Source organism: Nitrosococcus watsonii C-113 (assembly GCF_000143085.1).
Lineage (GTDB): Bacteria > Pseudomonadota > Gammaproteobacteria > Nitrosococcales > Nitrosococcaceae > Nitrosococcus > Nitrosococcus watsonii.
Window position 1 is genome coordinate 2,099,044 of the sequence record NC_014315.1, and the last position, 461,373, is coordinate 2,560,416.

General features: G+C 49.9%; 432 protein-coding genes, 7 tRNA genes and 5 pseudogenes (2 of these 444 cut by a window edge). 155 read left to right on the forward strand and 289 right to left on the reverse strand.

Annotation, left to right across the window (positions count from 1 at the left end; translation table 11 throughout):
• From nuoG to NWAT_RS09375, 8 genes are all read left to right on the forward strand, one after another.
• Nucleotides 1-960: the 3' end of an NADH-quinone oxidoreductase subunit NuoG gene (gene nuoG, locus NWAT_RS09340; RefSeq protein WP_013220844.1), read on the forward strand. The gene continues 1,761 nt to the left of window position 1, outside the view; only the last 960 of its 2,721 coding nucleotides appear in the window; its start codon lies beyond the left edge, outside the window; its stop codon occupies nt 958-960.
• Nucleotides 957-1,916, forward strand: a complete 960-nt coding sequence (nuoH, locus tag NWAT_RS09345; RefSeq protein ID WP_013220845.1) for an NADH-quinone oxidoreductase subunit NuoH — start codon at nt 957-959, stop codon at nt 1,914-1,916. The genes nuoG and nuoH overlap by 4 nt, the downstream gene beginning before the upstream one ends.
• 19 nt (nt 1,917-1,935) lie before the next feature.
• Nucleotides 1,936-2,478, forward strand: a complete 543-nt coding sequence (gene nuoI, locus NWAT_RS09350) for an NADH-quinone oxidoreductase subunit NuoI (RefSeq protein WP_013220846.1) — start codon at nt 1,936-1,938, stop codon at nt 2,476-2,478.
• 79 nt (nt 2,479-2,557) lie between these two features.
• Entirely contained in the window at nt 2,558-3,061 is a 504-nt protein-coding gene (gene nuoJ, locus NWAT_RS09355; RefSeq protein WP_013220847.1) for an NADH-quinone oxidoreductase subunit J, read from the forward strand.
• Nucleotides 3,062-3,373 carry an NADH-quinone oxidoreductase subunit NuoK gene (gene nuoK, locus NWAT_RS09360; RefSeq protein WP_013220848.1) on the forward strand — a complete coding sequence of 104 codons (312 nt, stop codon included), beginning with the start codon at nt 3,062-3,064 and terminating at the stop codon, nt 3,371-3,373.
• Between the two features lie 4 nt (nt 3,374-3,377).
• Nucleotides 3,378-5,258 (forward strand): NADH-quinone oxidoreductase subunit L, encoded by a 1,881-nt coding sequence (nuoL, locus tag NWAT_RS09365; RefSeq protein ID WP_013220849.1) that lies wholly within the window; start codon nt 3,378-3,380, stop codon nt 5,256-5,258.
• Nucleotides 5,255-6,742, forward strand: coding sequence for an NADH-quinone oxidoreductase subunit M (gene nuoM, locus NWAT_RS09370; RefSeq protein WP_013220850.1), 1,488 nt, complete (start codon nt 5,255-5,257; stop codon nt 6,740-6,742). The genes nuoL and nuoM overlap by 4 nt, the downstream gene beginning before the upstream one ends.
• A gap of 10 nt (nt 6,743-6,752) precedes the next feature.
• Entirely contained in the window at nt 6,753-8,204 is a 1,452-nt protein-coding gene (locus NWAT_RS09375) for an NADH-quinone oxidoreductase subunit N (RefSeq protein ID WP_013220851.1), read from the forward strand.
• Nucleotides 8,205-8,251: 47 nt separating this feature from the next.
• Here the strand turns inward: NWAT_RS09375 and NWAT_RS09380 are convergent, their stop codons facing one another.
• Nucleotides 8,252-9,544, reverse strand: coding sequence for a glycerophosphodiester phosphodiesterase family protein (locus tag NWAT_RS09380; RefSeq protein WP_013220852.1), 1,293 nt, complete (start codon nt 9,542-9,544; stop codon nt 8,252-8,254).
• A gap of 204 nt (nt 9,545-9,748) precedes the next feature.
• Here NWAT_RS09380 and NWAT_RS09385 point away from each other — a divergent pair, with 204 nt between their 5' ends.
• Together NWAT_RS09385 and NWAT_RS09390 are read left to right on the forward strand one after the other, a co-directional pair.
• Entirely contained in the window at nt 9,749-10,129 is a 381-nt protein-coding gene (locus tag NWAT_RS09385; protein WP_013220853.1) for a YbaN family protein, read from the forward strand.
• A 110-nt stretch (nt 10,130-10,239) separates the two neighbouring features.
• The gene (locus tag NWAT_RS09390) at nt 10,240-10,683 is read left to right on the forward strand and encodes a methyltransferase family protein (protein WP_013220854.1); all 444 of its coding nucleotides are present in this window, start codon (nt 10,240-10,242) and stop codon (nt 10,681-10,683) included.
• A 439-nt stretch (nt 10,684-11,122) separates the two neighbouring features.
• On the opposite strand, the gene NWAT_RS18055 is transcribed toward NWAT_RS09390, so the two are convergent.
• The 9 genes from NWAT_RS18055 to NWAT_RS09440 all read right to left on the reverse strand — a co-directional run bounded on the left by NWAT_RS18055 (nt 11,123) and on the right by NWAT_RS09440 (nt 15,608).
• Nucleotides 11,123-11,374, reverse strand: coding sequence for a TIR domain-containing protein (locus tag NWAT_RS18055; protein ID WP_157679874.1), 252 nt, complete (start codon nt 11,372-11,374; stop codon nt 11,123-11,125).
• 649 nt (nt 11,375-12,023) lie between these two features.
• Nucleotides 12,024-12,326 (reverse strand): hypothetical protein, encoded by a 303-nt coding sequence (locus NWAT_RS09400; protein WP_041350658.1) that lies wholly within the window; start codon nt 12,324-12,326, stop codon nt 12,024-12,026.
• Between the two features lie 8 nt (nt 12,327-12,334).
• Nucleotides 12,335-12,787 (reverse strand): hypothetical protein, encoded by a 453-nt coding sequence (locus NWAT_RS09405; RefSeq protein ID WP_041350659.1) that lies wholly within the window; start codon nt 12,785-12,787, stop codon nt 12,335-12,337.
• A gap of 705 nt (nt 12,788-13,492) precedes the next feature.
• A complete protein-coding gene (locus tag NWAT_RS09410) occupies nt 13,493-13,690 on the reverse strand; it encodes a DUF2283 domain-containing protein (protein WP_002813406.1) in 198 nt (65 codons plus the stop codon).
• Between the two features lie 401 nt (nt 13,691-14,091).
• A complete protein-coding gene (locus NWAT_RS09420) occupies nt 14,092-14,280 on the reverse strand; it encodes a type II toxin-antitoxin system HicA family toxin (RefSeq protein WP_013220857.1) in 189 nt (62 codons plus the stop codon).
• Complete coding sequence (locus NWAT_RS09425) at nt 14,277-14,489, reverse strand: type II toxin-antitoxin system HicB family antitoxin (protein ID WP_013220858.1); 213 nt, start codon at nt 14,487-14,489, stop codon at nt 14,277-14,279. Before NWAT_RS09425 ends, NWAT_RS09420 begins: the two co-directional genes overlap by 4 nt.
• Before the next feature lie 112 nt (nt 14,490-14,601).
• Nucleotides 14,602-14,949 (reverse strand): hypothetical protein, encoded by a 348-nt coding sequence (locus tag NWAT_RS09430; RefSeq protein WP_013220859.1) that lies wholly within the window; start codon nt 14,947-14,949, stop codon nt 14,602-14,604.
• A gap of 154 nt (nt 14,950-15,103) precedes the next feature.
• Complete coding sequence (locus NWAT_RS09435) at nt 15,104-15,340, reverse strand: BrnA antitoxin family protein (RefSeq protein ID WP_013220860.1); 237 nt, start codon at nt 15,338-15,340, stop codon at nt 15,104-15,106.
• The gene (locus NWAT_RS09440; protein WP_013220861.1) at nt 15,318-15,608 is read right to left on the reverse strand and encodes a BrnT family toxin; all 291 of its coding nucleotides are present in this window, start codon (nt 15,606-15,608) and stop codon (nt 15,318-15,320) included. Before NWAT_RS09440 ends, NWAT_RS09435 begins: the two co-directional genes overlap by 23 nt.
• Before the next feature lie 114 nt (nt 15,609-15,722).
• On the opposite strand from NWAT_RS09440, the gene NWAT_RS16715 reads away from it, so the two are divergent.
• The gene (locus NWAT_RS16715) at nt 15,723-15,929 is read left to right on the forward strand and encodes a hypothetical protein (RefSeq protein ID WP_157679876.1); all 207 of its coding nucleotides are present in this window, start codon (nt 15,723-15,725) and stop codon (nt 15,927-15,929) included.
• On the opposite strand, the gene NWAT_RS18060 is transcribed toward NWAT_RS16715, so the two are convergent.
• From NWAT_RS18060 to NWAT_RS15670, 4 genes are all read right to left on the reverse strand, one after another.
• A complete protein-coding gene (locus NWAT_RS18060; protein ID WP_408634619.1) occupies nt 15,926-16,120 on the reverse strand; it encodes a GNAT family N-acetyltransferase in 195 nt (64 codons plus the stop codon). The genes NWAT_RS16715 and NWAT_RS18060 overlap by 4 nt on opposite strands.
• Before the next feature lie 273 nt (nt 16,121-16,393).
• Entirely contained in the window at nt 16,394-16,660 is a 267-nt protein-coding gene (locus tag NWAT_RS16195; RefSeq protein WP_013220862.1) for a DksA/TraR family C4-type zinc finger protein, read from the reverse strand.
• A 108-nt stretch (nt 16,661-16,768) separates the two neighbouring features.
• A complete protein-coding gene (locus NWAT_RS09450; RefSeq protein WP_013220863.1) occupies nt 16,769-17,386 on the reverse strand; it encodes a hypothetical protein in 618 nt (205 codons plus the stop codon).
• Between the two features lie 273 nt (nt 17,387-17,659).
• Entirely contained in the window at nt 17,660-18,346 is a 687-nt protein-coding gene (locus NWAT_RS15670; RefSeq protein ID WP_013220864.1) for an HIRAN domain-containing protein, read from the reverse strand.
• Nucleotides 18,347-18,544: 198 nt separating this feature from the next.
• On the opposite strand from NWAT_RS15670, the gene NWAT_RS09465 reads away from it, so the two are divergent.
• Both NWAT_RS09465 and NWAT_RS17470 read left to right on the forward strand, forming a co-directional pair.
• Nucleotides 18,545-19,252: a phage integrase N-terminal SAM-like domain-containing protein gene (locus tag NWAT_RS09465; RefSeq protein ID WP_232420093.1), complete on the forward strand. Its 708-nt coding sequence runs from the start codon at nt 18,545-18,547 to the stop codon at nt 19,250-19,252.
• 138 nt (nt 19,253-19,390) lie between these two features.
• Nucleotides 19,391-19,627, forward strand: a complete 237-nt coding sequence (locus NWAT_RS17470; protein WP_232420094.1) for a tyrosine-type recombinase/integrase — start codon at nt 19,391-19,393, stop codon at nt 19,625-19,627.
• Nucleotides 19,628-19,763: 136 nt separating this feature from the next.
• Here the strand turns inward: NWAT_RS17470 and NWAT_RS09470 are convergent, their stop codons facing one another.
• A complete protein-coding gene (locus NWAT_RS09470; RefSeq protein ID WP_013220866.1) occupies nt 19,764-20,354 on the reverse strand; it encodes a DUF2780 domain-containing protein in 591 nt (196 codons plus the stop codon).
• 214 nt (nt 20,355-20,568) lie between these two features.
• Here NWAT_RS09470 and NWAT_RS09475 point away from each other — a divergent pair, with 214 nt between their 5' ends.
• Both NWAT_RS09475 and NWAT_RS09480 read left to right on the forward strand, forming a co-directional pair.
• A complete protein-coding gene (locus NWAT_RS09475) occupies nt 20,569-20,850 on the forward strand; it encodes a SelT/SelW/SelH family protein (RefSeq protein ID WP_013220867.1) in 282 nt (93 codons plus the stop codon).
• 213 nt (nt 20,851-21,063) lie between these two features.
• Nucleotides 21,064-23,853 (forward strand): valine--tRNA ligase, encoded by a 2,790-nt coding sequence (locus NWAT_RS09480; protein WP_013220868.1) that lies wholly within the window; start codon nt 21,064-21,066, stop codon nt 23,851-23,853.
• A gap of 104 nt (nt 23,854-23,957) precedes the next feature.
• Here NWAT_RS09480 and NWAT_RS09485 read toward each other — a convergent pair whose 3' ends face one another.
• Together NWAT_RS09485 and NWAT_RS09490 are read right to left on the reverse strand one after the other, a co-directional pair.
• The gene (locus tag NWAT_RS09485; RefSeq protein WP_013220869.1) at nt 23,958-24,380 is read right to left on the reverse strand and encodes a nitrosocyanin; all 423 of its coding nucleotides are present in this window, start codon (nt 24,378-24,380) and stop codon (nt 23,958-23,960) included.
• Nucleotides 24,381-24,661: 281 nt separating this feature from the next.
• The gene (locus tag NWAT_RS09490) at nt 24,662-25,252 is read right to left on the reverse strand and encodes a protoglobin domain-containing protein (RefSeq protein ID WP_013220870.1); all 591 of its coding nucleotides are present in this window, start codon (nt 25,250-25,252) and stop codon (nt 24,662-24,664) included.
• 160 nt (nt 25,253-25,412) lie between these two features.
• Here NWAT_RS09490 and NWAT_RS09495 point away from each other — a divergent pair, with 160 nt between their 5' ends.
• Entirely contained in the window at nt 25,413-26,012 is a 600-nt protein-coding gene (locus tag NWAT_RS09495) for a MarR family winged helix-turn-helix transcriptional regulator (protein WP_013220871.1), read from the forward strand.
• Between the two features lie 18 nt (nt 26,013-26,030).
• Here the strand turns inward: NWAT_RS09495 and NWAT_RS09500 are convergent, their stop codons facing one another.
• Nucleotides 26,031-27,119 (reverse strand): M42 family metallopeptidase, encoded by a 1,089-nt coding sequence (locus tag NWAT_RS09500; protein WP_232420095.1) that lies wholly within the window; start codon nt 27,117-27,119, stop codon nt 26,031-26,033.
• Nucleotides 27,120-27,330: 211 nt separating this feature from the next.
• Here NWAT_RS09500 and NWAT_RS09505 point away from each other — a divergent pair, with 211 nt between their 5' ends.
• Nucleotides 27,331-27,816, forward strand: a complete 486-nt coding sequence (locus tag NWAT_RS09505; protein ID WP_013220873.1) for an FKBP-type peptidyl-prolyl cis-trans isomerase — start codon at nt 27,331-27,333, stop codon at nt 27,814-27,816.
• Between the two features lie 131 nt (nt 27,817-27,947).
• Entirely contained in the window at nt 27,948-28,538 is a 591-nt protein-coding gene (locus NWAT_RS09510) for a uracil-DNA glycosylase (protein WP_232420096.1), read from the forward strand.
• A 233-nt stretch (nt 28,539-28,771) separates the two neighbouring features.
• Here NWAT_RS09510 and NWAT_RS09515 read toward each other — a convergent pair whose 3' ends face one another.
• From NWAT_RS09515 to NWAT_RS09535, 5 genes are all read right to left on the reverse strand, one after another.
• Nucleotides 28,772-29,707, reverse strand: coding sequence for an alpha-L-glutamate ligase-like protein (locus tag NWAT_RS09515; protein ID WP_013220875.1), 936 nt, complete (start codon nt 29,705-29,707; stop codon nt 28,772-28,774).
• On the reverse strand, nt 29,704-31,242 hold the full coding sequence (locus NWAT_RS09520; RefSeq protein ID WP_013220876.1) for an inactive transglutaminase family protein: 1,539 nt from the start codon (nt 31,240-31,242) through the stop codon (nt 29,704-29,706). The genes NWAT_RS09515 and NWAT_RS09520 overlap by 4 nt, the downstream gene beginning before the upstream one ends.
• Before the next feature lie 47 nt (nt 31,243-31,289).
• Nucleotides 31,290-31,859, reverse strand: coding sequence for an ATP-dependent zinc protease family protein (locus NWAT_RS09525; RefSeq protein WP_013220877.1), 570 nt, complete (start codon nt 31,857-31,859; stop codon nt 31,290-31,292).
• A 118-nt stretch (nt 31,860-31,977) separates the two neighbouring features.
• A complete protein-coding gene (locus tag NWAT_RS09530; RefSeq protein ID WP_013220878.1) occupies nt 31,978-32,640 on the reverse strand; it encodes a methyltransferase family protein in 663 nt (220 codons plus the stop codon).
• Nucleotides 32,641-32,661: 21 nt separating this feature from the next.
• Entirely contained in the window at nt 32,662-33,402 is a 741-nt protein-coding gene (locus NWAT_RS09535) for a CDP-alcohol phosphatidyltransferase family protein (protein WP_013220879.1), read from the reverse strand.
• 44 nt (nt 33,403-33,446) lie between these two features.
• Here NWAT_RS09535 and NWAT_RS09540 point away from each other — a divergent pair, with 44 nt between their 5' ends.
• From NWAT_RS09540 to NWAT_RS09555, 4 genes are read left to right on the forward strand one after another with little or no spacing between them, the layout of a single operon-like run.
• A complete protein-coding gene (locus tag NWAT_RS09540) occupies nt 33,447-34,541 on the forward strand; it encodes a RibD family protein (protein WP_013220880.1) in 1,095 nt (364 codons plus the stop codon).
• Nucleotides 34,517-35,548: a zinc-dependent alcohol dehydrogenase gene (locus NWAT_RS09545; RefSeq protein ID WP_013220881.1), complete on the forward strand. Its 1,032-nt coding sequence runs from the start codon at nt 34,517-34,519 to the stop codon at nt 35,546-35,548. Before NWAT_RS09540 ends, NWAT_RS09545 begins: the two co-directional genes overlap by 25 nt.
• Before the next feature lie 5 nt (nt 35,549-35,553).
• The gene (locus tag NWAT_RS09550) at nt 35,554-35,934 is read left to right on the forward strand and encodes a 6-pyruvoyl trahydropterin synthase family protein (protein ID WP_013220882.1); all 381 of its coding nucleotides are present in this window, start codon (nt 35,554-35,556) and stop codon (nt 35,932-35,934) included.
• A gap of 3 nt (nt 35,935-35,937) precedes the next feature.
• Nucleotides 35,938-36,999 (forward strand): glycosyltransferase family 4 protein, encoded by a 1,062-nt coding sequence (locus NWAT_RS09555; RefSeq protein WP_013220883.1) that lies wholly within the window; start codon nt 35,938-35,940, stop codon nt 36,997-36,999.
• A gap of 402 nt (nt 37,000-37,401) precedes the next feature.
• Here the strand turns inward: NWAT_RS09555 and NWAT_RS09565 are convergent, their stop codons facing one another.
• From NWAT_RS09565 to NWAT_RS09575, 3 genes are all read right to left on the reverse strand, one after another.
• On the reverse strand, nt 37,402-37,695 hold the full coding sequence (locus NWAT_RS09565) for a DUF4242 domain-containing protein (RefSeq protein ID WP_013220885.1): 294 nt from the start codon (nt 37,693-37,695) through the stop codon (nt 37,402-37,404).
• Nucleotides 37,696-37,777: 82 nt separating this feature from the next.
• Entirely contained in the window at nt 37,778-38,764 is a 987-nt protein-coding gene (locus NWAT_RS09570; RefSeq protein ID WP_013220886.1) for a YihY/virulence factor BrkB family protein, read from the reverse strand.
• Between the two features lie 491 nt (nt 38,765-39,255).
• A complete protein-coding gene (locus NWAT_RS09575; protein WP_013220887.1) occupies nt 39,256-39,738 on the reverse strand; it encodes a cytochrome c in 483 nt (160 codons plus the stop codon).
• A 156-nt stretch (nt 39,739-39,894) separates the two neighbouring features.
• On the opposite strand from NWAT_RS09575, the gene NWAT_RS09580 reads away from it, so the two are divergent.
• On the forward strand, nt 39,895-40,371 hold the full coding sequence (locus tag NWAT_RS09580) for an RT0821/Lpp0805 family surface protein (RefSeq protein WP_013220888.1): 477 nt from the start codon (nt 39,895-39,897) through the stop codon (nt 40,369-40,371).
• Between the two features lie 402 nt (nt 40,372-40,773).
• Here the strand turns inward: NWAT_RS09580 and NWAT_RS09585 are convergent, their stop codons facing one another.
• Nucleotides 40,774-47,061, reverse strand: coding sequence for a DEAD/DEAH box helicase (locus NWAT_RS09585; RefSeq protein ID WP_013220889.1), 6,288 nt, complete (start codon nt 47,059-47,061; stop codon nt 40,774-40,776).
• 5 nt (nt 47,062-47,066) lie between these two features.
• Nucleotides 47,067-50,387 (reverse strand): annotated as a pseudogene (locus tag NWAT_RS17475) (STY4851/ECs_5259 family protein).
• A 416-nt stretch (nt 50,388-50,803) separates the two neighbouring features.
• On the opposite strand from NWAT_RS17475, the gene NWAT_RS16720 reads away from it, so the two are divergent.
• Nucleotides 50,804-50,977 (forward strand): hypothetical protein, encoded by a 174-nt coding sequence (locus tag NWAT_RS16720; protein ID WP_157679880.1) that lies wholly within the window; start codon nt 50,804-50,806, stop codon nt 50,975-50,977.
• Nucleotides 50,978-51,215: 238 nt separating this feature from the next.
• On the opposite strand, the gene NWAT_RS17480 is transcribed toward NWAT_RS16720, so the two are convergent.
• Nucleotides 51,216-51,464, reverse strand: a complete 249-nt coding sequence (locus NWAT_RS17480; RefSeq protein WP_157679882.1) for an alpha/beta hydrolase family protein — start codon at nt 51,462-51,464, stop codon at nt 51,216-51,218.
• Entirely contained in the window at nt 51,433-51,885 is a 453-nt protein-coding gene (locus NWAT_RS09600; RefSeq protein WP_083781448.1) for an alpha/beta fold hydrolase, read from the reverse strand. The genes NWAT_RS17480 and NWAT_RS09600 overlap by 32 nt, the downstream gene beginning before the upstream one ends.
• Before the next feature lie 94 nt (nt 51,886-51,979).
• Here NWAT_RS09600 and NWAT_RS17775 point away from each other — a divergent pair, with 94 nt between their 5' ends.
• Nucleotides 51,980-52,390 carry a rhomboid family intramembrane serine protease gene (locus NWAT_RS17775; protein ID WP_269724251.1) on the forward strand — a complete coding sequence of 137 codons (411 nt, stop codon included), beginning with the start codon at nt 51,980-51,982 and terminating at the stop codon, nt 52,388-52,390.
• A complete protein-coding gene (locus NWAT_RS17485; RefSeq protein WP_269724252.1) occupies nt 52,377-52,658 on the forward strand; it encodes a rhomboid family intramembrane serine protease in 282 nt (93 codons plus the stop codon). The genes NWAT_RS17775 and NWAT_RS17485 overlap by 14 nt, the downstream gene beginning before the upstream one ends.
• Before the next feature lie 123 nt (nt 52,659-52,781).
• On the opposite strand, the gene NWAT_RS09610 is transcribed toward NWAT_RS17485, so the two are convergent.
• From NWAT_RS09610 to NWAT_RS09635, 6 genes are all read right to left on the reverse strand, one after another.
• The gene (locus tag NWAT_RS09610) at nt 52,782-53,714 is read right to left on the reverse strand and encodes a hypothetical protein (protein ID WP_013220890.1); all 933 of its coding nucleotides are present in this window, start codon (nt 53,712-53,714) and stop codon (nt 52,782-52,784) included.
• Between the two features lie 540 nt (nt 53,715-54,254).
• Nucleotides 54,255-54,485, reverse strand: a complete 231-nt coding sequence (locus NWAT_RS09615) for a hypothetical protein (RefSeq protein WP_013220891.1) — start codon at nt 54,483-54,485, stop codon at nt 54,255-54,257.
• A 5-nt stretch (nt 54,486-54,490) separates the two neighbouring features.
• Nucleotides 54,491-54,724, reverse strand: coding sequence for a hypothetical protein (locus NWAT_RS09620; RefSeq protein ID WP_013220892.1), 234 nt, complete (start codon nt 54,722-54,724; stop codon nt 54,491-54,493).
• 391 nt (nt 54,725-55,115) lie between these two features.
• Nucleotides 55,116-55,508: a hypothetical protein gene (locus tag NWAT_RS09625; RefSeq protein WP_013220893.1), complete on the reverse strand. Its 393-nt coding sequence runs from the start codon at nt 55,506-55,508 to the stop codon at nt 55,116-55,118.
• A gap of 84 nt (nt 55,509-55,592) precedes the next feature.
• Nucleotides 55,593-58,970 (reverse strand): TonB-dependent receptor domain-containing protein, encoded by a 3,378-nt coding sequence (locus NWAT_RS09630; RefSeq protein WP_013220894.1) that lies wholly within the window; start codon nt 58,968-58,970, stop codon nt 55,593-55,595.
• Nucleotides 58,971-59,023: 53 nt separating this feature from the next.
• Complete coding sequence (locus NWAT_RS09635) at nt 59,024-61,222, reverse strand: CHASE2 domain-containing protein (RefSeq protein WP_013220895.1); 2,199 nt, start codon at nt 61,220-61,222, stop codon at nt 59,024-59,026.
• Nucleotides 61,223-61,338: 116 nt separating this feature from the next.
• Here NWAT_RS09635 and NWAT_RS09640 point away from each other — a divergent pair, with 116 nt between their 5' ends.
• The 12 genes from NWAT_RS09640 (at nt 61,339) to prmA (ending at nt 70,725) form a co-directional block, all read left to right on the forward strand.
• Nucleotides 61,339-61,983: a Crp/Fnr family transcriptional regulator gene (locus NWAT_RS09640; RefSeq protein WP_013220896.1), complete on the forward strand. Its 645-nt coding sequence runs from the start codon at nt 61,339-61,341 to the stop codon at nt 61,981-61,983.
• An 88-nt stretch (nt 61,984-62,071) separates the two neighbouring features.
• On the forward strand, nt 62,072-62,545 hold the full coding sequence (locus NWAT_RS09645) for a pentapeptide repeat-containing protein (protein ID WP_013220897.1): 474 nt from the start codon (nt 62,072-62,074) through the stop codon (nt 62,543-62,545).
• A gap of 87 nt (nt 62,546-62,632) precedes the next feature.
• Nucleotides 62,633-63,103: a Spy/CpxP family protein refolding chaperone gene (locus tag NWAT_RS09650; RefSeq protein WP_013220898.1), complete on the forward strand. Its 471-nt coding sequence runs from the start codon at nt 62,633-62,635 to the stop codon at nt 63,101-63,103.
• 86 nt (nt 63,104-63,189) lie between these two features.
• On the forward strand, nt 63,190-63,957 hold the full coding sequence (locus NWAT_RS09655; protein ID WP_013220899.1) for a class I SAM-dependent methyltransferase: 768 nt from the start codon (nt 63,190-63,192) through the stop codon (nt 63,955-63,957).
• A gap of 69 nt (nt 63,958-64,026) precedes the next feature.
• Entirely contained in the window at nt 64,027-64,494 is a 468-nt protein-coding gene (locus tag NWAT_RS09660) for a DUF4389 domain-containing protein (RefSeq protein WP_013220900.1), read from the forward strand.
• A gap of 40 nt (nt 64,495-64,534) precedes the next feature.
• Nucleotides 64,535-64,876 (forward strand): divalent-cation tolerance protein CutA, encoded by a 342-nt coding sequence (gene cutA, locus NWAT_RS09665; protein WP_013220901.1) that lies wholly within the window; start codon nt 64,535-64,537, stop codon nt 64,874-64,876.
• The gene (dsbD, locus tag NWAT_RS09670) at nt 64,873-66,756 is read left to right on the forward strand and encodes a protein-disulfide reductase DsbD (RefSeq protein ID WP_013220902.1); all 1,884 of its coding nucleotides are present in this window, start codon (nt 64,873-64,875) and stop codon (nt 66,754-66,756) included. Before cutA ends, dsbD begins: the two co-directional genes overlap by 4 nt.
• 2 nt (nt 66,757-66,758) lie before the next feature.
• Nucleotides 66,759-67,280 carry a TlpA family protein disulfide reductase gene (locus tag NWAT_RS09675; RefSeq protein WP_013220903.1) on the forward strand — a complete coding sequence of 174 codons (522 nt, stop codon included), beginning with the start codon at nt 66,759-66,761 and terminating at the stop codon, nt 67,278-67,280.
• A 258-nt stretch (nt 67,281-67,538) separates the two neighbouring features.
• Complete coding sequence (gene aroQ / locus NWAT_RS09680) at nt 67,539-67,982, forward strand: type II 3-dehydroquinate dehydratase (protein WP_013220904.1); 444 nt, start codon at nt 67,539-67,541, stop codon at nt 67,980-67,982.
• Between the two features lie 47 nt (nt 67,983-68,029).
• A complete protein-coding gene (gene accB / locus NWAT_RS09685) occupies nt 68,030-68,479 on the forward strand; it encodes an acetyl-CoA carboxylase biotin carboxyl carrier protein (protein WP_013220905.1) in 450 nt (149 codons plus the stop codon).
• A gap of 4 nt (nt 68,480-68,483) precedes the next feature.
• Nucleotides 68,484-69,824: an acetyl-CoA carboxylase biotin carboxylase subunit gene (accC, locus tag NWAT_RS09690; protein ID WP_013220906.1), complete on the forward strand. Its 1,341-nt coding sequence runs from the start codon at nt 68,484-68,486 to the stop codon at nt 69,822-69,824.
• Nucleotides 69,825-69,843: 19 nt separating this feature from the next.
• Nucleotides 69,844-70,725 (forward strand): 50S ribosomal protein L11 methyltransferase, encoded by an 882-nt coding sequence (prmA, locus tag NWAT_RS09695; RefSeq protein ID WP_013220907.1) that lies wholly within the window; start codon nt 69,844-69,846, stop codon nt 70,723-70,725.
• 28 nt (nt 70,726-70,753) lie between these two features.
• Here the strand turns inward: prmA and NWAT_RS09700 are convergent, their stop codons facing one another.
• Nucleotides 70,754-72,685, reverse strand: coding sequence for a glycoside hydrolase family 15 protein (locus tag NWAT_RS09700; RefSeq protein WP_013220908.1), 1,932 nt, complete (start codon nt 72,683-72,685; stop codon nt 70,754-70,756).
• 285 nt (nt 72,686-72,970) lie between these two features.
• Between NWAT_RS09700 and NWAT_RS09705 the strand changes: the two genes are divergently transcribed.
• The 8 genes from NWAT_RS09705 (at nt 72,971) to hpnD (ending at nt 79,094) form a co-directional block, all read left to right on the forward strand.
• Nucleotides 72,971-73,264 (forward strand): helix-turn-helix domain-containing protein, encoded by a 294-nt coding sequence (locus tag NWAT_RS09705; RefSeq protein WP_013220909.1) that lies wholly within the window; start codon nt 72,971-72,973, stop codon nt 73,262-73,264.
• 89 nt (nt 73,265-73,353) lie between these two features.
• Complete coding sequence (purH, locus tag NWAT_RS09710) at nt 73,354-74,922, forward strand: bifunctional phosphoribosylaminoimidazolecarboxamide formyltransferase/IMP cyclohydrolase (RefSeq protein WP_013220910.1); 1,569 nt, start codon at nt 73,354-73,356, stop codon at nt 74,920-74,922.
• A gap of 162 nt (nt 74,923-75,084) precedes the next feature.
• A complete protein-coding gene (argC, locus tag NWAT_RS09715) occupies nt 75,085-76,119 on the forward strand; it encodes an N-acetyl-gamma-glutamyl-phosphate reductase (protein ID WP_013220911.1) in 1,035 nt (344 codons plus the stop codon).
• A 23-nt stretch (nt 76,120-76,142) separates the two neighbouring features.
• Nucleotides 76,143-76,868 (forward strand): DUF6776 family protein, encoded by a 726-nt coding sequence (locus tag NWAT_RS09720; protein ID WP_013220912.1) that lies wholly within the window; start codon nt 76,143-76,145, stop codon nt 76,866-76,868.
• A gap of 59 nt (nt 76,869-76,927) precedes the next feature.
• On the forward strand, nt 76,928-77,374 hold the full coding sequence (locus NWAT_RS09725; RefSeq protein WP_013220913.1) for a bactofilin family protein: 447 nt from the start codon (nt 76,928-76,930) through the stop codon (nt 77,372-77,374).
• 60 nt (nt 77,375-77,434) lie between these two features.
• Nucleotides 77,435-77,785 carry an iron-sulfur cluster insertion protein ErpA gene (gene erpA / locus NWAT_RS09730; RefSeq protein WP_013220914.1) on the forward strand — a complete coding sequence of 117 codons (351 nt, stop codon included), beginning with the start codon at nt 77,435-77,437 and terminating at the stop codon, nt 77,783-77,785.
• A 78-nt stretch (nt 77,786-77,863) separates the two neighbouring features.
• The gene (locus NWAT_RS09735) at nt 77,864-78,178 is read left to right on the forward strand and encodes a (2Fe-2S) ferredoxin domain-containing protein (protein ID WP_013220915.1); all 315 of its coding nucleotides are present in this window, start codon (nt 77,864-77,866) and stop codon (nt 78,176-78,178) included.
• Nucleotides 78,179-78,233: 55 nt separating this feature from the next.
• Entirely contained in the window at nt 78,234-79,094 is an 861-nt protein-coding gene (gene hpnD / locus NWAT_RS09740; RefSeq protein ID WP_013220916.1) for a presqualene diphosphate synthase HpnD, read from the forward strand.
• 6 nt (nt 79,095-79,100) lie between these two features.
• On the opposite strand, the gene rluB is transcribed toward hpnD, so the two are convergent.
• The 7 genes from rluB to NWAT_RS09775 all read right to left on the reverse strand — a co-directional run bounded on the left by rluB (nt 79,101) and on the right by NWAT_RS09775 (nt 85,079).
• On the reverse strand, nt 79,101-79,907 hold the full coding sequence (gene rluB, locus NWAT_RS09745) for a 23S rRNA pseudouridine(2605) synthase RluB (protein ID WP_013220917.1): 807 nt from the start codon (nt 79,905-79,907) through the stop codon (nt 79,101-79,103).
• Nucleotides 79,908-79,933: 26 nt separating this feature from the next.
• Complete coding sequence (scpB, locus tag NWAT_RS09750) at nt 79,934-80,602, reverse strand: SMC-Scp complex subunit ScpB (RefSeq protein ID WP_013220918.1); 669 nt, start codon at nt 80,600-80,602, stop codon at nt 79,934-79,936.
• Entirely contained in the window at nt 80,599-81,411 is an 813-nt protein-coding gene (locus tag NWAT_RS09755) for a segregation and condensation protein A (RefSeq protein WP_013220919.1), read from the reverse strand. The genes scpB and NWAT_RS09755 overlap by 4 nt, the downstream gene beginning before the upstream one ends.
• A gap of 49 nt (nt 81,412-81,460) precedes the next feature.
• Complete coding sequence (locus tag NWAT_RS09760) at nt 81,461-82,678, reverse strand: tryptophan--tRNA ligase (protein ID WP_013220920.1); 1,218 nt, start codon at nt 82,676-82,678, stop codon at nt 81,461-81,463.
• 21 nt (nt 82,679-82,699) lie between these two features.
• Nucleotides 82,700-83,401, reverse strand: a complete 702-nt coding sequence (locus NWAT_RS09765) for a site-2 protease family protein (RefSeq protein WP_013220921.1) — start codon at nt 83,399-83,401, stop codon at nt 82,700-82,702.
• Nucleotides 83,402-83,476: 75 nt separating this feature from the next.
• Entirely contained in the window at nt 83,477-84,760 is a 1,284-nt protein-coding gene (serS, locus tag NWAT_RS09770; protein ID WP_013220922.1) for a serine--tRNA ligase, read from the reverse strand.
• Nucleotides 84,761-84,764: 4 nt separating this feature from the next.
• Nucleotides 84,765-85,079, reverse strand: coding sequence for a DUF190 domain-containing protein (locus tag NWAT_RS09775; RefSeq protein ID WP_041350668.1), 315 nt, complete (start codon nt 85,077-85,079; stop codon nt 84,765-84,767).
• A 559-nt stretch (nt 85,080-85,638) separates the two neighbouring features.
• On the opposite strand from NWAT_RS09775, the gene NWAT_RS17490 reads away from it, so the two are divergent.
• The gene (locus tag NWAT_RS17490; RefSeq protein WP_232420097.1) at nt 85,639-86,673 is read left to right on the forward strand and encodes a hypothetical protein; all 1,035 of its coding nucleotides are present in this window, start codon (nt 85,639-85,641) and stop codon (nt 86,671-86,673) included.
• A 146-nt stretch (nt 86,674-86,819) separates the two neighbouring features.
• Nucleotides 86,820-89,126, forward strand: a complete 2,307-nt coding sequence (locus tag NWAT_RS16205; protein ID WP_232420261.1) for a tetratricopeptide repeat protein — start codon at nt 86,820-86,822, stop codon at nt 89,124-89,126.
• A gap of 78 nt (nt 89,127-89,204) precedes the next feature.
• Here the strand turns inward: NWAT_RS16205 and NWAT_RS09795 are convergent, their stop codons facing one another.
• The 3 genes from NWAT_RS09795 to NWAT_RS09805 form a co-directional block, all read right to left on the reverse strand.
• Entirely contained in the window at nt 89,205-90,377 is a 1,173-nt protein-coding gene (locus tag NWAT_RS09795; protein WP_232420098.1) for a mechanosensitive ion channel family protein, read from the reverse strand.
• 230 nt (nt 90,378-90,607) lie between these two features.
• Nucleotides 90,608-92,050, reverse strand: a complete 1,443-nt coding sequence (locus tag NWAT_RS09800) for an aspartate kinase (RefSeq protein WP_013220927.1) — start codon at nt 92,048-92,050, stop codon at nt 90,608-90,610.
• A gap of 60 nt (nt 92,051-92,110) precedes the next feature.
• Nucleotides 92,111-92,512: an ectoine synthase gene (locus NWAT_RS09805; RefSeq protein WP_013220928.1), complete on the reverse strand. Its 402-nt coding sequence runs from the start codon at nt 92,510-92,512 to the stop codon at nt 92,111-92,113.
• A gap of 152 nt (nt 92,513-92,664) precedes the next feature.
• Here NWAT_RS09805 and NWAT_RS09810 point away from each other — a divergent pair, with 152 nt between their 5' ends.
• The 4 genes from NWAT_RS09810 (at nt 92,665) to NWAT_RS09825 (ending at nt 95,870) form a co-directional block, all read left to right on the forward strand.
• The gene (locus tag NWAT_RS09810) at nt 92,665-93,186 is read left to right on the forward strand and encodes a MarR family winged helix-turn-helix transcriptional regulator (protein WP_013220929.1); all 522 of its coding nucleotides are present in this window, start codon (nt 92,665-92,667) and stop codon (nt 93,184-93,186) included.
• Nucleotides 93,187-93,221: 35 nt separating this feature from the next.
• A complete protein-coding gene (gene trmB / locus NWAT_RS09815) occupies nt 93,222-93,932 on the forward strand; it encodes a tRNA (guanosine(46)-N7)-methyltransferase TrmB (protein ID WP_013220930.1) in 711 nt (236 codons plus the stop codon).
• Nucleotides 93,933-94,019: 87 nt separating this feature from the next.
• The gene (locus NWAT_RS09820; protein ID WP_013220931.1) at nt 94,020-95,393 is read left to right on the forward strand and encodes a patatin-like phospholipase family protein; all 1,374 of its coding nucleotides are present in this window, start codon (nt 94,020-94,022) and stop codon (nt 95,391-95,393) included.
• 39 nt (nt 95,394-95,432) lie between these two features.
• Nucleotides 95,433-95,870 (forward strand): hypothetical protein, encoded by a 438-nt coding sequence (locus NWAT_RS09825; RefSeq protein WP_013220932.1) that lies wholly within the window; start codon nt 95,433-95,435, stop codon nt 95,868-95,870.
• Here NWAT_RS09825 and folC read toward each other — a convergent pair.
• Genes folC through truA form a run of 6 tightly spaced genes read right to left on the reverse strand, consistent with a single transcriptional unit; the run spans nt 95,862 to nt 101,477 of the window.
• Entirely contained in the window at nt 95,862-97,133 is a 1,272-nt protein-coding gene (gene folC, locus NWAT_RS09830) for a bifunctional tetrahydrofolate synthase/dihydrofolate synthase (RefSeq protein ID WP_013220933.1), read from the reverse strand. The two genes, NWAT_RS09825 and folC, sit on opposite strands and share 9 nt — an antisense overlap.
• A gap of 11 nt (nt 97,134-97,144) precedes the next feature.
• Nucleotides 97,145-98,005 carry an acetyl-CoA carboxylase, carboxyltransferase subunit beta gene (gene accD, locus NWAT_RS09835; RefSeq protein WP_013220934.1) on the reverse strand — a complete coding sequence of 287 codons (861 nt, stop codon included), beginning with the start codon at nt 98,003-98,005 and terminating at the stop codon, nt 97,145-97,147.
• A gap of 19 nt (nt 98,006-98,024) precedes the next feature.
• Complete coding sequence (gene trpA / locus NWAT_RS09840; RefSeq protein WP_013220935.1) at nt 98,025-98,840, reverse strand: tryptophan synthase subunit alpha; 816 nt, start codon at nt 98,838-98,840, stop codon at nt 98,025-98,027.
• Entirely contained in the window at nt 98,837-100,021 is a 1,185-nt protein-coding gene (trpB, locus tag NWAT_RS09845) for a tryptophan synthase subunit beta (RefSeq protein ID WP_049773071.1), read from the reverse strand. The genes trpA and trpB overlap by 4 nt, the downstream gene beginning before the upstream one ends.
• A gap of 37 nt (nt 100,022-100,058) precedes the next feature.
• Nucleotides 100,059-100,679: a phosphoribosylanthranilate isomerase gene (locus tag NWAT_RS09850; protein ID WP_013220937.1), complete on the reverse strand. Its 621-nt coding sequence runs from the start codon at nt 100,677-100,679 to the stop codon at nt 100,059-100,061.
• An 18-nt stretch (nt 100,680-100,697) separates the two neighbouring features.
• Complete coding sequence (truA, locus tag NWAT_RS09855; RefSeq protein ID WP_013220938.1) at nt 100,698-101,477, reverse strand: tRNA pseudouridine(38-40) synthase TruA; 780 nt, start codon at nt 101,475-101,477, stop codon at nt 100,698-100,700.
• A 374-nt stretch (nt 101,478-101,851) separates the two neighbouring features.
• Between truA and NWAT_RS09860 the strand changes: the two genes are divergently transcribed.
• Nucleotides 101,852-102,532, forward strand: coding sequence for a cohesin domain-containing protein (locus NWAT_RS09860; protein ID WP_013220939.1), 681 nt, complete (start codon nt 101,852-101,854; stop codon nt 102,530-102,532).
• A gap of 91 nt (nt 102,533-102,623) precedes the next feature.
• Entirely contained in the window at nt 102,624-103,547 is a 924-nt protein-coding gene (locus NWAT_RS09865; protein ID WP_013220940.1) for a hypothetical protein, read from the forward strand.
• Nucleotides 103,548-103,623: 76 nt separating this feature from the next.
• On the opposite strand, the gene NWAT_RS09870 is transcribed toward NWAT_RS09865, so the two are convergent.
• Together NWAT_RS09870 and NWAT_RS09875 are read right to left on the reverse strand one after the other, a co-directional pair.
• Nucleotides 103,624-106,074 (reverse strand): FimV/HubP family polar landmark protein, encoded by a 2,451-nt coding sequence (locus NWAT_RS09870; RefSeq protein ID WP_013220941.1) that lies wholly within the window; start codon nt 106,072-106,074, stop codon nt 103,624-103,626.
• A 106-nt stretch (nt 106,075-106,180) separates the two neighbouring features.
• Nucleotides 106,181-107,203: an aspartate-semialdehyde dehydrogenase gene (locus tag NWAT_RS09875; RefSeq protein WP_013220942.1), complete on the reverse strand. Its 1,023-nt coding sequence runs from the start codon at nt 107,201-107,203 to the stop codon at nt 106,181-106,183.
• Between the two features lie 96 nt (nt 107,204-107,299).
• Here NWAT_RS09875 and NWAT_RS09880 point away from each other — a divergent pair, with 96 nt between their 5' ends.
• Complete coding sequence (locus NWAT_RS09880) at nt 107,300-109,066, forward strand: LTA synthase family protein (protein ID WP_041350672.1); 1,767 nt, start codon at nt 107,300-107,302, stop codon at nt 109,064-109,066.
• A gap of 18 nt (nt 109,067-109,084) precedes the next feature.
• Here NWAT_RS09880 and leuB read toward each other — a convergent pair whose 3' ends face one another.
• Together leuB and leuD are read right to left on the reverse strand one after the other, a co-directional pair.
• Nucleotides 109,085-110,173 (reverse strand): 3-isopropylmalate dehydrogenase, encoded by a 1,089-nt coding sequence (gene leuB, locus NWAT_RS09885; RefSeq protein ID WP_013220944.1) that lies wholly within the window; start codon nt 110,171-110,173, stop codon nt 109,085-109,087.
• 7 nt (nt 110,174-110,180) lie between these two features.
• Nucleotides 110,181-110,825, reverse strand: a complete 645-nt coding sequence (gene leuD / locus NWAT_RS09890) for a 3-isopropylmalate dehydratase small subunit (protein ID WP_013220945.1) — start codon at nt 110,823-110,825, stop codon at nt 110,181-110,183.
• Between the two features lie 197 nt (nt 110,826-111,022).
• On the opposite strand from leuD, the gene NWAT_RS09895 reads away from it, so the two are divergent.
• The 4 genes from NWAT_RS09895 to NWAT_RS09910 all read left to right on the forward strand — a co-directional run bounded on the left by NWAT_RS09895 (nt 111,023) and on the right by NWAT_RS09910 (nt 114,478).
• The gene (locus NWAT_RS09895; protein ID WP_013220946.1) at nt 111,023-111,418 is read left to right on the forward strand and encodes a four-helix bundle copper-binding protein; all 396 of its coding nucleotides are present in this window, start codon (nt 111,023-111,025) and stop codon (nt 111,416-111,418) included.
• Between the two features lie 65 nt (nt 111,419-111,483).
• The gene (locus NWAT_RS09900; RefSeq protein WP_013220947.1) at nt 111,484-111,711 is read left to right on the forward strand and encodes a hypothetical protein; all 228 of its coding nucleotides are present in this window, start codon (nt 111,484-111,486) and stop codon (nt 111,709-111,711) included.
• Between the two features lie 228 nt (nt 111,712-111,939).
• Nucleotides 111,940-113,154 carry a site-2 protease family protein gene (locus NWAT_RS09905; protein WP_013220948.1) on the forward strand — a complete coding sequence of 405 codons (1,215 nt, stop codon included), beginning with the start codon at nt 111,940-111,942 and terminating at the stop codon, nt 113,152-113,154.
• A gap of 34 nt (nt 113,155-113,188) precedes the next feature.
• Nucleotides 113,189-114,478: an MFS transporter gene (locus NWAT_RS09910; protein ID WP_013220949.1), complete on the forward strand. Its 1,290-nt coding sequence runs from the start codon at nt 113,189-113,191 to the stop codon at nt 114,476-114,478.
• A 67-nt stretch (nt 114,479-114,545) separates the two neighbouring features.
• On the opposite strand, the gene NWAT_RS09915 is transcribed toward NWAT_RS09910, so the two are convergent.
• The 9 genes from NWAT_RS09915 to NWAT_RS09955 all read right to left on the reverse strand — a co-directional run bounded on the left by NWAT_RS09915 (nt 114,546) and on the right by NWAT_RS09955 (nt 123,385).
• A complete protein-coding gene (locus NWAT_RS09915) occupies nt 114,546-115,928 on the reverse strand; it encodes a nicotinate phosphoribosyltransferase (protein WP_041350977.1) in 1,383 nt (460 codons plus the stop codon).
• Between the two features lie 617 nt (nt 115,929-116,545).
• Nucleotides 116,546-117,133: a TerD family protein gene (locus NWAT_RS09920; protein ID WP_013220952.1), complete on the reverse strand. Its 588-nt coding sequence runs from the start codon at nt 117,131-117,133 to the stop codon at nt 116,546-116,548.
• Between the two features lie 64 nt (nt 117,134-117,197).
• Nucleotides 117,198-118,220, reverse strand: a complete 1,023-nt coding sequence (locus NWAT_RS09925) for a DUF475 domain-containing protein (protein WP_013220953.1) — start codon at nt 118,218-118,220, stop codon at nt 117,198-117,200.
• A 47-nt stretch (nt 118,221-118,267) separates the two neighbouring features.
• Complete coding sequence (locus NWAT_RS09930; RefSeq protein WP_013220954.1) at nt 118,268-119,245, reverse strand: HpcH/HpaI aldolase/citrate lyase family protein; 978 nt, start codon at nt 119,243-119,245, stop codon at nt 118,268-118,270.
• 26 nt (nt 119,246-119,271) lie between these two features.
• Nucleotides 119,272-120,399, reverse strand: coding sequence for a cysteine protease StiP family protein (locus NWAT_RS09935; protein WP_013220955.1), 1,128 nt, complete (start codon nt 120,397-120,399; stop codon nt 119,272-119,274).
• Nucleotides 120,396-121,139, reverse strand: coding sequence for an HAD family hydrolase (locus NWAT_RS09940; protein ID WP_013220956.1), 744 nt, complete (start codon nt 121,137-121,139; stop codon nt 120,396-120,398). The genes NWAT_RS09935 and NWAT_RS09940 overlap by 4 nt, the downstream gene beginning before the upstream one ends.
• Nucleotides 121,140-122,264 carry a phosphoribosyltransferase domain-containing protein gene (locus tag NWAT_RS09945; protein WP_013220957.1) on the reverse strand — a complete coding sequence of 375 codons (1,125 nt, stop codon included), beginning with the start codon at nt 122,262-122,264 and terminating at the stop codon, nt 121,140-121,142.
• Between the two features lie 64 nt (nt 122,265-122,328).
• Nucleotides 122,329-122,907 carry a TerD family protein gene (locus tag NWAT_RS09950; RefSeq protein ID WP_013220958.1) on the reverse strand — a complete coding sequence of 193 codons (579 nt, stop codon included), beginning with the start codon at nt 122,905-122,907 and terminating at the stop codon, nt 122,329-122,331.
• 25 nt (nt 122,908-122,932) lie between these two features.
• On the reverse strand, nt 122,933-123,385 hold the full coding sequence (locus tag NWAT_RS09955; RefSeq protein ID WP_013220959.1) for a tellurite resistance TerB family protein: 453 nt from the start codon (nt 123,383-123,385) through the stop codon (nt 122,933-122,935).
• Between the two features lie 418 nt (nt 123,386-123,803).
• Between NWAT_RS09955 and NWAT_RS09960 the strand changes: the two genes are divergently transcribed.
• Genes NWAT_RS09960 through NWAT_RS09970 form a run of 3 tightly spaced genes read left to right on the forward strand, consistent with a single transcriptional unit; the run spans nt 123,804 to nt 126,183 of the window.
• Nucleotides 123,804-124,346 carry an acyloxyacyl hydrolase gene (locus NWAT_RS09960; RefSeq protein WP_013220960.1) on the forward strand — a complete coding sequence of 181 codons (543 nt, stop codon included), beginning with the start codon at nt 123,804-123,806 and terminating at the stop codon, nt 124,344-124,346.
• A gap of 49 nt (nt 124,347-124,395) precedes the next feature.
• Complete coding sequence (gene hpnA, locus NWAT_RS09965) at nt 124,396-125,385, forward strand: hopanoid-associated sugar epimerase (RefSeq protein WP_013220961.1); 990 nt, start codon at nt 124,396-124,398, stop codon at nt 125,383-125,385.
• A gap of 51 nt (nt 125,386-125,436) precedes the next feature.
• Nucleotides 125,437-126,183: an endonuclease/exonuclease/phosphatase family protein gene (locus NWAT_RS09970; protein WP_013220962.1), complete on the forward strand. Its 747-nt coding sequence runs from the start codon at nt 125,437-125,439 to the stop codon at nt 126,181-126,183.
• 27 nt (nt 126,184-126,210) lie between these two features.
• Here the strand turns inward: NWAT_RS09970 and NWAT_RS09975 are convergent, their stop codons facing one another.
• Nucleotides 126,211-127,659, reverse strand: coding sequence for a TrkH family potassium uptake protein (locus NWAT_RS09975; RefSeq protein ID WP_013220963.1), 1,449 nt, complete (start codon nt 127,657-127,659; stop codon nt 126,211-126,213).
• 872 nt (nt 127,660-128,531) lie between these two features.
• Between NWAT_RS09975 and recD2 the strand changes: the two genes are divergently transcribed.
• Nucleotides 128,532-130,715 carry an SF1B family DNA helicase RecD2 gene (gene recD2 / locus NWAT_RS09985; RefSeq protein ID WP_013220964.1) on the forward strand — a complete coding sequence of 728 codons (2,184 nt, stop codon included), beginning with the start codon at nt 128,532-128,534 and terminating at the stop codon, nt 130,713-130,715.
• 63 nt (nt 130,716-130,778) lie between these two features.
• On the opposite strand, the gene NWAT_RS09990 is transcribed toward recD2, so the two are convergent.
• The gene (locus NWAT_RS09990; RefSeq protein ID WP_013220965.1) at nt 130,779-131,627 is read right to left on the reverse strand and encodes a class I SAM-dependent methyltransferase; all 849 of its coding nucleotides are present in this window, start codon (nt 131,625-131,627) and stop codon (nt 130,779-130,781) included.
• A gap of 164 nt (nt 131,628-131,791) precedes the next feature.
• Here NWAT_RS09990 and NWAT_RS09995 point away from each other — a divergent pair, with 164 nt between their 5' ends.
• The 4 genes from NWAT_RS09995 (at nt 131,792) to pyk (ending at nt 136,187) form a co-directional block, all read left to right on the forward strand.
• Nucleotides 131,792-132,331 (forward strand): hypothetical protein, encoded by a 540-nt coding sequence (locus NWAT_RS09995; RefSeq protein WP_232420099.1) that lies wholly within the window; start codon nt 131,792-131,794, stop codon nt 132,329-132,331.
• Between the two features lie 231 nt (nt 132,332-132,562).
• A complete protein-coding gene (locus NWAT_RS10000) occupies nt 132,563-133,762 on the forward strand; it encodes a dienelactone hydrolase family protein (RefSeq protein ID WP_013220967.1) in 1,200 nt (399 codons plus the stop codon).
• A gap of 7 nt (nt 133,763-133,769) precedes the next feature.
• On the forward strand, nt 133,770-134,672 hold the full coding sequence (locus NWAT_RS10005; RefSeq protein ID WP_013220968.1) for an alpha/beta fold hydrolase: 903 nt from the start codon (nt 133,770-133,772) through the stop codon (nt 134,670-134,672).
• A gap of 36 nt (nt 134,673-134,708) precedes the next feature.
• Nucleotides 134,709-136,187 carry a pyruvate kinase gene (gene pyk / locus NWAT_RS10010; protein WP_013220969.1) on the forward strand — a complete coding sequence of 493 codons (1,479 nt, stop codon included), beginning with the start codon at nt 134,709-134,711 and terminating at the stop codon, nt 136,185-136,187.
• Nucleotides 136,188-136,265: 78 nt separating this feature from the next.
• Here the strand turns inward: pyk and NWAT_RS10015 are convergent, their stop codons facing one another.
• The 5 genes from NWAT_RS10015 to NWAT_RS10035 form a co-directional block, all read right to left on the reverse strand.
• Nucleotides 136,266-136,847 (reverse strand): thioredoxin family protein, encoded by a 582-nt coding sequence (locus NWAT_RS10015; protein WP_013220970.1) that lies wholly within the window; start codon nt 136,845-136,847, stop codon nt 136,266-136,268.
• Between the two features lie 36 nt (nt 136,848-136,883).
• Nucleotides 136,884-137,102, reverse strand: coding sequence for a hypothetical protein (locus tag NWAT_RS10020; RefSeq protein ID WP_013220971.1), 219 nt, complete (start codon nt 137,100-137,102; stop codon nt 136,884-136,886).
• Nucleotides 137,103-137,245: 143 nt separating this feature from the next.
• Complete coding sequence (locus tag NWAT_RS10025; RefSeq protein ID WP_013220972.1) at nt 137,246-140,689, reverse strand: UvrD-helicase domain-containing protein; 3,444 nt, start codon at nt 140,687-140,689, stop codon at nt 137,246-137,248.
• Nucleotides 140,682-143,420: a PD-(D/E)XK nuclease family protein gene (locus tag NWAT_RS10030; protein ID WP_013220973.1), complete on the reverse strand. Its 2,739-nt coding sequence runs from the start codon at nt 143,418-143,420 to the stop codon at nt 140,682-140,684. Before NWAT_RS10030 ends, NWAT_RS10025 begins: the two co-directional genes overlap by 8 nt.
• A 56-nt stretch (nt 143,421-143,476) precedes the next feature.
• A complete protein-coding gene (locus tag NWAT_RS10035) occupies nt 143,477-144,049 on the reverse strand; it encodes a hypothetical protein (RefSeq protein WP_013220974.1) in 573 nt (190 codons plus the stop codon).
• A 251-nt stretch (nt 144,050-144,300) separates the two neighbouring features.
• Here NWAT_RS10035 and msrB point away from each other — a divergent pair, with 251 nt between their 5' ends.
• Entirely contained in the window at nt 144,301-144,849 is a 549-nt protein-coding gene (gene msrB, locus NWAT_RS10040; protein ID WP_013220975.1) for a peptide-methionine (R)-S-oxide reductase MsrB, read from the forward strand.
• A 181-nt stretch (nt 144,850-145,030) separates the two neighbouring features.
• Here msrB and NWAT_RS10045 read toward each other — a convergent pair whose 3' ends face one another.
• The 3 genes from NWAT_RS10045 to NWAT_RS10055 all read right to left on the reverse strand — a co-directional run bounded on the left by NWAT_RS10045 (nt 145,031) and on the right by NWAT_RS10055 (nt 147,974).
• A complete protein-coding gene (locus NWAT_RS10045) occupies nt 145,031-145,687 on the reverse strand; it encodes a transglycosylase SLT domain-containing protein (RefSeq protein WP_041350677.1) in 657 nt (218 codons plus the stop codon).
• Nucleotides 145,688-145,698: 11 nt separating this feature from the next.
• On the reverse strand, nt 145,699-146,697 hold the full coding sequence (locus NWAT_RS10050; RefSeq protein WP_013220977.1) for a ribose-phosphate diphosphokinase: 999 nt from the start codon (nt 146,695-146,697) through the stop codon (nt 145,699-145,701).
• A gap of 122 nt (nt 146,698-146,819) precedes the next feature.
• Nucleotides 146,820-147,974, reverse strand: a complete 1,155-nt coding sequence (locus NWAT_RS10055) for an NAD(P)/FAD-dependent oxidoreductase (protein WP_013220978.1) — start codon at nt 147,972-147,974, stop codon at nt 146,820-146,822.
• A gap of 543 nt (nt 147,975-148,517) precedes the next feature.
• Here NWAT_RS10055 and NWAT_RS10060 point away from each other — a divergent pair.
• The 6 genes from NWAT_RS10060 (at nt 148,518) to NWAT_RS10085 (ending at nt 154,028) form a co-directional block, all read left to right on the forward strand.
• Nucleotides 148,518-148,823, forward strand: coding sequence for a hypothetical protein (locus NWAT_RS10060; protein WP_013220979.1), 306 nt, complete (start codon nt 148,518-148,520; stop codon nt 148,821-148,823).
• Nucleotides 148,824-149,467: 644 nt separating this feature from the next.
• Nucleotides 149,468-149,812 (forward strand): hypothetical protein, encoded by a 345-nt coding sequence (locus NWAT_RS10065; protein ID WP_013220980.1) that lies wholly within the window; start codon nt 149,468-149,470, stop codon nt 149,810-149,812.
• Nucleotides 149,813-150,563: 751 nt separating this feature from the next.
• The gene (locus NWAT_RS10070) at nt 150,564-151,841 is read left to right on the forward strand and encodes a hypothetical protein (protein ID WP_013220981.1); all 1,278 of its coding nucleotides are present in this window, start codon (nt 150,564-150,566) and stop codon (nt 151,839-151,841) included.
• A 17-nt stretch (nt 151,842-151,858) separates the two neighbouring features.
• On the forward strand, nt 151,859-152,626 hold the full coding sequence (locus NWAT_RS10075; RefSeq protein ID WP_013220982.1) for an MlaA family lipoprotein: 768 nt from the start codon (nt 151,859-151,861) through the stop codon (nt 152,624-152,626).
• 100 nt (nt 152,627-152,726) lie between these two features.
• A complete protein-coding gene (locus tag NWAT_RS10080; protein ID WP_013220983.1) occupies nt 152,727-153,113 on the forward strand; it encodes a DUF1499 domain-containing protein in 387 nt (128 codons plus the stop codon).
• Between the two features lie 198 nt (nt 153,114-153,311).
• Nucleotides 153,312-154,028: an AsmA family protein gene (locus NWAT_RS10085; RefSeq protein WP_232420100.1), complete on the forward strand. Its 717-nt coding sequence runs from the start codon at nt 153,312-153,314 to the stop codon at nt 154,026-154,028.
• A gap of 160 nt (nt 154,029-154,188) precedes the next feature.
• On the opposite strand, the gene NWAT_RS16500 is transcribed toward NWAT_RS10085, so the two are convergent.
• Both NWAT_RS16500 and NWAT_RS10095 read right to left on the reverse strand, forming a co-directional pair.
• The gene (locus tag NWAT_RS16500; RefSeq protein ID WP_013220985.1) at nt 154,189-154,473 is read right to left on the reverse strand and encodes a hypothetical protein; all 285 of its coding nucleotides are present in this window, start codon (nt 154,471-154,473) and stop codon (nt 154,189-154,191) included.
• Nucleotides 154,474-155,088: 615 nt separating this feature from the next.
• Nucleotides 155,089-156,240 (reverse strand): hypothetical protein, encoded by a 1,152-nt coding sequence (locus NWAT_RS10095; protein WP_013220986.1) that lies wholly within the window; start codon nt 156,238-156,240, stop codon nt 155,089-155,091.
• Nucleotides 156,241-156,819: 579 nt separating this feature from the next.
• On the opposite strand from NWAT_RS10095, the gene NWAT_RS17080 reads away from it, so the two are divergent.
• Nucleotides 156,820-157,131 carry an IS630 transposase-related protein gene (locus NWAT_RS17080; protein ID WP_013220071.1) on the forward strand — a complete coding sequence of 104 codons (312 nt, stop codon included), beginning with the start codon at nt 156,820-156,822 and terminating at the stop codon, nt 157,129-157,131.
• A gap of 13 nt (nt 157,132-157,144) precedes the next feature.
• On the forward strand, nt 157,145-157,678 hold the full coding sequence (locus NWAT_RS10105; protein ID WP_013219491.1) for a transposase: 534 nt from the start codon (nt 157,145-157,147) through the stop codon (nt 157,676-157,678).
• Nucleotides 157,679-157,939: 261 nt separating this feature from the next.
• Here NWAT_RS10105 and apbC read toward each other — a convergent pair whose 3' ends face one another.
• Complete coding sequence (apbC, locus tag NWAT_RS10110; RefSeq protein ID WP_041350979.1) at nt 157,940-159,031, reverse strand: iron-sulfur cluster carrier protein ApbC; 1,092 nt, start codon at nt 159,029-159,031, stop codon at nt 157,940-157,942.
• Nucleotides 159,032-159,205: 174 nt separating this feature from the next.
• On the opposite strand from apbC, the gene metG reads away from it, so the two are divergent.
• The 5 genes from metG to NWAT_RS10135 all read left to right on the forward strand — a co-directional run bounded on the left by metG (nt 159,206) and on the right by NWAT_RS10135 (nt 166,030).
• Nucleotides 159,206-161,230, forward strand: coding sequence for a methionine--tRNA ligase (gene metG, locus NWAT_RS10115; protein ID WP_013220988.1), 2,025 nt, complete (start codon nt 159,206-159,208; stop codon nt 161,228-161,230).
• Between the two features lie 14 nt (nt 161,231-161,244).
• Nucleotides 161,245-161,826 carry an electron transport complex subunit RsxA gene (gene rsxA / locus NWAT_RS10120; RefSeq protein WP_013220989.1) on the forward strand — a complete coding sequence of 194 codons (582 nt, stop codon included), beginning with the start codon at nt 161,245-161,247 and terminating at the stop codon, nt 161,824-161,826.
• 419 nt (nt 161,827-162,245) lie between these two features.
• On the forward strand, nt 162,246-162,815 hold the full coding sequence (locus tag NWAT_RS10125; protein WP_013220990.1) for a hypothetical protein: 570 nt from the start codon (nt 162,246-162,248) through the stop codon (nt 162,813-162,815).
• A 78-nt stretch (nt 162,816-162,893) separates the two neighbouring features.
• On the forward strand, nt 162,894-163,817 hold the full coding sequence (locus NWAT_RS10130) for a HEAT repeat domain-containing protein (RefSeq protein ID WP_013220991.1): 924 nt from the start codon (nt 162,894-162,896) through the stop codon (nt 163,815-163,817).
• Between the two features lie 59 nt (nt 163,818-163,876).
• The gene (locus NWAT_RS10135; protein ID WP_013220992.1) at nt 163,877-166,030 is read left to right on the forward strand and encodes an FAD-dependent oxidoreductase; all 2,154 of its coding nucleotides are present in this window, start codon (nt 163,877-163,879) and stop codon (nt 166,028-166,030) included.
• A gap of 328 nt (nt 166,031-166,358) precedes the next feature.
• On the opposite strand, the gene NWAT_RS10140 is transcribed toward NWAT_RS10135, so the two are convergent.
• Both NWAT_RS10140 and NWAT_RS10145 read right to left on the reverse strand, forming a co-directional pair.
• On the reverse strand, nt 166,359-167,759 hold the full coding sequence (locus NWAT_RS10140; RefSeq protein WP_013220993.1) for a dihydrolipoyl dehydrogenase family protein: 1,401 nt from the start codon (nt 167,757-167,759) through the stop codon (nt 166,359-166,361).
• 96 nt (nt 167,760-167,855) lie between these two features.
• Nucleotides 167,856-168,599 (reverse strand): PP2C family protein-serine/threonine phosphatase, encoded by a 744-nt coding sequence (locus NWAT_RS10145; protein ID WP_013220994.1) that lies wholly within the window; start codon nt 168,597-168,599, stop codon nt 167,856-167,858.
• A 287-nt stretch (nt 168,600-168,886) separates the two neighbouring features.
• Here NWAT_RS10145 and NWAT_RS10150 point away from each other — a divergent pair, with 287 nt between their 5' ends.
• Entirely contained in the window at nt 168,887-169,852 is a 966-nt protein-coding gene (locus NWAT_RS10150; protein ID WP_013220995.1) for an acetoin utilization protein AcuC, read from the forward strand.
• 110 nt (nt 169,853-169,962) lie between these two features.
• Complete coding sequence (locus tag NWAT_RS10155; protein ID WP_013220996.1) at nt 169,963-172,572, forward strand: UPF0182 family protein; 2,610 nt, start codon at nt 169,963-169,965, stop codon at nt 172,570-172,572.
• A gap of 47 nt (nt 172,573-172,619) precedes the next feature.
• Here the strand turns inward: NWAT_RS10155 and NWAT_RS10160 are convergent, their stop codons facing one another.
• Nucleotides 172,620-173,897, reverse strand: a complete 1,278-nt coding sequence (locus tag NWAT_RS10160; protein WP_013220997.1) for a cation:proton antiporter — start codon at nt 173,895-173,897, stop codon at nt 172,620-172,622.
• Nucleotides 173,898-174,432: 535 nt separating this feature from the next.
• Between NWAT_RS10160 and NWAT_RS10165 the strand changes: the two genes are divergently transcribed.
• On the forward strand, nt 174,433-174,855 hold the full coding sequence (locus NWAT_RS10165) for a hypothetical protein (protein WP_013220998.1): 423 nt from the start codon (nt 174,433-174,435) through the stop codon (nt 174,853-174,855).
• A 189-nt stretch (nt 174,856-175,044) separates the two neighbouring features.
• Here the strand turns inward: NWAT_RS10165 and NWAT_RS10170 are convergent, their stop codons facing one another.
• The 5 genes from NWAT_RS10170 to NWAT_RS10190 form a co-directional block, all read right to left on the reverse strand.
• Nucleotides 175,045-175,911: a YicC/YloC family endoribonuclease gene (locus NWAT_RS10170; protein ID WP_157679886.1), complete on the reverse strand. Its 867-nt coding sequence runs from the start codon at nt 175,909-175,911 to the stop codon at nt 175,045-175,047.
• A gap of 446 nt (nt 175,912-176,357) precedes the next feature.
• Nucleotides 176,358-177,053 carry a hypothetical protein gene (locus tag NWAT_RS10175; RefSeq protein ID WP_013221000.1) on the reverse strand — a complete coding sequence of 232 codons (696 nt, stop codon included), beginning with the start codon at nt 177,051-177,053 and terminating at the stop codon, nt 176,358-176,360.
• A 1,354-nt stretch (nt 177,054-178,407) separates the two neighbouring features.
• Nucleotides 178,408-179,373 (reverse strand): site-specific integrase, encoded by a 966-nt coding sequence (locus tag NWAT_RS10180; RefSeq protein ID WP_013221001.1) that lies wholly within the window; start codon nt 179,371-179,373, stop codon nt 178,408-178,410.
• 96 nt (nt 179,374-179,469) lie between these two features.
• Nucleotides 179,470-179,543: transfer RNA gene (locus NWAT_RS10185), tRNA-Arg, on the reverse strand.
• Between the two features lie 57 nt (nt 179,544-179,600).
• Nucleotides 179,601-179,677: transfer RNA gene (locus NWAT_RS10190), tRNA-Pro, on the reverse strand.
• A 165-nt stretch (nt 179,678-179,842) separates the two neighbouring features.
• Here NWAT_RS10190 and folD point away from each other — a divergent pair.
• Entirely contained in the window at nt 179,843-180,697 is an 855-nt protein-coding gene (gene folD / locus NWAT_RS10195; RefSeq protein ID WP_013221002.1) for a bifunctional methylenetetrahydrofolate dehydrogenase/methenyltetrahydrofolate cyclohydrolase FolD, read from the forward strand.
• A 32-nt stretch (nt 180,698-180,729) separates the two neighbouring features.
• Here the strand turns inward: folD and cysS are convergent, their stop codons facing one another.
• Nucleotides 180,730-182,217: a cysteine--tRNA ligase gene (gene cysS / locus NWAT_RS10200; protein WP_013221003.1), complete on the reverse strand. Its 1,488-nt coding sequence runs from the start codon at nt 182,215-182,217 to the stop codon at nt 180,730-180,732.
• A gap of 19 nt (nt 182,218-182,236) precedes the next feature.
• A complete protein-coding gene (gene gltX / locus NWAT_RS10205) occupies nt 182,237-183,655 on the reverse strand; it encodes a glutamate--tRNA ligase (RefSeq protein WP_013221004.1) in 1,419 nt (472 codons plus the stop codon).
• Between the two features lie 146 nt (nt 183,656-183,801).
• Between gltX and NWAT_RS10210 the strand changes: the two genes are divergently transcribed.
• Both NWAT_RS10210 and lpxH read left to right on the forward strand, forming a co-directional pair.
• Entirely contained in the window at nt 183,802-184,401 is a 600-nt protein-coding gene (locus NWAT_RS10210) for a peptidylprolyl isomerase (RefSeq protein ID WP_013221005.1), read from the forward strand.
• 12 nt (nt 184,402-184,413) lie between these two features.
• Nucleotides 184,414-185,166, forward strand: coding sequence for a UDP-2,3-diacylglucosamine diphosphatase (gene lpxH, locus NWAT_RS10215; protein WP_013221006.1), 753 nt, complete (start codon nt 184,414-184,416; stop codon nt 185,164-185,166).
• Here the strand turns inward: lpxH and NWAT_RS10220 are convergent.
• The 9 genes from NWAT_RS10220 to ffh form a co-directional block, all read right to left on the reverse strand.
• Nucleotides 185,157-185,894: a DsbC family protein gene (locus tag NWAT_RS10220; protein WP_013221007.1), complete on the reverse strand. Its 738-nt coding sequence runs from the start codon at nt 185,892-185,894 to the stop codon at nt 185,157-185,159. The two genes, lpxH and NWAT_RS10220, sit on opposite strands and share 10 nt — an antisense overlap.
• A 15-nt stretch (nt 185,895-185,909) precedes the next feature.
• Nucleotides 185,910-186,392, reverse strand: coding sequence for a YajQ family cyclic di-GMP-binding protein (locus NWAT_RS10225; RefSeq protein WP_013221008.1), 483 nt, complete (start codon nt 186,390-186,392; stop codon nt 185,910-185,912).
• Nucleotides 186,393-186,473: 81 nt separating this feature from the next.
• Nucleotides 186,474-187,391, reverse strand: coding sequence for a site-specific tyrosine recombinase XerD (xerD, locus tag NWAT_RS10230; protein ID WP_013221009.1), 918 nt, complete (start codon nt 187,389-187,391; stop codon nt 186,474-186,476).
• Nucleotides 187,388-187,867: a methylated-DNA--[protein]-cysteine S-methyltransferase gene (locus tag NWAT_RS10235; protein WP_013221010.1), complete on the reverse strand. Its 480-nt coding sequence runs from the start codon at nt 187,865-187,867 to the stop codon at nt 187,388-187,390. Before NWAT_RS10235 ends, xerD begins: the two co-directional genes overlap by 4 nt.
• 89 nt (nt 187,868-187,956) lie before the next feature.
• Nucleotides 187,957-188,304, reverse strand: coding sequence for a 50S ribosomal protein L19 (gene rplS / locus NWAT_RS10240; RefSeq protein WP_013221011.1), 348 nt, complete (start codon nt 188,302-188,304; stop codon nt 187,957-187,959).
• On the reverse strand, nt 188,301-189,059 hold the full coding sequence (trmD, locus tag NWAT_RS10245) for a tRNA (guanosine(37)-N1)-methyltransferase TrmD (protein ID WP_013221012.1): 759 nt from the start codon (nt 189,057-189,059) through the stop codon (nt 188,301-188,303). Before trmD ends, rplS begins: the two co-directional genes overlap by 4 nt.
• Nucleotides 189,060-189,089: 30 nt before the next feature.
• Nucleotides 189,090-189,617 carry a ribosome maturation factor RimM gene (rimM, locus tag NWAT_RS10250; protein WP_013221013.1) on the reverse strand — a complete coding sequence of 176 codons (528 nt, stop codon included), beginning with the start codon at nt 189,615-189,617 and terminating at the stop codon, nt 189,090-189,092.
• 16 nt (nt 189,618-189,633) lie between these two features.
• Nucleotides 189,634-189,876 (reverse strand): 30S ribosomal protein S16, encoded by a 243-nt coding sequence (gene rpsP / locus NWAT_RS10255; protein WP_013221014.1) that lies wholly within the window; start codon nt 189,874-189,876, stop codon nt 189,634-189,636.
• 84 nt (nt 189,877-189,960) lie between these two features.
• Nucleotides 189,961-191,319, reverse strand: coding sequence for a signal recognition particle protein (gene ffh, locus NWAT_RS10260; protein ID WP_013221015.1), 1,359 nt, complete (start codon nt 191,317-191,319; stop codon nt 189,961-189,963).
• A 177-nt stretch (nt 191,320-191,496) separates the two neighbouring features.
• Between ffh and NWAT_RS10265 the strand changes: the two genes are divergently transcribed.
• From NWAT_RS10265 to NWAT_RS10295, 7 genes are all read left to right on the forward strand, one after another.
• On the forward strand, nt 191,497-192,330 hold the full coding sequence (locus NWAT_RS10265) for a cytochrome C assembly family protein (protein WP_013221016.1): 834 nt from the start codon (nt 191,497-191,499) through the stop codon (nt 192,328-192,330).
• A gap of 172 nt (nt 192,331-192,502) precedes the next feature.
• Complete coding sequence (locus NWAT_RS10270; protein WP_013221017.1) at nt 192,503-193,828, forward strand: HlyC/CorC family transporter; 1,326 nt, start codon at nt 192,503-192,505, stop codon at nt 193,826-193,828.
• 280 nt (nt 193,829-194,108) lie between these two features.
• Nucleotides 194,109-194,984: a hypothetical protein gene (locus tag NWAT_RS10275; protein ID WP_232420101.1), complete on the forward strand. Its 876-nt coding sequence runs from the start codon at nt 194,109-194,111 to the stop codon at nt 194,982-194,984.
• Nucleotides 194,985-195,016: 32 nt separating this feature from the next.
• Nucleotides 195,017-197,413: an AsmA family protein gene (locus NWAT_RS10280; protein ID WP_013221019.1), complete on the forward strand. Its 2,397-nt coding sequence runs from the start codon at nt 195,017-195,019 to the stop codon at nt 197,411-197,413.
• Nucleotides 197,414-197,434: 21 nt separating this feature from the next.
• Nucleotides 197,435-197,950, forward strand: a complete 516-nt coding sequence (locus tag NWAT_RS10285) for an SRPBCC family protein (protein WP_013221020.1) — start codon at nt 197,435-197,437, stop codon at nt 197,948-197,950.
• Complete coding sequence (mutY, locus tag NWAT_RS10290; RefSeq protein WP_013221021.1) at nt 197,947-199,011, forward strand: A/G-specific adenine glycosylase; 1,065 nt, start codon at nt 197,947-197,949, stop codon at nt 199,009-199,011. Before NWAT_RS10285 ends, mutY begins: the two co-directional genes overlap by 4 nt.
• A gap of 4 nt (nt 199,012-199,015) precedes the next feature.
• Nucleotides 199,016-199,288, forward strand: coding sequence for an oxidative damage protection protein (locus NWAT_RS10295; RefSeq protein WP_013221022.1), 273 nt, complete (start codon nt 199,016-199,018; stop codon nt 199,286-199,288).
• Between the two features lie 13 nt (nt 199,289-199,301).
• Here the strand turns inward: NWAT_RS10295 and thiO are convergent, their stop codons facing one another.
• Entirely contained in the window at nt 199,302-200,408 is a 1,107-nt protein-coding gene (thiO, locus tag NWAT_RS10300; RefSeq protein WP_013221023.1) for a glycine oxidase ThiO, read from the reverse strand.
• A gap of 291 nt (nt 200,409-200,699) precedes the next feature.
• On the opposite strand from thiO, the gene NWAT_RS10305 reads away from it, so the two are divergent.
• Genes NWAT_RS10305 through NWAT_RS17780 form a run of 6 tightly spaced genes read left to right on the forward strand, consistent with a single transcriptional unit; the run spans nt 200,700 to nt 208,249 of the window.
• Nucleotides 200,700-201,230 carry a GspH/FimT family pseudopilin gene (locus tag NWAT_RS10305; protein ID WP_013221024.1) on the forward strand — a complete coding sequence of 177 codons (531 nt, stop codon included), beginning with the start codon at nt 200,700-200,702 and terminating at the stop codon, nt 201,228-201,230.
• On the forward strand, nt 201,227-201,736 hold the full coding sequence (gene pilV, locus NWAT_RS10310; protein WP_013221025.1) for a type IV pilus modification protein PilV: 510 nt from the start codon (nt 201,227-201,229) through the stop codon (nt 201,734-201,736). Before NWAT_RS10305 ends, pilV begins: the two co-directional genes overlap by 4 nt.
• Nucleotides 201,733-202,746: a PilW family protein gene (locus NWAT_RS10315; RefSeq protein ID WP_013221026.1), complete on the forward strand. Its 1,014-nt coding sequence runs from the start codon at nt 201,733-201,735 to the stop codon at nt 202,744-202,746. The genes pilV and NWAT_RS10315 overlap by 4 nt, the downstream gene beginning before the upstream one ends.
• The gene (locus NWAT_RS10320; RefSeq protein ID WP_013221027.1) at nt 202,743-203,291 is read left to right on the forward strand and encodes a pilus assembly PilX family protein; all 549 of its coding nucleotides are present in this window, start codon (nt 202,743-202,745) and stop codon (nt 203,289-203,291) included. The genes NWAT_RS10315 and NWAT_RS10320 overlap by 4 nt, the downstream gene beginning before the upstream one ends.
• A gap of 13 nt (nt 203,292-203,304) precedes the next feature.
• The gene (locus NWAT_RS10325; RefSeq protein WP_013221028.1) at nt 203,305-207,732 is read left to right on the forward strand and encodes a pilus assembly protein; all 4,428 of its coding nucleotides are present in this window, start codon (nt 203,305-203,307) and stop codon (nt 207,730-207,732) included.
• A 34-nt stretch (nt 207,733-207,766) separates the two neighbouring features.
• On the forward strand, nt 207,767-208,249 hold the full coding sequence (locus NWAT_RS17780; protein ID WP_013221029.1) for a type IV pilin protein: 483 nt from the start codon (nt 207,767-207,769) through the stop codon (nt 208,247-208,249).
• 81 nt (nt 208,250-208,330) lie between these two features.
• Here the strand turns inward: NWAT_RS17780 and lspA are convergent, their stop codons facing one another.
• Together lspA and ileS are read right to left on the reverse strand one after the other, a co-directional pair.
• A complete protein-coding gene (gene lspA / locus NWAT_RS10335; protein ID WP_013221030.1) occupies nt 208,331-208,795 on the reverse strand; it encodes a signal peptidase II in 465 nt (154 codons plus the stop codon).
• A 50-nt stretch (nt 208,796-208,845) separates the two neighbouring features.
• Nucleotides 208,846-211,668, reverse strand: coding sequence for an isoleucine--tRNA ligase (gene ileS, locus NWAT_RS10340; protein WP_013221031.1), 2,823 nt, complete (start codon nt 211,666-211,668; stop codon nt 208,846-208,848).
• Between the two features lie 182 nt (nt 211,669-211,850).
• On the opposite strand from ileS, the gene NWAT_RS10345 reads away from it, so the two are divergent.
• Both NWAT_RS10345 and sfsA read left to right on the forward strand, forming a co-directional pair.
• Nucleotides 211,851-212,354, forward strand: a complete 504-nt coding sequence (locus NWAT_RS10345; protein WP_013221032.1) for a hypothetical protein — start codon at nt 211,851-211,853, stop codon at nt 212,352-212,354.
• A gap of 23 nt (nt 212,355-212,377) precedes the next feature.
• The gene (gene sfsA / locus NWAT_RS10350) at nt 212,378-213,085 is read left to right on the forward strand and encodes a DNA/RNA nuclease SfsA (protein ID WP_013221033.1); all 708 of its coding nucleotides are present in this window, start codon (nt 212,378-212,380) and stop codon (nt 213,083-213,085) included.
• A 36-nt stretch (nt 213,086-213,121) separates the two neighbouring features.
• Here sfsA and galU read toward each other — a convergent pair whose 3' ends face one another.
• From galU to NWAT_RS10380, 6 genes are all read right to left on the reverse strand, one after another.
• Nucleotides 213,122-214,015: a UTP--glucose-1-phosphate uridylyltransferase GalU gene (galU, locus tag NWAT_RS10355; RefSeq protein WP_013221034.1), complete on the reverse strand. Its 894-nt coding sequence runs from the start codon at nt 214,013-214,015 to the stop codon at nt 213,122-213,124.
• 2 nt (nt 214,016-214,017) lie between these two features.
• Nucleotides 214,018-215,910 carry a polysaccharide biosynthesis protein gene (locus tag NWAT_RS10360; protein WP_013221035.1) on the reverse strand — a complete coding sequence of 631 codons (1,893 nt, stop codon included), beginning with the start codon at nt 215,908-215,910 and terminating at the stop codon, nt 214,018-214,020.
• A gap of 32 nt (nt 215,911-215,942) precedes the next feature.
• On the reverse strand, nt 215,943-218,186 hold the full coding sequence (gene parC / locus NWAT_RS10365) for a DNA topoisomerase IV subunit A (RefSeq protein ID WP_013221036.1): 2,244 nt from the start codon (nt 218,184-218,186) through the stop codon (nt 215,943-215,945).
• A complete protein-coding gene (gene parE, locus NWAT_RS10370) occupies nt 218,183-220,069 on the reverse strand; it encodes a DNA topoisomerase IV subunit B (protein ID WP_013221037.1) in 1,887 nt (628 codons plus the stop codon). The genes parC and parE overlap by 4 nt, the downstream gene beginning before the upstream one ends.
• 149 nt (nt 220,070-220,218) lie before the next feature.
• Nucleotides 220,219-220,560: a DUF190 domain-containing protein gene (locus NWAT_RS10375; protein ID WP_013221038.1), complete on the reverse strand. Its 342-nt coding sequence runs from the start codon at nt 220,558-220,560 to the stop codon at nt 220,219-220,221.
• Between the two features lie 10 nt (nt 220,561-220,570).
• Nucleotides 220,571-220,948: a fluoride efflux transporter FluC gene (locus NWAT_RS10380; RefSeq protein WP_013221039.1), complete on the reverse strand. Its 378-nt coding sequence runs from the start codon at nt 220,946-220,948 to the stop codon at nt 220,571-220,573.
• Between the two features lie 188 nt (nt 220,949-221,136).
• Here NWAT_RS10380 and NWAT_RS10385 point away from each other — a divergent pair, with 188 nt between their 5' ends.
• Nucleotides 221,137-222,582: a glutamate-cysteine ligase family protein gene (locus NWAT_RS10385; protein ID WP_013221040.1), complete on the forward strand. Its 1,446-nt coding sequence runs from the start codon at nt 221,137-221,139 to the stop codon at nt 222,580-222,582.
• 23 nt (nt 222,583-222,605) lie between these two features.
• Nucleotides 222,606-223,613, forward strand: coding sequence for a M14 family metallopeptidase (locus tag NWAT_RS10390; protein ID WP_013221041.1), 1,008 nt, complete (start codon nt 222,606-222,608; stop codon nt 223,611-223,613).
• Between the two features lie 46 nt (nt 223,614-223,659).
• Here NWAT_RS10390 and NWAT_RS10395 read toward each other — a convergent pair whose 3' ends face one another.
• Genes NWAT_RS10395 through NWAT_RS10415 form a run of 5 tightly spaced genes read right to left on the reverse strand, consistent with a single transcriptional unit; the run spans nt 223,660 to nt 227,924 of the window.
• On the reverse strand, nt 223,660-224,115 hold the full coding sequence (locus NWAT_RS10395; RefSeq protein ID WP_013221042.1) for a hypothetical protein: 456 nt from the start codon (nt 224,113-224,115) through the stop codon (nt 223,660-223,662).
• A gap of 30 nt (nt 224,116-224,145) precedes the next feature.
• A complete protein-coding gene (gene cysN / locus NWAT_RS10400) occupies nt 224,146-225,420 on the reverse strand; it encodes a sulfate adenylyltransferase subunit CysN (protein ID WP_013221043.1) in 1,275 nt (424 codons plus the stop codon).
• A gap of 12 nt (nt 225,421-225,432) precedes the next feature.
• Nucleotides 225,433-226,338, reverse strand: coding sequence for a sulfate adenylyltransferase subunit CysD (gene cysD / locus NWAT_RS10405; protein ID WP_013221044.1), 906 nt, complete (start codon nt 226,336-226,338; stop codon nt 225,433-225,435).
• Nucleotides 226,339-226,392: 54 nt separating this feature from the next.
• Nucleotides 226,393-227,106 (reverse strand): phosphoadenylyl-sulfate reductase, encoded by a 714-nt coding sequence (locus NWAT_RS10410; protein ID WP_013221045.1) that lies wholly within the window; start codon nt 227,104-227,106, stop codon nt 226,393-226,395.
• A 17-nt stretch (nt 227,107-227,123) separates the two neighbouring features.
• Nucleotides 227,124-227,924 (reverse strand): sulfite exporter TauE/SafE family protein, encoded by an 801-nt coding sequence (locus tag NWAT_RS10415; protein ID WP_013221046.1) that lies wholly within the window; start codon nt 227,922-227,924, stop codon nt 227,124-227,126.
• Nucleotides 227,925-228,051: 127 nt separating this feature from the next.
• On the opposite strand from NWAT_RS10415, the gene cysB reads away from it, so the two are divergent.
• On the forward strand, nt 228,052-228,972 hold the full coding sequence (gene cysB, locus NWAT_RS10420; protein WP_041350686.1) for an HTH-type transcriptional regulator CysB: 921 nt from the start codon (nt 228,052-228,054) through the stop codon (nt 228,970-228,972).
• On the opposite strand, the gene mtnA is transcribed toward cysB, so the two are convergent.
• Together mtnA and NWAT_RS10430 are read right to left on the reverse strand one after the other, a co-directional pair.
• Nucleotides 228,969-230,015, reverse strand: a complete 1,047-nt coding sequence (gene mtnA, locus NWAT_RS10425; protein WP_013221048.1) for an S-methyl-5-thioribose-1-phosphate isomerase — start codon at nt 230,013-230,015, stop codon at nt 228,969-228,971. The two genes, cysB and mtnA, sit on opposite strands and share 4 nt — an antisense overlap.
• Before the next feature lie 68 nt (nt 230,016-230,083).
• Entirely contained in the window at nt 230,084-230,554 is a 471-nt protein-coding gene (locus NWAT_RS10430) for a hypothetical protein (RefSeq protein WP_232420102.1), read from the reverse strand.
• Between the two features lie 77 nt (nt 230,555-230,631).
• Here NWAT_RS10430 and NWAT_RS10435 point away from each other — a divergent pair, with 77 nt between their 5' ends.
• Nucleotides 230,632-231,960: a TRZ/ATZ family hydrolase gene (locus NWAT_RS10435; RefSeq protein WP_013221050.1), complete on the forward strand. Its 1,329-nt coding sequence runs from the start codon at nt 230,632-230,634 to the stop codon at nt 231,958-231,960.
• Nucleotides 231,957-232,688 carry a bifunctional 2-polyprenyl-6-hydroxyphenol methylase/3-demethylubiquinol 3-O-methyltransferase UbiG gene (gene ubiG / locus NWAT_RS10440; RefSeq protein ID WP_013221051.1) on the forward strand — a complete coding sequence of 244 codons (732 nt, stop codon included), beginning with the start codon at nt 231,957-231,959 and terminating at the stop codon, nt 232,686-232,688. Before NWAT_RS10435 ends, ubiG begins: the two co-directional genes overlap by 4 nt.
• A 530-nt stretch (nt 232,689-233,218) precedes the next feature.
• Here ubiG and NWAT_RS10445 read toward each other — a convergent pair.
• The 59 genes and pseudogenes from NWAT_RS10445 to NWAT_RS10730 all read right to left on the reverse strand — a co-directional run bounded on the left by NWAT_RS10445 (nt 233,219) and on the right by NWAT_RS10730 (nt 282,863).
• Nucleotides 233,219-233,956 carry an SAM hydrolase/SAM-dependent halogenase family protein gene (locus tag NWAT_RS10445; RefSeq protein WP_013221052.1) on the reverse strand — a complete coding sequence of 246 codons (738 nt, stop codon included), beginning with the start codon at nt 233,954-233,956 and terminating at the stop codon, nt 233,219-233,221.
• Between the two features lie 190 nt (nt 233,957-234,146).
• The gene (gene rplQ / locus NWAT_RS10450; protein ID WP_013221053.1) at nt 234,147-234,527 is read right to left on the reverse strand and encodes a 50S ribosomal protein L17; all 381 of its coding nucleotides are present in this window, start codon (nt 234,525-234,527) and stop codon (nt 234,147-234,149) included.
• Between the two features lie 34 nt (nt 234,528-234,561).
• Nucleotides 234,562-235,560 carry a DNA-directed RNA polymerase subunit alpha gene (locus tag NWAT_RS10455; protein WP_013221054.1) on the reverse strand — a complete coding sequence of 333 codons (999 nt, stop codon included), beginning with the start codon at nt 235,558-235,560 and terminating at the stop codon, nt 234,562-234,564.
• Between the two features lie 93 nt (nt 235,561-235,653).
• Nucleotides 235,654-236,280, reverse strand: coding sequence for a 30S ribosomal protein S4 (gene rpsD / locus NWAT_RS10460; protein ID WP_013221055.1), 627 nt, complete (start codon nt 236,278-236,280; stop codon nt 235,654-235,656).
• A gap of 16 nt (nt 236,281-236,296) precedes the next feature.
• Nucleotides 236,297-236,680: a 30S ribosomal protein S11 gene (gene rpsK / locus NWAT_RS10465; protein ID WP_013221056.1), complete on the reverse strand. Its 384-nt coding sequence runs from the start codon at nt 236,678-236,680 to the stop codon at nt 236,297-236,299.
• A 20-nt stretch (nt 236,681-236,700) separates the two neighbouring features.
• Complete coding sequence (gene rpsM / locus NWAT_RS10470; protein WP_013221057.1) at nt 236,701-237,057, reverse strand: 30S ribosomal protein S13; 357 nt, start codon at nt 237,055-237,057, stop codon at nt 236,701-236,703.
• Nucleotides 237,058-237,165: 108 nt separating this feature from the next.
• Nucleotides 237,166-237,279, reverse strand: a complete 114-nt coding sequence (gene rpmJ / locus NWAT_RS10475) for a 50S ribosomal protein L36 (protein ID WP_011330914.1) — start codon at nt 237,277-237,279, stop codon at nt 237,166-237,168.
• 25 nt (nt 237,280-237,304) lie between these two features.
• Nucleotides 237,305-238,666: a preprotein translocase subunit SecY gene (gene secY / locus NWAT_RS10480; RefSeq protein ID WP_013221058.1), complete on the reverse strand. Its 1,362-nt coding sequence runs from the start codon at nt 238,664-238,666 to the stop codon at nt 237,305-237,307.
• 2 nt (nt 238,667-238,668) lie between these two features.
• On the reverse strand, nt 238,669-239,103 hold the full coding sequence (gene rplO, locus NWAT_RS10485) for a 50S ribosomal protein L15 (RefSeq protein WP_013221059.1): 435 nt from the start codon (nt 239,101-239,103) through the stop codon (nt 238,669-238,671).
• 1 nt (nt 239,104) lies between these two features.
• On the reverse strand, nt 239,105-239,296 hold the full coding sequence (rpmD, locus tag NWAT_RS10490; RefSeq protein WP_041350980.1) for a 50S ribosomal protein L30: 192 nt from the start codon (nt 239,294-239,296) through the stop codon (nt 239,105-239,107).
• A complete protein-coding gene (gene rpsE / locus NWAT_RS10495; RefSeq protein WP_013221061.1) occupies nt 239,296-239,808 on the reverse strand; it encodes a 30S ribosomal protein S5 in 513 nt (170 codons plus the stop codon). The genes rpmD and rpsE overlap by 1 nt, the downstream gene beginning before the upstream one ends.
• Before the next feature lie 12 nt (nt 239,809-239,820).
• Entirely contained in the window at nt 239,821-240,174 is a 354-nt protein-coding gene (rplR, locus tag NWAT_RS10500; protein ID WP_013221062.1) for a 50S ribosomal protein L18, read from the reverse strand.
• A gap of 22 nt (nt 240,175-240,196) precedes the next feature.
• Nucleotides 240,197-240,733, reverse strand: a complete 537-nt coding sequence (gene rplF / locus NWAT_RS10505; RefSeq protein ID WP_013221063.1) for a 50S ribosomal protein L6 — start codon at nt 240,731-240,733, stop codon at nt 240,197-240,199.
• A 15-nt stretch (nt 240,734-240,748) separates the two neighbouring features.
• On the reverse strand, nt 240,749-241,141 hold the full coding sequence (gene rpsH / locus NWAT_RS10510; RefSeq protein WP_013221064.1) for a 30S ribosomal protein S8: 393 nt from the start codon (nt 241,139-241,141) through the stop codon (nt 240,749-240,751).
• A 60-nt stretch (nt 241,142-241,201) separates the two neighbouring features.
• On the reverse strand, nt 241,202-241,507 hold the full coding sequence (gene rpsN / locus NWAT_RS16210) for a 30S ribosomal protein S14 (RefSeq protein ID WP_013221065.1): 306 nt from the start codon (nt 241,505-241,507) through the stop codon (nt 241,202-241,204).
• A 19-nt stretch (nt 241,508-241,526) separates the two neighbouring features.
• On the reverse strand, nt 241,527-242,072 hold the full coding sequence (rplE, locus tag NWAT_RS10515) for a 50S ribosomal protein L5 (RefSeq protein WP_013221066.1): 546 nt from the start codon (nt 242,070-242,072) through the stop codon (nt 241,527-241,529).
• A gap of 52 nt (nt 242,073-242,124) precedes the next feature.
• Nucleotides 242,125-242,442 carry a 50S ribosomal protein L24 gene (rplX, locus tag NWAT_RS10520; RefSeq protein ID WP_013221067.1) on the reverse strand — a complete coding sequence of 106 codons (318 nt, stop codon included), beginning with the start codon at nt 242,440-242,442 and terminating at the stop codon, nt 242,125-242,127.
• A gap of 11 nt (nt 242,443-242,453) precedes the next feature.
• Nucleotides 242,454-242,822, reverse strand: a complete 369-nt coding sequence (rplN, locus tag NWAT_RS10525) for a 50S ribosomal protein L14 (RefSeq protein WP_013221068.1) — start codon at nt 242,820-242,822, stop codon at nt 242,454-242,456.
• Nucleotides 242,823-242,863: 41 nt separating this feature from the next.
• The gene (rpsQ, locus tag NWAT_RS10530; protein ID WP_013221069.1) at nt 242,864-243,124 is read right to left on the reverse strand and encodes a 30S ribosomal protein S17; all 261 of its coding nucleotides are present in this window, start codon (nt 243,122-243,124) and stop codon (nt 242,864-242,866) included.
• Between the two features lie 3 nt (nt 243,125-243,127).
• On the reverse strand, nt 243,128-243,325 hold the full coding sequence (gene rpmC / locus NWAT_RS10535; protein ID WP_013221070.1) for a 50S ribosomal protein L29: 198 nt from the start codon (nt 243,323-243,325) through the stop codon (nt 243,128-243,130).
• The gene (gene rplP, locus NWAT_RS10540; RefSeq protein ID WP_013221071.1) at nt 243,325-243,738 is read right to left on the reverse strand and encodes a 50S ribosomal protein L16; all 414 of its coding nucleotides are present in this window, start codon (nt 243,736-243,738) and stop codon (nt 243,325-243,327) included. The genes rpmC and rplP overlap by 1 nt, the downstream gene beginning before the upstream one ends.
• Before the next feature lie 10 nt (nt 243,739-243,748).
• Entirely contained in the window at nt 243,749-244,420 is a 672-nt protein-coding gene (rpsC, locus tag NWAT_RS10545) for a 30S ribosomal protein S3 (RefSeq protein ID WP_013221072.1), read from the reverse strand.
• Nucleotides 244,421-244,437: 17 nt separating this feature from the next.
• Entirely contained in the window at nt 244,438-244,770 is a 333-nt protein-coding gene (gene rplV, locus NWAT_RS10550; RefSeq protein ID WP_013221073.1) for a 50S ribosomal protein L22, read from the reverse strand.
• A gap of 14 nt (nt 244,771-244,784) precedes the next feature.
• Nucleotides 244,785-245,057 (reverse strand): 30S ribosomal protein S19, encoded by a 273-nt coding sequence (gene rpsS, locus NWAT_RS10555; RefSeq protein ID WP_013221074.1) that lies wholly within the window; start codon nt 245,055-245,057, stop codon nt 244,785-244,787.
• Between the two features lie 25 nt (nt 245,058-245,082).
• Nucleotides 245,083-245,907, reverse strand: coding sequence for a 50S ribosomal protein L2 (rplB, locus tag NWAT_RS10560; protein ID WP_013221075.1), 825 nt, complete (start codon nt 245,905-245,907; stop codon nt 245,083-245,085).
• 37 nt (nt 245,908-245,944) lie between these two features.
• Nucleotides 245,945-246,241, reverse strand: coding sequence for a 50S ribosomal protein L23 (rplW, locus tag NWAT_RS10565; protein WP_013221076.1), 297 nt, complete (start codon nt 246,239-246,241; stop codon nt 245,945-245,947).
• Nucleotides 246,238-246,858, reverse strand: a complete 621-nt coding sequence (gene rplD / locus NWAT_RS10570; protein WP_013221077.1) for a 50S ribosomal protein L4 — start codon at nt 246,856-246,858, stop codon at nt 246,238-246,240. Before rplD ends, rplW begins: the two co-directional genes overlap by 4 nt.
• A 24-nt stretch (nt 246,859-246,882) precedes the next feature.
• Entirely contained in the window at nt 246,883-247,524 is a 642-nt protein-coding gene (gene rplC, locus NWAT_RS10575) for a 50S ribosomal protein L3 (RefSeq protein ID WP_013221078.1), read from the reverse strand.
• 37 nt (nt 247,525-247,561) lie between these two features.
• On the reverse strand, nt 247,562-247,876 hold the full coding sequence (rpsJ, locus tag NWAT_RS10580; RefSeq protein ID WP_013221079.1) for a 30S ribosomal protein S10: 315 nt from the start codon (nt 247,874-247,876) through the stop codon (nt 247,562-247,564).
• A gap of 7 nt (nt 247,877-247,883) precedes the next feature.
• Nucleotides 247,884-249,074, reverse strand: a complete 1,191-nt coding sequence (gene tuf, locus NWAT_RS10585) for an elongation factor Tu (protein WP_013221080.1) — start codon at nt 249,072-249,074, stop codon at nt 247,884-247,886.
• A 36-nt stretch (nt 249,075-249,110) separates the two neighbouring features.
• A complete protein-coding gene (gene fusA, locus NWAT_RS10590; protein WP_013221081.1) occupies nt 249,111-251,204 on the reverse strand; it encodes an elongation factor G in 2,094 nt (697 codons plus the stop codon).
• Between the two features lie 54 nt (nt 251,205-251,258).
• Entirely contained in the window at nt 251,259-251,729 is a 471-nt protein-coding gene (rpsG, locus tag NWAT_RS10595) for a 30S ribosomal protein S7 (protein WP_011330930.1), read from the reverse strand.
• A 62-nt stretch (nt 251,730-251,791) separates the two neighbouring features.
• Complete coding sequence (rpsL, locus tag NWAT_RS10600) at nt 251,792-252,166, reverse strand: 30S ribosomal protein S12 (RefSeq protein ID WP_011330931.1); 375 nt, start codon at nt 252,164-252,166, stop codon at nt 251,792-251,794.
• Nucleotides 252,167-252,425: 259 nt separating this feature from the next.
• Nucleotides 252,426-256,547: pseudogene (gene rpoC / locus NWAT_RS10605) on the reverse strand (DNA-directed RNA polymerase subunit beta'); the annotation flags it as partial.
• Between the two features lie 77 nt (nt 256,548-256,624).
• On the reverse strand, nt 256,625-260,704 hold the full coding sequence (gene rpoB, locus NWAT_RS10610) for a DNA-directed RNA polymerase subunit beta (RefSeq protein ID WP_013221083.1): 4,080 nt from the start codon (nt 260,702-260,704) through the stop codon (nt 256,625-256,627).
• A 205-nt stretch (nt 260,705-260,909) separates the two neighbouring features.
• Nucleotides 260,910-261,290, reverse strand: coding sequence for a 50S ribosomal protein L7/L12 (gene rplL, locus NWAT_RS10615; RefSeq protein ID WP_013221084.1), 381 nt, complete (start codon nt 261,288-261,290; stop codon nt 260,910-260,912).
• A 70-nt stretch (nt 261,291-261,360) separates the two neighbouring features.
• Nucleotides 261,361-261,888, reverse strand: coding sequence for a 50S ribosomal protein L10 (gene rplJ / locus NWAT_RS10620; protein ID WP_013221085.1), 528 nt, complete (start codon nt 261,886-261,888; stop codon nt 261,361-261,363).
• 291 nt (nt 261,889-262,179) lie between these two features.
• Nucleotides 262,180-262,875, reverse strand: coding sequence for a 50S ribosomal protein L1 (gene rplA, locus NWAT_RS10625; protein WP_013221086.1), 696 nt, complete (start codon nt 262,873-262,875; stop codon nt 262,180-262,182).
• A 3-nt stretch (nt 262,876-262,878) separates the two neighbouring features.
• Complete coding sequence (gene rplK, locus NWAT_RS10630) at nt 262,879-263,310, reverse strand: 50S ribosomal protein L11 (RefSeq protein ID WP_013221087.1); 432 nt, start codon at nt 263,308-263,310, stop codon at nt 262,879-262,881.
• 89 nt (nt 263,311-263,399) lie between these two features.
• Nucleotides 263,400-263,933 carry a transcription termination/antitermination protein NusG gene (gene nusG / locus NWAT_RS10635; RefSeq protein ID WP_013221088.1) on the reverse strand — a complete coding sequence of 178 codons (534 nt, stop codon included), beginning with the start codon at nt 263,931-263,933 and terminating at the stop codon, nt 263,400-263,402.
• A gap of 1 nt (nt 263,934) precedes the next feature.
• Nucleotides 263,935-264,282 (reverse strand): preprotein translocase subunit SecE, encoded by a 348-nt coding sequence (gene secE, locus NWAT_RS10640; RefSeq protein ID WP_013221089.1) that lies wholly within the window; start codon nt 264,280-264,282, stop codon nt 263,935-263,937.
• A 78-nt stretch (nt 264,283-264,360) separates the two neighbouring features.
• Nucleotides 264,361-264,436 (reverse strand) — tRNA-Trp (locus tag NWAT_RS10645).
• A gap of 118 nt (nt 264,437-264,554) precedes the next feature.
• Nucleotides 264,555-265,745, reverse strand: coding sequence for an elongation factor Tu (tuf, locus tag NWAT_RS10650; protein ID WP_013221080.1), 1,191 nt, complete (start codon nt 265,743-265,745; stop codon nt 264,555-264,557).
• 36 nt (nt 265,746-265,781) lie between these two features.
• Nucleotides 265,782-267,875, reverse strand: coding sequence for an elongation factor G (gene fusA / locus NWAT_RS10655; protein WP_013221081.1), 2,094 nt, complete (start codon nt 267,873-267,875; stop codon nt 265,782-265,784).
• Nucleotides 267,876-267,929: 54 nt separating this feature from the next.
• On the reverse strand, nt 267,930-268,400 hold the full coding sequence (gene rpsG, locus NWAT_RS10660; RefSeq protein WP_011330930.1) for a 30S ribosomal protein S7: 471 nt from the start codon (nt 268,398-268,400) through the stop codon (nt 267,930-267,932).
• A gap of 62 nt (nt 268,401-268,462) precedes the next feature.
• Nucleotides 268,463-268,837 (reverse strand): 30S ribosomal protein S12, encoded by a 375-nt coding sequence (gene rpsL / locus NWAT_RS10665; RefSeq protein WP_011330931.1) that lies wholly within the window; start codon nt 268,835-268,837, stop codon nt 268,463-268,465.
• Between the two features lie 259 nt (nt 268,838-269,096).
• Nucleotides 269,097-273,218 (reverse strand): annotated as a pseudogene (rpoC, locus tag NWAT_RS10670) (DNA-directed RNA polymerase subunit beta'); the annotation flags it as partial.
• A gap of 77 nt (nt 273,219-273,295) precedes the next feature.
• Entirely contained in the window at nt 273,296-277,375 is a 4,080-nt protein-coding gene (gene rpoB / locus NWAT_RS10675) for a DNA-directed RNA polymerase subunit beta (RefSeq protein WP_013221083.1), read from the reverse strand.
• Nucleotides 277,376-277,580: 205 nt separating this feature from the next.
• Nucleotides 277,581-277,961: a 50S ribosomal protein L7/L12 gene (gene rplL, locus NWAT_RS10680; protein WP_013221084.1), complete on the reverse strand. Its 381-nt coding sequence runs from the start codon at nt 277,959-277,961 to the stop codon at nt 277,581-277,583.
• A gap of 70 nt (nt 277,962-278,031) precedes the next feature.
• Complete coding sequence (gene rplJ / locus NWAT_RS10685; protein WP_013221085.1) at nt 278,032-278,559, reverse strand: 50S ribosomal protein L10; 528 nt, start codon at nt 278,557-278,559, stop codon at nt 278,032-278,034.
• Nucleotides 278,560-278,850: 291 nt separating this feature from the next.
• Nucleotides 278,851-279,546, reverse strand: coding sequence for a 50S ribosomal protein L1 (gene rplA / locus NWAT_RS10690; RefSeq protein ID WP_013221086.1), 696 nt, complete (start codon nt 279,544-279,546; stop codon nt 278,851-278,853).
• A 3-nt stretch (nt 279,547-279,549) separates the two neighbouring features.
• Nucleotides 279,550-279,981 (reverse strand): 50S ribosomal protein L11, encoded by a 432-nt coding sequence (gene rplK, locus NWAT_RS10695; RefSeq protein WP_013221087.1) that lies wholly within the window; start codon nt 279,979-279,981, stop codon nt 279,550-279,552.
• Between the two features lie 89 nt (nt 279,982-280,070).
• Nucleotides 280,071-280,604, reverse strand: coding sequence for a transcription termination/antitermination protein NusG (gene nusG / locus NWAT_RS10700; RefSeq protein WP_013221088.1), 534 nt, complete (start codon nt 280,602-280,604; stop codon nt 280,071-280,073).
• 1 nt (nt 280,605) lies between these two features.
• Complete coding sequence (secE, locus tag NWAT_RS10705) at nt 280,606-280,953, reverse strand: preprotein translocase subunit SecE (protein WP_013221089.1); 348 nt, start codon at nt 280,951-280,953, stop codon at nt 280,606-280,608.
• A 78-nt stretch (nt 280,954-281,031) separates the two neighbouring features.
• Nucleotides 281,032-281,107: transfer RNA gene (locus NWAT_RS10710), tRNA-Trp, on the reverse strand.
• Nucleotides 281,108-281,225: 118 nt separating this feature from the next.
• Complete coding sequence (gene tuf / locus NWAT_RS10715) at nt 281,226-282,416, reverse strand: elongation factor Tu (protein WP_013221080.1); 1,191 nt, start codon at nt 282,414-282,416, stop codon at nt 281,226-281,228.
• A gap of 96 nt (nt 282,417-282,512) precedes the next feature.
• Nucleotides 282,513-282,588 (reverse strand) — tRNA-Thr (locus NWAT_RS10720).
• A gap of 47 nt (nt 282,589-282,635) precedes the next feature.
• Nucleotides 282,636-282,709: transfer RNA gene (locus NWAT_RS10725), tRNA-Gly, on the reverse strand.
• A 69-nt stretch (nt 282,710-282,778) separates the two neighbouring features.
• Nucleotides 282,779-282,863, reverse strand: a tRNA-Tyr gene (locus NWAT_RS10730).
• A 174-nt stretch (nt 282,864-283,037) separates the two neighbouring features.
• Here NWAT_RS10730 and galE point away from each other — a divergent pair.
• From galE to ubiB, 7 genes are all read left to right on the forward strand, one after another.
• Nucleotides 283,038-284,060: a UDP-glucose 4-epimerase GalE gene (gene galE, locus NWAT_RS10735; protein ID WP_013221090.1), complete on the forward strand. Its 1,023-nt coding sequence runs from the start codon at nt 283,038-283,040 to the stop codon at nt 284,058-284,060.
• Between the two features lie 152 nt (nt 284,061-284,212).
• Complete coding sequence (gene hslV / locus NWAT_RS10740; RefSeq protein ID WP_013221091.1) at nt 284,213-284,752, forward strand: ATP-dependent protease subunit HslV; 540 nt, start codon at nt 284,213-284,215, stop codon at nt 284,750-284,752.
• Between the two features lie 22 nt (nt 284,753-284,774).
• A complete protein-coding gene (gene hslU, locus NWAT_RS10745; RefSeq protein ID WP_013221092.1) occupies nt 284,775-286,118 on the forward strand; it encodes an ATP-dependent protease ATPase subunit HslU in 1,344 nt (447 codons plus the stop codon).
• 20 nt (nt 286,119-286,138) lie between these two features.
• Nucleotides 286,139-286,519, forward strand: a complete 381-nt coding sequence (locus NWAT_RS10750; RefSeq protein ID WP_013221093.1) for a gamma-butyrobetaine hydroxylase-like domain-containing protein — start codon at nt 286,139-286,141, stop codon at nt 286,517-286,519.
• A gap of 23 nt (nt 286,520-286,542) precedes the next feature.
• The gene (gene ubiE / locus NWAT_RS10755; RefSeq protein ID WP_013221094.1) at nt 286,543-287,289 is read left to right on the forward strand and encodes a bifunctional demethylmenaquinone methyltransferase/2-methoxy-6-polyprenyl-1,4-benzoquinol methylase UbiE; all 747 of its coding nucleotides are present in this window, start codon (nt 286,543-286,545) and stop codon (nt 287,287-287,289) included.
• A 172-nt stretch (nt 287,290-287,461) separates the two neighbouring features.
• Nucleotides 287,462-288,070: a ubiquinone biosynthesis accessory factor UbiJ gene (locus NWAT_RS10760; RefSeq protein WP_013221095.1), complete on the forward strand. Its 609-nt coding sequence runs from the start codon at nt 287,462-287,464 to the stop codon at nt 288,068-288,070.
• Nucleotides 288,067-289,740, forward strand: coding sequence for a ubiquinone biosynthesis regulatory protein kinase UbiB (ubiB, locus tag NWAT_RS10765; RefSeq protein ID WP_013221096.1), 1,674 nt, complete (start codon nt 288,067-288,069; stop codon nt 289,738-289,740). The genes NWAT_RS10760 and ubiB overlap by 4 nt, the downstream gene beginning before the upstream one ends.
• Before the next feature lie 88 nt (nt 289,741-289,828).
• Here the strand turns inward: ubiB and NWAT_RS10770 are convergent, their stop codons facing one another.
• The 7 genes from NWAT_RS10770 to tgt form a co-directional block, all read right to left on the reverse strand.
• On the reverse strand, nt 289,829-290,446 hold the full coding sequence (locus NWAT_RS10770) for a flavin prenyltransferase UbiX (RefSeq protein ID WP_013221097.1): 618 nt from the start codon (nt 290,444-290,446) through the stop codon (nt 289,829-289,831).
• A complete protein-coding gene (gene mpl, locus NWAT_RS10775) occupies nt 290,436-291,827 on the reverse strand; it encodes a UDP-N-acetylmuramate:L-alanyl-gamma-D-glutamyl-meso-diaminopimelate ligase (protein WP_013221098.1) in 1,392 nt (463 codons plus the stop codon). The genes NWAT_RS10770 and mpl overlap by 11 nt, the downstream gene beginning before the upstream one ends.
• A gap of 14 nt (nt 291,828-291,841) precedes the next feature.
• Nucleotides 291,842-292,345 (reverse strand): hypothetical protein, encoded by a 504-nt coding sequence (locus NWAT_RS10780; RefSeq protein WP_013221099.1) that lies wholly within the window; start codon nt 292,343-292,345, stop codon nt 291,842-291,844.
• Between the two features lie 88 nt (nt 292,346-292,433).
• The gene (secF, locus tag NWAT_RS10785) at nt 292,434-293,372 is read right to left on the reverse strand and encodes a protein translocase subunit SecF (RefSeq protein ID WP_013221100.1); all 939 of its coding nucleotides are present in this window, start codon (nt 293,370-293,372) and stop codon (nt 292,434-292,436) included.
• Nucleotides 293,373-293,381: 9 nt separating this feature from the next.
• Nucleotides 293,382-295,238 carry a protein translocase subunit SecD gene (secD, locus tag NWAT_RS10790; RefSeq protein ID WP_013221101.1) on the reverse strand — a complete coding sequence of 619 codons (1,857 nt, stop codon included), beginning with the start codon at nt 295,236-295,238 and terminating at the stop codon, nt 293,382-293,384.
• A gap of 21 nt (nt 295,239-295,259) precedes the next feature.
• Nucleotides 295,260-295,595, reverse strand: coding sequence for a preprotein translocase subunit YajC (gene yajC / locus NWAT_RS10795; protein ID WP_002809928.1), 336 nt, complete (start codon nt 295,593-295,595; stop codon nt 295,260-295,262).
• A gap of 43 nt (nt 295,596-295,638) precedes the next feature.
• Nucleotides 295,639-296,754: a tRNA guanosine(34) transglycosylase Tgt gene (tgt, locus tag NWAT_RS10800; RefSeq protein WP_013221103.1), complete on the reverse strand. Its 1,116-nt coding sequence runs from the start codon at nt 296,752-296,754 to the stop codon at nt 295,639-295,641.
• Between the two features lie 199 nt (nt 296,755-296,953).
• Here tgt and pyrF point away from each other — a divergent pair, with 199 nt between their 5' ends.
• On the forward strand, nt 296,954-297,652 hold the full coding sequence (gene pyrF, locus NWAT_RS10805) for an orotidine-5'-phosphate decarboxylase (protein WP_013221104.1): 699 nt from the start codon (nt 296,954-296,956) through the stop codon (nt 297,650-297,652).
• Between the two features lie 8 nt (nt 297,653-297,660).
• Here pyrF and NWAT_RS17505 read toward each other — a convergent pair whose 3' ends face one another.
• The 26 genes from NWAT_RS17505 to NWAT_RS10935 all read right to left on the reverse strand — a co-directional run bounded on the left by NWAT_RS17505 (nt 297,661) and on the right by NWAT_RS10935 (nt 325,443).
• Entirely contained in the window at nt 297,661-299,298 is a 1,638-nt protein-coding gene (locus NWAT_RS17505) for a flagellar hook-length control protein FliK (RefSeq protein ID WP_013221105.1), read from the reverse strand.
• Nucleotides 299,299-299,476: 178 nt separating this feature from the next.
• Nucleotides 299,477-299,929, reverse strand: coding sequence for a flagellar export protein FliJ (gene fliJ, locus NWAT_RS10815; RefSeq protein ID WP_013221106.1), 453 nt, complete (start codon nt 299,927-299,929; stop codon nt 299,477-299,479).
• Entirely contained in the window at nt 299,926-301,380 is a 1,455-nt protein-coding gene (fliI, locus tag NWAT_RS10820) for a flagellar protein export ATPase FliI (protein WP_408634620.1), read from the reverse strand. The genes fliJ and fliI overlap by 4 nt, the downstream gene beginning before the upstream one ends.
• Nucleotides 301,361-302,092 (reverse strand): flagellar assembly protein FliH, encoded by a 732-nt coding sequence (locus NWAT_RS10825; protein WP_013221108.1) that lies wholly within the window; start codon nt 302,090-302,092, stop codon nt 301,361-301,363. Before NWAT_RS10825 ends, fliI begins: the two co-directional genes overlap by 20 nt.
• The gene (gene fliG, locus NWAT_RS10830) at nt 302,079-303,083 is read right to left on the reverse strand and encodes a flagellar motor switch protein FliG (protein WP_013221109.1); all 1,005 of its coding nucleotides are present in this window, start codon (nt 303,081-303,083) and stop codon (nt 302,079-302,081) included. The genes NWAT_RS10825 and fliG overlap by 14 nt, the downstream gene beginning before the upstream one ends.
• Complete coding sequence (gene fliF, locus NWAT_RS10835; protein ID WP_013221110.1) at nt 303,076-304,779, reverse strand: flagellar basal-body MS-ring/collar protein FliF; 1,704 nt, start codon at nt 304,777-304,779, stop codon at nt 303,076-303,078. The genes fliG and fliF overlap by 8 nt, the downstream gene beginning before the upstream one ends.
• Nucleotides 304,780-304,893: 114 nt before the next feature.
• Nucleotides 304,894-305,214: a flagellar hook-basal body complex protein FliE gene (fliE, locus tag NWAT_RS10840; protein ID WP_013221111.1), complete on the reverse strand. Its 321-nt coding sequence runs from the start codon at nt 305,212-305,214 to the stop codon at nt 304,894-304,896.
• Nucleotides 305,215-305,263: 49 nt separating this feature from the next.
• A complete protein-coding gene (locus NWAT_RS10845; protein ID WP_013221112.1) occupies nt 305,264-306,613 on the reverse strand; it encodes a sigma-54-dependent transcriptional regulator in 1,350 nt (449 codons plus the stop codon).
• A 209-nt stretch (nt 306,614-306,822) separates the two neighbouring features.
• Entirely contained in the window at nt 306,823-308,265 is a 1,443-nt protein-coding gene (locus tag NWAT_RS10850; RefSeq protein WP_013221113.1) for a sigma-54 dependent transcriptional regulator, read from the reverse strand.
• Between the two features lie 778 nt (nt 308,266-309,043).
• Complete coding sequence (locus tag NWAT_RS10855) at nt 309,044-309,397, reverse strand: flagellar protein FliT (RefSeq protein WP_013221114.1); 354 nt, start codon at nt 309,395-309,397, stop codon at nt 309,044-309,046.
• Between the two features lie 17 nt (nt 309,398-309,414).
• Complete coding sequence (gene fliS / locus NWAT_RS10860; protein WP_013221115.1) at nt 309,415-309,861, reverse strand: flagellar export chaperone FliS; 447 nt, start codon at nt 309,859-309,861, stop codon at nt 309,415-309,417.
• A gap of 74 nt (nt 309,862-309,935) precedes the next feature.
• Nucleotides 309,936-311,987 (reverse strand): flagellar filament capping protein FliD, encoded by a 2,052-nt coding sequence (gene fliD / locus NWAT_RS10865; protein ID WP_013221116.1) that lies wholly within the window; start codon nt 311,985-311,987, stop codon nt 309,936-309,938.
• A 67-nt stretch (nt 311,988-312,054) separates the two neighbouring features.
• Nucleotides 312,055-312,453 (reverse strand): flagellar protein FlaG, encoded by a 399-nt coding sequence (locus tag NWAT_RS10870; RefSeq protein WP_013221117.1) that lies wholly within the window; start codon nt 312,451-312,453, stop codon nt 312,055-312,057.
• 81 nt (nt 312,454-312,534) lie between these two features.
• Nucleotides 312,535-313,992, reverse strand: coding sequence for a flagellin (locus NWAT_RS10875; RefSeq protein WP_013221118.1), 1,458 nt, complete (start codon nt 313,990-313,992; stop codon nt 312,535-312,537).
• Nucleotides 313,993-314,375: 383 nt separating this feature from the next.
• The gene (flgL, locus tag NWAT_RS10880) at nt 314,376-315,578 is read right to left on the reverse strand and encodes a flagellar hook-associated protein FlgL (protein WP_013221119.1); all 1,203 of its coding nucleotides are present in this window, start codon (nt 315,576-315,578) and stop codon (nt 314,376-314,378) included.
• A 3-nt stretch (nt 315,579-315,581) separates the two neighbouring features.
• On the reverse strand, nt 315,582-317,525 hold the full coding sequence (gene flgK / locus NWAT_RS10885) for a flagellar hook-associated protein FlgK (RefSeq protein ID WP_013221120.1): 1,944 nt from the start codon (nt 317,523-317,525) through the stop codon (nt 315,582-315,584).
• Between the two features lie 58 nt (nt 317,526-317,583).
• Complete coding sequence (gene flgJ, locus NWAT_RS10890; RefSeq protein WP_013221121.1) at nt 317,584-318,561, reverse strand: flagellar assembly peptidoglycan hydrolase FlgJ; 978 nt, start codon at nt 318,559-318,561, stop codon at nt 317,584-317,586.
• Nucleotides 318,562-318,581: 20 nt separating this feature from the next.
• The gene (locus NWAT_RS10895; protein WP_013221122.1) at nt 318,582-319,685 is read right to left on the reverse strand and encodes a flagellar basal body P-ring protein FlgI; all 1,104 of its coding nucleotides are present in this window, start codon (nt 319,683-319,685) and stop codon (nt 318,582-318,584) included.
• Nucleotides 319,686-319,736: 51 nt separating this feature from the next.
• A complete protein-coding gene (gene flgH / locus NWAT_RS10900; RefSeq protein ID WP_013221123.1) occupies nt 319,737-320,441 on the reverse strand; it encodes a flagellar basal body L-ring protein FlgH in 705 nt (234 codons plus the stop codon).
• Between the two features lie 26 nt (nt 320,442-320,467).
• Nucleotides 320,468-321,253, reverse strand: a complete 786-nt coding sequence (flgG, locus tag NWAT_RS10905; RefSeq protein ID WP_013221124.1) for a flagellar basal-body rod protein FlgG — start codon at nt 321,251-321,253, stop codon at nt 320,468-320,470.
• A gap of 10 nt (nt 321,254-321,263) precedes the next feature.
• Nucleotides 321,264-322,007 (reverse strand): flagellar basal-body rod protein FlgF, encoded by a 744-nt coding sequence (flgF, locus tag NWAT_RS10910; RefSeq protein WP_013221125.1) that lies wholly within the window; start codon nt 322,005-322,007, stop codon nt 321,264-321,266.
• Nucleotides 322,008-322,031: 24 nt separating this feature from the next.
• Nucleotides 322,032-323,309, reverse strand: a complete 1,278-nt coding sequence (flgE, locus tag NWAT_RS10915; RefSeq protein ID WP_013221126.1) for a flagellar hook protein FlgE — start codon at nt 323,307-323,309, stop codon at nt 322,032-322,034.
• Nucleotides 323,310-323,333: 24 nt separating this feature from the next.
• Nucleotides 323,334-324,014 carry a flagellar hook assembly protein FlgD gene (locus NWAT_RS10920; RefSeq protein WP_013221127.1) on the reverse strand — a complete coding sequence of 227 codons (681 nt, stop codon included), beginning with the start codon at nt 324,012-324,014 and terminating at the stop codon, nt 323,334-323,336.
• Between the two features lie 20 nt (nt 324,015-324,034).
• A complete protein-coding gene (gene flgC / locus NWAT_RS10925) occupies nt 324,035-324,448 on the reverse strand; it encodes a flagellar basal body rod protein FlgC (RefSeq protein WP_013221128.1) in 414 nt (137 codons plus the stop codon).
• Nucleotides 324,449-324,451: 3 nt separating this feature from the next.
• Entirely contained in the window at nt 324,452-324,847 is a 396-nt protein-coding gene (gene flgB, locus NWAT_RS10930) for a flagellar basal body rod protein FlgB (RefSeq protein WP_013221129.1), read from the reverse strand.
• Between the two features lie 209 nt (nt 324,848-325,056).
• Entirely contained in the window at nt 325,057-325,443 is a 387-nt protein-coding gene (locus tag NWAT_RS10935; protein ID WP_013221130.1) for a SirB2 family protein, read from the reverse strand.
• Nucleotides 325,444-325,690: 247 nt separating this feature from the next.
• Between NWAT_RS10935 and NWAT_RS10940 the strand changes: the two genes are divergently transcribed.
• Nucleotides 325,691-327,859, forward strand: a complete 2,169-nt coding sequence (locus tag NWAT_RS10940) for an AMP-binding protein (RefSeq protein WP_232420104.1) — start codon at nt 325,691-325,693, stop codon at nt 327,857-327,859.
• A 123-nt stretch (nt 327,860-327,982) separates the two neighbouring features.
• Here NWAT_RS10940 and clpB read toward each other — a convergent pair whose 3' ends face one another.
• From clpB to NWAT_RS10960, 4 genes are all read right to left on the reverse strand, one after another.
• Complete coding sequence (gene clpB / locus NWAT_RS10945) at nt 327,983-330,580, reverse strand: ATP-dependent chaperone ClpB (RefSeq protein ID WP_013221132.1); 2,598 nt, start codon at nt 330,578-330,580, stop codon at nt 327,983-327,985.
• Nucleotides 330,581-330,665: 85 nt separating this feature from the next.
• Nucleotides 330,666-331,397: a lysophospholipid acyltransferase family protein gene (locus NWAT_RS10950; RefSeq protein WP_232420105.1), complete on the reverse strand. Its 732-nt coding sequence runs from the start codon at nt 331,395-331,397 to the stop codon at nt 330,666-330,668.
• A gap of 39 nt (nt 331,398-331,436) precedes the next feature.
• Nucleotides 331,437-332,066, reverse strand: coding sequence for an L-threonylcarbamoyladenylate synthase (locus tag NWAT_RS10955; RefSeq protein WP_013221134.1), 630 nt, complete (start codon nt 332,064-332,066; stop codon nt 331,437-331,439).
• Between the two features lie 18 nt (nt 332,067-332,084).
• A complete protein-coding gene (locus NWAT_RS10960) occupies nt 332,085-332,921 on the reverse strand; it encodes a PHP domain-containing protein (RefSeq protein WP_013221135.1) in 837 nt (278 codons plus the stop codon).
• Nucleotides 332,922-332,986: 65 nt separating this feature from the next.
• Between NWAT_RS10960 and NWAT_RS10965 the strand changes: the two genes are divergently transcribed.
• The 4 genes from NWAT_RS10965 to ppk1 are packed head-to-tail and all read left to right on the forward strand — an operon-like array spanning nt 332,987 to nt 336,284.
• A complete protein-coding gene (locus NWAT_RS10965) occupies nt 332,987-333,601 on the forward strand; it encodes a septation protein A (RefSeq protein WP_013221136.1) in 615 nt (204 codons plus the stop codon).
• Nucleotides 333,602-333,603: 2 nt separating this feature from the next.
• Entirely contained in the window at nt 333,604-333,903 is a 300-nt protein-coding gene (locus NWAT_RS10970) for a YciI family protein (protein ID WP_013221137.1), read from the forward strand.
• Nucleotides 333,900-334,181 carry a BolA family protein gene (locus tag NWAT_RS10975; RefSeq protein ID WP_013221138.1) on the forward strand — a complete coding sequence of 94 codons (282 nt, stop codon included), beginning with the start codon at nt 333,900-333,902 and terminating at the stop codon, nt 334,179-334,181. Before NWAT_RS10970 ends, NWAT_RS10975 begins: the two co-directional genes overlap by 4 nt.
• Nucleotides 334,182-334,211: 30 nt before the next feature.
• Nucleotides 334,212-336,284, forward strand: coding sequence for a polyphosphate kinase 1 (gene ppk1, locus NWAT_RS10980; RefSeq protein WP_013221139.1), 2,073 nt, complete (start codon nt 334,212-334,214; stop codon nt 336,282-336,284).
• An 18-nt stretch (nt 336,285-336,302) separates the two neighbouring features.
• On the opposite strand, the gene NWAT_RS15685 is transcribed toward ppk1, so the two are convergent.
• From NWAT_RS15685 to hspQ, 4 genes are all read right to left on the reverse strand, one after another.
• Nucleotides 336,303-336,854, reverse strand: coding sequence for a pentapeptide repeat-containing protein (locus NWAT_RS15685; RefSeq protein WP_013221140.1), 552 nt, complete (start codon nt 336,852-336,854; stop codon nt 336,303-336,305).
• A complete protein-coding gene (locus NWAT_RS17785) occupies nt 336,851-336,982 on the reverse strand; it encodes a hypothetical protein (protein WP_013221141.1) in 132 nt (43 codons plus the stop codon). The genes NWAT_RS15685 and NWAT_RS17785 overlap by 4 nt, the downstream gene beginning before the upstream one ends.
• Before the next feature lie 487 nt (nt 336,983-337,469).
• A complete protein-coding gene (locus tag NWAT_RS18065) occupies nt 337,470-337,700 on the reverse strand; it encodes a transposase (protein ID WP_408634621.1) in 231 nt (76 codons plus the stop codon).
• A 662-nt stretch (nt 337,701-338,362) separates the two neighbouring features.
• Nucleotides 338,363-338,680 (reverse strand): heat shock protein HspQ, encoded by a 318-nt coding sequence (gene hspQ, locus NWAT_RS10995; protein WP_013221142.1) that lies wholly within the window; start codon nt 338,678-338,680, stop codon nt 338,363-338,365.
• Between the two features lie 61 nt (nt 338,681-338,741).
• On the opposite strand from hspQ, the gene NWAT_RS11000 reads away from it, so the two are divergent.
• On the forward strand, nt 338,742-339,287 hold the full coding sequence (locus NWAT_RS11000) for a cob(I)yrinic acid a,c-diamide adenosyltransferase (protein WP_013221143.1): 546 nt from the start codon (nt 338,742-338,744) through the stop codon (nt 339,285-339,287).
• Here the strand turns inward: NWAT_RS11000 and ampD are convergent.
• The gene (gene ampD, locus NWAT_RS11005; RefSeq protein ID WP_013221144.1) at nt 339,284-339,856 is read right to left on the reverse strand and encodes a 1,6-anhydro-N-acetylmuramyl-L-alanine amidase AmpD; all 573 of its coding nucleotides are present in this window, start codon (nt 339,854-339,856) and stop codon (nt 339,284-339,286) included. The two genes, NWAT_RS11000 and ampD, sit on opposite strands and share 4 nt — an antisense overlap.
• Before the next feature lie 192 nt (nt 339,857-340,048).
• Between ampD and nadC the strand changes: the two genes are divergently transcribed.
• Together nadC and gdhA are read left to right on the forward strand one after the other, a co-directional pair.
• Nucleotides 340,049-340,885, forward strand: a complete 837-nt coding sequence (gene nadC, locus NWAT_RS11010; RefSeq protein WP_013221145.1) for a carboxylating nicotinate-nucleotide diphosphorylase — start codon at nt 340,049-340,051, stop codon at nt 340,883-340,885.
• Between the two features lie 135 nt (nt 340,886-341,020).
• A complete protein-coding gene (gene gdhA / locus NWAT_RS11015; RefSeq protein WP_013221146.1) occupies nt 341,021-342,367 on the forward strand; it encodes an NADP-specific glutamate dehydrogenase in 1,347 nt (448 codons plus the stop codon).
• Between the two features lies 1 nt (nt 342,368).
• Here the strand turns inward: gdhA and cysG are convergent, their stop codons facing one another.
• On the reverse strand, nt 342,369-343,772 hold the full coding sequence (gene cysG / locus NWAT_RS11020; protein ID WP_013221147.1) for a siroheme synthase CysG: 1,404 nt from the start codon (nt 343,770-343,772) through the stop codon (nt 342,369-342,371).
• Between the two features lie 175 nt (nt 343,773-343,947).
• On the opposite strand from cysG, the gene NWAT_RS11025 reads away from it, so the two are divergent.
• From NWAT_RS11025 to NWAT_RS11040, 4 genes are all read left to right on the forward strand, one after another.
• Nucleotides 343,948-345,597 (forward strand): putative bifunctional diguanylate cyclase/phosphodiesterase, encoded by a 1,650-nt coding sequence (locus NWAT_RS11025; RefSeq protein ID WP_232420106.1) that lies wholly within the window; start codon nt 343,948-343,950, stop codon nt 345,595-345,597.
• A gap of 338 nt (nt 345,598-345,935) precedes the next feature.
• Entirely contained in the window at nt 345,936-347,969 is a 2,034-nt protein-coding gene (locus NWAT_RS11030; protein ID WP_157679888.1) for a TonB-dependent hemoglobin/transferrin/lactoferrin family receptor, read from the forward strand.
• 31 nt (nt 347,970-348,000) lie between these two features.
• A complete protein-coding gene (locus tag NWAT_RS11035) occupies nt 348,001-348,294 on the forward strand; it encodes a hypothetical protein (RefSeq protein ID WP_013221150.1) in 294 nt (97 codons plus the stop codon).
• Nucleotides 348,295-348,375: 81 nt separating this feature from the next.
• On the forward strand, nt 348,376-350,052 hold the full coding sequence (locus tag NWAT_RS11040) for a hypothetical protein (protein WP_013221151.1): 1,677 nt from the start codon (nt 348,376-348,378) through the stop codon (nt 350,050-350,052).
• A 230-nt stretch (nt 350,053-350,282) separates the two neighbouring features.
• On the opposite strand, the gene truD is transcribed toward NWAT_RS11040, so the two are convergent.
• The 12 genes from truD to NWAT_RS11100 all read right to left on the reverse strand — a co-directional run bounded on the left by truD (nt 350,283) and on the right by NWAT_RS11100 (nt 364,632).
• Complete coding sequence (gene truD / locus NWAT_RS11045; protein WP_013221153.1) at nt 350,283-351,356, reverse strand: tRNA pseudouridine(13) synthase TruD; 1,074 nt, start codon at nt 351,354-351,356, stop codon at nt 350,283-350,285.
• A complete protein-coding gene (gene ispF / locus NWAT_RS11050) occupies nt 351,356-351,832 on the reverse strand; it encodes a 2-C-methyl-D-erythritol 2,4-cyclodiphosphate synthase (RefSeq protein ID WP_013221154.1) in 477 nt (158 codons plus the stop codon). The genes truD and ispF overlap by 1 nt, the downstream gene beginning before the upstream one ends.
• Nucleotides 351,829-352,533, reverse strand: a complete 705-nt coding sequence (gene ispD / locus NWAT_RS11055) for a 2-C-methyl-D-erythritol 4-phosphate cytidylyltransferase (RefSeq protein WP_013221155.1) — start codon at nt 352,531-352,533, stop codon at nt 351,829-351,831. The genes ispF and ispD overlap by 4 nt, the downstream gene beginning before the upstream one ends.
• The gene (ftsB, locus tag NWAT_RS11060) at nt 352,530-352,805 is read right to left on the reverse strand and encodes a cell division protein FtsB (RefSeq protein ID WP_002809146.1); all 276 of its coding nucleotides are present in this window, start codon (nt 352,803-352,805) and stop codon (nt 352,530-352,532) included. The genes ispD and ftsB overlap by 4 nt, the downstream gene beginning before the upstream one ends.
• A 21-nt stretch (nt 352,806-352,826) precedes the next feature.
• Entirely contained in the window at nt 352,827-354,107 is a 1,281-nt protein-coding gene (gene eno / locus NWAT_RS11065) for a phosphopyruvate hydratase (RefSeq protein ID WP_013221156.1), read from the reverse strand.
• 28 nt (nt 354,108-354,135) lie between these two features.
• Complete coding sequence (gene kdsA / locus NWAT_RS11070; protein ID WP_013221157.1) at nt 354,136-354,972, reverse strand: 3-deoxy-8-phosphooctulonate synthase; 837 nt, start codon at nt 354,970-354,972, stop codon at nt 354,136-354,138.
• A 4-nt stretch (nt 354,973-354,976) separates the two neighbouring features.
• Nucleotides 354,977-356,629 (reverse strand): CTP synthase, encoded by a 1,653-nt coding sequence (locus tag NWAT_RS11075; protein WP_013221158.1) that lies wholly within the window; start codon nt 356,627-356,629, stop codon nt 354,977-354,979.
• A 91-nt stretch (nt 356,630-356,720) separates the two neighbouring features.
• Complete coding sequence (gene tilS, locus NWAT_RS11080) at nt 356,721-358,049, reverse strand: tRNA lysidine(34) synthetase TilS (protein ID WP_013221159.1); 1,329 nt, start codon at nt 358,047-358,049, stop codon at nt 356,721-356,723.
• A gap of 9 nt (nt 358,050-358,058) precedes the next feature.
• Nucleotides 358,059-359,015 (reverse strand): acetyl-CoA carboxylase carboxyltransferase subunit alpha, encoded by a 957-nt coding sequence (locus NWAT_RS11085; protein WP_013221160.1) that lies wholly within the window; start codon nt 359,013-359,015, stop codon nt 358,059-358,061.
• A gap of 84 nt (nt 359,016-359,099) precedes the next feature.
• Entirely contained in the window at nt 359,100-360,083 is a 984-nt protein-coding gene (locus tag NWAT_RS11090; protein ID WP_013221161.1) for a GGDEF domain-containing response regulator, read from the reverse strand.
• A 258-nt stretch (nt 360,084-360,341) separates the two neighbouring features.
• The gene (gene dnaE, locus NWAT_RS11095; protein ID WP_013221162.1) at nt 360,342-363,818 is read right to left on the reverse strand and encodes a DNA polymerase III subunit alpha; all 3,477 of its coding nucleotides are present in this window, start codon (nt 363,816-363,818) and stop codon (nt 360,342-360,344) included.
• A 289-nt stretch (nt 363,819-364,107) separates the two neighbouring features.
• On the reverse strand, nt 364,108-364,632 hold the full coding sequence (locus NWAT_RS11100; RefSeq protein WP_013221163.1) for a hypothetical protein: 525 nt from the start codon (nt 364,630-364,632) through the stop codon (nt 364,108-364,110).
• A 430-nt stretch (nt 364,633-365,062) separates the two neighbouring features.
• On the opposite strand from NWAT_RS11100, the gene glcE reads away from it, so the two are divergent.
• Together glcE and sohB are read left to right on the forward strand one after the other, a co-directional pair.
• Entirely contained in the window at nt 365,063-366,133 is a 1,071-nt protein-coding gene (glcE, locus tag NWAT_RS11105) for a glycolate oxidase subunit GlcE (RefSeq protein ID WP_013221164.1), read from the forward strand.
• A 44-nt stretch (nt 366,134-366,177) separates the two neighbouring features.
• Nucleotides 366,178-367,155, forward strand: a complete 978-nt coding sequence (sohB, locus tag NWAT_RS11110) for a protease SohB (protein ID WP_013221165.1) — start codon at nt 366,178-366,180, stop codon at nt 367,153-367,155.
• Nucleotides 367,156-367,190: 35 nt separating this feature from the next.
• Here the strand turns inward: sohB and NWAT_RS11115 are convergent, their stop codons facing one another.
• On the reverse strand, nt 367,191-368,387 hold the full coding sequence (locus NWAT_RS11115; protein WP_013221166.1) for a trans-sulfuration enzyme family protein: 1,197 nt from the start codon (nt 368,385-368,387) through the stop codon (nt 367,191-367,193).
• 116 nt (nt 368,388-368,503) lie between these two features.
• Here NWAT_RS11115 and glcF point away from each other — a divergent pair, with 116 nt between their 5' ends.
• The 6 genes from glcF (at nt 368,504) to NWAT_RS11145 (ending at nt 373,608) form a co-directional block, all read left to right on the forward strand.
• On the forward strand, nt 368,504-369,721 hold the full coding sequence (glcF, locus tag NWAT_RS11120; protein ID WP_013221167.1) for a glycolate oxidase subunit GlcF: 1,218 nt from the start codon (nt 368,504-368,506) through the stop codon (nt 369,719-369,721).
• The gene (locus tag NWAT_RS11125; RefSeq protein ID WP_013221168.1) at nt 369,705-370,637 is read left to right on the forward strand and encodes an ABC transporter substrate-binding protein; all 933 of its coding nucleotides are present in this window, start codon (nt 369,705-369,707) and stop codon (nt 370,635-370,637) included. The genes glcF and NWAT_RS11125 overlap by 17 nt, the downstream gene beginning before the upstream one ends.
• The gene (locus NWAT_RS11130; protein WP_013221169.1) at nt 370,634-371,416 is read left to right on the forward strand and encodes an ABC transporter ATP-binding protein; all 783 of its coding nucleotides are present in this window, start codon (nt 370,634-370,636) and stop codon (nt 371,414-371,416) included. Before NWAT_RS11125 ends, NWAT_RS11130 begins: the two co-directional genes overlap by 4 nt.
• Complete coding sequence (locus tag NWAT_RS11135) at nt 371,417-372,412, forward strand: FecCD family ABC transporter permease (protein WP_013221170.1); 996 nt, start codon at nt 371,417-371,419, stop codon at nt 372,410-372,412.
• A gap of 34 nt (nt 372,413-372,446) precedes the next feature.
• Nucleotides 372,447-372,728, forward strand: coding sequence for a DUF427 domain-containing protein (locus tag NWAT_RS11140; protein ID WP_013221171.1), 282 nt, complete (start codon nt 372,447-372,449; stop codon nt 372,726-372,728).
• Between the two features lie 103 nt (nt 372,729-372,831).
• A complete protein-coding gene (locus NWAT_RS11145; RefSeq protein ID WP_013221172.1) occupies nt 372,832-373,608 on the forward strand; it encodes a ferredoxin--NADP reductase in 777 nt (258 codons plus the stop codon).
• A 15-nt stretch (nt 373,609-373,623) separates the two neighbouring features.
• On the opposite strand, the gene NWAT_RS11150 is transcribed toward NWAT_RS11145, so the two are convergent.
• Nucleotides 373,624-373,806, reverse strand: a complete 183-nt coding sequence (locus NWAT_RS11150; protein ID WP_232420107.1) for a hypothetical protein — start codon at nt 373,804-373,806, stop codon at nt 373,624-373,626.
• 304 nt (nt 373,807-374,110) lie between these two features.
• On the opposite strand from NWAT_RS11150, the gene yqeC reads away from it, so the two are divergent.
• Nucleotides 374,111-374,881 (forward strand): selenium cofactor biosynthesis protein YqeC, encoded by a 771-nt coding sequence (yqeC, locus tag NWAT_RS11155; RefSeq protein WP_013221174.1) that lies wholly within the window; start codon nt 374,111-374,113, stop codon nt 374,879-374,881.
• A gap of 8 nt (nt 374,882-374,889) precedes the next feature.
• Here the strand turns inward: yqeC and NWAT_RS11160 are convergent, their stop codons facing one another.
• Complete coding sequence (locus tag NWAT_RS11160) at nt 374,890-375,732, reverse strand: flagellar motor protein MotB (protein WP_013221175.1); 843 nt, start codon at nt 375,730-375,732, stop codon at nt 374,890-374,892.
• Between the two features lie 9 nt (nt 375,733-375,741).
• The gene (pomA, locus tag NWAT_RS11165) at nt 375,742-376,512 is read right to left on the reverse strand and encodes a flagellar motor protein PomA (protein WP_013221176.1); all 771 of its coding nucleotides are present in this window, start codon (nt 376,510-376,512) and stop codon (nt 375,742-375,744) included.
• 309 nt (nt 376,513-376,821) lie between these two features.
• Here pomA and NWAT_RS11170 point away from each other — a divergent pair, with 309 nt between their 5' ends.
• Both NWAT_RS11170 and NWAT_RS11175 read left to right on the forward strand, forming a co-directional pair.
• On the forward strand, nt 376,822-377,073 hold the full coding sequence (locus NWAT_RS11170; RefSeq protein WP_013221177.1) for a hypothetical protein: 252 nt from the start codon (nt 376,822-376,824) through the stop codon (nt 377,071-377,073).
• A gap of 383 nt (nt 377,074-377,456) precedes the next feature.
• Nucleotides 377,457-377,849 carry a cupin domain-containing protein gene (locus NWAT_RS11175; protein ID WP_013221178.1) on the forward strand — a complete coding sequence of 131 codons (393 nt, stop codon included), beginning with the start codon at nt 377,457-377,459 and terminating at the stop codon, nt 377,847-377,849.
• 40 nt (nt 377,850-377,889) lie between these two features.
• Here the strand turns inward: NWAT_RS11175 and treS are convergent, their stop codons facing one another.
• The 3 genes from treS to NWAT_RS11190 form a co-directional block, all read right to left on the reverse strand.
• Entirely contained in the window at nt 377,890-381,213 is a 3,324-nt protein-coding gene (treS, locus tag NWAT_RS11180; RefSeq protein ID WP_013221179.1) for a maltose alpha-D-glucosyltransferase, read from the reverse strand.
• Nucleotides 381,210-383,216 carry a maltotransferase domain-containing protein gene (locus NWAT_RS11185; RefSeq protein WP_013221180.1) on the reverse strand — a complete coding sequence of 669 codons (2,007 nt, stop codon included), beginning with the start codon at nt 383,214-383,216 and terminating at the stop codon, nt 381,210-381,212. Before NWAT_RS11185 ends, treS begins: the two co-directional genes overlap by 4 nt.
• 476 nt (nt 383,217-383,692) lie before the next feature.
• Nucleotides 383,693-384,553 (reverse strand): glutaminyl-peptide cyclotransferase, encoded by an 861-nt coding sequence (locus NWAT_RS11190; RefSeq protein WP_013221181.1) that lies wholly within the window; start codon nt 384,551-384,553, stop codon nt 383,693-383,695.
• 621 nt (nt 384,554-385,174) lie between these two features.
• Between NWAT_RS11190 and NWAT_RS11195 the strand changes: the two genes are divergently transcribed.
• Genes NWAT_RS11195 through NWAT_RS11210 form a run of 4 tightly spaced genes read left to right on the forward strand, consistent with a single transcriptional unit; the run spans nt 385,175 to nt 390,737 of the window.
• On the forward strand, nt 385,175-386,479 hold the full coding sequence (locus NWAT_RS11195; RefSeq protein ID WP_013221183.1) for an acetyl-CoA C-acetyltransferase: 1,305 nt from the start codon (nt 385,175-385,177) through the stop codon (nt 386,477-386,479).
• A 4-nt stretch (nt 386,480-386,483) separates the two neighbouring features.
• Nucleotides 386,484-388,502, forward strand: a complete 2,019-nt coding sequence (locus NWAT_RS11200; RefSeq protein WP_013221184.1) for a 3-hydroxyacyl-CoA dehydrogenase NAD-binding domain-containing protein — start codon at nt 386,484-386,486, stop codon at nt 388,500-388,502.
• A 3-nt stretch (nt 388,503-388,505) separates the two neighbouring features.
• Nucleotides 388,506-390,311, forward strand: a complete 1,806-nt coding sequence (locus NWAT_RS11205; RefSeq protein WP_013221185.1) for an AMP-dependent synthetase/ligase — start codon at nt 388,506-388,508, stop codon at nt 390,309-390,311.
• Between the two features lie 3 nt (nt 390,312-390,314).
• Nucleotides 390,315-390,737, forward strand: coding sequence for an acyl-CoA thioesterase (locus NWAT_RS11210; RefSeq protein ID WP_013221186.1), 423 nt, complete (start codon nt 390,315-390,317; stop codon nt 390,735-390,737).
• Nucleotides 390,738-390,748: 11 nt separating this feature from the next.
• Here the strand turns inward: NWAT_RS11210 and NWAT_RS11215 are convergent, their stop codons facing one another.
• From NWAT_RS11215 to rpsB, 16 genes are all read right to left on the reverse strand, one after another.
• Complete coding sequence (locus tag NWAT_RS11215; protein ID WP_041350986.1) at nt 390,749-391,480, reverse strand: OmpA family protein; 732 nt, start codon at nt 391,478-391,480, stop codon at nt 390,749-390,751.
• 36 nt (nt 391,481-391,516) lie between these two features.
• Nucleotides 391,517-392,911, reverse strand: coding sequence for a ribosome biogenesis GTPase Der (gene der / locus NWAT_RS11220; protein ID WP_013221188.1), 1,395 nt, complete (start codon nt 392,909-392,911; stop codon nt 391,517-391,519).
• Nucleotides 392,912-393,089: 178 nt separating this feature from the next.
• On the reverse strand, nt 393,090-394,262 hold the full coding sequence (gene bamB / locus NWAT_RS11225; RefSeq protein ID WP_013221189.1) for an outer membrane protein assembly factor BamB: 1,173 nt from the start codon (nt 394,260-394,262) through the stop codon (nt 393,090-393,092).
• A gap of 46 nt (nt 394,263-394,308) precedes the next feature.
• Nucleotides 394,309-394,947, reverse strand: a complete 639-nt coding sequence (locus tag NWAT_RS11230) for a YfgM family protein (protein ID WP_013221190.1) — start codon at nt 394,945-394,947, stop codon at nt 394,309-394,311.
• Nucleotides 394,948-394,976: 29 nt separating this feature from the next.
• Complete coding sequence (lpxA, locus tag NWAT_RS11235) at nt 394,977-395,747, reverse strand: acyl-ACP--UDP-N-acetylglucosamine O-acyltransferase (protein ID WP_013221191.1); 771 nt, start codon at nt 395,745-395,747, stop codon at nt 394,977-394,979.
• On the reverse strand, nt 395,744-396,193 hold the full coding sequence (fabZ, locus tag NWAT_RS11240) for a 3-hydroxyacyl-ACP dehydratase FabZ (RefSeq protein ID WP_013221192.1): 450 nt from the start codon (nt 396,191-396,193) through the stop codon (nt 395,744-395,746). The genes lpxA and fabZ overlap by 4 nt, the downstream gene beginning before the upstream one ends.
• Nucleotides 396,194-396,444: 251 nt before the next feature.
• On the reverse strand, nt 396,445-396,981 hold the full coding sequence (locus tag NWAT_RS11245) for an OmpH family outer membrane protein (protein WP_013221193.1): 537 nt from the start codon (nt 396,979-396,981) through the stop codon (nt 396,445-396,447).
• Between the two features lie 123 nt (nt 396,982-397,104).
• The gene (gene bamA, locus NWAT_RS11250; protein ID WP_013221194.1) at nt 397,105-399,405 is read right to left on the reverse strand and encodes an outer membrane protein assembly factor BamA; all 2,301 of its coding nucleotides are present in this window, start codon (nt 399,403-399,405) and stop codon (nt 397,105-397,107) included.
• A 252-nt stretch (nt 399,406-399,657) separates the two neighbouring features.
• Nucleotides 399,658-401,022 carry an RIP metalloprotease RseP gene (gene rseP, locus NWAT_RS11255; RefSeq protein WP_013221195.1) on the reverse strand — a complete coding sequence of 455 codons (1,365 nt, stop codon included), beginning with the start codon at nt 401,020-401,022 and terminating at the stop codon, nt 399,658-399,660.
• Complete coding sequence (ispC, locus tag NWAT_RS11260; protein ID WP_013221196.1) at nt 401,022-402,203, reverse strand: 1-deoxy-D-xylulose-5-phosphate reductoisomerase; 1,182 nt, start codon at nt 402,201-402,203, stop codon at nt 401,022-401,024. Before ispC ends, rseP begins: the two co-directional genes overlap by 1 nt.
• Nucleotides 402,200-403,057: a phosphatidate cytidylyltransferase gene (locus tag NWAT_RS11265; protein WP_232420108.1), complete on the reverse strand. Its 858-nt coding sequence runs from the start codon at nt 403,055-403,057 to the stop codon at nt 402,200-402,202. Before NWAT_RS11265 ends, ispC begins: the two co-directional genes overlap by 4 nt.
• Nucleotides 403,014-403,772, reverse strand: a complete 759-nt coding sequence (locus tag NWAT_RS11270) for an isoprenyl transferase (protein WP_013221198.1) — start codon at nt 403,770-403,772, stop codon at nt 403,014-403,016. The genes NWAT_RS11265 and NWAT_RS11270 overlap by 44 nt, the downstream gene beginning before the upstream one ends.
• Before the next feature lie 54 nt (nt 403,773-403,826).
• Nucleotides 403,827-404,384 carry a ribosome recycling factor gene (frr, locus tag NWAT_RS11275; protein WP_013221199.1) on the reverse strand — a complete coding sequence of 186 codons (558 nt, stop codon included), beginning with the start codon at nt 404,382-404,384 and terminating at the stop codon, nt 403,827-403,829.
• Between the two features lie 7 nt (nt 404,385-404,391).
• Nucleotides 404,392-405,123 carry a UMP kinase gene (gene pyrH, locus NWAT_RS11280; protein WP_013221200.1) on the reverse strand — a complete coding sequence of 244 codons (732 nt, stop codon included), beginning with the start codon at nt 405,121-405,123 and terminating at the stop codon, nt 404,392-404,394.
• A gap of 4 nt (nt 405,124-405,127) precedes the next feature.
• Nucleotides 405,128-406,012 (reverse strand): translation elongation factor Ts, encoded by an 885-nt coding sequence (gene tsf, locus NWAT_RS11285; RefSeq protein WP_013221201.1) that lies wholly within the window; start codon nt 406,010-406,012, stop codon nt 405,128-405,130.
• 91 nt (nt 406,013-406,103) lie between these two features.
• Complete coding sequence (gene rpsB, locus NWAT_RS11290; protein ID WP_013221202.1) at nt 406,104-406,910, reverse strand: 30S ribosomal protein S2; 807 nt, start codon at nt 406,908-406,910, stop codon at nt 406,104-406,106.
• Nucleotides 406,911-407,137: 227 nt separating this feature from the next.
• Here rpsB and map point away from each other — a divergent pair, with 227 nt between their 5' ends.
• On the forward strand, nt 407,138-407,905 hold the full coding sequence (map, locus tag NWAT_RS11295) for a type I methionyl aminopeptidase (protein WP_013221203.1): 768 nt from the start codon (nt 407,138-407,140) through the stop codon (nt 407,903-407,905).
• A gap of 21 nt (nt 407,906-407,926) precedes the next feature.
• Nucleotides 407,927-410,605: a [protein-PII] uridylyltransferase gene (glnD, locus tag NWAT_RS11300; protein ID WP_013221204.1), complete on the forward strand. Its 2,679-nt coding sequence runs from the start codon at nt 407,927-407,929 to the stop codon at nt 410,603-410,605.
• Between the two features lie 22 nt (nt 410,606-410,627).
• On the opposite strand, the gene NWAT_RS11305 is transcribed toward glnD, so the two are convergent.
• The 12 genes from NWAT_RS11305 to recO form a co-directional block, all read right to left on the reverse strand.
• The gene (locus tag NWAT_RS11305; RefSeq protein ID WP_013221205.1) at nt 410,628-411,119 is read right to left on the reverse strand and encodes a phosphatidylglycerophosphatase A family protein; all 492 of its coding nucleotides are present in this window, start codon (nt 411,117-411,119) and stop codon (nt 410,628-410,630) included.
• Between the two features lie 2 nt (nt 411,120-411,121).
• Nucleotides 411,122-412,081, reverse strand: a complete 960-nt coding sequence (gene thiL, locus NWAT_RS11310) for a thiamine-phosphate kinase (protein ID WP_013221206.1) — start codon at nt 412,079-412,081, stop codon at nt 411,122-411,124.
• A gap of 57 nt (nt 412,082-412,138) precedes the next feature.
• Nucleotides 412,139-412,585 carry a transcription antitermination factor NusB gene (gene nusB / locus NWAT_RS11315; RefSeq protein ID WP_013221207.1) on the reverse strand — a complete coding sequence of 149 codons (447 nt, stop codon included), beginning with the start codon at nt 412,583-412,585 and terminating at the stop codon, nt 412,139-412,141.
• Entirely contained in the window at nt 412,582-413,079 is a 498-nt protein-coding gene (ribH, locus tag NWAT_RS11320) for a 6,7-dimethyl-8-ribityllumazine synthase (RefSeq protein ID WP_013221208.1), read from the reverse strand. The genes nusB and ribH overlap by 4 nt, the downstream gene beginning before the upstream one ends.
• Before the next feature lie 59 nt (nt 413,080-413,138).
• Entirely contained in the window at nt 413,139-414,479 is a 1,341-nt protein-coding gene (gene rlmD / locus NWAT_RS11325; RefSeq protein ID WP_013221209.1) for a 23S rRNA (uracil(1939)-C(5))-methyltransferase RlmD, read from the reverse strand.
• A gap of 54 nt (nt 414,480-414,533) precedes the next feature.
• On the reverse strand, nt 414,534-415,307 hold the full coding sequence (locus NWAT_RS11330) for a 3'-5' exonuclease (RefSeq protein ID WP_013221210.1): 774 nt from the start codon (nt 415,305-415,307) through the stop codon (nt 414,534-414,536).
• Nucleotides 415,308-415,319: 12 nt separating this feature from the next.
• Nucleotides 415,320-415,931 carry a YdbL family protein gene (locus NWAT_RS11335; protein ID WP_013221211.1) on the reverse strand — a complete coding sequence of 204 codons (612 nt, stop codon included), beginning with the start codon at nt 415,929-415,931 and terminating at the stop codon, nt 415,320-415,322.
• 20 nt (nt 415,932-415,951) lie between these two features.
• Nucleotides 415,952-417,976: a hypothetical protein gene (locus NWAT_RS11340; RefSeq protein WP_013221212.1), complete on the reverse strand. Its 2,025-nt coding sequence runs from the start codon at nt 417,974-417,976 to the stop codon at nt 415,952-415,954.
• A 104-nt stretch (nt 417,977-418,080) separates the two neighbouring features.
• Entirely contained in the window at nt 418,081-418,971 is an 891-nt protein-coding gene (gene cysM / locus NWAT_RS11345) for a cysteine synthase CysM (RefSeq protein WP_013221213.1), read from the reverse strand.
• A 33-nt stretch (nt 418,972-419,004) separates the two neighbouring features.
• Nucleotides 419,005-419,487 carry a holo-ACP synthase gene (gene acpS, locus NWAT_RS11350; RefSeq protein WP_013221214.1) on the reverse strand — a complete coding sequence of 161 codons (483 nt, stop codon included), beginning with the start codon at nt 419,485-419,487 and terminating at the stop codon, nt 419,005-419,007.
• Nucleotides 419,484-420,224, reverse strand: a complete 741-nt coding sequence (gene pdxJ / locus NWAT_RS11355) for a pyridoxine 5'-phosphate synthase (RefSeq protein ID WP_013221215.1) — start codon at nt 420,222-420,224, stop codon at nt 419,484-419,486. Before pdxJ ends, acpS begins: the two co-directional genes overlap by 4 nt.
• On the reverse strand, nt 420,190-420,966 hold the full coding sequence (gene recO, locus NWAT_RS11360) for a DNA repair protein RecO (RefSeq protein ID WP_013221216.1): 777 nt from the start codon (nt 420,964-420,966) through the stop codon (nt 420,190-420,192). Before recO ends, pdxJ begins: the two co-directional genes overlap by 35 nt.
• A gap of 262 nt (nt 420,967-421,228) precedes the next feature.
• Here recO and NWAT_RS11365 point away from each other — a divergent pair, with 262 nt between their 5' ends.
• Nucleotides 421,229-422,008 carry a PEP-CTERM sorting domain-containing protein gene (locus tag NWAT_RS11365; RefSeq protein ID WP_013221217.1) on the forward strand — a complete coding sequence of 260 codons (780 nt, stop codon included), beginning with the start codon at nt 421,229-421,231 and terminating at the stop codon, nt 422,006-422,008.
• 149 nt (nt 422,009-422,157) lie between these two features.
• On the opposite strand, the gene prfB is transcribed toward NWAT_RS11365, so the two are convergent.
• The 8 genes from prfB to NWAT_RS11405 all read right to left on the reverse strand — a co-directional run bounded on the left by prfB (nt 422,158) and on the right by NWAT_RS11405 (nt 430,363).
• A protein-coding gene (gene prfB / locus NWAT_RS11370; RefSeq protein WP_157679890.1) for a peptide chain release factor 2 occupies nt 422,158-423,256 on the reverse strand; the annotation gives its coding sequence in 2 pieces (ribosomal slippage) (nt 422,158-423,180 and nt 423,182-423,256; 1,098 coding nt in all).
• Nucleotides 423,257-423,383: 127 nt separating this feature from the next.
• Nucleotides 423,384-424,184, reverse strand: coding sequence for a peptidoglycan DD-metalloendopeptidase family protein (locus tag NWAT_RS11375; RefSeq protein ID WP_013221219.1), 801 nt, complete (start codon nt 424,182-424,184; stop codon nt 423,384-423,386).
• Nucleotides 424,185-424,275: 91 nt separating this feature from the next.
• Nucleotides 424,276-424,821 carry a YqaA family protein gene (locus tag NWAT_RS11380; RefSeq protein ID WP_041350989.1) on the reverse strand — a complete coding sequence of 182 codons (546 nt, stop codon included), beginning with the start codon at nt 424,819-424,821 and terminating at the stop codon, nt 424,276-424,278.
• A 38-nt stretch (nt 424,822-424,859) separates the two neighbouring features.
• Nucleotides 424,860-425,501 carry a protein-L-isoaspartate(D-aspartate) O-methyltransferase gene (locus NWAT_RS11385; protein WP_041350699.1) on the reverse strand — a complete coding sequence of 214 codons (642 nt, stop codon included), beginning with the start codon at nt 425,499-425,501 and terminating at the stop codon, nt 424,860-424,862.
• 16 nt (nt 425,502-425,517) lie between these two features.
• Nucleotides 425,518-426,273, reverse strand: coding sequence for a 5'/3'-nucleotidase SurE (surE, locus tag NWAT_RS11390; protein ID WP_013221222.1), 756 nt, complete (start codon nt 426,271-426,273; stop codon nt 425,518-425,520).
• 505 nt (nt 426,274-426,778) lie between these two features.
• Nucleotides 426,779-428,137, reverse strand: coding sequence for a sigma 54-interacting transcriptional regulator (locus tag NWAT_RS11395; RefSeq protein ID WP_157679892.1), 1,359 nt, complete (start codon nt 428,135-428,137; stop codon nt 426,779-426,781).
• Nucleotides 428,130-428,891, reverse strand: coding sequence for a hypothetical protein (locus NWAT_RS11400; RefSeq protein ID WP_013221224.1), 762 nt, complete (start codon nt 428,889-428,891; stop codon nt 428,130-428,132). Before NWAT_RS11400 ends, NWAT_RS11395 begins: the two co-directional genes overlap by 8 nt.
• Nucleotides 428,888-430,363 carry a sensor histidine kinase gene (locus NWAT_RS11405; protein ID WP_013221225.1) on the reverse strand — a complete coding sequence of 492 codons (1,476 nt, stop codon included), beginning with the start codon at nt 430,361-430,363 and terminating at the stop codon, nt 428,888-428,890. Before NWAT_RS11405 ends, NWAT_RS11400 begins: the two co-directional genes overlap by 4 nt.
• 443 nt (nt 430,364-430,806) lie before the next feature.
• Here NWAT_RS11405 and NWAT_RS17510 point away from each other — a divergent pair, with 443 nt between their 5' ends.
• From NWAT_RS17510 to asnB, 7 genes are all read left to right on the forward strand, one after another.
• Complete coding sequence (locus NWAT_RS17510; protein ID WP_232420109.1) at nt 430,807-431,121, forward strand: hypothetical protein; 315 nt, start codon at nt 430,807-430,809, stop codon at nt 431,119-431,121.
• Nucleotides 431,114-432,352: a Zn-dependent hydrolase gene (locus NWAT_RS11415; protein WP_013221227.1), complete on the forward strand. Its 1,239-nt coding sequence runs from the start codon at nt 431,114-431,116 to the stop codon at nt 432,350-432,352. The genes NWAT_RS17510 and NWAT_RS11415 overlap by 8 nt, the downstream gene beginning before the upstream one ends.
• A 24-nt stretch (nt 432,353-432,376) precedes the next feature.
• Nucleotides 432,377-433,111 carry a cysteine hydrolase family protein gene (locus NWAT_RS11420; RefSeq protein ID WP_013221228.1) on the forward strand — a complete coding sequence of 245 codons (735 nt, stop codon included), beginning with the start codon at nt 432,377-432,379 and terminating at the stop codon, nt 433,109-433,111.
• Nucleotides 433,108-434,556 carry a sodium:solute symporter family protein gene (locus NWAT_RS11425; protein WP_013221229.1) on the forward strand — a complete coding sequence of 483 codons (1,449 nt, stop codon included), beginning with the start codon at nt 433,108-433,110 and terminating at the stop codon, nt 434,554-434,556. Before NWAT_RS11420 ends, NWAT_RS11425 begins: the two co-directional genes overlap by 4 nt.
• A complete protein-coding gene (locus NWAT_RS17790) occupies nt 434,550-434,672 on the forward strand; it encodes a hypothetical protein (protein WP_002808720.1) in 123 nt (40 codons plus the stop codon). The genes NWAT_RS11425 and NWAT_RS17790 overlap by 7 nt, the downstream gene beginning before the upstream one ends.
• Nucleotides 434,666-435,748: an aspartate/ornithine carbamoyltransferase family protein gene (locus NWAT_RS11430; protein ID WP_013221230.1), complete on the forward strand. Its 1,083-nt coding sequence runs from the start codon at nt 434,666-434,668 to the stop codon at nt 435,746-435,748. The genes NWAT_RS17790 and NWAT_RS11430 overlap by 7 nt, the downstream gene beginning before the upstream one ends.
• Nucleotides 435,749-435,883: 135 nt before the next feature.
• The gene (gene asnB, locus NWAT_RS11435; protein WP_013221231.1) at nt 435,884-437,896 is read left to right on the forward strand and encodes an asparagine synthase (glutamine-hydrolyzing); all 2,013 of its coding nucleotides are present in this window, start codon (nt 435,884-435,886) and stop codon (nt 437,894-437,896) included.
• 129 nt (nt 437,897-438,025) lie between these two features.
• On the opposite strand, the gene rfbD is transcribed toward asnB, so the two are convergent.
• The 5 genes from rfbD to zwf are packed head-to-tail and all read right to left on the reverse strand — an operon-like array spanning nt 438,026 to nt 442,904.
• Complete coding sequence (rfbD, locus tag NWAT_RS11440; RefSeq protein ID WP_013221232.1) at nt 438,026-438,910, reverse strand: dTDP-4-dehydrorhamnose reductase; 885 nt, start codon at nt 438,908-438,910, stop codon at nt 438,026-438,028.
• Nucleotides 438,907-439,452: a dTDP-4-dehydrorhamnose 3,5-epimerase gene (gene rfbC, locus NWAT_RS11445; protein WP_013221233.1), complete on the reverse strand. Its 546-nt coding sequence runs from the start codon at nt 439,450-439,452 to the stop codon at nt 438,907-438,909. The genes rfbD and rfbC overlap by 4 nt, the downstream gene beginning before the upstream one ends.
• Nucleotides 439,453-439,470: 18 nt before the next feature.
• A complete protein-coding gene (rfbA, locus tag NWAT_RS11450; RefSeq protein WP_013221234.1) occupies nt 439,471-440,349 on the reverse strand; it encodes a glucose-1-phosphate thymidylyltransferase RfbA in 879 nt (292 codons plus the stop codon).
• Complete coding sequence (gene rfbB, locus NWAT_RS11455) at nt 440,342-441,418, reverse strand: dTDP-glucose 4,6-dehydratase (protein WP_013221235.1); 1,077 nt, start codon at nt 441,416-441,418, stop codon at nt 440,342-440,344. Before rfbB ends, rfbA begins: the two co-directional genes overlap by 8 nt.
• Nucleotides 441,419-441,431: 13 nt before the next feature.
• On the reverse strand, nt 441,432-442,904 hold the full coding sequence (gene zwf / locus NWAT_RS11460) for a glucose-6-phosphate dehydrogenase (protein WP_013221236.1): 1,473 nt from the start codon (nt 442,902-442,904) through the stop codon (nt 441,432-441,434).
• Nucleotides 442,905-443,306: 402 nt separating this feature from the next.
• Between zwf and glgA the strand changes: the two genes are divergently transcribed.
• Nucleotides 443,307-444,782 carry a glycogen synthase GlgA gene (glgA, locus tag NWAT_RS11465; RefSeq protein ID WP_013221237.1) on the forward strand — a complete coding sequence of 492 codons (1,476 nt, stop codon included), beginning with the start codon at nt 443,307-443,309 and terminating at the stop codon, nt 444,780-444,782.
• A gap of 38 nt (nt 444,783-444,820) precedes the next feature.
• Nucleotides 444,821-447,694: a phosphoenolpyruvate carboxylase gene (ppc, locus tag NWAT_RS11470; protein WP_013221238.1), complete on the forward strand. Its 2,874-nt coding sequence runs from the start codon at nt 444,821-444,823 to the stop codon at nt 447,692-447,694.
• A 29-nt stretch (nt 447,695-447,723) separates the two neighbouring features.
• Here the strand turns inward: ppc and ggt are convergent, their stop codons facing one another.
• Nucleotides 447,724-449,400, reverse strand: a complete 1,677-nt coding sequence (ggt, locus tag NWAT_RS11475) for a gamma-glutamyltransferase (protein WP_013221239.1) — start codon at nt 449,398-449,400, stop codon at nt 447,724-447,726.
• A gap of 7 nt (nt 449,401-449,407) precedes the next feature.
• A complete protein-coding gene (locus NWAT_RS17085) occupies nt 449,408-449,635 on the reverse strand; it encodes a hypothetical protein (protein WP_198342223.1) in 228 nt (75 codons plus the stop codon).
• Between NWAT_RS17085 and NWAT_RS11480 the strand changes: the two are divergent.
• A pseudogene (locus NWAT_RS11480) lies at nt 449,543-450,071 on the forward strand (REP-associated tyrosine transposase). The gene NWAT_RS17085 and the pseudogene NWAT_RS11480 overlap by 93 nt on opposite strands.
• A 52-nt stretch (nt 450,072-450,123) precedes the next feature.
• On the opposite strand, the gene NWAT_RS11485 reads toward NWAT_RS11480, so the two are convergent.
• The 11 genes and pseudogenes from NWAT_RS11485 to NWAT_RS11535 all read right to left on the reverse strand — a co-directional run.
• A complete protein-coding gene (locus NWAT_RS11485) occupies nt 450,124-451,038 on the reverse strand; it encodes a peptidylprolyl isomerase (RefSeq protein WP_013221240.1) in 915 nt (304 codons plus the stop codon).
• 138 nt (nt 451,039-451,176) lie between these two features.
• Nucleotides 451,177-451,620, reverse strand: a complete 444-nt coding sequence (locus NWAT_RS11490; RefSeq protein ID WP_041350701.1) for a DUF29 domain-containing protein — start codon at nt 451,618-451,620, stop codon at nt 451,177-451,179.
• Nucleotides 451,621-451,782: 162 nt separating this feature from the next.
• Nucleotides 451,783-452,406: a hypothetical protein gene (locus tag NWAT_RS11495; RefSeq protein WP_013221242.1), complete on the reverse strand. Its 624-nt coding sequence runs from the start codon at nt 452,404-452,406 to the stop codon at nt 451,783-451,785.
• A 285-nt stretch (nt 452,407-452,691) separates the two neighbouring features.
• On the reverse strand, nt 452,692-454,134 hold the full coding sequence (locus NWAT_RS11500) for a hypothetical protein (RefSeq protein WP_013221243.1): 1,443 nt from the start codon (nt 454,132-454,134) through the stop codon (nt 452,692-452,694).
• 147 nt (nt 454,135-454,281) lie between these two features.
• The gene (locus NWAT_RS11505; protein ID WP_013221244.1) at nt 454,282-454,725 is read right to left on the reverse strand and encodes a hypothetical protein; all 444 of its coding nucleotides are present in this window, start codon (nt 454,723-454,725) and stop codon (nt 454,282-454,284) included.
• Between the two features lie 555 nt (nt 454,726-455,280).
• Nucleotides 455,281-455,886 (reverse strand): annotated as a pseudogene (locus NWAT_RS11510) (Uma2 family endonuclease).
• On the reverse strand, nt 455,852-456,958 hold the full coding sequence (locus NWAT_RS16220) for an RNA-guided endonuclease InsQ/TnpB family protein (RefSeq protein WP_013221245.1): 1,107 nt from the start codon (nt 456,956-456,958) through the stop codon (nt 455,852-455,854). The pseudogene NWAT_RS11510 and the gene NWAT_RS16220 overlap by 35 nt, the downstream one beginning before the upstream one ends.
• A gap of 98 nt (nt 456,959-457,056) precedes the next feature.
• Nucleotides 457,057-459,558 (reverse strand): type II secretion system secretin GspD, encoded by a 2,502-nt coding sequence (gspD, locus tag NWAT_RS11520; protein WP_013221246.1) that lies wholly within the window; start codon nt 459,556-459,558, stop codon nt 457,057-457,059.
• Between the two features lie 180 nt (nt 459,559-459,738).
• Entirely contained in the window at nt 459,739-460,335 is a 597-nt protein-coding gene (locus NWAT_RS11525) for a pilus assembly protein PilZ (RefSeq protein WP_013221247.1), read from the reverse strand.
• Nucleotides 460,316-460,924 carry a type II secretion system protein GspM gene (gene gspM, locus NWAT_RS11530; protein ID WP_013221248.1) on the reverse strand — a complete coding sequence of 203 codons (609 nt, stop codon included), beginning with the start codon at nt 460,922-460,924 and terminating at the stop codon, nt 460,316-460,318. The genes NWAT_RS11525 and gspM overlap by 20 nt, the downstream gene beginning before the upstream one ends.
• Nucleotides 460,921-461,373, reverse strand: partial view of a PilN domain-containing protein gene (locus NWAT_RS11535; protein WP_013221249.1) — the 3' end only. Its footprint extends 669 nt past the window's final position; 453 of the gene's 1,122 nt are visible here — the last part of the coding sequence; its start codon lies off the right edge, out of view — the gene reads right to left on this strand; it ends in the stop codon at nt 460,921-460,923. Before NWAT_RS11535 ends, gspM begins: the two co-directional genes overlap by 4 nt.

The window sequence follows — 461,373 nt, forward strand, 5'->3', positions numbered from 1 at the left end:
AAACAAGTGCGGCAGGTAGTGGTCATCGATCATCTTTGCCACGACACTATGGCCCAAGCGGAAATCGCCCTTCCTGCCGGTACCTTTGCCGAATCGGAGGGCACCTTGGTGAGCAGCGAGGGTCGGGCCCAGCGATTCTTTCAGGTTTTTGTTCCAGAAAATGGTATCCAGGAAAGCTGGCGCTGGCTTAGCAAAGCCATGGCTGCCGCCGGGCGCGAGGAAGGCCGCTGGCAACGCCTGGATGAAATCACCCGGGCCTGTGCCGAGACCATGGACTCTCTGAAAGGTATTACCCACGCGGCACCCTCGGCGAGATTTCGTATCCAAGGAATGCGAATCCCCCGCGAGCCCCATCGCTATAGCGGCCGCACGGCCATGACCGCCGATATCAGCGTGCATGAACCTAAACCACCGCAAGATTCGGATTCTCCTTTTTCCTTTTCCATGGAGGGGTATCCTGGACAGCCGCCTTCAGCCGCGATCCCCTATTTTTGGGCTCCCACCTGGAATTCTATCCAATCAGTTAACAAATTTCAGGAAGAGGTGGGCGGACCTTTGCGGGGAGGTTCTCCCGGCATTCGCCTGATCGAACCTAAACCGGGGATAAGAATCACCTATTTCGATCAGATTCCTCCCGCCTTCCAACGCCGCGAGGAACAATGGCTAATTCTACCCCTTCATCACATTTTTGGCAGTGAGATGCTAAGCGCCCTGGCACCAGCTATCGCCGAGCGCGTCCCGGCCCCTTACCTAGCTCTTTCCCCCGAAGACGGGGCTCGACTTGAACTGGACTCCGGCGATGAAGTTGCCCTCACCCTAAGGGAAAAAACCTATCGCCTGCCGGTTCGCCACCAAAATACTTTGCCCCCAGGAACAGCAGGAATCCCTTGGGGTCTGTCTGCATTGAAGGGCATTATTTCCTTGCCTGCCTGGGGTCAACTCTCCAAGGGGACGCTATGAACGCCACCCTGGCCTCGCTGCTCAATATTTTCGGAATCCTGGGAGCACTGCTCACGCTAGCGGCCTTGCTGATTTGGATCGAGCGCCGCTTGCTGGGGTTTTGGCAGGATCGCTATGGTCCCAACCGGGTAGGTCCTTTCGGCATCCTGCAAGTGGTAGCCGATGCCATCAAGCTGCTTACCAAGGAAGATTGGGTACCTCCTTTCGCCGACAAACCGGTCTTCATCCTCGCGCCCACCGTGGTCGTCATTGCCTCCTTGTTAGCCTTTGCGGTGATTCCCTTTACGCCCCATATTGGCATTATTGATCTCAACATCGGGCTACTATTTTTCCTGGCCATGTCGTCCCTTTCCGTCTATAGCGTAGTATTAGGGGGCTGGGCCTCCAATAACAAGTATTCCTTAATGGGGGCTCTGCGGGCGGCGGCCCAGATGTTGAGCTATGAGGTTTTCATGGGTTTATCCCTGATGGGGGTGGTCATGCTGGCCGGTACCTTTAATCTCCGCGAAATCGTAGCAGCCCAGCAAGGTTTGTGGTTTTGCATTCCCCAGTTCCTTGGCTTTGTGGTTTTTCTGATCGCTGGGATCGCGGAAGCCCATCGCCTGCCCTTTGATCTCCCAGAAGCCGAAACTGAATTGATAGCAGGCTTTCACACCGAATACTCGGGCATGAAGTTTGGCCTATTTTTTGTTGGCGAGTACCTCGCTATTCTTTTGATTTCGGCTTTGATCGTGACGCTGTTCTTTGGCGGTTGGCGAGGGCCTTGGCTGCCGCCCTTGCTCTGGTTTTTTATCAAATTCTCTTTCTTTGTGCTGTTCTTTATTTTGCTGCGAGCCGCGCTCCCCCGGCCCCGCTACGATCAGCTTATGGCCTACGGCTGGAAGCTGATGTTGCCCCTGACACTACTCAACCTAGTGGTTACCGGCGCGGTGGTGCTGACCCTTGACGGAGCCTAATCCCCAAAGGAGGAATCTTATGTTGAGTCCATTGAAAAACCTTTCCCTAGGCAGTGAGCTGAAAAGTCTCTGGACCGTGTTTCTCCATCTCTTCCAGCCTAAAGCCACGATCCAATATCCGGAGGAAAGACCCTATATCCCACCCCGCTGGCGGGGGCGCATCATCCTCTCCCGGGACCCGGATGGGGAGGAACGCTGCGTTGCTTGCAATTTATGCGCCGTTGCCTGCCCGGTGGACTGCATTGCCCTACAAAAAACGGAAGATGAACAGGGCCGCTGGTACCCGGAATTTTTCCGCATTAATTTTTCCCGTTGTATTTTTTGCGGCTTTTGTGAAGAAGCCTGCCCCACCTATGCAATTCAGCTCACGCCAGATTTCGAAATGGGAGAATACGAGCGGCCAAACTTAGTGTACGAAAAAGAAGATTTACTCATTAGCGGTACGGGAAAATACCCTGATTATAACTTTTACCGGGTAGCAGGGAAGGCTATCGGCGGCAAGGCTAAAGGAGAAGCGGAAAATGAAGAATCTCCGGTGGATATCCGTAGTTTAATGCCTTAACGGCAGTAAAAAAACTACTAAAAAGCGGCTCAAATTCGTCTATCCTTAACCCTACCGGCACAGAAAATTAATAATACTGATGGAAATTACTTTCTATATCGCCGCTATTATCGCCGTTGTTTCCACCATCATGGTCATTACCCGTTTAAACGCCGTCCATGCCCTGCTTTATCTAATTGTTTCCCTCCTTGCAGTAGCCTTAATCTTTTTTCTCTTAGGTGCTCCCTTCGCTGCCGCTCTAGAGGTCATCATCTACGCTGGCGCTATTATGGTGCTGTTTGTGTTTGTGATCATGATGCTCAACCTCGGAAAGGAGTCGGTAGCCCAGGAAAATCGCTGGTTTACCCCTTATCTGTGGCTAGGTCCTGGAATTTTATCCTTCGTTTTGCTTATAGAACTGGTTTATCTCCTGGCGACAGACAGCAGCGCCCTTTCCAGCGCCGAGATGATCACGCCCCAACAAGTGGGTGTTGCCCTGTTTGGCCCTTATTTATTGGCGGTTGAACTTGCTGCCATGCTGCTGCTGACGGGCTTGGTGGGCGCCTATCATCTGGGGCGCGAAGAACCGGAGGAGAAGCCATAAATGCTAGCCTCGATCCCCACGGAACATGGTCTGTATCTGGCCGCCGCCCTCTTCCTGCTAGGGCTCATAGGTGTCTTGGTGCGCCGCAACCTTATCTTTATGCTCCTGTCCCTGGAAATCATGTTGAACGCCACGGGACTTGCCTTTATTGTGGCGGGTGCCCGCTGGGGAGAGCCGGAAGGGCAAATTATGTTTATGCTTATCCTGGCTGTAGCGGCAGCGGAGGTGGCCGTTGCGCTGGCATTGATTCTGCTGATTTACCGGCGCTTTGGCACCCTGGATGCGGATCGCATTAGCGGGATGCGGGGTTAATACCATGCTGAAACTGTTATGGTTAATCCCCACCCTACCCTTAGCTGGCTCCATACTCTTAATACTCGCTTCCGGACGGCTACCCAAAAAGCTTAGTGCCTTCATCGGAGTCGGCTCGGTGGGATTATCCGCCCTTCTGGCCTCAGGCGTTAGTATTGCATTTTTGCATGCCCCTCTCGAAGGCAATGCCTATACACAAACCTTGTGGACCTGGATAGCTATTGGCAATTTTAATCCCAGTATTGGCTTTTATCTGGATTCCCTTTCCCTGGTGATGACCCTGGTGATTGCCTGGGTAAGCTTTCTGATCCATCTTTATTCCACCGAATTCATGGCCGATGAAACTGGCTACCAGCGCTTCTTTGCCTACATGAATCTCTTTGTCGCCGCCATGCTGGTGCTGGTATTGGCCGATAATTTGCTGTTCCTGTATCTCGGCTGGGAAGGGGTGGGCTTGTGCAGTTACTTGCTTATTGGTTTTTGGTACCGGGATGCGGCCAACGGCTATGCGGCCCGGAAGGCGTTTGTCGTCACCCGAACAGGGGATACCGCCATGATCATTGGCCTACTGCTATTGTTCACCCACCTGGGCACCTTGGATATCCAGCCGCTCATGGAACGGGCTGCACAAGAATGGGCAGCGGGATCGGGTTTAGCCATTGCGGCGGCGGCCCTGCTGCTAGGCGGCGCGCTCGGGAAGTCTGCCCAACTGCCACTGCAAACCTGGCTGCCCGATGCCATGGCGGGACCTACCCCGGTCAGCGCCTTGATCCACGCCGCCACCATGGTGACTGCCGGTGTTTATCTGATTGCCCGCACCCATGTACTGTTCGAATTGGCTCCCCCCGTTCACACGGCGGTGGCGGTGATTGGAGCATTAACGTTGCTACTGGCCGCTTGTAGCGCCTTGGTGCAAACCGATATCAAACGCATCCTGGCCTATTCCACCATCAGCCAGATTGGGTATATGTTTTTAGCCTTGGGAGTTGGCGCCTGGTCGGCGGCTATCTTTCATTTTATGATTCACGCCTTCTTCAAGGCCCTATTGTTCCTGGCCGCTGGCGTGATCATCGCCAGCTTGCAACACGAACATAACATTTTCAAGATGGGTGGCCTGCGAAAACAACTTCCCCTTGCTTTTTGGAGTTTTCTCATTGGCGGCGCCTCCCTGGCCGCAGTCCCCTTAGTTACCGCTGGCTTTTTTAGCAAGGATCTGATCCTCTGGCACGCGTGGTCTTCTCCCCTAGGCGGCCCCTGGCTCTGGGGAGCGGGCCTCCTGGGCGCCCTATTAACGGCAGTTTACATTTTTCGGGCCTGGTTCATTGCCTTTTTCGGCCCTCCTAAAACAACGGTAGACAAAAAGCCAGGTTACCTCATTGCCATTCCCTTGCTGGCGCTCTCGCTGCTCTCCCTTATTGGCGGCTGGGTAGAATTACCCGAGCAGCCCTTCTTTACCAATTTTTTACACGCTACCCTGCCTCCGGCTGAGCAGGTATCCACTGGCGTGGGGAATGAGTTCGATTTTAAAATCATCTCCTCGGCAGCCGCCTTATTCGGTATCTATCTGGCCTATTTACTCTTTCTGCGCCGGTCCCCCTCGCTAGGACTATTAGCGAAGACCACGCCGGCACCCACGATACGCCCCTTTTGGTATGCCGGATGGGGCTTCGATAAATTATATGACACGCTTCTAGTGCGGCCTTTTTTATGGCTTACCGGTATTAACAAGGACGATATTATCGACAGCTTTTACCGGGGGATCACCCTCCTGACTCAATATGCCCATCACCTGCTTAGCTACGCCCAAAACGGGCAAATACGCTGGTATGTCAGTGGGATCGCTACCGGCGTTATCATTCTGCTGGCCATGGCGGTGTTCCCATGATCTTGCTCGGGTTATTCCTTATACTCGTGGTAGGAGGATTAATTGCTTGGCTTACTGAGCGCTGGCATCCCCTTTGGCCACGAATCATCGCCCTGCTTGCCCTAGGGTTTGACTTACTATGGATAGTCTTGCTGTGGCTATCCCAACCAGGTCCTTTTAACATCGCCGGACAAGGCGCCTGGCTCGCGCAATTAAACTGGCCCTGGATCACCCGCTTTGGTATCCGCTTTCATCTAGCCCTGGATGGGCTGAGCTTGCTCCTGGTTTTGCTCACCTGCTTCCTGGGTCTCATCACGGTAGCGGCTTCCTGGAGCGAGATCAAACACCGAGTTGGTTTTTTTCATTTTAACGTGCTATGGACCTTGGCGGGAGTGCTGGGAGTGTTCATGGCCCTGGATCTTTTCCTGTTCTTCCTCTTCTGGGAACTGATGCTGGTACCCATGTATTTTCTCATTGCCATTTGGGGCCATGAGCACCGTCTTCCGGCTTCCTTCAAATTTTTCCTTTTTACCCAAGGCAGCGGCCTGCTGCTGCTGATAGCCATCCTGACGCTGGTCTGGAGCCAATTTCAGCACAGCGGTGTATTGACCTTTAATTACTTTGATTTGCTGGGTGCCTCCCTAACGCCAACTGCGGCCTTTTGGAGCATGCTGGGCTTTTTTATTGCCTTTACCGTCAAGTTGCCGGCGGTGCCATTCCATCCCTGGCTGCCGGATGCCCACACCCAAGCTTCCGCCGGCGGCAGCATTATCCTGGCCGGGATTTTATTAAAAACAGGCGCCTATGGATTACTGCGTTTCGTGCTTCCCCTGTTCCCCGAGGCCGCCACTGACTTTACTCCCATAGCGATGCTGCTGGGAGTCATTGGCATTCTCTACGGCGCGGGGCTCGCCTTTGTCCAGCACGATCTCAAGCGCCTCATCGCCTACACCAGCGTTAGCCACATGGGCTTTGTCCTGCTGGGTATATTCGCGGGAACCCCCTTGGCGCTACAGGGCGCGGTCATACAGATACTGGCCCATGGCATGTCCACTCCCGCTTTATTTATGGTGGCGGGGGTCTTGCAAGAGCGCCTCCACACTCGGGATATGCGCCAAATGAGCGGACTCTGGAGCAAAGCACCCCGCCTGGCGGCCATTGGTCTATTTTTTGCGCTCGCCTCCCTGGGACTCCCTGGCCTGGGAAATTTCGTAGGAGAGTTTTTGATTTTGCTGGGGACCTACCCGGTCAGCACGCCCTTTACCGCCATCGCGGCGCTGGGGCTTATCCTTGCCGCCGTTTATGCCTTGCTTATCGTCCAGAAAGTCTTTCATGGCAAAGGCCAGGATACCCAACCGCTGCCAGATTTCTCCATCCGCCACATGACCGCCATGAGCGCCATGATTCTTATTCTTCTTTGGCTGGGACTTTATCCCCAACCGGTATTCGACATGGCTTATCCCGCCCTGGAAAGCTTGCACGGTTTATCCTGGAGTTCTCAATAAAAAGCAGATCATGACTTCAACCGATTTCATTGCCTTATCGCCCCTTATCATGATCACCTTGGCGCCCCTGGTGCTGGCTTTGGCAATTGCTATTCATCGCCAGCACCGCTTTACGATGATGCTGACTTTGACCCTCTTAACCCTTTGCCTGATTATGCTCCCTCTGGCCGCTTCCGTGGCCCCCCATCGGGTGTCGTCCTTATTTATTCTTGATCAATATGCCCTGTTCTATATGGGGCTGATATTTGCCGCGGCTTTAGCAGTGACTCTTTTGGCTTATCATTACCTGAAAGAGCTCGCGGATCAGCAAGAAGAATTTTATGTGCTCTTGCTCCTGGCAACCCTGGGAGCAGCCGCTCTGACCGCAAGCAATCATTTTGCCTCATTACTGCTGGGCCTTGAAATCTTAAGCGTGGCCCTGTTCGCTTTACTGGCCTACCCGCGTCGCTGTCAACCCTCCCTTGAGGCAGGGGTAAAATATTTAATTGTCTCCGGCACCTCTTCCGCGGTTTTGCTGTTTGGCATGGCCCTTATCTACGCTGGGCTGGGAAGCATGGAATTTGAACGCCTCGGCGCGATCTCAAACAGCAGCAAAAGCACTGATGATGTTTTCTTTCTGGCCGGCCTTGCCCTCATAATCGCGGGTCTTGGCTTTAAGGTATCCTTCGTGCCTTTTCATCTTTGGACTCCCGATGTTTATCAAGGAGCGCCAGCCCCCATCACCGCTTTCCTCGCCACAGTTTCCAAAGGCGCGGTATTTGCCCTGCTATTGCGTCTTTTCGTTCAGGTAGACGGGCCTCAGCACCATGCTCTTATGGTCCTATTCAGCGCTATCTCCGTAGCCACTATCCTGGCCGGTAATTTACTCGCGCTGCTGCAAACTAATATCAAGCGGATTCTGGCCTATTCTTCCATCGCCCACCTAGGCTACTTGCTGGTGGCCCTGCTGGCTGGCGGAAACCTGGGCGTGGAAGCAGTCACTTTCTATTGGGTGGCTTATTTTATAATGAACCTGGGCGCTTTTGGCGTGGTTACCGTTCTCTCCTCAGCAGCCCAGGAAAAGCAACATCTGGAAGATTACCGGGGCTTGTTCTGGCATCGGCCAGGATTGGCTGGCATATTTACTTTCATGCTCCTGTCCTTGGCGGGTATCCCCTTAACGGTAGGTTTTATCGGTAAATTTTATATCTTCGCCGTCGGCGTCGAGGCTACCCTGTGGTTTCTACTGTTCACGATGGTCATTGGCAGCATCCTGGGCTTGTTTTATTATCTACGCATCATCATTGCCCTATACCAAACGCCCACCATAGCGAAAGAAGCTCTTGCTGCTCCTTCCGCCTTGCCCTTACCCCTAATGGGCAATTTAACCCTTATCCTGCTTGTTCTGCTGCTCATCTGGTGGGGAATCTACCCTGATCCTCTGATGCGGATGCTGCACGCCGTGGCGATAACGCTGGTTTAGCTTTTGGTGCTATTCATCCTAGAGACAATCCCCGGGCTTACAGCAGGCTAACCAGTTAAACCCATACAATTGGCATAGTAGGTCACCGTAGCGGGCCAGTCCGAGAAAATGCCGAGAATACCCACGTCTCTTGCCAAGACATCCAGAACTTCCAGCATATCGCCATCATTATCAATAACATCGGTAAGAGTCTGATAGTACCAACCACCACCGTTTTTTAGCGGCCCCGAGCGCTCAAGTGTCCAGGTAATAATATTCAGACCCGCAGCTCTGGCATTCAGAGCATACGCTGAGGGCACAATTTCATTGTTCTCATTAAGTTCCAGCAGTGCCCATAGAGGAGGCGCTATGATTTTTACACCCTGGGCGACCAGATTTTTCATGGCCGCCAAGGAGGGATCAAGATCGCCGACCAAGCTGGCGTCGTCGAGAAATATGGCCTGTTTGCCAAACTCAGGCGCCTTGTTAATCCAGTAAAGCACATCATCGAGACGGAAGGATTGGGCGTATACGTTTTTTGCCGGGATACCCGCCCTACGGTACTCATCAATCAACTGCCGAGCATAGTCCTCCTGGGTATAATGCCCTTCAAAGGGCATCGCTACAGCAGGTGCTTTAAGCTCAGGAATGAATTTCACGCCCAGCATTTTGAAGAGTTCAATGCTTTCCGCGTGGCTAAGCAGGGTGCCATTGCTAGAATATAAGTCCGTACGCCAACCCGGGGTGGCATTTAGGTATTCCTTGAGGGTGATCGCAGCGGGATTGAAGGCATCCATTTTGCCCTTGAGAGTCTTAAACTCATCGAGGGTAATATCGCTAGTACAACACTTAGCTGAGGCCGGCGAGATAATGTCGCCAGTTATGGAATCGAGAACGGCGGGGATAAAGGCTTCAGAACACTTAGCGGCCAGATCAGTAGCCAGAATATTCGTTGTGATATGCAGATCACATTGGGAATGGCGGCACACCAGTTCCTTGTCCTGGGTGAAAGTAACATCGCATTCCAGGATACCGGCACCCATGCGGGCAGCTGCTTGATATGATTCCTTGGTGTGCTCGGGAAACTGAAGAGGCGCGCCCCGATGGCCAATGGAAAAATCGGTCTTATAGAAAGGGCCTTTCGCGCACGCCTGAAGCGTCGCTTTGAGGGCGCTTTTTTCCATAACCTCGACCAGATAAAAGGGTCGAGGACCAAGTTGCACAGGTTGTTTCCCTTCTTTTTTAGCAAATAGAAAGCCCCAATGATGCGCCTGGCCATCCTCGGATTCATCTACTAAAACAAGGGCGAGTAGTGCTGCAAAAATAATTATAATCAAAAGCCTAACGCTAGTTAAGCGCATCAGATCCCCTCATCCCTGGGCCAAGGGCAGATTTATCGGGTAAACTTATAACTTGGAGCAGCAAACTCCCTAGGCATTCGCAAACATGAATTCCGCAAATACAATTCTTTAATATAGGAGGTAGAAAACACAAATTAATCCAACAAATATTCATCTCCCATGGAACATAAGGGATAAATGTTTATTTTATAGGTAACCTTACTCATGTGGCTTTATAGAATTATAGGCTTTTTCTTTATAGGAATTGCTTTTATAGGCGCTATTCTGCCTTTGCTTCCTACAACCCCTTTCCTTCTCTTGGCAGCAGGATGTTTTGCAAAGTCCTCTCCAAGGTTCCACCAAATGCTCCTGGAAAATGCCCTTTTTGGGCCTATTATTAAAAACTGGCATGAGCATAGGGCTATTTCCTTAAGAACTAAAATTATCGCTATTTCTTCATTAGTTTTTTTGGGCGGCTATTCGGTAGTCTTTGTTATCGAAAATACCACGCTCAAAGTAATAGGGTTATTAGCCATTACCGTCGGCTTATTGTCTATCATCAGAATTAAAACACATTGCATTCAACCTACCTCTGTTGAAGAATAGCGACAATACCAATCTTATAGAAATAAACGCTATATCCTCAAAGCTGGAAGTCTCCCCGTTCAGCATGATTTTCTTGACCAAACATCCTCGTTATCTCCTGAAAGGTCATTATGAATACTAAATTAATGGGCTATTCACTGGTCATATTACAATTCCTAGCCATTATTCTATGCTGTTTACCTCTTGGGTTAGGGGATAAAAACTTAACGGTAAGCCTATCTCTCGTGGCTATCGGAGCAGCAGGCGGAGTCATCACCCTGTATTTTAATCAATTAGGTAACTTCAACATCCACCCTGAAATCAAGCCAAATGCTTCACTCATCATCCATGGTCCTTACAAATATATCCGTCACCCTATGTACACCAGCCTATTGATAATGATGTTGGGTATCACTATTTATAATTCTCATCCCTTAAATTTTCTTGGCCTAGCCATTTTGATTTTAGTTTTAATAGCTAAATCTCGCATTGAGGAAAATCTTCTTAGGGAACACTTTCCCACCTATACAGATTATATGACAACAACAAAAAAATTTATTCCTTTCATTTTTTAAATGTTTAGGACCCTCAATGACATCCATCAACCAATCAAGATTGGTCCTAGGGATAGGGATATTACTAACCTCTGCTTGTGGGGCTAAAAATATTTATGAGGAAACTAGCCAAAGCAATCTTAACCAATGTAATCAATTACCGGAGTCTGCCCGCCAAGCATGTATTTAAAGAATTGAGGTTAACTATGAAATATATAAAAATAAGCGGAAAGAGGCGATCCGTGGGAAGAAATAATGTAGCCTTGAGCAAAGTGCATGAAGTTTGAAATACCGATCCCCTCCAGTTGTTTACGTAGGGTTGTCTCCCGATCTTCTCAAAATTTGACGTAAGTTGCGGCTGCTTCGGGCGCGTAGATTTCTGCTCCTTCTCTTTCTTTTCCTTCATCTACGTAGTCTCTAAATATGACAGGAAGAACCCAGTCTTGGTAATTTTCATCTTTTAGGAACCCATGAATTTCAAACATGCAATGCAGTTTGTACTATACAAAAAGACATCGCTCACAATAACTAGTGCGTAATCAGTCGTCCTTATCTTCTTCATGTAGGATTCGATATCCTCCGTATATCCTAAAGCACGTTCGTCTCGAATAAGTTCTATACTGCTGCACCCTAAGTCTTCCTTGATTTTACGCACCTTACTTGCATCAGCATGGCAATACGAGAGGAAAATCCTTGGAGCGACGTTTGACACAGCCAACTTCCCGATTCGCGGCGCGGACGGATCGCCAAGGAGGGCAACTCGGTTAACCGCGTCCGCTCAAGCGCCTTGTTAGGCGGAATTACCCGCCGATTTTCGGGATAGAGAGGCCCCGGCATATCTTCTCCGCGAGCCGATTCGAAAGTTCCGGATGCGTTGGAACAGCTTCCGCAGTGCCGGTTGAAGGATTACACACCAGAGTGAGTGCCTTGATCCTTCTCGCTTTAGATAACAGCCGTGGCGCCTCAAATGGCGCAGGAATACGCCATGCTTCACCCAACTTTCACCGTGTCCTGCTCCGCATCGTCAGGCAGTCCACGAAGCATATCCTCTGGGCGGTCCGCGAGAATAAGAGAAATCGCTTCGGCAAGGCTCTCTCGAGCCTCGTCCTTTGTACGACCCTGGCCATTTGCACCCGGGATTTCAGAGCAATACGCGATATACTAGTCGCCGTCACGCTCGAAAATAGCTGTAAATTCGTTGCTCATTCGCAAAGTATACCTCGAAATCTACCCTCTAGCTTGCAGCCGCCTAACACCGTAAATCAGCCGAGCACGAAGGGCCAAGGAGCGATAGCGACGCAGTCACTTGGAGCGAAGCCCCGAAGGGGCGTAGCGGAAAGTTGGTCGGCTGCATTTACTTGTTATGTTTCTGACGTATCAATTGACACCAGGCGTAATAGTTGAAGATACGCACTAATTGCCTGAACAACAAAGCCCTGTCGCTCACTGTAAGGCTCAATCAGCAAGTAGGCCGCCAAGTAAGAAAACCAAACAAACTTTCTGTAAATCAGAAAATCCTCAACGTTTTCTGCGTGTGGGATACCCTGTGGTGCTGCGTATAAAGCTTTGTTTCTCCTATTTGCAAGTTTCTTAACGTACTCATATGCAGTCTTCGCATTTTTCTCATTTGCGATGGCTTGGAGTTCATTTGTGAAGCGGTACATTTGGCCATTCAGTTTGACAGTAAAGTTAAGTGGGGAAGAGGGTATAACCATGTTTCCCTTTGATTGGCATCATAAGCAGAAAACCGTAAACGAAGGCGTTCAGAACCATCTGATTGTAACTTCTCGTTAAACTCTAAAACTAGTTTCTCCGTTCCCATGATTTCTTCAAACGACCTCCCTATAGCCAAACAAAACGGATGGAGAGCAAGTTTGTGAATATGATTTTTGGGGTTGAGCTTCTCTGCCCCTGGATATTTTCTCTTTTTTAATGCATGGAAAATCGCGGTGGCCGCCTCTTCCTCGCTTGTAATTCCCAGAAATATCGACACTTCTGGCATTGAATTTTTTAGCTCGAAAGATCGCTCTAGATGGCGAATGCTTGAGCGGAATGCATGCTTTCCTGCCCCCCGAGATTTTAGGACCGACTCGATAGCATGTTGCTCGAAGTCAGAGAAATTCATCTTAAAACCTAACGCCCAAGCTCAGTTGCCGCCGGAGCGGTCGAAGGCCGCGGAGGGGGCCCGAAGCGCGCCAGCGCTTTGGGCGGTCAACTGCAGCGCCTCGTTAGGTATAGCATGTCATCCTGATAAAAGACTAAGGCCGATAACGCACTATAAGATGAGAAAAATTATCGGTAATGGATATGTCATTAAAAATGAAATATCTACACTCCGATTGGCGAATTTATTTTTGTAAACGGAATTTAAAAGATCTTCAATTCGCTCATCTTCCGATGTTAATCTACAAAATATTTCGCCTTCTTGGAGTTTTGTCAAATAATTCAAATACAATCATATTACGGCGCTAAGAGAGCCGAGAATAAATAAAGCGAACACAATACTAGTTCTCTTGACGCCCCAACAGTTGTCGCTAAAAGCACCGATTGGAACACCAGCATGAAGCTACTTCAGTTTGCCATCGTGTTTGCGGTAACCTTCGCTAGGTCGTAGTAAAATTATTTATCCTCCATGCTATGCATCCCGATAACATGAAAATACTTAATCGGGGAGTTGACGGCGGGTTCTCCTGCATACATAGGCGCACGGCGTCTGATGATGCAGGAGGTTCTGCCCGTCGAACGGTTGTTCGCGATGCGTAGTGGCGCGGGCAGCCGTTTGGCGCAGTTAACTCCCCGATTCGCGCCGCGCAGCGGCGCGAACTATTGATTATGCCGCAATGCCTTCGACAATCAAACGGCTTACATCAGTGCGCTGGCTTGCATGCTCGAACGTGATAGCGCAGACGTTACCGTTGGCATCTACATCGAGAATAGTGTTCTCATCTAGATCTTTAGACTCAGCTATGTCATTGTCGCGGAACTCGATGTACAGCGTGTCAGTATCTTCGAAATAGCTGACTTTCATGCCTTGTACCCTCTGTCAAAAAATGCGTTGTATACGGTTTCGCCATCCGACAATAAGATTACCCGCAGGTATCGGTTTTCCATTTCTTCAATTCTAGCCCATCGCCTTATTCGGCCGTCTGCATGTATGTGCTCTCTGTCAGGGAACCGGACTACATGCTGAATCCATTCGTCCTTGATTATCGCTCGATCCGGTCTGACCCGAGTTGCCTGGAAGTATTTCGTTGCCTTCACTGTCATGTTTCTTGTCGGCATAATCGGGGAGTTGACGGGCGGGTTCTCCTGCATACATAGGCGCACAGCGTCTGATGATGCAGGGGGCTCTGCCAATCGAACGACTAAGCTCACTTGCCGTTTTTGAGCGCAGCGAAAAAACGGTCAAGTGCAGCGCCTTGTTAGCAGCTATTTGATTGGCTCTACACCAAGGTCTTTGCATATCTTCTTTGCTAAAATATCCTTTATCTCGGAATGCCTTGGAATCGCAGACCGCTTGTTCAGAGTAGGATTATGCCACCATGAATGTTTACTGCCTTCCCTCAAAAGATTACATCCTTGGCTGCGCAGGTACTGGAGAAATTCATTTCTCTTCATATGGAAATTTTTTCTTCCTTGTAACCATTGCCAGCAGCAGTCAACGCATCCTGGCGGTTAAATTCCAATGCCTCCCTTAACGTAATCTCCAAAGTCTCTTTCAATTCTTCGTATGTCTTTTCCTGGCAATTGACCCCGGGAACCTCTTCGATCCACCCTACCCACCAATCATCCTCCTGTTTTACCACAGCGGTATATTCGTTTTTCATGGTCATTACCTCCTTACTGTTCATTTGCTGCCGCTAACGCCCGCCATAAGCGACCGAGCGAAACGAGGTCCGGCGCACGAAGTGCGCGAACTTAATGGCTTGGTTATGTGTTTTATTCACTTGGCACCCAGCGATAGTGCCTAATAAGAGACTCTTTTTTAGTATCAAAGACCCTCTTATCATTAGCTACAACCTCTTTCAGTAACCAACCTGCATCTTTGCCAGCTTCTTTTACGGGATCGTCATTGGCTCCTTCGTGCTTAATATAGAGAGGAAGAAGTGGAGTACCTTCCCAATAATAGTTATCCTCTCCCATTAAATCTCTTAAAGAAAACCATTCATCTTTCCGATTTTTACACCAACAATAGACTGCGCCCTGCAAAAAGTTAACGATGTTCATTTTTTGCTCTTCCGTAATACCTGTAACACTTCTTAACTGTGATTCTTCAGTTAATGACATGGCGTTATCTCCTGCCAAGATTACACATAATCGGGGAGTTGACGGGCAGGTTCTCCTGCATACATAGGCGCACAGCGTCTGATGATGCAGGGGGCTCTGCCAGTCGAACGCTTGAGCTCAGCGGCCGCTGCAGGCGGTCTGCTGTAGCGACTTGTTAGCGCCTCTTCTGCTGTGCGACGTACTCATCAAGCAGTTGCCTGATCATTTTTTGATATTGCATATCATGCTTCTTTGCCTCTTCCTTGAAAAAGGCAACGCTTTCGGAACTCAACGAAATAGTGACCTTTGTTTGCTCGTTCTTCAGTGCCAGCTCTTCGGGAGACGGAAGAAAATCTGGCACTAGCTTGATCTCACCAATCGGCTCTTCGCTATACCGAATTCGCTTGCTCATAGACCTTCTTACCTTTGCGCCAGTAACCTGCACCAATTATTCGGATGCGGCTAAATCGATACATGAACCGAACCGTGATAATACCGGTGCCTTCCTGATTGGTACCAAAGCAGTAATACCGTTTCTCATTCTGACTGTGGCTCAGATCTTCAGCTATCACACGCTTTGGATCGAGGAAGGCGTACTGAGCTTCGTAGAACGAAACCCCGTGTTTACGCTGATTGGCGGTGTTCTTCGCCTCATCCCACTCGAAGTTCGATTCGTTCATGGAATAAGGATAGTCTAAATATGGCTATTTAGCCATACGTCAATCTTCTGGCGCGAAGAACGTCTGAGCTCCCCGGCGCCAGCAACTGGCGCGCGGGTTGCTCTCGAAAGCCGCGTGACAGATGCGTCCGGCGTCCGGTGCAGCGACTTGTTAGGCGGCAAACTACCAACGCCACGCGATGGTCCGGCGATGCGAGCGGCGAAAGCACTACAGCTCACAGCGAAATCCAATACTCAGGCAGAAACCTACCAGGGATGCTATCTGATTCGCGCTCACCTATCTGTATCGCCCCAGACGACTCGTAAAAGCCAGCAGCATTAGGACCGCCCTGAATAAGGATGGACTGAGCTCCATGTCCGCGAGCAAAGTGGACTGCGTGCGCCATCCAGCGCCCTTCCGATGCCGCAACCCATCCGCTGTGGCTCGACAAATAGCGCCTCCAGCTCGAACTGGGTCAATGAGAGTCTCTCAAGCGCGCAAAAACCAAGCTTTCTCTCGTCTTCCACCGCCACAAATATGACAGCACGTCATTCGCCACGTCTGCGGGCGTAACCGTCAGTTCCGCGCGACACGACGCCATGAATTCCGCTGAGTATCCCCAATGGCCCTTTGATCGCATAGCTAATTCAGTAAGCTCACTGCTCTCGGATGGCTCAGCTGGACGAATGCTGACCACTGCGCTCTTGCCGCCTAACGCCGCAATAACCGGCGCGAGGTACGAGCGTCCGATGCCGCAGGCGCGTAGTTAATTGCCTTGTTATGTGAAGTAGTTGCCGCATGCCACATTACCTGATCTGGCTATCTTTGCTACCGCGCCGATTGATGCCACCGGTACTAACCTCCTGAGCCTCAATGGCGGACTGACAAGATATACAGTATTGCGCGCCAGGAATTGCCTTACGCCTTGGTTCTGGAATAGGCGAACCACATTCTTCACAGTGTGTTGCGCTCTCGCCTGATGTGATTCTACTCCGAGCTCGTTTGACTGCATCTTCTACACTAGCTTCAATTTGATCTTGTACCGCTCCATCACGCGCCCAACCACCCGCCATTGCTAATACCTTTTGCTACGTTTGTTCATTATTGAAGTTTACACATAACGTTGAAGCTGTGCGGCGCAAACGAAGCGCAGCGTAGTTTGCGTCCGAACAAGCGTCTTGTTATGCGCTTTCATTAATTTTCTGCATGAACGCTTTGTTTCTTGCGTTGCGTTCTTTTTGTAATTTCTCAATCTTATCGACCGCTTCCTTCATGAATTGCATTGGATTCCATTCATCTGGTGCCGGAGCGACTTGAGGAGGTAACTTCCCAATGTTGCGTAATTTTGAAGCCAAGCCATGTGCCTTTAATCCCAGCGCAGCGTATTGCAATTGACGCTCTTCAAATCCTTCTTCGTAGTTTGGCGGCGAGGCAGCATATTCAAATGCCCCGGATATTTTATGATTTGCGGCTTCTATTTGATTGGGGAGGCTAAGCACCTCATACATTAAGCTCGCCGGAAGAGCCTTCCATTCTACTTCAACAGAAAGCGGATCGAAGTTTGGTGTTTTTGTTTGTATTGACCTACACCCGTCTTGATCTGGTTGGCCATAACAAAGGCCATCATCAGCCACGACATCAGCACATCCATTTATGAAGGTATCGAGGATGCAAGAGATGCGAATGGCTAGATATTCAAGATCTTTTTTGTTCTTTCCTTTCTGAAACCACCATTCCTTGATGGCATTAAGCAGAACACCCAGAACCACACCAATCAATATATAAGCTGTTTTATCCATACTGACTCACTTCTTGTAACGCATAATCGGGGAGTTGACGGCGGGTTCTCCTGCATACATAGGCGCACGGCGTCTGATGATGCAGGAGGTTCTGCCCGTCGAACGGTTGTTCGCGATGCGTAGTGGCGCGGGCAGCCGTTTGGCGCAGTTAACTCCCCGATTCGCGCCGCGCAGCGGCGCGAACGCCGTGGTTCAGCCGCGCCGGAGCGCGAAGCGCGGAGGGAACCCAAAGCGCGCCAGCGGGTTGGGCGTCGGCTGCAACCACTTGTTAGATTAACCAAGCTTCGCAATCCTTCTCTTCAGGGCCTCATTGTCCGCTTTAGTAAGCCCTATTGGGTCGACTACGGATTTCCAGGCTTCATATTCTTCCTTTGCTTCAGCTGGCCGCTTTAGTTTGACTAATAACAGTGTCAGCCTGTTTATCGGGGCGTGTTTGTAGCGATGTGCCGCCGCTGTGCGATTTTTTTTATTTATATCAATCACACAGATCATTGCTTCACGATAGGCTTCGACGACGCTCTCAATTTGGCCGTTTGATTTTTCCTTTTCTAAAGCCGCTTTTACTTTTGCGTCGACTTTCTCTGCCAGCTCGCGATTAGCACTATGAGCAGCCCAATCAATTTCACTTTTTATTAGCGTGATTAGAAGGCCGTAATTTCTTTTTTGGCCAAGAAGCCTATGCCACCATTTTGTACCGCCTATCCGTTTCAAAACTTTCGCTTCGATCGGCTCCCCTCTCAGGATGGAAGAGGCATCTCTTGCATCCGACGGTAGGTAACCAAGTTGCTGCCTAGTACCATTGAACACTGCGACCGCATGGCGGTCATGTGGATTGTCAGGCTCTGCCACTAAACTTAAGCGGTCACCACGACGACACTTTACTACAAGATCTTGGCGCTGGATTCCGTCACTATTTGCGTAAGGGCTTCCGCGCAGACGCACTGTAAATGTACTACTCATTGAACCCCCATTAATCTAACTATTGATTATCAAGCAAATCTGCCTGATAAATTGATATTGCCGGCTTTTTCAGGCACTTTTGCCCTGATAATACCCAAAACATGTATATTTGCCTTGATAACATGATAATTAGCCATCAATTCAGGCAAATTTGCCTATATAATGATATGTCGCCTCACTATAGCCACTAACTATTTGATGCCAAGCACCAAATCGCCAACCTTGCTGGAAGATATTCGCCGCATCATGCGGCTCAAGCATTATTCACTGCACACCGAGCGCTCTTATTGTGAGTGGATTAAGCAGTTTGTCAAATTTCACCAACTCAACGAAAGATCTGCGCTGTTTGAAAACAGTGAAGCCAAGATAGAAACGTTTTTAAGCTATCTGGCAACAGAACGCAAAGTGGCGCCTGCCACTCAAAATCAGGCGATGAATGCGTTGCTGTTTTTATACAAGCAGGTTCTGGATATGCCGCTGGCCAAGCATATCGAGGCCATTCGCTCCAAAACTAGTCGGCATGTGCCAGTAGTGCTGTCGTTGGACGAGGTCAGGCAGGTATTGCCACGGGTTGAAGGCGTGGCGCAGTTGGCGGTGAAATTGTTATACGGCAGTGGCTTACGGATTAGCGAGGCCGTTCGGTTGCGGGTGCAGGATCTCGATTACGATTATCAACAGATTACCGTGCGCTCTGGTAAGGGCGATAAGGATAGGATAACCCCGCTTTCTGCGGCCATGATACCGTTACTGCAAAATCATTTAGAAAAGGTCAAGGCGATTCACAAGCAGGATTTGGCCGACGGCTTCGGTGCGGTGTATTTGCCGTATGCGCTGGCAAAAAATATCCTCATGCCGAACGGGAATGGGGCTGGCAATATGTGTTTCCGGCCCGTTCGTTATCGGTAGACCCTCTGTCGAGTTTGACTCGACGCCATCATATAGATCAATCGCTGATCAATAAGGCGATCAAGGCTGCGGTTCGACAAGCGGGGTATTACCAAGCGGGTTTCTGCACATACCTTTCGGCACAGTTTTGCCACGCATTTGCTGCAACGCGGCATTGATATTCTTACCATTCAGGTGTTATTGGGACATAGCGATCTGGAAACAACAATGATTTATACGCATGTTTTAAATCAAGGTAGGCAAGGCGTTATCAGTCCGCTAGATAATTTGGGTATTGGATGGCTAGGTCGCGGATTTTTGCATAATAATTGGGTCAGAGCAAACCTTTCCTTACCCAGCGCCTTGGCTTGTCAAAATTCGAATATCTTTCAATAATGGCCCTTCAATTTGATATTTAAATAATTCACGGTAAATTGCCTGCTTCTTTTCTGATTCATTCGTTAAAGCAAGAGGGAAATAGCGATAAACTTATTTCCCTCTTGCTACTTTATTTGAATCGACCTTACTAAAATCAAGGTGCGCCCAAGGCTGACCGTAATAAATTAGCTACCGCTTGCCCGCCAGTATTTCTCACGTAATTAGTCACTACAGGTACAAATTGGCTGACCATATCAGGAGAAAGGTTCAATTGTTGAAATGAAGAGGCTAAGGAAGTCATGCTCCCTAATGCGTTATTTGCATCACCCATCATTGAGGAAAGGCCGCTAGTAGCCATACCTGGCGCCGAACCAGACACGTTAGGTGCCGCATTCAGCATATCACTCATTCCTGGCACAGACTGAGACAAGGTTGTAAACTCTTGAGGCTTCATATTATTTTTAGCTTCTTGGAAAATTGCGCCAGCACCTCCCATGGCCTGCTGCTCAGAAACACCTAATTGGTTAACCAAAATATCCGCTAAATTGGCTTGATTCTCCATATTTTTAGCAGCAGTTGTTCCCGATTCAATCGCCTGCCTTCCCCCTTGTGCCGCCTGTTCAACTGTTGCTAAGCCACTATCCACAGAGCTAGCAACATTTTCCTCTCCCCCCTTAGTCGCGCATCCCATACCCAATAAAATTAATATTAAAATACCAATTTTTATACAATCTATTATTCTCATTACAATTCCTTTCTAAGGTTGATTTACAGCTGTAGCGAGTAGTGCCCTGCTGCCCTCTGCTACTCTAGAGAAATATTTCTTTCTTAATCACTTTAGGGCAAGGTTGCTCCATCTACCCATGCCAATTCCCTGCTTTCTTCAAATTCCTATGGTTATTGGACATCGGACAATATTACTATTGTATCTATCCTTACTATAAAATCCATTCTGGAATATGTCTAATAAAGTAGAAATACAATACTGTACCGGGTGCCGTTGGTTGCTTAGAGCAGCCTGGATAGCGCAAGAATTATTAACAACTTTCGAGCAGGAAATCTCAGAATTAACACTACGGCCTGGAACGGGTGGCGTTTTCAATATATTGGCTAACGGTAAGCTTGTCTGGTCTCGAAAAGAAGCCGGTCGATTCCCTGAAATTACCGAGCTAAAGCGGCTTGTCAGAAACCAAATAGCCCCCACCAAGGATCTGGGTCATGCGGATAAAAAACACAAGTAAACTATGTTTATATATTCTCTGCATACCTGGGAGCTTTCGGTTTACCAGGAAGCCCAAACCACTCATCATCTTTTTAGCCTGTAATCATAATTTTAATCTTAGAGATTGTACTCCAGAGATTTAAGCCTTATGAAATGTATAATACTTAAACTACGGGCAGAATTTCTGTCCTTTCCGTTTCTCTAATAAATAAACAACGATTTACCGACCCCCATGGATAAAAGCTATAACCCGCAAGCGATAGAACAATACTGGTACCAAATCTGGGAGCAGAAAGGCTATTTTACTCCCCAGGGGAAAGACTCCTCCTACTGCATTATGATCCCACCCCCCAATGTCACCGGCCACCTGCACATGGGACATGCCTTCCAGAACGCCATTATGGATGCTCTAATCCGCTATCATCGGATGCGAGGGGACAAGACCCTATGGCAAGTAGGTGCTGACCATGCCGGAATCGCAACCCAAATGGTAGTAGAGAATCAGCTGAATGCCGAAGGAAAAACTCGTCACGATTTAGGCCGGGAGGTTTTTATCCAGCGTGTTTGGGCGTGGAAGGAACACTCAGGTGGCACCATCACCCGCCAACTCCGCCGCATGGGGGCCTCCGTGGATTGGAGCCGGGAACGCTTTACCATGGACGAGGGATTATCCCAAGCAGTATGCGAAGTCTTTGTACGCCTCTATGATGAAGGACTCCTCTATCGCGGCCAGCGTTTGGTGAATTGGGATCCAGTGCTTCATACTGCTATTTCAGATTTGGAAGTTACCTCGGAAGAGGAAAATAGTCACCTTTGGCATATGCGCTATCCCCTGTCGGATGGCAGCGGGCACTTGGTAGTGGCCACTACCCGCCCTGAGACCATGCTGGGAGACACGGCAGTGGCGGTCCATCCGGAAGACCCTCGCTATCAGCATCTTATCGGCAAAACGGTTGCTTTGCCGCTGGCAGATCGCACCATTCCCGTGGTTGCCGATGACTATGTGGAGCCAGAATTTGGTAGCGGCTGCGTAAAAATCACTCCAGCCCATGATTTTAACGACTACGAGGTGGGACAACGGCATAAACTGCCCCTCATCAATATTTTTACGGTGGATGCCTCTCTCAACGAAAACGTCCCTGAAAAATATCAAGGCTTGGACCGCTTCGAGGCTCGTAAACTCGTCGTGGCTGATCTGGAAGCCGCCGGTTTATTAGAAAAAATTGAAGATCATAAGCTCATGGTACCCCGGGGCGATCGCTCCCGCACCGTCATCGAGCCTTATTTGACCGATCAGTGGTTCGTGAAAACCGCCCCCTTGGCCGAGCCCGCGATTCAAGCGGTAGAAAATGGCCAAATCCGCTTTATTCCCGAAAACTGGAATAAAATTTATTTTGAGTGGATGCGAAACATTCAAGATTGGTGTATCTCCCGCCAAATTTGGTGGGGACACCGGATTCCGGCGTGGTATGATCCAGAAGGCAAAATCTATGTCGCATCCACGGAAACCCAAGCCCGCCAAAAATACAACCTTCCTCCCGATCTCCCGTTAGAACAAGATCCGGATGTACTAGATACCTGGTTTTCGTCGGCTTTGTGGCCTTTTTCTACCTTGGGATGGCCGGAAAAAACCTCTTCGCTGCAGGCTTTCTACCCCACCAGTGTCCTGGTCACCGGATTTGATATTATCTTTTTCTGGGTGGCCCGGATGATCATGATGGGCCTGAAATTCACGGGAGAGGTTCCCTTCCACGAAGTCTATATTCACGGTCTGGTTCGTGACGCCGAGGGCCAGAAGATGTCTAAATCCAAGGGCAATGTCCTTGATCCTCTGGATCTCATTGATGGCATTGATCTGGAAACTCTAGTCACCAAGCGAATCGGTGGTTTGATGCAGCCAGCCATGGCCAAGCGTATAGAAAAAGCGACACGTAAGGAATTTCCCCAGGGAATTCCCTCTTTCGGCTGCGATGCCCTGCGTTTCACCTTCGCTATTCTGGCCACCCGGGGCCGGGATATCCGCTTCGATTTAGGCCGGATTGAGGGCTACCGCAATTTCTGCAATAAACTTTGGAATGCGGCACGCTATGTTCTCATGAATGCGTCCTCGGAAATAGTGGCTGAGAAACAAAGCAAGCCGGAGCAAACCGAAGCAAATTTCATGCTAGGTGCCCCGGAACGCTGGATTATCTCCCGCTTCCAATCAACGACACAGGAAGTTATCGAGGGTATCGAAAATTACCGTTTTGATAGAGCTGCCCAGGCAATCTATGATTTTACCTGGAATGAGTATTGCGATTGGTATCTGGAGCTTTCCAAACCGGTACTCAATAACCCGGCTAGCCCAGAAGCCGCTAAGCGGGGCACCCGTCACACACTGCTCCATGTGCTAGAAGCCCTGTTACGTCTTGCCCACCCCATCATTCCTTTTATTACCGAGGAGATCTGGCAGCAAGTGGGGCCCTTGGCTGGCTGCCCAGGGAAAACCATTATGCTGCAACCCTATCCCCGCCCAGAAACCGATAAAATCGATGAAAAAGCCGTTGCGGAAATAGAATGGGTCATCGCCTTTGTTACTGGGGTACGCTCCATCCGCTCCCAAATGAATATCGCCCCTGGCAAACCCATTCCTTTGCTGTTACAAGCTGGAACGGCCCGTGACCAGGATTGGTTAAAATCTAACCAGAATTTTCTCTCGGCCTTGGCTAAACTGGACTCTATTCAATGGTTAAAAGATGAAACTCCACCGCCTGCGGCGACTGCCCTGGTAGACGAGCTCAAGCTTCTAATTCCTCTGGCTGGACTTATCGACAAGGAAGCAGAACTTAAACGACTGGATCGGGAGATGCAGAAAATGCGCAAGGATCTAGCACGAGTCCAAGAAAAGCTGGCCAATTCTAACTATGTGGAACGGGCTCCAGCTGAGATCGTCGCAAAAGAACGCCAGCGGGCCCAGGAAGTAGCCGCTGCCTTAAATACACTAGCACAACAACAGGCCGAGATAGCAGATTTAAACCCTTAAAAAGAATTGGGCCGAATGGAAGAATATCCATCCGGCCCAACGATAAGCTGCAAATTAAGATATTGAATATTTTATCTGCGGCTTATTTTCATAGGCTTTATGTCTTAGTGTTCGACGACATTCAAGGAGCCAGGCAGATGGATATTCATAGGATGGAGCTGACACCAAATAGTGAAAGCACCAGCCTTGTCGGCCTTGAATTTAATGGTTTTGGTCTCTCCCGCTTTAATAACTTCCGAGATTTTATAAGCGTCGATGGAAAATCCCTCGCTAATGGGGGACTTGTTTTCTATGGTAATCTCTACCGGAGTTCCTTTCCGAACAACCAGCGCCCCAGGCTCATTAAGCACATTAAAAGCGCGAATATCCTTAACGGTTACTCCTTCCACCTCAAGCTTCGGAATATTCGTATCATAAGCATTGATAACAACTGTAAAACTTTGTGCTTTCACATCCTTTGCTTGCGCTGTGCCCATCAGCAACAGCCCAAGAGCAAGACTCATCAATATAGCGTTAGTTATTTTCATCAATTACCTTCCTCTGTCCATTTTAGTACACATGAAACAGCCCTCTTTAAAAACTTAAGGGCGCTTACAACTCCCTAACAAACAAAATGGCTTTTTCCTGCATTTTTAGTTTAAAATACAGGAGCGCCCATTGCTGTCAGGATTGTATTTGGTTTATATTTTATTTGGTGGCCTACCCCTTTAGTTTCATCTCGATACCTTAAAGGGAGGAAATACCTCCGCCGCCAATATTACGCCAAAAACCTAAATCAGCTGCTGCCGATTGGCAAATACTTCAACCATCAGTAGTCTTCCTGACGCAGGTAGGGATTGGTCCATAAAGTCACCTGGAGCACCAACGATTTAAACCAAGCCTGGTGCATTTTTTCAACTTCCTCCGCACTATGGCCTTTTTTCTCCAAAAACGGTTTCATGGTAGCCGTAATGGGATAAATAAAGGCAATCAAATAGCGATAACTAATGATAGGCACGGACTGCACATTATCCGTCTTATTTTTCTTGGTATGATAGTGCCTCAGGCCAATTTCATGCTGGTAATTAAGCCAATCCTGATCATAAGCGCGGTTACAAGTATCCAAAATCCACTGAGCAAAGCGCTTGCGTACGGCAGCTAAATAGCTGCTATCAGGTTCACCCTGCAAGTCGCTAAAATAACGCAGTAGATGAGGATGAGAGCCGACAAAGCCATACCATACATCCAGAACGTCCTCAACTTGGTCCACTAATACTTGGCCAGCAAGACGTAGGTATTTTTCATCCTCTTCGGTAAAGAGTACTGTCTTCTTGAGGAGATCAAAATCCTCCAAGGAAACAGGAGATTTAGCTACTGCCTGCGTTCCATACGTATAACCCGGTATTTCTTTCTCGCCCATTGCTTATTACCTGTTTTCTTTTTTTCTTAAATTTATAAGCACCAAAAAGTCAAGGGACCTTTAAACATAGGGTGTTATCGAGTCGATACCATAATGAGCCTCCCAGGCGATGTCAAGTGGGTATCGATCCTGCGGCTGTTTTTAAGTATCATAATCAATTATGGACAAGCAAAAGCTGTTTCAGCTACTAGAGCGTGTTGGCACCCTGCTTCGGGCCGAAGAACGTAAATCAGCAACGACTCTCAACTTGCACCCGGCTCATCTCCAAGTCTTACGTTATCTTGCCCAATGTAATCGGTACAGCGATACCCCAATGGCAGTATCGGAGTATCTTGGCACTACCAAGGGCACAACTTCCCAATCATTGTTGGTATTACAACGGCAAGGATATCTTCGAAAAAAACCCGATCCGAAAGATCGGCGCATCGTTCATTTGGAACTCACGCCAAAGGGCCGGGCACTTACCAGAAATCTTGCTTTGCTGTCCAATAAGGGAAAAATCCTAGCCGGGTTAGCCACAGCAGAATTGCAAATCACCCAGCAAGTGCTAGAACGCTTGTTATGTGATCTTCAAAAAGCAAATCGCCACCGCACCTTTGGGCAATGCCATACTTGCCGGTATCTGCTAACGACCCATGACAAACAACTTTTCCGCTGTGGCCTAACCCAGGAACTGCTCAGAACGGAAGAGACCCTAAAGATTTGCCAAGATCATGCTTTCCCTCCTTCTTCCCGCAGTCTGGAATTTACAGCAAGTTAACAAAGCGAAGCTAATCTTTTACTCACTTACCCCAGTCTGGGTGCAATAGGCATAAAGTATCTCAATACAATGGACAATGGCGCCTAAATGGGCGATCTCATAACCATGTGTATTTTGGGTAGGAAAACCTAAACAAGCGGCCCGCGGCACGTGACCATATTTCATGGCAATGGAGCCATCACTGCCAAAACCATTAATCACCGCTAACTGCATGGGGATTTTTAGCCGTGCCGCAACTTGCTTGATAAGCCTATTGAGTCCCTCATCGTAAAGTCCATAACCGTCTTGGGAAAGGAGCACAGGAGCAGCGCCTTCTTTGATGGAATATTCAGGCGCCAAAGGACATATCTCCAAAGCGATCAAGGCATCGAGAGAATGGCACCGGCTAAAGTAAAGCGCCCCTATTGCTCCCACTTCTTCCTTGGCGGAAGCCACCAAGTAAACATCCACTAAGGGTTTATGAAGCTTCTGCGCCAAGGCCAGCAAAATCGCCACTGAAGCCTTGTTATCCAGCGTATAGCTTGCAATGTAATCTTTAAGGCGGAAGGGGCGCTTGCGGTGTTTTCCTACCACCATGCGCGTGCCTGGACGCACTCCAGCGGCCTCCAGCTCATGTTGCGTACACTTGGTTTCCACCCAGGCATGCTGCCATTGCAGCGGCGCCTGATCCTGCTGGACTTTCTGCGGGCTCTCATGGGAAACATGGCGGGAGCCAAATGAAAGAATACCACTAATGCAGGCATGGTCACCTAGTAAATCCACCACCCCTTCTCCGTAGACCCAGGGGAAAGCGCCGCCCAACTTCCTTACCTCCACTTGCCCTTGGCTATTGCTAGCCTTCACGATGGCGCCAATTTCATCCTTATGGGCGGTAATCGCGATTGCCCCAGGGTTTTTTCCCGTAACTTTCACAATAATGTTGCCCGCAGCATCTTGCCAGGCAGCCTGCCCCAGCGCCCTAAAACGTTCTAGCAACCATCCATCTATTTCCTGCTCGGCACCGCTGGGAGAATGGCGTAAGACCAAATCCTCAATCTGTGCAAATAGCTGTTCATAGCTCATCGACACCATACTACCTATAAGTATAGGGGATAAACGTTCATTCATCCCGTCGTATTTCAGGGCATTATCAAAAGACTAAGGAAGCGCCATAATTTTTTAAAGTCAATAAGCTTACAAAGAGTTCTCGCTTCCTATACTTTACAAAGGACTATTAATTTTGAATTAATACGTCTAAATTTAACTAAACACTATAAGTGAATAACGAAGCCAATACTTTATATCAACTTACCGCCGCAATTATAAAGGAGGCGTCATTATGCAGATTGCTGATAAAAAAGTAGTTTATATCCATTACACCTTAAAGAATCAGGAAGGCACCGTGCTTGATAGTTCTTCCCAGAAAACGCCTTTAGCCTATATACATGGGCTCGGCAACATCATTCCAGGTCTCGAAAAGGCGCTGGCCGGAAAAGGCGAAGGCGACAAACTCAATGTCAGCATAGGACCGAAAGATGCCTACGGAGAGCGCAATGAAACACTGCTCCAGACCGTTCCGCGGGACGCTTTTCAAGACGTAGAGGAGCTAGAGAAAGGCATGCAATTTCAGGCCCAGACACCGAATGGCCCCCAATTGATAACGGTGGCTAAAATCGAGACGGATCGGGTACTCGTGGATGCCAACCATCCCCTCGCAGGCGAAACACTAGACTTTGACGTGGAAGTGGTCGATGTCCGTAATGCCACGGAAGAAGAACTGGAGCATGGCCATGCCCATGGCGCGGGCGGCCATGAGCACGCCTAGCGGTACGGCCATTATTACCGCTACTCTTTGCAATTCACTCTAACCCGACAAAACAAGCTCCGTTAGGGGGAGCGGGGCTTGTCTTCTAACGGGCAACGAGATACCCTGACGTCCAACTCTTCAAGAACCAGATGCAAACTTCCGCCCTTTCCATGGATGACCTTTTAAAAAAGGCTGCTACGCTGCACGAACTAGCACAATACTGCAATCGCTATTTAGGTCCCAACGTCGTTAAAGGCGAAAAACTGGTATTCGGAGAAGGCCCATCTTCGGCAAAAATCATGATCATCGGCGAAGCGCCGGGCGTTCAGGAAGCAAAAACCGGTCAGCCCTTTGTGGGAAGCTCGGGCCAATTGCTCACTAAGTTATTGCATCAAATTGGCTTGAAACGGGAGCAGATCTATATCAGCAATATTCTTAAAACCCATCCCCCTGGCAACCGTAAGCCTCATCGCAGCGAAATTAAAAGAGAACTCCCTTTTTTGCTGCGGCAAATTGAACTGCTCCAACCCCAACTATTGGTATTGCTAGGGGCAACCGCCCTCCAGGCCCTGCTCGATCCCAACGCGAAGATTACCAAGCTGCGGGGCCAGTGGCTAGAAATCAAAAATCTACCCACCTTCGTTACCTATCATCCCGCGGCGGCCCTACGGGACGAAACCAAGAAGGCGGCGCTAGCGCAAGACTTCGCGTCACTTCAAGGATATCTAGAATCTCGCTAATTCCAGATTCCGCTGATTTCCTGGGATAACCTCGTTCCGCAGCGCCCCGGCTCGCCAATAAACCCCATAATTAGTCTAACTGTTGCACTAGCGGGGCTGGCCTGTGGAGCGACTGGATCGGGGGCAGCGGTTAACACCGCTGTCTAGGGAAGGCACCTTGAAGCAGGAAGGTTCCTGGGGCGACCCAAGAATCTCCGCCCAATCGGGCGGAGAGGGTCAGATAGGCATTAAACTTATAGCAAGGCTTTTCCTAATGCCACCCGTTCAGCGGCGGAGGAGGGAATTTCACTCAACCTTTGAATACGCTGGAGGCGCGGTTGCAGCCCTACCTTATTGGCTAGCTGAATACTAAGACCAGGGCGGGCATTAAGTTCCAGGACCATGGGACCCAAATCCCGATCTAACACAATATCAACTCCAATATAACCCAAATTCACTAAATCAAAGCAGCGGGCGGCTAACTCAAGAATACTCTCCCAATGGGGTATTCTTAAATTGCGTATCTCCCCCTCCGTATCAGGATGACGATCAATGGCATGTTCTTGCCATACACCAGCACTAGTCAGGCCAGTCACCAGATCAATACCCACGCCAATAGCCCCTTGGTGTAAATTAGCCCTGCCATCCGAAAGGCGCGTGGGTAACCGTATCATTGCCAAGGCGGGTATCCCCCGATAAACCAGGGTACGGATATCCGGAACGCCTAAATAGCTAACAGCCTCAAACAGCGGATCAAACTTGACCCGATATTCAATAAGCGCGGTATCAGGCAATCCTCCCAGGCTATACATGCCACTCAGGATATTGGCAATATGGTGGCCGATTTCTTCCGCGGACAAGATAACCCCGCTCGCCTTACGATAACGCCCTTGATAGCGCCCGTTAACCACCAAAATACCTTCTCCACCACTGCCATGGGCGGGCTTGATAACAAAATCCTCATGGGGGCCGAGTAACTTATCCAAGTGTTTAATCTGGTGAACCATTTCCACGACGCCATAAAGCTTGGGCACGGCAATCCCCGCCGCTAAAGCCAATTGTTTAGTGCGTCTTTTATCGTCTACTAAAGGATAATGATGCCGCGGATTAAAGGGCAAAATATAATCAGCATTGCGTTGATTTATGCCTAGAACCCCCTGCTGCCGTAAACGCCGCCAAGGAAAGATCATGGCATTTCCATTTTCCGCAAGAATTCCTTGAAACGCCAAATCTCCGTTAACCGATAGCCCGTATAACGGCCCAACAATAAGGTCATGGCTAACACCACCAACAGCAATTCAGGAAAAACAAAAACCAGATGTTCCAATAGCTTATTGGCCATTAATAAATAACCCAAGATAGCCACCAACAAGCTTCCAAGCCCTTGTTGCAGCGCTTCTCCAGGGCCATGCTCCTCCCAAACCAGCGACATGCGCTCAATGGTCATGGTCAAAATCACCATCGGGAAGAGAGCCACGGACAGGCCCCGTTCTAGCCCCATTTTATGAGTCAGCACGCTAATAACCGCCATTAAAAGAATCACCATCACCAGTACCGAAGCCAGGCGCGGCACTAGCAGTAATTTAAGATATTCCAAATAAAAGCGCAGTATCAAACCAATAGCCACGATCCCGGCAAACATCGCGACTCCCCACAGAAGATCGGTTTCTCGGAATGCCAGAGCTATCAAAATAGGCATAAACGTACCAAACGTTTTAATGCCAACAATATTCCGCAGCACGACAATCAAAAAAGTCCCAATAGGGATTAACAGTAGAACCCGGTAGACATTCTGGGTCTGCACGGGGAGGCTAAATAGGGAAAAATCCATTATCAGAGAGTTAATTTGCCGCGCTCGCTGCTCCGCGACCAAAACCAACTCTTGAAAACGACTCGAAACAGAGTATTCCACCTTGGGTGATCCGCCGCCCTCTAACTCGAGCAAGGGCTCATCCCCCACATGCCAAATCAATGCGTTCGCTGGGAATCCCCGGCTTCCTGTTTTAGGATTAAAAGCTAACCATTCCCGTCCATTATTGACTTCTAGCCAAGGAATGAGCTTACTACGGCTAATATCGCCTTTTAATGGCAAGATGTAAACCATACGGGCAGGAATCCGGGCGCCGGCTAAAATATAAATAACTTGCTTTACCCACGCGCCCTCGCTTTCAATGCCTTTGCGCAAAATTTGAACATTTTCAGTAGGATTAGAGGCATTGAGACGGGCCAGAAGTTCTCCGGAAAAGGAAGCCACATCAGCGGATTTACGGCGCACCTCTTCTAATAACGCCTGCACTACTGAGCCCATGGGCTCAGGATAATCGGGCGCGGCCGGAAAGGAGGGGACTTTTTCCTTCGGTGGTTTTATAGGGGCAATCTCAGGTGCTAATTCAATCCGGTAGTACAACACCTGCTTCCCCTCGGCCCGGCGCACCGCCCATTGGGCAGTGCGATTAATACCCCCGTCATCCGTGGTTAAACCATATTTACTGGAGATGAAGTCTTCTCCCACGACAGTAAAGCCGGGGGGAGCACTTGGAATATAGAAGCGCACTTTCACCGGACCACCTTTGGCTTCAAAGGCGAGGCGGGCCTCTACCATCCAAACTTCGGTTTGCTCGGCTGGCAATACCGGCAAACCAAGCCGGGTTACCTTATAATAAGCCAAGCCTAACCCAATCATCACCAGGAGAAGAGCAAGGACCTTGATATGGAGATTCTTCAAATTTTATTTTCCAACAAGCTGCTGACTGCTGAACCTAGCGCAAGCACTTAGTCTTTAGGAACTTCGCTGGCAGTATATTCTATCAAACAAGTCTTCCATCCTTCGCTTGTAAGAAAAGTTTTACCGGGATCAATGAGGGCCACCTTTCTCAGAAAACGACGGCCCAAAAGAACCGGATAATTTAACTGGCTACGGTCAACTAAACTAAACTGGACTCTATGGTGTTTACCGTTTAAACAAAGCTTCAAGTTAACCACGGGCCGCCTTTTAGCGCTGCCCCGATGCCGCTTTATAAGCACATCACGGACTAATGGCTGCTCCATCTGAAACTGCTTTATCTCTTTTCCCTTTATTTCCACAGCAAGCGCAAAACGTACCCATTCTTCATCACCCTTCTTAAACCGAACAATATGTTCAGCATGCAATGATGAGGTTTTAGCGCCAGAGTCCAGCTTCGCCTTAAGCTCGACACCCCAAGGAATGAAAACCACTGGCTCTACCCACCCCATGATAGCCCGTTCCTTCGTACTCTTTTTTTCACTGCCAGCATCCGTAGCTTTGGCAACCCCCCCCAGGAGCAACCAAAATACCATCACCGTTCCAACAAAACGTAACATAAAATTTTCCAATTTTTTTATTCTGGTAAGAACAAGTGCCCATCTTAACAAAAACCACTTCAGCCCGCCCATGGATTTACCCAATCACAAAAAGCCTTATCAATCATTTAATTACCGTTTAGTCCCTAAGCTGGAGAAAACCTAAATAGCGGGGCACACGGCGCTGATAAGCACGGTAAGCCTCACCAAACCGAATCTCTAGCTGGCTTTCCTCTAGCAAAATACGATAGTGCATACTCAAAAGATAAATCCCCATGCCCAAAGCCATCACTAGGCTAGGAAAATAACAGAATAGCCCAAGCAATAGCCCATAATTCCCTACTAAGCCTGGATTGCGGGACCATCGAAATAGTCCTTGAAGCTGTAACTCCGATCCCATTTTTCTGAAAGGGTTTTTGGTCATTCCCCTACGCATCTCCAGCACACTTATCAAAGTAAAAACCGATCCCGAAATGATCAAGCCTATCGCCACCCATCGAAGCAAAAGGGTTTCAAAAATGGGGATAGGCCATAAATAATCCTTGAGTTGGGGAAAAAATATTTGTCCCAAAGGGAGTAAAAAAGCAATTAAAATCAGCCCTGTAGGTAACAAAAAAACTAACAATTTACGCCCTAGCGAAGCCTGGTGGGCCTGACGCAACCCCCCAGAAAGGCATGACCCCGGGGGCTGCTTGGAGGCCAGCAGCTGGTAAGTGGAAGCTTCGCTGGGCACTGGCAAAAAAACCAATTCAACCACCATTAACCCATAAGCACCTAATATAATGAGTTCGAAAGCAGACATGTGACCCTGAAATCAAACCTTCTAGGAACGAAGAAAAGGGGCGAAGCGCGTCTTGAACTGATAAAAAAGATCGTCAGCGAAAGAATAGGTTAGAAAACCAAGCGCCAAAGTACTGAATAGAGTTTTTACCGGCAAAGCCAAAGAGGGCAACAGATTAGCCAACAAAGCCACCTGGATGGTTGCACAGACAACCCGGCCCCGAAAATTACCTCCGGCTTTAGGCTTCGGATCATCCGCGGGAATCGCAAACATTTCCAATAATAAGATATACCCATAGCGATAAGCAGGAAATAAGAGCACCCACAGGGCCAAACCTCCCACACTAGCCCCTAATACCGCAAGCATAAAAACCAGCGTTTGATCGGTTTCAGCATCCAGGATTGCCCCCTGAGGAGTTCCGCCGTAGCGGTCAGCCAGCCAACCATCCAGCCAATCGCCCAGGGAAGCCAGACTCAGCATGATGAAAATCCATAGTAGCGCCTCCTCAAAAGTGGCTACCAACAAGCCTGCGATTGATAAAAAAAACCGCAGTAGCGTTGCCCAATCCGCGGGCGTTCGCCAAACACGGAGGCAACAGATCAGGAAACCGTGGTTGCCCAGAAGCCAAAAAGCGATCACGAGAATGACATAAGCATAGCCAGCGGGAACCTTTTGTAGATAAAATGCACTAGCCGCTAGCAATAAAACAGAAATTAATGATTGAAAAATCAGGAATCTGCGGTATTTTTGCCGGGAAATGTGGTTGTGGTAACCTTCAGCCATAGAAACCCGCGTTCATCGTTTAAAAATAGAGCAATTTAGCGCTTATGGAATGTGCCATACTTGACTCCTCAGTTAATCGAATCTGGGAGAGCCTGCTTGATTTTAAACGTTGGCGCCGAAACAAGAGCACCGCGCCAGAGGTTCCCTATGTTTTCTTCTATCCCATCGAAACGGAGCAGCAACCGTCTCAATGGCACTTTACGGCTGGTCTGGAAATAATAGCAAAAACCGCGCCCAAGGCGCTTATCATCGTTTATCTCTCCACGCCTAAGCCACCTTATCCTCATTTAGACGAAGCGGCCATCGCCTCTATTCCCACACTGCTAGCTTTTGACTCTGCAGCGTTATCTCTCGGCGCCTCACCTTGGATTCATGCCTGCGGTCCCAAACTACCCAGCCACTTGCTCACCGCTTTTCGTCTTTATTTACCCTGCCTCGCCGGCCATCATATCGCATCCCAAAAACGCTTGCCATGGATTAGTACTCACCTGGCACAAACCTTGGACGGTAAAATCGCCGCTGCAAGTGGACACTCCCAGTGGATCAGCAATTACGCCGATCGCAAGCACGCCCATCGTCTCCGGGCACTGCATGATGCCGTGCTGGTGGGTCGGGGCACCGTAGAAAAAGATAATCCCCGCCTCACGGTACGCGAGGTTCCAGGGGAAAATCCTAAACGGGTAATTCTTGACCGTCAATGCCATTTACTGGCCGGAGAAAAGCCCTACCGAATTTTTCAGGAACCGGGCCATAATTGGTTGCTCCATTCAGATAGCCTACATAAAATAGAAACACACTATGCCATTCCCAGAAAAGTCATCCCCCTGGGAGTAAGAGATCAAGCGGGAGAGAAAAACGGCAAGTTAATGGATTTAAAAGCCATATTAGAGACGATTTGGTCTCTGGGAATACGCTCCGTCTTCGTGGAAGGTGGAAGCAAAACCCTCTCTTTTTTTCTGGCGGGAGGACAAACAAATTTGCTGCACCTCCATATTGCACCGCTTCTGCTAGGTTCTGGCTTGCCTTCCTTCCAGCTCCCTCCGGTTGCCCGTATCCAGGAGGGAACCTATTTTCATATGACTCACTTCTGCCTTGATAAGGAAATATTGCTGGAATGTCTACCCCGCCATCACGCTTAGTTCCATCTATCGCCCGGGCTTATTGGGTGGAAACGCCTGGGAAAGGCGTCATTCGCCAGGAAACGCTTTCTGTGCCGGTGCCGGTAGGTTACAGTCTCCTTGAAACCTGGCTAACTGGTATCAGCCCTGGGACAGAGCGATTAGTCGGCTTAGGGAAGGTGCCTGCGGAATGCTGGCAAGCCATGGCTTGCCCTGCTATGGGGGGATCATTCAAGCTGCCAGTCAAATACGGATATTGCCTCCTAGGCCAGGCTATTAATGGCCCCTACGCTGACCAGCTCGTCTTTGCCATGCACCCCCACCAAGATTACGCAATCGTCCCCAATAAGCAACTATTACCCCTCCCCCAGAATATCCCCCCTCTACGGGCTGCTCTGCTTCCTAACCTGGAAACTGCCCTGAACGCCATTTGGGACAGCGAATACCAGGCGCCAGCGCCGGTAGCCATCGTCGGTGGCGGCATGGTGGGTTTGCTTATCGCCTTTTTGCTCAAAGCTGCCTGGGACGCCTTCCCTATTATTATTGAGCGCGATCCACAGCGCCGGCAACTCATTGAAAAACTGGGATGGGGACTCACTATCCTTGACGTTCGGGATGTCCCCCAAGGGGTATTTTCCGTCTGTTTTCATGCCTCGGGACAAGGACCGGGGCTGCAAACTGCCTTGGATAGCGTGGGGTTTGAAGGAAAAGTCATTGAGGTGAGCTGGTTGGCTCATCAGCCGGTCACCCTTAACCTGGGCGGATCTTTTCACTTCCAAAGAAAACAAATTCTCTCTTCCCAAGTCAGCACGATTGCCAAACCCAAGCGTGAACATACCAACCACCAACAGCGTTTAGAGCAGGTTCTGAATTATTTGCAAAACCCCTTACTTGATGCTCTCATTGCTCCCGCAATTACTTTTGATAATCTGCCTTTTTTTATGCAAGAACTCTATCATGAAAATCCGGTTGGCTTTTTCTTTGCCGTGACCTATCCACCCTTTCACCCTCGACTCCACAAAGGCTAAATTTTATGTATACCCTTGCTGTCAAAGACCATTTTATGATTGCCCATAGCCTGCAAGGAGAGATTTTTGGCCCTGCCCAGGGACTTCATGGGGCCACCTATAATGTGACCGCCGAGTTTCATACTGAGCAGCTAAACCAGGATGGCATAGTGATTGACATTGGCCTAGCCCTTAAGGCCCTGCAAGCAGTCCTCGCCTTGCTTAATTACAAAAATCTAGATGAAGAAGAGTCATTCCGTGGCATCAATACCACCACTGAATATTTGGCCCACTATATTCATGGTCAACTCGCCAAACGAGTCCGCGCTACCTTCCAGGGAAAGCTCAAAATCACCTTGGAAGAAAGCCACGTGGCTTGGGGCGCCTATGAAGGGCCGGTCTCTTGAGCCATGATTTACCTGCTGGCGCCCGCGCCCAAGGGCCAAGTTTCAGGCGGATTCCGGGTCAACGAAATGCTGCGGAGACGCCTTGCCACGACTGGAACTGGCGCTGGCATTTATGTTCCATCCCAACAAGTACCTGAAAAAATTCTAACCCTACCCTCTGCATCGCCAACGCATATTGTCCTGGACAGCCTTTACCTGACCACCCTCAATCCTGCTCATCTAAGCTGCGCCCTCAGCAGCCGCAATCACCCGACTTATCTCTATTTCTTGCTCCACTTTCTGCCTTGCATGGACCTCTTCCTTTCCTCTGCGGAACGAAAAGCCTTGCAAAAAAAAGAGCATGCGTTACTCGCTTTAGCGGATGCAGTCATCGTCCCTGGTCCCACCTTGGCAAGTTATTTAAAAAGCGAATCGTTATACGCGGGGCCTATCCGTCATTGCCCGCCAGGGATTGAGTTTACCGAATCCGATACGCCTCAAGCCGATCCCTGGAAAAAAGATTCCAGGCCCCGATTAATAACGTTAGGAACCTTAAGCCGCGGTAAAGGACAATTAGAAATTTTATCCTACTTACAGCAAATGAACCCTGCCTTTAAAGGCACGTGGCGACTGTTTGGCGATTTACATAGAGAGCCTGAAATTCATCGCCTCTTTAAAAGAAAACTAAGGAATAGCGAGTTAAAAAGATCAATACATGCAGGCCATAACATCCCCCACTCACTCATCAGCCCCACCTTACGGGGGGCTGATTTGCTGGTTTCAGCTTCCTATTTTGAGTCCTACGGCATGGCTATCGCTGAAGCAGCGGCTATGGGCATCCCTGTTTTAGCCTACCAGGTAGGGGAAACCCGGCAGTGGATTAAAGAGGGAGAAAATGGGTTTTTAATTCCAAGCGGGGATAGAAAAAAATTTGCGGCAACCTTGGCAAAATTACTTTATCATCCTAAAAAACTCTTGCTTTTAAAGCAACAAGCACAAAAAAAATTGGCGGAAACTCTCTTTCCGACCTGGGAATTAACATTTCAGTCTTTTTTAAAAACCTTTGAAAAAACAGGGATTTCCTAAGATATAATATGGATAAAATATTTTACCTCACGATAGCGATAGCGGTTATAGGGCTCACCTATCTTGCCTACCAACGCCCTGAAAAATACGAGCGGCTATTTAATTCACTCCAGGTTATTACATTCATAGTCTACGCTTGCCTAAGCATCTGGAATACCGCCTTGACTAAAGCTTTTGTCACGCTGACCCCATTTATAAAAGAAGGCCAACTGAAAAACGCGAACGCCACGTTAGAAATGCTACAGATTCCCTGGCTTCCGCTGCATATCATTATGGGCTCTCTCTTCGTTTATTTTTTGTTTCTAAGCTTCCTACCAAGAATCCGACAAGAAAAAAAGAAAAGAAAAGCCTGAACATCCCGGCGCGCGGAAACCCTTGAAGAATTGGATACGTTAAAATGCTTTAACCTTCTTCTACTGGATCGTCCCTAACCACCACCGTCTGGGCGATAGGGATGATTTCATCCGCTTGCAGACCGGCGCGCTCGGCATGTTCCCGAATCGCGCCGATATCAACAGCTTGGTAGATACATACCGTGCCAAGTTGGCCGTCCTCCTCTTCAACGACATAGGACCGAATCCAACGTACCCGGTCGAGCATCTCTTCGTTACCAACCCGGTTTGAACGGTCAGCCGCCAGCTCCAATTCTGAAGCTGTTTTCCATGCACTGCGGCGACGAATCATATAGGTATTCATGGGTCTATTCCGTATGCTAGAGAGATTTTTACCGGCCAGCAGCTTATTATCAACAGTAGCCGGTTATTTGCCAAAAACCACTTCAAGGGGCGCCGGTTTCATCGCCGTAAGGCTTACCCACGGTATCGGCCACGTAAGCGCCGCGTTCTCCCATCGGTTGAGGCTTCCCTCTAGTCGTATCAGTCTTTGTTTGGTGCTCCATTTCGGCATTGAATTCAGCGGCAAGCAAAATAATGTAGGCCGTTACAAAAAACCACATGAGCAAAATAATGAGGGCGCCGACTGAACCGTAGGTTTTGTTATATTGAGCGAAATTGGCGACATAAAACGAAAATAGGGCGGAGCCAGCTATCCAAAGTACAGTTGCGGCAACTGCCCCCCAGCTTACCCACCGCCATCGAGCCTCACTCCGACTAGGCCCGTAACGGTAAAGCACCGCCAGACCTAATATAAAGGTGAACGCTAATAGCAACCAGGGCAAAAGAGAAGCTAAGACCTGGAAAATTTCGGGCAAATCAAGATAACTAAGTAAAATCGGCAAAACCACGATCATGCCCAGGGCTAAAATAGCTAATACGATGGCACCCAGAGTCAGTATCAGGGCAATCGCGTTTAATTTTAAAAAACCGCGCTTCTCCTTTTCGCCATACACAATATTCAAAGCAATCATAAACGCCTTCGTGCCCCGGGTGGCACTCCAAAGAGCCAAAATTACCCCTGCCCCCACACCTACGCTCAAAGCCGTTGAAGCTTGGGAAGTAATCCGGCGCAATTGCTCGCTCAATAACACTTGCGCTTCTGTCGGCAGGATACCGCTAAGGGCATCGAATTGACGCTGGACATCAGCAGGATCAGCTATTATTCCATAGATGGAAACCATCGCCACCAAAGCGGGAAAAATGGCTAACAAAGCATAGAAAGCAACCCCCGCTGCAACGATAGAAATATTATCATCATTCAAGGAATCTTTAATCCGGTAGGCAATATCACGCCATCCCTTAGTGGGAATTTCCCCCGGATGGCGGGCCTTTCGGCCCCTGTGGTCCACAATCCGTTTTGAAGTCGTCATTTTTTCTATCCTTTCCCAAAAATATTCTGAACTATTAAGCATAGTCAATTTTTGTCGTATGTAACGATGGTATATCAGCCTCCACTGCAAAAAAAGGAATCCGCCATGTTTATCCAGCTCTATAGCAAAGAGCAGTAGCATTAGCTACTTGAACAATAAATATCCTCTAGGAGACAGATCCATGCCTCCATCCTTTTTGTTTAGCCGCCACTGCCCTCACCCCGGACGGCAGCTCTCTGGCTAGGCTCCGATGAACTGCTGTCCATCATTGAGCGCTTGCCTCCACTTGGCACCTGCCCCCTATAGCAAACATTGCTCCTTTCCAGTCGGATTTTCAAAAATGACGGGAACCCGGATTTTTAATTCAAGCGCTTCTAAGGAATTGGTGTAAGGATAAGCGCAAACCTAATAAGGCCTGGTGCTGCCCGAATAGTTGCTGAACGGTAAACTCCACCAAGGAAATATAAAGCCGCAATAACAGGACTTTAAACTTAATGATTATGATCTTCCTTGCTGGCGTCAAGCTGAAGCTTTGGAAACCGATAGTTTGCAAAATTACTGTGGCAGGCAACACATAATTCCGTTAGTTTATAATAATAAAACCCAACTGATTCTATATGTTTCTCTTTTGCTACGTGCTGAAGCATTCCAGCATATTCATGAAATTTTTTATCAAGGCGAAAGAAGGATTTTGATATTTTATTCACCAGCTCATGTTTTTGTTCCTTGGTGATCGCTTGCTTTAAAATAAAGCTGTTTTTCATTTTTTCTGCGATATCCGAGACCTTTTCCAAGTTACCTGAAACGTACGCGGTAATTATTGATTGCATACCTTCTTCTAGAGCCCGCATTTCTTTTCCAAGTAAAGCACGAAGCTCTGGTGATAAACTTTTAACTGATGAATCCGCATATCCAATTGATAAAGCAAAAACCAAACTGAAAGATATCAATATTATTTTTACGGTATTTAACATATTTGGACCTCGTATTTCTTACATAATGCTAACAATAATAAGCGCTAACGAAGGATAGGGCAGTTGGCGCCCCGCTGACCATTTTATTGAATATATGTCTTATTAATACTCATTAAGGAAACGCTTTTAATACCTACTAGCATTAGACTGGATGGTATGGTATATACTAAAAATACAATTAAAGATAATATGTATCTCAATTTAATCAAGGGTATGCGCCTCCTCTCCCTGATTGAACCAAGAGGTTTCCAGCGCACGGAGAAATTTATGAAGTTTTTACTGATCTGTATCGTTGTTTTAACTACAATAACACTATCTACAGCATCGATGGCACGAGTTGGACCTTGGGGTTGGCTCGATAAATCTGTCTACTCGGAATTGAACGACCAAGACTGGAAACTACTCCGTTCCACCGGACGGGATATCCTGAATAATCATCCCAATGGCACTATCAAAAGCTGGAGGAATGAAAATACCGGGGCTTCTGGAAAAATCGAGGTATTAACAACAGAGCATAAGAACGGTATGTTATGCCGTCGGACCTCATTCGAAACTAACACTGCTAATTTCGACGACAGATCGGCGTTTCTGCTTTGCAAAACCGAAGATGGAACCTGGAAAGTTGCAGATTAAACTATCATATCAGGGTTAAACGCATGCAGGGATGCACTGCATAGTCCCCCTAGCCGAGGCATGAGCGCATCAAGCGCGAGGACCAAAGAAATCCAATAGAGCAGGGATTGAAGCCCTAACGAGAGTATTTGCTTCTGCTCGCCGGCATTTCTCTTTATCCAATGCGCGTTCCACCGCCTCAAGATAAGGGTAGAAAGCACCGCCAAAGCCGCGCTAATCGGCCCGGCAGACTGTGAATAATATCAAGCGATAATATTCGGTACTCGAGCCTCATCGAGCATTGCCAGTTCGCGTGAAAGGCGGGCAAGATATCCGATCACCTTTCAATGTCTATGCAACTAGGAAACCAGGCTCTTAGGAGTAGCCATCAGGCTGAATTACTTTTATGCTGGTATATAGAGATTATACTCGTAGCAACTCAATCACAACATTAGTTGACCATAGGTTACCATTCACAACTTGGACTCTTTCAGAAACTTCTGAAAAACTTGCAAGCTGATAGTCCACGCTATCCTGGAAATCAAAATAATTTTCTGACGGCTTCTCACATCGTACTTGCCAATAGCCAACCCCTTGATCAAACCTGGCTTTTAAAGAGGCACCAGACTCGAAATCAATCGTAAGCTTTCTAGAGTGCGGAAGATCCCTTCCGGAGTCATAAATAAAAAGTTCAACTTCTGATCGCCATTTTCGCCTAAACCAGGCCCCAGCAAAAGCTTCAAAGTCATCCCTCTCTTTCCAGTCATGGTGAGCACGGTTTCCATCTCGGTCTTTAGTCTTGAATAACGTGGTGACCAAAATTTTGGCGTCTGGCATCAATTGGGTTTTCAAAGGTTCTAGCAACGAACCAAGCAGGGCAATTGAAGCTGGGCTTTGAATGTATCGATCGCTGTAACAGATTTTGGTTATCTTGCTATTAGCCAGTACTTCTCTTGCTGAACCGTTGCTCTCATCTAGCAACTTCCAGAATCTGTTACCAAAACCCTCAAGACAGCCGTTTATCTCAGCGTTTATTTCCAGATCCTGTACGTCTTTCCCAGGCTGATTCATCCACTGATCGATGTTAATTTCCTTTAACCCTAATTGCTGCTCAGTCGTTGTCTCTACTACGAGCTTTTCCATCTGATGCCAACGATCGCCCGGTGTCGACGCTGAAGAAAGTCTGGAAGCAATAGTAACAACGGAAGATCCTTTAATAACCTGCGCGACCACAGGAGAATCCACGGGTAACCCGGAACAACAAATCCTTGCTCCGACAAGAGACAAGCGGCATAGGTCCTGTTGAAGTTCAGTGTCAGCAATATCTGATTCAAGAGCCAGATCAACTTTGATCTCGTCCTGCAGCAAATAATTGTAAATTGCCTTGCGGAAGGCCGGAGCCATCAAATCCCAGTCTTCCATTGCACCTTTGAGCCAAAAAACTACACGCTCAGCCCCCTCATTAATGTATTTGCGCAAAACATCCTCGATTGAACCGGGGCAATATCTCGCTCCAGGCAATAGTTGTTCTCCTTCAGCAAGACCAACATAGTTCACAAAATTGGAACCCAGCCAATCCAGAGCCGATTTACGATCCAGCAAGTCATAGTCATGACGAGTCTGAGAATCAAGCAGACACTCGCTACAGGCCGTATCACAATAGCTACACTCAAGATGATCTGCCATTTTTCTCAACAGCTCTTCAACATAAACCGCTGCGCTGGAAGCAAAACCTGCACCGCCGCTGATCACATCATAGATCTGGATTATCCTAGCGGTCCGCCCATTCTCCAACTTTGTTGGGCGTGTGGCATACCCCAATTCCGAAGTTGCAATTCCCAAAATCCCTGCTAGCGCGGAACGCAGCGCAACAGCCAGAGTCATTGCAACCGATTTATCCCTTTCCGAAGCTGGAGACAGGTACTCTCCTGACTCAGGGTTCTTGAGCGTCAACTCAAAAATATCAGTTAAAGCAACCACGCCAATATTCACGTTGGGCGTAATCCCGCCTGCTCCCTGACAAGGCATGCGTTGATTATTATCATCCTTATCTTCCTTACGGGGCCTGGGTGGATAATGACTACCATTGGGTGTCAAACTCGGTGGGTACTCTCCTTCTTTCGTCATAGACTCAGCACGCCCACAGGCCAAACAGAGCGCATAGCCTTGCCCAAACTCCCCAGAGCTATGATGAAACACCTGACCATTGACGCTGTATGCCATCTGTCCGAGTACTGAGTTTGGCAAAGAAACCTTGCCCGCATTGACAAACACCCAAGCCGCCTCAATCGGTATGAATTTTTGGTGGTTAATATTATTGGTGACGGGTTCGTAAGCGTCCGTTACAAAACCGGCAGGCTGAAGGACACGTTTGATATTTTTAGGATTTATGGGCGCCCGGCAGTCCTGGTGATTACACCGAAGCTCAGAATCCCTGATAGCACTTTCTTCATAACTAAACTCACCGCATCGATCGCACCGCCAGGCCCGATCCATTTTTTGGGCTTCATTTGAGTCAGCATTCAAATTATGCCAATGGAGAGAGACCCCAGCGGAACGAAATACCCGCCCATCTAGTACAATTTCAGCCCCTGGCGCATACTCTCTGACTGCAATCGCCAGGTTACGCGATGGAAGTCCTTTGTAACGGGATACACTATCTTCCCTATCTTTCCTATTTTTCTTGCTTTGCTTCTTCCCGCGCATGAAATCTTCTATCGTGAAATTATCGAAGCTAACAACATCCGTTGGGAAACCATACCCCGGTAAAAAGGTACGCGCCGCCAAATCACGAAGCAGATACTCGCCACAATGACGCTTTTTTTCCATTTCTATCCGCTTGGCATACGGACTATTTGACCTAGCATTACGTTCCCCGGACACCAAATATCGGTAATCGTCCAGCCAGCGTTTTTGCAAATCCTCTATCCTTTCCTTGGTATTTCTGCGCAATTGCCCAGGAGGTACGCCACCTAGGGCCGTTCCTTTGACTAGACCTTGAATTGCATCATCGCAGCCCAATTGGGCTTTGCCGAGCCAAGTAATAAAACGATCACAAAAGGACTTCCCCGCCACACCATCAAAGAACCACTGGGTATCCAAAGCCGTTCGCTCTGCCTGGGTGTTTCCAACCTCTTCCCGCAGAAAGACAGACAGTAACAGGGAGTTCACATGCCGCTGCACTAATCTCGATGAATTCAAAGCGATCCCAGGCGCTGGAATAACAGTTTCAAACGGCCAAGCCGGGTTAGCAAACACCTGTTGATCATGAGGATTCCCTTTACAAAGCGTGTATGCCAGCGCACGTGATTCTTGGCTTCTGCCTGCCCTGCCTGCACGCTGAAGATAGTTGGCTGGATGAGGTGGGACATTATTCATCACGACGGCAGAGATACCGCCAATATCCACCCCCATCTCCATGGTAGTTGAGCAATTCAGGACATTGATCCGCCCCTTCCTAAAGTCCTCTTCATAGCCACCCAGACGTTCAGCGGACTGTTGGGCCGAATGTTCAGCAGTACGATAGTAGAAGCCACCTTCAACGGTACGGTCATTGATGTCTGTCCACAGGTTCAAAGAGCGCAGATCGCGGACTTTTTCATCCTCTGCAATCTGAGCCCGAACTTTGGCCAGCCCTGGCTCATAGTCCTCCTGGGAACGATCAAAAAACCAGACTTCAGGTAATTCAATTTCATCGCACTTAAAGGCTTGACGCTCTCTGTCGGTCAATTCAGTAAAATTAATGTGGACAGGTAAATACGGAGTCAGGCCCTTGAAGGTGGTGTCCAATAATTTATAGGTTACTGGACAGATATAAGCTTTGTCGATCAATGAGAAAGTGAGCTTATCCCTGCTCAGGAAGAAGCGGTTATCGTCGCTTTTCAGTATATTGTAGGTTCTCGTAAGCGCCTGCCACGTTTCTCTTAACCACGAGTTCACCAAATCAATATCATCTTTTTTAGACGGATCTAATCCGCTTCCTAATAGCAATAACTTGACCAGGCGTTGTCTGTGTGCACCGTTGCGAATAAGAGGCCAACGCTTAACACGCCTTTCATCGGGCTCTTTGGAATCAGGCTTACGCAAGGTCTTCGACCAGAAGCGATTGCCTATCCAGGATCGCCAGCTTTCGTCAAGCTGAATAAAACTATTGTCCCGAACATAAAAATCCAATGCTACCTTGAGGAAATATTTCCAATCATCCCGAGATAAGCCTTTTTCCTCCCAGTATTGAGGTGTATTTACGATTTTATCCAGACCTTGATATCCAACCTTAACTAACCCCTGGGTTTCAAGACTGTTCTGGCGCCTGGGACGTTTCATAAATTCCCGGAACAACAACATCTCAGCTAATTTAAAAGGACCATCATTCTCCCCAAAAATTTCTGGCTTTTGCTGCTTGTTATAAGCAAGAATCGCTTCTTTCAAATCTGTCCTGTGTTTAAGTTCATTTGCCACCTCGTTCCAGCTCAATGAAACAAGTGGTAAAGAAGCCCCCCCCTCAGCTAACGCCCTTGCCTTTTCCTCAAGCTGCCCAGCTGCTCCTTCCATTCCCATGGCTCTCAATTCATTGGCCTTAACAAACAGATCTTCCGGTTGGATACCTTCAGTGAGTTGATCCGGCTTAGATTGCGCTAGCTGATGCTGTCTCAAAATATCCACCACCAAGCCGCGCAAGCGACTTCTTTCAGCCTCCTGCTGCATCCTGATCGCCATCCTGGCGGTTCCTTGCCGGCTATCGGTGAAAGTAATTAACCTGCGACCACGGCCAGGTAGAGATTGGGGGCCGATAGCAGGCGTTCGATCATCTTCGTCCTTGAAATCCGGACAATATTCCAAAACAGTGGAGACAGCATTGGCCACATAAAAGGGAGCTCCCAGTAAAGCACGCCGGAAAGGGAGATGCTGGTATCCCCTGAACTCACACCGACTACAGACAGCCTTAAAATCAGTATTCATGCTCAACAGGACACTGCTATCCGTAGCATGACTAAATTTCCCGGAAAGCTTATCGAATTTCATCGGAATATAGCCTGCCCGCTCACTCATAGACGGCGATAGAATGAGCGGCACTTTCATGGATTCCACGGGCTGACTTTGATCTTCTGGAATGTCTTCATCTCCATCTACTTCAGCCTGCAGCGAAAACTCGTCTCCCGCATACGTATCCCATTGGACCAGCTTACCGCTTTTATCCCTTGCTAGCAGATGGGGCTCGTTGCACTCCTGGCAGAAGCTCAGTTCAAAAACCGGGCTTCCACAATTACAGGTCTGACGCTGGATAACATACACATAACCCAATGGCCAGTTTTCCTGCAAAGGAGTGCCGATTTTGGCAGAACAATTCCCGTCAAAACATGCCCATAGACCATGGGACGTTCGTTGAAATAAATGTGCTCTTAACTTGAGGAAGGCAGGCTCTTTATCAGAGGGTCTAGTGCCAGAACAGACATCCAGCCAACGTAGAATTTCATGATAAGAGAATTGCCGAGGTATCTTTTCATTAAGCCGCGCTACCAGCTCTCTGAGCTTTAGTGGCTTAGGATTGGTCACCAGAATATCCCGCAGCGCCCGTGCTTCCGGCGAGTGGACAAGCGCTTCATAACGCTCAGGGTGAATACCGGATTGTTGTTCATTAGCAACCGGCATATTTTCCAGAGCATCGAGAGTGATTGATTTTCTTCTGCTTGAAGCCAGGGAGGGTATAATCCGCTTCCCGCCAAATACGTCGATCTGATTAGTCGGCACACTCGATAATTCCGATAGAAATTTCTTTAGTGGTTCAGCCGCCTCATCGCCGGCAATGGTAGCCGAGGTAGCCACAAAACGAACGTCCTTGGATTCTACTCCAAAAACATGCATTACCCGACGTAACTGTAATGCCAACTCCGCCGCCTGGGAACCCATATAAGTGTGGGCTTCATCTAAGATAATCCAGCGCAGGGATTTTCCCGCTTTTGACTTTTCAATGATGGGCGCATCAATCTGACGCACCATCATGTATTCAAGCATAGTGCCATTGGTCACCAGAATTGGCGCTGGTTCCTCACACAATAACTCACGCGATAGAATTTCATTAGGCTGTCTTGCCTGTTTACTTCTTACTCTAGCTGCCAGTTCTGGAGTATTGCCGTTATAAAGGCAATAGCGGATTCCTGAACCAAACGAGTGGGTCCAGGCATTAAGGCGCTCTTGCTGGGAGTTAATCAGGGCATTCAGAGGATAGAGAAACAAAGCTCGAACGCCAATTAGAGATTTATTTCCTTTTCTCTTGTACTCTTGATAAAGGTTTTCCAGAACGGGGACCATAAAACACTCGGTTTTACCAGAACCCGTACCACTGGTGACGACCACGGATCGTTTCTGCTCTAGCAATGCTTTCCAACTTGCCAGTTGATGTACAAAAGGATGCCAGTTGGAGCCAAACCGGTAACGGCCGTTAGCCTTCCCATTCAGAGAGTCGACAATCTCTTTGCTGAGCAATGATTCCTTGGTAGCAAGCTCCCCCATGGTCATCTTTGATTCTTCCCAGCCAAAAGTCTGCTCAAACAGGGGAGAAGCCAGAAACGAACCCTCCTTACCGCATTCCGAGCGCATCAGATCGCCCAAATGTTCGCGCAGATTTGGATTTGTGATTCCTAAAATACTCAGAGTGGATTCTGCCGAACGGGAAATAGACTGCTCAACCAGGGAGGAAAAATATTTAATCATAAATTTTAATTACCTCTTTCAGTCGAGGCATAACTCAACAGACAATATTGATACACTGGTTCAAACCAGTGTAAATAGAAATCCCGTATCTGCCTCAGGAAGAAAATAACTTCAGGACTATCACAAAAAAAATCTTCAAATTGGGTTCTTCCTATTGCAACAGAAGCTGCAAATGCAGGCAGATAAACGACAGCGTTGCGGTAATTCATTTCGGGGACGATAGAGATGGGGCAATTAGTTTGCTGTTTAAACCAATCTTTCAGCGGGTTACCGCCATACTCTGGCCAGCGCTCATCACTTCGGACTCTAATAAGATCCTGATACCAGATTTTTATTCCGTCTATCATCGATGAAAAAGCCATGGGGGGTGGTAACTGGCTGCGAGAGAGCCAAGACTGAACATCACCGCCGTAGACTGGAAAAACATTCGCCAATTGTTCATACATCGACTCAAGCAAATCAGGCAAACATTCGGTAAGTATACCTTTTGCAGACAAAAATTCTCCCATGCGTTCTCCAGCTAGCTTCAGTGAATGAAGGGAGAAGAATTCCCAAAATATTGGAAATTCCTTCTCCATCCGCACCAGAAAAGTAGGATTTACATCAAATTTTAAGATAGCCATGGCCAGAGCATCTGGATGCCTGATCAATGCGCGCCAAACTTCGAAAGTTGCCAGAGGCAAGTAACCATAATGATCATAAAGAGTCTTCAAAAACTGCCAGCCGCTGTGAGACGGCTCGTATGCCATGGCGTCTAAAATTGAAGTAAATGCATTCATACCTGCATTTTTATCAAAGGCTAGGGTTGCCTTCTGCAAGCTTTTTATTTCGGCTAAATCATCGGGGCGAACCACGCCACCGGGAAATAATATCGGACGAAATGAAATTGCGGAATTCTTCTCAGGGACAATCAACCAAGGGCCGTTCTTATCAAGAAAATATGGAAACTCAAATTCTCCGGTTGGTACACCTTCACTTAAGCGAGGGCGCAGCTCCGCTGGTTTACGCTCCGGCTCACTCAATAGCATAAGGGTAGGCTTGGGGTATTCACCAGCTCTCTCCAATAGATTCGAGATAAACAAAATATGGCGGCCATAATCAATGGACATTTTCTTGGAGTACCTCAAAATACGGTATAAATATTCTTGACCACCACCACAAATCCTAAGCTCAACCGTCTGATCAATACCATCCTGCAGCGATAGCAGATTTTCAACTTCTTTTTTAATATTGAACAAGCTCACCTCCAATGGGCAATCAATTGCTGTGTAGGACCACGAGTAATGAGCCTGGGCTGTATTATTACCCAAGAGACGCAATTCTAGTTCATATTTAATAGGGCAACCTTCTTGGGCAAATAAGTACACGCGGCTTCCCAATAAACCTGAAACAGACAAAGTACGGGATAGAAAATTCTGATTTTTATCAAACGCCAGCGCTCCACTAACGGGGAATGGTAGTTTGATATGAACAGGATCTTTCGCTAGATTTGAAGTAAGAGCAATAGTGACATGAGCTGGCGGAATATCTTTCTTTTTAAGCAGTAATTCCGTACAGTCATCATGGTATACTCGGCGACAAGAAACTGATTTATCCAATATATGATACTGGTAGGAAAAGATGGTATAAAAGAGGATACTACCCTGATTAGGTTGCTCTCCTTTCTTAAGTTTTATTTTCATATCTACCGGCAAAATGCCAACCCGTTTGCGCAGCAATGTTTCACCCTGGTTATTGCGAACCGAAAGATAATGATTGCCTAACTGCTGCTGCACTGAAAATTCGCTAAGAGGCTTTCCGGATAAATATACATTAGCTCCCTGTGCGATCAAACTCGGATCAGATTCTTCTGACCAATCAATCTCCGGCACTCCGTAAAAAGCTATTGCAGGGTAACTTTGCCACTCAACGGTTTTACCCTTTAACGTCGGCATAATATTGGCGGAGGAAAATACTCCGGTCTTGATGCGATGAGTTTCATCAGCACCAACAATAACGGTTACTGCTCCTGTCACCCGAGCCGCCTTACATCCAGCAACTAATTCATTTTCATAAATTTATCCGCTTTCCACTTCTATGCGGGATCGATCGGGTAGCAGTAATAGCACCTCATCAGCCTTCGAGTTGAAGCTGGCTTGCCCACACCACAGCCAGCGTCCATCTCTTAACTCAAAACCTACCGGAACCTCATTAATTCCGACTGAGCCGTTATCAATGGGCCGCTGTGCAAGCACCAAGCCACCATATATGGCAACCAAAAAGAGTTCTCGTCCTGGTTCTCTGCGTTTGCACCTAATAAGCCGCTGACGCGGCCTTACTTTGGCTGAGCGATGCTCGAGAACTGCATAGCCAGCGCCTAGGCTAGCTATCTGATCGCCGCCTTCGCATATCCCCAACTCAAAACGGCATGATGCAGGTTCAAACGAAAGCTGGAAGATAATTTCAGCTGGCAAAGAAATCTCTACCTGAAGGCAATCAGGTCTCCGCTCCAGCCAAAAGTGAGAACAACGCACACTATTATCAGTACGGTGCTGCGCACGCATTCCCTTGTCAGTTGCGGAACGAAGCAGGCCATTCAGCAGCTCACTGCCGGTAGTATCATCAAGAGGGATAGGAAAACTGTCACGCCACCTTGGATTTTTATCATCAAGGTAATTTACCGGCCCTTCTTTAGTATCCAAAGCATAGAGCCGAACAAGCGAAACCAGCTGATCCGCCATGGTGGCTATCAGATCTACAGAGGTATCCTCCGAGAATACTTGAGGAAGATTTGAACGCTTAATAAGCGTCTCGGTAAGTTGCCGGGTAGTGCAAACTGAGGATTCGGTGCAATCATATTCCTTTAATATTCGGGAAAATAATGATTGGAAGCGGCTACCTTCTTGCTCGAGAACCCTGAATGGAAGCCCGCCTTCGCTGAATACAGATCCAAGGAAGTTTCTGCGCTCAGATTCATAGTAACGAAGCGGGCGATTCCAATAACTTTCAAGCCCGCGTGGCACTACATTAGCCAGCTCTGAAGGAGCCAAGCTGAATTTCAAGGAACACCAAACCCGCTCCCAACTCCAACCAAAACTGCTTTCATATTCCCTTCGGTACCACTCGGCACAAAAAAGGGTAAAACAAGCATTTGCGTCTATATCCTTAAAAAACCGGTTTGATTTTCCGATCGCTGAAAGGGCTTTTTTCAGGTCTATATATTCCTCACTACTGACTTGATACTCATACAAAGTCCTATGATCCGGGAAGCGCAGACCTCGCCGTTGAAGGAAAGAGCGCAGCCATAATGATAGTGTAGATATAGATAGCTGATCCGATATCCCCATAAATACCCTCTACTCACCGGTTTAGAAGATTCTGGTTAATTGTTCTGATGTATATTGCTACTCAAATAAGTGTATTTTTCCATCCTGTTAAAGTAATTATCCTCTTGATATTTATGTTTTTTAACCAGATCATACGGCGATCGCTGCCACGAATCCAGCGACTATATGTCTATTTTTTTTTGTGCATTACGATCGCTACCCGCAGACCAGCATTATTGATATATAATCGGCAAATCCGCGCGATTCTTAATCGCAACCTGTTCGATCAACGAATACAGTCGCCACTGTCTGCTCATTACATAAACCATCTCCTTTTATGTAATTTTGCATCGCATCATTTCAATTTATAGTGGTTCTCCCTGGGCTTGAGGTCGGCCAGACATAAGATAAGTAGCGATAGGCAGGGATTGTTTGGAGTGAGAACGAAAATTAAGAGAGAATCTTTTGCCCCCACAAATATAAGCGATCAGGGCAGCAGTCGAATTGGTAATGCTGCGATGGCGGCTATGCTCGATTTAGTTGAACAAGAAAAGAAGCTATCGAATCAGAGTGATGAGTCGGAGGCTTTACTCAAAAAAAGTCAGAAATAAGCGCTTTCCAGACAACTGTGAGATATGATAATGATGAATCAACATTGCCCGAGGTGGGACGAAAAACTAAAAGTTCACTGCGGTCATTAAATACAGGATAGCACTTAAAATTATATACTTTGTTCATTGAAATTATGCCACACCAGGAGATTTTTACGCCCTTTGTGGATGTAAAAAATTCGGCAATTATAATAAACGCCTGTGAGAGCAGCATCGATAAAAGCAAGTCCTGCCGCTTTTACGTCGCCTCATATACCAAATATCGCTCTGCCCATGCAACCAATACATTCGCTACAAAAATTGCATCTTCTCTTTGAGATAGTAAGTGATCAGCATTATCCAACGATACAAAACTTTTAGGGTGTTTTGCAGCTTCGAAAATATGCCGGGCATGCTCAATGCTCACCGTATTATCTTTGGGGCCATGAAAAATCATTAGCGCTTTTCGAAGCGACTTAACTTTCTGAAGTAAGCGATACTCGCTCATGGGCTGGATCGCTAGGAGCATTAATCGTAGCCACGGCCAAGGTTTCAGGAATTTCTTCCGCTGCTGCCAATACCGCCGCCCCGCCTAAACTACGTCCAATAAGTAGCTGGGGAGCCTGATATTGCGCCCTCATAAAGGATACTGCTTGCACCAGATCCGCAATGTTGGAAGAGAAATTAGTATTGCTAAAATCCCCCCCGCTATTGCCCAGTCCAGTAAAATCAAATCTCAAGACTGCTATTCCCCGCTGCGCCAAGGTATTACTAATACGTGTCACCGCGAAAAAATCTTTAGAGCAGGTAAAACAACGGGCAAATAATGCATAGCCTAAGGGTATCTTGTCTGACCGCTCTAATCGGGCTGCCAATGGATCGCCCCGATAGCCAGGAAAGCTTACACGTTCTGCTCGCACGGTGGACATTTCTTTCCCCTTTTATATCGACCAGGAATCTGTAGCTATCGTTGCTGAAAATGCCATAAAGTCAAATATTAATGTAAGAGAAGGAAACAGAGGAATGATCCCCGTCAGTGATAACTATCCTGTTCAGCGCATCCCTATTGTTAATTGGATTCTGATTGGAACCTGCGTGCTTGTCTTCTTCTGGCAGTTAAGCCTGCCACGGGAGGGATTTCAAGCTTCAGTTATTCTATTTGGACTGATTCCCAAGGCTTTGATGGATGCGCCCTTGGGCCATCCTCAATTGCTGATTTCTCCCGTACTCAGCCTGTTTACCTCCATGTTTTTGTACAGTGGCTTCCTGCACCTGTTGGATAATATGCTCTATCTTCATGTATTTGGCAATAACGTAGAAGACTCCATGGGGCATGGCCGCTTCATCGTTTTTTATTTACTCTGCGGCGTGGCTGCGGCGCTGGCGCAGGCTTTTATAGCCCCCGACTTCCACGATCCCCATGGTGGGGGCTAGCGGCGCCATATCCGGCATCCTCGACGCTTATCTGCTCTTGCACCCCTTCGCTCAGATCAAACTGCTGGTACCCTATTTCATCCTCTTTTTCGTTTGGGTGCCCGTCTGGTTCATGCTAGGTCTCTGGTTCTTGTTTCAGCTCTTGCAATCGGTAGCGACTCCGGGGGATGAGGGCAGCATAGCCTTCGCCGCCCATACTGGCGGGTTCATGGCCGGCGTGCTCCTGTTGCCTGTATTTAAACGCTCCGAAGTCAGCCTACTCCGTTAGCGTTTCACGCTTTTTTTCTAACCAAGTTAAAGGGGAATTCAACCTTCTTGGGATTTATCCGCTTACCCATGCAAGCATATTTAGCCTTATCATTTCCCCAACATCGATGCTTATATGCCACATTTATCGTTGTTGAAATATCTCCTCTATCCTTCCAAGCGCGCCTATGGTGGCCTCGGAGGTTGCTACTGGCTGCGGGGGAACCCGCTTACTAAGAGCACTTGTAGAAGCTGCCCTAGAAGGATCTATCTTTCGCCAGATTTGTATTTCATTAAAATCTATTTCCCCGACATCGTTAACATGCAACGATGTGGTTATCCTATTATCTCTCTCTATTAAAATGAGGGCGCTGCCCACATTAGGAGGTTGTGTTACTACTAGGACAGATCCCTCATCAACAAAAGTGCCGGATAAATTAACTATAAGAGGATCTTCACCAGAAATAAAAATCGTAACCTCCTGCGAGATATTATTTTCGCTTATGCGCATGGCACCGGTAACAGCTATGTTTGGGTTTTCACTGTCAAAAACGCTTTGGTCGGAAAACTGAATAGAAAGCCTCTCTAGCGTATAAGTCCCCTCAAGGCTGGAGGGATTTTCCGCACAATAAGATTCTTTTAGCATGGTAAGGCGGGTGAGATCGATAGCGCCAGAACCAAAACCGAGCATGGAGTTATAAACAGCCTGTCCTTTATTACAGGAAGAGAAGCTAAATTCAACGGTACCCCATTCCGTCATCACCACTCCATTGGGATCAAAATCAGAACCAAAGACCCCTCCTTCCGTCACAAAGGCAGGTATCACTACTTTATCATTCACGATATTACCAGCGCCAAACAGCCACATCTGATTCTGATTAGAATCATAGCTAAACCAGGAGAACACCATTCGATCATTCTCAAGCACTTCGATGAAAAATCCCTCGCCACTACGCTCCGGGTCAAACCATTCACCACTATGTCCCGATTGAATGGGAATCTCCGCGTAAGCAATGGTAGGTATGAAGAAAAAAATTAGTGCAAAAGATGTAAATATGCGGACTAATCTCTTGTTCATGACTCACCTCATTTAGCCTAATTTCTAGGCCAGAAACAGAAAAAAGCTTATGTTCAAAAATATCAAAGCCGTTGCTTATTTATAATAATACTTTCCTTGCTTATCACTGTCCGTGACATATTACCCCGATAACCGTGAAGTACTGGTGAGTCGAAATAATTATTATTGACGAAGGGAGATTTCTGGAGAGGTATTGGATAATTCTTTATTAATGCGGATTTTTAAGCTAGCCCTGCTAATCCTGCCAGAGTTATTGGGGGCGCTAAATGGCCTATGCCCACAGAGTTCATGAACAACCGTTCATTCAACGGACACAACATCGTAATTACATCAGTTCTGGATAACTAGCCGGGCATACCCAGGAGAATAATCTGCGGGTTGTGGTCAGGTAAAGCCGAGGGCTGGCCAAATGACTCTCTTGTAAGGTAGGGCGGGATGCGCTATGCTTTCCCGCCCTACGTGCTGACCTATCGCCCAAGCTTAGTGGTACCGATAAAGGAGTCGCCACTGAAATGGCTTGTTGGGCAAATGCCACTTTACTTAGCTTCGCATCAAGAGCGCCTCTCGCGCTTTCTCAGGCAAATCCAAAAAAACAAAGAAGGATGCGGGGTAAAGGTAGTCTTCCATCGATTCATCCACTATCCGCAGATAATCTTCTTGGGCTGCGATATTATCAGGAAGCACTGGGTACACCTTCCCCTTCTCCAGGTCATCACACTCTCTGCTCTCAATACAAAGCGCAAAGCGGGTATTCTGTCGTGGCTGTACCATAGCGTTTAGTCCAATAATTGCTTGATCTTCATCTTTCTCTTGCCGATACCGTGAGCTTCGTACCAATGCACCTCTGCCATGCGGATACTACCATTTTCCAGCTTCACCGCCGCAATGCCTTTGAGCTTGCGCCATCGACCAGGACCATACTGCTGGCGTAGACGCATGATATCGCGGATGCGGCTTCCCACCGCGATGACTTCCACCTGCTCTATTTTCCCTATGACCTCGAAATGCATCTGCTGTTCTCATACCAGTATCTATCGTCCCCATGCCGTCCAACGGGATGCAAGCCGGGGGGTGAAACGCCCGACTTGCAAGAAATGAGCGCACAACAATGATTCTACTGTTTCCCTGTCGTTAGTAGCTTTTATTTCTTTAAAATCCGGTAAAGCCAAAATTGCAAACTCCGAAGATAGACCTAAATCCTGGTTTTTCAATTAATAGGGATATCCCTCCTTCCAATTACCACTGCATATGAACCTATCCATACAAACAATTGTCTTCCCCCCTTCTGTATTTATTTCTTTATAACATTCTGTCAAAGTAAGGTAAGGCGGGATGCGCTCCGCTTTCCCGCCCTACATGCTATTCGTTTACCAACTTTCTGCTTACTGTCTCAAAAAGCCCCTATGGGACACGATACCAATCTTTTGGACAAGTATCTGAATTAGGATCATAGAATTCAAACTGATATTTCCTTCCATCCACTATAAAGGTAATAACGCAAGTGACGCTGTTGGTGGTTTTCTCCGAAAAAATCACATTGATTTGAGCTATTCGTAGAGTTTTAAATTCATCATCAAATATCGCGCATCTCGACGAATTATCTTCTCCTACCGATTCCACTGCTGAAACGCAAGGGGTCACTTCTAATGGCTCGCCAGTTTTAGGATCAACTGGAACAATTTCACCCTCTTTCACCTGGATACCGACAATCGGTTCGGGGGCTTCTTCAAGTTTAGGTTTACAACCCACAAGCAGAACCGATAAGCACATAAAAAATAATAGGATAATTCTCATGGCGTTATTCCTTTTAGGTGTTATTTTAGTAATGAAAGCATATCTTTATATATAATTTATTAAAAATCGCCTCCTTTTTTAAAGCTAAAAAGCCAAAGTAAAGCGCGCAAAGATTAATCTTTCGGCCCGAAAGAGAGGAACGGTAGGCTCGCCACTTTGAAAATTAAGATCTTGAAAACGGAAACTATTGTTCAGCAGATTAAAGGCTTCGATACTCACGATTCCCCAACGCTTTGGCAAACGGTAACCAAGGCTCGCATCCATTACCCAAAAATCTTCTATCCCACTATTTTTAGTGTCAGGGAAATCTGCATCTTGATAAACATAACTACCGCCTACGCGGGCGATTAGACCCTTGGGATGATAATAATTGAGCCGCAGAGGCATACGATGGGTAGTGAGCACCTTAAACTCACCGGAGGATAGGTTTTGGTTTTTCCTGTTAATGTATTCCAAAAAATATTCAGCGCTAAACGCCAGCTGATCGGTGGGCGTCCAGTAGAGGTAGGCGCGGTGAAACTGTTCATCCCACGCTTCGCCTTCTCTGCTCCGTACCTTATTTTTATCAGTGTTTATTTTGCTTTCTTCCACCTGTCGCCAAGAGATTTCCACACCAGCGGATAGCTGACTAGAGAAAGCATGGTCCAAACCTACACCATAGCGCAGAGTTTTGGCACCGTTAAGATCATCGAAGAACTGGTTGAAGCCGGCAACCTGGGTCGGCTCGATGCTTGGGCTAGCAGCAAAGGGACGCTTGACGGTGCGAAACACCGCCGTCCTCAGAGTCGTGGCAGGGGAGAGATTCCAAAGGAGCCCAAATTTAGGATTCAACCGATTGTGCTCTAACAGGGGATCTTGTTCCTGATAGTGATCAAAGCTCAGCCCCAGGATCGCCCTGAGCGTAGGCGTAAGCGCAATGTTAGCGTAAGCATAGGCATTGGCGTAGTTGCTATCAGGGTGGGCGATAGTAGTAGTGTCTCCAGGGGGGAAAAAAGGACTATTAAATTGCAGTGTAGTAGTACTAGTACTATCTTGAGTAAAGTAGCCAAATCCTCCCGTCAGGCTAGCGTTGTCACCATGAAACAAATACTGGAGTTCCCCACTGTAATGCTGGGTGTCTATAGTCGAGACGAGTTCAGTCTGAGGCCCAACGTCTTCGAAACGGCTATCCCCATCCCAGTAGATGAACGAGCCTAGTAAATTATGCTCAGAATTGACATTATGACGAAACCCAAGCCGGGCCGAATTACGGCGAGTCCGCCGCCGATCATCCTTAAATTCCTCCGGGTCAAGATCAAAGCGGGAGCGCAAATCCCCACTGTCGATTTCCTGGCGGCGCAACTCAATTTGGGCACTAGTCTTGACACCCAAGGCCACCTGAGCGAAAGCATTATAGATATTATGCTCCAGATCGTTGTTCTTCCGGAAACCGTCGCTGCCAAAGTGAAATTGTCCAAGGCTATAGGAAAACTGATTCCATATACCCGCCTGGGTCACCTCGTCACCGAAGGTGCTATTGCTGCCAACTACGGCCGAAGTCTGCAAGGCAAACCGATTGCGAGTAAATAAGGGATTGAATTCATTAAAGGCTGAAGCAGCCGGGCCGCTACCTGGCAGCAGCAATAATTGCCCTTCAGCCAGTTGGGGCTGGACTGGAGTCATATTCAAGGGTTGCAAAAGCTGGGAACGCAGCAACTCACTCACCCGGGCAGTCTCATGCCGCGGCAATGCCGCGTAGTTATCCGCCAGCAGCCGATGGGCGGAGTAGTTGCCGGGATCGGTATTGACTGATTTCCAGCCCTCCAATAGGCCCCGCTGCTGAAAGCCCAGATCATGGTAAATTCGCCCCAGGCTGGCGCTCCTGGCAGCCAAGTCCTGGTCCATAAGGAGGCGTGAGCGATACACCGCCCGGTTATCATTCAACGCAATAGCCTTTTGCATGTCATGCAAGGCTTCCACCGGCCGGTTAGTGGTTTGCTTGCGGATGGCGTCATAAAACCACGGTGTAGGATCGTTGGGATCGAGCTTTTTCGCCATCGCTAACTCTGTTGCCGCCGCGCCCCCCCGTTTTTGGTCGTAATAGGCTTTGCCGAGATAACTTCTAATCAGCGAATTATTGGGGTCCAGGCTGGCGGCAATTTCGATTTCCTGAGTGCCCGCCTTGAGATCGCCCTGGCGGATTTTGGCCAGCCCTAACCCAAGGCGTGATAGGGGATCGGCCGGGTCCAGTTCAATGGCCCGCTTAAAAGCCCCCTTGGCTTCCTCAATATCAATGGCCGTCAGATCAGCAAAGCCTTGCACCGTTTGGGTCCGGGCTAAATCAGGATCGAGGGCCACCGCCTGTTGGGCGGCTTTGGCCGCTTTCTCCGAATTGCCCAGGGAGAGCTGTAATTCAGCGACTCTCGCCCAGGCCAAGGGCGCACCAGGGAAAAGTTCAATGGCCTGTTGGGCATGCGCTAAGGCCCGTTCGATATTAAACATTCCTTGATAGACATAGGACAGGGCGATTTGAGGGATAGGTGAACGGGGATCGAGCTTTGCCGCCTGCTGGGCCAAGCTGAGGGCTTTCTCTTTTTGATTTTGTACCAGGGCGATGATGGCTTGCAGAGCATAAGCGGTTCCCTGGTCGGGATCAAGCTGCAAAGCATGCTGAATTTTGGAGCGGGCTTCATCGACGCGCCCCACTACCAGCAGCAAGGCTGCCTGCAAAGTGAAATAGCTAGCCTCTCGCACTTCAATCGGAACCTGTTCCAAGCGGGCCAGGGCAGCAGGCAAATCCCCGGCCCGGTAATCATGCAACGCCGCATGAATCTCGCGGGCTGCTGGATCTGTGGGATAGACGCTGGAACGCAGGTCAATAAGCGGCGGGTAATAAAGGGCCCATTGGACGGCTTCCCGGGGCTGGACGACAAGCCGTCGCCGCGGTGCCTGACCAGCCTCAGCCACCGCTGCCTCGCCGCTAGTAATGGTGAGGCGGCCAGCAGGATTGTGGAATAGAACCCGCCCCTCGAAGACCCAGAGCAAGGCTTGCTCCGGCTCTACCCGGACGGCAAATTCGGTGCCTTCCACCGCCGCATTCACAAAGGGCGTTTTAACTTCCAGCCGATGGGGAAAACGGCTAATTAAGTGGATAGCGCCCTTCAGGAGTTCAAACCAGGAAGGCTTGTTAGGCTCAATACCTGAAAAAGTCACCAGGGTACCCCCATCCAGGTGCAGAAGAGTATTATCTTGAAGTTGCACCAAGGCACGACTATAGGCTTCGATACGGACCTTATCCCCGGCGCAGAACTTCTCCCGCAACCCCACTGGCCGCCAGCGCCTCTCGCCCATCGGAGTCACTTCCACCCGCCCTTGGAGGGAAACAATTTGCGCCACCGGCGAGGCACAATGCTCATCCGCTTCCACCCAGAAGGGCCAAAAAGCAACAAACGCCATCCATAGTCCAGAAAGTCTCAAGCGCATACGGGCTTTCTGCCTCTCTAGGAGTACCCTATATTTTTTTATAGCCTTGCAACTTAGCTCAAATCAATAACGCCACTCCAAGAAGCGGGAGGAGGAGTTCGAGTATAATACTTGGATAATTGCAAGTAAAAAAGGGAAGGGCCATCGTTACCATAGCGTGCCAATAACGCCCTAAAAGCTTCTAGAGCTTCCAGCCAATGGCGACGCTGAAACACTTGGAGAGCTGCGTTGAATTGCTTACAGTAATGCCATAAAGCCTCATTCACTTCTTCTGTGCGGCATATTAATTCATAAATCGCTAAAGGCTGTTGTCTGCCCTTGACGCAAAATTCCCCCAACTCCCGGGCAAAAATACTTTCTAGTCCCACAATAACTTCGTGGGAAGTTAATACGCGAGTTCCGAGAAGCTTATTTAAATTCTCAATTCTGCTGGCCGTATTAACCACATCTCCCACCGCCCGGTATTCGAGATGCTCGCTAGAGCCTACGCTACCAATGACTATCTTGCCGTAATGGAGTCCGATTCGCGTAGGCAGGGGGGCTTCGGGGGTACAGCGGTTAAATTCCGCAACAGCCTTCTCAATATCGAGAGCCGCCAAACAGGCTTGCTCCCTGATGTCCTGTTTGCTAATAAGATTCGCCCAGATAGCCATTATCGCATCACCTTTGATATCGGCGATAAATCCTCCCCGGGACTTGACAGGTTCAAAGATACTCTGGAAGTAACGGTTAAGGAGCGGACGCAGCCGCTCAAGCTCAAAGCGTTCCGCAAGCGCGGTATATTGCTGAACGTCGGTGGCGAGACAAATTCCGTTAGCCATTTGTGGTGGTGGTGATTCGGAGTGCCATTGCCACCACCGCCAAAACCACGCGGGGAGATAAGGCTTAATGACCGTCTCAATCATTAAATACCGCCAGAGCAAGGCTCCAACCAAGCCTAACGGCAACTGCCAGAGTAAAGGCGCGGTTACGGGCAGCCATAGCCCGTTACCCGTAAATAAATAATGAGCCACACTCATATAACCTATGCTTAAAATTGCCGCCCCAGGCAGTAGCGCAGACATGGGCAAATAAAGGAAAAAAAATCCTATCCCTACTCCCCATAGCAGGATGACAAGGTAATGGAGAGGAAGGGGTAAAGGGGTCACGCTTCGCTGCTCCAAAAGATTGGCAAAGGCTGTTGCCGCAATCTCTACTCCGCTGATATCCAAGCCGTCCGGCTGGGAGTATACAGTGTAAAACCCGTCCTTTTGCTCGGGTTGAAATTGCTCGCTAAAACCGACAAAAACAGCCTTGCCTTTAAAGGAAAAAGCCAAGGGAGAATGGCTATTCTCTGCTAGCACTCGGTGATAGGGAAGGGTGGTGATAGTGTGAGGCGGGCCATAAAAATCAAGAAAAAAACTTTCTTGATGACTCAAACCCCGGATCAAAGCGGCAATCACTGATTGTCCCTGAAAACGGCTCGGGGCTTCAGGGTTTTGTAAGCGGGCTAGTAGGCTTTGTGGCAGTTGAGCATCCTCCTGAAACCGTCCTTGCAAATGTCTGGCGAGCGCTATCAACGCGGGCTGACTTCGATTAGGTTGCCAGTCATTTTTTAGCCACTGAATTTCTTCGGGAACTACCTCCTTGAGTAAACGCAATAAATCCCCATAATAGGGGCGAGCATAAACCTGCAAAGCAGCTACGGGCAATGTGGGAACGCCGAATTTAAAAAGCCAGGCTTGGCTAACTCTAATGGGCACCTTTGGGAGTGGAAAAGGCGCCAATGTAGCAGCAGCGCTAGCAAATTCGGGAATAGGAGGGACTCGCTTCTCGATTTCGATCTCCGCTTGCCTGCCTCCTATCGCAACCTTTTTTCGGCGCTTTTTTAAATACTCGAATAGCACCACATTACCCGCTTCCCGGATGGCTTCCGCAAAAAAACGATTCTGGACAGGATCGCGAGGCTCATCGAAAATAATATCAAAAGCAATCACCGCCGCGCCTTCCTGAGCAAGGCGGCGCACCAAACGGCCATGAAGTTCCCGCGGCCATTTATCCGGCTCGTTGGGCAGACCAAGCCAATCCGAGGACTCCTGGTCGATAGTAATGATAACCACTTCTTCTGGCGCGGCGCGGGGACCCCGCAGCTCGAAAAGCCAAGCGAGTCCTAGCTCATTCTCAAAGCGGCCTAAAGGAGGTATTATCGTCGCCAGAAAGCCCACCCATGCCGTGAGCAACCCTAGCATAATGGCCTTAGCTAGCCTTGACATGAATCTTTCCCCTGTTAGGGATAGGGTTATCGCCTATAATTCTGTACAGTAGTTTGTTGAGAGGAATATTTCTATCTGAACTACCGCAGCTGGGTACCCCGGCAGGATGACATGCAATGCCTTTAAACACACTATCCCCCATAGCGTTTTCTCCAGAGGATCTGGCGTTGCTTCGTGATTGTGGCATTACCAGAACTTACCCGAAGCATACGATCTTGATTCATGAGGGAGATCACAGCGATTCGCTGTATATCATTTTAAGCGGTAAGGTGAAAGTGTATATCAGCGATGAGGATGGCAAAGAGGTCATTCTCCGGACTCAAAAAGCAGGAGAGTATTTTGGAGAACTGGCGCTGCTTGATAAGGGACCTCGTTCGGCCTCGGTAATGGCCCTTGAAAAATCCCGCTTATCAGTGGTTTCAAAGACTGTTTTTAACCGCTGCCTTACCGAACATCCCGATTTTGCACTTAAACTTCTTTGCGCTTTAACACAACGAATTCGTTCCCTGACCGAAAATGTCAAAAACTTAGCATTACTGGATGTCTACGGTCGAGTGGCACGCACCCTTTTAGACCTTGCCATTGAAAAAGAAGGTAAACTGATTATCGAAGAGCGCCCTACCCATCAAGAGATTGCGCAGAGAGTAGGAGCTTCCCGGGAAATGGTTAGCCGCATTATGGGAGATCTTGCCACTGGTGGCTATATTGAAGTGACCTCCAAAACCATTATTATCCCCCATCGCTTGCCCTCTGCCTGGTGATGAGTCAAGCGCTATGGCTCAAACCAAAACCAGCCAGCAAGAAGGCGCGAATTTTATTTATTTTTAAACCAGAAAAAACGCTAGGATAATGTCGATACCACCTAACGAAGAAACGCTTCATCTTCATAAAAACGAACTCAGAAATATCCTTACAGCTCATCAACAGTGGCTACAATCTGGGGGGGAAGAAGGCCAGCAGGCTAATCTGGATGGCATTATCCTCCGAGGGGCCGATCTGAAGGGCGTAAATCTCCAACGGGCCAACCTGACCTTGGCCTGCCTAGAGCAGGTCAATCTGGAAAATGCAAATCTTCAAGAGTGTATCCTAATTCTCGCTAGCCTTAAGGGAGCCAATCTGATCAACGCTAAGCTTCGGGGAGCTAATCTTGATAGCTCTAAATTACAGGCAGCCGACCTGCGGGGCGCCGATCTCTCCGCTGCCAACCTGGAATGGACCGACCTGTCCCATGCCAATCTTTATCAGACCAATCTCCGTGGCGCTAAACTCAGCAATGCCAATCTTAAGGGAACTAAAGGTCTTATGGACGAGTCACTTAGCTAGACATGCAAAGCATGTTGGTAAGCAAACGCAATGCCGCTCTATTCAATAAAAAAATCCTTTATTCCCCTTAGTTATTGGAGGTTGTAGATGAAAAAAGCACTACTAGCCGTTTCTGTTCTCATATTCGCCTTTACCCTCCCTGCTATCTCGTCAGCTGGAGGAGGCGATGATCATAAGCATGGTGGACACCATGGTAAACACCACTCGGGATATGCTCATGGGGTGCTTTTTAAAGCCGAAGAACTGAATCTCTCCGATGAGCAATTAGGCACTATCATGCGGAGCCACTTAGAGCATCAAAAAGCCCAAAAAGCCCTCATGAAAAAGATGCACCACAGCATGGTTGAAGCCCATAAAGGATTGATGAATCCAGCTACCGAAGAGGATGCCATACGTGCCGCGGCCAAAAAACACAATGAGATATTCAATAAGCTGGTAGACAATGCCTTGGAGGAGCGCAGTGAGGTTAACAACGTATTGACTGAAGAGCAGAAAAATAAACTCATCTCCATGAAAAAGAAGCATGAAGATGATGAGGGGGATGAGGATGACGATTAAGCGATAAAATCGCTAAATACAGGAGAAACCCCGCTTAGAGGTGGGGTTCTTCCTCAAGGCTCCCACTAACTCACCCACCCTTAGACTTGCAATTAAACGTTGGTATCACTTGCGACAGCCCAAGGCAGCTAAACGCTGCCCGTCAGTTAGCCTGCCGACTGGGCCTCCCTCTGCTAACGCCTTCTGTGAATCTGGATCGGCTCACTATAACCCTGGTCCTGAGTGCCCAGCGGCTGGAACTCCACCACCCCGAGTTAGGAGCCCCTCTCTTTGTGGATTTCGTCAGAGGAGCTATGGGTTATCGCCGCCGCCAGGGCGAAGGACGCAAACAGCCGCTGGCGCGCGCTATCGGACTCAAGGGGAACACCTGTCCCCATGTACTAGATGCCACCGCTGGCCTGGGGCGGGACGCCTTTGTCCTCGCTATGCTAGGTTGCCCCGTGCGTTTAATAGAACAATCACCCATCATCGGAGCATTGCTAGAAGATGGCCTGGCGCGCGCCCGAAAAACCCCTGAAACGGCTTCCATTATCGCTCATATGACACTAATGCAAGGGAACGCTGTGGATTGGATGCGCACCCTCAACACTCAAGATTTTCCAGAGGTCATCTACCTCGATCCCATGTATCCTGAACGGACTAAAAGCGCCTTGGTTAAAAGAGAAATGCGCCTACTGCGTATTCTGGCAGGCAAAGATGAGAATGCCTCCCTACTCTTCGAAACAGCTCTAAGGTGCGCACGGCGACGGGTAGTCGTCAAGCGCCCCCGGCCAGGAACTCCTCTGGCGGGGCCAAAACCAGATTTTTCAATTGAGAGCAAAATCACCCGATTTGATGTCTACCTTACTCGCTAGACATTAAGGTTATTATATTACTACAAGCAGATCAAACACCTTTAAATAGAATAAATTGGAGACTTTCTGATGATAAATAAAGAAAACAGCAATCTTACCCAAAACTTAAAAAATTCGGCCTTCTGGAAACGCCTCCTCTTCATGATACTATTCGCCGTGGCTTATACCTTTGCCGAGTTTGCGGTCTGGGCGGCAGTTATATTCCTCATCTTCTATAATCTGCTTACTGGCGGCAGCAATGAACGGGCAGTCACCTTTGGCAGACAAGCATCCGCCTATATCTATCACTTATTGCTCTATTTAACCTACAATACCGAGGAACGACCGTTTCCTTTCAGCGATTGGCCCAGGCCAGAAAATATGCCCACGGGGCTTGGATACCCCCTTACCCCAAACCCAGGGGAAGCAACCCCAGGAAGAAATCCCTCCCCTCAACCGCCGAATCCAACTACTGGAGCGGCTCAATCGGTATCAGAAACAACCGCGACGAATCCGAATCCCACTTTTAGAAAAGACGAATCTTCCCCAACGGAATAATTGCCTCCCTACTTCACACAGGCTTGGAAAAATATGCGCTATGTCTAGCTCCAATGATGGCACTTACCAGCTTATCTTGTGCACTTGCCCCGACCAACAGACGGCAGAAAAACTTGCGACCCTGCTAGTGGAGAAACGACACGCCGCTTGCGTAAATATTGTCCCGGGACTGACATCAGTGTACCGTTGGCAGGGAAAAATCGAAACGGATAGTGAATGTCTGCTATTAATAAAATCCCATGCTGCCCATTACCCGGCACTGGAACGGCTCATAGAGGAACAACATCCCTATGAACTTCCAGAAATTATTGCGGTCCCTATCGGCAGGGGCCTGGATGGCTATTTGCATTGGATAGACAAAGAGTTACGCCAGCGATTATGAGAATATTTCTTGCTTTGGCTTTAATACTACTTGGCAATACTTCAGCTACTGCGGGTCTGCTAGACCGGCTGGGGTTCGGAGAAACGGAGAAGCCTCCACTGCTGAAAGTTGATCAGGCTTTTATCTACAATGCCGCGGTGGAAGATGGCAACACCATTATGGCCCGGGTGAATATCGTCGAGGGCTACTATTTATATCGGGATAAATTCGCCTTCCAGATATTGGATGCGCAGGGGGTTAAGATCTCCACAGTGAAACTACCGTCTGGCAAAATCAAAGAAGATCCATTTTTCGGCGCCACGGAGGTTTATGAAGGCAAAACTGAACTCCAAATCCCCATTAGCCTAAATCGACAGGGCACAACGCCCGAGACGGTCACCCTAGAGACATCCCTGCAAGGGTGCTCCGAGATTCACGGAATCTGCTATCCCCCCGCTACTCAGAAGATTAGCCTGGAACTACCCTCACCTTCCATTGACGAAAGAGGCTCCGTAGCAGCAGATTCTGACCTAACGCCGGGGCAAACCCCTACTACTGCCCTATCTACCCAAGACCGCATCGTTCAAACCCTATTTAATGATCAGATCTGGCTTACCCTAGCTGCTTTCTTCGGCTTTGGATTATTATTATCTTTTACGCCCTGCGTCTTTCCTATGATCCCTATTTTGTCAGGGATCATCGTCGGTCAAGGCAAGAACATCACGACTTGGCGTAGCTTTATGCTGTCCCTTGCCTATGTCCTTGCCATGGCGCTCACTTATACCGTGGCGGGCATTGTCGCCAGCTTACTCGGAGAAAATCTCCAGGCTACCTTCCAGCATCCCGGTATTCTAATTGGTGCTAGCTTGGTCTTCGTATTGCTGGCTCTTTCTATGTTTGATTTGTACCACATCCAGCTACCTACCCGACTCCAGACACGGCTACTTCACCTCAGCCAGAAACAAAAAGGGGGCACCCTGCTAGGAGCGGGACTAATGGGCTTATTTTCGGCTCTTATTGTCGGCCCCTGTGTCGCTCCCCCCTTGGCGGGCGCCCTCATCTATATTGGCGAAAGCGGGGATGCCTTATTAGGTGGCTCGGCTCTATTCGCCTTAAGTATGGGAATGGGAACGCCCTTGCTATTCCTCGGCGCTTCGGCAGGCAAGCTTCTGCCCCATGCCGGTAGTTGGATGCAACCCATCAAGTATCTCTTTGGAGTTTTATTACTTGCCGTAGCTATCTGGCTCCTCTCGCGCATCCTACCCCAGGCGATCATCATGCTTCTTTGGGGCGCGCTATTTATTATAGGCGCCGTCTATCTCGGGGCGCTGGAAACGCTAGGGCCGGACACTACTGGCTGGAGCAGACTGTGGAAAGGAACCGGACTCATCTCTTTAATTTATGGCACCTTGCTCATCATAGGTGCTGCAAGCGGCGGAGGCACAGAGTGGCAACCCCTGCGGGGATTAACCGTGGCAAGTTCCGCCAACACACCAACCAGCAGCGCTGAAAGTCTCAATTTCCAGCCTGTAAAAGGTATCCAAGGACTCCAGCTTGCGCTCCAAGGAGCGGAAGAGCGTTTGGTTATGCTAGACTTTTACGCTGATTGGTGCGTGGATTGTAAGCGAATGGAAGCTACTACCTTTAGCGATCCCACAGTGAAAAATGCGCTTCGCAATACCCTCTTGTTACAAACTGATGTCACCGCCTACGATGACCAAGATAAGGCATTGCTTAATCAACTTTCTCTTTATGGCCCCCCCTCAATACTCTTTTTTGGCCCGGATGGAAAGGAACTTAGGCAAGTTCGGCTTATTGGTCAAGCTTCGCCGGAAGAGTTTTTGCGGCACTTACAACAGGTAAACGCTTTGCTGGCACAGAAGACACCCAAAGGAGCATAGACTTGAATAAAATTATCCGCTGGCCTTTAATCCTCACCGCGGCTCTGTTAGCCGGAATAGGGGGGTATATTCTATATCAAGCGCAGCAAGATGCCCGTCCTACCACGGGACCCATTCGGCCAGTGTTTAAACTTCCGGATGTCAATGGAACCGAGCATGATATCCGAGAGTGGGATGGCAAGGTCGTGGTTATTAACTTTTGGGCAACCTGGTGCCCACCTTGCCTAGAGGAGATCCCTGAATTTATTGAGTTACAACACTCCCTGGGAGAACAGGGACTCCAGTTCATTGGCGTAGCCATTGACAGGCCGGATAAAGTCAAGACCTTTATCAAGGAGCACGGTATCAACTATCCTATTCTTGTAAGCGAGGAAAAAGCGCCTAGGGTGGCTATGGATTACGGTAACGAACTGGACGTCGTTCCTTATACTGCCTTCATTAACCGGGCTGGCCAGGTCGTCTATACTCACGCGGGGGTCTTAGACAAAGAAACCACAAAAAGCTATATTTTGCCCTTGCTATAGTCGCATGCCCTATATTTATCCTAGCTTGAGACAAATACAGGGAAAGCCATACTTAATAAAGTAACTGCTATATTCTTATCTATATTTCCAAACATGAGAGAAGAAGTAGCTCAATTTTATCTTAGTATTACCGACCACAGATCGCTAACATCTAGACATTTACCAGCAAAAAGTGCACAATTCGCGGCAGTTTAATAGGCTATCTAGGTGATAGGAAACCATTGCATCGGTCTTGTTGAGTTACTTACACCCAAAATCATGGCAAATCTATTGGTCATTCACGGTCCTAATCTTAATCTGCTTGGTACCCGAGAACCCAAATATTATGGCTCCATCACTTTAGAAGCTATTAATAGCAATTTAACGCGTCAAGCGACTCAAGCAGGCCACCATTTAACTTGTTTCCAAGCCAATGCGGAACATATTCTCATTGAACATATTCACAATGCTGGCCATCAAGATATAGCGTTTATTATTATTAATCCGGCGGCTCTCACCCATACCAGTATCGCTCTGCGGGATGCCTTAGCAGCGGTGGCCATACCCTTTATCGAAGTGCATCTATCCAATATCCATGGGCGGGAAGCCTTTCGCCATCATTCCTATTTTTCCGATATTGCCGAGGGGGTTATTAGCGGCTTAGGGCCTACAGGTTATGAGCTAGCTTTACAAGCGGTATTCGCCCGCCTATTGCCTCCCTAAAACTCATTCCAACTAACGATGTTTTTTCTGATTTAGACGAGACCTTTATGGACATACGAAAGATCAAGAAGTTGATAGAGTTGCTCGAATCTTCTGGTATCGCCGAGCTAGAAATTCGTGAAGGAGAAGAATCTGTCCGTATTTGCCGTCATAGCCAAGCTACGGCCATTTCCGCGGTGGCGCCAACGCCGGCACCAACCGCGACCGCCCCTGAACTCCCACCCCCCAAAGAGACGGCTCAGAAAGAAGAAGAAATTCCGCCCGGGCATCTTGTGAAGTCACCCATGGTGGGCACTTTTTACCAGTCTGCAACACCAGGGACAAAACCCTTTGTAGAAATTGGACATCAGGTAGCAACGGGTGATGTATTATGCATCATTGAAGCTATGAAAATGTTCAATCAAATCGAGGCCGATCAAGGGGGAGTCATTGCCGCTATCCTCGCTGAGAATGGACAACCCGTGGAATATGATCAACCCCTCTTCGTCATAAAATAATGCCATGCTGGATAAGATCGTTATCGCCAATCGGGGCGAAATCGCCTTACGCATCCTTCGGGCTTGCTGGGAATTAGGACTCAAAACCGTAGCCATCCACTCTGAGGTGGATCGCGAGCTCAAGCATGTTCTACTAGCCGATGAGACGGTTTGTATCGGTCCCGCGGCATCTTCTCAAAGCTACTTGAATATCCCCGCCGTGATCAGCGCCGCCGAGATTACTGATGCCGTCGCCATTCATCCAGGTTACGGTTTCCTAGCCGAGAACGCCGATTTTGCCGAGCGAGTCGAACAAAGCGGCTTTGTCTTTATCGGGCCGCGACCTGAAACCATTCGCCTGATAGGTGATAAAGTTTCCGCTATCAAGGCCATGAAGGCTTCTGGCGTACCATGCGTACCTGGCTCCGAGGGACCCCTCGGAGAAGATGACGAGGAAAATATAGCCATTGCCAAGGAAATCGGCTATCCGGTCATGATTAAAGCTTCGGGGGGAGGAGGAGGCCGAGGAATGCGAGTCGTTCATTCCGAGGCGCATTTGCCCACCGCTATTTCCCTTACCCGGAGTGAAGCCAGCGCCGCCTTTGGCAATGACATGGTTTACATGGAAAAATATTTGGAAAATCCTCGCCATGTGGAATTCCAAGTTCTGGCTGACACCCACGGCCAAGCCATCTATCTCGGCGAACGGGACTGCTCCATGCAGCGCCGCCACCAGAAAGTTGTTGAAGAGGCGCCTGCCCCAGGCATTACTGATGAGCAACGGCAACGCATAGGGGAAATTTGCACCGAAGCCTGCCGCAAGATGAGTTACCGAGGAGCGGGTACGTTTGAATTCCTCTATCAAGATGGCGAATTTTATTTCATTGAGATGAATACCCGAGTCCAGGTGGAGCATCCCGTAACTGAAATGATCACCGGGATAGACATTGTCAAGGAGCAACTCCGTATCGCTGCCGGGGAGAAACTCAGTTATCGCCAGGAAGATATCATGATCCACGGGCACGCTATTGAGTGCCGTATCAATGCCGAGGATCCCACTAATTTCATGCCCAGCCCAGGAACGGTGACAAGATATCATGCGCCTGGTGGTCCAGGCATCCGGGTAGATTCCCACCTATACGCTGGCTATACCGTCCCTCCCTACTACGATTCTTTGATCGGCAAACTTATTGCCCATGGAGAAACCCGAGAAGCGGCTATTGCGCGCATGCAAATTGCGCTCACTGAGCTGGTCATCGACGGCATTAAGTGTAACGCGCCTCTTCATCAAAAAATCCTCAGCAACACCCATTTCCAGGCTGGCGGCACTAATATCCATTACTTAGAACGAATGTTGGGACTATAATCTCTACTTTTAGCTATTGATGCCTTCTTGGATTCAGCTTCAGCTTGAAGTCAATGCCGACCACGTTGAACGCTTGTCCAACCAATTAAGCGAAGCAGGAGCAGTAGCAGTTACGCTACTAGATGCAACTGATCAGCCGCTTTTCGAACCGCCGCCGGGAGAGACCCCTTTGTGGTCTCGGACTCGGGTGAGCGCCCTATTCCCGATGGCCGCTGATCCGGATGCTTTGCTACAGGAGCTAAAACAGAGCTGGACTCCGGACTCGTTTCCTTCTCACCACTGGGAAATTTTAGCGGATCAAAACTGGGAGCGGGTCTGGATGGACCGCTTTAAACCCCTACGCTTTGGCTCACAGCTTTGGGTTTGCCCAAGCTGGCTTCCTCCCCCCGAGCCGGAAGCAGTTAACCTCTTTCTTGATCCGGGCCTTGCCTTCGGCACGGGCACGCACCCAACCACCGCATTATGCTTGGAATGGCTAGCCAACGCCAATCTCAACCAAGCTCTTATTATCGATTATGGCTGTGGTTCTGGCATCCTAGCTATTGCCGCCCTTAAACTGGGCGCCACTGCTGCTGTTGCGGTGGATCACGATCCCCAGGCCCTATTGGCTACCCGGGAAAATGCCGCCCGCAATGGAGTTATCTCTCAGCTCCAAGTCTCGTCACCGTCTGAGCTTACTGAAATAAAGGCAGGTTTCTTGGTCGCTAACATCTTGGCGGAACCTTTACTAAAATTGGCTCCTCTCTTTGCTAGATTGACTTACCCTAATGCTTACCTCGTTTTATCAGGCATCACCTCCGATCAAATTCAACAAATCCTTCAAACCTACCATGATTGGTTTACCTTTGGTACTCCCATAATCAAAGAGAATTGGGTGCTGCTGGCTGGACATCGTCGTTAGATAAGAAGACATATTGCCTTATTGCAAATCAAATATTTTTATAGACCTCTTCTTCCTCTTCATGCTGTAGGGTTTCGAGCAAAAAGCGGGGAATTTTACGCGAGCCCTCATCACGCAACCGTAATGCCAGATCGATACGCACCGCAGCATTGATGAGCCCCAAGTAGCTAAATGCCTGCGGGAAATTACCGAGCAACTCTCCGGTCTCTGGTACAATCTCCTCAGCGAGCAGTCCAAGGTGATTAGAGGCCTCAATATGGGCCATGAATACCCGCTGCGCTTCCTCAATCCGCCCCGCCATTGCAAGCAACTCGGCAAGCCAGAAGCCGCATAGTATAAAGGCACCCTCCTTCCCTCCAACGCCATCGAAGTTTTGGTAGCGATAGAGAAATGGCCCATACCCCAATTCGCTGCGGAGCCAGTCGATCGTTGCGAGCATATGCGGATCCTGTGGTTTTACAAATCCATGCAGAGGCAACAGCAACAGCGCCGCGTCAGGTTCCTCTAACCCATAAGCCATCACGAAATGTTTCTGGCGGGCGTCTAGCCCACGCGCCCACAAATCCCTGCGAACCTGGCGGGCAGCGGCCGCCCAACATACCTGCTTTTCGGTTGCTCCGAATAAATAGGCGAGTCGAGACCCACGCTCAAGAGCCAACCAGCTCATCAGCTTGGAATGTACATGATGGTGCTTACTGTCCCGCCGCTCCCAGATTCCATGGTCAGACTGCTGCCAGCGCGAGCGTACCTGCTCAATAATAGTGGCAATACGGCGCCAGGCACGCAGAGTAATCAGACCGTTACATTGTTCATGGGTAAACGCCGCGTTAACCAATGCGCCAGCAGTGTCTAGCTGAATCTGAGTACGGGCTCCATTGCCAATCCGCACAGGCTTTGATCCGTGGTACCCTGACAGGTGAGACAGAATCCGCTCCTCAGGCACGGGCTGTCCATCAACTTGGTACATTACCTCCAAGGTTTCCGTATGTTCGAGTATATCACGTACAAAATGGAAAAAATCCCGTGCTTCAGCCCTATAGCCGATGAGATTAGCCGCATGGATTGCCATAGCACTATCCCGAGTCCAAGTATAACGGTAGTCCCAATTGCGACGGCCACTAATCCACTCCGGCAGGGAAGTTGTTGGTGCAGCCACCATTACACCCGTAGGCGCGAACATCAGCAGCTTGAGCAATAGTGCTGAACGCAGCACGTGAGAGCGCCATGGCCCATCATATTGCAGCCTTTGTGACCATTCGCGCCACCGATGCCGGGTCGCGCGCAACAGTTCAGCCGGTCGGTAAGCCATTATCGGCTCAGACCGTGGCGCATTCCAAGATAGTATCATCCATCGCTGTTCTCCTTGGTTTAGCCTCATAGGGGCTTGCACTCCCCTCCTGGCTCGTGGCTCCCACTGCACGGAATTGCCTCCCAACACTGCCACAAGCGTTTGGCCCCCTTTACCCCGCGCAATAATGCCATGTGCTTCACGTTGCATAGAAGGAGTGTATTCGCCATAATCGAAACGCGGGTCAAATGTCGCCATCAATTCGACCGAGCCCTCGATGCACTGTATTCGCCGATGTATCTCATGGGTTGACAATCGTGGATCATTCGTCCAAGGCATAAAATCAGTAAGTTGTACCACCCCTTTCCCTTCAACTAGGAAGAGCGTTTTAAGGACATTGGTACCGGAATCGTATCCCTGCAGACTCTTAAACGGCCGATGCGCCGGGGTAAGCGCAGTGATCCCACCCTGTTTGGGATCGAGAAGCGCCGCAAACACACTGGGACTATCAAAACGGGGCAAACATAACCAATCAATTGCTCCATCAGCCCGCACTAACGCGCAGGTAAAACCGTCGCCTATAAGGCCATGGGCACCAATAGGCAATTTTTCTTCCGCTTGGGTAAATACAAAAGGGCTAGCTAGCCCTTTTGACGCTGTATAAAGATCCACTCTATAAACTCTCCCCTCATAAAAACAGCAAAATTTACCTTTCACAGAATTCCATATGGCTAGCATTGAATCCGAAAGATCCGCTAGAGGCCTCTTTATATTATAATTAACAAGGCGGAAATCAATTTGAAACAAGATTAAGCCTTTATCCAGCTCTCTGCCGAGGGTATGATAATCGTCCCTCAGGTAATTCCTTTTAGTATTTCGAACTAGACTCGCGAGCAACCGCTCGCCGGGATATAGGAAATTTTGGCAAATGATCGACGAGCCAAGAGTGGTGGCCACATGAGCGACAAGCCCGCGCAAACCAAACACAAACTAACCATTAGCGAAGAACACCGTGACTCATCCATTAGCGAGTGCCTCCGACAGGCACTTGATGAGTATTTCGATCGTCTTAATGGCTATGATCCCACCGATCTCTATGGGATCGTAATGAAAGAAATTGAACCCCCACTCCTGAAAATCACCTTGAAGCGTACCGGAGGTAATCAAACCAAAGCCGCTAAATTTCTTGGTATAAATCGCAGCACCCTTCGCAAAAAGCTAAGACAATACGGTATCAACGCTGCTGGCTAATATCGCCCCCTGCACAGCAGGCAGCGTTATTGCAGACTTTATTTTTCACAGCTTAAAATCCTCAAGATAAAACCTTACCAAAAAAATCTATGAAATCCATAGCCCGTGCCCTTATCAGTGTCTCCGATAAAATCGGAATCGTCGCTTTTGCGCGCCAACTCCAGGCGTGGGGGGTGGAGATTCTATCTACCGGTGGCACTGCCCAATTGCTCCACAAGCACAATATCAGGACAATGGAGGTCTCCACCTATACCGGTTTCCCAGAAATGATGGGGGGGCGTATCAAAACGCTTCATCCCAAAATCCATGGAGGCATCCTGGGGCGAAGGGAAATCGATGCCAACATTATGGCGAAACATAATATTGCCCCCATCGATCTGGTAGCCGTCAACCTTTATCCCTTCCAACAAACGGTGGCAAAACCAGATTGCGACTTGGCCGCCGCCATCGAGAATATCGACATTGGCGGACCCACCCTGCTTCGAGCCGCGGCTAAAAACCATGCGGCGGTGACCGTCATTGTCAATCCAGAGGACTACGAAAAAGTTCTTGGTGAAATGGAAGTAAACCATGGAGCGCTCTCCTCCGCTACCCGCTTTGAACTGGCAGTGAAAAGCTTTGAGCACACCGCACGTTACGATGCCGCCATTGCCAATTACCTAGGAGCACTCACTCCGAATGACGAAAAGAGCATATTTCCCCACAGCTACAACGTTCAATTTACCAAAAAGCAAGCAATGCGTTACGGGGAGAATCCACATCAACGGGCGGCCTTCTATGTAGAACAAGCCCCGCCAGCAGGAACCATTGCCACCGCCCAACAATTACAAGGCAAGACACTCTCTTTCAACAACATTGCGGATACGGATGCCGCTTTAGCGTGTGTTAAAGCTTTTCACGAGGGTCCTGCCTGCGTCATTGTAAAACATGCCAATCCTTGTGGAGTGGCTATGGGAACAGATCTGCAAGATGCCTATGAAAGAGCCTATGCTGCTGATCCAATTTCCGCTTTTGGTGGCATTATTGCTTTCAACCAGCCATTAGATCCAGCTACTGCAAAAGCCATCATCGAGCGCCAATTCGCCGAAGTGATTATTGCCCCTGCAGTCACAATAACGGCCCAAGAGGTACTCACGTCCAAACCTAATATCCGGGTCTTGGCCTGTGGTGAATGGCCATCTCAAGCTGCCGCTAGTTGGGACTATAAGCGAATTGTTGGTGGCTTATTGCTCCAGGACCAGGATATCGGTACAGTACCTTTAGAAGCACTTCGAACCGTTACGGAACGCTCCCCTACTCCCCAGGAATTAAAGGATCTCCTCTTTGCCTGGCACGTGGTGAAGTTTGTCAAATCTAATGCTATTGTCTATGCCAAGAATGGGCAGACCATAGGCATTGGCGCCGGGCAAACAAGCCGGGTAATGAGTAGCCAAATTGCAGGACTTAAAGCAAAAGAGGCAGGTTTCTCAACCCAAAATGCGGTCCTGGCCTCAGATGCTTTTTTTCCCTTTCGGGATGGTCTGGAAGCCGCTGCTAAAGCAGGAATCCGTGCTGTTATCCAGCCAGGGGGTTCCAGGCGGGATGAAGAAGTCATTGCCGCTGCCAATGAATGGGGCATGACGATGCTCTTTACTGGAATGCGCCATTTCCGCCACTAACCTTAGCCCAGTTAAACGGCTGGCCCATTCAGACGACAAGCGTACCATCAAAAGCAGAAAAACCAATGGCCTAAATGATTTTCTTCCAGTTAAGACTTCCGCTCCTTCCAGTCAGCTTTTATGATGGTCTCTAATTGTTCTTCAAACTAAGAGCCAAAAATTATGATCAGAGCAGGTATCGTAGGTGGAACGGGATACACAGGCGTTGAACTACTACGTCTACTGATTAGCCATCCCAATGTTGAAATCGTAGCCATCACCTCACGCACTGAAGTAGGCATTCCGGTGAGCAAATTATTTCCAAACCTCCGGGGCCATTTGGATATTTGCTTCACGGAACCTGAGCCTACCCAGCTAGCCGCCGAATGCGATGTGGTTTTCTTTGCAACTCCCCATGGAGTCGCCATGGATATGGTACCCGACCTGCTCGCACAAAACACTCGAGTCATTGATTTATCCGCTGATTTTCGCCTTACTAATCCTGCCATATGGGAACAATGGTATGGACGCCCCCACGCTGCTCCCGATTTATTGGCCGAAGCAGTCTATGGTCTCCCGGAAGTTAACCGGGAAGCCATTCGCCAGGCTCGCCTAATCGCCTGCCCGGGTTGTTACCCCACTGCGGTCCAACTTGGATTTCTTCCCTTGCTAGAACATCAATTAATTGACCCCAGTCGGCTTATCGCCGATGCAAAATCAGGCGCCAGCGGAGCAGGCCGCAAAGCAGCCCTAGGAACCCTTCTTTGCGAGACAGGTGAGAACTTTAAGGCCTATAGTGTTAGCGGACACCGACACTTACCTGAAATCATTCAAGGACTTCAATGGGCCAGCCGCTCCTCCGTGGACTTAACCTTTGTTCCCCACCTTATCCCCATGATTCGGGGAATTCATGCAACTCTTTATGCCCAGCTTGAGCGTGATGAGGTTAATCTCCAAGAACTTTATGAGCAACGTTATGCTGCGGAGCCCTTTGTGGATGTATTGCCGCCGGGAAGCCACCCAGAAACCCGTAGCGTTCGGGGAAACAATATGTGCCGCCTCGCTATCCATCGCCCATCGGCAGGCAACACCGTAATTGTGCTTTCAGTAACCGATAACCTAATAAAAGGCGCCTCCGGCCAGGCAATACAAAATATGAATATTATGTTTGATCAAGAAGAAACATGCGGCTTAACTCACATTGCTGTCATACCGTGATCGCTAAATTCGCCTAAATATAAATGGCAAAAAATACTGCCCCCCGTCTCGTCATCAAGGAACACCGCCCCTGGCGCGGATGGCTCTTGGGTTTTGTCTTAATTATCTTCAGCGGAACGGTTGGCTGGTTGCTTTCCTACTGGCTTCCTCCGCTGCCAAAACAGATCCTCAATAGCAGCAATTCCCCCTTACCGATATCCATCTCCCAAAAACAACTTTCTCACCTACAACAGGAAAATAGTCGTCTGCAAGAACGCCTAGCCCGGCTCCAGCAAGAATTAGAAGTCGAACAATATACCCGTGCCGATCTCAACGCCAATCTAGTCAGCTTACAAGATGAGATGCAGGAACTTACACGCCAACTGTCAGTTTATAAAGGGCTGACGGAGTCCCTTGAGGAGCAAGGCATCCATATCCACGACCTTAAGTTTAGCAAAACGGCAACGGAGCGGTTACTCCATTACCGCTTGGTGCTCACCCAAGGCCGCAGAGTAGACCATCTGACCCAGGGCCAAGTACACTTTGTCATTCACGGCGCATTAAACGGGAAACCCGGTCAGCTTGAACTCGATGCCCTCTCCAAGGGCAATCCCCTTCGTTTTAAATTTAAATACTTTCAAATTCTAGAAGGAGAAGTATTTCTGCCAAAAAATTTTAAACCAACCCGGGTAAAAGTTACCCTACTTCCCAAGGAGCATCCTTCTAAAGTCGTGAAACAAACCTTCAGCTGGAAATCATTAGAAGGCTAGAGCAAAAAGAGATATTTTCTAATAGCTCAAATTGACCGCCTTTCCTTAGGAGAACGCAAATGTTCAATCGCAAAAAAAAATCCAAATGCCGCGCTCAGCTCGATACCTTAATCGGACAACATACCCGCCTGATAGGAGATATTACCTTCAGTGGCGGACTACGCGTGGAGGGCCATGTAAAAGGAGATATTATCGCCGAAGATGAAGACTCTCTATTGATCATCAGCCAAGATGGAAGCATTGAGGGCAATGTCAAAGCCCCTTATATCATTCTTAATGGTTCAGTCACAGGAGATATCCACGCCAGCGAACATATTGAACTCGCCTATCAGGCCCAAATCCACGGAGACTTGTATTATTATCTTATCGAAATAGCAATAGGCGCCAAAATTAATGGCAATTTGATTCACCTGGAGGAAAACCAGATTCCTAGACTCAAGCTCGCTGCCGAGTCGGAGGAGGAAACTCCACTATCCATATCCGGTCTTAAGGAAGGTAGCCCTTGACTGATCCAGTAAGTTTTAGATAATTAAAGAGTAATTTAAAATTTTGGAGAGCATCCCATCATGAATGCAACTAATGCCATGCTAAATTCATTAATATTTACCGATACTGCTGCTGGTAAAGTCAAAGAACTGATTAAGGAGGAAGGCAATGAGAAGCTGATGCTGCGGGTATTTATCACCGGCGGCGGGTGTTCAGGCTTCCAATATGGCTTTACCTTTGACGAAGCTTCCCATGAAGGCGATACCCAAGTGAAAAATGGTGGGGTTACCCTGCTCATCGATCCCACAAGCTATCAGTACCTGGTAGGCGCAGAGATCGACTATACCGAGGGGCTGGAAGGCGCTCAATTTGTTATTCGCAATCCCAATGCCGAAACCACCTGCGGCTGTGGCTCTTCCTTTTCGCCTTAAAGGGCCACTTTATTTTAGCAGCATATCCCCCCACCAATAGGGGCGCATTCATACTTTCATCCAGGTGATACAGCGTTTATGAGCAAGTCTTACTATCGTTATCACGTATTTTTTTGTACTAACCAAAGAGATGATGGTCGCCCCTGCTGCCAGAATCATGATGCTTTAGCCATTCGAAACTATGCTAAGGAAAAAGTTAAGGCACTGGGGTTAGCGAGGCGTCGCCAAGTGCGTATCAACACTGCAGGATGCCTTAATCGGTGCGCCCAAGGACCCGCTATGGTAGTTTACCCTGAAGGGACTTGGTACACTTACACTACCCGCAAGGATATCGATGAAATCATTACCGAGCACCTGATGAACGGCCAGCCGGTTGAGCGCCTGCGGATTTAATAGGGAACCCCCCTATGAAGAATGGCCATCATCAGAGCCGTTTCCCAGGGAATTAATGGACTCGAGGGAATACTGCCACAACAAGGCAACTCCGCCGGGAACCAGCCTTTATTATAGCCTCCTCTTTGTAACTGAGGCTCAGCGGCACGCCGTTACCGCGCTTTATGCTTACCAAAAGGAAATCGTCGGCATTGTGGCCGAATGTTCGGATGTCAGTGTTGCCCAAACTAAGCTCCAGTGGTGGCAAGAGGAAATTACCCGTCTATTTGCGGGTTGCCCCCGGCATCCAGTAACCCAAACCCTGGCTACTCCCGTTAAAACCTATGATCTCCCTCAACGCTCTTTCCTGCAGGTGATTGGAGGAGCCGCGAGCGATCTAGGACAATCGACCTATCCTTCTTTTCAAGCTCTGACCACCTATTGCTACCAAATTGCTGGAGTGATTAGCTTAATGGCAGCTAAAATCTATGGTTATCAGGACTCGGAGACTCGAACATACGCTGAAAAGCTTGGAATTGCCCTACAGCTGACCCATATTCTGCGCAATGTACGTCAAGACGCCGATCGGGGCCGCATTTATCTACCTCAGGAGGAGCTTGCTCGCTTTCAGGTCTCGACGGAAACTATCTTCACTAGCTATGCTAACTCTCAAGGTATGACTGCCCTCCTCGCCCATCAAGCCGGTCAAGCCCGCCACTATTTTCACAGCGCCTTGGCGAACCTAGGGAAACATGATCGCCAAACCCAGTGTGCCGGCCTAATCCAAATGGCACTCGGCCTAAATATCCTAGATGCCATGGAAGAAGATGGCTACCCGGTCCTGCAACGGCGAGTTTCACTGACTCCGTTGCGTAAGCTTTGGATCGCCTGGCGCACTTCGCGCCGCGCCCAACAGGGTCTTATTCCTCAATGCTAATAAAAATCAACCTTGCTTCCGACCTTGCCTACCCCTTCGATTATTTTTACTGCGGGATTGAAGCCCAGTAATGCGCCGCTCTACTCCCCCTATCTCTAACAAAGCCTTAAACTCAGAGGGTTCCAGGAAGCGCCAGCGGCCCATGCGCAACCCAGGAGGCAAACTGACTGGACCAAAACGAATGCGTATCAGCCGACTCACTTGAATCCCCTGGGATTCCCAGAGGCGTCGAACTTCCCGCTTCCGTCCCTCCCGGAGTATGACATGATACCAGTGATTAGCGCCTTCACCGCCAGCATCCAGTATTCGCTTAAAACTGGCTAGACCATCCTCCAATTGCACTCCCCTCTGTAAGCGCTCAAGGGTAGCTTCCGTGACAGCACCCAAAACCCGCACAGCATATTCCCGCTCCACTTGAGTGGAAGGATGCATCAAACGGTTAGCCAGCTCACCGTCGGTCGTGAATAATAAGAGACCAGAGGTACTGATATCCAAACGCCCAACGCTTACCCAGCGGCCCTGCCGTGGGCGAGGCAAAGACCGGAACACAGTCGGGCGCCCTTCCGGATCTTTGCGGCTACAGATCTCGCCTGCCGATTTATGATAAAGGATGACCTGGGAAGAAGGAGCCTGCAACCGTCTAGGCGATAAGGGCCTCCCATTAATAGTCACCTGATCCTCATCCGATACCTTGTCGCCCAACTGCGCGGGAATACCGTTGATTCGGACTCGGCCCGCCTTAATCCACGCTTCAACTTCCCGGCGGGACCCTAGCCCTCCCCGGGCCAATATTTTTTGTAGGCGTTCTGCCACAGAATCAGTACCTTTCTTTCCGCTAGCTACTGTTTTTGTGACGTTTCATTGGGAGCAAGGGTAGATTCGGCAAGGAACTTTTTAGAGGGTGATGGACCTTTTTCTAGGACCACGCCCTCTTTACTTAAACCGCCTTCTACCACAGTAAGCACTATTTGAGATTCACCTAGAGTCTTTACCTCCGCCAGAGAGGGTAATTCGTCTAGGCTTCTAAGATTAAATTGGTCCAAAAATTTGCGGGTGGTACCATATAGGGTAGGCCGCCCCGGGACCTCTCGATGCCCAAGTACCTTAATCCACTCCCGCTCTTGCAAGGTCTTCATAATAGAACTGCTGACGGAAACGCCGCGAATTTCTTCAATTTCCCCTCGGGTAATCGGCTGACGATAAGCAATAAGGGCCAAGGTCTCTAAAAATGCCCGCGAATAGCGGGATGGGCGCTCTTCCCAGAGTCTGGATATCCAAGGCGACAGTTCCCGGCGGGCCTGAAAACGATAGCCGCTATGGATCTCCTTCAGCTCAATCCCGCTGTTTCTCCAGTCTACCGCCAGTTCCTCGAGGATGTTGCCTATCTGGCTGCGGGAAGGTTGCATCCCCTCATCAAACAGTTTACTCAGTTGTTCAATCGTCAAGGGCCGATCCGCCGCCAGCAGAACGGCTTCAATAATGTTTTTCAGAGAACACACTTCACTCATGCGGCTACCGCCCGCACATGGAGGGGACCATAGGCTTCAGCCTGAACCACTTCCAGCAGGGATTCTTTAATTAGCTCAAGGATTGCCAGGAAAGTGACCACCACCCCCAAGCGCCCCTCCTCTGGATTTAGTAAAGCAGTAAATTCAAAAAAGCTATCCGCCTCAACCCGGCTTAGCACCTCTCCCATACGTTCCCGTACCGATAGAGTTGCTTGGGCCACATGGTGATGGCTGAACAAATCTGCCCGAGCCAGCACTCCTTTAAGCGCAAGCAAGAGATCAGTTAACTCAAGTATGGGCTGTGGTTTGATCACTTGTCCAGGGGGAACATAAACTCCGGTCTCGAAGATATCCCGGCCCACGCGAGGCAATGAATCCAAATCCTCGGCCGCTTTTTTATAACGCTCGTACTCTTGCAGACGGCGCGCCAATTCCATTCGGGGATCTCCCTCTTCCTCAGCACTCTCCGGGGGAGGGGGCAAAAGCATCCTAGATTTGATTTCTGCAAGCCAAGCTGCCATTACCAGATACTCCGCTGCTAATTCTAAACGCAGCTCACCCAAAATCTCTATGTATTCCATATATTGACGAGTGATAGCGGCAATCGGAATATCCAAAATATCCAAATTCTGCCGCCGAATCAGATAAAGTAACAGATCTAACGGCCCCTCAAAAGCCTCAAGAAAAACCTCTAGGGCATCAGGAGGGATATAAAGATCGGTAGGTAATTCAGTAATGGGCTGCCCACGAACGACAGCTAGCGCCGATGCTTCTGAAGAAGACGAGGTTTGCCCGGATAATTCGCTCATAGCTACGATTTCAGCGGCATTTTAGTTAACCATATCGCTTCTGGGCGATTTAGCGATAGGACAATCCCATTGCTTGGCGCACCTCCGCCATTGTCTCGCGGGCCACTTCGCGGGCCGCCTCGTTACCCTCTTTGATAATCCGTTGGACCTCCTCGGGATGGCGGGCATATTCTTGTGCCCGTTCCCGAATAGGCTTTAGTTCAGACTGAATAGCATCAATAATAGGCTGCTTGCAGTCCAAACAACCAATACCTGCTGTTCGGCATCCTTTCTGAACCCAGCCCTTCACCTCCTCGTCAGAGTAAACCTTATGGAATTGCCAGACCGGGCATTTTTCGGGATCGCCGGGATCGGAACGCCGCACGCGGGCTGGATCCGTAGGCATGGTGCGGAGCTTCCGTTCTACTTGCTCAGGCGGCTCGCGCAAGGCAATCGTATTGCCATAGGATTTAGACATTTTTTGCCCATCGAGCCCCGGCATACGGGCGGCGGGGGTCAGCAAGGCTTGCGGTTCCGGCAGAATGACTTTCCCTTCCCCTTCCAGGTGCCCGAATAGACGTTCCCGATCACCGAGGGTAAGATTTTGCTGCGTTTCCAGAAAAGCACGAGCTTTATCCAAAGCTTCCACATCTCCCTGCTCCTGAAAGCGCCGGCGCAATTCCCGATAAAGCTGGGCGTTTTTCTTACCCATTTTTTTTATAGCCGCTTCCACCAACTCTTCAAAGCCTGGTTCACGGCCATAGAGATGATTAAAACGCCGGGTAATTTCCCGGCTCATCTCCACATGGGGAACCTGATCTTCTCCTACCGGAACCCGGGTTGCTTTATAAACGAGAATATCGGCGCTTTGCAGTAGCGGGTAGCCCAAAAAACCATAAGTCGCCAGATCCTTCTCTTTTAATTTTTCCTGCTGGTCCTTGTATGTCGGTACCCGCTCCAGCCAACCAAGGGGGGTTATCATGGAGAGCAGAAGATGCAACTCCGCATGCTCAGGTACCTTCGACTGAATAAACAAAGTCGCCGCCGAAGGCTCAATTCCCACAGCCAGCCAATCAATGACCATATCCCAGACGCTATCAGTAATGACCTGGGGATTTTCGTACTCCGTCGTCAAAGCATGCCAGTCGGCCACAAAGAAAAAACAGTTATATTCATGCTGCAACTGAGCCCAATTTTTTAGTACGCCACGATAATGGCCCAGATGCAACTGTCCAGTTGGGCGCATTCCGGAAAGCACGCGCTGGGATTGCAGGGAACTCATGGCCATGCGCTTAATCTTCCTTTCACCTTATGAGGTTCCCATTAGAGTGAGCAATCCTCCGACAAATTCCCGTTTTGGCACACCCACTAGCTGTATTAATCCATTCAAAAGCAAATCTACCAAGGGCCCCAGGATAACCTGTAAAATGCCGGTAAATAACAGGCCGAGGAGTATAAAAAGGCCATAAGGCTCAATACGGCTCACCTTATAGGCAAGCGGACCAGGCAACACCCCAATCAATACCCTCCCTCCATCGAGAGGGGGCAAGGGAATGAGATTTAGCACCATCAAAATGGCATTAATGAGCATCCCGGCAATCCCCATATAAGCTAACGGCACACCCATCATGGGAAACTCCAGCGCCAAAGCAATTCCCAGGCGGCATACTATCGCCCAGAAAACAGCCATAATGAGGTTAGCCATAGGTCCCGCCAAAGCAACCATAGCCATATCCCGCTGGGGATTGCGAAGTTTATCCCAGGATACCGGTACCGGCTTGGCCCAACCAAAAATAACGCCGCCGAGTAATAATAAAATCCCCGGAACGACCAAAGTACCAATAGGATCGACATGATTGATAGGATTGAGCGTTAACCGCCCCATCATTTGCGCGGTGTGATCGCCCAGCCGAAGCGCCATCCAACCATGGGCTACCTCATGGACGGTAATAGCGAATAATATGGGCAACACCCAAATAGCAATCCGCTGTACGATTGACAACTCTTCCATAAATTCATTATACCTACAATTGAGGCGACATTAGGCGCTGCCTAAGAGCAAAATGCCAAATCGGGCCTCACAAGACTACCCTTTCATGGAAGGCTGAAGCACTGCAACGCCCCCCATATAAGGCTGCAAGGCTTCTGGCACACGGATACTACCATCAGCCTGTTGGTAATTCTCCATTACGGCTAACAAAGTCCGCCCCACTGCCAGTCCAGAACCGTTGAGCGTATGGACCCAGGCTGGTCTCTGGGTTTTCGGATCACGCCAGCGGGCTTGAATCCGGCGTGCTTGAAAATCCAGAAAATTGCTGCAAGAGGAGATCTCCCGGTAGGCCTGCTGGCCTGGCAACCATACCTCCAAGTCATAGGTCTTGCTGCTGGCAAAACCAAGATCGCCAGCACACAAATTCATCACCCGATAAGGAAGCTCTAACCGCTGCAAAATAACCTCCGCATGACCGGTCAGATCCTCATGGGCCTGCCGGGAAACTTCCGGCGGCACAATCTGTACTAATTCTACCTTCTCAAACTGGTGCTGGCGGATCATACCCCGAGTATCCTTACCATAGGAGCCAGCTTCGCTCCGAAAGCAAGGCGTATGGGCGACATACTTAAGAGGCAGGCGCTCAGCAGGCAAAATCTCCCCCCGCGCGAGATTGGTTACCGGCACTTCAGCCGTTGGAATAAGATAATAACCCGTGCCCTGGATAGCAAATAAATCTTCCTCAAACTTAGGTAACTGCCCGGTTCCCACTAAAGATTCTCGGTTTGCCAAATAGGGGACATAAACCTCAGTATAGCCATGCTCGCGAGTATGTACGTCCAGCATAAACTGGATAAGCGCCCGGTGTAATTGGGCTAAAGGCCCTATAAGGGTAACAAAACGGGTTCCGCTAAGTTTTACCGCAGTTTCAAAATCCATCCCCAAAGACGCCCCCAAATCCACATGATCTTTAGGAACGAACGCTAAAGCAGGCGGCGTACCCCAACGTCGCACCTCGACATTGTCTTGCTCATCCTTGCCTGGCGGCGTACTAGCGTCGGGTAGATTAGGGATTCCCAGCAGAATCTCCTCAATCTGGGCCTGAACCACTTCCAACCGCGCTTCCGCAGTTTTGAGATGATCCCCCAGTTCCGTCATCTCCGCCAGCAGAGGGGCAATATCTTCCCCTTGCGCCTTAGCTTTACCAATGGCCTTGGAACGGACGTTCCGTTGAGCCTGAAGTTCTTGGGTGCGGACCTGCATCTCCTTACGCTCCGCCTCCAGCGTGGCAAAAGCAGCCGCATCCCATGCAAATCCCCGCCGCGCCAATTGGCGAGAGGTATCGGCAAGGGCATTTCTAAGTAATTTTGGATCAAGCATACTACTATTTATCTTCCACGATAGTACGTGCAGGCCAACACACCACATGACCCGGTTTAATAATGTGGGAAAGGGTCTCCAATATCACTTCAGCTTTAGGCGGCTCGTCAAAAAACTCAACGACTATCGGTAAATCCTCTGAAATCCGGGCTGGAGAAATGGGGCGCATGGGTCCCGAAGGTCCAAATCCTGCTATTCCATGAAACACGGTAACCCCTTGCACCTGGCCCCAATCATGGAGCCGCTTCAAAAGTGTATCCAGATGGCCCTCTGCCTCTGTGAGGTAAATACGGACCATCATTACATCTTTGGTTCTCATAACAGTACATCAATAAACCTAACAAATGCTAGACTGGCATTATTGCCCACTTAAAAGCTCAAGGATACACTGGCCGGCCCATTCAGTAACCCCTTGCTTAACAGCTGCCGGTATTTCGAAAACATCATAGCCTTTAAAACATTCAGCCAAGGCACTATACAATAAACTATTGTTTTTTCTTCATTAATTTAGATAGAAATTCATTCCTTGAGAGTATCAACAGGTTTCAATATAAATCTCCCACGCCGATTCCGAGATCGCCCGTCAACTATGGCGAGATGCCCGGTAGCGATAATAGGCGGCGTTTCTCCCTGGTGATCCCGCTGCCGGCTCTTTCCCATAAAATATGGTCCCAGGTGCCAATCGGAAGTGTGTATAACACGCATGGCTAACCCCTTTTTCACCTACATCGTCAGCTTGGAATGCTAACCAGCCGCCCCAGGGCAGGCGAGTCGAAGGAGAGTACCCCATCCAGCAGCGGGTCATCAGCCAGTCACCGGACCGCACCGAGCGATTCCGCGAAACGAACGCCGAAATCCTCCGCGTCAGCGACGCCATCGTGTGCCTGCTGCGCGACGATTCCCCAAATAAAGCGGGCGGGACCAACGAGCTACTCGAGCGGGCCAAAGCCATCGGCGTCCCAGCGCTGGAAATTCGCATCGCTGTCCAAAACGGCCACCCCGTCTGCCATCACACCTGGCATTCCAACCCGGCTCGCCCCTTTCGCCCGCCGGCCGTCCCGGAACCCTTGGACCAATTTTCTCTCCTGGCAGGGGAGGAAAAAATTCCCAGCGACACCCAATGGAGCGAGCGATTGAAAGAGTTTGCCAGCGGCTGGGCCAAGAAGCACCAACAATTATTCCGCTATGCGGCCGCTTTGATCATTACCCTGCATATCCTGGCGACCCTCTGCGCCACGGTAGCATTGGCGTTACATGGTGCCAGCCACGTTCCGCCACCCACCCATGGCGAACCGCTCGGCGAGCAGGCCATACCCTGGCTGCTCGGTATCGAGCTTATCCTGCTGTTGGCCGGCTTCTCGATGCATCATTATTTGTACCATCGGAAGGCCCCACGGAACTGGGCCACCGCCCGGGTGGTAGCGGAGCTGACACGGTCCAGTCGGGAGCTCCAACCGCGGCACCTCTATCTGGAGCATCTGTTCCGATTGTCCTTGCCCCACCACTTCCGTCATCTGCTGCGAACGCTCAACGTTTGGCACCTCCGCTCGACCTCTGAGCATCGGAACAATCCCGGCAATTCCTGGGAGTCCCACCGGGATAATTACCTGAAACGGCGGATCAACCACCAAATCGGGTTCTACCAAAAAGCGTGGGCAAACGACGAACGCCGGCTGAAGCGTTACCAGGGCCTATTCACGGTGGCGACCGTGCTGGCGCTGCTGGCCACCCTTGCCAAGCTGATTCTGGTGACCCTGGCCGCCGCCCGCGGCGGCGATATAGGGTTATGGCCGCAGTTACTCGGCACCCTCTGCCGCAGGTCAAGGTGCAGGAGCAGGCCGATCTGGTCCAGGGCGGAGGCAAGCTGCTGCAAACCCTCGACAGCTACATCCACGACCATTGCAACGCCGTGATCCACTTGGTGGGCCGCGAAGGGGGGCAACCCCTCAAGCCGGACGAAGTTCGCTGGCTGCTTGACACCTACGGCGACTTCGCCGAGCGGTTTCCATGGCTAGCGCCAGCACTGCACGCTTCCCCGCCGACACTAACCTACACGCAAATGGAAGCCTGGCTAGCCCTCTACCACCGCAAACGCTGCCATCTCTATCAACCCAGCACTTGGGATCAAAACCCGCTGCCCGCTGGCCATCTGCAGCAGCGCCATTGGGAATGGCTTAAAAAGCTGGGCGAACATCGGGGCACGTTCGATGATGGGCAGCACCTATGCCGCCGGGTGCTGCGGGATTTACACAATCTTTGGCCCGGCGAGATTCCCCAGCACTGTCCCCTCTCGCTCCCCTATGCTTCCCTAGGCACCCTGTTCAAGGGCCGGAAAGCCTTTCTCCAGCAGTTGCACACCAGCCTGACGAAAGCGACCGGCAAGGCGACCGCCGTAGTGGGCAAGACGGTGCATGGCTTGGGGGGCGTGGGCAAGACGCGGCTGGCGGTCGAATATGCCTGGCAGCACAGGGACGAATATTCGGCGGTGCTGTTCGTGACGGCCGATTCTCCAACCAATCTGCAACGGAATCTGGCCGAGCTGAGCGGGCCGCTGGTGCTCAATCTGCCGGAGCGGGAATCGCCCGAGGAAGCGGTGCAGATGGCAGCGGCCCTGCGATGGCTCAACACCCACCCGGGCTGGTTGCTGATTCTGGATAACGTGGATACAGAAGAAGCCGCCAGTTACGCCGAGGACTTGCTCACCCGCTTGCAGGGCGGGCAGGTGCTGATCACCTCGCGGCTGGCGCGCTGGGGCGATCAGGTTGAGCCATTGGAACTGGACGTGCTGGAAGAAGACGCCGCCGCCGCTTTGCTGCTGGAGCGGACCGCGCCCCAAAACGGCGGCCGGGGCCGGAAACCCCTGCCCGACGACGATCAACACGCGGTCGCCCTGGCCCGGGAGCTGGATGGCTTGGCGCTGGCGCTGGAGCAGGCGGGGGCCTACATCGCCGCCCAGCGCATTTCCCTGGCCGACTATCTGCGGCGCTGGCAGGCCCACGACCAACAGGTGCAAACCTGGTATCGAGCGCGGGAGATGAAATACCCCCGCAGCGTCGCCGTTACCTGGCAAACGACCCTCGAGCAGCTCGGCCCAGGGGAGGTGGCGCTGCTGAATATATTGGCCTGGTTCGCCCCCGAGCCGATCCCTCTGTTCGCCCTCGGCCTGCCCTGCACGGCGGTGCATTTCGATCCAGAAGAAAATTTGCAGGACGCCAAAGTTGCTGAGAAAATCGCGGCCCTCTGGCGCGAGGCGGCGGCCAGGCTCTGGAATGCCGAGCCACCTGCCGGCAGCGCGGGCAACGGCGAGCGCGCAGACTCCCCGGCCCAGGCCGGCCAGGCCGCCCTCCGCGAGGCCCTGGCCACGTTAGCCGACTACTGCATGATTCGCTGGGAGGTGGCCGCCGACACCGTGACGGTCCACCGGGTTGTCCAGGAAATCCTCCGCAGCCGCCAGCCGCAGCCAACCTGTTGGCTGTCATTGGCTCTGAGGTTAGTCGGTGAGGCCCAACAATTGGCTGGACATCCACAGGATGTGCGCACCTGGCCGCGCTGGGAGCCGCTGCGCGCCCATATCGCCTTCGCCGCCACGGCAGCCGGCCAGAGCGACATTGCCGCGCCGACGGCGACGCTGCTGAACAATCTCGCGCAATTGCTCCATGCCAAAGCTCTGTTCACCGAGGCCGAGCCCCTCTGCCGCCGCGCCCTGGCCATCGAGGAGGCCGCCTATGGCCCCGACCATCCCACCGTTGCCACCGGCCTCAACAACCTGGCCGAGTTGCTTCGGGTCACTCACCGCCTGACCGAGGCCGAGCCCCTCTTCCGCCGCATGGCAGCAATTTATTACCGTTCCCAGCAAACGACGGGCCATGCCCATCCGCACATGCAACCGAGTTTGGAAAACTATCGTCATTTACTCCACGCATCGGGTGTTCCGCCAGATGACATCGAGCAGCGGCTGCAAACGGCAATGCAGACCCCAGGGCCGCTGGAACCCATCACGCCAGAAATCGAGCGGCTGTTGGGACCAACCCAGCCGGTGCCGGCGGTGCTCGCGGCCCTGGACGAACCATACCGGCGGGAACACAAGCCGGCCGTTTGGTTCTTGCCGCTCACGGAGCCTATCGCGCCCCATCTGGAAGCGCTCCTTGGCCCCTCCCAAATCGGCCTACCCCTGGATCAGCCGGTGGCTTCCCACCTGGAAAAACTCCTCGGCCCGGCCCCGTCAACGCAGGACGTGCTCAACGCCCTGGACCGGCAATATCGCGAGCAGGGAAAACCCCCGGTCTGGTTCCTGCCACTGGGGGAGCCTATTTCCCCTCACCTCCATGAACTGTTAGGGCCAATCAAGGAAACAAAGCAGGCATAGGATCGCCGGGCCGGGCGAGGTGATGGGGCAGCATTGTGGCGCTCCAACTCACCACGAAAAACTTGCTGATGCTCAAGTCTAATCGTCGAGTAAATCGATTTCCCTACGGGGATAACCCCCTATGATGCGATCCTTGTGTTCGGGGCGTAGCAGTTCAATGGAGAGAGCGAGAATGAGCTCGCTCGCCCATCGCCGCCGCTGCCGAACCGGCACCAGATAACGGATGGTGCAATTGGTCCATGCCTCTGCCAAGGAGAGATACACCTGCGGCTCGGCTTCCACATCGAACGCTAGCCGCTCGCGCTCTAACAAGCGCCGATACTCGGCGATAGGTTGACGCATCATCGGTCCAACCACTTCTCCGGCAACGCGCCGAAAGATCTCGACGGTGTAGGCGAGATCGCTTTCATTAGCAAGCCCGTATACTACTTCATCCCACACATAGGGAAAGTCCCGGCTGTAATTGATAATATTGGAGCGGAGAATTTCCCAATTCGGAAAGGTAATAAAAGCTCCCGTGGGTTGCGCGCCCGCCACGTGCTTGCCAGAGCCGCCTGCTTCCCAAACCGTCGTTGTCAAAATGTCAATGCGGTATACATCGCCAAAAACCTCGCCCACTGCGATACGGTCCCCAGGCCGATAATAGTCTCGCAAGGCATTAAGCACCCAGCCAGTAAAGCTTTCGATGGGCGTTTGCAGCGCCCATGAGAGCGCCAGCCCAGCCAAGCCCACCGATCCCACCAGCGCCCGCGCATCACCCGCAATAACACTGAGACCCGCCCCAATGGCCACTAAAAAGAGCGTGATGCGCGCCAATGCGGCAATTGCCTCACTTCTTTCCCATCCCCGCAACAACCTGTGAGTAAGCGCTCGCAAGGCTTTTCCTAACAACCAGGCTGCCACCAGAAAGAGCAGGGCAATTAGAATTTTTGGCAGCAACCCATAAAAACCGCTTAGCAGATCGCGGATAGTTGTGGTCGCTTCCTCCAACGATGCCTCGGGATCGGCCTTGATGGGCTGTTTAACCGCAGGGCCATCAAGCGCGGAAATCACCGTGGTATTATTCGGCTCTTGGCCCGCCGTTTCATCTATACCGCCAAACAACAGTAGCAGCGCCGCGGTCAATGCCACAGCTAAAGCCGTTCCTTGCCGAAATTTTTGCAGCCTGGATCGCGCACCGCGCTCATAGGCGCGGACACCCGCCTCTCGGCGCGGCAGATGCGCCCCTTTTCGCGACGCCGACGACCTCACTCGAGCCCGGTTTCTAATTGACTTGACTAGCCTCTTTCTCAGGCGGGAAGGCACAGCTTATTCCTTATGTTTCACCTTGCTTAAGACTAGCAACTCGCTGCTATAAAACAAGTGCGCTTTAAGCGCCGGTGCTTACTAGCTAGCCATTTAAGAATGCCAGGAAAGCATTATAAAAAAAGGACGCCTTGTTAGAAAAAATGTCAGCTAGTGGCTGTCCCCCCACACCTTCCCTAAGCAGCCCCCACCGAAAGGGAAGCGGACGGGGAGTAGCTTTCGATAAGGTGTTCATGGAGATGGATGATGGCTTGTTCATAATCCTTTTCATCCACCACAAACTGCATATCCACCTGCCGCATGGATTGATGCAGCGCCAGAATATTGATGTCTGCCTTGGCCAAAGCGCTGACGGCATTGGACAAGAGCCCCGGTACCTGCATATTAGAGCCGATAGCGGAAACCAGAGCCACCTTACGCACCACCACCGTGGCCGAAGGGAAAGTTTCTTCCATGGCGCGGGTCACCCGTTTGATGGCTTTTAAGGAGCTAGCCACGAAATGGGTAATGGTATTGGCGTTAGTGTCCTTGGCTACGATTTTGAGCTTGAACCGCTCCAGCAGGGCCAGCAATTGCGCGTCATAGCCTGAGCTTCCCACCATATCCTGCTCAAAGAACTCAATGGCGAACACTCCCTTACGACCAGCAATGATTTCCACGCAGGGCGCATCACTCTTATAGTCACCATCAATGAGGGTGCCAGCATGATCTGGATCGAAGGCATTTTTAACTCGGAGGGGAATATGGCACTGCCGCAGACCCTTGGCCGCTTTTGGGTGAATCGCTTCCATACCCAGATTGGAAAGCTGATCGGCAACATCATAATTGGTACGACCGATGGGCTCCACTCTGTCCTTGTCCACCACCTTCGGATCGGCGCTGGAGAGATGGTATTCCTTATGGATGATGGCTTCCCGGGCCTCGGTCAGTACCGCGATTTTGGAAAAGGTAATCTCTGAATAGCCCCGATCATAGATCATCATGGTGCCTTCCTTGCAGCGCGGGTAGCCGGTGACGATGGGCAGTTCCCGCGCCAGGTCGAGGGAGCTGAAAGCTTGCTGGATGCGCTCCTCAAGGGTTAAATTATCTAACTCCCGCCAGCCGGTCAGATCGATAAAATGGGCATTGACCCCGTGCTGTTGCAATAATAGCGCGGTATTGAAGGCACTATGGGCTTCCCCGATAGCAGCCAGCATTTCCCGGACGGTGATGAGGTGTTCATCTAGCTGGAAATGACCGTAGGAGCACAGTCGGTGCAAGTCAATCAGGCAAGAGCGGACGCCCTCAATGCGCTCCCTTACAAACTGATCGGCTTTTTGGCAACTGAGATCATCTTCGAAGATTTCCATGTTGATCTCACACATCCGCTCACCTACCTTATTCAGCAAGTCGCCCCAGGCCCAATCCGACTCGGCGCCAGCATAAAGCGCATATACACCCGAAGCGCCGGATTTTTTATGTTCGAGCAACATATCAGTGATGCCACCGTAAGCGGATACCACAAAGATTCGATTATAGAGTTCCTGCTCCTTGCGTTTACCCATCAGGATATTATCCAGTACTTCTTGAGCGCGGGACATGGAAGTGCCGCCAATTTTTTCTACTGTATGTCCATTCATATATCAATCATTGTGTCGGTTGCGGAAGGAAATAGCGCCAAAACAGTACGGAGTTGCCCCTTAGTCGGCAGTTACGGCCTCGGCTTCAAGAGGATAAGCGCCGGAAGAATCGTGGACTTCTTTGCCGGTCAGCGGCGGATTAAATACGCAGGCCATCTGCATTTCGGTTTTAGCCCGCAGAATATGCTGATCATTTTGGTCGAGAATGTAAATGACGCCTGGCCGGATAGGGTAGATTTTGCCATCGGCCAAGGTTTCCACTTCCCCCTCGCCGGAAAGACAGTAGACCGACTCCAAATGATGCTTATACTCCATGGGGAGTTCGGCGCCTTTGTAAATGGTAGTGATATGAAAGGAGAAACCCATGTTATCGCTCTTGAGCAACAGTCGCACACTCTCCCACTGGCTTGCTACTACCCGCCGGTCTGTTTCCTTGGCTTTGTTATAGTCTCTGACGATCATTCATTGCACCTCGCAAATTATGGCGGGTATCCAGCCTGCCCCTGATTCATAGAAAATTATTTAGTGTACTAAATATATTTTTCTTTGTAAAATGGACTAATTTGGGTTAATTACCCTATTTAACGGTAATAAATAGCTTCGTATTATAAACGATGAAAGATACTAACGAAGTCCTGGTGGCGCTGCGGCGGATCATCCGGGCTACTGCTCTTCACTCCAAACAACTCAACAAGGTTTCGGGCCTGACGGCGCCCCAACTCTTGATTATGCAAACCATCCGCCGGGTGGGAGAAATGACGATTGGTGTCCTCGCCAGGGAAGTCAGTCTCAGCCAAGCCACGGTCACCACCATTTTGGATCGTTTGGAAAAGCGGGGCTTGATCCACCGTCAGCGGGGCGAGACTGATAAGCGTAAAGTCTACGTCCAACTGACAGCAAGCGGTGAGAAACTCATTCAGAATTCACCTGCGCTGTTACAAACCAGTTTTATCAGGCAATTCGAAGGCTTGCAGGATTGGGAACAAAATCTCATCATTTCGGCCTTGCAGCGGGTCGCCGAGATGATGAACGCTACCGATATAGCGGCTTCCTCTTATCTGGAAGTGGACGAATTAGGTGATCTTCCGCTTCTGGAGACGCCTCGGCTCCCCACCAAGCAGCAGACTATCCGCTGATAAGGTTAATAATCCCGACTTTATTTTACTCTCCCATGGCAAATTCAATAACACTGGAAGAACGGGGGGAATCTTTTCAACCCCGCCCAATCACAAGCTTTGCGCGCCGTGAAGGCCGTATGACCCCAGCCCAGAAAAAAGCCTTGGAACACTTATGGCCCCGTTACAGCATAGATTTGGGGACCGGTCCCCTGAATTTAGCAGCCATCTTCAACCGACAGGCGGAGCGAATCCTGGAAATCGGGTTTGGCAATGGAGAATCTTTACTCCAGCAGGCCCGTGCCGCGCCCGAGCGTGATTTTCTAGGGATTGAGGTTTATCGTCCTGGAATAGGTCATCTGCTGCTGCGCCTTAAAGCCGAAGGGCTGGAAAATATCCGGGTTATCCACGGTGATGCCTGGGAGGTACTCCAACGCGCTCTTCCCAACCCATCATTGGACGGCGTTCAAATCTTCTTTCCCGACCCCTGGCCCAAGAAGCGTCATCACAAGCGAAGGTTGATTCAACCCTCTTTTGTGGATCTACTGGAATGTAAAATTAAGCCTGGCGGCTGGCTCCATCTCGCCACCGATTGGCAAGACTATGCCGAACAGATAAAAGCAGTGCTAAACCAGCACGCCGGTTTTAATCCACTTGCAAACGAAGGCCAGTCTACCCAAAGGCCCTGTACCAAGTTTGAAGCCCGAGGCCAGCAACAAGGGCATGGGGTATGGGATTTAAGATTTAAGCGTTCCGTAGATTCCTAATTGATATTAATTGAAAGAACCTTCTCGCCTCGCTGCCTAGAAACCTACTATATTTAATAAATAAAGTTGCCAGCGAGGAATTCCCCGATGAATTCTCGAATCTTATGCCTGATCTTGCCCATGCTCGCCACGCTGCCGGCTTGTACCTCGTTTTCTCACACCAACATTAAACAAGCCGAGCCCGCGGCCACGCCCGTTATCACTAAAGCGACCTTTAATGTGAATCCCAGCCGCGGCCGGAATGACACCCTCATGATATTGGCCTTTTCCGGAGGCGGCAGCCGGGCCGCTTATTGGGCCGCTAGCGTGATGTTTAAGCTGCAACAAGTATTTGCCTCCGAAGGCATTGATATGCTTGCCGAAGTCGATGCAATTTCCTCTGTCTCGGGCGGTTCCCTGCCCGCTGCTTATTACGCCATCTCCACCGACCCTAACGACGACGGGCCACCATTGCATGGCCGGCTATGGGAGGAGAAAACCGTTAAGGATTTAATGACCAGGAACTATATTAGCCGTTGGGTTGGCAATTGGTTCTGGCCGGTAAATATTGGAAAATTTTGGTTCACCGCCTACGATCGCACCGACATCATGGCGCAAATATTCGCCGATAACCTCTACGATACGCTGCCGGTTGGGCGCGATCTCAAAATCCGGGATCTAAATCCAGCCCGACCCTATCTGATCCTCAACGCGACCGACGGCACCCAGGAAGAATTTGGCTCCCCCTTTACCTTCACCGCCGAGGATTTTGAACGGATTCAATCCGATATCAATGACTACACTCTGGCCCGAGCGGTCATGGGGAGCGCCACCTTCCCCGCTGTTTTCAACTACATGACTCTCAAAGACTATAAAAAGAGCAGCGAAAATGACAAGGATCAGTTCAAGCACGTTTTTGACGGTGGCAACGCCGATAATCTAGGACTGAGAAGCGTCAAAAAGATTCTGTCCACGCTGGAGAAAAAAGGTACTCAATACGACAAACTCATCGTCATCTTGGTCGATGCCTACGCCAGGAGCGGAGGGGTCAGCAAGGACAGCGCCGATACCCGTAAGTTTTTTGACTTTATCGTTGATAGGAATTTCATCGATGCAACTGACAGCCTGCTGACGGGAAACCGGGCACAGACCCTGGATAGTTTCTGCGGTTTTTTAAGAAATCACCCCCTCAAGGTCCTCGGAAAAAACCACTTCATTTTCTATCCTATCCAGTTTGAAGATGTGAACGATAACCGATTGCGGCAAAATCTGAGCAGGATTAGAACCAATTTTAAAATCAGCGAGGAAGATGCGGGCTACATCGACGAAGCCGCAGATCAGCTATTGACTCCAGCGAACAGATGCCTGCTGGCGATTAAAAGCTTATTAAAAGGGAAGACACATGATCTTGATCCCTTCTGCCATTATGAAGCACGGCCAATAATCTCATCTGAAGTTTGCTCAGAGGACAATGAGTTGTGATGAGGTTCTCTTGCAGGTTATACGATTCTGGAGCGGGGAATGAAACTGCAAATATTTAATGGCGTGCCCGCTCAACTATCAAAACTCCTTCTCTCACTTATGGCATTCACCCTTATACCCATAAGCGCCTGTTCCTCTCATTCTCCTTGCGATCCGGATTTCCTCCCTGCCACTTCTCCTTCACCCCCCAATGAATGCCGGGTAGACGGCTGCTCTCTCGCGCCGGACTTTGATTTCGGCTACTGCTGCAATCAACATGACGCCCGCTATTGGTCAGGGGGTACCACGCAGGAACGTAAACAAGCCGATCTGGCCTTACGGCAGTGCTTGGCCGAAGCGAATCATGAAATGCTAGCGGTACTGTACTACTATGGAGTTAGAATTGGCGGCACCCCCTACCTGCCGACTCCTTGGCGCTGGGGGTTCGGTTGGAATTACCCGCAATACCAACTAAACCATGACGCCGAATCAAATTGAGGAAGCCAATCCCTCTAGCCGCATCACCGCTTCCACCGTATGAAAGGACCCAAAAACCAGTACCCGATCTCCCGTTTGAGCGGTTTCCAGAGCAGCCTGGTAAGCCTCTACCACGCTTGGATAAATGGCGGGGTTGAGATGATAGCCCATCTTCCCGGCCAACGCCTTGCCCGACAGTCCTCTATCCATCGCTAATCCACCCACAAACCAGCCCTGGATAATACGCTCCAGGGCACCCACTACCCCAGTCACATCCTTATCCGCCAACATCCCGAGAACTGCGTAGGTCTGCCCCTCGCAGGGCCTATCCGTAAGCGAGCGGGCCAGCCAGCGGGCACCATGAGGATTATGAGCTACATCGAAGATTCGCTCAACCTTACCAGAAAAGCACTGGAAACGGCCCGGCAAGCGCACTGCGCTGAGGCCACCCCGGATGGCCGTCTCCGAAACAGGCAGCCGTTCTGACATAAGTTTTAATGCCATCAGCGCGGTCGCCCCATTCTGATGCTGACAGGCCCCCGTAAGGGCCGGATGGGGTAAATCCGCGTAATGGCTCCCATCACTCCACCAGGACCATCCTTCGCCGGTTATTCGATAATGAAAGTCGCGGCCTATTCGATAAAGGGGGGCCGCCAATTCCTGGGCCCGGGCAGGTACACTCTTTGGAGGTTTCGGATCGCCGCAGATGGCGGGACGATGGGAGCGGAAAATACCTGCTTTTTCAAAGCCGATGGACTCCCGATCAGGTCCTAAAAAATTAACATGATCAATATCCACCGTAGTAATCACAGCCACATCCGCATCCAGCGCATTGACCGCATCCAAGCGTCCACCTAGCCCTACTTCTAGCAGCGCAATATCCAATCCCGATTGGTGGAAAATATCAATGGCGGCCAAGGTGCCAAACTCGAAATAGGTCAGGGAAATCTCGCGACGGGCGGAATCAATACGGGCAAAGGATTGGCAAATGAGATCATCCGAGACGGCTTCCCCTTGTATCTTAATCCGCTCGTTATAGCGCAATAGATGGGGAGAGGTATAGCTGCCCACCCGGTAACCAGCAGCCAGCAGGATGGCTTCCAATAGGGCCACCGTAGAACCTTTTCCATTAGTACCGGCAATGGTCACTATAGGAAAAGGAGGCGTGGAGAGCACCATGCGCTGAAGTACGGCGCTGGCCCTGATTAAACTGGGATCAACCCGAGGCCAATGGGCGGTTTCCTGCCACCGCAGCCAGTCCGAGAGCCGGGAAAAACGCGCCACCCAGTGGAGGGTCAAATAGAAGGCTTGTGGGTCAAAATTGCCAGCAGCCCGGCAATGCGATCTGGCAGTTCACGGCGGTCCACAATCATGTCGATAACACCATGGGCCAGCAAAAACTCGCTCCGCTGGAAGCCCTTAGGCAATTTCTCCCGCACGGTTTGTTCAATCACTCGGGGACCAGCAAACCCAATCAAAGCACCAGGCTCAGCAATATTGATATCCCCCAGCATGGCCAGACTGGCGCTCACCCCGCCCATGGTGGGATCAGTAAGCACCGAAATAAAAGGGAGCCCTTGCTTGCTCAAGCGGGCCAGCGCGGCGCTGGTTTTACTCATTTGCAGGAGGGAAAACAGTCCCTCTTGCATCCGCGCTCCCCCACTGGCGGAAAAGCACACCAGTGGTATCCTTTGCTCGATAGCGGCTTCCACTCCTCGCACAAAGCGCTCGCCCGCTACCGATCCCAGGGAGCCGCCCATGAAACTAAATTCAAAGGCGGCCACCACCAGCGGCAACCCCCTGACTTGCCCCGCCATGACCACCAGCGAATCATTCTCCTGAACTATCTTTTGGGTTTGAGACAAGCGGTCCTTGTACTTCTTGCTATCCTTGAATTTAAGGGTATCCACCGGCTGTAGATTAGCGCCGATCTCTTCTCGCTGCCCCTCGTCGAGGAAAACATCCAGACGCCGGCGAGCGCTAATTCGCTTGTGACCGCCACACTTGGGACAAACATCCATGTTACGCTCCAATTCCACCCGGTACAGGATCGCATCGCAAGCGTTGCACTTAGTCCACAAGCCTTCCGGTACCGATTTACGCTTAGGTCCTTCGGTACGGATTTTAGAGGGAAGTAGTTTGCCGAGCCAACTCATAACTATCGATTATTTCTGGTTAAATATTTTTAGCGGCATCAATAGCTTCGCGCATTGTTCGCAGTAAAGCACTGACTTCCTCCGGTATCGCCTCCGGGCTATCCTGGTATTGCTCAATGCGTTTGACTAAAGCGCTCCCCACGACCACCGCATCGGCAATGGACGCAATCTGAGCGGCCGAGGGCGCGTCTCGAATGCCGAATCCCACCCCCACCGGCATGGAGGTATGACGCCGGATATTAGCTACATGCAGGCTTACGTCATCCACATCCAGGGTAGAGGCGCCAGTCACGCCTTTTAAAGAAACATAGTAAATAAATCCACTGCCCAAGGCGCAAATTTGCTCTATACGCTTCGGGGAGCTCGTGGGTGCCAGCAAAAAAATCCGATCAAGCCCTTGTTCCTCGCAAGCCACCACTAATGGCGCTGCTTCCTCGGGTGGCATATCCACTGTCAGAAGGCCATCGACTCCATGAACAGCTGCTTGCTGGGCAAAATTTTGATAGCCTAGTATTTCAATGGGATTAAGGTAACCCATCAAAATTACCGGGGTTTCCTGATCATCGCGGCGAAACTCAGCCACCATCGCCAAAACATCCAATAAGGAAGTACCTTCAGCCAGTGCCCGCTCGCAAGCCTTCTGAATAACGGGACCATCGGCCATCGGGTCGGAAAAAGGAACTCCCAGTTCCAGGATATCAGCGCCTGCCGCCACCAGGGCATGCATTAAAGGAACCGTCACCTGGGGCTTGGGATCACCCGCCGTAATATACGGGATCAGGGCTTTTCGTCCTTGCTCCCGAAGGAGGGCAAAACGCTCGGTAATCCGGCTCACAGGGAAATCCCCTCAATTTTGGCTACTGTGTTGATGTCTTTATCCCCACGCCCCGAGAGATTGACGATAATCCCTTGCTCCGGCGCCAAAGTGGGCGCCAAGTGCATAGCGTAGGCCAAGGCATGACTGCTTTCCAAAGCGGGAATAATACCTTCAATGCGGGTCAGGGCATGAAAGGCCGCCAGGGCCTCCTCATCGCTAATGGCCACATAGGTCGCCCGCCCAGTATCCTTCAACCAAGCGTGCTCAGGACCTACCCCAGGATAATCAAGACCCGCCGAAATGGAATGGGTATCCATAATCTGGCCATGGCTATTTTCCACCAGGTAGGTCCGGTTGCCATGAAGAACGCCCGGCTTGCCCGCGCAGAGGGAAGCAGCATGCTGCCCGGTTTCCAGTCCTAACCCCGCCGCTTCCACACCATAGAGCGCGACTTGCTCATCCTTGCAAAAAGGATGGAACAAGCCAATGGCATTGGAACCGCCCCCCACGCAAGCCACCAAAGCATGGGGAAGCGCGCCTAGCTGCGCCAGAATCTGGGTCCGGGCCTCCCGCCCAATCACCGCCTGGAAATCCCGCACCATCACCGGATAGGGATGAGGCCCCGCCACGGTGCCAATCACATAAAAGGTATTATCCACATGAGCCACCCAATCTCGCATGGCTTCATTCAAGGCATCCTTCAAGGTTCTCGACCCGGAAGTCACAGGCACTACTTCTGCCCCTAACAGGCGCATCCGGTAAACATTAGGGGCTTGCCGCTCTATGTCCTCGGACCCCATGTAGACCACGCACTCCAGGCCTAAGCGGGCGGCTACCGTAGCCGTAGCAACGCCATGCTGACCCGCGCCCGTTTCGGCGATCAAACGGGTCTTCCCCATCCGTTTTGCCAGCAGGGCCTGCCCCACGGTATTGTTGATTTTATGGGCGCCGGTATGGCTAAGATCTTCCCGCTTCAAAAAGATCCGGGCGCCCCCTAACTGCTCGCTCCAGCGTTGGGCAAAATACAGGGGCGTCGGCCGCCCCACATAATGGGCAAGATCGGATTCTAGCTCAGCCTGGAAATCCGGATCATCACGATAGCGTTCATAGGCCTGGCGGAGTTCCTCGATAGGCTCCATCAGGGTTTCCGCTATAAAACGGCCACCATAAGGACCAAAATGACCCTTTTCGTCAGGCATCTGATCGTCGTTCCTGCCGGCTGCTAAAGCCTGGGCTTCAGTTGACACTGTCTACACCTCGCATAAAAGCCGCCATTTTGGCGGCATCTTTCACACCTTTAACTCGTTCGACTCCGCCGCTGACATCCACCGCGTAGGGCCGCACCTGCTTCACCGCCTGGGCAATGTTTTCGGGAGTCAAACCTCCAGCTAAAATAACCGCCTTTGAAAGACTCTTGGGAACGCGTCCCCAATCGAAGGCCCGTCCCGTTCCGCCCGGCACTCCAGCCTGATAAGTATCCAGCAGCAAGGCCGAAGCACTTCCATAAGACTGCGCCAAGCCTGGGAGATCCACGCCCTCCGCCATCCGGATCGCCTTAATATAGGCCCTGCCATAATGGCTGCAATCTTCAGGCGGCTCCTCGCCGTGAAACTGGAGGATATCAATAGGCACCCTCTCCAGTATTTGCTGAAGGTAACCAGGGGCAGCATTTACAAACAATCCCACCACCGTTACGAAAGGGGGTAACTCCCGCACGATTTGATAAGCCTGCTGCGGACTCACCGCCCGTGGACTCTCGGAATAAAAGACTAGACCGATGGCATCCGCCCCTAAACGAACGGCCTGGAGGGCATCCTCTCGGCGCGTAATGCCACAAAATTTTACCCGGGTACGCATCTCCACAAAGATAACAGGTTACCAAACCGTGACGGGACAGGAAAGTTTGGGTAAACCAAAGTGATCGGGGTAATCCACGCTCACCAAGTACAAACCATCGGGACGAGCAGTCACACCTCCCACAGCACGGCATCGCGCCTGTAATACCTCCTCCGCCCAGCGCGGCGGTTGTTCTCCCTTTCCTATCGCCATGAGTACCCCGGCAATATTACGCACCATATGGTGCAAAAAAGCATTGGCCGAGATATCCATGATGATCCAATCCCCTTGCCGTGTCACCTCTAAATGATGGACGTTTCTGACAGGGCTCTTGGCCTGGCAAGCCTTAGCTCGAAAGGAAGAAAAATCATGTTCGCCCACCAGAAAAGCACCCGCTTCCTTCATCTTAGTAACGGATAAAGGCTGACAATACCACGTCACGCGGCGATTCGCGATAGCTGGGCGCGTCCTGCGGTTAAGGACGATATATCGATAGTGCCGCGCTATCGCCGAAAAGCGGGCATGAAAAGCCTCGTTCACCGGTTGCGCCCATAAAATGGCCACCTCCGGCGGCAGATTAGCATTGCCGCCAAAAACCCAATGGTGCTCTAAACGGAAAGTGGTAGTGTCAAAATGAACCACCTGGGCCGCGGCATGCACCCCCGCATCGGTACGCCCCGCAGTGATGACAGTAACCGGCTCATTAGCTACCGTGGAAAGAGCCCGCTCCAAAGTAGCCTGGACTGTACGCACGCCCTTTTGGGACTGCCACCCGGAAAAATTGGAGCCATCATACTCAAGACCAAGCGCGATTCTCATCAGGTTAGTTAGGGGGGGATTTAAGCACCCCGGAGAAAATTTATAATCATTTCCTCTTTACTATAACACTGCTGCCCCTAAGCCTAGGGTGGCGCGCCCGCAGCCAAGCCCTGTACCCATGCACGCTGCCTACTTTGTCATTCTGAGACTCATTTCATACCGTTCTGCCGCGTATAGGCCGAATATAGACAAGCTCTTATCCCCCCTTAATTAACGGGATGAGGTCAACAGGGTAGAGCGCCCCGGATTCCTAGATGGCCAAGTTCCTATTCCCGCCTGCGCCACCGGTGCCGGCACAAAGATTCTGCCCATCGGTCTCTGGCGCCCGCTCCTTGAATTTTATTTTGACAATCAGTCATCTATTGGAGTCATGCGTGCCAAAAATTCTTACCATTTTACGAAAGCCTTTGATAGGCGCGGTATGCCTGCTGGCCTTCAGCGCCCCGGTCAACGCGGTGCCAATCCTCAGTTTTGAATTATCCAACGCCGCGCCCCAGGTGGGCGATAGCCTGAGCGTCAACATTCGCGCTGCTGGTATGGCGGATTTGTATAGCTATCACCTCGGTGTTGGCTTCGATGCCTCAATGCTTGGATTGACCTCGGTCGCACCCGGGGGATTTCTCGCCAGCAGCGGGTTAACCCTCGGCGCGCTGGGCCTGTTTAGCTTTGACATTCCCTCAACGGGGCAGGTAAGCAACATCCGCGACAGCCTGCTAGACCCGGTTCCTGGCGTTGCGGGCGGCGGAATTCTGGCCACCTTAACCTGGAAGATGCTTGCGGCCGGCGGCAGCGCCCTGAACTTTCTCAACCTGAACGCCCCCTTGGGCACCGGGGGATTAAATTCGATGGGCCAGGCGATTACGTTCGCCAGCGCGGCCCCGACAAACTTTACCGCGCTCGCACCCGTGCCGGCGCCGGGCAATTATCAGGTCACCACCACGGCGACGGTCGCCGGTGCCGGCGAAAGTAAAACCGCGGTGACCACCGTGACGGTCAACCCCGTAAGCCAGCCCGAAGCGGTGTCCATGGGACTCAAGATACAGCGGGCGCCATAATCGTAGTGGTTATCCCTTGCCCCAGGGGGAGAGGGCTCACCAGACAGCGTTTTTTAGTTTTTCCCCCAAGGACAAGAGTCAAGCCTACTCGGTGCGTTTTACGCAGACCATCACCCCCGATACGGGCCTGGAACTGAGCCCGTCCCTGGACGGGACCGTGATGGATATCACAGGGGGGAAAACGGATGACTTAACCCAATGGATCGTGACCACCGCAGAAGGGAACTATGAGATTGTCACCACCGCAACCGTGGTGGAAACCGGGGAGAAGGTGTCCGCCCGCAATGAAGTACGCGTCATCGCCCCCGGCTCGCCGAGCATCATGGTAACAGGCCCCGTGGGAAGAGGCGCACTGAAACCGGACACCATCACGCCATTCACACTGGGAGCCGAGATCTTCGGCAAAGATGCTGATAAGGTTGAGGGGGTGACGGTCAAAGAAAACAGAACGGGTCAGCAATGGACGATGCAGGAAGGCTCTTCATCGCAAATCTATACTGTGGATATTTCCCTGGATACCCGCGGCATGGCCCCCGATGAGTGTTTCACCTTCCGCTCCATCGTGCATACCACCAAGGGGGAGGTGGTCTCCGAAGAGCAAAAGGTCTGTGTCACTGGACTGCCCCTGACAATGACGAACATTACGCGCGAGGAAATCAAGGCGGGATTCACCGCCCCCGATGGCACCGAGGTCGCTAAGGATGCCTTTACCGTTGAATTCAAGCCTAATGTTCTCGAATCACGAATCCGGGAGATTGTGGCCGCCCACGGCGGCATCATCATTGGCGCGAACCCGGACGACAAAAGAATTCAGGTCCGTCTGGCGCCGGCGCCCGCTTCCTTGGAAGCGCTGCTCAGAACCATGCATCAGATGTTACAACGTCCCGAAGTGGTCTGGATGAATCCCGAGTATCTCATCGATATGAACTTGTCTCTTAAAACCTCCGATCCCGAGCAGGATCGGCAGGGGTACCTCAAGCACATCCGGGCCGGTTACCTCGTGGGCCTTGGATAATAAAATAAAAAAGCGCCCAGGCTAATAGCCTGGACGCTTAAATTTTGCTGCACTACTCGGACAGTTCAGATGATCATCAAGAAGCCTTTGCTAGCTCGGCAAGCAGCCCCTTTCCTGTACCTCGCTGCTGCTCAGTGCCCTCAGCAATGACTTCTTCTAGCAGACCGCGGGCACCATCGGCATCACCCATATCCATATAGGCCCGCGCCAAATCCAACTTAACTTCCATCTCGTCCAGATCTTCCATGAGCGCCTTCCCAGGGAGGGAAGCTTCACCCCCGTCCTCTCCCAGGGTATCTACTGAAGCGGCAGGGTCGGCAGGTTCCAACGGGGTTGACTCTGGACCGTCAGCAGGGGTTTCTAATACTAACAGCCCGTGGTTACCTTCCTGTACTTCAAACTCTGGGGAAAAGAATGCTAGGGATTCTTCCGAATTTTCTACTTCCTTTATATTCTCTTCCGTCTCTAGCGGAGAAGAAAAAGACTCAAACTCTATAACCCTCTCTTCTCTCTCAGCCTCTACCGACTGATCCGTTATCCCATCATCCTGAATATTGGGCTTAGCCAACACCATCCCACCTAAATCAAATTCCAGGCCCGCCCCTTCTACCTGTGTATTCTCCTCCACGGAAGCATCTTCTCTCGGCGCTGCCTCCTCCTCGGCAGGAGAAAATGGCGCCGCTAAAGTTTCATCAGAGAAGGAAGACCAGGGGTTTAAATCCGCAGAAGAATCTGAATCCTCCTGGATTATTTCATCATCCTTTTGACTCAAGGTCTCCTCGGGCATCGCTGAAGTCTCGTGATAATCCCCAGAGACAGCGCGCTCATCAGCCTCCATCGTACGCTCATGGTCCTCCGCCGGAAATACAACCGGGGAATCTGATAGGTCCATTCTATCGGCGTTTTCCTGAAACAGTTCAGAAGCTTGGACTGTTTCCTGGGCGAAAATTCTGGCAGGCTCATCTCCGTCCACTTCCTTTTCAAACATCCTTGGCGCCGATTCCTCGGTGCTTTCATCACGCTTGCGTAAACGTAAAGCCGCCAAAACTAAAAGCAGTACGCTACCCCCGCCAAGCAGGAGAAAATTCCTCAAACCCAAGGCACTAAGCACTCCCTCAGGCTCGCTTACCTCTGCCACTGAAACAAACTCCTCGGCAGTTTTTTCCTGCTTAAGCACCCCTTCTTCCCCCGCCATCGGTGGAGAAGCAGCAAGCACGGGAGGCGTAGCCTCCGCAGCCTTTTCTCCTGAGGAAGAAAACGCCTCCTCCCCCGAAGAGGATAAGGTTAAAGCAGCAATTTCTTCCATCGAAGGCGCTAAAAATTCCAGCTTTTCAAATTTTTTATCTTGCGCTCCCACTAAGGTTTCCTTTTCCTTGGTTTCTGCTGGAATTTCCAACCCTGCGGGCCGAGCATCTTTCGTCGATAGCTGTTGCTGGAGGGTGTTGACTTGTGATTCCATTGCTTGGAGGCGAGCTTGCAGCGCTTCATTCTCCTGAGTCCGAGTTGCCAGGGCTTCCTGGGTTAAAGACAACAACGCCTGTAGATGGATATCCTCACTATTGCTCTCCTGGACTCCAGGCCCTTTCTCCTCAGACAATAAGGGCAGGACATCCTCCCTAACAGCCAAGGGTTTGGCTTTACCTTCAGATTCATTTGTTGGGGCCTTCTCTTCCTGCGAACCCTCCGCCTCGAAAGCTTGCCTTTTGCTTCCTAATGCCGCCCAGGCTTTATTGTGCTGTTGTACTTGCTCCACCGCCTCGGCAAAGGTCAGCTTTAACGCTTCCTCTTCGGCTGGTATGTTGAGCATCCGTCCAACCTTCAGCCCATTAATATTACCGTGCAAAAATACATCCGGATTAGCCCATAGCAGAGCGAGCATCATCTGTTGGGGAGCAATCGAGGAACTAGGCCGCACCCGTTGCGCGATAGGCCACAACGTTTCGGCCGGCCGGATCGGCCCATAGACAGAGGAGTCCGCTTTAGCCGTTGAAGAAACCATGGCACTTTCAGCGATAGGCTCTGGAATCCGCACACTCCAGGTTTCTGCCTTTGGCGGTGTAACCGGCACCACGGGGTCTCGCACGCTTGCAACAGAACTCACAATGGCAGGACCCGGCTCCATCAGGAAAGGAGGATCCAGCAATACGGTATACTCCCGCAGCAAGCGCCCCTGAGGCCAAGTTACCGCAACCAGAAAACCGAGAAAGGGTTCGCGAATAGGACCCTTCGAAGTCACTTCGATAACCGTTTCACCGGTCCCTTTACGCAGCGGACGAAAGCGGAGATTACCCAACACCAACGCTCGATCTAGCCCCGCCCGAAAAAAATCTTCGCTGGGCGCTAATTTCACATTAATATCTTCTAGCGCGGTCTCGCGCACCGCATGTAGGGGAATCTCTGCTCTAAACGGTTGATTTAACCCCGATTTCAGAGTGATACCCCCTACCCCTAAAGAATGCGCCTCCCAGGATGAAGAGGCTGCTAACAAACCGGCTACCGATACGCTGACGATCGTCTTCCGCACCATTCATTTGCTCCCTAGTTTATAAAAGTCCAGAGCTTCGATCTAAGAATCAGCGCGGCGATCCCTTGAGGGCCTAATGAGTTAGACTAGACATTCCTGGCAGGCTTCGTTATAGGTAATCCTTGATGAGCAATTCCGCAATTTGGATGCTATTTAACGCCGCGCCCTTGCGGACGTTATCGGCTACAATCCAGAGGTCTATACCCCTGGGATGGGAAATATCTTCCCGGATACGCCCCACGAATACCGGGTCCCTGCCCGAAGCTTCGGTAACCGCCGTGGGATATCCTCCATTGGTGTGCTCATCCAAAACCGTAACCCCAGGCGCCTGTTGCAGCAATGCCTTAACCTCGTCCGCGGTGATCTTATCGCGGGTTTCCAGATGCACGGCTTCCGAATGCCCATAAAAAACCGGCACCCGCACCGCGGTTGGATTCACCAGGATAGACTCATCATCAAAAATTTTTCGTGTCTCCCATACCATTTTCATCTCTTCGCGGGTGTAACCATTCTCCAGAAAATCATCGATATGGGGCAATACATTAAAGGCAATTTGCTTGGGGTAAGCTTGGGGCGAAATAGGCCGCCCATTCAGCAGGGTGGAAGTTTGCTGCGCCAACTCCTCGATAGCCTCTTTACCCGTGCCTGAGACAGCCTGGTAAGTAGCCACATTAATTCGCTCGATACCCACTGCATCATAGATAGGCTTGAGAGCCACTAGCATCTGAATAGTCGAACAATTCGGATTGGCAATAATCCCATGGTCCTTATAACCCTCAATTGCCTGGGGATTGACCTCGGGCACCACTAAAGGAATTCGATTGTCATAGCGAAACTGGGAAGTATTATCCACCACTACACAGCCCGCTGTCGCTGCTTTCGGCGCATACTCGGCCGAGATTTTAGCACCGGCGGAAAACAAGCCAAGCTGCACCTTGGAAAAATCAAAGTCAGCCAGGTTTTCCACGATGATCTCATCTCGCCCAAATGAAAGTTTTTCCCCAGCGGAGCGCTCGCTCGCCAAGGGGTACACCCGGCTGACAGGGAAGCCCCGCTGGGCCAGGATTTCCATCATAGCCTGCCCCACCGCGCCGGTGGCTCCAACGACAGCAACATCAAATGTTCTACTCATAGAAACTCCGTTTTAGGTTAATATCCATGATCTTCCCTCCTTATAATAGTTATTATCATAACCCGCCAAGGGCAGATTTTAAATTACCCTAAAGTTATGACAAAACGAATCATCGCCCCGCTCGCTATGCCATTGCTATTGGTTTTATTTTCCCTCGGCAGGGCCTGGCTCAGCGAGCAGGGCAGCCTAGCCGCTGCGGGATGCGCTGGATGTCTTGTGGTTCCAACGATACAGCACGATCTGGCCTTGCTCGGCGTATTCCTGCTGGCAACGGCCTTGTGGTTAGGGTTACCCCGCTATATCCGATGGCTTGCCTGGTTAATACAAGGCGGGTTACTGCTCATTATCGTTGCCGATCTGGTCACCCTGGCGGCGTTCAACATGCGCCTGAGTTGGCGCGACGTGTTAAAATTCGGTGGAGAATGGGAGGCGGTACAGGGGTATTTAGGAACAAAAGCAACCGCCATCACCGGCCTCCTATGGCTTATTGGAGTCGGCATTTTACTGAGTAGCTGGGCCGCTCATCTGATGGCGGCACAACGCCTCGGCCAGAGTGGCCTGCGGGGAATCATCATAGCCGCCGCCATCTGTTTCTCCCTCTATGCTTTACCCACCACAATTCACCATCCTCTGCCCTGGCTTTATCGCAATGTGGTGGAAATCAATCTGCCAAGCGGCGTTGATCGAGCTTATAGCGAGGCGTACCGATCACAGGTGCTGGCTGCCCATTCCCCACCGCCCTTGCACTGCATCCAGGGCCGCGCCTTGAGGCGCAATGTGGTAATAGTGATCATTGAATCCTGGTCCTGGTATCATAGCCAGGACCGACTGGGAGTTATGAACGCCACCCCCCAGCTTGATCGCTTTGCCCGGCGGGGAACCCTGTGGACGCGGTTTTTCTCCAATGGCTTTACCACCGATCATGGCTTGATTGCCTTGCTGGGCGGCGTGGCTCCCCTACCCCCCGTTAACCGTTACCACAGCCTTGAGGGCTATACCGGCTTCGAAGAACTGCCGGACAGCCTGCCCCGACGGCTCGCCGCGGATGGCTATGAGAGCTATTTTTTCACCACCGGCGACCTGGGGTTTATGGCCAAGGGGAAATGGCTAAAGCGCTTGGGATTCCATAAGGTGGAAGGAGATAACCACCCATTTTACCAGGAGGCCCAGCGATTTAGCTTTAATGGGGCCCATGATGGGTGGTTGTATAACCGTTTTTTACAGTGGCTAGTACAGGAAGCCCCCCCCAAACGTCCTTATCTGGCAGTGCTGGAAACCGTCACCACCCATCCCCCCTTTGTCGATCCCGCCACGGGCCGCCAAGATGAGCTGACGGCCTTCCGTTTTGCCGACGCGCAGGTGGCTCGTTTTATCGATCACCTGGATAAGCGGGGTTTTTTTGAGGAGGGTCTGGTGATTTTGACCAGCGATCAACGGGCGCTAAGTCCCTTGCGAACGGCGGAGACAAAAGCCTTCGGACCGGCCGCACCCGCGCTACTGCCTTTGGTGGTGTTAGGAGGTTCTTTCGACAGCGGAAAACAAGTCACCACCGCCGCGCAAATGGCGGATATGCCAGCGTCTTTAGATTATTTATTGACTGATGGCGCTTGCCAAGAGGAAAGACGAGGCAATCTCTTTACCCAACCACCCCAGTCCCCGCGCTGCATCCTCCGTCCCCAAGGCAATCAACGGGATATTGTGGATGCCTATTGCGGCGACCAACACGCCCAAATCCAGCTTGAGGGGGATAAAACCCGTATACTTCGAGGCACCCTTCCTCATGGGAAGGCGCTTATTGAGCAGATTAATATCCAGCGGATTGGCGCAGGAGCGCGGAAGGTTGAGTTCACCCATATCCTATAATCCAATCATCACCCAACATCAATCGACGGTGTGAATTAGGGCCTCCACGACCGCATCCCCCATAGCGCCGGTGCTGACCTGGGTCGTGCCGGAGGAATAAATATCGGAAGTCCGCAATCCTTGGTCAAGTACGGTACCTACAGCCTTTTCAAGGCGGGTAGCCTGAATGGGCGCCTCGAGAGAATAACGCAACATCATCGCTACGGAGAGGATGGTCGCCAGGGGATTGGCGATCCCCTGGCCGGCAATATCCGGTGCCGAACCGTGGATGGGCTCGTACATTCCCTTCCCGCTTTGATCCAGGGAGGCGGAAGGTAGCATTCCAATGGAGCCGGTCAGCATTGCGGCGCAATCCGATAAAATATCCCCAAACATATTCGTGGTCACCACCACATCAAATTGCTTGGGGGCTCGAACAAGCTGCATGGCGGCATTGTCCACATACATATGACTAAGCTCCACGTCGGGAAACTCTGCGGCTACCTCAGTCACCACCTCGCGCCATAGTTCAGTCGCCTCCAGCACATTGGCCTTGTCCACAGAACACACCCGGCGATCCCGCTTCATGGCGATGGTAAAGGCCACCCGGGCAATGCGTCGGATTTCCGATTCCTTGTAAACCAGGGTATTAAACCCTTGCCGCTCGCCATGCTCAAGGCGGCGTACCCCCCGGGGCTGGCCAAAGTAAATGCCGCCGGTTAACTCCCGCACTATCATGAGGTCAAGTCCCGATACCACCTCCGGCTTGAGGGTGGAGGCCCCCACCAATTGGGGATAAAGAATGGCAGGGCGCAGATTAGCAAACAGCCCAAGCTCGGAACGAATACCCAGCAATCCTTTTTCAGGGCGGACTTTGATATCCAGGGTTTCCCACTGGGGGCCCCCAACAGCGCCTAACAGGATCGCATCCGCATCCTGGGCCAGGGCAAGGGTTTCAGCAGGCAACGGAGTGCCTGTGGCCTCATAGGCGGCACCCCCAATCAGCCCTGACTCCAGTACCCAATCCAGCCCCCCATGCTCCCGCAATGCCGCCAGTACCTTAACCGCCTCGGCAATAATCTCGGGACCAATTCCATCGCCCGCCAAGAGGGTGATTTTTTTACTCATTCCAAGCTTATCCCTTCTCAAATAACCACGGAGCTTTAACCCGCCACCGCTCTTCGTAGGCACGAATCTCATCCCTATACTGCAAGGTTAGCCCAATCTCATCCAACCCCTCCATAAGGCAGTGCTTACGGAACTCATCAATGGTAAAAGGCATCACCTTCCCTTCAGGGGTCGTCACTTCCTGAGCGGGTAAATCGATCCGCAGGTGATAGCCAGGGGTCGCTTCGGTCTCCTTAAACAGCGTAGCTACCCTAGCTTCGTCCAAAATAATGGGTAAAAGACCATTTTTAAACGCATTGCTATGAAAGATATCCGCGAAACTGGGAGCAATCACCACTCGAAAGCCATCATCCACCAATGCCCAGACTGCGTGCTCCCGGCTTGAGCCACAACCAAAATTATCTCGCGCAAGCAAAATGCTCGCGCCCTGGTAACGAGGCTGATTAAGGACAAATTCTGGATTGAGAGGCCGATGACGGCAATCCTTCCCAGGCTCCCCATGATCTAAGTAACGCCATTCATCGAATAAGTTGGGACCAAAGCCGGTACGCTTAATCGACTTTAGAAACTGCTTGGGAATAATAGCGTCGGTATCTACATTAGCCCGGTTGAGGGGGACCACTAAACCTTCTACTACCGTCAACGGTTCCATAGCAAAGAAATCCTTTAAAGAGCCCTCATCTTAAACCAAGCCTGCTTTTTGCGCATCTTGCAAATGAAACATTGTTTTAGCATAAGAGGCTAACTACACTTTCTAGCAATGCACGGATCGGCTTACCGGCGCCTGATAAAACGTGGGTTTGCCGAAAACGCGCGCCATTACGCACCGCTATAGATAGGAGACAAACCATGAATATCAATCATTTCTTGCAAACCCATCCTCAGAAACTCGCTAATATAGAAGGACTGACTGCTTGTATTAAATCCTGCTATGCTTGCTCGGAGGCCTGTACTCTCTGTGCTGATGCCTGCCTAGCTGAAGAAGAGGTCGCTCATCTCAGGCGCTGTATTCGGACATGCCTTGATTGCGCCGCCATTTGCGAGGTCACTGGACAGGTGGTAGCTCGGCAAGCTGAGGTAAACCCAAAATTGGTGCGCGCGCAATTAGAAGCATGTGTCACCGCCTGCAATATCTGTGCAATGGAATGCGAGAGCCATGCTGGACATCATGAGCATTGTGAGCTATGCGCTAAATCCTGCCGCTCCTGCGAAAAGGTATGCCAAGAGTTTTTGGCTACCCTGTAAAGGAATATCTCCATCGTTTTTTTTTAATATTAAAATAAAAAGAGTGCCGGCGGAGGGAACTCTCTATGTCCGCCGGCCCCGCAACCAATATTTTGCTTGCCTTCCAAACGGATTTAAGCGCCATCTCTTCACTTGATGGATGGGCTTATTTCTTGGCTATCGAATGTGAACAGGCGAGAATCGCCATTGCCAATGCTTTTGTTTTTGGTACCTGCCGGCAAACCATCCAAAATGATTTTCCCACGGCATTCATTCTCATAAGAACTACCATGTCTCTCCCCAGGCTAAATTAGCCCTCTGGTATTTGCTAAAATCTTTTTTTCGACGGCGCTTCAAATGGACTCGCCGGGCCAAGAAATATCTTCGGTTAACAAAAAAATATCTCTCCCTCTTAATAGGCTAGGTCATTAACTGCAGGTACACAAAAAAACCAGGTAGAGTATCTTAATCTATATATGGGGAAGCCCTTGTAAAGAAGTTTCCCTTACCTTATCCAGATTATTTTAGCGAGGAAGTTCAAAATGCCCACTGGAATCCGTATTGGCCGCATTGCTGGAATTGGCGTTTATCTCGATTGGAGCCTATCTATCATTTTCTTTTTGCTTACTTTTAGCCTTGCCGTGGGCGTCTTTCCCCGCTGGCATCCAGATTGGGGGCCAGGCGTGACCTGGGGAACCGCTATCGCGGCAGCTACCCTTTTCCTTGTTTCAGTTTTTATCCACGAGCTTTCCCATGCCCTGATGGGCCGCGCCCATGGTATCGAGATTAAGCGTATCACCCTGTTTATTTTCGGGGGCATGGCTCACTTAGAGCAGGAACCTCACGCCTGGCGCGCCGAACTCTGGATGGCCATTGTTGGCCCTATTACCAGTTTAGTACTAGGGGCAATATTTCTCTTTCTAGGCAGTCTCATCACCGGTCCGCTGGAAGTAGATACAGCCAATGCTGAACAGCTTTTTACCGCGTTAAGCCCCCTCGCCACCTTGCTATTCTGGTTAGGGCCGGTCAATATCATTCTAGGCCTCTTTAATTTGGTTCCAGGGTTTCCTTTAGATGGGGGTCGAGTACTACGGGCGCTCCTGTGGGGCATTAGCGGTAATTTCCGTCAGGCAACCCAGTGGGCATCCCGGGCTGGGCAGTTCTTTGCCTGGATGCTTATTATCACAGGGTTTGCCATGATATTGGGCTTTCAGGTACCTTTCTTTGGAACGGGTTTGGTAGGAGGGCTGTGGCTGGCTTTTATTGGCTGGTTCCTCAATAACGCTGCCGTGGCCAGCTACCAGCAACTGCTCGTACGGGAAGCACTGGAGGATATCCCTGTCTCTCGCCTCATGCAGACCGATTTTATTAAGGTAACCCCCGACATGCGAGTCCGCACCCTGGTGGAAGAACATTTAATGCGTAGCGATCAGCGGGCTTTTCCCGTGGAGGAAAATAACCGTCTGGCGGGAATCATCTCTATTCCAGACGTTCGCAAAATTAGCCGGGAGAGCTGGTCTCAGACCACTATCGGCAAAATCATGACGCCAGCAAGCAAAATCGCCCTGACTTCGCCAAACGAAGGCGCGGCACAGGCTCTGTTTACCCTGGCCCAGCGTAATGTCAATCAACTGCCCGTGGTTGAAAATGGCCAAATACGCGGGCTTATTCGCCGGGAAGATCTACTTAAGTGGCTCTCCCTCCATGGGAAACACGCTCTTAAAGGTTTACAAGATAAACATACTCTCCCCGAATAGGGTCCGGAAACGTCTTTCAAATTAATAAAAAACCATGACACAATTTGGCCATCATTCAGCGCCCGCTTCTAAAGCAAGCCTTATCTCCTGGGCTTTCTATGATTGGGCTAATAGCGCCTTTGCCGCCGTCATCACCACCTTTGTGTTCGCTGCCTATTTTACCCGGCAAGTGGCGGAAAACGAGACTCTTGGCAGCGCCCAATGGGGGAACATAGTAGGTATCTCCGGGCTTGTTATCGCCATTACGGGACCGCTCCTGGGAGCCATTGCCGACCAAGGGGGCCGCCGCAAGCCCTGGATCATCGTCTTCACCTTATTGTGCGTCATAGCCACGGCGCTTCTATGGTTTATCAAACCCGCACCTGACTATGTGTGGTTGGCGCTGCTATTAGTGGGGCTAGGCACCCTCGGCGCTGAGTTTGCTTTCATCTTTTACAATGCCATGCTGCCCGGATTAGCAGGACCGGAGTATGTAGGGCGGTGGTCCGGCTGGGGCTGGAGTATCGGCTATGCGGGCGGCGTGGCCTGTCTAATCGTCGCCCTCCTTGCCTTCATCCAAGGGGGGAAGCAATGGTTCGGCCTGGACCCCGCTTCCGCTGAACCTATCCGCGCCACCTTCCCCTTGGTCGCAGGATGGTACTTACTATTTGCCCTCCCCTTGTTTTTCATTACTCCCGACACCCAAGGCACCGGCAAGCCCCTCTGGCGTGCAACCAAGGATGGAATGAGGCAGCTTTATAACTCCATTCGCCATGTACGCCAATATAGCGCTATCGTTCGCTTTCTTATTGCACGCATGTTTTATATTGATGGTCTGGCAACCCTCTTCGCTTTCGGCGGTGTTTATGCGGCTGGAACCTTCCATATGAACGAACAACAAATACTCTTGTTTGGAATCGCCCTTAACGTTACTGCTGGCCTAGGAGCCGCGGCTTTTGCCTGGATAGACGATTGGATAGGCAGCAAGCAGACCATCTTGCTATCCCTAATTGCCTTAATTTTGCTGGCTACCCTAGTCTTGATCGTGGAAACTTCAGCCCTCTTTTGGACCTTTGGACTCCTGCTTGGAATATTTGTGGGGCCGGCCCAAGCCGCAAGCCGATCTTTTTTAGCACGAGTGGCGCCGGAGTCCTTGCGCAATGAAATGTTCGGTTTGTTTGCCCTTTCCGGCAAAGCGACCGCTTTCCTAGGCCCCCTGCTGGTGGGCTGGATCACTTACCTGGCGGGCAGTCAGCGGATTGGCATGAGTATAATCGTTATTCTTTTTCTCATTGGTTTTGTGCTGATGCTAACCGTCCCAGCCGCTAAACAAACAGAAGAATAGAAAGGCAGCTCAAGGAGGGAAACATCGGTTTGCAGGAAATTCACTGAGTTTAAGATGACAAGGTCGGCTAGGAAGCGCCAAAGTGAGGGTCAAGCTCCACGGCTAATTCACGCTGAAGCTGTTCATTCGCTTGGCGCAATGAGTCGCTGACTGTCACGGGATATCCGAACTTCACGCGTTGCAACGCGTGAAGTTCGAGGGGCAACGCCGCCATTTGCTGGCGAGCGTGCTCCCGTGCGTCCGCCAGGGAAGTTCGTCCTCGCCCAAGCCGTTTACCTTGGCTCATGACCTGCTCAAGCAGCGGCTTGCCGGCTAAATTTTCCTCAAAGCGGGCGATAACATCCCGCTTCATCCTGTCGGCTTCAAAAAATCTGAAGACTTGTTTACGGCCTGGCAAGAGTTCCTTGCTAGAAGATAGCTTCATCCGGGGCTTGCCCGCATACTCAACCAATTTATAAGAAAAATCAATCTCTGGCGCATCTCCCGAAACAGCTAGTTGGGTTCCCACGCCAAACCCGTCGATAGGCGTTTGCTCTGCCAGCAGGGCTTGAATTTTATACTCATCCAACCCACTGGAAGCCACAATTCGTACCTGACTGAGTCCCCCTTCATCAAGCAGCCGGCGGGATTCCTTGGCTAGCTTGCCCAGATCTCCTGAATCAAGTCGAATAGCTTTCACCTTGAAATCCTGGCCTAGCGCCTCTGCCAGCGCAATGACTTTACGAACTCCCGCCAAAGTATCATAGGTATCCACTAACAAAGTAGTGTCTGGAAATTCCTGAATAAAAGCCCGGAGGGCCGCATATTCACTCGGATGGGCTTGGATGAAGCTATGTGCCATCGTGCCCACCACTGGAATACCATAAGCACGGCCCGCAAAAACATTGGAGGTAGCATTCACGCCAGCCAGGTAACTAGTGCGTGCTATCTTTAGCGCCGCATCAGTCCCATGGGCGCGCCGTGAACCAAAATCCACCACCTTATGGCCGCGAGCCGCACTCACTACCCTCGCCGCCTTGGTGGCCAGAACGCTTTGTAAATGAATTTGATTGAGAAGATAGGTTTCCACTAACTGGGCCTCTGGAAGCGGTGCAATCACTTGCACAACCGGTTCATTTTCAAACACCACCGTACCTTCCGGCACAGCAAACACATCCCCGGTAAAATGAAAATCCCCCAGTTGCTGGCAAAACCGTGGACTAAACCCTCCTGCTTCCTTGAGCCAATCGCGCTCCCCATCCGTAACATGAAGCTGCTCAAGATAACTTAGAATATTGTCGAGGCCCGCCGCCATTACAAAATTGCGGTTTGAGGGAAGTGTACGGAAAAATAATTCGAACACGGCGATGGCATTCATCTCTTCCGCATAATAAGACTGCATCATCCTCAACTGGTAAAGATCCGTAAATAATGCACTTTGCTGGGGGATATTATCCTGCTGCTCAACTATCAACGCTACCTGCCCTCCTTTTAAACTATTTTTTTTAGCCTACACTAACAATTATAACTATTACGATGAAGATATGGAGATCCTAAACCCAGACAGATAGAGGAAATGGTCATGCTCTCACTTGCAATACTTTCTCTTATTATTGCCCTTGTAGCTATATTACTAGCATTCTTAGGCATTGCAGGAGCCAAATTCACAGAGTTTTTTGTTCTCATTTTTATTGTCGCTTTTATTTCGGCATTTATATTATGGAGACAATCGCCTCGCAGATAAGCGCGACTAGAGATCAGGTAATGCCTGTAAAGTTGCGCTAGCTATTATCGGTATAGTAATAGCACAAGATTAGCTGCACTGTGCAAAGCAGCGAATGGGGCGTCCATCAGCGACCATAACAGCGCAAACGAGCCTGTTGATCTCTTTAGAAATAAGGAGTTTATTGCCAGAGAATAATTTTGAGCGCTAGAAGGTCGTGCCCTTATTACCGGTAAAAAAAGTAGGAGGTAACGAGTAGCTTCCTCCGGCTAAAGTTTACGATAATAGGCCGGAGAAAGCTCTCTGTTGAACGCATAATTTCTGTCTCTAGCCGCACTAAGAATACGACTATCTATCAGAAGAAATTATAAATGAGGACGAATAGCAGGGAGCAGATCATTAAAAGTTCTACCGTTCGCATTCTCACCAATGGCATGCATTTTCCACTCCTCATTATGGCGATAAACCTTCGCCATTATCTGAGCGTTGTGCTCTCCTTGGCAGCTTAGGTCATAGCGGGCAATTTCCGCGTTATTGCTATGATTAACCAGACGACAGAAAGCGTTTTTGACCCGGCTGAAATTTTGCCCGGTAAAATTGTTGACTACAAACACTAAACTTTTAACACTCACCGGAACCCGGGTTAAATCCACGATGATTTGCTCATCATCCCCTTCTCCTTCGCCCGTAAGGTTATCCCCGGTATGGGTAATACTTCCATCCTTACTTTGCAGCTGACGAAACCAGACTGCATCCAGGACATTGCCTGACTCGTCAAATAGCACGCAAGAAGCATCTAAATCGATTCGCCGACCATCGCCGCCAAAACCGAAGAGCCCCCTTTTCATCGTGTCCGCAGCATCCCAACCCACCCCCATGATAATCTTACTTAAGGTCCCGCCACTCTCTTTTTCAAGAGAAATTTTTTGGCCTTTTACTAGCTTAACGGGCATATCTTCCTCTCCTTATAAAGAAAATCACCATTATTCAAACAAGTAATTTTTTCTAAATTCTACATCAACCCCTTTCATCTTGAAATGGATGCTTATTCCGATACCGAATAGAAGAAAGCAAGGACAAACCGATGAAGGCCGCGCCAATCATCCCGGTAATCACTTCGGGTATGTGGACTTTAGTGCTTGCGAGCATGATGAGCGCCAAGGCACCAATGGCATAGTGGGCGCCATGTTCAAGGAAAACATACTCGCTTAGCGTGCCTTTGCGGACTAAGTATACCGTAATAGAACGCACAAACATGGCGCCAATCGCTAATCCTAGCATAATAATAATGACATCCTTGCTAATGGCAAAAGCGCCGATAACCCCATCAAAAGAGAAAGAAGCATCCAGCACCTCAAGATAGAGAAAACCCATCACGCCACTACGCTTCGCCGCATGGGCAACCGCTTCTCCCGTTTCCTCTACCTCAAATAATCCAGAGGCACTGCCTACAATGACGAAGAGCATGACCCCGCTAATTCCAGCTAGCATGGCGCCTAGTTTCTCCTCGGGTGGCAAAAAACTTTGGAGGGCCCATAAAACCCCCAGGGCAATAACTATCTCGATGGATTCCAGCTTGCCAATCCTAGATAATTTCTCTTCGGCCCGCCCCAACCAATGCAGTTCTTTTGTCTCATCAAGCAAAAAGGACAAAAATACCATTAATAAAAACATGCCGCCAAAAGCGGAAATATCTACGTGGGAGGCGTGCAAATGGGCGGAGTAAGTATCCGGATCATTAAGCGCCATCTGCGTCACTTCTAGCATCCCAATATCAGCAACAATGGCAACAATGGCAACGGGAAAAACCAAGCGCATTCCAAATACAGCAATCAGAATACCCCACGTCAGAAAACGAGCTTGCCACTTGGGGTCCATATCCTTAAGCACAGATGCATTGACGACCGCATTATCGAAGGACAAGCTAATTTCAAGAACGCCTAGGATAGCAGCAATAAATAAACCGGCAGGCCCCCCCCATAGGAAAGCTGCTATTAAGCCTACCACAGTTACTAAAAAAGAATACCTGAAATGTCTCATAAATTATTGATAATTAAAATTTTTTACGGTTCTATAAAGAGTAATTTTCAAGAGAAATTGCGAGTACAATCACAACTATTCAGCCGTTCGCAACAGACACCATAAAGCTCGGCTTGTAACAGCAATCGTTCCGCCCACGCGCAATGGGTAGCCGGTTCAACCATTTGGCTATTGAGTTTAAACACGGCTGGTGCTCCTTTCTTAAGGGCGTGCTGCGCCAAATCCATATCTTTTTCACAGACCCGATAGGCTCTCTCCACCACGGGTACTTGACTAGGATGAATAGCCGCCTTAGTAAGTAGGCCATGAGCGATATCTAGCATTATTTCACGCCGCAAGGTGGCATAATCATTAAGATACTCAAAAACCGGAGAAGAAAGCCCATAGCCTGCAGGACGAAAAGTCAAAATAACATCATTGATTATATTCCGTAGCGGCGTATCGTATATTGTTAAATGTTTAGGTCGCCTTAATCCCAACAAACGCAGGAGATCATTACCACCAATCCGAAGGCATAAAATGGGATTGCCCACATTAGCAAGTACCTTGCGAAACGCCTCCAGTCGCTCTCGGCTAAAGGCCACCTCCGTCTCAAGCGTAGGCATTAAAAGCAGATCGGGAATCTGGGCAGCCAATTCCGCGTAAACCGGTAGATTCTTCTCATCCACCTTGGGCAATACAAATCCATCTATCCTTCTAATTTCAGGATAGCGCATCAATTGAGACAGTATCTCGGGGTTGCGAGGACGAATAAAACGCAGCATGGAGGAAGGGCGAAGCTGTTCCAATACTCGCCGCAAATTAGCGAGCGCGGGAGGTAGCTCTTGTTCCAAAATGGAATCTTCAGTACATACCACAGCCGAACGTAGACCGGTAAGTTTTTGTTGATTGAGAATTCTCGCGATATCCTTCCGCGTAGCAGGCATATAAAGGGTAGCGCCAAGCTCCATATAATGGGGTATTTGGGCCTGCATCGGGTAGGCATTCGCCGTCAGTTGAGTGCTCTGGAATTGTGACGGGTACATGGCTTTTTTCTAGAGTTTATAGAATACTACGTTGTTTTTATGGTTTTGATAAAAGCCACCGCATTAAAAGGCATATCCGGCTGATGCTCGACCACTACCCCCTTCTCTTCCGCCAATATTAATAAATGAGCGGTTTCCTCCGCCCCTGGGTCCCGCAGCAAAAGTCTTTCCGGAACACGACGCAACATCACCCGGGTTGCTTCCGCAATCCCCGGTTTAATATGATTGATATCCCCAACACCATAACTATCGATCCAACGGTTAAGATAAATCTGGGTTTGAGCATAACGCTCCCTGCGAGAAATAGAAGGAAAGGGCGCCACAATGTTAACATCCATTTCCGCTTCTATTTCATCCAGGAACCAATGACTAACATCATGCTGCTGTAAGTGCTCATAAAAAGTACAGCCGTGAAACTGCCCTGGCTGAATCTGGTAATTTAATATGGAACGAGAAATGAGTCCTGAAACCGGTGCATTGAGAATACCGGAAGGGATCACATAATCTTCGTAGGTCGCGGCAATATCCGCCACTCCGCCAATGTCAGAAATCACATAAAGCGTGTCTTTGAGCTGCTCCTGATGGCGGGCGTTCCAATGGGCAACGGCCCGTTTTAGCTCTTTTGTGATAACGCCTTTGGCTGTCCAAGCATCTACAAATACAACCCCAGCCGCCGGGCGCTGGTGCTCTCTTAACAAAAATTTTAAAGCTTGTTCATCAATGCCCCGATCTCGGATAATAGAAATGGAGTAATGCCGGGAATCTACTTGGAGGTGGCGGCTCAAAGCCCGCTGCAATAAAGCCCCGATGGGTGTACCCGCTCGAACCAATGATACCAGGGTAATAGGCGCCGATCGAGTATTAGCGATCCCTTGCGCCAGCCTCATCACTTCGGCAGCCAAACGGCCTTTATGACGCTGAGTCAAGCTTCGGAATAAAGTCAAATAAGATTCGCTAGGCGGCGATTCAAAGCTGATCATCTCCGAATAATGCTTCTCACCCGATTGAATCAGGCGCTCCTTCTCTTGGATAGAGAAGAATTCAGCTTGGAGTGGCGTCAATAAGAATTGGCAATCAACCTGACGGTAACTTCCCGTGATAGGACAAAGCCCAGTTTCAATCCCAACAACGGGGCCATCTGCCGCCTGGCTCACACCCAGGCTTCCTGTTGAATTTGGCTATTTTGCGGTGTAAGCGCGTAATGACAAGCACGGAGGAAAGGAATATCGGTCAAGCTGTCACCCATGCCAATAAATAGCGGTGGCTCCTCACAATGTTCGCGAATCAGCGTCATGATGTATTTCACGGCCCTGGCCTTATCCGCATAAGGAGGAAGAAGCGCCATATTATGATCATTGCGGTGAAACCTTCCGCCCATTTCCTGGACCCAAAGAGGCACCACCACCCCCTCGACCGCTGAAAGTTGCTTAGGGCCGCCTTTGATAGAAAGATAGACGGGTATCCCTGCATCGTAAATAATACGAAACCGCAAATCTTCTACCTGCTCCGCCCGCTGATAGCCTTCAATCACTACAAGAAGATGCTGCATCCGCGGTTCCCAAATTAAGGCCTCTCCCCTAATGGTGCTCTCCCATTCCGGGAGTAAAGCACTATTGGTATCCCACACCAATGCACCATGGCTGGTGATTCGATAGTTGGAAAAGAAAGGGGAACGAATTCTGCCCAGCGCTTCTAAATTGCGCCCAGTCACAGGAATCAAAGTGCAAGCTTCAAAGAGCCGCAACAATAATAGCTGCTCCTGGGAGTGGAAAGACAAGGGACGGCCTTCCCTATCGACCGCCGCTTCCGTCAACGGACCCGGTGCCCGGCATTTACGTTGAGTCTGCAACAAAGTATCATCCAGATCAGAAAAGACAAAGACGGAACGCTTCATTCAACAATCCGATCCCGTTTTGGTAGCCACCCCCCAAATACTTCCACCCAGCTGCTCCGGAAGATTGTGATGACGTGCTAATTCGGCAAACTCATAGGCAATAATAACCTCTCTGCCACGAGGAGGATTATGAAGATAGGTAGGGATACTTCCCCCATATTCATCTTTAAAACTAAGACTTTCGCCAATGGGTCCGCCCAAGCGAATAGGGGAACGGGTAGTGCTCTGAAACAGGACATCAAAGCCTTCTCTTTCCAACTGCTCCGCCCATAGAAAAGGTTGAAATTGAAACTCGCCGGTCCCTACAACAGACACCTTACGTTCCTTTGGATAAGGACCATCTGGCATACGGAACTTCTTATCTCCTATCGCTATCCCCCGCCGGCCAGTCTGCTGGCAAGCTTGCGCCGTTGACTGAAATGCTTTGGTTTTTTCAGGTAAAGGAGGAGGTTTATATTTTACATTAGGAATAAACGAAAATACGCCTTCTAACAAACTAACAAAAGATACCGGCTTGTTAACATTGGTTTGAAATACCTGCTTTTGAGCGGGCGAAAGCCAGTTAACAATGGATACCACCACAATTTGCCGAATATGGGGTAGCACTTGTATCATTCTGTAGCTCAGCTCTCTCAGCGTCCGCCCTGTGCTGATTTCATCATCCACAAGAACCAAGGTTTGTGCTTGAGAAAATCGTTCACGAAAAACCGGCAAAGGTGGATAGAGGATATGCTCAGGCGCATGGCTGTGGGATTCATCAAAACACACCCATTCGGTGATCGGCAGGCTATGGCGGGTGGTGTGTTGAAAAACAATATCACAGCGCTGTGTTTTTCGGACCAAACTATCTGCAACCCCCGCGCCCAAACCCGTAGCCGTTTCAGCCATACCGATAAAAATAGCGGGGCCAGGTATCTCTAAGAGAGGCAGAGCCAAGCGATTGTAAATATCCCGCATTCTCGAAGGCTGGCAAGGGATATGCTTGCCAAGCACTTTGGAAACAAACAAGTATCCGCGCTTGGGATTGATTCGGCTAGCAAAATCCAATAAATCGTTCAATGGGAAAAGGGTCTTGCGGACTTCAATGGTCAAAGTCCCCGCAGCAAGACGAATAGTATGGCCCATTCAGTAACCCATCTATTGTTGAGCGCGCAGCCATCCGCCGACGCGCGCTCAACAATAGATATCCTTAGCCAATATTGACGCCAAAATCCCTGGCTACGCCGGCTAATCCACCCGCATAGCCCTGGCCTACCGCCTTAAATTTCCATTCTTCGCCATGGCGGTAAAATTCCCCGAAAATCATGGCCGTTTCAATGCTGGCATCCTCCGATAAATCATAACGGGCAATCTCTGCATTGTCAGCATTATTAACCGCGCGAATAAATGCGTTACTTACCTGGCCAAAATTTTGATTGCGGGACTCCGCCTCATGAATAGTGACCACAAAAACAACTTTTTTCGCCTCTGGCGGCATTTTAGAGACATCGACAATGATTCTTTCATCATCCCCTTCTCCCTCGCCGGTACGATTGTCCCCCGTATGGGTTACAGCGCCACTAGGATCGGTCGTATTGTTATAGAAAACGAAATGATTATCGCTTAACACCTTGTCGCTTTCGCCTAAAATAAGCGCACTGGCATCCAAATCGAAATCAGTGCCATCGGTAGAGCGAGCATCCCATCCTAACCCAAACGCAACCTCTTTTAGACCGGGGGCTTCTTTGCTCAGGGATACATTCTGTCCTTTCTGTAAGGTTACCGCCATTACTTACTCCTTATATCAGTCTTTTTTAAAGATCAAAATCAGCCGGATTCAATCCCAGCTCTGAGCAGATTTTGCTCACCGTTTTTCTTTCAGCATTGTCAAAATCACCGTCCGATGCTCCAATTGCGCAGCAAACCCGTACCAAAAGCCGGGCTTCCCCCTCTTTCTTTTTAACTTTACTGACCGCCTGAAGCGCATTGGCTTCGCCAATGGCTGGATCAAACTCGAATTGAGCAGAGAATTTTTCAAACAGCTTGATAACATTCTCCGTGTCAAAAACCGACAATACCTCCGATGTTTGCAAAAAACCCATCATTTTTTGCTTCTCTTCAGGTTTGACAACCCCATCAGCATAAGCGACCAGGGTGCAGCCCGCAATTACGCCTTCAAGGAAGTCTTTATTCCTGATTTTAGTGGTCTCATTTTTCAAATTGGTAGAGACTTCGTTAAATTTACCTTTTAACCAACTCAAAGCCATTATTGTGAACCTCTTTCTCGTTACAGTTGTGCCCCGAGGACGGTTGACATAAAAAATCCTGAATGCCAGACTTAAGAAGTTAAATATTCTTCATTGTTCCCGGGCCTAATATTATTCTGTTTAGACGACGTTAGGGCACCTAACAGATAGGTGGATATTCAGCAATGCTAAATTAGCATATCTATGCTGTTTCAAAAAGCAAGCCTTCCCTGCTGACGGTAAATAGTTATCCTAATTCATGCAAGTAGCATATCACTACTATAGAAATCAGGAATTTATATGAAAAATCTTAAGAAGAAAAGTTTAATAAAATTATCACTGTGATTGCGGAATAGTTCAAGATAAGGGATTGTCTTGTTTATACACCAATCACTAACGCTCTTTCTCTTTAGCTACTGTATATAGAGATATAAAAACGATGAAGATGTTTTCAAAAGCGATGATGGGGGCCGTTCTAGTTTTCCTGACCTGGGACTACCCTGTATTGGCGGAAGACTCTCAGCCCGCCGCATTCAAAATCGGTAACGTTGAATTCCTTGCCGATGAGCCAAGCTACCTGGACTTTGGGGCTGGGGCCTTTGATATTGTTCATTCAGAAATTTCCGCCGCTGGTTATATTGAATACCGCTATGGAAAAAAACTATCCTTCATTGGCCCTGTTATGGGAATAATGGCGAATACGGACGGGGGAGTGTTTGGCTACGGCGGCATCTACACTAATATTAAATACCGGAGGTTAGTTGCCACGCCGTTTTTTACGGTAGGAGGATACCACCAAGGCGGGAGCAAGGATCTCGGGGGCACCTTTCAATTTCGCAGCGGCATAACTTTTGCTTATCAATTTGATAAGGGCTCTCGCCTTGGAGTACGCTTCGCCCACATCTCCAACGCCAGTATCCATGATAATAATCCTGGCGAGAATGAACTGCTTTTGACCTATTCCCTACCCTTAGCCTTTTAGCCATGCTTCGGCAAGCCTCGCTCCAGGTACCTGCAGGAAAACAAGGAGCATGACCAGCTTTGTTACCGGCGCAACCGGCTTTGTAGGTTCGGCGGTAGTCAAGCAACTGCTCGATGCGGGAGAAACTGTCCGGGTATTAGCCCGCTCCAACAGTGATCGGCGTAATTTGGAAGGGTTACCCATAGAAATCTTTGAAGGTGATCTTAAAGATCAACGGCGCCTAGAAAAAGCGCTCCATGGTTGCCAAGCTCTTTTTCATGTGGCGGCTGATTACCGCTTATGGGCTCCCCGTTCGCAAGACTTTTATGATACTAACGTCCGGGGCTCCGAGAATATCATCCACGCTGCGGCGGAAGCCGGCGTTAACCGTATTGTTTACACCAGTAGCGTCGCCACGCTGGGATTAAGCCCTGATGGTACGCCAACTGATGAGGAAACCCCCTCCAGCCTCGACACCATGATCGGCCACTATAAACGATCTAAATTTTTGGCTGAGGAATCAGTTAAGGATCTGAGGCGCAGACTGGGGCTAAATATCGTGATTGTTAACCCCTCCACCCCTATTGGACCACGGGATATCAAACCCACGCCTACTGGCAGAGTCATTGTCATGGCCGCCTCAGGAAACATGCCTGCCTACATGAACACCGGTCTCAACGTGGTCCATGTGGATGATGTCGCCGCTGGCCACCTCCTGGCCTTTGAAAAAGGCGGCATGGGTGAGCGTTATATTCTTGGAGGCGAGAACCTTACCCTGCATGATATTCTGGCAACGATCGCCCAGCTTACCCACCGCCGTCCTCCTAGATTCCGACTTTTACCTCACATGGTCTTGCCAATCGCTTACCTTGCTCAAGGCTGGGCTCGTCTGACCAACGGCAAAGAACCCATGACCACGGTTGACGGCGTGCGGATGGCAAAGAAATATATGTTTTTTTCTAGCACTAAAGCGGAGCAACTGCTAGGCTATCAGTCTCGCCCCGCTCAAGAAGCAATTCATGATGCAATTAGCTGGTTTCAGGCCAATAACTACCTGTAGACTAGGCTAAAGAGATTCCTCCTCTGCTTCCGCTAGCGGGGATTACTTACTATGTCCAATTCTTCGCGCTTTGTCGTCTGCACCTATAATTTATGGCAGGATGAGCGCTGGCCAGAGCGGCAAGAACCCTTGCGGCAATTCATCACGCTTCATCGACCGGACATTCTATGCGTGCAAGAACTTTGCCCCCAAAGCCAATCCTTACTGGATCAAACGCTCCCGACCCATCAACGGGTGGATGACCCCTTTGAAGGTTGGAAGAGAGAAAGCAATATTTATTGGAATGAGTCGCTTTTCTATCTGCTCGAATATGGCGCGGAGAATATTGGAATTCTAGAGCAGTGGCGCCGCCTCTTTTGGGTCCGGTTACAACCTCAAATTACTGGCGGACCGCCCCTCTTGGTGGCCACCGCCCACTACACTTGGCCCGGCAACCACCAAGAACGCAACGATAGAGTCAATGTACGCGTTGCCCAAGCTCTTAACACTGTCAAAATGCTGCGCCGACTAGCGACGCAGTCCTCACCATTGCTATTCATGGGGGATCTTAACGATCATTACTTACCCCTAAAAGTGCTCCAAGAAGGCGGCCTTACTGATTGTTTTACTGCTTTAGGCCGCATCCCCCAAATCACTCGTCCCGCTTATCCCACCTATGTTCACACGCCCCAGGTCGTTGACTGGGTACTCCACTGGGGACCCCTACAACCCATGACCAGCGATGTGGTGGATTTTTTTGTGGGAGATGTTGCCCCCTCCGATCATAAACCGCTGCTTGCTACTTATCGATGGGCATAAACGCCCAATAGCGGCTTAGAGGCCCCGTTAGCTACGCCAGAATATTCGGGAAAATAGCACCAAAACCGTAAACAACTCCAACCGGCCAGCTAACATGGCGAAACAGAACAACCATTTGTCCCCGTCACTCACGCTAGTAAAATTAGTAGCCACCTCTCCTAAACCCGGACCCACATTATTCAAGCAAGTAGCCACAGCGCCAAAAGCAGTGATCGGATCCATCTCCCCCGCCATAAGCAACATCATGAGAATAGTAAATAACAATAGATAAAGGGAGAAAAACCCCCATACGGCACTGGTGACTTCCTCGGGAACAGGCCGGCCATCAACCTTGAGTACCCGCACAATCTGAGGATGAACTAGCCGGTACATTTCCCGCCGGCCCTGCTTGATTAACAATAAGAAACGGATAACCTTCATCCCCCCTGCAGTGGAGCCCGCGCACCCCCCCATGAAACTGGAGAAAATAAGCAACACAGGCAAAAACAAAGGCCAAAGTGAAAAATCATCGATCCCATAGCCCGTACTGGTAATCACGGAAATGGTTTGAAAAGTGGCATAACGAAGCGCCGTGGCAGGATCTGCATAAGTTTCAGAGAGGAACAAGGTAGCAGCAATGAGAATAATCAATGCCACCACCACCGCCAGAAACATCCGAATTTCACTCTGGCGCCAATAGAGATCAACCCGACCCTTGTGCAAAGCCAAATAGTGAATCCCGAAATTAATAGCGCCAAGCAACATGAAAACGCAGGCAATGGCTTCAATCAAGGGACTGTTAAAATGCGCTAAACTGGCATCATGGGTGGAAAACCCACCGGTAGAGACGGTAGTCAGGCTATGGGCTATGGCATCAAACCAGGACATGCCCGCAAGCCAGTAAGCTGTCGCGCAAGCAAGCGTTAGCCCCCCATAAACGAACCACAAGGCGCGGGCTGTTTGAGCAATGCGAGGGGTAAGTTTTTCTCCTTTGATAGGGCCCGGCGTTTCTGCCCGATATAATTGCATTCCCCCAATACCGAGCATGGGCAAGATGGCTACGGCGGTGACAACCATGCCGATACCGCCTAGCCATTGCAGTTCCTGGCGCCAGAATAGAATCGAAGGAGGAAACTGATCCAAACCAACGATTACTGTCGCGCCCGTCGTCGTGAAAGCGGAAATGGCTTCAAATACGGCATCTGAAAGATCAAGGTGAGGCATAAAAAGAAAAGGAATCGCACTGATGAGACCGAGCACAAACCAAAACAGCGTAACAATGACAAAGCCATCCCTTCGGCGAAGGTTAAGTTCTTTATGGCGCAGTGGCCACCACATAGCCAGTCCCAACAGCAAGGAAATAAGCGACTCTATTGATAAATGAACCCATTCCCCATCCTGATAGCCCACGGAAATAAGAAGAGGTGGGACAATCGCTACGCTGTAGATAAGTAGAAGAACGCCAAGGGTGCGGATAACCACAACTAAATTGAGCATCAATCTACGTCTCTTTGAATATGTATGAATTAATTTTCAAATAAAATATAACTTATATGTCAGATATTTTTTCTTGAAAAGACTGAAGTATCGTCACTAATGTCATATCATAATAACGAGCAAGCCATTAAGGTAATGGCGGCCGCAGGAAATCGGTACGCCATCGAGTACATGCCACTGATTGGAGGTAAACTTTCCTTCAGTTCCCGGAAGAAGACACCCCTTGGAGATAACCGTTGAAGGAGCGCTTGCTCTTTGACAACCAAAGGCTGGGGTTTCGGTAAAAAGCGTTGCCGGGTAAAACCTGAGCATTGAAAAATGTCTTCAAGAGTGTATGGATATGCAAGCATCCTAAAATTAAAATGCCTCTGTATATTTGCACGGTCCGTGGTCATGCGGCCCCGAAGCACAGAACGTTGATCCAGGCTAAAGCCTTGAGGAGTCAGCGGGCAAGCCGCCTGCTTTAGATGGCGGTACATGACTCATTCATCAAACCTTTCTGCGGTCACTTATTCAAGTACCAACCGCTAACTTAGTCCTAACGCCCGTGGATTCTTAAATGACTATATTACGTAGAGATCCGCCTATCCAATACCCAGGGCTAACTACTTATCAAGCCAAGAAACATTATCCTGATTGTCATCCACAACCTTGCCCAAGCTCACCGTATCGCTGATAATGTAACCGTGTTCTGGGTGCAGAAAGGTACAGTCCGATTACTCGAAAAAGACGGGGATGAAGAATTTTTAATTCACTTCAAAACTCAATTACCACAGCCTATTTTAATGGGGTACGGGGCTTAAAGTAAAATTTATAATATCATTATTTTCAAATTCTTATAGACTGGACTCTGGCCACCCCAGCGGGCCAATATGAACACTTTCCACCCAGAATCTCTGCCTGAATATCTCACTGGCACCATAGAACGGGTTACTTTTCATAGCGAGGAAAGTGGATTTTGCGTCCTGCGAGTCAAGGTGCGTGGCGAGCGCGATCTCATCACCGTGGTTGGTAATACCGCGACAGCCATACCGGGGGAATATGTGGAATGTCGCGGCGAATGGCTCAATGACCGCACCCATGGACTTCAGTTCAAAGCAAAACATCTGAAAGTCATCCCCCCCAGCACTCTCGAAGGAATTGAAAAGTATCTCGGCTCGGGCATGGTCAAAGGGATCGGTCCCCACTTTGCCAAGAAATTGGTACAAACCTTCGGCGAACAAGTGTTCGAGATTATTGAACACAAAGCCGAGCGCCTCACCGAATTAGACGGCATCGGCCCCAAGCGCAAAGCGCGAGTCATTCAATCCTGGGCGGAACAAAAAGCTGTTCGCGCCATTATGGTATTTTTACAATCCCAGGGCGTGGGTAGCGCCAGGGCGGTTCGCATTTATAAGACCTACGGCGATCACGCCATCGAACAGGTTCGCGAGAATCCTTACCGGCTGGCGTTAGACATTCATGGTATTGGTTTTAAAACCGCCGACAGGATTGCCCAACGGCTAGGAATTCCCGCTGATTCCCTTATCCGCGCCCAAGCGGGAGTCCGCCATGTACTCCAGGAATTCGCAACCGAAGGACATTGCGCGATGGAGCGGGAAAAATTAGCGGACACAGCTAGTCAATTGCTGGAAATTTCCGTCCCTATTATCGAACATGCCATTGCCCAAGAAGTTACTGAAGGACAATTCATCGACGAGATTATTCATGACAAACCCTGCCTATTTCTTGCCTCTCTTTATCGTGCGGAAACAGGCATCGCCAAACATTTACAGCGCCTCCTTCAGAGTCTCCCCCCTTGGGGAGAGATCAATACGGATAAGGCTATTCCCTGGGTGGAAGAGAAAACAGGATTGCGCTTCTCCCCCTCGCAACGTGCGGCGGTTATACAAGCGGTCAGGGGCAAAATCACTGTTATTAGCGGGGGTCCGGGGGTTGGAAAAACCACTGTCGTTAATAGCATTCTCCGCATTATTCGAGCCAAGCAAATCCAGGTCCACCTTGGAGCGCCTACCGGGCGAGCGGCAAAACGGCTTGCTGAGTCCACTGGACTTGAAGCCAAAACGATTCACCGTCTGCTTGAATTCGATCCCCATGCCATGGGTTTCAAGCATCATGGAGGCAACCCCCTCCACACTGATTTTATCGTTATTGATGAAGTTTCCATGGTCGATGTGAAATTGATGAATCAACTACTTCAAGCCATCCCCACGCATGCGGCATGCCTGCTAATAGGCGATAGAGACCAGTTGCCTTCGGTAGGGCCAGGGCAGGTATTAGCGGATATCATCGCTTCCAAAAAAATTACGACCGCCCATCTCACCGAAGTTTTTCGCCAGGCGGCCAACTCTAAAATCGTTGTCAATGCCCACCGAATCAATCAAGGAAAGATGCCTGAGAGAACCCATGAAGCGGCCCCGCTCAGTGACTTCTATTTTATTCCCACTGAGTCACCTGAAGCCATCCAGGATAGGCTCCTAGAATTAGTCACCACGCGGATACCCAAACGCTTCGGCTTTGACCCCATTTGTGATATTCAAGTCCTGACCCCCATGAATCGGGGCAGTCTTGGAACACAAGCGCTTAATGCACTTCTGCAACAGCAATTCAATCCCCAAGCCGGCCCCAAAATCAACCGGTTCGGCTGGACCTTTGCCCCAGGCGACAAGATTGTTCAGACTGTCAATAATTATGACAAAGAAGTCTTCAATGGAGATATTGGCAGAATAACCCGGATAGATCCTGAGAAGAGCCTCGTGTATATCAGCATCGATGACCGCGAGGTAGAATACGAACTAGGTGAACTTGACGAAATTGCTTTAGCCTACGCTATCTCGGTGCATAAAAGCCAAGGTTCAGAATACCCAGCGGTTGTCATTCCCCTAGCTACCCAGCACTATACCATGCTACAGAAGAATCTCCTCTACACGGGTGTTACCCGCGGCAAAAAGCTGGTCGTTATTGTGGGGCAGCCTAAAGCGCTTGCCATAGCCGTTAAAAAGTCCCATGCAACCTCTCGCCTGACCCATCTTTCAGCACGGTTAGCGAACAGTTGAAATGAAACACCCATCACCGTCCATCAGGAAAGTAGAAAATTAAAACTCCTTCCCGCAAAATGCTTATTTCGATTTTAATTTTTCGAAAGAAAGTATCCTATAGCGCAATAAGCCAAGGCGACTTGTCCATTCCGCTATCCCGGTTTCAACCTTAGCGGAAAGATCTTTAATTCCCAACTCTCCCCCAAGTGCGCGAAGAAAAGAATAGGTGGGAAGTGTATTCTCCGTAATATCCTTCTCTATTCGCCCTTTAAAGCCCATGGCCTGGGCCAAGGAACGATATTGCGCCAAAGTATACTGCAAATTACAGCGGCCAAAAAATCCCCGTGCAAAGGGCCATCCTGAACTGAATGCCGTCAGCGGTGAAAAAAAATTTTGGGGAATAAAATCAGAAAGTGCAAAATACCCTCCTGGTTTAAGCACTCGCCAAGCCTCCGCAAAGAATTTACTCCTCTCGGGGAAATGGAAAATACACTCCACGGCTAAAACCACATCAAAGGATTGATCAGGAAAAGGCAACGCGCAGGCATCGCCTGCTTCAAAGTAAATGGTATTACCTGAGTGGGCCTTTACCTTTTCTTGTGCTCGAAGTAATTGCCGAATATCAATATTCAGTCCGATTAACTCCATGCCAGAGAAATTTTCATTTAAGCTCGCAATGGTGCCTCCAAACCCACAGCCCACATCCAAAATTCGCTGATTATTTTTCGTGTTGGCCGCAAAGTAAATCTTTTTAGTGAGATTCTCTGCCGCCTGGGCAAAATCTTCCGGTGAAACTACCCCTTGTGGCGGTTCGCTCCAATAGCCCCAGTGGACATGGCGCCCAAAAGCAAGCTCTAATTTTGTGTTTTCTTGTTCTAGTTGCGCCAGCAGCAAATCAAAATAAGGGAGATGAATATCCTCGAATGTCATCTGTTATTCCCATTAATTTTTTATATATGTCTGAAGAAAGTCATTCTGTAAAATAGCGCGCTAATGTCAAGAACAAATTTATATACTAGGACAATTTAAGTGTTTTTCAATTTAACGTTTATTTTATTTGGCAGCTACCTGCTCTCTGCGCTATCCTTACAGGTGTGTTTTATCCAAATTCTAAAATCAATATTATGGCAAAACGGACGACGAAAAAGAAAACAGCTAAAAGCGCACACCAACAAGCACCACAGGTGAGCGAAGCAATATCCCGGGCTGAAAAGGCAATTACGCTAGCTCAGAAGAAACTGGACAAGGCTACAGAACAGGCCGATAAGGCAAAAGAGCGAGCGGCACAAGCCGTCACTAAAGCTAAAGAAACCAAGCGTGCTACCACACTAGCTGCGGCTGATCGAGCGCGCAAAGCCCTAGCTAAAACAAAAGAAGCCAAGCGTGAAGCGACAGGAGAATTACGCCAGGCAAAGGCGAATCTCAAAGCTGAGGACAAAGCGGAACGTGATCGCATTAAATCTGAAGAACAAGCAAAGCGTCTGGCCGAAAAAAAGGCAATCGCTAAAACCCATGCTATCGCCGTTTTTGAGAAGAAATGGGAGCGGCAATGGGAACGTAAGCAACGTGCTAGAAAAACCGCTAAACGTAAGGTAAATTCTCCAAGCAAAGAGAAAAAAGCAACCGCGCTATAAGATAATTTCCTAATTTTAGATAAGATCTTGATCCGGCATGGGCGGCAAGAGAAATAGAACTACTCCCGTAGACGGGCGGATTAAGTCTATCCTTTCCATACTACTCAATACCACTCATGCCGATTAAGTCTTCTATTACGGTGCGTCGCTTATTCAAAGCCTAAAGATGGCTTATGATTTTTATAACGCTTTTACCTTAAGCAAGATACGGCCCTAGTAGCAGGCAGTGGGGTGAATATTCGTTCTTATTACCCAGCCTCCACTTCAAAAAAACGACTCATTAGCTATTTATGGATTACTTCTACCTTAATACTTTTATTCAGCGGCTGCGCTCCCCAGCGCAGCTACGAGGCAGCCCTAATCCTGGCTGACATTGCAGCCCAGGAAACGCCTTCACAGTGGAAATCCACTACCTCTACCCCTAACCAAAAAGAAATCACCTATAGGATCAGGAATCGTACCCATCGTGGAACAATTTACCTACCCGCCTCCGCACCTCCTCAAGCGGGCATCATATTAGTCCCTGGTATCTTTCCCCTGGCCAAAGATGACCCGCGCCTAATCGCCTTTGCCAAAACGTTAGCACGAGCTCGCTTTGCCGTGCTTACCCCGGAGTTAAAAGAATTTCGACACCTCCAAGTAAGGCCGGAACATCCGCGGATAATTGCCGATGCCCTGCTCTATCTGGCGAACCGTCCTAACCTAGTTCCTCCAGGTCATCTGGGACTCGGGGCCTTCAGTTTCTCTGTGGGTCTAGCAATCATTGCCGCCCTCGAAGAAGATGCCCGTACCAAGGTGCAATTCATCCTTGGAGTAGGCGGCTATTATGATTTGGAAACGGCTATCCGCTTTTTTACCACGGGTTATCTTTCAGAGAGCACTCATTACCCAAATCCCAGTGAATATGGCAAGCTCGTCTTTGCGGCAACCAGTCTCAACTACCTTGCCGATTCAACAGATCAAACGGTACTAGAGAAAATGATACAAATTAAAATCCACAATCCAGAGGCAGAAATCGTCTCTCTAGCATCGAGGCTAGGGGCGGAGGGAAAGGCAGTGTATATGCTCTTACATAATACCGATCCCAAAAAAGTTGCCGCCCTCATTCAGGCGCTGCCTTCAGGAATGAGGCAGCTCATCAAAAACCTAAGTTTAAGCAATAAAGATTTAACCCAACTTCAAGCCCAGCTCTTCCTCATCCATGGTAAAAGCGATCCACTCATCCCTTATACTGAAAGCCTCGCCTTAGCCGGTGCTTTGCCTCCCAAGCAAACGAAAGTGTACTTAATAGAACAGGTACTCACCCATGTAGACTTTAAATTTCAAAGCCTCTTTACTCGTGCTTTCTGGACTGAGGAACTACCGGATCTATGGCGAATGTACCGGGTCATCTACGCCCTGCTCGGAAAACGGGCACAAACCGATCAGTAAATAATTCATGGCGCCCATAGAGACCCGATTCATTCCAGCGAATGGGCTTTACTTTGAGGTTGAACAATGCGGCCAGGGGGATCGGCTTGCCCTTTGCCTCCATGGTTTTCCTGAATGCAGCTATTCATGGCATCATCAAATGCCACTGCTCGCAGACCAAGGTTATCGCGTTTGGGCGCCCAATCTGCGCGGTTACGGGCGTAGCTCACGCCCTTCAAAAGTAGCCGCCTACCGTACCAATCATCTCCTTGCGGATATGGTCGCGCTTATTAAAGCTTCCCGTTGCCGCTCCGTTTTGCTTATCGGCCATGACTGGGGAGCTGCTCTCGCCTGGTTATTCGCCATTAACAAAATCCATTCTTTAGAGGGCCTTATCATTATGAATGTGCCCCACCCCGCCCCCTTCCTTACATCCCTGACAACATGGCGGCAGTTAAGGAAATCCTGGTATATACTCTTTTTCCAAATTCCCTGGTTTCCAGAATGGCTGCTGAGCAGGCACAACGCCTGGCTCCTAGGTAAAACCATACGCTATCTGGCAGTCAATAAAGATCGTTTCCCCCCTGAGGTCATTCATATCTATCGCCGTAATGCCGCCCAGCCCGGCGCACTCCGAGCCATGATAAACTATTACCGAGCGCTGTTCCGAGAATTACCATGGCGCAAATATCATGGCTATTTACCGTTGATTGAAATCCCCACTTTAATGATCTGGGGTGAAGAGGATTTAGCCTTAGGAAAAGAAACTACCTACGGAACCGAACGCTATGTGAGCGATCTTACTCTGCACTATCTTCCCGGCATCTCCCACTGGGTACAGCAGGAGGCGCCGGAGCAAGTTAACAGTATTATTATTGAATGGCTTGCAAGAAAGAAATTAAAACCTGCTCACCCTGTTGCGCAGCGTTAAAAAAGACCCGTTGAACCTGTTTGCAAGGGACATTTCGTGATTTCAAAAAAGCAAAAAAAAGCAGGCCATGAATGGGATACTCCCTTCAAGTTTGAAAAAGATCCACGGGCCTGCCGTATCGTCTGTACAATCGGACCTGCCAGCCATTCGCCAGCTACCCTAGAAAAAATGCTGCTATCGGGAATGAACGTCGCTCGTTTAAATTTTTCCCATGGCAACCATGAAAGTCATGGGAGAATCGCTCGCGCAATCCGAGAAGCCGCGCGGCGTCTTATGAAACCCGTCGCTATCCTCCAAGACCTTCAAGGACACAAAGTACGGGTAGGCAATGTTCAGCACCCACCATCCCTCTCCCTTAAGGAGGGGCAGGAAATCCTTTTAGGCCATGGCGAAATGGTCTCCAGCAAGCGGATTGGTATTGATTATCAAGATATCATCCAATATGTCACGCCAGGCCAAAAAGTGTTTCTTGATGATGGTTCCATTGAATTAGCAGTGCTCTCAGCAGAAGGGAATGACCTTCGCTGCCAAGTCAAACTTGGTGGCCAGCTCAGGAGTCGAAAAGGGGTGATCTTTCCCGATTCTCAGCTTAGCTTTCCTCTTCTTAACGAGAAAGATGCAAGCGATGCCCGCTTTGGCATCTCCCTTGATGTGGACATGGTCGCCATGTCTTTTGTTCGCTCGGCGACAGAGATTATTGAAATGCGCTTACGCCTTGCCGAATGGGGCCAAAAAAATTCATTTATTATTGCTAAGATCGAAGATCATAAAGGCATTGACAATCTCGACGAAATCCTGCAAGTCGCCGATGGCGTGCTCGTTGCCCGAGGTGATTTAGGGGTGACTCTGCCACGGGAGAAGGTCCCAAGCATCCAAAAGGCCATCATCCAGACAGCCAATGCCTTTGGCGTTCCAGTCATTACTGCCACCCAAATGTTGGAAAGTATGACTCATCATGATAAACCTACCCGGGCCGAAGTTAACGACGTGTACCATGCTGTCATTGGCGGTTCGGATGCGGTCATGCTATCTGGAGAAACGGCTTCAGGTCACTACCCCATTCAGGCGGTTCAGGAAATGAATCGTATTTGCCGGGAAGCGGAGAAAGAACTTCGAAATGTTAAGAGTGAAATCCCGGTACGGGGTAAACAAGATATGCACGATAAAATGGCCGCTTCAGCCGTTAATCTAGCCCACAATGCAAAGGCTCGCTGTATCCTGGCCTTCTCTCTTTCCGGTGCTACCCTGCGGGCGCTTTCTTCAGCCCGCAGCAGCGTTCCCGTCTATGGCGTAGTGGTTGAAGAGCGGCTACTGCGGCAATTACTCCTGCATTGGGGGCATTCCTTGATTACCATGCCCCATGAAGAAACACTAGAAAATCTGATCCGCCCTGCCCTTATACAGCTTCAGGAAGAAAACATCATCCACTCTAATGATCGAATCGTAGTCATGGCTAGCCAAGCAGAAGCTGGCGCGAAGGAAACCTATCTTTTTAAGCTCTACCTTTTAGAATAGAATTCAAATAATTTAGTAATTCCCCTTCGCGCCATGACCCTATAAAAAGGGCTTTTTCTCGCCGCTATTTAAAAGCCACTACCCGAAATAATCCGGTTCGTTCCCTGGCTTCCATTTAATATTGCAACCCATGCTAGGCCGCTGTTCACCAGAAATAGGCTGGCCAGCAAGCACTGCGTCAGCCGCTGCCCGGAGATCTTCACCTGCTATCGGTGCATCATTACCGGGCCGGCTAGCATCAAACTGACCCCGATAAACCAACTTATGATTTTTATCAAAGAGAAAGAAATCAGGCGTGCAGGCTGCCTTATAGGCCTTTGCAATTTCCTGTGTTTCATCATATAGATAAGGGAAAATATATCCCTGCGCTTCTACTTCCTCCGCCATTTTTTCTGGGCTATCGTCGGGATAGTTTTCCACATCATTGACGCTAATGCCCGCAATCGCCAAACCTTTAGGCTGGTATTCGCGGGCAAACTGGGAGAGCGCAGTGCTAATGTGTTTCACATAAGGACAGTGGTTACACATAAAAATGATCAACAAACCACTAGCTCCCTTAAAATCCGCCAGTGACACGGTACGCCCTGTCGCCGGTTCCAGTAATTGAAAATCCGGCGCCTGGGTACCCAAATCCAACATTATAGACTCAGTTCTAGCCATTATTTCCTCCTTGGTGGAACAAAATCAATTAAACCCTTATTCAACTGAGCGGCTGTTTTCAACTTTCGTCAAAACAAGATTCGAATTATCCGCCCGTTGATAATAGGGGAGTGGCTGGTGTAATTCTTCAAACGCTTTATCCCGTTCTTCCATGGTCCGGTACCAACGGTAAGATTCCCACTCTTCGCCGAGCAAATGGGATGCCCGCATGGTATCGCTAGAATGTAAGGTAATACGTATGCCAAATGGTTTCATTCTTTCCTGCTCGCTTAGAAACTATTCTAATTTAAAGGGTCAATGTGTCTAATAACAGGCGAATTATCACTATAATTACACGGTCATACCATCATACCTGAACATCGCAAAACGTGCCTTAGCAACTTCCCAACCGGGCATGTCTAAAAGATTTTTTTAGACCACCCCCACTCTCGCCAGCCACTTAGCTGAGGATAATAAAGCCCCAATCTTATTTTCTCCGTTTCAGGTGCTTTAAGTGCCATCAGGGCGGCATAGCGCTCCAGTTGGGCGTGATAGCGCTCCTGTTCTCTATTGAGAAATTCCTCCCTATCGCCACCTTCATGAGTACCGGTTTTATAATCCACAATCCATCGAACCCCTGCCTCATCAATAAAGGTGCGATCAATAACCGCCCGAATAATTCGACCGTTTAAAACACCGCTCAAAGCATATTCATTCCGCGCCTGCCGATGGTTTGAAGCAAGAATCCAACGCCCTCGCGGATTTTCAAGAGTCTGCCCGAGTACTTCCCGGGCGCGCTCCATGGCATTTTCCATCTCATCAGCCACCACCCCCTGTTGCCTCAACGCCTGGCGCAAGGCAGGCGCAAGCGCCATGATCCGGGTCAAGCCCCAGTGCTCAGGACCTTCCTCGGCAATGATTTGAAGATAGCGGTGAACCACCGTCCCTATATGGCGAGCGGTCTCTCCCGCCCAATCAAATTCAATGGAATCCAAGGCAGGAGCCACCTCCGGTAAATCTCCGATATCCACTCTAACTCCCGCCATAGGCGCGGGACATTGCCACTGGGTGCTTAGCCGGGAAATAAAGCCCGAGATTGGAGAATCCGCGAGATCCGTCCCTTCTTCTCTGATCTCGGTTTCTCTTTGGAGAAGGGCTGCCGCTTCAAATTTTTCTTTTACCGCGGGCCACAAAGAAGCCAACAGAGATCGCTTTGAGGGCATTTTGGTTTTTTTACCCGTGTCATCCAGCTCCACCTGCCCAAGCAGATGCAGCCGGTGTTTTGCCCGCGTTACCGCCACATAGAGCAGGCGGCCATTTTCGAACTCTCCCTTTTCTTCATGGAGCCTTTTAATATGCTGATAGATAGAATCCTGCGATCCACCTACTCCGGTAATAGGCGCTAATAAGAGAGCACCCTTATTTCCTGCCGAATAATGGGCGGTCGGGCGCTCCGCCCAAAGCAGCAATTGGTGACTTTCATGACGGGGGGGACATCCTAGACCAGGCACAATCACCGTATCGAATTCCAGCCCCTTAGCTCGATGGATAGTCATAATCTGCAAAGTCTCATCCGCCTCCCTATCGGGTGGGGCAAAGAGCCGCGCTACCGACTCCTCCAGGGCTCTGAAATCAAGAATCTCATCCGCCACGGCCTCCCCCTCCAGCAAATCCAGGTAAACGGAAGCCTCCTCCAATGCTATGGAGTCAGCCACACAAGCAGGTCCACCAAGGGCTAGCCATACTCCTTCCACCTGCCGGCGAGGCGAGGTTCGCCGGCGTTCTTCCAGTGCTTTGGCGAATACCTGACGGAGCCTGCCAAGCCGCTCCCGGCCTTCTTCGCTCAGCCGCTGAATACAAGCATCCTCCTGAATACGGTCCCAAATAGCCGCCTGCTTATCCTCGCCCGCCAGGACATAGAGATCCGCCAAGGTTAAACCGCACCAAGGGGCACGCAACACCGTCAGCCAACTGAGACGATCCCCCAGATGAAACAGGGCCTTGGTCAAAGCCAGTAAATCTTGCACGACCGGACGACTGCCCAAGGGCTCAATCTCCAAGGCCCGAAAACCCAAACCCGCCTCTCTCAGCAGAGGTACAATCCCGGCTAAATGACCCCGGCTGCGTACCAGAATGGCAATGGTGGAATTTGGTGTTGCCTGCCTGGTTTGCTGAATCAGGTGAACCACCCTTTCTGCTTCTGTTAGCGAGTCTTTTTCAAAAAAGGGATGAACCTGGACCGCCGGTGCCGCCAGAAGAGGATGAAAGGCATGGGACTGGCTATAAGGGACGGCGCCAGTGGCTATTTCCTGGGCCGCCGGCAAAATCTGGCGAAAAGACTGATTAACCCAATTTACAATGCCTTGCTGGGAACGAAAATTGACCGATAATGTTAAGGGCGTTAGGGGTAACTGCCCTATTCCTTGCCGCCAAGCCTGCAAATAAAGTCCCACTTCAGCCTCGCGAAAGCGATAAATAGACTGCATGGGATCGCCAACCACCAATAAAGTTCGCCCCTCACCCGCTTCCCAGCCAATAGTTAATCTTTCCAATAAGATGTACTGGCTGAGACTGGTATCCTGAAATTCATCCATCAGCAAGTGCCGAATCTGGTAATCCAAAGCCAAAGCCAAATCCGTGGGCGCCTCAGCCTCCCCCAGAGCGGCCACTGCCCGCTGGGCTACCTCGGTAAAATCCACTTCACCTCGCTCTTGGAATGCCAATTGCAATTGAGCTACCGCTAAGGGTAAGAGTTGAAATAGAGCCTCCATCAACTGCCATTGAGTTGCCGTGTAAGAAGCCGAAGGCAGGAAACGCAGATCATGCAGTGCACAACGCAACGCCTCTTCTCCTTCCAGGCGCGCCAGAAAATCTAAAAAGGCGCGTTTTTGCTCCTTCAGAAATTGCTTCTCCTCCTGGCCGCGAGCAGCGCTAGGGGCGGGAAAGCCAATGTTTTTATTCGCTTGTCGGCGCCATTCGCCTCCATTCGTCAACAAAAGCTGGGACAGTCCTAGCCAATGGGGTAATGCCTCGGCCTGGGTTCCAGGCCGCTTCCAAAGATCGCGGCAAGCCTGAATAGGAGAAGCTGGAGCAGTGGTGGCAACCTTACCAGCAGCGAAACGGGCAAACTCTAATATTTCTGCCAGCACCGGCTCGGGACAGCAACGGCTAACCTGCTGCAATCCATCCTGGATAACCCCCTGAAGCGCTTCTTCCAGGAGCTCTCGCTGCAATTGTTCATTGCTAGCGAGATGACGCAACCATTGATCTCGCCGGGCAAGCATTGCCGAAAGCAACCGTTCGATTTTGCCCCAATTATTATTTAAATGACGCAACAAGGTTTCCACGCTAGCGGACCATTCCGCGCCACTTTCCACCTCCGCCAAAGTTCTACGCGCAGCTTGGCGATAGAGACTTTCCGCATCTTCGGTAATTCCGGGCTGGGCGCCAAAGCGGGATAAAAGGGGCATCTGCCGGGTTAAACTGGCACAGAGGGAATCAATGGTCTGAATGCGCAAACGGGCAGGATGGTCCTCAAGTGACCACCCCATCCCTTCATCGCGGCGCCGCACTGCGCAAGCTAGCTCCCAAGTGGTTTTGGCTGGTTCAGCTTTTGGCGGTTGGCTCTCCTTGACACTAGCAAGGGCCTCTATGATTCGGTAGCGCATCTCCGCAGCCGCTTTGCGGGTAAAGGTAATGGCGACAATTTCCTCCGGCGCTTCCACCCGCGCCAGCAACATCAAGTAACGCTGGGTTAGGAGTTCCGTTTTACCCGAGCCGGCAGGCGCTTGCACAATGAAGGAGCCATGGGGATTGAGAGCCTGCCGCCGGGCATCGGCATCCGGAATGGACGAATCAACCATCCCTGTCCCCTTCTTTTTTATTTTTAGCAGCGCCACTGCGCAGCTCGTTAATCCGGCATAATCCAGGCAAAGCACAATAATCACAACTGTTAGCGTCCCGTGGCGCTACGGCCGCATACCCAGCCATCACCTCTGCCGCCAAAGCGTGGAGAACTTGCGACCATCGCGCTAATAGCTCTTCCCAACTGTCTAGACCGTCAGCAACACGAGTAAAAATAGCAACTTCGGGAATACTGCCCTCTTCTTTAGTAACCCCCAGATATTTCGTCTCTCCCCGGCGGACTTGCGCAAACAGGACGGCCGCCAGGGGTACCTTATGAGTGATACAATATAAAGGAAGCTGGGGCTCCTCAGGCCGCTCGCCAAACCAGTGCCGGGGATTGGAGCGGCCAGTCTTATAATCCACAATAACCCGCTCACCGCTTTCCAGCTGATCAATCCGATCCGCCCTGGTGTCCAAACTGAGACCACCCAGGTTTAGAGGCTGAGACTTCTCTTGATGCAGCACGGCAAAAGGGGGCCGCTGCTTGTCCCGCTCCAACCACTCCAACAACAATTGTTCCAACCGCTCCTGCTCTATAGCGGTAAATCGCTCGGTAAAAGTCTGGGGGCGTACTGCCGTTTGCGTAGCAATCGCTTGTTTTGCCGCCTTCGCTACCAGCGCCTGTAATTCTTCGGCGTTACAGGATAAAAGGGTATGTTGATTTTGCAATTTTTCCCACAAATATTGCAAAGCGACATGAATTAAAATTCCCTGGTCCAAAGCTTCTAAACCCACGCTGGGTTCTTCAAGTCTTTTAGCGCCAAGGCGATATTCGGCAAAAGCGCGGAAAGGGCAGGCAGCCTGAGCCTTAAGCAGTCCAGTGCCGCCTGCTACCTGGGTGCCTGCTTCCAGGGGAGGTCCCTGCGCATCGACCAAGGTTTCCATTCTCCCCGTTCGCTGGATTTCATTGACATAGGCATCAACCGAAGCTAATTGCAATCTTTCTGGAGGGACAGGCGCTAGCTCGGCAATAAGGGGGCTAGGCCGTAGATCCTTGTCCCCCTCCCGGCAGGGATGGCTGACAATGACCATGGGCGCGCTAGCAAGCAAACGCTCCGTTACAACGCGGGTATATGCCAGCTCCCGCTCGGCGGAAGCATGGGGCAAACGATGGCGGCGCTGTAAATCGATAGGTAACAGGGGATTAGGGCGAGGCGCCATCGGCCAAATACCATCATGTAGTCCCAATAGCCAGGCGGCGTCGAACTGCTCGCCAGCTGCTTCCAAAACGCCCATCACCTGAACCGGCACAATGGGGTTTTCGGGTTGAAACAAAGTTTCCATTAGAAGTCGCCGGAATTTTCCAATGGCCGCATTTTTTTTGAGGGAAGGCACGACCCGATCTAAGCTGGAAAAAGACTGTGTGCTTTTATGCCAAGCCGAAACCGCTTGGTATTCTTCACTGTCAAGGGGACGTTCTCCAGGCCAACCCAACATTTGAAGCCAGCGTGTAAAACTTTGGACCCAGCCACTCGGAGGCTGTCTTGCCGGCAACGAGTCAACTTCAGCTTTAAACTGCTGGAGCCCTTCTCCCAGGACAGGATACCCGTGGTGGGCAGCGTCTTCCTCCCGTGCTGTAATAGCAGCCTTCCATAAGCGTTCTAACGACACCGTTTCCTCTCGAGTCTTACGGAGATAAGCATCTAAAAGGGCGCGGTGAGAAAATTCCTGCTCTGCCGCACCCACAAAAGGCGAGCGCAAAAGCGCCCCCACCTCCGCCATGGAGAGTTCCCCTTTGCTAAGCTCCAAAATAAGCAACGCCGTATGCACCAAAGGACTATCCGCTAATGGCTGCGCCAAGGAAAGATTGTAAGCCCGTTCCATCCTCCCCCGGCCTGGCAGTACAGCTTCAGGATGAAAGACATCATCGAAAATGCGCGCCACCTGAGCCCGTAAAAATTCCAGCTCAGGGACAATGATTCCAATCCTTTCTCGGGAAGAGTATTCTAACCTGCGCCGGGCCCAACGGGCCGCTGCAGTGATTTCTTCTATCGTATCAGCTAGGGCTACCCGCCTGGTTTGTTGCGCTTCACCCTGGTTGGCAAAAACTTGAAGCAAAACTCCCCGCTGTTCAAGAACGGTCAGAAACTCCTGTTGCTGGGGGGTGTATTCATCAAATCCCGCTAAGATGACCGTTTCCGGCAAAGGGGTCCGCCCTTCTTCCAGCATCCGCGCTACGGCATCAGGTAGACGGGCATTATCCAACCAATGATCCGCTCGGCAATGGTCCTCAAAAATCTGAGCCCATTCCAGGAAAGCTTGGGTATCTTCCGTCAGAAAGAGGGTTTGGCCCGCCAGGGGTAGGCGCCAGGCGTGCCACAGCCGCCACGCTTCCTGGGCTGTACGAACCATGGCAGGAACTTGTAATAGCGCCCCGCTATGGGGCGAATCATAGATCACCCGCTCCCATAAACTTTGTTCCTGTAAGGGGCTAAGCAGGGTAGGGCTAGGACTATCCGCCTCAGTGAAAGTCACCGTTTGATGATCGTAACAGCGCTGCAGCCACACCGACCAAGGAAGAATTCGCGGCGTTTCCCAGACGGTCAATCCTTTTACTTGCTGGACTCGATCATAACGGTGTTGAAATTCCCGCGCCAAACGATTATTAATCGTTAGCAGGAGCGTCCCTGCTTCTAGTGCTGCAAAAACATCATCTTCACAAATCAATGGAATGGGTAATTTCGGCACTGCTGCGCCAAGAGGCTCTCCTTGGCAACTATATATGCTTATGTCTAAATTCGGATTTACTCAACTTCAGCTTCTACCTCGCGACCTGCAAAAGCAGACTCTTTATTGGAAGATGAGCCGCCAGTAAACTGTTCCCATTGAGACTCAAGGTCTTTTTTCCGAGCCGTGGCCTTTGTTTTTTTTCTGCGCCGAGGCTTATGGGGCGTAGCCGCTTTTTTTTCAAGCTTTTGAATCGCTTTCTCGATAGTTTGAAACTGCCGGGAACGTTTCTTAAGATCCGAAATTTCCTTTCTTAATACAGCGATCTCAGCACGCAGATCGGCGCTCTCCACCTTCAACTCCGCGACTGCTAACCGTGCTTTTTCGAACCGGGTTTGCACTGCGGCAGTGGCCTTAATTTTTTGCTGCTCCCGTGCTTTCGTTAGCCGCTCCCTAGCCTTTGCAAGGCGGCCGTTCAAAGTATCCAGCTTTTTAATCCGGGAAGCCAATACTCGCCCCGCTCCTGTGATGGCTTTTTCATACTCAGCAGGTAATTTTTGCCGCACGGTGGCAAATTTAACCTCTAGCATTGTTACAGGATTTTCTGCCTGGGTATTTTCCATTTCAGGGGATTTTTTCACTCTGGCCATATAAACTCCTTTCAGTCCATTCCAGTTTTAAATTCCAATGATTAATTTTAACGGCAATAGGCTAATAATTAAATCCTATTATGACGATTTAGTCGAAAAAATGAAATTATTAGCAAAAAATGTTATCTGACCTTTAGAGCCTACCATTAGATAGGCCCCCCTTAATGCCTTAACATCGTATCGGTTCAAAACCGATTTTTTAAAATTAAAATAGATATAATTGCTTAATAACTACTACGAGGATAATTGCCATGAAAAGGATACCCATTCTCCCCCTTATGCTAGCCTTGTTGATCTCTAATACAATATTTGCTGGAAATAGTGAAAAGGAAGGATTTAATGAAAACGCTTTTAACAAGCCCAGTCTGGAAGAGATCAAAGCTATACTAACTCCTCAGCAATACCAGGTCACCCAAGAAGAGGAAACAGAGTCGTCTTTTAATAATGCTTACTGGAATAACAAAAAGGCTGGAATTTACGTGGATGTCATTTCGGGCGAACCACTTTTTAGCTCAACGGATAAATATGCCTCGGGAACGGGATGGCCAAGTTTTACTAATCCGATCAACAAAAAATACATTGTTACCAAGGATGACTGGTCCTTCTTTATGAAAAGGACCGAAGTGAGATCAAAATACGCGGATTCCCATCTCGGTCATATTTTTAATGATGGTCCTCCCCCGACGGGGCTGCGCTACTGTATCAATTCCGCGGCGCTGCGGTTTATTCCTATAGAAAAAATGCGGGAAGAAGGGTATAAAAAGTATTTAACCCTCTTCGATAAAGAGGGCGTTAAATGAATATAGAAAAACCGTGCTTGCCCAGGGGGTATGAGAGAAACCGTCAAACAGACAAACTGGCGATATACTCTTTCCCCTCTGGTAGAAGGTTTCTTATCAGAAAGGTTCTAGAGTAAAGAGCAGTTCAGGATCAAATCCTAAGTAAATGAAGCAGTTTATGGCCTTTCCATCCACTGTAGACTTACCGGCAAAACGGCCAAAACTGATAGAATTTCCGGCATTTGAAGCGATCCTCGCAGTGTCCCAGCTGACTCCCATACTTCCGGGCCTGCTGGGCTACCCGTTTAGCTACCCGCCGCAGGCGGGGTTTCCGCCGCCAGGCTCCCCGCTGGTAACCTCGGTGGCCTTCGTGGTAAGCCAGATAGAGATGCTCAGGATTCCGCTCGGAGATTCCTAATCGCCGGGCGCTAATATGATTATACCAACCGATAAAATCGAGAACGTCTTCCATATCGGCGCGGCTTTTAAACCAGCCGCCATTAGCACTTAAATAATCTTCCCAGGCAGGATCCTGAATCTGACCATAACCATAGGCTGAAGAAGAACGGGGTAGGGGAATAAAGCCCAAAAACCAGCGCCGAGGTGGCCGGACATCCCCCCGAAAATTGGACTCTTGGCGGATAAAAGCCATAAAAACGGGTATCGGCGTACCCCACTTTTCTTCGGACTCCTTAGCATAATCATACCATTCCGGCTGCTTTTCAAAGATAATACAGAGATTTGCCGTACTAACGGGCGGAGCATTTGCACAGCCACTTAACAAACTCATAAAAAAAAGGACAATAAAGCAATATTTAATAGATGGAAAAAATATCCGGCAGAAGGTTTCAAATCCCATCCAGTATTCAACTAAGCTTCTAATAATTCAACGATTGAATTACCTGAATGAACGCATTGAATAGCATCCGCGAATAAGCTGGCCGAATCCACTATCCGCAATTTCTCCTTAATTATTTTCTCATTCAATCTGAAGGGAGGGATAGTATCTGCAATAATTATCTTTTCCAAAGCAGAGGCCGCGAGAATTTCATTAGCCTGCCCCACAAAAAGACCATGAGTCACCGCAGCATAGATTTTGTTTGCTCCCCGCTCCTGGCAAACTTCAGCGGCCCGAACCAAAGTTGTGCCGGTGCTCACTAAATCATCGATAATAATGGCGGTTCGATTTTTAACTTCACCCGCCATGGCCCCACCCCTCCTTACCATATCGCCACTACGTTGCTTTTCCATAAAAGCAACAGTGACTTCTTTTCCCAGAGCCTTGCTCAATGCTTCCCGGAACTGCTCCGCTCGCTTCGTTCCACCTACATCCGGCGAAACAACTACCACTTTATCACTCTCTGAGAGGTTCGAAGAAGTTAAAAAATAATCAATGAACAGTTTTTTTGCTTCTAAATGATCGGTCCGGCAATTAAAAGCATTCTGAAAAGCAGCCAGATTATGAACATCCATAGCCAACACCCGATCGACCTGAACCGCCTCTAATAGTTTGGCCACATAACGGGTAGTAACCGGGTCACGGGATTGAGTTTTTCGATCCTTCCGGGTATAACAAAGATAAGGAAGCACCGCTGTCACCCGTTTGGCAGAGGCATCTTTCAAGGCACCGATAAAAAACAGCAAACGGCATAATTTATCATTGGCACTCTGCCACGAGTCACTGTAAAGGGATTGAATAACAAATACATCTTTTTCCCTCACATTAACTAAAGGACGGATTTTGTGCTCACCGTCCTCAAAATCCTTTTCTTCGCGTCTGGACAAGGCCACACCTAACCTCTCACTCACTTTTTGGCCAAAGGTAATATCCATGCCGAGAGCAAATAGACACAAATCATTATGACTCATGATAAAATCTCCTTGACCAGTAAATTCCAACCAGCATAGGGGAAAACCACCCCGTCGCGCTTACCGAAATGGCCCATAGCGCCCTAATATTCCAATAGCTGCCGTATTTCTGGTAGTGAGGTTTAACGAGAAGCACTTATCCGGCTTCCAAGTTTTTTTACCATCAATCGCATATAATCCTTATAGTCGATTTCACCCGCCAAGAGATCAAGATATCTTCTTACCATGCTCTTGCTATGGGGAAGTAAATTCACAAACAATCGCTGCATCGGATCGGGAAAGACTAAATACCGCATCATACTCGCCTGGGAAAACAAGCTAACTATTGACTGATACTCTAGAAGGTAATGCGCCAAGGCGGTTTCAGGCCGCCCGGCACCAGCCGCTGTAGCAATGGCTTTAGCAGCCAATCTCCCACTCTGCATCGCAAAAGCAATCCCCTCTCCGGTAATGGGCTCAACTAGGCCGGCCGCATCTCCCACCAAAAGGATATTGGCTCGTCCTGGATTCCGCTGATAACTCCCAAAGGGGAGATGATATCCCTTGCGGCGGATGTTGGGGAGAGGTCCGTAGTGCTGGTGGAGAAACATGTTAAATGTACTTTTTAGATCCTGATTCTTGGTCAGTAGACCCCCAACACCCACAGTCTGGGTTTCCTTTTTGGGGAATATCCAACCATAGCCCCACTTCGCCACGCCCAGATAAATTTCTGGATCAACAACAGTTTTTGTGGTTAGCTCAAGAGGAACTTCAATTTCCAGTCCTAGGGCGAGGTTCTTGTTAGAAGCGGTATGCAATAAAATTGCTTGAGCAATACGGCTATGGACCCCATCCGCGCCCACCACAAAATCTGTCTTAAGCATCTTTCCATTATTAAGGTGAACCGCTTTGCCATCAGCTGCTAGTGAAGTGACAACAACCCCCTCCAGAAGATAAGCTCCCGCCTCCCTTGCGAGCGCAGCTAGGCAAGCATCAAAGTGGATACGGGAAGTGAAAAAGAAAGGCTGGTGGTCATGAACCCCATTAAGATAATGGGTCTGATAATAAAGGTTAGCCCCTCGTGCTGTCCTTTCCACGACAGCCGGCCACTTATTTTCTCCAAATATCCGCATAAACTCTTTTCGCGCCCGGGCGCTCAACAGGCCACCGCAGAGTTTTTCACGGGGAAAGTTTTTTCTTTCCACTAAGGCCACTTTAAGGCCCAAGGCGGCCAATTCATAAGCAGCAGCAGATCCCCCAGGACCAGCGCCTACTACAATTACATCAAATATCTTCACAATAAAAATACCCGCCAGAACGATACATGCTATATATCTCGGCTAGCCATTGCCGCTACGGCTTTCAGAACAGAATGCCACCTATTGTAGGTAATGCAATGAAAGAAGAAAGTTTTTTGGATCAGAGCCTAAAAAATCCTATATTGGCGTTCCAAGGTACCAGCACAAACCCCCGTAAGAGATTTTTATAGCCTGAAACACCGCGCTGGCTGGATTTAGTCTATGACAAATTAGATCCATTGGAAACGAATCGGTGTTTTAACCTATGGCGATTCTCCATCAATTACTCCTCTGCGTAGTTAAAGCAGTGACACGGCACCGTTTTAGCTTGAAGAAAAGTAAAAAAAGGTCGCTGGTTAATATAGTCCTTGACATTTAGTTATGTAGTAGGTTATCAGAGCGCAGAAATTTGAAAATCTATAACTGCTATTTACCTTAGCCATACAGGGTTTACTGTTATTATGAATTTATGTGAAAATTAATACGCTTTATGATAAGACTGAATAAATTCAATCACTTACCAAATATCAAAAAGGAAAAACTATGAAAACTAAACTTATGATAATGTCACTGCTGCTAGCATGCGGTACCTGGCTAGCCGGCTGCGAGCAAGAAGGATCGGCCGAGCGTGCTGGTGAAACGATTGATCAAACCATGGAGGCGGCAGGTAAGCGCTTAAAAGAAGCTGGCCAGGCAGCCCAGGAAAAAACCGAGAACGCCTATGAAGCAACTAAAAAGAGCCTAGAAGAAGCCGGTGAGAATACCCAAAAAGCTGCCAAACAAGTACTTAAGAATACAGGGGAAGCTACCGAGAAAGCAGGCGAGTACCTTAAAGAAAAAGCTCAATAAAACCACAAATTTTTAGGTAATAATCAGGTAAATACTTTTATTACGGACTCGGCTGTAAATAGCGGTACCCGCTTGCATCATGCGCTTTGAACTGCTTATGCTAAATAAATCATAAATTAGCATTTAGTCGGATAATCTATAGTTAGGTATCAATAACGAATAGGAGGGCAAGGTATCATCTTTTACATCCAAAACCAGATGCAAACTCCTCCTTATTTCTCTAATAATATTAACGGAATATACTCTAAAGAGCATTAATATTCTTAAAGCTATGGAGTTCCAGGCAAACATAACTAGCCATTACTCCTACCAGTAACCCACCGTTACTAGAATTCTTGCGGCGAATATAGGCCAATATCCCAGCTAGCTTCTCAGAAGTAATCAAATAAATCGGCCCCAAAAGGGTATTCAGCGAGGCGTTTCTACCTAATAAGTAATCCTTAAAGGTATAAGGGATAAAAAGAAACGTCTGTCCCTAAGCAATATTAATAATAGCTGCTAGCCGAACATACATGGGAATATAGAACTTTTAGTCTATAATTTATAAAATCAATAAAACAGAGAGTCTTAAATATCTCAACCAATACGACACAGAAATCTATTTAAATGCTTTTAGTAGATTTATGATAAGGAAGATAATAGCTATGAATCAACGCATATTTCCCATTAAATTAATCACCAAAAGAGTTTTTCTCATTTATGTCATCCCTTTATCCGGGATTCTCCTAAGCACGAATCTCCACGCAGAACGGCACTTATCGCAACTAAGCGAGGAGCAAGAGCAATGGATTGCGCGGCCACCTACCTTTTCAGAACTAGACAAAAATCTAGATAACTACCTTAGTAAGGAAGAAGCAAAAAGCTGGAAAAAACTGTACTCTAAATTTGATGAGGTGGACAAGAATGGCGACCAGAAAATCGATCGTACTGAGTTTAACGATTTTGAAACCCAGCTTATAGAAGAATCTATTATGGAGTTTACCGAATAAAAAAAGGAGAATTATAGCTTGTTAAGACAGCAACAAAATTATTTGCATCAATAACCGCATAAAGGATCAAAAAAATAACATTATTCTGGTAAGAATTTTTACTAATATTATAGAGGTATAAGAATCTCCTGGTAAGTATCAGGAATTCAGGCATTACCTACTTTCTACTCGCCCCCTCCAATCCCAGGTAAGTAGTAGGCATTTCTAAGGAAAGGGATTTCCAGTTAGCAATGCTGTAGAGATTCAACTTTATTGTGAAAACCTAAAAAACGGTATTGATGGGTTAGAATAGAGACTAAAGCCGATCGTTTGTAAAATACATTGAGGAACGCCTGCAACCTACGTATAGTTTTGGAATATGGAGAGCGCTTTTCTCTAGAATAGTACCAGGATAATAACAGAACGGAAGGATTATCAGCGTAGAAAAGCAAGCATAACCTTTCATCTTTGGTTCATCGTTAGCGTATTACTCGCTACAGGCAGAGAACTCCAGCACAGCTTTAACCATCTCTGACGCAAAAAGTTAAATCTCCAGAGACTTTACGTCAGATTACTAACACGGTTTTTGAGAGTATAATCTCTCTCAGGATTTATTTATCTCTCAGCCTAATAGCCTTCCGGCTAACCACCTACCTCGGTACCCAACCAAAAAAAGTTGCAGCGGCTATTCAACCCCGCTATGGTTACAAAAATAATATTGCAAACAGCACAAGCCTTTACCCGTTAACCAGCTCGCGCAGGACAAGCACTCATGAGAATTTACACTATTACCCTTTTAATCTTTCTCTTTGTCCCCCGCGCAATTCTTTATGCCGATACAGAAACCTATGGCTACCCAATCAATAACCCTTATGAAGCTACCGTTATCGGTACTCCCAGCCAATTACAAGCCCCTCTCCCCAGTAAAATCAATATTACCCCCTTAGAGCTAACGGTTTTCAAAAATCGTAAAACTCCAGAAATTCTTTGGTATACCGAAAGTTTGGAATACTCACTAGCTTCCCAAGAACAAAAAGCTCCCCTTGTTTTTGCTATTTCAGGCACGGGGTCTAGCGCCTCCTCGCCCGGTATGCAAATTTTACAAAAAATATTATATCAAGCTGGCTTTCATGTGCTTTCATTACCTTCTCCCACCCATCCAAATTTTGTTACTTCCGCCTCGACCTACTCGGTACCAGGCCATATTGTGGAGGACTCCGCAGATCTATACCGAGCTATGCAGCTTGCCTGGCAACAGGTAAGAAATGACATTGAAATCACCGATTTTTATCTTACAGGTTATAGCCTCGGGGGAGCCCAGGCCGCATTTGTTGCCAAGATAGATGATAAAAAACAGATTTTTAATTTTAAAAAAGTACTCATGATTAACCCTCCCGTGAGTCTGTATAATTCCGCCTCCATCCTGGATAAATTACTTACCAGGAATATTCCAGGAGGAATAGGGCATCTGGACGACTTCATCAAAAAAGTGCTCAATCGATTAACCGAGATCTATCGAACTGGAGAACAAGTAGAATTCAACGATGCATTTTTCTATAAAGCATATCAAAGATATGAACCTAGCAAAGAGACATTAAAGGCCATCATTGGGCTATCCTTCCGCTGGTCTGCGGCTAACATGATTTTCGTCTCCGACGTTATAACTAATTCCGGCTACGTAAAACCCAAAAATCTAGAACTTTCACTTACCGACTCGCTCACTGACTATTTTAAAGTTAGTCTCCGGATTGGTTTTCTTAGCTATTTCAATGAATACCTTTTTCCTTTCTTTGAAACGCTCCACCCGAGCCTGACACGAGATCAACTCATCCACAACCTCAGCCTCAAAAGCATCGAAGAGTACCTCAGGGAAAATAAGAAAATTGGTCTAATCACAAATGCCGATGATCCCATTCTTGCGCCTGGCGAACTCGATTTTCTACGAGACGTATTCCAATCCCGCGCCAAGATTTATCCCCGGGGTGGCCACCTGGGAAATATGGGATACCAGGATAATGTGGCTTATATAACGAATTTCTTTTTAAACTAGCCAAGGATAACCCATCAATGAGGCGGCGCTCTACAATTACAAAGTTATTTTTTGCCCTACTGCTTGGCACTATTCTACAAGGCTGTGCTTCGCAGCCTCATCATGAAACGGCTCCCATTATACCCCCCAAGCACTCTCTGAGCGAAATTCCAAAATCAGGAGAACTGACAATCATTGATGTCTACGATCCTCTAGAACCGGCCAATCGTGCGATATACTTTTTCAATTACCAATTTGACAAGTATATTTTCCTGCCAGCCGTCAATGCCTATGAGTTTATAACGCCGGATCTAGTGGAAAAAGGTATTTCCAATTTCTTTTCCAATATCAGAGAAACCATCAATTTTACCAATACCCTCTTACAGTTAAAATTTTCCAGAGCCTTAAAGACAGCGGCCCGTTTCATAATAAACTCAACCATAGGAATCGCGGGTATTTGGGATCCTGCAACCCGCATGAAGCTCTATCAACACAGAGAGGATTTCGGTCAAACCCTTGGATATTACGGGTTAGGACCAGGTCCCTATATTGTAATTCCTATCCTCGGTCCTTCTAATTTACGCGATGCCATCGGTCTAGCCGCTGACTCGCTGCTGCTTAATGCTATCCTGTCCAATATTGATCATTATAATGAAATTCGGTTCTGGTTACCCTTCTATTTTGTTGAAAGCATCGACCGACGGCATCGTACTAGCTTCCGCTACTATAAAACAGGATCGCCCTTTGAATACGACCTCATCCGCTTTTTATATCTAAAAGTAAGAGAAGCCAAGATCGCCAAATAATTTATAGGTTGTAAGTAGATAAACCAGATTTTCCAACTATAAATAAAACACGCTGCCGGCTATCCTTTTCCTATCTCATGGACCATGGAGAAAAATTAAAATGCAGAGCCCTCCCAATAATAAATTACCTCCCTGCCCCACTAGTCCCAATTGTGTATGCAGTGATTCAGCCACAAGAGATGGACAGCATTACATTGAGCCTTATTATTTGCAGGTTAACCCTCCAGAAGGATGGGATATATTGAAAAAGATTATCGGCACACTGCCCCGAACAACGATTATTTCATTCTCCAGCCATTACCTGCATGCAATAGCTAAAAGCCGTATCTTCCGGTTTGTCGATGATCTGGAATTTCAGCTGCGTCCACAGCAGAAAATTATTGCTCTTCGTTCGGCTGCCCGGCTAGGATACTATGATTTTGGGGTTAATCGAAGCCGAATTGAGAAAATACGCAACCAACTCCGCCTCCAAGAAATCATACGATAGCATGATTGTCTTGCGAGCAGCATCACGGACTAGAAACAATGCAGAATATACTAACCTCCGACACCGCTTCTCTGCTGGTTGTGAATTGCCATCAATGACTGGGGAGTGTCGCCGAATAGGATTTCCTCCGCGCACAGCCCATGAGTTGTTCGCCCTTATGTCCCAAAGGTTTGATACCAAAAACTACACTAAGGAGGAATGATGGAAACCGGTGAAATGATTCTAATTGGCGCAATAGCTTTTATCATTATAGTTGCAGTTGCGCTCGTTTATGCTTGGTTCTCCCTAAATGGACTTATTAAAACTACCATTGAAAGATATGGCACCCAAATCACCCAAACCAGAGTGCGGGTTTCCACTGTTAAAATTGCACCCACCGCCGGCAGGGGAACCATATCCCAGTTAACCCTTGGCAATCCTCTTGGATTTTCTAGCCCCAGCCTCATTACCTTAAACACCATCAATATTAAAATTGATGCCAGCACCCTGAGGCAGAATCCCATTATCATTAAGGAGATTATTTTCTGCTCACCTCAGGTATTTTTTGAAATTAATCTCTCTGGCAAATCCAATATTGGCGTCTTGAGGAAAAATATTATTACGGCAGGTGAATTTACCCCGCTAAGGCTTAAACAGGCAGGTAAAAAAGAGATTAAGCTAATTATTCGGCAGCTAACCATCGAAGAAGGACAAATTCACGCAGCAATTAGCGGATTAGAAGATCGTCAACTAACAGGAAAACTGCCTCAGCTCCAATTAACCGATATTGGGAACGAAAAAGGGGGATTCTCCCCCAGAGAAATGACAGGAGAAATAGTAGCAGCGCTTATCAACCCGGTAGACTCAGCCGCTTCTGAGCTGCGAGCAAAAACAGAAGAATACTTAAGCCATGCATTCCAAAGAATAAAACGCTGATAGTGGCACCCACTCTTTTTTAAATTTAGAACTTAAGAGGGAGATGGCCACTCAGAAAAAATATCTTCATATCGTTTCTTCTCGTGCAGGACCCTCCTTTTCCGGCATCAAATGTCAATTTTCCTTTGTATACAACCTTTTTGCCTAAACGACCGCCCGCCTATTGAGTTTCTAATAGCACAATCTGCGCAGATATTTCTTCTCCGGAAGTTTCTCTCCCATCCATCACCACCTTACCTTCAGCAACCAAATACCCATCACTGCCGTACACTCTAGCAGGTGAAAGGATACCAAACTGGGCAAGAGGGCCATCGGCACTATAGCGAATGACATTTTCCGCGCGTCCCCTCTTAAAATACTCAGACCCAGGTCCGCACGATAAAATGAGCCCCAAAAGAGAAATACAGAAGAAAAATGCCACGTATAGAATACTTTTCTTAAGCATCTAATCCCTCCCTGTCATCCTTCACCCCCATCAGCAAGCAAAGCGTGCTTGTGGGATTCCAACGATGCGGAACAATAAAAAATGCCTCTTATAATCGCTATCACTAGGCTATTGGCTTTATCCCTAGCCCACTCCTAAAACCGGTCTCCTTTATAAAACAATAGTGCAGTAAACTTCGATCATCAATAAATTCGAACTCACCGCCATAGCGTAACCCTTCATTGCTGAAGATCGAAATAAGTATCTAAGTTCAAATTTAGCGAGTATATTTTCAAACGCTCCTTTAAAGGCTGGCTAGCCTGGATAATTCGCGAAGGGAAATAGAAAAAAAGCAAAAAAATCCTGAAAATGCAAGTGCCGAAGCCGATCAACAAGAAAATCCTGCCGTGACAGAATGCAGCCAGACTTCCTTCGAGTTTCGATCCGTTAGTTGAAACTGATTTTATAAGATAAGGATAATTCACTAGGCTGGGAAAAGCCCTTCCCGAAGATAAACTTGTTAGTGGCAGCCTGCTTTCAAGGGTCCAGGCGAAAAGAAGGGGTCTGCCTGGTATGGCGGACCCCTGGATAAAAGATGTATGCTAGATGGATTCTAGTTCTAGTTGAGCGCTGGCCTTAGCGAGCGGGACGCTCCTCAATCTCCCCATCGGCGGGATCGTAGAGGATAAAGCCCTCCATCTGACCGAGCATGTGCAGTGTGGTGCCTGTTTGGGCGATGCCCACCTCTTCCCCGATGCCGTAGGTGGTGGCCATGACCCCGAGCAGCCCGGCCTCTTCGGTGACAATGCTCTCGTCAATGTTGAAGGTCTTGCGGTTATCGGCACGCTCACAGACGCTGCCCTTCATCGCCTTGACCTTGAAGCGGGCCACATCGCTTTTGAGGCTGGCGGCGGAGAAGTTACGCCCATTGTTCTGCATCTCATCGAGCAGCCCCTGATGCCAGCTGTCTATGCACTGGTAGGCGCCGGTGTATTTAACTTCCTGCTCGTTCCAGACGTTAAACTTCAAAAAGCTGAAGTGGTATTGCTGCTCTTCGGTCAGGTCCTGATTGCAGGAGGCCAGGGTCAGCTCATTGCGCTGGACATCAAACCCACCCATCTCTCTGCCCGCTGGGGTAAATTGACTAATGAGCTTTTTGGGGCAGGCTTCGTATTCGCTGCCATTGAGGTCCAGTTGACCCGCATCGGCGACCACGCATGCCTCCCCATTGTCGCCCACCAGGCAGCGGAAGCCCCAGGCGTTGTACTCATAGGCGGTTCCCTGGGAGGCATCGACCACGGTGGCGGTGCCAACCAGATGGTTCCAGCGAATTTCACTGGCCCCGGCGCTATCCACCGCCCAGCATTGCAGCTCGCCGGTATGGGTGGCGTTCTCGGGCAAGGAGACCTTGCTGGGGGTGGCATGTTCACCACCACTGAGACCTATTTTATCCAGGTAGCGCTGGTTGGTGGCGGTGGGAAAGGGCGGCACTTGGTAGGTCCCGTTGCCATCCCGGGCGCTGAGCCAGATGGGTTGAAACTTGGTCAGCTTGATTTGAAAATCAGCAAAGTGCTTGGTGCCGTTTTTCCAGTAGCACTTCAAACTCACCGAATCGGAGTAATCATTTTGGAGACGAATAATCGTATTGCGCTCTCCACTCACATCGATTTTCGGGAACACCAAGAGGCTGCCTTTCTCGGAGGTATTGGCCCGGTCTAGCGCCAGGGCGGAGGTGCTTAGCATGGAGGCGGCTACAACCGCGCTCATCATAAGGGTAGTGTGTTTCATCAAATGTGCTCCTTAGCATTGGTTGTCTGGGTGCGCCTGTCCCTGCGCCGTGTTGGCCCTGCTACGCCCTTCTCAAGCGTGTTTACTCATCAGGTATCCCCTTTTTCTGTGGGAAGCTCTGTCCTTGACATCCCTTGTCTGCCCCTAGACATTGCTAAGTCCATGCCAAACCTTCTAAGCCCTTGTTACTACACACCATTCCTATCCCCCGCACCCCGGAAAGACCCTCTCCTCCCCCCGCTCCCCCTCGCTCCTTGTTTCAGCTATGTAACACTTCTACCCCCCACCCCCTAAAAACACTAACAATCGACCTCAATTCAATCCCTTACCTCTCCCCTCCCCCTTGTCAACTTCTCTGTACAGAAGGCGGACTAAGGGGTGTGTTGAATAAGACCCTCAGGGAAGGAGCCATAGCCCAAAGGGGGACTGTCGTCCCGCTTGGCCAGCGCTATGGGGCTGAGAAATGAGGCTTTTAGGTATCGAGGCCGCTAGGGTGGGATATCGGGTGCCCGGTATAATAGGCCGCTGAGGGGCATGTATAGTTATTTCATTTAATTATGGGACATGTTATGCTTTAGCATGACTTATTCACTTGATTTGAGAGAGGCCGCGCTCTCGTACATAAAAAACGGCGGCAGTAAGGTTGAAGCATCCCGTCTTTTCGGTTTTTCCCGCTCTACTCTATACAGATGGCTTGATATGGAAGATTTAACCCCGAAAATTCATGGTTCGAGAGATCGCAAGATTGATAAAGAGGCTTTAAAGAAACATGTTAAGGACCATCCCGATATGTTCTTGCATGAGCGTGCTGAGATTTTTGGCGTTGCTGTGAGCGGAATGCACTATGCGCTCAAGCGCTTGGGCATCGTAAAAAAAAGAGCGCGGGTATAGCGAGCGCTGTACTATGAAAAGGCAGGAGTATTTGGAAAAGCTCCGCGCCGAGCATCGCATGAGGGGCTTTAAGAACCTGATTTACATTGATGAGACTGGCTTTGATGCGCCTTGCTATAGAGATATGGGCTGGGTAACAAAGGGGCAAAAAATTCTTGGTCTTGTGAGCGGAAAACGCAAGCGCAGAACCAATCTGATCATGGCGCAACGTCACAATGCATCGGGACGTCAGAAAAAATGGCTGGCTCCCATCCTTTTTGAAGGCTCATGTACAGCAGCTCTTGTGGAAACATGGATTGAGCGATGCCTGATGAAAAAGCTGGATGAACCCACCATCATCGTCATGGATAACGCCAGCTTCCACAAGCATAAACGTATTCAGAAGTTCGTGGCGCCGGCTTATCACATGGTCATACCATTGCCGCCTTACTCGCCAGACTTTAACCCCATAGAAAAAACATTCGGCGCCATGAAAAAAAGGAGAAAATCCATCCCTCAAAACACAACAATCGACCAACTTATATTGTCTTATAATTCAATGAAATGACTATATACCCCGTAGCCTGAAGAAGTGAACCCACTAACCCATACATGGGCCAGGAGGTGCGAAAAGATTAAAAAAAAAGCGGAATTAATAATGCTGCGGCATCGAGCAGCAGTGGATGAAAATCCACCAGAGATGTTAGCTTAAACGCAATACGCCTGAGTTATAAGCAACCCAAAGTAGAAGACAATGTTTTTCTGGCGAATCACCCCTGAAAGGTTAGATAGAGTGCCAAAGCGATGATCTCCTGCCTGCTACTCCTGCTCAGCTATCTTCAACCACAATATTAGGAAATTGAGTATTTTGGGCTTTCGCCTGCAAGGAAAGTTTAGCTGCGATATGGCGAGCAATATCCCGATAGATATGAGCAATTCGCCCTTCCGGATCAGTGGCGACGCTGGGATGACCACTATCCGCATCTTCCCTGATACGTTTATCAAGAGGAAGTTGTCCTAAAAGAGTGACCCCGTACTGGACGGCCATACGCTCTCCTCCCCCTTCACCAAAAATTGGCTCTTCCTGCCCGCACTGGCTACAAATATGGATGCTCATATTTTCCACGATCCCCAGTACCGGAACTTTGACCTTCTCGAACATCCTAAGCCCCTTACGGGCATCCAAGAGGGCAATATCTTGGGGCGTGGTCACAATTACGGCGCCACTGACGGGCACTCGCTGAGCTAAAGTAAGCTGGATATCTCCGGTTCCTGGCGGCAGATCCACCACTAAATAATCCAAATTCCGCCAGCTAGTATCCCCTAACAGCTGTTGCAAGGCAGAAGTCACCATGGGCCCCCGCCAAATCATGGGTTCTTCCTCGTCGATGAGAAACCCGATCGACATGGTCTGAATCCCATAGCTCATTACTGGTTCGATTGACTTGCCATCCCGGGATTCGGGCCGTTGCTGAACACCTAACATACGGGGCTGGCTAGGACCATAAATATCAGCATCCAGCATCCCCACCTTGGCGCCTTCAGCCGCCAAGGCCAAAGCTAGATTGACCGCCGTTGTAGACTTACCCACGCCCCCCTTACCCGAAGCCACTGCAATAATGTTTTTAATCTCCGGATAGGGTTTAACCCCCTGTTGAACTTTATGGGTAACGACTTCCCAGCCAACCTTCACCTCGGTATGAGTAACTCCCTCCAGAGAGGCGGTTGCCTTTTGAATAGCCGCCACGAGTGCTGGAATATAGCCTTTGGCGGGAAATCCCAGCTTGATCTTTAAATTGACCTTATTACCGTCGAGGACAATGGAATCCACCGCTTCCGCAGAGACCAAATCCTGCTCTAAGTAGGGGTCATGATAGCTCTTCAGAGCCTCTTCAATTTGAGTTTGGGTAACCATAGCAATATTCATTAATCTCCAAAGGCGTTTTTGTGGGAGATACCTAGCTAGGAAAATGGAATAGGAACGTAATTTCCGAGTATTTTACTACAGTATTCTTTAGTCGTCACATCCATCAGGATGCTAGCAGAGAGTAAATTTGATATCTTATAGGGTTTTCAGTCCCCACTAAATTTATATATGCCGCGTAGGATTCTTGTTACCAGCGCCCTCCCTTATGCCAATGGTCCTATTCACCTTGGCCACTTGGTGGAGTATATCCAAACCGACATCTGGGTCCGCTTTCAACGTATGCGCGGCCATGAATGCTATTATGTCTGTGCTGACGATGCCCATGGCACGCCTATTATGCTACGGGCACAACAAGAGGGGATCACCCCCGAAACGCTGATTGAGCAATGCAGCCAAGAACATCAAGCTGATTTTGCCGATTTTGCCATCAGCTTTGATAGCTACTACAGCACTCATTCAGCAGAAAACCGCGCCCTCTCGGAAACTATTTATCTTCGTAACCGGGACAAGGGACACATCACTACCCGCATCGTTCGACAAGCCTATGATCCTATCAGGGAGATGTTCCTACCTGATCGCTTTATTCGCGGCACCTGCCCCCGCTGCAATGCCCTCGATCAATACGGTGATAACTGCGAGGTCTGCGGAGCAACCTACAGCCCCACCGAATTAAAAGAAGCGATTTCAGTGCTCTCTGGCACACCGCCAATAGAGCGGGAATCCGAGCATTATTTTTTCAAGCTTAGCGACTTTGAACCCTTATTGAAGAGATGGACCCAAGGGGGCCACCTTCAGTCGGAAATGGCCAATAAATTGAATGAGTGGTTTGAGGCGGGATTGCAAGACTGGGATATCTCCCGGGATGCTCCCTACTTTGGTTTCCCTATCCCGGATAGCACTGATAAATATTTTTACGTTTGGCTCGATGCGCCCATTGGCTATCTGGCCAGTTTCAAGCATCTTTGCGACCGTGAAGGGCTTGATTTTGATGCCTTCATGGCCCCCGACAGCACCGCCGAACTTTATCATTTTATTGGCAAAGATATCCTCTATTTCCACGCCTTGTTTTGGCCCGCCATGCTGCATGGCGCTGGCTTCCGTTTACCCACAGCCATTTTTGCCCACGGCTTCTTAACCGTCAACGGCCAGAAAATGTCTAAATCCCGGGGAACTTTTATCAAGGCTCGCACCTACCTCAACCACCTAAATCCAGAGTACCTGCGTTATTATTTTGCCGCCAAATTAGGCAGCGGCATTGAGGATCTAGACCTGAATTTCGATGATTTTATGGCTCGAATCAATGCTGACCTAGTAGGTAAGGTGGTCAATATCGCCAGCCGCTGCGCGGGTTTTATCAACAAGCATTTTCAAAATCGTCTTGCGGATCGATTGGCAGAGGAATCGCTATTTCAAAAATTTGCCGCCGCCAGCGAACACCTTGCCCAACACTACGAATCCCGGGAATTTGGCCATGCCATGCGTGAAATCATGGCCCTTGCGGATCAGGCTAACCGCTATATTGATGAGCAACAACCCTGGGTAGCTATTAAAGATCCAGCACGAAAACTGGAAGTCCAGGAGGTATGCACCCTTGGGCTCAATCTCTTCCGGCAATTAATAATTTACCTCAAGCCAGTTTTGCCGGTAACAGCGGAAAAAGCCGAAGCATTTTTTAATGACCAGTCCCTTACCTGGACCGATGCCGATACGCCCATCCTTAACCATACTATTAATCGTTTTGAACCCTTGTTGATCCGTGCTGAAAAAACAAAGATAGAGGCCATGATTGAAGACTCCAAAGAACATCTGGAACAAAATACAAATGTAGTAAAACCGAACACTCTTTTGGCTGAACAGCCTATCGCCGAAACCATTCAGTTTGAGAGTTTTGCCAAGCTCGACTTACGAGTCGTCCGCATCCTGAAGGCGGAACACGTGGAAGGAGCCGACAAACTTCTGCGCCTGGAACTGGATTTAGATGGCGAGACGCGCCAAGTCTTTGCCGGAATCAAAGCCGCTTACGCACCCGAAAATTTGGTTGGCCGCCTCACGGTGATGGTTGCCAATTTGGCCCCTCGGAAAATGCGCTTTGGAATCTCCGAAGGCATGGTGCTGGCAGCGGGTCCGGGAGGTAAAGAGATTTATCTGCTTAACCCAGACGAAGGAGCCCGCCCTGGAATGCGGGTTAAATAAGCATAGGTTTCTCCATGAGCGAATATGCCCTCATTTTAGTCAGCACGGTGCTAGTCAACAATTTTGTGCTCGTGAAATTTCTAGGACTCTGTCCCTTTATGGGGGTCTCCCGTAAGCTAGAAACAGCGATAGGCATGGGACTGGCGACAACTTTCGTACTTACCCTGTCCTCAGTGTGCAGCTATTTAATTAATGAATACCTACTGATGCCCTTGGGAATCGAATACCTGCGGACTATCGCCTTTATTCTGGCCATTGCTTTTGTAGTGCAATTTACGGAAATGGTCGTCCATAAAACCAGTCCACTCTTGTATCAGGTATTGGGAATTTTTTTACCCCTGATCACCACCAACTGTGCGGTACTGGGAGTGGCTCTGCTAAATATTCAACACCAACATAGCTTCCTATCCTCGGCCCTCTATGGCTTCGGTGCTGCTGTTGGCTTCTCTCTGGTATTGATCTTATTTGCCGCCCTGCGTGAACGGATTGCGGCAGCAGAAGTGCCCCAGCCTTTTCAGGGCCCTGCCATCGGGCTGATTACTGCCGGGCTAATGTCCATGGCCTTCATGGGCTTTGCCGGATTAGTCAAAGGATAACCTCTGGGGCTACTGCTCTTAGCGGTGCCTGCCTGGGACACAAATAGCCGTATAGCTCCTGTCTCCACCCCCCTCCTTCCCCTACTAACCACGGTAACCATAACCACTTCCGGCCTCCTGCCTGCCCATACAACATTGCTGTTCTTAGACTTTACTAACCTGGCTGCTAAAGCCGCGGCCTTTGAATTATCTGCATGGAGATAAGCCATTTCACTTTTGAAATTTTCTAATACCCAAGGCAAATTTCAACTCTCTCAGGTGCCGATATTGTTAATAACCCATTTGTAATTAATTTCACAAAATCCCGGTATCAAACTTCCTGGTAAGCATTTTTCTGGAGCCGTATCCTTAAATCAAAGTCACAGGATTGACCGAAACTTCTGGAGGATAGTCATTCTATTACCACGAGGATACGACTCATGAATACTTACCATCTAACAAAGGTTAAAAAAGATTACCCGCTGCTGCTCGCACTATTCCCGCTCTTGCTGGCTTTTGCCTCTCAGCCAGCATTCGCCCACAGTGGCGCAACGGGCTCCTCAAGAACCAGCAATGTCACCCTTAACAATGGCAGCTGGCAAAATATCTTAAGTATTCCTGTTCTTCTATCACAACACACCCATTATTGCACTGTCGTGGGCAGTGCGGACGCAAGGCATGCCAGTGGCAACGCTGGTGACCATCAATACGACTTTGGCCTTAGCCTTGACGGCGCGGTTCCAGCAGCCGCAGTCACCCGCACGGTTGAACTCAACGACAACCCTAGCGTTGATGATCCCAATGTGATCGAAGTCGGCAGCACCGCTTTTTTCACCGTCCCGGCTGGCGTACATACTTTCCGTTGGCAGGCCAGAAGATCGAACGGGAATGGAAGTGCCGTAGTGGATGATGCGTCGATGACCATTAATTGCTTCAAGAAACGGCTTGGATTTATCATTCTACCGCCTGTCATACCTTTACCTCCTGTCATTGAAAATCCTGCCCAATAAGGGCAGCTTGGCATCCCTCCTTGCGTCATAAGGAGGGATGCCCCTCTTTGATTAGCTAATATCAGAGAAGGAAATATTATGAACCCTCGCCTAGCAATGGTACTTATCATCGGGTTACCCATCGCCGTATTGTTTTTAGCGAGATCTCACGCTGCCAGCCCTCCACCAGCTGTTGCTCCCCATGCCAAGCAGCAGGCTATTACCCATCCTAAACTAACTGTTCGGTATAAAAAAGGCTTGTTGAGCGCCGAAATTCACAATGTTCCCCTGGCTAAAGTTTTGCATGAGTTTGAGACTAAAGCGGGACTACAAAGCCATTTCAACGATTCGAAACTGGCAGATCATCCTATATCGGTAAGTGTGACCGAGGTTCCTCTAGCAGAAGCCCTTAAAAGAACACTCAGGGGGTTCTCCTATGCCCTGCACCATACGGCGGATCACAATATTATTCTCCTTTTGTCAACTCCACCAACACTAGCCCACACTGGCCCTCTATTGGGTACCGCAACATTTAAACAGTCTGCTTTAGATCCCTTGTCTAATTCCAATAATACTGCCAAAGATGAACCCCAGTCTCTGGATGAATTTCAGCCCCTTGTAGAGGAGGATTCAGCAGAAAGTATAGAGGATGAAGAAGGTGGGAAGGCAAGCGCATCCATTCGCTCGGCAAAAGAAGAAGAATATAACGAAAAATTATTCCAACGGGCAATCGCTGCCCTGCAATCTCCCCATAAAAATTTGTATCCGGAAGCCATCAATCAGCTGGCGACTTTGGATGACCCCCGCGCAGCTAGCGCGCTCGTAGAAAGAGTGACTAATGATACGCTAACGGTGAAGGAGCGACTTCATGCCATTGGAGCGCTTTGGCAACATGCGGTAAATTTTAGTTCTGCCGAGGCAATAGCCACGGAAACCTTGAAGGAACTTACTCGGGAAAAAAACAAAAATATTAGCTATATTGCTGCTCAAGCATTAAATGAAATGCAACAGCATTTACAATAGATTTGTAAAATGATGTGGTAAAGATTTGCACCCGGCGGAACAGCCATAGAGGAATAGGCATGTTTTCGATAAAGCGTCTAATTTTTATCTTTCTAATTTTGACTCTGATAGGAGCCTTTTTCCATTTCGGAGGGCCGCAGTACCTTGACCTGGAAAGATTGAAGGCGCATCAAGAACAGCTCCAGCAAATGATTGCCGGGGCGCCGGTGGTTTCAGTGTCGATATTTTTTATTTCTTACGTTTTAGTTGCCGCCCTCTCATTACCGGGTGCTGCGGTGATGACCATTGCGGGAGGGGCTTTATTCGGTTTAACCGCTGGTACTGTTATCGTTTCCTTCGCCTCAACCCTAGGCGCAACTCTGGCGTTTTTGTCTTCCCGCTTTCTATTTCGAGACTCCCTTCGCCAACGTTATGATAAGACAGTTCAACGAGTGGATGAGCGGATCGCCGTCGATGGTCCCTTTTATCTTGCTAGTTTACGGTTGGTACCGGTTTTCCCTTTTTTCGTGATCAATATTGTCATGGGGCTAACCGGAATTCCCATCTGGAGATTTTATTGGGTAAGTCAGCTCACCATGCTTCCAGGCACGCTTGTCTATGTAAATGCGGGTACTCAGTTAGCGGCGATCCAAAAAGTGGGCGATATCTTGTCGCTCCCGCTGCTTTTATCCTTCCTGTTGTTGGCTCTGTTTCCTCTGATTGCCAAATTTTTATTGGCACTTTTCAAACGCGCCCGACTTTATAAGCGATTCACCAAGCCTAAGCACTTTGACTACAACCTGTTAGTGATCGGTGCCGGTTCGGCGGGCTTGGTATCAGCTTATATGGGTGCAACGGTCAAGGCTAAGGTTGCCTTGATTGAACGGGATAAAATGGGCGGCGATTGCCTCAATACCGGCTGTATCCCGTCTAAGGCATTGATTAAATCATCACGGATTGCTGAGGCCATGCGTCAGGCGGACCGTTACGGTTTGCCTGCAAACAATCCACCAATTCCATTTGCGCCGGTAATGGAGCGCGTACAAAAGATCATTAAGCAAATAGAGCCCCATGATTCGGTGGAGCGTTATACCCGCCTGGGGGTAAATTGCTTGCAAGGAGAGGCGAGGCTTATTTCACCCTGGGAGGTGGAGATAAAAGCAGCTAATGGCTCCACTCGCCGCGTCACCACCAAGGCCACCATTATTGCCACGGGCGGGCATCCCTTTGTTCCGTCCATTGAAGGCATGGGCGAAATCAGGCCCTTGACGTCAGACACGGTGTGGCAACTGAGAAAACTCCCCCAGCGACTATTGGTACTAGGCGGCGGGCCCATCGGTTGCGAGCTGGCCCAGGCTTTTGCCCGGTTAGGGTCACAGGTCACCCTAGTGGAAATGGGCGAGCGGCTGCTGCTACAAGAAGATCCAGATGCCAGTGCGGCGATTTTAGAATGTTTCAGGGAGGAAGGTATTACGGTGAAACTGAGGCATAAAGCCATCCGCTTTGCCATCGAGGGCGGCGAGAAAGTAGCCTACTGCGCACATCCGGAGGGGGAACTGCGGATTTCTTTCGACCAGGTCTTGGTGGCCGTGGGACGCACGGCTAATACCGAGCACCTAGGCTTGGAGAACCTCGGCCTCAGCACCAGCAAGGGAGGTGCCTTACCGGTTGAGGAGGACATGAGCGTGGGCTATCCTAATCTGTTTGCCTGTGGTGATGTTACCGGTCTTTATCAATTTACCCATGTGGCGGCGCACCAGGCGTGGTTTGCTGCGGTCAATGCCTTGTTTGGCCATTTCAAGCGCTTTAAGGTGGACTACTCGGTCATTCCCTGGGTTACCTTTACCTCCCCCGAAGTGGGCCGGGTCGGCCTCAATGAAATAGAGGCAAAAAAGCAAGGCATGGACTACGAGGTGACCCGTTATGGCCTTAAAGATCTGGACCGGGCCATTGCCGAAAGCGAAGCCTATGGCTACATTAAAGTGCTGACACCGCCAGGCAAAGATCGCATCCTGGGCGTAACGGTGGTTGCTCCTCATGGGGCTGAGTTATTGGCGGAATTTATTCTCGCCATGAAGCATAAGATCGGTCTCAATAAAATTCTAGGTACTATCCACCCCTATCCTACCTGGAATGAAGCAGTCAAGTTCACGGCGGGGGAGTGGAAAAAAGCCCATGCCCCGGAAAAAATATTGCGCTGGCTAGAGCGGTTTCATCGTTGGCGTCTTGGCTAGAGGAAAAAGCTGCCTTATTGCAATGCGCCTTTTTTCTTAAAGGAGTCTTCAACGGTTAGCTGAGTTTACTGCGAGATATCACGCAGTCAAGGAATTCCTCTGCAAAGCGATAGAAGAGATTTTTTATCTCTAGCATTGTGGAAATTATGGGCTGCTTAGCAAGGAGTAGGTAGAGGGAAATATACATTTTCTTTCCCACCCCACCCTATGAAACTAGCCCAGCAATCTCCAATTTTGCAGGCAATTTTTTATTTTGGCACAGTTATCATTGCTGATGCCATTAGTGATTTTATAATGGCTACTATTATTATTGGATGGTAAGCTGAACCTAGGCACCAGGGCACTCAATGCCGGTTTCCGAACAAAGCTTACGGGCCAGAGAGCGTAGGAGTTCTGCATAGGTTGGATGGTACCAGGTCATGCGTACTATATCTTTCAGAGTTCCTTGGTAATACAGAATAGGAGACAGAAGCTGGATGATTTCCGGTGCTGATGAGGGGCCAAAAATCTGGGAGCCCAGCACACGGCCATCTTTGCGATCGGCCACCAATTTCCAAAGACCCCACCGCAAATCCTCGAGAATACCCATCCCAAGGGAAGATAAATCCTGGGTTGCCGAGATGACATCGTACCCTTGGGCTTTGGCTTCTTTTTCCGTCAGGCCGATCAGGGCGGAAGGATATTCATCAAACGTAATTGCCAGGGAAAATTTTTGATAATCCATGGCCGCAGTGGGCTTGCCGCGAGCCGCGTTGGCGCCGGCAATCTGGCCCATCTCCGCCGCATAATGCAATATTTGGTGATGATTGATCACATCGCCTGCAATATAGATATGAGGGTTACTGGTTTGGAGGTATTCATTGTGCTCGATGGTGGAGCCCTCTACTTGTACATCAGCATTTTCTAGGGCTAGCGCCTCAATATTCGGCTTCCGTCCAGTGGCAATTAATAGCCTGTCGGCATAGCGTTCCAGTAAGGTACCTTGATGGGCAATGCGGCATAATAGCCCACTTGCGGTGTCGGTCACCGATTGGAGTTCTCCAGGTACCAAACTGTCCATGTGGGGTGTGGTTTTCAGGGCGCGGAGCCGTGCTTGACCAAACTCAGAATCAAAAGGTCCCAAAAGACCGGAGGTATCGAGGATAAGCACTTCTGTTCCTAGCCGCGCAAAAAAGGTGGCTAGCTCCAGGCCAATGGGGCCACCACCCAGTACCAACAACCGTTTAGGCGCTTCGCCAAGGAGAGTTTGAATTCCCACAATATCGTCACTGACCAGCATGCGCCCGGCGGGTAAATCCTCAAGTCCTTTTATGGGGGGGATCCAGGCATGGGACCCGGTAGCGATAACATAATTTTTAGCCCATAAGCGGCGTGTTTTTTCACCTTGGGTGACCTCTACTCCTGCTTCTGGCAAAAACCGCGCCTTGCCTTCAATAAGGGTATAGGGCGCTCTTTGCATCTTTCCTTTGAGGGCGCGGGCGAGGCGGCTAAGATGCACATCTTTACGATAGATTGCTTCCAAAAAGGAATGACCCTGGGCGGATGAAGCCAGCACGCTTTTCGAAGGCATACAGCCTTCCTGCACACAGGTGTTAAACATTTCGGGAATATACACCACTCCCACCCTAGAGGCGCCCGCATTGCAAGCGGCTTGGGCCGCGTTGGTGCCGGCTGTACCCCCTCCCAGCACCAGCACATCAAAGTTATTTTTGGTTGAAACCGGCGTCATTGGCTGCTTTCTCCTGTCTTTAGGGAATAGTGCGTCTACATACCTTAATTTCTTTCTCCCTAGCTTACCAGCCCCCTATCATTAAACACTAGGCGGTTAATTGATCTCTATCGTTATGAGGGTTATATCGTCGTGGGTCAGAGTCCCGCCCGTATGCTGATGGATAGCCCTCAGAACAGCTTGTTTTAAGCGAGGCACGCTTTCATTGCTAGCCTGCTCGAGGATATCCCGTAGCCGCTCTTCACCAAATAGCTGGCCCTGGGCATCTGGAGCTTCAATGAGCCCATCCGTATACAGAAACAGGCGATCCCCAGAGACCAACCGGATTTGCTCCTGCTCATAGGGTATACTTTCCATCACTCCTAAGGGCAGGTTGGCTGCCTCCAGGCGCGTTTTCAACTCGATGGGTCGCCAGTATTGCTCATCCTGTCGCCAAAGCAGCAATGGCGGGTGTCCAGCATAGGAGATATAAAGCTGAGTCTCGGCAAAACAGAAACCTGCAACTGCCGCTGTGGTCATTGCCTTAAGTCCACATTCGGTGACTACCTGCTGATTCAGTCTGGCAAGGAGCCCGCCAACCTCATGGCTGTTTACCTGTGCCGCCAACGAGTCGTAAAGCCACCGGCTAATTCGATTAACATCGGGGCCATGTCCGGCCACATCGGCTATGGCGATACGGGTAAGCATATCTGCTTCACAGACACTAAAGTAATAGATATCGCCGCCTTTGCACCCCTCAGACGCATTCGAGTAGAGGCTAGCGGTTAGGACGCGAGTCGATAAGTCTTCGTTGGTGGCTCGGGTACCACCCCAGATCTCCGCACAGTGCATACGATACATGTTTATTTCCTTGCTTGCTAAATTTCAGCTGGAACCAGCTCGATTCCTTTTAGAACTCAATTTAAACGTGGCAATTTTCTTTATGACAAGCGTCTAAACGTAGTAGTTAATATTTTATATTTCTGAGGCATTGATATTCCAGACTAGTGCGCAAGCAGCTACCTTCTTTCTATAATAGAGTCTTGCTAGTCTTTGAACGTAATGACAGTATTTTCGTCTTCATTTACTAACATAAAATAAGCTATTGTTATAGAAGCGTAGATTTCTAAATTTATAAGTGATGGTCGATGAATAAAAACGTTTGTGTTTATATGGGCGATCTGTTGCGGCGCTACAGTTTTGGCAAAGGGCACCCTTTTGGTCCCCGCCGACAGGCCGCCTTTGTGGATGAATTTTATCGTCAGGGGCTTGATCAGAAAGTCGTGATAGATGAGCCCATGATCGCTGCCCAAGAACAAATTGAATGGTTTCATCTCCCTGACTATGTTGAAAGGGTTAAACAGGCTTCCACAGCAGGGAGGGGTTTTCTGGATTATGGGGATACGCCTGCTTTTCCAGGTGTTTATGAAGCAGCCGCAGCGGTTGTAGGGACCGTACTAAAAGCAGTGGATGCCATAATGGTCAAATCTTGCCGGCGCGCTTTTATTCCAATTGCTGGTTTGCATCATGCTCGCCGTGAAGCTGCCGCCGGTTTTTGCGTTTTTAATGACTGCGGCGTGGCTATTGAAGCGTTGCGGCGGCGGTATGGGGTACAGCGGATAGGGTATGTAGATATTGATGCCCATCATGGAGATGGAGTGTTTTACGGCTTTGAAGACGACCCGAATGTGACAATTGTTGATCTCCATGAAGATGGTCGTTATCTATATCCTGGCACGGGGTCTGAGAATGAAACGGGCATTGGCCCTGCCGTAGGTAGTAAGCTGAATCTTCCTATGCCGCCAGGGGCCACGGATAAGCAGTTTTTAGAGGCTTGGGAGCAAGCAGAGGCATTTTTAAAGCGAGGCCAGCCAGAGTTTATCTTGTTTCAATGCGGTGCGGATAGTTTGGCTGGCGATCCGCTTACTCACCTTGGATATAGCTCTAAAGCTCATGGGCATGCCGCAAAGCGCTTATGCACTATCGCGGAGCAATATAGCTCGGGGCGCATCCTTGGCTTAGGAGGGGGAGGATATGATTTGGATAATCTTGCTAGAGCATGGTGTGCGGTCGTGCAGGCGTTTGTTACAGCAGATACTCAGCTATCCGATTAATACTACTAAAAAAGTTTGATGATCGCCAATGCGCTAGGGTGTCTTCTTAGGAAAACATCAAGGCAATATTCAAGAGAGAAATTCTAGCTAATTAGAAAAGGAAAAATAGAATGTCCCGGTGGAAGCGTAGGTTTTTAATTCTAGGTCTTAGCATTGTCATTATCGCTGTTCTTTTGCTAATTGCTGGCTTTGAAGGTATTCCTTTTTTAGTAGATTTATGGTGGTTCAGCGCCCAAGACTACGGATTTTATTTTTGGCAACGAGCACTTTATCAATTCGTTGTTTTCATACAAGTCAGTATCGTTTTTTTCCTTATTTTCTTTGTTAATTTTTGGGCGGCCTCCCATTATCTCGGGTCGGAACGTCCCGCCGACATTTCACCAGGCGCACCAAGAAAAAAATTTAAAAACTTATTTTACACTTTTCAAACGGGGTCACTCTGGATTTACACACCGCTATCTCTTCTCCTCAGTATTATCATTGCCTGGCCTCTTTTTCAGCAATGGGAATCTTTTTTGCTTTATCTCGTGGCTCCCGATATGGGCATTCAAGACCCAGCCTATGGCAAGGATATTTCCTATTATCTTTTTTCCTTTCCCATTTACGTGCTTATCCTACAGCGATTATTAATGACTTTCTTGTTACTGTTAGCAGGGCTAACCTTGCTCTATTGGATAGAAAATCGTTTATTGTCTCAGCATGGCAAACATTTGCCAACCGGCGCTAAGTGGCATCTGAGTATTTTGATAGTGATCGTTTTCTGTATTGGAATATGGGAATTTTTCCTACAACGTAATGGGTTAGTCTACAGCGAGGCGCACCAACCCTTGTTTTCTGGACCTGGTTTCGTTGAAATGCGGGTTATTCTGCCCTTTATTTGGCTATCCATTTTTTTTCTATTGGGTATCGCTTTTTTCCTACTATTATTTATCCATAAGCGCAAGGGATTAAAAACGCTCGTAGTCTTTTCTCTGCTCTTTGTCCTTTCCCTGGGGGCCCGCCATTTTTACTTTCTGCACTGGATTACTCAAGAATACATTGTTAAGCCGAATGAATTATCCATGCAAAAACCTTTTATAGAAAGCAGCATTAACGCTACCCTGGATGCCTATAAACTTCGAAATGTGGAAATCAGGGAATTTGAAAGGAAAAAAACTCTAAAAAATATTTTTGACGTTAAAACTCAGGATTTATTGCATAACGTTCCTGTTTGGGATAAGGAGCTAGTAGGGCAAGTTTACCGCCAGCTTCAACAGCTGCGGACTTATTATGGGTTTCCCGTGGAAAATGTTGACCGGTACATGATTAATGGTAAAAAGCAGCAGGTTTTTCTAGGCGCGCGGGAGTTGAATTACGATAAGCTTCCAAGCGGCGCCCGGAAGTGGGTAAACGAGCATTTGCTCTATACTCATGGCTATGGCCTGGTGATGACCTCGGCCGGGCAAGGACAGGACGAGGCTTCCATGGATTGGTTTATCCGGGGAATTCCTCTGGAGTCCGATGAGGGGTTTAATATTGAGCAGCCCGGTATCTATTATGGCCGGGGATCTTATCGTTATGCGATTGCTCCCAATGAAAACAAGGAATTTGATTATCCCAAGGGAAACGCCAATGTGATGACGGACTACCAGGGCAGAGGCGGCATATCCCTATCCTCATTGTTTGAAAAATATATTTTTTCTGTCTATTTTCAGGATAAGGATATATTCTTTACTACCCAAACCTATGATAAAAGTAAAATACTTTTTCGGCGCGATATTACCGAACGCATTGAAACTCTGACTCCCTATCTCCTGCTGGATTCTTCTCCTTATTTGGTGGTGACTCCCGAGAGGTTATACTGGATTCAGGATGCTTATACCGCGTCAACCTGGTACCCTAACGCCGACGTTTTGGGGCTGATGAGATTTGAGTTTCCTATCCCCCCCAAGGGCAGTGAAAAAATCAATTATATTCGTAATTCAGTAAAAATCGTGGTGGATGCTTATCATGGCACGGTTGATTACTATATTTTTGATTCCAGCGATCCCATTATCCAGGCTTACAGCCGTATTTATCCGGGGCTTTTCAAACCGCAAGCGCAAATGCCCAAGGATATTCGGGCTCATATCCGTTATCCCAAGGACTTATTTGAAATACAGATGGGTATGTACGCTAAATATCATCAAACTGATCCAGAAACCTTTTATCAGCAAGAGGATATGTGGACGTTCGCGCAAAAATATAATAAAGAATCAAAAACTCGCTTACGGCCTTATTATTTGACGCTAGATTTAATTAAAGAAGATAGGCTGGATTTTACGCTGTTTTTGCCCATGATAGTCAAGGGCCGGGACAATATGCGGGCCATGCTAGTGGCGGGCAGCGATGATCCTTATTATGGCAAGCTCATTGCCTATAGCTTTCCCAAGGGGGAATTAGTGTTTGGTCCCTCTCAAATCAATGCCGTTATTAATGAAAACCCCCACGTTTCCGCCCAATTTACCCTCTGGAGTCAAAATGATTCCAAGGTTGTGCTGGGAGACATGATCATTATGCCCGTTAATCAGGTAATACTTTATATTCAGCCTGTTTTTCTCACCGTCAAGGATTCTGTGAAAATTCCTAAGCTGGAGCGTATTATTATTAGCGATGGCAACTTTGTGGTGATGGAACCCACATTGATGGAAGCCTACGCTAAACTTAAAGCACGGATAGAAGCCCGGGGATCAGAAGGATAAAAATCGTTAAATAGAAGAAAACTAAGCTTCATTTTTAAAAGCAAACGCTACTGTTTGTTGGTGCTAGTAGATGTGGCATGATCGGACTTTTTATCCGCCCCTTTTTCGTGGCCTAGTAATACCTTAAGAAAGAGGGGCGTTATCAGTGTGGTGGCAAGAGCCATGATGACAATAGCTGAGAATAAGTTTTCTACTATCGAGGGCGTAGGTTCTGGCCTTTGAAACAATCCCGCCCGCAAGGCGAGGTCGGCAATAATGAGTTCCACGGCTCCCCGAGCGCTCATACCTGTACCGATGGCAGCAGCGTCGCGGATGGAAAACCCTGACCAATAGGCAGGCAATCCGGCACCAATGAATTTGCAGACGAAAGCAGCATAGATGAGATAAATCACAAAGATAGGGTCTTCGGTAATAGCACTCAGATCAAGATGCAGGCCAATCGAAGCGAAGAACAGGGGAGCAAGAAAGCCCTCGCTGATCCCATTGAGCCTGCGTTTATTTTCTTCGTAGGCGGTTTCGTCAATAGTCTTTGGGGTGAAAAGTACGCCAGTAATAAACGCCCCCAGGATAAAATGCATGCCGAGCATTTCCGCGAGGACGGCATTAGCCAGCGCAATGATGAGCAGGCCGCTAAAGTTAATCTCATCAAGACGAAACTGAGTAATAAACTTGCCAATGAAGGGCAACGTGAAATAGCCAACCACACCGGCTACCATAAAGAAGAGCAGAACTTGACCCAACAAATACAGGAGCGAGGTAATATCCGGGAATTCGCCCGTGTTGAGCATGGCCGTCAGCACCGCCAGCAACAACAAACTGAGCACATCATCAAAGAAGGCCGCCGAGACGATGGTCTGACCTACCCGGGAACGGAGGCTGCCGAGATCCATGAGAACTCGAACCGCCACCGGGACCGCCGTGATAGCCAGGGCCGTACCAAGGAACAGAGCTTGAGCCTGCTTGTAATAGGAATCAGGGATCAGCAGCCACCCTAGACCTAGCCCTACAGCCATGGGGATGACCATACCCCCCACAGCGACGAAAAAAGCGCTGTGGGAAACTTTGGCGAGTTCTTGCAGGCGCATCTGCATCCCCGCCAGAAGCATGAGGAAAAAGATGGCCAGATCGGTGAGCGCAATAAAGACCTTGTCTTCCGTGATGTCAACTAATATAGGAAAGCTATCGGGAAATTCAGCAGCCAGGGTGCCAAGGGCAATTCCTGCCACCACTTCTCCAACAAGGGAGGGTTGGCCTATGCGCTTGGCAAATTCACCTAATAGACGGGTAGTCAGCAATAGAACCAGCAGTATATAAAATAGTTCCATAAGAATAGATTCAGTATCCCGGCAACATTTTTGGAAGGAATGCGGTCGTTTTCGTGCTGCTCAATGCTCCTTTGAGATGCGTATAGCATATATGGATAAGGGCTATTATTACGGATGCCGGTCTCAAACCATTTTTCTCCCTAGCGGCTGTACGGTATATAGCTTATCCAGGTTGCAATTTCAGACGTGAATGAGTTTACCCTAACCCATAAATAGTTGAAATATCGTCATTTTTTCAGCCGCACCCCTCATCCACAGCTTAGACTTCTTTGATCATTTGGCCCCCCTGAACTACACTTTAAAGTATATGAAGCACTGGCTTATTGTCCAAGCATGTTTGTACTCCATGGGGTTAGGCCGTCCGTGCTCTGTATAGACAAAGTAGAGCTTTAGTTGCGCAGCCTGACAAGCCTAGTGAGTAGAAAATAGTACAAGTTCTCTACTCAATTTCATTTTTTAGAGAACACTGCAACGGAGATAAACACACGCTTCAGCTTGACGTCTTATGCTTTTAATTTTTTAAAGAGGATGAATTATGGGACAGCAAAAACCAGCAGATGATTCCCGCGAACTCCCTTCAACGACAGATTTCGGTATCTTTTATCCGATTGGCTATCTTGTTGTCGCGTTTCCGAAACAGGAGGATGCACAACGGGTTCAGCAAGATTTAATGACTGGTGGGTATGAGGAGGCGGATTGCGAGCTGTATACATGTAAAGAAGTTATTGCCAAAGCAGAAAGCAACCTCGAGGAGTCTAGAGGAGGCTTTCTGTCTCGGCTCAGCTGGTCTGATAAGGCCATAAGAATCCATTTAGATGCGGCTGAGGATGGTGCCACATTTTTACTCATCTATGCACCAGGTGATACTGATTCAGAACGAGCAATGAATGTTATTCGCCGTGGGCCGTTCGAGTTTGCCCACCTCTACCGCCGTTTCACGATTGAAGAGTTACAGTAAGTCATTTGATGGTTGATTACTCCTAATTCAGGGTATGCGTGCGTCTAGCGCATGCCCCCAGGGGCACCTGCTTGCTTAACCTGCATGTGATGACCGGGGCGCAACGGGCAAGAACCCGAGTCTGGAGATATTCAGGAGCGCAATACCTAACAGAACAATGCCCTCTGACTCACCCAGCAAATGTGAAAACTATTCGATATTTTGTATCTGCTCCCGGACTTGTTCAATAAGCACCTTAAGTTCGACCGCATTCTGGCTAATTTCCACATCGGCAGATTTAGCAGCCAGAGTATTGGCCTCCCGATTAAGTTCCTGCATCAGAAAATCCAAGCGCCGGCCAATAGGCTCCTTACGCTGAAACACCTGTCGTACTTCAGCCATATGGGCTTGAAGCCGATCTAATTCTTCCGTGATGTCGCTCTTTTGGGCAAAAAGCACTAACTCTTGTTCTACCCGCCCCGGTTCCAATTCAGCTTGAACCACCTCTAGCCGTGCTAACAAACGTTCCTGAAAATGGAGCATGGCTTGAGGCAAATGAGTACGGACCCGCACGATAATAGCCTCGATTTCTTCACAGCGCTGAATGATAAATGCAGCCAAACGGTTCCCTTCCGTAGCCCGGGTCTCCAGCATTTGATTTAAGGCTTGTTCCAAGGCGGTTAAAGCTCTCATTTTCAGCCGCTCCCCATCCACGGGAGGAGTTTGCAGCACCCCTGGCCAGCGCAATACTTCCAAACTATTAAGGGGAGCAGGGTTATGGGTTAAAGTCTCGATCTCTTCGCATAGCTGCACCAATTGGCGAGTTACTTGCTCGTTCATGGAGAATTTGGGAGCCTGCTCAGAAGGAGGGAGGTAACGCAAAGTGCAGTCAACTTTCCCCCGCTTGAGCCGGTGACCCACCTGCGCCCGCAGCTGGCTCTCAATAAAGCGCAGTTCTTCCGGTAAACGCACTGAAATATCCAAATAGCGGTGATTAACCGAACGCAGTTCCCACGTGAAGGCCCCTACATCACTTTGTACTTCTTGGCGCGCAAACGCCGTCATGCTGTAAATCACACCCTTCTCCAGACGCAACAACTTATGGGATTATCTGAATTGACTCCACGCTAAGCGTTTTAGGCCATGCAAGCGAGATTTTTAAAATCATTCCAAAAAATATTCCTGTTTCAAAGCCGCCGTAGCTTGAGCCGCACCCCCCGTTCCACAAGCTATCCCCGCCAATCCGGCAATTCTGACATGCTATAACCACCGCAATGTCGCACTCGTGAGGAATGGCACTACAATATTCAGCGACTCCTGCCTTTTGCCATTCCAGCAAATGTAACGATAAATACTTATGAACCCATGTTTTCCAGAAACAGTTTAAAAGAAGGCCTGTTGTCCGTACAGGCATTACCGAAGACTTTATGTTTTATAAAAGCCGCTGGCAGGACTTTATGCGACTTTCGGCAACCCTGCTTAAAACAAATTAAAAAGGAATTAGAATAGCCAGAATATCCAACTTAATAGACGGCCGCATGAAAGTAATGAGGATTTCCTTCACGGAAAAAATTAACGCTTCCGGAGTAAGAGCGCACTTCTCCTGGATCAAGAATCGCTTTATCAGAAGACTGCTCCCCTTTGGTAATCTCCGCCAAACCAACTTGAATACCTAGATCATCGAAAAGTAGAATTTTTACTTCAGGATATATCGCGGACGATCCATCATTTTGCAATACCACTCGGTATTCGGTTGCTGCTTCGCCTTGATTTTTGGTTAGAGTAAAAATAATATTCCGTAAATATTGGTCAGTAACGGAAATAGCTCTGTCATACTCTAACGGTAATAAATAGGGCAATCGCCCTTGAACCAGCGTATTCCGCTCATTCTGCAACTTTTCCAACGCTGCGGTTGCTGCCACTAAATGCCGCCTTTGTTTATTGAATTCTGCCAAAATGCGGTTATTTTCTGCGGATAATCCAGAAGTGTAAATCCATAGAAGCAGGATTGTTAACGAGAATAAAAAAATGGAGCCACCCAATGCAAGCTGAAGTAACTTAATTTTTAGAGCACTGCGGCGTCGCCTTCCGGCATGCCCCTTATATGAGCGAATAAATTCAGAACTAGGGTTTGGAGCAGGACCGTCCAGCTTTGACTGCGACCAACCTTGCTCTTCAACAGATAACAAGGAATTCTGGTGAATATCATGTTTACCCATACTTCTTCCAGCTATTAAGGATGCTAGGTGGCCTCAACATCCGTAACTTCTTCGCAAATATAAAAAATTACACTATAAATTAGCTTTAATAATTCACCTCCAATACAAATTACATGCCGATATCGTATATACTATTATATTTCAATTACTTAGAATCTCATTAAGTGATTAAATCATGGCTAATTTTCGCTAATCTTTACATTTTGTCAATGCTGGATTATTAACTTAAATATATTTATATTTATTTTCAATAACTTAATATTATTGCCCAGTGTTCAATTTTTTTACACAATGGCCAATTCCATCTTATACTGAAGCGACTTTGGAGAGTTCCGCCATATTGAACTGTAAGATTCGCCTTTCCTCGCAACTCTTGGGTAACGGCTAAGTTAAGTTCTACGAGCTCGGGATTTTTACCGCTCTATGCGCTTTGAGAGGTTTCAGCGCTCCCCACCGCACCCTAGCGTATTATAGTCATTTCATTGAATTATAAGACAATATAACTATCTGATTTTATTAGATTGCGGCAAATAGCCGTAGCTTGTAACTGATTGATTCTTGGGCTCCATAATTTTATGGAAGCGGATAATCAATGACTTATAGGCTATGCCGTTGATTAGACGGTGTAGTTGTGTAACTGTATGAATTTATTGGTGGTCCAAATCTGGACCATGTAACGGGTGGAAATCAGTCTCCCTCCCTTCCTCTCCACCATGACCGGAGGAAAGTTCTGGTCTTCAGTTATTGGCCTCGCCTTCTTTGGCGAAGCAGGTCTGGTCTCTGTCCAAGGGGTAAGGAAAGTTTACGTCTTCAATTCTGTATGGTCTGTCTGTTTGGTCGCCAAAAGTGGTGTGCGAAAATATAGTTTGGTCTGCTACCCGTTGAAATGGTGGGTATGTTTGATTTCAGGTTGACCGAAAACCAATATATAGTCTGGTCTCTGGTGTTTGCTCGCGGTTGACCAGGAGCAAAATTATAGGGGTAACGATTCGTTACGGTTGGATTGTAACTGATTGTTTTGTATTGACTCCCCAAATTTGGGGGGAGCGAATTACTCCCTCTGCCTCGTAACTGTATGATTTAATGGGACTCCCCAAATCTGTGGAATGCTTATTTTCTTTTATTCCTCTGGAAAGCTGGTACTCGCCGGGGGAACCACTATCTGGATTATGTAGCGGGCTGAAATCTTAGCTGGCTGAATAGATAGCTCAAATCTGGATAGCGCCCTCTCGCGCATGAAATGTTAGCTGGTGGGTATAGCTACTGTTCCATGCACGACAGGGGCCGGTTTCGTGGCTGAAAAGTTAGCCACCAAAAGGATACCCCTACTATGGGTACCCCTTCGTTATTATGATTAACCTATCTTACTGACTAAATCAGTGGCTCTTAAGTGCGTGTACCGTAGGAGCATTTTCAAATCTTTATGTCCAGTAATGCTGGCTACTTCTGTATGGTTTAATCCTTTCTCAAATAGTCTGCTAGTTGCTTCATGCCTTAAATCATGAAACCTTAAGTCCTCAATGCCTGCCTTGTTGGTGGCTCTGTCAAAGGCTTTAGTCATGCTATCAGCGTGTACTTTAAAGATAGGCCCAAAGCCTAGAGGTATCTCTTTCAATATCTTGATAGCTTCTGAGGATAGAGGAATGGTTCTAGGAATGCCTGTCTTGGTCTCTGGAATATGGAGTGTTCTCTGTTTGAGGTCTACGTCTCTCCATTCCATATTGGCTATTTCTCCCCTTCTCATAGCTGTTTCAAGGGCAAAGAGAATGACTGGTTGTAGACTCTCGCTAGCGTTCTCTAGCAATAGCTCTTGTTCTCCAGGCTCTAGCCGTCTGGTTCTTCCCCTTGGGATCTTGGGCATTCTAATTTGTTGCACTGGGTTTCCATACGGTAGGCTGTATCCAAGATCTTTAATAGCATAATTGATAATCCGGCTAATCAGGGACAGGTCATGCTTTACCGTCTGTGCTGCTACGCTAAGCCCTCTCCAGTCCCTAAACTTTGACAGTACAGCGGGAGTTATCCCAGCAAGGGAGTAGTCGCCTAGCCACTCCTTGAGGTATTTGATCCGGCTTTCTTCTTGGGCTATTCCTCTTTTGGTAATCAGTGCTCTTTGTTTGTATTTGTCCAGAATGGTATTGAAGGTTATTCTTTGGGCTTCTGTAGTATCTTGGAATACCCCTCTTTCCATTTCATTCTCAACTTTCTTTATCCAAGTCAGCGCTAGTTTCCTGTCCTTGAATGATTTGGTAATCTGTTTATGCCCTCTCTTTCTGATCTGTACGTTCCAGCTATTGCCTCTCTTTCGTATGGTCGCCATGTCTAATAATCCCTCAAACAGCTTAATTTGTGTCAAAAGTGTGTCAAGCTTGTTTGAGAGGATTGCAGAAATCTAGCTAACTGATTGAATATAAAGCGCGCCCGGTAGGATTCGAACCTACTACCCTCGGCTTAGAAGGCCGATGCTCTATCCGAATGAGCTACGGGCGCATGGAACGGCATCCCCACAACCCATGAACTAACCAATATGCGCCGCTGTAAATAAACTGGTCGGGGTAGAGGGATTTGAACCCCCGACCCTCTGCTCCCAAAGCAGATGCGCTACCAGGCTGCGCTATACCCCGAAACATGAAATATTAAGGTGAGCCGGCGAATGCGTCAATGTATTTTCTATTCTCTTGCCGACTCTCTGATTCCGGCCCCGCTTTTTTAGCAGTCTTTCCTCTCGTGCAATTATAATAACAAATTACGCTCTCCATTACTGAACTATTAACAATTAAGGATCATTCATGAGCGCCAACATCCTTGACGGGAAAGCCATTGCCACCGATATTCGGCAAAATATCAAGCAACAAGTTCAAGAAAGAATAACGGCCGGACTCCGCCCGCCAGGATTAGCAGTCATACTGCTTGGCAGTGATCCCGCCTCCCAAGTCTACGTTCGTAACAAGCGGCGCGCCTGCGAAGAAGTGGGTTTCAAATCCTTGGCTTATGATCTGCCGGCAGATACCACCCAGACTAACCTGCTCGCGCTCATCGACCAGTTAAACGCGGATTCAACCGTAGACGGGATTTTGGTCCAATTGCCTCTTGGAAAACATATTGATACTGAACGGGTAGTCGAGCAAATCCAACCCGATAAAGATGTGGATGGTTTCCATCCCTATAATATTGGGCGGCTGACTTTGCGCCTTCCCCTCCTTAGGCCCTGTACACCCCATGGCGTGATCACTCTTTTGCGCGCCACAGGTCAAGACCTGAGAGGCTTGGAAGCGGTTGTAGTTGGGGCCTCTAATATCGTAGGACGGCCCATGATGCTAGAGCTGTTGCTGGCTGGTTGCACGGTAACTATCTGCCATCGTTGGACCCGTGATTTACACAAGCCTATTTCAGAAGCCGATATCGTGGTTGCTGCCGTGGGTAAACCCCACTTAATCCAAGGAAAATGGATCAAGCCTGGCGCAACGGTTATTGACGTGGGTTTTACCCGGCAATCGGACGGTACCTTAACCGGTGACGTAGAATTCGAATCGGCCCGGCAGCGGGCCTCGTGGATCACGCCTGTGCCTGGCGGGGTAGGCCCCATGACCATAGCAACCTTGTTACAAAACACCCTTTACGCTACAGAAAAATTACATGAGTGAGGGTTTTGCTGGAGCGTAGGTGGGTTAAAATACTAGCCTCGCCGCCAGAGAGTTCCTGCCGCTGTATCTTCCAAAGTAATGCCTTGGTCCTTCAGTATTCCACGAATGCGGTCCGCCTCAGCCCAGTCTTTGTTTTTACGGGCAACCGTCCGCTGGGCAACTAACTGCTCAATGCCGTCATGGGAAAGAACGACTTTTTCAGTGCTAGTCTGAGAAGTTAAGGAAAGACTGGTGGTCTTAGCGGTGTCAGAGACAACAACCATCTGGCGAGGATCACGCAGAAATTGCTCAGGCTCATGGGCCAGCAACCCTAAAATGCCACCTAAGGCTCGTAGCAGCACAGCTAAAGATTGCCCCTTCTCGGTATCGCCACCCTTGCGAGCACGGTTAAGGGCATGGCGGACTTCATTTAACAGGGCCAAGGCTTCGGGAGTATTAAAATCATCGTCCATAGCTTCCCGGAAGCGTAGGATAAAAGGATCTTCCCCATCGACAAACTCCCAGCTTAATCCTTGCGCGGACGCTCGGTCATCGCCTCTTGGTATTCCCCGTAGCGCCGTGTATAAGCGGGTCATGGCTGCTTTAGCGGTATCCAGTTGCTGTTTGCTATAATTCAGGGGGCTGCGGTAATGGCTAGAGAGAATAAAATAGCGCAGCACTTCGGGATGATAGTGCTCCAAAACTTCACGCACGGTGAAAAAATTACCCAAGGACTTGGACATTTTTTCATCATCTAGTCGCACGAAGCCATTGTGCATCCAATAGTTGACGAACTTACTGCCTGTTGCCGCTTCACTTTGGGCAATCTCGTTCTCATGGTGGGGAAACTGGAGATCCTGGCCGCCCCCATGAATATCAAAGTGAACCCCTAATTCCTGAATAGACATGGCCGAGCACTCAATGTGCCAACCAGGGCGTCCCGGCCCCCAAGGCGATTCCCATGCGGGCTCATCAGGCTTGGCGGCTTTCCACAGGACAAAATCCAAGGGATCAGTTTTAGCTTCGTTGACTTGAACTCGCTCACCCGCCCGCAGATCCTCAAGGTGCTTGCCAGAAAGAGCGCCATAACCCTCAAAATGGCTAACATCGTAGTAGATATCTCCATTTTCTCCTTGATAGGCATAACCTTGCTCTAGCAATTGCCGCACCATAGCCAAGATGGCCTCCATGGATTCTGTGGCTCGCGGTTCCCGATCCGGGGGCAATATCTGAAGGCTTGCTTCATCTTCATGCAGAGCCTGAATGTAACGGGCAGTTAGGGCATGAATACTTTCTCCCTTTTCATTGGCGCGGTGAATGATTTTATCGTCGATATCCGTAATATTCCGCACATACATCACCTCAAAGCCACTGGCTCGTAAATAGCGAGCCACCACATCAAAGACGACCATAACGCGGGCATGACCCACATGGCATAGATCGTAGACCGTCATGCCGCATACATACATGCGTACCTTGCCGGACTCAATGGGAATAAATTCCTCTTTCTTCCGGGTTAAACTGTTATAGATACGCAACATAAAACGGATTCCCGAAATTTTAATAAGATTGGTGTAGGCAGTTTTGGAGTCGCTGACGGGCCTGCACTGCCCCCATCAAAGGGAGTAAGCGAGCCAACTCTGGACCGTCTAACTCGCCAGTGAAGGCTGCCCGCAAAGGGAGAAAAAGCAACCGGCCCTTTGCACCCGTAGTTTGCTTGAGTTGAGCGGTGAGCGCTTTAAAATCGGTACCACAATCGTCAATAGCGGCTAATGCCTGGGTAAAGAATTGGGCGCCCGCTTCATGGATGATGGGTAAGACGCCGTCCTCGAGCACAAGCTCTTCGCTAAATAATATTTTCGCCCAATGAAGGGCATCTTCAGGCAAAACCACGTTAGGCCGGACGGCTTCGATAAAATCCTGGTATTTATCGACTGGTACCCGAGAAGCAGTTACCGGCGCCAGCCACCGCCCCAAGGTATCAAGCTCGCAGCGAGCTAGGGCCTCCCGTTGCCAGTGATGAAGTTGCTGTGGATCGAAGCGTGCCGGTGCCCTCCCCAGCCGCGCCAAGTCGAATTGAGCAGCCAGAGTATCCAAATCGAGAAAGCCGCTATCTTCATAATGATGACCTAGCCGGGCCAGATAATTACATAAGGCTTCTGGTAAATAGCCTGCTTCCCGTAATTCCCGAACGCTGCGACTCCCGTGGCGCTTGGAAAGAGGAGCACCGTCGCGGCTCACGATCATGGCAATGTGTCCATAGCGAGGTATCGGCAGATCCAAGGCCTGGAGTAACAGGATTTGACGCGGAGTGTTGGTCAGATGATCCTCGCCCCGCAGAACATGGGTCACTCCCATCAGGGCATCGTCTAGAGCATTGCTAAAGAAGAAGGCAGGTGAACCATCCGTACGGCGGATAATAAAATCACCGATATCTCCCGCCGCAAAACGCTGGGGGCCCCGTACCAAATCCTCAAACTCAATTGTGGTAAGGGACGGTACACGAAAGCGCAGAGCGGACTTAAAGCCTGCCGCTAATTTACTTTCTACTTCATCAGGACTGAGTCGAGCGCAAGTTCCCGGATAGCGGGGGGCTTGACCCGCAGCCAACTGCCGTTTACGCACCCGCTCAAGCTCTTCTTGGGAACAAAAACAAGGATAGGCTAATTTTTCAGCTTCTAAACGCTGAAAATTAGTTTGGTAAACAATACTCCGCTGAGATTGCCGGTAAGGTCCCGCTTCTCCCCCTGCTTTCGGCCCCTCTTGCCATTCTAGGGCTAACCAGCGCAGATCTTCCATCAACGCCACCACATATTCCTCGCTGCTCCGTTCCTGATCTGTATCTTCAATCCGCAGCAGAAATAGGCCACGGCTACGGCGGGCCAGCAGGGCATTAAACAAGGCGGTACGTATATTTCCCAGATGCAAAAGTCCACTGGGGCTCGGAGCAAAACGGGTCTTAAGCGCGGTTTTATTCATGGCTTAGCATAATAATAGAAAAATCAGCTAGTCACAAAAATTACTGGCTTAGACTTTTGCTCGTTATAACGGTATTCACGTAATATAGCCATTTTCAGAAATCTCATTGATAATTCTTAAACTCAATATAAAATAGGTCTATATTTATGCACGCTTCCCCAAAAACACTTACTCTCCTTCTACTTGGCATATTTAGCTTCGCGGCCGAAGCGGGCGGTGGAGCAGCATCTCCAGATCAGCAGCCACGGGTTAAATTACAAACTACCCTGGGTGATATTGTGATCGCACTCAACCCGGAGAAAGCACCCGTCACCGTAGAAAATTTTCTCCGCTATGTGAACGAAGGCTTCTACAACGGTACTTTATTTCACCGGGTCATTGACAATTTTATGATTCAAGGCGGCGGCTTCGATACTGATTTTAACTCCAAATCAACCCACGATCCCATCCGGAATGAAGCAGAGAATGGACTTAAGAACGAGGTGGGAGCCATCGCCATGGCGCGTACCTCTGATCCCCATTCAGCTACCGCTCAATTTTTCATTAACGTCGCCAACAACGCTTCTTTAAACCATCGAAACCAGGATCGCCAAGGCTGGGGTTATGCGGTTTTTGGCCAGGTTGTCGAAGGTATGGACGTAGTCAATGCCATCAAGAAAGTAAAAACAGGCAGCAAAGGAAATCATAGGGATGTCCCATTAGAACCTGTTATTATCGAGCAGGCTACCATCGTGGAAAATGGATGATAGCGAGACTCCATGGCTGTATTTTTCATCTCGGATCTTCATCTCGGAGCAGGCAAAACTGAGATTCAGTTACGGGCTATCGAGTTCCTCTCCCAGGAGACACCTTATGGAGATGCCCTCTATATCCTAGGTGACCTGTTTGACTATTGGATTGGAGATGATGCGCCCACAGCGGAGGGTCTAGCCATTATCACGGCCCTCCGCCGCCTGGCAGACGCCGGTGTAACTCTCTATTTTCTTTCTGGAAACCGGGATTTTCTGGTGGGCCAGATGTTTTCTCAAGCAAGCGGCTGCCAAATTCTGCCCGATCCTACCATCATTGATCTCTACGGTGTCCCTACCCTGTTAATGCACGGAGATATGCTTTGCACGGACGATGTGGCCTATCAGCGGGCCCGAGCACGGTTACGTCGACCAGCTATTCTCCGAACTTATCTGGCACTGCCAAAGTCCTGGCGCCACACTATCGCCCGAGGCTTGCGCCGCCAGAGCCAGACCCATATTCAAAACCAGCCCTTAACAATCATGGACGTGAATAAAACTGCGGTTGCAACGGCCCTCCGAGTTCATGGGGTCAAACAACTCATCCATGGCCATACTCACCGTCCAGCGGTACACCATTTTTCCGTTGACGGCCACCCTAGACAACGGATCGTCCTTGGCGACTGGGATCACGGGAAGAGCGTCCTTACCTGCACTCCAGAGGGGTTTCATTTTTCCGACTCCCGGATACCAGAACCCCGCTTCAGCCACCTTCAGGGATGAGCCGCCACCTTCTGTTCCAGGATATTAACGAGTGCCTGAGGACGAACGAGCCCTGGCAACACCGTACCATCTTCCAGCATCAGAGTTGGCGTGGCATTAACCCCCAAAGATTGACCGAGTTTAAACTGATCAGCCACGGGATTCTCGCATTTAGCAGTGTTCTCCACTGGCTTTCCCGCCTTGGCTTGAGTCATTGCCTGATGGGGGTCCTTAGCGCACCATACCTCTACCGCCTTGTCATAGGAAGAAGAGCCAATACCGGCACGGGGAAAAGCAAGATAGCGGATCTTAAGCCCCAAAGCATTATACTCTTTTATATGCTGATGTAATTGGCGGCAGTAACCGCAATCAATATCCGTAAAGACATTCACCGTGTGTTTTGCCTGCTCGGGTCCAAACACAATCATATCCTGTTCATCTAGATTGCTGATGGCCGCAGCCCGTATAACCTTGAGCCGCTCCTCGGTCAAATTAGTCCGGGTTGCCAAATCAACCAACTGTCCTTGCACCATATAACGGCCATCCTGACTTAGATAAAATACTTGCCCCTCCAACACTACCTCATAAATGCCAGGAATAGGCGCCGGCTTGATGCTCTGAGGCTCCGTCCCCGGCACCAATTTTTGCAGAGATGCCCGCACCGCTTCAATTTCCTCGTTCCCAAGCGCGGTAAATGAGAGCGTAACCAACCCCCCCGCCAATAAAAAACCTAGTAATTTCTTTCCCATCGTTATGTCCTAATGTTAATCACGAAAGTTAATGTACTGCAGTGGTAAATCCAAATCGGCCTCCCGCAGCAAGGCAATCACTTGCTGTAAATCATCCCGTTTTTTGCCTGAAATTCGCACTTGCTCTCCCTGAATAGCAGCCTGGACCTTGAGCTTACTCTCCTTAATTATTTTGATGATTTTACGGGCGGCGTCCTTATCAATACCCTGCCGGACTTGAATGGACTGGCGGGCCCGCTTCCCTACGATTTCTGGCTCCTTAGCTTCTAAACAACCCACATCCACACCCCGCTTAGCAAGCTTAGTATCCAATATGGTTCGCATCTGCTGAAGCTGAAATTCACTCTCAGCGACCAATAGGAGTTCTTCCTCTGACTCCTCGATGCGAGCCTCGGTTCCACGAAAATCAAAGCGGGTACCGATTTCACGATTAACCTGGTCAATGGCGTTTTGTAATTCATGCTTGTCAACTTCAGAAACCACGTCGAATGTAGGCATTGTAAGGATCTCCTTAAACCGAGTAACTCTAAAAAGTTGCAGCAGGGACAGTGGGAAATAAGCAGCCACATCAAATGCGCTTTAGCCGCGCGGATGATGCTGCTGGTGAAGCTGTTGCAAACGAGCCCTAGCCACATGAGTGTAAATTTGTGTAGTCGAAAGGTCTGCATGCCCAAGCAAAATTTGCACTACCCGCAAATCCGCCCCATGATTTAAAAGGTGAGTGGCAAACGCGTGGCGCAAGGTATGAGGTGAAAGGGTCTTTTGGATACCAGACTGGCGGGCATAGCGCTTGATCAAGTACCAAAAAGCTTGCCGGCTCATGGCCCCGCCGCGCCGGGTCAGGAATAGTATTTCATTAAGCTGACCCCTAACTAATCCTGGACGGGCTTCATGGCAATAACGATCAAGCCAGCTCAGCGCGACTTCTCCTAAAGGCACCAGACGCTCTTTATTGCCTTTACCGCTTAAACGGACTACTCCCTGCCGGGAATTCAATTGAGACAGGGTTAAATTAACTAATTCAGAAACCCGCAACCCGGTAGCATATAAAGTTTCCAACATGGTTCGATCTCGCAGCCCCAGGCTATCATTAGTCTTGGGGGCGGCTAATAAGGCTTCTACTTCCCCTTCACTCAAAGACTCAGGCAAAAGCCTTCCAAGTCGGGGAAGCTCCACACGGTCGCTAGGGTCGCTATCGCGGATTTTCTCCCTCATGAGATAACGGTAAAAACGGCGCAGGCTAGAAACTGAGCGGGCAACACTTCTAGATTTACCACCCCCTTCCAGGCGGTGCGCTAAATAGGCCAGCACATCTTCCCGCTGCGCCCTAATCAGGGCCCGTCCCTGAGAATCCAACCAGCGGGAAAATCCCTCTAGATCACGGCGATAAGCCGCTAGAGTATTTTCCGCCAATCCCTCTTCTAACCATAAGGTATCCAGAAAACGCTCTAGGTGCTCCTGATCGGCTGCGAGGCAGGCCTGTTCGGAGCTTATCACCTACCCCCCTTTGCCTCATGTCGTAACAACCACGCCTTGATATCCAGGTAAGGTCCTTCCGTAGCACCACTATATCCCCCCAAACCTTGGCTGGAAATCACCCGATGGCAAGGGATAAAAATAGGCAAAGGATTAGTGCGGCAGGCAGCCCCTATCGCTCGCGGGCTGGTTTTTAATTTCTCGGCAAACTTGCCATAGGTAACCGTCGAACCCGGTGGTATAAGACACAACGCATGCCAAACTCGCTTCTGAAATACTGTTCCCTGTGGCAGGAGAGATAATGTAAACATCACTCTAGGATCGGCAAAATAAGCTTGAAGTTGAGCAAGCGCTGCCCGTGCAGCGGAGTCCAAGGGAAAACATTCTGGAGTATTAAGCGGCAGAAAATCCAGCCCAATCAAAGTATTTTCAGAAGTAGATAATCCCAACTTACCTAGCGGGGTGGCTACAATCGCCCCATAAACGGAATGCACCATAGCCTTCCTCCCAAAACCCAAAAAAGACACTTCAAATTGAAGTGCCTTAGCTAGGCTTTATCTTACTTATCTAAATTAACTAACTAACGTTAAATCTTTTCTTTAATGCGAGCCGCCTTGCCTCTCCGCTCCCGCAGATAATAGAGTTTAGCACGGCGCACATCACCCCGGCGTTTAACCAGAATACCTTCTAAGGTAGGACTATGGGTTTGAAAAACCCGCTCAACCCCTTCCCCATGAGAAATTTTGCGCACGGTAAATGAAGAGTTGAGGCCGCGGTTACGCTTGGCAATCACAACCCCTTCAAAGGCCTGTAAACGTTCACGAGTGCCCTCCTTCACCCGAACCTGCACCTGAACCGTGTCTCCTGGGCAAAATTCTGGTAAATCCTGCTTTAGCTGCTCTGCTTCAATTGCCTTAATAATATTATTGCTCATCTCGGTTCCCTATGTTCCGCCTGATATTCCCGAATAAACTCAGCAAGTAAGTGTTGCTGCTCTAGATCCAATATCCGCCTACTCAATAAATCCGGTCGCTTAAGCCAGGTCCGGCCCAGTGCTTGCTTTAACCGCCAGCGGCGAATAGCTTTATGATTGCCGCTTAGTAACACAGGCGGCACTCTATAACCCTCAATTATCTCCGGGCGCGTGTAGTGAGGACAGTCGAGCAAACCATCAACGAAGGAATCTTGCTGTGCGGACTCCGCTGCACCTAATACACCGGGCAGCAACCGTGCCACACCGTCGATCATCACCATGGCCGCTAGTTCTCCACCGCTCAGGACATAATCACCGATGGACCATTCTTCATCGACTTCCATTTCGATAAGACGTTCATCCACCCCTTCGTAGCGGCCTGCCACAAAAAGCAAGGATTCATAGGCAGCTAATATCTCCAATCCCTCTTGATCCAGCCGGCGCCCCTGGGGAGAGAGATATAGAACCCGGCAACCTTTCCCTAACTCGGTGCGTCCCGCGTGAATAGCATCACGGAGAGGCTGAATCCCCATCACCATACCAGGCCCCCCACCATAGGGCCGAGCATCTACGGTGCGGTGCCGATCATGAGCGAAGTCTCTTGGATTCCAAAAGCTTAATGATATTTTCCCTTGTTTTAAGGCACGCCCGACCACCCCGGAGTCCCATAGCGCATCAAACATACCGGGAAACAGGGTGATCACGCCAAAGCGCATCTTCAACTCCCCTCCCAGGGTACTAAAAAACTAGAAATCCGGATCCCAATCGACAGTCAATAATCCTTGCTGGAGGTCTACTTGCTTAACGATCATTCCCATCAGGAAGGGGAGTAACCGCTCCCGCTCCCCTCGAACGACAAGTACATCATTGGCTCCCGTCTCCAACAAACGGTCGACCTGGCCAAGTACCTCCCCTTGCACAGTGATCACCTGCAGCCCAATGAGATCAGCCCAATAATATTCACCTTCTTCGGGAGGGGGCAATTGATTCCGATGAACAGCAATTTCACAACCTACCCAGAGAGCCGCCACATCCCGCTCATCAATTCCTTCCAAGGCAACCACAATCCCCTTGCCCTGGACGCGTCCCTTCATTAATCGCCGTGCTTGCCAAGCTCCATTCTGTCGCAGATACCAAGGTTCATAATCCAGAATATTATCCCGGGATTGGGTATAAGAATAGACTCGAAGCCAACCCTGTACGCCATATAATCCGGAAATACGCCCGACGAGGACATAGCGCTCATTGTCAGCCGATCCCTGCCCTAGCCCCATTCAATGGAATTTTGTTCTAGGCTGAATAAGTTTTAAAGAGCTGGGCGACCCGCTCGGAAGGCTGAGCCCCCTGAGATAACCAGTAATTAGCCCGCTCCATATCAATTCGCAGAGGGACTTCTCCCCCCGCCGCAATAGGGTTGAAAAAACCTAATTGTTCAATATAGCGCCCGTCACGCTTATTGCGTTTATCGGCTACCACAATACTATAAAAAGGACGTTTCTTCGCCCCCCCTCTCGCCAAGCGGATTGTTACCATTGCGCTTCTTGCCTCGTTACACTTTATCTTTACTAAAAAATCAACGGATTTTACGCGAAATTACTAAGCTTGAGAAGCGTGGGCTCAGAAGGGCATCCCCGGCGGAAGTCCTCCTTTCATTCCCCGCATTAGCTTAGCCATTCCTCCTTTGCGGGACATCCGCTTCATCATCTTTTGCATCTGGGTAAACTGCTTGAGTAAACGGTTGACCTCCTGAACCTGAGTACCCGACCCGGCCGCAATACGCCGTTTACGAGAACTTCTAATAATTTCCGGCCGTTGGCGTTCACGGGGAGTCATGGAATTGATAATCGCCTCAAGACGGATCAGTTCCCGCTCATTAACCTGGTCAGCCGCACCCGCAGGCAGATTGATTCCCGGTAGCTTATCTAGCAGATTCGAAACTCCACCCATTTTGCTCATTTGCTGCAATTGCTGACGGAAATCCTCTAGATTGAAACCTTTTCCCTTCTTAAGCTTTTTGGCAAGCTTCTCCGCCTTATCTTTATCAAGCTTCTGCTCTACCTCTTCCACCAGGCTTAGCACATCGCCCATACCCAGTATGCGAGAAGCTAAACGATCAGGATGAAAGAGTTCAAGGGCAGCGGTTTTCTCCCCAACGCCTAAAAATTTGATAGGCTTACCCGTGATCTGGCGGATAGATAAAGCTGCTCCACCACGGGCATCACCATCAACCTTGGTGAGAATAACCCCCGTCAACGCCAGGGAATCATTAAAAGCCTGGGCCGTATTCGCTGCATCCTGCCCAGTCATACTATCCACCACAAATAGGGTCTCAACCGGCTCCGCCGCTTCATGCAGGCGCTTGATTTCCGCCATCATCAAGTCGTCCACATGCAACCGGCCCGCAGTATCAATAATAAGCACATCCAGCACTTGGGTTCGAGCCTGCTGAATCGCCCCCCGGGCAATAGCAACCGGGTCTTGGGTAGGCTTGCTTGGATAAAAGGCTACCCCCACTTCACTGGCGAGGGTTTCAAGCTGTTGAATCGCTGCTGGCCGGTAAACATCGGCACTAGTTACAAGCACCGATTTTTTTTGCTGCTCCTTCAGCCAACGGGCCAGTTTGGCGACAGTGGTCGTTTTACCGGAGCCCTGCAAACCCGCCATCAAGATTACGGCAGGAGGGCGGACATCCAGCTTCAGTCCTTCCGCAGCTTCTCCCATAACCGCCATAAGCTCTTCATGGACGATTTTAATAAACGCCTGGCCTGGCGTAAGGCTGCGCAGAACCTCCTGGCCAACCGCTCGCTCCCGAACCTTAGCAACAAAATCCCGCACCACCGGTAACGCAACATCCGCTTCCAACAAAGCAACGCGCACCTCACGCAGGGTATCTTTGATATTATCCTGAGTAAGACGCGCTTGGCCTCGTAACCGCTTTAGCGTGTGACCAAGACGCTCCGTCAAATTATCAAACATCAACCAATCCCTTAAAAATCTCTATAAGACTTTCAATATAAAAGACATAATTATAACGTGAATATTCTCTATCCAACAGGCGTTTCTCCGAATTTAGAGACTTGGTTCCCTTTAATAAAGCTGGATGTTATGGGATGATGGAACTATCTTGATAAATAAGCCACGCTGAATATATCGATGATGTCTCTAGAGAGTCTGCTTGGCATTGTTTGTTATTGCGCTGCCGGCATCGCTCTAGGCTGGTGCTTATTAAATGCCACAGCCAAGAAAGGCAAGCGGACCGCCAGCAAACAACTTGCAGGCCTATTAGGGCTGGCGGGGGTGGTTTTTCATAGTTTCATACTAGCTAACCGTCTTTTCACAGCCTCCGGAATTAGTCTTGGCTTTACCGATGCGCTGTCCGCCGCGGCCTGGCTAATGGCCCTGCTTTTACTAGCCACTAGCCTCAAGAAACCCATAGAAAATATGGGAATTGCCGTCTACCCTTTTGCGGCCATTGCGCTCGGGGCACAAGATTTATTTCCATCCCAGCATATCGTCGTTAAATTCAGTGCCGAATCCGGTATGATGAAGCCTTTGGAAATTCACATTTTAATTTCGCTTGTGGCTTATAGTCTGCTTGCTTTGGCGGCCATACACGCCCTTCTACTGGCGATCCAAAACCACCAGATCCGGAATAAGCATCCAGGCGGCTTTATCCGCGCCCTACCGCCCTTGCAGACCATGGAAACTCTTCTATTCCAGATTCTCGCGGTGGGATTTGTGCTACTTTCACTGAGTTTATTCAGCGGCATTCTCTTTTTAGAGGATATATTTGCCCAGCACCTTGCCCATAAAACCGTCTTCTCGATCATCGCCTGGCTGGTGTTTGGGATCTTGCTGTGGGGACGTTGGCGCTCCGGCTGGCGGGGGCGCACGGCAATCCATTGGACTCTAAGCGGTTTTTTCTTTCTGATGTTAGCCTACTTCGGTACTAAGCTAGTACTAGAAATTGTATTACAACGCACTTAGTCTTATGATAACTTTACTTTTACGATACGGATTTATGTTGCGTGCTGCCTAAAGCTAGACCGAATTGCCCACAATGGGCTGATATCCTTGTAAGCAATAAATATCATCGCTCCACACCGTTGCTGTCTGATAGCGCTTAATTCCTCATGGCCGGTGCCCAGTTTCTTGGCAGATGCTTGACGAAATTTCCCTAGAATTCCTGTTTGCTACGCTGGCCGCGTTGTTAGTGATCTCTGCCTGTTTTTCCAGCTCGGAAACAGCACTGATGAGCCTTAACCGCTATCGGCTGCGGCACTTAGAGCAAGCCCAGCATCCGGGGGCAATGCGTGCTGCTCGTCTGCTTCGCCGTCCTGATCGGCTCATTAGCCTCATTCTTCTTGGCAATAACTTCGTCAACATTCTGGCCGCCTCGATAGCCACCGTCATTGCGGTACGGCTGTTAGGTAATGAAGGGATCGCGGTTGCTTCCATTGTGCTCACGGTGGTAGTGCTGCTATTCGCCGAGGTAACCCCCAAGACCCTGGCAGCTTTGCATCCAGAGCGCGTTGCCTTTCCCGCCGCCTATGTCTTGGAACCTTTACTAAAACTTCTTTATCCCTTGGTATGGCTTATTAATATCGTTGCCAACGCCTTGCTGAGCCTTTTTGGCGTTTACCCTCACCGGGGGTCCGCCACTACCCTGAGCCAGGAGGAATTGCGCGTAGTATTGAGCGAAACCGGGCTGTTGGTCCCCAAACGGCACCAGCGCATGCTGCTGAGTATTCTCGACTTGGGGAAAGTAACGGTCAATGATGTCATGATTTCTCGCCATGAGATCGACGGTATCGATATTAACGACCCCATCGATAGTATTGTCGACCAGCTAACTCACTGCGCTCACACTCGTTTATACGTCTACCAAGACAGCATTGATCATGTCGTCGGTATTCTACACTTAAGGAAAGCACTGCACCTTATCGCCAGTAATAATTTCAATAAGGAAAGCCTGCAAGCTATCATTAAGGAACCTTATTTCATCCCTGAAGAAACCCCCTTAAATCTCCAACTGTTAAATTTTCAGCGATGCAAACGGCGAACTGGCTTAATCGTGGACGAATATGGTGATATTTTAGGTATGGTTACGCTGGAAGACATCCTAGAAGAAATCGTGGGTGAATTTACCGCTGATGCCATTGATAGTGAAAGAGAAATACACCCACAACCGGATGGTAGCTATTTAGTGGCTGGCAGCAGCAATGTCCGGGAGTTAAACCGGATTATGCAATGGGATCTACCTATCACTGGCCCAAAAACTTTAAACGGCCTCATTATTGAGTACTTGGAATCCATTCCAAGCCCCGGCATCGGCTTGCGCCTCGGCCGATACCTTATCGAAATCATTCAAACCAGCGGAAATGCCGTGCGTACAGCCCGTATACGACCGTCTGAAGGTACAGAAGAAAGCACTAGAATCGTAACTCCCGAACCACCTGGCCTTCCCCCCCAAAACCAGTCATAGATCATCCCACTCCCCATCTGAATCCTTTATAATTTCTCCTTCCAGCCCGAATCAATCGAAAAGTTTATAAATCCTACGCATGATGGATAGCGAGTTTAATAAAAAGAGGGAAAAACCGCAGCGTACTGAAAGCTTACATTCCATAACTAAATCCAGCCTTGCCGCAACGAACTCATCCTGCCCATTTCTACTTTCAACTTCCTCCTTGCTGGATCATGAAAACCCCCTTGTAGAAACCCGCGAGAGCAAAGTGAGGCAATGGACCCGCAAACTGCCAGTAATGAATTTATTCCAGTCCACCCAGGCTTTGCTAGATGTCTTAGCTCTGCTCAATGAACAGCCTCTCCAGGAAAAACACCGGGTTCAACTGCTCGATATTTATCGCACGCCCATTAACACCATGCTGCTTGGCTTTGATCCGCTGCACCTGCGCCAACTCCCTATCCCGCCAGCGCAGCGGGAACAAGTCGCCCAGAATATCGCCCGCCTTCCTCTCATGTTAGCGGACGGCTATAAAACCGCCATCAAACAAGGGTATGAGGGGGGCCGCGAGCCGAAACAAGATAGTATACTACTGCTAGCCGCCGCTCGGGCTTGCGAACAACTGGGCCATGCCATGCTGCATCACTATCGCCTACCCTATCCGCTTCCCCCTCGGCTCTATCTTGAGCTTCATCAACTTTACCGCTACGCTGAACACTATCAAGTGCTTGATTGTATACCCCACGCCGCCAAACGGGTTGATGACGGAAAAAATATCGCCATGGCCTATAAGGAACTGATGTTGCTAGCCATTGTTGAACCCTCCCGACTAGCTAGTGACGAAATCGTGCCGAGCTATGAGCTATTGGGGAAATTACCGACCCATGTAAGAATTGCTCCTCCCCACGCTTCTTCTGGAAAAATGAACAGCTTTATGATTGATCTCAGCAAGGATCATCCACCTAAGCCTTTCACCTCTCTAGAGGTTTCTTTGAAAAATGAGAATCTGCGCCTTTTTGATACCCGTTCCCTTCTCAAGAGACTGGGTGAATTACTGCATCAGGCTGAGAGTCCTTCAACCATCCCGGTACACTTAAGTAATATCCAATTGCTGCGGCGCTTAATCCCTTACCTCAATGCCTCCTACCAGCGCCCATCCCCTGGGAAACCATGAGCAAGCAAAAAATTTATAAGGAACCCCATTCAATGAAAAAATTTTTAAAAATTCTCTTCTCAACTCTCCTTGTCGTTATTTTGCTGATTGTGATCGCGGCTGTCGTTCTGCCTTTTGTCATTGATCCTAACGACTTCAAACCGCAAATCACAGCTCAGGTTGAGAAAGCTACAGGCCGGGAACTCACACTGGGGGGGGATATCAAGCTCAGCGTCTTCCCTTGGTTAGGCGTAGATCTCAAGGACGTCAGTCTCAGCAATGCCCCTGGCTTTGGGAAAGCTCCCTTTGCTAAAGTCTCTGACATGGAAGTACGGGTTAAGTTAATACCCCTGCTCGAGAAACAGCTAGTGATGGACACAGTAGTGCTTAACGGCTTGGATCTTAATTTAGCCCGCAACGCTCAAGGGAAAACTAATTGGGCAGATCTGGCTGCCGGAGAATCTCAGCAAATTTCCTCCGAGGAAGAAACAGCCCCCGAAGGGGAAAGCCCGCCCCCTCTGGCGGGAATCGCCATCGCCGGGCTTAAAATTGAAGCGGCCCGCATCGACTGGCGCGACGAGGTGAAGGATGTTCGCTACACCATCAAGAAGCTTAATTTAGATACCGACCCTCTCGTACCTGGAGAGCCTACTCAAATAAAGCTCGACTTTGACTTTGCCGCAAGCCAGCCGGATGTTCACGGCCACCTGGACTTGAGTGGGAAAGTGACCGCCGACATGGAGGCCAATCACTACCTTCTCCAAAATACAGATCTGAAGCTTACCGCTGCCGGACCAGCGCTGCCCATTGAACAACTGGCATTGCAATTAAATGCTGATATAGATGCCTTCCTTGCCAAGCAACAATTGACCGTGAGCGATCTCAAATTCACCAGCCAGGTAAAAGGAGAGCAAGAAGTACAACTTACTTTAAATACTTCCCTGGAGGGAAATCTGGCAGCCCAACAGTACCGCCTTAATAATCTTCAGGTAGAAACCCAGGTGGCAACACCCCAATTTCCCGAACCCATAAACGCTACCCTGGCTACTACGGCAAGCCTAGATCTCAACCGGGAAACCTTAACCCTGCAAGACCTCTCCCTCGCTACGCTTGGCATTAAACTAAAAGGCCAAATTAAAGGCGCCAAAATACTGACTGACCCCAAACTCAAGGGACAACTGGTCAGTAACGCATTCAATCCTCGCCGCGCTGCCGAAACCCTGGCCTTGGAGCTTCCCCCTACTAGCGATGAATCAGTCCTTGACAAGGCTCAACTAGCGCTGAAGTTTTCCGCCTCGCCCCAAGATTTCAACGCTAAGACACTGGTGGCTAAGCTAGATGACAGCACCCTTAAGGGCACAATGGCGGTGCATAATTTTCAACAACCCGCCATCCGCTTTGACCTAGCCCTCGATGCTATTAACCTAGATCGCTATCTCCCGCCGCCTTCGGAAAAAGCGCCCCAAGCCCCGCCCCCGACCTCCCCTGGCGGCGCTGCAGCCGGTGCCGCGGGCCTTCCCCTTGATGCTTTACGCGCCCTCAATGCTAGCGGCACATTCCGGATAGGCAAACTTACTGTGAGTGGCGTTCGCAGCGAAGGTATCCGCATTACCTTGGCGGCTAAAGACGGGCTGGTCAAGCTTCATCCCCTATCCGCCAAACTCTATCAGGGCAGCTACACAGGAAATATCCGTCTAGACGCCCGCAATACTCCTCCCCAATTAGCTATTGATGAAAAACTGGCTGGAATTAAAGCTGGCCCCTTACTACAAGACCTAACGGGCGATGGCAAAATAACGGGCACCGCCAATATCAATGCCGATCTGACAGCCACTGGCGCCACGCCCAAGGCCATCCAGCGCACCCTCAACGGCACCGCTGGATTTTCCTTTACCGATGGGGCCGTCAAAGGTATTAATATCGCCCGCCTCATCCGAGAGGCCAAAGCTACCCTGGAGGGCAAGCAGTTGCCCCCCAACAGGGAGCCAGAACAAACCGATTTCGCCCTCCTGGAAGGGACGATAACGGCAACCAACGGTATCCTAAAAAATAATGACCTGAAAGCCCAGTCCCCCTTTCTCCGGGTAAAGGGCCAGGGAAGCGCTAACCTGGTCCAGGAAAATTTGGACTACCAATTGAAGGTAGCTATTGTCAAAACCCCCAAGGGTCAGGGAGGAAAGAGCCTCGCTAAGTTAAAAGGAATCACTATTCCCATCAAAATTAGCGGGACTTTCACCCAGCCTGAATACGGCATTGATCTGGAGAGTCTTATTAAGGCGAGAGCCGGAAAGCTTATTGAAGAAAATAAACAGAATATTCAAAAAGAATTAGAAAAGAACCTGGATAAATTCCTGGGAACCGAATCTGATCAGGGTAACGGTGAAACACCCCCCTCGCCCGAGCAACAATTAAAGGAAGAGCTTAAAAATAAATTAAAAGGAATCTTCTAAATTTAAAGCTTTCTAGTAACCATGCTTCGCCGGACAAAAACCGTTGAGATCGAAAACCTTGAAGTGCTGCGCTGCCATTCCAGGTATACCGTCAGCGGTCAAGTCCGGCTGCAATCACCCCTGGAGGCCGTGCGGGCACAGCTATTGAATTTTAATCACATGGACCGCCTGCACCGGTGCATCCAGAGGAGCGAGCTGCAATACCGTTTTCCTGATGGCCGCCACCGGGTACACGTCCAGGTCCGATTTTGCATTATAAGATTTGAGTTTGCGCTCCAGAGCACGCAAGACTTTACCTGGAATGAATATACCATCCAAGCCGTCATGCTGCCGGAAAAAGGTGATTTCACCTACGGAAAAATATGGTGGAATCTCGCCCCTGACGATAGTGAAGGCACCCAGCTTCAATTCAGGGTGGAATTAATCCCCGCTTTTTGGGTTCCTCCTCTGATTGGCCCCTACTTGCTTAAACACCTCCTCCTGGAAAAGGCTCGTGAAATCACTCAAAATCTGGAACGCTTGGCTACCCTGTCATGAACGAGGACGATTTCAGCCAGCACCTGCTTGCGTGGTTTGACTCCTATGGACGCAAGGATCTGCCTTGGCAACAAAATCCTACCCTCTACCGGATCTGGATCTCGGAAATCATGCTGCAGCAAACCCAGGTAGCGACCGTCATCCCCTATTACCAGCGGTTTATCAAACGTTTCCCCGACCTGCCGGCCCTTGCCTGCGCCTCTGTGGATGAAGTTCTCGGACTCTGGACGGGACTAGGCTACTATGCCCGAGCCCGGCGCCTGCATCAGGCAGCCCGGATAGTCTGGGAAACCCATGAAGGGAAACTGCCTACTACCCTGGAGGCACTCATGGAATTACCAGGGATTGGCCGCTCTACCGGCGGTGCCATGTTGGCCCTGGCCCTGGACCAGCGTCACCCAATTTTGGACGGTAACGTTAAGCGGGTATTGATCCGGCAGGAAGCTATCGAACATTGGCCGGGACAACCAAAGGTGGAAAAGCAGCTCTGGCAACGAGCCACGACGCTGCTTCCCCAAACTCGCCTGGCGGACTACACCCAAGCCATCATGGATCTGGGGGCTACCGTCTGCACCCGTTATCGCCCCCGCTGTCCTTCCTGCCCCGTCAAGGAAACTTGTCAGGCCCATCTCCAAGCAAACCCAGAAGCTTATCCTCAACCCCGCCCTCGCAAGCGTTTACCCCTGCGCACTACCTGTATGTTAATTCTGCTCAACGATCAGGGAGAGGTTCTATTGGAGCGCCGTCCACCCACAGGCATTTGGGGTGGGCTGTGGAGTTTCCCCGAGTGCCCTTCTCAAACGGAAGCAGCTCCATGGTGCCAAGAACAGCTCGGTTGGCCTCTTGGAGAGGTTCAGAATTGGCCCTCTTTACGTCATCATTTCACCCACTTTACCCTTGATATCCAACCAGTCGTAGCTCGGATTCGCGGCGAGTCCCGGCAAGTCATGGAACCTAACGGTCGAGTCTGGTATAAAATGGAACCCCTATATAAGCGTGGTCTCCCGGCCCCCATTCTCCGGCTACTAAAGCGACTGCGCGAACAATCAAAAGGTGAATAAAATAATGAGTCGTACCGTATATTGCGTCAAACTGGGCCAAGAAGCCGAAGGCTTGGATTTTCCTCCCTACCCTGGAGAACTGGGTAAACGCCTTTATGAGCAAGTCTCTAAGGAAGCGTGGCAGATGTGGATGAAACATCAAACCATTCTGATCAACGAATACCGCTTGACCCCCGTTGATCCTAAGGCTCGGCAGTTTCTGGAGCAGGAAATGGAAAAATTTTTCTTTGGTGAAGGTTCGGCGCCTCCCAAGGAGTACACTCCATCTGAGCAATAACTAGCTCTCTCTTTTAGAGGGAAGATGAAACAGGGGATACAGGAAAAGTATAAGGTGCCGGGTCCAAAATAGGCTCCCGTCCCAGGAGAATATCCCCCAACAAATGGGCCGATGCCGGACCCGTGACCACCCCATTGCGGAAATGGCCGGCATTGACATAAAGGCCCTTGATGGCAGGATGCTCCCCAATATAAGGAATACCCGTAGGAGAACCAGGACGCAGCCCCGCCCACTGATGGACCATGGGAAGAGACTTCAATGCGGGAACCAAGGTATAAGCGGCTTCACGAAGTTCCTTTGCAGCCTCCGCCGTGGTGGATTTATCGAAACCAGTATACTCCAGGGTGCTGCCAACAAGGATATGCCCGTCCCGGCGCGGGATTAAATAATATCCCCGTCCCATTACCATGCTTGATAATAACCCGGGTCGTCCTCGAAACAGAATCATCTGCCCCCGCACCGGCTCTACCGGCAATCGAGCCCCCGTTTCCGCCAAGATTTGCCCACTCCAGGCGCCTCCCGCCACGACTACCCGTCCTGCAGCCACTGAGGTCTTTTGAGTAGCCACCCCGCTTATGCGCTGATGACGAACAAGCAAGCCCGTCGCTTTAACCTCTTCCAAAATTTCTACGCCCAACTGCTCCAAGCTCTGGCGTAACGCCCGCGCCAGTCGGGGAGGACGCACCTGGGCGACTTCCGGCATCCACAGGCCGGGGGTTCCAACCTCCTCCCTAGAAAAACTCTCCTTCCCTTGTTGCGGCCATGTATTCACGACTTCCAGCGCTGCCTGCCAGCGTTCGGCCCAATGCCGCGCTTCCGATTCCTCCCCTACCTCCAACATTAATAGACCACTCAGAGTCCATTCTGGGTCCACACCGCTTTCCCGCCAAAGTTCTTGGCACAGCCCCTCATATCGCACCTGACTCCAGGCGGCAAGGGCGCTGACTCCATCCGGATAGCGCCAAGGATAAAGAGGCGAGAGAATGCCCCCCCCGGCCCAAGAAGCTTCCTGCCCTGTCCGGCCCCGCTCAAGCAAAGTCACGTTCAGTCCACTCAAACACAATTCACGGGCAGTCAACATACCCATAAATCCACCGCCTATGATTACCACATCAGGCATTCTTATTTCCTTCAACATGCCGCAATTTCAATCACTACCACTCCTTTTCATGATACATCTGGCAATTGGACGGCTGTTTAAATTACGGCGCCCTCTGCCGATAAGGATGGATAACGTTTCAAGAACCTAACAACAACGGCTAAGCAACAGATTTGCAAAATGCTTCACAGCTTACTCCCAGGGACTGATTATGCTAGGCATCAATATTTGATTAGACCCTTTTTCCTGCACAGGCCCATAACGTAATTTTAAGCCATTATGAACTGCACAACAGGCATCTTTAGGCAAAAAATGACAGGTTTCACCTTGGTTGAGCTCGTCATTACCCTAGCCATCGCCGCAATTATCACCACCATGGCGGTGCCAAGCTTCCAAGAGATGATCAGAAAAAACCGAATGGCAACCCAAACCAATGAGTTTATCGCCGCCTTGCATCTTGCCCGCAGCGAGGCGATCAAGCGGGGGCAACGCATCACCGTCTGCAAAAGCACTAACAGCACGACCTCTTCACCTACCTGTAATACTTCAAATTCCACTGGCTGGGATCGTGGTTGGATCGTATTTGTCGATGGGGATGAAAACGCCGCCTTGGCTACTACCGAGATTATCCTTCAGGTCCATGGATCTTTAGAGGGAGGTAATCGCCTGACAGGAAATACCAACGTGGCTGACTACATCTCTTACGTACCCAATGGGATGACGCAGCTTACCGGTGGCGCAATTCAAATGGGCACCGTCACCCTTTGCCATCCTCCCAAAGCCAACCAGATTATCATTAATAACACGGGGCGAGTCCATTCCACCGAGGCGAGTTGCTCATGAAGCATCACTTTTTACCCACACGCTTGCACCCTCGCTCAAAAGGTTTTTCCCTCCTAGAGGTACTCATTTCAGTAGCCATCCTTTCCATTGGGCTTCTGGGGCTGGCAGGACTTCAAGCCACGGGTATGCGCAGCAATCACAGCGCCTACTTACGCAGCCAAGCCACATTACTAGCCTATGATATCGTCGATCGGATGCGAGCCAACCGCACTGCCGCCCTGAATAATAGCTACAGTCTGGATTTCGGTGCGCCTCCCGCGACCCCGGCCAAAAACTGCGCCGCAGCCAACTGCGAAGCCGCTGAACTGGCGGCTTATGACCTTCATGACTGGTTCCAAAACTTCACCGCCACCCTGCCGTCAAGCGACGGCGAAATCCAATTAAACGCGGGCGTGGTCACCGTTACAGTGCAATGGGACGAAACCTGGACACGGATAGAAAGTGTTGCAAACGACAATGGCACTGATCCTATAACCCGGCAATTTGTCATGAGTACCCAACTATGAAGCTCAAACCTCATTCACCCCTGCCAACCCAGCAGCGGGGTTTCTCTCTGACTGAAATCCTGGTGGGAATGACGGCGGGTCTCTTGCTTACCGCCGGGGTTATCCAAGTCTTCGTCAGCAGCAAACAGGGCTACCGGATTCAAGAAGCCCTTTCCCGACTCCAGGAAAATGGCCGCTTCGCCATGGAATTTATCAGCCAGGATGCCCGCAACACAGGCTTTTTGGGGTGCGGTGGGAGTACCTCGCGGTTTGCGAATAGACTCAATAATTCAAATCAATACGCTTGGAATTTTTCCGCTGCGGTGGAAGGTTTCGAAGCCACCGGCGCCGGCACCTGGACTCCCACCCTGGACGCTACCGTTACCAGCGCCCTCTCCAACCGGGATGTACTAACCCTTCGTCATTCCTTGGGGAATCCCACCAGAGTCATTAATCATTCTGCAAGTTCTGCCCCAATCCAAGTCAATACTGTTAAAGGTCTAAGCCAATTCGACATTGCCATGGTCTCCGACTGTATTGATATAGCCATCTTTGAGATTACCAATGATCCAACTGTCGCCAATACTCTCGAATATAGCACCGGCAGTGGCACTCCCGGCAATGCTACGGATGATCTAGAAAAGAAATATACCGACCAGGCGAATGTTGCTCAAATCACCACTAGCACCTATTACATCCGCACCAATCCTGAGGGAATCCCTTCCCTTTACCGGAAAAGAGGCGTTGATCCCTCTCAAGAACTCATCGAAGGGGTAGAGGATATGCAGATTCTTTATGGCGAGGATACCGACGGCAACCAGGAAGCCAATAGCTATGTCACTGCGGATAATGTCGCCAATTGGAATAATGTCATCAACCTGCGTATCAGTTTGCTTTTGCAAACCCTGGAAAATAATCTCGCCTCTTCCCCTCAATCCTATACCTTCAATGGCGCCACTACTACCCCCACCGACAGGCGCCTGCGCCGGGTGTTCACCACCACCTTGAATCTGAGGAACAGAACATTATGAAACCAATCTCCATACCTGTTTACTCACAACGGGGTGCCACCCTCATTATCAGCCTCTTGATGTTGCTGGCCCTGACTTTGATTGGAGTCACCGCTATCAAAACAACGACCCTGGAGGAAAAGATGGCGGGCAATATGCGCGACCAGAATCTGGCCTTCCAGGCGGCGGAAGCAGCCCTGCGGGCGGGCGAGGGTTGGCTGGGTCAGCAAACGGATGAGCCTGATCCTCAGCCTCTGGGTAGCTGTGCTATACCGCCCTGTGATCTAGTATGGCAGCTCAACGTCCTCAATGGAGGAGATTTGTCCGATATTAATTGGTGGACAACCACGGGTGACGCCCGCGTCTATGGCAATGCCGCCCTTGCCAAGGTCAAAACCGCCCCCAAACACCTAGTGGAATACCACTCCTTTATCAGAGACGGCCTTACCCTCGGCAAACAAAGCGATGAAGTGGGACGGCTGGCTTATCGGGTAACCGCCCGGGGAACTGGGGGAACAGACCAGGCCCAGACCATTCTCCAGTCCACCTATACCCGCCGTTTCTAAGGAATGCAATAAGATGGAAAAGTTTCGACTCAATCTCTCCATTCACTATACCGTGGCCGCTGCTCTTGCCCTGGGTTATGCCGGTAATATTCAGGGAGCCAATCTGAATCTGAGCAATAAGCCCCTGTTTCTCACGGACAATGCTCCTCCACTCACAATGCTGGTCATGGGCAGGGATCACAAGCTTTATTATGAAGCCTATAACGATGCCTCCGATCTAGACGGAGACGGGACCATTGAGATTGGTTACAAGCCCGCGCTGCTAGACTACTATGGCTATTTCGATCCCCACAAATGCTATCTCTACAATGGCAATCGTTTTGAACCCAGCACCGCCACCGGCGACAAAACTTGTTCCGGCGCCTGGAGCGGGGATTTTCTGAATTATCTTACTACCTCCCGCATGGATGCCCTGCGGAAAGCGTTCTACGGTGGGCACCGGGACGTGGACACGGCCTCGGAAACCGTCCTGTCCGGGGCCTTTATTCCCCAGGACGCCCATAGCTGGGGCAAGGAATACACCAGCATTGCCGCGGATGGATATAATCTTAGCCAATATGCGCCCCTCTCTGTCCCCAGCGGGGGAGAGCGGCACCTATTTGCGGTCACCAGCCTTGCCGACGGCGACATCCCGGTCCTGCGGGTTTTGCAAAATAAATCCAATCGTATCTGGGAATGGGTCAGCAAAGAACGGCCCGTAGCCGATGCCTCTTTGGGCACGCCAACCGACTATTCAATCCGAGTACTGGCCTGCACCTCCGCACTGCCAGAGAGCAACTGCCAGCAATACGGTGCCTCGTCCCGCAAACCCACCGGGCTACTGCAAAAATACGGCGAAAACGACAGTATGTATTTCGGCTTGCTCACCGGCTCCTACGCCAAGAATACTTCCGGGGGCGTGCTGCGAAAAAAGATAGGGAGCATTACCGATGAAATTGACCCCGGCACCGGCGTCTTTACCGCTAATGACGGTATCATCAAAACCATCGATAACCTCAGAATTATCCAGTTTAACTATGGGAATCATGCTTATAGCTCTGGCTGGATCACCACCCGCCCCATGACCGAGGGGGAGGAACCCAATTGGGGTAACCCCATCGCCGAGATGATGTACGAAGGGCTGCGTTATTTTGCCGGCAAATCCGCTCCCACCCCAGCCTACTCCATTGGGGCCAGCACGGTTCCCGATGCCAACCTGGGGCTGCCTGTAGCTGCCTGGGATGATCCCTATGCCAACGGCAACTTTCCAAGCTGCTCCAAGCCCTTCCAGATTGTCATCAGCGATATCAATCCTTCCTATGATACGGATCAGCTTCCAGGAAGTTATTTTTCCAGTTTCACTGGAGATGTTTCCGGACTCAACAGCCAGGCTCTAGCGGATACTATTTCCAGCCATGAACTGGAGGTCGCCGGCAGTCATTTCATCGGCCAATCCGGCGCTAATGCTGACGGCGCTCCCTCGGCAAAAAATGTCACTAGCCTGGGGGATATTCGGGGCCTCTCTCCGGAAGAGCCCACCAAACTGGGGGGTTACTACTCGGCCAGCGTGGCTTATTTCGGCCACATCAATGATCTCCATGCCGCCGCTGGAGAGCAAAAAATGACCACTTTCGGCGTAGCGCTGGCCTCGCCTCTGCCGAAAATCGAGATTCCGATCAATGGCCAAACTGTCACCCTGGTGCCTTTTGCCAAATCCCCAGCGACAACCGATGGCTGTAGCTATACTATCAGCAGCGACCAAGGAGATTTTCAGCCCACGGATCAAATTGTGGATTTCTATGCCGAGACGGTCACCCCCACCTACGGGAAATTCCGCATCAATTACGAGGATGTAGAACAAGGGGCCGATCATGATATGGACGCCATTGTAGAATATGAATATCAGGTCAAAAACGATGGCACCCTTGATATCACCCTCAATTCCACCTATGCCTCCGGCTGCATCATCCAGCATATAGGGTATGTGATCTCCGGCACCACCGCCGACGGCACTTATTTGGAAGTCAGGGATAATGATACCTCTGTTGGGCAAGATCCCGACTATTTTCTGGATACTCCCCCCGGCGCTAGCCCCGGCAGCGGCTGGCAGGATGGCGCGGCCCTGCCCCTCACCACCACCCGCACCTTCACGCCAGGAACCGGCAGCGCCGCGACCCTATTGAAGGACCCTCTCTGGTACGCTGCCAAATGGGGCAGCTTCAATGACCGGAACAAGGACAACATTCCCCAAGGCACGGAATGGGATATTAATAATGACAATACGCCCGATAATTACTTTTCGGTCACCAACGCCTTGCAACTAGAAACGCAATTAACTAAAGCCTTCGAGGAAATTATTGAAGAAACCTCATCCAACTCCTTGGTTTCCCTCAATAGTGGCTCCATCAGCACCAACAGCCATCTCTATCAAGCCCGCTTCAGCAGCGGCGCCTGGACTGGACAAGTACTGGACTTCCCCATTAATAACGATGGCAGCCTGGGCGCTAAAAACTGGGAAGCCGCGGCATTATTGGATAATGTTGCAAGCAATAGCCGGAAAATCGTGACTTATAAGCCCTCCACGGGTAAGGGCATTCCCTTCCGTTGGCCCGCGGACCCCAGCTCCCCTGGAAGCACCGAGCTCGATGTCCCCCAGTCCACGGCCCTGGATATCGATCCCGCCACTGGCACTGCCGATGGCAGAGGAAGCGAGCGCCTTGACTACATCCGAGGTAAGGAGATTACCGGCTTTCGGAAGAGAACCCATAAGCTCGGCGATATGGTGCACTCCTCTCCCGTCTATGTGGACTCTTCCCCGCAATACCGTTATCCGGATGACCTGGAAGGAGCTAGCAATAAGTATTCTACTTTTAAAAGCAACACCAGTCGGAACGCCATGGTTTATGTGGGCGCCAACGACGGTATGCTTCACGCCTTCGACGCCACCACTGGCCAGGAGCGCTTTGCCTATGTACCCAACGCCGTCATCAAAAACCTTAACCGGCTAACCGATCCGAATTACAACCATCATTACTATGTGGATGGAACGCCCACCGTAGTAGACGCCTTTTTCGGTGGCGCCTGGCATACTTTATTGGTAGGAGGCCTGCGGGGCGGCGGCCAGGGAATTTTTGCCCTGGATATCACTACCACCGGCACCAGCGAAAGCAGTATTGCTTCCAAGGTGCTGTGGGAATTTACCGATGCTGATGACCCCGACCTGGGCTATACCTTTAGCGAGCCAAATATCATCCGGATGCACAACGGCAGATGGGCGGTGGTGTTTGGCAATGGCTATAACAGCACCGAAAGCGACGGTCATACCGGCCTCACCGGAAAAGCGGTGCTTTATATTGTGGATGCGGAAACGGGCACATTAATCAAAAAGATCAGCGCCCTGGCCCCGCTGACCTTTCTAGAGGTATTACAGGGCCTTGGAAATCGCCCCAATGGGCTGGCCACCGTAGCTCCAGTAGATGTGGATGGGGATCTTATTGTGGACTACATCTATGGCGGAGATTTATTCGGCAACCTATGGAAATTTGATGTTACCGCCAGTGCGCCCAGCTTGTGGGGCATCCTCTTAAAGAGCGGCAGCACCCTATGCCCCTTTTTTACCGCCAGGGCTGCCGATAACAGCCGCCAGCCTATTACCACCCGTCCTCAAGTGGGCCGCCATCCCACGGACCCCGGCTCCGTAATGGTTTACTTCGGCACAGGAAAATATCTTGAGACCAATGACGATAGTTCAACGGGACAAACAACGCAAACCTTCTATGGCATCCGGGATAAAAACGAGGACCCCAGCCTCCTTTCTTGTCTCATTTCATCAATTTTTAGCGCCTCCGTCCTAAAACGATCCGACTTACTCCAGCAAAAAATCGTCAAGGAAGTGGTTCAGGCCTTTGATACTAATGAAGATGGCTCCGGTGACACTGGTTACGAGCTACGGGTCACCACGAGTAATCCCATTGACTGGTCAACTCATGAGGGTTGGTATATGGATTTAGTGAACACCGAGAACGGCAACACCAATAATTATGGCGAGAAACAAGTTAGCGATTCGGTGCTGCGCAACAACCGTATCATTTTCACCACGCTACTTCCCTCCGACAATCTCTGTGATTTTGGTGGCGACAGCTGGCTGATGGAATTGGATGCGGCCAACGGCGGCCATTTGCCCTACGCGCCCTTTGATCTCAATAATAACGGGACGTTTACGCGCGCTGATTACGTTAACCTGGGCGATACCGACGGTGATGGCAACAATGATTATGTCTCACCCGGCGGCAAAAAGTCGAAGGTGGGTATTACCCCCACGCCGGGCATTATCGCCGGGCACGGAACCAATTCTGGATGGGATGCCAACTATGCCAGTGGTTCCACCGGCAATATCGAGGTCACGGTGGAAAATGCCGGACCCGGCTATTTTGGCCGCACGTCCTGGATACAGTTACGTTAATCATTTTGATATATAGATTAAAGATGGAATACGCATGAAAATTAATGATAACCATAAAGTGCCTGCGCCACAAAAGAAGCAGGGAGGCTTTACCTTAATAGAACTCATGATTGTGGTGGCTATCGTCGCTATCCTAGCTAGCGTTGCCTTTCCGAGCTACCAAGCCAGCATTAAAAAAAGCCGGCGGGGCGACGCCCAAGGTGCCCTGACGGCCTTTGCCGCCACCATGGAGCGCCATTTCACGGAGAGCAATACCTATAAAGGCGCTGCCATTGGGGAAGGTGATACCGGGAAACCCGCCATCTTCCCCACCGAAGCGCCTCTAAGTGGAGCAGATAAATATTATGATCTGACCATTCAATCAGCTAACGGGATAACCTACACTCTACGGGCTACCCCTAAAAACGCCCAAGCAGGGGATGGCTACCTAGAACTGACCAACGTCGGCGCTCGGAGATGGGATGAGAATAACAACGGCACAATTGAAACTAGCGAAGGGAATTGGAAACGGGGCTAGGAGTTTTAAGCAATAGGGCGGGAAAGCATAGCGCATCCCCCGCCCTTGCCTTACAAAAACTCACGCAACCTCTACTATCCCTCAGCTAGCTGGTTTTCCAAACAGGCTTTGTAGAATGAGAACGGCTGCGCCCACGGTAATGGCGGAATCAGCAATATTAAAGGCGGGCCAATGCCAGCCTTGGTAATACAAATCAATAAAATCAATGACATGACCATGCCAGAGCCGATCAAGCACATTACCCAAGGCCCCGCCAAGAATCAGGGCCACGGCCACTGCTTCCCACAGGGCGTTGGACCCTAACCGGTACAGCCAAAACACCAGCCCTATACTCACGGTGAACGCCAGTCCCACAAAAAACCAACGCTGCCAACCACCCGCATCGGCCAGGAAACTAAACGCCGCGCCGGTATTGTAAGCCAGGGTAAAATTAAAAAAAGGAACCACCGGGACTGGCTCGTAAGGCTGTAACTGATTTTCCGCCAGATATTTGCTCCCTTGATCCAACAGAATCACCAGCGTAGAGAGCCATAACCATTTCAGCATTAATTTACCTGTTATTAAAAAATAAAATCCTTGAAGAGAAGAGGATAATACTAAGCGAAAGCCCGCTGTTCTCCTCCGCCTTCGATATTCTCCACACAACGGCTGCACAATTCAGGATGATCTGCCTGGCTTCCCACCTCCTCCCGGTGATGCCAGCAACGCACGCACTTGGGATAAGACGATGGGGTGATTGCCGCCCACAGGCCAGGCATTTCAGTTTCCAGGGCCTCAGCAGGCCGCTTTTGGGCCGGATGCACCCGGGCATAGGAAGTCATCAATACAAAACGGAGTTCATCGCCGAGTTTCCTCAAAGCCTGATAAAGGGACTCTTCGGCATAGAGATCCACCTCCGCATCCAGGGAAGAACCAATTCGTCCTTCTACCCGAACCCCCTCTAGCACCTTGGCGATGGCTTCCCTCGCCGCTAGCACTGCATCCCAAAAAACACGGCCCAAGGGAGCCTCTTCTCCCAAGGAGGGCAAGCCTTGATACCAGGTGGTTAGAAACACCGATTCGCCCCGCTCGCCCGGCAGGTATTGCCAGATTTCATCGGCGGTAAAACTCAATACCGGGGCAAGCCAGCGCACTAGGGCCTCGGCAATGTGGTACATAGCGGTCTGAGCCGAACGCCGGGCGCGGCTATCGGCCTGGGTCGTGTATTGGCGATCCTTGATGATATCAAGATAAATCGCTCCCATGTCCACGGCACAGAAGTTGTGAACCCGCTGATAAATAAGATGGAAGTTATAATCCTCGTAAGCTTGGACAATCTCCGCCTGGAGCAAAGAAGCCCGATCCAGCGCCCAGCGATCCAGAGCCAGCATATTTTCAGCCGACACCCCATGGATGGCGGGATCAAAACCATTTAAATTAGCCAACAGATAGCGGGCAGTGTTGCGCATACGGCGATAAGAATCAGCAATACGCTTCAGGATTTCATCCGAAACATTCATCTCGCCCCGGTAGTCGGTAGCCGCCACCCACAGGCGAAGGATATCCGCACCTAAGCTCTCCATGACTTGTTGCGGCGCCACAACATTACCCTGGGACTTAGACATCTTCTTACCCTTGGCATCCACGGTAAAGCCGTGGGTCAGCACCGTCCGGTAAGGCGCCGTACCCCGTATCGCCACCGAGGTCAGCAAGGACGACTGAAACCAACCCCGATGCTGATCTGAGCCCTCCAGATAGAGATCGGCAGGCACACCCAGTTCTTTCCTCGCCTCCAGCACACACGCATGAGTCACCCCGGAATCAAACCAAACATCCAGAGTATCGCCGACCTTCTCATAGGCCGGGGCCTGACTGCCCAACAACTCCTTTGGCTCCAGTTCAAACCAAGCCTCTATCCCCTTCTCTTCTACCCGTCGGGCCACTTCTTCCATGAGCCGGGAGGTATCCGGGTGCAGCTCGCCGCTTTGGCAATGGACAAACAAGGGGATGGGGGTTCCCCAAGCCCGCTGTCGAGAAATACACCAGTCGGGGCGATTTTCCACCATACCCTCAATCCGTTGTTGGCCCCAGCCAGGAAGCCAGCGGGTTTTTTTGATTTCCGCAAGAGCGGCGCTGCGCAAACCTTCCCGCTCCATATTGATAAACCATTGGGGTGTCGCCCGAAAAATAATGGGAGTTTTGTGACGCCAGCAATGGGGATAGCTATGCTGAAGAGGCTGCTCGCAGAGCAAAGCGCCCCGCTCCTTGAGGACCTGAATTATGTGATCGTTGGCTTTGAATACCGGCTCGCCGGCAAACAAAGGCGTTTCTGGTAAAAAACAACCCTTTCCGTCCACGGGGTTATCTATGGGCAACTGGTAGCGATTGCCAACCACGTAATCATCTTGGCCATGGCCCGGCGCCGTATGGACAGCCCCCGTCCCTGCTTCCAAATTGACATGTTCCCCCAGAATGACCGGTACCATCCGCTCATAAAACGGATGCCGCAATTTCAGCCCTTCCAGTTCGGCTCCCCGGCAAGTCGCTAAAATCACGGCGGACTCCGCGCTATAGCGAGCCAATACTTCCCGGTATAAGCCTTCGGCCAGCAGGAGGCGCTCCCGGCCCTGGCCGGCGTTGCATTCCACCAAGACATATTTCAAGGCAGGATGTAAGGCGACGGCCTGATTGGCTGGCAATGTCCAAGGGGTGGTGGTCCAAATCACCACACTCATAGGTCCGGTGCCTGGACTTTCCACTTTGCAGCGGGCCAGCCATTCCGTCTCCTCCGCTACCGGGAAACGGACATCGATCGCCGGTGAAGTTTTTTCTTGATACTCGACTTCCGCTTCCGCTAGAGCAGAGCCACAATCCACGCACCAATGAACGGGTTTCACCCCCCCATGCAGATGCCCCTTCGCGATGATCTTACCTAAGGCGCGGATAATATCCGCCTCGAACTGATAATCCATAGTAAGATAGGGCTGGCGCCAATCCCCCAGCACTCCCAAACGCTCAAAATCCTCGCGCTGAACATTCACCTGCTTGCGGGCATACTCCCGACAAGCTCGACGGAAGCTGGCCGCATCGATTTTTCGCCCCGGTTTACCTACTTTTTTTTCTACATTCAATTCAATAGGCAGGCCATGACAATCCCAGCCAGGAACATAGGGGGCATCAAAGCCACTCAGGGACTTTGATTTCACTATAATGTCTTTTAATATTTTGTTGACGGCATGGCCAATATGAATAGCGCCATTGGCATAGGGAGGGCCATCATGGAGAATAAAGCGGGGTCGGCCACGCGCTGCATGCCGCAGCTTCCCATAAAGCTCCATTGCTTGCCACCGTTTGAGTGCCTGGGGTTCACGCTGGGCCAAATTAGCCTTCATGGGAAAGGCGGTCTTGGGGAGATTAAGAGTCTCTTTATATTTCGCCACGTTTAACTTTTAACCATTCAATTCATTATTTTTTCAAAAACGACTTTTGAAGGGATTATACCGGCGTTATCCTGCCTCGCCCATGCAAAAAGGAAGCTAGTCAGCTTAATTTTTCTTAAATTAAATTTATTGAGCGTAGCTAAATCCATCCCTTCCAAATAGCCATAGAGAGTATTTTCACCATGTCCCTTCAATCCTTGTCACAACTTCTAACACTACTCATTTTAACTGCGGCTCTTGGGAATATTAATGCCGCCGAAGTTTTAAGCTTATCCGCTCCGCCTCGCGGAATACAAACCCTGGGAGTGGAGGTTAGCGAGATTAATCAAGACTACAGGCGTTATGGCTTAGATGAGACGGCACTCGCCCAACATGTCGCGCAGCAATTAAAAAAGGCGGGATTTAAGGTAGTGCCCGTTGAAGAAATCGGGGACTCTCCCGATACTGCCTTATTGCGGGTAAAGCTAGATCTGGTGCGATCCTATTTGGGTTACTCCTACGCCCTCTCGGTTAAACTAATTCAGAAACTCCAATTAGCCGGTCCCCATGGACCCCTTGCTCCAGTAACCATCTGGTCGTCCACGGGCCGCAGCGGTTTTCTCAGAAGCGGGACACTACCTCGCCTCCGAAATTATATTGCTGACGCAGTGAAAGAGTTTATAGAAGCTACCCAAGCCAGCCATTAAACGAAACTGTTTAAGCTTATCCCATGAACTTTGAGCAACCATTGTTGCCCGGTACATTACGCCGCCGCTACCAGCGATTTTTTGCTGAAGTAGAGCTTGAGGCCGGCGAACTCATCGTAGCCCACTGCCCCAATACGGGATCAATGCGAGGATTAGCCGAACCGGGGCTGAAAGTTTACGTCTCCCGCGCCAGCAACCCCCGCCGCAAACTTGCTTACACGCTAGAGCTAGTGGACGCTGATACCAGCCTGGTGGGCGTGCATACGGGCCGCGCTAACATTTTGACAAAAGAAGCCCTCGCGACAGGGAAGATATCCCGACTCTTAGGCTATGGAAAAATCCGCCAGGAAGTCCGCTACAGTAAAAACTCCCGGATCGATCTTCTCCTGGAAGATCCTTCTACCCAGCAGTGCTGTTACGTGGAAGTCAAAAGCGTCACCCTCAGGGAACGCGATGGGGCGGCCTGCTTCCCTGATGCTGTCACTACCCGTGGCGCCAAGCACCTAGATGACTTGACCGCTACTGTATGTTCCCCCCGCCAGCGAGCGGTCATCTTCTATCTCGTGCAGCGGGAGGACTGCCACTGCTTTACCCCCGCTGATGATATTGATCCCCGCTATGGCGCTAAACTCCGCTCCGCAATCAAGCAAGGAGTCGAAATACTGGCCTATGCCTGCCAAGTAACGCCCCAAGGTATTCAAGTCACTCAGCCGCTGCCTATCCGCTTATAGCAAACAGCGGCCTTTCCCTAAGTTATGACAATTCAATCAAAGCGGGGACTGGGCCTGAGCAACCAGATGGCGCAAATAGTCTCTGAAGGAATCACCTAGCTCCGCATGCTTGAGGCCATACTCCACCGTGGCCTGAAGGTAGCCCAATTTACTGCCACAATCATAGCGCTTACCTTCAAAGCGATAAGCAAACATATACTCCTCGCTCAATAAAGTGGCAAGGGCATCAGTCAATTGAATTTCGCCTCCAACTCCGTGAGGGGTAGCCTCTAAGAGACTAAAAATGCGGGGGGTTAAAATATAACGGCCCACCACCGCTAGAGATGAAGGCGCCTCTGCCGGTTTAGGCTTCTCGACAATTCCTTCCACCTTGTACTCCCGGCCCTCCGCCAAGCCAGGCTGAATAATACCGTATTGATCGGTGCTATCAGAAGCCACCTCTTCTACTCCCACGAGGCTGCAACGGTGCTTACTAAATTGCTTTACCATTTGGGAGAGGCATCCCTCCGTCCCGGCATCAATCAGATCGTCGGCAAGGATCACCGCAAAGGGCTCCTCGCCTACGACTGGTGCGGCACAGAGCACCGCATGCCCCAACCCCAACGTCTCCTCCTGACGAATATAAACGCAGGTCACATCCTTAGGAATAATGTCTTGCACCAATTTGAGTAGCTTGTTTTTGCCGCGTCTTTCCAATTCTGCTTCAAGTTCATAAGCCATATCGAAATGATCAGGGATCGGGCGCTTATTTCGCCCGGTCACAAAAACCATCACCTTAATCCCTGCCTCAACCGCCTCTTCAACCGCATACTGAATGAGCGGCTTATCGACGATTGGCAGCATCTCTTTCGGATTTGCTTTGGTCGCGGGAAGGAAACGAGTCCCCAGCCCCGCCACAGGGAATACAACCTTAGTAATGGGTTTTGTCATCATTAACTCCTGTTGATTGCGATTGCTTTAGAACCCACCTGTTGCAATTCAGCCTCTACCCTCACCTCCGGCAATAGGCGCCCTAACACCTGCTTCACCTGCCATTCCTCTCCCAGCTCACAGGCTTTTTCTAACTCATCCAATCCGCTTTCCAATCGCCTCCAGTCAGTAGCACCATGCCGCGCTAGCAGTATCTTCGGCGATGGGGTAGGGACGGGAGATTCATGGGCATAAAATAATTCCTCATGAAGCTTTTCCCCTGGTCTCAGCCCCGTATAAATGATCTCCACCTCCGGTTCCTGGCCAGAAAGACGGATCATTTGCTCAGCAAGCTCGATAATTTTAACCGACTCGCCCATATCCAAGACGAATATTTCCCCTCCCTTGCCTATCATAGCGGCTTGGGTAATCAGGTGGCATGCTTCGGGAATAGTCATAAAATAGCGGGTCATTTCAGGATGGGTCACCGTGACCGGCCCACCGGCGGCAATTTGGGCCTGAAATAACGGCACTACGCTCCCTGCTGATCCAAGCACATTGCCAAAACGCACAACGATAAACCGAGTTTGGCTGTGTCGATTAAGATCTTGGCAGAGAAGTTCCGCAACCCGCTTGCTGGCGCCCATCACACTGGTTGGATTAACCGCTTTGTCGGTTGAAATCAGGACGAAAGTTCCACAACCTGCTTGCCTTGCCGCCTCGGCTAAACAGCGGGTTCCAAAAACATTGTTCCGCACGGCCTGCCGTATCTGCCTCTCTAGGAGAGGTACATGCTTATAAGCTGCTGCATGAAACACCACCTCTGGTGAATGACACGCCAGGATCTCCTTCACGCCAGCTTCATCACGCACATCACATAAATAAGCATGGAGATTGAGAGCCGGAAGTTTCCGCCGCAACTCCTGCTCGAGACGATAGAGCTTATACTCGCTATTATCGATGACAACAAGAGAAGCTGGCCCAAGGCGCCCTAATTGCCGGCAAAGCTCGGAGCCGATCGATCCTCCTCCGCCGCTGACTAGCAGGGATTTGGCTTCCAAATCCTGGCGGATATAATCCCAATCCAAAAATATTTCATCCCGCCCCAGCAAATCATCAATAGCAACCTCTCGAAGCTCCTTGATGCTTGCCCGACCCGCAACCAAATCTTGCAGGCGGGGTAAAGTCCGATAAGATACCTGTGCCTGCTCGCAGAGCGAAACAGCACGACGCATCTGCCGATTATTAGCAGAAGGCATCGCAATCACTACCACATCTGCGGCCATCTCCCCCACCTTGGCAGGCAATTGTGCTAACAACCCCACGACCGGAATTCCTCGCACTTGCCGGCCTATCAGATCAGGCCGATCATCTAGAAAAGCCACCGGCAAGTAGTGACCCTCCACAAGCATATCGCGGACCAGCAAATCACCGGCACGACCAGCCCCTAAAATCAGGACTCGTTTTCGGTGAGGATTTGAGGCCAAGGTAAGACGGCGATCTTTCCACACCCGATAAGCAAGCCGGGGACCGGCTAGCAAAAGCAAAGAAAAGACAGGATAAAGCATCAATACACTGCGGGGTACACCGTTAAGACGGTTGATAAGAAAAAGCGTTAGCGCAACTAAAAGGGCCCCGTAACCTACGGCGCGAATGATATTTAATAAATCAGGAATACTTGCAAAACGCCACAAGCCCCGATAAAGCCCTATCCAAATCAAAACGATGCTTTGGACCACCACGATCACCGGCAAGGTACTGAGACAAGTCTCCCAGTCCACCCAATAAGGCGACAAATTGTAACGAATAAGATAGCTTAGCACCCAGGCCAAACAGACGGCAGTAACATCATGCACAATAACCACGGCCCGCCGCTTTTGGGCCTGCAAAAAAGGGCCGATTCCACGCTTTGGCACAGCTTAACCCCTCACTTTCTCATGGGGGAAAATCACCCTATTGGGACCATTCGCTCCACCTGTTGGAAGCCTCGCGGCAAAGTAAGGCCACGCCGTGCCCGTTCCCCCTGATAGGGTTCCAAATCCTCTGACTTGAGCGTTAAATGCCGACGCCCCGCAAAAACTTGCAGCGCTCCCCCCTGGGAGATAACAGCCAAGGCACGCACTGCCTCCTGCCCCTGGGCAAAGCGGGTCGATGAAATGTTGATCAGTTTTACCCCCTTGCCACGAGCGATAAAAGGAAGATCTCGAAGTGGAAACAATAGCAGCCGGCCAACATTCGTCGCAACCGCCACTTGATCGAGCTCTCTATCTACCACTGGTACCGGAGGAAGGGCTTTTGCCCCCGCAGATACATTTAACACCGCCTTGCCCGCTCGGTTTTTGGTGTATAAATGCCGTGCTTGGCACAGAAAACCATAGCCCATATTACTGGCCATGAGGTAGAACTCTTCTGGCTCAGCTAATAATATGGCAACGAATTCCGCCCCTGGAGCAACCTGGAGGTGCCCACTCAAGGGTTCTCCTTGTCCTCGAGCCGAAGGTAAGCCATGTGCAGGTAAAGTATAGCTACGACCGGTGGAGTCTAAAAATACCGCCGGCTGATTGCTGCGGCCACGAGCAGAAGCTCGGTAGCTATCACCGGTGCGGTAGCTAAGCGCTGCGGGATTGACATCCTGGCTTTTGGCCGCCCGCACCCAGCCCTTCTCAGATAAAACCACAGTAATAAGCTCTGCCGGCAGTAAGCTTTGCTGATCTAACGCCGTGGCAGAGGGCCGTTCAACAATGGGTGAGCGGCGGGCATCACCAAATTTTTCCGTATCCGCTAGTAATTCCTGGCGCAATAAATCTTTTATCCGGGACTCTGAACCTAACATTTTCTCGAGCCGCTTGCGTTCCGCCGCCAGCGCCTTATTTTCAGCTTGAATTTTGGTCTCTTCCAATCGAGCTAAATAACGGAGTTTAAGTTCTAAAATAGCCTCTGCTTGGCGATCCGAGAGTTTAAATCGTGCTATCAAAACCGGCTTTGGCACCTCTTCATTCCGAATGATAGCAACCACTTCATCAATATTTAGATAAGCAATCAGCAAGCCTGCTAAAACTTGCAGGCGATCCTCTACCTTCTCTAAACGATACTGGAAACGGCGGCGCAGGGTTCCAATTCGAAAATGGAACCATTCCCCCAACAGATCACGAAGGTTTTTCACCTGGGGTCGACCATCTAGGCCGATGACATTGAAGTTGACCCGGTAGCTGCGTTCCAGATCCGTGGTCGCAAATAGATGGGACATTACCGTCTCCACTTCTATTCGGCGAGCATGGGGTACCAAAACCAAACGAGTGGGATTTTCATGATCGGATTCATCCCGCAGGTCTGCCAGCATCGGCAGTTTTTTAGCCTGCATTTGCTGAGCAATTTGCTCTAAAACGCGTGCCCCTGAAACTTGATGCGGCAAAGCATTAACCACAATATTGCCCTGCTCCACCCTATATCGGGCGCGTAAGCGCACGCTTCCCTGTCCTGTCTCATACATCTTAACCAGGGCTGCCGATGGCGTAATGATTTCCGCCTCCGTGGGATAGTCCGGCCCTGGGAGGTACTCGCACAATTCCGCTACAGTTGCATTCGGACATTGCAATAAATGCAGGCAAGCAGCAGCTACTTCATGGAGATTATGGGGAGGAATATCCGTGGCCATCCCTACCGCAATCCCCATAGTGCCATTAAGCAATACATGGGGAACTCGTGCCGGGAGCAGGCGCGGTTCCTGCAAGGTGCCATCGAAGTTCGGCGTCCAATTGACGGTTCCTTGCCCAACTTCCGCTAACAATAACTCGGCGAAGGGCGCTAAGCGCGCCTCCGTGTAGCGCATGGCGGCAAAGGATTTAGGATCATCCGGCGAGCCCCAATTGCCCTGCCCTGCTATCAGGGGATAACGATAGGAGAATTGTTGGGCCATCAGTACCATGGCTTCGTAACAAGCACTATCTCCATGGGGATGATATTTCCCTAGCACATCTCCAACGGTACGGGCCGATTTTTTATATTTAGCGCTGGCTGACAATCCCAGTTCAGACATGGCGTAAATGATACGGCGTTGTACCGGCTTTAACCCATCTCCAAGATGGGGGAGCGCTCGGTCCAAAATGACGTACATGGAATAATCCAGGTACGCTTTTTCGGCAAACTCTCCCAGTGGCCGTTCTTCAATATCGAGATTGGTGGAAATATTCATAGCTCGGCCAAATTACCGCTTTCTTCCAGCCATCGCCTGCGATCCGCGGCACGGCGCTTGGCTAACAACCGATCCAGCAACGGCTCCGGATCATCCTCGGGAGTCACCGTCAAACGCACTAATCGCCGCGTCTCTGGCGCCATGGTAGTCTCCCGCAACTGCATGGGGTTCATCTCCCCCAACCCTTTAAAACGCTGGATATTAATTTTTCCTTTAATTTTTTCGGCGGCAATCCGATCGAGCACTCCTTGCCGTTCCGCCCCGTCAAGGGCATAGAAAACGCGCTTGCCGACATCGATGCGATAAAGGGGCGGCATCGCCACATAAATGTGGCCTGCCTCAACCAGCGGCCGAAAATGCCGTAAGAATAACGCCGAAAGCAAGGCAGCAATATGAGCGCCATCGGAATCGGCATCGGCAAGAATACAGATTTTACCGTAGCGTAAACTATCAAGCTTATCCGAGCCGGGATCTACCCCCAGCGCAACCGCAATATTATGCACTTCCTGGGAAGCTAACACCTGGGCTGAATCTATCTCCCAGGTATTGAGGATTTTCCCACGAAGGGGCATGATGGCTTGAAACTCCCTATCCCGCCCCTGCTTCGCACTGCCGCCAGCAGAATCTCCCTCCACCAGAAAAAGCTCCGTAAGGCTTACCTCTTGACTGGTGCAGTCCGCTAATTTTCCTGGCAGTGCAGGACCGGCTTGGATACGCTTGCGAACCACCTTTTTAGCCTGGCGTAAACGCCGCTGGGCATTGTCAATTGCTAATTCTGCAATCGCTTCTCCAATGGCCACATGCTGGTTAAGCCACAGGCTAAAAGAATCCTTGACGACTCCAGCAACAAAGCTAGCGCATTCCCGGGAAGATAGGCGTTCTTTAGTTTGCCCGGAAAACTGAGGGTCGAGAAGTTTCACCGAAAGTACATAACTCACTCGCTCCCAAACATCATCAGGGGCCAGTTTTACACCCTTTGGCAGAAGATTCCGAAACTCACAAAACTCTCGCACGGCCTCCAATACCCCCCCCCGCAAGCCATTGACATGAGTACCTCCTTGGGGCGTTGGAATCAAATTAACGTAGCTTTCCGCCACCACCTCACCCCCCTCAGGCAACCAAGTAAACGCCCAGCAGACTTCTTCAGTATTACCTTGCATTTCTCCGGTAAAAGGAGGGTCAGGCAAGTACGATAGCGCTCCTAGCTCATCTCTGAGATAAGCTAAAAGTCCCTCTTGATAGCGCCAATTGGCCGCCTCACCGGTAACAACATCGCTAAAAGTTACCTGAAGGCCAGGACACAGCACCGCCTTGGCACGCAAAATATGCTTAAGCCGTGCTACGGAGAACTTGGGCGTGTCAAAAAACGCCGGATCTGGCCAAAAACGCAGTACGGTACCGGTGCTACGCTTACCTACCTTATTGATCGCCCTTAAAGCCGAAACCCGTTCGCCATTAGCAAAAGCGATATGATATTCGCAACTATCGCGCCGTACCCAAACCTCCAGGCGCGAGGAAAGGGCGTTCACCACTGAAACCCCTACCCCATGCAACCCCCCCGCAAAGCGATAACTCTTAGAAGAGAATTTACCGCCCGCATGGAGCCGGGAAAGAATCACTTCTATCCCTGGCAACCGCTCCTCTGGATGCAGATCCACCGGCATTCCCCGGCCATCATCGCGCACCGTTAAGGAGCCATCTGATTGAAGCACGACATCGATATGGGTAGCAAACCCCGCAATGGCCTCATCGACGCTATTATCAATGACCTCCTGGGCTAAATGATTAGGCCGTTGGGTATCGGTATACATTCCTGGCCGCTTGCGTACCGGGTCCAAGCCCGTCAGTACTTCTATCGCGGCGGCATTATAATTTCCACTCATACTTTTTGCATATAAATTCCTCCTATCTTTAGTTAAGATAGGATTATTTATCCATTTATTTTATTTTCACATTACCCGGAAAGGGCAGAAACCATTTTTACTGGCCAGCCACAACCCCAAGAGCTACTCAACGATCTCATTACCTTACCTTATTCTGGATGGCTATGACGATAGACAATCACTTGCACTGGTTCTAGGGTTACCAGCCCCTCCTCAATAAGGCTATCCAATTCAGGCAAGAATCTGGCGATTCGCTCCGGCTGATCCACGATCTCAATCACCATGGGCAAGTCTTCCGAAAGGCGGAGGATTTTTGCCGTATGGATGCGGCTACTGGCGCCAAATCCTAAGGTTCCACGCAGAACAGTGGCTCCGGCCAAGCCACAACGGCGCGCCTCTTCCACAACAATTTCATATAATGGCCGCCCCTGATATTTATCGCTTTCTCCAATGAAAACGCGGAGCAACTCGGCTTCCGATGGTTGCTTCACTGCTGCCTCCCTAAATGTTTTGACTTATAGCAAAACCGAGAAACACGCACACCAGGCCCAAACTATTTTGGCCAATGAGGTGGACGGCCGCTAATAGCCACTCAGAATCCCGCAAAAACTGACTCGTCTCAAAAGCAAAGGTGGAAAACGTGGTAAATGCCCCCATAAAACCAGTCAGCACAATAAAACGAATTTCACCCGTAATAAGCAACCGATCCTCCGCCAGCGCCCAAACCATACCGAACAGAAAGCAACCTAGCCCATTCACTACCCACGTTCCCCAAGGAAAGCTTGCGCCCCATAGTTTCTGTACTAGCCCCGAAAGGGCATAGCGGGAAAGAGTGCCTCCAGCCCCGGCTAAAGCTATCCAAGCGAATTTTTGCCACATAATTTACGCTCTCCAAGAGATCTTTACCAACAACATATCCTATAATTATCTTCATCCGATTCTGCTTCGTCCATGGAAAACAAAGCCACTATCCACTCCAATTTAGGCAACTCTGCTATAAGGTCTCTATTCATTATGATGATCACCGGCCGAGTTTAAGCTAAAGTTAACTATTCTTCCTTTATCTCATGGGCAGCGATATCATGGGCAGCGAAATCCCTTCCAGCCACTTTAGTCCAGAGGACTTTAAAAAATTTACCGAACACCTTAATACAGAAACCCAGCTCGTAGGTCACTGGCTGACGCAAGATCATTTTGCTTATGAACGGAGAATCGGATACGAGCTTGAAGCGTGGCTAGTCGATAATAACTTTCGGCCTGCTCCCATCAATGAGCGTTTTTTGCAGGCACTTGATAATCCCTTGGTCGTGCCTGAGCTAGCCAGTTTTAATGTGGAGCTGAATAGTCCTCCTGAAAGCTTATCCGGCGATGTCTTTAAACGCCTGGAAGAAGATCTGAAACAAATCTGCCGCCAGTGCCGCAACCAGGCCCGTTTATTAGGCTGCGAACTGATGATGATTGGAATATTACCTAGCCTTAGAGAAGCGGATCTATCCCTTCAGCAGATGTCCAATCTCTCTCGCTATCGAGCCCTCAATGAGCAAGTCTTGCGGCTGCGCCACCATCGCCCGCTATGTATCGATATTAAGGGGAAAGATCACCTACGTACTGCCCACAATAACGTGATGTTAGAAGCAGCAACCACATCTTTTCAGCTCCATCTTCAGTTACCCGCCCGCAATGCCGCTCGCTATTTTAACGCAGCCGCCATCCTTTCAGGCCCCATGGTGGCCGTCTCCAGTAATTCCCCCTTCTTATTTGGCAAAGATCTATGGGAAGAAACCCGCATCCCTTTGTTTGAACAATCCGTCTCTGTAGGAGATCATAAGGGCTCCGAGAAGGACAATCTTAAGCGAGTATCTTTCGGATCCGGATATATCAGGGAATCTCTGCTAGAATGCTTTCAGGAAAACCAAAATCACTTCCCCGTGATCTTGCCCGTTTTGTTCGATGAACCCCCGGAGAAACTTGCCCATCTGTGCCTTCACAACGGCACCATCTGGCGTTGGAATCGGCCACTCATTGGCTTCGATGCTCAGAGTAGGCCACATCTGAGACTTGAGCACCGCGTAATTCCCGCAGGTCCCAGCATCCTGGATACTATTGCTAATGCAGCCTTATTTATCGGTATGATGAGCGCCTTAATAGAGAAGGAAGATCCCCCCGAGGAAAATATTGCTTTTTCTCTGGCGCGACACAATTTCTATGCTGCTGCCAGGCAGGGCCTAGAAGCTGAGTTCCACTGGTTCGATGGTAGCCGGGGAAAAGCTTCTACATTACTTATCGAGCACCTGCTTCCCCTGGCCCGCTCTGGACTTGAGCGACTTGAGATCAATGCAAGCGATATTCAACATTACTTGGGAATCATCCAGCAACGCCTTATAACAGGCCAAACTGGTTCCCGCTGGCAGCGCCTCTATGTAGCCACTCATGGGCATGATATGGATGCCCTCACCGCTGCTTATGTGGAGCGGCAACAAGGGGAAAATCCAGTACATGATTGGACAGTTTAGACAAGGCGCCTAAGAACCCACCTATGTTGACAATAAGATATGAAATACCCGCAGGGTTATTAGACTTGGAAGCCCACGAACTTTACCAGAAACTAGAAGGGCCAACTCTGTTTCACCTGGCTGGGCAACGGAAGCCTCCTCTCTTCGTCTCAGTGTTGCTCCATGGCAATGAACCTGTCGGCTGGGAGGCGGTACGCCGTCTTTTATCCCAGTATCAAAATCGAGAATTACCACGAGCGCTATCCCTTTTCGTTGGCAATATCACCGCTGCTCGATATGGACTCCGGCGCCTTGACGGCCAGCCTGATTACAACCGAATTTGGACTTCAGGTAATACTCCGGAACATGCCATGGCAACTCAAGTCTATGAAGAGATGGCTAAAATTGGCTTGTTTGCCAGTATCGATATCCATAATAATACTGGCCTTAACCCTCACTATGCCTGCGTTAATAAGCTCACTCCTCCCTTTCTCCATTTAGCGGCCCTGTTTGGCCGGACCATTATTTACTTTGTGCGCCCCCAAGGGGTGCAATCTCTGGCTTTTGCGGAGCTAGGGCCGGCCGTGACGCTTGAATGTGGCCAGCCGGGCAGCTCCCAAGGCGTAGCTCACGCGCACGAATACTTAACTGCTTGTTTGCATCTAGCTAAATTTCCCTCCCATTCCGTTCTCAAACAGGATATTGAACTTTTCCATACCGTAGCCGTAGTCCGAATCCCGCCTGGACTGCGCGTTGGCTTTCATGATAATGGCTTGGATTTGCGCCTAATCGATGATCTAGACCAGCTAAATTTTCAGGAATTGCCCGCCGACACACTCTTGGGTTGGCAGCCCTCGAATGGTAATATCTTGCTTACAGTCACTAACGAGCAGGATCAAGAAATAAGCGAACGTTATTTTTATCTGAAGGGTACTGAGCTTCGGACTCGCCGCCCCGTCATGCCTTCAATGCTAACCCGCGATATCCGTATCATCCGCCAGGACTGTCTCTGCTACCTGATGGAGAGAATGCGACCGCCAAGCTCTTCATAACGTTTTATTTGCCGGATTCCAGGTTACTGTCTTGCGAATTAGCGGTTTATGATGGATATTTCTTTGCTAGCTTCCAGTGCACTATGAATAAACTCGATGAAATCAATATAATAATTGCTTGCAGAATAATATCTTGTTTAGCTTTTTCCCGGTGGCTAAATAACCTTGCCTCGAATCGCTTTGACCGGAGTGTTTCGATTTCCTTATCAGTTAGTTCTGATCTGCTGCCGGCTTCATCTGTATTTGGCGCAGGAGACAACATTGCACTACCAGGTCCGATAACAATGGGCGCTGGTCTATTATCTCCGGCGGGATAAAATGGCGAGATGCGAAATGCCTCATTTGATCTGTAATAGTGCATTACGACTGGATCGATAGTCACCCTTGGTGCGATGATTGTAACCATATTGTAGAGGAAAAATCCTAACGTAATGGCACTGCACAACAACAGGGAAGAAAAGCACACCGCAAGGGCGTAAACTTTACTAAGGCCGTTATCCATAACCCATAGGCTCTTCTCTGGCCTAAATAATTAGATAATCATTCCTGCGCCTACAGTCTCATTGGTAAATTCATTGATAAGAATCAAGCTTCCCGTTCCTCGGTTCTTGCGGTAGCTATCAAAAAACAGCGGACTCGTCGTTCTAATCTTGATTCGGCCGATATCATTGAGCCCAATCGTCGCTCCGTCCTCAAGCCGGCTTAAGGTCGTAATATCCACCTTATAGCGCACTTCTTTGACTACGCAGCGGGCCTCCTTAGTCGTGTGTTTAATAGCGTACTTGGCGCCAGGCGTCAGCGGAGCCTCATTGAGCCAGCAAACCATCAATTCAATATCTTGGGTAAATTGAGGTTGGTTAGCAGGTTTGACAATCATATCTCCCCGGCTAATATCGACATCATCTTCTAGGGTAAAGGCCACCGCCATTGGAGCAAAAGCCTCATCCACTGGACCCTCCAAGGTATCAATAGATTTAATACGGGTTGAAAACCCTGAAGGGAGCGCAGTAATTTCATCCCCCGGCCGAAAGATGCCTCCCTCTATCCGCCCAGCATAGCCGCGATAATCATGGTATTGATCCGACTGGGGGCGAATTACATATTGCACCGGAAAACGACCATCAATATGATTATAATCGCTGCCAATATGCACATTCTCCAAGGTATGGAGCAAAGTTCCTCCTTGGTACCATGGCATGTTTTCCGACTTTGCTACGACATTATCTCCTCGCAAGGCGCTAATAGGAATATAATGGATATCAGGAATATCTAGCTTGGCCGCGAAATTCTCGAACTCTTTTTTTATTTTCTCAAATCGCTCCTCTTGATAATCCACCAAATCCATCTTATTGATGCACAACACAAGGTGAGGAAGCTCTAAGAGGGAGGCAATAGAGGCATGACGACAAGTCTGCTCAATGACCCCATGGCGAGCATCGGCTAATACAATCGCTAAATTAGCGGTCGAGGCGCCCGTAACCATATTGCGGGTATATTGTACATGCCCCGGAGTATCCGCAATGATAAATTTACGTTTAGGCGTAGCAAAATAACGGTAAGCCACATCAATGGTAATGCCTTGCTCCCGCTCAGCCCGCAGGCCATCGGTAAGCAATGCTAAATTGACCTGACTCTCGCCACGCTGCTGGCTGCTTTTTTGAATAGACTCCAACTGATCTTCAAAGATAGATTTGGAATCATAGAGCAGACGACCAATAAGCGTACTCTTACCATCATCCACACTCCCAGCAGTGGTAAGACGCAACAGATCCATCTCTAGGTATTTTGACTGCGAAGATCCACTCATAATTTTACAATATTAAAAATAACCTTGCCTTTTACGATCTTCCATCGCCGCTTCCGACCGTTTATCATCAGCTCTGCCACCACGCTCAGTTACTCTAGCTGCAGCCACTTCCTGGATAATATCCTCGATCGTAGCCGCTTCAGACTCGACAACCCCAGTGCAGGTCATGTCTCCTACCGTTCGGCAGCGAACCTGCCGCCGCTCCGGAGTCTCTCCCCTCATTAAAACAAGATAAGAGGAATTCGCCAGCAGCATTCCATCTCGCTGAATAATCTCCCTTTCATGGCTAAAGTAGATGTTGGGAATATCTACATTCTCTTGAGCAATGTATTGCCACACATCCATTTCGGTCCAATTACTCAAAGGAAAAACCCGGAAATGCTCGCCCATATGTTTGCGGCCATTAAATAGACTCCATAGCTCGGGGCGTTGATTTTTAGGATCCCACTGGCCAAACTCATCCCGGTGGGAAAATATTCTTTCTTTGGCTCGGGCCTTTTCCTCATCACGACGGCCACCCCCAAAAGCAGCATCGATTTTGAGTTCCTCAATGGCATCAAGCAAAGTGTTGGTTTGCAGCTTATTACGACTTGCATTAGGACCTTTCTCTTCCACCACCCGGCCCTTGTCAATGGATTCTTGTACCGTTCGAACTATGAGTCTTGCCTCTATCTGCTCTACAAGTTGATCCCTAAAGGCCAAAGTTTCAGGGAAATTATGCCCGGTATCGATATGGAGCAAGGGAAACGGCGGCTTAGCAGGCCAAAAGGCTTTTTGAGCTAACCGCACCATGACGATAGAATCTTTGCCCCCAGAGAATAGCAGTACAGGCCGCTCGAAAGTAGCTGCGACTTCACGCATGATAAATATAGCTTCCGCCTCAAGCTGCTTAAGATGAGTCAGACTGTATGACTTCATGATCTCCTACTCATTGACAAATCCCAGAAACTTATAAAAATTTTGGGGGAAATATTACCCAATGGACAATCGTTTTAAATGCAGTCCACATTCTTTTGTAGCAGCATCTTCCCACCACCACCTTCCCGCCCGGATATCTTCACCTATAGTAATCGCCCGCGTACAGGGAGCGCATCCAATGCTAGCATAGCCTTGATTGTATAACGTATTATAAGGAAGGTCGAACCGGCGCACATAATCCCAAATCTCATCCTCGCTCCACTCAATGAGAGGATTGAATTTCTGTAATTTATGATCTGTATCCCATTTCGAAAGTAATAGATCTTTGCGGGTTACCGATTGCCCCCGCCGCACCCCCGTAATCCAAGCTTTTTTTCCTGCAAGCGCTCGTTTCAGGGGTTCAACCTTGCGAATTCTACAACATTCTTTACGCAGCGCTACGCTCTCATAAAAGCCATTAGGTCCGTACTTTTCCACATAAGCTTCCACCTTTTGGGTTTCAGGGAAATAAATATTCACAGGCCGCGCATAGCGTTCCTTAACCTTTTGCATCAGCTCATAGGTTTCCTGGGGTAGACGGCCCGTATCTAAAGTAAATATCTCTATCTTTGGCGCATGCTTGTAGATAAGATCGAGCAGCACCATATCTTCTATCCCAAAGCTGCAGGCAAAACAAGCGGGGACATAGCTGAGTTCAATGGAGATCAACAGCGAAGAAACCGCTTCAATCTTATCTGCTAACAAATCCTCTTTCATCAACGTGTCCATATCACCCTACTTCCCCGCTAGAAAATAAATTTGATACCTACCAACATAAGCAGGGTCGCTAACACTGTCTGCATAGTCCGCTCCGGAATATTCACCCCTATATGGCTAGCCACGTAAATCCCGGGCAAAGATCCCAGAAGCAAATTGCCCAAGAGGGCCATATCCACAGATCCTAAATACCAATGCCCAATGCCCGCAATAGCCGTCAAAGGCACAGCATGAGTAATGTCTGTAGCAACTACCTGCACTGTCCGCAGACCAGGATAAAGGAACAGTAATACCACGGCCCCCAAAGCGCCTGCACCAATAGAGGATAGAGTCACCAAAAACCCCAACACTCCCCCCATCACAAGGGTGCTTACCGTAGTAAAACGCGGATTACAACGCAAGGAATAAGCAGGCTGCATTATTTTAGGCAATGCCCTCCTAGCTGCCATTCGCTGCAACCAACTCTTCATGGGCAATGCGACTGCCGTCAAAACCAAGGCAGTTCCCAATGCCGTATTAATGATGCCCTCTAATTGAAGGCCCCGGGCCTGAAACAACTTCAATATTTGCAGAGCAATAAGAGTAGAAGGAATACTTCCCAAAGCCAACAAGCCTACCACCCGCCATTGGATGGTATGATGACGCCAATGCGCCCAAATGCCGCCCATTTTAGTAAGCGCCGCAAATAGCAGATCGGTTCCCACTGCTGCCAGAGGCGGAATACCAAAGCCAAAAATCAAAAGCGGCGTCATTAACGAGCCGCCACCGACTCCGGTCAGCCCCACCATGAAACCAACAACTAGTCCGGCCAGTATATACCCCAGCTCCATCCGCTTCGAACCTATAGTTAGATTCCCCAAGATTTGGGAAAGTGGATGAAATTGTAGCCTCCGATAGATATCATATCAAAATATATTATTCTTTATTGATATAATTTTTTTTTATATGAAAACGGCCATGAAATTACAGCAACTGTATTTTGTATACGAAGTCAGCCGGCAGGGATATAATGTATCCGCTGCCGCCGAGGCACTTCACGCCACGCAGCCAGGAGTTAGTAACCGGATTCATCAGCTAGAACAGGAACTCGGCGTACCTATCTTCGAGCGCCATGGCAAACGCCTCACCGGCATGACCCCTGCCGGTAGCGCCATTTTAAAAATGATTGAGCGAATCTTGCGTGAAGTGGAAAATATCAAACAGGTGAGCGCAGAAGCTACCGATGAACATCAAGGGATACTCTCTATTGCCACAACCCACACCCAAGCCCGTTACGTCCTACCGCCGGTAATCAAAGCCTTTAGAGACCGTTACCCTCAAGTCCGGCTCAGAATGTTTCAAGGCACGCCCCGCCAAATCGCTGAAATGGCGGCTGCAGGCACTGTGGATCTTGCTATCGCTACTGAGGCTATTGAGCTATTTGAAGATTTGATCATGCTGCCTTGCTATGAGTGGAACCGAAGCGTAGTGGTTCCGCCCACTCATCCTTTGTTAGCATGCCAGCCCCTGACTCTGGAAGCCGTGGCAGAATACCCTATCGTCACTTATGTGTTTGGCTTTACAGGCCGTTCTAAGCTCGATAACGCATTTACCAGTAAAAATCTTGTTCCAAATGTAATTCTTACCGCCACCGATGCCGACGTTATCAAAACCTATCTCCATTTGGGATTAGGGATTGGAATTATCGCTAGCATGGCTTTTGATCCTGACCAGGATGCACCACTCAAAGCTATCAATGCTAGCCACTTATTCGAGCCTAGCACTACCCATCTTGGAATCCGACGAGGCGCCTATCTGCGAGGGTACATTTATGCCTTTATAGAACTATTTTCTCCACGGCTTACCCGTCAAATAGTCGATGCAGCCGTGCATGCCTAACCAAGAAGAACCTTCATCCGTTCATGGGTAGGCTGGCAAACCACGCCCCTTTCCGTCACGATGGCATCAATGAAGTGGGCAGGGATGACATCAAAAGCGGGATTGTAGGCTTCAGCTCCAGCCGCAGCGATGGCTTTTCCCCCTAAAGTTAGGACTTCCTCCGGAGGCCTTTGTTCGATGGGAATGCTCGTTCCATCAGACAAATGCCAATCAATGGTTGAAGTAGGGGCTACCACCATAAAATGCACACCATGATAACGTGCCGCCACGGCTAAACCATAAGAACCAATCTTATTAGCAGTATCACCATTAGCTGCGATCCGATCAGCGCCAATAATCACCCACTGTACTTCTCCTTGTCTCAGCAAATAAGGAGCAGCACTATCGGCGATAAGCACGACGGGTATGCCATCCTGCACTAACTCCCAGGCGGTAAGGCGTGCACCTTGCAACCAAGGCCGGGTTTCATCCGCAAACACTTTTGCAATTCGCCCCTTGCTATAAGCATGGCGAATCACTCCAAGTGCGGTTCCAAAACCACCCGTCGCTAAAGAACCGGTATTACAATGAGTCAGAACCCCTGCCGCTCCCTCAATAAGAGCAGTACCTAGCTCACCCATACGGCGATTAGCCGCGATATCTTCCTTATGAATACGTCGGGCCTCAGCAAGCAAAGCAATTTCTGGATCATGATGATCAGGAAGATCATGAACAATGGCTCGCATCCGCGTCAAAGCCCAAGCAAGATTAATGGCAGTAGGGCGGGCTGCTTCTAAATTACACAGATCCGCTTCAAGGAGCCGCTTCCAACCAGAACCTGTCCCGGAAAAACACGTCCTTGCCGCAAGCACTACCCCATAAGCAGCAGCAATACCAATTGCAGGTGCGCCCCGTACCACCATTTTAGTAATGGCTTGAGCCACCTCGGATGAGCAGGTAAGCGTCCAGTAGATTTCTTCCTGAGGGAGGCGGCGCTGATCAAGTAATCGCACACCCGCCTCAGTCCAAGCCACCGCCCGAATCCTATCGTGCTCAGCACTCATAATATTCACGAGCCAAATTAAAAAAACTTCTAACAGCAGATATTTTGAGCTATTTCTCCTCCTATCATTCAATGGGGCCAGTGGAGAATATACTCTTGGGGAAGTTTTACCAAAATAATAATCCCCATCATGACAGCAAGCTGCCGTTTATCCTCAAATAATTCAGGCAAACCTATTTTTTTCGCCGCTAAATAGGCAACAAAAAAATAAAAGAATATATTGGGAAAAAAGAAAAACATTACTCTTAAATCAGTCGCTAAATAAAGCCCATAGCCCAATAATCGATAGCCATAGAGAAAGAGCGCGGTGTTACGGACTGTTTTATGTTCCCACCGACTGGCCACAATCGCCATAATGGTTAGCTGATAAACATCAAGGGGTTTATCATAAGCAGTATAATTTATGTCTGTCGGTCCCAACGCAGCCCAAATCACAATATCAAGGGCATCAAATACAAACTCTGAGACAAGACTGCCAAAAAGAGGCCACCGAAATATGATCAACGGCCCCAGCAGCCGCATTACTAATACAATTATCATTCCATCATCAAACATAATTAGACCACACTGCTATTGCCGGTTGTTTTATTATTAAAGGTTATAATTTTGTCTTTGCCATGCAGACTATTAATACATTAATTCATGCCCGCTGGATTATTCCAGTTATTCCAGAAGACCAAATACTGGAAAACCATAGCCTTGCCATCCACCAAGGCCGTATTGTGGACTGTCTCCCTAGAATAGAAGCGGAAACTCGCTACCAAGGTGCTCACCAAATCAAACTTGCCCAGCATGCGCTTATCCCCGGCCTTATTAATACCCATACCCATAGTCCCATGTCTCTCCTACGCGGCCTCGCTGACGATCTCCCCCTGATGGAGTGGCTCGAGAGGCATATCTGGCCAGCCGAAACCAAATGGGTAAGCGAAACCTTTGTGCGCGATGGTGCGCTCCTGGCGATTGCTGAAATGCTCCGTGGAGGCATTACTTGTTTTAACGATATGTATTTTTTCCCCGAAATTGTGGCACAGGCGGCAGTTGAAGTTAACATACGCGCTGTTATTGGCATGATTATCATTGATTTTCCGAGTAAATGGGCAAAAACTCCCGAGGACTATCTTCGTAAAGGGCTAGAGTTAAATGATAATTATCAAGATCATTCTCTTATCAAAACGGCCTTTGCTCCCCATGCCCCCTATACTGTCAGCGATGAATCCTTAACGCAAGTCGCTACTTTATCTAAGGAACTCAATATTCCAGTTCATATGCATATCCATGAGACAGTGGAGGAAATCAATGGAAGCGTAGCTCAATATGGCATGCGGCCCCTAGAACGGCTACAACGCTTAGGGCTACTTTCATCCCGTCTCTTAGCCGTCCATATGACTCAACTTACTGACCAAGAGATTCAGACGACAACGGAGCATGGAGTTCATATTGTCCATTGCCCAGAATCTAATCTCAAACTCGCCAGCGGCTTTTGTCCAGTCGCTAAACTATACCAAGCGGGAGTTAATGTTGCTCTAGGTACTGATAGCGCAGCGAGCAATAACGACTTAGATATGTTTATGGAAATGCGCCTTACCGCTTTGCTGGCTAAAGCATTGGTTAGCGACGCTAGCGCTATTCCCGCAAGGCAGGCGCTTCGCATGGCTACCTTAAATGGTGCCCAAGCACTAGGTTTGGAGCAAGAAATTGGATCCCTGGAAATCGGCAAGATAGCTGACATAGTTGCTGTCGATCTGAGTGGGCTAGAAACACAGCCGCTCTATGATCCCATTTCCCAGTTAGTCTATACGGCAGGCCGCGATAAGGTTAGCGATGTTTGGATAGCCGGCCGACAGGTCCTTAGGAGACGCCAGTTCACAACTTTGGATGAACAATTGCTCCTATCCCGAAGCCAAGCATGGGCGGAAAAAATAAAAGAATCAAGGAAATCCATATGAACGACAAACGAATTAATGTTGATCCTAATGAAATCGCTAAATTTGAGCAGCTAGCGCATCGCTGGTGGGACCAGGAAGGAGAATTTAAGCCCCTCCATGATATCAATCCGTTACGCCTAGAATATATTCGCAATTACTCTTCCCTAGCAAGCAAACGGGTGCTAGACGTAGGTTGCGGCGGCGGTATCTTAACGGAAGAACTAACTCGCCTTGGAGCTAAGGTAACAGGCATAGATTTAGGCAAGGCTCCTTTGTCAGTAGCACGTTTGCATGCCCTAGAAGAAGGCTTAGAAATCGACTATCAACAAATAAGCGTGGAGCAGCTTGCGGAAACGAAAGCCGAATCCTTCGATATTATCACTAATCTAGAGATGTTGGAGCATGTTCCCGATCCCGCTAGTATCGTCGCTGCCTGCGGTCAACTCCTTAGACCAGGTGGAAAGGCATTTTTTTCTACTCTCAACCGTACACCAAAAGCTTATTTATTTGCCGTTATCGGTGCTGAATACGCGCTTCGTTTACTTCCAAAGGGCACGCATGATTATCATCGATTTATCCGGCCTGCTGAATTAGAAACCTGGTGCCGAAAAGGAGGCATAGGACTCCAAAACTTAACGGGCTTACACTACAATCCCTTGACCCAGCACTATCGACTCGGCAAGGATATCAATGTCAATTACCTTGCCTACGGCATTAAAAAAAATAGCAATATTGTTAAATATGGATAAATCAAACTTTACGAAATTTAAAATCCTGGAGTTTGTAGCCAATAGCCAAGCCTAATTCTTTTCACGGATTTTCAACCTAATATCAAGGCACTGGAGGCACGAGCGGGAAAAAACGGCATGCGTGAGCATTATCCATCGAAGTTGGTAAACGCAAGACCAAAGTCCTGCCTTTCAATCGCTCAGTACCCTTTCCTCAAGGCGCCTTGGTATCTTCGAGAGAATTCCGCTGGTGGATATTGTCTGAGTAATGGAGACCTTGGAACCAAAATTACAATATTATGCGAATGATAAACATACGCATACACCCGGCGAGCAGGGATAAAAAAAGCCCAAAGGACATTTAACCATTGAGTGCGATGAGTTTTGTTTTTTTTAAGAAAACTTATGAGACTCCCTTACTCCAATAGGGCCACGCCATCGGAGTGTGGGTAAATAAACAAAAACAAGCTACTTTGGAGACTTTAATGGAACGCTCAGACAGTGCATTTCGCTTTTAATTAGAAAACAGAGCGTCTTTTAACATCTAAAATTCATATAAATTTAACCGGAACCCCCACATCTAACTTAAAAAATTCAGCTGCGCACCCCTGGTTAACCGCGATCTCTATAAGGCCTAGGGAATTCACATACCAGAAAGCTTCTCCCAAATCCACATCACTGAAAGTCTGCGCTGCAGAGACTAAATCCCCACTAGGCAATTGAAGCTGGCCTTGCCTGAATTTAGTTCCACAAATCCCTGTCATAGCATTCCCATAATGATCGATATAGATGATTTCTTCAAGATTTCCTGGGTCTTCAGTAACCACAGCTTTATCCCAACGCTGACCTAAAAGTTCTTTATCCAGGGGATTTTCAGCCTTGGCTAACCTAGCCGCAACCGGCGCAAATAAATCCCGGCCATGGAAGGTTGCAGAGAGTGATGGAGGACGCCAAGTAATACGCCACAAAGCTGCGGTTACCGAGCGCCCCATAACAACATCGAATAACCCATTTCCTGGACCAACATACCAACGATCATCCGCACAAACTATAACTGGTTCTCGATCACTAGAACCTACGCCGGGATCTACTACCGCAAAGACTACGATACCAGCAGGCAAATGTTGTCCCAAGGCTGCTAATAAATGTGCCGATGCATGGGGGGAAAATCGGGGGGCATCAGCCATGAGATTAACGACCGGAATATTTGGTGCCTGCTGTTGAAGTACGATCCGCACCTGGCCAAGATAGGGGCCCAAAACTCCAAAATCGGTGAAAAGCCCGATCATTTAAATATTTCGTAGCAAACTTAAGCACATCCTCTATAAATGTGTACCCTAAAAAAACTTAAGAACTTTATTTCGCGTTGGAGATCCGTATTTACTACTTTTAGGAAAGAGAAAATATAAAGCAAATAATAGGATAAGTTGCCCGCTTAGCTTACTTTTACTTTTGGGAATTTTTCTCTCAAAAATATCTTCACTCCTCCTGCGAATCGGGGAGCGGGCGCTCAAGTAATTCCACAATTGCCATCGGTGCGTTATCTCCCACCCGAAATCCTCTTTTTAAAATCCGGAGATACCCGCCAGGACGGGCTTGATAGCGAGGACCTAATTCATTAAATAATTTGGTCACTGCCTTTCTATCACGCAAGCGCGAAAATACTAACCGCCGATTAGCGACAGAATCTTTTTTAGCCAGAGTAATTAATGGCTCTGCGACACGGCGAATCTCCTTTGCTTTAGGCAGGGTTGTGTTGATCATTTCATGTTCAATGAGTGACACAGCCATATTACGGAACATCGCCCTTCGGTGGGCACTAGTTCGGTTTAATTTTCTTCCACTATAGCGATGGCGCATGAAATTGTCCCTCTATTCATTCTAGACCATTATCTCAAGCAGTAACTTTAGTTTCTTCTTCACGTAGCCCCGCCGGCGGCCAATTTTCTAGACGTATACCTAAAGATAGCCCCCGTAACGTCAATACATCCTTAATTTCCGTTAGCGATTTCTTACCCAAATTAGGAGTTTTTAATAACTCAACCTCCGTCTTCTGAATAAGATCGCCAATATAGTAAATATTTTCTGCTTTAAGGCAATTTGCTGAGCGTACTGTCAATTCCAGATCGTCTATTGGTTGTAATAGCACAGGATCAATCTCAGCCGCCTTTTTCTCTTTAGCCGTTTCAATTCTACCTTCCAACTCAACGAAAGCCGTTAACTGATCTTGCAGAATAGTTGCAGCCTTTCGTACTGCTTCATCCGGAGCGATAGTACCATTCGTTTCGATCTCTATAATCAGCTTATCTAAATCAGTTCGCTGCTCAACACGGGCACTATCCACTTCATAAGTCACTCTTCGGATAGGGCTAAACGAAGCATCAAGAATTAGGTGCCCGATAGAGCGTTCATCCTCTTCCTTAGGTATTCGCACGGAAGCTGGTTGATAACCTCGCCCACGGACAACCTTCATAGTGAGATTAAGCTCACCAGATTTAGTGAGATGAGCAATAACATGCTTAGGATTGATAACCTCTACATCATGCTCCAGTTGAATATCTCCTGCAGTGACCGTTACCGGCCCTTTACTGCTCAGACTCAAGGTAACTTCATCACGACCATGCAGCTTGATTGCAACTCCTTTAAGATTAAGCAGGATCTCTGTCATGTCTTCCTGCACCCCTTCCTTGGTGGTATACTCATGTAGCACACCATCAATTTGCGCTTCAATAATGGCGCATCCTGGCATCGAAGATAGCAGGATTCGGCGCAGAGCATTACCCAGGGTATGCCCAAATCCACGTTCTAGCGGTTCTAAAGTAACTTTAGTTGCGTAATCGTTAATACGCTGGACATCTACTATCCTGGGCTTAAGAAAATTAGATACTTGCATGGGTAGCACACTTCCCCTCTAGGAATTAATATCGCACCGGAAGTATGTTAAGACGCGAGCGCGCCCTCTATAGGATATAGGTATTTTATTTCCTTACTTCGAATAAAGTTCAACGACCAAATTTTCCTGAATATCGGGGGCAAGCTCGCTACGCTCCGGTACCCTTTTAAATACACCTTCTAACTTACCCGCGTTAATTTCCATCCACTCGGCTTCTGTTCGTGCCTGGGCTAGCTCAAGTGCAAATTTTATTCGATCTTGCTTCTTAGCTTTTTCTCTAACGGCCACCACATCCTCAGCCCGTACCTGATATGAGGGAATATTAATTCCTTGTCCATTAACAAGAATCCCCTTATGGTTAATAAGCTGCCGTGCCTCGGCGCGGGTGCTTCCGAATCCCATTCTATAAACTACATTATCAAGGCGCGACTCAAGCAGTTTAAGTAAATTTTCACCCGTAGACCCCTTTCGCCGGGCCGCTTCCTTGTAATAGCGCCGAAATTGTCTCTCTAATACCCCATACATACGGCGCAGCTTCTGTTTCTCGCGTAGCTGCAGAGCATAATCTGACATGCGGGCGCGTCTTGTCCCTGCTCCATGCTGGCCGGGCACCTGCTCAATCTTACACTTGGAATCAATGGGGCGAACACCACTTTTTAAAAATAAATCCGTACCTTCCCGCCGCGCCTGCTTGAGCTTAGGACCTGTATATTTAGCCAACTTTAACTCTCCTTAATTAAACCCTTCGCTTTTTAGGGGGACGGCATCCATTGTGGGGAATGGGTGTAATATCTGCGATATTTGTAACCTTAAACCCCGCATTATTCAAAGATCGTGCAGCAGATTCACGCCCTGGCCCCGGCCCTTTAACTCGGACTTCTAAATTTTTCATACCCATCTCTTGGACTATCCGGCCGGCTTTCTCAGCAGCTACTTGAGCAGCAAACGGTGTACTTTTCCGCGAGCCTCGAAAACCGCTGCCTCCCGAAGTCGCCCACGCCAAGGTATTTCCCTGGCGGTCAGTGATCGTCACGATCGTGTTGTTAAAAGAGGCATGAATATGGGCGATACCATCAGCTACGACCCTTTTCACTCGTTTTTTTGTACTTGCTTTCGCCATGTGCGTAGTACCCTGCTTTTTTATTTCCTAGCCAACCGCCGCGGGCCCTTGCGCGTCCTTGCATTCGTCTGAGTGCGCTGTCCTCGCACTGGAAGTCCCCTGCGATGGCGGTGTCCCCGATAACAGCCCAAGTCCATTAGTCGTTTAATATCCATGCTTATTCCACGCCGCAGGTCCCCCTCCACGGGATACTTAGCAACCTCAGCGCGTAATCCCTCTAATTCGTTATCAGAAAGATCCCTAACCTTTTTATCAGAAGGTACGCCAACCGCCTTGCAGATCTTACGAGCACGGCTTAGCCCTATTCCATAAATAGAGCTGAGTGCGATTACCGTGTGCTTATGCACCGGGATATTAATTCCAGCGATACGGGCCATTCACCGTCTCCACAAAGAAGTCGTTAGTTATGCTACGCATAACCTGTTATTTTATCTTATAAGTCGATATACTGACAACTACTATCTTGGTTACTCTAGGGAGTAATTTTACCCTTGGCGTTGTTTATGCCGGGCATCTTTGCATATAACCCGCACTACGCCTTTCCGGCGCACAACCTTGCAATGGCGGCAAACTTTTTTTACCGAAGCACGAACCTTCATTATCTTTCTCCTGGCCCTTTATTAATCAATGTAATAGGCTCCCAGTAGTCGCCCCGCTTCCCTTTAACTGCGATTTCTTAAGTAAGCTCTCGTATTGATGGGACATCAAATGCGCCTGCACCTGAGCGACAAAATCCATAACAACAACCACGATAATCAGTAAGGAGGTACCCCCAAAATAAAACGGAACATTCCAATACAGAATCAAGAACTCAGGCAAAAGGCATACTGCGGTGACATAGATCGCACCACCCAAGGTAAGCCGACCCATAACAGTATCGATATAGCGAGTAGTCTGCACTCCCGGTCGTACTCCAGGAATAAACGCTCCCGATTTTTTTAAATTATCCGCTGTCTCTTTCGGATTGAATACCAACGCTGTATAAAAGAAACAAAAGAAGATAATAGCTATAGCATACAAGAGTACATAAATAGGCTGCCCCGGGGAAAGGGTAGCAGATAAATCTCTGAGCCAACCCATCCCTTCGCTAGCGCCAAACCAACTTGATACCGTTGCCGGGAATAAAATAATACTTGATGCAAAAATAGGGGGAATAACACCCGACATATTAATTTTTAACGGCAAATGACTTACCTGCCCCCCGAAAACCTTTCTTCCGTGTTGCTGTTTAGCATAATGCACTAAGATACGCCGCTGAGCACGCTCCATAAACACCACGAAAGCCGTAACCAATAGTGCTAACGTCAAAAGCACTAATACTGTAAAAGTATGTAATTCACCGGTTCGAGCTAACTCCAATGTTCCGCCAAGCGCCGAAGGCAACCCAGCAACAATAGCTGCAAAAATAATCAGCGAAATTCCGTTTCCTATACCACGCTCAGTGATTTGCTCGCCTAACCACATTAGAAACAAAGCCCCGGTCACCAACGTTATTACCGCTGTTACCCTGAAAATCAAGCCTGGCTCGATAACGACGGAAGCGCCCCCAACTTGCTGAGACTCCAACGCAATAGTTACTCCCACTGCTTGTATGGTAGACAATACCAACGTGCCATAGCGTGTATATTGGGTGATCTTTCGCCGCCCCGAGGCGCCCTCTTTTCGAAGCTGCTCTAGTTTTGGATGAACCGCCGTTAGCAGTTGCATAATGATAGAAGCGGAAATATACGGCATAATTCCTAATGCGAAAACTGATAAACGCTCTAACGCTCCTCCAGAAAACATGTTAAACATGTCCAGAATAGTGCCGCGCTGCTGCTCAAACAAAGTAGCCAGCGTTACCGGATCAATCCCTGGCACAGGAATGAATGTGCCAACCCGATAGACTAGCAAAGCGCCTATAACAAATAGTAGCCTTTGTCGGAGTTCAACTAATTTGCCAGAGGAATTTCGATCGAATGACTTTTTGGAGGCGCGTTTCGCCACAGTTACTCTCCGATGCGGCCGCCCGCCGCTTCAATAGCTCTGCGTGCGCCTGCAGATACCATAATTCCCTGCAAGCTTATCGACTTATCAAGCTTACCCGATGCAATAACTTTAACTCGTTTGGCCCATCTTGGAATTAATCTGGCTTTCACGAGAGCAGCAATATCTACCGTATCAGCTTTTACCTTTGCAAGCTGGTCTAAGCGCACCTCAACTCCGAAACGAGCCTTACGGGAGCTAAAACCTATTTTAGGAACGCGCCTTTGTAAGGGCATCTGACCACCTTCAAAGCCAACCTTACGAAAGCCCCCCGATCGCGATTTCTGGCCCTTATGCCCACGACCACAAGTTTTGCCCCAGCCCGATCCAATGCCGCGGCCAACACGCTTTTCTGCCTGCTTGGCACCGGGGGCTGACGAGATCGTATTTAATCGCATTTTAGCCTTCCTCTAACTTCAAAAGGTAAGATACCTTTTGGATCATTCCTCGATTTTCAGGGGTATCAATAATCTCAACCGTTTGGCCAATCTTGCGAAGCCCTAAACCAGCAACACACGCCTTATGTCGCGCTAATCGCCCAATAGTGCTTCTTACTAGCGTTACCCTAAGCGTCCTCTTTTGCGCTGCCATCATCCACCACCCACGATCTCTTCGAGATTTTTGCCCCGCTTAGCCGCAATGGTTTCCGGGCTTGACATCTGCACAAGCCCCTTAACGGTAGCTTGCACAACGTTCACAGGATTCGCAGAACCTATACATTTTGCCAGAACGTTATGAACACCCACAACTTCAAAAACGGCACGCATTGCGCCTCCAGCAATAATCCCCGTTCCCTCAGAAGCAGGTTGCATATGAACCTTGGCGGCACCATGGCGAGCAGTAATTGGATGCTGCAACGTATCTCCTTCTAAGGGGACTGAAATCATATTCTTTCTCGCATTTTCCATAGCCTTTTGAATAGCAACGGGTACTTCGCGAGCTTTACCTCGGCCAAATCCGACACGTCCCTTCCCGTCACCTACCACCGTTAAGGCCGAAAAACCAAATTGACGCCCGCCTTTCACAACCTTAGCAACACGTCTCACGCCAACCAACTTCTCCAGTAATCCATCTCCGGTTACCCGGCGATCTGTCTGTGCCATCAGTTTCAACCTTTAAAACTGTAATCCACCTTCCCGGGCCGCATCTGCTAATGCTTTTACCCGACCATGGTATTTGTAGCCAGAGCGATCAAAGGCAACCTTGGCAATGCCCTTCGCCCTAGCCCGCTCGGCAATCGTCTTACCAACGGTAATTGCTGCTTCTTTATTACCGGTACTCTTAAGCTGTTGCTTCAGCATTGACTCAACCGTTGAGGCACTCGCAACGACATTTCCATCCGCTGGCTTGATTATTTGCACATAAATATGCTTAGGCGTGCGGTGAACCGTTAATCGCACCATCCCTAGCTCATGAATTTTATGTCGTGTTTTAGCCGCGCGTCGTAATCTTGCTGTTTTTTTATCCACATTACATTCCTACCTATGACTTCTATTTTTTCTTCGCTTCCTTGCGCACAACTATTTCGTCTGCATAGCGAACACCTTTTCCTTTATAAGGTTCGGGCGGCCTGAATCCGCGAATGTTCGCCGCAGCCTGTCCAACCTGCTGCTTATCATATCCTTTGATGATGATTTCAGTCGGACTAGGCACTTCAATAGTAAGACCCTCTGGCGCAGTAAATTCGACGGGATGAGAATAGCCTAAATTAAGCACAAGCCTTCGCTCTTGCATCTGCGCCCGGTAACCTACCCCAACTAGTTGCAAACGCCGCTCAAAACCTTGGCTAACTCCCTGTATCATATTATTTACTAGGGCACGGGTTGTGCCCCTAAGCGCATTTACTCGCTTATCCGCATTCTTCGCCGAAAAGCGCAGTATTTCCCCTTCTTGGTTTACCTGTATCAAAGGGTGAAAAGCAAACGTAAGAGAACCCTTTGCGCCCTTTACCTCAATGTTATTATCCCCAGAAAGCGTGACTTCGACCCCCTTCGGGATCGGCACGGGGTTATCAGCAATTCTTGACATGCTTCCCTACCTCTTTTAGGCAACGTAGCACAATACTTCGCCGCCTTCTCCAATGGATCTCGCGGCTTTATCCGTCATAACACCGCGAGATGTGGAGACAATAGCAATACCTAACCCGCCACGGATTCTAGGCAGTTTATCTCTGCTTTTATACATACGCAGCCCTGGGCGACTCGCCCGGTGGATATCCTCAATCACCGGTTTGCCTCCATGATACTTTAGGCGTATTACTAATGTAGGCTTTACACCAGCTATCATCTTACAATCTTCAATGTAACCTTCTTCTCTTAGCACGCGAGCAATATTCACCTTCAATTTGGAAGAAGGCATACTGATTTCCACCTTGCTCGCATTCTGACCATTACGGACTCGTGTCAGCATGTCCGAGATCGGATCGGTCATACTCATATATTTTTTAGCCCCTTTTATAAAATTAAGGTATTAATAATATTAAAAATTATAGAGGCTTTACCAACTAGCCTTAACTAGGCCTGGAACATCTCCACGCATAGCCACCTCACGGAGCCTATTACGGGATAGACCGAACTTACGTATATAACCTCGAGGCCGCCCCGTTAAGCGGCAACGTCTCCGTTGGCGTACGGGCGAAGAGTCTCTAGGCAAACTATGAAATTTAAGCATTACCCTTTGACGTTCTTCTGGACTAAGACTTTCATCCCGCATCTGCGTTTTTAACTCTACACGTCTAGCCGCATATTTACGCGCTACGCGTATCCGCTTCAGCTCCCTATTAATCATGCATCTTTTTGACATCGCTAAACCTCTAGCCCTGCTAAGTATGAGTTCTAAACGGAAAATTAAATGCCCTAAGCAATGCTTGACCTTCCTCATCCGTTTTTGCTGTGGTTGTTATCGTGATATTCATTCCCCTTATAGCATCAATCTGGTCATAGTCGATCTCTGGGAAAATAATCTGCTCACGAATACCCATATTATAGTTACCCCTCCCATCAAAAGACTTAGGACTAAGCCCACGGAAGTCCCGAATTCGAGGAATCGCTATATTAATTAGCCGGTCTAAAAATTCGTACATCTGCTTACGACGCAAGGTAACTTTACAGCCGATAGGCCAACCCTCACGGATCTTAAATCCGGCTACCGACTTTCGCGCACGAGTGAGCATCGGTTTCTGGCCAGAAATCCTAGCCATATCACCCATAACTCGCTCCAAGATTTTTTTATCTCCGACCGCTTCTCCAGCCCCTATATTCAAGGTGATTTTTTCGATCCGAGGCACCGCCATAACCGACTGATAACCAAGACGCTCCCGTAGCTGGTTAACCACTGTATCCCGATAATGTCTTTGCAACCTTGCCATACTAATCTACCACTGAGCTCTGGAATAAGTTCAAACAACCCTGGACGCTTCTCTAAGCGTCAATGATTTCATCGTTTGATTTGAAATAACGCACCTTACGACCATCTTCCAATTTCCTAAAACCAACCCGATCACCTTTCTCCGTAGTCGGGTTGTAAAGCATAATATTAGAGATATGTATCGATGCCTCCCGCTCAATAATTCCCCCAGGCTTATTAGCGGTCGGGTTAGGCCGGGTATGCCGTTTTACCATGTTAACATCTTGTACGATCACACGCTCATCGCCTAATATGCGTAGAACTTTTCCTTGCTTCCCTCTACTCCTCCCGGCGGTAACGATAACCTCATCGCCTACCCTTACTCTGCGCATCACTATCCTCCCTATAATACTTCCGGGGCCAAAGAAACAATCCTCATAAAGTTCTCAACGCGCAGCTCCCTTGTCACGGGGCCAAAGATTCGAGTACCTATAGGCTGTAACTGGTTATTCAATAATACAACGGCATTATTATCAAACCGAATAAGTGACCCATCCGCCCGGCGAACCCCTTTTCTGGTCCGCACGATCACCGCATTATAAACTTCACCTTTTTTCACTTTACCGCGCGGAATCGCTTCCTTGACTGCAACCTTAATAATATCGCCAATTCCCGCATAGCGCCGCTGTGACCCGCCTAATACCTTTATACACAAAAGCCGACGAGCACCGCTATTATCTGCCGCCTCTAGGCTAGTCTGCATTTGAATCATTCCTGCCCTCCACTTAATCTCATCAGGGAATCAAGCATTATTCAACGTGCGCGCTCAAGGATATCAACCAATTTCCAGGCCTTAGTCTTAGATAGCGGACGTGCCCCTGCAATCGCTACAATATCGCCTATCCGGCACTCATTATTTTCATCATGGGCATGCAACTTAGTAAAACGCCTTACATATTTTTTGTAGAGCGAGTGAGCAACTTTACGCTCTATAAGCACCGTAATCGTCTTATCCATCTTGTCACTCACTACGCGGCCGATAATGGTGTGTGAAATTTTCTCCTGATCGCTCATAGCCTACTGCGCCTGCCGTTGTTTTTCAGTGAGTACCGTTTTAACCCGAGCAATGCTACGTCGAACTCGCTTCAACTCGCTATTTCGCACCAACTGCCCAGTACCCATTTGCATCCGCAGCTTAAACCGCTCTCGAGAGAGCTCCAAGAGCTCCTTCTGCAATTCATCTTCCGTCTTTGTTCGCAATTCTTGAACTTTCATCACATAATCGCCCGGGTAACAAATACCGTTTTAATAGGCAATTTAGCTGCCGCTAATTCAAAAGCCCTCCGTGCTACTCCCTCCGGCACACCTTCCATCTCATAAAGGACGCGGCCAGGCTGTATATTGGCAGCCCAAAATTCTACGCTCCCCTTACCTTTTCCTTGACGTACTTCAAGAGGTTTTTGAGTAATTGGTTTATCCGGAAAAATCCGAATCCAAATTTTTCCGCCCCGCTTAACATGCCTGGTCATAGCGCGCCGCGCAGCCTCGATTTGGCGAGCGGTAATCTGCCCTCTACCTATAGCCTTCAAGCCATATTCGCCAAAATCTATCTGGCTACCTCGGAGGGCTTGTCCACGATTTCTGCCTTTTTGCTGTTTACGGAACTTAGTTCTTTTCGGCTGTAACATATTTATTACCCTAGCTTATCGCTGAGCTTCCCGTGGCAACCTGCGGCTCCGGCTGCTCAAATACTTCGCCCTTAAATATCCATACCTTAACGCCAAGAATTCCATAGGTAGTCCTTGCCTCAGCAAAACCATAGTCTATATCAGCGCGTAGCGTGTGCAATGGTACCCGACCTTCCCGATACCACTCGCTGCGCGCAATCTCTGCCCCATTTAAGCGCCCAGAGACTTTTATCCTAATACCTTGCGCACCTACACGCATAGCGTTGGTAACCGCACGCTTCATCGCTCGACGAAACATGATTCGCCGCTCAAGCTGCTGAGCCACATTTACAGCAACAAGCGTTGCGTCCAATTCAGGCTTGCGTATCTCTTGAATATTAATATGAACGGGTATACCCATCATTCCTGAGACTTCTTGCCGCAGGTTGTTGATATCCTCACCCTTCTTTCCGATGACAATACCTGGACGCGCAGTATGAATGGTAATTCTGGCATTACGCGCGGGCCGATCGATCTGAATATTACTCACTAGCGCATGGGATAGCTTCTTGGTAAGGTAGCTACGAACTGCTAAATCATTATTCAGCAATTCACTAAATTGACCGCTATCTGCATACCATTTAGAGTTCCAATCCTTAACAATACCTAAACGGATCCCAATAGGATGTACTTTTTGCCCCATTAGCTATCTGTGCTCCCCTAATCCTCTGCAACCATCACCTTAATATGGCAAGAGCGCTTAAAAACTCGACTAGCACGCCCTCTAGCCCTTGCGCGGATTCGCTTTATAGTAGGTCCTTCGTTAACCATGATGGCAGCAACGCGCAGCTCATCGATATCAGCTCCATCATTGTGCTCAGCATTCGCAATAGCCGACTCCAGCACTTTTCTAATAAGAACCGCTGCTTTTTTAGGGCTAAAGCTCAAAACATCCAATGCCTTATCTACAGGCAGCCCGCGAACCTGATCTGCAACTAGCCGACCTTTTTGAGCCGATAGCCGCGCATTTTTTAATATTGCCGTAGTTGCCATTTCCCGCTCCGTTACTACCTAGATTTTTTATTAGCCACATGGCCTTTAAAGGTACGTGTCGGGGCAAATTCACCCAATTTATGACCAACCATATTTTCCGTGACTAAAATAGGAATATGCTGTCGTCCATTATGGACAGCAATCGTCAATCCAATCATTTCCGGGACAACCATAGAGCGACGCGACCAGGTCTTAATCGGACGCCGACTCTGGGATGCGCTCGCCTCCAGCACCTTTTTTTGTAGATGGGGGTCCACAAATGGGCCTTTTTTAATCGAACGCGGCATGCTTCATCCTCTCACTCTAAGTTATTTATTTTTTACGTCGGCGTACAATAAACTTTCCCGTACGCTTGTTACGGCGAGTCTTATACCCCTTAGTGGGTACCCCCCAAGGGCTAACAGGGTGGCGGCCACCTGAAGTGCGACCCTCACCACCCCCATGGGGATGATCTACAGGGTTCATCGCAACCCCGCGCACGGTGGGCCGTTTCCCTCGCCAGCGCTTAGCTCCCGCCTTACCTAAAGACCGGAGAGCATGCCCATCATTGCCTACTTCTCCAATTGCTGCTCGGCACTCAAGTGGTACTTTTCGTATCTCACCTGAGCGCAAACGCAACATCGCATAATCACCCTCACGTGCAACCAACTGACAGGAAGAACCCGCGCTTCGTGCTAATTGAGCACCTTTACCTGGCTTTAGCTCAATACAATGCACAAGCGTACCAACTGGAATATTCCGTAGCGGAAGACAATTTCCATCTCGAATCGGAGCTTCCCGTCCAGAAGTTATGATATCACCAACCTTAACCGCCTTGGGTGCAATGATATAACGCTTTTCCCCATCAGAATAGCTAATTAACGCAATATGAGCACTACGATTTGGATCGTATTCTATCCTCTTCACGCGTCCAGAGACGCCGGTTTTATTGCGCCTAAAATCAATAATTCGGTAGAGCCGCTTATGCCCGCCACCACAATGGCGAACGGTTATTCTACCCTGATTATTCCGGCCCCCGCTCTTGCTTAGTTTCTTAGTTAAAGCAGGATGGGGTCTACCCTTATATAATTCGGGGGAAACCACCTGAACCACAAACCGGCGGCCAGCGGATGTAGGTTTGGCTTTTACAATCGGCATAGCTATTTCCTTAATTTATCCAAATAACAACCAGCTGTTATTCAACACTTACGAAATCAATTTCATAGCCCGCTTGCAGCACCACGTAGGCTTTTTTCCAATCGCTGCGGCGACCGATATACCGTCCCGAACGCTTACGCTTTCCCTTAACTAGCGCTGTATGCACTTTATTAACTTTGACATCAAATAAAAGTTCAACCGCCCGTTTAACTTCTCGCTTGTCAGCATTAGGCAAGACTTTAAAAACCACCTGATTATGCTTTTCCCCTACTAACGTGCTTTTTTCCGAAACCACAGGCGCCAAAATAACCTTAGTCAAGTGCTCCTCATTCATGTGAGGCCCCCCTCGAAACAACGGATCGCATCCTCCGTTATCAGAACCCCATCAAACCGAATTAATTCAACAGGACTAACTCTACCCACATTACTTATAGCAACTGTTGGAATATTGCGGGCAGACAATTCAAGATTACGATCATCTTCAGCGACCACAACCAATACATTGCGCCAAGTAATAGACTTTAATAACTTAGCCAAATCCTTTGTTTTCGGTTTAGAAAGTATAATTTTATCTACCATCCTTAACCTGTCTTGACGCACAAGCTCTGATAAAATCGAGCGCATAGCCGCTCGGTACATTTTTTTATTTACCTTTTGCGAGTAATCTCCCGGCTTGGCAGCAAAAACCTTGCCGCCACCCCGCCATAGCGGGCTTCGAATGGTACCCGCCCGAGCACGGCCCGTCCCCTTCTGCCGAAAAGGCTTAGCGCCACCCCCTCGAACCTCCGAGCGCGTTTTATGGGCACGCGTGCCCGCTCGAGCTTTAGCCAAATAGGCAGTAATCACTTGATGGATAAGAGACTCATTAAAATGTTGAGCAAACACGGCATCGGACAGCTGCACTGTACCCGTTTCAGAATTTTTTGAGAGCGACTGCACTGGGAGCTCCATCACCCTTTCCTCCTTATATCTATCTTAAACGGACTTGACTGCCGGTTTAACTATCACATCGCCTCCTGGCGCGCCAGGTATAGCTCCTTTTATCAATAACAATTGGCGCTCTTCATCAACCCGCACTAACTCAAGGTTTTGGACGGTACGCCGCACATTTCCCATTTGCCCAGCCATTTTTTTTCCTTTAAACACGCGGCCTGGAGTTTGGCATTGACCAATAGAGCCTGGAGCACGGTGGGATAATGAATTACCATGGCTGGCATCTCCACCGCCGAAATGATAGCGGCGAACTACACCAGCAAAACCACGTCCTCGAGTAACGCCGATAACATCAACTCTTTGTCCGACCTCAAACAAGCTTACTTTAAGCTCATCGCCAACCTCAATATTCTTTTCTTTCTGGATTTCAAAACGAAATTCCCGCAGCTTTCGGCCAGGCTCTACCTTCGCCTTTGCAAAGTGCCCCTTGAGCGGCTTAGTGACTCGAGCAGGGCGTCTCTCACCTACCGTTACTTGCGCCGCCTGGTAACCATCTCGCTCTAGAGTCTTAACCTGGGAAATCCGATTCGGAGTTGCCTCAATCACCGTTACCGGTATTGACGCTCCTTCATCCGTAAAAACACGGGTCATCCCTATCTTCCGGCCGATTAGTCCGATTGCCATTCGTCTATCCTCGCGCCTGCCACTGTATACACACTTGTCAGGTTAATTTAATCTGGACATCAACGCCCGCAGCCAAATCTAGCTTCATCAAGGCATCAACGGTCTTTTCTGTCGGATCTACAATATCCATTAATCGCTTATGGGTACGAATCTCATACTGATCTCGCGCGTCCTTGTTGACATGGGGAGATATCAGTATCGTGAACCTTTCCTTGCGAGTAGGCAATGGAATTGGCCCACGTACGTGAGCTCCTGTGCGCTTAGCAGTACCCACGATTTCTCGAGCCGATTGGTCAATCAGACGATGGTCAAACGCCTTTAGTCGGATTCTAATGATTTGTTGCTTGGCCATATCGCTGCTACTCGATCACTTTACTGACGACGCCGGCCCCTACCGTACGCCCCCCCTCACGGACGGCAAAACGCAACCCCTCCTCCATCGCAATAGGCGCAATCAAACTGACTGTCATCTGAATATTATCCCCCGGCATCACCATCTCCACCCCATCGGGTAAATCAATCGCTCCCGTCACATCCGTGGTCCGAAAATAAAACTGCGGACGATAGCCTGTGAAAAACGGCGTATGCCGCCCCCCTTCATCCTTGGAAAGAACATATACTTCCGCATAAAACTTCGTATGCGGGGTAATCGACTTGGGCTTGGCCAACACTTGACCACGCTCCACATCCTCGCGCTTGGTACCGCGCAACAAAACCCCCACATTGTCCCCCGCTCGCCCCTCATCCAAAAGCTTGCGGAACATCTCAACCCCCGTGCAAATAGTCTTCTGCGTCTCCCGCATCCCAACTATCTCTATCTCTTCCCCTACCTTGATAATACCCCGCTCCACTCGACCCGTTACTACCGTTCCTCGGCCCGAAATCGAAAACACATCTTCTATCGGCATCAAAAACGGCTGGTCTACCGCCCGCTGGGGCTCAGGAATATACGCATCCATATGCTCCACCAACTTCACTATCGATGGAACGCCTATCTCACTCGTATCTCCCTCCAACGCCTTCAGCGCGCTACCCACCACTATCGGTGTGTCATCCCCCGGAAATTGATAACTATCCAGCAACTCCCGAACTTCCATCTCCACTAATTCCAATAGCTCCGGATCGTCTACCATATCCGCTTTGTTTAAATACACCAATATAAATGGCACTCCCACCTGACGCGCTAGCAATATATGCTCTCGCGTCTGGGGCATCGGACCATCCGCTGCCGATACTACCAGCACCGCTCCATCCATCTGCGCCGCTCCCGTAATCATGTTCTTCACATAATCCGCATGACCCGGGCAATCCACATGCGCATAGTGGCGATTCTCCGTCTCATACTCTACATGCGACGTCGCTATCGTGATCCCCCTCTCTCGCTCCTCCGGCGCATTGTCTATCTGGTCGTAGGCCCGGAACTCACCCCCATACTGCTCCGATAATATCCGCGTCAACGCCGCCGTTAACGTCGTCTTACCATGGTCTACGTGACCAATCGTGCCTACGTTTATATGCGGCTTCTTCCGCTCAAATTTCGACTTGGACATGGTAGCTTACCTCACAAGGATAACTGTTTATCTATCTCATTGAGACTTTTTAATGATCGCCCCGGCGATGTTAGAGGGCGCTTCATTGTACTTTGAGAACTCCATTGTATAATTAGCTCGCCCCTGCGTAGCCGAACGGAGATCAGTGGCATATCCAAACATTTCCGCTAATGGTACTTCTGCTCGAATAATTTTGCCGCTAAGGGAGTCCTCCATCCCTTGCACCATGCCGCGGCGCCGATTGAGATCACCCATTACGTCACCCATATATTCCTCGGGAGTCACTACCTCTACTTTCATAATAGGCTCAAGCAACACAGGATCCGCTTTTTGCACTCCTTCCTTGAAGGCCATAGACCCTGCAATTTTAAAAGCCATCTCGCTAGAATCCACATCGTGATATGAACCATCATATAAGGTCACCTTGACATCAACCACAGGATACCCAGCAATTACTCCATTCTCGGTTTGTTCCTTTATCCCCTTATCAACCGCAGGAATAAACTCCTTAGGCACGGTACCGCCTACAATTTTATTAACAAATTCATATCCCTTGCCGCGCTCTTGAGGTTCCAATTTGAGCCAAACATGACCATATTGGCCTCGACCGCCACTCTGGCGCACAAATTTACCTTCCTGTTCTATGCTACGGCGTATTGTTTCCCGGTACGCTACCTGGGGGGCACCTACATTAGCCTCAACCTTAAACTCTCGCCTCATGCGGTCAACAATAATATCTAAATGCAACTCTCCCATCCCTGCGATGATAGTCTGCCCAGACTCTTCATCGGTACGGACCCTAAATGAAGGATCCTCCCTAGCCAGCTTTCCAAGGGCTATAGACATCCTTTCCTGATCACCCTTGGTTTTAGGCTCAATAGCAACAGAGATCACAGGATCCGGAAATTCCATACGCTCCAATAAAATAATGTGATTCGTGTCGCATAAAGTATCACCAGTTGTCACGTTTTTTAGACCAACCGCAGCGGCAATATCACCAGCCATCACATCCTTAATTTCTTCACGGCTATTAGAGTGCATCTGAAGTAAACGGCCAATACGTTCGCGATTCCCAGAAGCTGCGTTATAAACTGTGTCCCCCGAGCTTAATACTCCAGAATAAACCCGGAAGAAGGTGAGATTTCCAACGTAAGGATCAGAAGCAATCTTAAAGGCTAGCGCGGCAAATGGTTCTTCATCAGAGGCGTGGCGCTCGCCCTCAGTGTCGTCTTTTTGTATCCCTTTAATAGGGGGAACCTCGATTGGGGATGGCATATAAGCAAGCACTGCATCCAGCATCGCCTGGACTCCCTTATTTTTAAAGGCGGAACCACATAAAGCGGGGACAATTTCTCCATTTAAAGTTCGAATGCGAAGGCCCTTAACGATATCTTCTAGCGGTAGATCGCCTTCCTCTAGATATTTCTCCATCAACTCTTCAGATGCTTCGGCAGCGGCCTCAATCATCTTTTCCCGGTATTCATCGCAGCTAGCCTGTAAATTTTTAGGTATTTCTTTTTCTTCAAAAGCCATACCCATACTGGCTGTATCCCAGTGGATAGCCTTCATCTTAATAAGATCGATCACCCCTTCAAAATTTTCTTCAGCGCCAACAGGCATCTGAATAGGAATCGGATTAGCTCCTAATCTGCTGCGAATTTGCTCAACTACCCGAATAAAATCAGCACCCTGCCGATCCATTTTATTAACAAATGCTAAACGGGGCACCTTATATTTATTCGCTTGCCGCCATACGGTTTCAGATTGGGGTTCTACCCCCCCCACCGCGCAGAACACAGCAACGGCGCCATCTAATACCCGCAAGGAGCGCTCTACCTCAATCGTAAAATCCACATGTCCGGGAGTATCGATGATATTGATTCGATGCTCTGGAAACTGCCTCGCCATTCCACTCCAGAAGCAAGTTGTCGCTGCGGAAGTAATCGTAATACCTCTCTCCTGCTCTTGCTCCATCCAATCCATAGTGGCAGCACCATCATGAACCTCGCCCAGCTTATGGGAGACACCTGTATAATATAGAATACGCTCGGTAGTAGTGGTTTTGCCGGCATCAATATGTGCCATAATGCCAATATTACGATAGCGCTCGATAGGAGTCTTCCGGGCCACGACAACAAATCCTTAATTTCTTAAATTTAAAAAACAAACCAAACCACTGAACATTTACCAACGATAATGCGCAAAGGCTTTATTCGCCTCTGCCATACGGTGGGTATCTTCTCGCTTCTTGACCGCGGTTCCCTTACCCTCATGGGCATCCAAAAGCTCCCCGGCTAGACGCAAATCCATAGATTTCTCGCTCCGCTTGCGAGCCGCTTCCACTAGCCAACGCATAGCAAGCGTGGAACGCCGTTCGGGACGGACCTCCACGGGCACTTGATAAGTCGCCCCACCTACGCGGCGTGACTTAACTTCAACTAATGGACGGACATTTTCCAGCGCTTTTTCCAAAACATCCATGGGATCCTGATTGGCTTTTTCCGATACCCGACCTAAAGCTCCATAAATTATTCTCTCTGCCAAAGATTTCTTGCCGCTCAGCATAAGAATAGTAATAAACTTAGCCAGCTGTACGCTCCCGTATTTGGGATCTGGCAGAACCTCTCGTCTCGCTATAACCCGTTTTCTCGGCATTTTTCGTTTCCGTCCAATTCTCGTCTATCACATTTAACCGCTATCTATAGATGAGGTAAGCACTACCCCTTTGGTCGTTTAGCCCCATACTTGGAGCGGCCTTGCCGACGATCCCCCACACCTGCTGTATCTAAAGAGCCTCGTACGATGTGATAGCGCACACCAGGTAAGTCCTTGACGCGACCGCCACGAATCAAAACTACCGAGTGTTCTTGCAAGTTATGCCCTTCACCTCCGATATAAGAGGTAACTTCCATACCATTAGTTAGACGTATACGGGCCACCTTACGCATGGCCGAGTTAGGCTTCTTTGGCGTAGTAGTATAAACTCGAGTACAGACCCCTCGCTTTTGGGGACAAGCCTGCAACGCGGGTACATTGCTTTTCTGCTTCTGCCGTACCCGCGGCTTACGAACCAATTGGTTAATGGTGGCCATGGATCTCTAAATACTCCAGACAAAATAAAGTTAAGCGCCCAAACGCCGATTATTCTCGGAGAATGAACGCTTCAGTATATTCGGGTTTCTAAATTCTCATCATTCCCCTTAAAAGGAGAATGCTATCTGCATAGAAAGCGAACAATTTTATTCTGAATTAAATTTTCTGTCAAGCGGTAGCAGCGCCTGACTCAGAAATCTCATCTTCACCATAATGGGAAGCGCCTGTATCAGCCGTCAAGGATTCTGGCTGCTCCAGCAACCGCCGCTTGCGACGCCGTTCAGAATGATAGGCTAAACCTGTCCCTGCGGGAATTAAACGGCCCACAATCACATTTTCTTTTAACCCCCGCAACTCATCGCATTTGCCTGTCACCGCTGCCTCCGTAAGCACCCGTGTAGTCTCTTGGAAAGAGGCAGCCGAAATGAAAGATTCCGTGGCTAAAGAAGCCTTGGTAATACCCAGGAGCACCGGCTCAAAACGAGCAGGTAATTTACCTTCCTTCTCCATTTTTTCATTTTCTTCCAGCAATCTTGACTTATCGATCTGCTCGCCCTTGAGAAAATTAGTATCTCCAGGTTCTATTATTTCCACTTTGCGAAGCATTTGGCAGATAATGACTTCAATGTGCTTATCATTGATTTTTACCCCTTGCAGGCGATATACCTCCTGAACTTCGTTAACAATATAATAAGTTAACTCCTCCACACCTCTTAGGCGTAAAATATCATGCGGTACAGGTGGTCCATCGACGATCGCTTCGCCTTTTTCAACATGCTCGCCTTCAAACACATTCACTTGACGCCACTTAGGAATCAATTCCTCATGCCGCTCGCTATCACTGCCAGTAATGATGAGCCGCTGCTTTCCTTTAGTTTCCTTACCAAAGCTTACCGTCCCTGAGATCTCGGCAAGCACCGCTGGATCCTTTGGTTTTCGGGCTTCGAAAAGGTCTGCTACTCTCGGCAAACCACCCGTAATATCGCGGGTCTTACTAGATTCTTGGGGCAATCGCGCCAATACATCACCCACACCAACCATAGCACCATCTTCTACAGAAACAATCGCTCCTGCTGGCAAATAATAATGAGCTGGAATATCCGTCCCTGCAAGGCACAGATCACTCCCCGCTTCATCAATCAATTTAACCATTGGGCGTAATTCTTTAACAGCAGCACCCCGCTGCTTGGGATCAAGCACCGTAAGGCTGGTCAAGCCGGTCACTTCATCAGCCTGACGTTCCACAGTAGTACCTTCCAGAAAATCCTGAAGTCTGACCTTACCCGCGACCTCGGTGATGACTGGATGAGTATGAGGAGCCCAAGTAGCAATGACTTGACCCGATTCCACTGTATCACCATCCCCTGCTGAAAGCTCGGCACCATAAGGAATCTTATAACGTTCCCGCTCACGCCCCTGTTCATCGACCACATGGACTTCACCGGAGCGGGAGACAGCAACATACTTACCGCTATCATGTTGAACAATCTTAACATTATGCAACCGAATGTTGCCTCTATACTTAACCTCAATCCTGTCGGTCGTCACTGCTCGAGAGGCTGCCCCTCCAATATGGAAAGTGCGCATAGTAAGCTGCGTGCCTGGCTCACCGATAGATTGCGCTGCAATAACACCAATAGCTTCACCGATATTGATACGGTGACCTCGTCCCAAATCCCGACCATAGCAAGCAGCACAGATTCCATACCGAGTCTCGCAGGTAATAGGTGAACGCACCTTCACTGCATCAATACCTAGCGTCTCAAGGTAATCAACCCAGGATTCATCCAGTAACGTACCAGCAGGTATAGCGACTTCATTACTTCCTGGCACATAAACATTAAGCGCCAGTACTCGCCCTAGAACACGCTCTCGTAACGGCTCCACAATATCGCCGCCCTCTACAAAAGGGGTCATATTAATTCCACGTGTGGTGCCGCAATCATCCTTTGTAACGACTAAATCTTGAGCCACATCCACTAAGCGCCGAGTCAAATACCCTGAATTAGCGGTTTTTAACGCTGTGTCCGCCAGACCCTTGCGGGCTCCATGGGTAGAGATGAAATACTGCAGGACATCCAATCCTTCACGAAAATTAGCGGTAATCGGCGTTTCAATAATTGAACCGTCCGGTTTAGCCATCAAGCCACGCATACCGGCAAGTTGGCGAATTTGGGCGGCCGATCCACGAGCACCGGAATCAGCCATCATATAGATAGAATTGAAAGTCTGTTGCTTGACGACATTACCTTTTGCATCGCGTACCTCCTCGCTTCCTAGACGTTCCATCATCGCCTTAGCAACTTGATCATTAGTATGGGACCAAATATCCACGACTTTATTGTAGCGCTCGCCATTAGTCACCAAGCCCGAAGCATACTGGTCCTCTATTTCCTTAACCTCTTCTTCCGCGTCGGTAAGGATCGCTTGCTTTTCCTTTGGCACCACCATGTCATTAACACCAATGGAAATACCGCTAAGAGTCGCCTGTCGGAATCCAAGGTACATCAGCCGATCAGCAAACACCACCGAAGTCTTAAGGCCAAGGCGCCGGTAGCAAATATTAACCAACTTAGAAATTTCTTTCTTGGTCATATTCTTATTAGCTAACTCAAAAGGCAGCCCTGGGGGCAAAAGTTCCGAGAGCAAGGCCCGCCCCACTGTGGTCTTAACAAGGCGGGTCGTCTCGCCTTTACCTTCAGACTTTGAGAGATCTATGTCGGTAATGCGCACTGCGATTTTTGCATGGAGATCAGCCGTATTTGTCTCATAGGCGCGCCGTACCTCATCGATATCGGCAAAGAGCATTCCTTCACCCTTAGCATTCACCCGCTCGCAGGTCATATAATAAAGCCCTAATACAACATCCTGGGTAGGGACAATAATGGGCTCTCCATTAGCTGGGGACAAAATATTGTTGGTAGACATCATTAGCGCACGGGCTTCCAACTGAGCCTCCAAGGATAGCGGCACATGAACCGCCATCTGGTCACCGTCAAAGTCAGCATTAAAGGCTACGCACACTAAGGGGTGGAGTTGAATTGCCTTACCTTCAATAAGCACCGGCTCAAAGGCTTGGATGCCAAGACGATGCAAGGTGGGGGCACGGTTAAGCATCACCGGATGCTCACGGATCACCTCTTCTAACACGTCCCATACCTCTGGGCCTTCCCGTTCCACTAATTTTTTCGCCGCTTTAATCGTGGTAGCAAGCCCAGCCCGCTCAAGCTTACCAAAGATAAAAGGCTTAAAAAGCTCCAGCGCCATCTTTTTGGGCAAACCACACTGGTGTAGCTTCAGAGTCGGACCCACCACAATCACCGAGCGGCCTGAATAATCCACCCGTTTCCCCAGCAAGTTTTGCCGAAACCGGCCCTGCTTACCTTTAATCATATCGGCCAGCGACTTTAAAGGTAACTTATTGGTGCCTGTGATCGCCCGCCCACGACGTCCGTTATCCAAAAGGGCATCCACGGACTCTTGGAGCATACGCTTTTCATTGCGCACGATAATATCAGGCGCATTCAAATCTAACAGCCGCTTGAGACGATTATTACGATTAATCACCCGCCGGTACAGATCGTTAAGATCGGAAGTAGCAAAACGCCCCCCTTCCAACGGCACTAAAGGCCGTAAATCCGGTGGTAATACGGGGAGGACTTCCAAAATCATCCACTCAGAACGATTACCTGAGTCAATGAAAGCCTCGATAAGCTTAAGCCGCTTGCTAAATTTTTTGATTTTGGTGTCAGAGTTGGTGCCTGTAATCTCCTCACGCAGCCTGGTCGCCTCTCCCTTAAGATCAAGGGTTTTTAACATTTTCTGAACGGCTTCTGCTCCCATACGAGCATCAAATTCGTCACCATATTCCTCAATGGCTTGAAGATAAGCCTCGTCTGCTAGGAGTTGCCCCCGCTCTAACGAAGTCATACCCGGATCAATAACCACAGATGCCTCAAAGTAGAGTACCCGCTCAATGTCCCGGAGCGTCATATCTAACAGTAGACTAATCCGCGAAGGCAGCGATTTTAAAAACCAAATATGAGCTACCGGACTCGCCAACTCAATATGACCCATGCGCTCCCGGCGAACTTTCGCTAGTGTCACCTCTACCCCGCATTTCTCACAAATCACGCCACGATGTTTGAGACGCTTATATTTACCACATAAGCACTCATAGTCTTTGACTGGGCCAAAAATCTTAGCGCAAAACAATCCATCCCGCTCTGGCTTAAAAGTTCGATAATTAATGGTTTCAGGCTTCTTGACTTCGCCGTATGACCAAGCCCGGATCATATCGGGAGACGCCAGGCCAATGCGTATGGAATCGAACTCCTCCATCTGGTTTTGCTGCTTGAGCAAATTCAGCAAATCTCTCATTTATGTGCTCCTCCATAGCCAAGCTGGCAAGATATATCTATTGTGACCATCAACCCGTCCTACTATGTCCACGGCCATTAGTCTTGTTCCAGTTCAATATCAATGCCGAGGGCACGAATTTCTTTGGTTAATACATTAAAAGATTCCGGCATACCCGCTTCCATACGGTAATCACCATCTACGATGTTCTTATACATCTTAGTGCGCCCGCTCACATCGTCGGATTTCACAGTAAGCATTTCCTGCAAAGTATAGGCTGCACCATAGGATTCCAGCGCCCATACCTCCATCTCACCAAAACGCTGTCCGCCAAACTGGGCCTTCCCACCCAAAGGCTGCTGAGTAACCAAGCTATAAGGACCCGTTGAACGGGCATGCATCTTGTCATCAACTAAATGGTTCAATTTAAGCATATGCATATATCCTACCGTTATCGGGCGGGCAAAGGCTTTTCCACTCCTGCCATCATAAAGATTTGTCTGCCCATTTATAGGCAAATCAGCCAACTCCAGCATAGCTTTAATCTCTTGCTCGGAAGCACCATCGAATACTGGTGTCGCCATAGGAACCCCATCACTCAGGTTATTCGCAAGCTCTAATACCTCTTTATCACTCAGAGAGTTCAAGTCTTCTCTCTTGCCACTAGCGTTATATATTCGATCTAAAAAAACACGCAGTTCAGAAACCTGTTGCCCTGAATCAAGGAGAGCACCAATTTTTCGACCTAGGCCCTTTGCCGCCCATCCTAAATGGGTTTCTAGAATCTGCCCAATATTCATCCGGGAAGGTACCCCTAGAGGATTAAGCACGATATCCACTGGAGTCCCATCTTCCATATAGGGCATGTCTTCAATAGGCACAATCGTGGAAATTACTCCCTTATTTCCATGCCGGCCTGCCATCTTATCACCTGGTTGAACACGGCGTTTTACGGCTAAATAGACCTTCACCATTTTCTGGACACCAGGAGGGAGATCATGTCCAGAAGTGAGCTTGGCACGTTGCTGCTGGAATTTTTCATCCATCGCAATCCGTTGTTCCTTAAGCTGTCCAGCGACCGATTCTAGCTGCTTACCCGCCTCCTCGCTACGTAGTCTAATCTCAAACCATCGTTCCCTAGGTAAATCAGCAAGGTAACTTTGGGTAATTTGAGTGCCCGCTTTTAGTTCTGCCGGCCCTCCTTCGACCGTCTTACCTACTAACACCTTCTCTAGACGTTGGTAGATATCAGTCTCCACGATACGAAATTCATCCCGCAAGTCCTTTTTGATCTTAGCGAGCTCCATCTCCTCTATCTCTAAGGCCCGAGCATCCTTTTCCACGCCATCACGGGTGAAAACCTGGACATCAATGACGGTGCCCTGCATACCTGAAGACACCCGCAAAGACGTATCCTTTACATCAGAAGCCTTTTCCCCAAAGATAGCTCGTAAGAGCTTTTCCTCCGGTGTCAATTGAGTCTCCCCTTTGGGAGTTACCTTGCCAACCAAAATATCGCCAGGTTTCACCTCAGCGCCAATATAAACAATACCCGCCTCATCCAACTTAGATAACGCCGCCTCGCTTACATTCGGAATATCGCTGCTAATCTCTTCTGGCCCTAACTTAGTATCTCGAGCAAAGCAAGTCAGTTCTTCAATATGAATGGAGGTAAAACGATCTTCTTCCACCACTCGCTCGGAAATAAGGATAGAATCCTCGAAGTTATAGCCATTCCAAGGCATAAAGGCAACGAGCAGATTCTGCCCCAAAGCTAATTCGCCCATATCTGTCGAAGGACCATCAGCCAACACATCACCTATAGCTACCGTATCGCCTGGCTTTACTAACGGACTCTGATTAATACAGGTGTTTTGATTCGAGCGGGCGTATTTAATGAGATTATAAATATCAACCCCCGGTTCATCGGAAGCCGTCTCTTCGTCATTAACTCGCACGACAACCCGGGCTGCATCCACAGAATCCACGATACCCCCACGGCGAGCAACCACCATCACGCCTGAATCACGAGCTACGAATTGCTCCATACCAGTACCTACTAAAGGGGTTTCCGCCCGCAAGGTAGGCACTGCCTGGCGCTGCATGTTAGATCCCATCAATGCACGGTTGGCATCATCGTGCTCTAAAAAAGGAATTAAAGATGCCGCTACCGATACGATCTGTTTAGGTGATACATCAATGTACTGCACTTTTTCAGGCGGCAGAAGAGTAAATTCATTCTTGTGACGACAAGAAACTAACATATCAATGAGGCGTCCCTCCTCATCCGCAGCCGCATTCGCCTGAGCAATTACATACTGCCCTTCTTCAATGGCCGAAAGATAATCCACTTCGGCAGTCACCCTGCCATCCACTACTTTTCGATATGGTGTTTCAATAAAACCATATTGATTAATTCGGGCATAAACCGCTAAGGAATTAATTAAACCAATATTTGGACCTTCCGGAGTCTCGATGGGGCAGACGCGCCCGTAATGAGTAGGATGTACATCACGTACCTCAAAACCAGCCCGCTCACGAGTTAATCCTCCTGGCCCTAGTGCAGATACCCGTCGTTTATGAGTCACCTCTGATAAAGGATTGTTCTGATCCATAAACTGTGATAGCTGGCTAGAGCCAAAAAACTCCTTAATCGCTGCCGATACGGGTTTCGCGTTAATCAATTCCTGGGGCATTAACCCCTCCGACTCGGCTAAACTCAAACGCTCCCGTACCGCCCGCTCGACTCGCACCAAGCCTACGCGAAACTGATTTTCCGCCATTTCTCCAACACTGCGCACCCGGCGATTGCCCAGATGGTCAACATCATCCACACTACCGTAACCATTACGGATATCAACTAAGGTCTTTATAACATCGACAATATCTTCTTTGGATAATATACTTGGGCCGGTAATATCTTCTTTCCCCAGACGGCGATTAAATTTCATTCGACCCACCGGAGAGAGATCGTAACGTTCTGGGTTGAAAAACAGATTTTGAAACAAATTCTGTGCTGCTTCCTTAGTCGGCGGTTCCCCAGGGCGCATTACACGATAGATTTCCATCTGGGCTTCTAGCGGTGTGGTAGTGGGATCTAAGCGTAAACTATCGGAGATAAAGGAACCTCGGTCCAAATCGTTGGTATAAATGAGATCAAAGGCTTGTATATCAGTGTTTTCTATAACCGCTAGTAATTCCGCTGTAATTTCATCATTCGCTTTAGCCAATACTTCTCCGGTACCAGTATCAATCAGATCCCGAGTTAGAATTTTTCCTATTAAAAACTCCTTAGGCACGGATAAAGTCTTCATTCCAGCCTTTTCCATCTGCTTGATATGGCGCGCCGTAACCCTCCGCCCAGCTTCAACGATGACTTCACCATCTGGGCTAGCGATATCGAAAGGCAGTGACTCACCCCGAAGTCGCTGAGGTACCAAGTCTAATAAATAGCTTGAACCTTGGCGCTTAACCGAAATCGTTTCAAAGAACATAATTAGAATTTCCTCGGTGCTGTAACCGAGGGCGCGTAACAATATAGTCGCTAGCAATTTACGCCGACGATCAATACGGGCATAAATGCAATCCTTAGGATCGAATTCAAAATCGAGCCAAGATCCCCGATAGGGGATTATCCTAGCAGAAAAAAGTAACTTTCCTGAAGAATGGGTCTTTCCCTTATCATGCTCAAAGATAACCCCTGGAGAACGATGTAATTGAGAGACGATAACTCGCTCCGTGCCATTAATAACAAAATTCCCTTTTGGCGTCATCAAGGGGATCTCGCCCATATATACTTCCTGCTCTTTTACATCCTTGACTACTTGTTCGCTAGCAGGAGATTCTTTGTCATAAATAACAAGACGCAACTTAACCCGCAGAGGGGCCGCATAAGTTAAACCGCGTACTTGGCACTCCTTAACCTCGAATGAGGGAACACCAAGATGATAACTGCTATACTGTAGCTCAGCATACTCTGTATAGCTCTTAATAGGAAAAACGCTCTTAAATGCAGCATGCAACCCTTTATCTTTCCTCTTACCAGGAGGCACATCCATCTGTAGAAAATCCAGGAAAGAGCCGATTTGTATGGTTAACAAGAAAGGAGTTTTCAGTATACTATGGAGCTTGCCAAAATCCTTACGAATACGCTTCTTCTCGGTCAACGAGTAGGGCATCTTATCACCTCGGCGCGAGTACTTGCTAATAAAAAACCAGCAGCGGTGCTGCTGGCACCGCATTGCTGGCATTCTCTTAGAGAGGGGTTATTGCTTCTTCCAAGCTCCATCCAAGCTCAGCAGAAATCAAAAAACGGAAACTAGGCTAGCAGCCTAATGCTGCTAACCAATTTCCGTACGTATAACTTAAATAGAAACAATCGCGTTATTTAACCTCTATACTAGCGCCAGCCTCCTCCAATTGTTTCTTGATCTCATCAGCTTCATCCTTGGGAACCCCTTCCTTAATGGGTGAAGGCGCGCCCTCCACTAATTCCTTGGCTTCCTTGAGGCCAAGACTCGTAATGCTCCGTACAGCTTTAATAACCTGTACCTTATTAGAACCAAAACTCGCTAGTATAACATCAAATTCCGTTTTTTCTTCAGCAGCAGCACCTGCCTCAGCGCCTGCTGCAGGTGCTGCTGCAGCTACCGGCGCGGCAGCACTAACACCAAACTTCTCTTCCATGGCCTCAATCAATTCAACCACATCCATGACAGTCATATTTGAAATCGTTTCCAAGATTTCTTCTTTTGCTACAGCCATTGCTAACTCCGTAAACCTTGCTTAAATACAAAATGTTGTTTAGCTTTAAATACCCTATTATAATTGTGGGTTAAGTCGCTTGCTTTTGATCTCGTATAGCAGCAACAGTACGCACCAATTTTGCCGTAGGTTCGGCCAGAGTACGAGCAAACTTCCCGATTGGAGCCTGTAGAACCCCCATAAGCATAGCAATTGCCTGCTCCTTAGTGGGCATTTTCGCAAGACTCTCTACCCCCTCAGGAGGCAACAATCTACCTCCGAGACATCCCATCTTAACCACAAGTTTGGGATGGTCCTTACCAAAATCCCGAACTACACGGGCTGCGGCACTCGGTTCCTCGCGAGAGAATGCCAGCATCAAAGGTCCTGTTAAACCCTTGCGCATACAATCAAAATCAGTTCCTTCAAGAGCGCGAGAAGCTAATGTATTACGCACCACACGGAGATAAACATCCCCTTTGCGAGCAGCCACCCTAAGCTCTGTTATTTCAGCAACGGTCAAGCCGCGATACTCAATCGCAACAGCGGAATGAGACTGAGAGGCAACCGCCGCTACTTCAGCAACAACAGCCTTTTTCGCTTCTAAATTAAGACTCAAACTTAACTGCCTCCTTTGTAATGGTTTTCCATCACATCCCTGTTTACACTTACAATTCTTGGGTGAGAGACTTAAAATAGCCTCCACCGTTTCTCTTCACGGCAGCTATTGCCACAACATTCTGTAGCAGTAATAGAGCCTACCGTCTGCGCAGGCCGATCAGCATCCTGTTGATCAATTAAGCTAGCACACCTACGGTCTTAGACAGCCCACCAATATATCTAGTAGGCAGCCCTAAAAACACCTTCAACAAATATTGATGTATTAGCTGGGAACCTCATCGCCTCCTAACTAATCTGAAAGGCTAGCCTGATCCACAGCTACTCCAGGACCCATGGTAGTAGATAAAGTTAGCTTTTTCAGATATATGCCTTTTGCCGAGGCAGGCTTTAATTTTCCAAGATCTTCTACTAAAGCCCGAAGATTCTGTTTAAGCGCATCTACATCAAAAGATATCTTGCCGATCGAGCAATGAATAATGCCTGCTTTATCAGTCCGATAACGAACCTGCCCGGCTTTAGCTTTTGTCACGGCGCTTGCTACATCAGTGGTCACGGTTCCCACTTTAGGGTTCGGCATCAGCCCCCGAGGGCCCAGAATTGGACCCAACTGCCCCACTACTCGCATGGCGTCAGGTGATGCAATAATTACATCAAAATCGATCTGACCAGATTTCACCGTCTCAGCCAAGTCCTCAAGCCCAACGGCATCAGCCCCCGCCTCTTTTGCCGCCTCAACGTTAGCACTTTGGGTAAATACACCTACCCGCACCGTCTTACCAATACCATTAGGCAGCACCGTCGAGCCACGCACCACTTGATCAGATTTGCGCGGATCTACGCCAAGATTGACAGCAACATCCACCGACTCTTCAAATTTGACCTTTGCAACCTCCTTAAGCAGATTCAAGGCTTCATCTACCGAATAAAGCTTTCCCGGTTCTAGTTTTTTTCTAATCCCAGCTAACCTTTTACCCAATTTAGCCATGACTTAAACGCCCTCTGTTTCCAGGCCTAGACTACGTGCGCTGCCAGCAATAGTGCGAACAGCCGCCGCCTTATCCGCCGCATTTAGATCAGGCATTTTTATTTCCGCAATTTCTTCAAGCTGAGCGCGGGTAACCTTGCCTACCTTATCACTATTAGGGCGGCTACTCCCCGACGTAATGCCTGCCGCCTTTTTAAGCAAAACCGAAGCCGGCGGCGTTTTAGTCACAAAGGTAAAACTACGGTCAGAATAAACCGTAATCACCACTGGTATAGGCATCCCTTGCTCCAATCCTTGAGTTTGGGCATTAAATGCCTTACAAAACTCCATAATATTAACGCCCCGTTGCCCTAAAGCCGGGCCTACAGGAGGGCTTGGATTGGCTTGCCCAGCAGGCACTTGTAGTCTAATATAGGCTTCTATCTTCTTTGCCATGTTTGCTCCTTACGGGTGCAAGCGGCTCTCGCCTACCCGAATCTTGTACCTTATTAAAATAGCCAAATTTCTAGTGGCAAGCTGCAGGGCTATCTTTTTTCCACTTGCCCAAAATCGAGTTCAACCGGAGTTGATCGTCCAAAAATTAACACCGCTACGCGGAGTTTGTTTTTTTCATAGTTGACTTCTTCAACTACGCCATTAAAGTCAGTAAAAGGCCCCTCAGTCACGCGCACCATTTCACCTGGCTCAAATAGTACTTTTGGCCTTGGCTGTTCTGCCCCCTCCCGAATCCGCTCTAATATCTTTTCAGCTTCCGCTTCCGTAATTGGTGCAGGTTTATCGCTTGTTCCTCCAATAAAACCCAACACCCGAGGAACATCCTTAACTAGATGCCAAGTTTCATCATCCATTTCCATTTGAACCAAGACATAACCAGGAAAAAATTTACGCTCGCTTTTCCGTTTCTGTCCTTCGCGCATTTCAACAACTTCTTCGGTGGGCACTAAGATATCCCCAAACTTCTCTTGCAACCCATAGCGACGAACCCGCTCCTCCATGGAGCGCTTAACTTGCTGTTCAAAACCAGAAAAAGCCTGGACTACATACCAGCGCTTGGCCACCTTACCCCCCCTGCCCGGTCAATAGACGGACAGCCCACATTAGTAATGTATCAAACAACCATAGTATGCTTGCCATTATCATGACCATCAGCAGCACAAGAAGCGTGGTTCGAATAGTTTCTTGTCGTGTTGGCCAAACTACTTTACGAAACTCTAGTCGGGTCTCCCCAGCAAAACTCAGCGCAGCTTGACCGCGCGTGGTCTTTGCCAAGATTGCTAACGAAATACCCAATGCTATAAGTAATCCCAATACGCGTAAGAGCGTAGATTGATCACCAAAATAATAGAATAGTCCGATTGCGGTACCCAATAATAGCAATGCAACCGCAAGTTTAATGGTATCTGCCATAGTGATCCCGGAAACCTAAGACGGTATTGGTATATACAAAAAATTAGTATAAAAATGCAAACGTAAATATTTACTAGATGGCAGGCCAGGAGGGAATCGAACCCCCAACCTGCGGTTTTGGAGACCGCCGCTCTGCCGATTGAGCTACTGGCCTAGCAAATAACAAAACTAACAGCACCCATATAATAATAGGCACCAAATAAATAATTAACCTATATTAAAGACCGCTAACATAACTTAACTTTGCCCCTAGCGTCATCCTTAGCTTAAGCTTACTCGATCACTTTACTGACGACGCCGGCCCCTACCGTACGCCCCCCCTCACGGACGGCAAAACGCAACCCCTCCTCCATCGCAATAGGCGCAATCAAACTGACTGTCATCTGAATATTATCCCCCGGCATCACCATCTCCACCCCATCGGGTAAATCAATCGCTCCCGTCACATCCGTGGTCCGAAAATAAAACTGCGGACGATAGCCTGTGAAAAACGGCGTATGCCGCCCCCCTTCATCCTTGGAAAGAACATATACTTCCGCATAAAACTTCGTATGCGGGGTAATCGACTTGGGCTTGGCCAACACTTGACCACGCTCCACATCCTCGCGCTTGGTACCGCGCAACAAAACCCCCACATTGTCCCCCGCTCGCCCCTCATCCAAAAGCTTGCGGAACATCTCAACCCCCGTGCAAATAGTCTTCTGCGTCTCCCGCATCCCAACTATCTCTATCTCTTCCCCTACCTTGATAATACCCCGCTCCACTCGACCCGTTACTACCGTTCCTCGGCCCGAAATCGAAAACACATCTTCTATCGGCATCAAAAACGGCTGGTCTACCGCCCGCTGGGGCTCAGGAATATACGCATCCATATGCTCCACCAACTTCACTATCGATGGAACGCCTATCTCACTCGTATCTCCCTCCAACGCCTTCAGCGCGCTACCCACCACTATCGGTGTGTCATCCCCCGGAAATTGATAACTATCCAGCAACTCCCGAACTTCCATCTCCACTAATTCCAATAGCTCCGGATCGTCTACCATATCCGCTTTGTTTAAATACACCAATATAAATGGCACTCCCACCTGACGCGCTAGCAATATATGCTCTCGCGTCTGGGGCATCGGACCATCCGCTGCCGATACTACCAGCACCGCTCCATCCATCTGCGCCGCTCCCGTAATCATGTTCTTCACATAATCCGCATGACCCGGGCAATCCACATGCGCATAGTGGCGATTCTCCGTCTCATACTCTACATGCGACGTCGCTATCGTGATCCCCCTCTCTCGCTCCTCCGGCGCATTGTCTATCTGGTCGTAGGCCCGGAACTCACCCCCATACTGCTCCGATAATATCCGCGTCAACGCCGCCGTTAACGTCGTCTTACCATGGTCTACGTGACCAATCGTGCCTACGTTTATATGCGGCTTCTTCCGCTCAAATTTCGACTTGGACATGGTAGCTTACCTCACAAGGATAACTGTTTATCTATCTCATTGAGACTTTTTAATGATCGCCCCGGCGATGTTAGAGGGCGCTTCATTGTACTTTGAGAACTCCATTGTATAATTAGCTCGCCCCTGCGTAGCCGAACGGAGATCAGTGGCATATCCAAACATTTCCGCTAATGGTACTTCTGCTCGAATAATTTTGCCGCTAAGGGAGTCCTCCATCCCTTGCACCATGCCGCGGCGCCGATTGAGATCACCCATTACGTCACCCATATATTCCTCGGGAGTCACTACCTCTACTTTCATAATAGGCTCAAGCAACACAGGATCCGCTTTTTGCACTCCTTCCTTGAAGGCCATAGACCCTGCAATTTTAAAAGCCATCTCGCTAGAATCCACATCGTGATATGAACCATCATATAAGGTCACCTTGACATCAACCACAGGATACCCAGCAATTACTCCATTCTCGGTTTGTTCCTTTATCCCCTTATCAACCGCAGGAATAAACTCCTTAGGCACGGTACCGCCTACAATTTTATTAACAAATTCATATCCCTTGCCGCGCTCTTGAGGTTCCAATTTGAGCCAAACATGACCATATTGGCCTCGACCGCCACTCTGGCGCACAAATTTACCTTCCTGTTCTATGCTACGGCGTATTGTTTCCCGGTACGCTACCTGGGGGGCACCTACATTAGCCTCAACCTTAAACTCTCGCCTCATGCGGTCAACAATAATATCTAAATGCAACTCTCCCATCCCTGCGATGATAGTCTGCCCAGACTCTTCATCGGTACGGACCCTAAATGAAGGATCCTCCCTAGCCAGCTTTCCAAGGGCTATAGACATCCTTTCCTGATCACCCTTGGTTTTAGGCTCAATAGCAACAGAGATCACAGGATCCGGAAATTCCATACGCTCCAATAAAATAATGTGATTCGTGTCGCATAAAGTATCACCAGTTGTCACGTTTTTTAGACCAACCGCAGCGGCAATATCACCAGCCATCACATCCTTAATTTCTTCACGGCTATTAGAGTGCATCTGAAGTAAACGGCCAATACGTTCGCGATTCCCAGAAGCTGCGTTATAAACTGTGTCCCCCGAGCTTAATACTCCAGAATAAACCCGGAAGAAGGTGAGATTTCCAACGTAAGGATCAGAAGCAATCTTAAAGGCTAGCGCGGCAAATGGTTCTTCATCAGAGGCGTGGCGCTCGCCCTCAGTGTCGTCTTTTTGTATCCCTTTAATAGGGGGAACCTCGATTGGGGATGGCATATAAGCAAGCACTGCATCCAGCATCGCCTGGACTCCCTTATTTTTAAAGGCGGAACCACATAAAGCGGGGACAATTTCTCCATTTAAAGTTCGAATGCGAAGGCCCTTAACGATATCTTCTAGCGGTAGATCGCCTTCCTCTAGATATTTCTCCATCAACTCTTCAGATGCTTCGGCAGCGGCCTCAATCATCTTTTCCCGGTATTCATCGCAGCTAGCCTGTAAATTTTTAGGTATTTCTTTTTCTTCAAAAGCCATACCCATACTGGCTGTATCCCAGTGGATAGCCTTCATCTTAATAAGATCGATCACCCCTTCAAAATTTTCTTCAGCGCCAACAGGCATCTGAATAGGAATCGGATTAGCTCCTAATCTGCTGCGAATTTGCTCAACTACCCGAATAAAATCAGCACCCTGCCGATCCATTTTATTAACAAATGCTAAACGGGGCACCTTATATTTATTCGCTTGCCGCCATACGGTTTCAGATTGGGGTTCTACCCCCCCCACCGCGCAGAACACAGCAACGGCGCCATCTAATACCCGCAAGGAGCGCTCTACCTCAATCGTAAAATCCACATGTCCGGGAGTATCGATGATATTGATTCGATGCTCTGGAAACTGCCTCGCCATTCCACTCCAGAAGCAAGTTGTCGCTGCGGAAGTAATCGTAATACCTCTCTCCTGCTCTTGCTCCATCCAATCCATAGTGGCAGCACCATCATGAACCTCGCCCAGCTTATGGGAGACACCTGTATAATATAGAATACGCTCGGTAGTAGTGGTTTTGCCGGCATCAATATGTGCCATAATGCCAATATTACGATAGCGCTCGATAGGAGTCTTCCGGGCCACGACAACAAATCCTTAATTTCTTAAATTTAAAAAACAAACCAAACCACTGAACATTTACCAACGATAATGCGCAAAGGCTTTATTCGCCTCTGCCATACGGTGGGTATCTTCTCGCTTCTTGACCGCGGTTCCCTTACCCTCATGGGCATCCAAAAGCTCCCCGGCTAGACGCAAATCCATAGATTTCTCGCTCCGCTTGCGAGCCGCTTCCACTAGCCAACGCATAGCAAGCGTGGAACGCCGTTCGGGACGGACCTCCACGGGCACTTGATAAGTCGCCCCACCTACGCGGCGTGACTTAACTTCAACTAATGGACGGACATTTTCCAGCGCTTTTTCCAAAACATCCATGGGATCCTGATTGGCTTTTTCCGATACCCGACCTAAAGCTCCATAAATTATTCTCTCTGCCAAAGATTTCTTGCCGCTCAGCATAAGAATAGTAATAAACTTAGCCAGCTGTACGCTCCCGTATTTGGGATCTGGCAGAACCTCTCGTCTCGCTATAACCCGTTTTCTCGGCATTTTTCGTTTCCGTCCAATTCTCGTCTATCACATTTAACCGCTATCTATAGATGAGGTAAGCACTACCCCTTTGGTCGTTTAGCCCCATACTTGGAGCGGCCTTGCCGACGATCCCCCACACCTGCTGTATCTAAAGAGCCTCGTACGATGTGATAGCGCACACCAGGTAAGTCCTTGACGCGACCGCCACGAATCAAAACTACCGAGTGTTCTTGCAAGTTATGCCCTTCACCTCCGATATAAGAGGTAACTTCCATACCATTAGTTAGACGTATACGGGCCACCTTACGCATGGCCGAGTTAGGCTTCTTTGGCGTAGTAGTATAAACTCGAGTACAGACCCCTCGCTTTTGGGGACAAGCCTGCAACGCGGGTACATTGCTTTTCTGCTTCTGCCGTACCCGCGGCTTACGAACCAATTGGTTAATGGTGGCCATGGATCTCTAAATACTCCAGACAAAATAAAGTTAAGCGCCCAAACGCCGATTATTCTCGGAGAATGAACGCTTCAGTATATTCGGGTTTCTAAATTCTCATCATTCCCCTTAAAAGGAGAATGCTATCTGCATAGAAAGCGAACAATTTTATTCTGAATTAAATTTTCTGTCAAGCGGTAGCAGCGCCTGACTCAGAAATCTCATCTTCACCATAATGGGAAGCGCCTGTATCAGCCGTCAAGGATTCTGGCTGCTCCAGCAACCGCCGCTTGCGACGCCGTTCAGAATGATAGGCTAAACCTGTCCCTGCGGGAATTAAACGGCCCACAATCACATTTTCTTTTAACCCCCGCAACTCATCGCATTTGCCTGTCACCGCTGCCTCCGTAAGCACCCGTGTAGTCTCTTGGAAAGAGGCAGCCGAAATGAAAGATTCCGTGGCTAAAGAAGCCTTGGTAATACCCAGGAGCACCGGCTCAAAACGAGCAGGTAATTTACCTTCCTTCTCCATTTTTTCATTTTCTTCCAGCAATCTTGACTTATCGATCTGCTCGCCCTTGAGAAAATTAGTATCTCCAGGTTCTATTATTTCCACTTTGCGAAGCATTTGGCAGATAATGACTTCAATGTGCTTATCATTGATTTTTACCCCTTGCAGGCGATATACCTCCTGAACTTCGTTAACAATATAATAAGTTAACTCCTCCACACCTCTTAGGCGTAAAATATCATGCGGTACAGGTGGTCCATCGACGATCGCTTCGCCTTTTTCAACATGCTCGCCTTCAAACACATTCACTTGACGCCACTTAGGAATCAATTCCTCATGCCGCTCGCTATCACTGCCAGTAATGATGAGCCGCTGCTTTCCTTTAGTTTCCTTACCAAAGCTTACCGTCCCTGAGATCTCGGCAAGCACCGCTGGATCCTTTGGTTTTCGGGCTTCGAAAAGGTCTGCTACTCTCGGCAAACCACCCGTAATATCGCGGGTCTTACTAGATTCTTGGGGCAATCGCGCCAATACATCACCCACACCAACCATAGCACCATCTTCTACAGAAACAATCGCTCCTGCTGGCAAATAATAATGAGCTGGAATATCCGTCCCTGCAAGGCACAGATCACTCCCCGCTTCATCAATCAATTTAACCATTGGGCGTAATTCTTTAACAGCAGCACCCCGCTGCTTGGGATCAAGCACCGTAAGGCTGGTCAAGCCGGTCACTTCATCAGCCTGACGTTCCACAGTAGTACCTTCCAGAAAATCCTGAAGTCTGACCTTACCCGCGACCTCGGTGATGACTGGATGAGTATGAGGAGCCCAAGTAGCAATGACTTGACCCGATTCCACTGTATCACCATCCCCTGCTGAAAGCTCGGCACCATAAGGAATCTTATAACGTTCCCGCTCACGCCCCTGTTCATCGACCACATGGACTTCACCGGAGCGGGAGACAGCAACATACTTACCGCTATCATGTTGAACAATCTTAACATTATGCAACCGAATGTTGCCTCTATACTTAACCTCAATCCTGTCGGTCGTCACTGCTCGAGAGGCTGCCCCTCCAATATGGAAAGTGCGCATAGTAAGCTGCGTGCCTGGCTCACCGATAGATTGCGCTGCAATAACACCAATAGCTTCACCGATATTGATACGGTGACCTCGTCCCAAATCCCGACCATAGCAAGCAGCACAGATTCCATACCGAGTCTCGCAGGTAATAGGTGAACGCACCTTCACTGCATCAATACCTAGCGTCTCAAGGTAATCAACCCAGGATTCATCCAGTAACGTACCAGCAGGTATAGCGACTTCATTACTTCCTGGCACATAAACATTAAGCGCCAGTACTCGCCCTAGAACACGCTCTCGTAACGGCTCCACAATATCGCCGCCCTCTACAAAAGGGGTCATATTAATTCCACGTGTGGTGCCGCAATCATCCTTTGTAACGACTAAATCTTGAGCCACATCCACTAAGCGCCGAGTCAAATACCCTGAATTAGCGGTTTTTAACGCTGTGTCCGCCAGACCCTTGCGGGCTCCATGGGTAGAGATGAAATACTGCAGGACATCCAATCCTTCACGAAAATTAGCGGTAATCGGCGTTTCAATAATTGAACCGTCCGGTTTAGCCATCAAGCCACGCATACCGGCAAGTTGGCGAATTTGGGCGGCCGATCCACGAGCACCGGAATCAGCCATCATATAGATAGAATTGAAAGTCTGTTGCTTGACGACATTACCTTTTGCATCGCGTACCTCCTCGCTTCCTAGACGTTCCATCATCGCCTTAGCAACTTGATCATTAGTATGGGACCAAATATCCACGACTTTATTGTAGCGCTCGCCATTAGTCACCAAGCCCGAAGCATACTGGTCCTCTATTTCCTTAACCTCTTCTTCCGCGTCGGTAAGGATCGCTTGCTTTTCCTTTGGCACCACCATGTCATTAACACCAATGGAAATACCGCTAAGAGTCGCCTGTCGGAATCCAAGGTACATCAGCCGATCAGCAAACACCACCGAAGTCTTAAGGCCAAGGCGCCGGTAGCAAATATTAACCAACTTAGAAATTTCTTTCTTGGTCATATTCTTATTAGCTAACTCAAAAGGCAGCCCTGGGGGCAAAAGTTCCGAGAGCAAGGCCCGCCCCACTGTGGTCTTAACAAGGCGGGTCGTCTCGCCTTTACCTTCAGACTTTGAGAGATCTATGTCGGTAATGCGCACTGCGATTTTTGCATGGAGATCAGCCGTATTTGTCTCATAGGCGCGCCGTACCTCATCGATATCGGCAAAGAGCATTCCTTCACCCTTAGCATTCACCCGCTCGCAGGTCATATAATAAAGCCCTAATACAACATCCTGGGTAGGGACAATAATGGGCTCTCCATTAGCTGGGGACAAAATATTGTTGGTAGACATCATTAGCGCACGGGCTTCCAACTGAGCCTCCAAGGATAGCGGCACATGAACCGCCATCTGGTCACCGTCAAAGTCAGCATTAAAGGCTACGCACACTAAGGGGTGGAGTTGAATTGCCTTACCTTCAATAAGCACCGGCTCAAAGGCTTGGATGCCAAGACGATGCAAGGTGGGGGCACGGTTAAGCATCACCGGATGCTCACGGATCACCTCTTCTAACACGTCCCATACCTCTGGGCCTTCCCGTTCCACTAATTTTTTCGCCGCTTTAATCGTGGTAGCAAGCCCAGCCCGCTCAAGCTTACCAAAGATAAAAGGCTTAAAAAGCTCCAGCGCCATCTTTTTGGGCAAACCACACTGGTGTAGCTTCAGAGTCGGACCCACCACAATCACCGAGCGGCCTGAATAATCCACCCGTTTCCCCAGCAAGTTTTGCCGAAACCGGCCCTGCTTACCTTTAATCATATCGGCCAGCGACTTTAAAGGTAACTTATTGGTGCCTGTGATCGCCCGCCCACGACGTCCGTTATCCAAAAGGGCATCCACGGACTCTTGGAGCATACGCTTTTCATTGCGCACGATAATATCAGGCGCATTCAAATCTAACAGCCGCTTGAGACGATTATTACGATTAATCACCCGCCGGTACAGATCGTTAAGATCGGAAGTAGCAAAACGCCCCCCTTCCAACGGCACTAAAGGCCGTAAATCCGGTGGTAATACGGGGAGGACTTCCAAAATCATCCACTCAGAACGATTACCTGAGTCAATGAAAGCCTCGATAAGCTTAAGCCGCTTGCTAAATTTTTTGATTTTGGTGTCAGAGTTGGTGCCTGTAATCTCCTCACGCAGCCTGGTCGCCTCTCCCTTAAGATCAAGGGTTTTTAACATTTTCTGAACGGCTTCTGCTCCCATACGAGCATCAAATTCGTCACCATATTCCTCAATGGCTTGAAGATAAGCCTCGTCTGCTAGGAGTTGCCCCCGCTCTAACGAAGTCATACCCGGATCAATAACCACAGATGCCTCAAAGTAGAGTACCCGCTCAATGTCCCGGAGCGTCATATCTAACAGTAGACTAATCCGCGAAGGCAGCGATTTTAAAAACCAAATATGAGCTACCGGACTCGCCAACTCAATATGACCCATGCGCTCCCGGCGAACTTTCGCTAGTGTCACCTCTACCCCGCATTTCTCACAAATCACGCCACGATGTTTGAGACGCTTATATTTACCACATAAGCACTCATAGTCTTTGACTGGGCCAAAAATCTTAGCGCAAAACAATCCATCCCGCTCTGGCTTAAAAGTTCGATAATTAATGGTTTCAGGCTTCTTGACTTCGCCGTATGACCAAGCCCGGATCATATCGGGAGACGCCAGGCCAATGCGTATGGAATCGAACTCCTCCATCTGGTTTTGCTGCTTGAGCAAATTCAGCAAATCTCTCATTTATGTGCTCCTCCATAGCCAAGCTGGCAAGATATATCTATTGTGACCATCAACCCGTCCTACTATGTCCACGGCCATTAGTCTTGTTCCAGTTCAATATCAATGCCGAGGGCACGAATTTCTTTGGTTAATACATTAAAAGATTCCGGCATACCCGCTTCCATACGGTAATCACCATCTACGATGTTCTTATACATCTTAGTGCGCCCGCTCACATCGTCGGATTTCACAGTAAGCATTTCCTGCAAAGTATAGGCTGCACCATAGGATTCCAGCGCCCATACCTCCATCTCACCAAAACGCTGTCCGCCAAACTGGGCCTTCCCACCCAAAGGCTGCTGAGTAACCAAGCTATAAGGACCCGTTGAACGGGCATGCATCTTGTCATCAACTAAATGGTTCAATTTAAGCATATGCATATATCCTACCGTTATCGGGCGGGCAAAGGCTTTTCCACTCCTGCCATCATAAAGATTTGTCTGCCCATTTATAGGCAAATCAGCCAACTCCAGCATAGCTTTAATCTCTTGCTCGGAAGCACCATCGAATACTGGTGTCGCCATAGGAACCCCATCACTCAGGTTATTCGCAAGCTCTAATACCTCTTTATCACTCAGAGAGTTCAAGTCTTCTCTCTTGCCACTAGCGTTATATATTCGATCTAAAAAAACACGCAGTTCAGAAACCTGTTGCCCTGAATCAAGGAGAGCACCAATTTTTCGACCTAGGCCCTTTGCCGCCCATCCTAAATGGGTTTCTAGAATCTGCCCAATATTCATCCGGGAAGGTACCCCTAGAGGATTAAGCACGATATCCACTGGAGTCCCATCTTCCATATAGGGCATGTCTTCAATAGGCACAATCGTGGAAATTACTCCCTTATTTCCATGCCGGCCTGCCATCTTATCACCTGGTTGAACACGGCGTTTTACGGCTAAATAGACCTTCACCATTTTCTGGACACCAGGAGGGAGATCATGTCCAGAAGTGAGCTTGGCACGTTGCTGCTGGAATTTTTCATCCATCGCAATCCGTTGTTCCTTAAGCTGTCCAGCGACCGATTCTAGCTGCTTACCCGCCTCCTCGCTACGTAGTCTAATCTCAAACCATCGTTCCCTAGGTAAATCAGCAAGGTAACTTTGGGTAATTTGAGTGCCCGCTTTTAGTTCTGCCGGCCCTCCTTCGACCGTCTTACCTACTAACACCTTCTCTAGACGTTGGTAGATATCAGTCTCCACGATACGAAATTCATCCCGCAAGTCCTTTTTGATCTTAGCGAGCTCCATCTCCTCTATCTCTAAGGCCCGAGCATCCTTTTCCACGCCATCACGGGTGAAAACCTGGACATCAATGACGGTGCCCTGCATACCTGAAGACACCCGCAAAGACGTATCCTTTACATCAGAAGCCTTTTCCCCAAAGATAGCTCGTAAGAGCTTTTCCTCCGGTGTCAATTGAGTCTCCCCTTTGGGAGTTACCTTGCCAACCAAAATATCGCCAGGTTTCACCTCAGCGCCAATATAAACAATACCCGCCTCATCCAACTTAGATAACGCCGCCTCGCTTACATTCGGAATATCGCTGCTAATCTCTTCTGGCCCTAACTTAGTATCTCGAGCAAAGCAAGTCAGTTCTTCAATATGAATGGAGGTAAAACGATCTTCTTCCACCACTCGCTCGGAAATAAGGATAGAATCCTCGAAGTTATAGCCATTCCAAGGCATAAAGGCAACGAGCAGATTCTGCCCCAAAGCTAATTCGCCCATATCTGTCGAAGGACCATCAGCCAACACATCACCTATAGCTACCGTATCGCCTGGCTTTACTAACGGACTCTGATTAATACAGGTGTTTTGATTCGAGCGGGCGTATTTAATGAGATTATAAATATCAACCCCCGGTTCATCGGAAGCCGTCTCTTCGTCATTAACTCGCACGACAACCCGGGCTGCATCCACAGAATCCACGATACCCCCACGGCGAGCAACCACCATCACGCCTGAATCACGAGCTACGAATTGCTCCATACCAGTACCTACTAAAGGGGTTTCCGCCCGCAAGGTAGGCACTGCCTGGCGCTGCATGTTAGATCCCATCAATGCACGGTTGGCATCATCGTGCTCTAAAAAAGGAATTAAAGATGCCGCTACCGATACGATCTGTTTAGGTGATACATCAATGTACTGCACTTTTTCAGGCGGCAGAAGAGTAAATTCATTCTTGTGACGACAAGAAACTAACATATCAATGAGGCGTCCCTCCTCATCCGCAGCCGCATTCGCCTGAGCAATTACATACTGCCCTTCTTCAATGGCCGAAAGATAATCCACTTCGGCAGTCACCCTGCCATCCACTACTTTTCGATATGGTGTTTCAATAAAACCATATTGATTAATTCGGGCATAAACCGCTAAGGAATTAATTAAACCAATATTTGGACCTTCCGGAGTCTCGATGGGGCAGACGCGCCCGTAATGAGTAGGATGTACATCACGTACCTCAAAACCAGCCCGCTCACGAGTTAATCCTCCTGGCCCTAGTGCAGATACCCGTCGTTTATGAGTCACCTCTGATAAAGGATTGTTCTGATCCATAAACTGTGATAGCTGGCTAGAGCCAAAAAACTCCTTAATCGCTGCCGATACGGGTTTCGCGTTAATCAATTCCTGGGGCATTAACCCCTCCGACTCGGCTAAACTCAAACGCTCCCGTACCGCCCGCTCGACTCGCACCAAGCCTACGCGAAACTGATTTTCCGCCATTTCTCCAACACTGCGCACCCGGCGATTGCCCAGATGGTCAACATCATCCACACTACCGTAACCATTACGGATATCAACTAAGGTCTTTATAACATCGACAATATCTTCTTTGGATAATATACTTGGGCCGGTAATATCTTCTTTCCCCAGACGGCGATTAAATTTCATTCGACCCACCGGAGAGAGATCGTAACGTTCTGGGTTGAAAAACAGATTTTGAAACAAATTCTGTGCTGCTTCCTTAGTCGGCGGTTCCCCAGGGCGCATTACACGATAGATTTCCATCTGGGCTTCTAGCGGTGTGGTAGTGGGATCTAAGCGTAAACTATCGGAGATAAAGGAACCTCGGTCCAAATCGTTGGTATAAATGAGATCAAAGGCTTGTATATCAGTGTTTTCTATAACCGCTAGTAATTCCGCTGTAATTTCATCATTCGCTTTAGCCAATACTTCTCCGGTACCAGTATCAATCAGATCCCGAGTTAGAATTTTTCCTATTAAAAACTCCTTAGGCACGGATAAAGTCTTCATTCCAGCCTTTTCCATCTGCTTGATATGGCGCGCCGTAACCCTCCGCCCAGCTTCAACGATGACTTCACCATCTGGGCTAGCGATATCGAAAGGCAGTGACTCACCCCGAAGTCGCTGAGGTACCAAGTCTAATAAATAGCTTGAACCTTGGCGCTTAACCGAAATCGTTTCAAAGAACATAATTAGAATTTCCTCGGTGCTGTAACCGAGGGCGCGTAACAATATAGTCGCTAGCAATTTACGCCGACGATCAATACGGGCATAAATGCAATCCTTAGGATCGAATTCAAAATCGAGCCAAGATCCCCGATAGGGGATTATCCTAGCAGAAAAAAGTAACTTTCCTGAAGAATGGGTCTTTCCCTTATCATGCTCAAAGATAACCCCTGGAGAACGATGTAATTGAGAGACGATAACTCGCTCCGTGCCATTAATAACAAAATTCCCTTTTGGCGTCATCAAGGGGATCTCGCCCATATATACTTCCTGCTCTTTTACATCCTTGACTACTTGTTCGCTAGCAGGAGATTCTTTGTCATAAATAACAAGACGCAACTTAACCCGCAGAGGGGCCGCATAAGTTAAACCGCGTACTTGGCACTCCTTAACCTCGAATGAGGGAACACCAAGATGATAACTGCTATACTGTAGCTCAGCATACTCTGTATAGCTCTTAATAGGAAAAACGCTCTTAAATGCAGCATGCAACCCTTTATCTTTCCTCTTACCAGGAGGCACATCCATCTGTAGAAAATCCAGGAAAGAGCCGATTTGTATGGTTAACAAGAAAGGAGTTTTCAGTATACTATGGAGCTTGCCAAAATCCTTACGAATACGCTTCTTCTCGGTCAACGAGTAGGGCATCTTATCACCTCGGCGCGAGTACTTGCTAATAAAAAACCAGCAGCGGTGCTGCTGGCACCGCATTGCTGGCATTCTCTTAGAGAGGGGTTATTGCTTCTTCCAAGCTCCATCCAAGCTCAGCAGAAATCAAAAAACGGAAACTAGGCTAGCAGCCTAATGCTGCTAACCAATTTCCGTACGTATAACTTAAATAGAAACAATCGCGTTATTTAACCTCTATACTAGCGCCAGCCTCCTCCAATTGTTTCTTGATCTCATCAGCTTCATCCTTGGGAACCCCTTCCTTAATGGGTGAAGGCGCGCCCTCCACTAATTCCTTGGCTTCCTTGAGGCCAAGACTCGTAATGCTCCGTACAGCTTTAATAACCTGTACCTTATTAGAACCAAAACTCGCTAGTATAACATCAAATTCCGTTTTTTCTTCAGCAGCAGCACCTGCCTCAGCGCCTGCTGCAGGTGCTGCTGCAGCTACCGGCGCGGCAGCACTAACACCAAACTTCTCTTCCATGGCCTCAATCAATTCAACCACATCCATGACAGTCATATTTGAAATCGTTTCCAAGATTTCTTCTTTTGCTACAGCCATTGCTAACTCCGTAAACCTTGCTTAAATACAAAATGTTGTTTAGCTTTAAATACCCTATTATAATTGTGGGTTAAGTCGCTTGCTTTTGATCTCGTATAGCAGCAACAGTACGCACCAATTTTGCCGTAGGTTCGGCCAGAGTACGAGCAAACTTCCCGATTGGAGCCTGTAGAACCCCCATAAGCATAGCAATTGCCTGCTCCTTAGTGGGCATTTTCGCAAGACTCTCTACCCCCTCAGGAGGCAACAATCTACCTCCGAGACATCCCATCTTAACCACAAGTTTGGGATGGTCCTTACCAAAATCCCGAACTACACGGGCTGCGGCACTCGGTTCCTCGCGAGAGAATGCCAGCATCAAAGGTCCTGTTAAACCCTTGCGCATACAATCAAAATCAGTTCCTTCAAGAGCGCGAGAAGCTAATGTATTACGCACCACACGGAGATAAACATCCCCTTTGCGAGCAGCCACCCTAAGCTCTGTTATTTCAGCAACGGTCAAGCCGCGATACTCAATCGCAACAGCGGAATGAGACTGAGAGGCAACCGCCGCTACTTCAGCAACAACAGCCTTTTTCGCTTCTAAATTAAGACTCAAACTTAACTGCCTCCTTTGTAATGGTTTTCCATCACATCCCTGTTTACACTTACAATTCTTGGGTGAGAGACTTAAAATAGCCTCCACCGTTTCTCTTCACGGCAGCTATTGCCACAACATTCTGTAGCAGTAATAGAGCCTACCGTCTGCGCAGGCCGATCAGCATCCTGTTGATCAATTAAGCTAGCACACCTACGGTCTTAGACAGCCCACCAATATATCTAGTAGGCAGCCCTAAAAACACCTTCAACAAATATTGATGTATTAGCTGGGAACCTCATCGCCTCCTAACTAATCTGAAAGGCTAGCCTGATCCACAGCTACTCCAGGACCCATGGTAGTAGATAAAGTTAGCTTTTTCAGATATATGCCTTTTGCCGAGGCAGGCTTTAATTTTCCAAGATCTTCTACTAAAGCCCGAAGATTCTGTTTAAGCGCATCTACATCAAAAGATATCTTGCCGATCGAGCAATGAATAATGCCTGCTTTATCAGTCCGATAACGAACCTGCCCGGCTTTAGCTTTTGTCACGGCGCTTGCTACATCAGTGGTCACGGTTCCCACTTTAGGGTTCGGCATCAGCCCCCGAGGGCCCAGAATTGGACCCAACTGCCCCACTACTCGCATGGCGTCAGGTGATGCAATAATTACATCAAAATCGATCTGACCAGATTTCACCGTCTCAGCCAAGTCCTCAAGCCCAACGGCATCAGCCCCCGCCTCTTTTGCCGCCTCAACGTTAGCACTTTGGGTAAATACACCTACCCGCACCGTCTTACCAATACCATTAGGCAGCACCGTCGAGCCACGCACCACTTGATCAGATTTGCGCGGATCTACGCCAAGATTGACAGCAACATCCACCGACTCTTCAAATTTGACCTTTGCAACCTCCTTAAGCAGATTCAAGGCTTCATCTACCGAATAAAGCTTTCCCGGTTCTAGTTTTTTTCTAATCCCAGCTAACCTTTTACCCAATTTAGCCATGACTTAAACGCCCTCTGTTTCCAGGCCTAGACTACGTGCGCTGCCAGCAATAGTGCGAACAGCCGCCGCCTTATCCGCCGCATTTAGATCAGGCATTTTTATTTCCGCAATTTCTTCAAGCTGAGCGCGGGTAACCTTGCCTACCTTATCACTATTAGGGCGGCTACTCCCCGACGTAATGCCTGCCGCCTTTTTAAGCAAAACCGAAGCCGGCGGCGTTTTAGTCACAAAGGTAAAACTACGGTCAGAATAAACCGTAATCACCACTGGTATAGGCATCCCTTGCTCCAATCCTTGAGTTTGGGCATTAAATGCCTTACAAAACTCCATAATATTAACGCCCCGTTGCCCTAAAGCCGGGCCTACAGGAGGGCTTGGATTGGCTTGCCCAGCAGGCACTTGTAGTCTAATATAGGCTTCTATCTTCTTTGCCATGTTTGCTCCTTACGGGTGCAAGCGGCTCTCGCCTACCCGAATCTTGTACCTTATTAAAATAGCCAAATTTCTAGTGGCAAGCTGCAGGGCTATCTTTTTTCCACTTGCCCAAAATCGAGTTCAACCGGAGTTGATCGTCCAAAAATTAACACCGCTACGCGGAGTTTGTTTTTTTCATAGTTGACTTCTTCAACTACGCCATTAAAGTCAGTAAAAGGCCCCTCAGTCACGCGCACCATTTCACCTGGCTCAAATAGTACTTTTGGCCTTGGCTGTTCTGCCCCCTCCCGAATCCGCTCTAATATCTTTTCAGCTTCCGCTTCCGTAATTGGTGCAGGTTTATCGCTTGTTCCTCCAATAAAACCCAACACCCGAGGAACATCCTTAACTAGATGCCAAGTTTCATCATCCATTTCCATTTGAACCAAGACATAACCAGGAAAAAATTTACGCTCGCTTTTCCGTTTCTGTCCTTCGCGCATTTCAACAACTTCTTCGGTGGGCACTAAGATATCCCCAAACTTCTCTTGCAACCCATAGCGACGAACCCGCTCCTCCATGGAGCGCTTAACTTGCTGTTCAAAACCAGAAAAAGCCTGGACTACATACCAGCGCTTGGCCACCTTACCCCCCCTGCCCGGTCAATAGACGGACAGCCCACATTAGTAATGTATCAAACAACCATAGTATGCTTGCCATTATCATGACCATCAGCAGCACAAGAAGCGTGGTTCGAATAGTTTCTTGTCGTGTTGGCCAAACTACTTTACGAAACTCTAGTCGGGTCTCCCCAGCAAAACTCAGCGCAGCTTGACCGCGCGTGGTCTTTGCCAAGATTGCTAACGAAATACCCAATGCTATAAGTAATCCCAATACGCGTAAGAGCGTAGATTGATCACCAAAATAATAGAATAGTCCGATTGCGGTACCCAATAATAGCAATGCAACCGCAAGTTTAATGGTATCTGCCATAGTGATCCCGGAAACCTAAGACGGTATTGGTATATACAAAAAATTAGTATAAAAATGCAAACGTAAATATTTACTAGATGGCAGGCCAGGAGGGAATCGAACCCCCAACCTGCGGTTTTGGAGACCGCCGCTCTGCCGATTGAGCTACTGGCCTAGCAAATAACAAAACTAACAGCACCCATATAATAATAGGCACCAAATAAATAATTAACCTATATTAAAGACCGCTAACATAACTTAACTTTGCCCCTAGCGTCATCCTTAGCTTAAGCTTACTCGATCACTTTACTGACGACGCCGGCCCCTACCGTACGCCCCCCCTCACGGACGGCAAAACGCAACCCCTCCTCCATCGCAATAGGCGCAATCAAACTGACTGTCATCTGAATATTATCCCCCGGCATCACCATCTCCACCCCATCGGGTAAATCAATCGCTCCCGTCACATCCGTGGTCCGAAAATAAAACTGCGGACGATAGCCTGTGAAAAACGGCGTATGCCGCCCCCCTTCATCCTTGGAAAGAACATATACTTCCGCATAAAACTTCGTATGCGGGGTAATCGACTTGGGCTTGGCCAACACTTGACCACGCTCCACATCCTCGCGCTTGGTACCGCGCAACAAAACCCCCACATTGTCCCCCGCTCGCCCCTCATCCAAAAGCTTGCGGAACATCTCAACCCCCGTGCAAATAGTCTTCTGCGTCTCCCGCATCCCAACTATCTCTATCTCTTCCCCTACCTTGATAATACCCCGCTCCACTCGACCCGTTACTACCGTTCCTCGGCCCGAAATCGAAAACACATCTTCTATCGGCATCAAAAACGGCTGGTCTACCGCCCGCTGGGGCTCAGGAATATACGCATCCATATGCTCCACCAACTTCACTATCGATGGAACGCCTATCTCACTCGTATCTCCCTCCAACGCCTTCAGCGCGCTACCCACCACTATCGGTGTGTCATCCCCCGGAAATTGATAACTATCCAGCAACTCCCGAACTTCCATCTCCACTAATTCCAATAGCTCCGGATCGTCTACCATATCCGCTTTGTTTAAATACACCAATATAAATGGCACTCCCACCTGACGCGCTAGCAATATATGCTCTCGCGTCTGGGGCATCGGACCATCCGCTGCCGATACTACCAGCACCGCTCCATCCATCTGCGCCGCTCCCGTAATCATGTTCTTCACATAATCCGCATGACCCGGGCAATCCACATGCGCATAGTGGCGATTCTCCGTCTCATACTCTACATGCGACGTCGCTATCGTGATCCCCCTCTCTCGCTCCTCCGGCGCATTGTCTATCTGGTCGTAGGCCCGGAACTCACCCCCATACTGCTCCGATAATATCCGCGTCAACGCCGCCGTTAACGTCGTCTTACCATGGTCTACGTGACCAATCGTGCCTACGTTTATATGCGGCTTCTTCCGCTCAAATTTCGACTTGGACATGGTGGATATACCCCTTAATCTTTGAAGAGTCACATAAACCTGGCAGCGCAGTAAATTACGCGAACCATGAGCTTTTATTATAAAATTCTAAACTTTTGGAGCCCATAATCGGATTTGAACCGATGACCTCTTCCTTACCAAGGAAGTGCTCTACCGACTGAGCTATATGGGCATAAACAGCATAAATCGCCAAATTCAATAACAAGCGCCATAAACCTATGGAGCGGGCGATGGGAATCGAACCCACATCATCAGCTTGGAAGGCTGAGGTTCTACCATTGAACTACGCCCGCCAGCGTATATTTTTAACAACCACCAGCAAAGCGCATTTATTCTTAAAGATTTTCTTTATCGCTTAAAACTGGTGGAGGGGGGAGGATTCGAACCTCCGAAGGCAGAGCCGTCAGATTTACAGTCTGATCCCTTTGGCCGCTCGGGAACCCCTCCAAACGCAAACTTAAAATTGTCCTTTATCTTTGCAACGATGTCAATATTAGAGACTGTTCATTTTTTAAAAACCTACGAATAGATTGAGGTTAAAGGTTGTTGCCAAATTAAACCCTCTCTACAATTACACCGCTCCTAGCATAAATATTTTACCTAAATCGGAGACTCAAGGCCATGGCACAGAAAGGAATACTTGTCACCGGCGGTGCCGGCTATATCGGCAGTCATGTAGTCCAGCAGCTGATGGCGGCATCCCATCGGGTCATTATCCTAGACAATCTCTCAACAGGTTTTGCCAGTGCAGTTCCCAAGGCTAACCTCATCATCGGGGATACCAAAGACAAGGTATTGGTGGAAGCACTTCTAAAAGAGCATAGCGTAGACACCGTGATGCACTTTGCCGCTCACACTATTGTCCCGGAGTCTGTTGCTGATCCTCTTAAATATTACGCCAATAATACTTGCCACACGCGCAATCTCCTAGAGTGCTGCGAAACAGCAGGGGTAAAGCACTTTATCTTTTCCTCCACAGCGGCCACCTACGGTATCCCCTCCACACCCTTGGTTACCGAGGATACTCCTACCATCCCCGTAAACCCTTATGGTACCTCCAAGTTGATGAGCGAATGGATGCTGCGTGACCTATCTCAGGCAAGCAGTCTTAATTATGTAGCTCTTCGCTATTTTAACGTCGCCGGCTCCGATCCAAATGGGCGTATTGGCCAATCAACCCGCAAGGCCACGTTACTTATCAAAGTAGCCTGTGAGGCCGCAGTAGGAAAGCGTGATCAAGTATATATTTTTGGTACTGATTACCCGACCCCCGATGGCACAGGAATCCGTGATTATATTCATGTAGAAGACTTGGCAAACGCTCACATTCTAGCATTGGATTATCTTAAACAGGGAGGAAAATCAACGACCTTAAACTGCGGCTATGGACATGGCTATAGTGTGCGCGAAGTACTTGACGCAGTCCAACGGGCACATGGCCACCCTATTAAAATAGTAAAGCATCCTCGCCGCCCCGGCGATCCACCCCGCTTAGTCGCTGCTGCTCAACAAGTGCGGGACATACTAGGCTGGCAACCAAAATACGATAATCTAGATTTTATCGTCAAAACTTCGCTAAACTGGGAATATAAATTACTAGCACGCGCACGCGATCGGCAAACTACGATAAACGCCGGGAACTAATTTTTCCATAAGTTTTTTTACTTAAATTGGGAACCCCCTCCTCCTTAATACCCAATACCCTCTGACTGACACATTAAGTATAGAGTACAATCATCTTAGTGTAGAATTTGGCACTAAGCCTAAAATACAAGTTAAACAAGGAGCATAAGCCTTTGGAACATTTTCGAGGCACAACTATTCTCTCAGTACGGCGCCAAGAGCAAGTTGTTATCGGCGGTGATGGCCAAGTCAGTATGAATAGTATCGTCATGAAAGGCAATGCCCGTAAAGTGCGACGTCTGTTTCACGATCAAGTGATTGCGGGTTTTGCGGGAGGGACGGCAGACGCCTTTACGCTCTTTGAGCGTTTTGAGGCTAAGCTAGAAAAACATCAAGGCAACCTAACTCGCGCTGCGGTAGAATTGGCTAAGGATTGGCGTTCCGATCGCTCTCTTAGACGACTTGAAGCTCTTCTAGCCGTAGCTGACCATAAAGCATCTTACGTAATTTCAGGTAATGGCGATGTTATTGAGCCGGAATATGGTTTGATAGCCATTGGTTCAGGCGGTCCTTATGCTCAAGCAGCGGCCCGGGCACTTCTTGAAAATACAGATTTTAGCGCTCGCGCCATTGTTGAAAAAGCCCTGAGTATTGCTGCTGATATCTGTATTTACACCAACACCCATTTGACCATCGAAGAACTCTCTGGTTAAAACTTTATTAAGCTAAGAAATCATGCCCGAATTAATCCCTCAACAAGAATTGACCCCTCGGCAAATCGTTCAGGAGCTGAATAAACACATTATTGGCCAAACCGCTGCTAAGCGGGCCGTTGCCGTTGCCCTCCGTAACCGCTGGCGCCGGCGCCAAGTGAACGAGGAACTGCGCAACGAAATTACCCCCAAAAATATTCTCATGATTGGTCCCACCGGCGTGGGTAAAACCGAGATTGCCCGGCGCCTTGCAAAACTAGCTAATGCTCCCTTTATGAAAGTCGAAGCAACTAAGTTTACCGAAGTAGGCTATGTTGGCCGAGATGTAGAATCTATTATCCGGGATCTCGTGGATATTGCCATCAAAATAACTCGCGAGCAGGAAACGGCTAAGGTTCGCAACCAGGCGGAGGATAGAGCAGAGGAGCGAATCCTTGACGCCCTCTTACCCACTGCACGGGCTGCGCCCCATGGTTCAATGGATGAACAATCTAACACCCGGCAAAAATTTCGCAAAATGCTGCGAGAAGGAAAGTTAGATGACCGAGAAATCGAGATTGAGTTAGCTGCCGTTTCCATGGGGGTTGAAATTATGGCCCCCCCAGGGATGGAAGAAATGACCAGCCAGCTCCAAAATATGTTCCAAAATCTAGGGGGTACCCGTACCCGGACACGCCGGCTACGAGTCCGAGAAGCCTTCAAACTACTGACTGAAGAGGAAGCTGGAAAGCTCATCAATGATGAAGATTTAAAAGCACAATCCCTTGAAAACGTGGAACAAAATGGTATCGTGTTTCTTGACGAAATGGACAAAATTGCCAAGCGTTCTGAATTTTCTGGTACAGATGTTTCCCGTGAAGGCGTGCAGCGCGACTTACTTCCTCTGGTAGAAGGCAGCACGGTCTCCACAAAGTATGGTATGGTGCGAACCGATCATATCCTATTTATTGCATCGGGGGCTTTTCATCTAGCTAAGCCTTCAGATCTCATCCCGGAAATGCAGGGTCGGTTACCCATTCGAGTTGAGCTAGACGCCCTTAGCGTTGACGATTTTGTACGTATCTTAACTGAGCCGAATGCCTCTCTCACCGCGCAATATATAGCATTATTAAAAACCGAGGGAATCTCCTTACATTTCACCGAGGAAGGCATTGCACGTATCGCCCAGATCGCTTGGCAAGTTAACGAACGTACCGAGAATATTGGTGCTCGCCGATTGCATACCGTCATGGAGCGGCTTCTAGAAGGACTCTCCTTTGAAGCGGAAAATCATGCTAGCAGAAAAGTTATTATTGACGCCGCCTACGTAGATGCTCAGTTAGCCGACTTGGCCCAGGATGAAGATCTATCACGTTATATCCTCTAGTGAATTTTTCTATCTCGACTATGCCAATACAGCACCCTCAACCCACAGAGATTAAACTTCGCCGAAATTCCCGCGTGCTTGAAATCAGTTTCGAGAATAATGCCCATTTTGCGCTCCCCCACGAATTTCTGCGAGTATACTCTCCATCAGCAGAGGTACGAGGTCATGGAACTGGACAAGGGGTCCTCCTCATCGACAAAGAAGCGGTCAGTATTAAAGAAATTGAACCAGTCGGTAACTATGCTATTAAACTACGCTTTGATGACGGGCACGATACGGGCCTTTATTCGTGGGAATATCTCTACGAACTAGGAGAAAAACAAACCCAACTATGGCAAAAATATTTAGACCGGCTGCAGCAGGTCGGCCATTCACGCAAAGAGCCTAGAATTAAAGGTTAGCGTTCACCCGGGATATAGGCAAAATGGCGCAAGGAAAAACAACCCACTTTGGTTTTCAAGAGGTCCCTATAGAGGAGAAATCCCATAAAGTTGCTGAAGTTTTTCACTCGGTTGCTAACCGCTATGATCTTATGAACGATCTGATGTCGCTCGGCATCCATCGTCTTTGGAAACGTTTTGCAATTGAACTCAGCGGCGTCCGTGCTGGTATGCGAGTCTTAGATTTGGCGGGTGGCACTGGGGATTTGGCTAAAATATTCTCTGAGCGCGTCGGTAGTAAAGGCCAAGTAGTTCTAGCAGATATCAATTCAAGCATGCTGGAAAAAGGCCGAGAAAGGCTCATTAACCTAGGTAAGGTGGGTAATCTAAGCTACGTTCAAGCCAACGCAGAATGCTTACCCTTCCCCGCTGATTACTTTGATCGGATCACTATTGCTTTTGGTCTGCGCAATATCACCCAGAAAGAGACTGCTTTACATTCCATATACCAAACTCTGAAACCTGGCGGCCAGTTGCTAGTATTGGAATTTTCCAAACCTGCCCCCTGGCTAACTTCCGCCTACGATATCTATTCTTTCTGGGTTTTACCACGACTGGGTAAATTAGTAGCGGGAGATGCCGATAGTTACCGCTACCTAGCAGAATCTATTCGACAGCATCCTGATCAAGAAACTCTCTGCGCCATGATGCAGTCTGCTGGATTTGACTGCTGTAATTTTTATAACCTAAACCATGGCATCGTTGCCCTGCATAGGGGCTATAAATACTGACCCGGGATTAGCCCCTTATATGCTGCAATTACTGCTTTATTCGTACTTACTCACCAGGTGGCGTATCTTGCCAGCACTGTATATGTGGATGTCATGACATATTTTACACACCTTCAACTTTTCTTAAAATACAATTTTTTAGCCCTTTTGGATTTATAAGGCGCCTAGCATCGTGTACCTGCCCTCTATATTATTGGCCCCCATTGAAGCCTTGGTTAATGCTTCATTACGGCTTGATCCTGATACCTTGGCTCAGGTGGCGGCTATATCAGGCCAGTGCATTGCTGTTGAGTTACGAGGCTTAGATTTGAAAGTTTTTATCGAGCCTACAGCCAGCGGCATCTTGTTAGCTACTTCCTCTGACTCACCCCCCGTCGCGACTCTATCAGGTACGCCTTTGAATCTCCTGCGGATGGCAATAGCTCCCAGCGATTCTAGCCCTTTGCTCACCGGTGAGGTACAAATTCACGGCGATATAGAGCTTGGCCGAAAGCTTAGGACCCTGCTCCAAAGGCTTGATCTGGATCTGGAAGAGCTCCTATCCCACTATACGGGTAACCTTCTCGCCCATCAAATTGGGAACGGGATGCGCGGCTTTAAAGCTTGGAGCCGAAAGGCAGCAAGCACTCTCGGCCAGAATCTCGCAGAATATTTACGCGAAGAAATCCAATTATTACCTGATCACGCCAAAGTCGCCACCTTCCTTGATGAAATCGACCGCCTTCGGGCTGATTCAGGCCGGCTGGAAGCACGCATCCAACGATTACAGCGACTGCTATGAACATCATTAGCCAGTTTCTGCGCTTGGGGTACATTAATTGGACTCTGTTGCGCCACGGATTAGATGAAGTTATCCTCGCCACACGCCTATTTCGTCCCCTGCGCTTTTTGATTTACCTCAATCCAGAACACTGGCGTAAAACAGCCGCTGCAGCACCCCGGGGAGTGCGAATCCGTCGTACCCTGGAAGATCTTGGGCCTATTTTCGTCAAGTTTGGCCAACTGCTATCCACCCGCCGCGATCTATTACCCGATGATATCGCTGAAGAATTAACCTTACTACAAGATCAGGTTGCTCCTTTTCCTAGTGAAAAGGCAAAAGAGATTATTGAAACAGCTTACGGCCAGCGCCTTTCCGAGGTATTTGCCTCTTTTGACGAAAAACCATTAGCATCAGCCTCTATTGCTCAAGTTTACGCTGCTCAACTACATGACGGCAGCATGGTGGTTGTTAAAGTCGTACGGCCAGGGATTAAGCGGATCATCCAGGGTGATGTCGATCTTCTCTACATGCTAGCCAACCTTGCTGAACGGTATTGGTCAGAAGGGCCTCGGCTACACCCTCGTGAAATCGTGGCAGAGCTAGAAAAAAATCTCTATGACGAATTAGACATGCTTCGAGAAGGAGCTTCTGCTTCTCAATTGCGGCGTAATTTCACCGGTTCCAATAAACTCTACGTCCCACTCGTTCATTGGCATTATACTCGCCCCAATGTACTCGTCATGGAGCGAGTTCAAGGCGTTCCTATCAATAATATCGATGAACTTCAGCGTTATGGGACAAATTTCAAGCAACTAGCCGAAACCGGCGTGGAAATTTTCTTTACCCAGGTTTTTCGTCACAATTTCTTCCACGCCGATATGCATCCAGGAAATATCCTAGTCTCCACCGAAAACCCCCAAAATCCCCATTATATTGCTCTTGATTTTGGCATTATGGGAACTTTAGGCCCGGAGGACCAGCGTTACCTAGCAGAAAACTTTCTGGCCTTCTTTAATCATGATTATCGACGCGTGGCCGAGCTTCATGTGGATGCCGGCTGGGTACCCGCAGGTACCCGAGTGGATGAATTTGAGTCTGCCATTCGCAGTGTCTGCGAGCCTATTTTTGACCGTCCCCTAAAGGAAATCTCCTTTGGCCAATTACTCATACGGCTCTTTCAAACTGCTCGCCGCTTCCATATGGAGATACAGCCTCAGTTGGTTTTATTACAAAAAACCTTACTGAATATTGAGGGCCTAGGACGCGTTCTCTACCCGGATTTGGATTTATGGCAAACGGCCAAACCGATCTTAGAGCGTTGGATGAGCGATCAGGCAGGTCCCCGCGCAGCCTACAATAGCCTGCGGCTTAATGCTCCCCAATGGGCAGCCGCTTTACCTGAACTTCCCTTACTCATCCACGAGGTAGCAAAACAAACCAGTAAAGGACGTTTACAGGTACGACTCTCTCCTGATGATTTAAGAGAATTGCACCGAGAAATACGCCATGCTAGCTTGCGCACCACAGCTGCTGTAGCGGGCGCAGCGCTTCTAGTAGGAGCAGCTACTATTTATAGCCTCAGCAACTATACCCCGATCATGGTGGCAGGAGTACCTCTTCTCAGTTGGCTATCAGCGGGCATAGGGTTCATACTCATTATTGCGGCTTGGCGTTTAGAACGAAATTAAAATAGAGGAGCACTAACCATGATGTTCAGGTTGAAACAAGGGAGACTCACTTAATAATAGCTATGCCCTAGACATCACAAACCTCTACCTAATATGCAGCAGCTTCACCCCACCGAGCCAGTAAATGATGTTCTACCCCTGCGTGATCAAGAATCCGCGCTACGATAAAGTCGACCAGGTCTTCAATCCGTAGAGGCTGATGGTAAAAACCAGGATTGGCGGGAAGAATAACCGTGCCAAGCCGAGCCAGACTCAGCATATTTTCCAAATGGATTACAGAAAATGGAGCTTCCCGAGGTACTAGTATCAACTTGCGCTGCTCCTTTAACATAACATCGGCCGCTCGCTCGATAAGATTATCATTAGCACCACGCGCAATGGCCGAAACCGCCCCTACCGTGCAGGGGCAAATCACCATTGTTTGAATGCGGTGAGAGCCGCTTGCTAGCGGAGCGGTCCACTGAATCTCACTATAGCAGTGAAGTAGTTTAGGGGCTACCGAGAAATGATCCGCTAAGTATCTCTGCAAATCCCGGGGGCGCGGAGGAAAGCGTAAATTAGTCTCCATTGCCACCACCGTCTGGGCAGCACTAGAAACCAAAAGGTGTACAGAAATCTCTGCCTTAAGCAAACATTCCAATAACCGCAGTCCGTAGGCAATCCCGGAAGCACCGGTCATAGCCACCGCTATCTCGCTAGGGTTCACCCCCCCCCTCCCTCTTCTCTCGCAGAGACTTTAATAATTGTGGATGAATATGGCCAAAATCCCCGTTACTCATCAGCACAATATGATCACCCCCTTGAACATAGGCGCACAAACTATCCAGGATAGCCTGAATACCAAAAAACACCGATGCCTTATTAGGGCCAAGAGCTTGTACTATGGGGGTCAAGGACCATTTAATATTAAAAGGTTGGTAAATAAGCACCCGATCCGCTAATGCTAATGCTGGCGCCAAACTGTCCTTATGAATACCCAGCTTCATGGTATTAGAACGAGGCTCCAATACGGCAATAATACGAGCTTTGCCAACCCGTGCCCGTAACCCTGCCAATGTCTTAGAAATAGCGGTTGGATGGTGCGCAAAATCATCATAGATGGTGACTCCATTGACCTTACCGTATATTTCCAAACGCCGTCGTACCCCTTGGAATCGTTCCAGCGCTTGGCAGGCCTGGTCAATAGGCACCCCCGAGTGGTGGGCAGCACCAATAGCCGCCAAGCCATTCGCCACATTATGGTGGCCAAGCAACGGCCAACGGACTCGGCCTTGGCAAGAATTCTCATACCAAACCTCGAAGTCACTACCGTCATCAGCCACGGCGCTCGCAGCCAAAGCGGAGCTAATCCCTCCAGCTATATCCATATTCATAACCGGAGTCCAGCATCCCATATTTAGTACGGTTGCTAAAGCCTTATCCCCGGATGGAACAAGGATAAGGCCATTATTAGGTACCGTACGCACCAGATAATGGAATTGCTGTTGGATAGCCTCTAAGTGGGGAAAAATATCGGCATGATCGTATTCTAGATTATTTAGAATGAGAGTGCGGGGACGATAATGAATAAACTTAGAGCGTTTATCGAAAAATGCCGTATCATATTCATCCGCTTCAACAACAAAATAGGGACTCCGGCCCAAACGGGCCGAAATACCAAAATTTTGCGGAACCCCGCCGATAAGATACCCTGGTCTATGGCCTGCATATTCCAGTATCCAAGCCAGAAGGCTGCTAGTCGTCGTTTTGCCATGGGTGCCCGCCACTGCTAACACCCATCGCCCTTGCAAAATCTGTTCGGCTAGCCACTGGGGTCCCGAAATATAAGATAATCCCTGGGCAAGGACATGTTCGACAGCAGGATTACCGCGGGAAAGCGCATTACCTATCACCACTAAATTTGGCGGAGGATCTAAAGCCGCCGCGCTATAACCTTCCCGAATCGCAATACCGGCTGCCTGCAGTTGCTCGCTCATGGGAGGATAAACATTGGCGTCTGAGCCACTGACATGAAATCCGCGCTCTCGGGCTAAAAGTGCCAGTCCAGCCATAAACGTGCCGCAAATCCCGAGAATGTGGAGATGCATTAACAGAACCCCGTTTACATAGGGGGAAAAAGAAAATCCATGACTCGAATGGAAACTAGCGCATAAATGACTGCCACTAGTATTCCTACTGTAAAGGAGACCGATAATGCTTGGCGCATAATGTGGGCAGTTACCGCCAAGCTCCAGATCATCAAACTCAGTAGCAATAACGAGACTAGCCCTGGTGGGATCTCGGCCTGCTGCGCCGCCTCTAGCCATAGCAGCAGGGGAAAGGCTAAAATTCCAAGAATAATCCCGGCGCCCATTAGGGCAATTAAGGTTTGCTGCAAACGGGATTTGTAACCTCGTACTGCCAGCAACCCTCCAGTCATACCAATTAATAGAACAGTATCTACGAGACTGGACAGCAAGCCGTTAGCAAATTCCAAATGAAGCATGGAAATCAACCAGCCGATGCCCAGATACGCTAACAGAGTCTGAGTTAGCAAGCCTGACGATGGGGGAGCATCAGCAGGACCAGCACGCAGTAAGCACAAGGCTATGAAATACCTCAGCATCCCGGAGAAACTCTCTCTTCAAAGAAGAAAACAAAACGTAGCAGTCTTACTATCTACCCAGCAATAGTAGACGAAATCTTATCCTCCCTTAAGGCCGCTCATCCAGCTTTTTTCCTTCCTTAGGAGTAGAGGCCAGATCCGCTTTACTGATTCCCAAAGCCAAGGCCATAGGGCTAGCAACATAAATTGAAGAATAAGTACCTACTATAATACCTGCAATAAGAGCGGTAGAAAAACTATGGATTGTTTCACCGCCAAATAAAAACAGAGCAAAGAGAACGAGTAAAGTGGTCAAAGACGTCATTATGGTACGGGACAATGTCTGGTTTATAGAGGTATTAATTATCTGCTTTGCCGTCCCCTTGCGTATTTTGCGGAAATTCTCCCGGATCCGATCCGACACTACAATGGTATCGTTAAGGGAATAACCAATGACGGCAAGAATGGCTGCTAATACAGTAAGATCAAACTCAAGCCGCAAGAGGGAGAAAAAGCCCAGCACAATAATCACATCATGTACCAAAGCGATCACCGAACCAACGGCAAGCCGGTACTCGAAGCGCAAGGCAACGTAAATTAAAATGCCAATCAACGCATAGAGCACCGCTAGCCCTCCCTGCTCGACGAGATGTTCCCCGACCTTGGGGCCCACAAACTCCACTCGCCGCATAGTCGCTGGATTATCACTACTTTCCTGTAAGGCAGCTAATACTTTATTACTAAATTTAGCACTATTGCGCTCAGCTTCCGGCGCCAAACGAATCAAAACGTCCCGCGTAGTACCAAAATGCTGCACAATGGCACTACCGAACTCTGCTTCTTCCAAATCCCGGCGCACATCCGATAGATCTACCGGCTGCTCATAACCCACTTCCAACAAAGTTCCGCCGGTAAAGTCAATGCCAAAATTAAGTCCCTGAAAAATCAGCGAGCTTATAGAGATAAGAAGCAACGCCAGGGAAAACGCAAAGGCAAGGCGGCGCTTGCCCATAAAATCAATACGGAAATCTTTCTTAAGTAACTTCATATCCGTGCCTTAGATAGCCAGCCTTACCTTACGCCGCTTCCCATAAATCAAATTAATCACGGCTCGGGTGCCCATAATAGCGGTAAACATGGAAGTCAGAATACCCAAGGATAAGGTAACCGCAAATCCCTTAATAGGACCTGTCCCAAACCCAAACAGGACAACCGCGGTTATCAGGGTAGTGATATTGGCGTCTACAATGGTCGATAAGGCATTGGCATAACCTGCCTCGATACTTGCCTGAGGGCTACTACCATTTCGAAGTTCCTCGCGAATACGCTCAAAAATCAATACGTTAGCATCAACTGCCATACCCACTGTGAGTACAATACCGGCAATGCCTGGTAAAGTCAGAGTCGCTTGCAGCATAGAGAGAAGGGAGACCAACAGCACTAGATTCGCGGTCAAAGCCAAATCAGCAACGAGCCCGAAAACTCTATAATAAAGCGCCATAAACACCAGTACTAGGGCAAACCCTATCAGTACGGACTGAAAACCCTTGTCGATATTATCCTGCCCCAGGCTTGGGCCGATGGTCCGTTCCTCAACGATATCAATGGGCGCCGCCAGTGCGCCTGCCCGCAATAACAAAGCTAAATTACGGGCTTCCTCGGTAGAATCAAGACCCGTAATCTGGAAACGTTTACTGAGTTGATCCCGAATGGTGGCTACATTAATCACCTCGGGTACCCGGCGGCGAACCTTGACTGGCTCCCCCCCCTCCATCCGGGTCTCGGACTTGGTCTCTATAAAGACCACTGCCATGGGCTTGCCAATATTCTCTCCCGTCACTTGACTGAAATGGCGGGCTCCTTGCCCATCTAGGGAGACAAACACCGCTGGACTACCGCCTTGCTGCTCAATCCCCGAGGAGGCATCAGTAACATGATCACCCGTCAATATTACTCGCTTCTTCAGCAAGATAGGAGCTCCACCACGCTCATAATACAGGCGTGATCCTACTGGCACTCTTCCTTCCACCGCTCGCTGGACATCGTGGCTGGTATCCACTAGGCGAAATTCCAAAGTTGCCGTTGCCCCTAAAATCTCCTTGGCCCGAGCCGTATCCTGAACACCCGGCAGCTGCACCACAATGCGGTTCTCACCTTGCTGCTGAATAGTGGGTTCCGCCACGCCGAGCTCATTGATTCGATTGCGTAAAGTGGTCATATTTTGCTGTAAAGCCAAGCGCTGGATTTCCCTCTGCTCCTTTTCGCTTAGCTTAATTTCTAGACGGGGAGATCGCTCCCCCTCTGTCGATTCTAACAACAAATCGAAATACTCATCGTGGATGAGCGTTTCTGCCCGCTCACGTTGCTCTTCATTACGAAATTTAATCTCCACTCCACCAGCACCCAACCGCCCAATACTGAGGTAACGAATTCTATTCTCCCGCAATAAAGTCCGCAGATCTTCCACATAGCGCTCCTCAGCCTGTTGGACCGCGGCCTTCATATCCACTTCCATCAAAAAATGCACCCCGCCACGGAGATCCAAGCCCAGGTTCATGGGTAATCCCCCCATAGCCCGCAACCAATCCGGGGTAGCGGGTGACAAGTGCAGAGCAATTGAATAGTCGGAACCCAATTCTGCCCTAAGAGCATCCTGAGCTTTGAGTTGAGTTTCCAAGCGGCGAAGGCGGACCAAAAGGCGCTGATCTTCCAAGCGAACCGATTGGTAATCCAAACCCTGCTCCTGGAGCAACCGTTCCACCCGGGCCAAAGTCTCTGGTTTGAGATTCGCGCCACGAGTCGCCGAAATCTGCAAAGCTGGGGTATCGCCAAATAGATTAGGCACGGCATAAAGGATACCAACAAGCACTACTGCCACTACGAGCAGGTTTTTCCAAAGAGGATAACGGTTCATCGAAAATAATTTAAGCGTTCGCTAGAGTTTTTCAAGGGTGCCTTTGGGCAATACCGAGGCAATAGATTGGCGCCGGACTTTGATTTCAACGTTCTCGCTGATTTCCATGGTCATGGAACTCTCCGCCAATTCGGTAATACGCCCCATAATGCCCCCCTCGATCATGACCTCATCCCCTTTTTGCAGTCCTTCCACCAGCTTACGGTGCTCCTTAGCCCGTTTTTGCTGGGGCCGAATCAAAAGAAAGTAGAACAGAACCAATAAAACCACTAAGAAAATAATGTTAAACATCCCCGCCTGGGGTGATGGCCCCGCTGCCTCTTGAGCCCAAGCTGATGAGATAAAAAAATCTAGCATATTTGACACGTAACTTGCCTCCCGAATCAAATTAAACCGTTGATTATGACACAGACAAACGGTCCTGCACACGGGCAGCATAAAACTCAGCGCTAAACCGCTCCAAACCGTCTTGCTCAATTGCCTGGCGGAGCTGTTCCATCAGGGCTTGATAATAGTGCAAATTATGAATCGTATTAAGACGCGCGCCAAGGATTTCCCGAGACTTGTCTAAATGATGCAAATAAGCCCGGCTATAGTGGCGGCAAGTATAGCAGGTACAACTTTCATCTAAAGGCCGAGTATCTTTGCGATAGGTGCTATTGCGGATACGGATGACCCCTTCCCGGACAAAAAGATGGCCATTGCGAGCATTGCGGGTAGGCATGACGCAATCAAACATATCCATTCCCCGCCGCACCGCCTCCACAATATCTTCCGGCCGACCCACGCCCATCAGATAGCGGGGTTTATCCGTCGGCATTGGGGGAACGATAGCGGTCAAGATTCGCTCCCTGTCTTCTTTCGGTTCCCCCACAGATAAGCCACCGACGGCATACCCCTCAAAGCCAATGGTTAGCAGCTCCTGCAACGACTCTGCCCGCAAATGCTCATACATCCCCCCCTGAATGATCCCAAACAAAGCCGCCGGAGAATCTCCATGGGCGTCCCGGGAGCGGGTTGCCCATCGCAGGGACAACTCCATGGATCGGCGGGCTACCTTTTCGCTTACAGGGTGAGGGGTACAATCATCAAAAACCATTACAATATCCGCCCCCAACTCCCGCTGCACAGCAATAGACTCCTCCGGCCCCAGAAAAATCAGACGACCATCCACGGGAGAACGGAAATTCACCCCCCGCTCGGTAATTTTTCTCATCGCACCCAGGCTCCAGACCTGAAACCCTCCTGAGTCGGTTAAAATGGGGCCGTCCCAATGCATGAAGCCATGCAGCCCTCCATGCTTGGCGATAACTTGGGTTCCGGGACGCAGCATTAGATGAAAGGTATTACCTAGGACAATTTCAGCCCCTCCGGTACGTAATTCCTCCGGCGTCATTGCTTTGACCGTGCCATAAGTCCCCACAGGCATAAAAGCCGGCGTCTCCACGCTTCCCCGAGGAAAACGAAGACGTCCCCGCCGGGCCATCCCCGCCTGGGCCAGCACCTCAAATTCCATTTTTTGCGTGATAACTCTTGATGAATGGAGATAAAAGCTAAACCTCCAGAGGATAACATATTTGGCCAGGGCAGAAACCGATAGGGTAAGAAGCTCCTGTCAGAGCACTGAAAGTCTAGCACATAACCAAAACCAGGAGTAAGAATCAGCCTGCAACGGTAGGCTCCCTCAGCTCTGCATTAAATCACTGGAGAACATTATGGAAAAGTCTCGCATTATTATTGCTTTGGATTATCCCAACGAGGAACAAGCATTACGCTTCATCCGCCAGCTCGATCCTGCCCAATGCCGACTGAAGGTAGGCAAAGAATTATTTACCCGGGCCGGTCCCTCACTAGTAAAGCGCCTTGCTGCCCAAGGCTTTTCCATTTTTCTCGATTTAAAATTCCATGACATCCCCCATACGGTTGCCCGCGCCTGTCTTGCCGCGGCTGATCTGGGGGTATGGATGCTCAATCTCCATGCCTTAGGCGGGTTATCCATGATGAAGGCTGCCCAGGAGGCACTGGCTAATAACCCCTCTCGGCCCCAACTAATCGCTGTCACCATCTTAACCAGCATGAATCAGGGGGGCTTGCGCCAAATAGGATTAGCGGGAACACCTGAAGAAAATGTGCTGCAACTAGCCCTGCTCACTCAGGAAGCAGGCCTCGACGGGATAGTATGCTCCGGCCAAGAAGCCCCGGCGCTCCGACAAGCCTTAGGGAAAGAATTCCTACTAGTCACCCCAGGCATTCGCCCCGCCGGCGCGGCTCCAGAAGATCAACAGCGGGTGCTGACACCCAGGGAAGCGCTGACAAAAGGGGCCAATTACCTGGTCATTGGCCGGCCTATCACCGCAGCCCCTGATCCTATGGTCGCTCTAAAAGCAATTGAGGCAGAAATTTCGAATGTCTAATGTCACCCTCACGCATAGTAATCCACTCCACCTTGCTGGGAAAAAAGGCGTATACCTCCTGCTGAATCCTCCGAAGCCGCGGTTTCGGGGGATTCTTCAGCCAGAGTCGCCTGCAAGTTTTTAGACTGAGCCGCTTGCTGCTGCTGTTCAGAAAAGCCTTGCTGAGAGACATCCACATTGACTAAATTCAGCCCTTGCTCCGCAAAAGATTCCCGTAAGCGGGGAAGGGCTGCTTCCAGGGCTTCGCGGACTGCCGCTTGAGGGGCATGGAAAGTGATACTCGCTTCATCATGGTGCATATTAATACGGGCCTCCAGGGGACCAAGCTGGGGGGGGGTGAGCCGCAGTTCCGCAAATTGCAGCTTATCTTTGACCAACCAAGTCATCCGCTCGCCGAGTTCTTCTCCCCATCCTGACTCCTGGATCGCGGATTCCAGGGTCAGCCCCATTGCATTGTCACTACTAGCAGAGAGATTGGAAATCGCAGCACCAGTAAAGCCGGAGTTCAATGGAGCCGGAGATACTACTAACGACGGCCTATCCCGTAACGGTGCGGGCACCATCAGCACCTGGGAATCTCCCTGAACAAGGGCTGGGGCTTCCGTCGCTACTGTCGCCTGTAGACCTCCCCTAAGACTAGTACTCGAATCACGATGCCCCAGAAACAGTTGGGAATCCATTTCCGCTGTGGTTACATCTAAGCCAGAACTAAGCTTGAAATCCTCCCCTATTGGGAGGGAATTTTCTGTTCCCGATTCCTTCCCCTGTAATGGCACCGGTAAAGCCCCCTCCTTGCTGGCCTCCAAACCAAGCTGGCTAGGAGGCGCCGGCAACCCGGCGCTTCCCCCAGGGTTTTTTACAACCGGTCCTAATACGGTGCCTGTTAGTGTAGGCACCTCTGGCGTAAGTGAGTTTTCTGCTCCCAATTTCCTCCCTTGTAATGGCACCGGTAAAGCCCCCTCCTTGCTGGCCTCCAAACCACGCTGACTAAGCGGCGCCGGCAACCCGGCGCTTCCCCCAGGGTTTTTTACAACCGGTCCTAATACGGCGCCTGTTAGAGTAGGTATCCCTGGCGTATTGGTAGCTTTTTGGTTTATCAGATTTTGCGGCTGACCAGATAATACTAAATTAATAGCTGAGTTTACTAACTTGCTTGAATCAGGGGAAATACCGCTAAGAGTCCTATCAGTATCCCTTGTAATCAACAGTGAGCTTTGTGCTGCGGATTGAGAATCAGAAACTATGACCTCGGGTAAATCTGCACTTCCAGGATTGCTTTCAAAAGCCTCCACCATCGGGAAATGACCAAAATCGGCTGCCATTGAGATCGCCGATTCTGGTAACGATAAACCAAACTCTGGAGAGCCTTGTTCTCCTGCTGCTTGTTCTAGGCTCAATAATTCCGTGGAAAGATTTGTTTCATCGCCTGCAGCCGCTATTTTCTCTGCCAATCCCGCAAAAAATGGCGGCTGCTCCGGCAATGGGTTAATCTCGGAAACCATCTCCTCAAGCTGGACAGGAAACTTGACACTCACCGCCCCTTCTGACTCGACAGCAAGAAAATCTCCAGAATTCACCCCAGGCTTTCCCACCGAAGCGGATGAGGAAGAGGCAAGCGGCATAACCCAAAAATCCGGTGTTGTCATTGACCCTTATACTCCACTTTATACGTTGCTTAATCCTGTAGGCAAATTTTGTACCGAAAAAATGTTTTTTCTAGGGAAAGCTTCATATCATGAATATCCTTAATGTTTCTGTTACTCTTCCTCGTGCCTTGAGCAGGATAAATTCCGCTTTTCTGAGGCAAAATTTACCTATAAACGGCTAAAAATTGCCGGTATCTTCCGCTCTAAAATTATGCTGATGACGATCATCCACCTCCGCCTGCTCATGATAAGCTGCTAAATTCCGCTCTTCCTGCCGGTAACGATCCTGAAGCTTCTCCAAAGCCTTCACCTGACTACGTACCGCAAACCACCCCTCGCGCTTCTGCTCCAACAGTTGAGAAGATCGTTCTACCTGCTGCTTTTGCTGGGAAATAGCTTGATCCAGCCGGGCCAAAAAACTTTGCAGCTGCTGTAGCTGCTGGGCGCTGATACCCTTCTGGCCCACGGATTGGCAACGCTGTGCATACTCTTCCCGATAGTCGCGCATCTCCCCCAACTGGTGTTGTTGCTGCTGGAATAAATGCTGGGTTTCTCCTAATACTTTAGCGGCCTGCTGCTCCTGATTTGTAGCCACGCGCAGCAAGGAATGTAAACGGTGGGAACGAGTCACGAATAGCCTCCATTATTAAATTGCCTGGAAACTCCCCCAGCATTGACTGCAGGTACCGCCACTTTTGGCGTTGGCTTTGCCTTTAAAGCCTGCTGAAGCCTTTCCAGGCTCTCCTCCACAGAGAATGACCGGGACATATCTTGTTGCAAAAATGAACGGAATTGAGGTTGTTTATCAACCGCCTCATCAAGCCGGGAATCACTGCCACGGCTATAGGCGCCCACACTGATAAGATCTTGGTTCTGGCTATATAGAGAATAAATTTGCTTAAACTGCTGAGCAGCTTGCTGGTGCTCTGGCACCGTAATCTGACTCATCACCCGGCTAATCGAGGCCTCAATGTCAATGGCCGGGTAATGGCCCGCTTCCGCTAAGCGCCGGGACAATACGATATGACCATCCAGAATGGCTCGTGCCGAATCAGCCACGGGATCATTAGGATCGTCCCCTTCGGTGAGAACCGTATAAAAAGCGGTAATACTGCCGCTGCCCGAGCGTCCATTGCCCGCCCTTTCCAGCAATTGGGGAATTTTGGCAAATACAGAGGGAGGGTAACCGCGAGTTGCTGGCGGCTCACCAATAGCCAGAGCCAGCTCCCGTTGGGCATGGCCAAAACGAGTCAGAGAATCCATTAATAGCAGCACCTGTTTGCCTTGATCTCGAAAATATTCAGCAATACTAGTCGCCAGCATTGCGCCGTGAATACGCATCAAGGGAGAATGATCCGCCGGGGTTGCCACCACTACGGAGCGTGCCAGGCCCTCCTTGCCCAGAATATTTTCAATAAACTCCTGGACTTCCCGGCCACGCTCGCCAATCAACCCCACCACGATAACATCGGCCTTAGCATAGCGGGTCATCATTCCAAGCAAGACGCTTTTACCTACCCCGCTACCAGCAAATAGCCCCATCCGTTGACCCCGGCCAATGGTCAGCAAAGCATTGATTGCGGCTACCCCTACATCCATAGGCTCTCTAATAGGCTGCCGTGCCAAGGGATTGATGGGCTGCCCCTCCAGCGAAACGCGATGGGTAGCGCGAAGAGGGCCTAAATCGTCCAAAGGACGTCCCCCGCCATCCAAAACCCGGCCCAGCAACGCCTCTCCAACCGCCATCCTACCCCCATGACGAAGGGGAATAACAGGGGCATTGGGCACCAATCCCCGCGGATCACCGATAGGCATTAAAAAAAGCCTTTCTCCGGCAAATCCAACCACTTCGGCTTCCACAGGCAACCTTTCCTGCCTCAGAATATGGCAACGCCCTCCTACTGGCAGTTGACATCCTACTGCCTCCAAGGTCAATCCCACCATTCGGGTAAGTCGCCCCTCAACCGTAACCAAAGGGGCTGCATCTCGGGCTAAACGCTCCCTGCACCCAGCTAGGGCATGCTGCCAGCGCCTTCCCAGTAAAGGAGGTTTGGAAACGACTTCAGCCACTCTCTTGATCATCTCTCCGTTCGCCACCAAGCACTTTTGCAATGGCAGCATTTAAGCGAGTCTCAACCTTAGCGTCTATTCTTGAATGCTCAGTCTCAAGTAGGCATCCTCCCCGGGTGAGGGAGGGATCTTCCACTATTTGCCATCGCCGTTCTTCCTCAGAAAGGGATAAGGCGGAACGAACAATTCCCACATCATCAGGGTGCAGCAGTAACCGCACATAACGTGCCTGGGAAGGAAGATAGCTTAAACCTTCTCGTACTGCCGCCACCACCTCACTGGGTTGAGTTTTGAGTTCCCGGCGAATAAGCTGACGGGCCATGGCGGCTGCAAGCTGCACCAATTCTTCTTCTACGGTGTCATCAAGCCACTGGAGGGGCGCACTTAACGCTGCCATTAACCGCTCAAGGCGGGCCACCTTTTGCTCTAATTCCGCTTGCGCCGCCTTCCGGCCTTCTATTAGACCGGTATTGAAGCCTTCCTCGTGAGCCTGTTGCTGGATGGCTTCCAGTTGCTCTACCGTTAATGTCGCAGGCGCTGTTCTTTCCTCTTGTTCCTGCTCCTCGCTCTCTGGAGACGATCCCCCTGTACCGGCCACCTTATTATCCCAGTCATTCCATCCTGACTGATAACCTTGCTCAGGTTCTTCCTGCTCCACTAGCGGTAATTCCCACCGCTCATAGGCAGTCAAATCGCCTGGGCGCAAAAACTTAGATGTACTCATCGCCACTGCCTCCTAGGGAAATATCTCCCGCTTCAGCTAGCCGCCGGGCAATAGCTAGCACCTCTTTCTGGGCTGCTTCAACTTCGCTCAAGCGCACTGGCCCCTTACTCTCGAGATCTTCACGCAGCATTTCCGCTGCCCGTTTAGACATATTTTTAAATATTTTCTGTTTAAGTGCTTCGGTAGCTCCTTTTAGGGCAACGATCAATATTTCGGAAGAAACTTCCCGCAGTAAGAACTGAATCCCCCGATCATCCACCTCCAAGAGGTTATCAAAAACAAACATGAGATCTTCAATACTCTGCCCCAATTCCGCATCGGTTTCCTTAATTTGCGCTAAGATATCGCTTTCTATGGCGCTATCCAGTAAATTAAGGATACCTGCCGCAGCCTTGAGGCCCCCCACCGGAGAAGTCTTCAAATGATTGTTGTTACCAGAAAACTGCCGTTCCAGAACTTCGTTAAGCTCTCCTAAGGCGGAAGGCTGCACGTTTCCCAAGGTAGCCACACGCACCAGGATATTGGTCCGCACCTGCTCAGGAAACAGGGACAACACTTCGGCTGCCTGATCGCTTTCTAGAAAAGAGAGCACAATCGCGATAATTTGGGGGTGTTCCAAATGGACCACCTGATAGATGGAAGGGGCATCCATCCATCCTAGCTGCTCAATACCAGCAGTGTTACTACCCGAGAGAATACGATTGAGCAGCGAACTGGCCTTATCCTCCCCCAAGGCATTTTGCAGCATACCCCGAATATAATCATCGGCGCCTATCCCAAAAGCGGTTTCCTCCTGCATCATCCCTGCAAACTCCTGTAATATCTCATTCACCTGCTCCTTGGTGATGCCCTGGAGCGTCGCCATGGTCGTTCCAACCATTTGGACCTCCTTTGGCGCTAAATGCTTAAGAACCTCAGCAGCGCCGCGCTCACCTAAGGCGCGCAGCAGAATTGCCGCTCGTTCAGCGCCCGTGAGTTTACTTTCAGCCATCACTGACCAGCCAATTTTTTACAACCTGGGCTACACGCCTAGAGTCACCGGTGGCCATGTCACGAACGATCTCCAAGTTTGCTTCCAACGAATGAGGTCCTGCTAGCCGAAGGGTGGGTTTATTGCTGCTCAAGCTTAGTTGATCCTCTTGTAGCCCGTCATCACTTTTCTCTTCGTCCTTGTTGGGAATAGCAGGCAGAGTCACAGACTCAGGTAAAGCGGTCAGCCGGCGAAAAGCAGGGCGCAAAACTCCCAGCAACAAAAGCAATATAGCTAAAACACCTCCTCCCTGTTTGACGGCTTGCCAAAACCAATCCTGCTGCCAAAGGGAGGGCTCAGGGAAGGATTCCTCCTCGTTAGCTGGCACAAAAGGGGCATTAATCACATTAATGGTATCGCCTCGCTCGGCATTAAAACCCACGGCTTCTTTCACCAGGGCGGTCACCTGGGCAAGCTCCTGGGGTGAACGAGGCACAGTGCTGACGGTGCCTTCAGCATCAGCCACCGCTTTCTCGTCCACCAGGACAGCTACTGAAAGACGCCGAATAGATCCAGGGCTTAACCGGCTGTGGCTGATAGTGCGGTCCAGTTCATAGTTCCGCGTGGCCCTTTGACTACGCGTTGTGGGGACAGCTTCTATCGGGGCTTCATCGTCGTTAGCTTCCGGCACAACCTCGGGTGCTTGGGCCTCAGCCGGCGGCTGATTGCTCAGTGCCCCCGGAATTCCCTGGGGAAAACGGCTCCCAGTGCGCTCCTCCTCCGACATCTGTTCACTGCGTAAAGCAGCTGATTCGGGATTATAGTATTCTTGGGTTTGTTCTGTGACCGTAAAATCCACCTCGGCAACCACCTGGGCCCGGGCCTTATCAGAGCCGATCATGGGGGCTAGAATATGTTGGATTCGGCGAATATATTTCTCTTCTAAACGGCGGGTATACTCGAACTGGCCCTCTGTCATCCCCAGAGACTGAGAACGGTCTTGCCGGGTCAGCAAATTGCCTCTTTGATCCACCAGCGTTACACCGCTACTTTCCAAATTAGGAATACTGGAAGAAACTAAGTGGGTGATCGCGGCCACTTGCCCGGGATCAAGCGCACGTCCGGCATAGAGATCCAAAACTACCGAGGCTGAAGGCGCTTGGCGATTACGGATAAAAACCGATTGCTTCGGCAGCGCCAAATGGACTCGAGCATTCCTAACATTATTCAAAGTGCCAATGGTCCGGGCCAATTCCCCTTCCAAGGCCCGCTGATAACGGGCCTTTTCCAGAAACTCACTAGCGCCAAAACCTGGATTCTGCTCTAAGAGTTCAAAACCCGTATCAGCACTGCGCGGTAACCCTTCCATCGCTAATTGCAGCCGCACCTCATGCACTTTGGAGGCAGGCACCATAATTGCGCCGGTATTTTCCGCTAGTCGGTATTCAATATTCGCCTTTTGCAGCGCCGCAACGATTTCCCCCTTCTCCTCACCCGTCACGGCACCATACATAACTTGGTAAGTAGGTGCCAAAGCCCACATGACAACACCTACCACAAGCGCCACACTAGCGGCGATGGCTAGCAATAACCCTACTTGCTTTTGTAAAGACAAACGGCCTATATTAGCTTGCAATGCGGCTAAACGCGTACCAGCTATCGACGATGCTTCTGGGGTAACAGCAGGTGGATTAGTATGAGTGTTAGTATCTGCCATCAATCATGATTCCAAAGAAGCGGTTTTGGAAGCAGCGGAGAAAAAATCCCTACCGCGACCTACCCTTATTACTCAATTCAAACTATCCCTTATTCCTAACCTAGCCCCCAATATTTAAATTTGCATATTCATGATCTCTTGATAGGCGGAGACAAGACGATTGCGAACTTGAAGCGCCGCCTGAAAAGAAACAGTGGACTTTTGAGAGGCGATCATGACCTCCGCCAAATCAACATTGCTATCGCCTCGCACAAAAGCTGTCTGTAGCCCGCTGGACTGCTGTTGAAATTGGTTGACAGTGTCAATGGCCTGCCTAAAAAGCGCGGCAAATTCGCCCTCTGGAAGTTCCCCAGTGGCACTGGCCAAATCATCCTTGGCTAGAGCGGTAGCCGCCCGCATTTGTTCTAGAAGTTGAGTGCTATTGATAGATTCCATGGCAGAATTCCTCCTCAGCTAGCCTAATTACTCTAAAAGATGGCCCCAATTAACACGCCAACCTTGAACTAGGAAAATCAGGGATAACGACTCCTGCCTCCCGTAGCCGAGCTAGCTTATAACGCAGGGTTCGCTCACTAATTCCTAGCCGAACAGCCGCTTGTTTCCGCCGCCCATTGCATTGTCCCAAGATCTCTAAAATAAACTGTTTTTCATGGTTTTTGAGATTCTTATTAAGCGCTCTAGCTTCATCCGAAACGGGGGTTACCGGTATTCCTACCTCAAAAGCCAACGACTGGACCGTTAATTCATCCTCATCCGCTAAAATCATGGCCCGCTGGATAACATTGTCCAACTCACGAATATTGCCCGGCCATGGATGGGCCAGCAATTTTTTTTTAGCAGCCAAGGAAAAGCGGGATAAAATGCGGCCATTTTCTGCCGCACGGGTGGCAGCCAAGCGCCGGGCAAGGGGTAAAATATCTTTGCGGCGTTCCCGCAGAGGGGGTAAATGCAAGGGGAAAACATTTAGACGATAATAAAGATCTTCCCGGAACCGGCCGCTGGCTACCTGTTCCTGCAAATCACGATTAGTGGTGGCTAATATCCGTATATTCAGCGGAATCATCTTGCCTCCTCCTAGACGTTCCACCTCCCGCTCTTGCAACACCCGGAGTAGCTTTGCTTGTAAACCCAAGTCCATTTCCGAGATCTCGTCAAGCAATAAAGTGCCTCCCTGGGCCTGCTCAAATTTACCGGGCCGAGCTTGACAAGCACCCGTAAAAGCGCCCTTTTCATAGCCAAATAAGGTGGCCTCAAGCATATTTTCCGGAATGGCGGCACAATTGATCGCGACAAAGGGGCCTTCACAACGGGGGGACTGGCGATGGATATAGCGGGCCAATACTTCCTTGCCGGTGCCGCTTTCGCCACTAACGAGTACGGTAGCCTCACTCTTGGCTACCCGTTGCGCCAACGCTACTACCCGACGGAAACAGGGATCAACCGCTACCACTGGCTCATCTTTTTTCAATACCCGCACGTAGCGACGCACTCGATCAAGCAGAACGTTAGTTTCAAAAGGTTTAAGCAAGTAGTCCACAGCACCCTCATCCAAAGCATCAATAGCCGTACGGATGGTGCTATGAGCAGCAATGAACAGCACTGGTAAATCTGGCTTCTGAGTTCTTGCCCGACGTAATAGTGTGGAACTATCCAAAGGTTGGGTTTGAATATCGCTTAGTAAAAGGCCAATATGCTTATTTTTTTCCAACTGGGCTAGAGCTGCCTTTCCTTCAGGGACGCTCTTTACTGGAAAACCAGCGACAGACAAGGTAGCACATAAAGCCTCCCGCAGAGCTGGCTCATGCTCAACGACCAGAACCGTGGGGTGCGTCATAATTTACTCCTTTGCTCCGAAAACCGTTCTAAAACGCTGCATAAATTCACCAAATGCGTGGAACGCTCGTCTGGCTTTCTGCAAATTTTCGTTTGTTAATAAAGGCGCGGCAAAGATTTACCTCCCGCGTCTATAACAGAGCAATAAATGTGCCTACCAATAAGTTACCTTAATAATCAGTTAATTGTGAAGTAAACTCTTATCGAACGTCAAACTCTTGGCGCAACATCCTCTCGCTGGACGTCATATTTACGAAGTTTTTCAACCAAGGTAGTACGCCGCATCCGCAACCGATGAGCCGCTTGAGCCACCACCCCGTCGGCTTCCTCTAGCGCTTGCTTGATAAGCGAGCGCTCGATGCAGCTAAGGTGCTTCTTAAGATCCAAACCTTCTCGTGGCAATCGGGGAGTCTCCAAGGTATCAACAACTCGCTCTAGGGATGATCCTAATTCAGGCACAGAAGGAGGAATTCCTTCCCCCTCTATTCGGTATTTTTCAGGTAAATCATAATAATCCACCACGCCATAGGGGTATAAAATGGTTAAACGTTCAACCAGATTAGCAAGCTCCCTGACGTTGCCTGGCCACGGATATTGGCACAAAGCCATAACCGCCGCCGGAGTTAAACGAACAGAGGCGCCTTTTTCATGCTCAATCCGGGTAATAATCTCATTGATGAGCAGGGGAACGTCCTCAACTCGCTCTCGCAAAGGAGGCATTTCAATGGGAAAGACATTGAGGCGATAATAAAGATCCTCGCGGAAATTCCCTTCCTGAAGCTGCTCTTCTAAATTACGATGGGTTGCGGCAATAATACGCACGTCGACATGAATGAGCTTATTGCTTCCTACCCGCTCAAAAGTTCGCTCCTGCAGTACCCGTAGCAGCTTCACCTGCATAGCCATGGGCATATCGCCAATCTCGTCCAGAAACAAGGTTCCCTTTTGCGCCAGTTCAAATCGTCCTTGACGGGCTGTAATAGCCCCCGTAAAGGCCCCTTTCTCGTGACCAAAAAGTTCGCTTTCCAGCAGCTCGCCCGGAATAGCGCCACAATTGACTGGCACAAAGGGGTTTCCCCGCCGCGAGGAATGGTAGTGGAGGTTGCGGGCTACCACTTCCTTGCCGGTCCCGGACTCTCCCAAAATCAGGACGGTGGCGTTGGAATCGGCCACCTGCTCTATCAGCTGACGAACAGTCCGGGTAGCACGGCTATTACCTACCAAACTCCGAAATAGTTCTACTGATCTTCTCCGTTGCCCTTTTTGCTGGTGGCCTTCACGAAAAAGCTCCGCATTCTGCAAAGCGCTAGTGAGTTCCGTTTGGGAAAAAGGATAGCGCAGCGTCCCTAAGGCGCCCGGCAAACGCCAGGATTCTTTATTTGAAAGGCTTTCCTTCGGCACCAGCACAAATACAGGTAACTGCACTTCTTCATTATTGAGTGTTTTAATTGTGGCTGTTATTTTTTGCTGTTCCCCGCTCCAACTACCAATTAGCGCCGCAGCAACAGCCTTGGGATCGGTAACCGTTTTTTGCCATTTCTGGCCTTGCTCAACCAGTACCGGACGGTAGCCGACGAACTCGATAATGGTTTGCAGGGCTTGGACATGCTCTTTTCTGCTATCTCCCAAAATCAATACGATATCAGCAGGCATCATAGACCTCTCATACCGTTTTTACCGTTAAAACAGGAAAAAATAAAGTAAATCCCATCGTGGGTCTATTACGCTTTCTTAATGATAGAAGGAAAGTTAAACACCCTATAGAATGAATGTCAAAATTCTGTCGTATCAAAAATAGCAAAATTCCCCACAAAGGGCCGGACATTCACAGGGAAGCCCGCAATTTTCCGCCTTACGGCCCAACAAAATGCTTATCATCAGCAAAAAAAGCAAACAATAGCATGGCACCGAAAACCTAAATATTTCTTCGTGTTCGCGCCCCAGGATGCCGGTACCAGCGAAAGATAAATTGCTCTAATCCCTTCCCGCAAATCCATCATTTAGATCGGCAAAACCCACTAACATCTGGTGCTCACCTGATTCGGCCTTACTTTCTTCTACTTCGCTAAGAAGAATCAGGGAATAGGAGTACTTCCTGCTGGGCAAGTAGCTACCCTATTTGCTCAAGTAATAAATCCAGTTTTGACTCCAAGCAGTTATCACAGCCATCCAGAGCGTTGGTTGCCGTACAAGCTCCATGTAATAGCACCAACCTATATGCTAAAAGACTTCCCGGCCTAATGGTTGGCGCGAGGGTAGTTATTCCATTCCAGTCACAAGTACCTGCCTCCAGCACCAAGAGTAAATGCAGGAAATTAGCGCAAACTTCTAAGGATTATCATTAACGAGGGAAGAACGGTGAGCCAAGAGAGAATGGCGGTACTAGAGCTAAGAAGTTTTCAATTATCTTCTTTAAAAGGGAAGGCCCCAACTAAAAATTATAGGCACGGTAGATGTCGCGAGCTTGAGATCCTTGGTGTAGTTTTTTTATCTCTTGGGAAAAACGATTGCGCTCTAACTGGCAAAGAGCAGCTATTTCCTCGTTGAGCGAGAGCAGCCGTTCCAGGCGTTGCCGAGCGGAAGGGAGCATAACCAAGATCTGTTCCCGAGAAAAACTATGCTGCAATAGCCCATCCCGCTCGGCTTGTAGCTCCGCCAGCTCCCGCCAAGCGCTTTCCTGGGCCTTTAAAAGCATTTTCTGGCTGAGGACAAGGAGTTCATCCAAAGCACCCTTGACAGCTTCAGGCTCAAAAATGGGATGCTCAGTAACGGCACTAAAGGACATGGTGCTTAAGCAAATAACTAACGGGTATTGGCGCTAGAAGCAGCTCCAGGCTTGGCAGACCCAAGGGCCGGCATTGGAGAATTTACTGGAGAAATGGCTTCCCACCCCTGTTTGATTTCGCCTAAAAGGTAAGCGACTTCTTCTAATATCGCCGCATCATTACGGAGGTTAGCTTCCAGAAGGCGCCCCACAATATAGTCATAAAGGCGGTCTAAATCGTCAGCAATTTCAGCTCCCCGCTCTCGATTCAGGCTTACTTGCAAGCCACTGACAATATCAATGGCGCCGCCGATATTCACACCTTTCTGCGTAATATCATGGCGTGCTATCGCTCCCCTGGCCACCGTAATTTTCTCTAGGGCACCTTCTAGTAACATTTGGATAAGGCGATGGGGATCGGCGGCGATCACGGCACTTTGGGCGCCGATCTGGCGGTATTGCTGTAGTGCTCCATTTTGGATCATATTGACTTCCTCGTTAAAATCATGGCAACTTTAATAATTATTTAAATCGACTGTTCCAATCAAAGACGACTACCTTAGGTAGATCTACTGCCAGGTAAATTAGCGAGCTGCTGGCTTAAAAAGCTGCTCGTTGTTTGGAGCTGCCCGAGCAGGCTATCCAGGGCCGTAAACTGCGCCCGGTAACGCTTCTCAATAGCATCCAATCGCCGGGCCAAATCTTCCCGCTGCTCATCGAAACCACCAACGCGATCATTCAAGCTATCAATGCGATTTTCTAAGAATCCTTCCGAATCCAGTACTTGATCCAGATAGGTATTCAGATGGGTCGCTACTCCCCGGGAAAAGGTGACGCTCCCCCGCGCTCCCGAGGTCTCCCCTAGAATTTCAAGTCGAATACCCTCTGCCCTATCGTTTCCAGTTAGAAAGCGACCTGAGCCTGTTGCCGCCTGACCACCGATAGTTCCAGCCACATCTTCCCCCGCGTTACCGCTTTTAACCGTCAGTCCCAGGGTTTGGGTAGTGGTCTCCGAGGGCGAAGGATCCAACGCTAAGATTTCAATATTGGAACTACCCCCATAACGGCTAGAACGAATTTCAAAGCGATCATTTATGAATTCAACAGTTACCTGGCTTCCTGCCTCACTCAGGCTAGGATTACCATTAATCTGACTCTGAATTTCCGCGGCAAGCGCCGTGCCATCATCGTAGGTTTTTTGGGTCAGAGAAATCGTCGTGGCTTCTCCTCCATCTACTTTGAGGGTAAATTCGTCATTATCGGCATCAATAGTGATGGCAGAGCCGCTCCAAGGAAAGGGAAAATTGCTGCTAATGGCATTTCCTGTATATTCTCCCTGGGTTGCCAACTGGGTAACATTGACCGCAAATTCTCCAGCCTGGGCTCCATCGGCGGCTTCTACAAACCGCACCGACGGATCCGAACTCTTGCCACCTCCCGTAAACAAACGGGCAACCGCCTCGGGATCAGCTTCAACTACCTGCTGCAGCTTGCTTTCATCCAATTTCAGGGTGCCATCCCGCTGGGTGGTAATACCGATATCGGCTAAGGTTTGATAAGGGCCAGACAAACCCGTAACGATATCGCTAGCAGCCCGCCGGAGGCGGTTTTCTATGCCGCGCAAACTCGCATCTCCAAGCAGAGGACCCTTTTCTCGAGTTTCCGGATTATAGGAAGAAAGAGAATTTAAGGTTTTCGCTAAACTATTAAAAGACTCTATAAAGCCATTCACCGATTGACTGGCTACCTGCCCATCAGCTTCCACCGTGAGTGTTGTGGGGGAATCAAGTTCAGCGCTGTTGAGTTCTAAAGTTACCCCCTCAATCATCCCGGTAATCGTGTTTTGGGGACGAGTAACGGTCAAGCCATCAACCACCAGGCGGGCATCTTGAGCGGCTACTGTCTCCATTAAATTTTTCCCGTTCCCTGGATCTGTCCCGGTCGGATCATAAGCCAATTGAGACAACCCGCCATCATCCAGGTTATTACCATCCTCATCGCTAACGGTAATTTCCAAACTATTAGCAAGGCCCATGGTTTGAGCGGTAAAAACCAGGCGATCTCCGGTTCCATCATTGATAATATTAGCCTGGACCCCAATATCGGCCTCATTAACCGCGTCTCGGATACCGCTTAAGCTGTTATGGGCGGCATCAATGGTCACCAATTTAGGGGGAGTCTCGGGATTCCCGGTAAAAGTATTGGCATCATTGTCATAGCTGCCAAAACGAAAACTCAGGGTTCCCGTCCCCAGGGTAGCGCTAGGGTCGGCGAAGGCTTTGGAAGCGAGTTTTTGTGCCTGGGCTAATTGCTGAACTTCGACACTATAGGTGCCAATAGCCGCTTTCGCCGCTGCCGAAACAGTCAATAAGTCCGTATTACCAACGCTGGCCTTGATGGCCTGAAAAGCCGAAGGCGAATCAAGCTTTGCAACCGCATCCTTGAAGCCCGCCAGCTCACTCTTTAATGTGCCCATGGCGGAAAGAGTCGCTTGCAGTTTCGCTTCCTGGCGGTTGAGACGCAGTTGCTGGGGTTGGCCTTCCGCCGCTACCAATTGATTTACCAGGCTTTCCACATCTAGCCCGGAACCAATTCCCGTTGAAGTAATCATCCCTCTTCCCCCTGTCTCCTGGAAAGCACTATCATTAAGATCAAGACCCTTGGAAATTCAACATCCATCAAGCCAAAGCTTGCATGAGCGTGCCATCGGTAATGCCTTCTTTCCCCTCTTCCGCTATGCGCCGCGCCAGCACCATGACTTCTTCCGAAGGGATCTGCCGAATCATTTCCCCGTTTTCCCTATCCATCACCTTGATCACCGTCTGGCCCGTGGCTTCGTCAATACTAAAATGTAATTCCCGCCTCACATCTTCCATCAGTTCATTAATACTTTGCACGGCTTCCTCCAATTGCCGCGACCCTTCTTCCCGGTTTTTCCGCTCTTCTGTCTTAGGCTGGGGAGAGTCTGTGGCCGACGATTGAAGCTTGCTTACCGGATGCACCTTGATTTCGGCCGCAGAGGAAGGCCGCTCCGAAAATGGAGCAGGTATGAAATCTGGGGAAGGAGGGTGAATCATCAATCAGTCTCCTTGGTTAGTGTACTAAGGGAGTCTCCGTTCAGGATTTTCAGTCCCGAACGGAGCACCATCTCCTTGCGGTTACCGCAATAAGCTCAAGACCCCTTGAGGCTGGGCATTGGCCTGGGCCAGCATGGCGGTACCGGCCTGCTGGAGAATCTTATTGCGCGTCATCTCGGCCGTCTCGGCGGCAAAATCCGCATCCTGGATACGAGAACGGGCAGCAGAAGTATTCTCGGAAACATTCTCTAAATTAGAAATAGTAGACTCAAAACGATTTTGCAGGGCACCCAAGTCCGCCCGCTGGGTAGCAATTGAACCCAGGGCTTTGTCGATAACGGACAGAGCACTGTTGGAACCGTCTTGGGTGGAAAGATCAATCTGGGCTACCGAAGACAAGGCAGAAGTCACACCGCCTGCGCCTACCACCGTATTGGTGCCATCATCACTGGTCACGGTGAAGCTTTTATCCGACTGGAAGCTTACTTGACCGCCTACCACAATACTGTCGTCTCCTCCCGTATCTTCTACAGTCACCCCCCCTACGTTAAAGGCATTCCCCGAGGCCCCTGTATTATTCGCCTCTGAGATAAGAATATCCTCACCCTGGGCATTTTCCAAGGTAATGGAGTCCCGGTTTTCGCTGAGCGTGGCGGTTACACCGGTCTCGGCGCTTTGAGCATTGATGGCGTCAGCCAAATTGGTCACATCCGTGGTGGTAACCCCCGCGGAAATCTGCGCAGCCGAACCGCCGCTGGATTGGAGGGTAAAAGAAACCGTACCATCATCCGCCACGTTGTCCAACTTAACTGAAGTCTGGGCGGAGGCCGTCACGCCAGTGGCACCGGATTGTCCATTAACTAGATCAGCTATTGCCTTAGCACTCTCGTTGCCTGTAAGAGCTACTGACTTAGAACCCGTGGAACCATTGACGGTGATGTTCTGGGCAGCCACGGTATTACCCCCGGTGGTATCCGTTGCCACGGCTAGACCTGTGCCCGCATTGGCAATGCCCTTTCCTAACTGCTCCCCAAGCGTTGTGGCGCGGGCGCTATTAATGGAAAAACCGATGCTTTCGTTAGCATTGGCGCCAATTTGGAATTTTTGCCCCGTAAAGGAACCATCCAATAGGTTTTTGCCGTTAAAGGTAGTAGAATCCGCAAGCCGGTTAAGTTCCTTCTGCAGTTGCGATACTTCTTTTTGTAGATTAGCCCGATCCGCGTCGCTGTTAGTATCGTTAGCAGACTGGACAGCAAGCTCTCGCATCCGCTGCAGGATATTGCTGCTCTCCTTCAATCCTCCCTCGGCGGTTTGGGTCACGGAGATAGCGTCATTGGCATTGCGACCCGCCTGAGCGAGACCGCGAATCTGGGAGGTCATCCGCTCCGTAATCGCCAGCCCGGCGGCGTCATCCTTGGCATTGTTAATCCGCAAACCGCTGGACAACCGCTCCATCGAGGTTTGCAGCGCGTTTTGGGAACTATTCAGGTTCCGCTGAGCATTGAGTGATGCAATATTGGTATTGATAGTCTGAGGCATAATGGCTTTCCCTTCGTATTTTGTCCGGGGCTATTCCCGGCAAGGTTTGTTTCCAGCGAATAAGCGCGATAGTCACGCTCCAGGCCTAGACATTAACGATTTGGGACTTGTGGCATGAGCTAGGGAATTCACCCCAACCTAACCTTTGTCCCGTGTCAAGGTGTTTATCGCTTTCACAGAAAAGAATCGGCAAAAAGGGAGGGAACTTTAGTAGATACCGGCAAGGATTTGCCGCTGGTAACGAGGCTTGAGAGTGAATCTGTCGACGGTTCCACAATTCTGATAGAAAGCGCAGTATTAATTTGAGAAGAATAGGGCTAATTTCGCGCTACTCAACTGCCCCTACAAGGTATCAAGTAGCGCGGACCCCGCGCACGAAGAGGCTACAGAAAATTAAACAAAGATAATCCCTGCAAACGGGCATAAGTCCGCTGGGCGGCCTCAAGTCCTGTTAGCTGCTGATTTAAACGTCCAATGGCTTCAGCCAAATCCAGATCATTAAGCGAGGATTGTTCCCTGGCCAATTGCAAGCTGGTCTCCTCATTTACTTGGCGTTCCCTATCGACGGCATTAAGGCGGGCGCCCGTCTCTGCCCGGACTTCCAAAACCTTGCCCATGGCTTGGTCCAGATCAGTGAGAGTCTTGTTCATATCATTATGGAAGCGGGCCTGGCTGGTGGTATCGTTGATTGGCCGCTCCAGAGCTTCAATAAAATGCTGGGCAATAGTGAACATATCCCGGTGAGCACTTGCTCGAAGGGTAAAGCTGTCTCCATCCGCGGGAACCCCGGTGATGCTTGCCTGAGCGCCGCCAAAAGCAATCTCCTCCCCACTGGCGAAGTCACCATTAGCCACAACGGTATGCTGGGAGTCCAATACCTGGTAGGTAAGGGGATCATCAGGCGTCGCCTGGGAAAATTGCAAGGTATAGTTGCCGGGAATGAAGGCTCCGTTGGCCGAACCGGGCGCAATTACCCCTGAACCCCTATTTACGGGATTAGCCTCGGTGGCAAAAACGCCATTACCCTCGCGGATGGCTAAAAATACCTCGGAGCCAGAATGGCTATCCGCGACCTGCGCTGAGGGACCAATGGAGATTAGACGCTGGGCCTGATCCCCTTGATAAGAAACGCCCCCCCCTGCTTGAATAAAAGGCTGGGTGCGACCCTTAGCGCCGGCAAAAAGATATTCGCCACTGGCGTCCTGGCTATTCGCCAGCCCTACCAGTTCGTTAAGGCGCTGCCGGACCTCCTGGGCAATGATGGCCCGATTCTCATTGTTTTGAGCGCCATTATTGGCCTGCACCGCCAACTCCCGCACGCCCTGCAATACATTATTCACTCCCGCCAGGGCGTTTTCCTCTTGGGACAAACGGGCTGTCGCCAGGTCAGCGTTTGTTTGAAACTGGGCGGTTCTCCCGGAAGCTTCGCGGACTTCCAGCAAGCGAGCAGCCGCAACAGGATCATCGGCCGGCGTTTGCATACGCTCGCCACTGGCTATTTGCCGCTGGGTTTTGCTCACCTGGGTTTGCTGGCGAAGCATCCCCTCGATGCTTTGTTGCTGAAATAAAGAAGTGGAGATACGCATAAATTATCGACCTACCGCGCCTAACAAAGTCTGAAACATGGTATCGGCAGTGGAAATCACCCGGGCGGCGGCTTGGAAAGCCTGCTGGAAGCGGATTAAATTTGCCGCTTCTTCCTCCAGATTCACTCCCGATACCCCTTCTTTCTCTGCAACAGCCTGATCAAGTAAGGTTTTATGGGTATCCTGATTGGCTTCCGCCTGGCGGGTACGAGCTCCCACCTCCGCTACCAAGCGGCCATACTGCTCCTGATAAGACATAGTCCCATCCTGAAAGATAGGCTTGGTTTGTAATCCAGCAAGACTGAGGGCGTTACGGTTATCCCCAACGCCCCCCGTATTATTCTGGAGCATAAAGGTATCCCCATCCGCGGGAACCCCGGAAATTATAAAATTCAACCCCCCCACGCTGGGGAGATCAAATTCCTTACCATTACTTTCGGTAGCCGGATCAAAATCCAGGGTCCCTCCTGGACCGCCGCTTACATTAAACTGCCGCGCCGCAGCGTCATAGGTCAAGGTCACCTCTCCATTAGGCGGCAAGGGAAGACCGGTAGTATTGGTTACCGCGGCAGCTGAAATTTGCCCCGTACCCCCGTTGCCAAGATTCGCCTCGGTGCGGATAGGTCCGGCAGCAGCGATGCGGGCAGAATCGGTAAGCGCCATCCCAAACTGTTGCGCCGCCGTCCGGGTAGGCTGGATCAGATAACTGTCGCCCCCATTAATGGAGCCAGAGGTTAAATTCAAGGTCAACCCATCGACAGTTTCCGCGCCGCCGGGAAAGGCGCTTAAGGAAAAAGCTTGGTTATCGGACAGCCGGGTCAGGGTAAATCCCGCCCCATTCCGGTCCAAGCGATAATCGCTATCGGTCAGCTTGCTGGCATCGCTGATGGCGACTGCAATCACGCCATCGCCGGTATTATCAGCGCGCGGCAAAGAAACCGCTGTATTGGAATCGATAGGCGCAAAAAAATCGCCGCCGAGTTCTCCCTGAGGGTCCATGCCTAGGCGGTGCTGCTCGTTGAAGGACTGGGCAACTCCCACCGCAAGTTGCCCCAAGGCATTGCGGGAGGGTTCCAACACTTCATCGCGGAAGCTCAACAGGGCCCCTAATTCACCGCCCTGAATAGAGTCGGAAATAGGGGTAACCCCACCCTTGGTAGCATAACCCACTTCCAGGCGGGAGGCTTCATAGGAATTAGCCAAAGTGGTTAGGGAATGACTGTGGTCGCCTGTTACCAGGGATTGCCCCTTGCCAATAAAAACATTGAGGCTGCCATCGTCCTGGGGAAGCACGGTAACCGCTGCTTTTTGAGAAAGGTCTTGAATTAATTGGTCCCGTTGATCCAGCAAATCATTAGGCGGCTGGTCATTATGTTGTCCGCGAAGATCACGGATTTGCTGGTTGAGCCCGGCAATGGAGGAGGAGAGCGTATTCACTTCCGCAACAGTAGCCTGCAGGCGGGTGTTGATACCCTCGTCCAGTTCACTCAAGCGACCATCGAGAGAACGAACACGGGCCTCAAAAGTCTCCCCCTCGGTTAACAACATTTGGCGCGCCGCCGGACTGGAGGGATCGTTTGCCAATGCCTGCGCGGCATTGAAAAAATGCTGTGAAGAGGTAGAGAGCCCTGTTTCGGAGTCTGCGAAAAGATTATCCACCTGGGCTGCCAGATCATGGAAAGCCTTGGATTGAGCATACTCCGAGGTAGCGTGCCGCGCCTGCTCGGTCAGAAAAGAATCGTAGGCGCGGCGCACGGTGGTGACATCCACCCCGGTACCGATAAATCCCTGCCCGGTAAACTCGGGCAAGCGGGCGGCTAATTCTGCCCGCTGCCGGGAAAACCCCGGCGTATTCACATTAGCAATATTATGGCTAGTCGTGGCCAAGGCCCGCTGCGCGGCTAAAAGCCCGGAAGCGCCTATTCCTAAAAGATCGCTTGATGGCATAAATTAAGCTTCCCCTTACCTGTATGTAATTTAACCCTACGCCGTTTTCTTTTAACTATTAACGGCCTGCAACCGCCATTCTTGATTTCTCCAGGGCCTGATTGAGAGTCGCTCCCTTGAAAACCCGCAACACTTTGTCCGCATAGGCCGGATCAGTAGCATAGCCCGCCTCGGCCAGGGAGTGCATAAAGTCTATCGCGCTATGGGTTTGAGTAAGCGCATGATGATAGCGGGGCTGTTGCCGCAGAAAAGCAACGTAATCGTTAAAACTCTCGCCAAAGGACTCATAAGACCGAAAACGAGCCTGCTCCCGTACCGCTACCCCTTGCCGGTATTCGAGGGTGCTGACCTGGGTCACTGGTCCCTCCCAGCGGCTGTCTGCTTTGATATTAAATAGATTATGACTGCTCCCATGGGCCTCGGTACGGATAATTTGCTTGCCCCAACCTGTTTCCAATGCGGCCTGGGCCAGCAGCAATCGTGGGTCCAGCCCTAGAGACTGGGCGGCTCGCTGGGCTTCAGGCCAAAGGGTTTGGACAAAATCCTCGGCTGTTTCAAAATGGGGAAACGTCGGCAACGCATCAGGCTCAGCAATGGATGGTTTTTCTATCGTTTCAAAACGGGAGAATGCCGGCGGCCCATTGAACTCAATAGGCGATGGTTGTTTCACCTGACGACGGGGAGGCGCAAGATTCTGGGTAGTGACCGGCGGCTTCTCAGTGGCCGTCCCATTGCCTAATTGGGCGGCAATTCTATCCGCTAACCCCAGGCTCCCATGGCGGGCAATTTCAAAAGCAATTTGCTGATCAAAAAGTCCCTGATAGAAATCCACTTGCTTATTATCCAGCAACCCGCCTCCCTGGCCCGCCTCCCGCATGCTCTTTAGCATGGTCTGGATCAAAAAAGACTCAAACTGAGTCCCCACCCGGCGCAGAGTGTCCGGGTCCCTGGAGTCTTGCCGGGCGGTTTGACGAAGCTCGGCAAAGCCATTCTTGGAATAGCCATAAAAGGGCAAAAGCGCAGTAGACTGAACCATAAAATTTAGCGGCTAAACATTTACAATACCACCAACTCCGCGCTTAAGGCGCCTACTTGCTTGAGTGCTTCCAGAATTGCCACTAAATCGCCGGGTGCGGCCCCAACCTGATTGACCGCACGGACAATCTCACCAAGGGATACGCCAGGGGCAAACAGAAACATCCGGCTTCCTTCTTCCTGGATATCGATATCCGTGCGGGGAACCACCGCCGTCTGCCCGCCAGAGAGAGGAGGAGGCTGGCTGATCGCTGGATTAGAAGTAATGGTCACGGTAAGACGACCATGGGAGACCGCCGCTGGCTGGACTCGCACATGCTGGCCGATCACCACGGTCCCCGTGCGGGAATTAATGACTATCTTCGCCGGGGCTTCGCCAGGCGCCACCTCCAGATTCTCCAGCAAGGAAACAAAACTAACCCGTTGGGTCGGCAGGGCAGGCGCATTCACCTGGATCGAGGTTCCATCCAGAGGACGGGCGGTGCCGGCGCCTATCGCACTATTGATAGCGGCAGCTACCCGGTTAGCCGTAGTAAAATCCGAGGCATGGAGATTGAGAATGATAGGGCCACCATTGTGAAATGGGTTTGGCACGCCCCGTTCCACCGTGGCGCCATTAGGAATCCGTCCAGTACTGGGAATATTAACAGTCACCCGCGAGCCATCGTTTCCCTCGGCACCAAAACCACCCACGATAAGATTACCTTGGGCCATGGCATAGACTTGACCATCGGCACCCTTGAGGGGAGTCAGCAGGAGGCTGCCGCCACGCAAACTTTTGGCATTGCCCAAAGAGGAAACGGTAATGTCGATACTCTGACCCGGTTTGGCAAAGGGAGGCAATTGGGCATGGATAGAAACCGCCGCCACGTTTTTAGGCTGGAGGTTAACCCCTGGCGGCATAATGATCCCAAATTCCCGCAACATATTCCTAAGACTCTGGCGCGTATAGGAAATCTGGGTCACTTGATCACCCGTACCGCTCAACCCTACCACCAAGCCATAACCCACTAGTTGGTTGCTACGAACGCCAGCGATGGCCGCCAAATCCTTTACCCGCTCGGCTTGAGCTCCCTGGCTCAACCATAGCAAGGTCATGATGAAGAAGGTCTGAATAATTTTCACAATTTACCGTCTACCTTTCTTTGAAGTCAGGAATATTCTGCTAAAAACCACTTAAAAAGGCATAAATCTGCTAAAGAAAAATCGACTCAACCAACCCATGCGATTGGCTTCCTGGGTGGCTCCATCCCCCACATAGGCAATACGAGCATCGGCGAGATTTAAGGAAGATACCGTGTTATCCGGATTAATATAACGGCGGTTAACGATACCTGAAATTTTAATATATTCATTGCCATGGTTAATGGTGATCACCTTTTCGCCCCGGACCACCAAATTGCCATTAGGCAGGACTTCAGCCACGGTAACAGTAATATGGCCGCTTAAACGGTTATTTTGACTGCTATCTCCGCTGCCGGAAAATGCTCCCTTAGACTTGACCGCCATCTCCAGGGAATTGTTCTGATTACTGGCTAAAGGAACCCAGTTAGGCGTATTGAATTGGACACCAGAGCCAAGCAAGGTGGGGTTAGTCAAGGAATAGCTGGTGTTTCTGTCAATCGCCGTGTCGCTTCCTTTCTCCCCAGTGGTGCGCTCTTCCAAAACGATGGTCAGCACATCACCAACCCGCTGCGCCCGGAAATCCGTAAACAACGAGATCTCATAACCAGGGTGATAAATAGCCCCGTTGCTGGGCTGGGGTGGTGGCGCAACCACAGGGCGGGTAGCCGCAAAGCTAGGATCTGGAGGAGGCAACTGGGCGGCGCAGCCGGTAATAAGCATGCCCGCCATGGCAAGCATGGCTTTTTTTCTATTCATGACTAGCGCCTCCCGGATTTATGATTTTAAAGGGTTTGGGTTGCAAACCGGAGCATCTCATCGGTGCTGGAAATGGCTTTGGAGTTCATTTCATAGGCCCGTTGGGTCTCAATCATATTGACCAGTTCTTCCACCACATTGACATTCGCTCCTTCCAAGGCACCTTGAACCAAAGTACCAATGCCATTGAGACCCGGTATCCCAGTTTGCGCAACGCCACTGGCGGCGGTCTCCTTGAACAAGTTATTGCCCGTAGGTTGTAATCCCGCTGGGTTAATAAAATCAGCCAATTGGAGATTGCCCGCCTGAACAGGTGTGCCATCTCCCGGCATCAGTACCGATACGATGCCGTCAGAACCCACGGTGACGGAAAGCGCGCTCTGGGGAATCGTAATCCCCGGCTGCACAGGATAACCACTGGAAGTGACTAACTGACCATTGGCATCTATCTGAAAAGTGCCATCCCGAGTGTACGCCAAACTGCCATCAGGCATTAGAACCTGAAAAAAACCCCGCCCTTGAATGGCCATATCAAGCGAGTTCCCGGTCTGGGTCAAACCCCCTTGGGTAAAAAGTTTCTCGGTCGCCACGGTGCGCACGCCCGTACCCAACATTAGCCCGGAAGGCAGCAGTGTATTCTGGGAGGATTGGGCGCCTGGCTGGCGCACCGTCTGATAAAGAAGATCCTCAAATACCGCCCGATCCCGCTTAAAACCAGTGGTATTGACATTAGCAAGGTTATTGGAAATAGTGGCCATCCGCGTCTGCTGCGCATCCAGGCCCGTCTTGGCAATCCATAAAGCTTGATTCATTCTTGTCTCCTTAGCCCATCCGCAGCATTTGCGCCGAGGCGGTATCCAATTCCTTGGCTGTTTGCATCATTTTGGTTTGCATCTCATACTGGCGGGCCAGGGCAATCATCTCCACCAAGGCATCCACCCCGCTAGCATTGCTAGCTTCCAATTTCCCCGAAACCAAGGAAACCGAGGCATCCGCCGGAGCCTGCCCACCATTTGCCATCGTCATTAAACCCTCCTCGTCTTTTTGCAACTGGTCTAAGGGTGGATTGACCAGTTTAATGCGATCAAGCACTACCAAGGTGTTGGCGGCCTGGCCCAGGGGGCGAATAGAGAGGGTACCATCAGCGCCAATTTCTATTTTTTGCGCTGGGGGAATCGCTATGGTCCCTCCTTCCCCCAGAACCGGATGGCCTGCCCCGGTAGTCAAGATTCCGTTGCTGGTAATTTTAAGATTACCGGCTCGAGTGTAAGCTTCTCCCCCCGAGGGAGATCGCACCGCAAGCCATCCCCCCTCTCCCTGCACGGCCACATCCAGCTCACGTCCAGTGCTTTGAAGCGGCCCCGGCGTAAAATCCACACCTGGCCGCTCAGCCATGGCATACACCCGGGTAGGGTGGCCCTCGCCAAATACTGGTATGCTTCGAAACTGGGATAAATCGGCCCGAAATCCCGTGGTATTGAGATTAGCCAAATTATGATTGTTGGCGGCGGTAGCCTGCATGGTCTGCTGGGCCCCCGTCATTGCAACATAAAGCATTCGATCCATCTTTTAACCGCCTGCGCTTAGCCTTTAACGAATATTGATAATCGTGTCGGTAATGGTGCTGGCTGTTTCAATAGCCTTGGCATTGGCCTGAAAATTACGCTGCGCGGTAATCAAATGCACCAGCTCCGCGGTGAGATCTACGTTGGAGCTTTCCAAGGCACCTGTTTGGATCGTGCCAAAGCTGCCGACTCCCGCCTCTCCCGCCAAGGCGCTTCCTGAACTTACTGTTTCTCCCCAGGCATTGTTTCCCAGTTGACGCAGGCCTTGCTCATTGGGGAACTGGGCCAAGGCAACTTTGCCCAACGTGGAATTTTGCCCATTACTGTAATTAGCCTGAATAACGCCTGTCTTGCTGATATCCAAGCCGGTAAGGCGGCCCGAGGTAAAACCGTCCTGGTTCAATGCCGCCACATTAAATGGCGAAGCGACCTGAGTCGTGTTGTTAGCGGCAAAATCCAGCGTCAGAGCGATATCGTTAGCGCCATTATTGAGGGCAATAGAATCGGTTGCTAGGGGATCTGGCGTTGACCCGGTAAGAGCACCCGTGGCATCAAAATTAAGGGTTCCATACTGAACCCCACCGGCGCCAGCGGTTCCTCCATTGATATTAGCAAGGGTACCATCCAGGGAATGGTAAACAGCCCATTGATTGGTGCCATTGGTATCCTTGAGAAAATATAAAGTCGATATGTGACTGTTACCTAGGGAATCATAAACCGTTTCCGAAGTAGAAGCGGTATAGGTGCTGGTATCCAATAAATCTAAATTGACTGGATCAAGAGCGGCGGTATCCGAAGGTAAATTAGCCCCGATACTAATCCGGGAAGTAGCCTGGGGGGTACCTGCCGAGGTGGGAAGCCGCAAGGGCTGAGAGTTATTCAAGCTGGCCGCAGTGGCGGTGCCATTTTCATTCGTGGGAAAAGTCCGCAAGTACTGGCCTGAACTATTCACTACATAACCTTCCTTATCAACGCTAAAAGCGCCAGCCCGGGAATAGACCAAATCCTTATCATTAAGACTCGGTGATAAGGCAAAAAGCCCCTGACCGCTGATGGCCAAATCCAGGGAATTTTGCGTAAAATCCAAGTTGCCCTGTTCGAATTGCTGGGCTGTTTTATTAAGCAAAACCCCGCTGCCCACCGCTGTCTGGGAGCGGCCAAAAGACGAAACGGCAAAAATATCCGCGAACTCGCTCCGGGACCGCTTAAATCCTGTAGTACTCGCATTAGCAATATTGTGAGCGGTCACATCCAAATCAGACGAGGCAGCATTCAGCCCGCTCAAAGAAGTATTAAACGCCATAAAATTTCTCCTACACCCAAGTCTCTATAAAATTTCTTTCACTTGATTAAAAGGTACCGAACCCTGCCCGGTTAAGTTGAGGGTTAATCCCTCGCTGCCTTCTCCGATAACCACGCTGTCCACCCGGGTGGCGGCAAAAGTCGGAAAGGCTTGCGTACTTCCCCCGCTTGCGCCTTCCACTTTAAACTGATAGCGCCCTGGGGTTGCTGGCGTACCATCCTCTTTGAACCCATCCCAGGCAAACTGCACGGTCCCCGTTTGGTCATCTCCCAAATCCACGGTTCTGACCAACTGCCCTGCCTGATCAAAAATTTTCAGTTGTGGGCTGGTGACACCTGAAGGGAGTTCTACCGCCCCCCGGATTGAACCACCTGCTTCCAGGGAACCTTCCGCTGAGGGCACTAACACCGAACGACCCACGAGTCCCGATGCCTGTAGCGCCTGGTTGGACTGAAGGGAACCGCTAACCTCTTTAAAAGAAGTTTGCAAATCCTGTATACCCTTGACTGTTCCAAACTGGGCCACCTGACTAAGGAAGGTACTGTTATCCATAGGCTTAAAAGGGTCCTGATTATTAAGCTGGGCCGTCATCAATTTCAAAAATTGCTCTAACCCCAACTCGGTATTTTGTGCTTTTTTATCGGGCGGACGGACCAAACCTAACTCTTTATAAATCTCTGAACTGGAAGAGGTCGCAGTAACCATGGTGCTCTTTTCCTTATAAACTATTGACCCAATTGCAGGGTACGCAGAAGCAATTGTTTAGATGTATTGGCCATTTCCACGTTGTTCTGATAGCTTCGGGAAGCGGAAATCATATTGGCCATTTCCTCAATGGAATTAACATTGGGATGGAAAATATAGCCAGCTTCATTGGCCATGGGATGATCCGGGGCATATTCTTGCTGCAGCGGCGCGCCACTCTCCACCACGCCTAGCACCTGAACTCCGCCAGCGGGAGCTGCCGGGTTAAGCTCGTCCAGCAAAGTTGCGAATACTGGCTGACGAGCGCGATAAGTTTGATGAATGCTGCTGCTTACACTATCGGCGTTAGCCAAATTGCTGGCGGTAGTATTGAGTCGTAGGGTTTGAGCGCTCATGGCGGTTCCAGCAATATCAAAAACTTTAAACAACGACATTGCCTATTCTCCCCTCAGGGCTGATAATAACCCTTTGAATTTGCCGCTTAGAAAATGGAGGCTAGCTTGATATTGGAGCGCATTCTGCATGAATTCGCTGTGCTCCACCTGACTATCCACGGTGTTACCGTCAAGGGATGCCTGCTGGGGGATGCGGTAAAGCGCTTCGTCACCGGGGAATTGTCCTAAGGAATGGGATAGGTGCCCGGCGTGGGTTGCCTGGAGGGACAAGCCCTGTCCCTGGGCTTGTTGCAAGGCAGCCTTAAAATCAATATCCCGAGCTTTATAGCCGGGAGTATCTCCATTGGCAAGATTAGCCGCCAATATTTCGGCGCGCCGGGATCCGAGAGTCACAGCTTGGGGATAAATTCCCAGGGCCGCGTCAAAGGAAATAGACATAAGTTTACTCCAATCGCTTAACGAGCTTGATTGCTTATGGAAGTAGGCAAAATTTATACCAACAATACTAAATCCTTAACAATCAAATATATATAGAAAATTAACTTGCCTGCATACAAGCATACGCCGGCAAATAACCGCCGCTTGCGGCAATGAGATTGATGAAGATTTTGTCCTGCTACAGGATAAATACGGCGCGGAACAACGGCCTACAAAAGCCAGGGGAAAGGAGTCTTGCTACGGGCAACCCAAACCATATAAGCAAATAAAATCAGAGCGATACATCCCGCACCAATGCGGATAGTCCGGGTTCGACCATACTTCAGGGCGATACTACCAAAAACGATATACCCGATCAGGGCAAGAATTTTCGCTGTAAGCCAATCATTAACGAAGGGGTATTGATGCAGCACCAGCGTCAAACCAATGGCGCTTGCTAATAACACCGTATCTACAATAGGGGGGACAATGCGCACCCAGCGTTGTTGTAAATAAGGGGAAGAAGAAAGCATCCATAAGCCGCGCCCAACAAACAACACCAAAGTGGTCACTATACTTGTGAGGTGGATATATTTAAGCGTTAAGTATACATTCATTATTATCCAGCAAGGTGTTTAATCTATTTTTAAAGAGGATTCTCAATATTTCTATAAAACTATTATCCTGCTGCCTTAAAGGTCTTAAATAAGCTATTCCCGTTGTCATTATAACGCTCCTCCGGGCTCGGGCACCTTCCCTTATCCTCTAAGCTGCCCAGTTCTAAAGGTGCCTCTCCAATTTTTGAACGCCATGGAACAGCATATAACATCATCCGAAAAGAGAAATAGTCAGCGAGCCAAACGTATGGCTGCCTTACTTCGATATTTGCTCAAAAAAATTTATCGGGTCCAAGTCAAGGGCTTAGAGCATTATCAAGAGGCTGGCCCCCGGGTATTGTTAGCCGCCAACCATGTCTCCTTTCTCGATCCATTGCTCTTGGCAATGTTTCTCCCCCAGGACTCGGTCTTTGCTATCCCTCCTCAACTCGCCCGCAGTCGCTGGCTACGCCCCTGGCTCAAACTGTTGCCTACTTTTCCGTTAGATCTCGCTGCCCCCACGGCTCCAAAAGAGTTGCTCAAACGTCTCAAAGAACACCACAAGGTCATTCTCTTTCCCGAGGGAAGGATGAGCGTGACAGGTTCGGTGATGAAAATTTATCCCGGCTTAGGGTGGGCAGCCTGCAAAGCCGGAGCAACCGTACTGCCAATACGGATCGAAGGCGCTGAAGACACATCTTTTTCCTCCATGCGCGGCCGCCGCAAGTGGTTCCCTTCCATCACCATTACTCTGCTGCCACCCCAGGACTTCACCTTATCGCCCCAGCTTTCCAACCGGGAACGGCGCAAGCAGGCCGAAGCTCGACTAGTTGAGGCCATAGCAAAGATAAAGCTCTCCAATGGCCATTACCGCCAAACCATCTTTGATGCTTTGCTGGCAGCCCGCCAAGTCCATGGCGGAAAATTCCGAATTGCGCAAGACTTAGAGCACCAGCCAATACGCTACAATCAGCTAATACAGCGGGCCTTTCTGCTGGGCGCCGTGCTTACACGGGACACTCAGCCGGGCGAATATGTTGGCGTACTTCTGCCTAATACTTTAAGCACCGCAGTGCTCTTTTTTGCCTTGCACAGCCAGGGACGAATACCCGCCATGTTGAACTTCACCAGTGGCGCTAACGGCCTTTTGGCCGCCCTTGAGGCAAGTGGTATCCGGACCGTCTATACTTCACGGCGCTTTATCGAAGCTGCTGAATTACAGCCTATAGAGAAAGCCCTAACGCCTAAGGTTCAGTTAATTTACTTAGAAGACTTACGCCAGCACATCGGCCCTTGGAAATTTCTGCAAGCCGCCGTGCGCGCTCATTTCGCCCGTACTACCTATCACCGCACAGTACCCCAAGCGACCCCCGATAAACCAGCCGTGATTTTATTTACTTCGGGCTCTGAAGGATTGCCCAAGGGAGTGGTGCTTTCCCATGCCAACCTTCTGGCCAATATTCAACAAATTGCAAGCCGGATCGATTTTACCAGGGAGGATCTGATCTTTAATGCCCTACCTGTTTTCCACGCCTTTGGGTTAACGGCGGGAACCCTCTTACCCCTCCTTGGCGGCACCCGTTTATTTTTGTACCCTTCGCCGCTTCACTACCGGACGATCCCCGAAGCCGCCTACCAGGCTGATGCTACTATCTTATTTGGCACCAATACTTTCCTCGCCGGTTATGGCCAACATGCCCACCCTTACGACTTTTATAGCATACGCTACGTATTCGCAGGCGCGGAAAAACTGCAGGAACCCACGCGCCGGCTATGGGCTGATAAATTCGGGGTCCGCATTTTTGAAGGCTATGGCGTTACCGAAACCAGCCCGGTCTTGGCTGTTAATACTCCCGTTGATCACCGCCCAGGCACGGTGGGGAAACTAGTGCCTGGCATTCAATATCATATTGAGCCAGTGGCGGGCATCCATCAGGGAGGGCGCTTGGAGGTCCGTGGCCCCAATGTCATGCTCGGCTATTTACTACACCAGGCCCCAGGGCAATTACAACCGCCCCAAACTCCCCGTGGCAAAGGCTGGTACGATACCGGCGATATCGTCAGTATCGACGAAGAAGGTTATTTGACCATTCGCGGGCGCGCTAAGCGTTTTGCCAAAATCGCCGGCGAGATGGTTTCCCTCACTACGGTGGAAATGCTAGCCGCCACTGTCTGGCCCGAGGCATGCCATGCCGCCGTTTCCCTGCCAGACGCTAAAAAGGGAGAAGTGGTAGTGCTATTAACCGAGCAAAAAGGAGCTGAACGCCGTCCTCTGCTGCTCCAGGCGAAGAAAGAGGGACTCAGTGAACTCAACGTACCCCGCTGGATTTTAGTGGTGGAAAACATTCCCCTACTGGCTAGCGGCAAAGTCGATTACCCTAATGCGCAGCGATGGGCGGAGCAAAAACTATCACAGAAAGAAAAAACCTTGACCTGAATAACCACGATCGCTTACAAAAAGCCGTTAAAAACCAGGCATAAGACCGACGCCGGCAAAAAGCCGGCGTCTGGTTTTCAGAAACGGATATGGTTCCCTTCCCTAGGTAACATTAAGTCTAGGCTAGGCTACGGATGCTGCTCTCGTCTCTCTCTTAAAAGTAAATTGATCCCCTTCAACCCCCACCTCAATGAAATCCCCAGACTCAAATTTGCCAGCGAGAATTTCCTGGGCTAAGGGATTTTCGAGCCGTTGCTGAATCGCCCGCTTGAGGGGCCTGGCACCGTAAACTGGATCGAAGCCCGCCTCCGCCAGCTTGCTTAACGCATCCTCGGGAATAGTTAACACCATATCCCGTTGCGCCAATCGCTGCCGGAGATAACCCATCTGGATCTGGGCAATAGCCTGAAGCTGCTCTTTCTGTAAGGGATGAAAGACCACCACATCATCAACCCGGTTAATAAATTCTGGCCGAAAATGTTGTCCTACAATTTCCATTACCGCACTTTTCATTTCCTGGTAACGATCTTCTCCGGCCATTTCCTGGATAACATGGGAGCCGAGATTAGAAGTCATGACCACCACCGTATTGCGAAAGTCCACCGTGCGGCCATGACCATCCGTTAGCCGCCCGTCGTCCAGAACCTGAAGCAAGATATTAAACACATCCGGATGGGCCTTTTCTACCTCATCGAGCAAAATTACCGAATAGGGCTTACGGCGTACCGCCTCGGTCAGGTAACCTCCTTCCTCAAAACCCACATAACCCGGTGGAGCACCGATCAAACGGGCCACGGAATGCCGCTCCATAAATTCGGACATATCAATACGGACCATGGCCTCCTCCGTATCGAACAGGAACATCGCCAGGGCCTTGCAAAGCTCGGTTTTACCTACCCCTGTAGGCCCTAAAAAGAGAAAGGACCCATTGGGCCGGTTGGGATCAGCAAGCCCCGCTCGGGAGCGACGAATCGCGTTGCTCACCACGGCAATAGCCTCATCTTGACCCACCACACGCTGGTGAAGCGCCGCTTCCATTTTTAACAATTTCTCCCGCTCGCCTTCCAGCATTTTAGAGACTGGAATTCCCGTCCATTTGGAAACGACCTCCGCAATTTCCTCTTCCGAGACTTTATTGCGCAGCAACTTAAAATCATGCTGCTCCACCGCCGTGGCGGCATCCAACTGCTTTTGCAACTCTGGGATACGGCCATATTGCAACTCCGACATCCGCCCTAAATCTCCGGCACGATGGGCGGATTCCAAATCCAGGCGAGCCTGCTCCAGTTGCTCCTTGATTCCTTGGGCGCCACTTAAAGTAGCTTTCTCCGCCTTCCAGATTTCCTCCAAATCCGCATATTCCTTTTCCAACTGGTTCAGTTCGGTTTCCAGGGTTTCCAGACGCCTCTTGGAAGCTTCGTCAGTCTCCCGACGGAGAGCTTCCCGTTCAATCTTCAGTTGAATCAACCGCCTCTCCAATCGGTCCATGGGCTCTGGTTTGGAGTCGATTTCCATCCGAATGCGACTGGCGGCTTCATCAATGAGATCAATAGCCTTATCCGGCAGCTTGCGATCGGTGATGTAACGGTGAGATAAAGTCGCCGCCGCCACAATAGCAGGATCAGTAATTTCTACTCCATGATGAACCTCATAGCGTTCACTTAATCCCCGCAGAATAGCGATCGTATCCTCCACATTAGGCTCATCAACCAGCACCTTTTGGAAGCGCCGCTCCAGAGCCGCATCTTTTTCGATGTAGCGGCGGTATTCATCCAGAGTTGTGGCTCCAATACAGTGAAGTTCGCCCCGGGCCAAGGCAGGTTTAAGCATATTACTCGCGTCCATGGCTCCTTCCGCCTTACCGGCCCCCACCACCGTATGGAGTTCATCAATAAATAAGATAATATTTCCTTCCGCCTTACTAATATCCTTGAGCACGGCCTTAAGGCGCTCTTCGAATTCGCCCCGGAACTTGGCCCCAGCAATCAGCGCGCCCATATCCAAAGCAAGCAGACGCCTGTTTTTAAGCCCTTCCGGTACTTCACTATTAATAATACGCTGGGCTAGCCCTTCAGCAATCGCGGTTTTACCGACCCCTGGCTCACCAATGAGCACAGGATTATTTTTAGTCCGACGTTGCAACACCTGAATAGTGCGGCGAATCTCATCGTCGCGGCCAATGACAGGGTCCAGTTTACCCTGCTCTGCTCGCTCCGTAAGATCAATGGTATAACGTTCCAAAGCTTGACGTTGATCCTCAGCGCCAGGTTCATTCACCTGCTGGCCGCCCCGAATCGCCTGGATAGCCGCCTCTATACCACCCTTGGTTGCGCCATTTTTACGCAGCAATTCGCCCACCTGGCCTTTATCTTCCACCGCGGCAAGCACAAATAATTCACTGGAAATATATTGATCCTGGCGCTGCTGGGCCAGCTTATCAGTCACATTAAGCAAGCGGGCTAAATCCTGGGAAAGATGAATCTCTCCAGGCGTTCCCTGTACCTGGGGAAGCTGCTTCAGGGCTTCCCTAAGCTGGGTATGGAGGTTACGGACATTCACCCCAGCCTGCATTAGCAGCGGAGGGACACTACTCCCTTGCTGCTCTAGCAGGGCGAATATGATATGAAGTGGTTCTAAAAATTGATGATCCTGGCCTACCGCCACACTTTGAGCATCGGCCAAAGCTTCCTGGAACTTGGTCGTTAATTTATCCTGTCGCATTAGGCAAACCCTCTAGCATCTAATTATCTTAAATCTAAGAATAAAGATGGGGGCTACGCCCGGTAAATTAAACCCCATCCACTAGCTAGGAAATTTCTTCCTCCCGACCGCCTCGTATAGTTTGAGCAACCAGTGCTAAACACTCCTCTTGCGATAAGGAAAGACAGGATATAGGGGAACGATAACGGAGGAAAACGCGACTTCGAAGCAGCACCGCTCCCAGAATTCGGCCTTCTCCCTTCACCCCTTCAATGTGTACCCCATAGACAGACACGCCAGAACGGGCGGCAAGCCAGGCTATCCCTTTCTTAAGAGGCCGGGGCGGGTCCGTATCCAGATGAATCCCTCCCTGGGGGAAAATGACCACGGCTTCCCCGGCGCGCAGGGCAAGCAAAGCCTGTCGAAGGGCTTTTTCTGGCCGACCGCTGCGATCAACGGGGATACACCCCATGGCCTGGCACAATTTTTTGAGTCCAAATCGCTGATATTGCTCACGGGCAATTAAAAACCTTAAGGGCCGGGGACTCGCCGCTACCAAAAGCAGCGGATCTAGCCCGGAAACATGGTTAGCTGCCACCAACACTCCCCCTTGGGGGGGTAAGGGCAATAAGTCAGAATTAAGGCGATGAAAACGGCGGCAGTAAAGACGATTCAAGCCATCCAGTCGATTTAGCCACGGCCCGCCCCAATCGACCTCATTAGCTGACTCACAAGCACGAAGGCCTCGGCTCCACCCCCAGCCTGCCGCAACAACCGCTAACATGAGGAAAAGCCATAGCCCAATCTCAGCCAGCATAGCCACCATTACTTTACTCAAGCACCTTGCTAATGTTTAAATCCCGCCCCTGGCCTAGAATTAGGATTGAGCCTTAAAAAGCGTAGTATCACCCTTGCCCTCGCGGATGACCTTTGGCATATCTTCGACCAAATCAACGACGGTGGTCGGCTCGAAGCCACAATAACCACCATCGATAATAAGATCCACTTGGCCACCCATCCGATCTCGAATCTCCTCTGGATCAGTGAGGGGAATGTCTTCTCCTGGCAAAATCAAGGTGGAGCTTATCAGGGGTTCACCCAGGGTAGTCAGCAATGCTTGCGTAACCGTATTAGCTGGAACCCGAATGCCAATCGTGCGCCGCTTAGGGTCCTGCAAACGCCGCGGCACCTCCCGGGTTGCCTTAAAAATAAAAGTATAAGCGCCAGGCGTTAGCGCCTTTAATAACCGAAAGGCGCTATTACCTACTTTGGCATAGAGGGAAAGTTCCGAAAGGTCGCGACTCACCAAGCTAAATTCATGGCGATTGCCGAGACCTCGGAGTTGACGGATACGATCCGCTGCCGCCTTGTTTCCCACCTGGCATCCTAACGCATAGCCAGAATCCGTGGGATAGACGATAAGTCCTTCCTGCCGAAGGAAGCTAGCTGCTTGGTTAAGAAGGCGTTGTTGGGGATTAGCAGGATGGATACGAAAATACTGACTCATAAAAATGAAACCTCACAATCATTGCCATAAACTCCATACCGGCTTGCAGTTCCCAGGCAAAGGAGGAATTCTCCCCAGTTCGACCCAGGCTTGCCCAGGTCCATGGTAGTCGGAGCCACAAGACCCGAGCAATTCCATGTCCCTAGCAAGACCCAGTAAAAGCGCCGTTGCCTCTGGCGGCTGGCTGCCTGACAGCACTTCCATCGCCACTCCCCCGCATTCTTTAAATTCGCTGAACAATCGCACTAATTTACTACGAGTCAAATGGTAGCGCGCTGGATGCGCAACGACGGCACATCCACCCGCCTGCCGAATCCAGCCCACAGCCTGTTCCAAGGTTGCCCAACAACCGGCAACATAACCGGGCTTGCCCTGAGCTAAATAGCGTTTAAAAACTGCCTGGGTATTCTTGGCATACCCCCTTGCCACCAAAAAACGGGCAAAATGGGTACGGCTGAGGATGCTACCCTGAGCATAGCAGGAAGCTCCCTCCAACGCTCCCTCAATGCCTGCTTTTTGCAAACCATGGGCAATTTCACGGGCCCGCTCATCCCGATAGGATCGTAGCTTTTGAAGACCGGCTTGCAATCCTGGCTCCTCCTGGTTAATTCCCAATCCTAGAATATGCACCGTACGCCCTCCCCAGGTTACCGAAATCTCCACTCCGGGGATCAGATTCAAAGCCAGATCCTCAGTGGCCACACTGGCTTCAGTGAGGCCAGCGGTGCAATCGTGATCGGTCAAAGCCAGGACATTTACTCCTTGCCCGGCAGCCCGCCGTACCAGTTCTGCCGGCTTCAAGGTCCCATCGGAAGCCGTTGAATGGGTATGTAAATCATAAATTACGGTTGTCATTTGATACAGTGTACCTTATACAGCAAATTCAGTAAGATATTTTATGGGCGTACAGGATAAACCTTATGAAACTGTTTTTTGACCTTTTTCCCATTATTTTATTTTTTGCCGCTTATCAACTCTACGACCAACTACCCCCTGACATTGTAGCGGGACTTGATCACATTCCCTTTCTGGTATTAATTCCCGGCGCACCAGAAAATGCCATTCTTTTTGCCACAGCGGTAGCTATCGTGGCCTCTGTTCTCCAAGTCGGTCTTTATTTTTTTAAGCACCATCGTTTTGAATCCATGCATCTGGTCACGCTAGGTTTAGTAGTTGTATTAGGAGGTGCGACCCTCATGTTTCGGGACCCTACTTTCATCAAGTGGAAACCCACCGTGGTCAATTGGCTTTTTGGACTTGCCTTTCTTGCCAGTCAGCTATTCACCCACAAGCCCCTGGTGCAACGTATGATGAGTACGGCCATCACCCTACCAACTTCCATCTGGAATCGCCTTAATGGAGCCTGGATAATATTTTTCTTTATTTCGGGGCTGGCTAATCTCTATGTCGCCTATGCATTCACAGAAGCCGTCTGGGTAAATTTTAAACTGTTTGGTATGCTAGGATTAACTTTGTTATTTGTCGTTGGCCAAGCTTTTTACCTGACCCGATATCTCAACCCCTCCGAGGACTGATCATGCTCTACGCGATTATGGGTCAAGATGTTGACCATAGCCTAGAACGCCGCCGTCAGGCCCGCTCCGAGCACTTGGCGCGAATCCAGAAACTCCAAGAGAATGGCCACCTGGTGCTAGCAGGCCCTTTTCCTGCCCTGGATACCCAGGACCCTGGAGAAGCGGGCTTTACTGGCAGTCTCATCGTAGCAGAATTTCCCTCCCTGGAAGCAGCTCAACAATGGGCCGAAGCTGATCCTTATATAGAAGCAGGAGTTTATGCTTATGTCACCGTCAAACCCTTCAAACAGGTGCTGCCGTGACACCAGAGGAACGGATCGTATTTATCCAAACGCAATTAAAGGCGACTCTTTCCCCCCAGCATGTAACCGTCGAGGATGACAGTGCCCGCCATGCTGGCCATAAGGGTCATGGCGGCGGCGGTCACTACCGAGTCATCATTGTTGCGCAAGCTTTTAGCGGAAAGTCTTTATTAGAGCGCCACCGCATGGTCTACAAGGCGGTCCAGGAAGGCATGGGCCAGGATATTCATGCCTTGAGCATTAAAGCTTATACACCCCAGGAGAACCCATTAAATTAGAAGCATTGCTGCTTCCCACGGACTGCAATCATGGATGCCCCTGACCTAAACCACCCTGATCTTTACCTTAACCGCGAACTCAGCCTGCTGCAATTTCATAGCCGGGTGCTGGCCCAGGCGACCGACGAGAGCATCCCCCTGCTAGAAAGGCTCCGCTTTCTTTGTATCTCCAGCACCAATCTGGATGAATTTTTTGAAATACGGGTTGCAGGGCTTAAAGAAAAAATCGTCCTAGGCTCTCTTCAGGCCGGACCGGATGGCTTAACACCTCATGAAACCTTAAAGCGAGTAAGCGAACATGCCCATAGCATGGTAGAAGAGCAATACCGAATCTTGCAGGAAACCTTATTTCCCCAGCTTGAAAAAGAGAACATTCGCTTTCTCCGACGCCAGGAGTGGAGCTCTAAACAAACCCAGTGGGTAAAACGCTACTTTAACAACGAGCTGGTGCCAATGCTAAGTCCCCTTGGCTTGGATCCCGCCCACCCTTTTCCCCGGATTATCAATAAAAGCCTAAATTTTATCGTTTCCCTGGAAGGAAAAGACGCCTTTGGCCGGGAGAACGGCATTGCTATTGTCACGGCTCCTAGGGCTCTGCCACGACTTATCCATCTACCCCATGCCTATAGCAAGGGACCCTACGATTTCATTTTCCTCTCTTCCATTATTCATGCCTACGTAGATGATTTATTCCCAGGAATGTCCGCTACGGGCTGCTATCAATTCCGGGTCACCCGCAACAGCGATCTATTTGTGGATGAGGAAGAAATCGATGACTTGCTCCATGCCCTGGAGGGAGAGCTATCCACACGCCGCTACGGCGATGCGGTTCGCTTGGAAGTGGCGGATAATTGCTCCGACGAAATGTCTCATTTTCTTCTCAAGCAATTCAACCTGACCTCCGATGACCTCTATGAGGTAAGTGGTTTAGTGAGCTTAAACCGTCTGATGCCCCTCCCGGATCTGGTGGAGCGCCCCGATCTTAAGTATCCGCCGTTCACTCCCGGCCTGCCCTTGCGCATGAGCCGCAATACCGATATTTTTGAAATCATTCAGCGCGGCGATGTACTGCTACACCACCCTTTCGAGTCCTTTGTCCCCGTCATCGAGTTCCTGCGCCAGGCGGCGGTCGATCCTCAGGTGCTGGCGATTAAACAAACGCTTTACCGCACGGGTCCCGACTCCGCCATCGTCAACGCGCTGGTGGAAGCCGCCAAGGCCGGCAAGGAAGTCATTGCGGTAGTGGAACTGCGAGCCCGCTTCGATGAAGAAGAAAATATTCACTTAGCCAACCGTTTACAGGATGCCGGCGCACAAGTCGTTTATGGCGTGGTAGGCTATAAAAGCCACGCCAAAATGATAGTCGTGGTACGGCGGGAAAGGAAGCGGCTACGGCGCTATGTCCATCTGGGCACCGGCAATTACCACGCAAGAACCAGCCGCATCTATACCGATATGGGTCTACTGACTTGTGATAAAGATATTGGCGATGATGTCCATAAAATCTTTTTGCAGCTCACCGGACTCGGTAAGGCTGGCAAGCTCAAAAAACTCTGGCAATCTCCCTTTACCCTGCACAAACAACTTATCAACGCCATCGAACGGGAGGCAGAACACGCCAGCAATGGCAAAGCCGCCCATCTTATCGCTAAACTCAATGCTCTTACGGAGCCCCAACTCATCCAGGCTCTTTACCGGGCTTCCCAAGCCGGGGTGAAAATTGAACTCATTATCCGGGGCACTTGCCGACTGCGGCCTGGTATTCCCAATGTCTCAGACAACATTCACGTGCGCTCTATTGTTGGCCGTTTTCTGGAGCACAGCCGTATCTATTATTTTCTCAATGGCGGCCATAGCGAAATCTACTGCGCCAGCGCTGATTGGATGGAACGGAACATATTTCGCCGCGTCGAAACCGCTTTTCCCATCGAGGATCACCAGCTAGCCAAGCGGGTCTTCAAGGAAGGACTTGCCGTCTATCTTTCGGACAACACCCAGGCATGGATACTGCAATCCGACGGTAGCTACAAACGCCTCAGGCCAACAGGCAATCAAAAACCTCGTTCAGCACAACAATTATTACTGGAGAAACAGGCGGGTTAGGCTCCCGTAGTGTCATTTTTATACCCTCTTTGCTGGCGACTTTTTGATGATGAACGTCAGCGTCCGCTTCCACTTTCTCCACCACCTTAGATCTAACTCAAACTTAAACTCAATATCGTGGCTAGAGGCTTTACACCACGCGTCAATCGGCAAATTTTCATCATCCAGCCACATTCTCTCTGCCGTATAAACGATGGAAACATCTTCCAGTACAAGGCTCTTAACTTGCCTGTCATTGCCAACCGCATAGGCCAAGTTTGCGCCATCAAGTTTCGCGCCGTCAAGATTCGCGCCTGATAGCATCGCCCCGCGCAAATCGCAATATTTCAATGAAGCTCTATAAAGACTCGCGTTTCTCATATCCGCGTAGACAAAAGATGAGCCATCAAAAAGGACACCGCTTAAATCGGAACCGTAAAAACAAGCGCGCTTTAAATTGCACGCATACCATGTGGCCATCTCCGGATGCTGAACCGTGTGTTCAAGGTCAATTAAACTTTTCCCAGAAAATTCGCTAGGAATCGTTTTTTCTTCCGAAATAAATAATCTATCTGATCTTAAAATGTTCATAACCTTACCCCTTTTGTGATCGCAGCTATCAAATCAGCAATTGAATCGCGTGCGAAAAAAATGACAGTCGAAAAAACCGAAATAGCCACAAAAAACCAAATCAAATCAATCATTCTTTCCTTATCCATAACGCATCACCTCCTTCTAAATTTTCTTCCAACCATCCTGTCGTCCCATCAGCCCCTTCCTTGAGCGACCGTAAGCTACGCTTGACTGTAAGGTAGCCCAAGAGGCGGTTCCTGAAAGAACAACAATCGAACGGGCGGATAAGGTCGTAAGATTATTGACCGATAAGGGCTACAGGGAAGTATGAAAACGTTAAGCGAAGAATAAATACACGAAGAAGCTGGAGAAAAAATACACAGAAAGGCTAGAGAGGGGGAAGGCGCTTGCTCAGCAAATAGAGGCTATCTGTCTGGTGGACTATTCTCGAGAAGGACAAAGCCGCATTGCCCTCAAAGATGAACTATAGCGGCACACCATACTAAGATGATTCAAAGTTGATATTGCGTGAAAAATTCATCGAACAAGCAGAGTTTTTGTTTTCTGATGGTTTTAGATTATGCCCATTTAGGCTCGATTTTGTTCATATCCGGGGAGTAAGGTGGCAAATATTCACGAACTATGTCCGGCTTTGCGAATGGCGTTTTGAATGTCAGCACGCTTGTGGAGTGTGGCGCTATCCAGAATAATAACGCATGTTGTTGTTAACCTCGGCAACCAATCCTGCATGACCCAGGCATAAAAAATGTCAGCGTTAATATTGGTTGCAAATAATGCAACCGTGAGCAAAAATTTATCAACCAAAGCACCCATATAACATGGGTTCTGCCTTTGACACGTCAATTAATTCTCCAAAGCCTCTCTAGCTAATAGGAGCATAGCCACGAAGAGGCGGTCTATCATAGTCAAAACCACCCTCTACAATATAAACAAGCGATAAGCATCTGGACATTCTTCAACATCTCGTGCCAAAGTTGTACCATATTGACCCTGATAGCCGGTTTGTTGCGTATATATTTAGGCTTAGGGGTTTTGATCCAGCGCGCAACACTAGCCACACCCACATAACACCAAGACGCTACCTTGGCAATCGTAAGACCTTTCTCCTCGCGAACAGATAAAATCTTACAACGAAAATCGGATGAATATATCATCCATAGAGTATGATCAATTTATATGTGCTTGGCTATAAGGTTTTGATTGGGCCAGCTTCGACCCCATTTTAGGCAAGATAGAAACTATAAGAAGTCCGTAAAGCCTTTACCAGCGATGAGAATCTCTCTAGACTGCGAGAAGAAATTGGCGATTTATTATTTACTTGCATCAACTTGGCCCGCCATACTGATACCATACCAGAGGCAACGCCGAACAGTTACAGCGATAAGTTTGAACGGCGCTTTCGCTCTATCGAATACATTCTCGCCGAACGTGACTTTTCTCCAACACAGGCAAGGCTAGCAGAAATGAGTACGCTTAGGGAAAAACTAAAGCAAAAGAAAAGAGATTTAATTGATATGACGCTGGCAACGGTAGACTCCTTCATGCAGCTCATCGAAAAACAGACCTACCGCGGGATGATTAATAGGCTGTCCCGAGCCATCAAGATCAAGGTTTCGCTCCGCCACATAGGTTTCATAATCCGCATCGTTGACCAAAATATGATACCAAGGCCGATCTTTTGGCGGTTGGGAGCAAGCCATGTGTTCATACCATTCCGGACTGCCTTGGAAGCTGGGATCAGCGTCAACCACTACTCCCCGATAATGGAATAGTTTATGGCGCACCACCTGTCCGATAGCAAATTTGGCCTTTGCTTGTTCCATAAGTTTTCTCCCCTTGGTTTATACTTAATGTATGAATGCTATATTAGGTTAATACACTGTTATGGGATACCGTTTATCCAAAATCTATACCCGCACGGGCGATCAGGGAACTACGAGCTTGGGTCCCAAACAGCGGGTGCCCAAAGACCATCCCCGCATCGAGGCTATTGGCGCCATCGATGAGCTAAACGCCCTGCTTGGCCTGCTGCTTGCTCATCCCCTACCCAATGCTCTCCATCAAAGTTTAACCCATATCCAGCATGAGCTCTTTGACCTGGGTGGGGAGTTGAGCATACCCTCTGCCCTCATTATCCAAGCTAATCAAGTGCAAGATCTAGAGCGGTTGCTGGACAGCCTAAATGAAAAATTACCGCTACTTAAGGAGTTTATTTTACCGGGGGGTACCCTTCCCGCAGGTATTTGTCACCTTGCTCGCACGACCTGCCGGCGGGCAGAACGGCGACTCGTCAGCCTTGCCAAGGAGGAAGCCGTCAATGGGGAAAGCCTGAAATACCTTAACCGCCTCTCAGACCTTTTGTTCGTCATGGCCCGGGAGCTTACCCGAACAGCAGGAGCGAAAGAAATACTTTGGGAGAAACGCCGCTAAGCAAGCAAAGATTTGAGCCGCATCCACTCAAAAGCAGGACCCGGATCGGTTTTACGACCAGGCGCGATATCACTATGCCCCACGATCCGTTCCTTGGAAAGGGTAGGATAAGCTTCGGCCAAAACATTTATCAGCTTTGCTAACACCTGGTATTGTGTCTTTTCATAGGGTACGGTATCAGCGCCCTCCAGTTCTACCCCAATAGTAAAATCATTACATCGGGAACGACCCTTAAGCATAGACGAACCTGCATGCCAGGCTCGTTTGTGAAAGGGCACATACTGGGTTACAGCGCCATCCCTTGCAATGAGAATATGGGCAGAGACCCGCAGCCCACGAATTTCATCAAAGTAAGGATGGGCGGCCACCTCAAGACGATTGGTAAAGAGCGCATCAATCCATGGTCCTCCGAACTCTCCAGGAGGTAAACTAATACCATGGATCACGACCCATTCCGCAACCATACCCGGGGGCCGCTCATCTTGGTTGGGCGAGACCACATGACGGGCATTGGCGAGCCAGCCGCTATCCACGTCTATCCAAAACTTCCCAGCAACGACTTTACTCATTGCCTATACTTACTCTACAGGCTTGGAGGGAGAGATTTATACTCTATGACTTTTCCCTCCAAGCCTGCTAGCAAAGCGTGCGATAGGTTTGTTTTTAGCGCGAGGCATGAAAAACCACAAAGCAATCTAATAAACATTGCTATAATCCAGCATTAAAAATAGATTTTTACAACCTTTCGCAATAAGCTATTTATGTTTCCCATCTCCATTGAAACAGAAGTTCATCGAGCACTGGCCGAAGATATCGGTACCGGTGATGTCACCGCAACCTTAATCCCAGCCACTACTAAAACCACCGCTACCATTATCTGCCGTGAAACGGCAATATTATGCGGGACTGCATGGTTTAATGAAGTATTTCGCCAATTAGATGCTAGCATCACAGTTGATTGGACAAAGACAGATGGAGATCCCATTTTCGCCCATCAAGTAATATGTACTCTGCACGGCCTTGCCCGACCCCTTTTAAGTGGCGAGCGCACCGCCTTAAATTTCCTTCAAACCCTTTCCGGGACCGCAACCATAACCCACCGTTACGTCTCCGCCCTGGAAGGCTTGCCCGTTAGCATATTAGATACCCGTAAAACCTTGCCTGGCCTGCGCCAGGCGCAGAAATATGCGGTGCGCTGTGGAGGCGGCCACAACCATCGCCATGGTCTCTACGATGGCATTCTAATTAAAGAAAACCATATTTTAGCAGCGGACTCCATTACGGCGGCGGTAGCCCAGGCTCGTACTACAAATTCAAATCTTCCAGTGGAAATAGAAGTGGAAAATCTGGATGAACTGCAACAGGCACTCACCGCCGGGGCTGATATCCTGCTGCTTGATAACTTTGATATCCCCTTGCTGCAAGAGGCGGTTCAGCTTACTCAGAGGCGGGCCAAATTGGAAGCGTCTGGCGGCATTACCCTAGAGAATGTCCGTCAAGTGGCGGAAACTGGAGTCGATTATATTTCGGTAGGCGCCTTGACCAAGGATGTCCGAGCCGTGGATCTGTCGATACGCTTTACCCCAGAAGCTTTTTAATAGCCATCTTCTTGAACCTGGATTCATCCGCTTCACTTTAGAATCCTGGCCCTACAGAAAAATTAGGGGTGCGGTCTCAGCGCAAAGTTGGTTATACTGTTGCGCCTTTCAGTCCACAAAAATTTAAAACTGACAATGTCGGAAACAGAAGCAAGAATTCAAAGCATTTTCGAACAGGTCGTGCAACGCAATCCTGGTGAGAGTGAATTTCACCAAGCAGTGAAAGAGGTCATCGACACCCTGGGACCTGCGCTGCGCCATCATCCGGAATATGCCGATCAGAAAATCATCGCCCGTATTTGCGAACCTGAGCGGCAAATCATCTTCCGCGTGCCCTGGCAAGATGATCGCGGCGAGGTGCAAATTAACCGGGGGTTTCGAGTCGGCTTCAACAGTGCCCTCGGTCCCTATAAGGGTGGCCTGCGCTTTCATCCTTCCGTCTATCTTGGCATCATTAAGTTCCTTGGCTTCGAGCAGGTCTTTAAAAACGCTATCACCGGCATGCCCCTAGGCGGTGGTAAAGGCGGCTCAGACTTCGATCCCAAAGGCAAATCAGATGCCGAGGTGATGCGCTTCTGCCAAAGTTTTATGACCGAGCTGTACCGTCATATTGGCGAGATCACCGACGTGCCGGCCGGCGACATTGGCGTAGGCGGGCGAGAGATCGGCTACCTGTTCGGCCAGTATAAACGCATTACCAACCGCTACGAGTCGGGTGTGCTCACCGGTAAAAGTCCAAAATGGGGGGGAGCCTTGGTGCGCCGTGAAGCCACCGGCTACGGAACCGTCTATTTTGCAGAGGAGATGCTCAAGGCCCGTGGCGACAGCCTGGAGGGCAAGACCTGCGTGGTTTCTGGCTCCGGCAATGTCGCCATCTACGCCATAGAGAAGCTACAGATGCTGGGCGCCAAGATCGTAGCCTGTTCCGACTCCAATGGGGTGATCTACCACGCGAGTGGCATCCATCTGGATACCGTTAAACAGCTCAAGGAGATCCAGCGACGCCGTATCCGAAATTATACCGACGAACATCCAGACGCTCAATACATCGAAGGTGGCCAAGTCTGGGATATTCCCTGCCAGATAGCGCTACCCTGCGCGACCCAGAATGAGCTGGATGCAGAGGCTGCCCGTACGCTAGTGGCCAATGGCTGCATTGCTGTAGCCGAAGGCGCCAATATGCCGACCACGCCCGGTGGCGTAAAGGTGTTTTTGGAATCGAATCTGGCTTATGGCCCCGGCAAGGCCGCCAATGCTGGCGGCGTCGCTACTTCAGCCCTGGAAATGCAACAGAACGCCAGCCGGGATAACTGGACTTTTGAGCACACTGAACAACGACTACATGAAATTATGACGGGCATTCACCAAGACTGCTATGAAACCGCCGCGGAATTCGGTAGCCCTGGCAACTACGTGATCGGCGCCAATATCGCCGCTTTCCGCCATGTTGCCGAGGCTATGCTGGCATTTGGCGTTATTTGATTTATGAATCGAGCTGCTCTCTACCAGGAGTCTGGAACCAAGCAAGCTGGGGATAAAGCGCAACGACTCCACCGATAATAACTAAAGTAGGAGCATGAATGTCTTCCCCCTGGACGATACCGGGCAGTGTTGCCAGTGTCCCCGTCAAGACCCGCTGCCGGGAAGTGGTTCCCTGCTGCACTAAAGCGGCCGGCGTGACGGTAGGCATCCCATGGGCTATCAATTCCTGGCACAGGATCTCAAGTCCTGATAAGCCCATATAAACCACGATAGTTTGTTGGGGCTGAACCAGTGCCTGCCAATTCAAATTCAAACGACCCTCTTTGAGCTGTCCAGTGACAAAGATACAGGCATGGGCATAGTCACGGTGGGTGAGGGGTATTCCTGCATAGCTTGCACAGCCTGAAGCGGCAGTAATTCCAGGCACCACTTGAAAAGGAATGCCTTCTGCCGCCAAGGTAGCAATTTCTTCTCCGCCCCGGCCAAAAATAAACGGATCGCCTCCTTTAAGGCGCAATACGCGCTTCCCCTCCCGCGCGGAGCGTACCAGCATCATATTAATTTCCTCCTGCCGCACCGCGTGCCAAGAGCGCTTTTTGCCTACATAAACGCGTTCCGCCTCGCGTCGGACTAAAGCAAGCACTTCCTGGCTCACCAAACGATCATGAAAAACCACATCAGCTTGCTGCATAAGACGCAAGGCGCGAAAGGTCAAAAGATCCGGGTCCCCCGGTCCGGCGCCAACTAAATAAACCTCTCCCTGCTCAGGCACAAATCCATTTTCCAAGGCTGCCTCTAAAGTGCTCCCGGCCTCATCTTCCCGGCCTGCAAAAATTCTCTCGGCAATACTGCCTTGCAACACCTTTTCCCAAAAAATACGCCGTGCTCTTATGCCCGTAATACGTTGCTTAATCCGGCTGCGATAACGCGCTGCAAATTGGCCTAGGCGGCCATAAGCTTGGGGAATGAGAGTCTCTAAACGGGCGCGGAGCAAACGGGCCAATACCGGGGAAGCTCCTCCACTAGAAACTGCCACTACTATCGGCGATCTATCCACGATAGAAGGTAAAATAAAATCGCAAAAACGGGGGCAATCCGCTACATTAACCAGTATTTCCCGAGCCTTGGCAAAATGATAGACCTGCTCATTGAGGGAAGAATTATCTGTTGCCGCAATCACTAAATAACAGCTTTTTATGTCGTTTTCACTAAAAGGCGCCTGCTGGGCGGTAATTTCCCCCTTCTCAACCCATTCTTGCAACTGCTCATGCAGTTTCGGGGCAATCACTTTAACCTCAGCGCCCGCCTGGCGAAGCAGCGCAGCTTTTCGGACAGCTACGGCGCCTCCGCCAACAACCAGGCACTGCTGCCCGCGTATATTCAGGAATATGGGAAGATATTGCATCTTTTTATAATATTGGGTTACCAGCTATGCCAGTATAATTATCAATTAAGTATTTGAGATAATTTTAATAACTAGCAGATGGTATCCATTCTTTTTAAAATAGTTATTCATGCCTAATAAATTGCAGTATGCCTGCTCAAGGCCCTCGTCTCTATGGTACAGGGGCGGGGGATTCATGCTGCTTGCACTGGGTATCGCTTTAGGTTGGTTTTTCGCCTTTCCCCTCAAAGCTAGCTTTGATATTAACAAAATCATGCTTGAGGCGGTAATTTTAGCGGCAGCCTCCATTACCTATCCTTTTATTTTGCGCCTGGAGCGCAATATTTTGATTAGAGGCTGGGAACTACTCCTATGCAGTCTTTTGTTGGGTCTATTAGAAGAATTCACCCAGGAACCCTGGTTCTGGGATACTTTCGTAGAAGGCGCACTCAGAATTTTGGGGCTTATATTGATCGCCTTTGGTTTCTATCGTTCTCAGCGATTGTCTCGCGCCCAACCACAGAAAAACCAAACCGTGGACAACCCGGATCACCATCCTACCCCGTATGATACCCTCACCGGGCTCCCCAATCACACTCTGCTTCGAAATCGGTTAGAACAGGCCATGGGGGCAACCCGGCAACTGGCCCTGTTGTTCCTAGATCTTGACCGACTTAAAGAAATCAATGATAGCTTTGGCCACGAGGCTGGCGATAGAGAATTAACCCGAGTCGCCAAGCTCCTCCAGGACTGCTTAGAGCCCACGGATACCGCTCTGCGGATCGGAGGCGATGAGTTCGCCATTATTCAAACTCCCGCTCTAGGGGTTGATAAAGTAACCCTCCTTGCCCAGCGACTTCTTGACGCCATAGCTAGGCCCCATCAAATTCTAGGACATGAAATACATAACAGTGCCAGTATTGGAATTACTCTCTTTCCCAGTGATGGAAATAAAGCGGAGCAACTGCTCAAAAATGCTGATATCGCCATGTACCACGCTAAACATGAGGGCCAGAACAACTACCAATTATATACCCCCGCCATTAATGCTCGGGCCCACCCCCGGATGGCACTAGCTAAGGATCTGCAAAGCGCGTTTGAGAGCGGCAATCTCTACTTGCAGTTCCAACCCCAACTGAACCTAGCAACCGGCAGAACCTCAAGTTTTGAGGCCCTGCTCCGCTGGCGCCATCCGCAGCATGGTATGCTCGCCCGCCAAACCTTTATTCGCCTAGCAGAGGAAACGGGGCTTATCATTCCCATTGGCGCCTGGGCAATAGAAACCGCCTGCCAAAGCTGCGTAAGCTGGCGGCAACTTCGACCGGGCCCGTTACGAATAGCGGTCAACCTCTCTCCCCGCCAATTTCGCCAGCCGGATTTGGCGGGGAGTATTGCCACCCTATTAGAGAAGACAAAGCTGGCGCCATCCGCGCTAGAAGTAGAAATTACAGAGGGGCTTCTCCTCGAAGATATGGACTCCGCCTTCAATACACTTCAGTCCCTAAGCGCCTTGGGGGTCCATATTTCCGTGGATGATTTTGGTACCGGCCATGCTTCATTAAGTTACTTGAAAAACCTCCCCTTCGATAGCATCAAAATTGATCGTTCTTTCATCCAGGGCATTCCTACAGACCCTGAAAGCCGGACCATCACTAAAGCTGTTATCGCTCTGGGACATAGCCTCAATCTCAAGGTGGTAGCGGAAGGCGTAGAGACGCCAGAGCAGTTGCTGTATCTTCAAAAACACCACTGTGATTTAATCCAAGGTTACTTTATCAGCAAGCCGTTGGATATGCCCGAGGCTCAGCAGTGGTGGGAGGAGAAAGGGGAAAAGGCTTCTTCTTAAGAAAACTTCCCCTGTCCCCTCCTGGACTAAACGGGTGGGTAGATTCCGCCCCATCTATTATAAAATCCTGCTGGTTACAATAAGACCGGCACTGATCCCATTCTGACACCGTAGCCGTAATACTACAGGATAGGAATATACCTCCACCCTGTAACAGAAAATAAAAACGGCACGGGCACTCCTGTAATAAACAAAACTAAATATTGATTTATTAAATGCTAATGATTATTATTTATCACCAAATTATTATTAGCATATATCTGCCGCTTGCTGGAGAGCAAGTGAATTTTATTGATGATGGCAGAGCATCGAGAGGGTTAGAGAGGAAACAGCAAGGGATGAGAAAAATAATAAGATACACGACAACAGCGATCATCCCGCCGGCCCTATGGGCCGGGATGATCGCGCAAGCAGAAACCAAGCCACCTTTGAAGGCAGAAAATCATGCTTTTGAGCCCATGACCGTCATCGTTACCCGCACTGAACGCTCCTTGGCGGAATTACCTGCTTCGGTAAGTGTTATGGATAGCGAACAGATTATGCGCCGCCAGGCCCAAAGCATGGATGATCTCTTACAGGTCCTGCCTAACGTCGATTTCACCTCCGGACCCCGTCCTATCGGCGAAACCCTGACGATTCGCGGTCTGAGCAGCGAGCGAATCCTGACGACCATCGATGGCGCCCGGCAGGATTCCAGCATAGGTCATCTTGGCCGTTTTTTTATCGAGCCGGATCTACTGAAACGGGTTGATGTCCTGCGCGGGCCGGCCTCGGCGATTTACGGCAGCGGCGCCCTCGGCGGAGTTGTTACCATGACTACCCGGGAGGCAAGCGATTTTCTTGCCCCCGGCCAACGTTTCGGCGCTCGGCTCAAGGGCGGTTACCAAAGCGTTAATAATGAGGGTTCAACCAGCGCCGCTCTGCTCGGACGGGCTTCTGACTGGGATTTCCTGGGTAATTTTTCCTATCGGGACTCCGGCGATATCACGCTGGCCAGCGGCCAAGAACTAGATAGCTCGGCCGCGGAAAACTTTTCCGGACTGGCCCGCGTGAGCTATAAACCTGGCGCCCATCGGCTGCGTATTGGCGGCGATTACTTTAGTACCGAAGGTATTTTTCCCGCCAATCCCCAAACCGTATCGGACGGGGCCAATGAAAATGCCGCGACCAAAATCGAACGCCGCACCTACACCTTCCAGTATAGCTATGATGATTCCGCTCATCCTTGGTTTAAACCCAAATTCAATGTTTACCGCAATGAGTTGCGCGACAGCCGAAATCGCCTGGAAAGCGGCAGGCAAACCACCAGCGAGTTTATCACCACCGGATTTAATCTCCAAAACAGCATGGATTTTGGCGATCCTCAAGATTTTTTAATGCAAACAATTACTTTAGGGGTGAATTACTTCAAGGATGAAGAGGAAGGTCGGGAAAATGGCAATCCCCGGCCCTCCTTTCCCAAAGCGAACAGCGATGTGTGGGGATTTTACATTCAAGACGAAATCTCCCTTGGGCAATACTTCAGTCTTATTCCGGCGGTACGCTATGACCGCTATACGTTAGAGCTAGAAGAGGGGGCTGGCGGGAGCACCACCGATGAGGCCATTTCTCCCCGTATCGGCGGGATGATCCACCTCGCTTCCTGGCTCAACCTATGGGGCAGTTACGGCAAGGCATTTCGAGCCCCTACCCTGCCCGAGCGTTTCACCGAAGGACTCCACTTCCGAGGAGTTCCAGGCCGTTTTCCCGATAATTTCTTCATCCCCAACCCAGATCTTAAACCAGAAACGGTTTATACGTGGGAAGCCGGTTTCAAGAGTGCCTGGGAAGAGTTACTGACGGCAACGGATCGGCTAAATCTGGAATTTACCTATTTCGATACTAAAGCCGATAATTTTATCGATCTAAAGGTCAATACCCTGGCCGGTACGACGCAAAATGCCAACCTTGATAAGGCGCGTCTCCACGGTTTCGAAACGGGCGTTCGCTATGATAGTGAGTACTTTTTTGCCGGGGCTAGTTTTGGCCGCACATACGGTGAAAACACTAATACTGGCTTACCCCTCACCAACGTACAACCTGCCAAGGGCGTGGTTAATCTAGGCGGGCGTTTTTCCCCCTGGGGGCTTGTGTTCGGTGGACGGGGCCGCTTTGTTGCCAAGCAAGATCGCGTGCCTCCTGGTGTGCTAGAGGCCGCTGGCTATAGCGTCTATGACCTATATGCCACTTGGCTGCTTTCCTCCGCTGGACTCAAAGAGCTGCGAATGGATTTTGGTATCGACAATCTAACCAATAAAGAATACAGACGCTATCTTTCGGTGATCGAGGAGGCGGGGCGTAACTTCAAGGTAGCGCTCACTTATCAATTCTAACCCCCATCCCCCTTAACTAAGGAGTCCCCTCATGACTGATCATAAAGCATATTCCCCCAGCACTTTCCCACCCCAGGGCCTTATTCAACTCCAGGCGGTCACCTGCCGGCTTATGCTTCGTTATACCCATCACGCTTCCCCTTACCTGGCCTCGACCGTCGCCCGTTATCTGCGCCTACTCAGCGAGCATCCCGTAGTCCAAAACGAGCCAGAATGTCGCGCAACCTACTTACATCTACTAGACGATTGGCAGCGCTTAACCTTGGGGCGCTCCTATTCCCATGAACCCCTAACGCCGGTCAGCATGAAGCCAGGTCGGCATTAAATTTTACAAGATAAATAAGCCCCAGGGGGCCGAACTCCGGTCCTCGTCTACTTCCTTAATAAGATGAGGTAATAAATTATAATGTCTCGGCTGTTTTTCTTACTTGTTCTATGGGTCTTCCCCCTCCTTGCTGGCGCCTCGGAAAAAATAGGCATTCTGGTAGTTGCCCAAGACCGGGGTACCGTCGGCAATCAAGAACTTACAGCTACCACCGCTGATCTAGACTCGGAATATCCGGTGAAGCTTCTGCTCATCGGACCCGATTATCAGGGTATCGAGAACGGCTATAAGGATTATATCAACACGGCCCAGAGTTTTTTTCATGAGCGGGGAGCAAATAAAATTATCGCCGTTCCCCTTTTCGTCTCGGAAACAGATCATCATCTCGGGCTTTTTCGCGACAAAATTGAAACCGCTATGGCGCCGGCGACCCTCACCTGGACGCCCGCGCTAGAAGAAAGCTACCTTCTGCGGGAAATAGTGCTCGACCGAATTAATTCGGTGAGTAAAACGCCAGAGACGGAACGAATTGTGCTATGGCTATCAGGCGCCAGCGATACCACAAGCGCTGCCAATCTGCAATCACTGGGCGAGCGTCTTCTCAACGATATTCGTCCCCATATTACCTTTTCCGAAACGGCCGTTGCAGTTACCTACGCCAATACGGTATCAGGTTTAGAAGTAGAAACAGCGAAAACTGAGACGGAGGCCCTGGTGGAGCGCTTCTCTAAGGCAGGGCATACTCTCATTATTCCCGTGGCCATTGGCCCCAAAGCAACCCCCCACATGTCCCTGGAAGCCTCGCTAGCGCGGGATTATGGCCGCAACGGGGCACGCGTCGCCAAGAGTCTCATGCCTCACCCGGCAGTGCGCACCTGGCTCCAGCGAATGGTGAATGCCCATGTTCCCGTAACGGAAGAAACCCTTGGCATCATTATCATGCCCCACGGCGCCACCGCGCCTTATAATGACGGTATCATCGCTGCCATGCCAAGCATGGTGGAGCGTTACCCAACAGCCTTCGCCTTCGGCATGGCAAGCTCTTTTACTATCGCCCAAGCGGTAAAAGAGTTGGAAAACGCAGGCGTGCGCCACGGGGTCTTCTTACGCCTCTACGCCTTGCCACGCCATCTGCGCGAGGCCAGCGACTATATTCTTGGACTCCGTTTGACGCCACCAACCCACAACCATGGCGGAATACCTGAGCGCGTGCATACCTCCATCAGCTTTGTCACCACCGGCGGCTATCAGACCGATCCTCTAATCTCGGAAATTCTTAAAGACCGGGTTTTAGAGGTAAGCCAGAATCCTCCGCAAGAAAGCGTTCTTCTTCTCTCCCACGGCGGCAGAAGTGATGAAACGAATGCGGCCGATCTTGCCCTCATTACTGACCATAACATCGCTGCCATCAAAGCTGCGCTCCCGTCCCCCTTCCGTGACATCCGCGCTATGTCCCTACGAGAGGACTGGCCCGATAAGCGGGCCAAAGCGGTACGCGAAATCCGCGCTTTTATCGAACAGGCCAATAAAGGAGAAGGCCGGGCCATCGTCGTTTCCAACCGGCTTTATGGCTCTGGACCCTATGCCACCCATTTAGATGGCCTGGAGTATGTCATGAACGGGCAAGGCTTGATCCCTCATTCCAACTTCACCCGCTGGGTAGAAAAAAGCCTGCGGAAAAGCATCGCCACACTCAAAGCTGGCGCTCAAAGACAATCAACCGACATTGCAGCAAGCCACCCCAGCCTTTCCCATTGAAAGAAGCTTTTCCCTTTTGGCTTCTTGGCAAAAGTCTTGAAGTATTAGAGAGGGGGTGGTTGGAGGCAGGGGATAGGGAAATCCCCGCACCGATTCGCTTTTGGCGAATCGAGACATCCGAAAGATGCTCCCAGGAGCGCGCCAGAGAGGATGCGCATCAAATCCTTTTTTCGGGGAGAAAAAACGGATTTGCAGAACAACTACTCTCTCGCCTCCCATTGTCCCCTATTTTATTCATCTAAAAGGAAAGACTGTCCCACCGCCTCTTGGGTCCTGACCACTTCCCGCAATACGGTGGTGGCATAAGCCCCAGCGGGTAAACGAAAATGAAGCTGCAAGCTATCCGTAGCAGGAAAAGACCATTCCAAATCGGCTACCATTAAACGCAAACTACGGCGCTCTTGCTTTAAACCTGCCTGCTCCAGACCTTCCCGCCATAATGCGTAATCCGCCAATACCTCTTCCTCAAGAGCCCTGCTCATCCTCTTAGTGAGAGATTCCCCTCGCCCCCATAAAGGGCCGCTAGGATGGCAGTCGAAGCGCCTCACCCGGGCTTGCAAGGCTTCATCTATGCTCTCCGCTACAAAAAAGCCATGGCTGCCATCCAGGATAAGCGCCTCGCCTGGAAGTGGTTGCTGCCAATTAGCCGCCTGAACGCGCTCCGACAAAACCCTATTAAATAAAAAAGCACGTGCTGCCGAGAGCAGCAGTCCCCGTAAATAACGCTCCCTGGGTGGTTTGCCCCCACTAAACCAGCGCTGCGCTTGAGCCAGATTCTGGCCCCCCCGGCCAAAACGCTGCGGCCCGAAGTAATTGGGAATCCCGGTGGCTTTAATCTGTGCTAGGCGGTCACAAACGACCTCCCGATTGCCCTGGAAACGGCGCAAGGTCAACAGAAAACGATTTCCCCTGAGGGCGCCTCGCTGCAATTTTCGGGAATGGCGGATCACCTTAAGCACTTGAACCGCCACAGACTCTAGCGCTGTAGCCCAGGCTGGCTCTTTTTTTCCGCTCAAATTAACACTAAACCATTGAGTGGTCAGGGCATGACGATCCTTTAACCCTGCGTAACCCACATCTACTGGCCGCACCCCGGCCATGCGGGCAAGCTGGCGCGCCAACCAGACAGTATTAGTGTTACGTTTACAAAGTAAAAGCCAGACATGCTCCCCCTCCCCAGAGAGAGCGAAGGGAAGTTCTTCCACCACCTGGAAGTCTTCTGGACGGCACCGGAGCAGGGCGGTTGCCAAAGGCGGATCTCCGCCATAGGCAAGCACTTGCTGCCCAGCCTCATCCGCCTCCATTATTTTTCTTCCAGCAATAATACTACCGCATGGGCCGCGATACCTTCCTCCCGCCCAATGGAGCCCATTCTTTCCGTAGTAGTCGCCTTAATATTGAAACGCTGCAGAGGTAATCCAAGCACAAGAGCCAGGGTTTCACGCATGGCTGGAAGATAAGGGGCCAACTTGGGAACCTGCGCTATAATCGTCATATCCCCGTTACTTACCTTAAACCCGTGTTCCTTCAGCAAGACCATCACCCGATGAAGCAATGTTTGGCTGTCCGCATTCTTAAACTCAGCGCTAGTGTCCGGAAAATGGCGCCCGATATCGCCCAAAGCCGCACCGCCCAATAAAGCATCGCACAGGGCGTGAATTACCACATCACCATCAGAATGGGCGATTAAACCTTGCTCATGGGGAATCTCTACACCCCCCAAAACCAACTTTCCCGTCGAACCAAAGCGATGGGCGTCAAAACCATGCCCAATTCTCATTCTCCACGCTCCTGCCGTTTCAAAAAGACCTCCGCCTGGGCCAAATCCTGGGGGTGGGTAATCTTGATATTATCCGAATATCCTTCTATCAGCCGGGGGGAAAATCCAGCCCACTCCATTGCGCTAGCCTCGTCGGTCACTTGCACACCAGCGGCAATCGCTTCCCGTAAGGATTGATAGAGCTTTGCAAGGGGAAACATCTGGGGCGTCATAGCCCGCCACAACCCTTTCCGATCAACTGTTTCCAGCACGGTTCCTCCTGCATCGGCGCGCTTGACGGTATCGCTGATGGGCAACGCCAATAATCCTCCCACGGGATGATCGTGGAGAGTCTCTATCAAGCGGTCAATATCTTCTTTCCGCAGGCAAGGCCGGGCCGCATCATGCACCAGAATCCAATCCTTAGTCGCCGCTAAGGACATCAAAGCCTCCAATCCATTGCAGACTGAATGACATCGTTCCGCACCACCTGCCACCCTTATAATACGCTCATTATCCTGGAAAAGGCGTCCGGACCACCACCTATCTTCGGAAGAGACGGCTACCACAACTGCCTGAATACGGGGATGCTGCAACAGCCTGGCCAGAGTATGCTCAATGACCGTCTTGCCCCTAAGGGGAAGATATTGCTTGGGAATATCGGCCTCCATGCGCTTCCCTACCCCGGCAGCCGGCACCACCGCCCAATAGCTGGAACTCATGGTTCTTCGACAACTTGAAAGAAGGTTTCCCCTTGTTTAATCATGCCTAGCCCGCTTCGTGCCCGTTCCTCCAGAGCATCAAGACCACTTTTTAAATCCTGGACTTCTGCTTTTAGAACCTGATTACGTTCAATCAAGGTGGCATTCTCATGCCGCTGCTGTTTTATACTACGACTCAACTGCCGCAGTTCCCCCAAACCATCCTTGCTTATCCACAATTGGTATTGAAGTGCTAACAACAACACTAATAACAAGCCAACAATGAACTTCATGGGACATAGATAGGCTTTTCGCTAGCGGTGTGTAAAAGCCTGACGCCCTGGGTAATGGGCCTTGCCCCCGAGTTCCGCTTCTATTCGCAGCAACTGATTGTATTTAGCTACTCGGTCTGTCCGGGATAGGGAACCGGTTTTAATCTGACCGCTCTGGGTAGCCACGGCCAGATCCGCAATCGTCGTATCTTCGGTTTCTCCAGAGCGGTGGGAAATCACTGCCGTATAACCCGCCTCCTGGGCCATACGGATAGCGGCCAGGGTTTCGGTTAAAGTCCCAATCTGATTAACCTTGATTAAAATGGAATTGGCTATACCTCGGTTAATGCCTTCCTTGAGAATAGCGGTATTGGTGACAAACAAATCATCCCCTACGAGCTGCACTCGCTGGCCTAGGCGTTGGGTTAGCAAAGCCCAGCCCTCCCAATCGTCCTCCGCCATGCCATCTTCCACGGAGAGAATGGGATACTGCTCCACCCAAGCAGCAAGAACGCCCGTAAACTCCTCTCTATCGAGCGTCTTACCCTCTGAAGCCAGTACATAACGGCCATCTTGATAAAATTCGGAACTCGCCGTATCCAGGGCTAGGCTGATATCGCGGCCAGGCTCAAAACCCGCCTGGGTAATCGCTTCCAGGATCACTTCAATAGCAGCCACGTTCGATGAAAGATCCGGCGCGAAACCACCCTCATCACCCACGCCTGTGCCCAAACCTCGTCCCCGTAACACTTTTTTTAACGCATGAAATACCTCGGCGCCATAGCGCACCGCTTCTGCGATACTGCTCGCCCCTACCGGCACAATCATGAACTCTTGCAGATCCACATTGTTATCCGCATGGGCCCCGCCATTGATGATATTCATCATGGGTACCGGCATCTGGAAGCGCTCATCTGCGCTTAAATAGTGGTAGAGGGGTTTTTCCGCTGCCAGAGCCGCTGCCCGCGCTACAGCCAGGGAAACGGCCAAAATGGCATTGGCTCCCAAACGGCTTTTGCTGGACGTGCCATCCAGATCGAGCATGGCCTGATCGATGCTCTCCTGGGCTTCCGCTTCCTGCCCCACTAATCGCTGGCGAATGTCGCCGTTAATGTGGCCCACGGCCTTAAGCACCCCTTGGCCCCCATAACGGCTAGAATCTTCGTCTCGCAACTCCACGGCCTCCCGAGTGCCGGTTGAAGCGCCAGAAGGTACCGCAGCCCGCCCCCGCACTCCCCCTTCGAGAACAACATCCGCCTCTACCGTGGGATTACCGCGGGAGTCTAAAATTTCTCGCCCCATGATATCAATGATTTTACTCATTTCATTAAGTTTCCCTGCTCCCATTCATTTAGCGGTATTCCGCTTCGAGAAAACCATCCGTTTTCACCGTCTTATCGATGGTGCTTAAAGTCTCCAATAATTTTTCCATCGCCCCTAACGGCCAGGCATTAGGACCATCGCTTAAGGCCCGCTCCGGATCTGGATGGGTTTCCATAAACACTCCTGCCACCCCCGCCGCCACAGCCGCACGGGCAAGTACCGGCACCCATTCCCGCTGCCCGCCAGAACATCCTCCTTTTCCTCCGGGTTGCTGAACGGAATGAGTGGCGTCAAAAACTACAGGGCAGCCCGTATCCCGCATAACTGCTAGACTGCGCATGTCCGAAACCAGGGTATTGTAGCCAAATGAAACACCTCGCTCACAGACCATAATTTGCTGATTGCCAACCGCCCTGGCTTTTTCCACTACATGCTTCATATCCCAAGGGGCCAAAAACTGCCCTTTTTTGATGTTGACGGGCCGTCCCTGGCGGGCAACGTTCTGAATGAAATTGGTCTGCCGGCAGAGAAAAGCTGGAGTCTGCAACACATCCACGACTGCTGCGACCTCCTGTAACGGCGTATCCTCATGAACATCAGTCAACACCGGTACCCTAAGGGTTGCTTTAACCTTCTCCAAAATACCCAAACCCGCTTCCATGCCAAGCCCACGAAAACTTTCCACGGCAGTTCGATTAGCTTTATCAAAGGAGGATTTATAAATAAAGGGAATGTCTAGGCGCTCTGTCATTTCCTTCAGTCTGCCGGCCGTATCCAAGGCCAGTTGCTCACTCTCAATCACACAGGGACCTGCAATCAGAAACAAGGCCCGCTCTAAACCCACCTCAAACCCGCATAATTCCATACTTTTAACTATCCTTGCTAGACTTTAACGTTACCCGGCGGCGATGCTCAGCGGCAGCACGAATGAAACTGTTAAAAAGAGGGTGGCCGTCACGGGGGGTTGAAGTGAATTCGGGATGGAATTGGCAGGCAACAAACCACGGGTGATGAGAAATTTCCACCATCTCCACCAAGTTTCCATCAAAAGAAGTGCCAGCCATCACCAAACCCGCCCCTTCTAACAGCTCCCGATAATCATTATTAAACTCATAACGATGCCGATGCCGTTCAGTAATTCTCTCTTGGCCGTATAAAGCTGCTGCCCGGCTCCCAGGTAATAACTCACATTCATAATTGCCAAGGCGCATCGTGCCGCCCAAACCCATCTGCTCATCACGCCGTTCAATACTTCCATCCGCCCGCCGCCATTCCGTAATTAAGGCAATCACCGGGTCCGGGGTATGCTCGCTGAATTCAGTACTGTGGGCATCTTTCATGCCCGCCTGATGGCGGGCAAACTCAATCACCGCCACCTGCATGCCAAGGCAAATCCCCAAATAGGGCACACCATTTTCTCTGGCATACTGGACTGCCTCTATCATGCCTTCAACGCCGCGTTCGCCAAAACCACCAGGGATGAGAATGGCATCTGCAGATTCCAATCCCCCAGTACCTTGAACTTCGATTTCTTCAGAATCCAGATAAGTAATATTCACCCGGGTGCGGGTATGTATTCCTCCATGAATCAACGCTTCGGAAAGGGATTTATAGGCCTCCCTATGGTCCACATACTTACCCACCAGAGTCACAGTCACTTCGGTATGAGGATGTTCCAAACTATCAATCACTTGCCGCCATTCCGCCAGGTTAGCCGGACCTGTGTCAAGGCCCAGTTGCTCCACCACAATTTCATCTAGTCTCTGGGCATACAGCTCAAGGGGGATCTTATAAATACTGTCCACATCCACCGCTGAAATTACCGCCCGCTCGGGTACACTGGTAAATAAAGCGATCTTGCGCCGCTCTGACTCTGGTAAGGGATGCTCCAAACGGCATACCAAAACATCCGGCTGGATACCAATGGATCGCAACTCCTTTACCGAATGTTGGGTTGGCTTGGTCTTAAGCTCCCCCGCGGAGCGGATAAAAGGAATTAAAGTCAAGTGCATAAAAAGCGTTTGTTCCCGGCCTAACTCTACCCCCATCTGGCGGATAGCTTCTAGAAAAGGCAGGGATTCGATATCCCCCACCGTGCCGCCGATTTCTACTAGCACCACCTGAGCATTATCCGCGCCCGCGCAAATACAACGCTTAATTTCATCCGTAATATGGGGAATAACCTGAACTGTATTGCCAAGATAGGCTCCCCGACGCTCCTGGGCAATGACATTCTCGTAAATTCGACCTGTCGTATAATTGTTACGCCGGGACATAGTCATACGCACAAAACGTTCGTAATGGCCCAAATCGAGATCGGTCTCCGCACCATCCCCGGTAACAAACACTTCCCCATGCTGATAAGGACTCATGGTGCCCGGATCCACATTAATATAGGGATCAAGCTTAACCAAGGTAACCGCAAGTCCGCGTGCCTCAAGAAGGGCGCCAAGGGAAGCGGAGGTAATACCCTTGCCCAAGGAAGATACAACACCGCCAGTGACAAAGATAAACTTAGTCATCAAAATATTGAGGAATTAAAGATGATGGGAGTAACTGCAGAACAACTGCATAAACTAACAGAATCCCCACTTTTCCTCAATGCCAGGAATTTTAAAGAATCCATTCGATAACGACACCCGCTTCCCCAGGCGCGGCAGCAAAATCCCCATCAACGCCAATTCCAACTACCAAGGCAAGCTTATCGTCCACATAGACCATCGGAATGCGGCTCCGTTGCCAGGGGGGAATCCCCCGCTCTTGGAGAATTTTTTTCAAAGAGCAACGATAACCCCGCTCTACCAAGCGAATACGTTCCCCACCCTGGCGGAAGCGAATGGTCATGGGATTTTGCTGCAGCCGCATTGCATCCAAACCCAGCCCCCGGGTCCGTTTAGGAACCAATACCCCGCCAACCCCAGCAGGCAACGCCAAAGGCTCGACTCCCTCCCAAACCAAAACCTCCGCCGCATCATGGGGAGGCAGAGGTTTCTGGGCATATAGGCGGTCGCGGTAACGCCGAACCTCTGTTCCCGGCCAAGCAACCAGAGGCTGGGCATCCTCGGGAGCAAGCAAGACTTCCTCCAGAATACGCTGTAAATGAATGCTATCAGGAAGAGGCAGTTGCATCTGTTTAAACCAATAGCGCAGGGAATTGCGCCGCTGGGGCGGCGCTAACGCTTGGAGCGCCTGCACTGAAAGTCCCTGTTTATCGGCGCTAACTGCAACCAGTTCCCGTTGGGCCTGTTGGTCGAGCAACCAAGCGGCGTCAGCCTGATGAAGCGCGGCCCGAGACAGGGTCCGGCCTAACCCTGGCCAACGCTGCCATAGTAAGGGTAAAATTTTATGGCGCAGGTAATTACGATCAAACTCGAGATCAAAATTACTGGGATCTTCAACCCAAACCAAACCCTCCTGTTCCGCATAGATCTTTAATTCAGATCGGGAGAAAGAAAGTAAAGGACGCAGTAATCGGCCCTGCCCAAACGGCGCCGCTTTTGCCATGGCCGCCAACCCAGCAGGTCCTCCCCCTCGCAGAAGTTGCAGCAAGAGGGTTTCGACTTGATCATCCTGGTGCTGAGCGGTTAGCAGGCATTCTCCACGGGCTATCCGACTCCGAAGCGCGCCATAGCGGGCCTCACGAGCAGCTGCCTCGGGACTTTCTCCTTTTCTCGGATGGCCATTTACCTTGACCTCCTCATACCCAACCCCTAATGCAGCACAGCTTTCACGGCAATGGAGAGACCATTCTCCAGAGCGGGGGTGCAGCCCGTGATTTATGTGAATAGCGCTAATAAGGCTTCCCGGCAATTTAGGACCCAACTGCACCAAGCTATAAAGCAGCACTTGAGAATCCAGCCCGCCGCTATAGGCTACCCGATAACCGCGACAAGAAGATAATTGTTGGAGAATTTCAAGCAAATGGCCGGATGAAAACCCCATGTTGAGGGCTTATTCCTGGAATTGGCCATAATGTCTCAGCCGCTGCTGGCGCTGTTCCAATAATTTGTCCACAGGCAGCTCGCTTAAATAATCTAATTGCTCATTTAAAGCATGCTTAAGCTTCTCCGCCATGGCCTCCAGATTCCGATGGGCGCCCCCTAAAGGCTCATGAATAACACGATCAATGAGATCGAGATCTTTAAGCCGTTTCGAAGTAACCCCTAAAGTTTCCGCCGCATCTGGCGCTTTATCCGCGCTTTTCCATAAAATAGAAGCGCAGCCCTCAGGGGATATCACAGAATAGATACTGTACTCGAGCATGAAGATTCGATCACCTACGCCAATCGCAAGCGCCCCCCCCGAGCCCCCCTCTCCAATCACCGTTGCAATGATCGGAGTCTTTAACCCTGCCATCACATATAGATTACGGGCAATCGCCTCGCTTTGGCCCCGTTCCTCCGCATCAATACCTGGATAGGCACCCGGAGTATCAATGAAGGTCAACACTGGCAACTTAAAGCGTTCCGCTAACTGCATTAGCCGCAAAGCCTTACGGTAACCTTCAGGGCGGGGCATACCAAAATTACAGGCCACCTTTTCCTTGGTGCCCCGGCCTTTCTGATGCCCAATGACGACTACCGGCCTCCCTTCTAAGCGTGCCACCCCTCCCAGAATAGCCTTATCATCAGCAAAACTCCGATCACCATGGAGTTCCTCAAAACTGGTGAAAAGCTGATGGATATAATCCAGCGTATAGGGACGCTGGGGATGCCGGGCCAATTGCACAATCTGCCAATCGGTAAGAGAGCCAAAAATTGACTCGGTCAATGTCTTACTTTTAGCTTTGAGACGTTGAATTTCTTCCGAAATATTTAACTTGGCATCATCACCAACAAAGCGTAACTCCTCAATTTTAGCCTCAAGTTCAGCAATGGGTTGTTCAAAGTCTAGAAAATTCATTTTCATTTTAATTTCCATGGTACGAAGGCACTTAAAAATTGAAAAAACGGCAACGTTCCCTGCTTCATACCAATCATCTAGATCAGTTTTTTAGATACCGGCCACGGATACTTGATTGCGCCCGGCATGCTTGGATTGATACAGAGCTTGGTCCGCTACGGAAATAAGTTTAGTAGGCTCATCGCCGCGCTGGGGGATAAGAGTGGCCACCCCTAAGCTGACGGTGACTCGCAAATTATTTTGGGAAGCATACGAGTGAGGGATTTTCAGAATTTCTACCGCCTGGCGCAAGCTTTCAGCTATATTGCTAGCGCCCTTGCTGCTAGTCTCTGGAAGAATAACAGCAAATTCTTCTCCCCCGTAACGGGCAAGCAAGTCATTGGGCCGCTTAAGCACAGAATCCAGCGCTGCCGCCACCCGGCGCAAGCAATTATCGCCAGTCTGATGACCATAAATATCGTTATAAACCTTAAAGTTATCAATGTCGATCATGATCAACGAGAGCGCTGTCTTATTGCGCATCGCGCGCTGAAACTCTTGATGAATAGTCACCTCGAATTGTCGCCGATTAGCGATTCCAGTTAAATCATCAAGTGAGGTTAGCTGGCGTAGTTGCTCATTAGCCATCTCTAGGCGGCGGGTCAAATCCAATAACTCTTGTTCCCGCTGTTTGCGAACCCCAATTTCCTCCTTTAAACGCAAGGCAGAACGAACCCTCGCCATGAGACTGGCGTTATCAAAAGGTTTAGTCACATAATCCACGGCACCCGCCTCAAAGGCTGCTTCCAAGCTCCCCTGGTCATCATGGCCGGTCATCATGATGACCGGGATATCTTGCCCCAGAGAGTGACTTTTTAAACGGCGGCAGGCTTCGATTCCATTAATTCCCGGTAGCTCCACATCCATCAAGATTAGATCGATAGTGGCGGCTGACTCTGTGCCCTGTATGCCAAGCCGCTCAAAAGCTGCCGCCGCAGAGTGGGCCACGGATACTTCATAGCCTCCCACTAATTGAAGGCGGAGCGCAAGCAAGCGGGCAAGGTCTTCGTCATCATCAACCACCAGTATAGGCATATTCGGCGATTTGTCCTGTTCATGGAGCGCTGTTCTCAGAGATCGCCATGATTCTACCTTTGGGTATCTGGAAGTCTTTGAGTTCTGTTGCAAAATTAAACGAAGTGGTGGTAGCACTAAATATATTAAGAAAGCTCATAGTAGCCTAATTAAAAACAAGCAAAATAAAGACCATATTGTGTTAGCAGCGAAACCTCTGGGTTAGCCCAAAAAAAGCAGGGAATTTTGTCGCTAAAAACAGACATTTTTAGGAATAAGCTAATAACTTATTCGCACATGCTTCGTCCCTGGCAATAACCGTAAACGTGCAAGCAGCGCCTTATCAGGCCGAACCCGCCATTCCTCGCCCAGTACCAATCGGGCTCTAGCAATCCCATTACGATAGTCAATAGCAACAGGGCAACGACCCTGTCGAAAAGGCGCTAAAATCTGCGCTAACTCGGCGATGACCTCTTGCCCCACGCTAGTTCCATCCAACCCGATTTCCAGGCTTTTTGCAAAAATCTCCCGGGCCTCGGTAATACTGTAGATTTTCTCCGCCGTAACAGCAATGCTATCGGCATAAGAATCCCATCTCAATGCGCCTTCAATGACAACGATATGATCTGGCTGTAGCTGTTCCCGGCATTTATCGAAAACTTCGGCAAAGGCCTTAATTTCCAACCGGGCACTTCCATCCTCCAGCGTTATAAAGGCATTACGTCCCCCTTGGCGTGCTTTATTAGTGCGCACGGAGCCGACCAAGCCTGCTATCATGATTTGTTGGCTACGATTTTGCCGGTTATTTGCCCGGTCAATAAGTTCTGCTATCCGGCAAGGTGCTATCTGCTTAAGCTCCTGCTTGTAACAGTCGATAGGGTGGCCACTGAGATACAACCCTAAGGTCTCTTTTTCTAACGCTAACCGCTGTTCTTCATCCCATTCCTTGGTTTCGACATAACTCCCTGCCTCCTTATCCTCCGATACCAAATCAAGGCCGAATAAATCATTTTGTCCTAGAGAAGCATTGCGACAATGTTGTTCCGCTAACGCCAGGGCAGCTTCTAGAGATGCTTCTAGCGTCGCTCGATTAGCCCCCAAGGAATCCAGAGCACCTGCCCGAACCAGGGCTTCCAAGACTCTTCGACTAATCTTGCGTAAGTCAATACGGCGGCAAAATTCAAAAAGGTTCTGATAAAGTCCATGCTGCTCCCGCGCCTTGATAATCCCCTCCAACGCTGCCGCTCCCACGCCTTTGATGGCGCCTAAGCCATAGCGAATAGCCGTCTCACCCTGGGCCGAAAAAAGATAATTGCTGGCATTCACATCAGGAGGAAGTAGATCTAACTTCATGGCCCAACATTCCTCCACAAATGCCTTTACCTTGTCCGTATTGTCCATATCCGCGGAAAGCACCGCCGCCATATAGGAGGCGGGATAATGAGCTTTAAGATAAGCTGTTTGATAAGCAATTACCGCATAGGCCGCAGAATGGGATTTATTAAACCCATACTCGGCAAATTTCTCCATGAGATCGAAGATAGCCGTTGCCTTCTTTTCATCAACTTCGCGCGCCTTCGCTCCCGCTGTAAAAATAGCCCGTTGCTTAGCCATTTCCTCAGGCTTTTTCTTGCCCATGGCCCGGCGCAGCAAATCAGCTTCCCCCAAGGTATAGCCCGCCAAAACCTGGGCAATTTGCATCACCTGCTCCTGATAGACAATCACCCCATAGGTAGGTTTAAGAATAGGCTCAAGGGCAGGGTGGGGATAATCGACTTGGGCACGGCCATGTTTCCGGTTGATATAATCATCCACCATACCGGACTGAAGAGGGCCTGGCCGGAATAAGGCGACCAAGGCAATAATATCCTCAAAACAATCGGGCTGAAGCCGCTTTATGAGGTCTTTCATGCCCCGGGATTCCAATTGAAACACGGCTGTTGTGGCGCAGCGCTTGAGCAGCCCATAGCTTTTTGAATCATCCATGGGAAGAAGCGCCAAATCGAGCAGGGTCTCTCCCTGCTGGGTCCGCTGCCGATTAATGGCCTGCAACGCCCAATCGAGGATAGTGAGCGTACGCAGGCCCAAAAAATCGAATTTGACCAAGCCAATGGTTTCAATATCATCCTTATCGAATTGGGTGACGACCCCGCTTGCTCCCTGCTCGCAGTAATAAGGCACATACTCGGTCAATTTCTTGGGTGCGATCACGACCCCACCCGCATGTTTGCCCGCGTTGCGGATCAATCCTTCAAGCTTTCTGGCTAAATCAACCAGGAATTGAACCTCTTCTTCTCCCTCGTAGCGAGACCGTAATCCCTCGGACTCCGCCAACGCCTTATCCAGGGTCATCTTGAGATCAAAAGGGATAAGCTTGGCAATTTGGTCCACGAAACCATAAGGATGGCCCAACACCCGGCCCACGTCCCGCACCACCGCTTTAGCAGCCATAGTACCGTAAGTAATAATCTGGGAGACATGATCCCGGCCATAGTGCTGGCTCACATAATCGATCACCCAATCCCGACGCTCCATGCAGAAATCAATATCGAAATCAGGCAAGGACACACGCTCAGGGTTCAAAAAACGCTCAAAGATAAGATCAAAAGCGAGGGGATCTAGATCAGTAATTTGCAACGCATAGGCAACCAGGGACCCTGCTCCTGAGCCCCGCCCTGGTCCCACCGGAATCTCATTCTTTTTAGCCCAACGGATAAAATCAGCAACGATAAGGAAATAGCCTGGAAAACCCATCTGGTTAATGACAGCCAGTTCCTCCGCAAGGCGTGCTTCATAGGCAGATTGTTCAGCTTTTCGCTCTGTTTCCAATGGATAAAGCTTTGCTAACCGCTGCTCCAAGCCCTGGCGGGCTTCCGCTGCTAAAAACGCTTCGATGCTCCAATCCTCTGGCACCGGAAAATTAGGAAGATAATACTTCCCTAACGTAAGTTCGAGGTTACAGCGTCGGGCGATCTCTACCGTATTCTCCAGGGCTTCAGGCAGGTCCACAAATAACTCTGCCATTTCCGAGGGCGTTCGCAAATACTGTTGCTCACTGTAATGGCGAGAGCGACGTGGATCATTTAGGGCCCGCCCTTCATGAATACAAACTCGGGCCTCATGGGCTTCAAAGTCTTGAGGTCTAAGGAACCGAACATCATTGGTTGCCACTACAGGCGTATCATAAGCTAGAGCTAGTGCCACGGCTGCATGGAGATAGTCCTCCTCGCCTTCTCTGCCGGTACGATGCAACTCCAAATAATAACGCCCGGGAAAAAGCGCTTGCCACCGCTCCAATAATCTTCCCGCCTGAATATCGTTGCCAGACAACAAGGCTTGGCCCACATCGCCTTCCCTGCCTCCGGAAAGTACAATCAAACCATCATTCAAATTTTGCAGCCAATCCCATTGCAACCGAGGGATGCCTTGGTATTGACCTTCCCTATAAGCGCGGGAGAGCAAACCCGATAAATGACGATAGCCTAGCTCATTCTGGCAGAGCAAGGTAAAGCGGCTAGCCCGGCTTCGTTCTCCTGAACCCGCGAGAAAAATATCGGCGCCGATAATAGGTTTCACCCCCGCGGCCTGAGCAGCGCGGTAGAACTTGATCATTGCAAACACATTGCTCTGATCAGTCACGGCTATCGCTGGCATACCCGCTTCCCTGGTAGCCTGGATAAGGGGGCGTATCCGCACCAGACTATCCACTAAGGAATATTCGGTATGCAGACGAAGGTGAACAAAGGATGGAGCCATAATGATTTGACTAGGTGATGGGCTAGCACCTGCTACCATACTACCGACACTTACACTTTGGCTTAAATGATAGCCATGTACCGACGAAATGCTTACATTAAACCCTAAGAGCCATACCAAATTAAGCCTTAATCTGGCAAAAACGACGAGATCCTAAAAAAATTTCATGAATATCAACATCCGGAGGGGAAAACCCGCAAAGGGTGCGGGCTTATCCTCTCCGGCTCCCTCGACAGCGGGAAGTTTCAAAACGGTCCCCGGGAGAGCCGTCAGGACCGCTCCATAAACTTTAGTGCCCTCCGTGACCACCACCCGATCCGCCACCCGAGCCAGCGCCCAAATTAAGGGCAGAGGCCGATGCGGCTCTAAAGTTCTCCAGGGTAAGACCGCCACGGGCAAGCGCCATATTAACAATAGTCGTCGATCTGGGACTAAGTTCAACGGTGGAATTACTAGCCTCCATAACTACGGCTTTGATCTCTCCTTGGCCCGATTTCTCTATCTTCGTAGAACGGGGATAGATTGCCGAGATAATCACTGGATAAGCCGCGCCAGCAGGCAACTCCAGCTGATAGCGGGAACGGCCGCTTACCTCTGTAGTGGCAATTACTTTGCCATGGCTATCCGTAGCGGTTAATTTGGCCTCCTTAATCGGTCCCTCCTCTCCATTCATACTTCCCGATATGGTCACCGGGACAGCGGGCTTGCTGGCTGATTTCTCGGCTTCACTGCAAGCTGTACCCGCAACCATCGCGGTGAGAATTAAACCTAACAGGCGCAGCTGCGCCATAGAGCGATAAGCAAAATGTTTCATAAGTTTTTAGCTCGTAACTATCCAATCAAAAATATATCCAAAATAATTATTATCACTCCGACGGCCACCCGCTTGATCAAGTTGCTATATCCCTTATAATGACATGGGGTGGTCATCGGCGGCACAATTTAAGCGATTTTCCACCCCGTGATCAAGACATAATACGACCAAAACCGGATACCGCCAGCAGCTTTCCTGATTTCCTCCATCCAACGTCTTAACGCTGAGGAATACAAATAATTAAGTTAGAAATTACACGGCTTAACCCCCAATTAATGTACGCTGCCCCCAACAAACCAAAGAAACATCACCATAAGTACCGTCCTTCGGGGCAGGAGTCATGAACTACTATCACTATTTGAAGCTGAGGACAGACCAAGATATCATTTTCAAAAACCCTAGAATAAAAATTATAAGGTAGGCGGCGTTGATGATACGCACTCATGACGGCAGCGAGGAACTTCAGGAAGCTATCCACGTCGCGGTAGCGGCTCAAACCCCTTTACGCATCATAGGTGGTAATACTAAAGTTTTTTATGGCCGTCACCTAAAAGGCACACCCCTGAACGTAGGCAAACACCAGGGCATCACCAGCTACGAACCTACCGAGCTTGTCATCACCGCCCGTGCAGGAACACCGTTGGCCGAAATTGAAACGCTACTTGCCGAGCAGGGCCAGATGCTCACTTTTGAGCCCCCTTACTTTGGCTCCAACGCTACTCTAGGCGGCGCCGTAGCCAGCGGCCTCTCCGGCCCACGGCGACCCTATGGAGGGGCGGTCCGGGACATGGTATTGGGGGTGCAGATTATTAACGGCAAGGGCCAGATACTACGCTTTGGTGGACAGGTGATGAAAAACGTGGCTGGCTATGACATCTCCCGTGTGATGGCGGGCAGCCTTGGTACCCTAGGGGTACTGTTGGAAGTTTCTCTAAAGGTTTCACCCTGCCCTCCCATGGAAATCACACTCTCCCAAGAGCAGGATACCCGCAATGCTATTCGCCTGTTCAATGCCTGGGCATCCCTGCCCCTTCCCCTGTCGGCGTGCGCCTTTGACGGAGAACGTCTCTACGTCCGCCTATCCGGCTCTAAAGAGGCCATCCAGGCTGCACGCAATAAAGTTGGAGGCGACCAGCTGAGCGACGGTACAAAATTCTGGGAAAAAGTGCGAGAACAAACCCACCTTTTCTTCCAGCGAAGCACAGTCCCCCTTTGGCGCTGGTCGGTACCCGCCACAACACCACCCATCGATCTGCCGGGGGAATGGAAAATTGGCTGGGGCGGAGCACAACGCTGGTTTCGCTCTGAATTGTCCGCGGAAACAATACGCTCTGCCGCCGAGAGCATCAACGGTTATGCCACTCTATTCCGTGGTGGAGATCGTAGCGGCCAGGTCTTTCATCCCCTCTCTCCCCCACTCATGGCGCTACATCAACATCTCAAACGAGCCTTCGATCCCCATGGCATTCTGAATCCAGGACGAATGTACCAGGAATTCTAGCCTACCCAATACTTTTCCTTATTCCAGCGTGGGAACCAAAATATATGAGCGAATTTCTCTCTGAATATGGGCTCTTCCTAGCAAAAATACTTACTATCGTGGTATTAATCGCATTGCTAATAAGATCATCCATCTCATCGAAAAGCCAAGCCCGGACCACCGATCAATTGGAGATTAAGCATCTTAATAAAGATTATGAGCGTATGACCCAGGCGCTCATGATGCACCTTATATCAAAGAAGGAATTCATAAAAAAGCTCAAGTCTGAAAAGGCCCGTAAAAAGAAACAAAAACACGCCAAACGCATTTTCGTGCTTGATTTTCATGGGGATATTAGAGCCACGGCTGTCGCCTCGTTACGGCAAGAAATTACTGCAGTACTCAGTGTAGCAACACCGGAAGATGAGATACTACTCCGATTAGAAAACGGGGGCGGACTGGTTCATGAGCATGGATTGGCGGCCTCCCAATTGGAACGAATCAGAAGAAAACAGATTCCATTAACCATTGCCGTGGATAAAATAGCAGCCAGCGGCGGGTATATGATGGCCTGCGTAGGAAACCGCATTATTGCCGCGCCGTTTGCTATCATCGGCTCTATCGGTGCTTTGCTGCAAGTGCCCAATTTCCACCGTCTACTGGATAAACACGGAATAGATTTTGAGCAAATCAAAGCAGGCGAATTGAAACGGACGGTTACGCTGTTCGGTATTAACACTGATCGGGATCGTGAGTTGGCTAAACAACAGGTGGAAGATATCCACCAATTATTCAAAGAATTCATTGTCCGCCACCGCCCCCATATAGATCTCTCACAAACTGCCACGGGCCAGCATTGGCACGCCATTCAAGCCAAGGAACTTAATCTTATAGACGATCTCGAAACCAGCGATGATTACTTAACTGAAGCCTGCAAAACCGCTGATCTTTATAAAGTCACCTACACCATCAAAAAAACTTTTGCTGCAAGATTCTTGACACGGGCTCAAGCGGTGAGTAACAAAATCCCAGGCCCCTTCTAGCATGCGGCAATAATTTAAAAAATTGTGCTCTCGCACTAGACTTTCTCCAATCCCTGCTCTAAATCTGCAATCAGATCCGTAGCCTCTTCCAACCCTACGCTGAGGCGAACCAGGGCGGTATCCAATCCCGCGGCGCGACACTCTTCCTCCGAGTAAGCCGCATGACTCATGGAAGCCGGGTGCTCAATCAGTGTTGCCACATGCCCCAAACTTACCGCTAGCAAGCATAATTGCAAGTTATTGAGCAAACGGGGACCGGCCTCCCGGCTAGCAAGAGAAAAGGAGAGCATCCCGCTAAAACCTGCCATTTGCTTTTGCGCTAGCTCATGCTGGGGATGGGAGGGAAGCCCCGGATAATGCACCCGCCGTACTTTTGGATGTTCTTCCAGGAAGCGAGCCACCGTTAGCGCCGTTTCTGAATGCCTCGCCATGCGCAATGAAAGGGTTTGCAGGCCGCGCAGGGTCAGCCAGGCATTAAAGGGGGAAAGCACATTACCAAAATGCCATTGTACCTCTTGGCGTAAAGTTTGAATGGCCGCTTCAGTGCCGATAACCACGCCTCCCACGCAATCGCCATGGCCATTAAGGTATTTTGTGGTGCTGTGCACAATCCAATCTATCCCAAAATCCAGTGGAAGTTGCAAGTAGGGCGTACAAAAAGTGTTATCCACCACGGTAACGAGACCCCGTTGATGGGCCCAACGGCTGCAAGCTTCCAAGTCTACCAAGGCCAGCGAAGGATTGGAGGGGGTTTCCAAGTACAAAACTCGGCTATGGGAGGTACATTGGGCCTCCAGTTCTGCTTCTAAGTCCGGTGCGGCAGGATCAAAATAAGTTATGCCACACCCCATGCGCTTAAGTTGCCCCTCAAAAAATGCGTAAGTTCCCCCATAAATTTCACGCACTGAAAGAATATGATCCCCTGGCTGAGCTAAATGGAGCAACAAGCTTGAAATCGCCCCCATACCCGATGCAAAAGCCGCGGCCGCTTCCCCGTTTTCAAGGAGCGCAAGGCGCTTTTCGAGCATCTCTACGGAAGGATTCCCCATCCGGGCATAGACATACCCCCCTTCCTCTCCAGCAAAACGCCTTGCCCCTTGGCGCGCATTTTCAAAAAGGAAAGCGGTATTTAAATACAAAGGCGGGGTAGTAGCGCCATGCACAGGATCCAGTTTTTCATTATGACCATGGATCACTTGGGTAGTAAAACCCTGTCCTTGTTTTTTTTTCATCACTTTGCTCTCCCCAGATCACCTTCTACATTCATCTTACCCTTTTCAACCATCCCCTATCCTAGGGATAATGGTTATAACATTAGACCAGAAAAGTGGATAAGGTATTTAGTAACGTGCAAACCCAGCTAGCAGATCTTATTAAAAACACATCCCAGGGGCAGGAGGCTGATGCTATCTTGCGCTCCTGCGTGCATTGCGGCTTTTGTACCGCTACCTGCCCTACCTATCAACTACTAGGGGATGAATTAGACGGTCCCCGCGGCCGTATTTACCTCATAAAAGAAACGCTTGAAGGGCAACCTGTCAGCAGGAAAACCCAACAGCATTTAGATCGCTGCCTGACTTGCCGGGCCTGCGAAACCACTTGCCCCTCGGGGGTCCGTTATGGCCGTTTGGTGGATATTGGCCGTGAGGTGGTTGCAACCAAGGTTGCTAGACCCCCTCGGGAGCGCCTCACTCGAGCTGCCTTACGCGCCCTACTCCCCTATCGGCGACGCTTTACCATCCTCTTACGGTTAGGTCAAATACTCTCCCTTTTTCTGCCCTCCGCTATAAAACGCACTATACCACCCCACAGCAAAGCGAGGGCTTGGCCAGCCCCCCTTCATTCCCGCAAGATGTTAATTCTGGAAGGCTGCGTCCAACCAGCCCTGGCGCCTGAGATCAACGCCAGCACCGCCTGGGTTTTAGATCAGCTGGGCATCAGTCTGGTGCGGTCTCCCCATAGCGGCTGTTGCGGGGCCATTAACCACCATCTCTCAGCCCCCCAGTCAGCTTTGGATTTTATGCGCCGAAACATTGATGCATGGTGGCCACAGATAGAGGCAGGGGCGGAAGCAATCGTGGTAACCGCCAGCGGCTGCGGCGCCATGATTAAAGAATATGGAAGCTTATTAGCCGAAGATCCGGACTATAGGGTAAAAGCGGCCCGGATTACCGAACTTGCCCAAGATATTGGTGAAATTCTTGCCCAGGAAGACCGTTCAGGATTAGTTCCTTCTCCCCATGTCCCCCGCCGTATCGCCTTCCAATCGCCCTGCACTCTGCAACACGGCCAACAACTAGGGGGGTTGGTGGAGAATATATTGCAGGAGGCGGGTTTTGACCTCACGGAAGTACCTGATGCCCACCTATGCTGTGGTTCAGCGGGAACCTATTCTCTGTTGCAACGAGATCTTTCCCAGCGCCTCCTCGCAAACAAACTTACCGCATTAGAACATGGCCACCCCCAGCTCATCGCTACCGCCAACATTGGCTGTTTAACTCATCTTCAAAGCCAATCTTCTTTGCCCGTCAAACACTGGATCACCCTCTTTGACCCTTCCGTTTGAAATGAAAAAAATAGCGCTATGGTTTTCATTAATCCTGGGAGGTATTACGAGTGCTAGCGGTGATGCTCCCAATCCAGGGGAAAACAACAGGGACAATAAGACTGAGCCAGCACAGTATCATCGCATTATTTCCCTTGCACCCAGCATTACGGAAACTCTATTTGCGCTAGGGCTAGGAGAGCAAGTGGTGGGGGTTACCCGTTACTGTAATTATCCGCCAAAAGCACTAGCAAAACCGAAGGTAGGTGGATACTTGGACCCTCATCTTGAGGCCATCATCGCCCTCAAGCCAGATCTGGTGATTACCTTTCCTGGCCATCAAACTCTCACACCAAGACTGGAGCAGCTTGGCATTTCTACCTTGCAAGTACAGCACCAAAAGCTGAAAGATATTCTGGCCTCCATCCGTATTATTGGGGTGGCGGCAGGTAAAGAAGTCGCAGCGAGGACTTTACTAGCTAATCTCAGATCGCGGATGGATGCCATAAAAGCTAAAACAGCCCATCTGCCCCGACCACGAGTCCTGGTAGTCATGGGTCATCCGCCAAACCCACTAAGAGAAATTTTTGTTGCGGGGGCAGCAGACCCCTATGATGAGATGATTCGTATTGCAGGGGGGATTAACGCCTATCAAGGGCACCTTATCCGGGTACCCCCCCTCTCTGCCGAGGGCATTATGCATCTTGATCCCGAGGTGATCATTGATCTGATATCTGAGCAAACGGCGCCTCAGAATTTAGATGATACTGCCCTTTTACAAGATTGGGCCGGACTCTCCACCGTAACCGCTGTCAAAACCGGCCGCGTCCACTTCTTTGCCGATGATTTTGATACCGTACCCGGCCCTCGTTTTATCCGTACCCTAGAAAAAATGGCCCGAGCTATTCACCCCGAACTCAACTGGGCTGAACCATGAGCGATACTGCTCTCGAAATCGAGGATCTTTTCTTGTGTCTCAATGGAAAAACTATCCTCCAGGACATTTCCCTAACCATCGCCCAAGGAGAGCGGCTTGCTATCGTCGGCCCCAATGGAGCAGGCAAAACCACCTTCCTTAAATGCCTGCTCCGCCTCTTCCACGGTAGTGGGAGCATTCAACTATTAGGCCGGAAAATTGCCAGCTACAGTCAAAAAGAATTGGCCCGGACCCTGGCCTATGTTCCTCAATTAGATGGCCAAAGTATCCCATTTACGGTGAAAGAATTTGTCCTGATGGGACGCTATCCTCACCTGAGTTCCTTTTCCATTTTAAGCCCTGAAGACTACCGAATCGCCGACTGGGCCCTTGCGCTCACCGGAATTCGCCCTCTGATGGATCGCCTTCTGGATACTTTAAGTGCCGGCGAACGGCAAAAAGTACTTATTGCCGCCAGTTTGGTTCAAGGAAGCACTATCCTTCTCCTGGACGAACCCATGGCTTTCCTTGATCCCAGGCACCAGGTAGAAATCCAGTGCCTGTTAGATCAACTCAACCGTGAGTATGGCATCACCCTTCTTACTGTCACGCACGATATCAATGCTGCCATCGCCTATAGCAGCCGCATTATCGCCCTTAAGGATGGCACCTTAGTTTTCAATGGGACCCCAGAGGCGTTTGCGGATAACCAAGTACTGGAAATTATTTACCAGCAACGTTTTCTGTTTACGCCTCACCCACAAACGGGACATCCCATTGCCATAGCTCAAAGCCAATAGATGAAACCTGTTGTCACCTTAGGCCTGCTCGCATTATTGGCAATCGGCGTACTTAGCATCGCTCCCTTTTTGGGCTTACATCCCATCCCTGTTAAAGCCATTCTTGAATCTACGGCAGACAACGTAGAGGCGGAAATTTTCTGGAATCTGCGAGTACCGCGAGTAATGGCTGCCTTTCTAGCTGGCGCGGGCCTCGCCGTCAGTGGCATGAGTTTTCAGGCCCTGTTTCGTAATCCCTTAGCCACCCCCTTTACCCTAGGAGTCGCGAGCGGAGCCGCTCTGGGCGCAGCCCTCTATCTACGTTTGGGTCTAAGCTTCGCCCTATTGAGTATTTCAGGCTTGACGCTATCCGCATTCGCCGGCGCACTGGGGGCAATTCTGCTCGTCTACGGTCTCACCCGAGTAAGCCGGGGTTTCTCCGCTACTAGTATCCTTCTCGCTGGCGTAGCGATTAGCTTCTTTTTCTCCAGCCTTATCCTTTTTATTCAGTATCTGAGTGATTTCACCCAATCTTTCCATATTCTTCGCTGGTTAATGGGAAGCCTCAGCATTATAGGTATTGAGGCCGTCTTTGAAATACTGCCTTTTGTCATCGGCGGCACCTTTGCTATCTTATTTCTCAGCCAGGAACTCAATCTCTTGGCTACAGGAGAACTCCTTGCCGCCAGCCGGGGCCTCAATGTCCGCGGAATACGTAGTCTGCTGTTTTTCGTGACTTCTCTCACAGTAGGAGGGATCGTTGCTATCTGCGGCCCCATCGGGTTCGTAGGGATGATGGTTCCCCATATCTGCCGCCTATTGGTAGGCGCCGATCACCGCCTTTTAGCGCCCGCCACCGTGCTTTTTGGAGGAAGTTTTCTCGTCCTATGCGATACTTTGGCTCGTAATTTGATTGCTCCGGCAGAAATTCCGGTAGGCGTTATTACCGCCCTCCTCGGCGGGCCTTTTTTTATGTGGCTGTTACTAAGGCAGACCTTGGAAAAAGGTATCATTTAAGATAAGCATTGATGATTATATCGGGAGATCCCCTATGAAAGCCGTCTGGAAAGGTGCCGTATTAGCCGAAAGCGAAAAAACCGCAGTGGTGGAAAATAACCATTATTTTCCACCGGATTCTATCAGCAAAGAGTATTTTCGCAGCAGCAATACGCACACGATTTGCCCGTGGAAAGGGGAAGCCAGCTATTATCATATTATCGTTGGCAACCAGCTTAATGCTGATGCCGCTTGGTATTACCCAGCGCCGAAACAAGCAGCAGCGCACATTAAAAATTACCTGGCTTTCTGGCACGACGTAGAAGTCAGCGAATAAAACACAGACCGCTCTTTTAGCCCATAGCCGCACGGCTATTCTGTCGACAACGGCAGCCTTCAAGAGATTGAACTTGATAGTATTGGGGGTAATAATAGGTACTATGTCTACACCAACCGCAGAAACCTTGGTAGATCCCAGTAAATGGGTTGAAGGCCGAGTCATCGCTAATCGCCACTGGACCCAACAGCTTTATTCTCTCCAGGTGGAGGCCCAAATAAACGCCTTTGAGGCCGGACAATTTGGCCGCCTAGGTTTGATCATTGACGATGAATTGGTAGCACGGTCCTATTCTTTTGTTAACACGCCCCAAGAAGCCCGTTTGGAATTTTATTCCATTACGGTTCCAAATGGCCCCCTATCAAACCGTCTCGCTCAATTAGAGCCGGACGATACCGTTTGGGTCTTTCGTAAAGCCGCTGGGTTTCTGACGCTTTCCCAAATCCAGACCGCCAATAATCTCTGGATGCTATCAACGGGAACGGCGATTGGACCCTTTCTATCCATTCTCAAAACCCAGGAGCCCTGGCAACGCTTTTCTCGGATTATTTTAGTCCATTCCGTACGCACGGCTGAGGAACTCGTCTATCAGGATCTTATTCAGAACCTTCACGACCAGCATCCCCAGCAATTTACCATGATCCCCCTCGTCAGCCGGGAAGATCATAAAGGCGCTATCCGTGGGCGTATTACCGCAGCTATTGCTGATGGCCGTATGGCAGAGCGCACAGGACTCACTATTGAGGCAAAGTCATCCCAGGTGATGATCTGCGGCAATCCAGATATGGTCCGGGATGCCACAGCCTTACTCAAAGAGCGGGGCCTTAAGGAGAATCGCCGACGGGACCCTGGGCAAATCTCTGTAGAAAGGTATTGGTAGCCTTCTGGATGGCTCTTAAGCAATCGCGAGCAGCAGTATCACAAATAGCACAACGAAGGCAAGAGGAAGCAAAAATCCTCGCCAATCCTTCTCCTCTGCCTGCTTTCCGTATTGTAAGGCGGCCCTAATCCCTGGCCGAAACCACAAAATGACCAAGATCGCTATTACGCCAACCAAAACCATTTCCCAGGTACTCATCTCTCCCATCACCTTCTTCCTCCACAATAAGGCTTATTACTCTCCTGCTTACAACCGCACAAATAAACTCGGTCCCTGTATGAGAACCATCGCCAAAGGATGGAGCGTTTGATTGGCCACCAATATACACCCCTAAGATCATCTACTATGAGAATTCTCCTAGGCTCCTCCAGCAGCATGAAGTTTAAGTCCTACACCTTATTCGACTCATATAAAGAACTCAATATGCTAAATTCATAGCAGCGACGAGTAAAATCTAAAACTATTCCCCCCTACTGACGGTGAAAGCCGCAGTCATAAAAGCATGATAACCAGCGAATCTAACTCATTGTTAAATGCCCTAGATATTGAGCGCGGCATCGTTTGTTTAACGGGCGCGGGAGGCAAACGAACTATTCTCTATCGCTTAGCGACGCTCCATCCAGGCCGGGTAGGAATTACTTCCACCACCCCTATCCCACCCTTCCCAGACAAAATTTCTGCCTATCAGGTCATTACCGAAGAAAAACTACTGTTTACCTTGGTAAGTACGGCAGCCACGACCCACCGGCTGATTGCTTATACTCAACCCTCTGTGAAAAAGGGATACTTAGCCGGTATCTCTCCCTCTCTAGTAGCAATGATCCATCGTCAGGCAGGTTTTGATATCAGTTTAGTGAATGCTGATACAGCGCAGGGCCGTTGGATTAAAGTTCCAAATATGGAAAAAAGGGCGATCCCGGAACAAGCAACCCATGTAATTCCTGTGCTTTCCGCACTTGCCCTTGGCCAACCTTTGTCTGAAAATATCGCCTGTCAAGCGGAAAGAATTCAAACTATTATCAGAATTAAAGTGGGCGAAATCCTAAAACCCGTCCATCTGGCAAGACTCTTAGCCAGCTCCGCAGAGAAACTAAAAAGGGGAAGAAAAATTAAAATTATTCCCCTCATCAATATGATCGATGATCCAATAAGGGAAACACAAGGGACGGCAGCGGCGAAGTTGGCCCTAAGCCTCACAGATCATTTTGACCGAATAGTACTTACCCGTATGAATTGCCCTAACCCCTTAATAAGAGTGGTACACCGGCACTAAACGATAGCTTAACTATCAAAATCCCGTATTGAGCGCCATGCGCCATCCTGCTCTTCGCCTGGAAGAACGGTAATTTCTATCCGCCGGTTACGAGCCCGGTTAGCTGCATTCTCATTAGGCGCAAGCGGCTGGGTATCGGCATAACCCTCAAGCACAAATCGTCCAGGAGAGATTTCATGGGTAGCCAAGAGATAGTGAACCACAGAAACGGCCCGGGCGGTAGATAATTCCCAATTAGAGCGAAAGCGGGAAGTCTGAATAGGCCTATCATCCGTATGCCCCGCCACGATAAGTTTACCCTCTATTTTTTTTAGAATAGCGCGAATCTTATCTAAAGCTGGTTTAAACTCCCGACTAAAAATGGCGCTCCCGGAAGGGAAAGAACCCTTTTCTTGAATACGAATAATGATTCGATCCTTGATGGTTTCTATAGTAATCAAACCCTCATCAATTTCATGCTGGAGCTTATCCTGAAGCTCAGCCACCTCTGCTTCCGTATCCTGGATAGGCGCATCAGAGAAATCCAGCGTTTGTTTGGTTTCATCAATGGTATCCTGGCGAATCTCATTCCAGGGAGTGGGGCGGGGACGGCCAGGGCTAAATTCCTGGGCGATAATACTCGTACCCTTAGGAGGCTCTTTGACTTTAATCTCCCGCTGCACCCCAAAGGCGAACTTCATGGAACCGGCAACCTGTTTGTATTTGAGTACATCCATCTCTGAAAAGGATAAAAGCAGCACAAAGAAGCTCATTAATAGCGACATCAAATCGGCTAGGGTAATGACCCATGCCGGCGCGCCCGTCCTCTCCTCCCGCGGTTCGTCCTCGGCAGTAGCCCAGTCCTGCTCCATCGTTGTCGGCTACCTTCCCTTTTCTCCATAACCGTTATTACGTCTAGAGCCGGGCATAAAAGTCAGCAGTAATTCTTCCAATACCCGCGGATTATGGCCTTGCTGGATAGAAAGTATACTCTCAATAATGATGGAGCGATTAAGCCGTTCTTCATTGCTCCGCAGAGCAAGTTTATCAGCAAAGGGGAGAGCCACCATATTGGCAATCATTGCCCCATAAAGGGTGGTCAGCAGTGCAACCGCCATAGCCGGACCAATTTTTTTTGGATCATCCATGGAAGAGAGCATTTGCACTAAGCCAATCAATGTACCAATCATTCCCATGGCCGGCGCCACATCGCCAATAGCCTTAAAAATTTTCTGCCCCAGTTCATGGCGGCTTAGAGTCTGCCGCAGATCAGTCATCAACACCCGGCGCACCATCTCGGGATCATGGCCATCGACCAGCAAGGTTACACCCTTTTTCATAAATTCATTTTTAATCTCCCAGCCCTCTAAAGCCAGCAGCCCCTCCTTCCTGGCGGTACCGGCCATCTCCACTGCCTGCTTAATAATTCCTTCCGGCTTCTCGGTTTTATACATAAACGCCTTCATGGCAATCTTAAAAGATCCCAGAAACTGGCTGAGGGAGAATTTCATAAGCACCACGGCGGTGGTACCCCCTAATACAATTAAAAGGGAGGGCGGATTGAAAAAAACCAGAACGCTGGAGCCCAGTAAAATAGCCCCCCCCACAACCCCAAAGCTGCCAATTAAGCCAAGCAAGGTAGCTAAATCCACGCCGATATCTCTCCATTATTATTAAACGAGTAGAGCGAGAAAATGCCCGCATAACCCAAGAGAAGTATCGACCAAGATCGTAAAATTCTTAACCTAACTCAATAACAACTAGCTCTTTGTAGTTAAGAGAAAAAGTTTACTAAAATCCAACGCAGCACTAATATAGCCATCTTATTCAATCCCCACACCGATCTTCATTAGTTGCATAAGCAGGAAAAATAGATTACTAATAATTATCTAAACTATAGAAGAATCGCTTAGAATATAAAGATAACGATTTAAGTAAACCCAAAAAACCAGGAGATTTCCATGAGTATTGACGAATACTTGAAAAGCACCCCTAAATTAGCGCAGCTCTGTAGCCAGAATGGGTGGATAGATAATGAAACTCTGCACTACGAGCTCATGGAACAAGCTGACGATCACGCCATCGTTAATGTGACTTTTGACGAAGTCGTTATGGAGGGTTCTGGCTGTGTCGCCGGTCGAGTTCCCTGTTATGGGAAAATACGGTTAGTACTTAACCCTAGCGGTCAAATAGAAAATAGCGAATTCGTATAGCAAATTAATAGTTAGTGGTAGTCATCATAGGTTTTGACTACCACTGCCCTTCTTACGTAGATAAATCTGCCGTAATCATAATTCAATCCGAAGCCAGAGCAATTCAAGCAATCTCGCTAGCTACTATAATATGAATGAGCGAGCCAAACCGGCGCAGTGATGAGATTGCCGTCTACATGAGCTTGCTCCCAACTCCTAGTTTAAGCAACCACCCTCCTGCAAGAGCTATACTGAGCCTGTCCTAGGATAGGCCCGCAGATTTTTCCTTTAAGCACTCCAGCAGCCACCCAAAGCTATGTTCCATGGTAGATCAAGGTAAGAAGTTTATTGGCGTTTATCTCAGTTTTATACTAGACTTTAACAACCTTTTAAGGAGGGAGTTAATGGCGCCCATGCAAATTCGATTCTTCTTTTGCTCTACTGCCGCAATTTTTCTGCTTTCCAGTGTCTGCTCGCTTGCTATTGCTACCCAGGATCAGGAAAAACCTTCTCTCGCTTCCTTGTTGGAAGAAACGGTAACGTTTCCAACAAAAGAGGTCAAAGTCATCGTTCACCGTACCCAGTTTCCGGCTAGCTTCAAGACTCCGGAGCATACCCATAAGGGCCCGGGACCACGTTATGTCATCAAGGGCACGGTAAAAATCACAGAGGGAGGAAAAACCCATACCTATCAAGCAGGCCAGGCGTTCTGGGAGTCCGGGCACCCGATGACCCTTGAAAATATTGGCGCGGAAGAGGCTGAAGTGGTTGGCTTTGAACTCATTCCCATTGAATAAATAAGCCCTTAAAGCTAAGGACAAGTCTGGGAAACAGCTACTACCCCTGCTTGTCCTCCTCCAAAAACGCAAGCAACCCCTTAAGGGGTACATCTACCCATGATGGCCGATTGTCGAGTTCGTAGCGGAGTTCATACAGCCCTTTTTCCAAAGTAAATAGCGCGATCAAGTCGCGAACCTTTTTCGAATCTACAGGATAAGAAGGGCAATTCCTCACCCCCTCCTGGTAGCCGGTCAGGAAATACTCTCTTACCTGCTGCTCCCAAGCATGCAACAGTGGCATAAGTAAATCCTGATCTTCAGGACGTTCCGCGGTGCAATGGCGCAGAGCCACGGCAGCAGCATAGCTAAATGATCGCAACATACCCGCCACATCCCGCAGCGGCAAATGTTTGTTTCGGCGCTCACTTAAGGGGCGGGCAGGCTCGCCTTCGAAATCAACAATGACCAAGTCATCCTCTGCTATTAATATTTGTCCTAGATGATAATCACCATGGTAGCGAGTCTTGACAGCCTGCAATGTGGAAGGAATTAAACAAAGTCGTTGCCGCAAGGTTTCGCCGGATCTCAAAAACCATTCTACATCGTTGCGCAATGCTTCGGTAAAAGTGCTTTTCCGCTGTGCTAGCTTCTTCAAAGTGCACTCGATATCCGCTTCCAAGCGTTTTCTCCAGGCTATCAAATCAGCACGAACAATAGGTTCCGGATCAAAGGCCGAATTTCCCGTTTCCTTGGCTAGCGCCTGGTGCAATTCTCCCGTGCGCCGGCCTAAAAGGGTCACTCTTCTTAGATAATCTTCATGAGTCTCATCCAATTCAGCGGCAACTTCTTCGAGTTCTTCGAGCGGTTTTGCGAGGTAATTTTCCAGAAAACGCTCTAAATAAGCCACAGTATAAACCCAAGCATCTCCCTGGTTGGGAATATAACCTTGCAGGAGACCCAGGGTTACTGCTTTTCCCTTGGGGCTTATATGCTCTAAGGTACCTGCTAGAGGAGCAATATGAGGAAAGGGCGATATTTCGGTAAGGAAATAGCCTATTTCTCGCTCTGAGCTGATACCCTCTTCTAAGTAACGGTAGATTTTTAAAAATAACCGGTTATCTAGGATTAAGGTGCTGTTTGTACCTTCCGCCGCCGGGCGCCGCATCTGCTCGAGGGAGGTACCGCAAACTAGCTTTCCAAAAGCCGTCGTAGGAGAAAATTTTAAACTTCCGGCCCCAAAGGGGATCTCTCGATGCTGCCCCATAGCCATTACTAACGCTCGACTAAAACTTATATCCTCTAAGGCATCATAGAGGATGCCTAGACGAGCTTGTCGCCGAATCTTGGCGACGGTGGCAGGCAGCAAGCGCCGTATGGATTCTTCATCTCCTTCTCCCCAAGCAATAGCTAACGGGATAAAATAAGACTGAGCTTCAATCTCGGTGAACTCAACCCTCACTCTAACCAACAGCCAATTCTCTGACTCCTCTATCTGTTCCAACACTACCCGCTCTATTTCCTCTCCTTTAGCGGCAAACCATCGTTGCACTAATAGGAACCCCCGTAATGCTTGCCCCAATTGTTCGCCCAATTTTTCCGCCATTCGTAGCCGGGAAGGCTCAACACGACTAGGAAATAAACTGCTCCAGCCATCAAACAACACTAGTACTGGTAACTCCGCTGGTGGCAAACGCTGCTCATGCCAAGCGGGTTCTGCTACATCCATTGCCAATCGAAACCAATAAAAACCATGGCCTGGGAGGGTCAGCAAATAGGGCAATTCGCCAATGGGAGGGAAAGGAGTATGTCCCATCAGCTCTAGCGGCACCCGTCCTTCAAAAGGAGAGAGATCCAGTTCCACTGGCTGAGCGCAGCGGGACAAATTAGCAACACATAAAATAACTTCATCCTTCCATTCTCGCACATACGCCAAAATTTTACGGTTTCCAGGACGAAGGAAGGTTAATGTGCCGCGGCCAAACGTCTTACTGTGCTTACGCACCGCAAGCAGGCGTTTCATCCAATTGAGAAGGGAAGACGGCGCCCGACTCTGGGCTTCCACGTTAACGCCTTCATAACCGTAAATGGGGTCCATGATAGGCGGTAAAAACAAGCGCTGGGGATCGGTTTTAGAAAACCCAGCATTCCGATCGGGACTCCACTGCATAGGGGTGCGCACACTATTGCGATCACCTAAATAAATATTATCTCCCATGCCAATTTCATCTCCATAGTAAATAATGGGCGAGCCAGGCATAGAGAAAAGCAAGCTATTCATCAACCGGATCTTGTCTAAATCATTATCCATTAACGGCGCCAAACGCCGCCGGATACCTACATTCACCCGCATACGGGGATTAGCAGCATAGCTCTGATACATATAGTCACGTTCTTTGTCAGTAACCATCTCTAGAGTCAACTCATCGTGGTTACGCAAAAAAATAGCCCACTGGCAGGTCTGGGGAATATCCGGAGTTTGGTTCATAATCTCAGTAATGGGATGACGGTCCTCCTGGGCAATCGCCATATACATGCGCGGCATAAGGGGGAAATGATAGGCCATATGGCATTCATCGCCGTCACCGAAATATTCCCTCACATCTTCTGGCCATTGATTGGCCTCCGCCAAAAACATGCGGCCTTGATAATGCTCATCCACTACGGCCCGCATCTTTTTAAGCACCGCATGGCTTTCGGGAAGATTTTCGTTATGGGTTCCCTCTCGCACGCAAAGGTAAGGGATAGCATCCAAGCGCAGGCCGTCCACGCCCATGTCCAGCCAAAAACGCATGACCCGGATCACGGCCCTAACCACCTGGGGATTATTATGATTAAGATCAGGCTGGTGAGAGAAAAAGCGGTGCCAATAGTAAGCCTTTGCCACCGGGTCCCAGGCCCAGTTAGAAGTTTCCGTATCGGTGAAAATAATCCGGGTCTCGGGAAACTTTTGATCGGTATCGCTCCAGACATAGAAATTCCGTTTGGCTGATCCGGGAGGCGCTCTCCGGGCAGCCTGAAACCAGGGATGTTGATCCGAGGTATGATTGATAACCAACTCGGTAATGACCTTAAGGCCACGGCGGTGGGCTTCCCGCACAAAATGTCTAACATCCCTGCGAGTCCCATAATCCGGATAGATATTACGGTAATCCGCAATATCATAGCCATCATCCCGCAAAGGAGAAGGATAAAAAGGCAGTAACCAGATGGTGTTTACGCCCAAATCTTGGATATAGTCTAGCTTCTGAGTAAGGCCCCGGAAATCTCCCGTACCATCATTATTACTATCAAAAAAAGCCCTAACGTGGAGTTGGTAAATAATGGCATCTTTGTACCAGAGCGGATCATTTTGCCAGGCTAATTCTTCCTCCCGTGGCTTCATAGGCACTCCATGGCTACATATAAAGAATCGAAATCTTGCTCTGTCCGTACCCGGCGCCGCAAGCAGAAAATATGGGCAGGAACGCGGGCGGGATCAAGTTCTACGTAATTACGCGGGCCATGCCACAGGTAATGGGTATCGCTAAGTAAATCATGGACCTGATAAGAAAGATGGGGCTCGATCCCCAAGTCCTCCAATGGCAATTCGACCCAACCAGACTGGGTATAATGGATATCTAAATTCACCACCACCAAAATGATATCAGCCAGATTTGCAGCCCATTTGCCATAACAAATTATTTGCTCATTATCTACCGGATAAAAATGCAGATTTCCATCAAACTGTAAAGCAAGATGGTTTCTACGGATTTGGTTCACTTGGGCGATAAAATCCTTGAGGCTGTCGTCCCTGTTAATATCCCAATGTCGGAGTTGATATTTTTCAGAGTTAAGATATTCTTCACTGCCTGGGTTGCGAGGCCTATTTTCCATTAACTCATAAGCAGGCCCATAAATACCATAGCTAGCTCCTAAAGTAGCTGCCAGAACCAAACGGATCATAAAAGCTGGCCGCCCTCCAAATTGGAGATATTCCGTCAGGATATCCGGTGTGTTAGGCCACAGGTTAGGACGGAAATATTCCCGCACCTCTGTTTGGGTAAGTTCGGTAAAGTATTCTGTTAGCTCCTGCTTAGTATTGCGCCAAGGGAAATAATTGTAGGACTGGGTGAACCCCAGTTTAGCAAGGCGGTACATAACATTAGGGCGGGTAAAAGCTTCAGATAAAAAAAGTGTGTCCGGCTGGACTTTTTTCACTTCCGCAATCAACCATTCCCAAAAAGGGAAAGGCTTGGTATGGGGGTTATCGACTCTAAAGATATATACTCCTTGCTCAAGCCAGAACAGAAACACACTTTTTAGTTCCTCCCACAGAGACTGCCACTCATCGGTCTCAAAATAAAAGGGATAAATATCCTCATATTTTTTAGGGGGGTTCTCCGCGTATTGCACGGTGTTATCCGGCCGCCAGCGGAACCATTCTGGATGCGCCTTAATATAAGGGTGATCAGGCGCGCATTGGAAAGCGATATCCAAAGCTACTTCGATACCAAATTCTCGCGCCTTGGCCACAAAGCGCCGGAAATCTTCCAAAGTCCCTAATTGGGGGTGAATTGACTTATGTCCCTCCTCTTCTGCCCCAATAGCCCAAGGACTACCCGGATCCTCGGGGGCAGCCGTTAGCGCATTATTCCTACCCTTGCGATTAATGCGCCCAATGGGATGGATAGGAGGCAGATAGAGCACATCAAAACCCATGGCGGCGATGTAAGGCAGACGGTCCTCACAGCTCTTGAAATTACCATGCTGGCTCGCTTGTGCCGCACACGCGCGAGGAAACATCTCATACCAGGCGCTAAACCGGGCCCGAGATCTATCTACCACTACGATCAATTCTTTATCATAGCAGGTGGAAAAACGCCGATCAGGGTAGTGGGCCATCAATAAGGCGGTCTCCTCGCTTAAGGCAATAGCTAATCTATCCCTAAGTTCGCCTTTATCCTCTAGCAACCTAGCCCCATCTTTTAGTCTTTGAGCATCTTCCCCCTCGGCCCGCCTAGCCGCAGCTTCCAACCATTGAGCTCCTACTTGAAGCTGAAGGGCAATATCCTCTGGCTGAATGCGTTTGGCTAAATCTTGCCGCCAGGATTTAAAGTGATCCACCCAAGCAATTAGGGTATAACGATAACATCCTACTGCGGTGACTTTGAATCCTCCCCGCCACCGATCATTGCCCAAGGGTTGCATCGGCACCTCATTCCAAGAAGAGGCATCTTCCCTGCGGTACCGCAGAACGCAGCTCACCGCATCATGGCCATCGGTGAACACATTGGCTTCCACCACTACAGTTTCACCCACCGTTCGTTTGATGGCAAAACGACCGCCATCAATCTCGGGTTTGACCTGTTCTATGATTGCCCGTTTTCTACCGTCTTCCCCCTGCATGGCGAATACTCCCCTATCCCTAAACCATCTCTGAAAGAAAGAAGGGAGATGCCATCGCTTTTTCCCAAGTCTAGTGTTACTCACTCCTGTCGCTAGTCCAATTCTTCATTTTTTAGAAAATAGATCACTTGGTGGTAGCATAATCCATATCGACGAATTTAATTTATCTCCTAGAGCTTATCCTCGCTAATTTCTAGTTTTCTCATGTAGAAACCACCCGTACAGCCGAGCTTAAAATGATACTAGGGACAAGCTGGGCAGAGTAGGTTTCATGGCGCTTCGGACGATAATGCTCAACTCAGGAAGACCCGCATCTAACGCTTGATAGCGGCGAGGAGATAGCTCTAGCATAGGCTGTTTGCCGAAACATGTACGCCTTCATGCCCTAGCACGATACCCTCCCGCCTTTGAAAACAGAGAACAGACAGCCCCTTGATCGCCTAGTGGACCCTCACCATAGAGAATAAAATTTTTGCTTACCTTTCGATTAATTTAATCTCAAATAATCTGGGCCAATACTTTCCCGTTACGAATAATCGCTCCTGCTTATCATCATAGGCGATTCCATTCAGGACACCAGCAGATGAAGTCGCCCCCTCTTCGCCCAGCAACCCCTCGAGGTTGATCCAGCCTTTCACCTGGCCCGTCTCGGGAGAAATTCTTACAATATAATGGGTCAACCAGACATTGGCGTAAATGTCCCCCTTAACATATTCTAGCTCATTAAGGTTAGCAATAAATTCATCCTTATCGTGTACTTGAATTTGCTTTACCCGCTGAAACGTCTCTGCATTCAAGAAAGAAAGAGTCGAGCTGCCGTTGCTCATAATAAGATGACGATCATCATGGGTGAGACCCCAACCTTCGGTAGAGTAAAAAAATTTGCAAAGGACATTAAAGGTCCTTTTATCGTAAACAAACCCTAACCTTCCTTGCCACGTCAGCTGGATAAGTTTGTCTTGCCAAAGAGCTAGTCCTTCGCCAAAATAGCGGGCTGGTAAAGAATGCTCTTGTAATATACTTCCCGTCTCTAACTCTACTTTTCTTAATGTCGATCTGCCCCACTTCCCTGTACTTTCATAAAGAAATCCTCCGTCAAAAATTAATCCTTGCGTGAAGGCTTCCGGATCATGGGGATAGCTATTAATAATTTGGTAATCATAGAGGAGCGAAGTTGGGTTCCGAAATATCTTTGTTTTGCTCGGTTCTAAAAAATGGGCGCTCTGATTTACGGCCATTCCAGCCTGAAGATATTCGGCCCTTGGGGCAAATTCTATTGCCACTAACCATAGCACCCAAAAAACAAGCCCCCTATATAATTCACGACTGAAAATCACTGCTTTTCCAGTTAAGCCCCTTCGATACAGGAAGTACTATTCGTTTTAGCTTTTATGAAGCTCACTTCTTTATGAGTCCGTCTTGGATAATGGCTAATCTCTACCTCATCCCATAAAATTACTAACATTTTAGGCTTACTAGAGGTAATCAGGCATTCTCTTTTTATAGTTGTGATGAAGGCGGGGTTTTCCATTGCATACGGCTCTATAAGGGTTAGCATAAAAAGTTTATTTGCGCGAGTCTTCGCTATTAAAAGCTTAGCTTTTTATCTATGCCTTGGATCAAAGTCCATGCCAAAATATAGGATATAACTGTTTTTTAAAGATTATTTCTATTAAAATTGATAATAAACAGAAAATTACCTATTGTTTCTGTATCATTGAGTTAACAAAATAAAAATAAAGAGGACTCCTGATACCAGGAAGCGTTAATAAACAGGGATAAGAAGTTAATTGCTGGAAATTGTATCAATTTTTTAACAACAATAACTAGAATAAGCTTTAAAAGGTTACTCTCACCGCAACCGCCGAAACCATCATGGGACAAGGCACTTGAGCATGATGGAAAACCTAAGATAGCGGTTAACCGGCAAGATCAAAACGAAAAATACGGAGGCAAACATGGAACCAGGTGGACAACGCTCCCTGCCCCGGCCAGTCTATATTGTCGATGGCACTCGGACTCCCTTCCTTAAAGCCCGAGGGAAACCCGGTCCCTTTACCGCAACTGACCTAGCGGTCGCTGCAGGCCGTCCATTGCTCGCCCGCCAGCCCTTTGAGCCCGAGGCGTTGAGCGAAGTTATCCTAGGTTGTGTCATGCCTGGTCCAGATGAGGCCAACATTGCCCGGGTGGCTGCCTTACGCCTAGGTATTCAGGAGCATATCCCTGCCTGGACCGTGCAACGTAATTGTGCCTCGGGCATGCAGGCGCTCGACTGCGCGGCCCTGGACATCGCCAATGGTCGTGCGAGCCTAGTACTGGCTGGCGGGGTAGAAGCCATGAGCCACGCGCCGGTACTGTTAAGCCGTCCCTTAGTGGATTGGCTAGGAGATTGGAATCGAGCCCGTAATATCAAATCTCGTTTACGCCTACTGGGGCGTTTACGCCCCTATCACCTGCGTCCTATTATGGGTCTATTACGGGGATTAACGGATCCCGTGGTGGGGCTTTCCATGGGACAAACGGCGGAAGTCCTTGCCAGTCGCTTCGCCATCGACCGCCAGACCATGGATGCTTATGCTCTTGCAAGCCATCAGCGCTTGGCTCACGCTCAGGACAGCGGCTGGCTAAGCGAAGTGATTCCACTGTTCGCCACCAATGGCCAGTTTTTTGAACACGACGACGGGCTACGCCGAGACACCTCGATGGCCCAGCTCAGCAAGCTCAAACCGGTTTTTGACCGTCCCTACGGCCTGGTAACTGCCGGCAATAGCGCCCAAGTCACAGACGGCGCTTGTTGGCTGCTGTTGGCTTCGGAGCAAGCGGTTACCCAACATCAACTTCCAGTAATAGGGCGCATTGTAGATAGCCAATGGGCCGCATTAGATCCTGCCCAGATGGGGCTAGGTCCTGTGCATGCCACAACCCCGTTGCTGCAACGCCATCAACTCAGCCTCAATGACCTGGATGCCTGGGAATTAAACGAAGCCTTTGCGGCCCAGGTTCTAGCCTGTTTGGCAGCTTGGCAAGATTCAGACTACTGCCGCGATGAACTTGGTTTGAAAGAAACCCTCGGCGAATTGGATCGAAAACGGCTCAATGTAGATGGAGGAGCTGTTGCTCTGGGCCATCCAGTCGGTGCTAGCGGGGCCCGCATTGTCCTGCACTTGCTGCATGTCTTGAAACGCCTCAATGGCCAGCGCGGTATCGCCACCATTTGCATTGGCGGAGGCCAAGGTGGTGCTATGCTATTAGAAAGGGGGTAAGCTAATGAATAACAATAATGATTGGTACACGGAAAAAGATACCGATGGCATTGTCTGGCTACGCCTTAATCAAAGTGGAACAAAGACTAACGTATTGTCCAAATCCGTACTAGAAGCACTAGATAGGCACTTAGTCCAATTAGCTACGGAAAATCCTAAGGGCCTCGTCATCCTTTCCGATAAGAAGCAAGGCTTTATTGCCGGAGCGGATGTCACCGAATTTACCGCGCTTCGTAAGGCAACCGAAGCTCGAGCATGGATTCAGCGGGTCCATGAAATCTTTAATCGCTTGGCCAATCTTCCTTTTCCCACCGTTGCTGTTATCCATGGCTATTGCCTCGGTGGCGGGCTAGAGCTAGCCCTTGCTTGTCGCTACCGGGTAGCAGCCAATAATCCTGAGACTCAACTCGGGCTGCCTGAAGTCAAGCTTGGAATCCATCCCGGTTATGGCGGCACCGTACGCCTACCACGACTCATCGGTACCCTTCCCGCCCTTGAGATGATGCTGAAGGGGCGCAGCCTCAATACTCGTGCCGCAGCACGTCTGGGACTGATTGATCAAGCCGTCCCCTCTCGCCACCTTCAGCGGGCCGCCCGTGCCTTTATAGAAAAATCGCCCCCTCCCCACTGTCCCCCTTTCTGGCAACGTCTGATAGGTCAGCCGCCAATGCGGCGACTCGTCACCAAAATATTACGCTCCCGACTTGAAAAACGAGTCAACTCAAGGCACTATCCCGCCCCTTTCGCTTTATTGGAGCTATGGGAAAAGCAAGAAGGCACCACCGAGCAGCGCCTGGCGCTCGAGGCCGAATCCCTTACCGCCCTTCTCATCAGCGAAACAACTAACAACCTCATTCGGGTTTTCCTGCTCCAACAACGGCTTAAATCCCTGGGGAAACAAGGTATCTTTAAGCCTGAACGGGTCCATGTGATAGGGGCTGGCACCATGGGGGGTGATATTGCCACCTGGTGCGCCTTAAAAAACCTTCGTGTTAGCCTCCAGGATCGATCCCCCGAGCATATTGCTCCAGCCATTAAGCGAGCCCATGGATTATTCAAGAAACGTCTCAAAGACCAGCGTCCAATCCAAGCCGCCATGGATCGGCTAATGCCCGATCCGAGAGGAGAGGGACTCGCTAAAGCCGATGTATTGATTGAAGCTATCTTCGAGAATATAGAAGCCAAACAAGCCTTATTTCAGGCTATCGAACCTAGGCTAAAAGCGGAGACCTTACTGGCCACCAATACTTCCAGTATTCCCTTAGAAACTTTGGCTGAAAGCTTGTCTCAACCAGAACGGTTGGTAGGACTTCATTTCTTTAATCCCGTTGCCAAAATGCAGTTGGTCGAAGTAGTAAAAGGAGAGGCAACGACAGCCGGAGAGATGGAGCAAGCCGCAGCTTTTACCCGCCAGATCGGCCGTCTCCCCTTGCCGGTAAAAAGCCTGCCAGGATTTTTGGTTAATCGTGTACTTACCCCCTACCTCCTAGAAGCCACGCGGTTACTCAGCGAAGGCGTTCCCGGCCCAGTCATCGATCAAGCTGCTATCGATTTTGGCATGCCCATGGGCCCCATCGAACTAGCAGATACGGTGGGCCTTGATATCTGCCTCTCAGTGGCCGAAAGATTAACCCCCTCTGAGCAAATACCCGAAGAGCTGAAACTCAAAATTCAACAAGGTCAGCTTGGCAAAAAAAGCGGGAACGGATTTTACAGATACCAAAGAGGAAAACCGGTAAAGCCCCAACCTCCGCAGGAATACCAAGCTCCTGGAGATCTTACCGACCGCTTAATTCTCTCTATGATCAACGAAGCCGTCTCCTCCCTCCATGACCGGGTTGTGGAAGATGCCGATTTGCTCGACGCCGGTATGATCTTTGGCATTGGTTTTGCCCCTTTTCGGGGAGGCCCCCTCCACTATGTGCGCACTCAAGGAGTGAAGACAATGCGGCAACGGCTGCAGGCGTTGGAAGCCCAATATGGAACCCGGTTTACCCCCAGCGCAGGATGGCAGGCATTATAAATTATGGAGGAAACCCATCTTAACCACATTATCTCTCCAGAGACGGCGGGTACCCTGTCCGGGTTGTTCCAGGAACGGGTACGGCGTACCCCTAACGCTGTTGCCTATCAACATTTCGATACCACCCAGAAGGCGTGGCAAAAAACCACTTGGGCCGAGATGGCAACCGAGGTCGCCCGTTGGCAAGCGGCGCTCTCCGAAGAGGAGCTGAATCCGGGGGATCGAGTTGCCCTCATGCTCCGCAATAGCCGGGAATGGGTATTCTTTGAACAGGCTGCCCTAGGTCTGGGATTGGTGGTGGTACCCCTCTATATCAATGATCGCCCCGACAATGCCCGCTATATTTTAAAAAACTCTGAAGTCAAACTGCTGTTAATAGAAGGATATCAGCAATGGCAGGAAATAAAGCAATGGTGGGCGTTGCGTAAACTAGCCCGCGTAATCTCATTGAGTCCTTTTGCTGAAACCCAGAGACAAAAACGCCTCAGCTACTTGCAAGAGTGGTTACCTAAAATGGCGGATAAATCCAACCCCGGACCTCGCAACCCTGATGCTCTAGCTACTATCGTCTATACTTCTGGAACGACGGGTTTACCCAAGGGCGTTATGCTAAGCCATCATAATATTCTGTGGAATGCGCACAGCAGTTTGCACAGTACGCCAGTATACGAGGATGATGTATTTCTTTCCTTCCTACCTCTTTCTCACACCCTAGAGCGCACTATCGGTTATTATCTACCCATGATGGCCGGAGCCCAGGTAGCCTATACTCGTTCCATTGCCAAGTTAGCAGAAGATTTGGCTACCGTTAAACCTACGGTCCTGGTAAGTGTTCCGCGTATTTTCGAGCGCACCCATAACCAGATCTACGATACACTTCAAGAAAAAAATCCATTGGAAAGAGCGCTATTCAGGCTTGCTGTTGCTGCTGGCTGGCGCCAATTCAATTACCAGCAAGGGCACGCTCCTTGGCATCCTCTTTGCCTTTTAAATCCCCTCCTGCAGCAAATCGTGGGTCGCCAAGTTTTAGCACAGTTCGGCGGCCGCCTTCGAATCGTCGTTTGCGGAGGTGCCCCATTAGCCTTTAATGTCGCCAAGGAATTGCTTGCGCTAGGGTTACCTCTTATTCAAGGATACGGGCTTACCGAGACAAGTCCCGTCATTAGCGTAAATCACTTGAATAATAACGATCCTAAAAGTGTCGGCACGCCCCTGCAAGATGTGGAAATCCGTATCGGTGAACATAATGAATTATTAGGGCACAGCCCTGGCGTCATGTTGGGTTACTGGAATAACCCTAAAGCAACTGCCGAAGTCATTGATGAGAAAGGCTGGCTGCATACTGGTGACCAAGCCCGTATTGAACAAGGACGTCTCTATATCACTGGACGCATTAAAGAAATCATTGTGCTAGCTACCGGCGAGAAAATCCCCCCCGGTGAAATGGAAACGGCTATCAGCACTGATTCCTTATTTGATCAAGTTATGGTTATTGGCGAAGGGAAACCCTACCTAAGCGCATTGATAGTACTGAACCCAGAACACTGGACCACGCTTGCCCAAGAATTAAACCTTGATCCTCATCAAGCACAGTCCCTCAAGCATTCTACCGTACTTGAAGAGGTACTAGGACGGATCGAGCAGCATACTCGTCAATTTCCGGGCTATGCGCGTATCCGCCGGGCCACTTTAACCCTAGAACATTGGACCACAGAAAATGGTCTTGCCACTGCAACCCTGAAAGCCCGCCGTAGCAAGGTAATCAAGCATTATCGTAATCAAATTAGCGCTTTATATGAAGGACATTAATAAATGCCATTACCACGATGTAAAGAGCCGACATTACGTATTTTAGCCCGGCCCACGGATACTAATGCCGCAGGCGATATTTTTGGCGGCTGGCTAATGTCTTGGACGGATATTGCCGGTAGTATCGTTGCTTTCCGCCGCGCCCGAGGTCGTATAGTAACTGTTGCGGTAAAAGATTTTAATTTCATCCAACCCGTTTATGTGGATGATCTAGTGAGCTTCTATGCAGAAGTTACTAAAGTAGGCAATACCTCTCTCACCGTCGAAGTCATTGTCTATGCCGAAAGAAAACGCGGGGAAGAAACCTGCGAGCAAGTTGCTTCCGCATGTCTTGTTTATGTCGCCCTTGGCAAGGATCACTGCCCAAGGCCAGTACCCGACAATGACGATTCCAAGAGTGGCTGCGGAAATTCTCCCCCGGAATAAAAGTTAAAGAATTAAAGGCTACGACGAGAAGCTGCAGGCTCTTCGAAAGCTTTATGCTCCTGCCCTTCTAGGATAGGTTTCAAGATAATCTCGACTCGCCGGTTAAGCTGCCGACCTGACGCAGTAGCGTTGCTTGCGCGAGGTTCGTTTTCTCCCCGCCCATAAATACTCAAACGCTGCGAAGGAATTCCCTGCCGTTCCAAGTATAGGGCCACATTTCCAGCACGCCGTAGCGATAAATCTAAATTGTATTTCTCCGCTCCAGTACTGTCCGTATGGCCGATCACATGGACTACTGTTTTGTTATATTTTTTCAAAACATCGGCAATTTTATCCAAGGTAGGAAGAAAAGCTGGTTTTAGAGCATCGCTGTCATGATCGAAGGAGACCTCACTAGGAATATCAAGCTTTAAGCTCTCGTCCTGCAGTCGCTGGATCTCTAACTGATGGCGGCGCCTCTCTTCAGCTAATGCGGCTTCCATTTCCCGTTGCTGATCATTCATATAACCCACGGCCGAGCCTGTTAATCCGCCAACTACCGCGCCTGCTAAGGCTCCCCAACCAGCTCCACTACCTCCATCAATAGCCGCGCCAATAGCCGCGCCGGCTGCTGCCCCGCCCGCTGTTCCCACTGCGGACCCTTTCTGCGTCTGGCTATACCGGCCATCGGTGGCGCAGCCTAACATTCCTATACCAATAGCTAAAACAAGCCATAATAGTTTACACTTTATAATTTTTTTCATCGTATTTACCTTTTTCATTCGCCAAGCACCTAGCCCTTACTTGCATCCTTTGCGAAAACGGACTAATCGCTTACGTTTTTGTTGCTGGCGTTGAGTTAAAATATTTGTTCGTCCCTCAAAAGGATTTTTTACCGTTCTAAATTCCAAGGCTATCGGCGTTCCCATCAACCCGAAAACACTACGAAAGTAATTAATTAGATAGCGCCGATAATTTGCTGACACTGCCTCTGCTTGATTGCCATGAATAATGATTTTAGGAGGATTCTGTCCTCCTTGATGGGCATAGCGAAGCTTAATCCGTCGCCCTTTCACAATTGGCGGCGGATGCTTTTCAACAGCAGCCAGCAATGCTCGGTTAAGTTCACCTGTAGGAAGTTGTGAGTTAGCTGACTGATAGGCTTCATCAATGGAAGGGAAAAGATCTCCCACACCACTGCCATGAAGAGCAGAAATAAAGTGTATCCTAGCGAAAACAAGAAAGGGTAGACGTCTATCCAAATCTTTTTTTACTCTTTGACGCTGCTCCAAGGGTAAGCCATCCCATTTATTTACCGCGATGACTACGCCCTTCCCACTCTCCAATATCACACCCGCCAAATGTAAATCTTGCTCCACCACACTATCATGGGCATCAATCACTAGGATCACAACTTGGGCTATTGCTATTGATTGGAGAGATTGAATAACACTGAATTTCTCTACCCTATCCAAGATCCTTGAGCGACGGCGTATTCCAGCCGTATCCACCAAGGTATAGTCTCTACCATGGTGACGAAAGGGGATGGAAATACTATCCCTTGTCGTCCCGGGGATTTCCGACGAGAGGACTCGCTCTTCTCCTAAGATACGATTGACGAGAGTAGATTTTCCTACATTAGGGCGACCAATAACAGCCAATTGAAGCCCCTTAGCTTGAATTTCAGATTCTTCCCTTCCCGCCACGGGTAAAAGAGTTAGCAACGCCTGCAGCAGTACTTCTACACCCTGCCCTTGCCGGGCCGAAATAATAGCCGGTTCTCCCAGCCCTAAGCAATAAAATTCAGAAGCAACCAGATCTTCGTCCCGCCCTTCCGCTTTATTAATAACTAATTTGAGCGGTTTCTCAGTACAACGCAGCCATTCAGCAATTTCCTCATCCAAGCTAGATAACCCCTCCCGGGCATCAACGAGGAAAAAAATAACATCTGCTTCTTCTATCGCAAGTTGCGCCTGCCCTCGCATGAGGCTTCCAATCTCAGACTCTTGCTCCATTATGCCGCCCGTATCAACGACAAAAAACGATTGCTCGCCACAATAGGCAAGGCCATATTGCCGGTCACGGGTTACCCCCGGCTGATCAGCAACAAGGGCGTCGCGGCTCCGAGTAAGGCGATTAAAAAGCGTTGATTTACCAACGTTTGGACGTCCAACCAGGGCAACAAGAGCTTTCATGCTGACGACTCAAAGGAAACGGGGGAAAGGGGTAAGTATATGCGCTAATACCACAAATATTGCAAAGGACTCAGAAATATCTAAAATACTTCCAAACTAGTTTGGGCAAAGTCAGAAAAAACTCAAATAAACAACACCATCAGGAGCAGAAAAAAGGAAAATCCTATTGTGACCTCCATTAACCAGCGATCTTAATCGCTTTCAAAATTCCTCCCTGACTATTAACATACAAAATGTCATCCAGTACCAAAGGAGCATTCACAATCCCTTTCTCATCTACTTCAATACGAGCAACAAAATGGCCGTCCTCTTTGGCCATCCAGTGGACATAACCCGCTGAATCGCCTACCACGACATAGTTTTGGTAGGGAGTTGGAGCTGTCGGTTGCCTCCTAAGCAATTTAGATTGACGCCAAAGAGAGGCACCAGTGCGGCTTTCTAACGCCCATATACTCCCTTCCATATCAGTAACATACAGGGATTTTCCATCCGTGCCGATACCTGCATAGGAGGACATCTCCCGGGTCCAGAGAATATCACCATCCGCCAACCACAGGGCGGCAATTCGGCCATTATAAGTGACTGTATAGATATATCCCCCATACACCACTGGCTTAGAATCGATATCCGCTAGCCGATCGAGTTCAGTGCGGCCCCGCGGGATAACAATAGCCCGCTCCCACAATAACTGACCATCTTCTAAGGTTAGCGCCACCAATTTACCACCTGCCAGCCCAATAATAGCTTTACGGTCAGCCACTACTGGAGCTGCGACTCCACGCAATGTTAAAATAGGAACATTATGCTGGTAGACCCATAAGCGGGAACCATCGTTTGCATCCAACCCATAAACCTGGTCATCTCCTGAACGGATTACCACGATACCGTCAGCCACACTAGGGGCTGATAGTATCTCGCTAGACACATTAGTTCGCCAAACCAGCGAGCCATTAGCAGCATCCAAGGCGATAACCTCCGCTTCCTCTGTTCCCAAGACTACGAGGTCATCGCTTCCACCTGGCCCACCGGTAATAGGTAAATCAAGCTTAATCTCCCAAATCTTCTCCCCAGTCAGGGCATCAAAGGCGCTAACCTGGCCTCCATAATCTGCGGCAACTACTTTATCACCAATAATGGAAAGAGGAAGCCGAAGATAATGATCTCTTGTTCCTTTCCCCACTTTGGCAGACCATAACACCTCAACTCCAACTTCAGGAGCAAACTCCACCAATGCCATCGGGGGTTCGCTAGTATCAGGTTCAGGAAGGTATTCCTGCAGAAGCTCGCATCCTGTCAATGAAAAAAACATAAGGTTAAAAAAAACCGCTCGATCCAAGCGGCGCTTTCCCAAAATTTTCCTCGAGCCAAACCTAAACACGGAACGAACCTGACCACCCTCAAGGTTGAGCGAGATCGTCAAGTTTCATTTGTAGTATCTGCTGATACTGCTCGCTTGGCCCCAAACCCAATAACGCCTCCTGATAGGCCAGTTGTGCCTCTGATGGTTGGCCCAGTGCTACATAAGCATCGCCGCGCATTTCAGCATACGCAGAGGAGAAACTGCCTGGCTTAACTTCGGCTAACGTCGTTAGCACTTCTTGAGGATTGCCCGCTGCTAGCAACAAACGCGCAAGACGCAAATATATTACTTTTTGAAGACTAGAATGCCGAGCATGCTCTAGTGCCCCCTTAAGGCGTTCGGTGGCAGTCTCGAGATCGCCACGGACTTGATCTTCCTTAGCCAGTATCAATACACTAAACAACCCATAGGAAGTATCGCTGTACTCTTGAAGAAGATACTCCGCGCTATTGTAAATTTCGGCATTAGCGTCCTGATCCGTGGCCACTAATATCTGCTGATAGAGTGACGATGCTTCGCTGGTACGGCTTTGCTCATATTTTGTCCAACTCCGTAGACCTAAGAGAGCTAGAAGCCCGATAATGAGTCCTACTAGGACAGCACGGCCATTTTCCCGCCACCATTGTCTGATAGCTTCACTTTTTTCCTGATCTGATGCGTAAATATCTAATGCCATTTTAAAACCCAAAGTGTTTAGACACTTGACTACCGAATGATGCCGCGGCTGGAATTCTCAAGGAAATCCAAAAAAATTTGGACTTCAGAACTTTTCTCCGCTAGCCGTTTCAGCTCCTTGACAGAATCTTCAAAACGCAAACCTTGGCGGTAAAGTAACTTATAAGCGTTACGCAATTTACGTATGACTTCTTCACTAAAATTAGCGCGCCTTAGACCTATATGGTTAATCCCCACCGGCTTTGCCATATGTCCCGCTACTAACACGTAGGGAGGAACATCTTTATGAATAACACTGGCGACGGAACAGAAACCATAGGTACCTACACTGCAGAACTGAGCAACCAAGGCATATCCCCCAAGCGTCGCATAATCGCCAATAACCGCATGTCCCGCCAAAGATGCATTGTTAGCAAAAGTTGTATGGTGACCTACGATACAATCATGGGCAATATGGACATAAGCCATTATCCAATTGTGATGGCCCATCCGGGTAACACCCCCTCCCTGAACGGTGCCTCGGTTAATTGTAGTATACTCCCTTATGACATTTTCATTCCCGATTTCAAGAAGGGTGTCTTCCCCACCATATTTTTTATCCTGAGGAATATCTCCGATGGAAGCAAACTGGAATATCTTATTTTTTTTTCCGATACGGGTGGGTCCTCGAACAACGACATGCGGGCCAATCCAAGTTTCCGCTTCAATCTGCACATTTGCTCCAATAATTGAATAAGGCCCTACAGTAACAGTTTCGTCAATCTCAGCGCTGGAATCAATAACCGCCCTACGATCAATCACTTATAAGTTTCCTGGTAGGAACACATCACTTCGGCCGAAGCAACGAGACTTCCATCCACCGTTACTGTTCCAGTAAATTTCCACAAGCGACGCAAGCTACGTACAAGCTCAACCTCTAGACGCATTTGATCGCCTGGTCCAACGGGACGCTTGAACCGTGCCCGATCAATGCCCGCAAAATAATAAATTGCCTCTTCCGAGGGCATAGTTTCCGTTGTTTTAAAAGCTAATATTCCAGTAGCCTGGGCCAAGGATTCAAGAATCAGCACCCCTGGCATGATAGGTAGCCCTGGGAAATGGCCCTGAAAGTAAGGTTCGTTGTAGCTTACGTTCTTGACGGCCACGAGCGACTTCCCTGGTATACATTCTATGACTCTGTCAATCAGGAGAAAGGGGTAACGGTGAGGAAGATGCTTAAGTATCTCGTGTATATCCAGTGTATCCAATGAAAAAACCTTGATTTTAAGAAAAAGATCTTAGACATACTTATAATTTGTTTTGGTAAGATAAATATCCCACCAACTTACTTAATTATTAGAATGCAAAAAAATTCTGGCTTATATTTCCTAACTTTTAACAACATTTTTTACTGTTTAGTACTATACTAAATTACTTGCTTCCAACATAACATCTTCCTTTACAGGAATATATAACGCTCACGGGCTCTAGCCTCAGTGCAAAATAGCCATACAGCCAATTAAGGTCTATACTGAGACTTCAACAGCTTAAGCACATCGGCCGTAATATCAACTTTATCGCTAGCGTAAATAACCCCCTCGTAGACAACAAGATCGTATTTTTTTTTCTCAGCTAAGTCCACAATTGCCTTAGCAATTTCTTCCTGCAATTTCCGGAACTCTTCATTACGCCGAATGTTATAGTCTTCTCGAAATACCTCTTGATCACGCTTGAGGTCGCGGTTTTGATTTAAGATATCCCGTTCTAGGGCTTTACGATCGGCTTCGCTCATAATGGCCGCATCACGATTAAACCTATCCTCTAAGCCGCGCAGCTTTTTTTGCTTTGACACTAATTCCCTGTTGCGTATTTCAAACTCTTTTTTCAATATCTCTAACGCCGCTTCTTTTTGCGGCGCTTCATCCAGCAACTTGACTGCATTTACCGCACCGATCTTTAAGTCAACAGCTCCTGCCGGGACACTAGCTATCATAGAGCCTGGCAGTAAAAAAGCCACGAGCACGATCAATTTAAACGATTTATCCATTCTTACCATAAGACTACCTCTCAACATTCAATATGACTGTCTACGCCAGAAAAATATTGGCTTACCGAATGGCTCTAAAATAAATATCAAATATTAATACGCACCAAAGGATCTCTTTTACGAGAGAGCACGTTAAAATGAAGTTCCCAAGGAGAACTGGAATACTTCAGGCCGATCATTTGGCTGAACATTGAAGGCTTTTGCAAAACTAAATTGCAGGCTACCAAACGGCGATAGCCAATTGGCTGAAATGCCAGCTGAATACCGGAGTCCTTCCAGACTGATATCTTCATCTATACCGTAGACATTACCTGCATCAATAAAAGTACCTAAGCGCACAGATTTTAATTCTTCTGCAAAAGGAACAGGAAAAAATACCTCGATAGTCCCTGTCATTTTAAAATTACCGCCAAGCGTAGTACCATCCGAGGCCTTTGGACCAAGCGTATTAGCCTTGAAACCACGCACACTATGTATACCACCGGCAAAGAAATTTTCAAAGAAGGGAAACTCTTCGGTACGTCCATAAGCATTTCCGTAAGCCACATCGCCATTTAGCATCAAAGTAAGAGATTTAGACAGGGGATGAAACCAACGGTGCCGATAACCAAACTTAAAAAACTGCAGGCTACCTAGCGGCAAAGTAATCTCACCGAAAAGGCTTTGAATACTGCCATCAGTCGTTAAAAGAGCATTATCCCGGCTATCACGAGACCAACCTAAATTCGTATTAAAAGTGTCAAACTTACTGCCTTCACTATCTACAAAATTATGGTACTCCTGGGGAGAATTTTCAGTTAAATTAACCTTCGTATGCTGATACCCAAAACCAAGACGTACTCTATCAGTTTCAGTGACCGGTATACCGAAATGCATATCACCGCCATATGCATCAGTGCTAAAACGGGCAATATTAGCTCTAAATGGACTTGTTTCACGATAAAAAACGTTAAATCCACGACTAATACCATCAATAGTATAATATGGATTAGTATATCCAAAACTATAGATAGTATTCACCTGACTATTATTAAAGCTAAAGCTTACATGCTTACCACTTCCCAGAAAGTTTTGCTGGGTAATACTAGCATTAAAAATAAAACCCTGGGATTGAGAAAAACCTAAACCTGCCGACAGAGATCCTGAAGGACGCTCTACTACGCTAAAATTCACATCAACTTGATCCGTGGTTCCCGGAACCGGTACCGTCTCCACATTAACATCTTCAAAATAGCCTAAGCGCTGGATCCGCAGCCGGGAACGATCGATCAACTCGGTGGCTACCCATCCTCCCTCCTGTTGGCGTATCTCCCGGCGAAGCACCTCATCCCGGGTTTTAGTATTCCCTGAAATATTAATTCGCCGAACATACGCACGCTTACCGGGATCAACAAAAAAGGTTAGGTTTACCTTCTTCTCTTCTTCATTTATTTCTGGCACAGCATTTACATTAGCAAACGCATACCCTTTATTTCCTAACAGATCGGTAATATGAGTCGTACTCTCCGCTATGGCCTTGCGTGAAAAAACTTTTCCAGAAGCTACCGTTAAAGCATCAAATAGTTTCTCGTGGGGCAGAACTAAATCTCCGGCCAACTTAACCTCACCAATTTGGTAGCGATCACCTTCAGTGATATTAACGGTAATAAACACTCGCCTTTTATCAGGTGTTATTGAAACTTGAGTAGAATCAATATTAAAGTTGATATAGCCACGATCTAAATAATAAGAGCGTAATGCTTCAAGATCCGCCGCCAGTTTCTGCCGGGAATACTGATCATCATGAGTAAAAAATGATAGCCAGTTCGAAGTGTGTAGCTGAAATGCACCCAAAAGCTCATCTTCACTAAAAGCATGATTTCCTATGATATTGATACCGCCAATCTTAGCAATAGCACCCTCTTTAATATTTACGGTAATACCTACCTGATTACGGGCCAAGGGAGTCACCGTCGTATCAATTTTAACCCCATATTTACCACGACTAAAATATTGGCGTTGCAGCTCCAATTCTACCTTCTCCAGCAGCGCTCGATCAAAAACACGCCCCTCTGCAAATCCTACTTGTTTAAGAGCCTGCGCAAGCTGATCGCCTTTAAGTTCTTTATTACCGACAAATTGGATGCTAGTAATTGTAGGCCTTTCCTCTACCACCACAACTAGAACATTGCCCTCGCGCTCTACCCGCACATCCTTAAAAAACCGTGTCTTGAATAATCCACGAATAATCTCCTTAACCCGCTGGCTATCAATCGTATCACCAACTTTTATCGGAAGATAATTAAACACCGTACCTGCGGAAATACGTTGCAATCCCTCAACCCGTATATCCTTAACTATAAATTCTTGAAATTCTGCCGCCAGCACCTGGCCTATAAAAATCAGCGCCACAATAGCAACTGCTATTGGCTTTTTTACAAACTTCAAAGACATCCCCCATTATTTATTTTGGTAACTAAAAAGCCTTCTTCAAGGCTCTATTGGGGTTTACTTCTTAGGCCCAAAATTAATGCGCTCGGCAAGGCATAAAGGGAAAGACTATAATAATTTTATTTTTAGGGTGTTAGCCTACGCTAACCTCGCTTTTGACCCATATCGCTCCCACTTCCTTGCCACCACGAGTTCATAGGGGTTTTTTTCCAAGGAAAGAAAAAGACTTATTCAAAAATCAAACCGATACCAGGATTATCCAAGCAAACGGACAAAGTCATTATAGAAAGCTAAACACATCAGCCCAATGAGTGCCATGATACCAATTTGCTGCCCCACTGCTTGGGCCATTTCTGACAAAGGTTTACCTCGTATCAACTCAATAAGGTAATATAATAAATGTCCTCCATCTAAAACAGGAACAGGCAGTAGATTGAGCACCGCTAAACTAATACTGACCACTGCAAGAAAATTGAGAAAAGGAACAAAGCCTATCTGCGCGCTATACCCTGCATATTGCGCAATTGTGATGGGTCCACTGATAGATTTGGTTGATACCTCTCCCATCAGCATTTTTCCTAACATAACCACAGTTAATGATCCAATTTCCCACGTCTTCTCAACTGCCCGGGAAATTGCCGCAAAGGGAGAATACCTTAAGGTAGCCCGTAGTTCCTCCGGCAATTCGCCTGGCGGCTCTGGCGCCGCGCCAATACGTCCAACGGGACCCTTCTCCCCCTCTATCATCGCCGGCTGCAAGTTCAGAATTAGCCGTTCCTCCCCACGCTCAATCTCAACGTTAAAAGCCTCACCAGGGCGATCGCGTACAAACTCTACCCATTCATTCCACGTATGAATAGACTGACCCGCGGCTGAGAGAACTCGATCCCCCGGCTGAAAACCTGCCTGCCTCGCAGGTTCGCCTGGCAAAACCTTGCCAATCACCGGCGCCAATAAGGGACGCTCAGGCTGCACTCCCAACTGCTCCAATATATCCCTGGCTTTTTCAGGATCAACATCTACTTGGACTTGTGTTAAATCCAAGCTTAACTTTTGTTCTCCTCCGGCACCAGAAATGGTCACCGAAACACGAGGTTCACGTTGAGAAGCCACAAATATTGCATGGCGCACTGAGGCCCAAGTGGGAGTGGTTTGTTCCCCTACCGCAATAATCTCTTCACCAGCCCGGAAACCGGCTCTATCCGCCGGAGTATCGACCATTATTTCACCTACGATAGGCTTGATCCCGGCAATACCAAAGACAAACGCTAACCAGTAGGCAACGATAGCAAATAAGATGTTCGCTATTGGCCCCGCAGCAACGACGGCACTTCTAATGCCGAGGGACTGTCGATTAAAAGCGCGCGGGAGATCCTCCTTGGCAACCTCTCCTTCCCGCTCATCGAGCATCTTGACATACCCCCCCAAGGGCAGCGATCCGAGTATGTACTCGGTTTGATCCTTTCCACGCCAACGCCATAATGGTCGGCCGAAACCAATGGAGAATCGCAGAACCTTAACGCCGGATCGCCGTGCCACCCAAAAATGGCCATACTCGTGTACGGCAACGAGCACTCCAATAGCAATCGCAAAAGCCAGTATAGCTAGTACAATGGACATTAATACCACCGCTCTATTTGTTCTTTAGCTACTTGCCGCGCTACTGCGTCACTTTCTAGCACGGCCGAAAGAGAATCAGCCACAGTGGGAGTCACGCTACCTAACGTCCATTCGATAAGGTTTGGAATCTGGGTAAACCGGATACGCTGATCGAGAAACGCCTGGACCGCCACTTCATTAGCTGCATTCAAAATAGTACTACAGGTGCCTCCCTGCTCCAGCGCAGCATAGGCTAGTTCCAGGCAAGGGAAGCGTTGCAAATCGGGCTGACAGAAAGTCAACTGGCCTACCGCAAACAGATCCAAAAGAGCCACCCCCGATTCCATACGCTCGGGCCAAGCCAATCCATAAGCAATAGGTATCCGCATATCAGGATTACCCAACTGTGCCAAGACAGAACCGTCCACATAATCCACCATGGAGTGAATAACACTCTGAGGATGCAAAACGACTTCAATCTGGCGGGCCGCAGCGTCAAATAGCCAGCAGGCTTCAATAACTTCTAGCCCCTTGTTCATCATGGTAGCCGAATCAACTGATATCTTACGTCCCATATCCCAGTTAGGATGCGCGCACGCCTCATCGGGAGTAACATTATCCAACTCGGACAGCGCCCGCTCTCTAAAGGGTCCGCCCGAGGCGGTCAGTAAAATACGCCGCACACCTTTGCGGTGCAGGGGGAGTTCGCGGCCCTTCACTGGCATACATTGCCAAAGGGCATTATGCTCGCTGTCAATGGGGAGCAACTCCGCGCCGCTTTCACTAACAGCACTCATAAATAGCTGACCGCTCATCACAAGCGCCTCTTTATTGGCAAGCAAAATCCGCTTGCCTGCTCGCGCTGCGGCCAAGGTAGGTAATAAACCAGCAGCACCTACAATGGCCGCCATGACATAATCGGTATCAGGAGATGTGACGATAGCCTCCAAGGCTTGGCTGCCGCCACTGACTTCTATCTCCGGCACAACGGGGCGCAACCGCTGACGTAGCTGTTCAGCTGCATCAGGATCAACCATCACAACCTGGGAAGGTCGGAATTGGAGGCACTGCTGGTAAATCCGTGCTACGGATTTGTTTGCGGATAAGGCTTGAACCCGGTAGCGTGTTGGGTAGCGCGCCAGCACATCAAGGGTGCTCATACCAATGGAGCCCGTTGACCCCAGTATGCTGACCCCTATCATTGCAGCTGCTCCAACCACCAGACTCCTAGGGCAAATACCGGCGCCGCCGCGGTTAAACTGTCGAATCGGTCCAACATCCCCCCATGCCCAGGTAATAAACTGCCACTATCCTTAACAGCGCTCAAACGCTTAAACAAGCTTTCCAATAAATCTCCCGCGATAGAAGCCAAAAGCGTTAGCAGGACAAGACCGATAAACCCCCACCAGGCTAGCCCGGAAAGCGCTAATACTTCTCCTCCCACTAATGAAAACAATAGGCTCGCACCAAGGGCCCCATAGACTCCTTCCCGGGTTTTTCCAGGGCTAAGCGCTGGCGCCAAACAAGCGCGCCCAAAACGCCGCCCAACCAGATAGGCTGCACTATCCGCTAACCATACCAGAATAAAAAGAAGCAATACCATCCTTGGACCAACGACGGGTAACTCATGCAGGCCGGTAACCGCCCGCCAGGCAGGCACCAGAACCAAAACCCCCACAATCATCCCTGGCACAAGCTTGCTTAACAGCGAAGAACTAGCCGGTCTCTTGTGCGCCCACCGCACCAATAAAATCGTGCAAACGCCCCACCAAATCACGCCTACCCCAGCCACCCCGGCTAGTGGTAGAGAATAGCTCCCCCACAGCAATAATAGCACGGCAACAACGTAGCATAACCGCGCTCCTAGATCTCGCAGCTGAATTAGGCCTGCCCACTCCCAGGCCCCAATAGCCATTACTAAGGCTAGCAGCCAAGCAATTATGCCAGTAGGAAAAGAAAGCATAGCCCAAACAGTGAGAGATACCAAAATAAGCGCGGTAACAAGCCGCTGTTTAAGCACGGCGCAAGGACTCCACTTGCTCCGAGGTCTGGCCAAAACGGCGCTCCCGCCGAACAAAGGTTTTGATTGCCGTAGCAAAAGCCGCTTCGTTAAAATCAGGCCACAGAATATCAGTGAAATAAAATTCAGTATAGGCCAGTTGCCATAATAAAAAATTGCTAACGCGTTGTTCGCCACCCGTGCGAATAAATAAATCAGGCTCAGGCAAACCCGCTAGAGAAAGATGTGCTGCAAAAACTTCGGGGGTAATAGAGTCAACCGCTATCTGTCCATCTTCGACTTTGGCAGCCACTTGCCTTGCCGCTTGAGTGATGTCCCAGCGCCCACCATAATTGGCAGCTACCACCAGAGTAATCCCGTCGTTTTGTGCTGTCAGCGCCTCGGCTTTCGCCATTTCCGCTTGCAGAGCTTCCGGAAATCTGCTCCGATCGCCAATGATGCGAAGACATACATTCTGCTCTTGAATTTGCTGCAAACGGTTTGAAACAGCAGAGGCAAGCAGCTCCATTAAAAGCTGAACTTCCTGGGATGGACGGCGCCAATTTTCACTACTAAAAGCAAATAGGGTTAATACCCGGATACCGGTATCAGCGCATGCTCGCAGAACCCCTTCCACTGCTTCAACGCCCGCCCTATGTCCATAAAAGCGTGGCCGGTTCCGCTGCTTAGCCCAACGCCCGTTACCATCCATGATGATCGCAACGTGGCGGGGTATTTTTGTTGGTTGGCCATCAAACTGCCCGCTATCCATGATATTGCCTAACGTTCCACCTGCAAAAACGAGGCTATTTAATCTTTAAGAGTATTAAACTTCCATCAGATCCTGTTCTTTTACCACTAATAACTCATCCACTTGGGTAATATGATTATCAGTGATTTTTTGTATGGCTTCTTCAGCACGGCGTTGATCATCCTCACTAATCTCTTTTTCCTTAATCAGTTCTTTGATGGTATGGTTACTGTCGCGCCGGATATTACGCATAGCTACCCGCGCTGCTTCTGCCTCTTGCCGGACGAGGCGAACCATTTCCCGCCGCCGCTCTTCAGTGAGAACAGGTAAAGGGACCCGAATAACCGTCCCCGCGGTAACAGGATTAAGCCCAAGTTCAGAAGTTATAATCGCTTTCTCGATGGTTGGGACCATTTGTCTTTCCCAAGGAGTCACCGTCAAAGTTCGAGCATCTTCCACAGCGATATTAGCTACTTGGTTCAACGGCACGTTATTGCCATAATAAGAAACCGTAATGTGGTCAAGCAGGCTTGTATGGGCTCGGTTTGCCCGCAACTTGGCAAAGGTTTGTTTCAGAGCAGTAAGGCTCTTATCCATGCGCTGGGACGCATCTTCCTGGATTTCATCAATCATATTATTATTACTCTCTGGAAACGAGTGTTCCCACGTCTTCGCCTTTGACGATATGGGTAAGGGCTCCCGCCTTATGCATGTCAAAGACTCGCAATGGCAGAGAATGATCTCGACACATTATAATAGCGGTCGTATCCATAACTGCAAGTTTACGCTCTATAACTTGATCATAGCTTAAGCGAGAAATAAACTGTGCATCGGGATTCACAAGCGGATCAGCTGAATAAACGCCATCTACCTTGGTTGCCTTAATAAGCAACTCCGCACCAATCTCAATAGCGCGAAGACTAGCAGCAGTATCGGTAGTAAAAAAGGGATTACCGGTCCCTGCGGCAAAAATAACCAAACGCCCTTTTTCTAGATGGCGGATAGCCCGGCGACGGAGATAATCCTCACAGACCTCGTTGATCCGGATGGCGGACATCACCCGACAGAATATCCCTAGCCTTTCTAAAGCGTCCTGTAAGGCCAAAGCATTCATCACTGTTGCCAGCATGCCCATATGATCTCCGGTCACCCGATCCATACCGACAGCAGCTAATCCCGCGCCGCGGAAAATATTACCACCCCCAACCACCAGGCCAATCTCGATCCCAATACGGTTTAATTCCCGCAATTCTAGAGCAATTTGCTGGACCACCTTGGGATCGATACCATAACCCACTTCGCCAATAAGAGCTTCTCCACTGAACTTTAGCAGGATGCGCCGATACTTAGGTTTCCCTCCATCCAATGGCACCTGCTCAATCTCCTTGGGCCTGCGACCTTACCTCTTCAGCAAAATTTTCCACTTTCTTCTCAATCCCCTCGCCTACTTCAAAACGAGCGAAACGATAGACGTTAGCGCCGGCATCTTTAAGCAATTTTTCCACCTTAATATCCGGATCTTTAACAAAAGGTTGTCCCAACAAAGTGATCTCGCCTAAAAACTTTTGCAACCGTCCTTGTACCATTTTCTCGATGATCTCAGGCGGTTTACCGCTATCCTTGGCTTGGGCAACCTGAATAGCTCTCTCTTTATCCAAAATGTCTGCTGGAATATCTTTTGCTGCAATGGCCTGCGGCTTACTCGCCGCAATATGCATCGCAAGATCTTTAGCCAACGCTTCCTCACCGCCTTCTACGGCAACCAGCACGCCAATCCGGTCGCCGTGGACATAACGGCCAATACGACCGTTTTCTGCTTCGATTAAGATAAAACGGCGCACATTGAGATTCTCACCAATCTTGGCTACCAGGGCATGGCGCTTTTCATCAACGCTCTCACCACCCTTATCCAAGGGTTGGGAGAGTAAATCGTCTAAAGTGGCGGGATTGGAGATTAATACTTTGTGAGCCACATCCTCAGCAAACTGGCGAAAATCCTCATTCTTAGCAACAAAATCCGTCTCTGAATTTACTTCTACCATCACTGCCTTGCGGCCATCCTGACTAACGGTGGTCACGATAATACCTTCGGCAGCTACTCGCCCCGCCTTCTTATCAGCCTTGGCTAGTCCTTGCTTACGCATCCATTCTATAGCGGTTTCGATATCACCGCTGGTTTCCACCAAGGCTTTTTTGCATTCCATCATTCCGGAACCGGTGCGCTCCCGTAGTTCCTTGACCTGTGCCGCTGTAATTGCCATTATTCCATTCCTCTACGGTATCGAGATTAGACGCAAGAGCACCCTACTACGAGGGCTCCTTGTGAGGTCCAACCTTAATTTGCTCGTTATTTTAGGTTACACTCCCATCTGTGGAAGCACTCTTTCCGCTCATCGCTTCGGTGAGCGTCCCCTCTTTGCTAGTCTCTTCCATTTCCACGAATTCATCCTTACCTGCTTTACTCGCGCTAGCGGCGGCGGCAGTGCGCCCATCAATAATCCCATCAGCAATCCCACGCAGATAGAGGCGGATAGCCCGAATAGCATCATCATTGCCTGGAATAATGTAGTCCGCCTTCCTCGGATCGCTATTGGTATCTACTACCGCTACCACCGGGATACCCAACTTAACCGCTTCATCTACTGCAATCCGCTCATGCTCTACATCAATAACAAATAAAGCATCAGGAAGATGAGTCATATTTTTGATACCGCCAAGGTTGCTCTCAAGCTTGTCTCGATCTCGCCTTACTGTCAACGCCTCTCTTTTTTTAAGCCGATCCAAACTACCATCCTGGATCATCGCCTCTAAATCATGAAGACGTTTGATAGACCGCCGCACAGTCTGAAAATTAGTGAGCATACCTCCCAGCCAACGGCTATTCACATAAGGCATACCACAGCGTCCCGCCTCTTCTCGAACAGCCTCCTGAGCCGCCCGTTTGGTACCCACAAATAAAACTGTGCCTTTATTTGTAGCTAACCGGCCAAGGTAGTTCGTCGCTTCTATATATAATGGCAGCGTTTCTTCTAAATTAATAATATGGATATTATTGCGCTTACCGAAGATATAAGGTGCCATCTTCGGATTCCAATAGCGGGCCTGGTGGCCAAAATGAACGCCAGCTTCTAACATTTGACGCATGGTGACATTCGCCATGATATTTTTACCTCGATGTAGATTGGGGTTATTCCTCCGCGCATCCCATATACCGACCTGACCAAAGGCACCCCGATATTATGTGCCGATACGCGTGTGATTTTGTTTGCTTTAAAAGCGCGCGTTTTATACCATAAAGTGCCCTGTTAGGACAATGCTAGAACCCTATCCTTAAGTCTTAGTCTAAGGGCTAGAAGCCTTGGAAACCACATCCCAATCACAACCCTATGCCAGTCACTATTAAAACGCCAGAGGAAATTGAAAAAATGCGGGTCGCCGGCCATCTAGCCGCCGATGTCCTCCACATGATTCGCCCTTACGTAAAGCCTGGTGTCACTACCGAGGAATTGGATACTATCTGTCACGAGTACATTGTGAACGTGCAACAGGCTATTCCTGCCCCTCTCAATTATCATGGCTTTCCAAAATCCATTTGTACTTCGGTCAATCACGTAGTCTGCCACGGAATTCCTGGCAAAAAGCGACTAAAAAAAGGGGATATCGTGAATATCGACGTCACTGTGATTAAAGATAGCTATCATGGGGACACCAGCAAAATGTTCTTTGTGGGGGAACCTAACGTTATTTCCAAACGGGTCTCACAAGTGAGCTATGAATGTATGTGCATTGGCATCGAAATGGTCAGACCAGGCGTCCATTTAGGCGATATCGGCCATGCCATCCAAACTCACGCCGAAGCCAGTAACTTCTCCATTGTGCGGGAATTCTGCGGGCATGGAATCGGCCGCGTTTTCCATGAGGATCCTCAAGTCCTTCATTATGGCACCCCTGGCACCAAGCTTAGACTAGAACCCGGGATGACCTTTACCATCGAACCAATGGTCAATGCCGGCAAACGCTATGTAAAAGTTCTACCGGATAAGTGGACGGTGGTCACTAAAGATCACAGTCCTTCAGCCCAATGGGAACACACGATACTGGTTACTGACGATAGCTTTGAAGTGCTTACCGCCAAGCCCGGAGATAACCTCTAAGCCAGCGATTGACTTCTCAGCGTGTCAAATCTTACTGGAAATATTCGCCCCGACCCCACGTTATTTGAGCCCGCTGCTTTTGCAAAGTGGATTGATACCAGCGAGACTCCCTTACTTCTACTGCGCTCCTTCCTTAAAGAGGGAATCGAAAATCTCAAACAGCGTTTTCTCACAGGGACTCCAGCCACTGAGTTGCTACCACTCCACGCCTGGCTGGTAGATCAGATTCTCGTTCAAGCTTGTCGCCTCCATACTAAAAAATACCCTGAACGGGTCGCATTGATTGCTGTGGGAGGCTATGGAAGAGGCACCCTGCACCCCTACTCTGATATCGATATCCTCCTATTACTGACAGAAGAGACTGACTCTATTCTACAAAATTCCATCGGCCATTTTATTTCTTTCTTATGGGACACTGGCTTAGAGATGGGGCACAGTGTACGTACGGTAGCAGAATGCCAACAAGCAGCTCGCAGTGATCTCTCGTTTATGACGAGTTTGATGGAAGCTCGCTTACTTTTTGGGCCCGAACTTCTATTTAGAAATTTACAGGCAGCCATCGCCCCAGAGGAAATCTGGAATAGCCGCCAATTCTTCCTTGCCAAGCAAGCTGAGCAAATAAAACGCCATCATAAATACCACGATACCGCCTACAATCTTGAGCCCAATCTCAAAGAAGGCCCCGGCGGACTGCGCGACATTCAGATGATCCAGTGGGTATCAAAACGGTATTTCAATACCTGGTCCTTCGATAGTCTCTTACAACAAGGTTTTTTGACCGTATCGGAACGAAAAGAATTGCTATCAAGCCAAAGCTTTCTTTGGCAACTCCGTTATGGTCTACACACTTTAACGGGCCGCAGAGAGGATCGCCTCTTATTCGACCATCAAACCGCCCTTGCTAAACAACTAGATTACCACGATCAAGGCCCCCACTTAGCCGTGGAACAACTCATGAAGGATTATTACCGAACTGCTGAAAACACCGGGCGACTTAATGAAATGCTCCTGCAACTACTCGAGGAAAGGATTCTGCTAGTTGACGCGAAAGTTCATGTTCACCCTATTAACGAGCGTTTTCAGACCCGCAATGGATTTCTGGAAGTCACCCATGCTAGCGTATTCAAACATACCCCTTCTGCCCTCCTGGAAGTTTTTCTATTGTTCCAGCAACATCCTGAAATCAAGGGAGTGCGAGCCTCGACCATCCGCCTTATTCGGGAACATCGCTATCTTATCGACGACAACTTCCGGGCAAATTCATTTAACCGGGCTCTGTTTATGGAAATCATGCGCCAACCTCGGGGCATTGCTCGCGAACTCCGGCGCATGAACAAATACGGCATACTCGGCGCCTATCTACCTGCCTTTGGCAAAATCGTGGGGCAAATGCAATATGACATGTTCCATGTTTATACGGTTGATGAGCACACTTTATTTCTGATCCGTAATCTCCGGCGCTTTGCCCTTCCGAAATATGCCCAGGAACTGCCCTTGTGCTCGGAGATTTTTCAACGAATTTCTAAGCCCTCGCTACTCTATCTGGCCGGCCTTTTCCATGATATTGCCAAAGGGCGCGGCGGTGATCATAGCAAGCTCGGAGCCAAGGACGCCCTGAAATTTTGTCTCTATCACGGCCTCAGCCGCGATGATTCCCGCCTTGTTGCCTGGTTAGTGTCCCATCACCTGCTAATGTCCATGACGGCGCAACGGCGCGACATTAACGATCCGAAAGTGATTCAACGCTTTGCTAGGGAAGTTGGTGATGAAAAACGCCTAAATTATCTCTATTTGCTGACGGTGGCCGATATTCGCGCGACTAATCCTAATCTCTGGAATAGTTGGAAGGATGCTCTATTAAATAAGCTTTACACGGCTACCCAGCAAGCCTTGCGGCAAGGTTTAGAATATCCTGTTGACAAAAATGAACATATTCGCGATATCCAAAATGAAGCGCGGCAAGCATTATTAAAAGACGGTTGGAATGGCCAAAAGCTCGATACCCTTTGGAATCAAATTGATGCGGATTATTTCCTGCGCCATACGCCCGATGAAATCCGCTGGCACATCAAGGCCCTTGCCCAAAAAGAACCCCATGACGGCGCGCCGCGAATTTTAGTACGCACCCACAATCGTGAGCCTGGAACCATGGAAGTGTTTATCTATGCCAGAGCCCACGCGCTAATCTTTACCGTCACCACAAGAACCATGGCCCAGCTTGATCTGGATGTTTTGGACGCCCGGATTATCACGACCGATCATGGCTTCGTCTTGGAAAGCTTTGTTGTCCGTGAGGCAGCCACCATCCGAGCTGAAGCGGATCTTGAATTTCGCTTACAAGAGATTCAAGAGATTTTAACCCAGCGGCTAACCGAACCTGACCGAGTTCCGCCTTACCGCCCAGGGTTTATACCGCGAAAATTAAAGCTGTTTCAATTTCCTACTAGCATTACTTTTACCAAGGATCGTCGTAATCGCTGCACCGTGATGGAATTAACGACCAATAATTGGCCCGGATTGCTTTCCCGAGTATGCCGAGCCTTGGCTAGCTGCCAAGTGCGGTTGGTCAATGCCAAAATCACGACCCTAGGTACGCAAGTAGTAGATGTCTTTTTTATTTGCAACCAACAAGACCATCCCCTAACCCCAGAGCAACAACAGCAGTTAAAGGAAGCAATTTATACTTATCTAAAACACTAATAGGATAAAATCAGTCTAAAGTTTATCCTATCCATACCTCGAAGCCCGCGAGTACGAGAGCAGCAAAAATACCCGCCACTACATCATCCAGCATAATTCCTAGCCCTCCTGATACACGACGATCCAACACTCGAATAGGCCAAGGTTTCCAAATATCAAACAAACGAAAAAGAATAAACCCGCCTAGTACCCATCCCCAACCAGAAGGTGCCGCTATCATGGTTACCAAAAAACCTACGAACTCATCCCAAACAACCCCTGCAGGGTCTTTAATTTCTAGATCCCTGGCGGTCACATGGCAAACCCAAATACCTATTAAAAACAACACCAGCACTAATAGCACATAGTTAAACAGAGGCCAATCTTGAATCCACCAATAAAAAGGCAGTGCTGGTAAGGTTCCGAAGGTGCCCGGGGCACGGGAAGCTAAGCCAGAACCAAAGCCAAAAGCAAGCAAATAGATAGGATTTGCCAGCAACTGGCGCCAGCTAATTTTTGCAATATCTTGAGCCATGATTAAAAGTGACGATAACCCTGCTGCTGGGGAATAAATGAAGCTCCATTCTGGCGGCGGCAACGGAAACCCGGCTCCTCTTCAATCGTTCCAATCAAGGCGCAAGGACAATCCAGCGCTGAGAGCACCGCCCGTATCCGGTCACGGTACTTGGCAGGCACAGTTACACACAATTCGTAGTCATCGCCTGCGGTTAGCGCCAAAGCCCACGCCTGATCTAGCTCAACAGAAGCACGAAGGGACTCTGAAAGCGGCAAAGCCTCTACTTCAACTGCCGCACCAACACCGCTGCCTTTCAGGATATGCCCCAAATCTGCTGCGAGACCATCCGAGATATCGATAGCAGCATGGGCGAAAGGACGAATTGCCAAGGCTTCACGCACCCGAGGCTGCGGCCAATCCAGACGATGCTCAACACAGCACAAAGTCTCCTGAGATAATGGGAGTCCTTCTAATCGCGCTCGAAGGGCAAGGCCAGAATCACCCAAGGTTCCCGTTACGTAAATGCCATCACCAGGACGTGCTCCATCACGCCTCAGAGCTTTGCCCCGAGGCACAAAACCATGCAACTGCATCGTGACCGCCAACGGTCCCCGGGTAGTATCCCCCCCTACCAATTGCACGCCGTAGCTTCTGGCAAGCCTACTTAACCCCTGCGTAAATTCAACCAGCCAAGCTCTGTCCACCTCTGGCAAAGTCAACGCCAAGGTCGCCCAGGCTGGTTCTGCCCCCATAGCAGCAAGATCACTCAACCCTACCGCCAGCGCTTTGTGCCCCAAGGCGGCGGGATCTGCCTCGGCAGTAAAATGCACGCCGACCACTAACGTATCCATAGAAACCGCTAATTCACAACCTGAGGGGACAGTCATCAAAGCGCAATCGTCACCCACCGCCAGCACAACATCTTCCCGCTTCTGGGTACAATCTGCAAAAAATTCTTCAATCAGGGAGAACTCATTCACATTTTAAAGCGCTCAGAAGGGCTAGGTGGTACCAGGATCATGTCATCAAGCTCGCTGCTAAGTCTGCAACCGCCGTCTAAGAGCTCGGGACCGAAACTCGGTAGCACGGACTTTTTGAGCCACCTTATCGAGAATGCCGTTGACATAGCGATGGCCATGCTCGGCGCCAAAGCGCTTAGCCAACTCAATGGCTTCATTTAACACAACCCGATAGGGAATCTCAGGACGACAAAGCAATTCAAATGCCCCTATTCTCAGAATGGCGCATTCCACCGGGTCAATTTCATGAATAGGCCGATCTAAAAAGGGTCCAAGACACTCATCTAGTTCCCATTGGCGCTGGGGTACTCCCTGCAACAATGCCTGAAAATAGGCGTGATCAATGCCCCGTATATCTTGAACAATGAATTCAATATCGATTTTATCGACATCCTGCCCCGTCAACTGCCACTGATAAAGTCCCTGCAAAGCAGCCGTGCGGGCCTTCGAGCGACGATTACTCACGCTATCTCGCCTTTGGCGCTATGAATTTGCCGCAATACGCCAACCATCTCAATCACAGAAAGGGCAGCCTCTACCCCTTTATTTCCGGCTTTAGTGCCCGCCCGCTCTATAGCTTGTTCAATAGTATCCACCGTCAACACACCAAAACCAATGGGTAAGCCATGCTGCAATGAAATCAACCCCAACCCCTTGCTGCATTCCCCGGCGACATAATCAAAGTGGGGGGTTGCGCCCCGGATAACCGTCCCCAAAGCCACTAAAGCATCAAAGCCACCTTGCTGCGCCATAGCTTGAATTGCCAACGGCAACTCAAATGCGCCAGGAACGCGAACGATCTCAATGTCCTTGGAAGCAACCCCATGGCGAAGCAAAGTATCCACGGTTCCCTCCAGCAAACTAGCGACGATAAATTCATTAAATCGCGCAGCCGCAATACCTATCCGTAAGTTCCGGATCGCATAATCTCCAGTAATGGTTTTAATATGGCTCTTCATGTTTTTTCGCTCCCCCCTACTATTGTACTGGCAACTTCTGCCGAGGGCACCGAATTTCTCTAGTGCTTCCTTAGCCGCTCAAACAAGGCAAGGGTTTCCACATGGGTAGTATGGGGAAACATATCGATCACGCCCGCGTAACGCAAACGGTAGCCCTGTCGATTAACAAGTTCACCCGCATCCCGGGCAAGGGTAGCAGGATTGCAAGAAATATAAACAATTCGCTGCACCCTTAGTTTTGACATTTGCTGTACCGCAAGTAATGCCCCACTTCGCGGCGGATCTAGCAGCGCTTTAGAAAAGCCTTCTCGCGCCCAAGCATGATGGGTCCATTCCAATCCATTGAGATCAGCCACATCAAAGCGGACATTTTCTAGCCGGTTATGCGCTGCATTCGCCCTTGCCCGGGCCACTAACCCAGCATCGCCTTCTATGCCTACAACCTCGGCCCCAGCCATTGCCAACGGCAGGGTAAAGTTACCTACTCCACAGAACAAGTCTAGCACCCGCTCGCCGGATGCAATTTCAAGTAATGCAAGGACCTGCTGAACCATTTTGGTGTTCACCTCCCGGTTCACCTGAGTGAAATCCGTAGGCAGGAATATCATTTCCAACTCTCCAAACTGGGAATAACTTAAACGTGCCTCCGCAGGCCATAGGAGACGTACCGTTTCTGCTCCCCCCCCTTGGAGATAAATCTGCAATTTATGGGCCTGGCCAAATGCCATTAGCTGTTCAGTATCCGCTGTGGTCAAGGGCACGAGATGACGAAAGACCAAACCGGTCGATTGATCCCCAGCAGCGACCTCGATCTGGGGAATACGGTCATAGCAGCTTAAAGAGGCGATCAATTCACCTAGCGCTGGCAACAGAGATCCCACCGGCGGGTGCAGCACCTCACAACGCTCCAATGCCGCAATTAAGGAGCTTCCCTTTTCCCGAAAGCCGACTAGCACGCGATCCTTTTTTTTAACGAACTTAACCCCCAGACGCGCTTTGTAGCGATATCCCCAGACCGCCCCCGCCAGAGGGGGCAACCATTGTTCAGGCTCAACACCGCCGAAATGGCGGAACTGCTCCCTTACCGTTACTTGCTTGAGCTGCAACTGAGCCACCGTGCTCAAATGTTGCAAACTACACCCCCCACAAACCCCAAAATGGCGACAGCGCGGCTCTACCCGGCTTGGCGCTGGTTGCAGTACTTCTAGTACACGGCCTTCGTCAAATTTACCGCGCCGGCGGAGATAGTGAAACCATACCGTTTCGCCAGGCAGGGCACCATCAATAAAAATAGTTTTGCCGGCTACGTGGGCAATACCACGGCCCTCATGGGTTAGTGCCTCAATGGAAGCCTTTTGAGGCTCTTGAGAGAGAGGTTTTCGTTTAGGATGATGCGCCATTGCCGAGAGATAAATAAAGAGTAAATCTAGAGGTTACAAGCTAACCCCTCCGCTTTAGCTAGCCCAGAGGGCCAAAAATTCCGAAAAATGAGCTTTGTTCTCAGCCCCTATCACCTCCCGCACCCGTTGGCATTCCTGCTGATAGGTGGCTTTCTCAAGCTGTCCCCGTATGAGTTCAAATCGCAAGAAAACAAGATAAGTATTCAGCACATCAGTTTCACAGTAATCGCGAATTGCCTCAAGCTCACCGTTTTGAAATAAATCCCATACTTTAGCGCCACTCATCCCCATTTTACCGGGAAAGCCAAGCAACGTCGCAACTTCGTCCAATGGGGCCACAGCTCGGATTTGGTAGCCAGACAACGCATCCATCAAATCTAAGTGGCGCTGGTGATAACGATTGAGATAGTTGTTCCAGCGAAAGCTTTGTTCCTTCTCACCGATCTCCCAATAACGCGCGCCCCCAATACCATGCAGCAAAGCGCGGTAGTGTATCACCGGCAGATCGAAGGCGCCCCCATTCCAAGAGACCAGGGTGGGTACAAATTTTTCAATGCCATCAAAAAAACGTTGTATGAGTTCTTCCTCCGGAGAGGTGGGATCGCCTAATGACCAAACTTTAAACCTGCCCTGGGAACGGAGCGCCACGGAAATAGCGGCAATGCGGTGCAGATGTAAACGTAAAAACTCCCCACCGCCCGTCTCCTGGCGGCGTTTAGAAAACATGATTTCAGCCACCGCGGCATCATCCAAATCCTCCAAGCCATAGAGACGGCGCGCCCCTTCCACATCCGGGACTGTTTCGATATCAAAGACAAAAACGTTCATCAACAAAGCTGGCTAGCGCTTTTGCACCCATTGCCCCTGGGCATTCTGATACCACCATCCTGGAGGCGCTTTTTGAATCCAGCGACGGGCAAACGTTTCCCGAAGTTGAGCCTCCCACTCAGGATGGCCATTAGCCCTAGCAATTTCTCCATAAAGGGCGTTACGATCATTGTTTTCAGCAGCGAGCAACTGATTTACCTGAGTTCGGTCCTTGAGAGGGATTTCCTGGGCCTTTCGTACCGCCACCAAACCATCCTGGGTAAGCCCAATGGCGCCGCTTTGGAAATAGGGCCTAAGCTTAGGGTAGCGCCTTTCCATAGAGGCGGTAATACGTTTAATGGTGGGACTTGAGATATCCAGATTCGGTTCAGCCGCCGCCACTGGCGTAATTAACAAATCAAACACCCAACGCCAGGCAAAGCCTGGCGAAGAAGAGAGCCCTTCTTGCTCCACCGGGGAAATCGGTGCGGCTGGGGTGGTAGTTGCGTCTTGCTCCCAAACATCTTCAATAATCTTGTCCGCGGCCTTTTCCGCCGCTGCCGCAGGAAAATAAATATTGATGGTTACGCAGGCAGCCATTCCTATTGCTGTCAACAAGCTCGACCAACATAACCGCTTTTTCATGGCGCATGCACTCATTCAATTCATTCCCTAACTGGACCATCCACCAAAGTCACCCTTTTTAGCCGTTTTATGAGCACCGGCCAATCCACCTGGCGGGTATAGCCAATGATATCAATACGAGGAAAGCCGCCGCCACGGACAATATAATATCCTCCATTAATGGACCCTAATCCTCCCATTTCGCATATTTGGCGGCGAAGACGGCAGCTCAAGCCCATTTTGTCATAGGAAAAATTTTTAAACAGCCCTAAAAAACTCCGGGAAAGCAAGCCACTGGCACCTCCACCTAGGCGCGAGAGATTCTCCACCGCTTGCTGGCTAATACGGTGCCGCAAGGGATCATCTTCCGGGGTCGCCAGTTTCGCATCGAATTGAACCGGCTGCCAATCAACCAAATGGAGTTTCCGTAGTTCGCCGCTAAGCTGGCCTTCAATTTTACCAAAGGCAAAAGTACGGGTCATAGTCGCCAAATCCAAGCGGTTAATATCAATATCCGCCTCAAGCCGGGGAACTATCCCTAAAGGGTTTTCTAAGCGCAGGTTCTGGATAACCAACGTGCCATCGAATAGCCGTACCAGCAAAGCACCACCCATCTCCACGACTCCTTCCCGATACCGGACCCGAGGGATAACCCCGGATAATTTCCCGGCCAAGACGGGCCAACCTAGGGCCTGGCTGACTTTTTCCATGGACAGAGGACTTAATACTCCTTCCAATTCCCAATGGGCTACGGAAGCCCCTGGGTTTTGTAGAATAAAATCATTAATAAGCAACTGCCCATCAAGTACCGGCAGCCGCAACGGTTGACGAAGCCATAAGCCGTTGTTCTTACTCTCGGCCAGGAAGTGTGCCGCCCCTAAAGCCAAGGCATAAAGACTCCCCTTGCGCCAACTGACATCCATTGTTAAGGGAATAGCATGGGTGCTCCAGCCGAATGTTCCCTCCAGGCCCGACATGCTGAACCGCCCTTGCTGATCAACCATGTCTACCCCCTCCAAAAAGCCCTTAAGCCTCCACCGGCCAGGAGAACGATATGTCCAAACAAGTGCTACCTTTCCGCCGCTTGTCAAATTACCCAATGCCGTCCCCGCCAAAAAAGGTTTCAACCAATGCTGGTACAGGGCGGGGATTTGGGTCTGCGCCGCCTGAACCCGCGCCTTCGTTATTCCTTGCTGGCCCCACTGGAGCGCCCCGCTAAGCGCCATGACTCCGGTTTGCTTCAAACTGAATCGGGGAATTTTCCAATCCCCCTCAACCTTCCCTTGCGTTAGCTCAACCTCGGCATGGAGGGGGGTTTCGGAGAAAGCGAAATACACTGGATGGAAATAAGCTTCTCCTCCATTTAATTTCATCCCTCCGGTTATCTCCCAACCCTTTTGGGTATTTTGCCCCTTAAGCTGAAGTTTGCCGATCACCGCCTCCCCCACTTGAAGCGCGCTTGTATCGGAAAAGCCTACTTCATCAAGCTGAAGCTCAAGGCGGACAGTATGCAGAAATTGGCCTTGCCCCACTAAGGTTGCCTCTATCCCCAACCTGCCCTGGAAGGAGAATTCCGAGGACCCAATAGCCGATTGCAGGCCCAAAGAGGCTATTAGCTCAAACAGAGAAGCTAGCTTGAAAGACTTTCCAGAAATAGATAATTGCCAGCGGGCATCTTCAAAATCCCCAGCAATAGTCCCAGACCCGCCAGCCAAGCCTGGCAATTTAAGCTTGAAGGAAAGAGCCTGGGTTTCTAAATGGTAGCTAAAACTGAAAAGGCTGCGGTGGACAAAGAAACCTTCGTGGCTGAAACTCACACGCCCCTCCGGGCACCGCACGCCGGAGGGAGCTAGTTCAATATATCCGCAGCGGATAGCCACTTGCTGCAATTGTTTAAAGGGGGAAGGAAGTAACAAGCGGGCGATATGAAGCTGAACCGAACCTTGATTGGCGGCTCGGAACTGAACATTAAGTACTGCCTGCTCCGCTCGCCAGCCGAAACCACCTAGATCGCCAAGGTGGATAGTAAATTTATCAACCGCTCCCACGTCCCATGTAAAGAACATGCCCAGGCTTAATAACAGCCACCAGCAAGCACTGGCGGGGCAACTTAAGAACCTTGCGGAAGAAGCTACCTTAGCAAAATGCGGAGAAATGCCAACTGCTCCCGCTAGCCGGGAAAAACAGAAGTAGAAAGATAGCGATCGCCTCGATCACAAATGATCACCACAATCGTACTATTTTGAATTTCCTTGGCTAACCGTAGTGCTGCCGCCACCGCCCCCCCCGAAGAGATGCCGACAAAAATTCCTTCTTGGGCTGCGAGTTGCCGAGTCGTCTCTTCCGCTTCTTCCTGGGACACATCAATAATCTGATCTACTGCCGCCGGATCATAGATTTTGGGCAAGTAGGCTTCTGGCCAGCGCCGGATTCCGGGAATACTGGCCCCTTCCAAGGGCTGGACTCCAATAATTTTGACTGCCGGATTTTGCGCCTTAAAATAGCGGGAGACCCCCACAATCGTGCCGGTAGTGCCCATAGAACTAACAAAATGGGTAATACTGCCACGGGTATCCCGCCAAATCTCGGGACCCGTTCCTTCATAGTGGGCGCGGGGATTATCAGGATTAGCAAACTGATCCAACACCCGGCCCTTGCCCTCGGCCTCCATCTCTAAAGCTAGGTCACGAGCCCCTTCCATGCCCTCTTGGGAAGTCACCAAAATGATTTCGGCCCCAAAGGCTTTCATGACCGCCCGCCGCTCTGCGCTCATATTCTCGGGCATCACCAACACCATCCGGTAACCTTTGATAGCCGCCATCATGGCCAGGGCAATACCGGTGTTACCGCTGGTTGCCTCCACCAAGGTATCGCCTGGCTTAATTTCCCCTCGCTCTTCCGCATACTGAATCATGCTAAGCGCCGGTCGATCCTTCACCGAGCCCGCGGGATTGTTACCTTCCAATTTCACTAACAGCGTATTGCTGGACTCACCTGGCAGGCGCTGAAGCCTTACCAACGGGGTATGCCCCACAAAATCCTCAATAGTAGGATAATCCATCCTAGCCACAGGCGCTCCCTATTAATCGAGCACTCATCCACGTTCCTCCAAACCGTGGCCTTCACTGCCATTATCCGGTAATTTGTGTGGATTTAGCGCCCTTTCCCCCGACTTTAAGTCCGACCTGATATCTTCTCTTTCCGTCAGTAGCGTGACAAAAGCTAAGGCGTAATCCTTCTCGTCCGCAAGACTAAGCAAACCTCGACCAACGCCTAAAAGACGGACTAGCTCGTTTGCCCGACCTTGCCATTCCAGGAAAGGTTGTCCTCGTTCAGTATGGCCCACGCCGATATGACAGGGCTGTAAACCACGCTTAAAACCGGTACCCAACGCCTTGACAGCGGCCTCTTTGGCTGCAAAACGCTTGGCCAGAAAATACGCGGGCTGCTTGCTGGCAGAAAATTCCCTAAATTCATCCCCTGTGAGAATACGCCGTGGAAACCGCTCCCCATACCGCTCAAGCAATGCGGTCATCCGGGAAACCTGAACAATATCAGTGCCGATCCCGAAAATCACCCTCGTGCTTCTCTCATGAGACGTTTCATTTCTCCGACCGCGGACTGCATACCGGTAAACAAAGCACGAGCCATAATGGCGTGGCCAATATTGAGCTCGACAATATCAGGCAGCGCCGCAATCGCCGCCACATTCTGATAGTTTAGTCCGTGCCCAGCATTCACCTGGAGGCCGGCTTCCCGCCCCTTTTTCACCGCCTCGACAATCCGTTGGAATTCTTTCCGCCGCCTCTGCTCATCCCTGGCATCGGCAAAATGTCCAGTATGAATCTCAACCACGGGCGCGCGCGCCTGGGCCGCCGCTTCCACTTGGCGAGGGTCGGCATCAATAAACAAAGAAACCCGGGTTCCCGCCTCCTTTAGGCGAACGCAGGCTTCGGTGATCCGCCCGAGTTGACCAGCCACGTCCAAGCCACCCTCCGTGGTTAATTCTTCCCGCCGTTCCGGCACCAAGCAACAGTCTTCCGGACGATACTGCTCGGCAATGGCTAACATCTCCCCGGTTACTGCCATCTCCAGGTTCATTTTGCTGAGTAAAATGTCCCTTAGCAAAGCGACGTCTCGCTCCTGAATATGGCGGCGATCTTCCCGCAGATGGAGGGTAATTCCATCCGCTCCGGCCTGCTCAGCTTCAATGGCAGCCTGGATGGGATCGGGATAACGGGTTCCCCGCGCCTGGCGCAGGGTGGCTACGTGGTCAATATTAACTCCCAGTAAAATAGCGTGACTTGCAATCATGGGCGCTCTTCTTTTCTACTCTATTTACATTCCCTAATCGCCGTAGTTCCTCCAACAGGCCCCGGCTTTTCAAAGGCTTATCCCCCAGATGAACGGCAAGCAGCCATCGCAGCAGCCGCTTGGCCTCGCCCAAGCTTACCGGATCTGCCAAGGCGCCTTGGGCCAAAGCCTGTAAGGTATGGCCGCTAATCTTCATCCCCTCCAAACCGTTCGATGGCAAACGCACTGGACCTTTCTCTAATTGGTAACTATACCATTGCTCCGCTTCTATAGGCCGGGAACTATTAACCTCATGATCTAATATTAACCCATACCCTAAACAGGCCAGCAAATCGCGCTCGAACAAGCGTAAAGTCTGCTGCCGTTGCCGGGCATGGCGTAATGACGGTAGTGAATGGGCATACGCCGAGAACAGATCTTCTAAAGGATCCCGGCGCGGCAAAAGACGCAGCAACAATTCATTCAGGTAAAAAGCGCAAATCAACCCTTCCCCAGTGAGCGTAAATGCCGGACCCGTTGCCTCCGCTCCCGTTAAAGTGACCAAATCACCCCGGCCCGTCCAGGAAAGCAGCAAGGGGCAAAATGGCTGTAATGGGCTAACGCCATGGGAACGCCGCCGTTTCACCCCCTTGGCAACCAGCCCGACCCGTCCATACTCCGGGGTGAAGGCTTCTACTAAGACGCTGGTCTCCCGATAAGGGCGCGAATGGAGTATATAAGCCGGCTGGAGAAGTACCTTCATCCGTCTTAAATCCTCTATATCACCGCCTTGGAAGGAAGCGATGATAAACTTTTTCGCCATCGCGTAAGAAAATATTTGGCTTTATCGAACCACCTGCGAGCGCTTGCGCCGCCACGCGCCGAGCCGAGCAAAAACCCAAGGATGAGTTTACTATTAAATAGGAACTAAGACCCGCCAAATTTCCTTGCTTTTCTTTTAATATTATGTTATAGGAGGTATCCGTAACATCTAGCTGAAAAAACCGTTTTTCTGAACTTTAGCAGTGCCTATTGATACGTTCGAAGCTACCGGGGATATTTCGGACGAATTCGAGAATTTTCGGGCTGCCCCAGGAGGCAATAACAACGGCAACGCCCTTGGTCCCATCGCTGACGGCCACCGGCAAATCAACTGGGATGCCGGCATCGCACCATTTGACATGCCGGGCGATTTTTTTAACGCTACAGTAACCCGCGGCGCCGAGTTTAACACTGGCGTAGGTTCGGAGTTCCGAGTAAGCAACCCCGACCTAGCAGACCCAACCGCGTCGGCAGGCGGTGATAACGAATTCGACAGCATCAGCCCGACCTATCCCGACCAGTTCCAGACTTTCAGCGACCCGCGTCTGTTCACCCCCTTTGGAACCAACGTGTTGAATGTGAATTTCTTTGTTTCCGGCAGCGATACGCCGGCGACAGTAAACGGATTTGGGGCGGTCTTCACCGATGTCGATTTGGACGATAGCACTTCGCTGAATTTTTTCGATATCAATAATAACCTATTGTTCTCAGACTTTGTAAACCCAGATCCCCAAGGTTTGTCCTTCCTCGACGCGACCTTCGCACCAGGGGAACTCTTTAGGGTACGCATCACCAGCGGCAACACACCCATTGGCGCCGACGATGATCCGGCTAACGGCGTCGATATCGCGGTAATGGACGATTTCTTATACGGTGAACCTCAAGCGGCCGTGGTGGGAGAAGTCCCGGAAGCTTCCTCCTTAGCCTTATTCGGCCTCGGGCTTATTACACTAGGTCTGATGATCCCACAGCGTAAAAAATAGTCTAATCCTCCAAAGCCGGCAAAGGTAGTAGGTACCTTTACCGGCTTTGGATCTCCATTTAGGCGAGACCGAGAGGGCGCAATCATGCCTTGCTCCGCCCCACCCCAGGGGGCTATCCGCTTAGGTTCGTAAGGACGATTCTAAACAAGCTAAAGCCCACTTTTGAGGCTTGCCTCGATAAATGGGTCCAAATCGCCATCCAATACCCCCTGGGTATTGCCTATTTCAACGCCGGTGCGCAAATCCTTGATCCGGGACTGATCCAATACATAGTTGCGAATCTGGCTCCCCCAACCAATATCCGCCTTGGCTTCCTCCGCCGCCTGTTTCTCGGCTTGGCGGCTGCGCATCTCCAATTCATAGAGCTTAGCACGAAGCTGCGCCATGGCGTGGGCCTTATTCTGATGTTGGGACCGTTCGCTTTGGCATTGGACCACCAGGTTAGAAGACAGGTGGGTAATTCTTACCGCCGAGTCGGTCCGATTAACATGCTGCCCGCCGGCGCCACTGGCCCGGTAGGTATCAATACGCAAATCCGCCGGATTGATCTCAATGTCTATTCTTTCATCGACTTCCGGATAGACGAATACCGAGGCAAAAGAAGTATGCCGGCGGTTGCCCGAATCAAAGGGCGACTTACGCACTAGCCGATGGACTCCGGTTTCGGTCCGCAACCAGCCAAAGGCGTATTCTCCCTCAAAGTGAATGGTAGCACTCTTGATACCGGCAACCTCGCCTTCGGAGACTTCAGTCAGCCCCGTTTTAAAATCATGTTTTTCTCCCCAGCGCAGATACATTCTTAGCAACATACTGGCCCAATCTTGAGCTTCGGTCCCGCCGGAGCCGGCTTGAATATCCAGATAGGCATTGTTAGGGTCCATTTCACCGGCGAACATGCGCTGGAACTCCAGCTTTGCCAGACGCTGCTCCACAGCATCCAACTCAGCAATCATTTCCTGGGCGGTGCCTTCATCATCTTCTTCTACAGCGAGTTCAAATAATTCCTTGGCTTGCATAATTTCTTCACCTAGTTCTGCGAGTGGGCTTACCACCGACTGCAATTGCGCACGCTCTTGACCCAACTGTTGCGCCCGCTCCGGCTCGTCCCAAACAGAAGGAACGGCTAGTTCCCGGTCAACCTCCACTAACCGCTCTTGCTTTGCCGCAAAGTCAAAGATACCCCCTCAGGGCTTCCAGGCGCCCTTTAAGATCACTTGCCCGCTGCAATACGCTACCTTGTTCCAGCATATCTCACACCCTCATAACTTATTAATAAATAAAGAAAATGAATTATATCCGAAACTCTCATGGCCACCTCGGCGTGCCTCTAGAATGCGAGGATAATATTCAGATTAACCAGATTTCACCGGCGTAACTATTGAGGTAAATAGCGCAAGGGGTCCACGGGCTGCCCATGATGGCGAATCTCAAAATGTAGCTTTACCCGATCGGTCCCACTACGTCCCATTTCAGCAATTTTCTGCCCCCCTTTTACGGAATCGCCTTCTTTGCTTACTAGCAGCCGGTTATGGGCATAGGCGCTAAGAAAGTCAGCATCGTGCTTGACGATAATTAGCTTGCCATAGCGGGGCAGCCCCCGCCCGCTATAAACGACCTTACCATCAGCTACCGCGACTACTGGCTGACCTAATGTCCCAACAATATCCACCCCCTTACGGCCAGTTTCAGTGCGGGAGAAATTCTTAATGACCTCCCCCTGGGTAGGCCAATACCAACGAATACCATCGGCGACTTTGGTTGGCATTTCAAGGGACAAGGCTTTTTTGGCCGGAACAGCTTTAACCTTGGTTAGTGAAGGTGAGGCCGTCGATTGGGTAACAGATTCCTTATTCCTAGGTGCTGGTTTCGGCTCGGCTATGGAAGCGGTCACTTGACCCTTGGCCGTATTCTTTGAAGGAGAGTTTAGACGTAGTTTCTGCCCTACATAGATAGTATAAGGCGGGTGAATACCATTCCAGTGAGCAAGCGTGCGATAATGCACTCCATATCTCCAGCCAATGGAATATAAAGTATCTCCCCGTCTCACTGTATAATGGGAGGGACGGGGGCCTACATGGGGAACAGCACCGAGATGATGGACGGGAGCCATCCTTCCACCGCTGCTACAAGCAGCCAAAAGAATAATCATCGCTAAGGCTGGCAAAAACAACCGCACTGAAAAACTAAACTCCAGTGGTTAAAAATTCAAGAACAATACCCCAACCCTTCCTGGAGCAACAGGATACACCCCATTTGATGACTACCGCTTATCGCGATAACAGCAAGTAGCCCGCAAACGCTATTAGCACCGCTATCCAACCCATTAAATCCACATATTTCCGAAGTCCAGCTTCCATCCGAGCGCCCCCCCAACGCATCAAGGCGGCAACCAGAAAAAATCGAGCCCCCCGACCCACGAGAGAAGCCATGATAAAAGGGGCAAGGGGCATAACCGCTACACCAGCGGCAATAGTAAATACTTTATACGGGATAGGAGAAAAACCTGCTAGCAGCACAGCCCATCCTCCCCATTCCTCGAACCATAGACGGGCCTTCAAATAAGAGTCCCAATAGTCCCCTTGTTGCAGCAAGGGTGTTACCAAGCTAAAAGCCAATGCCCCAATCCCATATCCTAACAACCCTCCCAGCACCGATGCCACCGTAGTAAGCATGGCATAATGCCAAGCCCGGCTTGGGGAGGCTAAAGCCATAGGCGCCAGCATGACATCGGGAGGCACCACAAAAAAGGAGGATTCGGTAAAACTGACCAAAACCAACCAGCGAACAGCATGGCGATGCCGTGACCAACCCATAGCCTTGTCATAGAGCAGGGTAAAAAGTTTCGTCAAGCTTATTCTCCTACAAGCGGCACGAAACTAACCCGCTCTAAAGTTTTCATTTCAAAATCATCAGCCGTTCTAGTCACAACCATTAAGGACTGAGCGCTAGACGACGCTCCTACCGGAATCACCATCCGCCCCCCAACCGCCAATTGCTTGAGAAAAGACTGGGGCATTTCCATAGGCGCGGCGGCGACCAATATCCCTTGATAAGGTCCATAGGCCGGCCATCCCCAAAGTCCATCGGCGCATTTAGCCCGGATATTCGTTATCCCAAGATAGTTAAAACGAGCCTGGGCTTGCGTCAACAGCGGCTTGATTCGTTCCACCGTATACACCAAGCCTGTCAAACCCGCTAAAATAGCTGTCTGATAACCAGATCCCGTCCCCACCTCCAACACTTTCTGGAGCGGTCCACCAGCAAGGAGAGCTTCTGTCATACGCGCCACAATATAAGGCTGGGAAATCGTTTGCCTAAAACCGATAGGAAGGGCAGTATCTTCATAGGCCCGGCTAGAAAGCGCCTCATCCACAAAAATATGGCGGGGCGTTTCCTGGATTGCCTTGAGCACAGCAGGATCACGGATGCCCTCTTCACGTAATCGTTGGACTAGCCGCTCTCGCTCTCGGGCCCGCCGGGAAGTCATCCTCATACCAAGCAAGTTTTTTTCACGGACGAGGGATTCGCTGGAGCCATCCGGCAACTTGATCGAGGGCCGTGTAACGAGTGAGATCCACCTGAATTGGGGTAATAGAAACGGTTCCCCGGGCGATTGCGTGGAAATCCGTGCCGGGTCCCGCATCTTGACTTTCACCGGCCGGACCCACCCAATAAATAGGACGACCGCGGGGATCGGCATCTTTAATAACAGGCTCGGATCGGTGCCGATGGCCGAGGCGAGTTGCTTCGAAACCGGTTATTTGGGTCCTAGGCAAATTGGGAACATTGACATTAAGTATGGTATCAGCAGGCAAGGGGTCTTCCATAAGACTGGTGACCAACCGGCGCGCTACCCAAGCCGCGGTATCAAAATGCTCCGGCTCCGCTGACGCCAAAGAAACCGCGATAGCAGGCAACCCCAAGAACCTCCCTTCCATAGCAGCGGCCACCGTACCCGAATAGATAACATCATCGCCGAGATTAGCACCCCAATTAACCCCTGAAACCACCATATCAGGCTCTTTTTCTAAGAGTCCGGTAATCCCCAAGTGAACGCAATCCGTGGGCGTCCCTTCCACCCGATAGAATCCATTTTCCCCAAGCGTAGCCCGCAACGGCGTATCTAACGTTAAAGAATGACTGGCTCCACTTCGGTCCCGGTCCGGCGCTACTACAATAACTTCCGCGATTTTAGCTAGGCAATCAGCCAGTACCCGGATTCCAGGCGCTAGGTAACCGTCATCATTACTAACTAATATCCTCATATTATTAGAAATTCCTTTCTTTAGGCCACTAACCGGATCACTGCCAATGCTTTAATTGTGGGCGGGAAAAATCCCCCTCGATACTATAAACGCTCCCATTAGCTTTCCTGGCCTCTCCTCCCAACTAATAGACCTCTTCATGCTAGCACGCCTAGCAACTGAAATCGCTGAATTCAGGCGAACAATTTATACCCCATTATATCCTGCGCCGGCGAGCGACGACCATGGTCGTATAAAAAAAGGTCAAATGCCTTCAAGAAAACTCAAGGGAAGAAAAAAGCAATGGGAAGGGAAATAAAAATAAATAGCACAAAAATTTTCACATAAAATTTGCTTAACATTCAATGCTGGCGACGGCGGCCAATGAAACCTAAGCCTCACCGGCAGGCCAGTGCCTAAAAGGACTAAGACGCTGGGCTTAGGAACGTTTCGCCCCCGCCGCCTTGCTTCCGCGTGACATCATGGGAAGCTGGATTATCGGCCAAAACAGCGCTTGGATATTTCACTAAGATTTGGCAGGCTTAAAATCGGCGGGGTCCAGAGTATGACGTTGGAGAAGTTTATAAAAATCGGTGCGATTACGCCGGGCTAACCGGGACGCCCGAGTCACATTACCATCGGTAATTTTAAGTAGACCCGCAAGATATTCCTGCTCGAATTGCCTTCGCGCATCAGCAAAGGAAGGAAATTGACCTGATTGCTGGCGCAGCGCTTTTTTTACTAGCTTGGCGGAAATGATAGGTGTGGTCGACAAAACCACGGTTTGTTCCACCACATTACATAGCTGACGAACATTGCCAGGCCAAGGGGCACTCACCAATAACTCGATTGCTTCAGCCGAAAATCCTCGAATGTTTTTTTTGCTCCCGCGCCGAAAGGTGAGTAGAAAATGATTGGCAAGAAACAGGATATCTTCCCGCCGTTCAGCGAGAGAGGGAATCTCCAAAATCACAACATTAAGCCGATAATAAAGATCCTCCCGGAAGTTACCATCCCGCACCTCCGCATCCAGATCTTTGTGGGTGGCCGAAATAATGCGTACATCCACCTTTACCGTAGAGGTATTTCCTACTGGCCGTACTTGCTGCTCTTGTAGAGCTCGCAGCAATTTTACCTGGAGAGCAGGTGGCATATCGCCAATTTCATCTAAAAACAAGGTGCCACCATGAGCAGCCTGAAATAATCCTGGATGATCCCGAGTTGCGCCGGTAAATGCGCCCTTGGCGTGGCCAAATAACTCAGATTCCAACAATAACTCCGGAATAGCCGCGCAGTTAACAGCAATAAAGGGTTGTTTGCTACGCGGGCTTGCCTTGTGAATAGCTTTAGCCAGTAACTCTTTGCCTGTGCCACTATCCCCCCGTAAACAAATACTGGCCTCGCTTTCGGCCACCAGCCGGGCCTGACTGAGTAGATCCTCCATCAAGGGGCTGCGGGTGATAATTTCCTCACGCCAACTCTCTGGGGGAGGGGCTTCCGAATCGTGGCAAATACCGGAAACGCGAAGCGCCTTTTCCAATTGGCTCAATAGCTCCCGGCTATTATAAGGCTTGGTCAGAAAAGCAAAAACTCCATTTTTAGTGGCCTGCACCGCATCAGGAATAGAACCATGGGCGGTAAGAATGATCACCGGTAATGCTGGGTTTTTGCGGTGAATGCAATCCGCTAACGCCATCCCATCCATGCCTCCCATTCGCAAATCCGTGATCACGGCGTGGGGACGGGCTAATTCCACCTGGGCTAGCGCTTCTTCTCCGCTTCCCGCTTTAACAGGCTCGTAGCCACCGTTCTCTAAACGCATAGAGAGTAACGACAATAAATCGCGATCATCGTCTACCAATAAAACTCTGTTATTTTCAGTCATTTGCTTCATTCTTCTGCTCAGGGAACTGCAAATCTTCCTGGGATTGGTTTCGGTACTCGAGCCGCTTTTCTATAGTTTTGATCGCTTCAAGCTTTTGCTCTAATGTTTCCGCCCTTCCTCGTTCATCTTCTAATTGCTGCTCCAAACTTTTAGCCCACTCTTGCTCTTGCTTACGGCGGCCATCAAGATATTTCAACCCGCTTCTCAAACGTCTCACCTGTTCTTGCTGTTGTTGAAGCTGCTCTTGAAGTAAGCGGTAACGCCGTTTCTGTTGGGCTTCTTCCATAAGGAAACCCTGCAAGAAAAGGGCTAAATCATAAAGCCCTTTGGCCCCCTCATATTCTTTGGCATCCTCCAACTCGGTCTTTAAAAAAGATCGTAGCATAGCCTGGGCTTGCTCTGAGTCTTGGAAAGGGACTTCGGGCAGGGAGAGGAGCAAAATGAGCTGCAAACGATCAAAGGCTGTAGGTTCTTTGGCGGTAGCCTGCCACGCCCGATCCAGTTCCCGCTGTAGTTCCGCTTCCGACAAGGAGTGTAAACCCCGATAGTACTGAAGTAAAAGCTCCGAATCCCCAGGCTCTTGTTCCAACGGGTTGGGTGATGGGGTAGACAGCTTATAAGCAGGTGCCGAGAGTTCATAAACCGGAATTGGAGACCCCGGCTTCAAACCAGTGCAGCCTCCTAATAAAAAAAGAGCCAGCATGACTCTCCCTACCCCTGCAACCGTCCCATAATCCGCCAACAACGCTCTCACGAACGCCACTCCTCTGCTACCACGGGTAGAGTCACGCGAAAATGCGCGCCCTCTCGACTCTCCTTGACAAGCTCGATATTGCCCCCGTGGGCGAGGACGATTTCTTTCACAATTGAAAGCCCAAGGCCAGTCCCCTTGACAGGGCCTGATGGCTGCGTTTTACCTTGATAAAAGGAATCAAATATCCGTACGCTATCCTCGGGAGCAACGCCAGAACCTGAATCATGCACCTCCAGGCAAACCTCGTCCTCTTCCTGAGTTAACTTAATTTCCACTGAGCTGCCCGATGGCGAATATTTAAGGGCATTAGACAGTAGGTTATCAATAATAATTTTCAAATGTTCCCGGTCACCAAAAATTTCTACCGGATTCAAAGCTGCGATAAGCTCAACCTGCTTTGATAAGCTACTCGGTATATGATCGTTTAACACGATCTTAATCAATTGATCCAGCCGCACTACTTCGGGGGTACGCTCGATTTGATTAGTACCAGCCAAATTAAACCGGAGCATATCTTCAATCAATTTCTGTAAACGCAGGCTATTGCTACGTAAAATCCGGGCTACTTCCAATTGCTGTGCGCTCAAATGGCCAATGATTTGATCGCACAGTAATTCCGATCCTTCACGCAGGGCCGCCAGCGGTGTTTTAAGCTCGTGAGAGACGTGCCGGAGAAATTTTATTTTGGTTTCTTCTAGCTCGACCAAACGACAACGTAGCCAATCCAGCTGTTGTCCCAGCACTTCCAGATCTCGGGGGCCGGTTACCTCGATGGGCGTATCGAAATCTCCATTCCCAAGGCGCCTGATAGCTTTATCAAGCTGGTGAAAATACCTTCTAATCAGGAAGGTAAATAAAACAGCCAATAACCCTGCCGCGGGGATAAGACCTAAAGCCTGCCAAAAAAGCGATTTCTGAGCCTCTCGCGCCGTCTCTTGTAAAGTATCTACCTCCTTGCCCACCAATTGGTTGCTTTCCGCCAGCAAAGTCCGGGCCTGCCGAGCCAAACCTAAAAATTGGTTAGCCGCTTGTTTGCTAGCCTCGGAGTTTAATGTATAAACACTCAAGACATCATAAATAGCATTTTCCTCCCGCGCCAGGGAGTCAAACCCCTGTCGCTGCACCTCGCTAAGCGGTAATTCTAACATTTGCTCTAGTATATCCTTGAATTTACGCCGGTTAGCCATATAAGCTCGATACAGCGCAGGATCATCTAGCACCTGGAACTGCCTTGCAGCCCGTTCCATAGCGATAAGCTGCTGTACCAGGATCCGGCTCCCTTGAGTCACCTGGACGCTTTTATAAACAGCTACCGTGCTTTGGCGCGCTAAATGTTCCATTTGAACGGCCGCAAAAATAAGGCCGGCGGATAAAGGTACCGCCACAATCAAAAACCCACCCAAAATCAAAGTGATAAAAGAGTTTAGGCGCACCCAATAGAAGCGTCCAGGTCGGTATGTTTTAGCCCGCATTGATTTGATCAATTGCTGCCCTAAGAGGACAATTCTAGAATTCCAAGAGACCCGGGCGCTTTTCCTAACTCTCTCAAAAGGCCAGCGGATCGATAGTAAACAGTAGCAGTTTGACCCTCCGTTTATGAAACTTAGAACCTGGCCCTCTATAATAAAATAGGCATTCGCCGCCGAGGATGATGACGAAAAAGCCCTTGCACGCATTACTACATCCTCTGGCATGGCAGCATTTAATAGGGCCAAAATGGTAATAAATTATTGTTATGAGGATTCAAACCAACATTACAGCAAAGCTTAGCCCAGCGCTTATAATAGCCTTTTTCTTGATAGCCTTACCCATCTGGGCAGATCCGTCACCTCCTTCCACCCCCGAACTTATCTCCGATAGCCCTACGGCAACCGCAGGATTTTACCATCTAAACTGGCAAGGAAGCGATTTATCGATGTTAACCTACGAACTTCAGGAGGCCAATGACATGGAATTTACGCAGCCTACAATCCTTTACCGGGGACCAGACCAAGGAACACTGATTAGCGGACAAAACAACGGTCACTACTTCTATCGAGTCCGCGCCTTAAAGCAGGGACAGACAGCAAGTTCCTGGAGTTCTCCCCGAGCCGTGACCGTGCAGCACCACTCACTTACCCGCGCTTTTGCCTTTTTCGGCGCAGGCGCCACGGTACTCCTGGCCACCCTTGCCCTGATAATTTTCGGGGCCTGGCAAAGTCAAAAAGAGGACTCCTCAAAGTATGAATAGGCCTCTTAGGGTAAATTTTGAGCGGCTGCAAGCAGATGTGGAGACCTTGTCCCATATTGGCCGACGGGCTGATTACGGCCTTTACCGCATGGCCTTTAGCGAAGCTGATCAGGCAGCCCGTGAATGGTTCCAAGGGCGCATCCAGGAAGCAGGACTGGATCTTTATATAGACGGCGCCGCTAACATTCATGCCCGCTTCAACTGGAATGGAGAACGCCCCAGCGTCATGACCGGCTCCCATCTCGATACCGTTCCTGGCGCTGGCCACCTGGATGGAGCCCTAGGCGTATTGGTTGGGCTTGAATGCGTGCGCCGCCTCAAAGAACTCGACCTCTCTTTACGCTATGCGGTAGAAGCAATTGCCTTTACCGACGAGGAAGGGCGCTTTGGCGGCCTATTGGGATCCCAAGCTATCAGCGGCCAGCTTACCCCGGAAGCTATCCACCATGCCCGCGACTTAGATGGAATCAGCCTTTCCCAGGCCATGACCGATCAGGGACTTAATCCCGCGGATATCCTGCGAGCACGGCGCAAGCCAGAAAGTCTCATCGCCTTTTTGGAACTCCACATTGAGCAGGGTCCCGTCCTAGAGAGGCAAGGCATTAGCGTAGGCGTTGTTGAAGGAATTGTGGGCCTGTTTAAATGGGAGGTGACTCTTAAGGGTACTGCTAACCATGCTGGCACCACGCCCATGGACATGCGCCAGGATTCCTTGCAGGGTCTAGCTGAATTTGCGGGAGAAATTGCGCGGATTCTGGAAGAAAACGGCGGTCCCCGCAGCGTGGCCACTATTGGCCGGGTCGAGGTTTTTCCTGGAGCCGCTAATGTGATCCCAGGAAGTGTTAAGTTCTCCCTGGATGTGCGGGATACCGAGGCTACCCTTCTCAAGGAGTTAGCCCATGCTTTCCGTCGCGCCCTCTCGGCAATCGCCCGCCGCCGAGGGCTCATGTTTGAATTTGAAGTGTTGAGTGAAATTGAACCGGTCAAGTGTGACCCCGGCATCATGGAGACCATCTTTAAGGCAGCCCGAAGTCTCGGGGTAGAACCACTGCAAATGCCAAGCGGGGCCGCCCATGACACCCAAATCATGGCAGCCCTGACCCGGGCAGGCATGATTTTCGTTCCTAGCCAAGGAGGACGCAGCCATTCCCCAGCGGAATGGACTCCCTGGGAAGACATCGAAACGGGCGCAAACGTGGCCTTGAATACGCTCTATCAATTAGCCCATTAATCTTTAATTTCAATTAGGATCACCATGACCCATTCCGACGTACCCTTAAAGGAAAGTTTTGATCCGCTGCGGGCCAGCTACCGGGAAACCGTTACCGAAATTCCCGCCGTGGTGGAATCCCTAGAAAGACGCCACACCGCACTGCTGGTGGTAGACTTGCAGTACCTGGATGCCGCGCCTGGCTATGGAGTTTTTTCCCATTTAGCCAAGGGGAAAGTGCCTAAAGATACCCCCGAATTTTATTATTTCGATCAGCTTGAGCGGATCATTTTGCCCAACGTGCAGCGTCTGCAAGCCGCCTTTCGGGGCAATAACCTGGAAGTCATTCATACCCGCATCCAGTCCCTGACCAAGGATGGCCGTGATCGTGGCCCGCAGCACAAACGCTTGGGGCTCCATGCCCCCGCTGGTTCCAAGGAGGCTGAGTTTCTACCGGCAATCGCCCCCCAGGGAGATGAGATCATCATCAGCAAAACCGCCAGTGGGGTTTTTAATTCCACTAATTTGTCCTATATCTTGCACAACCTAGGAATTACGGGCCTTTTTGTGGCGGGAGTCTATACCAACGAATGCGTCTCCACGGCTATTCGCGACGCCTGCGATTTAGGTTTTTTCACCACCCTTATTCAGGATGCCTGCACCACCGTCACTCCAGAGCTGCAAAAGGCGACCCTGCGTGCCCTGAAAGATCGCTATGCTCGAGTCTTCTCCACCGATGAGGCCATTGCTGAAATCAACCAGGTAGTAGTGGCCACATGAATTCAGTTCATAGCGCCATCCTGGACCCGCGCCTGGGTTGGATCACGCTGGCCATGCTCAGCATAGTGTGGGTTTGGCTCGGCTGGTTTTGGGGACGCAATGCCAAGGCTCTGGATGAATATGTACTGGCCGGGCGCCGGGTAGGACTTGCCCTAGGCACTGCCACTGCCATGGCCACCTGGGTTACCAGCAATACCACCATGGCCGCGCCCCAACTGGCTTTTCAAATGGGCATCTGGGGTATGTTGGGTTATTCCCTGGGGGCGGTGGGGCTGCTCATGTTCGCCCCCCTTGCCCAGCGAATCCGCAAGCTTATGCCCAATGGCTACACCAGCGGCGATTTTATCCGCTTGCGCTATGGAAAAGGGGCCTGGCGGCTTTTTCTTGCTATCTCCCTATGCTACGGTCTGGGCTGGCTAGTTAGTATGGGAATGGCGGGGGGAATCCTCATCAATGCCCTGACAGGTATTCCCTACCATTATGGCATGACGATCATTCTAAGCATTTGCGTCAGTTATACCTTGCTGGGAGGATTCCGCGCCGTTATCGGTACTGATTTCATCCAATCGCTCCTGATTCTATCGGGGCTAGTGGTGATTGCCTGGCTTGCCATCGATAAGGTCGGTTTTGACCGTATCCATGCCGCGGTTGTCGAGAAGCGACCCCAATTACTTAACCTCCTCATGCCTGCCGCTTTAATGTTTCTTTTCAATAATTTGTTGTTTGGGGTGGGGGAAGTGTTCCATTCCAATGTATGGTGGAGCCGGGCGTTTTCCTTTCGGGAAGGCATAGGGTTTAAGGCCTATTTCACCGCCGGCATCCTGTGGATGCCAATTCCGGTCGTCGCGGGTTTTATTGCCCTGGCGGTTCCCGCTCTAGATCTCAATATCCCGGCGGCCGACATGGTAGGCCCCATGGTTGCCGGAGAATTGCTGGGGGTTACCGGCGCGGTCCTGGTGCTGGTTATGGTGTTCTCGGCCCTCTCATCAAGCCTGGATTCCTTATTGGCGGCAACCAGTATCCTGGTAGTGGAAGATCTCTACCGGCGTCACTGGCGCCCCCATGCCACGGCCTCGCAACTCCGTAAAGCGACGGTGATCGCGATCATCGGTCTTGGAATCTTAACCTGGCTTCTGTGCGTCCCCCGTTTAGCGACGCTGGCCGAATTGCTCTATTTCACTGGCGCTTTTGTCGCCAGCACCATCTGGCCCATCGCGGCGGGTCTCTATTGGCGCCGCACCAACCCCACTGGCGCAGTGGTAGCCATGGGCCTAGGCAGCATGGCCGGTCTCGCGGGTTATTTCGCGATTGGCTTCTATGTCGCCGCCCTCATAGGTGCCTTCGTATCAATGGTCATTGTGCTGCTTAGCACCTGGCTTTGGCCCAGGGATTTTAACTGGGATAACCTACACGAATCTCATCCACAAGGGGAAAGTCCATGCTGATATCGGCTGAATGGTTAACCCGATTAGTGACGGTAGCCTTGATTATTACTACCACCGCGCCTTTTATTTTGCTGTTATTACTGCTCCGTGATTGGTTGAAGGGACGGCTATGGTGAAAAAATTTGACCCCTCATTAAGGAAACCCTTACAACCGAAGGATGATACGGCGGGGATTGAACGGCCCTTGGCTTTAATGGAGCAAGTGCCAGAAGATCCCGCCCCACTGGTGAGCTTGGCTAACCGCCCCGTGCTTAGCGCCCGCCAATTCGACCGAGATAAGATCATTCAATTGAGCCGCTTGGCGGCCCTTTATGAAACCACCCCTACCTGGCTACAGCTCCCCCTAGCCGGGAAAATCCTCATTAATGCCTTCTATGAGCCCAGCACCCGGACCCGCCTTTCCTTTGAAAGCGCCTGGCATCGGCTAGGAGGCGATGTGATGCCCATCACCGATCCGGCGACCACCGGCATCGCCAAGGGCGAAACCTTAGCTGATGTGGCTGAAATGTTCAATAATTACGGAGACTTGGTCGTACTGCGGGATAGCAGCGAAGAGGCCGTCTACCAAATGCTGGAGTCCTTACGCATTCCTATCATCAATGCCGGTAATGGCATCGATGAGCATCCCACTCAAGCCTTAGCCGATCTGTATACACTGTTTAAATGGCGGCCGCAGCTTATGGCAGCTAAGGTTTCCGCCTCGGCCCAAATACGAATAGGCATCGTGGGCGCACCCCGCTACATGCGCACAGTGCGCAGCCTGCTGTTGTTCCTAGCCCTATTTGCGCCAGCAATAAAGGAGGTCGTGGTTATCTGCCAGCAAGAAGCCGTATTTGCAAAAGAGCAACGAGAAGAACTGGCCCTTTCCGGCCTTACCCTTCGTACCGCCCGTCATCTCAATCCAGAACTTCCTGCCTTGGATGTGATCTATATCAATTCCATCGCTTGGCGGGGGGATAGCTTCGAAAAAATAGGGGAAGACTTGCGACTTTGCCGATCCTCTCCCCTCAAACCAGGGGCGATTATTCTCCATCCTTTAGCCCGGGGAAAAGAACTCTCCACCGATTTGGATAACACCGAGCATAACTGGTACTTTGCCCAGGCCCGGGGCGCCGTCTTTATGCGCATGGCCCTGCTCACTTCCCTCGTGCAACGAATCGATCAAGTGATGGATACTCCCATACAAAGCTAAGTGCCTTAATCCCGGAGAATGCTTTCTCCCCAATTATTAACCGACCCAATAAGTAACGCTCAAAGCTTCCTACTTGGGAAGCACCGCTTTCCATCTCCTTGCAGCTGATTATTAACCCACAAAAGGAATGAATTTATGTGTGGTATTGCTGGCTACATTCATCTAAACCCTAGCCGCCCTATCGACCCCCAAACCCTCGTGGCCATGGCCGCCATCCAACATCATCGTGGTCCTGATGGCTTCGGTTATCAACTCATCGACAAGCAAGGGGTCGGCTTCAGCCACGCCCGCCTCTCCATTATCGACCTGGAAGCAAACCGGGGCCGGCAGCCTTTTACCTCCGAAGATGGCCGGCTGCTACTTACCACTAATGGGGAATTTTATGACTACAAGCGATTGCGGGCCGATTCCATCTCCCGTGGCGCCCGCTTTCGCACTAAAAGCGACTCAGAGTTAGTACTCCATCTCTACCCCCGGCTGGGGCTGCGAGGGATGTTGCCTCACTTACGGGGAGAATTCGCCTTTGCCCTTTATGATCAAGAAAGGGATCGGTTAATGCTGATCCGAGACCGCTTCGGTATCAAACCCCTCTACTGGACCCAGGTCAATGACACCCTGGTATTTGGCTCCGAAATCAAGGCCCTGTTTGCCCACCCTGAAGTGCCACGCTGCTTCAGCCCCCAGGGCCTGTTTCATCAGCTCATGCAAACCATGGTGCCAGGCAGCACCGCCTTCGAGGGCATTCAGCAAGTCAAACCGGGACATGTAGTCATGGTGGAACGCAAGCAGGGTAATTTCCAAATCCGGGAAGAGAAATACTGGGATTTGGATTTTCCCCGGCTCTCGGAACGCTCCGACTCCCTCCCTGAAGAACACCATATTGAAGGAGTCCGGGCTCAGCTTACCGAGGCGGTACAACTTCGGCTAGAAGCGGATGTCCCGGTGGGCTGTTATCTCTCCGGCGGTATCGACTCCTGCATTGCCTTGGGCCTCTCGGCTGCTATCCAACAAGCGCCGGTCAAAGCCTTTACTATCGGCTTTGATGATGTGGACTACGATGAAACCCCCATCGCCCAAGAAATGGCGCGAGCCACAGGAGCTGATCAAGATATCATCCATCTTAAGGCTGATCACCTCTATGACCACTTCGCTGAAACCCTCTGGCACACGGAACGAACCATCTATAACACTCTCGGTGTCGCTAAACTGCTCATGAGTCGTCATGTCCACCAAACCCAATACAAAGTCGTGGTGACTGGGGAGGGCTCGGATGAATTATTCGGCGGCTACCCCTCTTTCCGCCGGGATATGATTCTCCATGGGCTGGAAACTCTCTCTGCCCAGGAGCGGGTCCAGTGGGAGCGGGGTTTAGCCGAGAGTAACCAACTTTTCCGGGGAGCCATGCTAGCCGAGAACGAGACCCATAATCCTGCCCTGGACGCCCTAGTAGGCTTCACACCAAGTTGTCTGCAACCTTGGCTCCACGCGGCGGAACATGTCCCCGCCTTGTTGAGTGTCCCGCTCCGGGAGCAAGTTGAAAGCTATGACCCAGGCCAGGCTATTGCCGAGCATTTGGACGGGGATATGCTGGCCAACCGGCACCCCCTGGATAAGGCCCAGTATGTCTGGATAAAAACCATGCTGGAGGGGCAAATCTTGACCTGGGGAGGCGATCGGGTGGATATGGCCAATTCCATGGAAGCCCGCCCCCCCTTTCTGGACCATCACCTGGCCGAATTTGCCACGGGACTGCCCCCCGCCATGCGGATCAAGGGGCAAAAGGAGAAATATGTGCTACGGGAAGCTATGCGGGGACTCCTGCCCAACGTGCTTTATGAACGGGAAAAGTTTGCCTTCATGGCGCCACCCGCCCATACCGATCCTAAAAAATGGGCGGCCATGAACCAACTAGCTCAAAAATACCTGACCGAGGAGGCCATTACCCATACTGGATTACTGGACGCGCAAGGGGTTAAGGCTCTGTTTGCCTTGCATGAAGCTGAAGGGACGCCCTTATCGACTAAAGTCCGGCTAGATGCGGTTATCAACCATCTTTTGGGGGTGCAAATCCTGCATCAGCATTTTATCGCCACTGATATCCCGGCGCTGGCTCGGCAGCGGGCGCAGGAGTTGGGCTGGCATATTTAAAGCATTATGGGCCGGATTCGAAGTTACTCGGCAAAGATTTGAGGTGTTGCCGGGTTATAATTTTTGGATAACGGCCAATTTCGGCGGGATGCGCTGCGCTTTTCTGCCCTACATACTTAACAATCAACCTTAAGAAAGCGCCAATTCCAATGCCGTCCGCCAACTGGGCAGTTGAATGCCAAAGGTATCCTTTATCCGGGTATTATCCAAACAGGAAAAGGCAGGACGCCGGGCGGGGATCGGATAATCCGCGCTAGGAATAGCTTCCAACCTTGCTACCGGCCCCGCCCCTTGCGCTAGGCGCGCCAAAATAGCCTGCGCAAAACCATGCCAAGTCGTCTTTCCCCCACAGCTTAGGTGGTAAATACCTGCCTGGGGAATAGAGTCCTGCCTCTGGCCCCGGGACTGGGCAACGATTTGCGCCGTTCCTTCCGCAATCAAACGGCTCCAGGTAGGTGTGCCCCATTGATCATTCACCACCGTAAGCACTTCCCTTTCCTGGGCCAAGCGCTGCATGGTTAACAAAAAATTATGCCCCCTCAACCCATAGACCCAACTGGTGCGCAAAATCAAATAGGCTCCACCCACGGCAGCAATGGCTTGCTCTCCCGCCAATTTGGTTTGGCCATAAACGTTCAGAGGCCGAGGAGTATCCCCCTCGCGATAGGGGTAAACGCCCTGTCCATCAAACACATAATCAGTGGAATAATGAATCAATGCCGCGCCCTGCTGACGGGCTGTTTCCGCCAATACGCCAGGAGCCTTGCCATTAATAGCCAACGCTTGCTCCGGTTCCTCCTCTGCCTTATCCACGGCGGTATAAGCTGCGGCATTGACAATCAAGGTCGGCTGGATCTCGGCAAGGTAAGGGCGAATACTGTCCACTTGAGCCAGATTCAGACGCTCCCGCCCCGGAATAAACACCTCCCCCAAGGGCGCCAAGGACCGCTGTAACTCCCAGCCCACCTGGCCTGAGGCGCCTACTAGAAGTATCCGCCTCTGAGGGCCATTCACGGCAATAGCTCCGCCTCCTTAAAAGCACAACCAGCTTGATCCTTGGCGGAAATGAGCGGCACCTCCTCCAAAGGCCAATCAATGGCCAGATCGGGATCATCCCAGCGAATGCAGCGCTCATACTCCGGCGCATAGTAGGCGGTAGTTTTATATAAAAATTCCGCATACTCGCTTAACACCAAAAAACCGTGAGCAAACCCTCCTGGTATCCAAAGCTGGCGCCTGTTTTCCGCCGAGAGACGGTAACCCACCCAGCGGCCAAAGCCAGGAGAATGGCGCCGCAGATCAACGGCCACGTCAAAAACTTCACCAGCAATTACCCGAACTAACTTCCCTTGGGGCTGGTGAATTTGGTAGTGTAATCCCCGCAGAACATGCTTGGCCGAATAGGAATGGTTATCCTGCACAAACTCGGCCTGGATATCGGTTGCCGCCGCAAAGGCAACCCGATTATAGCTTTCAAAGAAAAATCCCCGTTCATCGCCAAAGACACGGGGTTCGATCAACAAAACGCCGGGGAGCGGTGTTGAGGTTGCCTTCATGGAAATCAGGGACTCTTTTTAATACACTTTATCCTGCAACAAGCTTAGCAAGTAGTTACCATAACCGCTTTTTTGCAGCGGCTCGGCTAAACGCTCCAACGCTTCAGCACCGATATAACCCATCCGATAGGCAATTTCCTCGGGGCAGGCAATCTTCAGACCTTGCCGTTTTTCGATAGTGTGAATGAACAAGGCGGCGTCCAGCAGGGAATCGTGGGTACCGGTATCCAGCCAGGCCATGCCGCGGCTCATCACTTCCACAAACAACTGCCCTTGTCTCAAGTAATGCCGGTTGACATCGGTAATCTCCAGCTCACCCCGCGCGGATGGGGTTAGGGACTCGGCGATTTCTATTACCTGGGCATTATAAAAATACAACCCTGTCACCGCATACCGGGATTTGGGCACCACCGGTTTCTCCTCAATGCTCAAAACCTTATGGCCATCTTCAAACTCTACGACGCCGTAACGCTCTGGATCGTGGACGGGATAAGCAAATACCGTAGCGCCCGAATCTCGCTTGGCAGCCTCCTGTAATAGCATAGAAAGATCATCGCCATGGAAGATATTATCCCCCAGTATCAAAGCACAGGGCTCCTCCCTAATGAAGTCCTTGCCGAGGATAAAAGCCTGGGCGATGCCCTCGGGCCGGGACTGCACCTGGTAAGAAAAGCTCAACCCCCACTGGGAACCTTCCCCCAATAACTGCTCGATACGGGGCAAATCCTGGGGGGTGGAAATAACCAGAATCTCCCGGATACCGGCCAGCATCAAGACCGAGAGGGGATAGTAGAGCATGGGTTTATCGTAAACAGGCAGAAGCTGCTTGCAAACCGGTTGGGTGACGGGATACAGCCGGGTTCCCGACCCCCCCGCCAGGATAATCCCCTTACGCATGGGCTTGCCCCTTGGTACCCAAACGCTCTCGGCAATAACTGCCATCTTGCACCCGTCGGCACCAATTCTGATTATCCAGATACCATTGCACCGTCTTGCGCAACCCCGTCTCAAAGGTTTCCCGTGGCCGCCAGCCCAGTTCGCGGGCAATTTTTCCCGCATCAATGGCATACCGCCGATCATGACCGGGCCGATCCGCCACAAAGGTAATCAGGGAGCGGTGAGGGCGATGGGAAGACTGGGAAAACAGTTCATCGAGAAGTTGGCAAATGAGTTCCACTACCTCGACGTTGGTTTTTTCATTATGCCCGCCAATATTGTAAGTTTCTCCCGGCCGTCCCTTATCAAGGACGATTTCCAGCGCCCGGACATGATCTTCTACATATAGCCAATCCCGCACATTATCACCCGCGCCATACACCGGCAGGGATTTGCCCTCAATACCATTAAGGACCATCAGCGGGATAAGTTTTTCCGGAAATTGGCGGGGACCGTAATTATTGGAGCAATTGGTAATCAAAACCGGCAATCCATACGTATGATGCCAGGCCCGCACAAGATGATCCGAAGCGGCTTTGCTCGCGGCGTAGGGGGAATTAGGCTGATAGGGAGAGTCTTCCCGGAACAGCCCCGTTGCGCCTAAGGAACCAAACACTTCATCGGTGGAAACATGATGAAAACGAAACCGAGCTTGGGCGCTTTTAGCAAGCTTCCGCCAATACTCCAAGGCTGCTTCCAGCAAAATATAAGTCCCCGTCACATTGGTGTCGATAAAGGCCGCTGGGCTGTCAATGGAGCGATCCACGTGGGATTCGGCGGCCAGATGCAGCACCGCCTCCGGCTGGTAACGGGCAAATATTTGCGCCATACTCTCCCGCTGGCAGATATCGGCATGGACAAATTCATAGCGGGGATGGGAAGCAAGGTCTTCCAGGGACTCCGGATTGCCGGCATAGGTGAGTTTATCCACATTAATCACCCCCCGATCCGTGGCTGCAAGAAAATGCCGCACCACGGCAGAACCAATAAAACCGGCCCCTCCAGTAATCAAAAGCGGTTGCTGAATCATAAGCCTTTATTGCTTAAAGAGTATTACGCCAATGCTGATCCTCGCGGTCAAACAAGCGGGATGTTTCAGGAGGCCCCCAACCGCCCGCCCCATAGCTATGGATAAACTCCCGCTCACTGGCCCACACTTTAAGTATGGGGTCCACCACCCGCCAGGCCCAGCGTACTTCGTCATAGCGCAAAAATAGAGAATTGTCCCCCCCCACCACATCCAAAAGCAAGGCTTCATAGGCATCCAGTTTCATCTCTTCTTGCCGGCAAAAAGCAGCATCCAGGGTGGTGATCTCCGTATCCATTTCCAGCCCCGGTTTTTTGACATGCAGCTCAATCCGCATGCATTCATCGGGCTGAATACCCAATAAAAGCCAATTAGGCTCGATACGCTGGATGGGAGTGTGCCGAAATAACTGCTGGGGAACCCGCTTGAAGCGGATCGAAATTTGAGAGGTGGTCGTGGCCATCCGTTTACCCGTACGCAAATAAAAAGGTATATGACGCCAACGCCAGTTATCGATATAAAGCTTGAGGGCCGCATAAGTTTCCGTCGTGCTATCCTCGGCAACGCCTTCTTCAGCTAGATAGCCAGGCACTTTTTTATCGTTGATAGTACCGGAAGCGTATTGGGCACGAAAAGCATGGGCATTAACAGCACGGGCCGGAATGGGGCGGATTGATTTCAATACCTTGACTTTCTCATCCCGCAAGGATTCCGGGTCCATATTGGGGGGAGGCTCCATGGCCACGAGGGCAAGCATTTGCAACAGATGGCTTTGAATCATATCCCGCAGGGCGCCGGTTCCCTCATAATAGCCTGCCCGTCCATCCAGCCCCTGGGTTTCCGCATGGGTAATTTGAATGTGATCGATATAATTACGATTCCATAAAGGTTCGAGCATCAAATTAGCAAAGCGGAATACAAACACATTTTGCACCGTCCCTTTACCCAAATAATGGTCGATACGGAAGATTTGGGACTCCGCAAAATATCGATGCAAACGAGATTCCAGCCTCTCGGCGCTTTCCAGATCGTAGCCAAAGGGCTTTTCCACCACTAACCGCCGCCACCCCTCCTGTTCCGAATTGAGACCCACCGCCCCGAGATTATCCGACACTACGCTAAACTCCGCCGGGCGGATAGACAGATAGAACACGCTATTGGAAGGGAAGTCCTGGGTTCCCTCCTCTAGGTGATCTTTAAGACGTTGGTAGGTTTCCGACTCTCCAAAGTCCCCCTGAAAATAATGCAACCGCTGCTGAAAACGGGCTAAAACCGTTTCATCCAGCCCCCCTCTTGCCTTGGGCCCGATATCCTCGGCCACCCATTGGCGCCAATGCTCGTTATTCCAGTCCCGGCGCCCAAGGCCCACAATCGCCATTTTAGCAGGCAGCCGTTGCGCCAACTCCAGATGATAGAGGGCGGGCAGGAGCTTATTACGACTCAGGTTACCGGTAGCACCGAAAATTACGAAAGTACACGATTCGACCATATCCACCTCGCCTGGGAAACCCAGCAACTACAGAAAATTTCTAGTCTGATGGGAGCATTAAATGAAAACCAAAATTTCTCTATATCCACCACAAAAGCGTAAATCCCGCTTAACAGCAGCCATAATATTTATATTTACACTTTAAACGGCCAGAGCAACATCACTATCAAAAACCAAGCCCCCTGTTAGCCTAGCCTATAAAAGTAAATATTGGTATTTTAATAAAATTTTATTAATGATAAGCTCTAACAATCTTGGCTTTCTCCTAATTGGGGGTAGGGGCTTGCCATGCCTAGCCCGGCTACTTAGCTCGTTACTCTTTAAAAAAACAAAAATAATTTTTAAAATTAATGCCTTATGCTTTATAGCCTAGCAAATTCCCTGATCTTTTGAGCGCTCAAAGTGTATAAAATCCTGTTTGCCACCAGCGAAGCGCACCCGCTCATTAAAACTGGCGGTTTAGGAGATGTTGCGGGTATTTTACCTATAGAACTCGCCCGTTTAGGGTTAGAAGTAGGTATTATCCTACCCGCCTACCCCACCTGTAAAACCTATCTTAAAAACTTAAAAGAAGTTGTCTATTTACGGCTCCCCGCCGTGCTAGAGCCCGTACGTATTTTGAAAGGCCAACTGCCCGAGGGGCCTAACCCGGTTTGGCTGGTAGACAGCCCTGCTCATTTTGACCGTCCAGGCAACCCTTATCTCAACGAGAAAGGTCAAGATTGGCCAGATAACGCGGCGCGTTTTACCACTTTCTGCCAGGCCGTTGCTGCCTTGGCAAATAATCCAGAGTTTGGCTGGCAGCCTGATCTTATCCATTGCAACGATTGGCAAACCGGCTTGATTCCCCCCTTTCTCACCCTCCTAAAAAGTCGACCTGCCACGCTGTTCACCATTCATAACCTTGCCTACCAGGGGGTATTTCCCCGGCAACAATTTGACGCCCTAAAATTGCCAACTAAATGGTGGTCACCCGCTGCGTTAGAGTTTTATCACCAATTCTCCTTCATTAAAGGAGGTCTGGTATTTGCCGATTGGCTTACTACCGTCAGTCCCACCTATGCCAAGGAAATACTTACTCCAAAACTTGGCTTCGGCCTGGACGGGGTACTTCGCGAACGCGCGCAACACCTGACCGGCATCCTCAATGGGGCGGATTACCAACGCTGGGATCCACGCCATGATCCCTTTATCGAAAAACGTTATGATCAAACCTGCTGGTCCCATAAGGCAGACAACAAGCTGGCGTTACAGCGTTGCTATGATCTCCCCGAAGACAAAAATCTTCCCCTACTGGGTTTTGTAGGGCGATTGGTGGAACAAAAAGGGATTGACCTTATTCTCGACGCCCTCCCGAAGCTGCTTACTGAAAAAATTCAAGTGGTTTTCCTGGGTGAAGGGGAGGAGCGTCATCAAAATACCCTGCAAAAACTCGCTTCCCGCTATCCGAGCCAAATAGGGGTATCCATCCGTTATGATGAACGGCTCGCCCACGGCATCCAAGCCGGCGCTGATATTTTTCTCATGCCTTCCCGCTTTGAACCTTGCGGTCTAACCCAACTATATGCCCTACGGTACGGCACGGTACCCATTGTGCGCCGCACCGGCGGCCTCTCCGATACTATCGTAGATGCCACCGAAGAAAATCTCCGGCAAGAACTCGCCACCGGTTTTACCTTCACGGAATCCTCCCCCTCTGCCCTGCTGATCGCAATCCAGCGGGCCCTAGCTTGCTATGCCCAGAGCCGTCAATGGCGCCGACTCGCCCTTACTGGCATGGCGCAGAATTTTAGCTGGCAGATCAGTGCTAAAGCCTATCTTGAACTTTATCAGCAGCTCATTTCCCCGAAATTCAGTTGCAAAAGTAACGTCCTCTGACTAAGCCAAATATTCTATACTCAGTTAGGCAGGTTATAATGACATCCATGAAACAACAAACACCTGAAACCCATCCCGCGCCCCAAGAGCAGGCGGGAAACACCACGCCCTGGCGGGATAAGGAACTGCGCGCTCGCGTCAAACTATTTGGCAACCTCCTGGGTCAGGTCATCCAAAGCCAGTCGGGGGAAAAAGTATTCGCCGCTGTCGAGGCCTTGCGCAAGGGCTACATTAACCTGCGCAAACAAGAAAATCCTGACAAACGAATCCAATTGCTACGCCTTATCGACACGCTGGATGTGAAGAAAATCACCCAGGTAGTGCGGGCCTTTAGCATCTACTTTAGCCTCGCCAACATTGCCGAAGAAGCTTACCAACACCGACAGCGACAACGCCGCATCGATGCAGGTGGATCTCTTTGGCGAGGCTCCTTCGAAAAAACTCTACAGGAGATCCGGGAAAGCGGAGTGAATCCCGAACAGCTCCAAATTATGCTGGATAATTTGGCCTATATTCCCGTCATTACCGCCCATCCCACCGAAGCCAAGCGCCGCACGGTGATGGAACATCTGCGCAAAATCTTCCTTGCCGGTAAACTTCTGGACGAGATGCGCCTCAGTCAGCGGGAGGAAGAAGCCCTCCACCGCCAATTAGAGCGGCAGATCCAGGTCCTGTGGAAGACCGATGAAGTTCGCGCCCACCGGCCTCAAGTCCAGGACGAAATCATCAACGGCCTCTTCTATTTCAAGGTCAGCTTGTTCCAGGCCGTACCCGAAACCTACCGCCAGCTAGAAGAAGCCATCAACAAAGTCTATGGTGACATGCTACCGGAGAACACCACGCTTCGGGTCCCCAGCTTTTTACACTTTGGCTCTTGGATCGGCGGAGACCGGGATGGCAACCCCAATGTCACGCCGGAAGTCACCGCCATGGCCGTGCGATTGCAAATGCGGATGGCCCTAGAACATTATGTCGCCTGCCTTACTCAATTGACGCGTATTCTCACCCATTCCATTCCTCTTATCAGGCCCTCAACGGCCCTGACGGAAAGTATTCACCAGGATTTGAGCGATTGTCCGGAGACTTTTCGGGGCGATCCTGACCGCTTTAGCCGCGAACCCTACCGGCGCAAGCTCTACCTGATGCGCTATCGTTTGCTGGATAACCTGCGGGCTGTGGAACAATATCTGCAGCCAGAAAACCAACCTACCCCCCCGCAAGGCGTCGGTTATCCTTCCGAGGAACGGTTTCTCGAGGATCTCTATCTCCTTCGCGACAGCCTGCGCAGCCATGGTGACGGCAATATTGCCGCACGGGAATTGCAAGATCTAATTCGCCTGGTAGAAAGCTTTGGCTTTTACCTCCTCAAACTCGATGTTCGCCAGGAATCAGGCCGCCATACTGAAGCAGTGGCAGAATTAATTAAACATCTCGAACTGCACCCCAGCTATCTTGATCTTTCCGAAACTGAACGGCTAGAGTTCCTCTCCGAACAACTCGCCCGCGAAGAAGAAATCACCATCCAGCGGGAGCAGCTTACCTCCGCTACCCGGGAAACACTGGAACTCTTTCACGTCATGGCGCAAATGCGCCAGGAAGTAAGCCCCCGGGTTTTCGGTCATTACGTGATTTCCATGACCCACGCCGCTAGCCATGTCATGGAGGTCATGTATCTAGGCCATCTTGCTGGCCTCGCCGGACGCCGGCAGGGGCAATGGCATTGCGGTCTACAAATCTCCCCCCTGTTTGAAACCATCGAGGATTTAGAACATATCGAGCCGGTCATGACCGCCCTGCTTGATGATTCCAGCTATCAAGCCTTGCTCCGCGCCGCCGGCAACCAGCAAGAAGTCATGATTGGCTACTCGGACTCCTGTAAGGACGGCGGTATCCTGTCCTCCTCCTGGAAACTATATGACGCCCAAAAGCGGGTCACGGCCCTTACCGGCAGCCGGGGGATAGATTGCCGTATCTTTCATGGCCGAGGCGGAACCATTGGCCGGGGTGGTGGCCCTACTTTTGACGCTATCTTGTCTCAACCCCAGGGGACTGTCCACGGTCAAATCAAATTTACGGAGCAGGGAGAAGTCCTCTCTTCCCGCTACAGCAACCCCGAGACCGCGATTTATGAGCTCAACATGGGTATCAGTGGCCTGATTAAGGCCAGCACTTGTCTCGTTCAACCTCCCCGAGAAGAAAAGCGCGATTATCTCGGCATCATCGACTCGTTAGTGGAAACAGGCGAGCAGACTTACCGGGAATTCACGGAACAAACGCCTGGCTTTCAAGATTATTTCTATGAAGCCACCCCGGTCAATGAAATTGGCCTATTGAACATTGGCTCCCGTCCCCCTCACCGGAAAAAGGGAGATCGTTCCAAAAACTCGGTCCGGGCCATCCCTTGGGTCTTTGGCTGGGCCCAGGCCCGGCATACTTTTCCCGCCTGGTATGGTATCGGCAGTGCCTTGGAAAAGTGGCGGGCCGGCGCTCCTGATCGGCTCGCCAAACTCCAGGCCATGTATGAAGAGTGGCCCTATTTCCGCGCCCTGCTCAGCAATACCCAAATGTCCCTGGCCAAGGCTGAGTTGCACATCGCTCAGCAATACGCCGGCTTGTGCCTAGATCCGGAAACGGGACAGAAAATATTCGCCCTGCTCAGGGCGGAGTACCAACGCACGGTCACCCAGGTGCTCCATATCGTGGGAGCCCGCGCCCTGCTGGAGGAAAATCCTCCCCTGGCCCTGTCCCTGCAACGCCGGGACCCTTATCTGGACCCCCTCAATCATATCCAGCTCACCCTGCTTAAACGCACCCGCGATCCACAAATCACTCCCGAGGAACGGGAAGCGTGGCTTGATCCTCTGCTCCGCTCCATCAATGCCATCGCGGCCGGAATGCGCAATACGGGCTGATTTTAAACCGGTGGTCCCGCTTACTACTCTCAGCGGACCACCGCCTCTCCCACACCTCGTGGATCACTGGCCGCCTCAACCCGATTTTGCGCCCGATCCCAAAATACCGCCTGCATATTCCCCCAGGGCCGCCCACGGGGCGCCAGGGAATGCCCCAAAGCCTGCAAGTTTTTAATAAGCCCTCCAGCAAAAGCCTGGGGTTCATATTCCACCTCATCAGGGAAATATTGATGGTGAAAACGAGGCTGGGAAACCAGGCGGGTTAAATCCGCCCCCGCCACGTGCTCCAGAACTCCAAGCAACACCATGGTGATAATACGGCTTCCCCCTGGCGTTCCCAACACCAAAACCCCCTGTTCGTTCTCCACGAAGGTGGGGGTCATGCTCGATAAGGGCCTTTTCCCCGGCGCTATGGCATTCGCCTGGCTACCAATCAGGCCATAGACATTAGGCACGCCAGGGGCGGCTGCGAAATCATCCATCTCATCATTGAGCAGGACTCCCGTGCCAGGAGGCATAAAACCCGAGCCGAAAGGGTAATTGATACTGAGCGTGGCGGCGACCCAATTCCCTTCCCGATCAATAATAGAAAAATGCGTGGTATGGGGACCGCCTGCTTGAGTTTGAATACCGGGAAGATCGGCACTGGAAGTGGCCCGATCCCGGCGTATACCCGCTCTCAGCCCGGCCCCATAATAAGGATGGATGAGCCTTTTTACCGGTATATCGACGAAATCCGGATCGCCCAAATACTGCGCCCGATCCCGGTAAGCCCGGCGCATGGCCTCGATAATCAGATGAGTGCGCGTGGTAGCCGATAGAGCGGAAAGATCCTCCTGGGCCAGCATATTCAGCATCGTTAATAAGGCAATGCCCCCCGAGGAAGGTGGGCTAGCGGAGATGATCTTAAAACCTCGGTATTCGCCCCGCACCGGCGCTCTTTCCACTACCTGGTATTGGGCTAAATCTTCCAAGCTCCAAATCCCGCCAGCAGCCCGTACCCCTTTTACCAAGGCTTCCGCTACCGGCCCCCGGTAAAAACCCGCCGCGCCCTGTTTAGCAAGGGCTGCCAGGGTCGCCGCCAAAGCCGGTTGCTTAATCCGCGCCCCCAGGGCGGGGACTTTTCCATTGGCCAGAAATACCTGACCAGCGGCGGGCCAGCGTTTAAGCACCGGGAGTCGAAAGGCCGCCCGGCGGCGATAGGGCTTATCCACCGTAAACCCTTCCTTCGCATAGCCAATAGCCGGGGCCAGGGTTTTGGCAAGGGATAAACGACCATAATGCTCCGCCAAATGGGCCAGAGCCGCCGGCTGGCCAGGAATGGCCGCGGCCAGGGGTCCATCGACGGAAGCTCCTTCAATCAATGCGCCGGCTTCATTAAGATACATCCGGGCGGTTGCCGCCAGGGGCGCCCGTTCCCGGCCATCAAGCATGATCTCGGTATCCTCCTTGGCAAGATGAAGCAACCAAAATCCGCCCCCGCCCAAGCCGGAACTATAGGGCTCCACCACCGCCAGGGCCGCGCTCACCGCCACCGCCGCATCAAAGGCATTCCCCCCCGCCACCAGTGCCTTGTGACCGGCCTGGGTAGCCAGGGAATGGGCGCTGGCAATCGCCGCCGCCGGCGGCTGCCCTTCCCGGGCAAGCCCCAAACCGCTACCAGCAACCAGCCAAACAACCAGCGCAATACGAAAGAAAATCATCATTTATCAACTAACTCCAGGTAATTTCCGTAGGGCGGGAAAGCATTAGCGCATCCCGCCTTTTACTAATCTTTTTGGCGGCAACAACCCCATCATTCATCCCCCCACCTTCCATAATCCTTCGCAACTCAATTATACTGCGCTCATGCCTCACTATCTCCGCGCTTTCGTTCCCGGCGGGACCTTCTTCTTTACCGTAACCTTGCTTGAGCGGCAGAGTCGATTGTTGACCGATCACATTGATGATCTGCGCCTTGCATTTGCCGATGCGCGCCGACGGCAGCCTTTTACCATTGAGGCCCATCGTTATTCTGCCCGATCATCTCCATTGCCTCTGGACCCTGCCCCCAGGAGACGGGAATTTCTCCTCTCGCTGGCATGATATCAAGGCCCGCTTCTCCGCCCGGATTCCTCCGGGGGAGAAGCTGTCGGCACGCCGTCTGAAAAGGGGCGAGCGGGGTATTTGGCAACGGCGGTTCTGGGAGCACGTCATCCGTAATGAGCGGGATTTTCAACTACATGCGGATTACATCCACTATAACCCGGTCAAGCACGGCCATGGAGAGAAAGCGGCCGATTGGCCCTATTCCAGTTTCCGGCGTTTCGTGCAACGAGGTTTATATCCATTGGATTGGGCCGCGAGCAGCAAGGTGCGTGAGTTATCCATGGAATAACCCTCATAAAGGCGAGATGCGCTAACGCTTTCGCGCCCTACGGGTAAAAAATTTAATGGGTGGGAGATGTTGGCTTCAGCTTTTGCCAGGCTTCCCGGTTCATCTGGATGCCTTCAGCATTGCGGATTTGATTAAGGTGCGTTTGCACCACCTGATTCAAGTGGGTTGCTTTAATATCCTCCACCAAACTTTCCTTCACCTCCGCAAAAGATTTCGTTTTGGGGGCTTGCCGTTCCTCCAGGCGGATAATATGAAATCCAAACCGGCTTTTCACGACCGGGCTGATTGCTCCTGGTTGTTCCAGAGCAAAGGCGGCCTCCTCGAAGGACTGGGTGGTCATTCCCTTGGCAATGAAGCCTAAATCCCCTTTATTTTTTTCAAGGGAAGGATCTTCCGAATACTGGAGGGCCAGTTCCGAAAAAGGCTTTTCGTCCGTCAGGGCCAATTGGCGAACTTGCTCCGCCAGTTCCCTGGCTTCTTCCTCGGAGCGCTCTTCGGGCTTGATTAAAATATGGGAGACTTTTACCCGCTCCGGCTGCTGGTATTTTTCCGGGTTAGCCTGATAACGCTCCCGCGCCAGGGCTTCGAAATCCGGATTGTCCGCCAGGGCTTGCTGCCGCAACTGCCGGAGGCGGGCTTTACCGAGAATTTCCTCCTTCTCCAGCTTGAGTTCCTGTTGGACTTCCGGGTTTTGCTCCAGGCCCTGTTCCTGGGCTTCCTTGGCTAGCACCCGGTAAGTAAAGATTTTATCCAGTAGTTGGTGAATCCGCTCCCCGCTGGCGGCTATATTCGCCCGGTATTGTTCCGGTATCGTTTCCAGCTCGGCTTGAAAATCCGCCGCCGTCACCACGATATCCTTATAGCGGATCAACACCTCTTCCTCTGGCTCCGCCGCCCTTGCGCCGAAAGCCACCAGTGCGGACAGAATTAAGATTGACGTGATTCCACTTTTAAATCCAACCTGCATACATGGTCACCCTTGGTTGTTAGCTTTTATCCAACTGCATGATGCCTCATTTTACTGCTAAACCCAAGTGGCAGCCCTTCATGGCGGGATGCGCTCCGCTTTCCCGCCCTACTCACTTTATTCCTCAGAGATTTTTAGCTAAACATTATTGGGATAGAAATCCATGTCTAACACTTGTTCCAATGTCCAGCCTGTTTGCTCGAAGGTGCTAGGAAAGGTGGTTTCAGCCTTATGGGTATCTGCTACTGCTTTAAGCACGGCGCTTTCATAAGCTTCTGTGTTGATGGTTGCGAATTGAGACTGAAGGCTTGGATTATCCCTCAAGAGACGTTTCACCCGTAACCGCTGCTCTTTAACCGTCGCCCGCCAACGATGCCCTCGCCTATCCGGCTGATACTGCCATTTGAGCAGGTGCATTAGCAGCACGCTTAAGCGACTTTCAATCCCCCTACGCTCGCTTCTGCCCATGTCCTCCAGTTCCTCAATCAAAACCTCCATGTTCACTTCATTCAACCTCCCTTGGCGTAGCTTCTCGATAGTCTCTTGGGTCCAAGCGTAATAGTCTTCGTTAGGGTTAGTCATAAATACCGCCGTGGGAATATTAAGAGTTGTAGGGCGGGATGCGCTTCGCTTTCCCGCCCTACTGTCTACGCATAAAAAAACCTGCCCCAATACAGGGGGCAGGTTGTTGACAACAGGGACAAAGAGAGAAAAACTCTCTACTTGTCCCGTTTTTTCCAAAGTTCAGGGCCGGACAGTCAAAACACAGGTTTTACCCTTTGGACAGGTGTCTTGTCCGTTTCTCATATCGAAATGGCGGATGTTGAACCAATAGGTCTGACCCGGCTCCAGGCTACAAACGCCAGGATTCTTTTTAAACTGCCCGCTGAAATCCACCAGGATACGCTCATTAAAAGCTTCTTTAGCACAGCCCGATTTCACGGTAAAGTCTCCTGGGCAAGCGCTGATTACAGCCTGTTTAAGGGGGCTGGGGCCTTGGATATTTTCTGCAAACGATATCGACCCAAAGCCTCTACTGAAGTGCTGTCGGTCAAAGGCCAAAGCAACCGATTGATTTCTCTTAATTTTATAAGGAGTCCAAACTTGGGGCATATCCTTCTCTATCACCCCCTCGGGAACTAGACAGCTATCCGGAACAGGTGGCGTATTGGGGTCAGGGTCCGTGCTAGGAGGTGGATTAACCGGTGGCGGGCCAGGAGGGTCAACAGGTGGCCGTGGGGAGTCATCCGCCACAATTTGAATATCGTTGACCCCAGGGTATTTTTCTCCATCCAGAAACACTGTAAACCCACTGCTACTCTGGGCCGCTACCAAGGCCACCAGAGCTAACAAATAACGACTTTTCATCTTATCATCTCCATGATAACGGGCAATTTCAACATACCGCCCTCATTGTCTCAAAGAAAGTAAATCTTCTCGCTGGCGTGATTTTATCATCACCAGGCGAACCATGGGACCGGCGCGGTGATCCCTGCTAGCCCAGGTTAGCGGCCATGGTAGCATTTCCTTAAGACAAAAACCCTAGAGCTATCTCTCATTTTCCATTACTCAAGACTGTATAAAAAAAGCGGGCGGGCCAGACAGGCCCGTCCGCTTTTCGATTATCACGGGAATAAAAAACCGCAGAACAGGTTACTGAGCTCCACTCCCTGAAACTAGTCGGCTAAAGGCATGGTCAAACATGCCGCCATAGTTAATCAGCACGCCTGCCTGATCCACGCCATTGACATATTCCTGGGTAGCAAAGCCAATCACCGGCAAGCCGTAAAACACATTCCCTTCTTCGCTGACCAGTTGATGGGCATCATTAATGTTATTAACAAAGGAAAGGCGCATCCAGCCATCCGGTCCCACCGAGGAGGTGTCCACATTCAATTCTAGCGCAGAACCCAAGACACTAGTGTTGTTAAAGGTAATAACATTGGTTTCCCAACACAGGGCGTTAACACCGCCTGGCGGCTTAGGCGAAAAGTCCAGCCCCCCTTGCTGCGTGCGTTCATCCCGGTCCCAAATCGTCAACCCCACCTCTTCACAGGCACCATCCGGGGTTAACGTTTCAATAAACGGCGGGAGAGGTGGAGCATCCACAACGGTATGATGGAAGCGCTTAGTAGGGAAAGTGACAACCCAATCAGTGCCGGCACCAATAGACTCATTGGTCACAAAGTAGTTCATGGCCGTATTGTGCATCAACACCGAACTGGCAGCATCAATTCTCCTGTCCACAAAAGGCCAAGTTGAATCCACTACCGTTGGGATATTGGCGGCTCCCTGCTGAGAAACAAAGACAGTGCTACGTGGATGCGCACTTTCAAGGCTCGGAAGCGTGTCTCCTGGATTAGTATGGCTAGGAAAATTAAAAGGACTCCCTGGCTCAAAAAAGAAAAAATTATCTAACGCGGTGGCCTGATAGGCATAGGCGGCGCCCTGGCTGACATTCATAACCAAGCCATGGCCAAACAAACCGCCTGGATTGGATACTATATTACGATCCTTATCCTCTGCCCAGTCGCCACCGTTCCAGGCTTGCTCCAGCACAGAACAATCGGCTGGTTCTCCATTCACGTGGGTAGCCGCGGTGGCAGGAGCAAAACCGCTGGAGTCGGTTACTACCCCCATTTCAATGACTTCTAGATGCCCCTCCCGGGTTCTATCCAAGGAAACATCTATCCCTTCTGGCTCACCCTGGCCAAACTTAAAATTCCGGAACTCTACCCCATCCTCCGGTATTTTCGGCACCGTACAGGAAGTATCCTGGGTCGTTAAGCGGGCGCCATTCTCAGTGGCCGTCACAATTCCGGTCCAAATATCATGGGGGGACAGGTACAGATTAAAGTCCAACACCTCCTGGGTGTTTTTACCATCTAGGAAACGCACCTTGACTGCCTTCACGTCGGCCGTGGTGTTAGTCACCGCAATCAGGGTATCCTGATTATTTCTGACCGAATAATAGGGATAGAGCAGCACTTCTCCCAAGCCATCGGGGTTGACGTTCACCGCCTGGGCGGTGTTCAGCATACCGGCGGAGCCGGCAAGCGCCATCGAAACGGCCGTGGCCAATTTCGTTTTTCTCATCGCATTCTCCTTTTCTATATTTAGTGTCAAGTAGCACCGAACAGGACTGATATCGGAACTTAAGAAATTAGCTTAATAATTCGCCTAAAGCAATTGAATTTTCAAAATTCTCCCCATAAAATCAATAAAAACCCTGAAGCCTTTGGTTTAATCTTCTGGCAGCAGCCACCACTGGCCTTCCGCCTGGGTCCATTTTTCCTTAATGGGCCTTTCTCCTTCGTAATAATTGCCCGTGGGCGGGGTGGCATAGCGGTAGCGGAGGGTAAGAGTCACATCACAGGCGTCATCAGCGCAGGCAATATCCTTCACCGTGGCTCCCTTCCATTGGACCTTATCGCCGATACGTGCCTGGTAAAGCTCCAGGGAGTTCACCGCCCGATAGCCGGGACTCAAGTAGCCATAGGCTTTCTCCATATCCCGCTGGGCAAGGGCCTGCCAGCGTTCAACGGCCCGCTGCCCGACGACCTCTTCAGGGGGAGGTGAACTACAGCCACCTAAGCCGGTGATCACCCACGTAAGAAAAAATAGTGTTAACCCGGTATTTCGGCCAGAACGGGAAAACCCGCTAGCCCAATCAAGTAAAACTTGCAAGAACTTAAACGCTCCCTCTGTTATTGTAGGTTTTTCCTTTTATCATCTAACTCGGATATTTGGAATTTCTCCATGACGGATAGCCGTTTTATGCCTACAAAACTTCATCCGCCTGGAGAATTCGCGTTTCCTCGCAGCCTTCGGCGAAGGGTTTTCCTTGGCCTCTGTTGTTTTGCCGCTCCTCGCGCTTTCACTTCGGGTGCCCCCCACCCTAGGTTCCGTGAACAAGCGCATGCTAGCGCGAACTCATGGCGAAACGCAAATAATTTTAGCCCTCGCGCTTGATACGCCGTTTCAGTTCGCGCCATCCCTAGGGAGTCATTCAACATCTATGTTTAATTCCAAAGAGTTAGAAGTTACTTTTTATCCTGAACGCTAACTTTCGCCTAGCAGAGGATAACTCCCTTGGCAAGCAACTTCAATAGTCAATTGTAAGCTTTTTTTGCGAAAATGAAACAAAAAACACAAAACGTTGCATTAAAGCAACACAATCGAATGATTGATGGCTGCCAATAGGTTTAATGCATCATTAATGCCAAACATCTTCCTCCCTACTCAGCAGGCACCTTCCAAGATCTCTCGAAGGACCAAGGAAACCGAAGGAAACGCCTGGGGGCTAAGGCTATCGCTAGGTTGATATTCCCGCATAGATTGATAACTTTCTCCCACAGGCTGTCGGTAAACCCAAAGCCGCCGCCCTGGAAGATCCACGAGCCAACACTCTACGATACCGGCTTGGGCATAGCGGGGCAACTTAAAATCCCGATCTTACTCTAAAGAGCTTTCCGCCACTTCCAGGAGCAACCACACATCCTCCGGACCCGGATGGGCACTCCCATAGAAATCCGGGCGTGGCTTAAGCAGAACCAGATCGGGTTGGGGTTCCGAATAGCGGGAAAGTCCTAGGGGACTTTGGACCCGGACAATCGCCCGCCCTCCTAGCTCTCGGCTCAACCAAGCCGTAAGGTGATCTACCGTGGCCGCATGCCGACTCCCACGGGGACTCATCTCCAGAATGTCCCCATCCCACAATTCCACCCGGTCATCTTCCCGGAGGATACCGGACGCGGCCATCCGGTGGTACTCCTCAACGGTAAAAGCATGTCGTTTGTAACTGTTCCGCCAGCTAAAGCATGCGGCTTTCCACTGCACAAGGAGCACACTTATGCGCGAACATAGGCTGAGTTACAGCAGCCCTTCTGGCGATATTGCCAGCGGCGTTATGGTCTGCGTGATTACTGTGCCCGCATTCCACACACCGAAACTCAGACTGGGTTGGTCGGTTAGCTTTGTCGATACGGCCACAGGCCGGGCACTCGCGGCTAGTGTTGCGTGGGTCGACTATCACCACCGGCACGCCAGCACGTTTAGCCTTATACTCGATAAAGGCGCGAAGCTGAGCGAAGCCCCAGTTATGCAAGCGTTTCCTCTGCGCTTTGTTGGCCTTAACCCGTGCCCGGATATGCTTGAGATTTTCAAGTCCAATGCCGAGACGTGAGCGTTCCGCAAGGGAGACGATGCGTTTGGAGATACAATGGTTCTCGTATTTTTGAAACCGTTTCTGCCTGCCGCTTATGTGGCGAAGGCAGCGTTTAGCGGCCCGTGTGCCGAGGCGCTGCAAGGTGGCGCGTCGTTTGGCGTAACGCTCGCGGTAGGCTTGGACTTTAGCCCCGCAGTGCCTCTCACCCAGGCTGTCAGTGGCGATATTGACAATACCAAAATCCACACCCAACATGCCTTCAGGGGTCAGCAATTTGGGATCGTCAAAGTCACATACAGCGGCCAAATACCATTGGCTGCGCACGAACATCAAATCAACTTCACCCTTTCTGTACTCAAGCAGCTTGCGTTGGTGATCGCCACACGTGTAACCAATCTTCTCGCGGCCACAGAGCAACCACAGGGAAACTTTCTCATCGCAGACAAAGCGCAGGATACGGTCATCATAGGGCTGCGCGGCATGTTTACGGAAGGTGTGTTTAGTTTTCTGATTCAGCTTATAGGCGTCCGCCACTTTAGCAATGCAGCGCACCGCCACTTGGGCAGACAGTTGAAATTGAGCGCGAAGGTCTTGGTAGGTAAGTTTATGCAAATCGTATTGCCGAAACATCTGGCTTTCCCAAGCGCGTTCGGAAAGCCAGTTGCACGCTTTATTGCAACGCTCAAGGGTCAAGCGCAAAGCGCGTTCTTGCGCTGGAGTTGGCGTTAGTTTAAGGTTAGCTACCAGCTTCATGAATTCAAGTATGGAGTATTTTATTGATAGATCAACCCACGGGCGGCTTTCCTCCGCCCCCTGAAAGAGGCGCTCTCCAGCCGCAATTTTTATGGAAATTAAGGCTTAGCACTATTTTCGTCGGTGGAAGGCGACGGTTTTTCTCCGTTTTCTTTTTCGATTTTGAAAGTAATCCCTCCCGTCTTCTCTGCTACATCCGAGGCATTTTTCAGCTTCTCGCGAAGTTCCTCGGTCACCAGGCGGGCTTCGTATTGATCCCGCACCACCCGGGGAGTCATGAGCACAACGAGTTCGGTACGCTGCCTACTTCGTGTCGTCGTGCCGAATAAAGGCCCAATAAGCGGCAGCTTATAAAGAAACGGCACGCCACTTTGATTGAATGCGTCATTGTTCCGGATAAGCCCTCCCAGGACAATGGTTTCGCCGGATTGCACCGTCACCACGCTCTGGAAATTCCGTTGCAGGAAAGTAGGATTACCGCCGACCGTGGTTGCCCCGCCAGGCAGCGAAGTGCCCCCTACATCGGTGACTTCCTGGGTAAGTTCCATGGTCACCCGGCCACCCGCGTTAACCCGTGGCGTGACCGTCAATAATACCCCGGTATCCCGGTACCGTATTTGTTGAGTCGTACCTCCTATTCCGGTGGTTTGCCCCTGTTGGATAGGCACCTGATCCCCTACCCGGATTTCCGCGGTTTGATTATCAAGCGCCAGTAATTGGGGCGAAGAAAGAATTTCCACCTTGTTCTCGGAAGCCAGGAGACGCAGCAGCGCGCGCACCACGCCACCATCGGCAAACGCATAGGTGAAACCACCACCCGCCATGAGTGCTTGCAGTCCGCCTTCTCCCAAAGCAGGAAGGGCACCTTGCCCGCCTGCTCCCTGACCAGAAGCCAGATCATTGGTAAAATACCATTGCAAGCCATATTGGAGGCTGCCTGTCAGCGCCACCTCGGCGATGGTGGCTTCCACCAACACCTGGCGGGGTGGAATATCCAACTGCCGGAGAGCCGACAGGATTTTTTCATAGATGGGCGGAATGGCGGAGATCAGCAAGGAGTTATTTTCCAGATCGGGGATCACCCGCACCTCAGGCTCCTTATTTTCATCCTCCTTGCCGCCAAGGCGGGCAAACTCGATGCCGGCAGCCGCGGAGCCAGGCGTCTTGGGTGTTGGTGTTTCAGCCGCCCCCTCGGTACTGGCTTGAAACACCCTCGGATTTTCTTCCCCAGAGGCTTCGGAATCCGGCGCCACGGAAGCCTTGTAGTTCACCCCCCCGGATGAGCCAAAACTGCCGCCAAAGCCGCCACCCCGGGATGAACCAAAACCGCCGCCGCCAAAGCTACCACCCCGAGATGAACCAAAACCGCCGCCACCAAAACCTCCACCCCGGGATGAACCAAACCCTCTACTCCCCCCCCGGGAAGATGAAAAAAGTTCCGTCGCCTGCTGGCCCGGCGCTACCCGGGCCGAGGGAAGCCCGCTCCCGCCTTCCAGTCCAAAAGCGGCTTGCAGCAAAGCCGCCAGATGATCTGCCCGGCCGTGCTGAACCGGATAGACATAGAGTCTTTCAGTCTTTTCGTCCTCCCCCTGATCCAAGCGCTCTATCCAGGTTTTGGCCTCCTTCAGATACTGGGATTGGGAAGTCACCACTAAAATCCCGTTGAGACGTTCGATGGGTATAAAACGAAACATACCCGCCAAGGGAGTGCTCGCCTCGGGCCCCATGACTGTATTTAATTCAGTTACCAGCAGTTCGGCATCGGTATACTCCAACCGATAAAGACCAACGGACATCCCTTCCAGCCAATTGACATCAAAGATATCAATGGTCTCCTGCCATTGATCCAGCTCTTTTGCCGTACCGGCCAGAACAAGCAAATTCCGGGCGGGATCGACCCGGACCAGCCCATCCTTGGGGACAAAAGGCTTAAGAATTTTCTCCATCTCTTCAGCCCCAATATACTCCAGGGGCATGATCCGCACGCTGTAACCCATAGCGGATTTCGCCCTGCTTAAACGGGGCGAGAGGTTACCTTGCACGGCCTCATTGAGGGGCACAATTTTATTCAGCCCCTCGGTCTGGATTAAGGCCGCATTATTGAGCCGCAACAGCGTTTCCAGAGTTGGCACTAAGTCATCCTTGGGCAGAGGGCGGCCAGTCTGGACGGTCACCGTTCCCTGCACTGCCCTATCAATGACATAATTTTCTTCCAAAATATCGCCGAGTATGGTTTTGACTACTTCGCGGATGTCGGTATTCTCAAAATTGAGCACAATGGCGCCTTCCCGTACCTGGAAAGTCCGGGGCTTGCTCGCCGCCTCGCGGTTAATAAAATGATTGCTTCCCGGGTAGGTTTCATCACTCTCTGGCTTCACCTTTTCTTCTTCGGCGGCTGGCGTTGCTTCAATCTTGGCACTTTTGGCTACAGTATCCTCTGCCTGGCGCGCTTGCCCAGAGGCGGAGATGGCAGCAGGGGAAGACCCATTAGCCGACCCGGAGCCAGAGGGCTGAGTCACGCAGGCAACCAGAACACCCGCCCCTAAAAGGATGATCCACCACGCCCCTGTGGGCCGTCCGCTTCTTTTCTGTTCCCGCAACTTAATCCCCCTCAATAACTAACTATTTTGCCGCGCCGTGGCAGGCGAATTTTCTATCTACCTTCTCCGCCGGCAATTCGTCCCCTGTCGTGCTTATGGGAACCCTCCCTAGTCAAAATGATAAATCCACCGCCTAGCCTTTTTATGTCCGTGGCAAACGACCAGATTTATCCGCCCATCTCATCGGTTTGAACGCCGCACCGCCTGTCTCCGGCGCGGGGGCTTTTCTCGCTCTATTGACTCAAAATTGCGAATGAGTTCTAACGTTTCCGCGCGGCCATCATCCCTGAACAGCACCCGGTTGGGAAAAATTTGCTGTACTTTCCAACCTTCCAGTCTTTCCCCTTCGCTCACCCGCAGGCTTTTATTATTTTTAATATCCTGCAGCAAGGCCACGGTCTTTTCGGCGGTCACGACTACGCCGCTCAAGATAAAAAGATCCTTGACATGGCTTTTTAGCCGTTCGGCTTCCTCCATGGCTTTCTTCCGGGCTTCTTCAGCCACGTCTTTTTCAGGGTCGGGAGGACGCCGACTAGGCCGGAAAAGGGGGCGGGCCACGATTTCCTCGTAGTTACCCAAAGGGGGCAAGGCGATTTCCTCGCTCCGCTCCTGGGTAGGCACTAAATCCGCCAAATTTGGACTGGCGGGAGCGGCTTTCTCTTCCTGTGCGAGCTGGAAGGGATATCTGGCCTCCAGGGCAATCGCCACCACCACCAAGAGGCACAAGCCAGCGAGCAAGTAGGCCAGCGCCCGGTGATTAGGCGCCGCCGACCGCACTCTTCCCCCGCATATAGCCGTACAGTTCGAAACTAACTGTTAACTGGGTCTCTTCGATGATGGTGCGTCGATCATGCCGGCTACGGCGCCGGATCTGGCGGCTACGGACCTGCAGATCATCCACGAACAACAGGGGCCGGGAAGCTTCCAAATCATATAAAACTTTCTGCAAAATTTCGGTATCGCCAGTCATTCGAACCCTAATCCCAACCTTTGGAAAGGGTTCATTTTCAACCACCGGCGAGCTTTGCGTGCTGGTCAGCACTCCTCCGCTAGACTCTACCACTGCTTTAACTCGTCGCCGCAGCTCAGTCGCCGCCAACGGCGCGGATGGTTGCTCCAGGTAATAGGCATTGGCGGCTTGCTGCCGTTGCAATTGTTTTAACCTGGCCTCCAACGCTGGTCTGCTGGCGATAATACGATTGTATCTTGCTAGCCGCTGTTGCATGGAAGCGATATTTTCATGATAAAACCCATGCTTGGCAATGACCGGTTGAAGCAAAACCCAATAAGCCATCAGCAAAACCAGCAATAATAACCCTACGGCCCCAGCGCAATGCCACTTTTCCGATAAATAAAGATTCCTCATGGCGAAGGCAACTCCTCCTCCAACTTAGGAATCTGGGCGGTAATATGGAAGCGGTCCCGCCCCGTCCTGGCGTTGGTGGTGACGGGGGAGCGAAATTGAACGCTTTGAAAATAAGGGGAGACTTCCAATAAGGCAATTAGAGCCGAAGCCTCGGCTGCTTCCCCCCGAATATCCAGTTCCGCTCGCCCCCTTGAAAAGGTAAGCTGCTGAAGCCACACATTATCCGGTAAAATATGAGTGAGTTCATAGAGAAGTTCGACCGCCGAGGGATAGGCATGCTTTTCCTTCCCTAAAAAGGCCGAAGCCTCAACCACTTTTTCCAGTTGCTGGCGAATAGCCATGACAGATTCCGCCTTTTGCTGAGCGGCTGCAACCCGGGGCATCAGCTCAATCACTACCGTGCGCGCTTGCCATAAGGGCAACAGGATAGCCGCTGCCAAGAGAAGAAT

Excerpts from the sequence above, each read along its gene's own strand:
- rplX (WP_013221067.1), bottom strand. The coding sequence starts at position 242,442 with ATGCGCAGAGTAAGGGTAGGCGATGAGGTTATCGTTACCGCCGGGAGG.
- NWAT_RS10210 (WP_013221005.1), top strand. The coding sequence starts at position 183,802 with ATGCACGCTTCCCCAAAAACACTTACTCTCCTTCTACTTGGCATATTT.
- nuoK (WP_013220848.1), top strand. The coding sequence starts at position 3,062 with ATGCTAGCCTCGATCCCCACGGAACATGGTCTGTATCTGGCCGCCGCC.
- flgE (WP_013221126.1), bottom strand. The coding sequence starts at position 323,309 with ATGGCGTTTAATACTTCTTTGAGCGGGCTGAATGCTGCCTCGTCTGAT.
- cysB (WP_041350686.1), top strand. The coding sequence starts at position 228,052 with ATGAAATTACAGCAACTGTATTTTGTATACGAAGTCAGCCGGCAGGGA.
- rpsE (WP_013221061.1), bottom strand. The coding sequence starts at position 239,808 with ATGGCACAGACAGATCGCCGGGTAACCGGAGATGGATTACTGGAGAAG.
- NWAT_RS11150 (WP_232420107.1), bottom strand. The coding sequence starts at position 373,806 with ATGAGTACCTGGGAAATGGTTTTGGTTGGCGTAATAGCGATCTTGGTC.
- nuoL (WP_013220849.1), top strand. The coding sequence starts at position 3,378 with ATGCTGAAACTGTTATGGTTAATCCCCACCCTACCCTTAGCTGGCTCC.
- NWAT_RS09410 (WP_002813406.1), bottom strand. The coding sequence starts at position 13,690 with ATGAAAGTCAGCTATTTCGAAGATACTGACACGCTGTACATCGAGTTC.
- NWAT_RS09620 (WP_013220892.1), bottom strand. The coding sequence starts at position 54,724 with ATGCATTTCGAGGTCATAGGGAAAATAGAGCAGGTGGAAGTCATCGCG.
- NWAT_RS09880 (WP_041350672.1), top strand. The coding sequence starts at position 107,300 with ATGACAAAACGAATCATCGCCCCGCTCGCTATGCCATTGCTATTGGTT.
- NWAT_RS11305 (WP_013221205.1), bottom strand. The coding sequence starts at position 411,119 with ATGGCTCAAGATATTGCAAAAATTAGCTGGCGCCAGTTGCTGGCAAAT.
- rpsS (WP_013221074.1), bottom strand. The coding sequence starts at position 245,057 with ATGCCGCGTTCGATTAAAAAAGGCCCATTTGTGGACCCCCATCTACAA.
- kdsA (WP_013221157.1), bottom strand. The coding sequence starts at position 354,972 with ATGGAATTATGCGGGTTTGAGGTGGGTTTAGAGCGGGCCTTGTTTCTG.
- NWAT_RS10780 (WP_013221099.1), bottom strand. The coding sequence starts at position 292,345 with ATGCTGAGGTATTTCATAGCCTTGTGCTTACTGCGTGCTGGTCCTGCT.
- NWAT_RS09450 (WP_013220863.1), bottom strand. The coding sequence starts at position 17,386 with ATGGATAAAACAGCTTATATATTGATTGGTGTGGTTCTGGGTGTTCTG.
- prmA (WP_013220907.1), top strand. The coding sequence starts at position 69,844 with ATGCCTTCTTGGATTCAGCTTCAGCTTGAAGTCAATGCCGACCACGTT.
- NWAT_RS10395 (WP_013221042.1), bottom strand. The coding sequence starts at position 224,115 with ATGGATAACGGCCTTAGTAAAGTTTACGCCCTTGCGGTGTGCTTTTCT.
- frr (WP_013221199.1), bottom strand. The coding sequence starts at position 404,384 with ATGATTGATGAAATCCAGGAAGATGCGTCCCAGCGCATGGATAAGAGC.
- truD (WP_013221153.1), bottom strand. The coding sequence starts at position 351,356 with ATGGAGGCGGATGAGGCTGGGCAGCAAGTGCTTGCCTATGGCGGAGAT.
- NWAT_RS09480 (WP_013220868.1), top strand. The coding sequence starts at position 21,064 with ATGGATAAAAGCTATAACCCGCAAGCGATAGAACAATACTGGTACCAA.
- sfsA (WP_013221033.1), top strand. The coding sequence starts at position 212,378 with ATGAACTTTGAGCAACCATTGTTGCCCGGTACATTACGCCGCCGCTAC.
- rplF (WP_013221063.1), bottom strand. The coding sequence starts at position 240,733 with ATGTCAAGAATTGCTGATAACCCCGTGCCGATCCCGAAGGGGGTCGAA.
- fliI (WP_408634620.1), bottom strand. The coding sequence starts at position 301,380 with ATGATCAAGAGAGTGGCTGAAGTCGTTTCCAAACCTCCTTTACTGGGA.
- NWAT_RS17505 (WP_013221105.1), bottom strand. The coding sequence starts at position 299,298 with ATGACAACACCGGATTTTTGGGTTATGCCGCTTGCCTCTTCCTCATCC.
- NWAT_RS09535 (WP_013220879.1), bottom strand. The coding sequence starts at position 33,402 with ATGGCTGAAGGTTACCACAACCACATTTCCCGGCAAAAATACCGCAGA.
- NWAT_RS09635 (WP_013220895.1), bottom strand. The coding sequence starts at position 61,222 with ATGTCAAGGCTAGCTAAGGCCATTATGCTAGGGTTGCTCACGGCATGG.
- NWAT_RS09585 (WP_013220889.1), bottom strand. The coding sequence starts at position 47,061 with ATGATTAAATATTTTTCCTCCCTGGTTGAGCAGTCTATTTCCCGTTCG.
- NWAT_RS10050 (WP_013220977.1), bottom strand. The coding sequence starts at position 146,697 with ATGAGTCATAATGATTTGTGTCTATTTGCTCTCGGCATGGATATTACC.
- NWAT_RS09475 (WP_013220867.1), top strand. The coding sequence starts at position 20,569 with ATGTCTAATAAAGTAGAAATACAATACTGTACCGGGTGCCGTTGGTTG.
- NWAT_RS11200 (WP_013221184.1), top strand. The coding sequence starts at position 386,484 with ATGAATAACAATAATGATTGGTACACGGAAAAAGATACCGATGGCATT.
- rplQ (WP_013221053.1), bottom strand. The coding sequence starts at position 234,527 with ATGCGCCATCGCTATAGTGGAAGAAAATTAAACCGAACTAGTGCCCAC.
- NWAT_RS10345 (WP_013221032.1), top strand. The coding sequence starts at position 211,851 with ATGTCCCTTCAATCCTTGTCACAACTTCTAACACTACTCATTTTAACT.
- NWAT_RS11270 (WP_013221198.1), bottom strand. The coding sequence starts at position 403,772 with ATGGATAGCGGGCAGTTTGATGGCCAACCAACAAAAATACCCCGCCAC.
- NWAT_RS11335 (WP_013221211.1), bottom strand. The coding sequence starts at position 415,931 with ATGAAAAAGCGGTTATGTTGGTCGAGCTTGTTGACAGCAATAGGAATG.
- NWAT_RS17775 (WP_269724251.1), top strand. The coding sequence starts at position 51,980 with ATGATCCCCGTCAGTGATAACTATCCTGTTCAGCGCATCCCTATTGTT.
- dsbD (WP_013220902.1), top strand. The coding sequence starts at position 64,873 with ATGAGAATATTTCTTGCTTTGGCTTTAATACTACTTGGCAATACTTCA.
- NWAT_RS10430 (WP_232420102.1), bottom strand. The coding sequence starts at position 230,554 with ATGATAATTGTATTAGTAATGCGGCTGCTGGGGCCGTTGATCATATTT.
- rpmD (WP_041350980.1), bottom strand. The coding sequence starts at position 239,296 with ATGGCAGCGCAAAAGAGGACGCTTAGGGTAACGCTAGTAAGAAGCACT.
- NWAT_RS09910 (WP_013220949.1), top strand. The coding sequence starts at position 113,189 with ATGACACAATTTGGCCATCATTCAGCGCCCGCTTCTAAAGCAAGCCTT.
- NWAT_RS09600 (WP_083781448.1), bottom strand. The coding sequence starts at position 51,885 with ATGTCCACCGTGCGAGCAGAACGTGTAAGCTTTCCTGGCTATCGGGGC.
- NWAT_RS09405 (WP_041350659.1), bottom strand. The coding sequence starts at position 12,787 with ATGAATTTCTCTGACTTCGAGCAACATGCTATCGAGTCGGTCCTAAAA.
- leuD (WP_013220945.1), bottom strand. The coding sequence starts at position 110,825 with ATGGAACCGTTGACGGTAGTAGAAGGTTTAGTGGTCCCCCTCAACCGG.
- NWAT_RS16205 (WP_232420261.1), top strand. The coding sequence starts at position 86,820 with ATGGAAGCCTGGCTAGCCCTCTACCACCGCAAACGCTGCCATCTCTAT.
- NWAT_RS11500 (WP_013221243.1), bottom strand. The coding sequence starts at position 454,134 with ATGAGAAAAACGAAATTGGCCACGGCCGTTTCGATGGCGCTTGCCGGC.
- NWAT_RS10850 (WP_013221113.1), bottom strand. The coding sequence starts at position 308,265 with ATGCCTGCTGATATCGTATTGATTTTGGGAGATAGCAGAAAAGAGCAT.
- galE (WP_013221090.1), top strand. The coding sequence starts at position 283,038 with ATGGCACAGAAAGGAATACTTGTCACCGGCGGTGCCGGCTATATCGGC.
- NWAT_RS11185 (WP_013221180.1), bottom strand. The coding sequence starts at position 383,216 with ATGCAGGGGGAAGACGGTAGAAAACGGGCAATCATAGAACAGGTCAAA.
- NWAT_RS10280 (WP_013221019.1), top strand. The coding sequence starts at position 195,017 with ATGAAAAAATTTTTAAAAATTCTCTTCTCAACTCTCCTTGTCGTTATT.
- scpB (WP_013220918.1), bottom strand. The coding sequence starts at position 80,602 with ATGAGTGAAGTGTGTTCTCTGAAAAACATTATTGAAGCCGTTCTGCTG.
- NWAT_RS09720 (WP_013220912.1), top strand. The coding sequence starts at position 76,143 with ATGGCAAAAAATACTGCCCCCCGTCTCGTCATCAAGGAACACCGCCCC.
- NWAT_RS09975 (WP_013220963.1), bottom strand. The coding sequence starts at position 127,659 with ATGCTCAATTTAGTTGTGGTTATCCGCACCCTTGGCGTTCTTCTACTT.
- secD (WP_013221101.1), bottom strand. The coding sequence starts at position 295,238 with ATGAACCGTTATCCTCTTTGGAAAAACCTGCTCGTAGTGGCAGTAGTG.
- rplE (WP_013221066.1), bottom strand. The coding sequence starts at position 242,072 with ATGGCAAGGTTGCAAAGACATTATCGGGATACAGTGGTTAACCAGCTA.
- cutA (WP_013220901.1), top strand. The coding sequence starts at position 64,535 with ATGTCTAGCTCCAATGATGGCACTTACCAGCTTATCTTGTGCACTTGC.
- NWAT_RS10870 (WP_013221117.1), bottom strand. The coding sequence starts at position 312,453 with ATGATTCACCCTCCTTCCCCAGATTTCATACCTGCTCCATTTTCGGAG.
- NWAT_RS11385 (WP_041350699.1), bottom strand. The coding sequence starts at position 425,501 with ATGAGGATGACTTCCCGGCGGGCCCGAGAGCGAGAGCGGCTAGTCCAA.
- NWAT_RS09610 (WP_013220890.1), bottom strand. The coding sequence starts at position 53,714 with ATGAACAAGAGATTAGTCCGCATATTTACATCTTTTGCACTAATTTTT.
- metG (WP_013220988.1), top strand. The coding sequence starts at position 159,206 with ATGCCGCGTAGGATTCTTGTTACCAGCGCCCTCCCTTATGCCAATGGT.
- rfbA (WP_013221234.1), bottom strand. The coding sequence starts at position 440,349 with ATGCGTAAGGGGATTATCCTGGCGGGGGGGTCGGGAACCCGGCTGTAT.
- ubiE (WP_013221094.1), top strand. The coding sequence starts at position 286,543 with ATGGCGCAAGGAAAAACAACCCACTTTGGTTTTCAAGAGGTCCCTATA.
- NWAT_RS10275 (WP_232420101.1), top strand. The coding sequence starts at position 194,109 with ATGAATTTATTCCAGTCCACCCAGGCTTTGCTAGATGTCTTAGCTCTG.
- NWAT_RS10965 (WP_013221136.1), top strand. The coding sequence starts at position 332,987 with ATGAAACTGTTTTTTGACCTTTTTCCCATTATTTTATTTTTTGCCGCT.
- accC (WP_013220906.1), top strand. The coding sequence starts at position 68,484 with ATGCTGGATAAGATCGTTATCGCCAATCGGGGCGAAATCGCCTTACGC.
- NWAT_RS09630 (WP_013220894.1), bottom strand. The coding sequence starts at position 58,970 with ATGCGCTTGAGACTTTCTGGACTATGGATGGCGTTTGTTGCTTTTTGG.
- NWAT_RS09385 (WP_013220853.1), top strand. The coding sequence starts at position 9,749 with ATGTGGCTTTATAGAATTATAGGCTTTTTCTTTATAGGAATTGCTTTT.
- NWAT_RS10380 (WP_013221039.1), bottom strand. The coding sequence starts at position 220,948 with ATGTGGCAAAAATTCGCTTGGATAGCTTTAGCCGGGGCTGGAGGCACT.
- NWAT_RS10410 (WP_013221045.1), bottom strand. The coding sequence starts at position 227,106 with ATGGACACGTTGATGAAAGAGGATTTGTTAGCAGATAAGATTGAAGCG.
- NWAT_RS09400 (WP_041350658.1), bottom strand. The coding sequence starts at position 12,326 with ATGTACCGCTTCACAAATGAACTCCAAGCCATCGCAAATGAGAAAAAT.
- tuf (WP_013221080.1), bottom strand. The coding sequence starts at position 282,416 with ATGTCCAAGTCGAAATTTGAGCGGAAGAAGCCGCATATAAACGTAGGC.
- tgt (WP_013221103.1), bottom strand. The coding sequence starts at position 296,754 with ATGGAATTTGAGGTGCTGGCCCAGGCGGGGATGGCCCGGCGGGGACGT.
- rplW (WP_013221076.1), bottom strand. The coding sequence starts at position 246,241 with ATGAATGAGGAGCACTTGACTAAGGTTATTTTGGCGCCTGTGGTTTCG.
- NWAT_RS10130 (WP_013220991.1), top strand. The coding sequence starts at position 162,894 with ATGAACCCTCGCCTAGCAATGGTACTTATCATCGGGTTACCCATCGCC.
- rpsL (WP_011330931.1), bottom strand. The coding sequence starts at position 268,837 with ATGGCCACCATTAACCAATTGGTTCGTAAGCCGCGGGTACGGCAGAAG.
- NWAT_RS09930 (WP_013220954.1), bottom strand. The coding sequence starts at position 119,245 with ATGTACCCGTCACAATTCCAGAGCACTCAACTGACGGCGAATGCCTAC.
- hslU (WP_013221092.1), top strand. The coding sequence starts at position 284,775 with ATGCCCGAATTAATCCCTCAACAAGAATTGACCCCTCGGCAAATCGTT.
- NWAT_RS10855 (WP_013221114.1), bottom strand. The coding sequence starts at position 309,397 with ATGTCCTTTAGTGCCGTTACTGAGCATCCCATTTTTGAGCCTGAAGCT.
- rpsJ (WP_013221079.1), bottom strand. The coding sequence starts at position 247,876 with ATGGCCAAGCAACAAATCATTAGAATCCGACTAAAGGCGTTTGACCAT.
- NWAT_RS10750 (WP_013221093.1), top strand. The coding sequence starts at position 286,139 with ATGCCAATACAGCACCCTCAACCCACAGAGATTAAACTTCGCCGAAAT.
- NWAT_RS09420 (WP_013220857.1), bottom strand. The coding sequence starts at position 14,280 with ATGAAGAGAAATGAATTTCTCCAGTACCTGCGCAGCCAAGGATGTAAT.
- erpA (WP_013220914.1), top strand. The coding sequence starts at position 77,435 with ATGAATGCAACTAATGCCATGCTAAATTCATTAATATTTACCGATACT.
- fliD (WP_013221116.1), bottom strand. The coding sequence starts at position 311,987 with ATGATTACTTCAACGGGAATTGGTTCCGGGCTAGATGTGGAAAGCCTG.
- NWAT_RS15670 (WP_013220864.1), bottom strand. The coding sequence starts at position 18,346 with ATGAGTAGTACATTTACAGTGCGTCTGCGCGGAAGCCCTTACGCAAAT.
- NWAT_RS11025 (WP_232420106.1), top strand. The coding sequence starts at position 343,948 with ATGCTGCTTGCACTGGGTATCGCTTTAGGTTGGTTTTTCGCCTTTCCC.
- rplK (WP_013221087.1), bottom strand. The coding sequence starts at position 263,310 with ATGGCAAAGAAGATAGAAGCCTATATTAGACTACAAGTGCCTGCTGGG.
- ftsB (WP_002809146.1), bottom strand. The coding sequence starts at position 352,805 with ATGAAGTTCATTGTTGGCTTGTTATTAGTGTTGTTGTTAGCACTTCAA.
- NWAT_RS09495 (WP_013220871.1), top strand. The coding sequence starts at position 25,413 with ATGGACAAGCAAAAGCTGTTTCAGCTACTAGAGCGTGTTGGCACCCTG.
- clpB (WP_013221132.1), bottom strand. The coding sequence starts at position 330,580 with ATGCGACAGGATAAATTAACGACCAAGTTCCAGGAAGCTTTGGCCGAT.
- NWAT_RS10135 (WP_013220992.1), top strand. The coding sequence starts at position 163,877 with ATGTTTTCGATAAAGCGTCTAATTTTTATCTTTCTAATTTTGACTCTG.
- NWAT_RS09875 (WP_013220942.1), bottom strand. The coding sequence starts at position 107,203 with ATGAGTAGAACATTTGATGTTGCTGTCGTTGGAGCCACCGGCGCGGTG.
- flgF (WP_013221125.1), bottom strand. The coding sequence starts at position 322,007 with ATGGATCGAATGCTTTATGTTGCAATGACGGGGGCCCAGCAGACCATG.
- argC (WP_013220911.1), top strand. The coding sequence starts at position 75,085 with ATGATCAGAGCAGGTATCGTAGGTGGAACGGGATACACAGGCGTTGAA.
- NWAT_RS11215 (WP_041350986.1), bottom strand. The coding sequence starts at position 391,480 with ATGAAAAAAATTATAAAGTGTAAACTATTATGGCTTGTTTTAGCTATT.
- NWAT_RS10005 (WP_013220968.1), top strand. The coding sequence starts at position 133,770 with ATGGCGCCCATAGAGACCCGATTCATTCCAGCGAATGGGCTTTACTTT.
- NWAT_RS10035 (WP_013220974.1), bottom strand. The coding sequence starts at position 144,049 with ATGGCCAGAGTGAAAAAATCCCCTGAAATGGAAAATACCCAGGCAGAA.
- NWAT_RS11340 (WP_013221212.1), bottom strand. The coding sequence starts at position 417,976 with ATGTTCTTTACATGGGACGTGGGAGCGGTTGATAAATTTACTATCCAC.
- ribH (WP_013221208.1), bottom strand. The coding sequence starts at position 413,079 with ATGAAGAGCCATATTAAAACCATTACTGGAGATTATGCGATCCGGAAC.
- NWAT_RS11115 (WP_013221166.1), bottom strand. The coding sequence starts at position 368,387 with ATGAAAAAAAAACAAGGACAGGGTTTTACTACCCAAGTGATCCATGGT.
- NWAT_RS09380 (WP_013220852.1), bottom strand. The coding sequence starts at position 9,544 with ATGCGCTTAACTAGCGTTAGGCTTTTGATTATAATTATTTTTGCAGCA.
- flgL (WP_013221119.1), bottom strand. The coding sequence starts at position 315,578 with ATGCGTATCTCCACTTCTTTATTTCAGCAACAAAGCATCGAGGGGATG.
- NWAT_RS11330 (WP_013221210.1), bottom strand. The coding sequence starts at position 415,307 with ATGAACGTTTTTGTCTTTGATATCGAAACAGTCCCGGATGTGGAAGGG.
- yajC (WP_002809928.1), bottom strand. The coding sequence starts at position 295,595 with ATGCTAGATTTTTTTATCTCATCAGCTTGGGCTCAAGAGGCAGCGGGG.
- rplA (WP_013221086.1), bottom strand. The coding sequence starts at position 262,875 with ATGGCTAAATTGGGTAAAAGGTTAGCTGGGATTAGAAAAAAACTAGAA.
- NWAT_RS09895 (WP_013220946.1), top strand. The coding sequence starts at position 111,023 with ATGAATATCAATCATTTCTTGCAAACCCATCCTCAGAAACTCGCTAAT.
- rplD (WP_013221077.1), bottom strand. The coding sequence starts at position 246,858 with ATGGAGCTCCCAGTGCAGTCGCTCTCAAAAAATTCTGAAACGGGTACA.
- NWAT_RS09765 (WP_013220921.1), bottom strand. The coding sequence starts at position 83,401 with ATGGAAGAGTTGTCAATCGTACAGCGGATTGCTATTTGGGTGTTGCCC.
- serS (WP_013220922.1), bottom strand. The coding sequence starts at position 84,760 with ATGCTTGATCCAAAATTACTTAGAAATGCCCTTGCCGATACCTCTCGC.
- flgK (WP_013221120.1), bottom strand. The coding sequence starts at position 317,525 with ATGCCATCAAGCGATCTTTTAGGAATAGGCGCTTCCGGGCTTTTAGCC.
- NWAT_RS09810 (WP_013220929.1), top strand. The coding sequence starts at position 92,665 with ATGAAAGATACTAACGAAGTCCTGGTGGCGCTGCGGCGGATCATCCGG.
- dnaE (WP_013221162.1), bottom strand. The coding sequence starts at position 363,818 with ATGGCTCCATCCTTTGTTCACCTTCGTCTGCATACCGAATATTCCTTA.
- fliF (WP_013221110.1), bottom strand. The coding sequence starts at position 304,779 with ATGGCAGATACTAACACTCATACTAATCCACCTGCTGTTACCCCAGAA.
- rpsQ (WP_013221069.1), bottom strand. The coding sequence starts at position 243,124 with ATGAGCGATCAGGAGAAAATTTCACACACCATTATCGGCCGCGTAGTG.
- NWAT_RS10085 (WP_232420100.1), top strand. The coding sequence starts at position 153,312 with ATGATGGAAACCGGTGAAATGATTCTAATTGGCGCAATAGCTTTTATC.
- NWAT_RS10165 (WP_013220998.1), top strand. The coding sequence starts at position 174,433 with ATGGGACAGCAAAAACCAGCAGATGATTCCCGCGAACTCCCTTCAACG.
- NWAT_RS11420 (WP_013221228.1), top strand. The coding sequence starts at position 432,377 with ATGACCCATTCCGACGTACCCTTAAAGGAAAGTTTTGATCCGCTGCGG.
- NWAT_RS09945 (WP_013220957.1), bottom strand. The coding sequence starts at position 122,264 with ATGGGCCATACTATTCGTCTTGCTGCGGGGACTTTGACCATTGAAGTC.
- NWAT_RS16500 (WP_013220985.1), bottom strand. The coding sequence starts at position 154,473 with ATGCTTAAGAAAAGTATTCTATACGTGGCATTTTTCTTCTGTATTTCT.
- fliG (WP_013221109.1), bottom strand. The coding sequence starts at position 303,083 with ATGGCTGAAAGTAAACTCACGGGCGCTGAACGAGCGGCAATTCTGCTG.
- NWAT_RS11245 (WP_013221193.1), bottom strand. The coding sequence starts at position 396,981 with ATGGTAAGAATGGATAAATCGTTTAAATTGATCGTGCTCGTGGCTTTT.
- msrB (WP_013220975.1), top strand. The coding sequence starts at position 144,301 with ATGAAAAGGATACCCATTCTCCCCCTTATGCTAGCCTTGTTGATCTCT.
- NWAT_RS10235 (WP_013221010.1), bottom strand. The coding sequence starts at position 187,867 with ATGGTGCATTCCGTTTATGGGGCGATTGTAGCCACCCCGCTAGGTAAG.
- zwf (WP_013221236.1), bottom strand. The coding sequence starts at position 442,904 with ATGGTCGAATCGTGTACTTTCGTAATTTTCGGTGCTACCGGTAACCTG.
- NWAT_RS09800 (WP_013220927.1), bottom strand. The coding sequence starts at position 92,050 with ATGAATGGACATACAGTAGAAAAAATTGGCGGCACTTCCATGTCCCGC.
- rpsN (WP_013221065.1), bottom strand. The coding sequence starts at position 241,507 with ATGTCAAAAAGATGCATGATTAATAGGGAGCTGAAGCGGATACGCGTA.
- NWAT_RS17080 (WP_013220071.1), top strand. The coding sequence starts at position 156,820 with ATGACTTATTCACTTGATTTGAGAGAGGCCGCGCTCTCGTACATAAAA.
- NWAT_RS09925 (WP_013220953.1), bottom strand. The coding sequence starts at position 118,220 with ATGAGACATTTCAGGTATTCTTTTTTAGTAACTGTGGTAGGCTTAATA.
- NWAT_RS10095 (WP_013220986.1), bottom strand. The coding sequence starts at position 156,240 with ATGAAACACACTACCCTTATGATGAGCGCGGTTGTAGCCGCCTCCATG.
- rpsL (WP_011330931.1), bottom strand. The coding sequence starts at position 252,166 with ATGGCCACCATTAACCAATTGGTTCGTAAGCCGCGGGTACGGCAGAAG.
- tuf (WP_013221080.1), bottom strand. The coding sequence starts at position 265,745 with ATGTCCAAGTCGAAATTTGAGCGGAAGAAGCCGCATATAAACGTAGGC.
- NWAT_RS09575 (WP_013220887.1), bottom strand. The coding sequence starts at position 39,738 with ATGTTAAATACCGTAAAAATAATATTGATATCTTTCAGTTTGGTTTTT.
- NWAT_RS09615 (WP_013220891.1), bottom strand. The coding sequence starts at position 54,485 with ATGGTACAGCCACGACAGAATACCCGCTTTGCGCTTTGTATTGAGAGC.
- NWAT_RS09905 (WP_013220948.1), top strand. The coding sequence starts at position 111,940 with ATGCCCACTGGAATCCGTATTGGCCGCATTGCTGGAATTGGCGTTTAT.
- ppc (WP_013221238.1), top strand. The coding sequence starts at position 444,821 with ATGACATCCATGAAACAACAAACACCTGAAACCCATCCCGCGCCCCAA.
- rfbB (WP_013221235.1), bottom strand. The coding sequence starts at position 441,418 with ATGATTCAGCAACCGCTTTTGATTACTGGAGGGGCCGGTTTTATTGGT.
- NWAT_RS10160 (WP_013220997.1), bottom strand. The coding sequence starts at position 173,897 with ATGGAACTATTTTATATACTGCTGGTTCTATTGCTGACTACCCGTCTA.
- ampD (WP_013221144.1), bottom strand. The coding sequence starts at position 339,856 with ATGAGTAAAGTCGTTGCTGGGAAGTTTTGGATAGACGTGGATAGCGGC.
- NWAT_RS10940 (WP_232420104.1), top strand. The coding sequence starts at position 325,691 with ATGGCTGCCTTACTTCGATATTTGCTCAAAAAAATTTATCGGGTCCAA.
- NWAT_RS09425 (WP_013220858.1), bottom strand. The coding sequence starts at position 14,489 with ATGAAAAACGAATATACCGCTGTGGTAAAACAGGAGGATGATTGGTGG.
- trpB (WP_049773071.1), bottom strand. The coding sequence starts at position 100,021 with ATGCCTGACGAAAAGGGTCATTTTGGTCCTTATGGTGGCCGTTTTATA.
- NWAT_RS10415 (WP_013221046.1), bottom strand. The coding sequence starts at position 227,924 with ATGGAGCTGGGGTATATACTGGCCGGACTAGTTGTTGGTTTCATGGTG.
- ispD (WP_013221155.1), bottom strand. The coding sequence starts at position 352,533 with ATGAGTTCCAGCTATTGGGCGGTGGTGCCGGCTGCCGGGGTAGGGAAG.
- NWAT_RS09645 (WP_013220897.1), top strand. The coding sequence starts at position 62,072 with ATGTCGATACCACCTAACGAAGAAACGCTTCATCTTCATAAAAACGAA.
- NWAT_RS09505 (WP_013220873.1), top strand. The coding sequence starts at position 27,331 with ATGCAGATTGCTGATAAAAAAGTAGTTTATATCCATTACACCTTAAAG.
- NWAT_RS10875 (WP_013221118.1), bottom strand. The coding sequence starts at position 313,992 with ATGCCTCAGACTATCAATACCAATATTGCATCACTCAATGCTCAGCGG.
- parE (WP_013221037.1), bottom strand. The coding sequence starts at position 220,069 with ATGAGTGGAAATTATAATGCCGCCGCGATAGAAGTACTGACGGGCTTG.
- NWAT_RS09955 (WP_013220959.1), bottom strand. The coding sequence starts at position 123,385 with ATGGCTTTGAGTTGGTTAAAAGGTAAATTTAACGAAGTCTCTACCAAT.
- NWAT_RS09625 (WP_013220893.1), bottom strand. The coding sequence starts at position 55,508 with ATGAGAATTATCCTATTATTTTTTATGTGCTTATCGGTTCTGCTTGTG.
- tuf (WP_013221080.1), bottom strand. The coding sequence starts at position 249,074 with ATGTCCAAGTCGAAATTTGAGCGGAAGAAGCCGCATATAAACGTAGGC.
- rsxA (WP_013220989.1), top strand. The coding sequence starts at position 161,245 with ATGAGCGAATATGCCCTCATTTTAGTCAGCACGGTGCTAGTCAACAAT.
- NWAT_RS09950 (WP_013220958.1), bottom strand. The coding sequence starts at position 122,907 with ATGGCGGTAACCTTACAGAAAGGACAGAATGTATCCCTGAGCAAAGAA.
- NWAT_RS09435 (WP_013220860.1), bottom strand. The coding sequence starts at position 15,340 with ATGAGCAAGCGAATTCGGTATAGCGAAGAGCCGATTGGTGAGATCAAG.
- NWAT_RS10445 (WP_013221052.1), bottom strand. The coding sequence starts at position 233,956 with ATGATCGGGCTTTTCACCGATTTTGGAGTTTTGGGCCCCTATCTTGGC.
- map (WP_013221203.1), top strand. The coding sequence starts at position 407,138 with ATGCCAGTCACTATTAAAACGCCAGAGGAAATTGAAAAAATGCGGGTC.
- nuoH (WP_013220845.1), top strand. The coding sequence starts at position 957 with ATGAACGCCACCCTGGCCTCGCTGCTCAATATTTTCGGAATCCTGGGA.
- NWAT_RS09565 (WP_013220885.1), bottom strand. The coding sequence starts at position 37,695 with ATGAATACCTATATGATTCGTCGCCGCAGTGCATGGAAAACAGCTTCA.
- NWAT_RS11085 (WP_013221160.1), bottom strand. The coding sequence starts at position 359,015 with ATGAAAATGAATTTTCTAGACTTTGAACAACCCATTGCTGAACTTGAG.
- ubiG (WP_013221051.1), top strand. The coding sequence starts at position 231,957 with ATGAACGACAAACGAATTAATGTTGATCCTAATGAAATCGCTAAATTT.
- flgH (WP_013221123.1), bottom strand. The coding sequence starts at position 320,441 with ATGAATAGAAAAAAAGCCATGCTTGCCATGGCGGGCATGCTTATTACC.
- NWAT_RS10285 (WP_013221020.1), top strand. The coding sequence starts at position 197,435 with ATGCTTCGCCGGACAAAAACCGTTGAGATCGAAAACCTTGAAGTGCTG.
- NWAT_RS11130 (WP_013221169.1), top strand. The coding sequence starts at position 370,634 with ATGAGCGATACTGCTCTCGAAATCGAGGATCTTTTCTTGTGTCTCAAT.
- NWAT_RS10455 (WP_013221054.1), bottom strand. The coding sequence starts at position 235,560 with ATGCAAGTATCTAATTTTCTTAAGCCCAGGATAGTAGATGTCCAGCGT.
- NWAT_RS11160 (WP_013221175.1), bottom strand. The coding sequence starts at position 375,732 with ATGGAGCAGGACTGGGCTACTGCCGAGGACGAACCGCGGGAGGAGAGG.
- NWAT_RS10180 (WP_013221001.1), bottom strand. The coding sequence starts at position 179,373 with ATGGCGACCATACGAAAGAGAGGCAATAGCTGGAACGTACAGATCAGA.
- accB (WP_013220905.1), top strand. The coding sequence starts at position 68,030 with ATGGACATACGAAAGATCAAGAAGTTGATAGAGTTGCTCGAATCTTCT.
- trmB (WP_013220930.1), top strand. The coding sequence starts at position 93,222 with ATGGCAAATTCAATAACACTGGAAGAACGGGGGGAATCTTTTCAACCC.
- NWAT_RS10145 (WP_013220994.1), bottom strand. The coding sequence starts at position 168,599 with ATGTATCGTATGCACTGTGCGGAGATCTGGGGTGGTACCCGAGCCACC.
- NWAT_RS09705 (WP_013220909.1), top strand. The coding sequence starts at position 72,971 with ATGAGCGACAAGCCCGCGCAAACCAAACACAAACTAACCATTAGCGAA.
- NWAT_RS10220 (WP_013221007.1), bottom strand. The coding sequence starts at position 185,894 with ATGGGAAAGAAATTACTAGGTTTTTTATTGGCGGGGGGGTTGGTTACG.
- rlmD (WP_013221209.1), bottom strand. The coding sequence starts at position 414,479 with ATGGCGCATCATCCTAAACGAAAACCTCTCTCTCAAGAGCCTCAAAAG.
- rplB (WP_013221075.1), bottom strand. The coding sequence starts at position 245,907 with ATGCCGATTGTAAAAGCCAAACCTACATCCGCTGGCCGCCGGTTTGTG.
- NWAT_RS16220 (WP_013221245.1), bottom strand. The coding sequence starts at position 456,958 with ATGAAGCTGGTAGCTAACCTTAAACTAACGCCAACTCCAGCGCAAGAA.
- NWAT_RS09920 (WP_013220952.1), bottom strand. The coding sequence starts at position 117,133 with ATGCCCGTTAAGCTAGTAAAAGGCCAAAAAATTTCTCTTGAAAAAGAG.
- secE (WP_013221089.1), bottom strand. The coding sequence starts at position 264,282 with ATGGCAGATACCATTAAACTTGCGGTTGCATTGCTATTATTGGGTACC.
- NWAT_RS10025 (WP_013220972.1), bottom strand. The coding sequence starts at position 140,689 with ATGGTTGATTCGTCCATTCCGGATGCCGATGCCCGGCGGCAGGCTCTC.
- nadC (WP_013221145.1), top strand. The coding sequence starts at position 340,049 with ATGTTTCCCATCTCCATTGAAACAGAAGTTCATCGAGCACTGGCCGAA.
- truA (WP_013220938.1), bottom strand. The coding sequence starts at position 101,477 with ATGAGAATCGCGCTTGGTCTTGAGTATGATGGCTCCAATTTTTCCGGG.
- NWAT_RS09500 (WP_232420095.1), bottom strand. The coding sequence starts at position 27,119 with ATGAATGAACGTTTATCCCCTATACTTATAGGTAGTATGGTGTCGATG.
- rpsM (WP_013221057.1), bottom strand. The coding sequence starts at position 237,057 with ATGGCCCGTATCGCTGGAATTAATATCCCGGTGCATAAGCACACGGTA.
- rpsG (WP_011330930.1), bottom strand. The coding sequence starts at position 268,400 with ATGCCGAGAAAACGGGTTATAGCGAGACGAGAGGTTCTGCCAGATCCC.
- aroQ (WP_013220904.1), top strand. The coding sequence starts at position 67,539 with ATGGCAAATCTATTGGTCATTCACGGTCCTAATCTTAATCTGCTTGGT.
- yqeC (WP_013221174.1), top strand. The coding sequence starts at position 374,111 with ATGATAACCAGCGAATCTAACTCATTGTTAAATGCCCTAGATATTGAG.
- cysM (WP_013221213.1), bottom strand. The coding sequence starts at position 418,971 with ATGGATTATCCTACTATTGAGGATTTTGTGGGGCATACCCCGTTGGTA.
- NWAT_RS10825 (WP_013221108.1), bottom strand. The coding sequence starts at position 302,092 with ATGAGTACATCTAAGTTTTTGCGCCCAGGCGATTTGACTGCCTATGAG.
- rpsH (WP_013221064.1), bottom strand. The coding sequence starts at position 241,141 with ATGAGTATGACCGATCCGATCTCGGACATGCTGACACGAGTCCGTAAT.
- NWAT_RS11100 (WP_013221163.1), bottom strand. The coding sequence starts at position 364,632 with ATGAAACATTTTGCTTATCGCTCTATGGCGCAGCTGCGCCTGTTAGGT.
- flgJ (WP_013221121.1), bottom strand. The coding sequence starts at position 318,561 with ATGGTTCAGTCTACTGCGCTTTTGCCCTTTTATGGCTATTCCAAGAAT.
- rplN (WP_013221068.1), bottom strand. The coding sequence starts at position 242,822 with ATGATTCAAATGCAGACTAGCCTAGAGGCGGCAGATAATAGCGGTGCT.
- NWAT_RS10070 (WP_013220981.1), top strand. The coding sequence starts at position 150,564 with ATGAGAATTTACACTATTACCCTTTTAATCTTTCTCTTTGTCCCCCGC.
- flgG (WP_013221124.1), bottom strand. The coding sequence starts at position 321,253 with ATGAATCAAGCTTTATGGATTGCCAAGACGGGCCTGGATGCGCAGCAG.
- NWAT_RS09775 (WP_041350668.1), bottom strand. The coding sequence starts at position 85,079 with ATGAGAACCAAAGATGTAATGATGGTCCGTATTTACCTCACAGAGGCA.
- NWAT_RS11035 (WP_013221150.1), top strand. The coding sequence starts at position 348,001 with ATGACTGATCATAAAGCATATTCCCCCAGCACTTTCCCACCCCAGGGC.
- NWAT_RS10060 (WP_013220979.1), top strand. The coding sequence starts at position 148,518 with ATGAAAACTAAACTTATGATAATGTCACTGCTGCTAGCATGCGGTACC.
- NWAT_RS09530 (WP_013220878.1), bottom strand. The coding sequence starts at position 32,640 with ATGTCTGCTTTCGAACTCATTATATTAGGTGCTTATGGGTTAATGGTG.
- recO (WP_013221216.1), bottom strand. The coding sequence starts at position 420,966 with ATGAAGGTACTTCTCCAGCCGGCTTATATACTCCATTCGCGCCCTTAT.
- NWAT_RS09375 (WP_013220851.1), top strand. The coding sequence starts at position 6,753 with ATGACTTCAACCGATTTCATTGCCTTATCGCCCCTTATCATGATCACC.
- NWAT_RS09440 (WP_013220861.1), bottom strand. The coding sequence starts at position 15,608 with ATGAACGAATCGAACTTCGAGTGGGATGAGGCGAAGAACACCGCCAAT.
- NWAT_RS10265 (WP_013221016.1), top strand. The coding sequence starts at position 191,497 with ATGATGTCTCTAGAGAGTCTGCTTGGCATTGTTTGTTATTGCGCTGCC.
- NWAT_RS10320 (WP_013221027.1), top strand. The coding sequence starts at position 202,743 with ATGAAACCAATCTCCATACCTGTTTACTCACAACGGGGTGCCACCCTC.
- NWAT_RS11145 (WP_013221172.1), top strand. The coding sequence starts at position 372,832 with ATGTCTACACCAACCGCAGAAACCTTGGTAGATCCCAGTAAATGGGTT.
- NWAT_RS11170 (WP_013221177.1), top strand. The coding sequence starts at position 376,822 with ATGAGTATTGACGAATACTTGAAAAGCACCCCTAAATTAGCGCAGCTC.
- folD (WP_013221002.1), top strand. The coding sequence starts at position 179,843 with ATGAGCGCCAACATCCTTGACGGGAAAGCCATTGCCACCGATATTCGG.
- rplP (WP_013221071.1), bottom strand. The coding sequence starts at position 243,738 with ATGTTACAGCCGAAAAGAACTAAGTTCCGTAAACAGCAAAAAGGCAGA.
- pilV (WP_013221025.1), top strand. The coding sequence starts at position 201,227 with ATGAAGCATCACTTTTTACCCACACGCTTGCACCCTCGCTCAAAAGGT.
- parC (WP_013221036.1), bottom strand. The coding sequence starts at position 218,186 with ATGAATATTTCCACCAATCTCGATATTGAAGAACGGCCACTGGGAGAG.
- nuoJ (WP_013220847.1), top strand. The coding sequence starts at position 2,558 with ATGGAAATTACTTTCTATATCGCCGCTATTATCGCCGTTGTTTCCACC.
- NWAT_RS10315 (WP_013221026.1), top strand. The coding sequence starts at position 201,733 with ATGAAGCTCAAACCTCATTCACCCCTGCCAACCCAGCAGCGGGGTTTC.
- lspA (WP_013221030.1), bottom strand. The coding sequence starts at position 208,795 with ATGCTGAAATGGTTATGGCTCTCTACGCTGGTGATTCTGTTGGATCAA.
- rfbC (WP_013221233.1), bottom strand. The coding sequence starts at position 439,452 with ATGAAGGCAACCTCAACACCGCTCCCCGGCGTTTTGTTGATCGAACCC.
- NWAT_RS09805 (WP_013220928.1), bottom strand. The coding sequence starts at position 92,512 with ATGATCGTCAGAGACTATAACAAAGCCAAGGAAACAGACCGGCGGGTA.
- rimM (WP_013221013.1), bottom strand. The coding sequence starts at position 189,617 with ATGGGGCTAGGGCAGGGATCGGCTGACAATGAGCGCTATGTCCTCGTC.
- NWAT_RS17510 (WP_232420109.1), top strand. The coding sequence starts at position 430,807 with ATGTTAACCTACGAACTTCAGGAGGCCAATGACATGGAATTTACGCAG.
- thiO (WP_013221023.1), bottom strand. The coding sequence starts at position 200,408 with ATGCCTGATGTGGTAATCATAGGCGGTGGATTTATGGGTATGTTGACT.
- NWAT_RS09990 (WP_013220965.1), bottom strand. The coding sequence starts at position 131,627 with ATGACATTCGAGGATATTCATCTCCCTTATTTTGATTTGCTGCTGGCG.
- rplV (WP_013221073.1), bottom strand. The coding sequence starts at position 244,770 with ATGGCAACTACGGCAATATTAAAAAATGCGCGGCTATCGGCTCAAAAA.
- rpsP (WP_013221014.1), bottom strand. The coding sequence starts at position 189,876 with ATGGTAACAATCCGCTTGGCGAGAGGGGGGGCGAAGAAACGTCCTTTT.
- NWAT_RS17485 (WP_269724252.1), top strand. The coding sequence starts at position 52,377 with ATGGTGGGGGCTAGCGGCGCCATATCCGGCATCCTCGACGCTTATCTG.
- NWAT_RS11430 (WP_013221230.1), top strand. The coding sequence starts at position 434,666 with ATGGTGAAAAAATTTGACCCCTCATTAAGGAAACCCTTACAACCGAAG.
- secE (WP_013221089.1), bottom strand. The coding sequence starts at position 280,953 with ATGGCAGATACCATTAAACTTGCGGTTGCATTGCTATTATTGGGTACC.
- NWAT_RS10295 (WP_013221022.1), top strand. The coding sequence starts at position 199,016 with ATGAGTCGTACCGTATATTGCGTCAAACTGGGCCAAGAAGCCGAAGGC.
- cysN (WP_013221043.1), bottom strand. The coding sequence starts at position 225,420 with ATGAGTGGATCTTCGCAGTCAAAATACCTAGAGATGGATCTGTTGCGT.
- NWAT_RS11195 (WP_013221183.1), top strand. The coding sequence starts at position 385,175 with ATGGAACCAGGTGGACAACGCTCCCTGCCCCGGCCAGTCTATATTGTC.
- NWAT_RS17785 (WP_013221141.1), bottom strand. The coding sequence starts at position 336,982 with ATGGATAAGGAAAGAATGATTGATTTGATTTGGTTTTTTGTGGCTATT.
- NWAT_RS09470 (WP_013220866.1), bottom strand. The coding sequence starts at position 20,354 with ATGAGAATAATAGATTGTATAAAAATTGGTATTTTAATATTAATTTTA.
- rplA (WP_013221086.1), bottom strand. The coding sequence starts at position 279,546 with ATGGCTAAATTGGGTAAAAGGTTAGCTGGGATTAGAAAAAAACTAGAA.
- cysG (WP_013221147.1), bottom strand. The coding sequence starts at position 343,772 with ATGCAATATCTTCCCATATTCCTGAATATACGCGGGCAGCAGTGCCTG.
- NWAT_RS09555 (WP_013220883.1), top strand. The coding sequence starts at position 35,938 with ATGATTTACCTGCTGGCGCCCGCGCCCAAGGGCCAAGTTTCAGGCGGA.
- hpnA (WP_013220961.1), top strand. The coding sequence starts at position 124,396 with ATGACCAGCTTTGTTACCGGCGCAACCGGCTTTGTAGGTTCGGCGGTA.
- NWAT_RS11075 (WP_013221158.1), bottom strand. The coding sequence starts at position 356,629 with ATGACTAAGTTTATCTTTGTCACTGGCGGTGTTGTATCTTCCTTGGGC.
- NWAT_RS09430 (WP_013220859.1), bottom strand. The coding sequence starts at position 14,949 with ATGTCATTAACTGAAGAATCACAGTTAAGAAGTGTTACAGGTATTACG.
- NWAT_RS09515 (WP_013220875.1), bottom strand. The coding sequence starts at position 29,707 with ATGATCTTTCCTTGGCGGCGTTTACGGCAGCAGGGGGTTCTAGGCATA.
- purH (WP_013220910.1), top strand. The coding sequence starts at position 73,354 with ATGAAATCCATAGCCCGTGCCCTTATCAGTGTCTCCGATAAAATCGGA.
- NWAT_RS10225 (WP_013221008.1), bottom strand. The coding sequence starts at position 186,392 with ATGCCTACATTCGACGTGGTTTCTGAAGTTGACAAGCATGAATTACAA.
- NWAT_RS10020 (WP_013220971.1), bottom strand. The coding sequence starts at position 137,102 with ATGAAACCATTTGGCATACGTATTACCTTACATTCTAGCGATACCATG.
- NWAT_RS09490 (WP_013220870.1), bottom strand. The coding sequence starts at position 25,252 with ATGGGCGAGAAAGAAATACCGGGTTATACGTATGGAACGCAGGCAGTA.
- rpmJ (WP_011330914.1), bottom strand. The coding sequence starts at position 237,279 with ATGAAGGTTCGTGCTTCGGTAAAAAAAGTTTGCCGCCATTGCAAGGTT.
- NWAT_RS09725 (WP_013220913.1), top strand. The coding sequence starts at position 76,928 with ATGTTCAATCGCAAAAAAAAATCCAAATGCCGCGCTCAGCTCGATACC.
- NWAT_RS09540 (WP_013220880.1), top strand. The coding sequence starts at position 33,447 with ATGGAATGTGCCATACTTGACTCCTCAGTTAATCGAATCTGGGAGAGC.
- mtnA (WP_013221048.1), bottom strand. The coding sequence starts at position 230,015 with ATGAGTGCTGAGCACGATAGGATTCGGGCGGTGGCTTGGACTGAGGCG.
- lpxH (WP_013221006.1), top strand. The coding sequence starts at position 184,414 with ATGGCTGTATTTTTCATCTCGGATCTTCATCTCGGAGCAGGCAAAACT.
- fliS (WP_013221115.1), bottom strand. The coding sequence starts at position 309,861 with ATGATCCAAAATGGAGCACTACAGCAATACCGCCAGATCGGCGCCCAA.
- NWAT_RS10955 (WP_013221134.1), bottom strand. The coding sequence starts at position 332,066 with ATGAGTCAGTATTTTCGTATCCATCCTGCTAATCCCCAACAACGCCTT.
- rseP (WP_013221195.1), bottom strand. The coding sequence starts at position 401,022 with ATGTCCATTGTACTAGCTATACTGGCTTTTGCGATTGCTATTGGAGTG.
- NWAT_RS10935 (WP_013221130.1), bottom strand. The coding sequence starts at position 325,443 with ATGAATGTATACTTAACGCTTAAATATATCCACCTCACAAGTATAGTG.
- NWAT_RS10080 (WP_013220983.1), top strand. The coding sequence starts at position 152,727 with ATGCAGAGCCCTCCCAATAATAAATTACCTCCCTGCCCCACTAGTCCC.
- NWAT_RS10155 (WP_013220996.1), top strand. The coding sequence starts at position 169,963 with ATGTCCCGGTGGAAGCGTAGGTTTTTAATTCTAGGTCTTAGCATTGTC.
- NWAT_RS10305 (WP_013221024.1), top strand. The coding sequence starts at position 200,700 with ATGACAGGTTTCACCTTGGTTGAGCTCGTCATTACCCTAGCCATCGCC.
- NWAT_RS11490 (WP_041350701.1), bottom strand. The coding sequence starts at position 451,620 with ATGACTAACCCTAACGAAGACTATTACGCTTGGACCCAAGAGACTATC.
- NWAT_RS09820 (WP_013220931.1), top strand. The coding sequence starts at position 94,020 with ATGAATTCTCGAATCTTATGCCTGATCTTGCCCATGCTCGCCACGCTG.
- NWAT_RS10970 (WP_013221137.1), top strand. The coding sequence starts at position 333,604 with ATGCTCTACGCGATTATGGGTCAAGATGTTGACCATAGCCTAGAACGC.
- NWAT_RS11090 (WP_013221161.1), bottom strand. The coding sequence starts at position 360,083 with ATGCCTATACTGGTGGTTGATGATGACGAAGACCTTGCCCGCTTGCTT.
- NWAT_RS10960 (WP_013221135.1), bottom strand. The coding sequence starts at position 332,921 with ATGACAACCGTAATTTATGATTTACATACCCATTCAACGGCTTCCGAT.
- surE (WP_013221222.1), bottom strand. The coding sequence starts at position 426,273 with ATGAGGATATTAGTTAGTAATGATGACGGTTACCTAGCGCCTGGAATC.
- NWAT_RS09570 (WP_013220886.1), bottom strand. The coding sequence starts at position 38,764 with ATGACGACTTCAAAACGGATTGTGGACCACAGGGGCCGAAAGGCCCGC.
- NWAT_RS11000 (WP_013221143.1), top strand. The coding sequence starts at position 338,742 with ATGGGATACCGTTTATCCAAAATCTATACCCGCACGGGCGATCAGGGA.
- NWAT_RS09900 (WP_013220947.1), top strand. The coding sequence starts at position 111,484 with ATGTCCGCCGGCCCCGCAACCAATATTTTGCTTGCCTTCCAAACGGAT.
- NWAT_RS09525 (WP_013220877.1), bottom strand. The coding sequence starts at position 31,859 with ATGTTACGTTTTGTTGGAACGGTGATGGTATTTTGGTTGCTCCTGGGG.
- leuB (WP_013220944.1), bottom strand. The coding sequence starts at position 110,173 with ATGAGTAAAAAAATCACCCTCTTGGCGGGCGATGGAATTGGTCCCGAG.
- NWAT_RS10325 (WP_013221028.1), top strand. The coding sequence starts at position 203,305 with ATGGAAAAGTTTCGACTCAATCTCTCCATTCACTATACCGTGGCCGCT.
- NWAT_RS10065 (WP_013220980.1), top strand. The coding sequence starts at position 149,468 with ATGAATCAACGCATATTTCCCATTAAATTAATCACCAAAAGAGTTTTT.
- NWAT_RS11205 (WP_013221185.1), top strand. The coding sequence starts at position 388,506 with ATGGAGGAAACCCATCTTAACCACATTATCTCTCCAGAGACGGCGGGT.
- gdhA (WP_013221146.1), top strand. The coding sequence starts at position 341,021 with ATGTCGGAAACAGAAGCAAGAATTCAAAGCATTTTCGAACAGGTCGTG.
- NWAT_RS17780 (WP_013221029.1), top strand. The coding sequence starts at position 207,767 with ATGAAAATTAATGATAACCATAAAGTGCCTGCGCCACAAAAGAAGCAG.
- NWAT_RS10105 (WP_013219491.1), top strand. The coding sequence starts at position 157,145 with ATGAAAAGGCAGGAGTATTTGGAAAAGCTCCGCGCCGAGCATCGCATG.
- NWAT_RS10270 (WP_013221017.1), top strand. The coding sequence starts at position 192,503 with ATGCTTGACGAAATTTCCCTAGAATTCCTGTTTGCTACGCTGGCCGCG.
- NWAT_RS10385 (WP_013221040.1), top strand. The coding sequence starts at position 221,137 with ATGGGCAGCGATATCATGGGCAGCGAAATCCCTTCCAGCCACTTTAGT.
- NWAT_RS11415 (WP_013221227.1), top strand. The coding sequence starts at position 431,114 with ATGAATAGGCCTCTTAGGGTAAATTTTGAGCGGCTGCAAGCAGATGTG.
- NWAT_RS09735 (WP_013220915.1), top strand. The coding sequence starts at position 77,864 with ATGAGCAAGTCTTACTATCGTTATCACGTATTTTTTTGTACTAACCAA.
- rplO (WP_013221059.1), bottom strand. The coding sequence starts at position 239,103 with ATGCGATTAAATACGATCTCGTCAGCCCCCGGTGCCAAGCAGGCAGAA.
- NWAT_RS17480 (WP_157679882.1), bottom strand. The coding sequence starts at position 51,464 with ATGAGCGAGTATCGCTTACTTCAGAAAGTTAAGTCGCTTCGAAAAGCG.
- secF (WP_013221100.1), bottom strand. The coding sequence starts at position 293,372 with ATGAAGTTACTTAAGAAAGATTTCCGTATTGATTTTATGGGCAAGCGC.
- NWAT_RS11425 (WP_013221229.1), top strand. The coding sequence starts at position 433,108 with ATGAATTCAGTTCATAGCGCCATCCTGGACCCGCGCCTGGGTTGGATC.
- NWAT_RS15685 (WP_013221140.1), bottom strand. The coding sequence starts at position 336,854 with ATGAACATTTTAAGATCAGATAGATTATTTATTTCGGAAGAAAAAACG.
- NWAT_RS11040 (WP_013221151.1), top strand. The coding sequence starts at position 348,376 with ATGTCTCGGCTGTTTTTCTTACTTGTTCTATGGGTCTTCCCCCTCCTT.
- tilS (WP_013221159.1), bottom strand. The coding sequence starts at position 358,049 with ATGGGGTTTTCATCCGGCCATTTGCTTGAAATTCTCCAACAATTATCT.
- NWAT_RS09960 (WP_013220960.1), top strand. The coding sequence starts at position 123,804 with ATGAAGATGTTTTCAAAAGCGATGATGGGGGCCGTTCTAGTTTTCCTG.
- NWAT_RS11030 (WP_157679888.1), top strand. The coding sequence starts at position 345,936 with ATGAGAAAAATAATAAGATACACGACAACAGCGATCATCCCGCCGGCC.
- NWAT_RS11175 (WP_013221178.1), top strand. The coding sequence starts at position 377,457 with ATGGCGCCCATGCAAATTCGATTCTTCTTTTGCTCTACTGCCGCAATT.
- NWAT_RS10175 (WP_013221000.1), bottom strand. The coding sequence starts at position 177,053 with ATGGGTAAACATGATATTCACCAGAATTCCTTGTTATCTGTTGAAGAG.
- hspQ (WP_013221142.1), bottom strand. The coding sequence starts at position 338,680 with ATGGAACAAGCAAAGGCCAAATTTGCTATCGGACAGGTGGTGCGCCAT.
- NWAT_RS10045 (WP_041350677.1), bottom strand. The coding sequence starts at position 145,687 with ATGGGATTTGAAACCTTCTGCCGGATATTTTTTCCATCTATTAAATAT.
- NWAT_RS09390 (WP_013220854.1), top strand. The coding sequence starts at position 10,240 with ATGAATACTAAATTAATGGGCTATTCACTGGTCATATTACAATTCCTA.
- rplC (WP_013221078.1), bottom strand. The coding sequence starts at position 247,524 with ATGGCAATCGGACTAATCGGCCGGAAGATAGGGATGACCCGTGTTTTT.
- NWAT_RS09850 (WP_013220937.1), bottom strand. The coding sequence starts at position 100,679 with ATGCGTACCCGGGTAAAATTTTGTGGCATTACGCGCCGAGAGGATGCC.
- NWAT_RS09545 (WP_013220881.1), top strand. The coding sequence starts at position 34,517 with ATGTCTACCCCGCCATCACGCTTAGTTCCATCTATCGCCCGGGCTTAT.
- NWAT_RS11230 (WP_013221190.1), bottom strand. The coding sequence starts at position 394,947 with ATGGCATTAGATATTTACGCATCAGATCAGGAAAAAAGTGAAGCTATC.
- NWAT_RS09970 (WP_013220962.1), top strand. The coding sequence starts at position 125,437 with ATGTCCAATTCTTCGCGCTTTGTCGTCTGCACCTATAATTTATGGCAG.
- NWAT_RS10920 (WP_013221127.1), bottom strand. The coding sequence starts at position 324,014 with ATGGTTACTGCGACCTCTTCCAGTTCAGAGATTTATAAAGAGTTAGGT.
- NWAT_RS11140 (WP_013221171.1), top strand. The coding sequence starts at position 372,447 with ATGAAAGCCGTCTGGAAAGGTGCCGTATTAGCCGAAAGCGAAAAAACC.
- NWAT_RS09870 (WP_013220941.1), bottom strand. The coding sequence starts at position 106,074 with ATGGTGCGGAAGACGATCGTCAGCGTATCGGTAGCCGGTTTGTTAGCA.
- rplS (WP_013221011.1), bottom strand. The coding sequence starts at position 188,304 with ATGAGCAATAATATTATTAAGGCAATTGAAGCAGAGCAGCTAAAGCAG.
- rpsK (WP_013221056.1), bottom strand. The coding sequence starts at position 236,680 with ATGGCGAAAGCAAGTACAAAAAAACGAGTGAAAAGGGTCGTAGCTGAT.
- sohB (WP_013221165.1), top strand. The coding sequence starts at position 366,178 with ATGAGCGAATTTCTCTCTGAATATGGGCTCTTCCTAGCAAAAATACTT.
- bamA (WP_013221194.1), bottom strand. The coding sequence starts at position 399,405 with ATGTCTTTGAAGTTTGTAAAAAAGCCAATAGCAGTTGCTATTGTGGCG.
- der (WP_013221188.1), bottom strand. The coding sequence starts at position 392,911 with ATGAAAGCTCTTGTTGCCCTGGTTGGACGTCCAAACGTTGGTAAATCA.
- nuoI (WP_013220846.1), top strand. The coding sequence starts at position 1,936 with ATGTTGAGTCCATTGAAAAACCTTTCCCTAGGCAGTGAGCTGAAAAGT.
- NWAT_RS10390 (WP_013221041.1), top strand. The coding sequence starts at position 222,606 with ATGTTGACAATAAGATATGAAATACCCGCAGGGTTATTAGACTTGGAA.
- ubiB (WP_013221096.1), top strand. The coding sequence starts at position 288,067 with ATGAACATCATTAGCCAGTTTCTGCGCTTGGGGTACATTAATTGGACT.
- NWAT_RS10845 (WP_013221112.1), bottom strand. The coding sequence starts at position 306,613 with ATGACGCACCCCACGGTTCTGGTCGTTGAGCATGAGCCAGCTCTGCGG.
- recD2 (WP_013220964.1), top strand. The coding sequence starts at position 128,532 with ATGAACACTTTCCACCCAGAATCTCTGCCTGAATATCTCACTGGCACC.
- glcE (WP_013221164.1), top strand. The coding sequence starts at position 365,063 with ATGATACGCACTCATGACGGCAGCGAGGAACTTCAGGAAGCTATCCAC.
- NWAT_RS10075 (WP_013220982.1), top strand. The coding sequence starts at position 151,859 with ATGAGGCGGCGCTCTACAATTACAAAGTTATTTTTTGCCCTACTGCTT.
- ggt (WP_013221239.1), bottom strand. The coding sequence starts at position 449,400 with ATGATGATTTTCTTTCGTATTGCGCTGGTTGTTTGGCTGGTTGCTGGT.
- nuoM (WP_013220850.1), top strand. The coding sequence starts at position 5,255 with ATGATCTTGCTCGGGTTATTCCTTATACTCGTGGTAGGAGGATTAATT.
- NWAT_RS09760 (WP_013220920.1), bottom strand. The coding sequence starts at position 82,678 with ATGGCCATGAGTTCCCTGCAATCCCAGCGCGTGCTTTCCGGAATGCGC.
- NWAT_RS09650 (WP_013220898.1), top strand. The coding sequence starts at position 62,633 with ATGAAAAAAGCACTACTAGCCGTTTCTGTTCTCATATTCGCCTTTACC.
- gltX (WP_013221004.1), bottom strand. The coding sequence starts at position 183,655 with ATGAATAAAACCGCGCTTAAGACCCGTTTTGCTCCGAGCCCCAGTGGA.
- accD (WP_013220934.1), bottom strand. The coding sequence starts at position 98,005 with ATGAGTTGGCTCGGCAAACTACTTCCCTCTAAAATCCGTACCGAAGGA.
- NWAT_RS09640 (WP_013220896.1), top strand. The coding sequence starts at position 61,339 with ATGCCTTTAAACACACTATCCCCCATAGCGTTTTCTCCAGAGGATCTG.
- NWAT_RS10125 (WP_013220990.1), top strand. The coding sequence starts at position 162,246 with ATGAATACTTACCATCTAACAAAGGTTAAAAAAGATTACCCGCTGCTG.
- flgB (WP_013221129.1), bottom strand. The coding sequence starts at position 324,847 with ATGTCTATTTCCTTTGACGCGGCCCTGGGAATTTATCCCCAAGCTGTG.
- NWAT_RS11210 (WP_013221186.1), top strand. The coding sequence starts at position 390,315 with ATGCCATTACCACGATGTAAAGAGCCGACATTACGTATTTTAGCCCGG.
- galU (WP_013221034.1), bottom strand. The coding sequence starts at position 214,015 with ATGACAAAACCCATTACTAAGGTTGTATTCCCTGTGGCGGGGCTGGGG.
- mpl (WP_013221098.1), bottom strand. The coding sequence starts at position 291,827 with ATGCATCTCCACATTCTCGGGATTTGCGGCACGTTTATGGCTGGACTG.
- NWAT_RS09825 (WP_013220932.1), top strand. The coding sequence starts at position 95,433 with ATGAAACTGCAAATATTTAATGGCGTGCCCGCTCAACTATCAAAACTC.
- NWAT_RS10150 (WP_013220995.1), top strand. The coding sequence starts at position 168,887 with ATGAATAAAAACGTTTGTGTTTATATGGGCGATCTGTTGCGGCGCTAC.
- pyrF (WP_013221104.1), top strand. The coding sequence starts at position 296,954 with ATGGAAAAGTCTCGCATTATTATTGCTTTGGATTATCCCAACGAGGAA.
- NWAT_RS09580 (WP_013220888.1), top strand. The coding sequence starts at position 39,895 with ATGGTATATACTAAAAATACAATTAAAGATAATATGTATCTCAATTTA.
- ispC (WP_013221196.1), bottom strand. The coding sequence starts at position 402,203 with ATGATAGGGGTCAGCATACTGGGGTCAACGGGCTCCATTGGTATGAGC.
- pdxJ (WP_013221215.1), bottom strand. The coding sequence starts at position 420,224 with ATGATTGCAAGTCACGCTATTTTACTGGGAGTTAATATTGACCACGTA.
- NWAT_RS17790 (WP_002808720.1), top strand. The coding sequence starts at position 434,550 with ATGCTGATATCGGCTGAATGGTTAACCCGATTAGTGACGGTAGCCTTG.
- rpmC (WP_013221070.1), bottom strand. The coding sequence starts at position 243,325 with ATGAAAGTTCAAGAATTGCGAACAAAGACGGAAGATGAATTGCAGAAG.
- fliE (WP_013221111.1), bottom strand. The coding sequence starts at position 305,214 with ATGGAATCTATCAATAGCACTCAACTTCTAGAACAAATGCGGGCGGCT.
- NWAT_RS16195 (WP_013220862.1), bottom strand. The coding sequence starts at position 16,660 with ATGGCGGGTGGTTGGGCGCGTGATGGAGCGGTACAAGATCAAATTGAA.
- NWAT_RS09550 (WP_013220882.1), top strand. The coding sequence starts at position 35,554 with ATGTATACCCTTGCTGTCAAAGACCATTTTATGATTGCCCATAGCCTG.
- tsf (WP_013221201.1), bottom strand. The coding sequence starts at position 406,012 with ATGGCAATTACAGCGGCACAGGTCAAGGAACTACGGGAGCGCACCGGT.
- NWAT_RS11485 (WP_013221240.1), bottom strand. The coding sequence starts at position 451,038 with ATGCAGGTTGGATTTAAAAGTGGAATCACGTCAATCTTAATTCTGTCC.
- rplL (WP_013221084.1), bottom strand. The coding sequence starts at position 261,290 with ATGGCTGTAGCAAAAGAAGAAATCTTGGAAACGATTTCAAATATGACT.
- rpoB (WP_013221083.1), bottom strand. The coding sequence starts at position 277,375 with ATGCCCTACTCGTTGACCGAGAAGAAGCGTATTCGTAAGGATTTTGGC.
- NWAT_RS11135 (WP_013221170.1), top strand. The coding sequence starts at position 371,417 with ATGAAACCTGTTGTCACCTTAGGCCTGCTCGCATTATTGGCAATCGGC.
- treS (WP_013221179.1), bottom strand. The coding sequence starts at position 381,213 with ATGAAGCCACGGGAGGAAGAATTAGCCTGGCAAAATGATCCGCTCTGG.
- NWAT_RS09485 (WP_013220869.1), bottom strand. The coding sequence starts at position 24,380 with ATGAAAATAACTAACGCTATATTGATGAGTCTTGCTCTTGGGCTGTTG.
- NWAT_RS11495 (WP_013221242.1), bottom strand. The coding sequence starts at position 452,406 with ATGAAAAGTCGTTATTTGTTAGCTCTGGTGGCCTTGGTAGCGGCCCAG.
- NWAT_RS10435 (WP_013221050.1), top strand. The coding sequence starts at position 230,632 with ATGCAGACTATTAATACATTAATTCATGCCCGCTGGATTATTCCAGTT.
- cysS (WP_013221003.1), bottom strand. The coding sequence starts at position 182,217 with ATGTTGCGTATCTATAACAGTTTAACCCGGAAGAAAGAGGAATTTATT.
- flgC (WP_013221128.1), bottom strand. The coding sequence starts at position 324,448 with ATGTCGTTGTTTAAAGTTTTTGATATTGCTGGAACCGCCATGAGCGCT.
- ffh (WP_013221015.1), bottom strand. The coding sequence starts at position 191,319 with ATGTTTGATAATTTGACGGAGCGTCTTGGTCACACGCTAAAGCGGTTA.
- cysD (WP_013221044.1), bottom strand. The coding sequence starts at position 226,338 with ATGAAGTCATACAGTCTGACTCATCTTAAGCAGCTTGAGGCGGAAGCT.
- rplK (WP_013221087.1), bottom strand. The coding sequence starts at position 279,981 with ATGGCAAAGAAGATAGAAGCCTATATTAGACTACAAGTGCCTGCTGGG.
- hpnD (WP_013220916.1), top strand. The coding sequence starts at position 78,234 with ATGGACTCGAGGGAATACTGCCACAACAAGGCAACTCCGCCGGGAACC.
- NWAT_RS09510 (WP_232420096.1), top strand. The coding sequence starts at position 27,948 with ATGCAAACTTCCGCCCTTTCCATGGATGACCTTTTAAAAAAGGCTGCT.
- rpsC (WP_013221072.1), bottom strand. The coding sequence starts at position 244,420 with ATGGGGCAAAAAGTACATCCTATTGGGATCCGTTTAGGTATTGTTAAG.
- NWAT_RS09465 (WP_232420093.1), top strand. The coding sequence starts at position 18,545 with ATGCCAAGCACCAAATCGCCAACCTTGCTGGAAGATATTCGCCGCATC.
- NWAT_RS10140 (WP_013220993.1), bottom strand. The coding sequence starts at position 167,759 with ATGACGCCGGTTTCAACCAAAAATAACTTTGATGTGCTGGTGCTGGGA.
- NWAT_RS11380 (WP_041350989.1), bottom strand. The coding sequence starts at position 424,821 with ATGGGTTGGTCACGGCATCGCCATGCTGTTCGCTGGTTGGTTTTGGTC.
- NWAT_RS09660 (WP_013220900.1), top strand. The coding sequence starts at position 64,027 with ATGATAAATAAAGAAAACAGCAATCTTACCCAAAACTTAAAAAATTCG.
- NWAT_RS11405 (WP_013221225.1), bottom strand. The coding sequence starts at position 430,363 with ATGCGGGCTAAAACATACCGACCTGGACGCTTCTATTGGGTGCGCCTA.
- trmD (WP_013221012.1), bottom strand. The coding sequence starts at position 189,059 with ATGCGCTTTGGCGTGATCACCCTGTTTCCCGGTATGTTTGATGCGCTA.
- rpsG (WP_011330930.1), bottom strand. The coding sequence starts at position 251,729 with ATGCCGAGAAAACGGGTTATAGCGAGACGAGAGGTTCTGCCAGATCCC.
- ispF (WP_013221154.1), bottom strand. The coding sequence starts at position 351,832 with ATGAGAATTGGGCATGGTTTTGACGCCCATCGCTTTGGTTCGACGGGA.
- NWAT_RS09755 (WP_013220919.1), bottom strand. The coding sequence starts at position 81,411 with ATGAGCGAATTATCCGGGCAAACCTCGTCTTCTTCAGAAGCATCGGCG.
- asnB (WP_013221231.1), top strand. The coding sequence starts at position 435,884 with ATGTGTGGTATTGCTGGCTACATTCATCTAAACCCTAGCCGCCCTATC.
- gspM (WP_013221248.1), bottom strand. The coding sequence starts at position 460,924 with ATGAGGAATCTTTATTTATCGGAAAAGTGGCATTGCGCTGGGGCCGTA.
- rpsB (WP_013221202.1), bottom strand. The coding sequence starts at position 406,910 with ATGGCGAATGTCACCATGCGTCAAATGTTAGAAGCTGGCGTTCATTTT.
- NWAT_RS10015 (WP_013220970.1), bottom strand. The coding sequence starts at position 136,847 with ATGGCTAGAACTGAGTCTATAATGTTGGATTTGGGTACCCAGGCGCCG.
- NWAT_RS09940 (WP_013220956.1), bottom strand. The coding sequence starts at position 121,139 with ATGAAGCGTTCCGTCTTTGTCTTTTCTGATCTGGATGATACTTTGTTG.
- eno (WP_013221156.1), bottom strand. The coding sequence starts at position 354,107 with ATGAGTAAAATCATTGATATCATGGGGCGAGAAATTTTAGACTCCCGC.
- mutY (WP_013221021.1), top strand. The coding sequence starts at position 197,947 with ATGAACGAGGACGATTTCAGCCAGCACCTGCTTGCGTGGTTTGACTCC.
- ppk1 (WP_013221139.1), top strand. The coding sequence starts at position 334,212 with ATGGATGCCCCTGACCTAAACCACCCTGATCTTTACCTTAACCGCGAA.
- rplL (WP_013221084.1), bottom strand. The coding sequence starts at position 277,961 with ATGGCTGTAGCAAAAGAAGAAATCTTGGAAACGATTTCAAATATGACT.
- rpoB (WP_013221083.1), bottom strand. The coding sequence starts at position 260,704 with ATGCCCTACTCGTTGACCGAGAAGAAGCGTATTCGTAAGGATTTTGGC.
- NWAT_RS11395 (WP_157679892.1), bottom strand. The coding sequence starts at position 428,137 with ATGACTGAAAATAACAGAGTTTTATTGGTAGACGATGATCGCGATTTA.